The organism is Parundibacterium terreum (assembly GCF_014636315.1).
Lineage (GTDB): Bacteria > Pseudomonadota > Gammaproteobacteria > Burkholderiales > Burkholderiaceae_D > Undibacterium > Undibacterium terreum.
In genome coordinates this window covers 1-461,373 of sequence record NZ_BMED01000004.1, presented here as the reverse complement: position 1 = coordinate 461,373, position 461,373 = coordinate 1, and the positions used below count along the sequence as shown (strand labels likewise).

General features: G+C 54.2%; 403 protein-coding genes, 2 tRNA genes and 4 pseudogenes (1 of these 409 only partly in view). 156 read left to right on the top strand and 253 right to left on the bottom strand.

The window, feature by feature from the left end:
* On the bottom strand, nucleotides 1-608 hold the 5' end (the start) of the coding sequence (locus IEW12_RS20520) for a cytochrome b (RefSeq protein WP_188568054.1). 805 nt of this gene lie to the left of the window's left edge; the window shows 608 of its 1,413 coding nt (coding positions 1-608); it begins with the start codon at nucleotides 606-608; its stop codon lies off the left edge, out of view.
* Between the two features lie 2 nt (nucleotides 609-610).
* Nucleotides 611-1,225 carry a ubiquinol-cytochrome c reductase iron-sulfur subunit gene (gene petA / locus IEW12_RS20515; RefSeq protein ID WP_188567956.1) on the bottom strand — a complete coding sequence of 205 codons (615 nt, stop codon included), beginning with the start codon at nucleotides 1,223-1,225 and terminating at the stop codon, nucleotides 611-613.
* Nucleotides 1,226-1,545: 320 nt separating this feature from the next.
* Here petA and mscL point away from each other — a divergent pair, with 320 nt between their 5' ends.
* Complete coding sequence (gene mscL / locus IEW12_RS20510; RefSeq protein ID WP_308789149.1) at nucleotides 1,546-1,965, top strand: large conductance mechanosensitive channel protein MscL; 420 nt, start codon at nucleotides 1,546-1,548, stop codon at nucleotides 1,963-1,965.
* Nucleotides 1,966-2,059: 94 nt separating this feature from the next.
* Here the strand turns inward: mscL and IEW12_RS20505 are convergent, their stop codons facing one another.
* Nucleotides 2,060-2,869: a Nif3-like dinuclear metal center hexameric protein gene (locus IEW12_RS20505; RefSeq protein ID WP_188567955.1), complete on the bottom strand. Its 810-nt coding sequence runs from the start codon at nucleotides 2,867-2,869 to the stop codon at nucleotides 2,060-2,062.
* Nucleotides 2,870-2,908: 39 nt separating this feature from the next.
* Between IEW12_RS20505 and IEW12_RS20500 the strand changes: the two genes are divergently transcribed.
* A complete protein-coding gene (locus IEW12_RS20500) occupies nucleotides 2,909-4,078 on the top strand; it encodes a Do family serine endopeptidase (protein ID WP_188567954.1) in 1,170 nt (389 codons plus the stop codon).
* A 46-nt stretch (nucleotides 4,079-4,124) separates the two neighbouring features.
* Entirely contained in the window at nucleotides 4,125-4,805 is a 681-nt protein-coding gene (locus IEW12_RS20495; protein ID WP_188567953.1) for a DUF2461 domain-containing protein, read from the top strand.
* 52 nt (nucleotides 4,806-4,857) lie between these two features.
* On the opposite strand, the gene tatC is transcribed toward IEW12_RS20495, so the two are convergent.
* The 27 genes from tatC to IEW12_RS20360 form a co-directional block, all read right to left on the bottom strand.
* On the bottom strand, nucleotides 4,858-5,637 hold the full coding sequence (tatC, locus tag IEW12_RS20490) for a twin-arginine translocase subunit TatC (protein ID WP_188567952.1): 780 nt from the start codon (nucleotides 5,635-5,637) through the stop codon (nucleotides 4,858-4,860).
* 45 nt (nucleotides 5,638-5,682) lie between these two features.
* On the bottom strand, nucleotides 5,683-6,174 hold the full coding sequence (gene tatB / locus IEW12_RS20485) for a Sec-independent protein translocase protein TatB (protein WP_188567951.1): 492 nt from the start codon (nucleotides 6,172-6,174) through the stop codon (nucleotides 5,683-5,685).
* A 42-nt stretch (nucleotides 6,175-6,216) separates the two neighbouring features.
* A complete protein-coding gene (gene tatA / locus IEW12_RS20480) occupies nucleotides 6,217-6,444 on the bottom strand; it encodes a Sec-independent protein translocase subunit TatA (RefSeq protein WP_188567950.1) in 228 nt (75 codons plus the stop codon).
* A gap of 90 nt (nucleotides 6,445-6,534) precedes the next feature.
* Entirely contained in the window at nucleotides 6,535-6,906 is a 372-nt protein-coding gene (locus IEW12_RS20475) for a histidine triad nucleotide-binding protein (RefSeq protein ID WP_188567949.1), read from the bottom strand.
* A 21-nt stretch (nucleotides 6,907-6,927) separates the two neighbouring features.
* Nucleotides 6,928-7,305, bottom strand: coding sequence for a phosphoribosyl-ATP diphosphatase (locus IEW12_RS20470; RefSeq protein ID WP_188567948.1), 378 nt, complete (start codon nucleotides 7,303-7,305; stop codon nucleotides 6,928-6,930).
* Nucleotides 7,302-7,709 (bottom strand): phosphoribosyl-AMP cyclohydrolase, encoded by a 408-nt coding sequence (hisI, locus tag IEW12_RS20465; protein WP_188568052.1) that lies wholly within the window; start codon nucleotides 7,707-7,709, stop codon nucleotides 7,302-7,304. The genes IEW12_RS20470 and hisI overlap by 4 nt, the downstream gene beginning before the upstream one ends.
* Entirely contained in the window at nucleotides 7,709-8,473 is a 765-nt protein-coding gene (gene hisF / locus IEW12_RS20460) for an imidazole glycerol phosphate synthase subunit HisF (RefSeq protein ID WP_188567947.1), read from the bottom strand. Before hisF ends, hisI begins: the two co-directional genes overlap by 1 nt.
* A 6-nt stretch (nucleotides 8,474-8,479) precedes the next feature.
* Entirely contained in the window at nucleotides 8,480-9,265 is a 786-nt protein-coding gene (gene hisA / locus IEW12_RS20455) for a 1-(5-phosphoribosyl)-5-[(5-phosphoribosylamino)methylideneamino]imidazole-4-carboxamide isomerase (protein WP_188567946.1), read from the bottom strand.
* A gap of 89 nt (nucleotides 9,266-9,354) precedes the next feature.
* On the bottom strand, nucleotides 9,355-10,005 hold the full coding sequence (hisH, locus tag IEW12_RS20450; RefSeq protein WP_188567945.1) for an imidazole glycerol phosphate synthase subunit HisH: 651 nt from the start codon (nucleotides 10,003-10,005) through the stop codon (nucleotides 9,355-9,357).
* 63 nt (nucleotides 10,006-10,068) lie between these two features.
* A complete protein-coding gene (hisB, locus tag IEW12_RS20445; RefSeq protein WP_188567944.1) occupies nucleotides 10,069-10,665 on the bottom strand; it encodes an imidazoleglycerol-phosphate dehydratase HisB in 597 nt (198 codons plus the stop codon).
* Nucleotides 10,666-10,751: 86 nt separating this feature from the next.
* Complete coding sequence (gene hisC / locus IEW12_RS20440; RefSeq protein WP_188567943.1) at nucleotides 10,752-11,834, bottom strand: histidinol-phosphate transaminase; 1,083 nt, start codon at nucleotides 11,832-11,834, stop codon at nucleotides 10,752-10,754.
* A 201-nt stretch (nucleotides 11,835-12,035) separates the two neighbouring features.
* The gene (locus tag IEW12_RS20435; RefSeq protein WP_188567942.1) at nucleotides 12,036-12,833 is read right to left on the bottom strand and encodes a DNA-methyltransferase; all 798 of its coding nucleotides are present in this window, start codon (nucleotides 12,831-12,833) and stop codon (nucleotides 12,036-12,038) included.
* Entirely contained in the window at nucleotides 12,830-14,143 is a 1,314-nt protein-coding gene (hisD, locus tag IEW12_RS20430) for a histidinol dehydrogenase (protein ID WP_188567941.1), read from the bottom strand. The genes IEW12_RS20435 and hisD overlap by 4 nt, the downstream gene beginning before the upstream one ends.
* Nucleotides 14,144-14,238: 95 nt before the next feature.
* Nucleotides 14,239-14,889, bottom strand: a complete 651-nt coding sequence (gene hisG, locus IEW12_RS20425; protein ID WP_188567940.1) for an ATP phosphoribosyltransferase — start codon at nucleotides 14,887-14,889, stop codon at nucleotides 14,239-14,241.
* A gap of 39 nt (nucleotides 14,890-14,928) precedes the next feature.
* Nucleotides 14,929-16,179, bottom strand: coding sequence for a UDP-N-acetylglucosamine 1-carboxyvinyltransferase (gene murA, locus IEW12_RS20420; protein WP_188567939.1), 1,251 nt, complete (start codon nucleotides 16,177-16,179; stop codon nucleotides 14,929-14,931).
* On the bottom strand, nucleotides 16,179-16,415 hold the full coding sequence (locus tag IEW12_RS20415) for a BolA family protein (RefSeq protein WP_188567938.1): 237 nt from the start codon (nucleotides 16,413-16,415) through the stop codon (nucleotides 16,179-16,181). The genes murA and IEW12_RS20415 overlap by 1 nt, the downstream gene beginning before the upstream one ends.
* Nucleotides 16,416-16,472: 57 nt before the next feature.
* On the bottom strand, nucleotides 16,473-17,228 hold the full coding sequence (locus IEW12_RS20410) for an ABC transporter permease (protein ID WP_188567937.1): 756 nt from the start codon (nucleotides 17,226-17,228) through the stop codon (nucleotides 16,473-16,475).
* Nucleotides 17,228-18,130 carry an ABC transporter ATP-binding protein gene (locus tag IEW12_RS20405; protein WP_188567936.1) on the bottom strand — a complete coding sequence of 301 codons (903 nt, stop codon included), beginning with the start codon at nucleotides 18,128-18,130 and terminating at the stop codon, nucleotides 17,228-17,230. Before IEW12_RS20405 ends, IEW12_RS20410 begins: the two co-directional genes overlap by 1 nt.
* A gap of 220 nt (nucleotides 18,131-18,350) precedes the next feature.
* Nucleotides 18,351-18,623 carry an STAS domain-containing protein gene (locus IEW12_RS20400; RefSeq protein ID WP_188568051.1) on the bottom strand — a complete coding sequence of 91 codons (273 nt, stop codon included), beginning with the start codon at nucleotides 18,621-18,623 and terminating at the stop codon, nucleotides 18,351-18,353.
* Nucleotides 18,624-18,649: 26 nt separating this feature from the next.
* A complete protein-coding gene (locus IEW12_RS20395) occupies nucleotides 18,650-19,288 on the bottom strand; it encodes an MlaC/ttg2D family ABC transporter substrate-binding protein (protein ID WP_188567935.1) in 639 nt (212 codons plus the stop codon).
* 147 nt (nucleotides 19,289-19,435) lie between these two features.
* The gene (locus tag IEW12_RS20390; protein ID WP_188567934.1) at nucleotides 19,436-20,185 is read right to left on the bottom strand and encodes an MlaA family lipoprotein; all 750 of its coding nucleotides are present in this window, start codon (nucleotides 20,183-20,185) and stop codon (nucleotides 19,436-19,438) included.
* The gene (mlaD, locus tag IEW12_RS20385; protein ID WP_188567933.1) at nucleotides 20,182-20,655 is read right to left on the bottom strand and encodes an outer membrane lipid asymmetry maintenance protein MlaD; all 474 of its coding nucleotides are present in this window, start codon (nucleotides 20,653-20,655) and stop codon (nucleotides 20,182-20,184) included. The genes IEW12_RS20390 and mlaD overlap by 4 nt, the downstream gene beginning before the upstream one ends.
* Nucleotides 20,656-20,793: 138 nt before the next feature.
* On the bottom strand, nucleotides 20,794-21,561 hold the full coding sequence (gene mlaE / locus IEW12_RS20380; protein WP_188567932.1) for a lipid asymmetry maintenance ABC transporter permease subunit MlaE: 768 nt from the start codon (nucleotides 21,559-21,561) through the stop codon (nucleotides 20,794-20,796).
* A complete protein-coding gene (locus tag IEW12_RS20375; protein WP_188567931.1) occupies nucleotides 21,558-22,370 on the bottom strand; it encodes an ABC transporter ATP-binding protein in 813 nt (270 codons plus the stop codon). Before IEW12_RS20375 ends, mlaE begins: the two co-directional genes overlap by 4 nt.
* Before the next feature lie 295 nt (nucleotides 22,371-22,665).
* Nucleotides 22,666-24,129 carry a glutamate synthase subunit beta gene (locus IEW12_RS20370; RefSeq protein WP_188567930.1) on the bottom strand — a complete coding sequence of 488 codons (1,464 nt, stop codon included), beginning with the start codon at nucleotides 24,127-24,129 and terminating at the stop codon, nucleotides 22,666-22,668.
* Between the two features lie 123 nt (nucleotides 24,130-24,252).
* Entirely contained in the window at nucleotides 24,253-28,941 is a 4,689-nt protein-coding gene (locus IEW12_RS20365) for a glutamate synthase-related protein (protein ID WP_188567929.1), read from the bottom strand.
* A gap of 372 nt (nucleotides 28,942-29,313) precedes the next feature.
* On the bottom strand, nucleotides 29,314-30,033 hold the full coding sequence (locus IEW12_RS20360; RefSeq protein WP_188567928.1) for a transposase: 720 nt from the start codon (nucleotides 30,031-30,033) through the stop codon (nucleotides 29,314-29,316).
* A gap of 297 nt (nucleotides 30,034-30,330) precedes the next feature.
* On the opposite strand from IEW12_RS20360, the gene IEW12_RS20355 reads away from it, so the two are divergent.
* Nucleotides 30,331-31,944 (top strand): methyl-accepting chemotaxis protein, encoded by a 1,614-nt coding sequence (locus IEW12_RS20355; protein ID WP_229751249.1) that lies wholly within the window; start codon nucleotides 30,331-30,333, stop codon nucleotides 31,942-31,944.
* A 19-nt stretch (nucleotides 31,945-31,963) separates the two neighbouring features.
* Here IEW12_RS20355 and IEW12_RS20350 read toward each other — a convergent pair whose 3' ends face one another.
* From IEW12_RS20350 to IEW12_RS20340, 3 genes are all read right to left on the bottom strand, one after another.
* Nucleotides 31,964-33,949 (bottom strand): PAS domain-containing sensor histidine kinase, encoded by a 1,986-nt coding sequence (locus tag IEW12_RS20350; protein WP_188567926.1) that lies wholly within the window; start codon nucleotides 33,947-33,949, stop codon nucleotides 31,964-31,966.
* Nucleotides 33,950-33,955: 6 nt separating this feature from the next.
* On the bottom strand, nucleotides 33,956-38,788 hold the full coding sequence (locus tag IEW12_RS20345) for an EAL domain-containing protein (RefSeq protein WP_188567925.1): 4,833 nt from the start codon (nucleotides 38,786-38,788) through the stop codon (nucleotides 33,956-33,958).
* A gap of 299 nt (nucleotides 38,789-39,087) precedes the next feature.
* On the bottom strand, nucleotides 39,088-39,645 hold the full coding sequence (locus IEW12_RS20340) for a cytochrome c3 family protein (RefSeq protein ID WP_188567924.1): 558 nt from the start codon (nucleotides 39,643-39,645) through the stop codon (nucleotides 39,088-39,090).
* A 230-nt stretch (nucleotides 39,646-39,875) separates the two neighbouring features.
* On the opposite strand from IEW12_RS20340, the gene IEW12_RS20335 reads away from it, so the two are divergent.
* Nucleotides 39,876-40,643: an alpha/beta hydrolase family protein gene (locus IEW12_RS20335; RefSeq protein ID WP_188567923.1), complete on the top strand. Its 768-nt coding sequence runs from the start codon at nucleotides 39,876-39,878 to the stop codon at nucleotides 40,641-40,643.
* Between the two features lie 99 nt (nucleotides 40,644-40,742).
* On the opposite strand, the gene IEW12_RS20330 is transcribed toward IEW12_RS20335, so the two are convergent.
* Nucleotides 40,743-41,081, bottom strand: coding sequence for a hypothetical protein (locus tag IEW12_RS20330; RefSeq protein ID WP_188567922.1), 339 nt, complete (start codon nucleotides 41,079-41,081; stop codon nucleotides 40,743-40,745).
* A gap of 499 nt (nucleotides 41,082-41,580) precedes the next feature.
* Here IEW12_RS20330 and IEW12_RS20325 point away from each other — a divergent pair, with 499 nt between their 5' ends.
* Nucleotides 41,581-42,417 carry a branched-chain amino acid aminotransferase gene (locus IEW12_RS20325; RefSeq protein WP_188567921.1) on the top strand — a complete coding sequence of 279 codons (837 nt, stop codon included), beginning with the start codon at nucleotides 41,581-41,583 and terminating at the stop codon, nucleotides 42,415-42,417.
* 46 nt (nucleotides 42,418-42,463) lie between these two features.
* Here the strand turns inward: IEW12_RS20325 and IEW12_RS20320 are convergent, their stop codons facing one another.
* From IEW12_RS20320 to IEW12_RS20290, 7 genes are all read right to left on the bottom strand, one after another.
* Complete coding sequence (locus IEW12_RS20320) at nucleotides 42,464-43,183, bottom strand: sulfite exporter TauE/SafE family protein (protein ID WP_188567920.1); 720 nt, start codon at nucleotides 43,181-43,183, stop codon at nucleotides 42,464-42,466.
* A 94-nt stretch (nucleotides 43,184-43,277) separates the two neighbouring features.
* Entirely contained in the window at nucleotides 43,278-46,634 is a 3,357-nt protein-coding gene (locus tag IEW12_RS20315; protein WP_229751248.1) for a S41 family peptidase, read from the bottom strand.
* A 252-nt stretch (nucleotides 46,635-46,886) separates the two neighbouring features.
* A complete protein-coding gene (locus IEW12_RS20310; RefSeq protein ID WP_188567918.1) occupies nucleotides 46,887-49,040 on the bottom strand; it encodes a S46 family peptidase in 2,154 nt (717 codons plus the stop codon).
* A 525-nt stretch (nucleotides 49,041-49,565) separates the two neighbouring features.
* A complete protein-coding gene (locus tag IEW12_RS20305) occupies nucleotides 49,566-50,336 on the bottom strand; it encodes a PilZ domain-containing protein (protein ID WP_188567917.1) in 771 nt (256 codons plus the stop codon).
* A 186-nt stretch (nucleotides 50,337-50,522) separates the two neighbouring features.
* Nucleotides 50,523-50,879, bottom strand: coding sequence for a hypothetical protein (locus tag IEW12_RS20300; protein WP_188567916.1), 357 nt, complete (start codon nucleotides 50,877-50,879; stop codon nucleotides 50,523-50,525).
* Nucleotides 50,876-51,790 (bottom strand): hypothetical protein, encoded by a 915-nt coding sequence (locus tag IEW12_RS20295; protein ID WP_188567915.1) that lies wholly within the window; start codon nucleotides 51,788-51,790, stop codon nucleotides 50,876-50,878. Before IEW12_RS20295 ends, IEW12_RS20300 begins: the two co-directional genes overlap by 4 nt.
* 116 nt (nucleotides 51,791-51,906) lie before the next feature.
* Complete coding sequence (locus IEW12_RS20290) at nucleotides 51,907-52,728, bottom strand: substrate-binding periplasmic protein (protein WP_188567914.1); 822 nt, start codon at nucleotides 52,726-52,728, stop codon at nucleotides 51,907-51,909.
* A gap of 399 nt (nucleotides 52,729-53,127) precedes the next feature.
* Between IEW12_RS20290 and IEW12_RS20285 the strand changes: the two genes are divergently transcribed.
* Together IEW12_RS20285 and IEW12_RS20280 are read left to right on the top strand one after the other, a co-directional pair.
* The gene (locus IEW12_RS20285) at nucleotides 53,128-53,583 is read left to right on the top strand and encodes a MarR family winged helix-turn-helix transcriptional regulator (protein WP_188567913.1); all 456 of its coding nucleotides are present in this window, start codon (nucleotides 53,128-53,130) and stop codon (nucleotides 53,581-53,583) included.
* Between the two features lie 121 nt (nucleotides 53,584-53,704).
* On the top strand, nucleotides 53,705-54,385 hold the full coding sequence (locus IEW12_RS20280) for a TetR/AcrR family transcriptional regulator (RefSeq protein ID WP_188567912.1): 681 nt from the start codon (nucleotides 53,705-53,707) through the stop codon (nucleotides 54,383-54,385).
* Between the two features lie 113 nt (nucleotides 54,386-54,498).
* Here the strand turns inward: IEW12_RS20280 and IEW12_RS20275 are convergent, their stop codons facing one another.
* Nucleotides 54,499-54,972 carry a DUF2000 domain-containing protein gene (locus IEW12_RS20275; RefSeq protein WP_229751247.1) on the bottom strand — a complete coding sequence of 158 codons (474 nt, stop codon included), beginning with the start codon at nucleotides 54,970-54,972 and terminating at the stop codon, nucleotides 54,499-54,501.
* Between the two features lie 334 nt (nucleotides 54,973-55,306).
* On the opposite strand from IEW12_RS20275, the gene IEW12_RS20270 reads away from it, so the two are divergent.
* From IEW12_RS20270 to IEW12_RS20260, 3 genes are all read left to right on the top strand, one after another.
* Nucleotides 55,307-56,155 carry an AraC family transcriptional regulator gene (locus tag IEW12_RS20270; protein WP_188567911.1) on the top strand — a complete coding sequence of 283 codons (849 nt, stop codon included), beginning with the start codon at nucleotides 55,307-55,309 and terminating at the stop codon, nucleotides 56,153-56,155.
* A gap of 85 nt (nucleotides 56,156-56,240) precedes the next feature.
* The gene (locus IEW12_RS20265; protein WP_188567910.1) at nucleotides 56,241-57,665 is read left to right on the top strand and encodes an aldehyde dehydrogenase family protein; all 1,425 of its coding nucleotides are present in this window, start codon (nucleotides 56,241-56,243) and stop codon (nucleotides 57,663-57,665) included.
* Nucleotides 57,666-58,073: 408 nt separating this feature from the next.
* On the top strand, nucleotides 58,074-60,158 hold the full coding sequence (locus tag IEW12_RS20260; RefSeq protein WP_188567909.1) for a putative bifunctional diguanylate cyclase/phosphodiesterase: 2,085 nt from the start codon (nucleotides 58,074-58,076) through the stop codon (nucleotides 60,156-60,158).
* Between the two features lie 91 nt (nucleotides 60,159-60,249).
* On the opposite strand, the gene IEW12_RS20255 is transcribed toward IEW12_RS20260, so the two are convergent.
* Nucleotides 60,250-60,675, bottom strand: coding sequence for a cupin domain-containing protein (locus IEW12_RS20255; RefSeq protein WP_188568049.1), 426 nt, complete (start codon nucleotides 60,673-60,675; stop codon nucleotides 60,250-60,252).
* A gap of 469 nt (nucleotides 60,676-61,144) precedes the next feature.
* Here IEW12_RS20255 and IEW12_RS20250 point away from each other — a divergent pair, with 469 nt between their 5' ends.
* Nucleotides 61,145-62,191, top strand: a complete 1,047-nt coding sequence (locus IEW12_RS20250; protein ID WP_188567908.1) for a hypothetical protein — start codon at nucleotides 61,145-61,147, stop codon at nucleotides 62,189-62,191.
* A 29-nt stretch (nucleotides 62,192-62,220) separates the two neighbouring features.
* On the opposite strand, the gene IEW12_RS20245 is transcribed toward IEW12_RS20250, so the two are convergent.
* Complete coding sequence (locus IEW12_RS20245; RefSeq protein ID WP_188567907.1) at nucleotides 62,221-62,694, bottom strand: Lrp/AsnC family transcriptional regulator; 474 nt, start codon at nucleotides 62,692-62,694, stop codon at nucleotides 62,221-62,223.
* A gap of 208 nt (nucleotides 62,695-62,902) precedes the next feature.
* On the opposite strand from IEW12_RS20245, the gene IEW12_RS20240 reads away from it, so the two are divergent.
* On the top strand, nucleotides 62,903-63,277 hold the full coding sequence (locus IEW12_RS20240; protein ID WP_188567906.1) for a VOC family protein: 375 nt from the start codon (nucleotides 62,903-62,905) through the stop codon (nucleotides 63,275-63,277).
* 163 nt (nucleotides 63,278-63,440) lie between these two features.
* Nucleotides 63,441-63,641, top strand: coding sequence for a hypothetical protein (locus IEW12_RS20235; protein ID WP_188567905.1), 201 nt, complete (start codon nucleotides 63,441-63,443; stop codon nucleotides 63,639-63,641).
* A 124-nt stretch (nucleotides 63,642-63,765) separates the two neighbouring features.
* Here the strand turns inward: IEW12_RS20235 and IEW12_RS20230 are convergent, their stop codons facing one another.
* Entirely contained in the window at nucleotides 63,766-64,380 is a 615-nt protein-coding gene (locus IEW12_RS20230) for an FMN-dependent NADH-azoreductase (protein ID WP_188567904.1), read from the bottom strand.
* Nucleotides 64,381-64,407: 27 nt separating this feature from the next.
* Nucleotides 64,408-64,875 (bottom strand): GNAT family N-acetyltransferase, encoded by a 468-nt coding sequence (locus tag IEW12_RS20225; protein ID WP_229751246.1) that lies wholly within the window; start codon nucleotides 64,873-64,875, stop codon nucleotides 64,408-64,410.
* Nucleotides 64,876-65,027: 152 nt separating this feature from the next.
* Here IEW12_RS20225 and pdxR point away from each other — a divergent pair, with 152 nt between their 5' ends.
* The 3 genes from pdxR to IEW12_RS20210 all read left to right on the top strand — a co-directional run bounded on the left by pdxR (nucleotide 65,028) and on the right by IEW12_RS20210 (nucleotide 67,822).
* On the top strand, nucleotides 65,028-66,449 hold the full coding sequence (gene pdxR / locus IEW12_RS20220) for a MocR-like pyridoxine biosynthesis transcription factor PdxR (protein ID WP_188567903.1): 1,422 nt from the start codon (nucleotides 65,028-65,030) through the stop codon (nucleotides 66,447-66,449).
* 111 nt (nucleotides 66,450-66,560) lie between these two features.
* On the top strand, nucleotides 66,561-67,010 hold the full coding sequence (locus tag IEW12_RS20215; RefSeq protein ID WP_188567902.1) for a carboxymuconolactone decarboxylase family protein: 450 nt from the start codon (nucleotides 66,561-66,563) through the stop codon (nucleotides 67,008-67,010).
* 329 nt (nucleotides 67,011-67,339) lie between these two features.
* Nucleotides 67,340-67,822 carry a VOC family protein gene (locus IEW12_RS20210; protein ID WP_188567901.1) on the top strand — a complete coding sequence of 161 codons (483 nt, stop codon included), beginning with the start codon at nucleotides 67,340-67,342 and terminating at the stop codon, nucleotides 67,820-67,822.
* Between the two features lie 189 nt (nucleotides 67,823-68,011).
* Here the strand turns inward: IEW12_RS20210 and IEW12_RS20205 are convergent, their stop codons facing one another.
* Nucleotides 68,012-68,635, bottom strand: a complete 624-nt coding sequence (locus IEW12_RS20205; RefSeq protein WP_188567900.1) for a cysteine hydrolase family protein — start codon at nucleotides 68,633-68,635, stop codon at nucleotides 68,012-68,014.
* Nucleotides 68,636-68,688: 53 nt separating this feature from the next.
* Nucleotides 68,689-69,453 carry an SDR family NAD(P)-dependent oxidoreductase gene (locus tag IEW12_RS20200; protein WP_188567899.1) on the bottom strand — a complete coding sequence of 255 codons (765 nt, stop codon included), beginning with the start codon at nucleotides 69,451-69,453 and terminating at the stop codon, nucleotides 68,689-68,691.
* Between the two features lie 148 nt (nucleotides 69,454-69,601).
* Here IEW12_RS20200 and IEW12_RS20195 point away from each other — a divergent pair, with 148 nt between their 5' ends.
* Entirely contained in the window at nucleotides 69,602-70,489 is an 888-nt protein-coding gene (locus IEW12_RS20195; RefSeq protein ID WP_188567898.1) for a LysR family transcriptional regulator, read from the top strand.
* Between the two features lie 111 nt (nucleotides 70,490-70,600).
* Here the strand turns inward: IEW12_RS20195 and ssb are convergent, their stop codons facing one another.
* Nucleotides 70,601-71,083 (bottom strand): single-stranded DNA-binding protein, encoded by a 483-nt coding sequence (gene ssb / locus IEW12_RS20190; protein ID WP_188567897.1) that lies wholly within the window; start codon nucleotides 71,081-71,083, stop codon nucleotides 70,601-70,603.
* A gap of 67 nt (nucleotides 71,084-71,150) precedes the next feature.
* Complete coding sequence (locus IEW12_RS20185; protein ID WP_188568047.1) at nucleotides 71,151-72,335, bottom strand: MFS transporter; 1,185 nt, start codon at nucleotides 72,333-72,335, stop codon at nucleotides 71,151-71,153.
* 324 nt (nucleotides 72,336-72,659) lie between these two features.
* Here IEW12_RS20185 and uvrA point away from each other — a divergent pair, with 324 nt between their 5' ends.
* The 3 genes from uvrA (at nucleotide 72,660) to IEW12_RS20170 (ending at nucleotide 77,597) form a co-directional block, all read left to right on the top strand.
* Nucleotides 72,660-75,530, top strand: coding sequence for an excinuclease ABC subunit UvrA (uvrA, locus tag IEW12_RS20180; protein ID WP_188568046.1), 2,871 nt, complete (start codon nucleotides 72,660-72,662; stop codon nucleotides 75,528-75,530).
* 382 nt (nucleotides 75,531-75,912) lie between these two features.
* Complete coding sequence (gene pth / locus IEW12_RS20175; protein ID WP_188567896.1) at nucleotides 75,913-76,485, top strand: aminoacyl-tRNA hydrolase; 573 nt, start codon at nucleotides 75,913-75,915, stop codon at nucleotides 76,483-76,485.
* Entirely contained in the window at nucleotides 76,482-77,597 is a 1,116-nt protein-coding gene (locus IEW12_RS20170; RefSeq protein ID WP_188567895.1) for a patatin-like phospholipase domain-containing protein, read from the top strand. The genes pth and IEW12_RS20170 overlap by 4 nt, the downstream gene beginning before the upstream one ends.
* 325 nt (nucleotides 77,598-77,922) lie before the next feature.
* On the opposite strand, the gene IEW12_RS20165 is transcribed toward IEW12_RS20170, so the two are convergent.
* The 4 genes from IEW12_RS20165 to IEW12_RS20150 all read right to left on the bottom strand — a co-directional run bounded on the left by IEW12_RS20165 (nucleotide 77,923) and on the right by IEW12_RS20150 (nucleotide 81,811).
* Nucleotides 77,923-79,830 (bottom strand): S9 family peptidase, encoded by a 1,908-nt coding sequence (locus IEW12_RS20165; protein WP_188567894.1) that lies wholly within the window; start codon nucleotides 79,828-79,830, stop codon nucleotides 77,923-77,925.
* A 248-nt stretch (nucleotides 79,831-80,078) separates the two neighbouring features.
* The gene (locus tag IEW12_RS20160; protein WP_188567893.1) at nucleotides 80,079-80,282 is read right to left on the bottom strand and encodes a type II toxin-antitoxin system antitoxin; all 204 of its coding nucleotides are present in this window, start codon (nucleotides 80,280-80,282) and stop codon (nucleotides 80,079-80,081) included.
* Nucleotides 80,282-80,770: a hypothetical protein gene (locus IEW12_RS20155; protein WP_188567892.1), complete on the bottom strand. Its 489-nt coding sequence runs from the start codon at nucleotides 80,768-80,770 to the stop codon at nucleotides 80,282-80,284. The genes IEW12_RS20160 and IEW12_RS20155 overlap by 1 nt, the downstream gene beginning before the upstream one ends.
* Nucleotides 80,771-80,848: 78 nt before the next feature.
* Complete coding sequence (locus IEW12_RS20150) at nucleotides 80,849-81,811, bottom strand: SPFH domain-containing protein (protein WP_229751245.1); 963 nt, start codon at nucleotides 81,809-81,811, stop codon at nucleotides 80,849-80,851.
* 266 nt (nucleotides 81,812-82,077) lie between these two features.
* Between IEW12_RS20150 and IEW12_RS20145 the strand changes: the two genes are divergently transcribed.
* The 4 genes from IEW12_RS20145 (at nucleotide 82,078) to IEW12_RS20130 (ending at nucleotide 87,004) form a co-directional block, all read left to right on the top strand.
* On the top strand, nucleotides 82,078-83,478 hold the full coding sequence (locus IEW12_RS20145; protein WP_188567891.1) for an MATE family efflux transporter: 1,401 nt from the start codon (nucleotides 82,078-82,080) through the stop codon (nucleotides 83,476-83,478).
* Between the two features lie 159 nt (nucleotides 83,479-83,637).
* On the top strand, nucleotides 83,638-84,729 hold the full coding sequence (gene ychF, locus IEW12_RS20140) for a redox-regulated ATPase YchF (protein WP_188567890.1): 1,092 nt from the start codon (nucleotides 83,638-83,640) through the stop codon (nucleotides 84,727-84,729).
* Nucleotides 84,730-84,973: 244 nt separating this feature from the next.
* On the top strand, nucleotides 84,974-85,825 hold the full coding sequence (locus tag IEW12_RS20135; protein ID WP_188567889.1) for an MOSC domain-containing protein: 852 nt from the start codon (nucleotides 84,974-84,976) through the stop codon (nucleotides 85,823-85,825).
* 48 nt (nucleotides 85,826-85,873) lie between these two features.
* Entirely contained in the window at nucleotides 85,874-87,004 is a 1,131-nt protein-coding gene (locus tag IEW12_RS20130; protein WP_188567888.1) for a GGDEF domain-containing protein, read from the top strand.
* Between the two features lie 303 nt (nucleotides 87,005-87,307).
* Here IEW12_RS20130 and IEW12_RS20125 read toward each other — a convergent pair whose 3' ends face one another.
* The gene (locus tag IEW12_RS20125) at nucleotides 87,308-87,655 is read right to left on the bottom strand and encodes a hypothetical protein (RefSeq protein ID WP_188567887.1); all 348 of its coding nucleotides are present in this window, start codon (nucleotides 87,653-87,655) and stop codon (nucleotides 87,308-87,310) included.
* Between the two features lie 467 nt (nucleotides 87,656-88,122).
* Between IEW12_RS20125 and IEW12_RS20120 the strand changes: the two genes are divergently transcribed.
* The gene (locus IEW12_RS20120; protein WP_188567886.1) at nucleotides 88,123-88,776 is read left to right on the top strand and encodes a dihydrofolate reductase family protein; all 654 of its coding nucleotides are present in this window, start codon (nucleotides 88,123-88,125) and stop codon (nucleotides 88,774-88,776) included.
* Nucleotides 88,777-88,976: 200 nt separating this feature from the next.
* Here the strand turns inward: IEW12_RS20120 and IEW12_RS20115 are convergent, their stop codons facing one another.
* Nucleotides 88,977-89,990, bottom strand: a complete 1,014-nt coding sequence (locus tag IEW12_RS20115; protein ID WP_188567885.1) for a LysR family transcriptional regulator — start codon at nucleotides 89,988-89,990, stop codon at nucleotides 88,977-88,979.
* A gap of 255 nt (nucleotides 89,991-90,245) precedes the next feature.
* On the opposite strand from IEW12_RS20115, the gene IEW12_RS20110 reads away from it, so the two are divergent.
* The 3 genes from IEW12_RS20110 to IEW12_RS20100 all read left to right on the top strand — a co-directional run bounded on the left by IEW12_RS20110 (nucleotide 90,246) and on the right by IEW12_RS20100 (nucleotide 92,285).
* A complete protein-coding gene (locus tag IEW12_RS20110) occupies nucleotides 90,246-90,809 on the top strand; it encodes a 4-hydroxylaminobenzoate lyase (protein ID WP_308789151.1) in 564 nt (187 codons plus the stop codon).
* A gap of 68 nt (nucleotides 90,810-90,877) precedes the next feature.
* Complete coding sequence (locus IEW12_RS20105) at nucleotides 90,878-91,528, top strand: HD domain-containing protein (RefSeq protein ID WP_371874560.1); 651 nt, start codon at nucleotides 90,878-90,880, stop codon at nucleotides 91,526-91,528.
* A 49-nt stretch (nucleotides 91,529-91,577) separates the two neighbouring features.
* Nucleotides 91,578-92,285 (top strand): nitroreductase, encoded by a 708-nt coding sequence (locus tag IEW12_RS20100; protein WP_188567884.1) that lies wholly within the window; start codon nucleotides 91,578-91,580, stop codon nucleotides 92,283-92,285.
* 36 nt (nucleotides 92,286-92,321) lie between these two features.
* Here IEW12_RS20100 and IEW12_RS20095 read toward each other — a convergent pair whose 3' ends face one another.
* Complete coding sequence (locus IEW12_RS20095; protein WP_188567883.1) at nucleotides 92,322-93,524, bottom strand: alpha/beta hydrolase family protein; 1,203 nt, start codon at nucleotides 93,522-93,524, stop codon at nucleotides 92,322-92,324.
* Between the two features lie 271 nt (nucleotides 93,525-93,795).
* On the bottom strand, nucleotides 93,796-94,734 hold the full coding sequence (locus tag IEW12_RS20090; RefSeq protein ID WP_229751244.1) for an MBL fold metallo-hydrolase: 939 nt from the start codon (nucleotides 94,732-94,734) through the stop codon (nucleotides 93,796-93,798).
* Between the two features lie 289 nt (nucleotides 94,735-95,023).
* Here IEW12_RS20090 and IEW12_RS20085 point away from each other — a divergent pair, with 289 nt between their 5' ends.
* A complete protein-coding gene (locus tag IEW12_RS20085; protein ID WP_188567882.1) occupies nucleotides 95,024-95,584 on the top strand; it encodes a TetR/AcrR family transcriptional regulator in 561 nt (186 codons plus the stop codon).
* Between the two features lie 59 nt (nucleotides 95,585-95,643).
* Here IEW12_RS20085 and IEW12_RS20080 read toward each other — a convergent pair whose 3' ends face one another.
* From IEW12_RS20080 to rsmD, 3 genes are all read right to left on the bottom strand, one after another.
* Complete coding sequence (locus IEW12_RS20080) at nucleotides 95,644-95,910, bottom strand: YfhL family 4Fe-4S dicluster ferredoxin (protein ID WP_188567881.1); 267 nt, start codon at nucleotides 95,908-95,910, stop codon at nucleotides 95,644-95,646.
* A 68-nt stretch (nucleotides 95,911-95,978) separates the two neighbouring features.
* Entirely contained in the window at nucleotides 95,979-96,479 is a 501-nt protein-coding gene (gene coaD, locus IEW12_RS20075; protein ID WP_188567880.1) for a pantetheine-phosphate adenylyltransferase, read from the bottom strand.
* Nucleotides 96,480-96,577: 98 nt separating this feature from the next.
* On the bottom strand, nucleotides 96,578-97,231 hold the full coding sequence (gene rsmD, locus IEW12_RS20070) for a 16S rRNA (guanine(966)-N(2))-methyltransferase RsmD (protein ID WP_188567879.1): 654 nt from the start codon (nucleotides 97,229-97,231) through the stop codon (nucleotides 96,578-96,580).
* Between the two features lie 202 nt (nucleotides 97,232-97,433).
* On the opposite strand from rsmD, the gene ftsY reads away from it, so the two are divergent.
* The 5 genes from ftsY (at nucleotide 97,434) to IEW12_RS20045 (ending at nucleotide 102,420) form a co-directional block, all read left to right on the top strand.
* A complete protein-coding gene (gene ftsY / locus IEW12_RS20065) occupies nucleotides 97,434-98,531 on the top strand; it encodes a signal recognition particle-docking protein FtsY (RefSeq protein ID WP_188568041.1) in 1,098 nt (365 codons plus the stop codon).
* An 85-nt stretch (nucleotides 98,532-98,616) separates the two neighbouring features.
* On the top strand, nucleotides 98,617-99,291 hold the full coding sequence (locus IEW12_RS20060) for a cell division ATP-binding protein FtsE (RefSeq protein ID WP_188567878.1): 675 nt from the start codon (nucleotides 98,617-98,619) through the stop codon (nucleotides 99,289-99,291).
* Nucleotides 99,292-99,359: 68 nt separating this feature from the next.
* On the top strand, nucleotides 99,360-100,274 hold the full coding sequence (locus IEW12_RS20055; protein WP_188567877.1) for a cell division protein FtsX: 915 nt from the start codon (nucleotides 99,360-99,362) through the stop codon (nucleotides 100,272-100,274).
* Nucleotides 100,275-100,723: 449 nt separating this feature from the next.
* Complete coding sequence (gene rpoH / locus IEW12_RS20050) at nucleotides 100,724-101,623, top strand: RNA polymerase sigma factor RpoH (protein ID WP_188567876.1); 900 nt, start codon at nucleotides 100,724-100,726, stop codon at nucleotides 101,621-101,623.
* A gap of 128 nt (nucleotides 101,624-101,751) precedes the next feature.
* The gene (locus IEW12_RS20045) at nucleotides 101,752-102,420 is read left to right on the top strand and encodes an O-methyltransferase (protein ID WP_188567875.1); all 669 of its coding nucleotides are present in this window, start codon (nucleotides 101,752-101,754) and stop codon (nucleotides 102,418-102,420) included.
* A gap of 98 nt (nucleotides 102,421-102,518) precedes the next feature.
* Here IEW12_RS20045 and IEW12_RS20040 read toward each other — a convergent pair whose 3' ends face one another.
* The 3 genes from IEW12_RS20040 to IEW12_RS20030 form a co-directional block, all read right to left on the bottom strand.
* Nucleotides 102,519-103,595 carry an OmpA family protein gene (locus tag IEW12_RS20040; protein WP_188567874.1) on the bottom strand — a complete coding sequence of 359 codons (1,077 nt, stop codon included), beginning with the start codon at nucleotides 103,593-103,595 and terminating at the stop codon, nucleotides 102,519-102,521.
* 71 nt (nucleotides 103,596-103,666) lie between these two features.
* Nucleotides 103,667-107,065, bottom strand: coding sequence for a porin family protein (locus tag IEW12_RS20035; RefSeq protein ID WP_188567873.1), 3,399 nt, complete (start codon nucleotides 107,063-107,065; stop codon nucleotides 103,667-103,669).
* Nucleotides 107,052-115,517, bottom strand: a complete 8,466-nt coding sequence (locus IEW12_RS20030; RefSeq protein ID WP_188567872.1) for an SdrD B-like domain-containing protein — start codon at nucleotides 115,515-115,517, stop codon at nucleotides 107,052-107,054. Before IEW12_RS20030 ends, IEW12_RS20035 begins: the two co-directional genes overlap by 14 nt.
* A gap of 835 nt (nucleotides 115,518-116,352) precedes the next feature.
* Between IEW12_RS20030 and IEW12_RS20025 the strand changes: the two genes are divergently transcribed.
* The 6 genes from IEW12_RS20025 to IEW12_RS20000 all read left to right on the top strand — a co-directional run bounded on the left by IEW12_RS20025 (nucleotide 116,353) and on the right by IEW12_RS20000 (nucleotide 125,926).
* Nucleotides 116,353-117,678: an MFS transporter gene (locus IEW12_RS20025; RefSeq protein WP_188567871.1), complete on the top strand. Its 1,326-nt coding sequence runs from the start codon at nucleotides 116,353-116,355 to the stop codon at nucleotides 117,676-117,678.
* Between the two features lie 13 nt (nucleotides 117,679-117,691).
* The gene (gene nirB / locus IEW12_RS20020) at nucleotides 117,692-120,241 is read left to right on the top strand and encodes a nitrite reductase large subunit NirB (RefSeq protein WP_188567870.1); all 2,550 of its coding nucleotides are present in this window, start codon (nucleotides 117,692-117,694) and stop codon (nucleotides 120,239-120,241) included.
* A 48-nt stretch (nucleotides 120,242-120,289) separates the two neighbouring features.
* Nucleotides 120,290-120,637 (top strand): nitrite reductase small subunit NirD, encoded by a 348-nt coding sequence (nirD, locus tag IEW12_RS20015; protein ID WP_188567869.1) that lies wholly within the window; start codon nucleotides 120,290-120,292, stop codon nucleotides 120,635-120,637.
* A 56-nt stretch (nucleotides 120,638-120,693) separates the two neighbouring features.
* A complete protein-coding gene (locus IEW12_RS20010) occupies nucleotides 120,694-121,932 on the top strand; it encodes an NAD(P)/FAD-dependent oxidoreductase (protein WP_188568040.1) in 1,239 nt (412 codons plus the stop codon).
* Between the two features lie 139 nt (nucleotides 121,933-122,071).
* The gene (locus tag IEW12_RS20005) at nucleotides 122,072-124,819 is read left to right on the top strand and encodes a nitrate reductase (RefSeq protein ID WP_188567868.1); all 2,748 of its coding nucleotides are present in this window, start codon (nucleotides 122,072-122,074) and stop codon (nucleotides 124,817-124,819) included.
* Between the two features lie 414 nt (nucleotides 124,820-125,233).
* Nucleotides 125,234-125,926, top strand: a complete 693-nt coding sequence (locus IEW12_RS20000) for a PEP-CTERM sorting domain-containing protein (protein WP_188567867.1) — start codon at nucleotides 125,234-125,236, stop codon at nucleotides 125,924-125,926.
* A gap of 170 nt (nucleotides 125,927-126,096) precedes the next feature.
* On the opposite strand, the gene IEW12_RS19995 is transcribed toward IEW12_RS20000, so the two are convergent.
* From IEW12_RS19995 to IEW12_RS19975, 5 genes are read right to left on the bottom strand one after another with little or no spacing between them, the layout of a single operon-like run.
* Entirely contained in the window at nucleotides 126,097-126,681 is a 585-nt protein-coding gene (locus IEW12_RS19995) for an SCO family protein (protein WP_188567866.1), read from the bottom strand.
* An 8-nt stretch (nucleotides 126,682-126,689) separates the two neighbouring features.
* Complete coding sequence (gene cyoE / locus IEW12_RS19990; RefSeq protein ID WP_188567865.1) at nucleotides 126,690-127,574, bottom strand: heme o synthase; 885 nt, start codon at nucleotides 127,572-127,574, stop codon at nucleotides 126,690-126,692.
* A 28-nt stretch (nucleotides 127,575-127,602) separates the two neighbouring features.
* A complete protein-coding gene (locus IEW12_RS19985; RefSeq protein ID WP_188567864.1) occupies nucleotides 127,603-128,670 on the bottom strand; it encodes a COX15/CtaA family protein in 1,068 nt (355 codons plus the stop codon).
* A 2-nt stretch (nucleotides 128,671-128,672) separates the two neighbouring features.
* On the bottom strand, nucleotides 128,673-129,263 hold the full coding sequence (locus IEW12_RS19980) for an SCO family protein (protein ID WP_503826895.1): 591 nt from the start codon (nucleotides 129,261-129,263) through the stop codon (nucleotides 128,673-128,675).
* Nucleotides 129,244-129,972 (bottom strand): SURF1 family protein, encoded by a 729-nt coding sequence (locus IEW12_RS19975; protein WP_188567863.1) that lies wholly within the window; start codon nucleotides 129,970-129,972, stop codon nucleotides 129,244-129,246. Before IEW12_RS19975 ends, IEW12_RS19980 begins: the two co-directional genes overlap by 20 nt.
* Before the next feature lie 78 nt (nucleotides 129,973-130,050).
* On the opposite strand from IEW12_RS19975, the gene IEW12_RS19970 reads away from it, so the two are divergent.
* Entirely contained in the window at nucleotides 130,051-130,251 is a 201-nt protein-coding gene (locus tag IEW12_RS19970) for a twin transmembrane helix small protein (RefSeq protein WP_188567862.1), read from the top strand.
* A gap of 175 nt (nucleotides 130,252-130,426) precedes the next feature.
* Here the strand turns inward: IEW12_RS19970 and IEW12_RS19965 are convergent, their stop codons facing one another.
* The 8 genes from IEW12_RS19965 to IEW12_RS19935 all read right to left on the bottom strand — a co-directional run bounded on the left by IEW12_RS19965 (nucleotide 130,427) and on the right by IEW12_RS19935 (nucleotide 136,711).
* Nucleotides 130,427-131,287 (bottom strand): cytochrome c oxidase subunit 3, encoded by an 861-nt coding sequence (locus IEW12_RS19965; RefSeq protein WP_188567861.1) that lies wholly within the window; start codon nucleotides 131,285-131,287, stop codon nucleotides 130,427-130,429.
* Between the two features lie 74 nt (nucleotides 131,288-131,361).
* On the bottom strand, nucleotides 131,362-131,589 hold the full coding sequence (locus tag IEW12_RS19960; protein WP_188567860.1) for a DUF2970 domain-containing protein: 228 nt from the start codon (nucleotides 131,587-131,589) through the stop codon (nucleotides 131,362-131,364).
* Nucleotides 131,589-132,191 (bottom strand): cytochrome c oxidase assembly protein, encoded by a 603-nt coding sequence (locus tag IEW12_RS19955; RefSeq protein WP_188567859.1) that lies wholly within the window; start codon nucleotides 132,189-132,191, stop codon nucleotides 131,589-131,591. Before IEW12_RS19955 ends, IEW12_RS19960 begins: the two co-directional genes overlap by 1 nt.
* A 17-nt stretch (nucleotides 132,192-132,208) precedes the next feature.
* Complete coding sequence (locus IEW12_RS28920; protein ID WP_229751257.1) at nucleotides 132,209-132,313, bottom strand: cytochrome oxidase small assembly protein; 105 nt, start codon at nucleotides 132,311-132,313, stop codon at nucleotides 132,209-132,211.
* Between the two features lie 39 nt (nucleotides 132,314-132,352).
* A complete protein-coding gene (gene ctaD / locus IEW12_RS19950) occupies nucleotides 132,353-133,948 on the bottom strand; it encodes a cytochrome c oxidase subunit I (protein ID WP_188567858.1) in 1,596 nt (531 codons plus the stop codon).
* 19 nt (nucleotides 133,949-133,967) lie between these two features.
* On the bottom strand, nucleotides 133,968-135,149 hold the full coding sequence (coxB, locus tag IEW12_RS19945; protein ID WP_188567857.1) for a cytochrome c oxidase subunit II: 1,182 nt from the start codon (nucleotides 135,147-135,149) through the stop codon (nucleotides 133,968-133,970).
* A gap of 29 nt (nucleotides 135,150-135,178) precedes the next feature.
* Nucleotides 135,179-135,622 carry a DUF2244 domain-containing protein gene (locus IEW12_RS19940; protein ID WP_188567856.1) on the bottom strand — a complete coding sequence of 148 codons (444 nt, stop codon included), beginning with the start codon at nucleotides 135,620-135,622 and terminating at the stop codon, nucleotides 135,179-135,181.
* Between the two features lie 171 nt (nucleotides 135,623-135,793).
* Nucleotides 135,794-136,711 (bottom strand): methyltransferase domain-containing protein, encoded by a 918-nt coding sequence (locus IEW12_RS19935; RefSeq protein ID WP_188567855.1) that lies wholly within the window; start codon nucleotides 136,709-136,711, stop codon nucleotides 135,794-135,796.
* A gap of 118 nt (nucleotides 136,712-136,829) precedes the next feature.
* On the opposite strand from IEW12_RS19935, the gene IEW12_RS19930 reads away from it, so the two are divergent.
* Complete coding sequence (locus IEW12_RS19930) at nucleotides 136,830-137,558, top strand: ComF family protein (RefSeq protein ID WP_188567854.1); 729 nt, start codon at nucleotides 136,830-136,832, stop codon at nucleotides 137,556-137,558.
* Between the two features lie 57 nt (nucleotides 137,559-137,615).
* Nucleotides 137,616-138,086 carry a tRNA (uridine(34)/cytosine(34)/5-carboxymethylaminomethyluridine(34)-2'-O)-methyltransferase TrmL gene (gene trmL, locus IEW12_RS19925; RefSeq protein ID WP_188567853.1) on the top strand — a complete coding sequence of 157 codons (471 nt, stop codon included), beginning with the start codon at nucleotides 137,616-137,618 and terminating at the stop codon, nucleotides 138,084-138,086.
* Between the two features lie 33 nt (nucleotides 138,087-138,119).
* Here trmL and rfaE2 read toward each other — a convergent pair whose 3' ends face one another.
* Nucleotides 138,120-138,602 carry a D-glycero-beta-D-manno-heptose 1-phosphate adenylyltransferase gene (gene rfaE2, locus IEW12_RS19920; protein WP_188567852.1) on the bottom strand — a complete coding sequence of 161 codons (483 nt, stop codon included), beginning with the start codon at nucleotides 138,600-138,602 and terminating at the stop codon, nucleotides 138,120-138,122.
* 102 nt (nucleotides 138,603-138,704) lie between these two features.
* On the bottom strand, nucleotides 138,705-139,586 hold the full coding sequence (locus IEW12_RS19915) for a ferritin family protein (RefSeq protein ID WP_188567851.1): 882 nt from the start codon (nucleotides 139,584-139,586) through the stop codon (nucleotides 138,705-138,707).
* Between the two features lie 274 nt (nucleotides 139,587-139,860).
* Between IEW12_RS19915 and IEW12_RS19910 the strand changes: the two genes are divergently transcribed.
* From IEW12_RS19910 to IEW12_RS19870, 9 genes are all read left to right on the top strand, one after another.
* Complete coding sequence (locus IEW12_RS19910; protein ID WP_188567850.1) at nucleotides 139,861-140,439, top strand: glutathione peroxidase; 579 nt, start codon at nucleotides 139,861-139,863, stop codon at nucleotides 140,437-140,439.
* A 244-nt stretch (nucleotides 140,440-140,683) separates the two neighbouring features.
* A complete protein-coding gene (locus IEW12_RS19905; RefSeq protein WP_188567849.1) occupies nucleotides 140,684-141,985 on the top strand; it encodes an NAD(P)/FAD-dependent oxidoreductase in 1,302 nt (433 codons plus the stop codon).
* A 2-nt stretch (nucleotides 141,986-141,987) separates the two neighbouring features.
* A complete protein-coding gene (locus IEW12_RS19900; protein ID WP_188567848.1) occupies nucleotides 141,988-142,791 on the top strand; it encodes a DUF1365 domain-containing protein in 804 nt (267 codons plus the stop codon).
* A 57-nt stretch (nucleotides 142,792-142,848) separates the two neighbouring features.
* Nucleotides 142,849-144,078 carry an SAM-dependent methyltransferase gene (locus IEW12_RS19895; protein WP_188567847.1) on the top strand — a complete coding sequence of 410 codons (1,230 nt, stop codon included), beginning with the start codon at nucleotides 142,849-142,851 and terminating at the stop codon, nucleotides 144,076-144,078.
* Nucleotides 144,075-144,644 carry a chalcone isomerase family protein gene (locus tag IEW12_RS19890; protein WP_188567846.1) on the top strand — a complete coding sequence of 190 codons (570 nt, stop codon included), beginning with the start codon at nucleotides 144,075-144,077 and terminating at the stop codon, nucleotides 144,642-144,644. The genes IEW12_RS19895 and IEW12_RS19890 overlap by 4 nt, the downstream gene beginning before the upstream one ends.
* Entirely contained in the window at nucleotides 144,641-145,201 is a 561-nt protein-coding gene (locus IEW12_RS19885; protein WP_188567845.1) for a DUF3833 domain-containing protein, read from the top strand. Before IEW12_RS19890 ends, IEW12_RS19885 begins: the two co-directional genes overlap by 4 nt.
* The gene (locus tag IEW12_RS19880; protein ID WP_188567844.1) at nucleotides 145,198-145,965 is read left to right on the top strand and encodes an SDR family NAD(P)-dependent oxidoreductase; all 768 of its coding nucleotides are present in this window, start codon (nucleotides 145,198-145,200) and stop codon (nucleotides 145,963-145,965) included. The genes IEW12_RS19885 and IEW12_RS19880 overlap by 4 nt, the downstream gene beginning before the upstream one ends.
* A gap of 29 nt (nucleotides 145,966-145,994) precedes the next feature.
* On the top strand, nucleotides 145,995-146,426 hold the full coding sequence (locus IEW12_RS19875; RefSeq protein ID WP_188567843.1) for a nuclear transport factor 2 family protein: 432 nt from the start codon (nucleotides 145,995-145,997) through the stop codon (nucleotides 146,424-146,426).
* 201 nt (nucleotides 146,427-146,627) lie between these two features.
* Complete coding sequence (locus tag IEW12_RS19870) at nucleotides 146,628-147,095, top strand: DUF4148 domain-containing protein (RefSeq protein ID WP_188567842.1); 468 nt, start codon at nucleotides 146,628-146,630, stop codon at nucleotides 147,093-147,095.
* A gap of 77 nt (nucleotides 147,096-147,172) precedes the next feature.
* Here the strand turns inward: IEW12_RS19870 and IEW12_RS19865 are convergent, their stop codons facing one another.
* The 3 genes from IEW12_RS19865 to IEW12_RS19855 all read right to left on the bottom strand — a co-directional run bounded on the left by IEW12_RS19865 (nucleotide 147,173) and on the right by IEW12_RS19855 (nucleotide 150,244).
* Entirely contained in the window at nucleotides 147,173-148,051 is an 879-nt protein-coding gene (locus IEW12_RS19865; protein WP_229751243.1) for a PhaM family polyhydroxyalkanoate granule multifunctional regulatory protein, read from the bottom strand.
* A gap of 67 nt (nucleotides 148,052-148,118) precedes the next feature.
* Nucleotides 148,119-148,937: an enoyl-CoA hydratase/isomerase family protein gene (locus tag IEW12_RS19860; protein ID WP_188567841.1), complete on the bottom strand. Its 819-nt coding sequence runs from the start codon at nucleotides 148,935-148,937 to the stop codon at nucleotides 148,119-148,121.
* Between the two features lie 17 nt (nucleotides 148,938-148,954).
* Complete coding sequence (locus IEW12_RS19855; protein ID WP_229751242.1) at nucleotides 148,955-150,244, bottom strand: branched-chain amino acid ABC transporter substrate-binding protein; 1,290 nt, start codon at nucleotides 150,242-150,244, stop codon at nucleotides 148,955-148,957.
* Nucleotides 150,245-150,476: 232 nt separating this feature from the next.
* On the opposite strand from IEW12_RS19855, the gene IEW12_RS19850 reads away from it, so the two are divergent.
* From IEW12_RS19850 to queC, 3 genes are all read left to right on the top strand, one after another.
* Nucleotides 150,477-151,580 (top strand): DUF3108 domain-containing protein, encoded by a 1,104-nt coding sequence (locus IEW12_RS19850; protein WP_188567839.1) that lies wholly within the window; start codon nucleotides 150,477-150,479, stop codon nucleotides 151,578-151,580.
* A gap of 6 nt (nucleotides 151,581-151,586) precedes the next feature.
* Nucleotides 151,587-152,333 carry a DUF3108 domain-containing protein gene (locus IEW12_RS19845; protein WP_188567838.1) on the top strand — a complete coding sequence of 249 codons (747 nt, stop codon included), beginning with the start codon at nucleotides 151,587-151,589 and terminating at the stop codon, nucleotides 152,331-152,333.
* Nucleotides 152,334-152,438: 105 nt separating this feature from the next.
* Nucleotides 152,439-153,170, top strand: coding sequence for a 7-cyano-7-deazaguanine synthase QueC (gene queC, locus IEW12_RS19840; protein WP_188567837.1), 732 nt, complete (start codon nucleotides 152,439-152,441; stop codon nucleotides 153,168-153,170).
* 64 nt (nucleotides 153,171-153,234) lie between these two features.
* Here the strand turns inward: queC and IEW12_RS19835 are convergent, their stop codons facing one another.
* A complete protein-coding gene (locus IEW12_RS19835) occupies nucleotides 153,235-154,386 on the bottom strand; it encodes a branched-chain amino acid ABC transporter substrate-binding protein (protein WP_188567836.1) in 1,152 nt (383 codons plus the stop codon).
* A gap of 186 nt (nucleotides 154,387-154,572) precedes the next feature.
* On the bottom strand, nucleotides 154,573-155,565 hold the full coding sequence (locus IEW12_RS19830) for a LysR family transcriptional regulator (RefSeq protein ID WP_188567835.1): 993 nt from the start codon (nucleotides 155,563-155,565) through the stop codon (nucleotides 154,573-154,575).
* Nucleotides 155,566-155,749: 184 nt separating this feature from the next.
* Here IEW12_RS19830 and IEW12_RS19825 point away from each other — a divergent pair, with 184 nt between their 5' ends.
* The 3 genes from IEW12_RS19825 (at nucleotide 155,750) to IEW12_RS19815 (ending at nucleotide 158,031) form a co-directional block, all read left to right on the top strand.
* Nucleotides 155,750-156,484 (top strand): gamma-glutamyl-gamma-aminobutyrate hydrolase family protein, encoded by a 735-nt coding sequence (locus tag IEW12_RS19825; RefSeq protein WP_188567834.1) that lies wholly within the window; start codon nucleotides 155,750-155,752, stop codon nucleotides 156,482-156,484.
* The gene (locus IEW12_RS19820; protein WP_188567833.1) at nucleotides 156,466-157,038 is read left to right on the top strand and encodes a hypothetical protein; all 573 of its coding nucleotides are present in this window, start codon (nucleotides 156,466-156,468) and stop codon (nucleotides 157,036-157,038) included. Before IEW12_RS19825 ends, IEW12_RS19820 begins: the two co-directional genes overlap by 19 nt.
* 135 nt (nucleotides 157,039-157,173) lie before the next feature.
* Nucleotides 157,174-158,031, top strand: a complete 858-nt coding sequence (locus IEW12_RS19815) for an SIR2 family NAD-dependent protein deacylase (protein WP_188567832.1) — start codon at nucleotides 157,174-157,176, stop codon at nucleotides 158,029-158,031.
* Between the two features lie 66 nt (nucleotides 158,032-158,097).
* Here IEW12_RS19815 and IEW12_RS19810 read toward each other — a convergent pair whose 3' ends face one another.
* From IEW12_RS19810 to IEW12_RS19800, 3 genes are all read right to left on the bottom strand, one after another.
* The gene (locus IEW12_RS19810; protein WP_188567831.1) at nucleotides 158,098-159,420 is read right to left on the bottom strand and encodes an MFS transporter; all 1,323 of its coding nucleotides are present in this window, start codon (nucleotides 159,418-159,420) and stop codon (nucleotides 158,098-158,100) included.
* 246 nt (nucleotides 159,421-159,666) lie between these two features.
* A complete protein-coding gene (locus IEW12_RS19805) occupies nucleotides 159,667-160,044 on the bottom strand; it encodes a DUF423 domain-containing protein (protein WP_188567830.1) in 378 nt (125 codons plus the stop codon).
* Nucleotides 160,045-160,193: 149 nt separating this feature from the next.
* Complete coding sequence (locus tag IEW12_RS19800) at nucleotides 160,194-163,766, bottom strand: indolepyruvate ferredoxin oxidoreductase family protein (RefSeq protein WP_188567829.1); 3,573 nt, start codon at nucleotides 163,764-163,766, stop codon at nucleotides 160,194-160,196.
* Between the two features lie 543 nt (nucleotides 163,767-164,309).
* Here IEW12_RS19800 and dapF point away from each other — a divergent pair.
* The 10 genes from dapF to IEW12_RS19750 all read left to right on the top strand — a co-directional run bounded on the left by dapF (nucleotide 164,310) and on the right by IEW12_RS19750 (nucleotide 173,594).
* A complete protein-coding gene (dapF, locus tag IEW12_RS19795) occupies nucleotides 164,310-165,161 on the top strand; it encodes a diaminopimelate epimerase (RefSeq protein WP_188567828.1) in 852 nt (283 codons plus the stop codon).
* Nucleotides 165,162-165,171: 10 nt separating this feature from the next.
* Nucleotides 165,172-165,828, top strand: a complete 657-nt coding sequence (locus tag IEW12_RS19790) for a DUF484 family protein (RefSeq protein ID WP_188567827.1) — start codon at nucleotides 165,172-165,174, stop codon at nucleotides 165,826-165,828.
* Between the two features lie 3 nt (nucleotides 165,829-165,831).
* Entirely contained in the window at nucleotides 165,832-166,755 is a 924-nt protein-coding gene (gene xerC / locus IEW12_RS19785) for a tyrosine recombinase XerC (protein ID WP_188567826.1), read from the top strand.
* A gap of 143 nt (nucleotides 166,756-166,898) precedes the next feature.
* Complete coding sequence (locus tag IEW12_RS19780) at nucleotides 166,899-167,450, top strand: Fur family transcriptional regulator (RefSeq protein ID WP_188567825.1); 552 nt, start codon at nucleotides 166,899-166,901, stop codon at nucleotides 167,448-167,450.
* 74 nt (nucleotides 167,451-167,524) lie between these two features.
* Entirely contained in the window at nucleotides 167,525-168,580 is a 1,056-nt protein-coding gene (locus IEW12_RS19775; protein ID WP_188567824.1) for a CobW family GTP-binding protein, read from the top strand.
* 249 nt (nucleotides 168,581-168,829) lie between these two features.
* Complete coding sequence (dksA, locus tag IEW12_RS19770) at nucleotides 168,830-169,234, top strand: RNA polymerase-binding protein DksA (RefSeq protein WP_188568037.1); 405 nt, start codon at nucleotides 168,830-168,832, stop codon at nucleotides 169,232-169,234.
* 479 nt (nucleotides 169,235-169,713) lie between these two features.
* Nucleotides 169,714-171,195 carry an STAS domain-containing protein gene (locus IEW12_RS19765; RefSeq protein ID WP_188567823.1) on the top strand — a complete coding sequence of 494 codons (1,482 nt, stop codon included), beginning with the start codon at nucleotides 169,714-169,716 and terminating at the stop codon, nucleotides 171,193-171,195.
* 241 nt (nucleotides 171,196-171,436) lie between these two features.
* Nucleotides 171,437-171,973 (top strand): ATP-dependent protease subunit HslV, encoded by a 537-nt coding sequence (hslV, locus tag IEW12_RS19760; RefSeq protein ID WP_188567822.1) that lies wholly within the window; start codon nucleotides 171,437-171,439, stop codon nucleotides 171,971-171,973.
* A 13-nt stretch (nucleotides 171,974-171,986) separates the two neighbouring features.
* A complete protein-coding gene (hslU, locus tag IEW12_RS19755; protein WP_188567821.1) occupies nucleotides 171,987-173,327 on the top strand; it encodes an ATP-dependent protease ATPase subunit HslU in 1,341 nt (446 codons plus the stop codon).
* A gap of 81 nt (nucleotides 173,328-173,408) precedes the next feature.
* A complete protein-coding gene (locus IEW12_RS19750) occupies nucleotides 173,409-173,594 on the top strand; it encodes a hypothetical protein (protein ID WP_188567820.1) in 186 nt (61 codons plus the stop codon).
* Here the strand turns inward: IEW12_RS19750 and IEW12_RS19745 are convergent.
* The 5 genes from IEW12_RS19745 to IEW12_RS19725 all read right to left on the bottom strand — a co-directional run bounded on the left by IEW12_RS19745 (nucleotide 173,591) and on the right by IEW12_RS19725 (nucleotide 176,710).
* Nucleotides 173,591-174,589 (bottom strand): NAD(P)H-dependent glycerol-3-phosphate dehydrogenase, encoded by a 999-nt coding sequence (locus tag IEW12_RS19745; protein WP_188567819.1) that lies wholly within the window; start codon nucleotides 174,587-174,589, stop codon nucleotides 173,591-173,593. The two genes, IEW12_RS19750 and IEW12_RS19745, sit on opposite strands and share 4 nt — an antisense overlap.
* A gap of 113 nt (nucleotides 174,590-174,702) precedes the next feature.
* Nucleotides 174,703-175,149, bottom strand: coding sequence for an SH3 domain-containing protein (locus tag IEW12_RS19740; RefSeq protein ID WP_188568036.1), 447 nt, complete (start codon nucleotides 175,147-175,149; stop codon nucleotides 174,703-174,705).
* Between the two features lie 158 nt (nucleotides 175,150-175,307).
* Nucleotides 175,308-175,802: a protein-export chaperone SecB gene (secB, locus tag IEW12_RS19735; RefSeq protein WP_188567818.1), complete on the bottom strand. Its 495-nt coding sequence runs from the start codon at nucleotides 175,800-175,802 to the stop codon at nucleotides 175,308-175,310.
* 167 nt (nucleotides 175,803-175,969) lie between these two features.
* Nucleotides 175,970-176,233, bottom strand: a complete 264-nt coding sequence (grxC, locus tag IEW12_RS19730; RefSeq protein ID WP_188567817.1) for a glutaredoxin 3 — start codon at nucleotides 176,231-176,233, stop codon at nucleotides 175,970-175,972.
* A 66-nt stretch (nucleotides 176,234-176,299) separates the two neighbouring features.
* The gene (locus IEW12_RS19725; protein ID WP_188567816.1) at nucleotides 176,300-176,710 is read right to left on the bottom strand and encodes a rhodanese-like domain-containing protein; all 411 of its coding nucleotides are present in this window, start codon (nucleotides 176,708-176,710) and stop codon (nucleotides 176,300-176,302) included.
* 105 nt (nucleotides 176,711-176,815) lie between these two features.
* Here IEW12_RS19725 and gpmA point away from each other — a divergent pair, with 105 nt between their 5' ends.
* The 5 genes from gpmA to IEW12_RS19700 all read left to right on the top strand — a co-directional run bounded on the left by gpmA (nucleotide 176,816) and on the right by IEW12_RS19700 (nucleotide 181,842).
* The gene (gene gpmA / locus IEW12_RS19720; RefSeq protein WP_188567815.1) at nucleotides 176,816-177,562 is read left to right on the top strand and encodes a 2,3-diphosphoglycerate-dependent phosphoglycerate mutase; all 747 of its coding nucleotides are present in this window, start codon (nucleotides 176,816-176,818) and stop codon (nucleotides 177,560-177,562) included.
* Nucleotides 177,563-177,585: 23 nt separating this feature from the next.
* Entirely contained in the window at nucleotides 177,586-178,959 is a 1,374-nt protein-coding gene (locus IEW12_RS19715; RefSeq protein ID WP_188567814.1) for a murein hydrolase activator EnvC family protein, read from the top strand.
* Between the two features lie 96 nt (nucleotides 178,960-179,055).
* Nucleotides 179,056-180,525 (top strand): S41 family peptidase, encoded by a 1,470-nt coding sequence (locus tag IEW12_RS19710; RefSeq protein ID WP_188567813.1) that lies wholly within the window; start codon nucleotides 179,056-179,058, stop codon nucleotides 180,523-180,525.
* 161 nt (nucleotides 180,526-180,686) lie between these two features.
* Nucleotides 180,687-181,445 (top strand): HesA/MoeB/ThiF family protein, encoded by a 759-nt coding sequence (locus IEW12_RS19705; protein WP_188567812.1) that lies wholly within the window; start codon nucleotides 180,687-180,689, stop codon nucleotides 181,443-181,445.
* 181 nt (nucleotides 181,446-181,626) lie between these two features.
* Complete coding sequence (locus IEW12_RS19700) at nucleotides 181,627-181,842, top strand: hypothetical protein (protein WP_188567811.1); 216 nt, start codon at nucleotides 181,627-181,629, stop codon at nucleotides 181,840-181,842.
* A 278-nt stretch (nucleotides 181,843-182,120) separates the two neighbouring features.
* Here the strand turns inward: IEW12_RS19700 and IEW12_RS19695 are convergent, their stop codons facing one another.
* The 4 genes from IEW12_RS19695 to IEW12_RS19680 form a co-directional block, all read right to left on the bottom strand.
* Complete coding sequence (locus IEW12_RS19695; RefSeq protein WP_188567810.1) at nucleotides 182,121-182,867, bottom strand: ABC transporter ATP-binding protein; 747 nt, start codon at nucleotides 182,865-182,867, stop codon at nucleotides 182,121-182,123.
* Between the two features lie 23 nt (nucleotides 182,868-182,890).
* Nucleotides 182,891-184,696, bottom strand: coding sequence for a branched-chain amino acid ABC transporter ATP-binding protein/permease (locus IEW12_RS19690; RefSeq protein ID WP_188567809.1), 1,806 nt, complete (start codon nucleotides 184,694-184,696; stop codon nucleotides 182,891-182,893).
* Nucleotides 184,696-185,751 (bottom strand): branched-chain amino acid ABC transporter permease, encoded by a 1,056-nt coding sequence (locus tag IEW12_RS19685; RefSeq protein WP_188567808.1) that lies wholly within the window; start codon nucleotides 185,749-185,751, stop codon nucleotides 184,696-184,698. The genes IEW12_RS19690 and IEW12_RS19685 overlap by 1 nt, the downstream gene beginning before the upstream one ends.
* Before the next feature lie 142 nt (nucleotides 185,752-185,893).
* Entirely contained in the window at nucleotides 185,894-187,057 is a 1,164-nt protein-coding gene (locus IEW12_RS19680; protein ID WP_188567807.1) for an ABC transporter substrate-binding protein, read from the bottom strand.
* Between the two features lie 354 nt (nucleotides 187,058-187,411).
* Between IEW12_RS19680 and bufA2 the strand changes: the two genes are divergently transcribed.
* The 3 genes from bufA2 to IEW12_RS19665 all read left to right on the top strand — a co-directional run bounded on the left by bufA2 (nucleotide 187,412) and on the right by IEW12_RS19665 (nucleotide 189,448).
* A complete protein-coding gene (gene bufA2, locus IEW12_RS19675; protein WP_188567806.1) occupies nucleotides 187,412-187,675 on the top strand; it encodes a BufA2 family periplasmic bufferin-type metallophore in 264 nt (87 codons plus the stop codon).
* A 130-nt stretch (nucleotides 187,676-187,805) separates the two neighbouring features.
* The gene (gene bufB / locus IEW12_RS19670) at nucleotides 187,806-188,666 is read left to right on the top strand and encodes an MNIO family bufferin maturase (RefSeq protein WP_188567805.1); all 861 of its coding nucleotides are present in this window, start codon (nucleotides 187,806-187,808) and stop codon (nucleotides 188,664-188,666) included.
* Complete coding sequence (locus tag IEW12_RS19665) at nucleotides 188,663-189,448, top strand: HvfC/BufC N-terminal domain-containing protein (RefSeq protein WP_188567804.1); 786 nt, start codon at nucleotides 188,663-188,665, stop codon at nucleotides 189,446-189,448. The genes bufB and IEW12_RS19665 overlap by 4 nt, the downstream gene beginning before the upstream one ends.
* Here IEW12_RS19665 and pabB read toward each other — a convergent pair.
* Nucleotides 189,445-191,418, bottom strand: coding sequence for an aminodeoxychorismate synthase component I (gene pabB, locus IEW12_RS19660; RefSeq protein WP_188567803.1), 1,974 nt, complete (start codon nucleotides 191,416-191,418; stop codon nucleotides 189,445-189,447). The genes IEW12_RS19665 and pabB overlap by 4 nt on opposite strands.
* A 153-nt stretch (nucleotides 191,419-191,571) precedes the next feature.
* Here pabB and IEW12_RS19655 point away from each other — a divergent pair, with 153 nt between their 5' ends.
* The gene (locus IEW12_RS19655; protein ID WP_188567802.1) at nucleotides 191,572-192,861 is read left to right on the top strand and encodes a sensor domain-containing diguanylate cyclase; all 1,290 of its coding nucleotides are present in this window, start codon (nucleotides 191,572-191,574) and stop codon (nucleotides 192,859-192,861) included.
* Between the two features lie 11 nt (nucleotides 192,862-192,872).
* Here IEW12_RS19655 and slmA read toward each other — a convergent pair whose 3' ends face one another.
* From slmA to argB, 3 genes are all read right to left on the bottom strand, one after another.
* Nucleotides 192,873-193,448, bottom strand: a complete 576-nt coding sequence (gene slmA / locus IEW12_RS19650; RefSeq protein WP_188567801.1) for a nucleoid occlusion factor SlmA — start codon at nucleotides 193,446-193,448, stop codon at nucleotides 192,873-192,875.
* A gap of 106 nt (nucleotides 193,449-193,554) precedes the next feature.
* Nucleotides 193,555-194,265, bottom strand: coding sequence for a pyrimidine 5'-nucleotidase (locus IEW12_RS19645; RefSeq protein WP_188567800.1), 711 nt, complete (start codon nucleotides 194,263-194,265; stop codon nucleotides 193,555-193,557).
* 92 nt (nucleotides 194,266-194,357) lie between these two features.
* A complete protein-coding gene (gene argB / locus IEW12_RS19640; RefSeq protein WP_188567799.1) occupies nucleotides 194,358-195,281 on the bottom strand; it encodes an acetylglutamate kinase in 924 nt (307 codons plus the stop codon).
* Between the two features lie 125 nt (nucleotides 195,282-195,406).
* On the opposite strand from argB, the gene IEW12_RS19635 reads away from it, so the two are divergent.
* From IEW12_RS19635 to IEW12_RS19615, 5 genes are all read left to right on the top strand, one after another.
* The gene (locus IEW12_RS19635; protein ID WP_188567798.1) at nucleotides 195,407-195,976 is read left to right on the top strand and encodes a sigma-70 family RNA polymerase sigma factor; all 570 of its coding nucleotides are present in this window, start codon (nucleotides 195,407-195,409) and stop codon (nucleotides 195,974-195,976) included.
* Nucleotides 195,977-196,065: 89 nt separating this feature from the next.
* On the top strand, nucleotides 196,066-196,269 hold the full coding sequence (locus IEW12_RS19630; protein ID WP_188567797.1) for a zf-HC2 domain-containing protein: 204 nt from the start codon (nucleotides 196,066-196,068) through the stop codon (nucleotides 196,267-196,269).
* Nucleotides 196,270-196,313: 44 nt separating this feature from the next.
* Nucleotides 196,314-196,535, top strand: a complete 222-nt coding sequence (locus IEW12_RS19625; RefSeq protein WP_188567796.1) for a cysteine-rich CWC family protein — start codon at nucleotides 196,314-196,316, stop codon at nucleotides 196,533-196,535.
* Between the two features lie 166 nt (nucleotides 196,536-196,701).
* Nucleotides 196,702-197,403, top strand: a complete 702-nt coding sequence (gene folE / locus IEW12_RS19620) for a GTP cyclohydrolase I (protein ID WP_188567795.1) — start codon at nucleotides 196,702-196,704, stop codon at nucleotides 197,401-197,403.
* Nucleotides 197,404-197,451: 48 nt separating this feature from the next.
* Entirely contained in the window at nucleotides 197,452-197,877 is a 426-nt protein-coding gene (locus IEW12_RS19615; RefSeq protein ID WP_188567794.1) for a BLUF domain-containing protein, read from the top strand.
* A gap of 53 nt (nucleotides 197,878-197,930) precedes the next feature.
* Here IEW12_RS19615 and IEW12_RS19610 read toward each other — a convergent pair whose 3' ends face one another.
* The 16 genes from IEW12_RS19610 to IEW12_RS19535 all read right to left on the bottom strand — a co-directional run bounded on the left by IEW12_RS19610 (nucleotide 197,931) and on the right by IEW12_RS19535 (nucleotide 212,002).
* The gene (locus IEW12_RS19610; RefSeq protein WP_188567793.1) at nucleotides 197,931-198,413 is read right to left on the bottom strand and encodes a thioredoxin family protein; all 483 of its coding nucleotides are present in this window, start codon (nucleotides 198,411-198,413) and stop codon (nucleotides 197,931-197,933) included.
* On the bottom strand, nucleotides 198,410-200,152 hold the full coding sequence (soxB, locus tag IEW12_RS19605) for a thiosulfohydrolase SoxB (RefSeq protein ID WP_188567792.1): 1,743 nt from the start codon (nucleotides 200,150-200,152) through the stop codon (nucleotides 198,410-198,412). The genes IEW12_RS19610 and soxB overlap by 4 nt, the downstream gene beginning before the upstream one ends.
* 61 nt (nucleotides 200,153-200,213) lie before the next feature.
* Nucleotides 200,214-200,864 carry a sulfur oxidation c-type cytochrome SoxX gene (gene soxX, locus IEW12_RS19600; RefSeq protein ID WP_308789148.1) on the bottom strand — a complete coding sequence of 217 codons (651 nt, stop codon included), beginning with the start codon at nucleotides 200,862-200,864 and terminating at the stop codon, nucleotides 200,214-200,216.
* A gap of 11 nt (nucleotides 200,865-200,875) precedes the next feature.
* The gene (gene soxA, locus IEW12_RS19595; RefSeq protein ID WP_188567791.1) at nucleotides 200,876-201,682 is read right to left on the bottom strand and encodes a sulfur oxidation c-type cytochrome SoxA; all 807 of its coding nucleotides are present in this window, start codon (nucleotides 201,680-201,682) and stop codon (nucleotides 200,876-200,878) included.
* A 58-nt stretch (nucleotides 201,683-201,740) separates the two neighbouring features.
* Nucleotides 201,741-202,052, bottom strand: a complete 312-nt coding sequence (gene soxZ / locus IEW12_RS19590; protein WP_188567790.1) for a thiosulfate oxidation carrier complex protein SoxZ — start codon at nucleotides 202,050-202,052, stop codon at nucleotides 201,741-201,743.
* Nucleotides 202,053-202,128: 76 nt separating this feature from the next.
* Complete coding sequence (gene soxY, locus IEW12_RS19585; protein ID WP_188567789.1) at nucleotides 202,129-202,596, bottom strand: thiosulfate oxidation carrier protein SoxY; 468 nt, start codon at nucleotides 202,594-202,596, stop codon at nucleotides 202,129-202,131.
* An 85-nt stretch (nucleotides 202,597-202,681) separates the two neighbouring features.
* Nucleotides 202,682-203,827, bottom strand: coding sequence for a c-type cytochrome (locus IEW12_RS19580; RefSeq protein ID WP_188567788.1), 1,146 nt, complete (start codon nucleotides 203,825-203,827; stop codon nucleotides 202,682-202,684).
* Nucleotides 203,817-205,187, bottom strand: a complete 1,371-nt coding sequence (gene soxC, locus IEW12_RS19575; protein WP_188567787.1) for a sulfite dehydrogenase — start codon at nucleotides 205,185-205,187, stop codon at nucleotides 203,817-203,819. Before soxC ends, IEW12_RS19580 begins: the two co-directional genes overlap by 11 nt.
* A gap of 69 nt (nucleotides 205,188-205,256) precedes the next feature.
* Entirely contained in the window at nucleotides 205,257-205,601 is a 345-nt protein-coding gene (locus tag IEW12_RS19570; protein WP_188567786.1) for an ArsR/SmtB family transcription factor, read from the bottom strand.
* Between the two features lie 127 nt (nucleotides 205,602-205,728).
* A complete protein-coding gene (locus IEW12_RS19565) occupies nucleotides 205,729-207,012 on the bottom strand; it encodes an NAD(P)/FAD-dependent oxidoreductase (protein ID WP_188567785.1) in 1,284 nt (427 codons plus the stop codon).
* Nucleotides 207,009-207,353: a c-type cytochrome gene (locus tag IEW12_RS19560; protein ID WP_229751240.1), complete on the bottom strand. Its 345-nt coding sequence runs from the start codon at nucleotides 207,351-207,353 to the stop codon at nucleotides 207,009-207,011. The genes IEW12_RS19565 and IEW12_RS19560 overlap by 4 nt, the downstream gene beginning before the upstream one ends.
* A gap of 30 nt (nucleotides 207,354-207,383) precedes the next feature.
* Nucleotides 207,384-209,348: a M48 family metallopeptidase gene (locus IEW12_RS19555; protein WP_188567784.1), complete on the bottom strand. Its 1,965-nt coding sequence runs from the start codon at nucleotides 209,346-209,348 to the stop codon at nucleotides 207,384-207,386.
* 88 nt (nucleotides 209,349-209,436) lie between these two features.
* Nucleotides 209,437-210,027, bottom strand: coding sequence for a LemA family protein (locus IEW12_RS19550; protein ID WP_188567783.1), 591 nt, complete (start codon nucleotides 210,025-210,027; stop codon nucleotides 209,437-209,439).
* A gap of 194 nt (nucleotides 210,028-210,221) precedes the next feature.
* Nucleotides 210,222-210,893 carry a BON domain-containing protein gene (locus tag IEW12_RS19545; RefSeq protein WP_188567782.1) on the bottom strand — a complete coding sequence of 224 codons (672 nt, stop codon included), beginning with the start codon at nucleotides 210,891-210,893 and terminating at the stop codon, nucleotides 210,222-210,224.
* Nucleotides 210,886-211,482 (bottom strand): phosphoheptose isomerase, encoded by a 597-nt coding sequence (locus IEW12_RS19540; protein WP_188567781.1) that lies wholly within the window; start codon nucleotides 211,480-211,482, stop codon nucleotides 210,886-210,888. Before IEW12_RS19540 ends, IEW12_RS19545 begins: the two co-directional genes overlap by 8 nt.
* Before the next feature lie 76 nt (nucleotides 211,483-211,558).
* Entirely contained in the window at nucleotides 211,559-212,002 is a 444-nt protein-coding gene (locus tag IEW12_RS19535) for a YraN family protein (protein ID WP_188567780.1), read from the bottom strand.
* Between the two features lie 41 nt (nucleotides 212,003-212,043).
* Here IEW12_RS19535 and rsmI point away from each other — a divergent pair, with 41 nt between their 5' ends.
* The gene (gene rsmI, locus IEW12_RS19530; RefSeq protein ID WP_229751239.1) at nucleotides 212,044-212,973 is read left to right on the top strand and encodes a 16S rRNA (cytidine(1402)-2'-O)-methyltransferase; all 930 of its coding nucleotides are present in this window, start codon (nucleotides 212,044-212,046) and stop codon (nucleotides 212,971-212,973) included.
* Nucleotides 212,974-213,038: 65 nt separating this feature from the next.
* Here rsmI and IEW12_RS19525 read toward each other — a convergent pair whose 3' ends face one another.
* The 6 genes from IEW12_RS19525 to IEW12_RS19500 all read right to left on the bottom strand — a co-directional run bounded on the left by IEW12_RS19525 (nucleotide 213,039) and on the right by IEW12_RS19500 (nucleotide 219,955).
* On the bottom strand, nucleotides 213,039-214,163 hold the full coding sequence (locus IEW12_RS19525) for a septal ring lytic transglycosylase RlpA family protein (protein ID WP_229751238.1): 1,125 nt from the start codon (nucleotides 214,161-214,163) through the stop codon (nucleotides 213,039-213,041).
* Entirely contained in the window at nucleotides 214,160-215,266 is a 1,107-nt protein-coding gene (rodA, locus tag IEW12_RS19520; RefSeq protein ID WP_188567779.1) for a rod shape-determining protein RodA, read from the bottom strand. The genes IEW12_RS19525 and rodA overlap by 4 nt, the downstream gene beginning before the upstream one ends.
* A 5-nt stretch (nucleotides 215,267-215,271) precedes the next feature.
* Nucleotides 215,272-217,260 (bottom strand): penicillin-binding protein 2, encoded by a 1,989-nt coding sequence (gene mrdA, locus IEW12_RS19515; protein ID WP_188567778.1) that lies wholly within the window; start codon nucleotides 217,258-217,260, stop codon nucleotides 215,272-215,274.
* A 56-nt stretch (nucleotides 217,261-217,316) separates the two neighbouring features.
* Nucleotides 217,317-217,835, bottom strand: a complete 519-nt coding sequence (gene mreD / locus IEW12_RS19510; RefSeq protein WP_188567777.1) for a rod shape-determining protein MreD — start codon at nucleotides 217,833-217,835, stop codon at nucleotides 217,317-217,319.
* Nucleotides 217,832-218,839 (bottom strand): rod shape-determining protein MreC, encoded by a 1,008-nt coding sequence (mreC, locus tag IEW12_RS19505; protein ID WP_188567776.1) that lies wholly within the window; start codon nucleotides 218,837-218,839, stop codon nucleotides 217,832-217,834. The genes mreD and mreC overlap by 4 nt, the downstream gene beginning before the upstream one ends.
* A 72-nt stretch (nucleotides 218,840-218,911) precedes the next feature.
* Entirely contained in the window at nucleotides 218,912-219,955 is a 1,044-nt protein-coding gene (locus tag IEW12_RS19500) for a rod shape-determining protein (RefSeq protein ID WP_188567775.1), read from the bottom strand.
* Between the two features lie 388 nt (nucleotides 219,956-220,343).
* On the opposite strand from IEW12_RS19500, the gene gatC reads away from it, so the two are divergent.
* The 5 genes from gatC to IEW12_RS19475 all read left to right on the top strand — a co-directional run bounded on the left by gatC (nucleotide 220,344) and on the right by IEW12_RS19475 (nucleotide 226,696).
* Nucleotides 220,344-220,646 (top strand): Asp-tRNA(Asn)/Glu-tRNA(Gln) amidotransferase subunit GatC, encoded by a 303-nt coding sequence (gene gatC, locus IEW12_RS19495; protein ID WP_188567774.1) that lies wholly within the window; start codon nucleotides 220,344-220,346, stop codon nucleotides 220,644-220,646.
* Nucleotides 220,647-220,754: 108 nt separating this feature from the next.
* Entirely contained in the window at nucleotides 220,755-222,209 is a 1,455-nt protein-coding gene (gene gatA, locus IEW12_RS19490; RefSeq protein ID WP_188567773.1) for an Asp-tRNA(Asn)/Glu-tRNA(Gln) amidotransferase subunit GatA, read from the top strand.
* Nucleotides 222,206-222,712: a hypothetical protein gene (locus IEW12_RS19485; RefSeq protein ID WP_229751237.1), complete on the top strand. Its 507-nt coding sequence runs from the start codon at nucleotides 222,206-222,208 to the stop codon at nucleotides 222,710-222,712. The genes gatA and IEW12_RS19485 overlap by 4 nt, the downstream gene beginning before the upstream one ends.
* An 81-nt stretch (nucleotides 222,713-222,793) precedes the next feature.
* Complete coding sequence (gatB, locus tag IEW12_RS19480; RefSeq protein WP_188567772.1) at nucleotides 222,794-224,254, top strand: Asp-tRNA(Asn)/Glu-tRNA(Gln) amidotransferase subunit GatB; 1,461 nt, start codon at nucleotides 222,794-222,796, stop codon at nucleotides 224,252-224,254.
* 1,176 nt (nucleotides 224,255-225,430) lie between these two features.
* Nucleotides 225,431-226,696 (top strand): integrase domain-containing protein, encoded by a 1,266-nt coding sequence (locus tag IEW12_RS19475; RefSeq protein WP_188567771.1) that lies wholly within the window; start codon nucleotides 225,431-225,433, stop codon nucleotides 226,694-226,696.
* A 564-nt stretch (nucleotides 226,697-227,260) separates the two neighbouring features.
* Here IEW12_RS19475 and IEW12_RS19470 read toward each other — a convergent pair.
* Entirely contained in the window at nucleotides 227,261-228,436 is a 1,176-nt protein-coding gene (locus IEW12_RS19470; RefSeq protein ID WP_188567770.1) for an NHL repeat-containing protein, read from the bottom strand.
* A gap of 949 nt (nucleotides 228,437-229,385) precedes the next feature.
* On the opposite strand from IEW12_RS19470, the gene IEW12_RS19465 reads away from it, so the two are divergent.
* Complete coding sequence (locus IEW12_RS19465; protein ID WP_188567769.1) at nucleotides 229,386-229,865, top strand: PEP-CTERM sorting domain-containing protein; 480 nt, start codon at nucleotides 229,386-229,388, stop codon at nucleotides 229,863-229,865.
* A 294-nt stretch (nucleotides 229,866-230,159) separates the two neighbouring features.
* Here IEW12_RS19465 and IEW12_RS19460 read toward each other — a convergent pair whose 3' ends face one another.
* Nucleotides 230,160-231,140, bottom strand: a complete 981-nt coding sequence (locus tag IEW12_RS19460) for a CAP domain-containing protein (RefSeq protein WP_188567768.1) — start codon at nucleotides 231,138-231,140, stop codon at nucleotides 230,160-230,162.
* 69 nt (nucleotides 231,141-231,209) lie between these two features.
* On the opposite strand from IEW12_RS19460, the gene IEW12_RS19455 reads away from it, so the two are divergent.
* Nucleotides 231,210-231,539 (top strand): hypothetical protein, encoded by a 330-nt coding sequence (locus tag IEW12_RS19455; RefSeq protein WP_188567767.1) that lies wholly within the window; start codon nucleotides 231,210-231,212, stop codon nucleotides 231,537-231,539.
* A 4-nt stretch (nucleotides 231,540-231,543) separates the two neighbouring features.
* Here IEW12_RS19455 and IEW12_RS19450 read toward each other — a convergent pair whose 3' ends face one another.
* The 7 genes from IEW12_RS19450 to IEW12_RS19420 form a co-directional block, all read right to left on the bottom strand.
* Entirely contained in the window at nucleotides 231,544-231,879 is a 336-nt protein-coding gene (locus tag IEW12_RS19450; RefSeq protein ID WP_188567766.1) for a hypothetical protein, read from the bottom strand.
* Nucleotides 231,880-232,559: 680 nt separating this feature from the next.
* Nucleotides 232,560-233,252: a StbB family protein gene (stbB, locus tag IEW12_RS19445; protein WP_188567765.1), complete on the bottom strand. Its 693-nt coding sequence runs from the start codon at nucleotides 233,250-233,252 to the stop codon at nucleotides 232,560-232,562.
* A gap of 35 nt (nucleotides 233,253-233,287) precedes the next feature.
* Complete coding sequence (locus IEW12_RS19440) at nucleotides 233,288-233,518, bottom strand: hypothetical protein (RefSeq protein ID WP_188567764.1); 231 nt, start codon at nucleotides 233,516-233,518, stop codon at nucleotides 233,288-233,290.
* 568 nt (nucleotides 233,519-234,086) lie between these two features.
* A complete protein-coding gene (locus tag IEW12_RS19435) occupies nucleotides 234,087-234,623 on the bottom strand; it encodes a type II secretion system protein (RefSeq protein WP_229751236.1) in 537 nt (178 codons plus the stop codon).
* A gap of 3 nt (nucleotides 234,624-234,626) precedes the next feature.
* The gene (locus tag IEW12_RS19430; protein ID WP_229751235.1) at nucleotides 234,627-235,037 is read right to left on the bottom strand and encodes a type II secretion system protein; all 411 of its coding nucleotides are present in this window, start codon (nucleotides 235,035-235,037) and stop codon (nucleotides 234,627-234,629) included.
* Nucleotides 235,012-235,527, bottom strand: coding sequence for a type II secretion system protein (locus IEW12_RS19425; protein ID WP_188567763.1), 516 nt, complete (start codon nucleotides 235,525-235,527; stop codon nucleotides 235,012-235,014). The genes IEW12_RS19430 and IEW12_RS19425 overlap by 26 nt, the downstream gene beginning before the upstream one ends.
* 8 nt (nucleotides 235,528-235,535) lie before the next feature.
* The gene (locus IEW12_RS19420; protein ID WP_188567762.1) at nucleotides 235,536-236,786 is read right to left on the bottom strand and encodes a secretin GspD/PilQ domain-containing protein; all 1,251 of its coding nucleotides are present in this window, start codon (nucleotides 236,784-236,786) and stop codon (nucleotides 235,536-235,538) included.
* A 183-nt stretch (nucleotides 236,787-236,969) separates the two neighbouring features.
* Here IEW12_RS19420 and IEW12_RS19415 point away from each other — a divergent pair, with 183 nt between their 5' ends.
* The 4 genes and pseudogenes from IEW12_RS19415 (at nucleotide 236,970) to IEW12_RS19400 (ending at nucleotide 239,766) form a co-directional block, all read left to right on the top strand.
* Entirely contained in the window at nucleotides 236,970-237,815 is an 846-nt protein-coding gene (locus IEW12_RS19415; protein WP_188567761.1) for an RHS repeat-associated core domain-containing protein, read from the top strand.
* A 17-nt stretch (nucleotides 237,816-237,832) separates the two neighbouring features.
* Nucleotides 237,833-238,486: a hypothetical protein gene (locus IEW12_RS19410; protein ID WP_188567760.1), complete on the top strand. Its 654-nt coding sequence runs from the start codon at nucleotides 237,833-237,835 to the stop codon at nucleotides 238,484-238,486.
* Between the two features lie 431 nt (nucleotides 238,487-238,917).
* A pseudogene (locus tag IEW12_RS19405) lies at nucleotides 238,918-239,129 on the top strand (IS110 family transposase); the annotation flags it as partial.
* Between the two features lie 208 nt (nucleotides 239,130-239,337).
* Nucleotides 239,338-239,766: a hypothetical protein gene (locus IEW12_RS19400; RefSeq protein WP_188567759.1), complete on the top strand. Its 429-nt coding sequence runs from the start codon at nucleotides 239,338-239,340 to the stop codon at nucleotides 239,764-239,766.
* A gap of 520 nt (nucleotides 239,767-240,286) precedes the next feature.
* Here IEW12_RS19400 and IEW12_RS19395 read toward each other — a convergent pair.
* The 7 genes and pseudogenes from IEW12_RS19395 to IEW12_RS19365 form a co-directional block, all read right to left on the bottom strand.
* Nucleotides 240,287-240,490, bottom strand: coding sequence for a hypothetical protein (locus IEW12_RS19395; RefSeq protein WP_188567758.1), 204 nt, complete (start codon nucleotides 240,488-240,490; stop codon nucleotides 240,287-240,289).
* 200 nt (nucleotides 240,491-240,690) lie between these two features.
* Nucleotides 240,691-240,945, bottom strand: a complete 255-nt coding sequence (locus IEW12_RS19390; RefSeq protein WP_188567757.1) for a hypothetical protein — start codon at nucleotides 240,943-240,945, stop codon at nucleotides 240,691-240,693.
* Nucleotides 240,946-240,960: 15 nt separating this feature from the next.
* Nucleotides 240,961-241,965: a nuclease-related domain-containing protein gene (locus IEW12_RS19385; protein WP_188567756.1), complete on the bottom strand. Its 1,005-nt coding sequence runs from the start codon at nucleotides 241,963-241,965 to the stop codon at nucleotides 240,961-240,963.
* A complete protein-coding gene (locus IEW12_RS19380; RefSeq protein ID WP_188567755.1) occupies nucleotides 241,962-242,726 on the bottom strand; it encodes a hypothetical protein in 765 nt (254 codons plus the stop codon). Before IEW12_RS19380 ends, IEW12_RS19385 begins: the two co-directional genes overlap by 4 nt.
* A 709-nt stretch (nucleotides 242,727-243,435) precedes the next feature.
* Nucleotides 243,436-245,568, bottom strand: a complete 2,133-nt coding sequence (locus IEW12_RS19375) for an NHL domain-containing protein (protein ID WP_188567754.1) — start codon at nucleotides 245,566-245,568, stop codon at nucleotides 243,436-243,438.
* Between the two features lie 717 nt (nucleotides 245,569-246,285).
* Nucleotides 246,286-246,733: pseudogene (locus IEW12_RS29185) on the bottom strand (Mu transposase domain-containing protein); the annotation flags it as partial.
* Between the two features lie 659 nt (nucleotides 246,734-247,392).
* A complete protein-coding gene (locus tag IEW12_RS19365) occupies nucleotides 247,393-247,662 on the bottom strand; it encodes a hypothetical protein (protein WP_188567752.1) in 270 nt (89 codons plus the stop codon).
* Nucleotides 247,663-248,343: 681 nt separating this feature from the next.
* Here IEW12_RS19365 and IEW12_RS19360 point away from each other — a divergent pair.
* Nucleotides 248,344-249,906 carry an LTA synthase family protein gene (locus IEW12_RS19360; RefSeq protein WP_188567751.1) on the top strand — a complete coding sequence of 521 codons (1,563 nt, stop codon included), beginning with the start codon at nucleotides 248,344-248,346 and terminating at the stop codon, nucleotides 249,904-249,906.
* A 202-nt stretch (nucleotides 249,907-250,108) separates the two neighbouring features.
* Here the strand turns inward: IEW12_RS19360 and IEW12_RS29025 are convergent, their stop codons facing one another.
* Nucleotides 250,109-250,705 (bottom strand): acyltransferase, encoded by a 597-nt coding sequence (locus IEW12_RS29025; RefSeq protein ID WP_188567750.1) that lies wholly within the window; start codon nucleotides 250,703-250,705, stop codon nucleotides 250,109-250,111.
* Nucleotides 250,706-251,065: 360 nt separating this feature from the next.
* On the opposite strand from IEW12_RS29025, the gene IEW12_RS19350 reads away from it, so the two are divergent.
* Together IEW12_RS19350 and IEW12_RS19345 are read left to right on the top strand one after the other, a co-directional pair.
* The gene (locus IEW12_RS19350; protein ID WP_188567749.1) at nucleotides 251,066-252,388 is read left to right on the top strand and encodes an O-antigen ligase family protein; all 1,323 of its coding nucleotides are present in this window, start codon (nucleotides 251,066-251,068) and stop codon (nucleotides 252,386-252,388) included.
* Between the two features lie 108 nt (nucleotides 252,389-252,496).
* Nucleotides 252,497-253,288, top strand: a complete 792-nt coding sequence (locus tag IEW12_RS19345) for a hypothetical protein (protein WP_188567748.1) — start codon at nucleotides 252,497-252,499, stop codon at nucleotides 253,286-253,288.
* A 332-nt stretch (nucleotides 253,289-253,620) separates the two neighbouring features.
* Here IEW12_RS19345 and IEW12_RS19340 read toward each other — a convergent pair whose 3' ends face one another.
* Entirely contained in the window at nucleotides 253,621-255,696 is a 2,076-nt protein-coding gene (locus tag IEW12_RS19340; RefSeq protein WP_188567747.1) for an NHL domain-containing protein, read from the bottom strand.
* A gap of 686 nt (nucleotides 255,697-256,382) precedes the next feature.
* On the opposite strand from IEW12_RS19340, the gene IEW12_RS19335 reads away from it, so the two are divergent.
* The 3 genes from IEW12_RS19335 to IEW12_RS19325 all read left to right on the top strand — a co-directional run bounded on the left by IEW12_RS19335 (nucleotide 256,383) and on the right by IEW12_RS19325 (nucleotide 261,777).
* Nucleotides 256,383-257,771, top strand: a complete 1,389-nt coding sequence (locus IEW12_RS19335; RefSeq protein ID WP_188567746.1) for an SGNH/GDSL hydrolase family protein — start codon at nucleotides 256,383-256,385, stop codon at nucleotides 257,769-257,771.
* A gap of 149 nt (nucleotides 257,772-257,920) precedes the next feature.
* A complete protein-coding gene (locus IEW12_RS19330; RefSeq protein WP_188567745.1) occupies nucleotides 257,921-259,030 on the top strand; it encodes an acyltransferase family protein in 1,110 nt (369 codons plus the stop codon).
* Between the two features lie 599 nt (nucleotides 259,031-259,629).
* On the top strand, nucleotides 259,630-261,777 hold the full coding sequence (locus IEW12_RS19325) for an NHL domain-containing protein (RefSeq protein WP_188567744.1): 2,148 nt from the start codon (nucleotides 259,630-259,632) through the stop codon (nucleotides 261,775-261,777).
* 995 nt (nucleotides 261,778-262,772) lie between these two features.
* Here the strand turns inward: IEW12_RS19325 and IEW12_RS19320 are convergent.
* The 15 genes and pseudogenes from IEW12_RS19320 to IEW12_RS19255 all read right to left on the bottom strand — a co-directional run bounded on the left by IEW12_RS19320 (nucleotide 262,773) and on the right by IEW12_RS19255 (nucleotide 275,796).
* Nucleotides 262,773-264,242 carry a hypothetical protein gene (locus IEW12_RS19320; RefSeq protein WP_188567743.1) on the bottom strand — a complete coding sequence of 490 codons (1,470 nt, stop codon included), beginning with the start codon at nucleotides 264,240-264,242 and terminating at the stop codon, nucleotides 262,773-262,775.
* A gap of 253 nt (nucleotides 264,243-264,495) precedes the next feature.
* Nucleotides 264,496-266,865 carry a secretin GspD/PilQ domain-containing protein gene (locus tag IEW12_RS19315; protein WP_188567742.1) on the bottom strand — a complete coding sequence of 790 codons (2,370 nt, stop codon included), beginning with the start codon at nucleotides 266,863-266,865 and terminating at the stop codon, nucleotides 264,496-264,498.
* A 1-nt stretch (nucleotide 266,866) separates the two neighbouring features.
* Nucleotides 266,867-267,328 carry a hypothetical protein gene (locus tag IEW12_RS19310; protein ID WP_188567741.1) on the bottom strand — a complete coding sequence of 154 codons (462 nt, stop codon included), beginning with the start codon at nucleotides 267,326-267,328 and terminating at the stop codon, nucleotides 266,867-266,869.
* The gene (locus tag IEW12_RS19305) at nucleotides 267,325-268,005 is read right to left on the bottom strand and encodes a hypothetical protein (RefSeq protein ID WP_188567740.1); all 681 of its coding nucleotides are present in this window, start codon (nucleotides 268,003-268,005) and stop codon (nucleotides 267,325-267,327) included. Before IEW12_RS19305 ends, IEW12_RS19310 begins: the two co-directional genes overlap by 4 nt.
* A complete protein-coding gene (locus IEW12_RS19300) occupies nucleotides 267,998-269,029 on the bottom strand; it encodes a PilN family protein (RefSeq protein ID WP_188567739.1) in 1,032 nt (343 codons plus the stop codon). Before IEW12_RS19300 ends, IEW12_RS19305 begins: the two co-directional genes overlap by 8 nt.
* A gap of 16 nt (nucleotides 269,030-269,045) precedes the next feature.
* Nucleotides 269,046-270,065 (bottom strand): type II secretion system minor pseudopilin, encoded by a 1,020-nt coding sequence (locus IEW12_RS19295; protein WP_188567738.1) that lies wholly within the window; start codon nucleotides 270,063-270,065, stop codon nucleotides 269,046-269,048.
* Nucleotides 270,062-270,691 carry a PulJ/GspJ family protein gene (locus IEW12_RS19290; RefSeq protein WP_188567737.1) on the bottom strand — a complete coding sequence of 210 codons (630 nt, stop codon included), beginning with the start codon at nucleotides 270,689-270,691 and terminating at the stop codon, nucleotides 270,062-270,064. Before IEW12_RS19290 ends, IEW12_RS19295 begins: the two co-directional genes overlap by 4 nt.
* A complete protein-coding gene (locus IEW12_RS19285) occupies nucleotides 270,669-271,091 on the bottom strand; it encodes a PulJ/GspJ family protein (protein WP_229751234.1) in 423 nt (140 codons plus the stop codon). The genes IEW12_RS19290 and IEW12_RS19285 overlap by 23 nt, the downstream gene beginning before the upstream one ends.
* Nucleotides 271,084-271,350 carry a hypothetical protein gene (locus IEW12_RS28905; RefSeq protein ID WP_229751233.1) on the bottom strand — a complete coding sequence of 89 codons (267 nt, stop codon included), beginning with the start codon at nucleotides 271,348-271,350 and terminating at the stop codon, nucleotides 271,084-271,086. The genes IEW12_RS19285 and IEW12_RS28905 overlap by 8 nt, the downstream gene beginning before the upstream one ends.
* Before the next feature lie 63 nt (nucleotides 271,351-271,413).
* Nucleotides 271,414-271,512 (bottom strand): annotated as a pseudogene (locus IEW12_RS29145) (prepilin-type N-terminal cleavage/methylation domain-containing protein); the annotation flags it as partial.
* Nucleotides 271,493-271,951 (bottom strand): type II secretion system major pseudopilin GspG, encoded by a 459-nt coding sequence (gspG, locus tag IEW12_RS19275; protein ID WP_188567734.1) that lies wholly within the window; start codon nucleotides 271,949-271,951, stop codon nucleotides 271,493-271,495. The pseudogene IEW12_RS29145 and the gene gspG (IEW12_RS19275), both read right to left, overlap by 20 nt.
* 137 nt (nucleotides 271,952-272,088) lie before the next feature.
* Nucleotides 272,089-273,291 (bottom strand): type II secretion system F family protein, encoded by a 1,203-nt coding sequence (locus IEW12_RS19270; protein ID WP_188567733.1) that lies wholly within the window; start codon nucleotides 273,289-273,291, stop codon nucleotides 272,089-272,091.
* A complete protein-coding gene (locus IEW12_RS19265) occupies nucleotides 273,291-275,012 on the bottom strand; it encodes a GspE/PulE family protein (protein WP_188567732.1) in 1,722 nt (573 codons plus the stop codon). The genes IEW12_RS19270 and IEW12_RS19265 overlap by 1 nt, the downstream gene beginning before the upstream one ends.
* Nucleotides 275,013-275,020: 8 nt before the next feature.
* Nucleotides 275,021-275,329 (bottom strand): thiosulfate oxidation carrier complex protein SoxZ, encoded by a 309-nt coding sequence (locus IEW12_RS19260; protein WP_188567731.1) that lies wholly within the window; start codon nucleotides 275,327-275,329, stop codon nucleotides 275,021-275,023.
* Nucleotides 275,326-275,796, bottom strand: a complete 471-nt coding sequence (locus IEW12_RS19255; RefSeq protein WP_188567730.1) for a thiosulfate oxidation carrier protein SoxY — start codon at nucleotides 275,794-275,796, stop codon at nucleotides 275,326-275,328. Before IEW12_RS19255 ends, IEW12_RS19260 begins: the two co-directional genes overlap by 4 nt.
* Before the next feature lie 678 nt (nucleotides 275,797-276,474).
* On the opposite strand from IEW12_RS19255, the gene IEW12_RS29140 reads away from it, so the two are divergent.
* The 5 genes from IEW12_RS29140 to IEW12_RS19230 all read left to right on the top strand — a co-directional run bounded on the left by IEW12_RS29140 (nucleotide 276,475) and on the right by IEW12_RS19230 (nucleotide 284,009).
* Complete coding sequence (locus IEW12_RS29140) at nucleotides 276,475-277,317, top strand: ABC transporter permease (protein ID WP_371874559.1); 843 nt, start codon at nucleotides 276,475-276,477, stop codon at nucleotides 277,315-277,317.
* 4 nt (nucleotides 277,318-277,321) lie between these two features.
* On the top strand, nucleotides 277,322-278,581 hold the full coding sequence (locus IEW12_RS19245; protein ID WP_229751232.1) for an ABC transporter ATP-binding protein: 1,260 nt from the start codon (nucleotides 277,322-277,324) through the stop codon (nucleotides 278,579-278,581).
* Nucleotides 278,568-281,693 (top strand): glycosyltransferase, encoded by a 3,126-nt coding sequence (locus tag IEW12_RS19240; RefSeq protein ID WP_188567727.1) that lies wholly within the window; start codon nucleotides 278,568-278,570, stop codon nucleotides 281,691-281,693. Before IEW12_RS19245 ends, IEW12_RS19240 begins: the two co-directional genes overlap by 14 nt.
* A gap of 85 nt (nucleotides 281,694-281,778) precedes the next feature.
* Nucleotides 281,779-282,888, top strand: a complete 1,110-nt coding sequence (gene wecB / locus IEW12_RS19235; protein ID WP_188567726.1) for a non-hydrolyzing UDP-N-acetylglucosamine 2-epimerase — start codon at nucleotides 281,779-281,781, stop codon at nucleotides 282,886-282,888.
* A gap of 143 nt (nucleotides 282,889-283,031) precedes the next feature.
* Nucleotides 283,032-284,009, top strand: coding sequence for a glycosyltransferase family protein (locus IEW12_RS19230; RefSeq protein WP_188567725.1), 978 nt, complete (start codon nucleotides 283,032-283,034; stop codon nucleotides 284,007-284,009).
* 191 nt (nucleotides 284,010-284,200) lie between these two features.
* Here IEW12_RS19230 and IEW12_RS19225 read toward each other — a convergent pair whose 3' ends face one another.
* From IEW12_RS19225 to IEW12_RS19205, 4 genes are all read right to left on the bottom strand, one after another.
* The gene (locus IEW12_RS19225) at nucleotides 284,201-284,632 is read right to left on the bottom strand and encodes an SOS response-associated peptidase family protein (RefSeq protein ID WP_188567724.1); all 432 of its coding nucleotides are present in this window, start codon (nucleotides 284,630-284,632) and stop codon (nucleotides 284,201-284,203) included.
* A gap of 1,212 nt (nucleotides 284,633-285,844) precedes the next feature.
* Nucleotides 285,845-286,060 (bottom strand): hypothetical protein, encoded by a 216-nt coding sequence (locus IEW12_RS19215; protein ID WP_188567722.1) that lies wholly within the window; start codon nucleotides 286,058-286,060, stop codon nucleotides 285,845-285,847.
* Nucleotides 286,061-286,198: 138 nt separating this feature from the next.
* On the bottom strand, nucleotides 286,199-286,489 hold the full coding sequence (locus tag IEW12_RS19210) for a hypothetical protein (RefSeq protein ID WP_188567721.1): 291 nt from the start codon (nucleotides 286,487-286,489) through the stop codon (nucleotides 286,199-286,201).
* Between the two features lie 17 nt (nucleotides 286,490-286,506).
* Nucleotides 286,507-296,145: a SpvB/TcaC N-terminal domain-containing protein gene (locus tag IEW12_RS19205; protein WP_188567720.1), complete on the bottom strand. Its 9,639-nt coding sequence runs from the start codon at nucleotides 296,143-296,145 to the stop codon at nucleotides 286,507-286,509.
* A gap of 386 nt (nucleotides 296,146-296,531) precedes the next feature.
* On the opposite strand from IEW12_RS19205, the gene IEW12_RS19200 reads away from it, so the two are divergent.
* The 6 genes and pseudogenes from IEW12_RS19200 to IEW12_RS19175 all read left to right on the top strand — a co-directional run bounded on the left by IEW12_RS19200 (nucleotide 296,532) and on the right by IEW12_RS19175 (nucleotide 302,416).
* Entirely contained in the window at nucleotides 296,532-297,086 is a 555-nt protein-coding gene (locus tag IEW12_RS19200; protein ID WP_371874558.1) for a helix-turn-helix domain-containing protein, read from the top strand.
* Between the two features lie 248 nt (nucleotides 297,087-297,334).
* Entirely contained in the window at nucleotides 297,335-299,152 is a 1,818-nt protein-coding gene (locus IEW12_RS19195; RefSeq protein WP_188567719.1) for an NHL repeat-containing protein, read from the top strand.
* Nucleotides 299,153-299,431: 279 nt separating this feature from the next.
* Nucleotides 299,432-301,513 carry an NHL repeat-containing protein gene (locus IEW12_RS19190; protein WP_188567718.1) on the top strand — a complete coding sequence of 694 codons (2,082 nt, stop codon included), beginning with the start codon at nucleotides 299,432-299,434 and terminating at the stop codon, nucleotides 301,511-301,513.
* A 78-nt stretch (nucleotides 301,514-301,591) separates the two neighbouring features.
* On the top strand, nucleotides 301,592-301,735 hold the full coding sequence (locus IEW12_RS19185) for a hypothetical protein (protein WP_188567717.1): 144 nt from the start codon (nucleotides 301,592-301,594) through the stop codon (nucleotides 301,733-301,735).
* Nucleotides 301,736-301,870: 135 nt separating this feature from the next.
* A pseudogene (locus IEW12_RS29135) lies at nucleotides 301,871-302,098 on the top strand (hypothetical protein); the annotation flags it as partial.
* A 36-nt stretch (nucleotides 302,099-302,134) separates the two neighbouring features.
* A complete protein-coding gene (locus tag IEW12_RS19175) occupies nucleotides 302,135-302,416 on the top strand; it encodes a hypothetical protein (protein ID WP_188567716.1) in 282 nt (93 codons plus the stop codon).
* A gap of 56 nt (nucleotides 302,417-302,472) precedes the next feature.
* On the opposite strand, the gene IEW12_RS19170 is transcribed toward IEW12_RS19175, so the two are convergent.
* The 12 genes from IEW12_RS19170 to IEW12_RS19115 form a co-directional block, all read right to left on the bottom strand.
* Entirely contained in the window at nucleotides 302,473-302,988 is a 516-nt protein-coding gene (locus IEW12_RS19170) for a PilN domain-containing protein (RefSeq protein ID WP_188567715.1), read from the bottom strand.
* Nucleotides 302,985-303,770, bottom strand: coding sequence for a hypothetical protein (locus tag IEW12_RS19165; protein WP_188567714.1), 786 nt, complete (start codon nucleotides 303,768-303,770; stop codon nucleotides 302,985-302,987). The genes IEW12_RS19170 and IEW12_RS19165 overlap by 4 nt, the downstream gene beginning before the upstream one ends.
* Nucleotides 303,751-305,403 carry a GspE/PulE family protein gene (locus IEW12_RS19160; protein ID WP_188567713.1) on the bottom strand — a complete coding sequence of 551 codons (1,653 nt, stop codon included), beginning with the start codon at nucleotides 305,401-305,403 and terminating at the stop codon, nucleotides 303,751-303,753. Before IEW12_RS19160 ends, IEW12_RS19165 begins: the two co-directional genes overlap by 20 nt.
* 23 nt (nucleotides 305,404-305,426) lie before the next feature.
* Entirely contained in the window at nucleotides 305,427-306,590 is a 1,164-nt protein-coding gene (locus IEW12_RS19155) for a type II secretion system F family protein (protein WP_188567712.1), read from the bottom strand.
* Between the two features lie 36 nt (nucleotides 306,591-306,626).
* Nucleotides 306,627-307,046 carry a type II secretion system major pseudopilin GspG gene (gene gspG, locus IEW12_RS19150; protein WP_188567711.1) on the bottom strand — a complete coding sequence of 140 codons (420 nt, stop codon included), beginning with the start codon at nucleotides 307,044-307,046 and terminating at the stop codon, nucleotides 306,627-306,629.
* Between the two features lie 25 nt (nucleotides 307,047-307,071).
* A complete protein-coding gene (locus IEW12_RS19145; protein ID WP_188567710.1) occupies nucleotides 307,072-307,569 on the bottom strand; it encodes a type II secretion system protein in 498 nt (165 codons plus the stop codon).
* Nucleotides 307,569-307,955, bottom strand: coding sequence for a type II secretion system protein (locus IEW12_RS19140; protein ID WP_229751229.1), 387 nt, complete (start codon nucleotides 307,953-307,955; stop codon nucleotides 307,569-307,571). The genes IEW12_RS19145 and IEW12_RS19140 overlap by 1 nt, the downstream gene beginning before the upstream one ends.
* 2 nt (nucleotides 307,956-307,957) lie before the next feature.
* Nucleotides 307,958-308,464 (bottom strand): type II secretion system protein, encoded by a 507-nt coding sequence (locus tag IEW12_RS19135; RefSeq protein ID WP_229751228.1) that lies wholly within the window; start codon nucleotides 308,462-308,464, stop codon nucleotides 307,958-307,960.
* On the bottom strand, nucleotides 308,461-310,815 hold the full coding sequence (locus IEW12_RS19130) for a secretin GspD/PilQ domain-containing protein (protein WP_188567709.1): 2,355 nt from the start codon (nucleotides 310,813-310,815) through the stop codon (nucleotides 308,461-308,463). Before IEW12_RS19130 ends, IEW12_RS19135 begins: the two co-directional genes overlap by 4 nt.
* 4 nt (nucleotides 310,816-310,819) lie before the next feature.
* On the bottom strand, nucleotides 310,820-311,332 hold the full coding sequence (locus tag IEW12_RS19125) for a hypothetical protein (RefSeq protein WP_188567708.1): 513 nt from the start codon (nucleotides 311,330-311,332) through the stop codon (nucleotides 310,820-310,822).
* Entirely contained in the window at nucleotides 311,325-311,870 is a 546-nt protein-coding gene (locus IEW12_RS19120) for a GspMb/PilO family protein (protein WP_188567707.1), read from the bottom strand. The genes IEW12_RS19125 and IEW12_RS19120 overlap by 8 nt, the downstream gene beginning before the upstream one ends.
* A gap of 1,049 nt (nucleotides 311,871-312,919) precedes the next feature.
* On the bottom strand, nucleotides 312,920-314,647 hold the full coding sequence (locus IEW12_RS19115) for a hypothetical protein (protein WP_188567706.1): 1,728 nt from the start codon (nucleotides 314,645-314,647) through the stop codon (nucleotides 312,920-312,922).
* Between the two features lie 995 nt (nucleotides 314,648-315,642).
* On the opposite strand from IEW12_RS19115, the gene IEW12_RS19110 reads away from it, so the two are divergent.
* Together IEW12_RS19110 and IEW12_RS19105 are read left to right on the top strand one after the other, a co-directional pair.
* Nucleotides 315,643-317,220 (top strand): alpha/beta hydrolase, encoded by a 1,578-nt coding sequence (locus IEW12_RS19110; protein WP_188567705.1) that lies wholly within the window; start codon nucleotides 315,643-315,645, stop codon nucleotides 317,218-317,220.
* A gap of 1,064 nt (nucleotides 317,221-318,284) precedes the next feature.
* Nucleotides 318,285-318,527, top strand: a complete 243-nt coding sequence (locus IEW12_RS19105; RefSeq protein ID WP_188567704.1) for a hypothetical protein — start codon at nucleotides 318,285-318,287, stop codon at nucleotides 318,525-318,527.
* A 243-nt stretch (nucleotides 318,528-318,770) separates the two neighbouring features.
* Here IEW12_RS19105 and IEW12_RS19100 read toward each other — a convergent pair whose 3' ends face one another.
* From IEW12_RS19100 to IEW12_RS19085, 4 genes are all read right to left on the bottom strand, one after another.
* Nucleotides 318,771-319,133 (bottom strand): hypothetical protein, encoded by a 363-nt coding sequence (locus IEW12_RS19100; RefSeq protein WP_188567703.1) that lies wholly within the window; start codon nucleotides 319,131-319,133, stop codon nucleotides 318,771-318,773.
* Entirely contained in the window at nucleotides 319,130-329,587 is a 10,458-nt protein-coding gene (locus IEW12_RS19095; RefSeq protein ID WP_188567702.1) for an Ig-like domain-containing protein, read from the bottom strand. The genes IEW12_RS19100 and IEW12_RS19095 overlap by 4 nt, the downstream gene beginning before the upstream one ends.
* Nucleotides 329,588-331,243: 1,656 nt before the next feature.
* Nucleotides 331,244-333,352 carry an NHL repeat-containing protein gene (locus IEW12_RS19090; protein ID WP_188567701.1) on the bottom strand — a complete coding sequence of 703 codons (2,109 nt, stop codon included), beginning with the start codon at nucleotides 333,350-333,352 and terminating at the stop codon, nucleotides 331,244-331,246.
* A gap of 74 nt (nucleotides 333,353-333,426) precedes the next feature.
* Nucleotides 333,427-333,789, bottom strand: coding sequence for a hypothetical protein (locus IEW12_RS19085; protein WP_188567700.1), 363 nt, complete (start codon nucleotides 333,787-333,789; stop codon nucleotides 333,427-333,429).
* Between the two features lie 447 nt (nucleotides 333,790-334,236).
* On the opposite strand from IEW12_RS19085, the gene IEW12_RS19080 reads away from it, so the two are divergent.
* The 5 genes from IEW12_RS19080 (at nucleotide 334,237) to IEW12_RS19060 (ending at nucleotide 343,175) form a co-directional block, all read left to right on the top strand.
* The gene (locus IEW12_RS19080) at nucleotides 334,237-335,877 is read left to right on the top strand and encodes an alpha/beta hydrolase (protein ID WP_188567699.1); all 1,641 of its coding nucleotides are present in this window, start codon (nucleotides 334,237-334,239) and stop codon (nucleotides 335,875-335,877) included.
* 355 nt (nucleotides 335,878-336,232) lie between these two features.
* On the top strand, nucleotides 336,233-336,466 hold the full coding sequence (locus IEW12_RS29130; RefSeq protein WP_188567698.1) for a hypothetical protein: 234 nt from the start codon (nucleotides 336,233-336,235) through the stop codon (nucleotides 336,464-336,466).
* 616 nt (nucleotides 336,467-337,082) lie between these two features.
* Nucleotides 337,083-338,210: a right-handed parallel beta-helix repeat-containing protein gene (locus tag IEW12_RS19070; protein ID WP_188567697.1), complete on the top strand. Its 1,128-nt coding sequence runs from the start codon at nucleotides 337,083-337,085 to the stop codon at nucleotides 338,208-338,210.
* 1,580 nt (nucleotides 338,211-339,790) lie between these two features.
* Nucleotides 339,791-341,425: a class I SAM-dependent methyltransferase gene (locus tag IEW12_RS19065; protein ID WP_188567696.1), complete on the top strand. Its 1,635-nt coding sequence runs from the start codon at nucleotides 339,791-339,793 to the stop codon at nucleotides 341,423-341,425.
* Nucleotides 341,426-341,717: 292 nt separating this feature from the next.
* The gene (locus IEW12_RS19060) at nucleotides 341,718-343,175 is read left to right on the top strand and encodes a mannose-1-phosphate guanylyltransferase/mannose-6-phosphate isomerase (RefSeq protein WP_188567695.1); all 1,458 of its coding nucleotides are present in this window, start codon (nucleotides 341,718-341,720) and stop codon (nucleotides 343,173-343,175) included.
* 113 nt (nucleotides 343,176-343,288) lie between these two features.
* Here IEW12_RS19060 and pyrE read toward each other — a convergent pair whose 3' ends face one another.
* The gene (gene pyrE, locus IEW12_RS19055) at nucleotides 343,289-343,957 is read right to left on the bottom strand and encodes an orotate phosphoribosyltransferase (protein ID WP_188567694.1); all 669 of its coding nucleotides are present in this window, start codon (nucleotides 343,955-343,957) and stop codon (nucleotides 343,289-343,291) included.
* Between the two features lie 515 nt (nucleotides 343,958-344,472).
* Here pyrE and IEW12_RS19050 point away from each other — a divergent pair.
* Entirely contained in the window at nucleotides 344,473-345,255 is a 783-nt protein-coding gene (locus IEW12_RS19050; protein WP_188567693.1) for an exodeoxyribonuclease III, read from the top strand.
* 60 nt (nucleotides 345,256-345,315) lie between these two features.
* On the opposite strand, the gene pcaQ is transcribed toward IEW12_RS19050, so the two are convergent.
* Nucleotides 345,316-346,236 (bottom strand): pca operon transcription factor PcaQ, encoded by a 921-nt coding sequence (gene pcaQ, locus IEW12_RS19045; protein ID WP_188567692.1) that lies wholly within the window; start codon nucleotides 346,234-346,236, stop codon nucleotides 345,316-345,318.
* Nucleotides 346,237-346,365: 129 nt separating this feature from the next.
* On the opposite strand from pcaQ, the gene pcaH reads away from it, so the two are divergent.
* The 3 genes from pcaH to pobA all read left to right on the top strand — a co-directional run bounded on the left by pcaH (nucleotide 346,366) and on the right by pobA (nucleotide 348,950).
* Nucleotides 346,366-347,076 carry a protocatechuate 3,4-dioxygenase subunit beta gene (pcaH, locus tag IEW12_RS19040; RefSeq protein WP_188567691.1) on the top strand — a complete coding sequence of 237 codons (711 nt, stop codon included), beginning with the start codon at nucleotides 346,366-346,368 and terminating at the stop codon, nucleotides 347,074-347,076.
* 9 nt (nucleotides 347,077-347,085) lie between these two features.
* Complete coding sequence (gene pcaG / locus IEW12_RS19035; RefSeq protein ID WP_188567690.1) at nucleotides 347,086-347,673, top strand: protocatechuate 3,4-dioxygenase subunit alpha; 588 nt, start codon at nucleotides 347,086-347,088, stop codon at nucleotides 347,671-347,673.
* A gap of 101 nt (nucleotides 347,674-347,774) precedes the next feature.
* Complete coding sequence (gene pobA, locus IEW12_RS19030; RefSeq protein ID WP_188567689.1) at nucleotides 347,775-348,950, top strand: 4-hydroxybenzoate 3-monooxygenase; 1,176 nt, start codon at nucleotides 347,775-347,777, stop codon at nucleotides 348,948-348,950.
* 74 nt (nucleotides 348,951-349,024) lie between these two features.
* Here pobA and IEW12_RS19025 read toward each other — a convergent pair whose 3' ends face one another.
* Both IEW12_RS19025 and IEW12_RS19020 read right to left on the bottom strand, forming a co-directional pair.
* Complete coding sequence (locus tag IEW12_RS19025) at nucleotides 349,025-350,698, bottom strand: bifunctional metallophosphatase/5'-nucleotidase (protein ID WP_188567688.1); 1,674 nt, start codon at nucleotides 350,696-350,698, stop codon at nucleotides 349,025-349,027.
* A gap of 145 nt (nucleotides 350,699-350,843) precedes the next feature.
* Nucleotides 350,844-353,252 (bottom strand): TonB-dependent receptor, encoded by a 2,409-nt coding sequence (locus tag IEW12_RS19020; RefSeq protein ID WP_188567687.1) that lies wholly within the window; start codon nucleotides 353,250-353,252, stop codon nucleotides 350,844-350,846.
* Nucleotides 353,253-353,717: 465 nt separating this feature from the next.
* Between IEW12_RS19020 and IEW12_RS29020 the strand changes: the two genes are divergently transcribed.
* Nucleotides 353,718-353,852 carry a hypothetical protein gene (locus tag IEW12_RS29020; RefSeq protein WP_268237258.1) on the top strand — a complete coding sequence of 45 codons (135 nt, stop codon included), beginning with the start codon at nucleotides 353,718-353,720 and terminating at the stop codon, nucleotides 353,850-353,852.
* Nucleotides 353,853-354,093: 241 nt separating this feature from the next.
* Here the strand turns inward: IEW12_RS29020 and IEW12_RS19015 are convergent, their stop codons facing one another.
* The 13 genes from IEW12_RS19015 to IEW12_RS18955 all read right to left on the bottom strand — a co-directional run bounded on the left by IEW12_RS19015 (nucleotide 354,094) and on the right by IEW12_RS18955 (nucleotide 365,935).
* Nucleotides 354,094-354,480, bottom strand: coding sequence for a DUF488 domain-containing protein (locus IEW12_RS19015; RefSeq protein WP_188567686.1), 387 nt, complete (start codon nucleotides 354,478-354,480; stop codon nucleotides 354,094-354,096).
* A 17-nt stretch (nucleotides 354,481-354,497) separates the two neighbouring features.
* Nucleotides 354,498-355,394: a M48 family metallopeptidase gene (locus tag IEW12_RS19010; protein ID WP_188567685.1), complete on the bottom strand. Its 897-nt coding sequence runs from the start codon at nucleotides 355,392-355,394 to the stop codon at nucleotides 354,498-354,500.
* 65 nt (nucleotides 355,395-355,459) lie between these two features.
* Entirely contained in the window at nucleotides 355,460-356,728 is a 1,269-nt protein-coding gene (locus tag IEW12_RS19005; protein ID WP_229751227.1) for an AmpG family muropeptide MFS transporter, read from the bottom strand.
* A gap of 8 nt (nucleotides 356,729-356,736) precedes the next feature.
* Nucleotides 356,737-357,339 (bottom strand): methionine biosynthesis protein MetW, encoded by a 603-nt coding sequence (metW, locus tag IEW12_RS19000; RefSeq protein WP_188567684.1) that lies wholly within the window; start codon nucleotides 357,337-357,339, stop codon nucleotides 356,737-356,739.
* On the bottom strand, nucleotides 357,336-358,475 hold the full coding sequence (gene metX / locus IEW12_RS18995) for a homoserine O-succinyltransferase MetX (RefSeq protein WP_188567683.1): 1,140 nt from the start codon (nucleotides 358,473-358,475) through the stop codon (nucleotides 357,336-357,338). The genes metW and metX overlap by 4 nt, the downstream gene beginning before the upstream one ends.
* 311 nt (nucleotides 358,476-358,786) lie before the next feature.
* Nucleotides 358,787-360,541, bottom strand: coding sequence for a phosphoenolpyruvate--protein phosphotransferase (gene ptsP, locus IEW12_RS18990; protein WP_188567682.1), 1,755 nt, complete (start codon nucleotides 360,539-360,541; stop codon nucleotides 358,787-358,789).
* Between the two features lie 159 nt (nucleotides 360,542-360,700).
* On the bottom strand, nucleotides 360,701-360,970 hold the full coding sequence (locus IEW12_RS18985; protein ID WP_188567681.1) for an HPr family phosphocarrier protein: 270 nt from the start codon (nucleotides 360,968-360,970) through the stop codon (nucleotides 360,701-360,703).
* Nucleotides 360,971-361,047: 77 nt separating this feature from the next.
* Nucleotides 361,048-361,455 (bottom strand): PTS sugar transporter subunit IIA, encoded by a 408-nt coding sequence (locus tag IEW12_RS18980; protein ID WP_188567680.1) that lies wholly within the window; start codon nucleotides 361,453-361,455, stop codon nucleotides 361,048-361,050.
* Nucleotides 361,456-361,487: 32 nt separating this feature from the next.
* Nucleotides 361,488-362,429 carry a glutathione synthase gene (gene gshB / locus IEW12_RS18975; RefSeq protein WP_188567679.1) on the bottom strand — a complete coding sequence of 314 codons (942 nt, stop codon included), beginning with the start codon at nucleotides 362,427-362,429 and terminating at the stop codon, nucleotides 361,488-361,490.
* Between the two features lie 51 nt (nucleotides 362,430-362,480).
* Entirely contained in the window at nucleotides 362,481-363,779 is a 1,299-nt protein-coding gene (gene gshA / locus IEW12_RS18970; RefSeq protein WP_188567678.1) for a glutamate--cysteine ligase, read from the bottom strand.
* A gap of 252 nt (nucleotides 363,780-364,031) precedes the next feature.
* Entirely contained in the window at nucleotides 364,032-364,334 is a 303-nt protein-coding gene (locus IEW12_RS18965) for an antibiotic biosynthesis monooxygenase family protein (protein ID WP_188567677.1), read from the bottom strand.
* Nucleotides 364,335-364,436: 102 nt separating this feature from the next.
* The gene (locus IEW12_RS18960) at nucleotides 364,437-365,459 is read right to left on the bottom strand and encodes an AI-2E family transporter (protein ID WP_188567676.1); all 1,023 of its coding nucleotides are present in this window, start codon (nucleotides 365,457-365,459) and stop codon (nucleotides 364,437-364,439) included.
* 86 nt (nucleotides 365,460-365,545) lie between these two features.
* The gene (locus IEW12_RS18955; protein WP_188567675.1) at nucleotides 365,546-365,935 is read right to left on the bottom strand and encodes an MAPEG family protein; all 390 of its coding nucleotides are present in this window, start codon (nucleotides 365,933-365,935) and stop codon (nucleotides 365,546-365,548) included.
* A 184-nt stretch (nucleotides 365,936-366,119) separates the two neighbouring features.
* Here IEW12_RS18955 and IEW12_RS18950 point away from each other — a divergent pair, with 184 nt between their 5' ends.
* Nucleotides 366,120-366,677, top strand: coding sequence for a glycine zipper 2TM domain-containing protein (locus IEW12_RS18950; RefSeq protein ID WP_229751226.1), 558 nt, complete (start codon nucleotides 366,120-366,122; stop codon nucleotides 366,675-366,677).
* 380 nt (nucleotides 366,678-367,057) lie between these two features.
* Nucleotides 367,058-368,521 (top strand): sensor domain-containing diguanylate cyclase, encoded by a 1,464-nt coding sequence (locus IEW12_RS18945; protein WP_188567674.1) that lies wholly within the window; start codon nucleotides 367,058-367,060, stop codon nucleotides 368,519-368,521.
* Nucleotides 368,522-368,527: 6 nt separating this feature from the next.
* Here the strand turns inward: IEW12_RS18945 and IEW12_RS18940 are convergent, their stop codons facing one another.
* Entirely contained in the window at nucleotides 368,528-369,355 is an 828-nt protein-coding gene (locus IEW12_RS18940; RefSeq protein ID WP_188567673.1) for a Rossmann-like and DUF2520 domain-containing protein, read from the bottom strand.
* Nucleotides 369,352-370,053 carry a Crp/Fnr family transcriptional regulator gene (locus IEW12_RS18935; RefSeq protein ID WP_188567672.1) on the bottom strand — a complete coding sequence of 234 codons (702 nt, stop codon included), beginning with the start codon at nucleotides 370,051-370,053 and terminating at the stop codon, nucleotides 369,352-369,354. The genes IEW12_RS18940 and IEW12_RS18935 overlap by 4 nt, the downstream gene beginning before the upstream one ends.
* A 384-nt stretch (nucleotides 370,054-370,437) precedes the next feature.
* Here IEW12_RS18935 and IEW12_RS18930 point away from each other — a divergent pair, with 384 nt between their 5' ends.
* From IEW12_RS18930 to IEW12_RS18885, 10 genes are all read left to right on the top strand, one after another.
* Entirely contained in the window at nucleotides 370,438-372,378 is a 1,941-nt protein-coding gene (locus IEW12_RS18930; protein WP_188567671.1) for an AMP-binding protein, read from the top strand.
* Between the two features lie 66 nt (nucleotides 372,379-372,444).
* Nucleotides 372,445-373,242, top strand: a complete 798-nt coding sequence (locus tag IEW12_RS18925; RefSeq protein WP_188567670.1) for an ABC transporter ATP-binding protein — start codon at nucleotides 372,445-372,447, stop codon at nucleotides 373,240-373,242.
* A gap of 63 nt (nucleotides 373,243-373,305) precedes the next feature.
* Nucleotides 373,306-374,199: a branched-chain amino acid ABC transporter permease gene (locus IEW12_RS18920; RefSeq protein ID WP_188567669.1), complete on the top strand. Its 894-nt coding sequence runs from the start codon at nucleotides 373,306-373,308 to the stop codon at nucleotides 374,197-374,199.
* Nucleotides 374,200-374,207: 8 nt separating this feature from the next.
* Entirely contained in the window at nucleotides 374,208-375,284 is a 1,077-nt protein-coding gene (locus tag IEW12_RS18915) for a branched-chain amino acid ABC transporter permease (RefSeq protein WP_188567668.1), read from the top strand.
* 160 nt (nucleotides 375,285-375,444) lie between these two features.
* Nucleotides 375,445-376,761 (top strand): ABC transporter substrate-binding protein, encoded by a 1,317-nt coding sequence (locus IEW12_RS18910; protein WP_371874561.1) that lies wholly within the window; start codon nucleotides 375,445-375,447, stop codon nucleotides 376,759-376,761.
* 112 nt (nucleotides 376,762-376,873) lie between these two features.
* Nucleotides 376,874-377,719 (top strand): ABC transporter ATP-binding protein, encoded by an 846-nt coding sequence (locus IEW12_RS18905; protein ID WP_188567666.1) that lies wholly within the window; start codon nucleotides 376,874-376,876, stop codon nucleotides 377,717-377,719.
* A gap of 15 nt (nucleotides 377,720-377,734) precedes the next feature.
* Entirely contained in the window at nucleotides 377,735-378,088 is a 354-nt protein-coding gene (locus IEW12_RS18900; RefSeq protein ID WP_188567665.1) for an MmcQ/YjbR family DNA-binding protein, read from the top strand.
* Nucleotides 378,081-379,334: a phenylacetate--CoA ligase family protein gene (locus IEW12_RS18895; protein ID WP_188567664.1), complete on the top strand. Its 1,254-nt coding sequence runs from the start codon at nucleotides 378,081-378,083 to the stop codon at nucleotides 379,332-379,334. Before IEW12_RS18900 ends, IEW12_RS18895 begins: the two co-directional genes overlap by 8 nt.
* 24 nt (nucleotides 379,335-379,358) lie before the next feature.
* A complete protein-coding gene (locus IEW12_RS18890; RefSeq protein ID WP_308789147.1) occupies nucleotides 379,359-380,369 on the top strand; it encodes a LysR family transcriptional regulator in 1,011 nt (336 codons plus the stop codon).
* A 115-nt stretch (nucleotides 380,370-380,484) separates the two neighbouring features.
* Nucleotides 380,485-381,870 carry a hypothetical protein gene (locus IEW12_RS18885; protein ID WP_188567662.1) on the top strand — a complete coding sequence of 462 codons (1,386 nt, stop codon included), beginning with the start codon at nucleotides 380,485-380,487 and terminating at the stop codon, nucleotides 381,868-381,870.
* Nucleotides 381,871-381,912: 42 nt separating this feature from the next.
* On the opposite strand, the gene IEW12_RS18880 is transcribed toward IEW12_RS18885, so the two are convergent.
* From IEW12_RS18880 to IEW12_RS18865, 4 genes are all read right to left on the bottom strand, one after another.
* Nucleotides 381,913-383,811, bottom strand: a complete 1,899-nt coding sequence (locus IEW12_RS18880; RefSeq protein WP_188567661.1) for a sensor domain-containing diguanylate cyclase — start codon at nucleotides 383,809-383,811, stop codon at nucleotides 381,913-381,915.
* Between the two features lie 181 nt (nucleotides 383,812-383,992).
* Nucleotides 383,993-385,138 carry a carbonic anhydrase gene (locus IEW12_RS18875; RefSeq protein ID WP_188567660.1) on the bottom strand — a complete coding sequence of 382 codons (1,146 nt, stop codon included), beginning with the start codon at nucleotides 385,136-385,138 and terminating at the stop codon, nucleotides 383,993-383,995.
* A gap of 94 nt (nucleotides 385,139-385,232) precedes the next feature.
* Nucleotides 385,233-385,535, bottom strand: a complete 303-nt coding sequence (locus tag IEW12_RS18870; RefSeq protein WP_188567659.1) for a DUF1330 domain-containing protein — start codon at nucleotides 385,533-385,535, stop codon at nucleotides 385,233-385,235.
* 92 nt (nucleotides 385,536-385,627) lie between these two features.
* Complete coding sequence (locus tag IEW12_RS18865; protein ID WP_188567658.1) at nucleotides 385,628-386,605, bottom strand: NAD(P)H-dependent flavin oxidoreductase; 978 nt, start codon at nucleotides 386,603-386,605, stop codon at nucleotides 385,628-385,630.
* Between the two features lie 213 nt (nucleotides 386,606-386,818).
* Between IEW12_RS18865 and IEW12_RS18860 the strand changes: the two genes are divergently transcribed.
* Complete coding sequence (locus tag IEW12_RS18860; protein WP_188567657.1) at nucleotides 386,819-387,469, top strand: TetR/AcrR family transcriptional regulator; 651 nt, start codon at nucleotides 386,819-386,821, stop codon at nucleotides 387,467-387,469.
* Between the two features lie 89 nt (nucleotides 387,470-387,558).
* The gene (locus tag IEW12_RS18855) at nucleotides 387,559-388,413 is read left to right on the top strand and encodes an enoyl-CoA hydratase-related protein (protein ID WP_188567656.1); all 855 of its coding nucleotides are present in this window, start codon (nucleotides 387,559-387,561) and stop codon (nucleotides 388,411-388,413) included.
* 21 nt (nucleotides 388,414-388,434) lie between these two features.
* On the opposite strand, the gene IEW12_RS18850 is transcribed toward IEW12_RS18855, so the two are convergent.
* From IEW12_RS18850 to IEW12_RS18825, 6 genes are all read right to left on the bottom strand, one after another.
* Entirely contained in the window at nucleotides 388,435-389,337 is a 903-nt protein-coding gene (locus IEW12_RS18850) for an alpha/beta hydrolase (RefSeq protein WP_188567655.1), read from the bottom strand.
* 139 nt (nucleotides 389,338-389,476) lie between these two features.
* Entirely contained in the window at nucleotides 389,477-390,397 is a 921-nt protein-coding gene (locus IEW12_RS18845) for an MBL fold metallo-hydrolase (RefSeq protein WP_229751225.1), read from the bottom strand.
* An 8-nt stretch (nucleotides 390,398-390,405) separates the two neighbouring features.
* On the bottom strand, nucleotides 390,406-390,624 hold the full coding sequence (locus tag IEW12_RS18840; protein WP_188567654.1) for a DUF1289 domain-containing protein: 219 nt from the start codon (nucleotides 390,622-390,624) through the stop codon (nucleotides 390,406-390,408).
* A 39-nt stretch (nucleotides 390,625-390,663) separates the two neighbouring features.
* A complete protein-coding gene (locus IEW12_RS18835) occupies nucleotides 390,664-391,155 on the bottom strand; it encodes a YbaK/EbsC family protein (RefSeq protein ID WP_188567653.1) in 492 nt (163 codons plus the stop codon).
* 83 nt (nucleotides 391,156-391,238) lie between these two features.
* Nucleotides 391,239-391,583 carry a hypothetical protein gene (locus tag IEW12_RS18830; RefSeq protein ID WP_188567652.1) on the bottom strand — a complete coding sequence of 115 codons (345 nt, stop codon included), beginning with the start codon at nucleotides 391,581-391,583 and terminating at the stop codon, nucleotides 391,239-391,241.
* Nucleotides 391,584-391,752: 169 nt separating this feature from the next.
* The gene (locus tag IEW12_RS18825) at nucleotides 391,753-393,000 is read right to left on the bottom strand and encodes a TIGR03862 family flavoprotein (protein WP_188567651.1); all 1,248 of its coding nucleotides are present in this window, start codon (nucleotides 392,998-393,000) and stop codon (nucleotides 391,753-391,755) included.
* 191 nt (nucleotides 393,001-393,191) lie between these two features.
* On the opposite strand from IEW12_RS18825, the gene IEW12_RS18820 reads away from it, so the two are divergent.
* The 7 genes from IEW12_RS18820 to IEW12_RS18790 all read left to right on the top strand — a co-directional run bounded on the left by IEW12_RS18820 (nucleotide 393,192) and on the right by IEW12_RS18790 (nucleotide 401,420).
* Entirely contained in the window at nucleotides 393,192-394,436 is a 1,245-nt protein-coding gene (locus IEW12_RS18820; protein WP_188567650.1) for a GGDEF domain-containing protein, read from the top strand.
* Nucleotides 394,437-394,691: 255 nt separating this feature from the next.
* Nucleotides 394,692-395,057, top strand: coding sequence for a VOC family protein (locus IEW12_RS18815; protein WP_188567649.1), 366 nt, complete (start codon nucleotides 394,692-394,694; stop codon nucleotides 395,055-395,057).
* Between the two features lie 123 nt (nucleotides 395,058-395,180).
* A complete protein-coding gene (locus tag IEW12_RS18810) occupies nucleotides 395,181-395,561 on the top strand; it encodes a YybH family protein (protein WP_229751224.1) in 381 nt (126 codons plus the stop codon).
* Between the two features lie 388 nt (nucleotides 395,562-395,949).
* Nucleotides 395,950-398,259 (top strand): phosphoesterase, encoded by a 2,310-nt coding sequence (locus IEW12_RS18805; protein WP_188567647.1) that lies wholly within the window; start codon nucleotides 395,950-395,952, stop codon nucleotides 398,257-398,259.
* A 203-nt stretch (nucleotides 398,260-398,462) separates the two neighbouring features.
* Nucleotides 398,463-399,824, top strand: coding sequence for a cytochrome-c peroxidase (locus tag IEW12_RS18800; RefSeq protein ID WP_188567646.1), 1,362 nt, complete (start codon nucleotides 398,463-398,465; stop codon nucleotides 399,822-399,824).
* A gap of 64 nt (nucleotides 399,825-399,888) precedes the next feature.
* The gene (locus IEW12_RS18795; RefSeq protein ID WP_188567645.1) at nucleotides 399,889-400,530 is read left to right on the top strand and encodes an SEN1982 family lipoprotein; all 642 of its coding nucleotides are present in this window, start codon (nucleotides 399,889-399,891) and stop codon (nucleotides 400,528-400,530) included.
* Nucleotides 400,531-400,538: 8 nt separating this feature from the next.
* A complete protein-coding gene (locus IEW12_RS18790) occupies nucleotides 400,539-401,420 on the top strand; it encodes a 2OG-Fe(II) oxygenase (RefSeq protein ID WP_188567644.1) in 882 nt (293 codons plus the stop codon).
* Nucleotides 401,421-401,498: 78 nt separating this feature from the next.
* On the opposite strand, the gene IEW12_RS18785 is transcribed toward IEW12_RS18790, so the two are convergent.
* From IEW12_RS18785 to IEW12_RS18775, 3 genes are all read right to left on the bottom strand, one after another.
* On the bottom strand, nucleotides 401,499-402,629 hold the full coding sequence (locus tag IEW12_RS18785) for a substrate-binding domain-containing protein (RefSeq protein WP_188567643.1): 1,131 nt from the start codon (nucleotides 402,627-402,629) through the stop codon (nucleotides 401,499-401,501).
* A gap of 383 nt (nucleotides 402,630-403,012) precedes the next feature.
* The gene (locus IEW12_RS18780) at nucleotides 403,013-403,771 is read right to left on the bottom strand and encodes a head GIN domain-containing protein (protein WP_188567642.1); all 759 of its coding nucleotides are present in this window, start codon (nucleotides 403,769-403,771) and stop codon (nucleotides 403,013-403,015) included.
* Between the two features lie 48 nt (nucleotides 403,772-403,819).
* On the bottom strand, nucleotides 403,820-404,689 hold the full coding sequence (locus IEW12_RS18775) for a DUF1700 domain-containing protein (RefSeq protein ID WP_188567641.1): 870 nt from the start codon (nucleotides 404,687-404,689) through the stop codon (nucleotides 403,820-403,822).
* Between the two features lie 78 nt (nucleotides 404,690-404,767).
* Here IEW12_RS18775 and IEW12_RS18770 point away from each other — a divergent pair, with 78 nt between their 5' ends.
* Nucleotides 404,768-404,968 (top strand): hypothetical protein, encoded by a 201-nt coding sequence (locus tag IEW12_RS18770; protein WP_188567640.1) that lies wholly within the window; start codon nucleotides 404,768-404,770, stop codon nucleotides 404,966-404,968.
* Nucleotides 404,969-405,002: 34 nt separating this feature from the next.
* On the opposite strand, the gene IEW12_RS18765 is transcribed toward IEW12_RS18770, so the two are convergent.
* From IEW12_RS18765 to glpD, 7 genes are all read right to left on the bottom strand, one after another.
* Complete coding sequence (locus IEW12_RS18765; protein ID WP_188567639.1) at nucleotides 405,003-406,733, bottom strand: ABC transporter substrate-binding protein; 1,731 nt, start codon at nucleotides 406,731-406,733, stop codon at nucleotides 405,003-405,005.
* A 92-nt stretch (nucleotides 406,734-406,825) separates the two neighbouring features.
* Nucleotides 406,826-407,119: a DUF2160 domain-containing protein gene (locus IEW12_RS18760; RefSeq protein WP_188567638.1), complete on the bottom strand. Its 294-nt coding sequence runs from the start codon at nucleotides 407,117-407,119 to the stop codon at nucleotides 406,826-406,828.
* 4 nt (nucleotides 407,120-407,123) lie between these two features.
* The gene (locus tag IEW12_RS18755; protein WP_188567637.1) at nucleotides 407,124-407,942 is read right to left on the bottom strand and encodes a carbohydrate ABC transporter permease; all 819 of its coding nucleotides are present in this window, start codon (nucleotides 407,940-407,942) and stop codon (nucleotides 407,124-407,126) included.
* Nucleotides 407,939-408,808 carry a carbohydrate ABC transporter permease gene (locus IEW12_RS18750; RefSeq protein ID WP_188567636.1) on the bottom strand — a complete coding sequence of 290 codons (870 nt, stop codon included), beginning with the start codon at nucleotides 408,806-408,808 and terminating at the stop codon, nucleotides 407,939-407,941. The genes IEW12_RS18755 and IEW12_RS18750 overlap by 4 nt, the downstream gene beginning before the upstream one ends.
* On the bottom strand, nucleotides 408,808-409,905 hold the full coding sequence (locus IEW12_RS18745; RefSeq protein ID WP_188567635.1) for an ABC transporter ATP-binding protein: 1,098 nt from the start codon (nucleotides 409,903-409,905) through the stop codon (nucleotides 408,808-408,810). Before IEW12_RS18745 ends, IEW12_RS18750 begins: the two co-directional genes overlap by 1 nt.
* Before the next feature lie 2 nt (nucleotides 409,906-409,907).
* Complete coding sequence (locus tag IEW12_RS18740) at nucleotides 409,908-411,014, bottom strand: ABC transporter ATP-binding protein (RefSeq protein ID WP_229751223.1); 1,107 nt, start codon at nucleotides 411,012-411,014, stop codon at nucleotides 409,908-409,910.
* A 102-nt stretch (nucleotides 411,015-411,116) separates the two neighbouring features.
* On the bottom strand, nucleotides 411,117-412,661 hold the full coding sequence (glpD, locus tag IEW12_RS18735) for a glycerol-3-phosphate dehydrogenase (RefSeq protein ID WP_188567634.1): 1,545 nt from the start codon (nucleotides 412,659-412,661) through the stop codon (nucleotides 411,117-411,119).
* Between the two features lie 175 nt (nucleotides 412,662-412,836).
* Between glpD and IEW12_RS18730 the strand changes: the two genes are divergently transcribed.
* Nucleotides 412,837-413,598 carry a DeoR/GlpR family DNA-binding transcription regulator gene (locus tag IEW12_RS18730; RefSeq protein ID WP_188567633.1) on the top strand — a complete coding sequence of 254 codons (762 nt, stop codon included), beginning with the start codon at nucleotides 412,837-412,839 and terminating at the stop codon, nucleotides 413,596-413,598.
* An 11-nt stretch (nucleotides 413,599-413,609) separates the two neighbouring features.
* Here the strand turns inward: IEW12_RS18730 and pcp are convergent, their stop codons facing one another.
* Nucleotides 413,610-414,254 carry a pyroglutamyl-peptidase I gene (gene pcp / locus IEW12_RS18725; RefSeq protein ID WP_188567632.1) on the bottom strand — a complete coding sequence of 215 codons (645 nt, stop codon included), beginning with the start codon at nucleotides 414,252-414,254 and terminating at the stop codon, nucleotides 413,610-413,612.
* 101 nt (nucleotides 414,255-414,355) lie between these two features.
* The gene (locus IEW12_RS18720; RefSeq protein ID WP_188567631.1) at nucleotides 414,356-415,984 is read right to left on the bottom strand and encodes a tetratricopeptide repeat-containing diguanylate cyclase; all 1,629 of its coding nucleotides are present in this window, start codon (nucleotides 415,982-415,984) and stop codon (nucleotides 414,356-414,358) included.
* Between the two features lie 387 nt (nucleotides 415,985-416,371).
* On the opposite strand from IEW12_RS18720, the gene IEW12_RS18715 reads away from it, so the two are divergent.
* Entirely contained in the window at nucleotides 416,372-417,145 is a 774-nt protein-coding gene (locus tag IEW12_RS18715; protein WP_229751222.1) for a transporter substrate-binding domain-containing protein, read from the top strand.
* A 14-nt stretch (nucleotides 417,146-417,159) separates the two neighbouring features.
* Here IEW12_RS18715 and IEW12_RS18710 read toward each other — a convergent pair whose 3' ends face one another.
* The 5 genes from IEW12_RS18710 to IEW12_RS18690 all read right to left on the bottom strand — a co-directional run bounded on the left by IEW12_RS18710 (nucleotide 417,160) and on the right by IEW12_RS18690 (nucleotide 422,424).
* On the bottom strand, nucleotides 417,160-417,663 hold the full coding sequence (locus IEW12_RS18710) for a hypothetical protein (protein WP_229751221.1): 504 nt from the start codon (nucleotides 417,661-417,663) through the stop codon (nucleotides 417,160-417,162).
* A 201-nt stretch (nucleotides 417,664-417,864) separates the two neighbouring features.
* The gene (locus IEW12_RS18705) at nucleotides 417,865-419,082 is read right to left on the bottom strand and encodes a tetratricopeptide repeat protein (RefSeq protein ID WP_188567630.1); all 1,218 of its coding nucleotides are present in this window, start codon (nucleotides 419,080-419,082) and stop codon (nucleotides 417,865-417,867) included.
* Between the two features lie 51 nt (nucleotides 419,083-419,133).
* Nucleotides 419,134-420,357 carry an ABC transporter permease gene (locus IEW12_RS18700; RefSeq protein WP_229751220.1) on the bottom strand — a complete coding sequence of 408 codons (1,224 nt, stop codon included), beginning with the start codon at nucleotides 420,355-420,357 and terminating at the stop codon, nucleotides 419,134-419,136.
* Nucleotides 420,358-420,388: 31 nt separating this feature from the next.
* A complete protein-coding gene (locus IEW12_RS18695) occupies nucleotides 420,389-421,126 on the bottom strand; it encodes an ABC transporter ATP-binding protein (protein WP_188568019.1) in 738 nt (245 codons plus the stop codon).
* Nucleotides 421,127-421,188: 62 nt separating this feature from the next.
* Nucleotides 421,189-422,424, bottom strand: coding sequence for an efflux RND transporter periplasmic adaptor subunit (locus IEW12_RS18690; protein WP_188567629.1), 1,236 nt, complete (start codon nucleotides 422,422-422,424; stop codon nucleotides 421,189-421,191).
* A gap of 309 nt (nucleotides 422,425-422,733) precedes the next feature.
* Between IEW12_RS18690 and yfcF the strand changes: the two genes are divergently transcribed.
* Entirely contained in the window at nucleotides 422,734-423,375 is a 642-nt protein-coding gene (yfcF, locus tag IEW12_RS18685; RefSeq protein WP_188567628.1) for a glutathione transferase, read from the top strand.
* A 23-nt stretch (nucleotides 423,376-423,398) separates the two neighbouring features.
* Nucleotides 423,399-424,025 (top strand): pyridoxamine 5'-phosphate oxidase family protein, encoded by a 627-nt coding sequence (locus IEW12_RS18680; RefSeq protein ID WP_188567627.1) that lies wholly within the window; start codon nucleotides 423,399-423,401, stop codon nucleotides 424,023-424,025.
* 16 nt (nucleotides 424,026-424,041) lie between these two features.
* On the opposite strand, the gene IEW12_RS18675 is transcribed toward IEW12_RS18680, so the two are convergent.
* Nucleotides 424,042-425,586: a permease-like membrane multi-spanning protein gene (locus IEW12_RS18675; protein ID WP_188567626.1), complete on the bottom strand. Its 1,545-nt coding sequence runs from the start codon at nucleotides 425,584-425,586 to the stop codon at nucleotides 424,042-424,044.
* Nucleotides 425,583-426,332, bottom strand: a complete 750-nt coding sequence (locus tag IEW12_RS18670; RefSeq protein WP_188567625.1) for an ABC transporter ATP-binding protein — start codon at nucleotides 426,330-426,332, stop codon at nucleotides 425,583-425,585. The genes IEW12_RS18675 and IEW12_RS18670 overlap by 4 nt, the downstream gene beginning before the upstream one ends.
* 317 nt (nucleotides 426,333-426,649) lie before the next feature.
* Between IEW12_RS18670 and IEW12_RS18665 the strand changes: the two genes are divergently transcribed.
* Nucleotides 426,650-427,162: a GNAT family N-acetyltransferase gene (locus IEW12_RS18665; RefSeq protein ID WP_188567624.1), complete on the top strand. Its 513-nt coding sequence runs from the start codon at nucleotides 426,650-426,652 to the stop codon at nucleotides 427,160-427,162.
* 71 nt (nucleotides 427,163-427,233) lie between these two features.
* On the top strand, nucleotides 427,234-427,872 hold the full coding sequence (locus tag IEW12_RS18660; RefSeq protein ID WP_188567623.1) for a LysE family translocator: 639 nt from the start codon (nucleotides 427,234-427,236) through the stop codon (nucleotides 427,870-427,872).
* A 141-nt stretch (nucleotides 427,873-428,013) separates the two neighbouring features.
* Here the strand turns inward: IEW12_RS18660 and IEW12_RS18655 are convergent, their stop codons facing one another.
* The 20 genes from IEW12_RS18655 to IEW12_RS18560 form a co-directional block, all read right to left on the bottom strand.
* Nucleotides 428,014-428,526: a DUF1269 domain-containing protein gene (locus IEW12_RS18655; protein ID WP_229751219.1), complete on the bottom strand. Its 513-nt coding sequence runs from the start codon at nucleotides 428,524-428,526 to the stop codon at nucleotides 428,014-428,016.
* A gap of 278 nt (nucleotides 428,527-428,804) precedes the next feature.
* Nucleotides 428,805-429,731: a hydroxymethylglutaryl-CoA lyase gene (locus IEW12_RS18650; RefSeq protein WP_188567622.1), complete on the bottom strand. Its 927-nt coding sequence runs from the start codon at nucleotides 429,729-429,731 to the stop codon at nucleotides 428,805-428,807.
* A gap of 43 nt (nucleotides 429,732-429,774) precedes the next feature.
* Nucleotides 429,775-430,704, bottom strand: a complete 930-nt coding sequence (locus tag IEW12_RS18645) for a 2-hydroxyacid dehydrogenase (RefSeq protein ID WP_371874557.1) — start codon at nucleotides 430,702-430,704, stop codon at nucleotides 429,775-429,777.
* A 30-nt stretch (nucleotides 430,705-430,734) separates the two neighbouring features.
* Entirely contained in the window at nucleotides 430,735-432,759 is a 2,025-nt protein-coding gene (locus IEW12_RS18640) for an acetyl/propionyl/methylcrotonyl-CoA carboxylase subunit alpha (protein ID WP_188567621.1), read from the bottom strand.
* 92 nt (nucleotides 432,760-432,851) lie between these two features.
* Nucleotides 432,852-433,856: a biotin synthase BioB gene (gene bioB, locus IEW12_RS18635; RefSeq protein ID WP_188567620.1), complete on the bottom strand. Its 1,005-nt coding sequence runs from the start codon at nucleotides 433,854-433,856 to the stop codon at nucleotides 432,852-432,854.
* Between the two features lie 12 nt (nucleotides 433,857-433,868).
* Nucleotides 433,869-434,576 (bottom strand): dethiobiotin synthase, encoded by a 708-nt coding sequence (gene bioD / locus IEW12_RS18630; protein ID WP_188567619.1) that lies wholly within the window; start codon nucleotides 434,574-434,576, stop codon nucleotides 433,869-433,871.
* Nucleotides 434,573-435,778 (bottom strand): 8-amino-7-oxononanoate synthase, encoded by a 1,206-nt coding sequence (gene bioF / locus IEW12_RS18625; RefSeq protein WP_188568016.1) that lies wholly within the window; start codon nucleotides 435,776-435,778, stop codon nucleotides 434,573-434,575. Before bioF ends, bioD begins: the two co-directional genes overlap by 4 nt.
* A 2-nt stretch (nucleotides 435,779-435,780) precedes the next feature.
* Complete coding sequence (bioA, locus tag IEW12_RS18620) at nucleotides 435,781-437,115, bottom strand: adenosylmethionine--8-amino-7-oxononanoate transaminase (RefSeq protein WP_188568015.1); 1,335 nt, start codon at nucleotides 437,113-437,115, stop codon at nucleotides 435,781-435,783.
* 105 nt (nucleotides 437,116-437,220) lie between these two features.
* A complete protein-coding gene (locus tag IEW12_RS18615; RefSeq protein WP_188567618.1) occupies nucleotides 437,221-438,000 on the bottom strand; it encodes an enoyl-CoA hydratase/isomerase family protein in 780 nt (259 codons plus the stop codon).
* A 266-nt stretch (nucleotides 438,001-438,266) separates the two neighbouring features.
* Nucleotides 438,267-439,889, bottom strand: a complete 1,623-nt coding sequence (locus IEW12_RS18610) for a carboxyl transferase domain-containing protein (protein WP_188567617.1) — start codon at nucleotides 439,887-439,889, stop codon at nucleotides 438,267-438,269.
* A 2-nt stretch (nucleotides 439,890-439,891) separates the two neighbouring features.
* Nucleotides 439,892-440,299, bottom strand: coding sequence for a YchJ family protein (locus tag IEW12_RS18605; protein ID WP_229751218.1), 408 nt, complete (start codon nucleotides 440,297-440,299; stop codon nucleotides 439,892-439,894).
* Nucleotides 440,299-440,949 (bottom strand): HAD family hydrolase, encoded by a 651-nt coding sequence (locus IEW12_RS18600; protein WP_188567616.1) that lies wholly within the window; start codon nucleotides 440,947-440,949, stop codon nucleotides 440,299-440,301. Before IEW12_RS18600 ends, IEW12_RS18605 begins: the two co-directional genes overlap by 1 nt.
* A 48-nt stretch (nucleotides 440,950-440,997) precedes the next feature.
* Entirely contained in the window at nucleotides 440,998-442,128 is a 1,131-nt protein-coding gene (locus IEW12_RS18595) for an acyl-CoA dehydrogenase family protein (protein ID WP_188567615.1), read from the bottom strand.
* A gap of 27 nt (nucleotides 442,129-442,155) precedes the next feature.
* Nucleotides 442,156-442,824: an SDR family oxidoreductase gene (locus IEW12_RS18590; RefSeq protein ID WP_188567614.1), complete on the bottom strand. Its 669-nt coding sequence runs from the start codon at nucleotides 442,822-442,824 to the stop codon at nucleotides 442,156-442,158.
* Nucleotides 442,825-442,936: 112 nt separating this feature from the next.
* The gene (locus IEW12_RS18585) at nucleotides 442,937-444,118 is read right to left on the bottom strand and encodes an acetyl-CoA C-acetyltransferase (RefSeq protein ID WP_188567613.1); all 1,182 of its coding nucleotides are present in this window, start codon (nucleotides 444,116-444,118) and stop codon (nucleotides 442,937-442,939) included.
* Between the two features lie 108 nt (nucleotides 444,119-444,226).
* On the bottom strand, nucleotides 444,227-446,008 hold the full coding sequence (gene aceK, locus IEW12_RS18580; protein WP_188567612.1) for a bifunctional isocitrate dehydrogenase kinase/phosphatase: 1,782 nt from the start codon (nucleotides 446,006-446,008) through the stop codon (nucleotides 444,227-444,229).
* A 6-nt stretch (nucleotides 446,009-446,014) separates the two neighbouring features.
* The gene (locus IEW12_RS18575; protein ID WP_188567611.1) at nucleotides 446,015-446,956 is read right to left on the bottom strand and encodes a pyridoxal-phosphate dependent enzyme; all 942 of its coding nucleotides are present in this window, start codon (nucleotides 446,954-446,956) and stop codon (nucleotides 446,015-446,017) included.
* A gap of 68 nt (nucleotides 446,957-447,024) precedes the next feature.
* The gene (locus tag IEW12_RS18570; RefSeq protein WP_188567610.1) at nucleotides 447,025-448,209 is read right to left on the bottom strand and encodes an isovaleryl-CoA dehydrogenase; all 1,185 of its coding nucleotides are present in this window, start codon (nucleotides 448,207-448,209) and stop codon (nucleotides 447,025-447,027) included.
* 105 nt (nucleotides 448,210-448,314) lie between these two features.
* Nucleotides 448,315-448,776: a PaaI family thioesterase gene (locus tag IEW12_RS18565; RefSeq protein ID WP_188567609.1), complete on the bottom strand. Its 462-nt coding sequence runs from the start codon at nucleotides 448,774-448,776 to the stop codon at nucleotides 448,315-448,317.
* A 138-nt stretch (nucleotides 448,777-448,914) separates the two neighbouring features.
* A complete protein-coding gene (locus tag IEW12_RS18560) occupies nucleotides 448,915-449,358 on the bottom strand; it encodes a MerR family transcriptional regulator (protein ID WP_188567608.1) in 444 nt (147 codons plus the stop codon).
* 215 nt (nucleotides 449,359-449,573) lie between these two features.
* Here IEW12_RS18560 and IEW12_RS18555 point away from each other — a divergent pair, with 215 nt between their 5' ends.
* Nucleotides 449,574-450,647, top strand: a complete 1,074-nt coding sequence (locus IEW12_RS18555; protein WP_188567607.1) for an MBL fold metallo-hydrolase — start codon at nucleotides 449,574-449,576, stop codon at nucleotides 450,645-450,647.
* Nucleotides 450,648-450,711: 64 nt separating this feature from the next.
* Here the strand turns inward: IEW12_RS18555 and IEW12_RS18550 are convergent, their stop codons facing one another.
* Nucleotides 450,712-451,590, bottom strand: coding sequence for a LysR family transcriptional regulator (locus IEW12_RS18550; protein WP_188568013.1), 879 nt, complete (start codon nucleotides 451,588-451,590; stop codon nucleotides 450,712-450,714).
* Nucleotides 451,591-451,707: 117 nt separating this feature from the next.
* On the opposite strand from IEW12_RS18550, the gene IEW12_RS18545 reads away from it, so the two are divergent.
* Together IEW12_RS18545 and IEW12_RS18540 are read left to right on the top strand one after the other, a co-directional pair.
* Nucleotides 451,708-452,085 (top strand): cupin domain-containing protein, encoded by a 378-nt coding sequence (locus IEW12_RS18545; RefSeq protein ID WP_188567606.1) that lies wholly within the window; start codon nucleotides 451,708-451,710, stop codon nucleotides 452,083-452,085.
* 90 nt (nucleotides 452,086-452,175) lie between these two features.
* Nucleotides 452,176-453,066, top strand: coding sequence for a DMT family transporter (locus tag IEW12_RS18540; protein WP_229751217.1), 891 nt, complete (start codon nucleotides 452,176-452,178; stop codon nucleotides 453,064-453,066).
* Nucleotides 453,067-453,101: 35 nt separating this feature from the next.
* Here IEW12_RS18540 and IEW12_RS18535 read toward each other — a convergent pair whose 3' ends face one another.
* From IEW12_RS18535 to IEW12_RS18510, 6 genes are all read right to left on the bottom strand, one after another.
* Complete coding sequence (locus IEW12_RS18535) at nucleotides 453,102-453,896, bottom strand: helical backbone metal receptor (protein WP_188567604.1); 795 nt, start codon at nucleotides 453,894-453,896, stop codon at nucleotides 453,102-453,104.
* Entirely contained in the window at nucleotides 453,893-454,681 is a 789-nt protein-coding gene (locus IEW12_RS18530) for an SDR family oxidoreductase (RefSeq protein ID WP_188567603.1), read from the bottom strand. Before IEW12_RS18530 ends, IEW12_RS18535 begins: the two co-directional genes overlap by 4 nt.
* A gap of 57 nt (nucleotides 454,682-454,738) precedes the next feature.
* Nucleotides 454,739-455,482 carry a thiol:disulfide interchange protein DsbA/DsbL gene (locus IEW12_RS18525; RefSeq protein WP_188567602.1) on the bottom strand — a complete coding sequence of 248 codons (744 nt, stop codon included), beginning with the start codon at nucleotides 455,480-455,482 and terminating at the stop codon, nucleotides 454,739-454,741.
* Nucleotides 455,483-455,524: 42 nt separating this feature from the next.
* Nucleotides 455,525-456,184: an SPOR domain-containing protein gene (locus IEW12_RS18520; protein ID WP_188567601.1), complete on the bottom strand. Its 660-nt coding sequence runs from the start codon at nucleotides 456,182-456,184 to the stop codon at nucleotides 455,525-455,527.
* Between the two features lie 95 nt (nucleotides 456,185-456,279).
* Nucleotides 456,280-457,992 carry an arginine--tRNA ligase gene (gene argS / locus IEW12_RS18515; protein WP_188567600.1) on the bottom strand — a complete coding sequence of 571 codons (1,713 nt, stop codon included), beginning with the start codon at nucleotides 457,990-457,992 and terminating at the stop codon, nucleotides 456,280-456,282.
* Nucleotides 457,993-458,162: 170 nt separating this feature from the next.
* Nucleotides 458,163-458,699, bottom strand: a complete 537-nt coding sequence (locus tag IEW12_RS18510) for a DUF6622 family protein (RefSeq protein WP_308789150.1) — start codon at nucleotides 458,697-458,699, stop codon at nucleotides 458,163-458,165.
* Nucleotides 458,700-458,883: 184 nt separating this feature from the next.
* Between IEW12_RS18510 and IEW12_RS18505 the strand changes: the two genes are divergently transcribed.
* Nucleotides 458,884-459,792 (top strand): recombination-associated protein RdgC, encoded by a 909-nt coding sequence (locus IEW12_RS18505; RefSeq protein ID WP_188567598.1) that lies wholly within the window; start codon nucleotides 458,884-458,886, stop codon nucleotides 459,790-459,792.
* Nucleotides 459,793-460,196: 404 nt separating this feature from the next.
* Here the strand turns inward: IEW12_RS18505 and IEW12_RS18500 are convergent.
* The 3 genes from IEW12_RS18500 to IEW12_RS18490 form a co-directional block, all read right to left on the bottom strand.
* Nucleotides 460,197-460,273, bottom strand: a tRNA-Asp gene (locus tag IEW12_RS18500).
* Nucleotides 460,274-460,310: 37 nt separating this feature from the next.
* A tRNA-Val gene (locus tag IEW12_RS18495) sits at nucleotides 460,311-460,386 on the bottom strand.
* 196 nt (nucleotides 460,387-460,582) lie between these two features.
* On the bottom strand, nucleotides 460,583-460,990 hold the full coding sequence (locus tag IEW12_RS18490) for a GtrA family protein (protein WP_188567597.1): 408 nt from the start codon (nucleotides 460,988-460,990) through the stop codon (nucleotides 460,583-460,585).
* Nucleotides 460,991-461,373 lie beyond the last annotated feature (383 nt).

Genomic DNA, 461,373 nt, shown 5'->3' with positions numbered 1-461,373 from the left:
TGGAAAGCGAAGAAACGGTTCAGGGTTGCGTCGGAAACTACATAGTCGCCGCGTATCCACAGGGACAGGTCAGGACCGATGAAAGGGATGGCACCGAACAAGTTAACAATAACCTGTGCGCCCCAGTAGGACATCTGGCCCCATGGCAGCAGGTAGCCCATGAAAGCTTCGCCCATCAGGCACAGGAAAATCGCAAAACCGAATACCCAGATCAGTTCGCGCGGCTTGCGGTAGGAACCGTACAGCAGCGCACGGGTCATGTGCAGGTACACGATGATGAAGAAGGCGGAAGCGCCGGTCGAGTGCATGTAGCGCACCAGCCAGCCCCATGGCACATCACGCATGATGTATTCAACCGAAGCGAACGCGAGGTTGGCGTCCGGCTTGTAATGCATGACCAGGAAGATACCGGTGACGATCTGGATCACCAGCACCAGCATCGCCAGCGAACCGAAGATATACCAGAAGTTGAAGTTCTTTGGAGCGTAGTAATTGCCCCATTGATCATTCCACAGCTTGGTCAGCGGAAAACGGGAGTCGACCCAGTTCAGGGCCTTGGCAGCGACAGGGGCGTCAGCCGGCAGTTTTTTCTCAACAAAAGCCATGATGATTAAGCCTCGCCTTTCTCATCTTTACCGATGATAACTTTGGTATCCGACAGGAACATATAGCGCGGAACGTCCAGGTTTTGAGGCGCTGGCTTGTTTTTGTAAACGCGGCCGGCCAGATCGAACGTAGAACCGTGGCAAGGGCACAGGAAGCCGCCTGCCCAGTCGTCCGGCAGGGATGGCTGGGCGCCAGCCTGGAACTTGGAGCTTGGGGAGCAACCCAGGTGGGAGCAGATACCCACGGTCACCAGCAGTTCGCTATGTTCTTTACGGGAGCGCGCCTGGTTTTTGCAATACTCAGGCATGTCCATGGTAAATGGTTTTTCCGACTTGGGATCGGCGACCTTGTCTTCGGTCTTGGCCAGGCTGGCCATCATCTCCGGAGTACGTTTCAGTATCCAGACGGGCTTACCGCGCCATTCAAACACCTTCATCTCACCCGGTTTCAAATCCGAGATATCTGCTTCTACAGGCGCACCGGCGGCTTTTGCACGCTCAGATGGCTGGAAAGTGCTGACCAGTGCCCCTGCGGTTGCCAATCCAGCCACACCACCCGCCGCACACGTGGCGACGAGCAAGCCGCGACGGCCGGAATCGACCTGCTTTTCGATACTCATACCAACCCCAATCTGTCAAAATTCAAAACTTTTATCAAGCTTAAACGGAACTTCTAGCAACCCTAAATTATAAAGGAGCAGAGTGTGGTTTTAAAGAAAAACATTTCTCATGTTGGCAACAGATACGACATTTTTGACAAATATATGATTATTTTTTCGCCAATTAATAATGATTCTTATTTGAATTAAGTTTTTATCGTTTGGAAACTAAATTTAACAAGCCCGCCCTCATTTTTCTGCAATAGACCGTTAGAATATTGCTACTTTGCTATAAAAGCGAAGACGGCAGCAAGCATGATCAATTTTCTGAAGGAGTCGTTATGGGTATGATGCAAGAATTCAAGGCATTCGCAAGCAAGGGTAACGTGGTGGACCTGGCTGTCGGTGTCATCATAGGCGCCGCCTTCGGCAAAATCGTCGATTCGCTGGTTGGCGACATTGTCATGCCTATCGTCGGCAGGATTTTCGGGGGGCTGGACTTCTCCAACTACTACCTGCCGCTGAATGGGCAGGCTGCGACGATGACCTTGGTGGAAGCAAAGAAAGCCGGCGCGGTACTGGCCTATGGCAATTTCATCACGATCTCGCTGAATTTCCTGATACTGGCCTTCATCATCTTCCAAATGGTGCGCCTGTTCAATAAAATGAAGAAAGACGAGCCGGTCGCCGAGGCGCCACCGGCAGTGACACCGGAAGATGTGCTGCTATTACGCGAAATCCGCGATGCACTGAGAAAATAAGCTGCTGCAAGCCTGCTCACAAGCAGCAAGCAGCGTACTTTGCAAAAAAAAGCTGGCAATGCCAGCTTTTTTTATTTCCGCATCATTCGGGCAGCTACACCGGATTGTCGATATCGACAAAGTGGTGCGTAATGCCAAACTGCTGCGCAATATGCCTGCCCAGCGCCTGCACGCCATAGCGCTCAGTCGCATGGTGCCCGCAAGCAATGTAGGCAACGCCGGATTCGCGCGCCAGATGCACAGTGGGCTCCGATATCTCGCCGCTCAGGTAAACCCGGGCACCGGCTGCAATGGCGTCTCCCAGCATATTCTGCGCTGCCCCCGTACACCAGCCCACTCTGGCTGACGCGCCCAGCTTCTGTGCCGGATCGCCTATCAGCAGCGGCACCCTGCCCAGCCGCTGCTCTATCCGGGCCGCCAGATCGCCCAGCGTTGCCGCGCCGGTGTCCACGGTGCCCAGCCACCCCAGATCGTCATCGCCAAAGCGCGCATCCGGCACCAGGCCCAATACGTCTGCCAATTGCGCGTTATTTCCCAGTTGCGGGTGCATATCCAGCGGCAAATGGTAGGCAAACAGAGAAATGTCATTCTCCAGCAGCAACTTCAGCCTGCGCTGTTTTTGCCCTATGACCCGCATGTCTTCGCCGCGCCAGAAATAGCCGTGGTGCACCAGTATCGCGTCGGCCTGCAGCTCTACCGCGGCCTGCAGCAAGGCCAGGCTCGCGGTCACCCCGCTGACCAGCACTTTAATCTCGCTGCGCCCTTCCACCTGCACACCATTTGGGCAATAATCACGAAACCGCGATATTTGTAGCTCGGAGGCTAGAAATTCAGACAAGTGATCCCTATCTACGATCCTGTCAGCCTGTTGTTTTCCCTGCTCGCTTATTAAGCCCTTACTCATACTAAGTCCTTACTCATATTTCACCCGGTATTTGATCCTATGCGACGTCTATGGCTTTTGTTTGCGCAAACCGTCACTGTCGGTTTGGCCCTGTGGTTCATTGTAACCACCTTGAAACCCGATTGGGCAAATTCGGCCATCGCCAACCGCGGCATACGCGTCGCGTCCTCGACGGTGGCAATGCAGGAGGCCCCGGCCACCAGCGTCCCTTCGCAGGGGTCTTATCGCGATGCGGCCAAACGGGCGATGCCGGCCGTCGTCAACATCTATACCGCCAAGGAAATCCGCCAGCCAAATAATCCGCTGCTGAACGATCCTTTTTTCAAAAAATTTTTCGGCGACCAATTGAATCGCCAGCAGCCTGAGCGCCAGTCCAGCCTGGGTTCCGGCGTTATCGTCAGCCCGCAAGGCTATATCCTGACCAATAACCACGTGGTGGAAGCTGCCGACGAAATCGACGTGGTGCTGCCGGATGGCCGCAAGGCGGCGGCCAAGGTCGTAGGCACGGATCCGGAGACCGATCTGGCCGTCATCAAGATAGAACTGGATAACCTGCCTGCCGTGACCCTCGGGCACTCGGACAAGGCCAGCGTAGGCGACGTGGTGCTGGCGATAGGCAATCCCTTCGGCGTGGGCCAGACCGTGACCATGGGCATTATCTCGGCACTGGGCCGCAACCACCTGGACATCAATACCTTTGAAAACTTTATCCAGACCGATGCGGCAATCAACCCCGGCAATTCAGGCGGTGCACTGATCGACGTCAACGGCAACCTGCTGGGCATCAATACCGCGATCTATTCCCGCACTGGCGGCTCGCTGGGCATAGGCTTCGCCATTCCGGTCACCACGATCAAGACCGTGATGGATTCCATCATCAGCACCGGCCAGGTCACACGCGGCTGGATAGGCGTGGAGCCGCAAGACATCACGCCGGAACTGGCGGACAGCTTCGGCATTCCGCAAAAATCCGGCGCCATCATCGCCGGTGTCATACGCGGTGGCCCGGCCGACAAGGCGGGCATCAAGCCTGGCGATATCCTGGTCTCGATAGAAGGCCAGGAAGTGGCAGATACCACCGCCATGCTGAACCTTATCGCGCAGTTACAGCCCAACCAGAAGGCCAAGATCACGGTAATGCGTAATGGCCATGAAACCGCGCTCAGCGTACTGATAGGCAAACGCCAGAGATCCCGCCGCGAGGAATAATTCCCTGCAGGCCCAACACTACAGACAAGTATAGATAAATACAGACATGCATATCCGTGACCTGAACCGCTTCCTGTTTGAACTCTCAGAAAACAATAACCGCGCCTGGTTTGTGATGAACAAGCCACGCTACGACATCCTGCGCGCGGAATTCCTGCAACTGGTGACCAATCTGGTTGCCGAGATCAGCAAGTTCGATCCGGCGATCCTGGGCTGCGAGCCGAAAAAGGCGCTGTTCCGCATCAACCGCGATATGCGTTTTTCTGCAGATAAATCACCGTACAAGACTTATTTTTCAGCGTCCATCCTGCCCAGCGGCCGTAAGAAACCCAGCGATGGCGGTGGCCCGGCTTATTACTTCCAGATCAATGCCCAAGGTGAGTTGTTGTATGCGATCGGCGAATACATGCCGCCATCGGATCGCCTGAAGAATATCCGCAACCAGATCGTGGCCGACCCGGATGGCTTCGGCAAGATGATCAAGAACAAGACGATGAAGAGTGTTTTTGGCGGTTTGCAGGAAGAAGGCAAGCTGACCCGCCCGCCGAAGGGCTTCAGCGAAGACTTGCCGCATATGGAATACATCAAGCTCAAGGGCTACATGGTCTGGACCGAGGTAACGACCAGGGACATGAACCCGGATACCCTGGAAGCCACACTGGTGAAAGGCTTTAAAGCCGGCTACCCGCTGGCAACCTGGCTAAGGACAGCGTCCTTCTCCGCCTGAACGCAAGCCCACCTCAGTCTCGCCTCAAGCCCAGCCGCTGCAAATCGAAAGATCAGGAAGCCTGATCTTCTTCCGGCGCCTGGGTCACCCGCACAAAGACCGGCGCCACCAGCAAACCCAGTTCAAACAGCAGCCACATCGGAATCGCCAGCGAAAACTGGCTGACAACATCCGGCGGCGTGACCACGGCGGCGACCACAAATGCGCCGACGATCACGTAAGGACGGATATCCTTTAACTGCTTCAGCGTTACCAGGCCCATGCGCACCAGCACCACGACGACGATGGGCACCTCAAAGGTGACGCCAAAGGACAGGCACATCGTCATGATGAAATCGAGGTAGTTTTCTATATCCGGCGAGACCGTGATCGACGTCGGCGCGAAGTCGCTGATGAACCGGAACACCCGGCCGAAAACAAAGAAATAGCAAAAGGCGACGCCGGCCATGAACAGCAGGGATGACGAGATCACCAGCGGCGCGACCAGTCTTTTTTCATGCGTATACAAGCCGGGAGCGATAAAAGCCCAGGCCTGGTACAACACCCAGGGCAAAGCCAGTAGAAAGGCCAGCACCAGCGTGACTTTCATCGGCACCAGGAAAGGCGAAATAACGCCGGTAGCGATCATCTTGGAGCCGGCCGGCAGCGAGGCTATCATTGGCTGCGCCAGGAAGTCGTAAATCGCCGAAGGGCCGGGCCAGATGAACAGGCCCGCGCATACGATCGCGATGCCTATTGAAGCCTTGACCAGGCGGTCGCGCAATTCGACCAGATGGGAGATAAAGGTGTCTTGCGGTCCCTGCGTATCTTGATCACTCAGTTGATCGCTCATGCAAGGTCCATTACGGAGGGTGAATACGGGAACATGGGGAAGGTTTTAAAAAAAACTTGCGGGTGTAGCACGCTTGGCACGGTGCCTGGCCATTCTGGCGGCGCCTGACATCACATGCGCGCGGCGGCCGGTCTGGTTTTTATACCATCCTGGGACTGCCGAGGTACGCGCCAGCTTTTTGCGGCGGAAATCTTTGGCTTTCAGTGCCAGATCGCCGATCGTGGCGGTATCGGATGAACTGCCCGTACCACGCTCGCCATCCCAGGCCGAATGGATTTCATTTTCAACTTCGGACATGCCCTGCGAAATCGACTGCCCTACTTCCTGCGCAGCCTCCTGCACGTCTTTTTGCATCTTGCGCAGCTCTTCCAGCTCAATCTCGCGGCTGACCTCGGATTTCACTTCATTGATGTAGCGCTGCGCACGCCCAAACAGCGTACCAGCCATACGGGCTACCTTGGGCAGCTTTTCAGGGCCAATGACGACCAGCGCAACCGCGCCTATCAATGCCAGCTTGGTTAAACCGAGATCAATCATGGAGTTTGCCCGCGGACGGGTTCAGCCGGTAAATTAGCGCCATCAGTGCTTCGCTTTTTCCTTGGCTTCGACGTCTATCGTGCTTTTGTCTGCCACCTGGGATGGAGCTTGCGCAGGCTTGTCTTCTTCGTCCGCGCCTTTTACGCCATCCTTGAAGCCTTTGACTGCCTTGCCCAGGTCGGAGCCGATATTGCCCAATTTCTTGGTGCCGAATATCAACATCACGATGACCAGCACAACCAGCCAGTGCCAAATACTAAATGAACCCATGTTTTCTCCTAATGAGAGCAATGCTCTCCCGTCTATGATGAAATGAAATGCGGAACCGTTTGCCCGGTTTCCTGCCTCAGGGCAATCAGATCAGCGCTGGCCGCGCCAGGGCTTGGGACCGCCTATCACATGTATATGCAGATGATACACCTCTTGCCCGCCGTCAGGCCCGGTATTGATCAGCGTCTTGTAGCCGCCCGACAAACCGCCATCGGCATCCTTTTTCAGGTCGCATCCCTGCTCCCTGGCAATTTTTGGAGCCAGAGCCAGCATTTTACCCAGCAAAGCCTCATCTTGCGCACCGGCATCGCTCAGTGTTGCAATATGTTTCTTTGGGATAATCAGGATATGGACAGGGGCGGCAGGATTGATATCCTTGAAGGCCAGTAAATCCTCATCCTCATATACCGCCGCCGACGGTATTTGTTTTGCAGCTATCTTGCAGAAAAGGCAGTTATCCACGTTAACCCTGTTCAAAAAGAATTATTGGCTAGTTTTGTTTGACTCTTGCTGGTCCCGTAATTCATCCTTGCGTGCGGCTTTTTCTTCTATGCCGGAAATGCCTTCGCGCCGGGCCAGCTCATTCAATACATCCTGTGGCGTCAGATTATAGTGCGCCAGCATGACCATGCTGTGAAACCACAGATCGGCGCATTCATACAATAACTTGGAATTATCGCCGGAGACGCGCGCGTCCTTGGCGGCCATGACGGTTTCGGTCGCTTCCTCGCCTATTTTTTTGAGGATAGCATCATCCCCCTTGGCAAACAGGCGCGATACATAGGATTTGTCCGGGTCGCCGCCATTGGCCAGCTTGCGCGATTCGATCACGTCTGCCAGGCGCTGCAAAGTTACACTCATTTGTACACGCTCTCCGGATCTTTCAATACCGGATCCACAACCTGCCACTCGCCGTCAGCGGCATTACCTTCAAATTTCTGGAAAAAACAGGAATGCCGGCCGGTATGGCAGGCAATGCTGTCCACCTGCTCTACCTTCAGCAAGACCACGTCTTCATCGCAATCCAGGCGGATCTCTATGACTTTCTGGATATGCCCGGACTCTTCGCCTTTATGCCACAGCTTCTTGCGTGAACGGCTCCAATAGACAGCTTCACCCAGTTCCACCGTCCTGGCCAGCGCGTCGCGGTTCATCCAGGCGAACATCAGTACATCATTACTCTTTGCTTCCTGCGCGATGACAGGCACCAGGCCATGCTCATCCCATTTGACCTTGTTCAACCATTTTGCGTGTATGCCCGACATCATGCCAACCTCATCGGTATCTGCTGTGCAGCCATGAATTGCTTGGCCTCTTGCACTGTGTGTTGTCCGTAATGAAAAATGCTGGCGGCAAGTACCGCGTCCGCGCCGCCCAGCTTGATCCCGTCGGCCAGATCCTGCAGGTCGCCGACGCCGCCCGAGGCTATCACCGGAATGCTGACTGCGTCCGACACCGCACGCGTCAATCCCAGGTCAAAACCGACCTTGGTGCCATCCCTGTCCATGCTGGTCAGCAGTATCTCGCCGGCTCCCAGCCTGGCCATATTCCTGGCCCACTCCACTGCATCAAGGCCGGTCGCATTGCGGCCGCCGTGCGTGAAAACTTCCCATTTGCCGGGCGCGGTCTGCTTCGCATCAATGGCAACCACAATGCACTGGGAGCCGTACTTTTGCGCTGCGTCCGCCACCAGTTGAGGATTGGTGATGGCCGAAGTATTGATGCTGACCTTGTCCGCGCCGGCATTCAGCAAGCGCCGCACATCCGCTACCTGCCGTACTCCGCCGCCTACCGTCAGCGGGATAAATACCTGCGACGCCACTGCTTCAATGATCGGCAATATCAGGTCGCGTCCATCCGACGAGGCGGTAATGTCCAGGAAAGTGATTTCGTCGGCACCCTGCTGGTCATAGCGACGAGCAATTTCCACCGGGTCGCCGGCGTCGCGCAACTCCTGGAAATTGATGCCCTTGACAACCCTGCCCGCCGTCACGTCAAGGCAAGGGATAATGCGTTTGGCCAGCGTCATAATGGATTACTCTTCATCTTCATCAACATCGCCGCTTAATTCATCGGCCCTGTCCTGCGCGGTGGACAGATCCAGCGTGCCTTCATAAATGGAACGCCCGCAAATAACCGCTTCTATGCCTTCGCCCTGTACTGCGCACAAGGCTTCCACGTCATCGATATTGTGCACGCCGCCGGATGCGATCACAGGAATCTTGACCGCCTGTGCCAGCTTGACCGTCGCCTCGATATTCACGCCGCCCATCATGCCGTCACGGCCGATGTCGGTATAGACAATCGATTCCACACCATAGCTTTCAAACTTGACGGCCAGGTCTATCACCTCATGGCCGGACAATTTGCTCCAGCCGTCGGTCGCCACTTTACCGTCCTTGGCATCCAGGCCGACGATGATCTGGCCCGGGAAGGCGCTGCAGGCATCCGCCAGGAAACCGGGATTCTTGACCGCAGCGGTACCGATGATGATGTAGCTGAGGCCGTCATCCAAATAGCGCTCTATCGTGTCCAGGTCACGGATACCGCCGCCCAGTTGCACCGGGATTTCTTCGGTATCGGTTTCTTCCGCGTAGTCGCGTACAGCCTGGATGATGGCCTTGACCGCCGCCTCATTCTTGGGCTTGCCGGCAAACGCGCCGTTCAAGTCCACCAGATGCAAACGGCGTGCTCCCTGTTTTAACCAATGCCGCGCCATTTCGGCCGGGTCTTCGGAAAATACAGTGGCTTGGTCCATATCGCCTTGTTTCAGGCGAACACAGTGACCGTCTTTCAGGTCGATGGCAGGAATGAGCAGCATGGCTGGATGAGTTACTAGTGAAGTTAATGAGTTTGACTATTTGTTTGACGATTTCACTCGTCGGCTTGAACCTGGTTTACATCTCGAAACTAAGGATTCCAGTGTACAAAATTTTTATATAGTTGCAATCCGGCAGCAGCACTTTTTTCCGGATGAAACTGGGTCGCAAAAATATTATCCCTGGCTACCGCGCACGCAAACGGTGCGCCATAGTCGGTCATACCCACAGTATGACTGGACTCGGCCGGCCTTGCATAATAGCTGTGCACGAAATAAAAATAGCTTTGGTCGGCGATACCGCTCCACAAAGGATGTGCCTTGCCCTCATGCATGGATTGCTGCACGCGGTTCCAGCCCATCTGCGGCACCTTGAAACGTGAGCCGTCTTCCTGCAACTGGCCATCCAGCTGGAAGCGCAAGACCTTGCCGGGCAATAATCCCAGACCTGGCGTATCGCCTTCTTCACTAAGATCGAATAGCATCTGCTCACCGACGCACACGCCGAACAGCGGTTTTTTCAGCGCCGCCTCCAGCACGGCTTCCTGTACGCCGGACTCGCGCAGGCTTTGCATGCAATCATGCATGGCACCCTGGCCCGGCAAGACAATGCGGTCGGCATCGCGGATATCGGCCACTTCGCCGGAGACGCGTACATCCACCTCGGGAGCAACCGCGCGCAGGGCTTGCGCCACCGAGCGCAGATTGCCCACACCGTAATCAACTACAACAATTTTTTTCATGTTCAGATTTAAGCAATGTCAGAGCACGGACACGGCTCTGGCTGGCGTTCTATGATCCCCTGGCTACAGGCTACCCTTGGTAGAAGGAATGGTACCGGCGGAACGAGGGTCCAGCTCAGCGGCCATGCGCAGCGCGCGGCCAAAGGCCTTGAATACGGTTTCGCATTGATGATGGGCATTCTCGCCGCGCAGATTGTCGATATGCAATGACACCAGCGCATGATTGACAAAGCCCTGGAAGAATTCATGGGTCAGGTCAACGTCGAATGCGCCTATCATCGAGCGCTTGAAGGGTACATGGAATTCCAGGCCGGGACGCCCGGAGAAATCAATCACCACGCGGGACAGAGCTTCATCCAGTGGCACATAGGAGTGGCCATAGCGGCGTATGCCTTTTTTGTCGCCTATCGCAATCGCGAAGGCCTGGCCCAGCGTGATACCCACATCTTCCACTGTATGGTGGGCATCGATATGCAAATCGCCGTCAGCCTCAATCTCCAGGTCGATCAGGCCATGCCTGGCGATCTGGTCCAGCATATGATCCAGGAAAGGGACGCCTGTATTGAGCTTTTGTTTTCCGGTGCCATCCAGATTGATCGCAACACGAATCTTGGTTTCGTTGGTATTGCGGCTTACTTCGGCGGTGCGTTGGGCTTGCATGATGATAGGTAGAAGGCTAGGTTCTTGGTACGAGTTTAACACCAATGTGGCGCTCCGCAATTGTCTCATCAATCACGGAGACAGCCTCAAAGCGATGCAGAAAGTGCGTCCAGCAGGGCGGCATTTTCTTCTGGAGTGCTGACCGTGATGCGCAGGCAATTCTCCAGCAGAGCATGCATTTTACCCATATTTTTGACTAAAATTTTATGTTCTAACAATTTAGCAAATGCTTGTTCGGAATTTGGTACACGAACCAACAGAAAATTCGCCGCCGATGGAAATACGCTGACTCCCGGCAAGGCAGCCAATGCAGCCGCCAGCTTGCCTCTTTGCTCACGTAATTGAGCCGCCTGCGCATCCAGCACATCCACATGCTGCAATACGAACTCTGCCGCCGCCTGGGTCAGTACATTGATGTTGTAGGGCGGCCTCACCTTGTCGAACTCGCCCATCAGCGCCGCGCTACCGGACATATAGCCCAGGCGTATGCCCGCCAGGCCCAGTTTGGACACCGTGCGCATTACCACCAGATTATCGAATTTCGGCAACAAGGGCATGAAGCTGGCCTGCGCAAACGGCTGGTAGGCTTCATCCACCACCACCACGCCGCTATTACCTACCGCGGCAATAATTTCCAGCATGTCATCTTTATCAAACAGATTACCGGTAGGATTGTTTGGGTAGGCCAGGTAAACGACGGCCGGGCTATGCTGCGCAATCGCAGCCAGCATGGCCGCCTTGTCCAGGCTCAGATCTGCGGCAAGCGGTACGCCGACAAATTCCAGTCCTGCAAAACGGGCCGACATTGCATACATGACAAAGCCCGGTACTGGGGCCAGCACTTTGGCGCCCGGCTTGGCGCAAGCCACTGAGATCATCGAGATCAATTCATCCGAACCATTGCCCAGCACGACCGGAAATCCGGCCGGCACGCCCAGCTTGTCGCTGATTGCCTGTTTCAGCACCGCATAGGACGGTACCGGGTAGCGGTTCATTGCCACGTCAGCCAGGCGCTGCGCCAGTTGCTGCTTCAAGCCCTCCGGCAAGGTGTACGGGTTTTCCATTGCATCCAGCTTCACAAAGCCGGATGAGTCGGCGACATGGTAGGCAGACAGGCTGCGTACTTCGGGACGGATGATGTTTTCTATCAGGGACAAAATATGCTCCATGCGGCGAATCAATTGCCGTCATTAAATAAGGTGGAAACCGCAATACCAGTACAACGGCTTCCTGCGCATTAAATGTAGAGCCTGGATTTGCTCTTGTTGAATCCTGGGCTCGATAAAGCCCTGTGGATCGCTCCCGGACAAACTCCGGGCTGAATTTGCTTGCTTCTTTGCTTGCTGGTCTGCTCTGTTTAGCTGTCCTGCCTAGGCCACGCCCAGACTTGCTTCCGGCTCCGGCCTGTCATCCTGCAAGCGCTGCTCTATCATCGCGCAATACTCGGGATTCAATTCAAAACCGACATAATCGCGGCCGCAACGCCTGGCCGCCACTGCGGTAGTGCCACTACCCAGGAACGGATCCAATACCACGCCGCCCACCGGACAGGATGCCTTGATGATGCGCTCTATGATCTCCAGCGGCTTTTGCGTGGGGTGCTCTTCCCGTTCCGGATGTTCCCTGTGCAGGCGCGATACGCTCCACACGTCCTTGGGATTGAAACCCATCTCCAGCCACTTGGCGCCTTCAAATATCTTGCGCGACCTGGCCTTCTTGGTTTCCGCATCATAAGGAATGCGGATCGCATCCAGATCGAAATAATAATCCTTGGCTTTCGCAAAGAAACCTATCGTGTCATGCACGGATGAAAACTTGCGCGTGCTGCCGCCCATGGACGGAACCCGCCGGTCCCAGATGATTTCATTGACCATCGTCATGCGCTGCTTCAGCAGCACGAAGACTTCCGGCGAATAGCGCCAGGTCAGGAAAATATACAGGCTGCCGTTAGCTTTCAGCTTGGGCAAGGCCAGGTCTATCCACTGTTCCATCCACTGCAGGTATTCAGCCGACTCCATCTTGTCGGAGTCGTTGCCGTAATCCTTGCCTAGCCCATACGGCGGATCTGCCACCAGCAGATCCACGCTGCCATCGGGAATCCGTGCCAGCCCCTGTAGCGCGTCCTCGCAAAAAATACGGTTACGCCAGACGGCGTCCAGTGTCTTCATTTCAGCCTGTATTCGGCGCTGCGGGCATGCGCCTGCAAACCTTCGCCATAGGCCAGCTCTGCCGCCACGCGGCCCAGCGTCTGTGCACCCTGCTCGCTGACATGGATAATGCTGGAGCGCTTCTGGAAATCATACACGCCAAGCGGCGATGAAAAACGCGCGGTACGCGAAGTGGGCAAGACGTGATTCGGTCCTGCGCAGTAATCACCCAAAGCCTCGGAAGAAAAACGGCCGAGGAACATCGCGCCAGCATGGCGTATCAGGTCAGCCCACTGCTGCGGGTTTTCGGCGGAGATTTCCAGATGCTCGGCTGCGATGCTATTGGCGATCTCGCAGGCTTCCTGCATATCCCTGACCTTGATCAGCGCGCCGCGGTTCGCCAGCGAAGTACGGATCACGTCCTTGCGCGGCATGCCGTCCAGCAGTTTGAGAATGCTTGCCTGCACCGCTTCAATATAGGCCGCATCCGGACACAGCAAAATGGATTGCGCCAGCTCGTCATGCTCGGCTTGCGAGAACAAGTCCATAGCGACCCAGTCCGGGTCCGTCGTGCCATCGCAAATCACAAGAATCTCGGAAGGGCCGGCGATCATGTCTATGCCTACGGTACCGAACACGCGGCGCTTGGCAGCTGCCACATAGGCATTGCCGGGGCCGACGATCTTGTCCACCTGCGGTATCGTTGCAGTGCCATAGGCCAATGCACCGACAGCCTGCGCGCCGCCTATCGTGAATACGCGGTCAACACCGGCGATCACCGCAGCAGCCAGCACCAAAGGATTCTTTACGCCGTCCGGCGTGGGCACGACCATGATGATTTCCTGCACGCCGGCCACCTTGGCCGGAATTGCATTCATCAGCACCGATGAGGGATAAGCGGCTTTACCGCCGGGCACATAGATACCGACGCGATCCAGCGGCGTCACTTTCTGGCCCAGCACAGTGCCGTCGGCTTCGGTATAGCTGAAACCGGCGGAGCCGCATTCTTGTTTTTGCCGTTCGTGGTAGCTGCGCACTCTGGCGGCTGCCGTTTCTAGCGCGGCACGGCGTTCAGGCGCCAGTGAAGCCAGTGCCTGCTGCATTTCCTGTTGCGACAATTCCAGCGCCTGTACCGAACTCGCGCTCATGCGATCAAAGCGATTGCTTGCATCCAGCACGGCCGCATCACCGCGTGATTTGACGTCTGCCAGTATCTGCGCGGCAGCGCGGTCTATCGCCTCATCTTCGCTGGCCTCAAAAGCCAGTAAAGCAGAAAGCTTCGCCTTAAAATCCGCTTGCGCTGAATCCAGTCTGGAAATGGGTAAAGACATAATGTTCTCGATCAGGTACAGGCTAGTATGTGTTGTCTTGCTTGCTGTGCTGCTTGCGATGTTGCTTGCTTTGCTGCTTTTTGTACTGTTTTTTACTACTTATTGCGCGAGGCGCTTTCAAACGCATCCAGGATAGGCTGCAGGCGTTCGCGCTTCAATTTCAATGCCGCCTGATTCACCACCAGGCGCGAAGAAATTTCCATGATGTGTTCCACTTCGACCAGATTATTCGCGCGCAAGGTGCTGCCGGTACTGACCAGATCCACGATCGCATCGGACAAGCCCACCAGCGGCGCCAGCTCCATGGAGCCGTACAACTTGATCAGGTCCACGTGCACGCCTTTGCTGGCAAAATGTTCGCGGGCAGTTTCCACATATTTGGTGGCTACGCGCAAACGGGCGCCCTGGCGTACGGCGTTCTGGTAATCGAAACCGGCGGACACCGCGACCGACATCCTGCATTTGGCAATCTTCAGGTCGATAGGCTGGTACAGGCCTTCTCCGCCATGCTCATACAGCACGTCCTTGCCGGCCACGCCGAAGTCCGCCGCGCCGTATTGCACATAGGTCGGCACATCGGAAGCGCGCACGATGATCACCCGCACTTGCGGATCATTGGTTTGCAGGATCAGCTTGCGCGAGGTTTCCGGATCTTCCGTCACCTTGATGCCTGCTGCTTCCAGCAGCGGCAGGGTTTCTTCAAAAATACGCCCTTTGGATAAAGCCAGGGTCAGTTGCTGGGACATGGATGGCTCTTTTCTGTTGCTTGTAGCTTTAAGATTGCGTTACTTGATGCGGTGGATATTGGCGCCGACGCCGGACAACTTCACTTCCATCCTGTCGTAGCCGCGGTCCAGGTGATAAATGCGGTCTATCAGGGTTTCGCCCTCTGCCGCCAGACCTGCAATGACCAGCGATGCAGATGCGCGCAAGTCGGTCGCCATCACGGGCGCACCGATCAGCTTCTCTACCCCGGTCACCATTGCTGTGTGGCCGTCGATTTCAATCGCAGCACCCAGGCGGTTCATTTCCTGCACATGCATGAAGCGGTTTTCAAAAATGGTCTCGGTCACGCGGCTGCTGCCTGCCGCGATGCAGTTCAGCGCCATGAACTGCGCCTGCATGTCGGTAGGAAAGCCCGGGTATTCGGTAGTACGGAAACTGACGGACTTGGGGCGGCCGCTCATTTGCGCGCGTATCCAGTCCGGGCCGGTTGTGATCACGAGGCCTGCCTCGCGCAGCTTGTCCAGCGCTACATCCAGAATGTCGCTGCGTACATTGCGCAAGGTAATATCGCCACCGGCTGCACCTACTGCGCACAGGAAGGTTGCGGTCTCGATACGGTCGGCGATCACGGTGTGCGTGGCGCCATGCAGGCGCTCCACACCCTGGATCACCAACCTGTCGGTGCCTATGCCTTCGATCTTGGCGCCCATCGCTACCAGCAGGTTGGCCAGGTCAGTTACTTCCGGTTCGCGCGCAGCGTTTTCCAGCACGGTCTCGCCTTCGGCCAGCGTTGCCGCCATCAGCAAGTTTTCAGTACCGGTCACGGTGATCATGTCGGTGACCACGCGTGTGCCCTTCAATTTCTTGGCTTTGGCATGGATATAACCGGCCTCGATCGTGATTTCAGCACCCATCGCCTGCAGACCCTTGATGTGCTGGTCCACAGGACGCGATCCTATTGCGCAGCCGCCAGGTAGGGACACCTTGGCCTCGCCGAAGCGCGCCACCAACGGCCCCAGCACCAGGATGGACGCGCGCATGGTTTTCACCAGGTCATATGGCGCTTCCAACTGGGTGATATCGCCGCCGTTCAAGGTAACAACACCATCCTGCTGCGTCACTTGCAACCCCATCTGGCGCAACAGCTTCAGCATCGTTGATACGTCTTGCAGCGAAGGCACATTGTGCAAGACCACGTCATCGGCAGTCAGCAGGCCGGCACACAAAATAGGCAGCGCAGCGTTTTTCGCACCAGAGATAGACACATCGCCAGCCAGGCGCTTACCGCCGGTAATCAGTAATTTATCCATTATTTTGCAAATTCTTCAGGGGTCAGGGTTTTCATCGACAGCGCATGGATTTCTTCCCGCATGCGGTCGCCCAATACTGCGTACACTATTTGATGGCGCTGGATCAGCCGTTTGCCGGCAAAAGCGCCGGATACGATGACAGCATTGAAATGCTGGCCGTCGCCCTCCACTTCCAGGTGCGAGCATTCCAGCCCGGCAGCGATATAGGTCTTGATTTGTTCAGGTGTAGGAAACACGATTCATTCTCTCAATAATTCAGCCAGGCATGCCGGCAATTGCCACGCTCATTGGCACTAGTGCCTGAGCTTGTATCCACGCTTCAGCATTTGCACCGCCAGCGTTGCCAGCAATGCAAAAAATATGGTGACCACGGTCAGGCTCAATACCGGATCCACGTCCGACTGTCCGAAGAAACCGTAACGGAACCCATCTATCATGTAGAAGAAGGGGTTGAAATGCGATACGGTCTGCCATACGCCAGGCAGTGAGTGGATAGAGTAAAACACGCCCGACAGGAAAGTGGCCGGCATGATCAAAAAGTTCTGGAACGCCGCCAACTGGTCGAATTTCTCTGCCCAGATACCGGCGATCAAGCCCATGGTACCCAGCATTGCCGCGCCTAGCAATGCAAAAATGACTATCCATAGCGGCGCAACGAAAGACAGCTTCGCCAGCCAGGCCGTGACGATGAAGACGCCGGTCCCCACCGCCAGACCGCGCACGATGGCAGCCAGTACGTAGGCGCTAAATAATTCCCAGTGCGACAAGGGCGGCAGCAGTACGAATACCAGGTTGCCGGTGATCTTGGACTGTATCAGCGACGATGAGGAGTTGGCGAAAGCATTTTGCAGCACGCTCATCATCACCAGTCCGGGAATCAGGAAGGCGGTGTATTTGACACCCGGATAGACCTGCACATGCTCATCCAGCGCGTGGCCGAAAATCAACAGGTACAGCAAGGCCGTCATGATGGGTGCGGTAATGGTCTGCGTCGCAACTTTCCAGAAACGCAGGATTTCCTTATAAAACAGGGTCTGAAAGCCTACCATTATTTGCCACCATCCATGATTTGCAGGAACACATCTTCCAGGTCCGCCTGCTTTAATTGCATATCTTCTATCGTGCAGCCTGCCGTACGCAAAGCGGCCAGGATAGGCTCCACTTCCGCATAGTCGTTCACGCGCAATACGTATTCATTGGTGCTTGTATGATGCATCAGCAAATCCTTCAGGCTGTCCGGCAGCACGCCTTGCGACAGGCGCAGCACCAGCTGCGAACCCGCGATACGCTTGATCAGCGCCGAGGTGGAATCCAGCGCCACGACCTTGCCGAATTTCAGCATCGCAATGCGATTGCACAAAGCCTGCGCCTCTTCCAGATAGTGCGTGGTCAGCACCACCGTGTGGCCTTCCTTGTTCAGGCTGGCAATGAACTTCCACAAGGTCTGGCGCAGCTCCACGTCAACGCCGGCAGTGGGCTCATCCAATACGATGACGGGCGGCTTGTGCACCAGTGCCTGTGCGACCAGCACACGCCTTTTCATGCCGCCGGACAAGGCGCGCATATTGGTATCGGCCTTATTGGTGAGGTCCAGGTGACCCATCACCTCGTCTATCCACTTGTCATTGTTTTTCAGGCCGTAATAGCCCGATTGCATGCGCAGGGTTTCGCGTACGGTGAAGAAGGGATCGAAGACCAGCTCCTGCGGTACGACGCCGAGATTGCGGCGCGCGGCGCGGTAATCGGTGACCACGTCGTGGCCCTGGATTTTGACGCTGCCGGAATCTGCCCGGTTCAATCCTGAAATAATGGATATCAGCGTGGTCTTGCCGGCGCCGTTCGGGCCTAGCAAACCGAAAAATTCGCCTTCTTCTATCGAAAGCGAGACGCCACCGAGCGCTTGCAGCGACTGGTAGCGTTTTTCTACATTGGTGATCTGGATGGCGGCCATGGCGGCTGAAGCACTTTACAAAATGGTCTGCTGAAAATTATCGCGGCATCCGCAAGGCACGCTTTCACTGCTTGCTTTCGCGGCATTGTCACCCATAATGGGCGAAAACCTTTGATTATAGGGGATTTTCAGTATCGAAGCCTGCATAGCTCATCGTATAAGCTAAGCAGCTTGGCTTGTGTGGGTCACGCTTGGTTTGCGCGGCCCCGGAAAGGCAGGGTCAATGTCGCTCTTGGTCTTCCAGCGCGAGCAGGTCGGTAACGCCGTACAGCGCAATCAGGCTGCGCAGGTTGTCTTGCACACCACGGAAAGTGGCAGTTTTGCCGGCAGCGACAGCGGCGCGCTGCCATGCCAGCATGACGGTCACGGCAACAGAGTCGACGACGGTATAGCGCGACATGTCGAAATCCGTGCTGCCGGCGGCAATCGCCACCAAGCCGGATTGCAGGATTGCCGTCGCGCTATTTACGTTGAGATCGTTCGCAGCTTGCATGCTCACTGTGCCGTTGCCTTGTTATCTTATTTAGCCGGTTTTGCAGGTGCAGCAGCCAGCTTCTTGTTCTTCTCGGTCAGAGTCTTGATCAGGCCATCGATGCCGGACTTGCTGATTTCAGAAGCAAAGCTGCCTTTGTAGGTTTCAACCAACCACGCACCCAATACATTGATGTCGAAGATTTTCCAGCCGCCCGGCGCTTTTTCCAGACGATAGCTCAACTGGATAGGTTCACCGCGCTTCTGGATCACCTGGGTGCGCACTTCCACTTCGGTATCCTCTGGAGCAGCGCGGAAAGGCTTGAACTCTACCTGCTGATCACGGATCTGGGCAATCGCACCGGAGTAGGTGTACACCAGCAGCGTGCGGAATTCGGTGACCAGCAGTTTTTGCTGCTCAGGAGTGGCTTCGCGCCAGCTCTTGCCGACTGCCAGGGAAGTCATGCGCTGGAAATTCACATAAGGCAGGATCTTGGCTTCAACCAGATCGTTGATACGCTTCTGGTTGCCGGCCTGGATGTCCTTGTCATTTTTGGCAGCATCGATCACCTCAGTGCTGATGCGCTTCACCAATTGATCGGCAGCCTCGTCGGCAGCCATGCTGTGGCCGGCAAACGCCAGCGTCGCGAATGCGAATATTACAAATTTATTAATCAGTTTTTTCATTTTTTTCTTCCCGGCGCGCAAAGCACGCATTTTTATTGTAAGCATTAAACCAGTTCAGACAGGCAACGGTTGACCGCTGTCACACTTGCTTACAATCACATTATTTTATTTGTCCAATCCAGGCCCCACGCGAGAGCCGGGCAAGCATCAATCGTCTTCTTTATTGATCTGGCTGGCGCGGCGCTGAAGATAGGCATCACGGAAAAATACATATTTATCCAAAGACGCTTCCTCGATCAGGTTACCTGCATCCAGTACCGATGCACGCTTGTCAACCAGGCGCAAAACCGTGCCGGTATTGCGTACATTGACAGGATAGACGTAAGCCCATGGATCGCCATAGATATCGATAGGCGTTGCCAGCGTATCGCGCAAGGTGGACGAACCGAACAAAGGCAATACGACATAAGGACCGGATTTCACGCCCCAAGTTCCCAGCGTCTGGCCAAAATCTTCCTGATGCTTCGGCATGCCTGCTTCGGTCGCAATATCCAGCACGCCACCCAGGCCGAATACGGTATTCACGCCGAAACGGAATACGTCATTCATACCTTCAGTACCCTTGCCTTGCAAAAAATTATTAGCGGCATTCCATACGTCGCCGATATTACTGAAAAAATTGCCTATACCGGTCTGCACAAACGAAGGCAGCACAGTCTGATAAGCCTTGGCGGCAGGTTTCAGCGCAACGCGGTCCAGCGTGTCGTTAAAACTGAACATCGCGCGGTTGAAGCCTTCAAACGGATCGCGCGGATTGCGCGCTGTGCTTGCAGTGCTGACAGCCGTGCTGTCAGCGCCAGTTCCGGCTTGGCCGCTGGAAGGTGCGGTCGTGGCGCAAGCGCTCAACAGCAGGGAGGCAGCAATGATGAGTGCTGCGCTGGAGTTTTGTAGTTTCATTTTTTATCGTCCTTACCCTCGGTCGCCTTGCTGAACAGGAACTGACTGATCAGGTTCTCCAGCACTATGGCAGACTGAGTCATGGTTATTTTATCGCCCGCCTTCAGGTTGACGGTATCGCCGCCAGCCTCCAGACCTATGTATTGCTCGCCCAGCAGTCCTGACGTCAGGATTTTTGCTGAACTATCTTTCGGAAATTGATAGCGCTGCTCCAACTCCAATGTGACCGACGCTTGAAATTTCTTGTCGTCAAACTTGATGGAACTGACGCGCCCGACCACTACACCGGCGCTTTTTACTGCAGCGCGCGGCTTCAGGCCACCGATATTGTCAAAGCTACCGGTCACATCATAGGTCTTTTCTGTCGAAAGCGAGCTCATGTTCCCGGCCTTTAACGCCAGGAAGAGCAAAGCCGCCGCACCTAACAGTACGAACAGCCCTACCCAGAAATCCAGTGATTTTTTTTGCATAACCCACCTCTCAATCCATCTTCACAACACTCCGTACTATCCAACCAGGAGCGTCTGCATGTTTTAATTCTGTGCCTTCTGTGCCGTAAGTCAGACTCTAAACTCGACTTTAAATCCGGCTCTTGTACTCATTAACGCTTATTTGAACATCCAGGCCGTCAGCAGGAAATCCAGCCACAATACCAGCAAAGATGAAATAACGACCGTGCGCGTGGTTGCGCGCGAGACGCCTTCCGGTGTCGGGCTGGCTTCATAACCCTGGAACAGCGCAATAAACGTTACAGCAAAACCGAAAACGATGCTTTTGATGACGCCGTTCCCAATGTCCATCCAGACATCCACGCCGCCCTGCATCTGCGACCAGAACGAGCCTTCATCCACGCCTATCAGTTGAACGCCGACCAGATAGCCCCCCATCACGCCCATCGCGTTGAATATGGCGGTCAGTATCGGCATTGCAATAATGCCTGCCAGAAAACGTGGAGCAATCACACGTTGCAGTGGATTAACGGCCATCATCTCCATCGCCGCCAATTGCTCGCCAGCCTTCATCAAGCCGATTTCCGCAGTCAGCGAAGTTCCTGCGCGGCCTGCGAACAGCAATGCCGTCACGACGGGCCCCAGCTCACGCACCAGCGACAGGGCCACCAGCAAACCCAGGGCCTGTTCGGAACCGTATTTGTTCAGTGTGTAATAGCCCTGATAACCCAGCACGAATCCGACAAACAAGCCCGATATCGCAATAATCACCAGTGAATAATTACCGATGAAATGGATCTGGTCCGTTACCAGACGCGGGCGCCGCCATAAGCCGAGTGAACTCAGCAATATCGCAAAAAAAGTCCGCGTCGCATACCCCAGATCCGAGCCCAGCTCACGCACCCATTGTCCCAGACGGCTAATCATCGCGGCGCTCCCGTCTTGCCGATACCAAGGTCATCCGCCAGGGATTTTCCAGGGTAATGGAAAGGCACGGGACCATCCGCTTCTGCATGCACAAACTGCTTCACATACGGGTCGTCAGACTCTTGCATCTGCTTAGGCGTGCCTTGCGCAACGATCTTGCCTTGCGACAGGAAGTATACATAGTCGGCAATCATAAAGGACTCATTTACATCGTGCGATACCAGGATGGAAGTAGAGCCCAGCGCATCATTCAACTTCCTGATCAAGTTCGCTGTTACGCCCATCGATATAGGATCCAGCCCGGCAAACGGTTCGTCATACATGATTAATTGCGGGTCCAGCGCTATCGCGCGAGCCAGCGCAACACGCCGCGCCATGCCGCCGGAAATCTCGGACGGTTTCAGCCCAGCTGCATTGCGCAAACCGACAGCATTCAACTTCAAAAGCACCAGATCGCGCAACATGTCTTCCGACAGATCGGTGTGTTCGCGCAATGGGAATGCCACATTCTCGAACACACTCAAATCGGTAAACAAAGCGCCGTGCTGGAACAGCATGCCCATCTTACGGCGCAAGGCATACAGACCGTCAGTCGACAGCGTATGCACAATCTGACCATCGACCGATATCTGCCCCTGCTGAGGCGTAATCTGGCCGCCGATCAGGCGCAAAATAGTCGTTTTCCCCGAGCCTGAGCCCCCCATGACTGCGATGACTTTACCGCGAGGGAAGTCCATCTCCAGACCGGATAAAATCGCACGATCGCCATAGCCAAAGTGTAGGTTGCGGATTTCGACGAGATTGGGCACGTTGCGATCAAAAATGGGAAAAGTGAGATTGTAATGCAGAACCGGTTTCAAAGTTTGCATTAGGCATAATATTATAAAAACAACAATCCCGTCATTCTTTGGGAAAAGATTGACGGGACAGAATATTCCACTGCAAAAAGACCGATTTCGTCTGGATTTATTTCAAATATCGCTGCCTCACAAACTAAAAGTTAATGAATCTTGAGTCAGCAAGCATTTTTATGAGGCTAAATTACATCATGCAAAGTTATGTAAAGGGCTCCTGAAGAGCCCTATTCAATTCATCAGGAGTACATTAACGGGGTAAAACCGAGTCACCCATCAGTGCAGCATCCACTTCCCGCGCACACTGGCGACCTTCGCGTATCGCCCATACTACCAAGGACTGGCCGCGGCGCATATCTCCGGCTGCATAGACTTTATCAACATTAGTCTTATAGCAACCAGCACCATCGGTCGTCGCCTTGGCATTGCCACGCGCATCTTTATCGACACCAAAAGCATCCAGAACTTGTTGCACTGGAGATACAAAACCCATCGCCAGCAACACCAGATCGGCCTTCATTTCGAATTCGGAATTCGGCACTTCCTGCATTTTGCCGTCCTTCCACTCCACGCGAACGGCAATCAGTTTGTCGACTTTACCGTTTTTTCCTTCCAGGCGCTTGGTGGCCACCGCCCAGTCACGGTCACACCCCTCCTCATGCGAAGAAGAAGTACGCAGCTTGGTTGGCCAGTAGGGCCAGACCATGGGTTTGTTTTCCTGCTCAGGCGGTTGCGGCAGCAATTCAAACTGTGCCACGGATTTAGCGCCGTGGCGATTCGATGTGCCCACGCAATCAGAACCGGTATCGCCGCCGCCAATCACGATCACGTTCTTGCCCGTGGCCAGCAATTGATCCTTGACCTTGTCGCCGGCATTGACCTTGTTTTGCAATGGCAGGAAGTCCATCGCAAAATGCACGCCCTTCAATTCACGGCCGGGAACCGGCAAATCGCGCGGCTGCTCTGCACCGCCGGCAATGATGACCGCATCGAAATCTTTTTGCAGCTGTTCCGGCGAGATGGTTTCCTTGGACCAGTTGGTCACGTTTTCAGGAAAATCCTTGCCGACCAGGACGCTGGTGCGAAATACCACGCCCTCGGCTTCCATCTGCTCGATGCGGCGGTCGATATGCGACTTTTCCATCTTGAAATCAGGAATACCGTAGCGCAGCAGGCCGCCGGCACGATCATTCTTTTCAAATACGGTGACATCGTGGCCGACACGCGCCAATTGCTGCGCGGCAGCCAGGCCAGCAGGCCCGGAACCGACCACAGCAACTTTCTTGCCGGTCTTGATCAAGGCAGGCTGTGGTTTGACCCAGCCGTTCTCCCAGCCCTTGTCGATGATGAAATGCTCTATCGATTTGATGCCGACAGGATCATCATTGATGCCCAGCGTGCAAGCCGACTCGCAAGGCGCAGGGCAAATGCGGCCGGTAAATTCCGGGAAATTATTGGTGGAATGCAGGGTATCCAGTGCGAGCTGGTAATTGCCGGTATATACCAAGTCATTCCAGTCCGGAATGATGTTATTCACAGGGCAGCCGTTGTTGCAAAACGGGATGCCGCAATCCATGCAGCGGGCGCCCTGTATCTTCGCTTGCGCGTCGTCCAGGTGCAGCAGAAATTCCTTGTAATGCTTCTTGCGCAGTTGTGGCGCTTCGCTCGCTTCCTGCAAGCGCTGATATTCCATGAAGCCGGTTACTTTACCCATGTTTCCCTCTATCTATTCTGTCTCATGTGGGCCTAGCCCAATCCTGTGATGTCAACTATGCAGTGAGCGCGCTACGCTGCTGCAGTGTGGCGGAGCGATCGCCGCACTGCGCGCGAACCCACGCTATGCAGCGACTTTTTCCTTGGCGGCAGATGCCTGCTTTGCAGCATACATTTCAGCCAGGGCGCGTTTGTATTCGGTCGGGAACACCTTCACAAACTTGGCTCTGCCGCGCGCCCAGTCATCCAGCAAATTGCGGGCGCGGGTGCTGCCTGTATGCTTGAAGTGGCGCTCGATCAGGCTGCGCAGGATCGCTTCGTCCGTCTCGCCGTCGCCACCGCGCAGGCGGCTGTGCCAGATGGATTTGTCTATCGTCGCGGCCTGCACATCACCGGCCAGCACCTGCTCCAGGCTGACCATGGACATATTGCATTTTTCTTCAAACTCGCCATTCGGGTCATACACATAGGCGATGCCACCCGACATGCCGGCGGCGAAATTGCGCCCAGTGTCACCCAGCACCACCACGGTACCGCCCGTCATGTATTCACAGCCGTGATCGCCGGTACCCTCTACCACGGCAACAGCACCGGAGTTACGCACCGCAAAACGCTCACCGGCCACGCCATTGATGAAGGCTTCGCCGGATATCGCGCCGTACAGCACGGTATTGCCGCAAATGATGTTGTCCACTGCCCAGCCACGGAACTCGGTGTTCGGGCGGATGATGATGCGTCCGCCGGACAAACCCTTGCCCACATAGTCATTACCTTCGCCCACCAGGTCCAGCGTCACGCCGTGCGCCAGGAAGGCGCCTGCGGACTGGCCCGCCGTGCCTTGCAACTGTATGTGTATCGTGTCATCAGGCAAACCGGCGTGGCCGTATTTCTTCGCCACTTCACCAGACAGCATGGTGCCGACGGTACGGTTCAAGTTCTTGATAGGCGAGATGAATGAAACCTTTTCGCCTGTCGTCAGTGCGATTTTGGCTTGAGAAATCAGCTTGTTATCAAGAGCTTTTTCCAGCCCATGCTCTTGCGCTTCCACGTGCCTGATAGGCGCATCCGCGGCGACTTCAGGCTGATGGAAGATGCGGCTGAAATCAAGACCCTTGGCTTTCCAGTGCGAGATCGCTTTCGACTTGTCCAGCAAATCGACGCGACCGATCAGATCGTCATAGCTGCGGATGCCCAGTTGCGCCATGATCTGACGCAACTCTTCCGCAACGAAGAAGAAGTAGTTGACTACATATTCAGGCTTGCCCGAGAACTTCGCGCGCAAAACCGGATCTTGCGTTGCGACGCCGACCGGACAGGTATTCAGATGGCATTTTCGCATCATGATGCAGCCTTCCACTACCAGCGGCGCCGTGGCAAAACCGATTTCATCCGCACCCAGGATAGCGGCAATCGCGACGTCGCGGCCGGTCTTCATCTGGCCGTCTGCCTGTACCCGCACGCGGCCGCGCAGGCCGTTCAACACCAGCGTCTGCTGGGTTTCGGACAAGCCCAGCTCCCACGGCGTACCTGCATGCTTGACAGAAGACAATGGCGACGCACCGGTGCCGCCGTCATGGCCGGCGATAACGATGTGATCGGACTTGGCCTTCGAGACACCGGCAGCGATCGTGCCGACACCGACTTCAGACACCAGTTTGACCGAAATCGATGCCTGCGGATTGGCATTCTTCAGATCGTGGATCAACTGCGCCAGATCCTCAATCGAATAGATGTCATGATGCGGCGGCGGCGAGATCAGGCCCACGCCCGGCACCGAGAAGCGCAGCTTGGCAATGTATTCCGACACTTTATGACCGGGCAACTGGCCGCCTTCACCTGGCTTAGCGCCTTGCGCCATCTTGATCTGTATCTGATCTGCCGAGGTCAGGTATTCGGTGGTTACGCCGAAACGGCCGGACGCTACCTGCTTGATCCGTGAACGCAGGGAATCGCCATCCTGCAAGGGCATGTCGACTTCTATGTTTTCCTTGCCGATCATCGAAGCCAAAGTTTGGCCTTGCTTGATCGGTATGCCTTTCAGCTCTTGCTGGTAGCGCGCAGGATCTTCGCCGCCCTCGCCGGTATTGGACTTGCCGCCTATGCGGTTCATCGCTATCGCCAGCGTTGCATGTGCCTCAGTACTGATGGAGCCCAGCGACATCGCGCCGGTAGCGAAGCGCTTCACGATTTCTTTTGCAGGCTCCACCTGGTCCAGAGGGATCGCCTTCGCAGGATCGATCTTGAACTCGAACAGGCCGCGCAAGGTCATATGGCGGCGCGACTGGTCATTGATGATCTGCGCATACTCTTTATACGAGTTGTAGTTGTTCGCCTTGGTGGAGTGCTGCAGCTTGGCGATCGCATCCGGCGTCCACATATGGTCTTCGCCGCGGATGCGGAATGCGTATTCGCCACCGGCATCCAGCGCATTTTCCAGCACGGGATCATTGCCGAAGGCCAGCTTGTGCAGGCGCAAGGCTTCTTCCGCGACTTCAAACACGCCTATGCCTTCCACATTGGACGCAGTGCCCTTGAAATATTTATCGACCAGCGACTTATTCAAGCCTACCGCTTCAAAGATCTGCGCACCGCAATAGGACATGTAGGTGGAGATACCCATCTTGGACATGACCTTCATCAAGCCCTTGCCTATAGCCTTGGTGTAGTTATAGATAGCTTTTTCAGGCGACAGTTCGCCGCTCAAATCCTTGGCCATATCCTGCAAGGTTTGCATGGCCAGGTAAGGATGGACCGCCTCTGCACCATATCCGCCCAGCAGCGCGAAGTGATGCGTTTCGCGCGCAGAGCCGGTTTCCACTACCAGGCCGGCGGAAGTGCGCATGCCCTTGGTAACCAGGTGCTGATGCACGGTGGAGGTAGCCAGCAGCGCTGGAATAGCGACGTTGGCTGCATCCAGCTTGCGGTCGGAAATGATGATGATGTTGTGACCGGATTTGACTGCATCCACCACCTCGGCGCAGATGGACGCCAGGCGTGCCTCGATACCGTCCTTGCCCCAGGCTACCGGGTAGCAGATATCCAGTTCATAGGATTTGAACTTACCGCCGGTATTGGCACTGATATTGCGCAGTTTCGCAATGTCGGCAAAATCCAGCACCGGCTGCGCGACTTCCAAACGCATTGGCGGGTTGATGTTGTTGGTATCCAGCAGGTTGGGCTTGGGTCCGATGAAGGAAACCAGCGACATGACCAGCGCTTCACGGATAGGATCGATAGGCGGATTGGTGACCTGCGCAAACAACTGCTTGAAGTAGTTATACAGCGGCTTCAACTTGTTGGACATCACGGCCAGCGTGGAATCATTGCCCATCGAGCCGATGGCCTCTTCGCCGCCGATAGCCATCGGTGCCATCAGGAATTTCAGGTCTTCCTGGGTATAGCCGAAAGCCTGCTGGCGATCCAGCAGCGATACTTCGCTGGCGGCCACTTCCTGGCCGGCTTTCAATTCATTCAGCTTGATGCGGACCGACTTGATCCACTGCTTGTAAGGCTTCGCGTTGGCGTAGGTGTCCTTGATTTCCTTGTCATCGATGATGCGTCCGGCGTCCAGGTCGATCAGGAACATCTTGCCTGGCTGCAGGCGCCATTTCTTGATGATCTTGGATTCAGGAATAGGCAGCACGCCCGATTCCGATGCCATGACCACCAGGTCGTCGTCGGTGATGATGTAGCGCGCTGGGCGCAGGCCGTTCCTGTCCAGCGTACCGCCGATCTGGCGGCCGTCGGTAAAGGCCATCGCTGCCGGGCCATCCCAGGGCTCCATCATCGCAGCGTGGTATTCGTAGAAGGCGCGGCGGTTTTCATCCATCATCGTATGATTTTCCCAGGCTTCCGGGATCATCATCATCATCGCCTGCGCAATCGGATAGCCGGCCATCACCAGCAGCTCCAGTGCATTGTCGAAGCTGGCGGTATCGGACTGGCCTTCAAAAATCAGCGGATACAGTTTTTGCAGGTCTTCACCCAATACCGCGGACTTCATTACGCCCTCGCGCGCGCGCATCCAGTTGAAGTTACCCTTGACCGTATTGATCTCGCCATTGTGCGCAATCATGCGGTAAGGGTGGGCCAGCGGCCATTCAGGGAAGGTGTTGGTGGAAAAACGCTGATGCACCAGCGCCAGCGCCGATACACAGCGCGGATCCTGCAGATCCTTGTAATACACGCCAACCTGGTCTGCCAGCAGCAAGCCCTTGTAGACTATGGTACGTGCCGACATTGACGGTACGAAGTATTCCTTGCCGTGTATCAGCTTCAGCGCTTCAATCGCATGCACAGCCGATTTGCGGATCACATACAGTTTGCGCTCGAGCGCGTCGGTCACCATGATATCGGCGCCACGGCCGATGAAGATCTGGCGAATTACCGGCTCCTTGCTGCGCACGGTAGGCGACATAGGCATATCGCAATCTACCGGCACATCGCGCCAACCCAGCACGACCTGGCCCTCGGCACGGACCGCGCGTTCAATTTCCTGCTCGCAGGCGAGGCGGGACGCATGCTCTTTCGGCAAGAAAATCATGCCCACGCCATATTCGCCCGGCGGCGGCAAGTCTATGCCCTGCTTGCCCATTTCTTCGCGATAGTACTGATCCGGGATCTGTATCAGCACGCCGGCGCCATCACCCATCAACTTGTCGGCACCAACGGCACCCCGGTGATCCAGGTTTTTCAGTATCAGCAAACCTTGTTCGATGATGGCATGGGATTTCTTGCCCTTGATATGGGCCACAAAGCCTACACCGCAGGCGTCGTGTTCGTTGGCTGGGTCGTACAGGCCTTGCGCGTGCATACAAATTCTCCACTCAGAAATAAGGTTATTACGAAGAATAGTGCAGTGCAAAATATTATTCAACAAGAACAATTAGGGTCGGAGTTAAATTAAATAACCACGAAATTCAATTTATTTTAATTGGGGACATAGTAAATTGAAATAATTTTTATTAGTCTGACAATCAATTCATCAAAATAAAAGTTTGCACAACTATGCCGTCAGCAACTAATGTGCCAATCGCTGGCCGAACAGGCAACATTCATTAGGCAAGGGAAAAATCTACCATAAAGAGCAAATGAGGGAGGATGATGGCGAATCATGCCGGAGCCTAGGGGAATGCTCCCCTAGTCACAACCACAACAATAGACGGCCAGCCGACCCGGCACAGGCTTAGGCCTCGGGGCCAGCGCCTGCGGAGTCGGTTTTTTGCAGGCGCGGACGGCCGCGCTTGCCTGGCACTACCCTGCGCTCAGTCTGCTTTTCCATTGCAGCCCGGAATTCAGGAGAGCCCAGCAACCATCCCTTTTCAACCGCATTCAGCAAGGCATCGCTGTCTTTACGAGAAATTCCCTGCTCCACTAGTTGCTTGTAGGCAGCCTCACGCTGGAAAGGCGTATTCCCCATACCCCAATATTGGGAGTGATCGGTGATCACTGCATCATGCCGGGCGCCTATATGGTGCAGATAACTGGTCCACGCATATTCGGAAGGCTCACGCGCGAGACCCGCCGCTACCGGGCTAAGTTCTATATAGCTGCTGCATGTGAGGAAATAGCCGTCTGGGTCAATCACGGTCGCCTTGTAGCGGCCTTGCCACAGGGTTCCGCTCCTTTGGTATCTGCGATTAAAATAAGGGACATAGTGCCTTCCCAACCACTGCATCATGCGGCTCAGGCCCTCTGCATCACTGGGAGTTGCGAGTAAATGCAGGCATTCCGGCAGCAATGCATAGGCATGTATCGCCACCTTGAACTGTTTGGCGGCGTCCGTCAGCCAGGACAGGAAACAAGAGTAGTCTTCCGCATCATGGAATAAGACCTGATGGTTATTTCCCCATTGCATGATGTGATGCTGTTGATTTGCAATAACCAGACGCGAAAGCCGTGCCATACATGACCGTTAAAAGAAGCTAATCCACCATTGTAAAGCAAAACCCCATCACTCTGACCCCAATTTATTTCGATTGAATACCAGCATATGCCGTAAGCCCAAACTAAACGGCAAGCATGCCGGCTATTGCAACAGGCATCAAATGTCTCACTCTTGCCACCATCGTTCCTAGCGTTTACTTGATTTAATGAAATCTTGTCTCAGCGCAGCAAAAAGACCCTATACTTTTCCCGCAGCTTTATAAAAATACATGGTCTGCCATGCGGGCCAGCAAATAACAAAACGGGGATGAAGAAAGTGAAATTACGAGCAAAAATCGCTGCGTGCATGGCTGTCGTGTGTGTCTTTTTTACCATCGCCATCGTCGGCGCGCTGGCAGGCATGCAAAGTGCCAAAAGCCAGTTTGAGAATTTCCTGGACCAGGACCAGGCGCAACTGCAGGCCATCAACGACATGTATGCGCAAGGCCTGCAAATGGGACAGGCGCTGCGCAATGTGGTTTTGAACCCGGCCAACCTGCAAGGCAACAAGAATTTGGAGGCCGGCGCCAGTGAATTTGACGCCGCGCAAAAGCGCGCTTCGTTACTGGCGCAAACCCAGCCGGCTACGCTGCAAAAACTGCAAGACATCGCGCAAATGCGTGAAAAACAGAATGCCGCCCAAGCCGCCATCGTCAATCTGGCTAAGAGCGATCAGGCAGCAGCAATCCAGACCCTGAATCGTGATGAAACTCCTATCTGGAGGGAGATGCGAACCATACTACTGGACCTGTCCAAGGCCAAGAATGCCGAGGTCGCGTCAATCAAGGCCAACGTTATCGGTTTCACGCAAAAAATGCTGATTACGAGCATCCTGCTAGGCGGCCTGTCTGTTGTTGCCAGCGCGGCGATCGCCTTCTGGCTGTCGCGCAATGTGATGGGCATGCTGGGCGGCGAGCCCGACTATGCGGTTGATATTGCGCAGAGCATTTCATCCGGCAACTTCACCAATCATATAGACCTGCGGACAGGTGACCGGAACAGCCTGCTGGCGAATATGAAAATGATGCAGCAAAAATTGTCGGCCATCATAGGCGAGGTCCGCAACGGCACGGAAACCATCACGGTCGCATCGCAAGAAATTGCCTCCGGCAATGCCGATCTGTCATCCCGTACCGAGTCGCAAGCCAGCTCGCTGGAAGAAACCGCCAGTTCGATGGAAGAGCTGACCAGCACCGTGAAACAGAATGCCGACAATGCGCGCCAGGCGAACCAACTGGTGGTGTCCGCCAGCAGCGTCGCCGTCAAGGGCGGTGCCGTGGTCGGCCAGGTTGTCGATACCATGGGCTCGATCAAGGAAAGTTCGCGCAAGATTGTCGACATCATTGGCGTCATCGACGGCATCGCCTTCCAGACCAATATCCTGGCGCTGAATGCGGCGGTAGAAGCGGCGCGTGCCGGCGAGCAGGGCCGCGGCTTCGCCGTAGTTGCGTCCGAAGTGCGCAACCTGGCGCAACGCAGTGCCGGTGCCGCCAAAGAAATCAAGATGCTGATCGGCGATTCGGTCGACAAGGTGGACCAGGGCAGCAAGCTGGTGGATGAAGCCGGTAAGACCATGGGTGAGATCGTCAACAGCGTGCAACATGTAGCTGACATCATGAGCGAGATCACGGCTGCCAGCCAGGAACAAAGTTCGGGCATCGAACAGGTGAATCTGGCAATCACGCAGATGGATGAAATGACGCAGCAGAATGCCGCGCTGGTAGAGCAGGCTGCAGCAGCGGCGGAGAGCATGCGCGAACAATCCGATCGATTGTCCGATGTAGTCAGCCAGTTCAGGATCAACGAAGTTCAAACCGCTACGTCTGCCGCTAACCCAAGACCGGTAGCCAGGCCTGCTGTGGCGGACATGAAACTCAGGCGACTGGCCTAGCCGGAGTGGTAGCGGTTCGCTAGCTTGCAGTCGCGAGCTTCGTTGCTGTGCTCGCTACCGTGCCCGTTACTGCCTCGTCCTGGCCGCGAAGGCTTGCAAGAACAGGCAAGGTCACGGTAAAGCTGCTGCCCTTGCCCAGTTCACTGACCAGATCAATGCTGCCGCCATGCTTTTGTATGATACCGTAGCTGATCGCCAACCCCAGCCCGGTTCCCTGCCCCACCGGCTTGGTCGTGAAAAACGGGTCGAAGATACGGCCTATGTCTTCCACCGCAATCCCGCTACCGGTATCGCTGATGGTAATCTGCACCGTATCACCGCATTGCTGGGTACGGATGGTAATTGTGCCGTGGATTTCCATCGCCTGGGCCGCGTTGACCAGCAAATTCATGAATACCTGGCTGATCTCGCCTATTACACATTCCACCATCGGCAGCACGCCATACATCTTGACCACGTCCGCCCGGTAACGTATCTCGTTCATCGCCATGCTCAAGGTGCTATCCAGCGCCTGATGCAAGTCTGCGGGTACATAGCGTGACTGCCGCTCCAGCCTGGAAAAATCCTTCAGCGACTGCACAATCTTGCTGACCCGTCCTATGCCCTCCCTGGCGTCCGCCACGACCTCCACCAGATCTGCTCGCACATAGTTCACATCTATGCCTGCCTTCACCGCCTGCAGACGCTTGCTGGAAGTCAGGTTAGGATCCAGTTGTACCTCGATGCCGCGATAAGCATCCAGCAATTGCAACAACTTATTGCTATGGCGGGATAGCACCGTCAAATTGGAATTGACGTAGCCAAGCGGATTATTGATTTCGTGCGCCATACCGGATGCAAGTTGCCCTACAGAAGCCAGCTTCTCTGATTGCGCCAAACGCTTCTGGGCCGACTTCAGTTCGGCCTCGGCCTGCATTCTGGCAGCGATATCCTTGGCAATGCCGAATACGCCGACGATCTCTCCATCAACCACAATCGGCAAATTAGTGACATTTACATAGAAGCGGCTGCCGTCCGGCCGATAGCCTGCCATGTCATAGTTTTGCGGACAGCCCTGCATCGCCAGTTTAACCAGAGTGGTGACGCGCTCACGGTCTGCCCCCACTACGACGGGCAGGAAAGATTGCCCTTCGGCGGACTCGACCCTATGTCCGGTAATACGCTCAACGGCGGCATTGCCGGACAAGAACTTGCCATCCAGATCATACGAGTACACCGCATCGGGATGGAAATCAAATAGCGAGCGGTAACGCTGCTCGCTCTCATGCAAGCGCCGTTGGATAGACTTCAGATCAGTGATGTTGCGTCCGACGCCTATCAGCAATTGATCCGCAGCCGACCAGTGCACTGACCAACTGATGTCGACCAAGCCTCCATTCTTGTGCACATAGCGATTCTCAAAGCCGTGCAGTTCTACACCTTGCATGATGGATTGCGCCGCACGCTGGCTCTCCTCCCAGTCTTCCTTGAATAAAAATTCCAGGAAAGGACGTTCCAGCAACTCGTCCCGTTCGTAACCCAGCAAGCGTTGCCAGGCATCGTTGACTTCGACAAGATAGCCGTCTGCATCAATCGCGCAAATCAGGTCGCGCGCGTTCGAGGTGAGCAGCAAGGTAGCCTGCAGTTGTTCATTCATGCGCGCCAGCGCATCGACCTTTCGGCCCAATTGCTTGCGCAGGCTCCCAACTATCCATGCAATCAATGGCAGTGTAATGCAAAGGACCAGCAATCTTCTTTCTGCTTCCACCGTGTAATTAAAGAGACGGCCTGCTCCGGACAGATAGACTGCGATATAGCCCAGCGAAACCAGCAAGCTCAGGCCTATACCCCACCGCCCGCCCATGAAACCTGCATAGACAACCGCAACGATCAGTATCGGTGCAGGATTAGGTATCCTGAAAGGCGTTTCCTGTAGCAGCTGCATGCCTATGATCAGCGCAACGGTCAGCAAGGGTCCGCTGGCCGAAATCCACCATTGGGGATTGTTTTTATATTCCATGCTCATGACCAGTTATCCTGAAACCAAGGCATGATCATCGCCCATACGCTGGCGCAAACGGCTATTTTCCAGCAGCAATTCATGATGGCGGAATGCCTCCCGCACGGAAGCAATCAGCATATCGTCATCCCATGGCTTGACCATGAATTTGTAGATGGCGCCCCGGTTGATCGCTTCTGCAATCGTATCGAAATCGGCATGACCGCTCAGCACCATGCGCACACTCTCCGGGTGGATATCCTTGGCAAGGCGCAAGAATTCAGTCCCGCTCATTTCCGGCATGCGCTGATCGGCAATGATGACGGCGACCTCATTCTCTGCCAGGATTTCGAGCGCGCGGCTAGCCGTATGGGCAACCAGGATGCGGTAGCCGTCAGGCTGAAAAAGGCGAGTCAGGATACGCAGGATATTCTCTTCATCGTCCACCAGCAGCAGGGTCTTGGCACCTGCCACGTCATTCATCGGTGTACTGAACAACTGCTGTCGTGCAGCCAGACGCTCAGTCATCGCCTGCGCTGATTCTGGCCGGCATAGCAGGTAGCCTTGCAACTCATCGCATTGATGCCGGCGCAGGTAATTCGCCTGCGCTTCGGTCTCGACGCCTTCCGCGACCACATGCAATTTCAGGTTATGCGCCATATTGATCACGGTACGGCAAATCGCTGCATCTTCCGGATCCACGGTAATATCTCTGACAAAAGAACGGTCTATCTTCAGCGCATCGATGGGAAAGCGCTTGATATAGCTGAGGCTGGAATAGCCGGTGCCGAAATCGTCGATGGAAATCCTGACGCCGATATCCTTGATGCGCCTCAGCGCCGCGATGAACATCTCAGGGCTCTCCGTTGCCAGCGATTCGGTAATTTCCAGTTCCAGCATGGCTGCCGGCAAACCGCTGTCGACTAACGCCCCTTCCACCATCTCGCAAAAACCCTGGTGCCTGAACTGCGCCATAGACGCATTCACTGAAATCGGAAAATTGGATAAGCCGCTTTCTTGCCATATCTGGTTCTGGCGGCAGGCTTCCTGCGTCACCCATTCCCCTATCGGTACAATCAGATTGGAATCTTCTGCGATGTGGATAAACTCCAGCGGCGGCACCATGCCGCGCTGCGGATGTTTCCAGCGTATCAGTGCCTCCATGCCGCAAATTTCGCCGGTGCGCGTGCTGATTTTTGGCTGGTAGTGCAACAAGAACTCCTGGCGCTCCAGCGCCAGCCGCAATTCCGTCTCTATGTCACGGCGCTTTGACACCTTGACGCCAATCTCCGGTGTATAGAATTGATAGTTACCACGTCCTGCAGATTTTGCCTTGTACATTGCCATATCGGCGGACTTCAGCAAATCGCTGACTGTTTCACCGTCATTCGGATAAAAGGCTACGCCTATGCTGGCGTCCACGCTGATTTTTTGGTCATCTATCAATAGCGGAGCCCGCAGGTTGCAAAACATCCTGCCTATGACTTCCTGCATTTCGCCTGCATTGGCGATGTGCGGACAAATGACGACGAATTCATCACCGCCAAAGCGCGAAACGGTATCGCCCGCGCGCAGGCTGCGTACAAAGCGCTCCGCCACCGCTTTCAGCAGGCGGTCTCCGATATTGTGCCCCATCGTGTCGTTGATGCTCTTGAAATGGTCGACGTCGACAAAGGCCAGGCCTACCATGTGCCGCTCCCGCTTTGCATAGCTGATTGCCTGCTCTACCCGGTCTTCCAGCAGATTGCGGTTCGGCAATCCGGTCAGGCTGTCATGGCTGGCCTGGAAGGCGAGTTCGTTTTCATAATTGACCCGGTCCGAGATATCGGTCAACGTTCCGACAAAATGGGTGACCGTGCCGTCGGTATCCCGAACCGGCGATATCCGCAGGCTGTTCCAGAATGGCGTGCCATCCTTGCGGTAGTTGTGCAATACTGCGCGCCCCTCGCTCTTGTCGCGCAACGCTGCGCGTATATCGACCAGGCCTATTTGCTGCGTATCCTTACCCTGCAGGAAGCGGCAATTTTTTCCGATCACTTCCTGGGACAGATAGCCGGTGACCTTCTCAAACGCCTGGTTGACTGAAATAATGGGCATGTCAGGCGACATCGCATCACATATCAACACACCGTCACTGGTCGATTCCAGCGCGCGCTTATTCAGTACCAGCGCCTGTTCGGCGATCTTGCGCTCGGTAATGTCCTGCAATACCCCCGTGTATCGGACCGGCATGCCGTCCACATCCCTTTGCATCAGGCTACGTTCTTCGACGTAGCGGAGACTGCCATCCTTACGTAACAGCTTGTAATCAATAGAACTTTCGTTTTCTATTCCCTCAAATAAGACGCGCCGCGCCAGCAGTACTCTGTCCTTGTCCATCGGGTGTACCAGCTTCATGTATTCGTCAACGCTGAAGCTGGAAATGGCGGTGTCGAGGCCCAGCATCGCACATACAGCCGCCGACATGGAGAAAGTGCGGCTGATGCAATCAATGCTCCAATCTCCCATGCCTGCCAGCTTCTGCGCTTCTAGCAATTGCTGCTGTATTGCGACCATTTTTCTGTCGTTGCGATCGCGCTCTATCGCCACCGCAGCGACACCGTTCAGATTGGCCGTGATGCCGACTTCCGCCTCAGTAGGAGCCCTGCTTTCCTGGTAGTAGCTGGCAAAGGTACCCACCAGAGTGCCATCCGAGACAAAGATAGGCATCGACCAGCATGCCTTCAAACCATGCTTCAGCGCCAGGTCCTTGTAATCCTTCCATAGGAGGTCGGTAGCAATGTCAGTCACCACTGTGGTTTCACGCCGGAATGCCGCCGTGCCGCATGAGCCCACCGCGGGACCGATTTTTACTCCATTGATCGCCAACTGGAATTCCGCAGGCAGGCTGGCCCCGGCTGCACAATAAAGTCTCTGGCCGTCCTCGGACAATAGCATGATAGTCGCTACCGTACGCTCGGACTGATGCTCCATCAGATAAGTGATCTGCTCCAGTACCGACGGCAGCGCCTCGCCGCGGGTGGCGCTTTCCAGTATGCGGGCCTGACCCAGGATCAGTTCCTCGCTGCGCCTTTGCAGCGATACATCGCGCACCACGCACATTTCTGCGTTGGCACCCTGGTACATAAAGGTCGACGACGATATCTCCATATCAAAATAGCTGCCGCCCAAGCGCCTGCCTTTGACCGTTACCGGCAGATTGGGTAAATCCTGCTCGGCGCGTGCCGTTCGCCTCAGCATCAGCGGCCAGTCATCCGGATGAAACAATTGCTGGTATGGGATAGTCTGCATCGCATCGCTGTCTGTCGTGCCGAACAGCCGACGCCCAGCCCTGTTGATAAATCGCAGAAAGCCATTTTGGTAGATGTAGATACTGTCCGGTGACAGGTCCACCAGCGTACGGTAGCGTGATTCAGTCTCGCGTATCGCAACCTCTGCAGTGAGCTTTGCCTGCTCCTGCACGTCTTTGCCGAGAAAAAATGAAATGGCGTTTGCAAGTTCGGCCAGAAGGCCGGTATTTTCATCGTCGAAATACTGTGCATGCGCGTCACCGATCGCGAAGACGCCGACCATCTGTCCCTGGCTGTACAAAGGGAAAGCACCGGCAGAATGCACATTCACTGAGCGCATGGCCTTCATCCAGCGTTCGTCGTCGGCTAGTCCGAGGTAATCATTGGTCAGGCAAGGTTTTCCTGCTCTCACCGCTCGCACGGCGACGCTATTTTTTTGCATGGCCACGTCGTCCAGATCGTATTTGATCGCACCGACACGCCTAAGCGACATGCCGGCACTGGCCACCGGCTGTATATGCCGCTGTTTCAGCATGCCTATCCAGGCCACATCGCACATTTTCAAGCTGACTGCCGCATCGCAAATACTCTGGAATAGCTCGGCAGTATTTTGGGAATGGATGATGGCATGATTGGTCCTGGCAAACACTTCGTAGAAGTGCTGTATGCGCAGCAGATGCGCTTCATTCTGCTGCTTGATCCTCAGGTCGCTGATGATGGAATTCCACAAGGATCTGTCGCGATCCAGGTTGGCCTGCATCCTGACTTCTACAGAATAAGTGCTGCCATCGGCACGCGCATGCGTCGTTCCAAGCACATGATAGCCGCGGGTACCCTCGGTAAAATGCGTCAGCCGGCTGAATACCTTGCTGTCATAGTCTTTACTGATCTTCCGGCTCTCTATCCCGGCGATGGCGGCATCTGAGTAGGCGAGGTTTCTGCGTGCAGCGTCGTTGGCGTAAACCAGCCTGCAGGTTGACGAGTCTGCCAGCAGAAACTCATTGAAGCTGCTGTCCGTTATGGCGACAACGTGCGAAATACTGCCCGCTGTCGAATACGCCTCCAGCAGCGCGCCGGCAATTTCCGTCAAATTGTGCAGGCTCGCTTTTTCGGCATCGCCCAGCACGCGAGAACGCATGTCGATCAGGCACAGGCTACCCACCTTGTGTGAACCCGTGCTCAGAATCGGTAAGGTAATATAGAAGCGTATGCCAGGCTCGGCGGAGACCAGCGGATGCTCAGTGAAGCCGGGGTCTGCTCCGATGTCATTGATTTCGGAAGCGCCGGTCTGCGCCAGTGCCTGCTTGCAGAAGGCAATATGTTCCCCCCTATCCCAACCCTCGTCCCACAGGCGGCCATCAAAGAAGCATGTACTGCTTCCATCCTCAAGAAAAATCATGGCGGCACGCATATCGCACGCGCACGCGGCCAGTTCTGCTATCGATGAGAGGCTGGGCACCAGTTGTATATCGGGGCCACCAGCGCCACCAGGCTTAACTCCAAAGCTTGTGCCGGCAACATGTGCCGCCGGCATGGAATGTTTTTGACCATCAGACGGTAAAGCGCTTGCGGCCATCTGTTTCTCCTGTCACAGGTCTTGGAAGGTGTGGGTACAGGGATATCAAATAAAGCGCGATGCACTACTTACTATGAAAAAACACTATGAGAAAGCCAGAATTTATCTGCTTCTCCTACAGTTTATAAAAAAAATAACATTTAGGACAGGAAATTATGCGTGCATTTTTCTGCCAATTGACTCACGGCAATAAGAGAGCATTGAGCAAATCAAGCAAAGGAATGCCCGAATAGATTTTCTTGCAGACGAGCAAAAAAATGTCGCCAGCCGGGCATCTGATACGCGCCACACTCAAGTCGCTATTTGGGACAAGCAGCGCCCTGATCTGCCCAGGCGCGCACTGCGTCATGGAATTCATTTTGCGCAAGCGGCGGCAGGCTGCGCTTGCCGGGAGACCACGCCCACTGCACCAGTGGATCGGCCGTCATATGCTGCACCAGCGCAGGCACATCCTTATTGCCGTTTTTATTTTTATCCAGAATCACCTTGCATAAAGCCCGGTCACTCAAGCCCTCCCAGCCCATGCTCAAAGGTGCCAGATGCCAGTTGGGTGCGCCGGGCACTTGTCCATCAGCGGTATTTTTGGTCTGGTGACATGCAAAGCATTTCAGCGTGGCCGAACCCATATTGTCCTGACCGCGCATGACCATCTGGTGATGCCGGTGCCTGTCATCTGCCTGGCGCGGAAATTCGGTGAAAGTGTGGCAATTCATGCAGCGCGGTGAGCGCAGCACCTGGGTCATTTGAGAGAACGACGCGCGCGAGGCATCGGCAGTATCGTCAGCCGCCGATACCATGGCGGCAAAACCGCTGATCAACATCAGCGAGAAGATGTGCAATATTTTTATCCGCAGCATAATCGTTCCTCCAGGGCAATCGAGAATCGCTCGCCGTAAGCAAAAAATTGCATCTGCATCCAAGGAGCGCGGCTTTTCAGTCTGCGCTCCGCCTGCCACGTGCTCGGTACGCTATCGCACCCAGGCCCGTGCGTGTTCCATGAAAAAAATTGGGCGGGCCTGTATGATGAGGATCAAGGTCGAATCAAGATCGTTCCCATGCCATGATGGCACACTCAAGGAGCTCAGCAATGCGAATAGAAAAAACGGAATTTCCCGGTGCCGACGGCCATAAACTATCGGCCAGACTGGATGCGCCGGACGGCGACATCCGCGCCTATGCCTTGTTTGCACATTGCTTTACCTGCGGCAAGGATGTATTCGCCGCCAGCCGCATCTCGCAGGCCCTGACTAGCCACGGCATTGCCGTGCTGCGTTTTGACTTCACCGGACTGGGTGCAAGTGAAGGTGAGTTTGCAAATACGAATTTCTCGTCCAATCTGGCTGACCTGGTTGCAGCCGCCAATTTTTTACGCGAACAGCATCAGGCGCCACGGCTCCTGATAGGCCACAGCCTGGGCGGTGCCGCGGTGCTGGCTGCTGCAGGGGATATGCCGGAGATACAAGCGGTCGTCACCGTTGCAGCGCCCAGCGATCCCAGCCACGTGACCGGCTTGTTCAAGGATCATCTGGACCAAATTCACGCCGACGGCGAAGCAGAAGTGCAGTTGGCGGGCCGCCCATTCAAGATCAAGCGCCAATTTATCCTGGACGCGGCGGAGCATGCTTTGAGCGAAAAGATAGCGCGGCTGAAGCGCGCGCTACTGGTCATGCATTCGCCCAGGGATACGACGGTGGATATATCCAATGCAATGCACATTTTTACTGCGGCCAAGCATCCCAAGAGTTTTATTTCGCTGGATGATGCAGATCATTTACTGAGCCGCAAGGAAGATGCCGTGTATGTCGCGAACATGATCGCATCGTGGAGCGAGCGCTATATCAGCGGCAATGGATGAACATTTTGCGCCGCAAAAAAATAAGCCCTCACGTTGCATGCACGGAGAGCTTATTTTTAACATCAGATGCCAGGTGCTAAGCACACTAGCACATTAGAATCAGGCCTCTGCCAGTTCCTTTGCTACGGCTTTCAACTGGAATGCTTTCAGCGCTTTGCTGGCGTCCGGAACTGCCAGTACTTCGCCGACGCCATTGATCAACTCGGCGATACGGTTTTCCAGTGCCTTGGCCTGGGTCGCCAGCACAAAATGCGCTGCCCTTTGAGTCTGCACGATGCTCCAACGCACCACCGGCGCGATGCCGCTGCGGTTCAGCAGGGAGCGTTCCATCAGCCATTGTTCAAACGAACGTGTCGGCAGATCGCTGTCGATCCAGATCAATTGATCCGATGTGTTTTTATTATTAGCCTGGCTGCGAATTTGGATTTCGTAAATCATTTTCAAGACTCCATAAAGGGAATCATCACTTGCACTTCCATCTCGGTGTTGAAGTTGCCGGCAAGGATTCGTTAGTTACGTCAAAGAACGTATGAATTTGCGGTTTAGTTGACAGGAAATAGAATTTTATTTGGTGCAGATACAAAAAAAACTGCCCTTTAAAGTGACAAATAGCAGAAAAACCTTCGTTTTAAATACCATTAATACAATTTTTATGTGAATTCGATTTATTTTGCTTGGGCAGCCGGCACTAAGGTGCACTCTGATATGCACACAAAATAAGCATGCCAAAAAGTGGTTTCGCAAAATTGAATTATCAAAAAATTACTTTAATCGGATCGCAGATAGAATTTTTCGGGCCGTGATACATTAATTACTATGTAATAACCGAATATCCATATTCGGCTTTGGACCTCGCTTTAGCCGCATACCGCACGCCGCATCTGCAGAACCTATCCTTTCTTATCCTTACCAACAAATTCAAGCTGGAGACACGACGATGTACCTGACCTATTTCAACGGAAGCTGGAGCGAAGGCAATACCCCGCTGTTTGGCGCGATGGACCACAGCGTATGGCTGGGTTCATCCGTCTTTGACGGCGCCCGTTCCGTACGCGGCCATATGCCCGATTTGCGGCTGCATTTGCAAAGAGCCATTCATTCGGCGGAGAGAGTGGGGCTGGCCTGCCCTTATACAGTGGATGAAATGGAAGCCCTGTGCCGTGACGGCGTTAAACAGTTTCCAGCAGATGCGGAAATATATATACGCCCGCTGGTGTTCGCCACATCCGGCCTGCTGATCCCCGAAAGCGACAAGTCGGGATTTGCACTGACGCTGTTCGACGCGGCGATGCCGCCGTTTACCGGCTTCTCTGCCTGCCTGTCGGAATTGCTGCGCCCCGATCCGCTGATGGCACCGACCGATGCCAAGGCATCCTGCCTGTACGCGAATACGACCAAGGCCCTGCGCGATGCCAAGCAGCGAGGTTTTGACAATGCGGTAGTGTGCGATATCCACGGCAACGTCGCTGAATTTGCCAGTGCCAATATTTTCCTGGTGACGGCCTCCGGCGAAGTCGTTACGCCGGTGCCTAACGGCAGCTTCCTGTCCGGTATTACCCGTGCCCGTGTCATCAACTTGCTAGGCAAGGCGGGAATCACCGTCGCGGAGCGCACCGTCAAACCGGAAGAGCTGGACAGTGCCAGAGAGATCTTCAACACCGGCAACTTCGGCAAGGTCATGCCTTGCACCCGCTACGGTACGCGCGAGCTGCCGGTCGGCCCGGTTGCCACCAAGGCGCGCGAACTGTACATGGCTTACATAGAAGAAAACTAAGCCGAAAACCAGGCATCAGACTCTGATTGCGGCATCAGCGCCGCAATCAGAATGCAGACCACAGCATCGCCAGGCCGGACACCAGCATCAGGCCGTCCATCAAATGCCGGAAGAATTCCGGCTCCAGCTTCAGCACAAAACGTTTCGACAGATAAGACCCTATCATCAATGATGAGCCTATGATCAGGCCCTTGATGATTGCCTCTGCCGGCAGCGCGCCGAAATAGCGGAAGGTCAGTGCCTTGCTCAGGTAAACTCCCAGAGAGCCGGCAGCCTCGGTTGCCAGGAAGGCGCCCTTGACCAGGCCATAGGCCAGAAACACAGGCGCATTGATAGGCCCGGTGGACACGACGATACCGGTAAGGAAGCCTATCGGCGCCGCCACCAGTGCAAGATGCCATAGCTTTACGCGCAGCTGCCGCGCAACCAGCCAGCGCCTGGCCGGTATCATCAGGATGAAGAAGGCACCAAGCACGACCTCGATAATGTGCGCGGGCGCCACCAGCAAGGTCCGGGCGCCAAGCGCAGCCGCCGGTATGCCAGTCAATGAATACACAGCGCAGGCACGCCAGTCTATCTCCCGCCACCACACCAGAATGCGGGACAGATTCGCCATCAATGCAGAAATCGCCATGATAGGCACTGCCTCGCGCGGTCCATACTGGATGACCAGCACCGGCATCAGCATGATGGACGAACCAAAGCCGACTATGCCGCTGATAGTACCGGCGACCAGCCCTACCGCCAGCACGAAAACCCATTCCATCAATTCATTCCTTCGCTTCCTTAAAATTTCTTATCCCATGCATAAGGGGACACCGCAACGGCATCCCCTTATCTGCTACCCGATTACAACAGACCTACTTGCCTATCGTTGTGGGAAAGGCAGGAGCCGTTTTGTGCTGAATCTCCTTATACCCTTGCAGCCTCTGTAGCACATTACTGATTGCGGCATCAAGCTGGGTATCGTTACCCTTATTGACTTCGCCTGGCTCAAGTTCAATGTCGATATCCGGTGCCACCCCTTCATTTTCTACTCGCCATTCTCCATCAGGCGTGAAGAAGCGGAACAAGGGAACGACCAGGCTGCCGCCATCGATCAAATCAGGGTTGGCGGAAATGCCGATCAAACCGCCCCAGGTACGCTTGCCGACCAGAGGCCCCAGTTTCAGGCGCTTGAACGCATACGGCAGGAAATCGCCGCCAGAGCCTGCATCCTGATCAATCAGCATCGCCTTGGGACCGTAGATAGCGCCACCCGGCGTGTCATACACCAGGCCGTCCCTGTCCTTCCAGCTGGACAGATAAGGCCGGCTCAGCACATCGGTGACGTAATTGGCAGCCTGGCCGCCACCGTTGCGGCGCTCGTCGATGATGACCGCCTGCTTGTCTACCTGGGCAAAGAACATGCGGTTAAAGTACTGGAAGCCGTCGTCTGCAGTGTTCGGCAAATACACATAGGCCACCTTGCCATTGGTTTTTTTCTGCACATACTGACGGTTCTTTTCCACCCATTGCCACTGGCGCAAGCCGCTCTCGCTGGCAATCGGCTGCACAACCACATTGCGCGGCTTGCCGGCGACGTCGCTACTGATGCCCAGCGTCACTTGCTTGCCTACGGTATTTTCCAACAAGGCATAAATATTCGTGCTGTCGTCCAGCGCCTTGCCATTGATCGCCATGATGTAGTCGCCTTCCTTGATGCCAAGGCCCGGAGCCGCCAGCGGCGCGATCAGGAAAGGATTCCACAGGTCGCCGGTAAACAGAGTCTTGATCCGATAATGACCTTTCTCCACGCTGAAATCCGCTCCCAGCAGGCCGACACTGGCCGGGCGCTCGCTATATACGTCACCGCCGCCTACCCGGTTATGGCCGACCTGCAATTCGCCTATCATTTCCACCATCAGCTCATTCAGGTCTTCGCGTCTTTGCACGCTCTTTACCAGCGGATGATAGCGCGCGTAGATCGCATCCCAGTTCAGCCCGTGCAGCTTGGGATCGTAAAAGAATTCCTTTTCCATCCACCAGGTTTCATTGAAGATCTGCTCCCACTCTTCCCGCGGATTGACCAGCATGCGTACCTGAGACAGGTCCACCAGCTTGATGTCAAGATTTTCCTTTGCATCCGACACTTGCAGCATACCCTTGCCATAACGCAGCAGCAGTTTCTTGCCGTCGGCGCTCATGTCATAGTCGGCGATGCCCTGCTTCAGCGACTTGGTCTTGCGCTCGTCAAAATTGAAACGGTACAGCTCCGCATCGTCCTTGCGCTCCACCTCCGGCGGCTCTATGCTGGAGCCAGGCTGCCTATGCTCCAGATAAAACAATGCGCCGTCGGATGCCACGCTCAGGCTGTCGTAATTGCGCTCTGCGACCGGCAGGGCAACAATACGCTGCTGCAAACCCGCCAAGTCAATGCGTACTGGTTTGACAGGCTTGTCTTTCTTTTCTGCATCCTTGGATTTGTCGGATTCTTTGCCTTCGTCTTTTTTAGCACCGTCTTTTTTATCGGCATCAGCACTGCTGCCATCTTTTCCATCCTTCTTGTCTTCATCTTTTTTATTGCCCTCATCCGCCTCCTTGGGCAACAGAGGCGATTTTCCATCTGCCGCCAGCACTGCTACAAACAGGCCGCTACGCAACTGTCTTTCCTGCGTGGACATATCCAGCCCCACCTGGCCTGGGCCGGAGTTGATAGAGGCGGTAAAGTACAGGTAATCCTTGGCAGCGAACGCAGGATTATCGGCATGGCTGAGGCCATCGGTCAGCGGCGTATTCTTGCCCGTCGTAAAATCATGCAGCCGGATCTGGCTGAAATGATTTTCACCGGCGATCGTATAGGCCAGCCAGCGGCTGTCGGCAGAGAAAGAGATATGGAAATCCTGCCTGCGCAGGCTGCTGTCGATGGCGCTGACAATGCCTTTTTCCAGCGCGATTGCGTACAGGTTCAAATGATAGTCCTGATACACAATGGTCTTGTTATCCGGTGACCAGCCCAGCAATTTATAGTAGCCCTTCTTCCCCAGGCTATGGTTCTGCGGTTTTTCCAGCCCGGCCTGGTCCCTGACCACCAGCGCATGCTGCATGCCTGCATCCGAAATATAGGCGATATGTTTTCCATCCGGGCTCCATAGCGCATCCTTTTCACGCACGCCCGAAGTTTCGGTCAGGTTGCGGGTAGAGCCATCCTTGACGGGGACGGTAAACACTTCACCGCGCGCCGTCAGCAGAATACGCTTGCCGGTAGGTGACAAATGCGCCGACGTGATCGTCTTGCTGGCGTCTTTCCACTGCGGGCGGGCCTGCTGCGCCTGCGCCGTGATAGTGACCGGGATATCCTTGATCTTGCCGCTGACAGTATCCAGTTCTTTCAGCACGCCGCCCACCTCATACACGACGCTCTGGCCGTAGGCGCTCGCATTACGCACATCCCACACTGTCTCATTCGTCACCTGGCGCACGGCCTTGGTCTTCCTGCTATACGCAAACAGGTTGGCAGCGCCATCATTGCGGTCAGAGATGAAATAGACTTCATCCTGTACCCAGACAGGATTGCTGTCGGTCGCATTCTCATGCGGCACCTTTTCTACCGCATTGCTGGCAGGATCGATAATCCAGATCGGCGGCGTGGTACCGCCACGATGCTGGCGCCAGCCGGCGTTGGCAACATAGGCCTGGCGATACGGGCGATAGGCCAGATGCTTGCCATCGGCCGACCAGCTACCTTCGAAGGCAACAGCCTCCATCACTTTCTTTTCAAATCCGCCATCCAGCGGCACTTCATATAACTGGTTGCTACGATTGTTGGCGACCTCGCGGGAAGAGGAAAACAGGATGCGCTTGCCGTCTGCGCTCCAGCCGCGCACGATATCCTGACCCGGATGCCAGGTCAGGCGCCTGGGCTGGCCGCCGTCCACGGAAACGACATAGACATCGGTGTTGTTGTCATAGCTCGCAGAGAAAGCCAGCCACTTGCCGTCCGGAGAAAACTGCGGCGAAAACTCTGAGGCCGGATGCGTCGTCAGTTGCACTGGATGCTGGCCGGCTCTATCCGTCAACCAGATATCTCCGGCATACACAAAGGCCAGGTGATCGCGCGATACCGCCGGCTGGCGTATCAGCATGGTCTGCGCCATGTCTGCCGCATACAAGGCTTGTCCGGGCACGCTGGCCGCCAGCAAAGCAGCCGCCAAAGCCGGGCCACTCAATAACTTCATCAACATAGCTTTCCCCATTATTTAATTTGTATGTTCGACTATCTGTCGCCGAAGTAGCTTGTGCTTATTGCCCGACAGCGAATCAGAATTTATCACTAGTTTGGAAACGGCGGATGATTTTTTCAGTAAGCCCCCACTGGCATGGACAGCACGCGCAGGACAAAATTCAACTTGCCCGGCCAATAAAAAAAGGGTGCCCGGAAAATATCCTGGCACCCCTTTTATTTAGCTCAGCTATTCATGGGCTGTAGCTTATTCTGCGTTCATTTCTTTCAGCAGGTTATCCGCATGGTCCACATGCTTCATTTCCCACAGCATGTAGCGCAGATCCAGTTGAATGGAGCGGGTATTTTCGTCATTGAAATCCCAATCGGAGATGATGGAATCCAGGGTGCCGTCAAACGCCAGGCCAACCAGCTCGCCATTCGCGTTCAAAGCAGCGGAACCTGAATTGCCGCCTGTGATATCCAGCGTAGCCAGGAAATTGACCGGTACTGATTTCAGGCTAGGCTCGTAATACTTACCGAAGTCCTTCGCCTTGATCGCATCCAGCTCCGCTTTAGGCGCATTGAATTCGCCTGTGCCGGTTGCCTTGGCGACGATACCGTTCAATGTTGTGAAAGGCTTCCAGCTAGTGCCGTCAGCACCAGTCGCACGTCCGGCAACCTTGCCAAACGTCACGCGCAGAGTGCTATTGGCATCCGGATACACAGCCTGGCCCTTGCTGTTCATGAAGGCGATATGCGCTTTCATGTAGTTGGCATAGGCTTGCTGGATTTTTCCGCCCAGCTCTTCTTCACGTGCTTCGCGCTTCAGGCTTTCGTCGTACATCGCCACTGCTGCCTTGATGAAGCTATCGCTGCTGGTTTTGAAATCAGCCGGTTTGCGTTCCAGCCAGGCAGAGCGTTCTGCCTTGTCGCCCAGCTTGCTGCCTGCATACAGAGTATCCAGCAAAGCCTTGATATCGGCTTCTTTCATGCCTGCTTTCAAACCCAGCGCCGCATCGAAATTGGTGTTGTGGTCGGCAGCCGGCTGCGCAACATACTTGCTCAGGAAGTTCAGCGCCAAAGCTTTGTCGACGGTTTCATCGTAGCTGCGCTCGACGGAAGCAACACCTGCCTTGAAGCGCGGCAGGTCACGTACCTGATAACCGGACTTGCGTTCTGCATCAGGCTTGGTGGATTCGTTCGCCAAGCGATACAGGCTGCGCGCGGTGGTCAGCAAGCGTGGCGAGGAATAGCTCAGCAGGAAGTCGCGGCGGCTTTGTGCATCGCGTTCTGCAATCAGTTTCTCTACCTGTTCGATGTCGGCAGCATAGGCTTTTTTGCGCGCGGCATCCGCATTGACCCAGGCTTTCAGGTCGGCATGTTCTTTTTGCTTACGCACCAGGAAATCGCTGCCGGCATAGCTATCCAGCATGCCCTGGCGATTTTTGTAGTAGTTGTTGATGCCTGCCACCTGGCCTGCATATTTCAACTTCTTGTCTTCGCTGTCTTTGGTTTCGCGGGCGATGATCGCCAGTTGCTCACCGGAGGCCTTCACATACGCTGGGTAGTTCCAGTCGAAGGTGTAAGCGACTTCGGAAGGCAGGCGGTGGCGATTGGTGCGGCCTGGGTAGCCTGTCACCATCACGAAATCACCGTCCTTGACGCCTTCTTTTGCCAGACGCAGGAAATGCTTGGGAACGTAAGGAACATTGTCCTTGCTGTAGTCGGCAGACTTGCCGTCTTTGCTGACATACGCGCGGTAGTAGCCATAGTCACCGGTGTGGCGCGGCCACATCCAGTTATCGGTATCGCCACCGAATTTGCCGACACCGGAAGGTGGCGCATGTACCAAGCGCACGTCCTTGATTTCCAATTGCTTGATCAGGTAAAACTCCAGGCCGCCGTAGTAAGCAGCCACATTGCAGCGATAGCCGGCGTCTTTTTCACATTCCGCGACGATGGCTTTTTCATTTTTTTCCATCGCATCGACGCGCTTCTTGCCGCTCAGCTTGGCAACATCGGCACTAATTACCTTGTCGCTGACGTTCCTTACTTCGCTGGTCACGAAAATGCGGCTGCCCGGGGATGCAGGCAGCTCTTCCGCCAGGGTCTTGGCCAGGAAACCGTTTTCCAGCAAATTACGTTCCGGCGTAGAGTTGTGCGCCACACTGTTATAGACGCAATGGTGGTTGGTCACAACCAGCCCTTGCGGCGACACGAAGGAAGCCGAGCATCCGCCCAGGCTGACGATCGCGCCCATAGGGAACTCAGTCAGCTTGGTCAGCGTAGCTGGGTCCAGTTTCAGGCCTGCTGCCTTCAACTGCGTAGCGATTTCCGGCAATTGCTGCGGCATCCACATGCCTTCGTTGGCGAACGCAATATTGCTGAGCGCCGTCAAGAGTAATAGCGATTTCTTCATTGGATTTTTATAAGATGGTTGAAAAAATATCGGGGAAGGGAACTTCCTAAGAATCCGCCAAATCTGACGGGCGGGCCGCCATTGCCTGTACCTGCGTTTGCACCGGTATCAGACTGGAACAGCATCGCAAAAATCGCCGTTCATCAGATTCAGTAGATTCTCAGAGGAAAGGAGTATCTGTGGCGCGGGTGATGATGTCAACACCCTCTTCTTACTGAAATAGCAAGGAGCTAGGCCCTACATGGCAGCTATGCACGGCAAGAGCAGCAGCACTCTCTGCAATATGCCGACATTTGTTTTGACTTGCTGCCGAAACACCAAATTTCTTACCAAAGTTTGAACTATTTAGAAGAGTGGGAATCATAGGCGCCCGTCCGCCCGCAATTCAGGAAAAATTATTTAAAAAGATTTGTATAAAACCCGAAACATAGCTGCATGCGACGCGGTTTTTTTGCTGTTTTTACATTGCCAGTCTTTCCGCAAGTACTCAGCAATAACTCAGCAATTCATAACCGGGATAGCCAGTTAGCGCCTTCCCCGGCCTTTTTCAAATTGAGCCAGCGCACGCTTCAACTCATTTTGCATGGGTGCGGTCAGATTGACGAAGCGGCAACCCACCTGGACTTGCTCTCCCAGTAAAAATGATTTGAACGGACGGCACAGGCGGATTTCCAGATCGACCGTCAACACCACATTATCCGATAACTCCAGCCTCACCTTGCTCAGGCGCCGGCCGACCCGCAAGGCCGAAGCGTCCGCAGGGCTGGCCCGCAGGCCCACGCCGCCGGAAGAAAAGTCGTATAAGGGAATCTCATATAACAAATTGTCCAGCACGAACACCGCCGAATAGTATTGCCCCAGCGGCGCCTCAAACCGGGCAGAACCGCGCCTTTCCAGTATCTTGCATTCCTTGGGAAAGCTGCTCCGCACCAGGCTGGGATCGCCATCCACCGCCGACCATTCGCCATCCAGCGAGAACTGCAGCTTGTTGCCCTGTGGCGTAGCAACGAAGAGCGCGGGCCCGGCCGGCGCAGGAGCGCCACCCACCAGTTCCAGCACCAGGCTTTGCGTTTGCTGGCTCACGCTATCCACCCGCACTGTCTGGAAGGTATCGCTACCAGAGGGGTAGACAGTCACCGCATTGCCATCCGTCGCCAGCGCCTTCAATACCGAACCTATGTCGGACGGATGATGAAGATAGTACGGCGCAATATCGGTGTGTTCGGGAATAGGTTCTATGGGCCGGAATACCGGATGACCGTCCGTGCGATGCTGCTCTTGATTTGCGTTGTTCACTTCCATGCTATGCGGGGTCCGGTATTGAAGATGGCTGTTATTGCTATTTCATTAGCTTTTTATTTCTGTACAGCAATAATTCTGCCACATAATGGCCGGGTTGGCGATTATCCTTGCCACTACTTAAGCAAAGCAGGAACGCAATTTTCGTGAGGCGGCGGCGTGCGCAAGCAAATTGCGCCACTTTTACTTTGTCAAATTTCCCAGAGCGGGAGCCGAGGGACGCACGCGGGTTTTTGCGACTACCCCGGACGGGGCGAACAAGACGACAAATTCATCCGCCGGCACTTGCCGCCCGGATTGCCCGTCCTGGTAATACAGCCATATTTCAAAACCGCTATCGAAACGTATTGTTTTAGTTCGGCCCAGCGCCGCCATCACGTCCGCCCTGGTACTGGTTCCCGAGACGATGCTTGACAAGGCTAACGGTACCGATACCCGGGCTACCTCGGCATCCACGATTTCCCCCTTCGGCGTTGTCGCACAGGCGGCCAGAGCGGCGGCACATACCAGGGGGGCTACATGTGTCCACACACGTTTCATCGCTCTGTCTCCCGCGCAGCATCCGTGCCGCTTTCAGCTTTCGCTCCGGCCGAGGGCGGAACTCCATCCTCCATATACTCCAGCTCCACCAGCGTGTCGTCAGGCCAGCTCTTGTCCCCCAGCGGCAGGAAATAAGTGCGATCCAGAAGTACCTGGCAATCACAATAGGCCAGCTCGGAAGGCGGCATAGGATGGCGGCTGATTCCTGCATACAGCTGGTCCAGCGATAAAATCTCCCTGCGTTCACCTGCCCGCAAGCTGACGCTGAACAGGGGATGATCAGAGAAGAACAGGTATTGCTGGTCCGGCGCATCGCAGTAAGCATCCGAACCCACAACCAGCTTGATCAGCTTGCCGATGAAAGGAGAGTCGTCCGACACCAGCCCGGCCTCCATGCCGACCCGGCACTCCAGGCGCAAGTCGCCCAGCCGCCGCGTATGCGCCGGCAGCCCCGGTGTGCGTATCTCGGTGCGCCAGGTCATGCTATTGGCTTTGCGGTTGGGCATGACGGCAGCATCTTCTTTCCATGCCTTTTCATTACGCGGCAGCGTAAAAGTATGGTCAGCCGCCACCGGCACCGGAATCGAAGCGGTATCGCCGGCAATGTTCAGCAATATGCCTTCCATATCGGTACCTGGCTGGCGCGGTAAAAACTTGTAGCGCAGGCTCGCTGCGGGAGCCATACCGTGCAGGCGTTCAAACAAGTCCATGCCCTTCAACATCTTCCGATAAGATTTGTCTACCGGATTGCGCGTGCCGCTGACTGTGACCGCGGCGACAGAAGGCGCATCAGCCTGTTGCTGCGGCTGCAACGGCTGTAGCGCCTGCGCGCAGGCAGCACTGGACAATAGCAATGGCAGCAATAGCCACGCGGTGAAGCATGCGCTGTGTTTCAACCTGAATCGTTTCATCTGAAGAGAACCCGCTAGCCCTGATATCCGTTAGCAAATTTACCTCGGATTGCACTCGCGCGCATGCCTAAATGGTAAGCAAATGTTTGCCCCTGCCTGCAGCCAGGAAAACGGGTTTAGCGGCTGCCCTTGTTGCCCGGCAATGCGTAATTGCTGGACATTTCTTCAGGGGTGAAGAAATCGCGCAGGCGCGCCAGCAGATCGCCGTTGGCTCGCATCTGCATTAGCGCGGTCTCAATCTGGGCAGCGTCGCTTTTTGAAACAGCGTTGGAAATATAGACCCCGGTTTCCGAAGGCGGAATTCCCGCGAGTCGCGTGTAGTGCACGCTTTTGCCGAAGCCGTTTTTCAGCCCCAGGGCGGCCACCTCTCCCGCAAAGGTGATCGACGGCATGTACGCATAGTCGGCTCGGCCCATCTGCATCTTTCTCACTATCGTCTGCGTATCTTTGACGTATTCGAGCTTGCCCTGCTTCTCCAGCCTTGCCAGCATGGCCAGATAAGCGGGGCCGTAGTTAAATCCCCGTACTGCATTCAGCTTGACGCCGGGCCTGTCCAGCAACTCCTGCACCGATGCAGGCGGCGTATCGCTGCGACTGCTGATCAGCATCCACTCTGTGCCCATCAAGGGCACAAACTTACCCCAGGCGCTGCGGTCCTCCGACTTTACCGCCGCCACCAGCAGATCAGCCTTGGCAGTTTGCATCATCAGCTCCGCCCTGGCGCGCGGCATCACGGGGAAGACAAACTCACATCCCATCCTGCTGCCGGCAGCCCTCAGCAAATCCGGATAAATGCCGGATACCGCACCACCGGCCTCATCGACGACTATCATTTTCCCCAGTTGCGATGCAGGGACAACAATAGGGCGGGAACAAGCCGCATGAGCCGGGAAACAATTTGCCAGCAGCGCAGCAAGGAAGAACATTTTCCTGAACATAAGCATGGCAGTCTGTAGCGGAAGGGATAGTAAAAAATACTAGCATATCGATAAGGCTACGTGGAACTCATTTCACAAATAGGAGTGAGTGCGAACGAGTCCATTTGGGATGCAGTGCGAGGCGCGTCGCGACGCAAAGACTGGCCGTCTTTGCTAGCGGCGCAACGCTGCAATGCGCCCAAATGGGCCGTTCCCGGAGGGTTTACCTTAAAAGCGGCGCTGGACGGCGTTGCGCTCGTTACCTCGGCGGCCCCGTCAATAGCTTGGCTATTGACGCCTCGCGCGCCTTGCCAGCGCCGCTTTTAAGGCAAACGCATCTCACTCCTATTTATGAAATGAGTTCTAATACATTTCTCGAAATAGCTTGCTATTGGATAGCTCGCTATCTATAATCCTTACATGGAAACCAAACCCGCCATCACCGATCAAACCTCGCCGTTGGATGCGCAGCTCTGCTTTGCGCTGTACTCCACGTCGCTGGCAATGAACAAGCTGTACAGGAAGATCCTGCGCAAGCTGGGTATCACCTATTCGCAATACCTGGTACTGCTGATTTTGTGGGAACAGGATGAGCTGACCGTGACGGACATAGGCGACCGCCTATTTCTTGATTCCGCCACCCTGACTCCCTTGTTGAAACGCATGGAAGTGCAGGAGCTGATCAAACGCGAACGTTCCGCCAACGACGAGCGCCAGGTAATCATCTCTTTGACCAAAACCGGCAGCGCAATGAAGAAGCAAGGACTGGAACTGCCGGAGGCAGTGCTGGCTGCCAGCGAATGCACAAACCGGCAAGCTGTTGAAATGTCGGCAAGGCTGGTCGGCCTGCGTTCTTCACTGAACCGCAACGTTTAATCAATCTGCCTGAAGGCGGACCATAGCAAACCGGTGTCGCCTTAACCCCTCCTCCAAATTTGACGACGCTTTTCTTCTGGAGTAAATTGAGCCAAACTCAAAATTACTCCCAAAGCAGATCATGATGAAATCCCGGCGCGACAATCTCGGCGTGCGCTCAGAAAAGCGCGTACAGGAAATTCTCGCTGCTGCGCGTGTGCTGTTTGCCAGCGAAGGCTATGAAAAAACGACCACGCTGGATATTGCCCAGCACCTGGGCATCTCCGAAGCAACCGTATTCACTTACTTCGGCAGCAAGCGCGATCTCTGCATAGAAGTAATCAAGCTTTGGTATGCCGAAATTACTGCCGTCCTGCAGGCAGAAATTCCACTGTTTACAGGCACTCGCAACAAACTGCGGTTCGCCATCAACAAGCATCTGCATACGCTGCTCAAGGAAGAGCGCGGCCTGTGTGCATTGATACTCAGCGAAGGGCGCAACACCGATGCCGAGTTTGCAGGCATCATCGCCGACCTTAAACGCCTGTATGTCGCCCCTGTCATGCAGTTGCTGGCCCAAGGCAGGGACAGCGGAGAACTACGCCAGGATATCCCCCTGAAACTGATGCGCGACATGGTCTATGGCCCCATGGAGCATATATTGTGGGAACGCATACTCAGCAACCAGACTCCGGACATCGCCGCCACGACAGAACAGTTGACTGAAATGCTATGGGCCGCCTTTGCCGCGCCCCGGCCTGCGCTGGACAAGCTGACGCAATTCCGTGCCGATGTCATAACGGCCCTGAGCGTATTTGAGTAAAGCTTAAAACTCATTTCATCAGTAGCAGCGAGTGCGAACGAGTCCATTTGGGATGTCGTGCAAGAAATGAGTTCCAAGTAAATTCAACATGCTGTCGGTACATCCAACACGCTTTACGCCAGCAACTCAAGCTTGCCGACTATCCTCGCTATAGATTTTTTCTGGCCTATCAGGGCAACGCCAAGGTATTGCAGACTTTCCACGGGGATTTGCACCACAGCAGATTGAAACTCTTCATAGTTCTTTGTCATCTGCCCTTGCACGGGGAAATCGACGACATCGCAGCCGGCGGCGAGCGCATCTGCGCGCAGTTTCTGCAATTCAACTCCCGATGCGGCCAACATCGCCACTCCTATGGGTATCAGGCCCGGATGAGCAAAGCCGGAAGCATCCACCAAAGGAGCGCCAACCAAAGCCGGATGCCTCTGCCCTATCGTAAGCGCAATTACTGCCGCCGCATTGGCAAGTTTGCCAACAGGCAGATCCTTGTCCAGCACAATCACGCAGCGTGACGGCAGTTCCCTTCCGCCGACGCTACCACCTGCATCCTGCTGCACCATGCCGTCCGGCCTGAATACCGTTTCCATATTTTCCTTTAAATTTAAATTGAGTATTACTCAAATATAATTTAGAGAATACCATGCCGTCAATTGCCAGTAACTATTATGAAATTTTCATTTTTCACCTATAAATTCCAAAAATAACTTACTCAACATGAGCAAAGCTCAACATTCATCAGGGCGACAATTAATAATGCGGGGCATAATTTGCAGGATCAGGCAATAATCTTGCACGATCCTACCCATTCGCCTGGATCATCCACAGTAAAATACTGTACGCATCACAGAGTCAAGCGGACTTGGCTCCCGCCCTGCGTTGCCGCAACCGGCCTTCCTTGAAGATCACATATCGGGAAATATCTTGATTTCGACCGCCATACCCTTCCTGTCGCTGATCAAATCCTCGCAAGCTACCGAGCTGACCCGCGGCATCGTGCTGCCTTCATTTTGCATGGTCATGCAGGGCCAAAAGAAAATCCAGTTGGGCGATCAGATGATTCAGTATGGCGCCGGTGAATACCTGATTTCGACCATAGACATGCCGGCCGCCGGTCAGATCATCGGTGCATCGGAAGCTGCGCCTTACCTCGGCGTGCGCGTGGAACTGGATCCCCGGGAAATTGCGGCTATCGTGCTCGAAGCGAAAATAGACATACCTGCCAACCTGAAGTCCGGCCCCGGCGCCTTTGTCGGCAAGGCTGATGAAGAATTGCGGCAAACAGTGGGAAAACTGCTGCGCCTGCTGGAAACACCGCGCGACGCCGCCTTCCTGGCCGACGCCGTCAAGCGGGAAATCCTGTATCGCCTGCTGACCGGTGAAAACGGCCATCTGGTCTATAGGAATGTCGTCATTGACCAGCAGGAACTGGGCATAGGCAAGGCCATCAACTGGCTGAAGAAAAATTTCAACCGCCATTTCAAGGTGGAAGAACTGGCTGAAGCCGTCAATATGAGCGTGTCCAGCCTGCACCATAAATTCAAGGCAGTGACAATGATGGGGCCGCTGCAATACCAGAAACAACTTAGGCTGAACGAGGCCCGCAAGCTGCTGCTGTCTGGCGTTGCGGATGCATCCACCGCGGCCTACGAGGTGGGCTATGAGAGCCAATCGCAATTCAGCCGCGAGTACCGCAGGCTGTTCGGCGCGCCGCCCATGCAAGACGTAAAAAGCCTGAGGATGCAATCCGACTCTGCAGCTTTGCAGATTTAGGCAAACATCCCGCAGAAATCGGCCTGTTGGCGCAAGGCCGCTTTCCATAAAATGGACTCGCTATCCACCACATTGCGAGATCCACATGAAACACATCAAGCAGATTTACATCAACGGCCAGTTCGCCACACCGCACGGTCAGGAACTCTTTAGCCTGATCAATCCCAGCACCAATCAACTCATAGGAGAAGTGACACTGGGAAATGAGCAAGACACGCAAGACGCCGTTGCCGCCGCAAAAAAAGCCTTCAAGACCTTTTCCAAAACCAGCAAGGAGCAGCGCATCGCCTACCTGCAGCGGCTGCATCAGGCAGTCAGCGCAAGAACCGGCGAGATCGCGGCAACGATGATAGAAGAATACGGCGCATCGCAACAGTTTGCGACGATGTCCGTCCGCTACGCAGCAGAATCCTTTCTGCAGATGGCCAATGTATTGCGCGATTTTGAATTCCAGCGCGACATAGGACGCTCCAGGCTGTCGCTGGAACCGTTAGGAGTGGCCGCACTGATTACGCCATGGAACGCCAACGCCAGCTTCATCTGCAACAAGCTGGCAACTGCAATTGCCGCCGGTTGCACCGTGGTCATCAAGCCCAGCGAAATGAGCGCATTACAAACCCAGCTGGTTGCTGAGTGCCTGCATGAAGCGGGCTTGCCGGCAGGCGTATTCAATATCGTCAATGGGCGCGGTGATGTGGTCGGCGCGGAACTGACCCGCCATCCGGATATCGCCAAGATTTCCTTCACTGGCTCTACGCTGGTCGGCAAGGGCATTGCACGCGATGCTGCGGCAAGCCTGAAGCGGGTCACGCTGGAACTGGGCGGCAAGTCGCCCAACATCCTGCTGGACGATGCAGATCTTGCTACGGCCATTCCTATGGCGGTGATGGCGGCCTATATGAATAACGGCCAAGCCTGCATCGCCGGCACCCGCCTGCTGGTACCCGAGCATAAACTGGAAGAAGTAAAGACACTGGTGAAAAAGGCTGTCGCCGGCATCAAGGTCGGCAATCCGGCCGATGCAGAAGTTGGCCTGGGCCCACTGGTCAGCGTGAAACAATATGAGCGCGTGCAAAGCTACATAAGGCTGGGCATAGAGGAAGGCGCCGAGTTGCTGACCGGCGGCGAAGGACACCCGGCGGGGCTGGAAGCGGGCAATTTCGTCAAGCCTACCGTCTTTGTCAACGTGAAGCCGGGCATGAGGATTGAGAAAGAGGAAATCTTCGGCCCCGTGCTGTCCATCATCAGCTACCGTACTGAAGAAGAAGCAGTAGAGATCGCCAATGATACCGATTACGGACTACAGGCTTATGTCAGCTCGGCCGACTATGACCGCGCCAGCCGCATCGCTGCGCAAATCGTGGCCGGACGTGTACTAATCAATTGCCTGGATCATGATCCGGCTGCGCCTTTCGGCGGATTCAAGCAATCTGGCATGGGGCGCGAGTACGGCGTCTATGGATTAGAGGAATACCTCGAACCGAAGGCCTTTATCGGTAGCAAGAAGTAATACAAAAAGAACAGCACGCCGGAAAACCAGTATCCAAGCGTGTCGCCGGACTTCGCTATATTTTCAGGCGAGGCCGGCAAGACAAACGGAGCTCTTCAGGAGCTCCGTTTTGTTTTCATGCCTGCAAGCCGGAATGCAAAACAAGGTTAAGCTTATCTGTCCGAAAAAATATTTACGTACTGAAACGTTTATAATAGCGCCAACGGTCGGTTGACCCATCTCGCAATACATCCAATCAACACTACCGTTAGTTTTGCCGCAGTTAGTTTTACTGCGATGTGCAAACACGGACAACGCGCTCCATCTTTATTCCTGAATATCGAGTAGGCGTTTGTAACTCTTCGTTGGAATATCCGCCGCTTAACCCGCAAGACCGTCACGCGGGTTACGGCACAGAATGAAACCCTTATGTTAGCTGCGCATTACGAATCCCTGCTGGTCCTGATCTCAATCACGGTTGCTGTCCTTGCCTCCTATACCGCACTGGACATGGCCGGCAGGATCAATTCCAGCCAACAGAAAAGCGGTTCATGGTGGCTGGCCGGCGGCGCGCTCGCGATGGGCATAGGCATCTGGTCCATGCATTTCATCGGTATGCTTGCTTTTCGCCTGCCGATCGCGCTCGGCTATGATCTCGGCATTACCTTTCTGTCACTGCTGATTGCGATCACCGCCTCCGGTTTCGCGCTGTGGCGCATCAGCCAGCCTACGCTGCCACTGAAGCAATTGAGTGTCAGCGCGGTGCTGATGGGTATTGCCATTGCCGCCATGCATTACACGGGCATGGCCGCGATGCGCATGACTCCTGGCATACAGTATGACCCGCTATTGTTTGCCACGTCCGTCGTGATTGCGATTGCCGCCTCCGGCGCCGCGCTGTGGATCGCCTTCATGTTGCGCAAGAACACACCTAATGTAAGGCTGGCAAGGGCCGGTGCCGCACTGGTGATGGGTGCGGCCATCGTCGGCATGCACTATACCGGCATGGCTGCCGCCAATTTTCCCGAAGGCAGCATTTGCCGCGCGGCAGTGGAGGGAGTCGGCCCCGGTTGGCTTACCATCGTCGTCTGCATCGTTACCCTCGCCGTGTTGACAATAGCCCTGCTCACCTCGGTGCTGGATGCAAGGCTGGAATCGGAGACCGCCAAACTGGCGCAATCGCTGGCCGTCGCCAACAAGGAGTTGTCGCAGCAGGCCTTGCAAGACAATCTGACCAAACTGCCTAACCGCACACTGCTGGAAGACCGGCTGGAGCAGACCATCAACAAGGCTTGCCGCACAAACACGCGTTTTGCACTAATGTTCCTGGACCTGGATGGTTTTAAAGCAATCAACGATTCTCTTGGACACCATGTCGGCGATCTTTTGCTGGTCGATGTAGCACACCGGCTGAAGAATGCGCTGCGGGCGCAGGACACCGTTGCCCGCCTTGGCGGCGATGAATTTGTCATCCTGCTGGAAGTGAAAGACCCCGAAGACGCAGCCCCCATCGCCGACAAAATCGTCAGGATCATAGGCCTGCCCTACCATATCAATGAATACAAGCTGTCGGTCTCAACCAGCATAGGCATCGCCATCTATCCTGACGATGGCAAGACGCGGCACGACCTTTTGGTCAACGCCGATGCCGCGATGTATCACACCAAGGCCGCCGGCCGCAACGGCTATCATTTTTTTGAAGCTTCGATGAACACCAACGCGCATAACCAGCTGGAGCTGATGCAGGATTTGCGGCTGGCGCTGGAGCGCCGGGAATTCCGCCTGCACTACCAGCCCAAGTTTACCGCGGCGGACGGCAGCATGACAGGCGCCGAAGCGCTGATACGCTGGCACCATCCCAAGCGCGGCATGGTCGCCCCGGACAACTTCATTCCAGTGGCGGAGAAAACCGGGCTGATCATTCCTATCGGTGAATGGGTGCTGGACGAAGCCTGCCGCCAAATGCGCGAATGGCACGATGCCGGCAACCAGCAATGGAAAATCGCGGTGAACCTGTCGGCGCTGCAATTCAATAGCGAACATTTGCCTGCAATGGTGCAATCCACGCTCGCACGCCACCGCCTGCCGCCTGAAAGCCTGATCCTGGAAGTCACCGAATCGACCGCAATGCACGATGTGGAAGCCAGCCTGCTCACCTTGAATATCCTGGCCGAGTCCGGCGTCAATATCTCGATCGACGACTTCGGCACCGGTTATTCCAGCTTGCTGCACTTGAAGCGCATGCCCGCCTGCGAGCTGAAGATAGACCGCGGCTTCATCAATGAACTGGAGCGCGGCTCGGACGATGCCGCCATCGTTACGGCGATTGTCGCGCTGGGGCAATCGCTGAACCTGCGCATCGTCGCAGAGGGCGTGGAAACCGAAAAGCAAAAGGATTTCCTCACCGCCCTGGGATGCAACGACCTGCAAGGCTACCTGATGGGCCGTCCTATGCCACCGGAGCAATTCCTGGCAGCAGCCCTCGCCGTAAAGGCAGTAAGCCCCGGCGCTTAAGCAAAATCCCTGCTGTACCAGTTTCCGCAGGCGATACAGCGGGCGGCGAGGCTACAATATGCCGCATTTCAGTACACCTGCGACCGGGCAATCACTTCTTGTCAAAGGTCACCAGATTGGTGTTTTTACTTTCGGTGATAAAGATGGCGAGCAATTTCGCAGGTTCGGTCGCGCTGGCATTGTCGCTGACCACGTGATGGGCGCCCGGCTTTTCAGTCCAGCTTTGGCCCGCCTTGAATACCTCCTCCTTGCCACCCTCCAGCTTGCTGCGGATTGCCCCCTCCAGCACATAGGCGACGACAAATGCCTGGCCGTGCCGGTGAGGCAAAGACTTTCCTCCTGGTTCGTAAGTCACCAGCAAGGCAGTAATACTTTTTCCGGGTACATTCGGTATGCCATAGGCAAAGGCGGGAACTACCGTTTCGCGCGGCGCTTCCGCTTCGGCGGAAAAAACCTGCGTGGAAATTGCCAGCAGCCCGCCGAAAACGGATTGCAATAACAAGCTGCGAATATTCATATGAACTCCGGAATCAAGGGTGGTCAGGCTTGAAGAAACTGGTAGCAAGGGGTAGCAACGGCGAGCAACACCGGTCCCAGAAGGAATGGGCCGATATTTGTCGCTCAGATATTCTAGGATGGCCGGATTTCTATTGCCGACGGAATGCCAACACTTTTTTTTCGATACAAGCTGCCAGGACCGTTCAATGTTTGAATGTTGCAATGTCTCTGGAATGGCTTCCTGCAAGAGAATGTTTTTCCCGGGAATTGGTCTCCCGGCGCTCTCTTCACCGCATTTATCATCTATCCGGTGCAAATCGGTTACCTCTCTCTGTATCGCTTTGGAGCCCGCTTTTCGCACTGCAAGCTCAAACAGGAACGCCCCGGCAAAGGGAATGTCAGATGTCACAGTAGTGGGCTCCTCACAAGGGTGCTAGCCTTCCAGCGTTGAGCAAGCTCCTTTTTCAACAAGGTATTTTCGAGAAAATATGGAAACAAATGCTGCATCGTTCATCAGGGATTCCGGCCTCAGCCACAGACTGTGGTATCTGGCACCTGCGTTCGCATCCATCTTCTATCCGCTACTGCTGGCGGGCTTCACCCGTAGCGTGAATGCTAGCGATAGCCATTTCCTGCTTTCCACCTTCATGCTGGCGCTGGTATTTTCCGTTCCCGGCCTGGGCTTGTATGTCAGCCTGAAAGCCGGGCGCAATGCGCATCCGGGTTACGGGGAATTGCTTGCGAAACGCGCGGCATTACTGGCTATCGCGAGTCCGCCGCTGTATACCGCGCTCGGCGTTCTGTTGTATATGGCAGGCGATCCGGTGAAAGACTCGACACTTTGGATACTGCTGTGGATAACGGCAACCGTCTATCTGGCGTGGATATTATCCAGCGACAAATTCACTCAACCGGTAGGTATCAAGATCGCGTCGCCGCGCCTACGGGTTGCCCATGGGATCAGCGCTGTCGCCATCCTGTTGCTATTCCTGGTGATGCATCTGTCCAATCACCTGAGCGGCCTGATCAGCGAAGCCACGCACAGGGAGCTAATGGATATATTTCGCCACGTGTACCGGGCAAGGCTGGTAGAGCCGCTGATCGTCCTGCTCTTCCTGTTCCAGGTCGCTTCAGGAATGTCGCTACTGGCGGTGCATAGCAGGCGCGGTGCGGATTTTTACCGCACGCTGCAGATTGCTTCCGGCGCCTATCTGATATTTTTCATCCTGGGCCATATGAACTCCGTCTTTTTCTATGCGCGCATGTTTGCCCATATACAGACCGACTGGAATTTTGCCACCGGCGCACCCACCGGGCTGCTCAAGGATGCGTGGAATATACGGCTGCTGCCGCACTATCTGCTGGGCGTGTTCTTCGTGCTGTCCCACCTTGTGCTGGGAGCACGCATCATCGCGCTGGCACACGGTAAGGACAAGGCATTGACGAACAGGCTGACACTGGCAGGCATCGCCGTTTCAGCACTGATAGCCATCGCTATCATCCTCGGCATGGCGGGCATTCACCTGGGCCACTAGGCAGCCCGGAAATAAACTTTTCAGGCAAGCTACTCGTCTTTTATCGCAACTGACAGGCCTACCTTGGCCCTGTCCATCACCACCGAGGTCCGGAAGCGGCGCACATTGGTATTCTCAAAGAACAGCCTGTGCGTCAAGGCTTCGAAATCGGCCATATTGCGCGCGGTGCAGATCAGCGCAAAATCCGCCTCACCGGTGATGTAATAGCACTGCTGGACTTGCGGTTCTGCCCTCGCAGCGCGCCGAAAAGCATCCAGCTGGTCCAGCCTCTCCCTTTCCAGCTCCACCATCACGACAAAGCTCATTTCCATCTCCAGCGCATCCTGATCCAGCCCGGCAATCTCGCGCAGGATGATCTTGTTTTCGCGCAGTCTTTTCAGGCGGCGCTGTACCGATGCGATAGACAAACCGCAGGCATCCGCCAATACGTCCAGGCCCAGCGTTGCGTCTGCCTGCAATTTTTCCAGCATCAGCCGGTCTTGCTTATCCAAAGATATCGCCATGACTCATTCCACTCATTTTTTTCAAGACTATGCAAAAAATACTCGTCTTTGCACTGTTTTGCAAAAGATATCAGTCACAGCATTTTCTTATACTGGAGATGTCCGGGGTGGCAATGATCTGCACATGCGCTTGCAGAGCCGCTCCGGCAACAAAAGCAGAAGTGAGAATTTTGCGTATACGCTAGACCAAGTTAATTCAGGAGTATCCATGATTGACCATATTTCCGCCGGCACACATCACTACGCCGAGGCTGTTGAATTCTATCGCCGCGTGCTGGCACCGATGGGCATCAATTTGCAACGCGATAACGGAAAAGAAGCTGCGTTTGGAACCACGGAGCAATGGATGTTCTTCTTGTATCCGGTGGAGCCGGGAGAGAGCGTGACCGCCAAAGGTATGCATATTGCCTTTGGTGCGCGGTCGAGTGAACTGGTGACGCAGGTGCATGACGCTGCGCTTGCCGCCTCCGCTACCGATATTTTTACGCCACGCAACAGGCCAGATATCAGCCCTACTTACTTTGGCGCCATGTTCAGCGACCTGGACGGCCATCGCATAGAGGTGAAGACCGATGCGAGCTGAATGCCAGACCATCCTTCCGGAAAAATTGTCTCACCCTAAAGAGGGAGGAAGGCGCTCCCCCATCTAGGATGGCGATAGAGAAGATGAAATCCTATGATGAATCAAGCCGGTGCCATTCCGGTCGCCATCATCTGAATATGAAATTTTCTTAGGAGAATATCTTATGAATAAGGAATTGATCTGGCCGGACAAGCGGGAATTTGGCAGCAAGTTCGGGCAGCCCCCGGCAGACTCCAGGGTAAGGCAGATAAGAGAAGTCAGCAGCACCGTGCCAGGCGTCATCCGGCGCGTCGTAGAATTCAACCACAGTTTCCAGACAGTTGCCTATGTGGAGCCGCGGAATGAGAAAAAGGGTATTTACTAGCTTACCCAATGCATACGGATGATGCGCACGTCGTTTCCCGAATAGGTATCTGCGATCTGTTCCGCCTCCAGGCACCGCCTTCCTGCAACGGGAAGGCGGTTTATTTCATTTGCACTGGACCCAGCTAAGCTGAGAAATGATTCGCCAGCTCCAGATCCGACTCTTCTCTGGCGCTAGCCAATGCTTGCGGGCCGAAGGCGGTTCCCTGCATGGAAAAGAAACTCAGATTGTGCAGGCCTATCATCGCAAATATGGCTTGCAGATACGGCTGCAAAAAATCCGGCTGGCGGCCGCGCTGGCCAAAGCGATAACTACCGGAACTGATCGCGACAAACACCGGCCTGTCAGCCAGCAAACCCTGCTTGCCTTCCGGCGATAAGCCAAAGGTCCTGCCCGCGCGTACCACTTGGTCTAGCCATGCCTTCAGCACTGAAGGCACCGTATAGTTGTGCATGGGCGTAGCGATAACGATGCAATCGGCGCGCTCCAGTTGCAGGATCAAGCGTTCAGACTCTTCAATGCCGCCGGTTTTTGAAGATTCGCTGGCAACTTCCGGCGCCAAGCCTATCGCAGCCATGTATCCGCTACCGATATGCGATACCGGATTCGCGGCCAGATCCAGCGCTTCTATCTCCGCACCAGGATTTCTTTCCTTCAGTTGATCGAGGATGCGCTGTGAAAGTTGATAGCTCTCGGATGCCTTGCCACGCGGGCTGCAGCTTATATGCAAGATTTTCATGTATGCCTATTTCTATATTTCAATGGTTTAACGCAAAGCTTTTGCGAAATGCATCCCTGTGAGCAGCAGGCCTTCGCGGAAATAAAAGCGCTGGGCCAGCGCATTGCTTGCGGCTGTATCCAGCACCAGCTTGGTACAGCTCGCCTTATCAGCCATGTCAGATAAGGCGCTCAGCAACTGGGCGCCCCAGCGCTTGCCGCGTGCGCTATCCAGCGTGACCAGATCATCGACGTACAAAAACTTCCCGTGCACCAGGTTTTCCTTCAGGCGGTAGCCTGCCAGCGCTACCGCCCGTTCACCCTCCCATACTGCAAGCAGGCGATAACCCTGAGGTTTCATGCGGGTAACGCTGGCGATAAACTCTGCCGCATCTGCCAGCGATGGCCTGAGCTGTTTCATCACCGGATAGCAGGCAAGCAGTTCCGGCTCGGTTTCGGCATGCAGCAATATGCCGCCTGCTGCATCAATTGGCGGAGTCTCAATGTCTTGCATCATCAGTCCTTCTTGAAGGTAGTCAATGGCATGATTTTACGAGTTTCATGCCATAATCAGGAGAGCCATAAAATGGCATATCGACTAGACCATGAATCACCGGTAAAACTTTGGCGCCATACTTGTCCAATACGACCAGAACCTCAGGAAAACCAATGAGCAGCCCGCAAACACATAGCTTCATTTCCCTGAATGCATCGGACAAGGAACCCCTGTACCGGCAGATATACCATCGCTTCCAGAGCGCTATCACCGACAGGCTGCTGAAGCCTGGAGACCGTATCCCGGCGGCACGCGCACTGGCGGCGGAACTGGGTCTGGCAAGGGGAACCGTCGAGGCTGCCTATACCTTGCTGATCGCCGAGGGATATGTGGAAACGCGCGGCCAGGCCGGCACTGTCGTTACGCCGGGTCTGCAGCCGCGCGCGCCCATCCCGCAGGTTCTGCCACCGGCCAGCCAGGACAATGCGATCCAGGGTTTTTACCAGCCCACGCTGCTGCCGTTTCAGATGGGCTTGCCTGCGCTGGATGCCTTTCCACGTAAAATATGGGCCCGCCTGACAGCCCGTTCAGTCCGTGCCATGCAGGCGACGGACATGATTTATCCGCAGGCCGCCGGCAGCGATCCCTTGCGCATTGCCATAGCCCAGTATGTGCAGTTTTCTCGCGGAATCAACTGCTCGCCAGCCCAGGTCTTCGTCACTTCCGGTTACCGCAGCACGCTGGAACTGATCGTCCGCGCCTTGCTGAAGCCTGGCGATAGCGCGTGGGTGGAACAGCCGGGTTATCCACCCACCAATGAATTGCTGAGCCGTGCAGGAATGACACTGGCACCGGTACCGGTGGACCAGGAGGGCATCCTCGTTGCGCACGGCATCAAGGTGGCACCGCGCGCCAAGCTGGCGGTAGTGACGCCTGCCCATCAAAGTTCGCTGTGCATGTCGCTATCCTTGCAAAGGCGTTTTGCCTTGCTGGATTGGGCCGTACGGGCCAAAGCCTGGATCGTGGAGGACGACTACGACGGAGAATACCGCTACGTCAGCCGGCCCCTGCCCGCGCTGAAAAGCCTGGACCGCGATGGCCGCGTGCTGTATGCGGGCACCTTCAGCAAGGTCCTGTTCCCCGCAATCCGCCTCGCCTATCTGATCGTTCCAGAGGAACAAGTAGAACACTTCAACAAGGTCAACCTGGCCTTTTCCAGCGCCAGCCCTGCGCTGACGCAAGCGGTCGTCAATGACTTCATCACGGAAGGTCATTTTGCACGCCATATCCAGCGCATGCGCCGGCTGTATGGTGAGCGCCGGCAAATGGCGGCGGATGGCTTGTCACATGTACTGGGCAAGCACCTGAGCATCGATCCGCAACCCGGCGGCATGCACCTGATCCTGCGCATGCGCGGCAAGCGCACCGACAGGGCCTTGGCGCAACGCATCAGGGAGCATGGCATGTCCGCCCTCGCCTTATCGGATCGCAGCGCCGGCGAAGATATGCGGTCTGCGCTATTGCTGGGCTTTACCAATATCGATTCCCGGCAAACAGCGGAGGCCCTGGGCAGGCGCATCCTCAGCCTGCTCTAAATTTTCTGGCGACACATGGCCTAGTTCCTAAGCATATTTATGGCCCTTTCCACCTAGGCCAATCGGCGGCAAGATGTGAACCATCCCATTCACATCAGCCAAGGAAGAACCATGAGCCAGCGCTTCGATATCCCCAAGTCCGCACCCGATGCCTACAAGGGCCTGGGCAGCGTCAAAACCTATCTGCAGAACTGCAGCCTTTCGCCTGTGCTGGTAGAACTGGTCAATCTGCGCGTGTCGCAAATCAATGGCTGCGCCTTCTGCATAGACATGCATTCCCGCAACTTGCTGAAGAAAGGCGTCAGCATCGACAAACTGGTGCTGGTGGCGGTGTGGCAAGAAGGCGGCACGCTGTTTGATGCGCAAGAACGCGCCGCGCTGGCGTGGGCCGAATCGGTCACCAATGTCGCCGAGACTGGCGTGCCCGACATCAGCTATGAAGCCGCGGCGGCGGTCTTCAGCGAAAAAGAAATGTCCGACCTGACCGTCACCATCGCACTGATGAACGCCTTCAACCGCATCGGCGTCAGTGCTCGCCTGGCGCCGGCCGCGGCCAGATAACTATGAGCCAAAACAAGACTGCGCGGTAGCAGACGGCACTCACAAAAGCTTCACTCCCTCCGCCAGAGGAAATGAAGCTTTATTTTTGTTACGGCCTATTCAATAAACTCCTCCGGGCTGCCGGCGGCTGTCCGGGCATGCAGTAAGACTTTGTAACAAGTCCATTTTATCTATGCAAAAAAGTGCAAAAATAACCACTCTGATCGACGACCCAGCGTAGATGCGCCCCTATACTGAATGAGCACGAGGTCAAACGACTGGATTAACTGTGGCAACAGTCCGTCAAGGGGAATTTCCCCCGCCGGCGGAAATAGAGGAGGAGATGGAAGATGATTAAAAAGAACACACTCTGTTTGTGGTACGACGATGGTGCTGAAGAAGCCGCCAATTTTTATGCCAAAACCTTTCCCGACAGTACTGTCGGAGCGGTTCACCGTGCGCCGTCAGATTTTCCAGGTGGTAAGGCAGGCACCGTTCTGACGGTCGAATTCACGGTATGCGGCGTACCGTGCATAGGCCTGAATGGCGGACCGACTTTCAAGCACAGCGAAGCCTTTTCTTTTCAGATCGCCACCGATGATCAGGCAGAGACTGACCGCTACTGGAACGCCATCGTCGGCAATGGCGGCGTGCAAAGCCAATGCGGCTGGTGCAAGGATAAATGGGGCCTGTCCTGGCAAATCACGCCACGCGTGCTGACCACGGCAATGGCCCAAGGCGGCGAGGTCGCCAAGCGGGCATTTGATGTGATGATGGGAATGAAAAAAATAGACGTCGCCAAGATTGAGGCGGCGGTGCGCGGCGCGAGCTGACGGACATAAGCCTACGGTAGAAAAATCCCGCTCCTGTTTCAAGGAAGCGGGTTTCATCAGAAAAAGCTTGATTCCGGCTTAAAACGGAATGTCTTCATCCATTTAGGGCATGCTCGATGCCAGGCCTGTGGCGGGCTGCAAAAAATCGGGCTGGCCGCCGCACAAGTAAAAAACCTCCCTCCAAACCTGTCAGTTCTTTTGAACATAGCTTAGAAATTCGTCGATGCTCAGCGTTTCATGGCCGAAGGTCGGATAGGATATTTCCAGCGCCGCCCGGTGTGCCTGTTCCGTAAAATCCGCCACGGCATCCTTCAGGAAAGTGACGTGGTATCCCGCTTCCAGCGCATGCCGTCCGGTGCCTTCCACGCAGGTCTGCGAGGTCAGCCCGGCCAGTACGACTTTCTCTATGCCATGGGCGCGCAACTGCTGTTCCAGGTCAGTGCCGATGAAGGAATCGAACATGCGGTGATGGCTGATGATGATCTCGCCGTCTTGCGGCTGCATAGGCGGGTAGAACTCGTCGCCGTAGCTGCCTTTCCAGAATACCTGATTCTCCAGGCCAAACTGGAAGCGCGGATGCACGTGCGAGACGTCATCGAAGCTGTGTTCATCCACGCCGTGCGGCGCGAAAAAAATCTTCATGCCTGCTTTTCTCGCTTCGCCCAGCAAGCGTTGCAGGTTTGCCTTCAGATTCAACTCCTTCAGCATAGGTCCTATCATGCCGCTCAGCTTGCCGTCATCAGCGAGGAAGTCGTTGAGCACGTCGATAAAAATGACTGCGGTAGTGCTGCGTGGGTAGGTGGGGCTGCTCATGTCAGTTCTCCTTCAAATGAGAAATATTCAGTTTGTTAAAAAAGGCGCAAGGCTCAGCTTGCGCTCTGGCCGCCGTCGACAATCAATGCGTGGCCGTTGACGTAAGACGCCAGATCCGACAGCAGGAACAATGCGGCCTTGGCCATTTCTTCCGGTTCCGCCAGCCGGCCCAGCGGTATGCCTGCGGCAAACGGATGCGACTCTCTACCGTCGGCATCATGCGATATACGGGCATCTGTCATCGGTGTACGGGTAATCGACGGATTGACCGAGTTGACCCGAATACCGCGCGACCCCAGTTCCACCGCAGCAGCCCGTGCCAGCGAAACGATGGCCCCCTTGCTTGCGCTATATACCGTGGTGCCCGGAAAGGCGATGTTGGCCAGCACCGATCCATTGAACACAATCGCACCGCCGTGGCCTTGCTCACTCATCTGCGCCGCTTGCGCCTTCAGGCAAAAGAAAGCGGACTTCAGATTGGTGTCGATCAGCTTGTCCCATGTGCTTTCATCCACATTGCCGATAGGCCCGCCGCCGCTGATCCCGGCATTATTGAATGCGCCGTCCAGGCGACCGAAATACGATACAACCTGAGCAACCATGTGCGGAATGCGCTCAATCTCCGCCAGGTCTGCACGGATGAAAGCGGCCTCGCCGCCAAAAGACGAAATTTCTTTCACTACCGCATTGCCCTCTTCGGTCCGGCGCCCGGTAAGCGCCACCTTCGCACCTTCACGTGCGAACAGGATCGCGCTGGCGCGGCCTATACCTGAAGTTCCGCCCGTCACCAATATCACCTTGTCTTGTAACAATCCCATGATTACTCCTTTGCACTACTGTTGATGCATGCCAAGGCTATGCGGCCCAGGCCTGGATAAAACGCTGCTGTTTTGCGTGATTCATTCTCATCCATTTGTGCTATGGTTACTATCCATCAGAACTGAATATGAACTATTCGCCAGACAAATGAGTGACCGATTTCAGGAATTGAATGTTTTCGTGCGTGCGGCAGAGTCCGGCAGTTTTTCCGCCACGGCTCGCAAGCTGGGGCTATCGCAGCCTTCGGTATCCCGCATCGTTTCCGAACTGGAAGCGCGCCTGGGCACCAAGCTCTTGCTGCGCAGCACGCGCCAGATCACGCCGACCGAGGCCGGGACTGCATTCCTGCAAAGGGCGCGGCAGATACTGCATGACCTGGAAGATGCGGACGAATCGGCGCGCGGTACAGATAGCCTGAGAGGCGTACTGCGCATCGCGCTGTCTTCCATACTCAGCGTACGGGTGGTGATCCCCAGCCTGCCTGTCTTCCTGAAGACGCATCCGCTGCTGAAGCTGGAACTGCTGGCGACAGACAGCATGCAAGACCTAGTGGCGGAAGCAGCCGACATGGCGATCCGCTTTGGGCGGCTGGAAAATTCCGGTTTTGGCGTGAAAAAACTGGCGACGATGCAGCGCGTGCTGCTGGCCTCCCCCTCCTACCTGGAGGCACGCGGCATGCCGCAGACGCTGGCGGACCTGGCCGCACATGACTGCATCTTCGGCCCCAGCGGTTCCCCAACGGCTCCGTGGACTTTCAGGCACGAGGGCGCCATGGTTTCCATCAAGGTGGAACCGCGTTTCCAGGCCACCTCCGCTGATGCCACCATCGCCTGCGCGCGCGAAGGCCTGGGCATCGTCCGGGCCTCGGCCTTAATTTGCCGCAATGAGATCCAGTCAGGGCAACTGGTCCCGGTATTGCCCGGCTACCTGCTTGATCCGGTAGACCTGCACGCAGTCTTCCCTTCCGGGCGGATACCGTCGCAGAAGGTACAGATGTTTACGGCTTATCTTTCCGAAGTGCTGGCCAAGCTTTGAACGACTCGCGAACCGGTCTAAAGGCACCCAGCGCAATCGATAAGTAGGCAAGAAAAAACCCCAGCAGCCTGGGCTACTGGGGTTTTGTTTAAGTCTTAAAAACGTTCAGGCTTAGAACGGAATATCGTCATCCATATCCGAGAAATTAGGCGCCGGGCGGGAAGCCGGTGCCTGTGGACGTTGTGCCGGTGCTGCCTGGCGTGGTGCCGGTGCGCTGTAGCCGCCACCGTCATCCATACCTGAACCACCGCCCATACCTTGACGGCTGCCCAGCATTTGCATGGTGTCAGCAACGATGTCGGTTGCGTATTTTTCTACGCCGTCCTTGTCTGTGTATTTACGGGTTTTCAGCTTGCCTTCTACATACACTTGCGAACCCTTTTTCAGGTATTGGCCTGCGATTTCGGCCAGCTTGCCGAAGAAGGAGATACGGTGCCATTCCGTTGCTTCTTTTTGTTCACCGGATGCACGGTCTTTCCACTTGTCGGTGGTGGCTACCGTGATGCTGGTGATTGCATCACCGCTAGGCATGTAGCGTGTTTCCGGGTCGCGGCCCAGGTTGCCTACGATGATGACTTTATTAACAGATGCCATGTATTTCTCCAGTGGGGTTGCGCATGTATAGTCCATGCGTGTCAGGTAAATCTAAACTAAACTCTATCTATGCTTGGGCGGGCTGCATCGTTTTAGCGCGGCGCGGCAGCTCAGGCATGTTGAGCGCTATTATAAGCCACGCAAGTGTCAGCCCGGCACCAATTATGAAAACAGATGAAGGCCCTACGTGTTGTTTCAGGTAGCCGCCCAAGGCACCGCCGCATGCCAGGCCCAGCGCCTGTAGCGTGTTGTACACGCCCAGCGCCGTGCCCTTGGCTGCCGGCGGCGCAAGCCGCGATACCAGCGAAGGCTGGCTGGCCTCCAAAATATTGAAGGACAGGAAAAAAGCAAACAGCAGGCCTATCAGCACCACAGGCTTGTCCAAAAACTGCCAGAAACCCAACTGCACCAGCAGCATCAGCGCAATGGCCGCAATGAATACCTGCTTCATCTTGCCGCGCTTTTCGCCGATGAAAATGGCGGGCAGCATTGCGATGAAAGAGCCGAATACCACCGGCAAATAAACTTTCCAGTGCGAGGCCAGCGGGATATCCGCATACTGCACCAATGCTGACGGCACCACGACGAACATCGCCACCTGGGTCAGGTGCAAGGCGAACACGCCATAGTTCAGGCGCATCAATTCCTTATTCTTCAGCACTACGCTGAAAGGCACGCGCTCAGCCTTGATCATCGGCGCGGCCGGGGTCACAAACAGCACCACGCCTATCGCCAGGATGGACAAAATGCCGGTCGCGATAAAGATGCCGCTCATGCCTATGCTCTGATACAGCGCGGGTGCCGCAACCAGCGAGATCGCAAAGCTCAAGCCTATCGATCCGCCCACCATCGCCATCGCCTTGGTGCGGTGCTCTTCCCGCGTCACATCGGCGATCAGCGCGGTAATCGCGGCGGAGATCGCACCCGCGCCCTGGATCGCACGGCCTATCACCACGCCCATCACACTGGTGGCGCCGGCAGAGATGAAAGCACCCAGTGCAAACAGGATTAAACCAATGACAATAATGCGTTTACGGCCATATTTGTCCGATGCCATGCCGAAAGGCAGTTGCAATAGAGCCTGGCTGGCGCCATAGATGCCCATTGCAATGCCGACCAGCGTCGCATTATCGCCACCGGGCAAGGTTTTTGCGTGTATCGCAAACACTGGCAATATCAAAAACAGGCCCAACATACGGAGAGCGAAAATGGATGCAAGCGACGTACTTGCACGAATTTCATTGCGGCTCATCCCCGCCCCTTGCTCAGGAGTAATATGTGCGGATGCAGACGACTCGGCTAGCGTATCGCCTGCCGACGCAGTGGAAGAGCTGGATTGTGTTGCAATAGACATAATACTGGCAAAAGACAGGAGCAAAGCAGGCATGCGGCCTGCGTCAAGTTTCAAAAACCCGTTATAGTATCAGGTTGCTTGTTCCCACATCCGAAATACGGGAAACCACTTCACCCATGCGGAAAGCAGTAAATGACAGAAACCCGGATAAAACCACGTTCTACCCCATCAAAAGCAGCTAAATCGGCCAAACCCGCTGAAATAGACTTCAGCGCTACCGGCATGAGCGCGCACAATCGCGATGAGATCCGCATCCGCGGCGCGCGCACGCACAACCTGAAAAATATCAGCCTGGATCTGCCCCGCAACAAGCTGGTGGTCATCACCGGCCTGTCCGGCTCCGGCAAATCCTCGCTGGCCTTTGATACGCTGTATGCAGAGGGCCAGCGCCGCTATGTGGAATCCCTGTCTGCGTATGCGCGCCAGTTCCTGCAATTGATGGAAAAACCGGATGTGGACCTGATCGAAGGCCTGTCGCCAGCGATCTCCATCGAGCAAAAAGCTACTTCGCACAATCCGCGCTCCACGGTAGGCACCGTGACCGAGATTCACGATTACCTGCGCCTGCTGTATGCACGCGTCGGCACCCCGTATTGCCCGGACCATCCTGAGAACCCGCTGGCGGCGCAATCGGTGTCGCAAATGGTGGATGCAGTGCTGGCCATGCCTGAAGATACCAAGCTGATGATACTGGCGCCGGTTGTCGCCAACCGCAAGGGCGAGCACCTGGACATGTTCGAGCAGATGCAGGCCCAGGGCTTCGTGCGCTTCCGCGTACAGAGCGGCACGCATGACGCCAAGATCTATGAAGTGGACGACCTGCCCAAGCTGAAAAAGACTGAAAAACACACGATCGATGTCGTCATCGACCGCGTCAAGGTCAAGGAAGAGATCAAGCAGCGGCTGGCAGAATCCTTTGAAACCTCGTTGCGTATCGCCAATGGCCGTGCACTGGTCGTGGAAATGGATAACGGCAAGGAACACCTGTTTTCCAACAAGTTCGCCTGCCCTATCTGCGGCTACTCGCTGCAAGAGCTGGAACCGCGCTTGTTCTCGTTCAACAACCCTATGGGCGCCTGCCCGGAGTGCGATGGCCTGGGCCATATCGAGTTTTTCGATCCCAAGCGCATCGTCGCCTTCCCCAACCTGTCCCTGGCCAGCGGCGCGGTCAAGGGCTGGGACAGGCGCAACCAGTTTTACTTCCAGATGCTGTCCAATCTGGCAGCGTTCTACGATTTTGATATCGACACGCCTTTCGAGCAACTGAGCGAAGCAGCGCAAAAAGTGATCCTGTACGGCTCCGGCAAGCAGACCATTCCGTTCACCTATATCAATGAGCGCGGCCGCACCGTCATCAAGGAACATACCTTTGAAGGCGTGATCAACAACCTGCAGCGCCGCTACCGCGAAACCGATTCGATGGCGGTGAAGGAAGAGCTGGCCAAGTTCATCAATGAAAAGCAATGCCCATCCTGCGAAGGCGCACGCCTGCGCGTGGAAGCGCGCTATGTCAAGGTAGGCAATGGCAAGCAGGAACGCGCAATCTACGAGGTCAGCGCAATGCCGCTGCGCGCCACGCTGCACTTCTTTGAAACCCTGAAGCTGACCGGCGCCAAGAAAGAAATCGCCGACCGCATCATCAAGGAAATCAGCTCCCGCCTCACCTTCCTGAACAACGTGGGCCTGGACTACCTGTCACTGGAACGCAGCGCCGATACGCTGTCCGGCGGCGAAGCACAACGCATACGCCTGGCATCGCAAATCGGCTCCGGCCTCACCGGCGTCATGTATGTGCTGGATGAGCCGTCCATCGGCCTGCACCAGCGCGATAACGACAGGCTGATCGATACGCTGAAGCATTTGCGCGACATCGGCAACAGCGTGCTGGTGGTAGAGCATGATGAAGATGCGATACGCTGCGCCGACTTCGTGGTCGACATGGGCCTGGGCGCCGGCGTACATGGCGGCGAAGTGATCGCCCAGGGTTCGCTGGAAGACATCATGAAGAGCAAGAAGTCGCTCACCGCACAATACCTGAGCGGCGCGCTGAGCATAGAAGTGCCGAAGAAGCGCACCAAATACAATCCCGAAAAACAATTCGTGATCGGCGGCGCACGCGGCAACAACCTGAAAAACGTCACGATGAAACTGCCGGTCGGCCTGCTGACCTGCGTCACCGGCGTTTCCGGTTCCGGCAAATCCACGCTGGTCAACGACACGCTGTACCATGCCGCCGCGCGCCACCTGTACGGCTCGCAAACCGAACCGGCCGCGTTTGACACCATCAGCGGCCTGGAACACTTCGACAAGGTCATTTCCGTCGACCAGGCGCCGATAGGCCGCACGCCGCGCTCCAACCCGGCCACCTACACCGGCCTGTTCACACCGATACGCGACCTGTTCTCCACCGTGCCTTCCGCCAAGGAACGCGGCTACAGCGCGGGCCGCTTCTCGTTCAACGTCAAGGGCGGCCGCTGCGAAGCCTGCCAGGGCGATGGCGTGATCAAGGTAGAAATGCACTTCCTGCCGGACGTATATGTTCCCTGCGACGTCTGCCACGGCAAACGCTACAACCGCGAAACCCTGGAAGTGCAATACAAGGGCAAGAACATCAACGAAGTGCTGGGTATGACAGTAGAAGAAGCGCATGAATTCTTCAAACCGGTGCCAGTCATCGCACGCAAACTGCAAACCCTGCTGGACGTGGGCCTGGGCTACATCCGCCTCGGCCAAAGCGCCACCACGCTGTCTGGCGGCGAAGCACAGCGTGTGAAACTGTCGCTGGAACTGTCCAAACGCGACACAGGCCGCACGCTGTACATCCTGGACGAACCAACCACCGGCCTGCACTTCCACGACATCGACCTGCTGCTGAAAGTCATCCACCGCCTGCGCGACCAAGGCAACACCGTCGTGATCATCGAACATAACCTGGACGTGATCAAAACCGCAGACTGGATCGTCGACCTCGGCCCAGAAGGCGGCGCAGGCGGCGGCCAGATCATCTCCGCCGGCACTCCGGAAGACGTGGCAGCAGATGCAGCCAGCGTAACAGGTAAGTATTTGTTACCGCTGTTGAAGAAGAAAAAGTAAATCGGTAAAACGTAGCTTGTAGATCGCAGGACATGCTACGTTTCACCGCTTACAGATGCTCCGGTGCATAAAGAAAGACGGCCTGATTGCCGTTGTTCTTGACGTGCCACCGCTGGGGACGCAGCATTTTGTGCGTCACAGAAAATGGATCAGAAATAGACGTTGTTTGAGCCGAAGGCGAGTTTCGTCTATTTCCCATTTTTTGTAACGCATAAAATGTGATGAGGCTTAGCCTCATCACCCGCAGGGCAAGTCTGCGGTCGCCTTTTTTGGCTTACCTTTTTTGGCGAAGCAAAAAAGGTAAGTGGCTGTCGGGCCACCCCCGACCTGCACCAACGAAGTGCAGCTCTGCTAATTTACTGCAACTGATCATCAATACTATATGTCCATACGCCTCATAGCCGGCCTAGGCAACCCAGGCCCCGAATACGAACAAACCCGCCACAATGCCGGCTTCTGGCTGGTAGACCAGCTCACGTCCGACCTGCAGCGCGACAAGAACCTGAACGCACTGGTCGGCAAGACCAGAATAGGCGGCGAAGACGTGTGGCTGGTGCAACCGCAAACCTATATGAACCGCTCCGGCCAGTCGGTCGGCGGCCTGGCCCGTTTCTACAAGATCGCGCCGGAAGAAATCCTGGTCGTGCATGATGAGCTGGATATCGCCCCCGGCCTGGCCAAGCTGAAAAAAGGCGGCTCCTCCGGCGGCCACAACGGCCTGAAAGACATCACCGCCGCATTGGGTACGCAAGACTACTGGCGCCTGCGCATAGGCATAGGCCATCCGCGCACGCTGAACCTGCGGCAGGAAGTGGCGGATTTCGTGCTGCACCGTCCGCGCAAGGAAGAACAGCCGCTGATCGATGAAGCGATTGCCCGCAGCCTGGAGATCATCCCGCTGCTGGTTGCCGGCAAATTCGATACCGCCACCATGCAATTGCATACCGTCAAATGAAACATATCTCCCGGCAAAGCCCGGCGCTGACCATACACGCGGGCAAAAAAGCGCTGGAGCATCTGCGCCAGCACGGCCTGCAGGCCAAGGATATTGCCATCATCCCGGCAGCGGCCGGCGGCCCCAAAGGACTGATACTGCAATCGCTGGACCAGTGGCTGTTCGGCACCTGGCTGGCCGCAGCGCCGCGCGAGCGCACGCTGATAGGCTCGTCCATAGGCGCGTGGCGCATGGCCGCCGCCAGCCATGCTGATCCGGTAGCCGCCTTCCAGCGCCTGGGCGACCTGTATTGCGAACAGCGCTATCCGGAAAACCCCAGCGCCAAATATGTGACCGACGCCTGCCTGCAATTGCTGGATGATTTCCTCGGCGGCCATGAGCAAGAGATAGTCAGCCAACCCAACCACAGGCTGCACCTGCTGGCCGTGCGCGGCCTGGGCCTGCTGAAGTCACCCAAAAGCAGCGCTGCCGCCAAGGCAGGCTTTGCCGCTGCCACGCTGGCCAATATGGGTTCGCGCGCCAAGCTGGCCAAGCATATGGAAAGGGTCGTCATCGGCGACACCCGCGATCCGCTGTTCTGGCTGAAGGCCAAGTTCGATAATTTTGAAACCCATTTCGCATCGCTGAACGCGGGCAACCTGAAACCGGCGCTGCTGGCATCCGGCACGCTGCCGCTGATCATGGAACCGGTGCGGGATATCCCGGATGCGCCTGCCGGCACCTACTGGGACGGCGGCATCATCGACTACCATCTGGCGTTGCCCTACTCGCGCGTCGCCAGCGCGGTCGATGGCGGGCTGGTGCTGTATCCGCACTTCACCGACCACATCGTGCCCGGCTGGCTGGACAAGCCTATACCGTGGCGCCGCGCCAGCCTGGGCCACAACCGCGACTGGCTGGACAATGTGATCATGGTAGCGCCGTCACGCGCCTTCCTGAAAACCCTGTCGCTGGGCAAGCTGCCGGACCGCAAAGATTTTTTCTACTACGGCACCAACCACGATTTCCGCATCCAGAACTGGCGCATCGCCATCTACGAAAGCGAACGCCTGCGCGACGAGTTTGCCGCGTTTGCAGAAAACCCCGATCTCAGCCGTGTCATTGCGCTATAAATAAAACGCTGTGCCCCGTAATCCGGTGCTCTCGTAGGTGCAATAGCGCCAGCGTATTGCACCGCTTAACGTCAAATAAGCAGCGCATTTATTTTTAACTCGTCCCTTACAATCCAGAGCTGCTTGAGCGATAGAGGAAAATTCGGTGCAATACGCTAGCGCTATTGCACCCTACCCTCAGCATCGTGCGAGCTTTTGTTTTTCGCGGGGTGTGATAGCGCAAGCGTATCGCACCGAATGAAACTGCAAATAAAAACGCCGCATCCGGCATTGCCGATGCGGCGTTTCATTATCAACAAAAATCAAACTCCTGCTACGGCTTCACTCATTGCGGCTTCAATATCTTGCCCAGAAAATCCTGCATCGCCGTGTAGAAGGCAAAACGGTTTTCCTCGTTATGGAAACCGTGTCCCTCATTGTCCTTCACCATGTATTCCACCTGCACGCCGCGCTTGCGCAGGCTTTCCACGATCTGGTCGGACTCGGCCTTGTTCACACGCGGATCATTCGCGCCCTGGGCAACAAACAAAGGCGTCTTGATCTTGTCGGTATGCAGTGCAGGAGACACGGCTGCCAGCAGCTCCTTGTCTTTTTCCGGATCGCCGACCATTTCATGGAACTGATCCAGCAAAGGCTTCCAGTAAGGCGGTATCGTGTTCATGAAGGTAAACATATTGGAGACGCCGACATAGTCCACCGCTGCTGCATACAGGTCCGGCGTATAGGTCACGCCGGCCAGCGTCGCATAGCCGCCGTAAGAGCCGCCATAGATGGCAACCCGTTTAGGATCAGCAATGCCCTGCTTGATCAGCCAGTCCACGCCGTCGGTAATGTCATCCTGCATGGTCTTGCCCCACTGCTTGAACGACACTTCCCAGAACTTGCGTCCATAGCCGGTAGAGCCGCGGAAGTTCATTTTCAGTACCGCATAGCCGCGATTGGCCAGCATTTGCACTTCGGGGTTGTAGCCCCACACGTCACGCGCCCAGGGGCCGCCGTGCGGATTGATGACCACCGGCAGGTTCTTCGGATCGCGCCCTACCGGCAAAGTCAGGTAGCCGTTGATCAGCAGACCGTCGCGGGCGCGGTACTGGATAGGCTTCATCACCGCCATATCCTTCTCTGCCAGCTTGGGATTGATGTCGGCCAGCTTGGTCAGGCTGCCGCTCTTGGCATCAAACAGATAACGGCTGCCTTCGGTCCTGTCGTTATGCGCGGCAACGACCCAGGTAGATTCATCCCTGGAATGCGCTTGCAGCGAAATTTCATAGCCCGGCAATTTGGCCCTTAGCGCCTTGAACAAGTCTTCGGTCTTGGCATCGACAATTTTGCGCTGAAATTTCCAGTCGATGTAATCGATTTCGGTAATCACCTTGCGCAGACGCGAGTAGCCCAGATCCTGCACATCCACGTCCGGATGTTCAAAGATCACCTGCTCTTCCTTGGCAGTAGCCGGATCCATGATGACGATCGCTTTCTTGTCGCGGCCTATGTTGGACGACATGTACAGCTTCTTGTTATCGAAGGTGAAGAATAGCGGATCGGCAGACTCCTTGAAGCTGGTCGTCAGCACTGTTTTGAACGGCTCTTTTTCCGTAGCACGATACAGCAGGCTGGTGTTCACACCGTCGCTGGTGGTAGCGGCACGCACGGCGCCAGTGTGATCGGTGATCCAGTCCTGGATATTGCCGGGATTTTCCGCCACCAGCACTGCATTGCCGGTGCTGATATTGACGCGATACACATCAAACACTTCCGCCTTGCGCTTATTGTTGCTGATCAGGATTTCGTTATCAACCTCTTCCAGGTCGTTGACGATCTGCGAGCGCACCTTGGGGAAAGGCGTCAGGTCTTTCACATCCTTGCCGTCGCGGCTGACCGACACCACGTGGAAATTTTCATCGCCGCCGAAATCTTTTCCATACAGCAGGTGATCATCGCCCTTCCATGAGTAGCCGCTGATGTCGCGCGCGGTCTCAGCGGTGATGCGTACCGCAGGCTCGGAAGAACCTACCTGCTTGATATAGATATTGCGCCGCCCCTCCCAGGGTTGCATATAGCTCAGATACTTGCCGTTCGGTGAAATCTTGAACGCGCTCTGCGCCGGCGTCTGGAAGAAATCGCGCACGGTATAGGTCTTAACAGGCTCAGCCGCCTGTGCGCTGCCAATGAAGCCCACGGCCAGGCCGGCGGTGCAGCACATGGCCATCAGGTATGTCGGAAAAACTTTCATGAAAACTACTCCCAGTAAAAACAGCATTGAAGGATGTCGTTAACTTCTGGTGATTCTGTTGTATTCATACCGGGCGCCTGTCACGGCGCAGGCTCTGGCAAGGCCGGACACACGCCCAGTATGTTAGCGACTATACAAGCGGCTGGCCAGGATGTTTTGCCTATGCGACGAATTGCGTATTTGGCACGCTGGAAGCGCAAATTCGCGGAATAGAAAAATAAATTGCTGTCCGGATAGTTCCGGCCGGCTTATTCGGAAGCGGAAGGATCTTCGCCGGCATTGTCGGCATTGTCTGCGGGCAAGCTGCGGCCGCGTTGCACCAATGCCTGGCGCAGCAGGTATTCCACCTGCGCATTGGAGCTGCGCAATTCTTGTGCGGCCAGCCTTTCGATCTCGGCCCAGATGGCAGGATCGATGCGCAGCAGGAAGGATTTTTTGCCTGGGCTCGCCATCAGTATTTGCCCACCGCAGACAAGTCAATCGATGAGGGGATGCGCGGCAGCAGATAACTCAGCAGGCGCTGCGGGTCCTTGCAACCCAGGCGCAGACTCTTGCCGTTGCGACGATGGATGCGCACTGCGGCAGTACCGGCGGCGTTATACAGCATGCCTTCCTTGGTGTACTTGATGCCCCAGCCTTCTATCCAGCGCGATTGCGCGACTTCTGCAGATTCAATCTCTGCCAGCGCAATCTTCCATGCGGGCCAGCCAAGGAAGCCAAAATGCCAACGCAAGTGCGTCGCATCAATGCTGATCGTCAGCCTGCCCAGCAATACCAGCACCACAAAATTCACCGCCACGATAATACTGATGGCCGAGTTCCGTAAATCATGGTTGGGCAGATTGTAGTGCAGCAGAAAACCCGCCAGACTGGCAACCGGCATTACCGCCCAGACCATGCTGGCGAACTGGCTTTCTACATAGACGGGATGGCTGTTCATCAGGGCACCAAATACGTTTCAGTGTTCATGTTGGTTAGCCTGCCGGACATATAAATTCTTTATCCGGCAGGCGCTCAATCAGTTGTATAGAGTTCCGGCATTCACGATAGGCTGCGTCTCTTTGTCCGAGCACAGCACAACCAGCAGATTGCTGACCATGGCCGCCTTGCGCTCGTCGTCCAGCACCACGATCTGGCGCTCGGACAAACCCTTCAGCGCAGCTTCCACCATCGTCACCGCACCATGCACAATTTTTGCGCGGGCGCTGATGATAGCTTCTGCCTGCTGGCGGCGCAACATCACTTGCGCAATTTCCGGCGCATAGGCCAGGTGGGTCAGCTTGGCGTCTTCCACATCCACACCGGCAGCGGCAAAGCGCATGTGCAATTCCGTGCGCAGGGCGTGGGCCACATCATCCAGGCCGGCACGCAACGTGGTTTCTTTTTCGTCCAGGTCTTCGCCATCGTCATACGCATACTGCGATGCCAGATGCCTCAGCGCGGCCTCGGCCTGTACCGTCACATAGCGCTCAAAGTCGTCCACATTGTAGATTGCCAGCGCCGTATCCTTCACGCGCCACACGATCGCCGCGCCTATCTCTACCGGATTGCCACGCTTGTCATTCACCTTCAGAGGCGGCGAGTTCATCGTGCGGGCACGCATGCTGATCTTGCGCTTGCTGAACAGCGGATTGGCCCAGCGCAAACCCTCCTGCCTGTCTGTGCCCACATATTTGCTGAACAACGACAGCAGCGCCGCCTCGTTCGGCTGCAGCATGTAAAGGCCGGACAATACAAACACACCCAATACACAGACCAGCAGTTTCAGGAAACTATAAAACAGGCCTGCCTCCCCCGCGGACGGCAAGCCGCTCCAGGCCCAGTAGGCACCGGCCGGCACCAGCAAGATGCCGATCACGGTCATCAAGTAGCCATCCGCCGACGAACGGATGTGTTCCTGCACCGGCTTTTTGCTCCCGGCTATGCCTGTATGAGCCATATTCGCCTTGCTGCTACTTCCGTTACCACTAGGTGTTTCCATGTTTCCCCCGTTGAGATGAAATCAAAGTGATATCACTATAGTATCGCTCTTTTAAGCTGTCAAGGATCTTTGCATAATGCTCATCAAGCCAGGGGAATGAAGCGCGCGCGGAGGATGGTAAGATGCAGTTCAAGTCACTTATTTACGCCAAGCATGTCTTTTGTCATCAAAAATCCTCGTCTGATACGTTCCTTCTCCGTTAGCAGCGTCTCCCCCAGCCAGCTAGGCCAGCCAGCAACTAGTGTCGCCATGCGCAGGGATCTGCCATGAAGACCAAGATCCGTACCGAAGTCAAGGCGCTGTGGCAGTTGGCCTGGCCCATGCTGATAGGCCAGCTCGCTACCGTGGGCATGGCAGTGTCAGACGTGGCGATGACGGGCCACGTCAGCGCAGGGGATCTGGCCGCCGTATCGCTGGGCGCATCGATCTGGTCCATGATCATCGTCACCGTGATGGGTGTGATGATGGCGATCAATACCGTGGTCGCGCATGAAGTGGGCGCGGCAGAATTTGCGCGCATCCCGCATGTGGTGAGGCAATCGCTATGGAAAGCGCTGGGCGTGGGCCTGATCGCCTGCGTGGTGGCCAATGCAGCCACGCTGATCTTCGATCACCTGGACATGGAACAGGCCGTCAGCGACAAGGCGGCGATGTTCGTGCATGTGATCAGCCTGGGCCTGCCGGCCTTTGCCGCCTACCGAGCCCTCTATGGCTACAGCACCAGCCTGAACCAGACCAAGCCCATCATGATCATCGCCATCGGCGCGCTGATATACAACATCATCATCAACTGGCTGCTGATCTACGGCCACTTCGGCCTGCCGCAATTGGGAGCGATAGGCTGCGCGGTCGCCACCGCCAGCGGCCTGTGGCTGATGCTGGGCGCAATGCTGGTGTGGATACGCCGCTCGCCGGCCTACCGCCAGACCTATCCTTTCAAGCACTGGGAAGGCCCGCACTGGGGCGAGATCGGCAGCATGCTCAAGCTGGGCACGCCTATAGGCATCACCTATTTTGCCGAGGTCAGCGCGTTTAGCGCGGTGGGCCTGCTGGTAGCGCGCTTTGGCGTGGTGAATGTGTCTTCGCACCAGATCGCACTCAATTTCACGTCGCTGGTATTCATGGTGCCGATGAGCTTCGGCATAGGCCTGATCACTCGCGTCGGCCAGGCATTGGGCGAAGGCGACCCCGTGCGGGCGCGTTTCGTTTCCTGGGTCGGCGTCGGCATGTCGGTCAGCTTTGGCCTGGTCTCGGCGATCTTCATCCTGCTGTTCCGCAACCAGATCGCAATTGCCTACACCTCCGATCCGGCCATCCAGGCCATGACATCCAGCCTGCTGCTGTTTGCCGCCGTGTTCCAGCTATCCGACTGCACCCAGGTGGCCACCGCCTGCGCGATACGCGGCTACAAGGTGACCCGTACGCCCATGCTGATCCACCTGGCCGCCTTCTGGGGCGTATCGCTGCCGGTAGGCTGCATACTGGGGCTGGCGCCTTCATGGTTTCCCTGGAGCCCGGCCCAGCCTATGGCAGCCGGCGGTTTCTGGATAGGGTTGATCCTGGGCCTGACCGTGGCCGGCGTGTCGCTGGTGTGGTTTTTGCACCATGTGTCACACGGGCGTGCCGTGGCCGCAAGCCCGGCCGGCAGCCCGGCGGGTTTGGCTTAGCGCTGGCCTATTGGACACCCAAGTAAGCCGTAGTGCTCCCCTAATGCTCGCTTAGTGCCTACTTAGTGAGCACTCACCACCTAATCTAGCGCCTGAGACCACCCCGTTTCCGGTAAAATAGGTGGTTAACTTAAAACTTCGCGAAAAAGCGGTACATCTATGAGTCTCAAATGCGGCATCGTCGGCCTGCCTAACGTCGGCAAATCCACCCTGTTCAACGCCCTGACCAAAGCGGGCATCCCTGCAGAAAATTATCCTTTTTGCACGATAGAACCTAACGTCGGCATGGTGGAAGTACCTGATCCGCGCCTGGCCAAGCTGGCAGAAATCGTCAAGCCGGAACGTATCCTGCCGGCCACGGTGGAATTTGTGGACATCGCCGGCCTGGTGGCTGGCGCCTCCAAGGGCGAAGGCCTGGGCAACCAGTTCCTGGCCCACATCCGCGAGACCGATGCGATTGTCAACGTAGTGCGCTGCTTTGAAGACGACAATGTGATCCACGTGGCAGGCAAGGTCAGCCCGCTCGACGATATTGAAGTCATCCAGACCGAGCTGGCGCTGGCCGACATGGGCACGGTAGAAAAAGCCATCCACCGCGAAAACAAGAAAGCCCGCTCCGGCGACAAGGACGCAGCCAAGCTGGTTGCCATCCTGGAACGCCTGATGCCGCACCTGAACGATGCCAAGCCAGTGCGCGCACTGGGCCTGGACGCAGAAGAAATGCTGCTGATCAAGCCGCTGTGCCTGATCACTGCCAAGCCGGCCATGTATGTGGCCAACGTCTCGGATGACGGCTTCACCAACAACCCGCTGCTGGACCAGTTGACTGCCTATGCAGCCACGCAGAACGCGCCTATCGTCGCCATCTGCGCCGCCATCGAATCCGAGATCGCCGATCTGGAAGACGAAGACAAGCAAGCCTTCCTGGCCGACATGGGCATGGACGAGCCTGGCCTGGACCGCCTGATCCGCGCCGCCTTCAAGCTGCTGGGCCTGCAAACCTATTTCACCGCCGGTGTGAAGGAAGTACGCGCCTGGACCATCCACGTAGGCGACACCGGCCCGCAGGCTGCCGGCGTGATCCACACCGACTTTGAACGCGGCTTCATCCGCGCGCAAACCATCGCCTTTGACGACTACATCACCTACAAGGGTGAAAATGGCGCCAAGGAAGCGGGCAAGATGCGCGCCGAGGGCAAGGAATATGTGGTGAAAGACGGCGACGTCCTGAACTTCTTGTTCAATGTTTGACGCAGGTCTGATACAAATTTGATTTTATTGCAATAAAATTGGTTAAAATACACATAGGACTAGCTAGAACCATCGGGCCTGTCAAAACTATGTGCATGCATCAATCTGTTGCCTGAAGTGTGAGTATGAAAGCGCCCATCCGGTAATAAACGATGGGCGCATTTAATTTAGGCAGCGATTACGTCGTAATTGTCAGGTAGCCGGTGAAAACAATCCACCGGTAACAAGTGTTTAGAAATTATCTATGCCCACCATTACCGAACTGACTCTGTATCCGATCAAATCCTGCGCCGGCATCCCGCTGCGCGAGGCAACAGTGACCGCCACCGGCCTGTCGCATGATTTCATCTACGACAGGGAATGGATGGTGGTCAACGACCAGGGCCAGTTCCTGACCCAGCGCGAACATCCGCGCATGGCGCTGATACAACCCTCCATCCAGAGCGAAAAGCTAGTCGTGCGTGCCCCCGGCATGCTGCCGCTGGAAATCCCGCTGGATCTGCCGGACCCCGCCAGCGCCGCCACCTTGCAAGTGCAGGTATGGGACAGCGTGCTCAATGCCTACGACTGCGACCTCACCACCGCAACCTGGTTCAGCAACGCGGTAGGCACGCCATGCAGGCTGGTGCGCTTCCATCCGGATGCGCAGCGCCTCGCCAGCAAGAAATGGACGGGCGACATCGACGTGCCCACCATGTTCGCCGACGGCTACCCTATGCTGCTGATTTCAGCCGCCTCGCTGGAAGACCTGAACGGCCGCCTGCAAGCCCAGGGCCGCAGCAGCATACCGATGAACCGCTTCCGCCCCAATATCGTAATGGACGGCATAGAAGCCTATGAAGAAGATTATGCCGAATCCTTTGACATCGGCAGCATCAGGCTGAAACCGGTCAAGCCCTGCCCGCGCTGCCCCATGCCCTCGGTGGACCAGGCCACGGGCCAGTTCGGCCCCGACCCGATGGACATCCTGCAGACCTACCGCGCCAACCCGCTGGTGGACGGCGGCATCACCTTCGGCATGAATTTAATTTTACTAAGCGGTGAAGACCAGGTTTTACGGGTAGGCGATGAAGTAGAATTGTCTTTGGCATTTTAATTGGATACGCTTCTTTTTTCCTAGCACAGCGATTGCGGACAATAAGCCATGCATAAGGTAGTGACCAGACCAGCGCAAAGCCTCACTCCGGACGAACTCCGTACGGAGAACGGGCTATTGCGCGAGCAACTGGAAGAACTGCTGAACCAGGCCCACCGCAACCAGCGCATCATGCTGCGCCACCAGACCTTCGATCTTCAACTCATAGGCGCCAGCAGCTTCCGCGAGCTGATAGAAAACATCTTCAGCACGCTGGCCAAGACCTCGGACCTGGACATCGTCACGCTGACGCTGATCGACCCCAAGAGCAACCTGCGCCGCATCTTGCTGGACCTGAACATCGACCTCACCGAGTTCCCGCACCTGCTGTTCGTGCAGACCGAGTTTGAACTGGGCCAGTTGCGCCAGCACCTTAAGCGGCCCGTCCTAGGCCGGTATGAAGACGATCTGCACGGCCGCATGTTTGCCGAATGCCGCACCAAGCCCAGCAGCGTGGCCGTGGTGCCGCTGATACGCCAGAACAAGCTGATAGGCTGCCTGAACCTGGGCAGCTATCACATCAATCGCTTTGCCCCCAGCATGGCCACCGACTTCATCGAGCACATGGCATCCATCATCGCCATCTGCCTGGAAAACGTGATCAACAACGAGCGCCTCACCTACATAGGCCTGACCGACCCGCTCACCGGCGTCAGCAACCGCCGCCATGTGGAACAGCGCAAGCTGGAAGAGATAGGCCGCGCGCGCCGCCAGCAATACGGCATCGTCGCGATGTACCTGGACATCGACTTCTTCAAGCAGATCAACGACAAGCACGGCCACCAGGGCGGCGACGACGTGCTGCGCGACGTAGCCAACCGCATCAAGGCCGAGCTGCGCCTGAGCGATACGCTAGGCCGCTTCGGCGGCGAAGAATTTGTCGTCTTCCTCATCAACACCAACCAGCAGCACGCAGTGCAAGTCGCGGAACGCATACGCGCCAGCATCGCCAACAAACCCTTCCTGCTCAGCATGGGCGGCTTCTGCAAATGCACGATCTCCATCGGCATCGCCACGCTGCCTGCGGTCAAGAACGTGGGCGACATAGAAGGCGTAGCGCGTGAGATGGTGGCGCGGGCGGATGCGGCGCTGTATGAGGCTAAGACTAATGGGCGGAATCAGGTTAGGTGTGCGGGTTAAGCGGCTTGATCACACTAGCTGAGTCTCCACGATTGCAGCACCAAATGTAAATCAACACCCTAGACTCATTCCTTGATTTATCGATTCATTTGCTTGTTCGTACGTGGCTAAATCTTAGTGCTCTAATGTAAAGCTGTATGGCTGGCCATCAGCGGATTAATAAGAACCCGCGCCGTATCCGGCCAGTCCGAACGAGCGCCATGTTAGAAACGAGCCAGTGCTCGAGGGTCGAATTAGTTGAATACGCTGCCAGGCATTCGTTCGATGTTTGCTATGTATGCGGCACACGATACCTGCGCGTCGTCACACATCATTGTTGCTCGTGATCTTTCTGCGTCGGTTGAAGAAGATAAATCCATTGACGTAGGTGCCGACAAAAGCGCCCACATAAATCGCCAAGCCAAAGGCAGGCCAAGCATCATGACGGTAGAACAGGATACCCAGCAGATAAAATGTTGGTATCGCAACTGCAATGCTCCAGGGCAAAGACAGAATAGCTAGAATCCAAAACGGATAGAGCCAATGTTCAGACATCGAGCCATCTTTTTGGCTCAGTAGAATCGGTAGAAGAAGCGCAATGGACAATGGAGCGATCGCCAAGAATGCCGCCAACCACGGACGTGAAGAGATTTTATTTTCTTTGCTTTCCACCAAAACTCCTTCTCAACTGAAACGTTACGTCATTTTCTAACTTGTTTTGATGTGCTAAAACCGAACGTTACCAGAGTGCTGCAAAAGTAACAATATTTCTATTATTTCAAAACCTTTTGAGGTTAAGTCCGGAAGAGATGGCACGGCACCAAAAAATGGGAAAGCCATATCAAAATTATTGAAATCGAAATAAGCCCTTTAATACCAGCACCGCGCACGGAGTCGGGCATGAACCGACATTTCGCAAGAGATATGTACGCTTAACCCATTTATAGAAAAAATACATCAAAGCCCCTTGGCCAACGCCCCATCCACACAATATCACCCATCAAAAACTAAGGCAGGCAAAATGCAAGTATGTCTGGCGATTTTTTTTTGAAGCTGGCCTAAGCGCAGCGGATGCAGCAGTGTGCTTGCAAGCGAATAGCCTAAGTATCCCCTTTTCTCTGACCTAAAATGAAACTGAAATGCAAAAACTGGTAGTACGATGCTTTGCTCTATCACTCGACGGCTTTAGCTCCGCACCAGGGCAGAGCCTGGAAAACCCGTTTGGCAAGGGTGGCCTTGTGATCATGGACTGGGCGCGGCAAACCCGCAGCTTCCACAAAATGATAGGGCAGGAAGGTGGGAGCACAGGAATTGATGACGATTTCATGGCGAAGGCGATGGACAATATTGGCGCCAATATTTTGGGGCGTAATATGTTCGGGCCAGTGCGCGGTCCCTGGGCGGATGATGACTGGAAAGGCTGGTGGGGTCCCAATCCGCCCTACCATACGCAGGTTTTTGTAGTCACGCACCACGCGCGGTCGGCGCTAGCAATGGAAGGCGGGACGACATTTCACTTTGTGAATGACGGCATCGAGTCTGCGTTGCAGCAGGCGTTTGTAGCGGCGCAGGGCAAGGACGTGCGCCTGGGCGGAGGCGCGACCTTGGTTCGCCAATATCTGCAGGCAGGATTGATCGACGAACTGCATATAGTCATTACCGACAAATTGCTGGGGTCTGGCGAGCGCTTGTTTGAGGGAACGGATAATCTCGCTCGAGATTACGAATGCGTAGAAACCGTGGCATCCGGCACGGTCACCCACGTCCGTCTCGCCAAAAAGAAGCGCGACTGAGCATCCAAACTACACAAACTTTACTGGTCGTGCGCCTTGCCCTCTCGCCGCTCCGCAAAATGCCAAAGCACACCGGAAGGATCAACAACATACACGATACGCAGCCCCCAGTGCTGCATCGCGGGCGCAGTCGACTCCCGCACTCCAAAGTTCTTGACCCGCAATGCTGGTCAATCCTTAGGTGTTGATAAGCTATGACCTCACTCCTGTTCCGCATTACCAGCCGACTCCGGTATGGCCTGGATATGCCTTACCGTTTCACACAATTGCGACCGCAGCCAGCAATGCGCCGCGTCCAGGTCATTGTGAGAGTGCCAGACGATATCCAGGCGCTGAGTCGTGACGGGATAGGGCAACTCCTGGATTGCTAGGGAGTAGGTTCTGGAAAACACTTTTGCCAGCGGCCGGGGCACGATTGCCATCAGCTCGCTGTTTTCCAGCAGGGAGGGGATGGCGAGAAAATGGGGGATCGTCATCTGGCCCCGTATCTGCAAGCCGGCCTGCTGCAGCGCCTGGTCAAGCGCTTTCCGGTCATACATTTCGGATTGCCGCGCGAGCCCTCTTTCGAGAATGAAACCGCTGACCGCACCGTCCTCCTCGCCCCCCAGCGATACCACCGCAAGCGGGTAATTGGCAACATCGCCTATCGTGATTTCTTCGGCGGCGAGCGGATGCCCTGCGCTGCAGATCAGGACTTCGTCCTGCTGCATCAGCAACTGCGAATGCAGGCGCTCCGGAATACTGCTGAATGTCCCTATAGCCAGGTCGATACGCCGCAGATCTATCTGCTCTGCAAGGTCAAGCCGTGTTGACGGCCGTATCACCAGATCTATGCCAGGCGCTATTTGGGATAGCGTGCGATTGAAATGCGGCAGCAGTATCGCAGAGACATAGTCGTTTGCCGCAATCACGAAGGTTTTGCGCATACTGCCGGGCTGAAAAGGCGGCGAGGCGCGCGAGAGCGTGCTGTTCATGCTTTGCAGCGCCGCATGCAGGGGCACGCTGATTTCCAGTGCAAAGTCGGTCGGCTTCATGCCGTTGCTAGTCCGGATAAACAAATCCTCCCCTACGCTCTCGCGCAAGCGCGCCAGCGCGTGGCTTACTGCGGACTGGCTCAGGTGCAGCCTCTGGCTGGCCCGGAGCACGCTGCGCTCTTCCATGACTGCGTCGAATATGCGCAGAAGATTGAGGTCTAGCCTGTCGAAAGAGATCATCTTGGCTGCTCCATGTTCTTATCAATGATTGCGGACATTTTCAATTCTGCAAAGCATACACGAAGCCGGCAAGTCTTCTATTTGTGGTGGATGAGCGGGGAAACGAGTGAATTGAATCCCATGCATATCTGACTTGCAGAAAGGTCGCTTTCAATTGGAAAAGCTCCATGCGAACATCCAGTGAACACTATGCGGCGGGCAAATTGGCGACAGGGCCTTGCAGTTCCGCCAATTGATACGCTGAAGATACACTTAATCGATGGAGCATTAGCAGTGAGCAAACGTGATGAACTGATAAAGCGCAGCATATCCTTTCTTGCCGAGGTCAAGGAGATGACAGCGGGTGTTGACGTTGAACGATGGCTGAACAAGACCCATGGCCCGGGGAGCAGCGTCTATGATGAACTTGCCGTATTGATCAAGGCCGGTATCGAAGAAGGCTGGGCTGCGAACGTAGAAATCAGCGGTTCGCGTTATCGGCGCAGCAGGATTTGCGAACCGTCTCCCGAGACATTTTACTTCAGCATTACGGCTGTCTATATGGATAGCAGGGAAAGTGGCGAGCTGTCGCCAGAAGTTGGAAAAACCTTCAGGGGTGACTACCACGCTCATCCCTATGGTGAACTGAACATGGTCATACCGCTGACCGATGGCGCGATGCTTGCCGGCCCCAATGGCTGGTGCGGCGCCGGCTGGACCGCTCCCGCACCGGGCAGCCATCATTATCCGGAAGTAAAAGGCGGAGCGCTGATTGCGCTGTTCTTTCTGCCGGCAGGCCGGATTTCATACGACATTCAGGCACCGGCCGAAGCTTGCTGACCTGCGCGGAGAAAAAATCCGCGCCGGCCTGCTGACAGAGTCGTCACAAGCCAGATATACAGGAGGACATGAGCATGATAACGAGCGACATTTCCGGCATCAAAATCCCTGATAGCAAGATAGCACGCGAGGTCACGCAACTGATACGCGAAACCGAAAGCGAATTGCTGTTTTCCCACTCTACCCGGGTTTATTTTTGGGGAGCCCTGCTCGGAAAACAAAGGGGCCAGATTTTCGATCCGGAATTACTTTACGTTGCAGCGATGTTCCACGATCTCGGCCTGACTTCGGTCTATAGGGACAGCAAGCTTCGCTTTGAAGTGGATAGCGCGAATGCTGCGCGCGATTTCCTGCGAAGCCACCGCATATCCGAAGGGGACATAGACAAAGTGTGGGCCGCCGTCGCGCTCCACACAACGCCAGGCATCCCGGAGCATATGCATCCGGAGATTGCCCTGGTGCAGGCCGGTGCGGGTATGGACGTGGCCGGCCGCGGCTTTGAGCAGTTCAGCGACGCGCAGCGCCAAGCGGTAATTACCGCCTATCCCCGCGATGCCGATTTTGCCCACCAAATGATAGACGCGTTTTACCACGGTCTGGCGCATCGGCCTGAAACCACCTTCGGCACCTTCAATGATGATTTCCTTGCCCACAAGGATCACAGCTTCCAGCGGGTGAACCTCTGCAGCATCATCCTGGGCTCAAAGTGGGAAAAGTGAGTCTTCCGAATATCCAAACACCAGACATCAAATGATAGGACTATGAACCATGGCTCGTGATAACACTGAATCATCGAAAGAAGTATCCGAAGTTGAGAAAGTCATGATGAGTCGATTTGCCAATCGATTTTATTTGCATCGTGAGGTGGATCTTGAGGCTATCACCGGCATCCTCAACGCCGCGCGTTACGCAGCCACAGGAGGGAATGTACAGCCCTGGCGCGTGTATGTGTTAGCAGGGGCGGCGAAAACGGCATTGGCCGATGCCATCGCTACCGCGCACGAAACTGCATCCGGTGAGCACAAGTCCGAATATAACTACCTTCCCGCTCCGTTGCCGGAACCTTTCGCCTCGCGCCGGAATGAATTTGCTTCGGTCTTCTATGGCTCGCTGGGCATCGCACAAGAAGACATGGCCGCGCGCGCGGTACAGTCTGCGCGCAACTGCCGATTCTTCGACGCACCGGTCGGCCTGATTTTTACGATCGACCGTCGCCTTGAGAAAGGAAGCTGGCTCGATCTGGGCATGTTTATTCAGAACATCATGCTGGCGGCAAAAGCGCGCGGGCTCGACACTTGTACGCAAGAATTTCTCTCTCGCTACCATGCGGTTATCCGCACCCAACTGCCTCTGGCTGCGGAAGAGTTGGTGGTCTGCGGCATGTCCATGGGTTTTGGCGATCCCGAGTGGGCAAGACGGCGGCCGCAAATGCCGAAGGCTCCCCTCGAAGAATTCGCTTCGTTACACGGTTTTTGAGCTTCACTACCGATGCAGCCTGAAAGAACAAGGGTTTCACAGCCCCTTGGCCAAACTCCCCAGCCGCGCAATATCACTGATCAAAAATGATGGCACACAGGCTAGGTGCTCGGAAGGCGTGACCGGGCAATCTGCCCGTGCCAGTAATGCCGCCGCGCCACGATTCGTCATCGTCTGCACTATTTCATCGGTATTGGCGTAAGGAACGGTCGTGTCGCCCTTGCCTGCAAAAAAGAAGATAGGCGATTGCGGGGTCCAGTCATACACGCTGCTTTGCGAGGCGATGGCTACTGTGTCGTCATTGAGGAAGTTATCCAGAAACGTGGGATCGAAGTTGATGTCGCTTTGCGTGCCCAGCACCAGAAACAGCAGCAGGTTGCGCACATTGGCCCTGTCGTTGGCGCCGAGGTTCCTTAAGAAACCCGGACTGATCAAGGTGCCCAGCACAGGATTTTGCTTACGCACTGTCTCCAGCATCACGTTCAGCGTCAGCAATACGTCATACGGCCCAGCGCCGACAAAGGTACTCACTGGCAACGCGCCGGCAGCAGTACCGTTCTGGGTCAGCATGCGCAGCGTGGCAATGGTGGCATAGGCGCCTTCGGAATAGCCGGTGAAGAACAACTGGCCGTTATCCGCAATCGCCTTGCTCTTGCGCCAGCGCGCGCTGGCGGTAATGAAATCTGCCACCGATGCAGCGGTAGGCGTGGCCAGCAGGTAGGGATGCGGCAGGCCCCTGGTGGAACCGTAGCCCACATAGTCTGCCGCGCTGACCAGATAACCCAGTGATGCAAACAGCAATGCAGGTTCATCGGCTGTGGCGTGATTGCTAGGAGCATCGGCATCCATCTTGGCGGTGGCATGCTGGTAGCTCAGCACCGGGCTGGCAAGGCTGCTGGTCTTGCGCGGAATGGCGGCTAGGCCGGATGCGGTCACGCTGTGGCCGGCGGCATCGGTGGTGGTGTAGGTCAGCTTGTAGGTATCGACCGCATACAGCGGCGTGATCGACGCTGCGCTTGCTGTGGGGAGCGTGGCCGCAATATCGGCGGCGCTCACGGTCTTGATGAAGGTGGCCACCTCGAAGTGGCCCGGCCCTGCGGGGTTGGAAACATCAGGAGGGTTGGACGGCACCGGCCCTTTGTCGGCGGAACCGCCACCGCCGCAACCTGCAATACCCAGGCAGATCGCCAGCAAGGCAATTTTTCCGCAGGCAAGAAAGCGGAAGATATCAGGTCTCATTTGCATTCCTCTCATCGAGAGCGGGGTCTGCGCCCTTTTCGCCGTTGACCCATTCTAGCGCAATTGAAACTCGGCGCCCGGCAAGCCTCGCGTGGCTTGCCGGGCGAGCATCAAATCTGCCTATTCTGCAGACTTTCCCGCTAGTTGCACTGGACTCCTCCCTTGAGCTGAAGTTCGTCGCGTTCGGTGAGTCGAAAGAAAAGTATTTCCCAGAATAACAATGCAAGGCGTTAAGCTTTGCCGCACTAGCTCATCTGCATGGAGTGCCGCCTTAGCTCTTTGCTTCGGCTTTGACCGCAGCGGCGGAACTCCACAGCGAGCCCGGGTTAGCCCGTTCCGGGTAGAGGGCCAGCATCCTGTCATACAGCTCGCGCGCGGTCTGGGTCTCATCGTTCAGCCGGATGAAGTCACGGATGTATTGACGTGTTTCTGCCACGTTGCGCGGGTTGTCGTCATTGCTGGGGATCTTGTGCCCTGCCACAACGTTGACCGGTTTCAGCGCATCTATCTTATCCAGTGCAGCTATCCATTCCAGCCTGGTTTGACGGGTCGACTCGATCAGGAAGGGGTGGATGCCGTTATAGACTGCATCACCAGCAACCACCAGGCCTATGGATGGTACATGCAGGCAGGTGGAATCATCGGTGTCGGTATGGCCGAGTTTGACCACAACCAGCTTATTCCCCTCCAGCTCTATCTCATTGCCTTCCAGCGGCTCTGCAATGGAGATCACGTCTGAAATCTGGTTGGGGAATAGCTTGCGCCAGCGGGCATCCAGTTTTTCCGGAGTGCTTTGCAGCTTCATGGTCGCCACCACGGAAGGCGTCGCCAGTGCCTTTGCATTCGGGAAGCGGTCCAGCAGCACTTTCAAGCCGAAAAAGTGGTCGCCATGCGCGTGGGTGACGTAAATGGCTTTCAGTGATTTTCCTGTAGCCGCAATCTGATCCGCCAGGCCCTTGCTCTGCTCCACCGTCAGGAAGGTGTCCACTAGCACCGCATCCCTTTCGCCATAGATCAGTGTGGATGAATTGGCGACCCACATCAGTGATTCTTTGCCGGGCGGTAGATCGCGGCTCAAGCCGGGACGGGTCGCGGTAAATACCTTGTATTTAAGTAGCGAAGGCTTGCTATCGAGGCCAGCCATTACCGGCCCGGCAAACAAGGGGAGAACGGCGAATGACGCCAGTTTCAATATGTCGCGACGCTTCATTCAAACCTCGTATAAAAAAAGTACTGAAATCCATGGGACGCCTCATCCGGGTCTGTCACAGCCAAGACAGTGCAGCTCGGCGTTATATGTTGGCAACATAATCATGTTATCCAACATGATTATGACTATAGGGAAGGAAAGGACGCTTGTCAATGAAATCGACAACGTAGGCCAAGCAGTTTTTTTTATCTAAATCCCTGGTATTAATAGGTAATAAACATGTCTATCATCATCATTGATCTCCCATGAAGAAGCATGTAAATTACCAGTTTTAGCCAGGGAGTCTGCGATGAAGGTCAGCCGTGAACAGTATGAAGCGAACCAGCAGCGTATCCTGGAAGCCGCCGGCCGCCTTTTCCGCGAGCATGGTTATGATGCGGTGACGCTGGCCGAAGTGATGCAAGCGGCGAGCCTGACCCACGGCGGCTTTTATGGGCACTTCAAATCCAAGGATGACCTGATTGCCCAGGCGCTGGCATATCGCAACAGCAAGCCGAAAGCTGAAATCGGGCCAGCCGAGTTTGCGGAAAGCTACTTGTCTGCGCGCCACCGCGCCGACCTTGCGGGTGGATGCAATATCGCCGGGTTGGCGACGGAAACCACGCGCCAGCCGCTACCGGCAAGAGCCGCCATGACGGAAACGATACGCTCCCGCATCGAGGGCCTTGCCCGGAACTCTGCCGGCGCAAACCCGGCTGAAAAACGCCGCGTTGCGATTGCCAGTTGGTCTGCGATGGTGGGCGCGATGATCATGGCAAGAGTCTGTGACGACCCCGCACTTTCGGATGAAATCATGCACGAAACCCGCGCGCAGATCGCGGCGCTGGCTGAATTACAGGGAGGGAATTAAACGAAGAAGGGAAGTGTGCCGGAGTGCAGGTGCGAGCCGCAAGGGCTCGCCTAGCCGAGCTATTTGGCCTTGGCCGCTGCCTCAGCCTGCAGGCGCTCATACTTTTCCATCAACTGCTCCGGCGTTTCGCGCCATGCAGGGTTGAACGGGATGCACGAGACCGGGCACACCTGCTGGCACTGCGGCTCATTGAAGTGGCCTACGCACTCGGTGCATTTATTGGGGTCGATCTCATAGATTTCCTGCCCCATGTAGATTGCTTCATTGGGGCATTCGGGCTCGCATACATCGCAGTTGATGCAGTCGTCGGTAATCAGCAGTGCCATACACATTTACTTTAAAAAATCCCGGCCGTCAGGCGCAGGCTTGCGGGCTTTGCAGCCCGCGCTTACTATTACTGGCCCTGGCCTGCCGCAGCGGCGGCAACCTTTTGCTGCAGCCATTTGTCCACGGACGGGAAGACAAACTTGGAAACGTCGCCGCCCAGCATCGCGATCTCGCGCACGATGGTGCCGGAGATGAACTGGTACTGGTCGGAAGGCGTCAGGAACAGGGTTTCTACATCCGGCAGCAGGTAACGGTTCATGCCTGCCATCTGGAATTCATATTCAAAATCGGATACCGCGCGCAGGCCGCGCACGATCACGCGTGCATCGTTCTTGCGCACAAAATCTTTCAGCAGGCCAGAGAAGCTTTCCACCCGCACGTTCGGGTAGTGGCCCAGCACTTCATTGGCGATGGTCAGGCGTTCGTCCAGGGAAAAGAAGGGCTTCTTGTTTTTGCTGTCCGCCACGCCCACGACCAGTGTGTCAAACAGACCCGATGCGCGGCGCACCAGATCCTCATGACCGCGTGTCAGTGGATCAAACGTTCCCGGATAAACGGCTGTGACCATCTTCTCTCCCTCTGTTTTCATTGAGTTGTGCACCACAAATGACAGTGTTGCACCAATTTATTCGGGCATTATGCCTGAATTTCAGGCAGCTCACCGGGCTAATTATTGCGCTGCAGTATATGGAAATATACGCTACCTGCCTTGTCGGCGCGAATCACACTCCAGCCTTCCAGCATCGCTGCTGTTGTTTCGCTGATATCTTCTGCATCCGTTGCAGCCAGCGGCACCTCCGATTCTACATACAGCAGGCCTTTGGCGCTGAGGATGTCTGCGCACAGCGGCAAGACCTTGGGCAGCAAACCCAGATTGTAGGGCGGATCGAGGAAAATCAAGTCAAAACGCTGGCCGCGCGCGGCCATGCCCTGCACCACCGTCAGCGCGTCTGCCCGCACCAGGCTGACCTGGCTGGCGTTCAGCTTTTGCTTGATCGCATCCAGCTGGCGATAAGCCGGCGTGTGGTATTCCACCATGGTGACATTGGCCATGCCGCGGCTGGCGGCTTCAAAGCCCAGTGCGCCGCTGCCGGCGAACAGGTCCAGGCAAGACAATTGCGACCAGGAGCCGTCCAGCAGATGGCCCAGCCAGTTGAATACGGTTTCGCGCACGCGGTCGGGCGTGGGGCGCAAGCCTTCCGCGTCGACCACGGACAGCGGCGTGCGCTTCCATACGCCGCCTATGATGCGGACCTGCTGCGGCGCGCGGGTGGTGGGCCGCGGCGGGCGAGGCTTTTGTTTTTTTGCTACTGCGTTCATGTGTGGGTATTTTTATAAGGGCGATGCACGCTAGTGCGATCTGTATTGAGCGACGATATTGTAATGATGCAAATTTACTACCAAAATCCTGCGTTTGGTAGGGAGGATCACAGCGCTCTGTTAGAATGCTAGGCATTGTAGCTTTTTGCCGGCATGAATGCAGGCTGAAACTGCCAACCAACCGCAATCGCCTCCCTATTCGATGTTTAGCTTTTTCAAGAAAAAACCCAAAGAAGAACCCGGCCCGGCCCCCGTTGCTCCAACGGCTCCCGCTGTTCCTGCTCCGCAGGCGGCTCCGGCGGTAAGCACTGCGCAGGAAACGGCTCCCGCAGCAGTGGCGGTAGCCACGCCTGAAACGGCGCCTGTACCGGTTTCTGAACCCGCCCCGGCCCCGGCAGAACAAAAACGCTCCTGGCTGAGCCGCCTGAAGGCTGGCTTGTCCAAAACCTCATCGACGCTGACCACGCTGTTTGTCGGCGCGCGCATTGATGATGACCTGTACGAAGAGCTGGAATCGGCACTGCTGGTGTCAGACGCCGGTGTGGAAGCAACGCAGTTCCTGCTGGATGCGCTGAAGAAAAAGGTCAAGGAAGAGAAACTGACCGAGGCTGAACAAGTCAAGACTGCGCTGAAAACCCTGCTGCTGGATTTGCTGACGCCGCTGGAAAAACCGCTGGAACTGGGCCGCCATCAGCCGCTGGTGATGATGATTTCCGGCGTCAACGGCGCGGGCAAGACCACGACCATAGGCAAGCTGGCCAAGCATCTGCAAACCCATCACCAGTCTGTGGTATTGGCTGCGGGCGACACCTTCCGCGCAGCGGCACGCGAGCAACTGACCATCTGGGGCGAGCGCAATAATGTGACGGTGATCTCGCAGGAATCCGGCGACCCGGCAGCGGTGGCATTTGATGCGGTGGCCTCGGCCAAGGCGCGCGGTACCGATGTGGTGATGGTGGATACCGCAGGCCGCCTGCCTACGCAATTGCACCTGATGGAAGAATTGAAGAAGATCAAGCGCGTGATCGCCAAGGGCATGGACAGCGCACCGCATGAAGTGCTGCTGATCATAGACGGCAATACCGGCCAGAATGCTTTGGCACAGGTAAAGGCTTTTGACGATGCACTGGGGCTGACCGGCCTGGTAATCACCAAGCTGGACGGCACCGCCAAGGGCGGCGTGCTGGCGGCGATTGCCAAAACCCGTCCGATACCGGTATATTTCATCGGCATAGGCGAGCAGATCGAAGATTTGCAGCCTTTTAATGCACAGGAATTCGTTGACGCCCTGCTCAATTAACGGCCATTGAAAAATTCCCCTGGCGGCGTTGCGCCTGGCTAGAGGAGTTTTGCAGCAGCCTCTTATTTTTGTGATTGCCTGATCCATGATCGAATTCAACAACGTGTCCAAGGAATACTCGCGCGATGTGTATGCATTGCGCGATGTGTCGCTCTCCATCGCGGCCGGTGAACTGATCTTCCTGGCCGGCCCTTCCGGCGCCGGCAAATCCACCTTGCTGAAGATGATCGCCGGTGTGGAAAAGCCCACCAGCGGCAGCGTCAGCGTGAACGGGCAAGACATAGGCAAACTGAAGGCAGGCAGCCTGCCCTACCTGCGCCGCAAACTGGGCCTGATCCTGCAAGAACAAAAACTACTGCTGGACCGTACCGTGCTGGCCAATGTGATGCTGCCATTGGTTGTAACCGGCGCTTCCGGCACCGAGGCGGAAACCCGCGCCCGCGCTGCGCTGGAAAAAGTCAGCCTGGCGGACAAGGCGAATGCCAAACCGCAATCCTTGTCCGGCGGCGAACAACAGCGCGTGGCCATTGCCAGGGCTATCGTCAACCGGCCGCAGATCATCCTGGCTGACGAGCCTACCGCCTTCCTGGACCGCGACAATGCAAACAAGGTCTTGAGCGCGCTGAAGGCTTTCCAGAGTGCGGGCGTGACCTGCATCATCTCCAGCCATGACGAGCAGTTCCTGGACAAGGCCAGCCGCGTGATCTATCTGAGCAATGGCCGTGTCACCGACTCCTGGCACTCTGCGCTGGCTGCATAGCTGCCGCGCTTTGCAGCAAAAATCGTCTTTCACCTGAATAATTACAAGATCAACCCGGGATAAAAACAATGACAGTCTGGTTCCGTCAGCATCTGTTTGCCTTGAAGAGCGCATGGTCGCACCTGCGGGTGAGCCCCGGCAATTTCCTGTTCAATGTACTAGTGGTAGCGATTGCGCTGGCATTGCCTATCGCCGGACTGACATTGATAGAAAACGTAAGGCCCATCTCTTCGCAATTGTCGATAGAGCCTGAGATCAGCGTTTTCCTGCAGCCGGCCACGCCGCGCACCGATGCGACCGCACTGTCGGTACCGCTGAAAAAGATGCTGAAGGATGCCAATGTCAGCGCCCGCGTGAACTTTGTGCCCAAGGACAAGGCTCTGGCGACGATAGAAGAAACCTCCAACCTGGCGGAAGTCTTGTCCACGCTGGGCGGCAACCCGCTGCCGGATGCTTATGTGATCTCGCTGTCCAATGCCGATGCAGCCAAGGTCGATACGCTGGCCCAGCAATTGAAAACGCTCGCCGGTGTGGACGTGGTGCAGGTGGATTCCGCCTGGATCAAGCGCCTGGCGGCGCTGGTGCAGGTGCTGCAGCTATCATTGCTGTTCTTGGCGGTGACGCTGGCGGTGGTGGTAGTAGTGGTGGTGTTTAACGCCACCCGCCTGCAGGTGATCTCGCATCAGGCAGAAATTACCGTGGCCAAGCTGCTGGGCGCGACCAATAGCTTTATCCATCGTCCCTATTATTACACTGGAGCAATGCTGGGTTTACTGGCCGGCGGCATAGCGCTGGGCATGATCGCGGCGTCGCTGCAGCCGCTGAACGGCGCGATTGCCGAGTTTGCCCGGCTGTATGCGTCTGAATTCCGCCTCATCCCTTTGGGCTTGCTGCCCAGCCTTGCATTATTGGGTGTGAGCACCATATTAGGATTATGCGGAGCATTCCTCTCTGTGCGGCGCCAACTGGCACGCGCAAACTAAATTATCCGACAACTCCCTCGTTAGGTGGCGTAGCGCACCGTGCCACCTCTCGTCTTGCCTCACCCTATCACTACCGCCATTTCTCCAAGACTGCCAAGACCGAACCGGGATTGATATGGCGCAAAGCAGCCAAACCGCTTTGCGCATATAGTGTTAATTCAGGTAGGAATTCAGGCCCAAAGTCCGGCTCAGGCAAGGGCATCTATATAGATGTAACTGCATGTAAGAGCCTGAACTTTCGGCTGTCTCCCTACTCTAAGGGTTATAGTGAATCCAAATTGATTGCAAGAAATTGATAGCAATAAATCTATCTACTATTTACCTTAAGCATATAAATTTGGAGTATTAGCACTCAAACCGAGAGAGTGCTAATATAGAGCTTAGAAATGGTCGGTTACTGGTTGATAATTAAATCAGCCTGTTTTCACCGGCGGCAATGAGGAGGAAGAATGACTAATTCAGCAACACATCCTGTGGTGCAATCTTCGGATAGTACAGCCCTGGCACTGGGTTTTACCGGCACGCTAGGTAATATCGACGCCTATATTTCGGCTGTGAATCGCCTGCCAATGTTGACCCATGAGCAAGAGATTGATCTGGCTAAGAAACTGAGCCAAAACAATGACCTGAACGCTGCGCAGCAGCTGGTTTTGTCCCACCTGCGCCTGGTCGTCTCGATCGCCCGCGGTTATCTGGGTTATGGCCTGCCACACGCTGATCTGATTCAAGAAGGCAATATCGGCTTGATGAAAGCGGTAAAACGTTTCGACCCTGACCAGGGCGTACGCCTGGTGTCGTACGCGATGCACTGGATCAAGGCCGAGATGCATGAGTACATCCTGAAAAACTGGCGTTTGGTCAAAGTGGCCACTACCAAGGCTCAGCGCAAACTGTTTTTCAATCTGCGCAGCCATAAGGAAGGCCTGGACGCGATGTCTCCAAAGCAAGTGGATTCACTGGCGAAAGAGCTGAACGTCAAGCGCGAAGAAGTAATCGAAATGGAAATGCGTCTGTCCGGCCGCGATGTGGCCCTGGATGCGCCTACCGATGACGATGATGAAAAGTTCGCGCCTATCGCTTACCTGAAAACGGAAGCGGAAGAGCCTACCCGTATGCTGGAAGCACAGGCTTACGACCGTCTGCAGACAGAAGGCCTGGAAACAGCCTTGTCCAAACTGGATGCCCGTTCACGCCGTATCGTGGAAGAGCGCTGGTTGAAAAACGATGACGGATCAGGTGCGACACTGCACGAGCTGGCCAGCGAATACGGTGTTTCTGCCGAACGCATCCGCCAGATCGAAAGCGCCGCATTGAAGAAAATGAAAGGCGCCTTGGCTAATTTTGCCTGATGGCGTTAGCAAAAGCGTTTGCAAAATACCGTCTGCTTAAACCAGACACAAGAATCCTCCCGGAAGCAATTCCAGGAGGATTTTTTTATGCCCACAGTTTTTTAAATCCCCAAGCTGAGGAGTAAAGGATGAGCCAGCAAACCTGGACTGACGTGGATGCCTATTTTTGCGAGCGCCTGGTGGAAACCGACAGCGCACTGGAGCAGGCGCTGCGCGACAGTGATGCCGCCGGCCTGCCGCCGCACAATGTCGCGCCCAACCAGGGCAAGTTCCTGCATTTGCTGGTGCAGATGCAAGGAGCTAAAACCATACTGGAGTTTGGCACTCTGGGCGGCTACAGCACGATATGGCTGGCCCGCGCGCTGCCTGAAGGCGGGCGCGTGGTGACGCTGGAAGCAAACGCGGCGCATGCGGAAGTGGCGCGCCGCAATATACAGCGCGCGGGGCTGGCGCAGCGGGTGGATATCCGCATCGGCAAGGCGGTGGATACCCTGCCCTTGTTGGAACAACAGGGCATCGCGCCGTTTGACTTCATCTTTATTGATGCGGATAAACCCAGCAATCCGCTGTACCTGGAATGGTCGCTCAGACTGGCGCGGCCGGGCACGGTGATCATCGGCGACAACGTGGTGCGTAACGGCGCAGTGAGCGATGCCGCCAGCACCGACCCGAATGTGATCGGTGTGCGCAGCTTCTTCGATCTGATGTCCGGGCATTCGCGCCTGTCGGCAACAGCGCTACAGACTGTGGGTAGCAAGGGCTATGACGGGTTTTCCATGGCGATAGTCACTAGCTGACCGGCTGCTGGCCGGCTGAACATCGGCTGAGCATCTTCCGGCAGAAATGAAAAAGCCGCGCTGATTTCCCGGCGCGGCTTTTTTACAGGTAAAACTATTTATTTTCCTGCCCAGCTAAAATCCACTTCCACGCGACGGTTAGGCGTCAGGCAGGCCAGCTCTTCCGCCAGTGCCTTGAAGCCGGCGCGGCAAGGTTCTATCTGCTGCGCATCGCCTTTGGAATCCACCCGCAGTATGCTGGATGGAATGCCCTGCGCGATCAGGTAGGACCTGACCGTTGCCGAACGTTTTTCTGCCAGCGCAGCATTATAGGCAGGCTTGCCGGTGCGGTCGGCAAAGCCGGTCAGTTTCACCTCGGTCAGTTGTATGCCTTCCCGTTTCACTTTTGCCAGTGTCTCATCCAGTTGCGCCAATGAGGCCGGCAGGATTTTATTCTTGGCAAACTGGTCGTGCTGGAACAGCAGGTTGGCCAGCAGATGCGCCGGCTTGGCGGGCTCAACGGCAACAGGAACAACAGGCGCTACCGGCGGCACTGGAACTGCAGCCCCTGGCTTGGGTGCGCAGGCATCCGCTTCCATCTCCGCCGCATTGATCTGGTCTTCAGCAATCTGCACATAAGGCTTGGCATGGCGCCAGCCCTGCTGCCTGCTCTCGTTACCGGCATGCACCAGTTCCACTTCGCCGCAGGCAACCCGCTGCTGCACGCACTGGAAGCCGGCATGGCTTTGCAGCTTCAGCGCCTTGGCCCACAGGTCCGGGCGCAGGCGTTCGGCATTGTTCACCAGCGGCGTATCCATAGGCAGCGGACTGGCCTTGGCTTCCATCAGCTTGATCAGCTTGGCCGATTCATCCAGCGCTTCTTGCGGGAAGGCACTGCGGTCATTGCGCGTGTACTCATGGAAAGACACATCCAGCCAGCATTGCGCCTTGGACAAATGATAGTCCGCCACGCGGCGGCCGCCATCGTTCAGAGCCTTGATCCTGGCCTGGGTTGCCTCGTAGGTTTTGTGGTCTGCATGAATCGCTTCATCGCTGATCCTGTCCTGCTGCGGATTCAGTGTTTGCGCGCCGGCCGTGCCGGAATGCGACATCAGCACCAGCGCGGCCAGCGTTGCCAGTGTGGTAGCGGCCGCAGCACCCGCGAACGGGAGTATGGGGGATTTCAGTTTCATCATTGTCTCTTTCATCATTAGCTCTTTTGCCTCTGGTCGGTTACGGCTTGTCTGCCTGGCGAGTAGTGCCGGCATCACAGTGAACGATCCAGCGCGCGGTTCACATCTGGATTTTTTCCACGGAACAGGTCTTCATCAAACTTCCAGCGTAAGCGCAGATAGACGCCGCGGCGGGTATAGTCGGATGCTGTCAGATCGCGGTCATAGAAGCCGCTCCAGTTATAGCCGGCCGATACCCATAGATTGGTCTGCACCTGGTAGCCTGCTTCCATGCCCTGCGCCCACTGGCGTGCGCTGCCCTGCGGGCTATACAGCACGCTGCTGCTGGCGCCGATATCGATACGCTCGGTAATGTCGTAGGTGAAGCGCCCACCCAGCAGAACAGCGGAATAGGTATCACGCACGGCGCTGATGTCTTCCTTCACCATCTTGGCGGCGGTGCGGCCGGTGAACCACCACGGACGGCTGGGATGGTAATCGGCATGCGCCGACAAGATGTGCGTCTTGCGCAGGCTGCGCGGGTCTATGCTGTCGTCCCGCTCTATCAGGTACTCGTACTTGGCAAGCGCGTTGACCAGGTTGGTATCGTTGTCGCGGTAAGCGGCGCCGATCTGGAAACGGTCTTGCAGGATGTCGCCCTTGTCCTTGTTGTCGGTGAACAGCAGATAATTGCGGCCCAGCATGGTCCAGTCCCTGTCCAGCTTGCGCGCCAGCGTAATCGTCGACAGGTAGGTATCGGAACCGCTGGACAGCGCGGTAGAGTCGGTACGCCGCCATTCCAGCCTTGCTGCCGCGCGCCACAATGGATTGGCGGTGTAGTCGATGCCGCCGGTCAGCGCAGTTGCCTGCGCGCCGTCGCCGGCAAATACCGTCAAGCGTTCTGCGCTGGTGGAAGCACGCACGCCTTCTGCGATATCCCACATATTGCGGATACCGGAAGCAGCCTGCATATCGCGAGCCGCCACGGCATCGCGCATGCGGTATTCAGAAAACACCTGGCCGCCTTTCATATAGCTGGTGTCCACACCGGCCACCAGCACATTGCTGCGGGTATCCGGGTTCAGCGAATACAGCGATGACAAGCCGGTATTGGTTTCATAGCGGCCATACAGGCGAGTGCGCTCAGCCAACTGATAATCCGCGCCCAAAGCAGCGCGGCGGTATTTGTCGCCCTCCACGCTGTTTTCTACTGCGCCACGCACAGTCAGCCTGTCGGTCAGTTTGTAGCTGGCGCCGACGCTGACTGAGGTACTGTCCAGCGAGCCCGGCAGGATAGTGCCGCCGGTAACCGGGAAGGCAGAATTGCCGGACAGGACCGAGGTACCGGTAGTCGGGTTGATCGCATCGCTGCCATTGCCAAAGAAACCGCCGCCGCCATTGCTGACCAGCGAGCCTGTGGCCGTACCCACGCCACTGCCCAAAGGCGCGGTGATGGGAGTCGGCGTATTCAGGTCGCCACTGCTTGCACTGCGTTCTTCACGTGCCTTGCGTACACTGACATCGACAGTCAGCTTGTCGGTGGCCTTCAGTTGCGCGCCAAGCTGCGCGCCGTCGCGCTTGCCGTCAGCCACCTTGTCGGCGGAGTGCAGGACATCGGCATACACGCGTACCGTATCGCTGACATCGGCACTAACTTTTGCGCCCGCCTCTACCCGTCCACCATTGAATGATGCAGCAGGATTATTGAACTCTGCATCGCTCTTGGCGGCAAACGCGCGCAGTTCCCACGCATCGCCTTCATGGTGCAAATCGGCGCGCATGGCATTACCACTGACTTCACCGACGCGATTGGCCAACGCCGGCGTCACATAGGAATTGACACCGGTTCCGGTATTGACCGTGCTGGTAGTGCGTGCTGCTTCCAATACCAGCAAGGTATGATCTGCCAGCCTGATACCCAGGTTGGTACTGCTCAATTGGTAAGGCGCAAGCGGGTTTTCATCCTTTACGTAGGAGCCGCCTACTTCCACATGCTTGCCCAGCTTGAGCTGGCCGTCTGCGCCTATCAGCCAGAACTGCTCTCCGCCCTGATCCACTTCATAGGTGACGCGCACCGAGACCGGGTTCAGGTTGGCATCGGCAGCCGGGATGGGCTGCGTGAACAGGATGCGGCCGGAGAAAGGCTCGAACGAATAATCGACAAAACGCGCCAACGGCGTGGAACTGATGATCTGCGACGGCTGGTTGCGGTTGCGAACTATCAGCTCGACTTTTTCGCTATTGGATATGCCGCTGTTATTGGACACCGCATACGGGCCGGAGACGCCCTTACCGGCAAACTCTTCGACGACCTGCTTCAGGCTATCCTTGCTGGCGAACACATTGCCTACATAGTTGCTCTCTTCTGCATGCAGGCGTATGCCGTTGACAGTGCGGCTGTAATTGCCCAGTTGGCGCATCGCCAGACTGGCAGTGCTGCCGCCACCGGTCATCTGCGCAAAGCCGGCGCCGGTATCGTAGTCACCGAACAGCAGATAATTTTTATCCTTGTCCACCCGCACATACAGCTTGGCAACCGAGCGCGCGTCAAAACCCTTGACCGAGCTATCGCCATAGACAGGATAGAACTGGTCAGGCTGGATATCACGCATCAACCTGTCCTGGGTCTGCTTGTCCGAATCGTAGGCGGCTGTCAGCAGATAATCGCCCTTTACCACGCCCTTCAGGAAGAAGGCCGTGCGGTAAGCGTAGCTGCCCTTGCCGTTGGAAAAATTGCGGCTGAAGTTATGTATTTCCTGCTCAAAAACATCGCTGTTGCGTGTCTGTGCCAGTTGCGAGCCGGCGATGTTATTCAGGTTGATGATGCCTTCCACCAGACCTACCGCCACCATCTCGCGCAGCTCGGGCAGGAAGCTGATGCTGCCGCTGGCTTCTTCGCCGCCGGCAGTGATCCTCACCCGCACGTCCATCGGTTCGGACGGCGCAATCAGCGCAAACTGGGCCACGCCGTCTTGCACTTTCAGTTGTACTCCGGGCGTTGCCTTGTCCAGGTCGCGCCTGCCGGGGCCCAGCTCATCGGTGCCGGCCTTGCTCAACTGTATGCGGCCGCCGGTGTTTTCTATCGTTGCAAAGCTGCTGCCCTTCAGCGGCTGCCCGGTACGGTCCAGCAGATGCACGGTGAATTTCACCGGCGTCTGGCCATCTGCAGGTATGCCATCCCTGTCCAGCTCCACCACGATCTTGGCAACCTGTGCATTGGCGGCATAGTCTGCCGCGCCTATTGTCTGGCGAAAGACTTCCGGCCTGCCGGAAGGCAGCACGGCAGAAGATGGATTCAGCCCACGGCTGTCGCCGGTGATACTGTTGTAGGACGTTGATGCAGGGGAGGCCGATCCGGCATTTTCCTGCGCCAGTGCAGCGGTTTGCGGATAGGCGCAATTCAGCGCCAGTGCCAGCAAGCTCAATTTTGTGAGCTGGCGTTTTGCAGGACTTACCGTGCGCAGCGGATGCGCATTGCGTTTATTTGCCGACATGTGCGCCTCCCTGTGTCTGGTTAATGAATAACAATGGTGTTGGAACATCTTGTTCATGCTCGGATTGTTTTACCGGTTCGGGCAGAGGCGGCCCGTCGGGTGGCGCCGCATACCTGGGTTTAACTGCCGGCTGCTGGTTGGCGGAATCGGTCGCTTCTTGCGGCGCCATCCTGCCCTTGCTTTCAAAGCGCAAGCCCGGTGTTTGTTTTTTCTCGGTTTGCGGACCGCTGACTTCGCCCTGCGTACGGCGTGCCTTGACCTGCTCCAGCACGGTATTCGAGCAACTGCCCTCGATAAAATCAGCGCGGTGCAGTTCGCCGTTCTGTATGTCCAGGAACAGGCTGTTGGCATCGCCCGCATTGCGGTTGCTGCTGGTAGTCAGGCGGCTGCCGCGCGGCAGGGTCAGTTTGTCCACCTTCAGTACATGGGTACGTGGAGAGATGCCGCACATGCTGTACTTGCCTTCCGAATCGGAGATCAGCGAAGTACCGTCTTCCATATACATGCGCACGCCCGGCACGCCCAGTTCTTCGTTATCCTGGATGTGGTTGCCATTGCAATCGACAAATATCTTGCCGACGACGCAGGCCTCGTCCGTGAACACGCCGCCGGTCACACGCACTTTCCAGCGCGCTTCATCGGACTTGCTGCTGCCGGAAATTGCCTGCGCGCGGTTGATGCCGTCGCCCTGCTGTGCGCCTACCGCGACCCTGACCCTGTAGGTCAATGTCACTGAAGATGCACCGGCCAGGTCGCCGACTGCGAACTGCAGTACCGGACCGGCACCGCCGGCTGGATCGGGCTTGGCGACATTGTTCAGACGATAGCTGCCGCTGATGTATTTGAAACCGGCCGGCAGGCTATCCACGACCGTGGTCTTGGCCACAGCGATCGCACCGCGGTTGAAGACCTGTATCGTGTACAACAGGCTGTCGCCCAGCTCTACTACATTGGTGGAGCCTATCTTGGTGATCGCCAGGCTGGAGCCTGCGTACGGATCCAGTGGAATGTGGTTATTCACAATTTCCTGATCCTGGCGGCCGGCCTGCAGTTGCAGGTAGTAGGTGGTACTTTGCGTTCCTGTAGGCGCTGTTTTTTGCGGCTGCACTTCCAGGATGCCGGGAGCCGGTGGCGTAATCAGCGCGGCGCTTGGCTTGATGATGGTGGAAGGCGCCGGCGCATAGCCGGTTGGCGGCGTCACTACCAGCGCAAACTTGCAGTTCGCCGGAGCACTGGCGTCACCCGACAGCAGGAACTTATAGAAGCCGTCGCTACCGACTGTCATCTGCGGATTGCCCTGCGCATCCTTGCCATAGGATTCATAGTTGATCACATGCTGCTGCGGTGAATAACCGGCACAGCTATCCACGGGCACGAAGGCAACGATGGCGCCCGGTACCGGCAAGCGAGTGATGGAGTCATACACGACACCGTTAGGGTCAATAGGCAGGCTTTGCTCAGGCGCGGTGATCTCACCTGTAGCATGCGGCGCAGGCAGGCGCACTTCCAGTACCTGATAGCCGTCACGCGTCACTACTTGGGAGTAGTAGTCTGCACCTGTGGTCTTACCGCTGTTATTCGTCACCACACCCGGGAATACGATGCGGCTGGCTGGATCGCGGAAGACCACGCGATATACCGAGCCCGGCTCCAGATTACGGAACTCGTAGTAGCCGCTGCTATTGGTTGTTGCGGAAGCAGCGGGCGTGGAGCGGATCACGTCGGAAAAGGAACGTGTGGCGTTCGCCGGATCAGTCATGTCATACAAGTCCACCATCCATGACGGCAAAACCTTGTCGCCGCTATCCAGGCCTTTTTTCAGCAAGCCGCCGTCCAGCCATACGCTGCCGCTGAGACCAGCGGCCAGTTGTATCGGCGTATCCACGCGGCAGGCATTGGCTTGCGGCGTTGCGGCACAGATTGCAGGATTGCTCAGTTCACCCGCGCCAGGCTGATTCGCCGGAGGCTCGCCGCCGCCAGTAATGCTAACGATATTGCGTACCGGGCTGGCAGCTTGCGCCCCTGTCAGGATATCCACGTTCAAGGAAATAGCATTCGGATTGCTTTGGCCCGGCAACAGCACCAGCGTGCTGGAGCAGGACACGCTGATGCGGTCGCCGCCTATCACGCAAGACCAACCGCTGCCGCTGGCAGAACTGATGGTCCATTTTTGCGGAGCAGCAGTCTGCGACAGGCGGTCGCTGACAACATAGTTGCCTGCAGTTGCCTGCGTACCGGCATTGCGTGCTATCAGCGTGTAATTTGCAGTGTGGCCTTCAGTGAAGATGGTTTTGCTGGTGCTCTTGGTGACGACCAGATCGGGACCGCCGGAGGCGATTTCACCGAAGTTATTATCAATCGACACGCCTCCCGCCGGCAATGTAATCGCTGTAACCGCGCTAGGAACAACCGCGACTGCAGTTGCAGTGCCGCTGCTGGCGCCTGCAATACTGCCTGCGGTGGTAATGCCATTGTTGGTCAACTGGTCGGAGCCCGGCACTTTGGGTTGTGCAAGCTGCTCGGTCACTGCATAGCCGCTGGCGCCTGCTGCTAGCAGATCGTCGAAGCGGTACTGGCCATTCGCGTCCGTTACTGCGCTGCGATTGACAGCGTTGCCGAGCAAATCATTGCCTGTCAGCGTGACGGTGACACCGGCAATGCCGGATTCAGCCGCTTCGCGTACGCCGTTATTATTCGCGTCCAGATAGACCGAGCCTGCAATGCTGCCTGCCAACTCGCCAAAATGATTGTCCGTGCTGCCGCTGGCAGGCAAATTGCCAACCGTGATGGAATTGCTGCCGGCCGTGCCCTTGGCATTGCCGTTGGCATAGGCTGACGGCTGTGTTTCGCACACCAGATAGTTGCCGCCTATACTCAACCCGTCAAAACGGTAGGAGCCATCAGACAAGCTGGCAGTGGTTCGCAACACAGTGCCGGTATCGCAATTGGCGCCCTGCACCAGTTGCACCTTGACACCGGAAATGCGTGTTGTTTCGTCACCGTCCAATGCATTGTTACGATTGCGGTCCACATACACCAAGCCGGAGATGGATGCCGTTGACGGAGCAACAACCGGCTGCGGTCCATTGGTCACAGCAAAATTGGTCTGCGTGACGCTGGCACCTGCAACCAGGGCAATGGCATTGATCGTGTCGTCATTGACGCGCGCACCGCGCACTACGCTGGCGGCATCCTTGCCTGGGAAAGCACCGCCGACCTCATCAATGATAGAAGCCTGCGGATTGGTCTTGACGACCTGATACACGGTACCCGGACGCAAATTATTGAATACATAGGAACCGTTGGCCTGGGTTGTTGCGGTCAGGCTGACGGCCTGGCCCAGATCATCGGTACCTGTCAGTGTCAGCGACACTCCGGCGAAGGCCCAGTCCACCGCAGGGGTGTAGTTGGAATTGAGTGCGCCTTTTTCGGTATACACAAAACCGGACACGCTGGCAGGCAGTATCTCACCAAAGTTATTGTTGACTGAAATTGCCGAGCCTGTACTGACGACAATATCGCGAATCTGGCTGGCTGCTACTGTCGCATTGATCTCATTCAATACACCGTTATTGCCACCGGCAGTGCTGCCCATGGCATTCACTGTACCGCGTGTGCCGCCGTCATTGCTGCCGGCTGCGCTGGTCACCAAGTCCACCGACCCTGCCGTCGTCTTGCCCGGCAAGCTTGTTACACCGCCGACTTGCGGCTGCGCTGTCTGTTCAATGACTGAATAACGGCCTGGGCCATCCAGGTTGAACTGATAGAAGCCGGCGCCAAAAGTGGCATCGGTCGTCGTTGTCGTCGTCAGGTTCACAGCCACGTCGTCGCCGCTGCAGGCAACAGGGCCGCCACCGATAGGGCCGGCAGTGTCCACCGTGCCGTTGGCGCCGGCGCTGCAGCCTATCAGACGTACGGTCACGCCGTTGATGCCGGCTTCCGAGCCGCCTTTGACGCCGTCATTATCCGCATCCACATAGACGAAACCGGAAATCGCCGGGCGCTGTATCTCAGGAAAATCGAACTGCACGCCATTTGCAGCACCTGCCAGCACGATGCCGCCGATGACGCTGGTGCCACTGGTATTAGTCACTGCATAGCTGCCGCCGCTTGCAGTAACGCCGGTACTGCTACCGTTGCGAACAGTGCGCGCAGTATTTGGCTGCGGTATGCCGTTGCCGTAAATGCTAGGCTGCGTCTGCGTAATGGAGTAACCGCTGGCATCCGACGGCGCCAGGTTGGAAAACAGGTAGTCGCCGCGCAGGGAGCCTGCACCGGCTGCGACGTTGCTGGATGTTGTGCTGCGCGTCACCGTGTTGCCGTATTTGTCGGTACCGCTCAACTGGAAGGCAATATTGCCCAGGCCAAGGTCGGCGGCGGCTGTCGCACCGTCCTGATCGCCGTTATTGTTCAGGTCCAGGAAAGTACGGCCGCCGATTTGTGCATTTTGCACCTGGACTACCGCTGTCTTGCTGTCGTTGGCCGGCACGATATCCACAGCGATGTCGCTGCCCGTGCTGTCTTTGCCGGGGAATACTGTTGCCGTATTGGTTCTGTCGCTCAGATACGGAGCACTGGCCGAGCCGTCATAAAGGCCAGGTTTGGCGCGGGCAAACAGTTTCAGCGTGATGCTGTTGGCGGCACCGGGCGGGAAGCTGCCGGTAATATCGCAGGTGATTTCCTGCTGCTGCGCCAGTGTGCTCAGCGTTGTTACACCATTGGAGATGAAGCAGACATTGTCGGTGCCGTTGGCAGGCACCGCGCCGGACACCGCCAGCACACCACTCAGCGTGGCGGCGCTGCCGCTGTCAACCGCAACAACAGGCAGGTTGGCGCCAGTGTTCAGCCACTCAAAGCCGGTAGGCAAGGTATCGCGCAGGCGCATCTTCGTGGTTGACGATGTGCCGTTATTACGCAGCTTGATGTCATATTCTATAGGCTGCGCTACATTGACAGGCGAAGCTGTTGCGACAGTTTTGCTGATGACTTCCAGATCAGCTTTAGGGAAAACGACGTCATTCACCGCTGCCAGGTTGTTACCTGCAATTGCCGGATCGGGCGAACATTTTCCTGAGCTTTCATAGGTATTGGTTTCATCGGCGCATACGTGAGCGCTGTTACCGAACACGACGGGAGTAGTGGCAGTGCCGGTCACATCCAGTGCTATTTCAAAATTGACTTCCTTGCCTGCATCCAGGTAATCATTGGCAACTACCGCATCAAGCTGGCAGACCAGCGGCTGATCCTGACCGGACTGCGAACAATTAACTGCTTTGCTGTCTAGCGTGTAGCCGGCACCGGCAGTGGCAGTATTGACCTTGTCCGGCATGCCGGCGGCCATCGTTACATGAAAACCGGCAGGTATGGTCAGTGCATCGGTCATGATCACGCCTTCGGCGCGGGAAGGGCCAGCATTGCGTATGCTGAAGCGATAGCGCAACTGGTCGCCTATGCCAAATGAGGTCTGGCCGGCAGGCAGCACGCGCACCTTGCCCTGTTGCAGGTCGATTGCAGGCACCTTCACATTGAAGGTGGCGGTCTTGCTGTTATTGGAGGTTGCGGCAGCATCGTTACAGGCGCTGGATGTGGATACCGGCGTTGTCGTTGTTTCCGTCCTGAATTCGCAATAGCTGGGATCAATTGCCACCGTTGCAGTATTGGTCACGCCGGAGTACAGCACGCTGTTGGCAGCGCTGACGATGCCGGACGGTTTTTTGATACGCGCCTGGATGGTGATGGTCTCGGTTTCGTAGCGGTTGATCTGAGCGGTATTGGTACAAGAGATGGCGCCGGTAGCCAGGTTGCTGGCCGCGCAGCTCATTTTTGCGCTGTTGGAAGGCGTCACGCTGACAACTTCGTAGGCAACGGTAGACAGTGTCGGCGTGCCGGTAAACAGGGTATCGGTAATCGTGAACTGCCCGGCGCCGGTGATATCCGCCACACCGAGATTTTGCGCGGTGATATTGAATTGCAGTATCTGGCCAACTGAAGGCGTGGCCGGCGTGACTGTCTTGGATGTCAGTGCCACGTCCACCTGCGGTACGACGTTGACGGCGGCGGCGTCATTCAACTGGCCGCCGGCCGATGCACTCAGTATCGCGTCAGGTGATGTCAGGGTTGCGGTGTTGTTCAGCAAGCCGCCTGCCAAAGCACGCGAGACAGGTACGTTGACGACGATGGTCGTGCCGGCAGGCACATTATTGAAGGTACAGGTCAGCGCATTATTTCCAGCAGCTATATTTGGGCAAGTGCCGTAGGTAGTCGGGCTGGTGGTAACAGTGATGGCCGGTGTCTTGAAACTGGGCGCAGGCGCGCCGGGGCTGGTGACATTGACTATGCCGGGCAGGGTGTCTGTCAGGTACAGCGTAGGTATCGTGGTTTGGCTGCCATTGGCTGCGACTGTCGGCGTGGTGATGGTCATGCGCCAGTACAGTGTATTGCCGGATCCAAGCAGCGTGGGCGCGCTGGCCACTGCATCAAAGAAGGTGGCATTGTCGACTGAAGACTCCTTGACGATGCTGACTTGCGCATTGCCGGAAACGACAGGCGTTGCGATCAGGCCCGTGCCCGCGCTTGCGCAGTCATTGCCGGTGCGGCCGCCATCCGGCGGTTGCGGGCCATCCGTGTCTGCGAGGCCCAGGGCTGCCAGCGCACGTGAGCCGGTACAGGCCAGATTGGTCAGCTCCACAGGCGAGCCAACGCTGGCAATTGTCGACGTGAAGGAAACGGAAACCGAGGCTCCCACGGCCAGGCTGCCAGTGCCGGAGTTGACGCAACTGATGCGCGTTGTCTTGTTCGTATCGGCGATGAATGCCGGCGGGACAACGTTGGTGGTGACGGTACAAGTCCAGCCTGCAGTTACACCTGTGATGCTGCCGCCATTCACTTCTTCCGGGCGGGCGTAATCGACAATACGTAAAGGCTGGGCCGGGCTATAGGCTGCCGCACTGGTGCTGGCAGGATCATTCTGTATCGTCAGCGTGCTGGTCACCGAGGTGCCTGGCGCCTGCGGACCACCGGGGGTCTTGCTCTTTGATGCGCGCAGATCCGCATACGGATTGACGATCTGGTAAGGCAGCAACAATGTGTTGTTACCAGCGTTTGCATCGCCCATGCCGGACGACGGCGTTACGATCACCGGGAAGCTGGATGCTTCCGGTGCGGAAGGCATGGTCAGCGGTATGCTGAACGAAGAAGACCCGTTCACTGCAACAGATGCCGCAGTACAACTGATCAGCGTGCCGTTATACGTCGTGCCGCCAACCGTGCGCGATTGTCCCGCAGTCTGGGTGCAGGCACCGGGCAAGGCGCCGATCGTAAATGTGGCAGGAACGATGGTCTCTACAATGCCGCCCGCGGGGCTCACCAGCGGCCCGTTATTTTTGAAGATGATGGACAGCGGCTGTGAAGTACTCACGACCTGGCCGGCGGATGGGAAGCTGCCTTGCGCCTGGATATCGGTACCTGGCGTCACGGTATAGTTCACCGACGCCGTATTATTGTTGATATTGGAGTCGAAGTAATTGTTGTTAGCCGATGCGATCGATACCGTATTCGTGAACGAACCGCTATTACCCGGCGTGCCGGTCACCGTGATGGAGCTGGTGTTGAACGCTGCGATGGTGAACGGGCCATTGTAAGTACAGGTCAGCGTGCGGCTGCTGTTGGCGGCAGACACTGAGTTGCAGGAAGCCGACAGGCCGCTGGCAGCGATATTGGTCAGCGTGTAGTCGGTAGTGGTGCCCGGCAGGTTATCGGTCACGGTCAGCGATGCACCGGCGGGCACATCGTCACCGGATGAGATTTGCGGCGTCAATGTGAACACGGTGCTGGCGCCGGCTACCGGGCTGCCGGCAGGCGATGCCTTGACTTTGCCGACGATGATGTCACCGGTGCTATGCACGGTGCCGGAGAAAGATGCTGCCGGCGCCGAGGTGCCGGTTGCTGTCAGGTTGAAACCGCCCAACTGCACGCCCTGGACCTGGAAGCTGATCGTGCCTGAGGCACCGGCGCTGCCGTTGGGCACATCACACACCATGTTCGGTGCGGTGTACACGCAGCCGGCAGGAGGCGTGGGAGGATTGACGCCCAATTGCGAAGGAATCACGATCGTGATCTTGTCGCCGGTTGCGGTTGCGGTGCGCGACCACACCACATCTACATTAACGACCTGCCCGCGGCCAAGATCTGCTGCCGAGTTGACATCGGTCGCCACAACCTGTGCCTGCGTTCCCGCGCTCAGCAGCATCAGGCCGCAGAACGGGGCAAATAGCGCAAGCAACTTGCTGTGACCGGCATGGCGCGCATACTGGCCATCGCGGGCATTCTGGGCATTATGGGCTTTGTGGTCAGAGGATGCGCCGCCTGAGATATCAGGCTCCTGCTCGTGCCGCTGCCGGATAAGCCCGGCTGCGCCACAGGAGAGGCGAATTTTCTGCAACAAGGAGGTCATGGCACTCATAGATCTTGTCATCCTTCTTTGGACGTTTCCGTCGCTTTTTTATTGGAACTGCCGGGGTGGGCAATTTGTCCAGACGTGTTCAGGCCGACTCGGGCAGCCGGAGGGCTGCAAGTAGAAGCAGGGACACATTGGGATTTGCTACACCACGGCTTGTTGTCGCCGATTCCGGACGAATCCGGTTCTCATATATTCAAGCAAGACATCAAAGATAAAATTCGCTTGATATATAAGATTTTTAACAATTCTTTATAAAAATATCCTCAATAAAATCGAGTAGATTTTTATAAATTTTGCGTAGTGTATCAAAAGAAATACTTTCATATTGTCAACAATGATTAATTCGCCAATTGTCAAAATAATTAATAATTTGGCGTGATGAAATTTTCACTGAAGAAATCAATATCGCTCTAGGGAAGGCGATGGAAGTCGCTGTCTGGACTAAAGAATGGAAAGGGTTTTGTGGGCGGATCGCCACCGGATAGTTGTTTTTTCACACAGTTTTATTGCAATGCAAGGCGTGCCGTTACTTCTGAATTTTGCCCGACTGCGCACCATCATCATGCATTGCAGCATGAATCTCCCCTGATTAGCGCATTTTGAAAATGCGGATACCGGACCGGGTTTTCCCTTTCTCCTATGACAGCCCGTTTCCAGCCAAATGGCACGCTGTTTGCTTCATGCCCTGTACCGGATCAACGATGATCCGACCCATTTCTATTTATTTCTAACGCAGGTCTAACGGCGGACTTGTTCGGACAACGGCGTCCTCTGGACTGATTTTGATATCAGGTCCAGAGGACGCCTTTTTGTTTTTACAGGTATAAAAATGGCACATAAAGCTTCCAGCATTGAACTCTTCAGCCTCGCTACGCCCCAGATGCGAGCCTTCCACCTGACCTGGATGGCGTTCTTCGCCTGCTTCTTCGCATGGTTCGCCTGCGCACCGCTGATGCCGGTGATCAAGGCTGAATTCCATCTGTCCAATGACCAGATCGCCAACCTGAATATCGCTGCAGTCGCTGTGACTATCCTGGTGCGCCTGATCATAGGGCCGCTATGCGACCGCTACGGCCCGCGCAAGACCTATACCGGCCTGCTGCTGATAGGCGCACTGCCGGTGCTGGGCGTGGCGATGGCGCAAAGCTATGAAGCCTTCCTGTTTTTCCGGCTGTGCATAGGCGCAGTCGGTGCCAGCTTTGTGATCACGCAGTACCACACGTCGGTGATGTTCGCGCCGAATGTGGTCGGCACCGCCAACGCAGCAGCGGCTGGCTGGGGCAATGCCGGCGGCGGTGCAGCACAGGGCCTGATGCCGCTAATGCTGACAGCGTTGGTGATGCTGGGCGTGACCGAGGCCATGAGCTGGCGCTGGGCGCTGATCGTGCCCGGCGTGGTCATGCTGGTCATGGCCGCGCTGTATTGGAAATACACGCAAGACTGCCCTAACGGCAATTATGCCGAGATGCGCGCGCAGGGAATGCCGATTGAAGGCGGCAAAAAAGGCGGCTGGGCCAGCTTCGCTGCTGCCAGCGCCAACTATCGCGTGTGGCTGCTGTTCATCACCTACGCCGCCTGCTTTGGCGTGGAAATCTTTATCCACAATATCGCCGCCATCTATTACGTAGACCATTTCGGCCTGTCGCTGAAGGCAGCCGGCACTGCAGCGGCCAGCTTCGGCCTGCTGGCCTTGTTTGCGCGCGCGCTGGGCGGCTGGCTATCGGACAAGACAGCACACAGGGGCAGCCTGAACAGCCGCGCCACGCTGCTGTTCGCATTAATGATAGGTGAGGGCCTGGGCTTGCTGTGCTTTGCCAATGCCGGAAGCGTGACCTTGGCGATTGTCGCGATGCTGGGCTTTGGCTTGTTCACGCATATGGCTTGCGGTGCGACCTACGCACTGGTGCCCTTCATAGACCGCAAGGCATTGGGCGGCGTGGCCGGAATCATCGGTGCAGGCGGCAATGTTGGTGCAGTGGCAGCCGGCTTCCTGATGAAGAGCATGGGCAATACCCAGCAAACGCTGGCGGTGCTGGGCACGCTGGTGACGGTATCCGCAGTATGTGCGCTGGCAGTGCGCTTCACGTCGGAACACAAGGCAAGCGAGCAGGCGCTGCTGGACGGCCTGCTGCAAAACAAGAACATCACCGCTTAAGGACAAGCTCACCATGAAAATCATCGTCATCGGCCACGGCATGGTTGGCCACAAATTCCTGGAAAGCCTGGTCGCCGGCAACGCGGCGGATATCGGCAATCTGGAAGTCACCATTTTGTGCGAAGAACCCCGCCCCGCTTACGACAGGGTGCATCTGTCCGAATTTTTCGCCGGCAAATCTGCCGACGACCTGTCACTGGTCGCCCCGGGATTTTTCGACCGCGACAACCTGCTGCTGAAATTGAATGCGCGGGCGGTATCGATAAACCGCGATGCCAAAACTGTCACCGTCAGCAGCGGCGAACAACTGACCTATGACAAACTAGTGATCGCCACCGGCTCCTACCCTTTCATGCCGCCGGTACCGGGCAAGGACAGGAAGGATTGCTTTGTCTACCGCACCATAGAAGACCTGGAAGCCATGCAGGAATGCGGCGCGCGCTCTAAAACCGGCGTCGTCATCGGCGGCGGCCTGCTGGGCCTGGAATGTGCCAAAGCCTTGCGCGACATGAATCTGCAAACCCATGTGGTTGAATTTTCTCCGCGCCTGATGGCCGTGCAGGTTGATGAAAGCGGCGGCCGCGTGCTGCGCAAGAAAATCGAGGACCTGGGCGTGACTGCGCACACGCAAAAAAACACAGTAGAGATCATCGATGGCGTGGATGGCACACACAGGATGGTGTTTGCCGACGGCAGCCATCTGGATACCGACATGATCGTGTTCTCGGCAGGCATACGTCCGCGTGATGAACTGGCGCGCAACAATGGCCTGAAAGTGGGCGAGCGCGGCGGCATCGTTATCGACAATAGCTGCCTGACTTCCGATCCAGACATCTATGCGATAGGCGAATGCGCGTTGTGGAATGGCAAAATATTTGGCCTGGTGGCACCCGGCTATGACATGGCCCGCATCGCGGCCAAACATATACTGGGAAGCGGAGAAAAGGTGGAATTTACCGGCGCCGACATGAGCACCAAGCTGAAGCTGATGGGCGTGGATGTCGCCAGCATAGGTGATCCGCATGCGACAGAGGTAGGTAGCCGTTCATATCAATTCACCGATGAGCGCAAGCAGGTATACAAAAAAATCGTAGTCTCCGAATGCGGCAAATACCTGCTGGGTGGCGTAATGATAGGCGACGCCAGCGAATACGGCACGCTGCTGCAGATGATGTTGAACCGGATAGAATTGCCGGAATCGCCTGAATTCCTGATCCTGCCGCAGGCCGATGGAAAATCCAAGCCCGGCCTGGGTGTGGATGCGCTGCCGGATGCAGCGCAGATCTGCTCCTGCAATGATGTCAGCAAGGGTGATATCTGTGCCGCGGTATGCGACGGCGCCACCAGTATAGGCGCGCTGAAGACCTGCACCAAGGCCGGTACCACCTGCGGCGGCTGCGTGGCGCTGGTGACGCAGATCATGAAGTCGGAAATGAAAAAGCAGGGCATGGCGGTCAACAATCATATCTGCGAACACTTTCCCTACTCCCGCCAGGAAATTTTCCACCTGGTGAAGGTAGGCCAGATCAAGAGTTTTGATGCCTTGCTTGCGCAGCACGGCAAGGGCCTGGGCTGCGATATCTGCAAGCCGGTGGCAGCCAGCGTACTGGCCTCATGCTGGAACGACTTCGTACTGAAGAAAGAACATGCAGGCTTGCAGGATTCCAACGATTACTTCCTCGGCAATATCCAGAAAGACGGTACCTATTCCGTTGTGCCGCGCATGGCCGGCGGCGAGGTAACGCCTGACGGTCTGATCGCAGTGGGCCAGGTTGCCAAGAAATACGGCCTGTACACCAAGATCACCGGTGGCCAGCGTGTCGACCTGTTCGGCGCACGTGTGGAGCAATTGCCGCTGATCTGGGAAGAGCTGATTGATGCCGGTTTTGAATCCGGCCATGCCTACGGAAAATCCCTGCGCACCGTGAAATCCTGCGTGGGATCTACCTGGTGTCGTTACGGCGTCGCCGACAGCGTAGGCCTGGCGATAGAACTGGAAAACCGCTACAAGGGCTTGCGGGCGCCGCACAAGATCAAATTCGGCGTATCCGGCTGCACCCGCGAATGCGCAGAAGCGCAGGGCAAGGACGTGGGCATCATCGCCACCGACAAGGGCTGGAATTTGTACGTATGCGGCAATGGCGGCATGAAGCCGCGCCATGCCGAACTGCTGGCTGCCGATCTGGACAAGGAAACCCTGGTGCGCTACATCGACCGCTTCCTGATGTTCTACGTCCGCACCGCAGACCGGCTGCAACGTACCAGCGTCTGGCGCGATAACCTGGAGGGTGGACTGGAATACCTGGCCAGTGTGGTGGTTCAAGACAAGCTGGGTATTGCTGCCGAACTGGAAACCGATATGCAGCATGTCGTCGATACCTATGAATGCGAATGGAAGAAAGCCGTGACCGATGTGGAAACCCGCAAGCGCTTCCGCCACTTCGTCAACAGCGACCAGGCCGACCAGAACGTCGTCTTCATGGAAGAGCGAGGCCAGATCAGGCCGGCAACGCCTGAAGAGCGCCAGTATGCGGTGATACCCATCGTTAGCAAGGCCGCTTGATAAAACCAAGAAGTTGACGTTCAACAAATTCCTACGCAGGAGAACAGAATGAAAAACGAAATTCAACAAGATGCCTGGACCCAGGTTTGCGCGCTGAACGACATCGTTCCGAATACCGGCGTGTGTGCTCTGGTGAATGAGCAGCAGATAGCGATTTTCCATGTGAACGACGGAGAAACCAGGCTGTTTGCAGTAGACAACTATGATCCTAGTGCGCAGGCCTCGGTGTTGTCGCGCGGCCTGATCGGCAATCTGGGCGAACGCATTGTAGTGGCCTCCCCTATCTACAAGAACCATTTCGACCTGATGACCGGCGAATGCCTGGAGATGCCTGAGCACTCCATCAACGCCTATCCGGTGCGCGTTACCGACGGCAAGGTCTGGCTGGGCGCATGATGAGCGCCCCGGCCCCGAGCCCTCCTCTGTCCGCGCCCATGCCTACACCGGCAGACATGCCAGCTACGCCACCAGCAGCGGCAAAGCCAAGGCTGGTCGTGATAGGCAACGGCATGGCGGGCATGCGCACGGTGGAGGAATTGCTTAAGCTGGCACCCGACCTGTATGACATCACGGTATTCGGCGCCGAGCCGCACGGCAATTACAATCGTATCCTGCTGTCGCCAGTACTGGCGGGCGACAAGGGCATTGCCGACATCATGCTGCATACGCACGAATGGTATGCGCAGAACGGCATACGCCTGCATGCGGGCGATCCGGTAGTGAAGATAGACCGGCGTCGGCGCATCGTGTATTCCGCCTCCGGCAAGGAGGTCTGTTATGACCGCCTGTTGCTGGCAACCGGGTCCAAGCCTTTCATCATTCCAGTTCCCGGGCACACGCTGGACGGCGTGATCGCCTTCCGCGATATCCAGGATGTGGAAACCATGCTGGAAGCCGCGCGCAATCACAGGCATGCAGTCATCATAGGCGGCGGTCTTCTGGGCCTGGAAGCAGCCAATGGCTTGCTGCGGCAAGGCATGACAGTCACCGTCGTGCATGTGGCAGACAGCCTGATGGAAAGGCAACTGGACAAACCAGCAGCGGCTTTGCTGAAGAAAGCACTTGAAGAAAAAGGCCTGCAATTTTTGCTGAGTGCCGATACCGCCGAAATTATCGGTCCGGATCGCGTTACGGCTGTGCGCTTCAAGGACGGCACAGAAATACCTGCAGACCTGGTGGTGATGACAGTAGGCGTACGCCCGAATATAGAGCTGGCCAAGGAAGCAGGTTTGCATTGCGAACGCGCAATCGTCGTCGACGACACGCTGCAAACTTATGACCCGCGCATCTATGCAGTCGGCGAGTGCGTGCAGCACCGCAAGGCCACCTTCGGCCTGGTAGCGCCCATCTGGGACCAGGCCAAGGTATGCGGCGCGCATCTGGCGGGAGCCGGTCACAGGCGTTATGTGCAGCAGGCGACTGCGACCAAATTGAAAGTGACCGGCGTTGACCTGTATTCCGCCGGCGACTTTATCGGCGGCGAAAGCAGCGAAGACCTGGTGCTGCGTGACCCGAGGCGAGGCATCTATAAGCGCCTGATCCTGAAAGACCGCCTGCTGGTCGGTGCAGTGCTATACGGTGACGTAAAAGACGGCCCCTGGTATTTCGACCTGATCCAGAGCAAGACTGATATTGCCGCGATGCGCAAGCACTTGCTGTTTGGGCAGGCGCTGTGCATGCAGGCTGCGTGAAAAGAATTTTGCAAAGTATCAAGAGGCTGTTGCGAAGTTAGCCTGGCTAGGCGTCGCCGCCGAAGACAGTGCTATGGCACGGCTAGGCGGCGCAACAACGCCAGGGTAATTTCGCAATAGCCTCTAAGAAAGTTGAATCGTGAACCAATCCCTGAATCCGCTGATCACCACCGTCACCAAGACCACCTGTCCGTATTGCGGCGTAGGCTGTGGCGTGCGGGCCAGCATGCAGGCCGATGGGCAATTGGCAATCAGCGGTGATGAGCAGCACCAGGCGAATGCAGGCCGCCTATGCGTGAAGGGATCGGCACTGGCGGAGACCGTCAGCCTTGACGGCCGCCTGCTGCATCCAAAGATACGCAGCAACAAGAGCGGCGCAGACTCTCAAGCGCAACGGGTTTCCTGGGACCAGGCGCTGGATAAAGTTGCCCAGGGCTTTGGCAAGATCATTGCAGAGCACGGACCGGATGCAGTGGCCTTCTATGTGTCCGGCCAGTTGCTGACCGAAGACTACTACATCGCCAACAAGCTGATGAAAGGCTACATAGGCAGCGCGAACATCGATACCAACTCGCGGCTGTGCATGTCGTCTGCGGTGGCGGGCCACAAGCGCGCCTTTGGCGCCGACCTGGTGCCGGTATGCTACGAGGACCTGGAACTGGCCGATCTGGTGGTGCTGGTGGGCTCCAATACCGCGTGGTGCCACCCTATCCTGTTCCAGCGCATTGCACGCGCCAAGGAAGCGCGGCCAGAAATGAAGCTGGTCGTCATCGATCCGCGCCGCACCGCGACGTGCGAACTGGCCGACCTGCATCTGCCGCTGAAGGGCGGCACCGACGTCTGGCTGTTCAACGGCTTGCTCAGCTACCTGTCGCGGCAGGGCGCAACAGACCATGGCTTCGTCGCAGCCCATACCAACGGACAAGAGGCTGCACTGCAAGCGGCGCAAGGCTGTGGAGACCCTGAGCAGGTCGCAAAGATATGCAAGCTGGATGTGCAGGATCTGCTCAGCTTTTACAGTATGTTTGCTACCACGGAAAAAACCGTCACCGGTTTTTCACAAGGGGTGAACCAGTCTTCCTCCGGCACCGACAAGGTCAACAGCATCATCAACTGCCATCTGCTGACAGGCCGCATAGGCAAGCCAGGCATGGGACCATTCTCGATTACCGGGCAGCCGAATGCCATGGGCGGCCGTGAAGTGGGCGGTTTGGCCAACACGCTGGCAGCACATATGGAACTGGACCAGCCCGTGCATCGCGAACTGGTTCAGAACTTCTGGAATTCACCAGCGATAGCGAGCAAACCCGGACTGAAGGCGGTGGACCTGTTCCATGCAGTGGAACGCGGCGACGTCAAGGCGGTGTGGATCATTGCCACCAATCCGATAGTCAGCCTGCCGGATGCTGACCAGGTAAAGCGGGCGCTGAGCAAGTGCGAGCTGGTCGTCATCTCGGACATCATGGAGAAGACCGATACCAATGCATTTGCAGATGTGCTGCTGCCGGCCATGGGATGGGGCGAGAAAGACGGCAGCGTAACGAATTCCGAGCGCCGCATTTCGCGCCAGCGTGCCTTCCTGTCCGCACCGGGCGAGGCCCGCGCAGACTGGCACATCATGTGTGATCTTGCGCGGCGCATGGGATACAGCGGCTTCGACTTTTCTGCGGTACATGAAGTGTTTGACGAACATGCACGCCTGAGCGCCTACCGCAATGACGCGTCAGGGGTGAAGCGCTTCTTCAACCTGGCGGCACTAACCGGGATGGACAAGCAGGCATTTGACGCACTGCAGCCAGTGCAATGGCCCTTGTCCGCAAGCGCCGATGGCGCCGAAAAAACGGGTGTAGCACGCCTGTTCACCGACCATATCTACGCCCATGCAGACGGCAAGGCACGCTTCATCGCCACCATGCCCAAGGCACCGGCAAACGCGACCAGCGAAGAATACCCGCTGGTGCTGAATACCGGACGCGTGCGCGACCAATGGCATACGATGACGCGCACAGGAAAATCCGCCAGGCTGGCAGACCATGTGCCGGAATCCTTCATCGATATGCATCCGCAAGACGCGCTGCTATTCGGCGTACGCGAAGGGGCGCTTGCCAGGGTAGCCTCGCACTGGGGCTCGCTGGTGGCACGTGTGCAGCATAACGGCGGCATTGCACGTGGCAGCATCTTCGTCCCCATACACTGGAATGGACAATCGGCTTCAGACGCACGTGTGGGTGCGCTGGTCAACCCCGTCGTGGATGCGGTTTCAGGCGAACCTGAGTTCAAGCACACGCCGGTACGGGTGGAGGAGTTTCCCGTCTCTTGGCACGGCTTTGTCTTCCATCGCGGCGAGCTGGCATTGGATGACATCGCTGAAATCAGTCACTGGACCCGGATACAGGGGCAACAATTCACCCGCTACGAACTGGCAGGCCGGTTGCAGATCAATGCGCCCGGCCAGTGGGCCAGGACCCTGTCCGGCGTCACCGATGAAGATGCCGACTGGCTGGAATACCTGGATGCCAGTGCAGGCGTATACCGGGCGGTGCATCTGGTGGACGACAGGATACAAACTTGCGTATTCCTGTCGCCGCGGCCGGATTTGCCGGCACGTACCTGGCTGGCCGGTCTCTTCCCCAAAGACCGCCTGGAGGACGCAGACCGCATAGGCTTGCTGATAGGCCAGCCTATAGAAAGAGGCGCGGATACCGGTGCCACCATCTGTTCCTGCTTCGGCGTAGGCCGCAATACGATATGTGCCGCGATACGTGAAAAAAATCTCCGATCCGTACCGCAAATCACGTCTTGCCTGAAGGCTGGCGGCAATTGCGGCTCCTGCGTACCGGAATTGAAAAAACTGCTTACAGAGATGCAGGTACAAATAGCGGCTTAGCTTATCGCGTCTTCACCGCTTGCTCATCAATCGAAGCGGTCCACTGGCCACGGCCCTCTGGACTGCTCCCCCTCTCGCCCCCTTCAATGACAACTCTCTATGCAAGCTTGCAGGGGAGTTCAATCTATTGCGCTCCCCAATAGCTGCTAACAGCCTTTAACAGCAAGCAATGGCAGCCAATAGCAATATGAATAGATACAAATGCAAAATTTTCTTGTCGAAATATTTTACAGTTCATACATGTAAATCGCCTTCGCGCGCTTTAAGTTATTGATTTAAATAAATATTTTTTTCTGGCATTGTTATTGCTATATAGAAACAAGTAGCAGGAAAGCCAGGTGCAATAGTGGCGAATTCCTCTTCCACCATTAATTCAAAAAATCCGGGCCCAGAAGCCCGTACCGAGGGAAATGCATGAAAATCTCAAAGAAAATCTCCTTAGCTGCAATCGTATTGGGCGCTGCCCTGTCTACATCCGCTCAAGCTACGATACTCACCTTTACTAATCTGGCAGCCTTCCAGGCGGCAGCAGGTCAAACAACGCTGGAAACATTCAGCGGTGCGACAGTTGGTGTGTCAAACAATAACTACTCCGGCAGCTTTAACGGTTTCTCTCTGTCCAGCGTCTCCAACGGTGATCGCAGCGGTATCGCAACAGGTACGATTGCGACAGGTGCTTCCGACAATACCTCTATCCCAGGCGTGTTTGCAGGTCAAAATTTTTATGGCTGGGGCGATGGCAGTGGTGCTAACGGTGGCGTAGGTCCAACTTCGACATTCAAATTTGCAGCTGGCACGACAGCCTTTGGCTTTGACTGGTTTAATACAGATGTAACCGACGCCTATTCACTGACCATCAACGGCCACACAACAACTGTATTCAACTTCACTTCCAGCGGCTTCTTCGGTGTTGTTGCGACAGCCGGTGAAACATTCTCCCTGGCGACTATCCAGACACAAACCTACGGTGGTTTTATCTCCACCGAAGGCCTGGACAACGTACGCGTATCCGCAGTTCCAGAACCAGCATCGCTGGCATTGCTGGGCCTGGGCGTATTCGGCATGGGCGTAGCACGTCGTAAGGCAGCAAAAAGCAAACAAGCCTAAGCATTTAATGCCAGCTTGATCAAAGCCCGCCGTGCGCGGGCTTTTTTATTGCCCGGCGGGTCACCTCAAAATGAGATTGTGGCCATCATGGTGCCTGTCCATACTAAGCGCACAAATGAAAAGCCCGGCGACATCACCGGGCTTTTTCGTGAAAACGAGATCTTTTCAGCTTACTGCAACAGCAGCTTCAAATCATGCACGACAGGTTCTGCACCCTGACCGTGGCGCAGGAACAGGCGTATGCGTCCCTGAGGATCAAACACATAGGAGCCGGCGGTATGGTCCATCGTGTACGAGTCTGGCGTCTTGCCGGGTACCTTCTGGTAAAACACCTTGAATTCCTTGGCCACTTTGTCGGTCGCTGCCTTGTCGCCATACAAGCCGAGGAAGCGCGGATCAAAGGCCGGTACATAGCTGGCCAGCAGCGCCTGCGTATCGCGCTCGGGATCGATGGTCACAAACAATACCTGTACCCGGTCTGCATCCGGCCCCAGTTGCTTCATCACCGTCGCCATTTCGGCCATCGTGGTCGGGCATACATCGGGGCATTGGGTATAGCCGAAGAACATCACGACCGCCTTACCCTTGAAGTCTGCCAGCGTGCGCGGCTTGCCATTGTGGTCGGTCAATGCGAAATCCTTCGCATAGTCGAGGCCGGTCAGGTCGGTATTCTTGAATTGCGGTTTGTTGTCCTGGCCGCAAGCGGCCAGCGACAATACCAGCAGCAGGCAGGCAAGGCGGAACAGGGTTTTCATGCAGGCTTTCACAGCTTGATGTAATGGTCTACCAGCAATGCAACGAACAGCAGCGACAGGTAGACGATGGAATAGGCAAAGGTCTTGCGCGCCAGGATGTCATCGTAATGCTTGTAGATGCGCCATGAATACCACAGGAAGATGCCGCCCAGGATCACTGCACTGACGAGGTAGATCAGGCCGCTCATGTGCACCGCATACGGCATCATCGTCGTAGCAAACAGCGCTATCGTATACAGCCAGATATGGAAGCGGGTGAACTCCAGGCCATGCGTAATAGGCAGCATGGGCAGGCCGGATTTTGCGTAGTCGTCACGGCGGTACATGGCCAACGCCCAGAAGTGCGGCGGCGTCCAGATGAAAATGATCAGCACCAGCAGCCAGGCCTGCATAGGCACGTCGTTGGCGATCGCTGCCCAGCCCAGCGCAGGCGGCATCGCGCCGGACAGGCCGCCGATGACAATATTCTGCGGTGTCGAAGGCTTCAGGATGATGGTGTAGATCACTGCATAGCCGACAAAGGTGGCGAAGGTCAGCCACATGGTAAGAGGATTGACAAAGTTATACAGCACCCACATGCCTGCGCCGCCGATAACGCCGGAAAACACCAGGGTTTGCGGTACCGTGATCTCGCCTTGCGCCATGGGGCGGCGCGCAGTACGCGCCATGCGGGAATCGATCTCGCGCTCAACCAGGCAGTTGACGGCAAATGCAGCGCCGGCCAGCAGCCAGATACCTATGGTCGCAGCGACAACCACGCGCCAGTCCGGCAGGTCGGGCGTTGCCAGGAACATGCCGATCACGGCGCAAAACACGGCCAGCTGCGTGACACGCGGCTTGGTCAGGGCCATATATTGGGCAAAGCGGTTGGCGGGTAGGCTCAGAGTGCTCATAAGGATATGGTAAAAACGGCAAGGAGGCTCAATGTTTAGAGGCGAGCCTAGCCCTATAGTTTAACATGCACAGCAATAGCAAGAGTAAAGCCGCCCCGCCATTGTGAATTACCGCGATCAGCAAAGGCCAAGAAAAGAAGATGGTCGAGACACCGGACAGAAATTGCACGGCGATCACCGCCAGCAGCCCCTTGCCCAGATTTTCCAGCCCTGCGGTCTTTGTGGCCTTGAACGCGGCCCAGGCGACTACGGTGATCACCAGCAGCGCGAAATTTCTGTGCACCCAGTGTATCGCCACCAGCGCCTGAAACGGCAGGAACTCGCCATTGGCTTTCTGCCCCAGTTGCCGCCACAGCGTAAAACCATGCTCGAAATCCATCTGCGGAATCACCGCACCGCTGCAAAGTGGGTAATCATGGCAAGCTAAAGCGGCATAGTTAGTACTAACCCACCCACCCAGCGCAATTTGTATCACCAGCAGCAGCAGCGCCAGCGTAGCAGGCATGACCAGGCTACGGTTAGCCACATATTGATGCACCGATTGCTGCGCCGACAACCAGGCCAGCAGACCGAGCAGGCCCATGCCCAGCAAAAGATGAGTGGTCACGATGACCGGCTGCAGCTTCAGCGTAACGGTCCAGGCGCCGAAGGCTCCCTGCAAGCAGACAAAGAAAAACAGGCCGGTCGGCAGCCAGGGGGAGCTAAGCACTTTCCTACCCTTGATGCGGTCACGCCAGGCAATGATCATTTGCGCAACGATCAGCACGCCGACCGCCATCGCCAGGTAGCGATGTATCATTTCTATCCAGGCCTTTTGCACGCTGACCGGGCCGGTCGGCATGATGGCCTCAGCCGCCTTGATCGATGCGTGCGCGAGGAAGGGGTTCGCCTCGCCATAGCAACCTGGCCAATCCGGGCAACCCAGTCCCGAGTCCGTCAGACGCGTAAATGCGCCGAACATGATCAGGTCAAAGGTCAGGAATAATGTGACCGCAATCAGCTTGCGATACTTGTTCTGGTCGGCAGATACCCACACCACGGTCAATGGCAGCAGCGCGACCAGCAAGGCGGTAATGGCGAGTTGCAGGATATGCATGATCAGCCTATCGCCGAAGCCTTCAGCAGCTTGATGATGTCTTTCTTGACCTTGTTGGGGTCGGCATCCTTGGGAAAGCGCATCATTAGGTTACCCAGCGGGTCTATCATATAGATATGGTCGTTGATGCTGGTGCCGGATTCAGTCGGCAGCCAGGCTTTCAGCAGTTCCGGCTTGACCTGCAGCATGCGGGTGCCGTCATATTCGCGTATCAGCACGGTATCGATGGGCTTGTCATCGGTGATCAGCCAGACGCGCTCTATCCTGTCCATCTCCTTGCCCTGTATCAAACGCAACTGGCGCATGTCATACAGTTTTTTCTTGCAGGCTTCGGCGCAATCGCCGCTGTCTGCCTGCAACATGATCCACTTGCCTTTATACGCATCAAGTTCCTTGCTTTCGCCGCCGAGCAGCGTGGAACCCAGCTTGGGCATAGGGTATTGGCGCGGATCCAGGATGGCGCCGTAGTTGGTGCGCCCTTCCGGCTTGATCACATAATAGGCCAGATAGGAAAACACCATCGGCGCCGCGCAGACGGCAACGATCAAAAACAGCTTCCAGCGACCAGAACTTTTATTGACTGACTTTTCCACGACGATATCCTGTAAATCCTGTTACTACGAAAAAAATGATTGCCATCAAGGACAGCGCATACCATTGAAACGCATAGGCCCGGTGCTTGTCGGCGCCTGCGGACGGCAGGGGCCAGTCGCGCTGCAGGCCATCCTGCACTTCGGAAGTCTGTTCCACAATGATGTCCTGCATGTTCAGATGAGCCTGCCGCGCAAGGTCGGCAGCGCTGATATTTTGCAGGATGGCACCCGGAGCAATAGCGCTTGCCTGCCCCAGTTGCATCACCCTGTCTATATTTTCGCGTGCGATGCCTTCTATCTGCACCATGCCTTCGGGCGTCGCCAGCGCCGGCATTTTACTGCGGTCTTGCGCATTACGCGGCTGCCAGCCGCGCGCTACCAGCACATGCATGTCGCTACCCTGGATTTTAAACGGCATCATCACGTAAAACCCTGCCGCACCGTGCAGCGCGCGATTGTCCAGATACAGCGGCAAGCTGGAAACGAACTGACCGTTCAGCCGGACATGCCTGAAGGCGACATCTTTGGCAATCACGGCTTGCGACCCGAGAACCAGAGGCGGCAACAGCGCCCGCTGGTGCATCTGCTCGTCTATCTGTTCTTTCTCATGCGCGCGCCGGGTTTGCCATTGTGCAAGAGATACGCCCAGTATCACCAGCGCTATCGTCACCAGCAACGGAATAAGGCGGATGCGAAATTTAAGGGGCATCGCGGAATCGCATTACAATATGACTTTACTCAGTCCTGATACGCGGAAAACGTGCCGCGGTTTCACTTAAAGCTCATCATGAAAATTATTGTTGCCATTGCCTTCATCCTCATCATTTTCAGCATGGGATCTGCCCTCGTTTACCTGATGAAGGACAAAGGCAAAAGCAATCGCACAGTCAAGGCCCTGGCATTCCGCGTGGGCTTTTCGATCAGCCTGTTCATTTTCATCCTGATCGCCAACCGCCTGGGCTGGATACAGCCTACCGGCATCCATTAAACCCTGCCAAGGCTGGAGCATGAGTCTACACTAAAGCTTGAGACCCTGAATAAAGCATCTGGTTCAGCCCGTCACGGCTAAAATTCTCGAACCTAAGAAAAAGCCGCACTGAGTGCGGCTTTTTAATTACTTGCTACTTACTTGCAAATTGCTTGTGCTGTAGTCTGCGCTGCGATTACAGCCAGTACACAACAACATACAGACCCAGCCATACCACGTCAACAAAGTGCCAATACCAGGCGGCGCCTTCGAACGCGAAGTGATGCTCAGGTGTGAAGTGGCCTTTCAGTACGCGGCGCAGTACGACTGCCAGCATGATCGCACCCATAGTCACGTGGAAACCGTGGAAGCCGGTCAGCAGGAAGAAAGTGGAACCGTAGATGCCGGAAGTCAGTTTCAGGTTCAGCTCGTGGTAAGCATGATAGTACTCAAACATCTGGAAGCCCATGAACACGGCGCCCAGTACTATCGTCGCAAACAACCAGAATGCAGTCTTGGCGCGATGGCCTTCACGCAGCGCGTGATGGGAGATAGTCAAGGTCACGCCGGAAGTCAGCAGCAGTGCGGTATTGATCGTTGGGATAGGGAAAGGACCCATCGCCTTGAATGCTTCTATCGTGCCTGCAGGACCGGTATTACCCCAGTGAGCGGCAAAGTCAGGCCACAGTACTTTGTGATCCAGATCGGCCAGCCAAGGCATGGAAATCGAACGTGCATAGAACAAGGCGCCGAAGAATGCACCGAAGAACATCACTTCAGAGAAGATGAACCAGCTCATGCTCCAGCGGTAGGAGACGTCGATACGCGGGCTGTACAGGCCGCCTTCGGATTCCTTGATGGCATCGCCAAACCAGAAATACAGGACCACCAATGTCAACACAATACCGACGATATTGATGATGTTGGCTCCTGGCACGCTGTTGACCCAGCCTGCGGCACCCAGCATCGTTACCAGCAAAGACGCACCAGCCAATACCGGCCATTTGGAAGGACCAGGCACGAAGTAATAAGGTGCTTTAGCGTGTTGAGAACTCATTTCCATCTCCCGATACAAATTTAAACTTTTAATCTACGTTGATCCCGGCGCAAGGCCTGTAGATCCCGTATTCCTTATTTTGCAACGACACTCTTTACGATGAGTATCAGTATCGTAATAAACAGTATTGCCCCGATGATGCCGGCGATGATTACATGGATGGGATTGAGCTGCTCCACATCTTTTTCGTAATCCTTGCCTTTCCTGATTCCCAGAAAGGACCACAGTACTGCCCTCACCGTCGCCCCGAAGGACATCTTTCGCTTGCTGGCCGGCCTTGCATCTTCCGGTATATCTTCCATCAACCCGCCTTGCCTGGTGCTTTATCTTCCTGCTGGCCCGCTGTCTTAGGCTGGCCACCCACTTCAAAGAAAGTATAGGACAAGGTAATTGTCTTTACATCCTTGGGCAGGGCCGGATCAACAAAGAACACGACCGGCATCTGCTTCGCTTCATTTGGTCCCAAAGTCTGCTGCTTGAAGCAGAAGCACTCCACTTTCTTGAAGTACGCCGTAGCCTGCTGCGGTGCGTAGCTGGGGATCGCTTGCGCATCCATCTTGTACGACTGCTTGTTGACTACTTCATACACGATTGTCGACATTTCGCCGGGATGCACTTTCATGCTGCTGACCGTAGGACGGAATCTCCATGGCCCCTGCGTGTTGGCATCAAACTCTATCGTTATTTCACGCGTCTTGTCGATTTGCGAATTGCTGACAGGCTGTACCGTATCATCCTTGGTAGTCAGGATATTGACCCCGGTCAATTCGCAAATCTGCTTATAGACCGGCACCAGACCGTAACCAAAACCGAACATCAGCACGGCAACCACCAGCAACTTCTTCAGTACGACCAGATTCAGCTTTTTGGCGCCTGATGCTGTTTCGTTTGATTCATCACTCATGGCAATCCCTTACTTTCTCAGTGCAGCGATTGCTTGATGATGATGCCAACAAAAAATACCAGCGCGACGGAAGCTAATATCAACGCGGTCCTGATGTTGCTTGGTTTCTTGCCGTTTTTCATTTTTACACGGACCGCCATTTCGGCAGTCCGCCTTCAACATTATTTAAATACAGGTGGTTCTTCGAAGGTATGGAAAGGAGCTGGGCTTGGTACTGTCCACTCCAGGCCTTCCGCGCCATCCCAAGGCTTCGCTGCTGCCGGTTTGCCGCCCTTGATCGATGGCAAGACCACCGCCAGGATGAAGTACACCTGCATCAGGCCGAACCAGAAAGCGCCGATAGTTGCAACCATGTTGAAATCCGTGAACTGCGCTGGGTAGTCGGCATAGCGACGTGGCATACCGGCCAGACCCAGGAAGTGCATGGGGAAGAAGGTCACGTTAAACGCGATCAATGAACCCCAGAAGTGGATCTTGCCGCGGGTTTCGTTGTACATGAAACCTGTCCATTTCGGACCCCAGTAGTAGTAGCCTGCGAACAATGCAAACAGGGAACCGGCAACCAGAACATAGTGGAAGTGGGCAACCACGTAGTAGGTATCCTGCAACTGGATATCGATAGGCGTTACCGCCAGGATCAGGCCAGTGAAACCGCCCATCGTGAATACGAAGATGAAGCCGATCGCAAACAGCATCGGTGTTTCGAAGGTCATGGATCCCTTCCACATCGTGGCGATCCAGTTAAACACTTTAACGCCGGTCGGTACCGAGATCAGCATCGTCGCATACATGAAGAACAGCTGCGCCGTCACTGGCATACCTGTCGTGAACATGTGGTGAGCCCAGACGATGAAGGACAGGATGGCGATGGATGCTGTTGCGTACACCATCGATGCATAGCCGAACAAAGGCTTGCGGGCGAACGCAGGAACGATCTGGGACACGATGCCGAAAGCCGGCAAAATCATGATATAGACCTCTGGATGTCCGAAGAACCAGAAAATGTGCTGATACATCACAGGGTCGCCGCCGCCGGCAGCGTTAAAGAAGGATGTACCGAAATGACGGTCTGTCAGTGTCATCGTGATGGCGCCTGCCAGAACCGGCATAACAGCGATAAGCAGGTAGGCAGTGATCAGCCATGTCCAGCAGAACATAGGCATTTTCATCAGCGTCATGCCGGGAGCGCGCATGTTCAGGATGGTGGTGATGATGTTGATCGAACCCATGATGGAAGAAGCACCCATGATGTGAACGGCAAAAATCGCCATGTCCATGCCTGGGCCCATCTGTGTGGACAGAGGAGCATACAGCGTCCAGCCGGCAGCAGTTGCACCGCCAGGTACCCAGAAGGAAGCGATCAGCAGCAGCGCAGCAGGAGGCATCAGCCAGAATGAAAAGTTGTTCATCCGCGCAAAAGCCATGTCGGAAGCGCCGATTTGCAGCGGGATCATCCAGTTGGCGAAGCCGACGAAGGCCGGCATGATCGCGCCGAACACCATGATCAGGCCGTGCATCGTGGTCAACTGGTTGAAGAATTCAGGTTGCATCAATTGCAGGCCTGGCTGGAACAGCTCACTACGTATCATCAGGGCCAGTACACCGCCGGACAACAACATGGTGAATGCGAACCACAGGTAGAGGCTACCGATGTCTTTATGGTTAGTTGCAAACAACCAGCGGCGGAAACCATGTGGATGGTCATGCGCGTGGTCGTGAGAGTGATCGTGTGCGTGATCGACTGCAGTTGTGCTCATCTCAATCTCCTAAATTCAATTACTTGCGCGCAGCCAGGACTTCAGCTGGTTGAACAATATTCTCAGCCGACTTGTTGGACCAGTTATTACGCGTGTAGGTAATAGCTGCAGCGATTTCGGTATCGGACAATGTGGCCTTCCAGGAAGGCATGCCGCCTTTACCGTTCAGCACCAGGTGAATCTGGTCTGCTTTAGGACCTGCAACCACTGCCGAGCCATCCAGCGCAGGGAACGCGCCTGGAACGCCTTTACCGTTAGCCTGGTGGCAGGCTACGCAATTGGCCGTGTAGACTTTTTCGCCGCGCTGTTTCAGCTCGTCAACCGTCCATACTTTATTAGGATCGTCTGCTTTCGCAGCCATTTCTTTCTTCTTGCCGTCTACCCAGGCCTTGTATTTTTCTTCGGATTCAACGACCACGACGATAGGCATGAACGCGTGTTCCTTGCCGCACAGCTCTACGCACTGGCCGCGGTAGGTACCTTCTTTTTCAGCCTTGAACCAGGTGTCGCGCACGAAACCGGGGATCGCATCCTGCTTGACGCCGAATGCGGGGATAGTCCAGGAGTGGATCACGTCATTGGCGGTAGTGATGATGCGCACCTTCTTGTTCACAGGAACGTGCACTTCATTGTCCACTTCCAGCAAATAAGTGTCGCTACGCGCTTCAGTAGGAGCAACGCCAGGCGAGCCGACTTGGGTCCTTGGTGTTTTCAGGGTGGACAGGAAGGAGATGCCTTCGCCGTCGCCCTTCAGGTAGTCATAGCCCCATTTCCACTGCATGCCGGTCGCTTTGATCGTGATGTCGGCGTTGGACGTGTCCTTCATCGCTACCACTGTGCGAGTAGCCGGCAATGCCATGCCGATAACGATGATGAAAGGAACCACGGTCCAGGCGATCTCTACCGAGGTGCTTTCGTGGAAGCTGGCCGCTTTATGGCCCAGGGATTTGCGATGCTTGAAGATCGAGTAGAACATCACGCCGAAAACGGCGACGAAAATCACCAGGCAGATGATCAGCATCAAATTATGCAGCGAGTATATTTGCTGCGCAATTTGCGTGACAGGAGGTTGCAGGTTTGTCTGCAGTACTGCTGGACCGCCCTGGATGTCCTTGACTTCACCAGCCGCCCATGATGGCAAACCCGCCGCCAGCAGCGCCGCTCCAAGCACTAACGATTGTAATCGCTTCGCATGTTTCATGATTTCCCCAAAAACCCAAATAGAATTCTTTAACAGACCGACATCAGTGCGTTCTGCAGCTCCCGCACAAACTCACGCCGCCTGCTCACCATTAAATACCGCCCCACCTTGACCAAAACCTGTTGTGCCCGCAACTCCACCAATCCTCCGGGGACATCGGGCAAACCAACTTTGACAAACAGTGGATAAAGTCTGTATTCCTGAACACGGCTACCCTGCACCACGATTACCAACAGGCAATCCCGGGTCAGGGAAACATATTCACGATCACCAGCGTGACGCGCGTAGATGAGAAATGCTGCTCCGACCGCCAGCATTTCCAAAAATGAAAAACAAAGAACCAGCCATGCGCCGTTCACCAGAAAGATGAGGGCAATACCAAAAGATACACTACAGAGTACACAGTAAAACAAGGCTAGCTGTTTGGGTGACAAGGCACAATTTCGCTTCATCAGCCATTCATGAGGTTCCATCTCAACGCACCCAAGATCGACAGTCATTCAATGACATTCGCTGGCGACTTCCACAACTGCAAGAGTATAAGATGTAAAGTGCGCTTATATCAAGAAGAATACTTGTCGTAGTGCCAGTAAATTGCACAGAAATAAATCAATTTTGCACACTCAATATTGAGACTTTTTGGGTCAGCGAGGTGGTTTTTTATGCAAGTCCAGCTTGATGATGGACTCCCCGGAAGACGTCTTTTTAGGAGTGGGGCGGAAGGCGTGCCCATACACTACTTCAAACGTGAGGGTGACCCGGTTGTCGGCGCCGCGCATCTTGTCAAATGCGTCGCACAGGGTTTTCCAGGCCTGCTTGCCCATTAGCCCAGTGCGGCGTGTCAACAACGGATTACCGCCCAATGCACGCACATCCGTGATCAATTTATCAATGGAATCGTAGGTCAGCGTGATCTTTTCCATATCCATTACCGGTGTCGAGAAGCCGGCATTGACCAGCATATCGCCAAAATCGTGCATATCGACGAAAGGTATCGTGTGCGGCAGTTCATCGATGCCGGAAAAAGCCCGGCGCAACTCGACCAACGTATCCGGTCCGAAGCAGGAGAACATCAGCAGCCCCTCAGTACGTAAAACGCGGCGCCACTCGGCAAACACCAGGTCCGGCTGCGGGTGCCAGTGCAGTGCCAGATTGGACCACACCAGGTCGACCGCATTTGCCGCCAGCGGCAGGCGTGCAAAATCGGTACAGGCCAGCCCCTCGTTCTGGGCACGGCGCAAAGCCGGAGGCGTCCATTTTGCCAGCAGGCGGCCGACCGAACTGGTCGCCGCCCTCTGATTCTGCATTGCCGCCGCCAGCATCTGCGGCGACGCATCCGCTCCCAGCACATGCGCCTGCGGGAAGGCCCGCTGCAACTGGACCAGATCCGCCCCTTCGCCGCAACCGGCATCCAGCACCCGCTCCGGCGCAATTTTCACCAGTTCCAGCTTTTCGCGCATGCGGTTGGCGATTTCCCGTCGCAGGAAATCGGAAGCGATCATTTTTTCCGGCCGGGAAAATAACTGGCGGACGGTTTTCAGGTCTATAGGGGCACTTAGCATGTAATGGGATTGGATATTCTGTTTTGGCTGCGCAAGCCCAGGTGGGATGCGATAATGCGCAGAGTTTACACGTTCGCCGCAAAAGTCGCTGGATAGCCAATGGGCTACTAATGATCTGATGAGATTCGCACCAATTGCAAAATTATCTACATTGCTGCCGTCGGCCTGCGCATTATGCGGCGAGCACGGGCAGCAAGTGCTGTGCGCACCGTGCCAGCGGCGCTATCTGGGCACGGCTCAGCAGCGCTGCAGGCAATGCGCCTTGCCTGTGGTTGACGATGCAAAAGGTGATAGCAACGCGGTTTGCGGAGCTTGCCTCAGGGACGCCCCGGCTTTCGACAACACAATTACAGCCTGCAACTATGCCGCACCGCTGGACCAATTGGTGCTGAACCTGAAGTTCGGCCACCAGCTGGCGCTGGCCCCGGTTTTTTCCAGCTTGCTGCGCGACGCCATCCTGGAGCGGCGCAATGCTGCGCTGCCGGATATATTGAGCATAGTACCCTTGGGGAAAGCCAGGCTGGCTGAGCGCGGCTTCAACCAGGCATTGGAAATCGCCCGGCCGCTGGCAAGGCAACTGGGTATACCGCTGGCTGCACAACTGCTGCAACGCGCGCGAGAAACCGCGCAGCAAAGCGGCCTGCATCCGGATGACAGGCAAAAAAACGTGCGCAACGCGTTTGCGCTGGCGCCCGAGGCAATGGACAGCATCAAAGGCAGGCATGTCGGCATTTTTGACGACGTAATGACGACCGGCACGACGCTAAACGAGATTGCCGCCATGCTGAAGCGCTTCGGCGCGGAAAAAGTAAGCAACTATGTATTTGCGCGCACCCTGCCGCATTAGACGCCGGCTCGGAGGCCTGGCGCAAATACCTTATTTTGACATTTTTAGGAGAATGCTTTGTTTCATGTAGTTCTGGTAGAGCCCGAGATACCGCCGAATACCGGCAATATCATCCGCCTGTGCGCCAATACCGGCGTGCAGTTGCATCTGATAGAGCCGCTGGGCTTTCCGTTGGACGACTCCAAGATGAAGCGCGCCGGCCTGGACTACCACGATTATGCGACGATGAAGGTGCACAAGAACTGGGATGCTTATCTCGCGCAAGAGCAGCCGGATACAGCCCGCATGTTTGCGCTGACTACGCACGGTTCAGCGCCGTTCGCGCAGGTGGAGTTCAAGCCCGGCGATGTGTTTGTGTTCGGTGCCGAAACCCGCGGCTTGGCGCCTGAGTTGCGCAACTCCTTCCCGCCGGAGCAGCGCATCCGCCTGCCTATGCGCCCGGACAACCGCAGCCTGAACTTATCCAATACTGTTGCAGTCGTCGTATATGAAGCCTGGCGCCAGAATGGTTTTGCCGGAGGAGCCTGACTATCAGTCAGGTCGGACATAGAACTCGGGCGGCTATTTGCCGCTCAGCCTGACCTTGGCCAGCAGTTTGCTGGTTGACCTGTCGTGCACAAATTCGATGGCGGCAACCTGGCCGCCGTAGGCCAGCACCGCCTGCCCCTCGGGGATGGCGGCCATGTCGTAATCACCGCCCTTCACATAGATATCCGGATGCGCCAGTTGTACCGCTTCCAGCGCAGTATCCTCATCAAAGTCCACCACCAGGCTGACCGCTTCCAGCGCCGCCAATACGGCCATCCGGTCTTCGCACTGGTTGATCGGCCTGTCGTCGCCCTTGCCCAGGCGCTTGACCGACGCATCGGTATTCACCGCCACCACCAGCGAAGCGCCCAGCTCCCTTGCCTGCGCCAGATAGCTGACATGGCCGCGATGCAAGATATCAAACACGCCATTAGTCATGGCCACCGGCCTGGGGAGTGCTGCCACGCGTAATGCTAAATCTGCACGGCTACTGATCTTGGTTTCGAAATTGGGCATAGTTGATGCTGCAGGCAAAGAAGATAAATTAACGTAAAAATGGCCGCTACTGCGGTAGCGGCCATTCTATATGAGTACGCCGCGCACTTGCGCGGATTTCATCTATGCAGCATTCGGCTCGGTCCCTGGAGTGGCCGTCGCATTTGTAGCGGCAGCCAGCCGCTGGGTGATTTCCTTGCGATAGCGGTTCAAGTCCTGTACCGACTCAAACGTACGCTCAAACAGCAGCGACATATTGTGCAGGATGCGTTCAACAACCTTCTTTTCCCAGGCACCATCGAAATTAATCTGACCATCCAGCCAGCGCTCCAGCCATGCCGGATCCGGCAAACGGCTTTGCACGGTATCGTTAGGGAACAGCGCCTGGTTCACATGCAGATTGGTAGGGTGCAGCGGTTTTTCGGTACGGCGGGCAGACGCCATCAGCACGCCGATCTTGGCAAATGCCGCGCGCGCGGTATCGCCCATTTCTCCCAGTGATTTTTTCATGTAGCGCAGGTAAGCGCCGCCGTGCCGGGCTTCATCCTGGCTGATGATCTTGTAGATCTGCTTGATGACGGGTTCGGTATGCCAGTCGGACGCGCAGCGATACCAGTGGTTCAGGCGTATCTCGCCGCAGAAATGCAGCATCAGGGTTTCCAGCGGCGGCGCAGGATCGAACTCGAAACGCACATTGTGCAATTCCTCTTCGGTCGGCACCAGTTCAGGGTGGAAGCGGCGCAGGTACTCCATCAACACCAGTGAATGTTTTTGCTCTTCAAAAAACCAGATCGACATGAAGGCCGAGAAATCGCTATCGCCGCGGTTGTCGCGCAAAAACATCTCGGTTGCAGGCAATGCAGACCACTCGGTAATCGCATTCATCTTGATCGTTTGGGCCTGCTCCTTGGTCAGCTTGGTATCGTCGTACTGATCCCAAGGAATGTCGGTATCCATATTCCAGCGGACTTGCTCAAGCGATTTAAACAATTCTGGGTAAAGCATGTTGACCTTCACACAAATGAAAAATAGAGTAATTTACCTAATTTTAACAGACAGATATGACATCTTCACTACGTTGTTTAATAAATGCGAATCATTTCTATTGTTTTTCGGCAAACTGGACGAACTTCGTTGATAAATAGAATCCAGAGGGCAATTTAGCGCCGCCAGCAGTGTATTAAATATTACGTTACCATGCCAGGATCGGATTCAAGCTTTTCTGCCATATCGGCGAAAACAACGCCACGATCATTTCATACACCTGGAGATAGACATAATGAACAAGAAAATAGTTGCCGGAATGCTGTTTTTATTCGGCATCCTGGCTGGTGGTGCCGCTTCCGCTGCATCAAGCACACCCGCGACACCCGAAAGCTGCCCTGCCATCCTGCACCACACCTTCAACCGTCTGCAGGACGACAGCAAACAAGACCTGTGCCAGTACGCCGGCAAGGTTACCCTGGTCGTCAATACCGCCAGCTACTGCGGTTTCACCAAGCAGTATGAAGGCCTGGAAGCATTGCATGCAAAATACAATCCCAAGGGCCTGGTCGTACTGGGTTTCCCTTCGAATGACTTTGGCCAGCAAGAGCCAGGCTCCAGCAAGGAAATCGCCGATTTCTGCTTCAATACCTATGGCGTCAAATTTCCGATGTTTGCTAAATCCTCGGTCACAGGCAAGGATGTGAACCCGCTGCACGCAGAACTGATCAAGGCCACCGGCCGGACACCAAAATGGAACTTCACCAAGTACCTGATCGACAGGAAGGGCAATGTGGTTGCTTCCTATCCAAGTGAAACCACGCCGGACGACAAGAAACTAGTCGCCGACGTAGAAAAAGCGCTGGCCCAGTAAGACTCTGATCCCGTTACAGCCCAAGCCCGGTTATACCGGGCTTTTTTTATGCCCGCAGCAAGCTTCCTATGCGCGCATTCCCCCTATTCCCCCTTTCGGTACTAATTGGCAATTATTTGTCGTTCAGTTGAATCCACTTTGACAAGTGTCTCGTATATCACTCATGGGCATCAGCGTATGGATGCCAAAAAGATAATATTAAATAACAAAATACTAAATCCATTTCGAAATGGAAACGACCTTTATGAAAATTGCCATCGTCGGATCGGGTATTTCGGGCCTTTCCTGTGCCTATAGGCTCAGCCAGGCCGGGCATACGGTATCGCTGTTAGAGGCCAATGATTACTTCGGCGGCCATACGCATACCGTCGACGTCACTCTGGAAGGCCGGACCCATGGTGTGGATACCGGTTTCCTGGTCTTCAACCACAAGACCTATCCGCATCTGGTTCAGCTATTCGAAGAGCTGGGTGTAAAGACTACCGCCACTGACATGTCTTTCTCGGTAAAGACGCCACTCGCAGACAGGACGCTGGAATGGGCGGGCGCCAATCTGAGTACGGTATTTGCGCAACGCCGCAACCTGCTCAGCCCCGGCTTTTTGCGCATGCTGGCCGATATTATTCGCTTCAACAAGCAGGCAACTGCCATTGCCAATCTGAACCAGGATGCGGACATCCACTTGTCGCTGGGGCGCTTCCTGGAAAAGCATCATTACAGCAAGGAATTCCGTAATTGGTATCTGCTGCCTATGGCGGCCTGCATCTGGTCTTGCCCGGCGGCGGCGATGCTGGACTTTCCACTCCCCTCTTTCGTACGCTTTTGCCATAACCACGGCTTGCTGCAGGTCAACGACAGGCCGCAATGGCAAACCGTCACCGGCGGCGCCAGGCACTATGTGGAAAAAATACTGCAAGCCATACCCGACGCCCGCGTAAAGACGGCAGTGAAATCGGTACGCGCTGCACCAAATCGCCGGCTCATTGTGCAAACCAGCGACACGGTGCAAGAATTCGATCACGTCGTGCTTGCCGCTCACAGCGACCAAAACCTGGCCCTGCTGGCCGATGCGTCTGCGGAGGAACGAGCCGTTCTGTCTGCAATTGCTTATCAGCCGAATCGCGCGGTTCTGCATACCGACTCCCGCGTCCTCCCTGAGAACAAAAAAGCCTGGTCCGCATGGAACTACCAACGCGGTACAGGTCGTGACAGCGATGATACCCGTGTGTGCGTGCACTATCTGATCAACCAGTTGCAGCCATTGCCTTTCGAGACGCCGGTCATCGTCAGCCTGAATCCTATTGACGAGCCTGCCGCAGAAAAAATCATAGACAGCTTCGACTACGCCCATCCGGTGTTTGACCACGCTGCCATTGCTGCGCAAGCCAAGCTACCGTCGATACAAGGCAAGCGCGGCATCTGGTTTGCCGGCGCCTGGACAGGCTATGGTTTCCATGAAGACGGCCTGAAGTCAGGGCTGCTGGTCGCTGATCAGATTGCACAACTGGCGGAAAGCCGGATGTATCCCAAAATCCAGGCAGCCTGATCATGAGCAGCAAGGAAACCGCTTCCATCCAGCTCTGCACAGGAGAAGTGCGACACAAGCGCCTGCGCCCGGTGCAGAATGCATTCAGCTACGGCGTTTTCTTTGCCCGGCTGCCGTTGCGAGCCATGCAGGCAAGCCCGGCCAAGCTACGTTTTTTTTCCCATAATCGCTTCAACCTGCTGTCCTTCCATGACAAGGATCACGGCGACGGCAAGCAGCCCTTGTTGGAGTGGGTAGATGCTCTGCTAAAGCAGGAGGGCGTACAGGATGCAGATGGCGAGATCTGGCTGCAGTGCTTTCCGCGTGTGCTGGGCTATGTGTTCAATCCTGTGTCCTTCTGGTTTTGCCATCGGGAAGATGGCGCACTGCGCGCCATCGTTGTTGAAGTCTGCAACACCTTCGGCGAGAAGCATCTCTATCTACTGGAGAGCGGGAACGGTGCACCACTGGGCTATGGGCAAGAACTGACGGCGAAGAAAATCTTTCACGTCTCTCCTTTTTGCAAGATAGAAGGCGCTTACCGCTTCCGCTTCATGCGTTCGGAAAGACAGATCGCTGATAACAGCCAGGAGCATCACATCGCCCGTATCGATTATGACGATGACGCAGGTCCGCTGTTATTGACCAGCATTTCAGGTATTGCCCAATCGCTCAATGACCGTTTGCTGTTGCGAGCTATCGCTCGCTTTCCGCTAATGACACTAGCCGTCGTAGCGCGTATCCATGTGCAGGCACTACGCCTGTGGATCAAGCGCGTACCCTTCTTTTCCAAGCCGGCACCTCCGGCTCACGACCTTAGCAAGTAAGTAGCCAATCAATAAGTAGCCAATGAGTAGCAAACAAGAGATAAAAGAGACGACATCATGACGACGAATTTCATAACACTGAACGAAGTACGGCAGCAAAATCTGGATACCAGCCACTTCCCTGCGGAAGCACAGTTCATTGTCCGCTTGCTCAACAAGCTGGAGCGCGGCAGTCTGCATATGCAGTTCCCCGATGGCCAAAGCGCCAGCTTTGGCCAGGGCCTGCCGGCGGCAAGCCTGCACCTGCGCAACTGGAATATTTTCAATACCGTGTTGAAATCCGGCGACATCGGTTTTGCTGAAACCTATATCGACGGCCACTGGACGAGTAACAATCTTCCAGGCCTGATAGAGCTGATCTCGTACAACCGGCAGCATCTGGAAGACATCATTTACGGAACCTGGTGGGGCAGTCTTCTATATAGAGCCAAACACCTGCTGAACAGGAATTCCCGCAAAGGCAGCAAGAAAAACATCCATGCGCATTACGACATAGGCAATGACTTTTATAAGCTGTGGCTAGACCCGACCATGACTTATTCCAGCGCGCTGTTCTCAACCGGACATGTGGACAATCTGCAAGATGCGCAAGTGAATAAATACCGCCGCATCCTGGATGAACTGCACGTTGATTTCGGTTCTCGCATTCTGGAAATAGGCTGCGGGTGGGGTGGCTTTGCCGAGATCGCAGCCAGTGAAGCCGGTGCCCATGTGACCGGCCTGACACTCTCCACAGAACAACTGGAATTTGCCGAGCAGCGCATGGCACGTGCAGGTCTGCTGCAGCATAGCCAGCTCAGGCTGCAAGACTATCGTGATGTCAAAGGCGAATATGATGCGATCGCTTCGATAGAAATGTTTGAAGCCGTCGGCGAAAAATACTGGCCCAGCTATTTCGACTGCATCCACAGGAATCTGAAAAAAGGCGGACGTGCCTGCATACAAAGCATAGTGATAGCCGATGACTTGTTCGACCGCTACCGCAAGGGAACCGACTTCATCCAGCAATACATCTTTCCCGGCGGCATGCTTCCCTCTATTGAAGTATTCAAAAAGTATGCCGAAAAGCATGGATTGCAAGTAGTGGAAACCCTAAGCTTTGGCATGGACTACGCACGCACGCTGCAAGAATGGCGTGCGGCCTTCATGGAAAAACTGCATGCCATCAAGGACCAGGGCTTTGATGAAAAATTCCTGCGTACCTGGGAATTTTACCTGGCATATTGCGAAGCGGGATTTCTTGCCAAGAGTATCAGCGTCGCACAATTTACGCTGGTAAAAAAATGAGTATCAGGAGATTCTGGATATTGCTGATCAGTGTGCTGGTTCTGCAGCCGCTGGCACCGGCAAGCGCGTTGGCCGCAGACGCCACCCCGGCATCGCATATACGAGCTGAAATTAGCAATGCACGGCTGGCTGGTTCCGGCAATTTCCGTTGGTTCGGATTAAAATTTTATGAAGCCAGGCTATGGGTAAGCAGCGAAGGATATGTTCCCGATACGCCAACGAGGAATAAATTTGCACTGGATTTGCAATACGCCCGCAATCTGGTCGGCAGCAAAATTGCGCAAGCCAGTTACGACGAAATACGCAAACTAAAAATAGGCAATGACGAGAATCAGAAATTCTGGCTGGCGCAAATGAGCAAACTATTTCCAGATGTCAAAGAGGATGACCACATTACCGGAGTCTATCTGCCGGGCGAAGGAGCCCGCTTTTATCTAAACGGAAAATTACTGGGTGAAATCATGGATACAGAGTTCGCACACGCCTTCTTTGCCATTTGGCTGGACAAGAATACTTCTGCAGGCGCTTTGCGCAGCCAGTTGCTGGAAAATGCGAGGCCGGTATGAGGACCTTGAAATTACCAGGCTTACTACTGATCGCCACCTTGCTTAGTTCTTGCGCCAGCTACAGTGACCCGGCGGTATACGCCAAAGAACAGCCTACCCTTGATGTACAAAATTACTTCAACGGCACTCTGGATGCATGGGGCATGTTCCAGGACCGTTCGGGCAAGATTGTCAAACGATTTACGGTTGTCATTGTATGCAAATGGAATGGCGATACCGGCACTTTGGATGAGAGTTTCAGTTACTCTGACGGCAGCAAACAGAAACGCATCTGGACACTAAAGAAAACCGGCGACAACAGCTTCACCGGAACGGCGGCAGATGTAGTCGGCGAAGCGAAAGGCGTAGTCTCCGGCAACACCCTGCATTGGAACTATGTACTGTCACTGCCGGTAGGCGACAGCATCTATCACGTCAGCTTCGATGACCTGATGGTGTTGATGGACGATAAAACCATGCTCAACCGCGCAGCAATGAGCAAGTTCGGCATAGGCCTGGGCAGTGTCACGCTGTCGTTCACAAAAATTGCCGACGGCAAGACTGGGCAAGTAAATTGAATCCCGGGATAAAGAGCTGGCTGGGGAAGCGCGTCTGGGTCATCGGCGCCTCTACCGGAATAGGCGCAGAAACCGCATTGCTGTTATTGAAAAAAGGGGCGCACGTGGCACTATCGTCACGTACCGAAAAACAATTGCAGGTGCTTGTGCAAAACCAGCCAAATGCACTGGCCATCGCAGCGGATGTGACCGATCATGCCAGCCTCATCCATGCACACAGGCTTATATTGGAGGCCTGGGACAAGCTGGACCTGGTGCTGGTCGTAGCAGGGGGCTATAACGAAATGCGCGCAGACAGCTTTGATCTGGCAGCGGCCAATCGACTGCTGGACCTGAACCTGCGCGGCGTCTACAACTGCCTGGATGCAGTGCTGCCCAGCCTGCTGAAGCAAGGACACGGCGGCATAGGCATAGTCGGATCGGTGGCAGGCTTCAGCGGCCTGCCAAAGGCACTCGTATACGGCCCGACCAAGGCAGCCATCGTCAATCTGTGCGAGTCATTGTACTTCGACCTGCGGCCCAAGAACATCGCTGTGTACCTGGTCAGTCCCGGCTTCGTGGAAACACCGCTCACTGCAAATAATGATTTCAAGATGCCAGCGCTGATATCAGCATCTACCGCCGCACAGGAACTGGTAGCAGGTATGGAACGTGGCGAGTTTCACATCCATTTCCCAAAACGCTTTACCAACTGGTTACGCCTGATGCGTATGCTTCCGTATCGCTGCTACTTCTTTTTAGTACACAAATTCACCGGCCTATGATTTTTCACGACACCATGACAAGCGCACCGATGAATTTTGAAAAAGACCTGGATATGCTGGCCGATTTTTATGAAAAGATGACGCTGGAATCTTGCCAGCAATTACATCTGATCTATGCTGCCGACGCTTTTTTCAAAGACCCGTTCAATGAGGTGCGCGGGCTGGATGTGATACGGTCCATCTTTGAACATATGTTCGTGCAAGTAGATAAGCCTCGCTTCAAAATACATACCCGGATATTGCAGAACAACGAAGCCTTTCTGACCTGGGATTTCATGTTCACGATGAAAAACCGCTCTTACGAAGCTCAGAAAATACGCGGAGCAACCCACTTGCGGTTTAATGCGGTCGGCCGCGTCAGTTATCACCGCGATTATTGGGACGCCGCTGAGGAACTTTATGAAAAGATACCCGTACTGGGCAGTCTGATGCGTTTGCTGAAGCGCATTGCACGAAAATAAGCTCCCCGCTCTCCAATAGCCGGCTTTACGCGGCCGGTATCCAGCACGCAAAAAAATGACAAAACCGTCATAAGCCTGTCATCGTCCTGTCCTTCGCTGCCCTCTAGACTTGCACTCAAGTTGGGCCGCACAGCTTTCGATGTAAATGGTCTGGCTCCTGCGAACCCGCTGCTACCTATTGAAATCTATTGGAGAATGAAAATGAATGCGAAAAAAATATTGGTTTTATTGGCTATGGCTGCTGCAAGCTCTGCGGCTTTTTCCCAGGACTATCAAGGCAACGGCCCCGCCGCCGGGAAGACCCGCCAGCAAGTGCTGGATGAGTTGCGCCAGGCAAGAGAGCAAGGTACCTTATTTTCAAGCGACTACGACTGGCCTACTCCGCCCATCGTCAATTCCAATGTCACCCGTGCGCAGGTACTCGCAGAGATCAAGGCAGCCAGGGAAGACGGCACACTGTTTGCAGATGCCGATTATGACTATCCGCACGTAGCAGCAATTCCCGCAGGTACAGGAAAGACCCGTGCCGAGGTAAAGCAGGAAATCGCAGCAGCGCGCGCCGACGGCAGCCTGTTCGTATCCGACTGGGACTATCCCACCGTCAACCGCCAGCAATCAGGCGCACCAGCAAACGTCGCTGTCGGTGGCAAGAATCCCGCGCATGGTTAAGTGGGCGACAGCCTGAAAATCCAGGCTGTTCAGGACTGCTTACTGACTAAGAATCTGACTCAGACTCAGAATCAGGCTCAGGTCTTGGGACTGGAAAGCTTGCTTCCTATAGATACCGGTTTCGGTTTTGCGACGCTGCTTTTGGCAGCACCTGCTTTATCGACCGGTTTGCTGGCAGGCTTGGCTGAAGCTTGATTGGCCGCCTTTGCGGTGCCAGCCTTGGCCGGTGCCTTTGCGGTTTTTTTGGCGGCTGGCTTGGCTGTCTTATTTGCGGGCTTGGTTGCAGTTTTAGTAGCCGGTTTTGTCGCCGCTTTCTTGGGTTCCTCGGCAGTCGGGGTTTCCTTGGCAGTCAGTTCGCCAGCCATTGCATTGTTTACCGCCTGCTTGAACTGGTCTTGCAACAAGGTCCACCATGCGGCAGGGTTGACGAATTGCGAGGCGGCGCTCGCCTCCTCCTTGCTGCCCTCCACATCCGCAGTATCTTCTTCTGCGTCAGTATCTGCGTCCGTTTCCGGATCTGCAGCAGGCTCCGGCTCTGCGGGCGCATGCGTATAAAATGATTCAGGCTTGGCCTGTGTACCCGCCGGCGGCATCGGCCACTCGGGATTGGTCGCAGCCGGAGCGGTGTAAGCGTCACTCGAAAATGACGAAGTCCCTGCAGCTTCAGCGCTACCCATCGCATTGGAAAAACTGGCGCCAAGGGAGTTCAGCGTCGCTATCGTGGCCCGCTGCACTTCCAGCGCCTGTATCGTGCCGCGCAGCATATTCATGTTGACGTTGAGCCAGGACTCTACCGTCTTTAAATCCTTGATCTTCTTGTCCAGGTCGTCGATTGAAATGGTCGGCGTCACCATGCCGGGAACCTGCATGCCGCCCCACAATTTTTTGACGAATGCCAGCGTATCGTTCATCGCCGTCATACCGGGCATCTCGCCACCGGGGAATTGGGATGTCATCTTGCTCTCCTTGCGCTTATTGTCGTACAAACAATGTCCATTCCGCCAGATTACTCTCAATGTGTACTTATGGAAACTGCGGATTTCGCTTCTCTCTGAGAGAAGCCACACCTTCCTGCACGTCCGGCCCGGCAAACCCCATGAATTCCAGTGCCAGCGAGGTATCGAAACTAGGGCCGGCCATACGCAGCCAGTTGTTCAGCGCGTACTTGGTCCAGCGAATGGCGGTCTGCGAGCCGCTGGCCAGACGGCCTGCGATCTCAAATGCCTTGTCGCGCAATTCCGCCTCTTCACAGCATAAGGACACCAGGCCTATGCGCTCCGCTTCTTCACCGCTGACCGTCTCGCACAGCAACAAATAATATTTAGCCTTGGCCATGCCGCACAACAGCGGCCACACGATCGCCGCATGGTCGCCGGCGGCCACGCCGAGGCGGGTATGGCCGTCAATGATGCGGGCAGTCCTGGTCGCAATCGAAATATCCGCCAGCAAGCCCGCCACCAGGCCGGCGCCGACCGCAGGGCCGTGCATCGCCGACACGATGGGCTTGCTGCAATTGATGACGTTGTAGACCAGGTCCTTGGCTTCCTTCCAGACCCGGGTGCGGACGGCAAAATCGTTCGCCATGTCTTCAACCAGGCTAAGATCGCCGCCGGCAGAAAACCCTCGTCCCTCGCCGCGTATGATCGCGACCTTCACTTGCGGATCTTCATCAATGGTGCGCCAGATATCCGCCAGTTCCCGGTGCAGATGCTGGTCCGCCGTGGACAGCTTGCCGTTGGCAGACTGGCCGGCCCCCATCACGACTTCCATGATGCCGCCCGGATGCAGCACCAGTTGCAAAGCCTGGTATTTATCGTACAGCGAAGCAGATGTTGCGGACATGGGGTCCCCGTTGTCGTTTATGATGGTTTTGGCATCTTGCATGAGCTCGGCAATGCCGTCAATGCGGGTTCAAAGTAGCGCTCGGTTTTGAAACCATAGCCGCTGCCCTCATTGTCGAAGCGCAAGCCGCCATCGCTGCGCTTTTGCATCACCGATACATATAAGGGCTGTATCAGTTGATGGTCGGCGGCGCGCATGCTGGCCTGGTAGAAGCTGTTCCTGAATTGCGCGCCTTCCAGCGCCTTTGCCACTGCCGCTGCCTCGGTGCTGCCGGCTTTCTCGATTGCCGCCGCCAGCATATTGACCATCACATGCATGCGCATGTGCACATAGTCGTCCTTGGGGTCCGGATAGCGCTGGCGGAAGCTGCCGTAGAAAGCATCGCTATCGGCACCGCCCGCATTCGGATGCCATTCGGCCACGGCCCGCACGCGGCCTATACCGGCATCGCCGATAGCCGCCGGCGCACCCAGGGCATTCGCATAGAAAGTGTAAAACTTGGTGTTCAGGCCGGCATCCTTCGCGGCCTTGATCAACAATGTCAGGTCATTGCCCCAGTTGCCGGTAATGATCGTGTCGGCGCCGCTGGCCTTGATCTTTGCGACATACGGGGAAAAATCCTTGATCTTGCCTATAGGGTGCAATTCGTCACCCACGATGGTGATGTCCGGCCGCTTGGCGGCCAGCATGCTGCGCGCAGACTTGGCCACCTGGCGGCCAAAGCTATAGTCCTGCCCTATCAGATAGACCCGTTTCGCATGGCTGTCATCCTTGATCACCGCAGTCAACGCATTCATGCGCATATCTGCATTGGCGTCAAAGCGGAAATGCCAATAGCTGCACTTTTCATTGGTCAGGCTGGGGTCCACTGCAGAATAGTTCAGGAACAGCACGCGGTTGTCCGGCACACGCTGGTTATGCTTGTTGATCGCCTCTACCAGCGCCAGCGCAACAGCAGAACTATTGCCTTGCATGACAAAGGGAATATGCTGATCGGTCACATGTTTCAGCTCGGTCAGGGAATCTTCAACCCCCTGCTTGTTATCGAAGGTAGAAAACACCAGTGCATGCCTGCCATCCGGCAACTTAATGCCGCCGCGGGCATTGATATTGTCTATCGCCAATTGCAAATTGCGCACCACCGCCTCACCTGCATTGGTAAAAGAGCCGGATAAGCCGTCTATCATCGCGATGCGGATAGGCGCGCCTGAAGGCTTGGTGGAGGGAGGGGCCGACGTGGCTGAGCCGGCAGCATGTGCTACCGGCAACAACGAACTGAGCAAGAGGGCGCTAACTACTTTTAACATGTATTTCCTGAAAGACAGATCAATAAGGCTGTTCATTTTACATGCCACGGGTGCAAGCCGATGACACAGGTCCAATTCTTCCGCGGTCCCGCTGCTCTCCGCCCGCCCTGTCAGGTGGAAGCTGTTCACTGTCATCGCGGCGGTGTGCAAGAACGTTTACACTAGCACCATGACTGATTTCGCGTTACCCATTATCAAACCAGCAACTCACATCCCCCGCCGATGGATAGCCGTGCTTATCGCTACCGTGCTGCTACATGTGCTGGTTATCTATTGGGCCAGCGAGCACGTCAGCTTGCCGGCGCACCAGGATCAAGCGGAAAAGACGGTAGAGATCAGCCTCAGCCCCCGTCCGCTGGAGACCGGCATGCAACAGCCCGTCGCCAGGGCGGACAAGACTGAAACACCGCCTGCAGCCCCGGCCCGGCCCAGGTCCAGGCCGGTAGCTCCTGCAGTTCCAGTCACGGCACCTGCCGCGCTTAGCAATCCCGACTCTTCTGCCGCAGAAGAAACCAGCCCGGCCGAGATTGCAGCGCTGACAGCGCCGCTGGAAATCAAGGAAGCAAGCCCGGAAAAAGCTGCTGCTATGGCGGAAACTCCTGCCTCACCTGCCAGCGAGGAAAAACCGGCTACAGCCAAAGCACCGGAATATGTGGTGCTGCCGCCGCCCTCAGCCAGGCTGACGCTGGAATTGTCCAATACTAAACCGGGCCAGCCCAATCCCTATCTTGGCGAAGGCGAGATCAATTGGGAAGCCGGCGACGGCAAATACAAAATGAGCATGAAGGCAGGCCTGAAGATACTGTTCGCCTCAGTCAATCTGCTGACCATGCGTAGCGAAGGCCTGCTGGACAGCCACGGCATTGCCCCGGTGCTCAGCAGCGAAACGCGGCGTGGCCGCTCAGAGACCGCAACCCACTTCAACCGCGAAGAAAAGACCATCAGTTTTTCTGCATCGACCAAAACCGCCGTATTGAGCGACGGCGCCCAGGATAAAAATACCATCCTGATGCAACTGGCAGGCATAGGCAATGCAGACGCCAGGCAAATGCAGGCAGGCCGGGAGTTTGCGATACAGATAGGCGAAGACCGCGATGCCACCGTGTTCCAGTTCGTGGTGCAGGGGCAGGAAAAGATCACGACCAAATTGGGTAATCTGACAACCTGGCATCTGGTTCGCCCACCCCGCCCCGGCTCCTATAATTCCAGGCTGGATGTCTGGCTGGCACCGGAATTGCATTGGTATCCGGTACAAATCCGCAATACCGAAAGCAATGGCGCCGTCACCACCCAAAGCGTGACTAAAATTACGCAAATCACCAATCAGGGACACTAAGCTTTCATGCATAACAAGCTACACACCAAATTGATTCTTGCGGCCGGAATTTTTCTGTCACTGGCTGCCCATGCCGACAATATCAAATATGCGTACAACCTGCCGCCTTCAGCAGACCTGCAATACGCCATCAAGGCCAGGCAAAGCGGCCTGTCCTTATCCGGCGATGCCACCGTCAAGTGGCTGGTGAGCGGCGCCGCCAATGAACAGAAGTACAGTGTCGTCACTGAAACCAGGGCCATGCTGGTCGGCAAGATACTCGATGCCAGCAGCACCGGCATCATCGACAGCTTTGGGCTGGCGCCGGAAAAATTCACTGAAAAACGTTTCCGCAAAGCCGAGACCGTCACCAGTTTCGACCGTACGGCCAGGCAAATCCGGTTTACCGAATCCACGGAAAAATATGTGATCAAGGGCGGCGAGCAGGATCGTACCAGCGCGGTCTGGCAATTGATCGCATTGGCGCGCGCCGCCGGCGACAGGTTCAAGGCAGGCTCGGAGTGGAATTTCCTGGTCGCAGGCAGGCGCGATGCCGACCCCTGGTCTTTCAAGGTCAACGGCTATGAAAACCTGCGCACTGCACTGGGCAATATGGAAACGGTGCATGTAGTCAGGGCGCCGCCGCCGGACGCCAAAGACCAGCAACTGGATTTGTGGCTGGCGCCGTCGCTGGACTGGTATCCGGTGCGAGTCAAGTTTGAAGATGCTGACGGCGACTATGTGGACCAGATGATCAGCAATATCAAGAAGTAGACTGCACAAAAACTATCGATTATGGGATGATGCCGAAATCACTTGGCAACCGCGTCCCACGCTTAAGCTATACGCCACACAATATTAATATTATTTTTACACCCTATGAACATATCCACAGACGGGGCGCTGGTCCTTTTCAGCGGCGGACAAGATTCTACCACCTGCCTGGCCTGGGCCCTGTCGCGTTACAGCAAGGTAGAAACCATAGGCTTCGACTATGGGCAGCGCCATGCGATAGAGCTGACCGTACGCCCTACCCTGCTGCAAAAAATGCGCGGCTACTCGGAGGACTGGCAGCAAAAGCTGGGCGAAGACCATATGATAGACCTGTCGCTGATCTCGCAGCTATCGCATACCGCGATGACTGAAGATATAGAGATCGTCATGCAGGAAAACGGCTTGCCGAATACCTTCGTGCCCGGCCGCAACCTGATGTTCATGATGGTGGCGGCAACACTGGCTTACCGGCGCGGCCTGAATGTGCTGGTTGGCGGCATGTGCGAAACCGATTTTTCCGGTTATCCCGATTGCCGCGACGATACGATGAAGGCCTTGCAGGTTGCACTCAACCTCGGCATGGCTACCCGCCTGAAACTGGAAACCCCGCTGATGTGGATAGACAAGGCGCAGACCTGGGAACTCGCGCAAGACCTGGGTGGCGAAGCGCTGGTGAACCTGATACGTTCCGATACGCACACCTGCTATCTCGGCGAACGCGGCCAGTTGCATGACTGGGGTCACGGCTGCGGCAAATGCCCTGCCTGTGAACTGAGGGCGCGTGGCTATCAGCAGTTTGCAGAAAAAATCAGGAACAACAAGATAGCCAAGGAATAAGACTTGGCCTTGCAATGAAAAAAGCCCCGGAAGCCTGCTTCCGGGGCTTTTTTTTGTTGACGGCTCAGCGCGTGACGGCAATCAGCTCCCGCTTGCCGCCTTTGTAGGTATACAGGGTCAGCGTGCCGTCGCGTATATCGCCGTGCTCGTCAAAGGCGATATTCCCGGTAATTCCCTTGTAATGAATTTTGGCCAGTTCCGGCAGGTATTTGGCAGGTTCCGCCGAACCGGCCTTTTGCATTGCCGCGACGACGGTCATCACAGCATCATAGGCATATGGCGCATTCAGCACGACAGCATGGCCGAATTTCTTGCTGAACTCGCCCTTGAATTTTTCCAGGCCGGGCTTCATGCCGTCCTCCACACCGCCGGCTTCTGCGCACACGATCTTGCTTTCTCCCAGCGCGTCACCGGCCAGCTTTGCCAGTTCCGTAGAACAGATGCCGTCACCGCCCATGAACTTGGCATCCAGCCCCAGTTGCTGCATCTGCTTCAACATCGGGCCGCCAACCGCATCCATGCCGCCGAAGAAGACCAGATCGGGCTTCTTGCCCTTGATCGCCGTCAGGATTGCGTTGAAATCGGTAGCCTTGTCTGTCGTGTACTGGCGCGGCAGGATAGTCACTGAGCGCGATTTTCCTGTTGCACCCTTGATGAACTCATCCGCCACCCCTTGGCCGTAAGAAGTGCGGTCGTCAATCACCGCAATGGTCTTTGCCTGGCTGACCTGCACCGCATAGCGGCCCAGGGTGCCCCCGAGCTGGCCATCGTTGGCCACCACGCGGAAAGCGGTATTGAAGCCCTGCTGCGTATATTTGGGATTGGTCGCCGAAGGTGAAATTTGCGGTATGCCGGCGATATTGTAAATTTTTGATGCCGGTATCGTCGTGCCGGAATTCATATGACCGATCACTGCATTGACCTTAGCATCCACCAGTTTTTGAGCCGCTGTGGTTGCCTGGCGCGGGTCGCTGCCGTCGTCTTCCGCCACCAGTTCAAACCTGGCTTTCTTGCCGCCTATGGAAACCGATTTGGCATTCAGCTCATCAATTGCCATCCGCGCACCGTCTTCCGTATCCTTGCCCATGTGGGCAGAGGGGCCGGACAAGGGGCTCACATGGCCTATCTTGACCAGGATATCTTCGGCAAATGCAGATCCTTGCCATGCCAGCGTCATGGAAACAAGCAGGGGTAACGCGCAAATTTTGACAGTCATGATTCTTCTCAGCCCAGGTATGTTATAGAAAATTTCCGCGTTCGCGGTCTGATCGTTTGACGTATCCGCATTGGCAGATGTCGAAGCTCATTTTTCTACGAAGGCCGGCTTCCTACAAACCATGATTTCTATCACGCCTCATTAGAATTTCTAATGAATTGATATTCTGTTCCTGTTGGGGCAACCCTAGACCAGGCGCGCCATGCTCGCGAGCAAGCCGTTTCTCTCCGCCTCGAAGGCGCGGCATTCTTCCCTGATCCATTCTGTGAACAAGCCTACTGCCCGGCTATTTCTCGCGTTATTATTTTGCACCAGGCCATAGCTGGCGCTGGCCTTCGTCGCCAATGGTACAACCGGCAACAGACGCTGGGCCGCCAGCTCTTCACGGATCAGCGAAGTACGCGCCATTGCTATGCCTTCACCATGCAGCGCGGCATTGATCGCGAGCTGGGCCAGATTGTACTGATGTCCATGCGTTCCATATTGCTCTACCGCACCGGACCTATCCTGGGTTGCGAGGCGCAACCACTCTGCCCACTCGGCATAGGCCGCTGCGCCCTCCCAGGGAGCATCATCATGCAGCAGATTCAATTTCTGAAACGCCGCGGTATCCTGCACTACCGGGTGTTCCTGAAGAAAGCCTGGCGAAGCAACGGGCAGCAGGTATTCGCCCATCAGCGGAGTCAGTTCCTGCTCATAGCGCGAGGAAAACTGTTCATACAGGACCAACACATCCACCCCCTCCAGATTCATGCGCGACATACTCATGCCGAACAGCTCCCCACGCAGACGTATCTCTATATCCGGATATAGCCGGCTGAAACGACTGAGTCTGGGCATCAGCCACATCATCGAAAACGAAGGTGATGAACGTATCACCAAAGCCTCTGCCATCGCCGCGGGTTGAATCGCTCTCACTGTCGTCTCTATTTCTCCCAGGGCCAAATGCACGACACGAAACAGGCGCTCACCCTCCTGCGTCAGCTCCAGCCCGCGCGCCAGGCGTTTGAACAGCTGCACGCCGACTTGCTCCTCCAATCCCTTGATCTGCTGGCTGACCGCGCCTTGCGTCACATGCAGTTCTTCCGCAGCGCGCGTAAAACTGCGATTCCTTGCCGCCGCTTCAAAATAGGGCATCGCATGCAGGATCAGGGGCGTGACCAGCGTGTTCTTGGGCATGGATCTCTCCGTAGATTATTCAGATCATTTTTATTCAAATCATTCTTTCTTATTCTGCCTGCACGGCAAGACATTAGCAAATCTAATCACCGCAAATAGAAATCATGGTTTGGCGCCATTCTCTTAACGCCCAATAATGGCGGCTCAACCACAACACGATCTCCGCATCGACGGATCATCTTCCATGACCAGGCCACTCATAGCAATTACTCCTGACCGCAGCGACAACATACAACATATAGAATCGACCTATTTCATCCGCCGCAATTATTGCAGCGCAATCGCCAAGGCTGGCGGCACTGCCATTATTCTCCCTTACCAGATGGATGCGATAGACCATTACCTGGATCTGGCGGATGGACTTGTGCTCAGCGGCGGCATGTTCGATATCTCCCCGGCGCTATACGGCGCGGCCAGCAAGTATCCGCAACAAGTCAGCTTGAAACCGGACAGGACCGATTTTGAAACGGCAATACTGCAGGGAGCGCTGGCAAGAAATATCCCCATCCTGGGAATTTGCGGGGGCATGCAGCTCATCGCGGTAGCAAAGGGGGCCAGCCTGCATCAGCATCTGCCTTCCGATATCGCCACGACTATTGAACACAAGCAGCAGCCCTGCGACCAGCCGGCGCATCGCATCACCGTGCATCAGGGATCATTGCTGCATCAGATACTGGACGTAGACGAGCTACACATCAATAGCCTGCATCACCAGGCTGTCGCGCAAGACAATATAGAAGCAGGTGCGGGTGTACGTGTCAGCGCCGTTGCCGACGATGGCGTCGTGGAAGCCATAGAAGTGCAGGGGCATCCGTTTTGCGTAGGCGTACAGTGGCATCCTGAATATGCTGTCAACACATGCGAAAGCAATCTGTTCTCTGCTCTCGTCCGGGCGGCAGCATGCGCAGGCAGGCCCTAGGCGCATTGCTGGATACTCCATCCAGCCTGGGATTTCGTACGCTAGCGGCTGTGCTGGAATATTTTATCGCGGCAGGAGAGCGAGGCGCGGGAATCAAGCAGATCAAGAACAGCACGCCATTCCTCCACGCCGACATAAGGAAGACCTGCAGGCTATTGCTTTCCACAGGCTTGATCACACCAGCCGGCCGGACCGGCCGCTGGGTGCTGGCAGCAGATCCAGGCAGCCTTACCCTGGCCGATGTATGGCGCATCGCTTGTGCCGACTCATGCGCCACCAGTCATCAAGCAAGCGCGCCCCGCTCCGGTATCCCGGCTACACATGTGGATATGCTAATTACACAGGCCCTCATGGAACTGGAGCAAGACATCATGATGCGTCTTGCATCTTTCCGTCTGGACGTGCCCGGCAAGGTGAGCAAGGGTTTTCGCTATATCAACTATGCATCCCGTCACCCTTTGCATGAGCCTGCCCCCTTATTCATCCAACCAGGCACTGCACAGCCTGTGTCGATTGATTCATTGGCGGACAAGCAGGAGCTACAAGCTGCGTGAACAAGGCCGCCGTCTGCTACTTGACTACGCCTTGCGTAGCCCGCGTCACGCAAGCTATCCCAAATGGCAATGTATCTTGATAAGATAGTATGGTTTATTCAGCCACAAACTTCTTTGACAGAACTACCGCCACTCATGCGCTCTCCCGACCAGTTATTACACCATGCTGCAGAATTGATACAAGAAGCCGACGGCCTGGTCGTCGCCGCAGGAGCCGGCATGGGCGTTGATTCCGGCTTGCCTGACTTTCGCGGCAATACCGGATTCTGGAATGCCTATCCGGCGCTAGCGAAGGCGGGACTGGAATTTACCCAGATTGCTTCGCCTGCCGCATTTGAAACCCGCCCCGAGCTTGCGTGGGGATTTTACGGTCACAGGCTGGATCTGTACCGGCGCATCCAGCCGCATGCGGGCTTTGCGCTGCTGAAGCATTGGGGTAGCCAAATGCCGCAAGGCTATACGGTATTTACCAGCAACGTGGATGGTCAATTCCAGAGGGCGGGTTTTGATGGGCAGCATATCAATGAATGTCATGGTTCTATCCATCATCTGCAATGCCTGCAGGGATGCTGTGCCGATATCTGGCCGGCGGATGCCTTCATCCCCGACGTGGACAAGGACAACTGCCGCCTGCGCAATCACCCGCCCTTGTGTCCACATTGCGGCGGACTCGCCCGGCCCAATATCCTGATGTTTGGGGACTGGGGCTGGAACGAGCAACAGCAGGCGGCTCAGCATGCGCGCCAGCAAAGCTGGCTGGAGAAGGTAGAAAGACCTGTCGCGATAGAGCTGGGCGCGGGAACTGCGATCCCTTCGGTCAGATACTTCAGCCAGCACATACTGCAAAAGCATGGCGGCCGCCTGATCAGGATTAATCTGCGCGAGGCAGGCGTCGCAAGCAAAGAGGATGTCGGGCTGGCTATGGGGGCACTGGATGGCTTGAAGGCGATTGCTGCGGTGCTAGGCGGCCAATATCAGCTGGCGGAAGAATAACGGGGGAAGGCAGGGATTTTGCAAGCCTGCGACGGCATACCGTCGCAGGGGTATTCGAATACTATGTCAAGTCGCCGGGTGAGACGGAAGATCCGTCACTATCCTTTGCTCCCTGGCGCTCACACTGCTTTTACGATACAGCACCAGCGTGGCGATCAGGCCGCAGATTGCGGCAAATGTCATCCACAATCCAGGCGCGGCCTTGTCTTTTGTCGCTTCTATCAGCCCCGTGGCGATCGCTGGTGTGAAGCCGCCGAAAATCGCCGTTGCCAAACTATAGGCCAGCGAGAAGCCGGCCGTACGCACCTCAACCGGCATTACCTCGGTCAATGCCACCACCATGGCGCCGTTGTAGCTGGCATACAGGAAGGACAGCCACAGCTCTACCTCAAGCATCTTGCCAAAGGTCGGCAGGCCGGTCAGCCAGGTCATCGCGGGGTAGGCAGTGAGTATGGTCAATACGGTGAAGAAGATCAGCAGTGGACGGCGGCCGATACGGTCCGACAATGCGCCCATCACAGGTAGCCAGATGAAGTTGGATATGCCGACGCAAAAGGTCACGATCAGGCTGTCCGTCGTACTCAGTTTGAGCACGCTCTTGCCGAAGGTTGGTGTGTACACGGTGATCAGGTAGAAGGAGACCGTAGTCATCGCCACCAGCATCATGCCGGCGATCACGATGCCCCAGTTTTCCAGCATGGAGCGGAAAATTTCTTTGGCATCCGGGCGATGCTTCCGCTTCATGAATTCTTCAGTTTCCTGCAGCGAGCGGCGTATCATGAACAGTACCGGCACAATCATGCAACCGATGAAAAACGGAACGCGCCAGCCCCAGTCGCCGATCTGCGCAGGCGTCAGGGACACATTCAACGCATAACCCAGCGCAGCAGCGACAATGATCGCCACTTGCTGGCTGGCAGATTGCCAACTGACGTAGAAGCCTTTATTGCCTGGTGTGGCCATTTCCGACAAGTAGACGGAAACACCGCCCAGCTCCACACCTGCCGAGAAGCCCTGCAACAGGCGCCCGGTCAACACCAGGAAGGGAGCGAGATAGCCTATAGTGGCAAACCCCGGCACGAAAGCGATCAGCATCGTGCCCAGCGCCATCAATGCCAGTGTGACGATCAGGCCTTGCCGGCGGCCTACCCTATCCACATAGGCGCCGAGAAAGATTGCTCCCAGAGGGCGCATCAGGAAACCGGCGCCGAAGGTCATAAAGGTCAGCATCAACGATGCGAATTCATCGCCGGCCGGAAAGAAAGTTTTGGAAATGTAGGTAGCGTAGAAACCGAACAGGAAAAAGTCGAACATTTCCATGAAGTTGCCGCTAGTCACACGAAGAACGGTGCCGAATTTTGACTGGCTGGGTGCGGTACTGGCTGTCATATTGATCTCGCAAAGAATGAGAATACGCGCACCACGCACGAGGGCGCGGTGTGGAGTGCTGGAATTATAGCGCAGATGCCGGGATTGCCTTGGGCGTATGCGGCGGCCATATAGACACTGGAGCGCATCGCAGCACCGTCAATTTAAAATCGCTAAAAAATATTAACGATAGACAATAGTCACCCTACTTGTCCAGGCTCGCGGCAGCGTTTTCGCTGCACCGCAACATTGCCGATAACTTCTTTTTTAACGAGCCGATTGATAAGCCGCCCACGCAAGCATCGCCCATGCCAGCAAGAATCCCAGTCCGCCCAAAGGCGTAATCGCACCCAGTATGCGGGTGCCGGACAAGGCCAGTGCATACAGGCTGCCACTGAACAAGACGATGCCGACCAGCATGGCAATACTCGCCCATCCCAGCAAGGCAGAGTTCAAACGCGGCATCAGCAGCGCAATCACGAACAGGCCGAGCGCATGCATCGCCTGATAGCTCACTGCCGTCTGCCAGATCGCCAGCATCTCTGCACTCAACACCTGCTTCAGCCCATGCGCGCCAAAGGCGCCTGCACCGACGGCGATAAACATATTGACGGCGGCGATGATAATGATGGTGCGTTCGTTCATCCTTGATCCTTGTTTGGTTACGAGTTCCGACGAGATTTTCCCGCGTATTCTAGCGGTTTTACCTGCACTGCGATGGAGGTAAAAAAAATGGCCGACTAGGTCGGCCATTTTTGTTGATGCATATCGACTATGCAGCGTTAGGACTATGACTATGCTGCTTTCTTAGGCTGCTGGCTTGTATTGAACTCTGCCAGCAAGGCTGCCTGCTTGGCCTTGGCAACATTCAAATGACGTTCCTTCACGTGGCCGTAGCCGCGGATATCTTCCGGAATGCTGGCGAGTGCTACTGCCTTTGCCAGATTGTCCGCATTCAACTGCGCCAGCAAGCCGCCCAGCATCTGCTTGTATTCCACAGGAAGGGCGCGTTCCATCTTGCGCTCTTCGGTGTAGCCAAAGATATCCAGCATGCCGCCGCGCAGGAATTTCGCTTTCGCCAGCAGGCCGAAGGCCTTCATCATCCAGGGGCCGAAGGATTGCTTGATCAGGTGTCCCTTGGCATCGCGCTTGGCCAGCAAAGGCGGCGCCAGGTGGAAGTTGATCTTGTAATCGCCTTCAAACATGTCGGCAACCTTCTTCTCGAAACTGCCGGTGGTATACAGGCGCGCAACTTCATACTCGTCCTTGTACGCCATCAGTTTGAACAGATAGCGTGCTGCTGCTTCCGTCAGGCGCAGCGCCTTGGCGCCATCCACGACTTTTTCTTCCGCCGCCTTAACCTGCTGGATGAAGTCCAGGTATTGTTTGGCATAGGCAGCGTCCTGGTAATCGGTCAGGAAGGAAACACGCTTGGCGATGATGTCATCCAGCGTCGGCGCGCGTTTCAGTTCTATCACCTGCGCTGGTGTAATCAGCTTCTCGACTGCAGGCAGATCGTGAGCAGCGATACGGCCCCAGTTGAAGGCCTTCTTATTGAAGTCTACCGATACGCCATTCAATTCTATCGCACGCATCAGCACTGCTTCGGTCAGCGGTACCCAGCCTTTTTGCCATGCGTAACCGAGCATGAACATATTGGTCGCGATATTGTCGCCCATCAGTGCAGTGGCTATCCTGCCGGCGTCGATCAGCGACACATGGTCGCTGCCGCAGGCGGCGCGGATATCACTCTCGGCGCCGGAACCCGGAAACTGCCAGTTAGGATCCTTGACGAAAGCCGCAGTCGGTGTGCCGGTGGAATTGATGGCCGCGTACGTGCGGCCTTCGCCCATGCGCGACAAGGCATCCTTGCCTGCTGTGACAATCACGTCGCAACCGATGACCAGATCCGCCGCACCGGTACCGACGCGGGTGGAGTGGATATCTTCCGGCTTGTCTGCCAGGCGCACATGCGACAGCACAGGGCCGCCCTTTTGCGCCAGGCCGCTCATATCCAGCACCGAGCAACCCTTGCCGGCCACGTGCGCCGCCATCGCCAGGATCTGGCCGACGGTTACCACACCGGTACCGCCTATGCCGGTCACCAGGATGCCGAAAGGTTCAGCGGTGGACGGTATCTGCGGTGTCGGCAGGTTGGCCACATCCAGCGACGGGCTGTTTTCTACCTTGGCCCTCTTGGGCTTTTTCAGACTGCCGCCTTCTACCGTCACAAAACTCGGGCAGAAGCCATTGACGCAAGAGAAATCCTTGTTGCAGGAAGACTGGTTGATCTGGCGCTTGCGGCCGAATTCCGTTTCCAGCGGTTCTACCGACAGGCAGTTGGACTGCACGCTGCAATCGCCGCAGCCTTCGCATACGGCTTCATTGATGACGGCGCGCTTGGCTGGGTCCGGATACTCATTGCGTTTCCGGCGGCGGCGTTTTTCGCTGGCGCAGGTCTGGTCGTAGATCATTGCCGATACGCCCTTCACTTCGCGCAGTTCGCGCTGTACCGCATCCAGTTCGCTGCGATGGCGCACGGTAACGCCGGGTGCCCAGTTGTAGTCGGCTGGATATTTGTCCGGCTCATCGGTGACTACGATAATGGGATTCACGCCTTCCGCGGCGATCTGGCGCGAGATCATGCCAGGGTCCAGCGGGCCGTCAAATTCCTGGCCGCCGGTCATCGCGACCGCATCGTTGTACAGAATCTTGTATGTGATATTGACCTTGCCGGACACCGAGGCACGCACTGCCAGCAGGCCGGAGTGATAGTAAGTGCCGTCACCCAGATTGCAGAATACGTGGTCTTCCGTAGTGAACGGCGCCTGGCCTATCCAGGTCGTGCCTTCCGCGCCCATGTGCGTGAAGGTGGAGGTTTCCCTGTCCATCCACAGCACCATGTAGTGGCAACCGATACCGGCCAGCGCACGGCTGCCATCCGGCAGCTTGGTGGAGGTATTGTGCGGGCAGCCGGAGCAGAAATGCGGGATACGGTCCTTGGCCGGATCCGGCTTGCTGGACATGACCTTCAATACCGATTCCTTGGCTTCCAGATAAGCGATACGCTCTTTCACGCGCTGTTCAACCGGATGGCCGGCGAAGTAGCGCGAAATGCGCGATGCAACCGCGCGCGCGATCTGTGCCGGTGTCAGCTCGTAGGTGGCAGGCAGCAGCCAGTCGCCGTGGCCGGCGCCTTGCAGATTGCTCCATTCGCCGGTGTCGTCGAACTTGCCGACCACGCGTGGGCGCTGGCCGTCCGGCAGGTTGTACAGCTCTTCCTTGATCTGGTATTCCAGTATCTGGCGCTTCTCTTCCACCACCAGGATTTCTTCCAGGCCTTCGGCAAACTGATGCACGCCCTGTGACTCCAGCGGCCAGGTCATGCCTATCTTGTACAGGCGTATGCCGATGTCGCGCGCAACTTGTTCGTCTATGCCGAGGTCAGCCAGCGCCTGGCGAGTATCCAGATAGGATTTACCGGCAGTGATGATGCCGATGCGGGCCTTGGGGCTATCCCAGATGATCTGGTTCAGCTTGTTGGCGCGTACATAGGCCAGTGCCGCATACCATTTGTAGTTGTTCATCCGCGCTTCCTGGTCCAGCACCGCATCCGGCATGCGGATGTTGAGGCCGTCAGCCGGCAGGATCAGGTCGGTAGGAATGACAGGCTGCACGCGGTCAGGATCGATATCGACGGCAGCGCCGGACTCGACGATGTCGGTCACGCACTTCATCGACACCCACAGGCCGGTGTAGCGGCTCATTGCAAATGCATGCAGGCCGTAGTCCAGGTATTCCTGCACCGACGACGGATACAGCACGGGAATGCCGCAAGCCTTCAGGATATGTTCGCTCTGATGCGCGGTCGTAGAGGATTTGGCCGCATGGTCATCGCCTGCCAATACCAGGACGCCGCCGTGCTTCGACGTGCCCGCCATATTGGCGTGCTTGAAGACGTCGCCGCAGCGATCCACGCCCGGGCCCTTGCCGTACCAGATGGAAAACACCCCGTCATACTTGGCGCCCTGGAACATATTGACTTGCTGCGTGCCCCACACGGTCGTTGCCGCCAGATCCTCATTGACGCCGGGATGGAAGGTAACGTGATGCGCGGCCAGATGCTTCTTGGCTTTCTGTGCGGTCATATCGACGCCGCCCAGCGGTGAACCGCGGTAGCCGGTGATAAAGCCGCCGGTATTCAGGCCGGCTTTCAAGTCATGCTGGCGCTGCAGCATCGCCAGGCGGATGATTGCCTGCGTGCCCGTCATGAAGGCACGGCCGCGCTCCAGCGTAAATTTGTCATCCAGGGAAATCGTGTCGTCTACCAGCGATGTTTGCTGATCGACCTTGAGGGGTGCGTTCATGGGGTCTCCGTGCTTTGGTCTCGTTGCGAGGGTATCGCTTCAAACAGAATCACCTTGTGGGTAATCATATATGGGATTGGCTAAGAATCCGACTCGCTGCATAAATAAGTTGCAACCAGGCGCCTTCTTGCAAATCTCCGGCTTGTTCTATGACGGATCGCACATTAACACGCTGTACCGGCTGACTCAATGGACAGTGCAGCATAATTGGACCGGTACAGCATTGCTGACACTTATGCAAAGTGTACCGGTCAAATTAACATCAATTCTCCAGGGAAATACCGTTTTAGCTAGTCTGCCTTGGGGCAACTGTCCGAGGCTTTCACCGGGCCAGCTATCCCAGCCTGTGCCCCTAGGCTCGACACGCAGGGTGCGATGTGGATCCATGCCACCCGCCTCCCGGATGAATTTTTATTACGCATTCATGGTCGAAATTGCAAAAATGCAACAAATTAACTGGTGGCAAGTGAAAAATCCGGCTGTTGCACGATGCGCGTATCCAATGCCAGCGATTGCACAGTTGAATAAGTCTATAATGGCAAGATGAAACTCAAATTCACCAAAATGCATGGTGCCGGCAATGATTTTGTCGTCATTGACGCCATCAATCAACAGATTGCTTTCACTCCTGCCCAGTGGAAACTGTTGGCCGACCGCCGCTTTGGCGTCGGCGCCGACCAGATCCTGGTGGTGGAAAAGCCCGATACCGATGGCGTGGATTTCCGCTACCGCATCTACAACGCCGACGGCGGCGAAGTGGAGCAATGCGGCAACGGCTCGCGCGCCTTTGTCCGTTTTGTGCGGGATAAGGGCCTGACCGACAAGACGGCGATCAAGGTGGAAACCCTGTCAGGCGTGATCGAACCTCGGCTGGAACTGGATGGCAGCATTACCGTGGACATGGGTGCTCCCATACTGGAGCCAGCCCAGGTACCGTTTGACGCCACTGGCTTGGACGCCCGCACCGAAGGTCGCGATGCCTTGTGGCCGTTGGAAATCAATGGCAAGACTGCCTGGTTTTCCACTGTGTCGATGGGCAATCCGCATGCGGTGCAGGTAGTAGAAGACACCGAAGCGGCACCGGTGCTGGCAGATGGCCCTGCTATCGAATATCATCCGCGCTTCCCGCGCCGCGTGAATGCAGGCTTCATGCAGATTGTGAATCCCCAGCATATACGCCTGCGCGTGTATGAACGCGGCGCCGGCGAAACGCTGGCCTGTGGTACCGGCGCTTGCGCAGCAGTCGTGGCGGGCATACGGCGCGGCCTGCTGCAGTCGCCGGTGAAAGTAACGACGCATGGCGGTGAATTATCCATAGCATGGCAGGGCGAGAACCAGCCTGTATTTTTGAGCGGGCCGGCGGTGTCGGTGTACGAAGGCGAAATCAACATTTAATCTATTACTCATGAATTCTAACGACATAGCGGATTACCTGACCCAACACCCCCATTTTTTCGAAGAGCATGCAGAACTGCTGTCCACCGTCAAACTGACCAGCCCTGTCCTGGGCCGCGCCATTTCGCTGCAAGAGCGCCAAATGGAAATCGTCAGGGAAAAATACAAGTTGCTGGAATTGCGCATGTCCGACCTGGTCCGCGTGGCGCAGGAAAACGACGGCATTACCACCAAGTTCCAGACCTGGACCCGTTCGCTGCTGCTGGCACGCAACGATGTCGATCTGCCATACATACTGACCCAGGGCTTGCAGCAGTTCTTTGACTTGCCGCATGCCACCCTGCGTCTATGGGATACCGCGGAAGACTATTCCCATACCTGGTTTTCGCAATCGGTGACTGAAGACGTGCGTCTATTTGCCAAGGGTCTGGGTTCGCCCTTCTGCGGCAAGAATATGGATTTTGAAGCAGCAGGCTGGATAGAGTCCGATGAGCCTATCCAATCGCTGGCCATGCTGCCCTTGCGGCTGGCGCCTGGTGCATCCACCTTCGGCCTGCTGGTGCTGGGCTCGCCCGATCCTGCCCGCTACACCAAGGAAATGGCGACCGACTTCCTGGTGAAGATCGCCGATACGGCCAGTGCTGCGCTGAGCTGCCTGATCGAGTAAGTCATGGACCTCGCGCAGCTGACCGATTATCTGCAGGTCCTGCGCACCCAGCGCAATTTGTCCGCACACACCGTGTCCAGCTACAAGCTGGATCTGGAAGAGCTGGCATCAATGGCAAGCGAGGCCGGGGAAACCGAGCTCGCTACCCTGTCTTATTTCCACATACGCCGCTTCACCTCCCAACTGCATGCGCAGGGACAAAGCCCGCGCACGATTGCGCGCAAGCTGTCGAGCTGGCGCGGGTTTTACCGCTGGCTGGCAGAGCAGCAGCCTCTGGCTGGCAATCCGGTCGATGGCATCAAGGCTCCCAAGCGCGGCAAATCGCTGCCCAAGGCCCTGGGTGCGGACGATGCAGTGCGGCTGGTGGCGCAAGCACGCGGCGACAGCCCGACACTGGCCGCGAACCGGGCAATGTTTGAGCTACTGTATTCCAGCGGCTTGAGGGTATCCGAGCTGGTAGGGCTGGATGTCGCCCATGTCGCAGAAAAAGGCCACACCTCGCTGGGCTGGGTGGACATAGAGCAGCAAGAGGTCATAGTCACCGGCAAAGGCAACAAGCAGCGCATCGTGCCGGTCGGCCGTCCTGCGCTGGAAGCCATACTGGCCTGGCTGGCAGTACGCCCCAGCCTGCAAAAGCTGGACCCGCATCCCTTATTCCTGACCGAGCGCGGCACCCGCATGTCGGCCCGGCTGGTGCAATTGCGGCTGAAAGCGCATGCGCAGTCGCTGGATATCCCGGCCGACGTCCATCCGCATGTACTGCGGCACTCATTTGCATCGCATGTGCTGCAGTCTTCTGGCGACCTGCGCGCAGTGCAGGAAATGCTCGGACACAGTTCCATCGCCGCGACCCAGGTTTATACCGCGCTGGATTTCCAGCACCTGTCCAAGGTCTACGACCAGGCGCATCCGCGCGCAAAGAAATAATTAGGCGACACCTAAGCGGCACCTAAACAATACCCAAGCAAGCTTTAACATCCCGCTGATGCAGCAAACCCCATTTTGCAACTCAATTGCAATTTGGGGCATAATAGGGGTTTCGCAGCCTAGCTGCAGCTCCGATTTACAAGATGAAAACCAAGCCAGCCAGCAAGCCGCCAGCCTCAGGCGGACATGCCACGCAAGAATATGGCGGCCAGGACGGCAAGACCCTGGCCGAAAATATGCTGCGCAACTCGCCGGTGCGCGCCACCGAAGCCAGGATCAGCGTGCTGGCCGTCCTGCTGGACAACCACTGCGCGTTGTCGCATCAGGAAGTACAGGATGCGCTGCAGACCATGGACAGGGTAACGCTATACCGCGCGCTGGATTGCCTGACAGATGCCGGCCTGACCCACAAGATTGCCGGGGACGACAGGGTGTTTCGTTACAGCACCGGCGGTGAGTCGGCAGATCATGCAAGCGCCGGCGGCATCCAGCATCAGCACGGCCACTTTAAATGCACGCGTTGCGCTCGGGTATTTTGCCTGGATGAAGAACACGGTTACTCCGGTGCAGAGCCCGCGCCGCCTTCGCTGAAGGACCAGTTGCAAGCGACTTTGCAAAATACACTGGGGCGGGGCTTTCAAAGCCACGACATAGAATTGACGATCAAAGGCTGGTGCGCCGACTGTGCGAAATAGACACCGACCCGTATATTCCACGTCCATTCCAGATACATCACCTAATAGATACTACTAAATAAGAGAACCACATCATGGCACTGATCCCTACCACCATCCTGACCGGCTTCCTGGGTGCCGGCAAGACCACGCTGCTCAACCGCATCCTGCAAGAAGACCACGGCCACAAGATTGCCGTCATCGAAAACGAATTCGGCCAGGAAAATATCGATAATGAAATCCTGGTGCAGGACAGCAATGAGCAGATAGTCGAAATGAACAACGGCTGCATCTGTTGCACGGTGCGCGGCGACCTGATCGTTGCACTGAGCAAACTGGCCGAACAAAAACGGGCAGGCATCCTGAACTTCGACCGCGTCATCATAGAAACCACCGGCCTGGCCAACCCCGGCCCGGTCGCGCAAACTTTCTTTGTCGATGACGAAGTTGGCACTCACTATATACTAGATGCCGTGGTGACTGTGGTTGATGCGCGCCATGCGATGCAACAACTGGACGAGCATGAAGAAGCGCAGAGGCAAGTGGGCTTTGCCGACAAGATATTATTGTCCAAAACCGACCTGGTCGATGACCAGCAGGTTGCGGCCTTGCGCACTCGCCTGACCCGCATCAATCCACGTACCAGCATCGTGCCTGTCGATTTCGGCAAAGTCGCCATTTCCGAAGTGCTGGACCTGCGCGGCTTCAACCTGAATGCAAAACTGGAACTGGATCCCGATTTCCTGCAGGCAGAAGAAGAACATGAACACCACCACGAACATGATGAGCCCGGCCATGTGCATGATGAAAATTGCAAACATGATCATCATGATCACCACCATGCGCACCATAGCGACGACATCGCTGCATTTGTGTTTAAAAGTACACGCCCCTTTGATACTGCCAAGCTGGATGAATTTTTAGGTGGTCTGGTGCAGGTATTTGGACCGCGCATGTTGCGCTACAAAGGCGTTTTGTTAATGGACGGCGCTGACCGTAAGGTCATTTTCCAGGGTGTGCATCAGATCATGGGCACCGATGTCGGCGGCAAATGGGGAGATGAAGAGTTGCGCGAGAGCAAGATGGTCTTTATTGGCAAAAATCTACCAAAAGATATTTTTATTGAAGGATTAAGCCAATGTTTGGTATAAACTAGCGGGCTACTGAGGGCGGCTATGCCGTTTTAGGTAAATACCGAGTGTCATGGAGCGGTCATTTACTTTGTCAGTAAGGGGAGGATAATGGCTTTACTTGGATTGCTTTTATGGAATTTAGTGATAATCTGAACCATGAACTGAGTTCCAAGCTATTACTTGTGTGTTAACCCGTCGTATCGAAAGTTAAGCGAAGTGGCAACTAAATCACCTAAATCGACTGCAACAGTCAATGCGCCCGCAACTTTGCTCACTGAAGAAGAAATTCTGAAGATGAGTGAAAAGGACTACATGAACGATGCACAACTGGCATTTTTCAAGGCCCGTTTGCAACAGCTTGAGAAGGATTTGCTTAAAAACGCCGACGAAACAACAGAACATCTGCGTGAAACCGTTTTAGTCCCTGATCCAGCGGACCGTGCCACGATAGAGGAAGAACACGCGCTGGAATTGCGCACCCGTGATCGTGAACGTAAGCTGCTGAAAAAGGTGCAACAGTCTATCGCCAGTATTGATGAAGGCGAATATGGCTGGTGCGAAGAAACCGGCGAACCTATCGGCGTTCCCCGTCTGCTGGCCCGTCCTACAGCGACCCTGTCACTGGAAGCCCAGCAAAGACGTGAAATGAAGCAAAAGTTGTACGGCGACTGATTTGCAAGGCGTGATAACCCAAAACGCTTGATCGAAAAGCGCGCAGAAGATACTGCGCGCTTTTTTTATGCGCAAACGCTGCATCTCTGCGGCACCGCGCCCGGATTGCTCTGACTAAGTATGCGGGAAGAGTTCAGGCGTCCACGCAATGTATAGGCTTTTTACATCCATATGTAAATTTTTGTAAAATGGAAACATTTTCAGCCCGCCGTGATTCAGAATTAGCGCCGGTATTGCCCCCAATCCCTTAAATGGAAAAACACTATTTGAGCTTATAGTCTGCCAATATGGCACGATATCCATAATAGTCGCGGCATTTGAGTAGATTGTTATTTGCCAAAACCGGCGCGCTTAACAATAATTGGGTGAATGGGACTATACTTTAGTCTCGCGAATGAGTACCAACTGGTATTCATGGATCTTTTTGTTCAAAGTAACAGTTAACGGCAATTACAAATTGCCTTACGCACAGGATTAACGTGGGGATTTTTTCGCTTTTCGGCAAGAAGAATGAACAGAAGGACAGCACGTCCTCTGCCAAGTCTTCCTCTAAAAACTCGCAGGCCAAGAGTACCGATACCCCGTTGGATAATGTAGCGACCGACGCAGCATTTACCCAATCCGTGCTGGCCCAAAGGCATAAGGCGCGCGCCACAGAACGCAAGATAGACGCGATAGAGTTTGAAATGTCGCGCGACATCGTTCGATCCAAACCAGGCAGTGGCAGAAATACCACAATCGGCGGCGGCCCTATCACCCAGGCTGCGCCAGAGACAACGACTGCCAAAAGCAAGGCCAGTTCATCCCTGGGCAGAAAAGCTGTTCCTGCCAATGCTGCCCAACTGATCACCGATTTCCAGAGCACCATGCCGCTGGCCGGTCCGAATACAGATTACCTGTTGAGCGGCTCCGACACGCTGGGCCGCCACGATGCGATGTCCGCCGCCACGCTGGCGCCGACCGAATCGGTGCCAGTGCTGGAAGAGGCCGCCATCCTGTTTGCCAGCGGCCAGTCCGATGTGGCCGAGCACATGCTTTCAAGCTGGATCCACCAGGATAGCCTGGGGCCTGCGGCCCAGCTGGGCTGGTACATGTTGTTCGACCTGTATCAAATTACGCACAAGAAAACCCAGTTTGAAGCGCTGTCGCTGGAATATGCGAGCAAGTTCGAAACTTCGCCGCCTATCTGGCTCGATTCTTCCAAGCCAAAATCCGAGAGCGAAGGCAAAAGCCATCCTAGCGATATCCCGACGATGTCCTTCCCCAAGCAACTGAACGCAGACATCGCCAAGCAGCTGGATAAACTGCAGGAACTGAGCCAGAAGAGCCGCACCATCAAACTGGAATTCAACCGCGTCAAACAGGTGGATCCAGCGGGTTCGGCCCTGCTGCTGAATGCGATCAAGGCACTGAACAAATCCGGGCATGACCTGGTGCTGGTAGGCGCGCATGAGCTGACTGCTTGCCTGCGCGGCATCCTCGAAGTCGGACGGCGCGATGAAACCGAGGCGCCATGGCTGCTGTTGCTGGAAATATTGCAATTGCTACAATTGGAGCAAGTGTTTGAAGAAACTAGCATCGATTACTGCATTACTTTTGAAGTCTCACCGCCGTCTTTCGTCGCCCCGAAAAATAAGGTAACCACGTCTGCGCCTGAAATTGAAGCCGAACCGGAGCCATCCGGCCGCTTCATGATGCCTGCCGTGATAGAAGGCAAGACTGACGGCCTGATCCAACAGATCAGCGATCATGCCAAATCGCATAATCCCATCCTGCTGGATTGTTCACTGCTGGAAAGGGTGGAATTCGGCGCATCGGCGCAATTGCTGAGCGGCCTGGTTCCGCTGGCTTCGCAAAAAGATATGACGATACAATTCCACGAAGTGAATTATCTGGTCATGGCCCTGTTCAATGCGATGGGCCTGAAGAACGTCGCCGCCATTTTCCCGCGTAAGCACTGATCTCCCCATTGGCCGCGAGACGCCGGCCAGACCTTGCAAACGCAAGCGAAGCCCCCATTTCCTTTAGCACTGGCGCTTGTGCGCCATGCAATATCAACAATAGCCTTTAATAACAGCCTTTAACTACTGCTCCAGGGTGCCGCGTCTTTGATCGAGGCAGGCGTTCCTTCAGCTCAGCGGCTGCCGGCCACTCCGGCAGATTATTGGCAGGATTGCATCACCATCATTTTTTGAGGTCCTTATGGAACAATTTCACGGCACCACCATCTTGTCCGTGCGGCGCGGCAACCAGGTCGCGCTCGGTGGCGATGGCCAGGTGACACTGGGCAATATCGTCATGAAGGGCACAGCCCGCAAGGTGCGCAAGCTGTACCACAATAAAGTACTGGCAGGCTTTGCCGGCGGCACTGCCGATGCCTTTACGCTGATAGAACGCTTTGAAGCCAAATTGGAAAAACACCAGGGCCACCTGATGCGCGCTTCGGTAGAGCTGGCCAAAGACTGGCGTACCGACCGCATGCTGCGCAGGCTGGAAGCAATGCTACTGGTAGCCGACAAGGAAACCACCCTGGTTATTACCGGCAATGGCGATGTGCTGGAACCCAGCGATGGCATAGGCGCCATTGGTTCGGGCGGCACCTTTGCCCAATCCGCCGCCAAGGCCTTGCAGGAAAATACCGATCTCTCCCCTATCGACATCGTCAAGAAATCGCTGACGATCGCCGGCGAATTGTGCATCTATACCAATTTGTCGCACACCATAGAAACGCTGGATTAAGCTGGAATACAACATGAACATGACCCCTCAAGAGATCGTCTCTGAACTGGACAAGCACGTCGTAGGACAAGGGCGTGCAAAACGCGCGGTGGCAATCGCCTTGCGCAACCGCTGGCGCCGCCAGCAGGTGGCTGAGCCCCTGCGCCATGAAATCACGCCCAAGAACATCCTGATGATAGGACCGACAGGCGTAGGTAAAACCGAGATCGCCCGCCGCCTGGCCAAGCTGGCCGATGCGCCCTTCATCAAGATCGAAGCCACCAAATTTACCGAAGTCGGTTATGTAGGCCGCGATGTGGATACCATCATCCGCGACCTGATCGACATCGGCATCAAGCAAACCCGCGAATCAGCAACACGCAAGGTGCGCGCGCAGGCAGAAGATGCGGCAGAAGACCGCGTACTCGACATCCTGCTGCCGCAGCCGCGCGACTTCGGCTTCAACGCCAGCACCACTGCCGCACCGGAGGCCGACAACAGCACGACCCGCCAGACTTTCCGCAAGCGCCTGCGCGAAGGCGAGCTGGACGACAAGGAAATCGAGATCGAAGTCGCTGAGGCTGGCCCGCAAATGGAAATCATGGCGCCCCCCGGCATGGAAGAAATGACCGAGCAGATCAAGACCATGTTTTCCGGCATAGGCAATGGCCGCAAGAAATCACGCAAGCTGAAGATCAAGGATGCGATGAAGCTGCTGATCGAGGAAGAAGCGGGCAAGCTGGTCAATGAAGATGAGCTGAAACAAAAAGCGATCACCAATGTCGAGCAGAACGGCATCGTATTCCTGGATGAGATAGACAAGATCGCCAATCGCTCGGAAATGGGCGGCGCCGATGTATCTCGCGCCGGCGTACAGCGCGATCTGCTGCCGCTGGTGGAAGGTACGACAGTCAATACCAAGTACGGCATGATCAAGACCGACCACATCCTGTTCATCGCTTCCGGTGCTTTCCATCTGGCCAAGCCTTCGGACCTGATCCCGGAACTGCAGGGCCGCTTCCCTATCCGGGTAGAACTGGAATCCCTGTCGATTGCCGATTTTGAACGCATCCTGACCAGCACTGATGCCTGCCTGACCAAGCAATATGAAGCGCTGCTGGCGACCGAAGACGTCAAAGTGGACTTCACCAAGGATGGCATAGAAAAACTGGCCGGCATCGCTTATTCGGTCAATGAAACCACCGAAAACATCGGTGCGCGCCGCCTGTACACGGTGATGGAAAAACTGCTGGAAGAAGTGTCCTTCGATGCCCACCAGAAGAGCGGCCAGACCGTCGTCATCGACGCTGCTTATGTGGAAGAGACACTGGGCGCGCTGTCCGTCAATGAAGACTTATCGCGCTATGTTTTGTAAATGATTTAACAAGTGCAGTAAAATAAAAAGCCCGGCATAGCCACTATGCCGGGCTTTTTAATTCTTACCAGGAGCTTGAGCATGGCGAATAAATCGCTGGGCACCCGTCAAAAACTGAGTTTTCGCATTGAGCCTTCACAGGCCAAACCGCGCAATCCTGTGGCAATCGCCGCCAAACAGCGCGCCGCGGGGCCGCATAAAAAATCCGCCTCTGCCGTCCGGCAGGCGCAAAAACTTGCCGTCAAAAAGGGCGAGGCAGAAAGCTAGCTGAGTTCCTGCTTCGCGTCCCTTGCCAGCAGGCGCCCTATCATCTGCTGCACCGGTACATCATCAAACAGTACACCCGCCACTGCATCCGCAATCGGCATTTCCACATTCAACTTTGCCGCCAGGGTTTTCACCGCCTGCGCACAGCGCACGCCCTCGGCCACATGACCCAGCTCGGCCACGATCACCGGCAATGACTTGCCCTGCGCCAGTGCCAGCCCTACCTTGCGGTTACGCGACAGGTCGCCGGTGCAAGTCAGTATCAGGTCGCCGACGCCGGTCAGGCCCATCAAGGTTTCCACTCGGCCGCCCAGCGCAGAGCTCAGGCGGCTGATTTCCGCCAGGCCGCGGGTGATCAGTGCAGCGCGGGCATTCAAGCCCAGGCCCAGGCCATCGGCAATGCCGGTGGCAATCGCCAGGATATTCTTCACAGCACCGCCGACTTCCACGCCGACAATGTCATCGCTTGAATAGACCCGCAATGCATTACCGTGTGCAGCCTGTACCACTTGCTGGCACAGGCTGGACGAAGAGGATGCTATCGTCAGCGCGCATGGCAGGCCTTTGGCGACCTCTTGCGCAAACGACGGGCCGGATAAGGCCCCCGCCTCGATATCGCTTCCCAGCACCTGCTGCGCGACCTGATGCGGCAATAGCAAACTGCCCTCTTCAAATCCCTTGCACAGCCAGATCACGCGCTTGGGCGCAAACGGCAGACATTGCTGCAGGGTAGGACGCAAGCCTGCTACCGAGCTGGCCACGATCAGCAGGTCGGCAGGATTTGCCGCATGCCTCAGTGCCAGTTCAAAGTCGGCTGTCACCTGCAACGTATCGGGTAGCGCAAAACCCGGCAGGTAGAGGCTGTTTTCGCGGCCGGCGGCGATGCCTTCCATCGTGGCCGCATTGCGGCCCCATAGCATCACATCGTTCCTGGCCGCCAGCGATATCGCCAGTGCGGTGCCCCAGGCACCTGCGCCTAAAATACTGATTTTCATTGTTTTCCCGACGCCCCGTCACCGGTCCGTAAAAACCGGTTTGCTATAAAAAAAGGACAGCAGGCTGTCCTGATGTCCTTCTTGTACCGGCAAAGCTGAATACAAGCTCTGCTCTATACACCCCATACTTCGGACGCTTTGACATAGCCCATCTGTCCGTCCTTGTGCTTGACCTTCAGCCAGCCGCCGGAGGCGGGTTCCGCCATTTCCAGCAGCACGTTTTTGTCGGCGCTGAAAACCACGGCTGCGCTTTCGTCGGCAGTTGCACGTATCTTTGCATTGGCGGCACGGACCACCACATTGCGCCTTGCAACCAGTTCCTTGGATTCTACCCAGCTCAGGTCACCGGCCATGTCGCGCACCTTGCTCCATGTGCCATAGGTCAGTATCACTTCCACCGGCATGCCGCGTGGAGCAACATACAGTTTGCCGCCCTTCGCGGAAGGAGCGTCATACAGGACGACAGGGGATGCCCCTATCGATTTGAATTCCAGCGCATGAGCGGCCCCCGCCAGCAGGCTCAAACCGGCCAGCAATGGGATCAACAGAAAACGACGCATATCACGCATATCTTTCAAAACTCCAGTTACCAGGGCACGTAGGGCGCAAACATCACGCCATGCCAGTCTATTCGCTATCGCGCCGGCCATGGCTTAGCCTGGCCGGCAAGCGGTATGCTTCCCGGCTGCAATTGCTGCGCCGGGAGCCATCAACGCAATTAGTGCGTTGTCGTGCCTTCAGGAGTTGCCGCGCCATTTGTCTGCGCAGCAGCTTGCTGCTCAGCCAGATTTTGCAAGCGTTGTGCGTAGAAGGCTTCGAAATTGATTTCAGCCAGATGGATAGGTGGGAAACCGGCACGGGTAATCGCGTCAGCGATATTGGCGCGCAGGTATGGGTACACGATGTTCGGGCAACCAATTCCCAGCAATGGATCCAATTGGTCGGCTGGGATATTGCGCGCTTCAAAAATACCGGCTTGCTTGCCTTCAACCAGGAAAGCGACCTTGTCTTTGACTTTTGCAGTCACAGTGATAGTCACTGTAGACTCAACGATGCCTTCGGCAATTTGCTCTGCGCCAACGTCAACGGCTACTTCTATGCTAGGCGATTCCTGTTCCAGGAAGATCGCTGGGGAGTTAGGCTGTTCAAGCGACAAATCTTTCAGATAAACGCGTTGAATTTGGAATACGGGCTGCAGATTTTCGTCAGACATGTGGGACTTTCTAAATGCTAAAAGATTAATAATGAACAGCGAGATTGCGAAAATGGCTGTTTTGCGCCAGTGACGGACCAGGTTAGCCTGCCTATGCAGAATCTGGACCTGGGCCGGTTTTAAGCCCGCAACTCGCTATTCTAACAAGCACTAGCCCCTGTCAGCAATCAAGCTTGCTGTAATAGCGGTTCCAGCTTGCCTGCACGGTCCAAGGCGGACAGATCGTCAAAGCCGCCAACATGGGTTTCCCCTATGTAGATCTGCGGTACGGTGCGGCGCCCGGTCTTTTGCATCATGTTTTCCTTGATGGCAGGATCCAGGTCCACACGGATTTTTTCGATGTTTTCCACGCCCTTGGACTTCAACAAGCGCTCAGCCATCACGCAATAGGGGCAAACGGCGGTGCTATACATTACTACATGGGACGTCATGATTTTCTCCTGCACTTATGTTCCAACAACATTTCCAGCATTACTTCCAGAACTATACATCCAGACTCATTTGATCGTCGGCAAGCCCTGAGATTTCCAGGCGCTTACACCGCCTTCCAGGCTGAATACCTGGCCAAAACCGGCCTTTTTCAATATCGATTCGGCACTGGATGAGCGTATTCCACGGTCACATACGGTAATGATGGTAGCGTTTTTGGATTTTTCAATTTCCTTGATGCGATTAGGCAATTCGCTCAAAGGGATATTTTTAGCATTTTGCAAATGTCCATCGGCAAAATCTGCGGCGTCGCGCACGTCCAGTACCACGGTTTTGCCCTGGTTCATGTATTGCACAGCTTGCATTGAGGTAACTTTTGCACCCCTTCTTTGCAATACAGGTACCAGCAAGGCAATGCCGGAAGCGATGATCAGGGCCAGCAACAGGAGATTAAAAAGATTGTCAGTAAAGAATTTCACAGTATTCCAATGGGTATAAATGGTTTTAGGTAACTCTATCATTATAAAATAGAAGGCAAAGCTACATTAGATCTTCTCATTTCTTACTCTCATTTCTAATTAACCATGTACAAAATCGTTTTAATGCGTCACGGCGAGTCTACCTGGAACCTGGACAATCGCTTTACCGGCTGGACCGATGTGGACCTGACGGAAAAAGGCATAGCGGAAGCACGCCAGGCCGGCAAAGTATTGAAGGAAGCCGGATTCAGCTTCGATCTCGCCTATACCTCGGTATTGAAACGCGCGATCCGTACGCTGTGGCTGACGATGGATGAGATGGACATGATGTGGTTGCCGGTGATCAACGACTGGCGCCTGAACGAACGCCACTACGGCGCCTTGCAAGGCCTGAACAAGTCGGAAACCGCCGCCAAGTATGGCGACGAACAAGTGCTGGTATGGCGCCGCAGCTATGACACGCCGCCGAATCCTCTGCCGGAAAATGATCCGCGCACTTCGTTTGGCGATCCGCGCTATGCCGGCCTGCAACGTTCGCAAATCCCGCTCACAGAGTGCCTGAAAGACACGGTGGAACGCGTAATGCCAGCCTGGGACGATACGATTGCTCCGGCTATCCGCGCCGGCAAGCGCATCATCATCTCCGCCCACGGCAATAGCCTGCGCGCGCTGATCAAGATGCTGGACGGCATCAGCGACGCCGATATCGTCGGCCTGAACATCCCCAACGGGCAACCGCTGGTGTATGAACTGGATGCAGACCTGAAGCCGATCAAGCATTACTACCTGGGCGACCAGTCCGCTATCGAAGCGGCGCTGCAAGCAGTTGCCAGCCAGGGAAAGGCCAAGTAATCAGCCGCGCCGCCAGCTCACTGATGAAGCAACTGAGGAAGCAACTGACTTTGCGCCGGGCATCGTCGGCCTGTGGCTTGCTGCTGCTATGGGCAGGCCTGCATGGAGACGCGCTGGCCGCCAGCAACCGGGCGGCGCAGAAAAATGCCGCCGAGGCGGAGCGCGCCGAGTTGCGGCAAAAGCTGAACGCGCTGAAAAACGATATCAGCAAGACCGAAACCGCGAAGGACCAGGCCAGCGATGCGCTGGCCGCTTCCGAGCAGTCGATCTCGGAAGCCAATCGTTCGCTGCGCGATCTGCAAAAAGAGCAAAGCGACACCCAGGCCCGGCTCACGCAATTGGCAGAAGAACAAAATCGCCTGCAACTACAGGTGGAAACGCAAAAGAAACAACTATCGGACTTTCTGCGCAGGCAATACATGCGCGGCAATAGCGACCGCATCAAGCTGCTGCTGTCCGGCGACAACCCCAACCGCATCAACCGCGACCTGCAATACATGGGCTATGTATCGCAAACCCAGGCCAAGATGATCGATGGCCTGCACGCCAGCCTGCAGGCAGTCACCAAGAACGCCGACGATGCGCGGGAAGCCAAGGAAGAGCTGGACGAAATAGCCCAGGAAGAACGCGAGCACAAAACAGCTCTGGAAACTGAGAAAAAACGCCGCTCCACGCTGCTGGCACAGTTGGCCGACAAGCTGCACAGCCAGAAGAAGCAGGCCGACAACCTGCAAAAAGACGAGCAGCGTCTGGGTGCGCTGGTCACCCAGTTGAATAAGTTAATCGAAGAACAAATCAAGGCCGAGCAGGCCCGTGCCGCCCTGCTGGAAAAGCAGCGCCAGGAAAAGCTGGCGCAACAGAAGGCGCTGCGCGAAAAAACACTGGCCAACCAGGGCAAAAAAACCGGCAAACAGCCTAATCCAGCCGATGCGATAGACGCCGACGAACCGCCTAAGCCGATTGCCAGGAATGAGCTGACGCCGGTGCCGGGCACCAATAACGGCGAATTCAGCCGGCTGAAGGGCCAGTTGCGGCTACCGGTCAAAGGCGAGCTGATTGCGCGCTTTGGCAGCAAACGCGCCGACGGCCCTAGCTGGAAAGGCCTGTTCATCCGCGCGGTGGAAGGCGCCGAAGTCAAGGCGATCGCCACCGGCAAGGTAGTATTTGCACAATGGCTGAAGGGCTTCGGCAATATGATCATCGTTGATCACGGTAGCGAATATATTAGTATTTACGGCAACAATCAGGCGGTGCTGAAACATGTCGGCGACATTGTAAAGACCGGCGATACAATTGCCAGTGCAGGTAATAGCGGCGGTAATGAAGAATCGGGTTTATACTTTGAAATACGGTACCGAGGCCAGGTTCAGGACCCAATGACTTGGGTAGGAAAGTAGCAATCGCCGATGAGCGGCGCGGGTTTGATCGATGCGGGATTTCATCAAACGACAGGCGCCCGAACAATTTTAAGTATCGGCATTATTAGGTGAGACATGGGTAAGCGACTGAAGAATATAGGTTTGATTAGTCTGGGCATGATTGCAGGCGTAGCTGCATCGATGCAGTTTTCCGCTATGGCGCAAAAAAACGCGACCGCGCCGCTGCCGGTGGAAGAGCTGAGACAACTGGCGGATGTATTCGGCCTGATCAAATCCGATTATGTCGAGCCGGTTGACGACAACAAACTGCTGACCGAAGCGATTTCCGGCATGGTGGCCTCGCTGGATCCGCACTCTGCCTATCTGGACAAGAAATCCTTCAAGGAATTGCGTGAAGGCACGCAGGGTAAATTTGTCGGACTGGGCATAGAAGTCGGCATGGAAGACGGCTATGTGAAAATCATTTCACCTATAGAAGACTCCCCTGCCTACCGCGCCAACCTGAAACCGGGCGACCTGATCACCAGGCTGGATTCCACGCCGGTAAAAGGACTGACGCTGGATGAGGCCGTGAAAAAGATGCGCGGCGAACCGAATACCAAGATCACGCTGACCATCTCGCGCAAAAACGAAGACAAGCCGATTGTCGTCACCATCGTGCGCGAAACCATCAAAGTGCAAAGTGTGAAGGCCAAGATAGTTGAACCCGGCTATGCGTGGCTGCGCATCTCCCAGTTCCAGGAGCCTACGGTTGAAGACATGGCCAAGAAGATCCAGAGCCTGTATGCGCAAGACCCTAATATCAAGGGCCTGGTGCTGGATTTAAGGAATGATCCGGGCGGCGTGTTGCCGGGCGCGATAGGCGTGTCTGCGGCCTTCCTGCCAAAAGACGTGCCGGTGGTATCGACCAACGGCCAGTTGCCGGATTCCAAAGCGATTTTCTACGCCAAGCGTGAATTCTACGCGGCCCGCGCAGTCGGCGATCCGCTGGCCAAATTGCCGGAAGCAGTCAAGTCCGTGCCTATGGTCGTACTGGTCAACACCGGCTCTGCCTCGGCATCTGAAATCGTGGCCGGCGCGCTGCAAGACTACAAGCGCGCAACCATCATAGGCACTCAGAGCTTCGGCAAGGGATCGGTACAGACGATACGCCAGATTTCCGCGGACACTGCCGTCAAGCTGACCACGGCGCGTTACTACACGCCGAACGGCCGCTCCATACAGGCCAAGGGCATCGTACCTGATCTGAACGTGGAAGAAACCGCCGACGGCGACGGCTTCAACGTATTGCGCACCCGTGAAGCGGATCTGCAAAAGCATCTGACCAACGACAAGGAAGCAGAAGTCGGCAAAGGCAAGGTCGTTGACGAACTGGAAGAAGAACAGCGCCTGGTCGCTTTGGCCAAGAAAGCCAAACCGCTGGAATACGGCAGCAAGGACGACTACCAGTTGGCTCAGGCGCTGAACCACCTGAAAGGCTTGCCGGTAAAGACCACGCTGGCCAAGGTAGAAGACAAGGGTGAAGAGTCTGAAAGCAAATCGGACTCTAAAGCAGAATCCAAGCCGGAGCCGAAGAAAAAGTAAGCTTTTGCATCTAAAAAAAACCGCAGCTACTGCGGTTTTTTTTTGCCCGCAGCCGCATTCCATTCTGCATGCAACGGGACGGCCGCTAACAGGCTAAGATAGAGGCTTGCCTGGCAGAAAATCCCAAGAAACTTCAGGAAATCTCGGAAAACAACAGCACCATGGATGACCAACAACTACTACGCTACTCCCGCCATATCCTGCTGGACCAGATAGGCATAGAAGGGCAGCAAAGCATCCTCTCTTCCCACGCACTGCTTATAGGCGCAGGCGGGCTGGGTTCGCCTGCCGCCCTGTACCTGGCCAGCGCCGGCATAGGCAGGCTGACCCTGGTAGATGATGATGAGGTTGACCTGACCAATCTGCAAAGACAAATCCTGCATACGACAGAACGCGTGGGGCAGCCCAAGGTCAGTTCCGGCAAGCAGGCACTGCAGCAGATTAATCCCGACGTCGATGTCATCGCGCTGAAAGAAAGACTGGCAGGCTCCCGGCTGGAGGAATTGGTGCAGGCGGCCGACATCGTGCTGGATTGCAGCGATAATTTCGCAACCCGGCATGCGATCAACCAGGCATGCGTCAAACTCAAAAAACCGCTGGTATCCGGTGCTGCCATTTCCTTCGACGGCCAGATCAGCGTGTTTGACGCGCGCGACGAAACATCCCCGTGCTATGCCTGCCTGTTCCCCCCGGGCGAGCAGTTTGAGGAAGTGCTGTGCTCAACGATGGGGGTGTTCGCGCCGCTGGTGGGCATCATAGGCACGATGCAGGCGGCCGAAGCGCTGAAGCTGGCCATGGGCTTGGGCAAGTCGCTGGCAGGCCGGCTTTTGCTACTGGATGCGCAGAATATGGAATGGACGCAAATCAAGATTACCCGCAACGCAGCTTGCCCCGTCTGCGGGAAAAACCACGCTGCATAGCCCTTTCCCCTTCCCACGTGTTTAAGAAACAACATTTACATCCATAAACCATTTCAGGATGTACAATCTTGGTGATCGAAAGAAATAGAATAAGAGCAACAACGCAAGCTATCTTTGGGGACCCGGCCCGGCGCCGGCTCACATCACCGTAGTCCGTCTGGGCAACTGGATATCACAGCGCATGAGTTCTGTTAGCGATATAGAGACCGACCTGTTGGCATTCCTGCTGTGCGCCATTGTCGTCAGCGGCGGGGTGCTGGCTGTCCTGTTATTCCGGGTAAAAGAAAAACGTCGCGCCAGCAGGGAAAGACGCCGTTACCGGCGCGAAGTCAGGGAAGAACGCCGGCGTGCTGAAGAAGACCGCAGGCAAACTTCCGAAGCAGGCGGTTCCAGCTAGGGCCTGTTAACAATTAAATTAGGAGATGCGTTCCAAGCAAAACGCGGGCTGGCAAGGCGCGCAACGCTTTAAGGCTGGTGCCTTAACAAGGAGTGCAACGCAGTCCAGCCCGCGTTTTGCTTGGAACCCGGAGGGAATGGGTCTAAACAGGCGCAGGGCGTTGTTGCAGCCCGCTGGCAGTATTCATACTGCGGCGCGGACTACGCCTAGCCCTGCACCTGTTTAGCCCCATTCGCACTCCTAATTTAATTGTTAACAGGCCCTAAGTCATTTCCCTGCTAGGCCGTCTTCTTGGCCAAACCAAGATAGGTATCAATCACGCGCTGGTCATGCGCCAGTTCTGCTGCAGGCCCTTGGAGCGCGATTTCACCAGTCTCCAGTACATATGCATAATCGGCCACCTGCAAGGCCGCGCGCGCATTTTGCTCCACCAGCAAAATCGCCACGCCGGTCTGCTTCAGGCGCTGGATGATGTGGAAGATTTCCTTGACGATCAAAGGTGCCAAGCCCAGGCTGGGCTCATCCAGCATCAGCAATTGCGGTTTGGCCATCAGTGCCCGCCCCAGGGCCAGCATCTGGCGCTCGCCGCCGGACAAAGTACCCGCCTCCTGGTTACGCCTCTCCAGCAAGCGGGGAAACAGCTCAAACACCACCTGTAACTGATCGGCGTAATTCTTTTCGCCGGCCTGGTAACGGCGGTAGCTGCCCAGCAGCAGGTTGTCTTCCACCCGCATGCTGGAAAACAGCTCACGCTTTTCCGGCACCAGGCACATGCCGCGTGCTACGCGTTTTTCTATCGCCATGCCGCCCAGGTCATGCGCATCCAGAAGAACCTTGCCCTTGATTGCGCCGTTGGATGGCAGCGCACCAGCGATGGCATTCAGCATCGTCGATTTACCGGCGCCATTGGGGCCGATCACGGTAACGATCTGGCCCGCGCCTACCTGTATGGCCACGCTATGCAGCGCCTCCACCTTGCCGTAGAAGACTTGCAGGTCGCTGACTTGTAATAATGGTGTAGTCATTGTTTTATCCAGATGCGCTAAGGCTAATCTATACCGCCGAGATAGGCTTCCAGTACTGCGGGATTTTGCTGCACTTGTTGCGGCAGGCCCTCTGCAATCTTGGTGCCAAACTCCATCACCACCAGGTGGTCGGTCAGGTTCATCACGAAATCCATGTCATGCTCCACCAGCAGCACACTCATGCCCTCGGCCTTCAGTTTGTTCAGCAGGCTCGCCAGCTCCTGCTTTTCCTTGTAGCGCAAGCCGGCCGCAGGTTCATCCAGCAGCAACAGGCTGGGATCGCAGCATAGCGCACGCGCTATTTCCAGGATCCGCTGCTGTCCCAGTGCCAGGCTGCCGGCTTCTTCATGCAGCATCGCTCCCAGGCCCACGCGCTCCAGCTGGCGTTTTGCTTCCAGCAATAGCGCATCTTCTATCTTCTGGTTGCGGCACAGTACGCTGGAAATGACTTCACTGATATCGCCATGCTTGGCGCGCAAGTGGGCGCCGATCGCGACGTTTTCCAGCACCGTCATCGTCGGCAGCAATCGTACATGCTGGAAGGTGCGCCCTATGCCCAGCTTGACGATCTCGCGCGACGGCAGGCCGCTGATGGCCTGCAGGCTGCCGTCACGGAAAAAGCGTATCGTGCCAGATGTCAAAGGCAGCACGCCGGTAACCAGGTTGAACATCGTCGACTTGCCGGCACCGTTAGGGCCTATCAGACCGACTATCTGGCCCGAGCCTACGCTGAACTGCATATCGTTCACGGCGACCAGGCCGCCGAACTGCTTGCGTGCCAGATCCACTTCCAGTATCACCTGGCCGCCACCCGGCTTTTCGCGCACCGGCAGTGCCTGCGCATTGGCGGGAACCACAATTTCCGGGGCGGGCGGCAACCAGCGCGCAAACAGCTTGCTCAGGTAAGGCCAGACGCCATCCCTTGCCCTTTGCAGCAGCAATATCAGCAGGATGCCAAAAACGATGATCTCGAAATTACCGTTGGCGCCCAATAAGGCCGGCAAGATCGATTGCAATTTATCCTTCAGCAACGTCAGCAGCGCTGATCCCAGCAAGGCCCCCCACACGTGGCCGGCGCCGCCGACCACGGCCATGAACAGGTATTCGATACCCGCATTCAGACCGAAGGGCGTGGGGTTCACCGCGCGCTGCAAATGCGCATACAGCCAGCCGGAAATGCTGGCCAGCATTGCAGCGATAACGAAGATGATCACTTTCATGCGCGCCGTATTGACGCCCATTGCTTCGGCCATCACACCGCCGCCCCGCAGTGCGCGTATCGCACGGCCTGGACGCGACTGCAGCAGGTTTTGCACGGCGATGATAGCCAATAGCAGCATTAGCCAGATCAGCGCATACATGCGGCGGCCGCTGTCCAGCTTGAAGCCAAACAGATCTACCGGCGGAATGCCGTTCAGGCCATCGTACTTGCCCAGGAACTCCAGGTTACCGAACAGGAAAAACAGCGACAGGCCCCAGGCTATCGTACCCAGCGGCAGATAATGGCCGGACAGGCGCATCGTGATCACGCCTATCGTATAGGCAGCCAGCATCGTCAGCGCCAGTCCTGCCAACAGGCCCAGCCAGGGCGACAGTCCGAAGCTGGTGGACAGGTAGGCAGTGGAATAGGCACCCAGCCCGACAAAGGCAGCCTGGCCGAACGATGTCAGGCCGCCGACACCAGTCAGCAACACCAGGCCCAATGCGACGATCGCATACAAGCCTATGTAGTTGGCCAGCGTAATCCAGAATTCAGGCGTAGGCAGCAGAGGCAGCAGGATGACTGCGATAAGGAATACGAGATAAATGCGATTGAATCCTTGCTTCATCACTCTTCATCCTCATCGCTATGCTTGCTGCTGAGCGAACGCCACAGCAAGACTGGAATAATCAGTGTAAATACGATGACCTCCTTGTAAGCACTGGCCCAGAATGAGGAATACGATTCCAGCAGGCCAACCAGCACCGCGCCGGCCGCTGCCACCGGATAGCTGACCAGGCCGCCGACGATAGCGCCGACAAAGCCTTTCAGTCCGATCAGGAAGCCGCCGTCGTAATAAACCGTCGTCAAAGGTGCAATCAGCACGCCACAAAAAGCGCCCATCGCCGCCGCCAGCGTAAATGCCAGCCGGCCGGCCTGCGTGGTACCGATGCCGACCAGTTGCGCACCGAGGCGATTGACCGCCGTCGCGCGCAAGGCCTTGCCGGACAACGTGCGTTCAAAATAAAAATACAGCGCGGCGATCAAGGCGCCGGATACGCCTATGATCACCAGGCTCTGGCCGGAAATGGCCAAAGCGCCCATCTCGAAGCGCGCATCGGAAAACGGCGTCGTACGCGAACCCTCGGCGCCGAACATCACCAGGCCTATGCCGGTCAGCGCATAATGCACGCCGACAGAGACGATCAGCAGCACCAGCGTGCTGGCCTCCGCCAGGGACTGGTAGGCCAGCCGGTAGATCATCGGCCCCATAGGTATCACTGTCACCAGCGCCAGCATCACCTGCGCATACAGCGGCCACTCCTGCACTGCCACACTGCGCGTACCTAGCCACAAACAGCCGGGCAACATGATGAATTTCAGCAGCGAGATGCCGGCATCGCGGCCAAAGTGCGCGCTGCGCTGCCTGGCGCGCAGCATACCAACTATCTCCTGCACAAAACTTAGGATACCCAGCGCAACCAGCAAGGTAATGGAGTGCGGAAATTTGCCCGACTGTATCGCCGCCAGCGTGAGCGCGCCAAAAGCAACGAACTCACCCTGGGGAATGAAAATGACACGGGTAACTGAAAACACCAGCACCAGCGCCAGTGCCAGCAGCGCATAGATCGCCCCGCTGGTAATGCCGTCCTGAGCCAGGATGGCGGCAATAGATAAATCCATTTTGTGAGTGTCCTGTCCTGCAAATTCTTTGCATAAAGCTGCGGCCGGCTACTGAAGCTAAGGCTGGCCTGGATGTATTTCAGCTACTTGCTCAAAAAAAGGGAGCGACCGCTCCCTTATATTAAAAAATGCCTGCCTGCTATTACTTGGCCTGGCCCAGCAGCTTCCATTTGCCATTGACAATCTGCACCATCACGCGGGAGCGCTGATCCAGGCCCAGGTGATCGGTAGAGCTCATATTGACGATGCCATGCGATGTCGGCAGGTTGGTGATGTTTTCCAGTGCGGTGCGCAGCGCAGCCCTGAATTCCTTGGTGCCCGGCTCGCCCTTCTTCAGCGCAACAGGAATGGCGGCTTCCAGCAGCAGGCCCGCATCCCAGGCATGGCCGCCAAAAGTGGAGATGGAACCCGCGCCATAGGCTTTTTCATACGCGCCCAGGTACCTGAGTGAAGATTTTTTGACTGGATTGTCGGCAGGCAATTGTTCTGCCACCAGCAAAGGACCGGCAGGCAGCCAGGTGCCCTCGCAGTCCTTGCCGCAAACCCGCAGGAAATCATTATTGGCAATGCCGTGGGTCTGGTAGATCTGGCCTTTATAGCCGCGCTCTTTCAATGTCTTTTGCGGCAATGCAGCAGGCGTGCCCGAACCCGCGATCAGCACAGCATCAGGATTGGCCGACATGATCTTCAGGATCTGGCCGGTGACCGAGGTGTCATTGCGGGCAAAGCGCTCATTCGCCACGACTTTCAGCTTGCGCAATTCGGCCAGCTTGGAAAATTCCTTGTACCAGCCTTCGCCGTAGGCGTCGGCAAAGCCGATGAAGGCCACGGTCTTGATGCCCGCATCGCTCATATGGCCGGTAATCGCGGTTGCCATGTGGGAATCGTTCTGCGGAGTCTTGAATACCCAGTAGCGCTTGGAATCCAGCGGCGCCACAATGGCAGACGAAGCCGCCATCGAGATCATCGGCACTTCATTTTCCGCAGCCACGTCTATCATCGCCAGCGAATTGGGCGTGATGGTGGAGCCTATCAAGGCATCGATCTTGTCTTCGGCAATCAGTTTGCGGGCATTCTTGACGGCAGTTGTCGTATCGGACGCATCATCCAGCACGAAGTACTCGACCTTCTTGCCGCCAATTTCCTTGGGGAGCAGCGCAAAGGTATTTTTCTCTGGAATACCCAGCGACGCAGCAGGTCCGGTCGCGGAAACGTTGACGCCTATCTTGATCTGGGCCGACGCACTCGCAGTTACCAGTAGCGACAATAAAGCAGGGATCAGTGCCAACGCAAACTTCTTCTTCATCGATGTCTCCTCGTTTGGAATAGGTGCTCTTTGTTGTAGTTCTTTTGTTCGGCTCAGCTTTAATTATTGTTTTTGTGCATTTTCCGACCGCTTGGTCGGTTAATTACCCAAGTGTAGCCTGTCCGCCCGGATGACACAACTGGGGGAGGAATTTTTGCCCCGGATTTGCACAATGCCTGCCAAAGGCTGCGGCCTGACAATTTCGCATATCTTTAAAAAATTTTGTTCTATGCTGTAAGTTATCCTGAATTGGCGCGACAGATGCATAAGTCGATGCGGCAGGATACAAGAAGAGTGGATCCGAAGCAGCGTACTTAATCCCATGAGACACATTTCCTTATACTGGAGAATACGATGAAACAAGCTATCCAAACTGGCGCTCTGATCGCCGCTGCCGCCGCCGCAATGGCACTGTCCGGTGCATCCTTTGCAGCAGACACTGCATCCAGTGCTGCCAAAGTACAATGTTCCGGCATCAATAGCTGCAAAGGCACTGCTGAATGCAAGACAGCAGAAAACGCCTGCAAAGGTCAAAATTCCTGCAAGGGCCACGGCTTCGTGACAACTTCCGCCGCTGAATGCAAAGCTAAAAACGGCAAAATCCTGGATGCAAAATAATACCGGTAGCATTTTCTCCTGGTCGTAGACCTGTAAGCTTCTATAGCTATAGAGAAACGGCACTTGGTGCGCTCGCTGCTGCTTTTGCATGACAGCCTGCGCACCTTTTTTTAACTGGAATCGTCTTCGCATGCATACTCGTACGGCTTCCCCAGGTTTCGGCCTGGGCTTGCGCACCGATCACTATCTGGAAGTACTCGCCGCACCGCAAGCGGTGGACTGGTTTGAGATCCTGTCTGAAAACTATATGGTTCCCGGCGGCAAACCCCTGGCGATGCTGGACAGGATACGGCGCGACTATCCTATGGTCATGCATGGCGTATCGATGTCCATAGGCACGCCGGAAGGCCCAGGCGACGACTATTTGCACGATCTGAAAAAACTGATGCAGCGGGTGCAGCCTTTATGGGTCTCAGACCATTTATGCTGGACCGGCGTGCACGGCAGGAACATGCATGACCTGCTTCCTTTGCCATACACCGAAGAAACAGTAAAACTGGTAGCGAACAATATCCGCCGCGTGCAAGATACGCTGGGACGCCAGCTGGTGCTGGAAAACGTGTCCAGCTACGTTTCCTTCAATAGCGACAGCATGCCGGAATGGGAGTTTGTCGCAGCAGTGGCGGAAGCATCAGACAGCCTGATTTTATTGGACGTGAACAACATCTATGTCAGCAGTTTCAATCACGGCTTCGATCCGCTTGATTACCTGAAAGGCATACCATCCGGACGCGTGCAGCAAATCCATCTGGCGGGACACAGCAATCACGGCACGCATATCGTCGATACCCATGACCACCCTATTGTCGATCCGGTCTGGGATTTATACGCAGCGGCATTGCGCCGCTTTGGACAAGTAGCCAGCATGATAGAGCGCGACGATAATATTCCTCCGTTGGCAGAGCTGGTGGCGGAGCTGGATGTGGCACGCAGTATTGCACAGAGAGTGTGCGCCGAAACACAGCGGCCACGCATGGAGACTTTTGCATGAGCGCGGTAACTCAGGCCATACAGGATAAATTTCAGGGCTATCTGCTGGGAGAAGAGACGGCACAGCCTGAAATACTCGGCGACGTACGGCAGCAATTCGGCCTGCCGGCCACAGAGCGCCTGGCCATCTACTACAACGCATACCGGATACGCCTACGCGATGCCATGTCGGATGCATTCGGCAAGACGCATAGCTATCTGGGCGACGACATGTTCCATGCTTTTTGCGAAGACTATATCGCAACTTATCCATCGCAACATCGCAACCTGCGCTGGTACGGAGCCCGGTTCCCCACCTTCCTGGCCAGCCGCCTGCCGGAACATCCGGTAGTTGCAGAACTCGCTGCTTTCGAATGGGCCCTGGGCCTGGCCTTCGATGCAGAAGACGCACCGGTATTGGTACTGGATGATTTGCGTTCGCTCGCGGAAGAAGATTGGGAACACCTGGGATTTGCCTGCCATCCTTCGCTGCATTTCCTGTCCATGCAATGGAATGCGGTAGCAATCTGGCTGGCGCTGAACGAAGAGCAGGACCCGCCAGCGGCCGTAAAGGATGAGGCCGCATCTTGCTGGCTGGTTTGGCGCAAAGACCTGCAGGCCCATTTCCGCTCGCTGGCCAGCGAGGAACAGAATGCGCTGCAAGGCTTGATGCAAGAACACAGCTTTTCCGAAGTCTGCGCAATCGCCGCTGAGAGAAACCCCGCCATCACCCCGCAGATTGCCGGCTGGCTGCAGACATGGGTGGCCGATGAAATGCTCAGCCGTATCCGCCTGCCGGTTTAAAAAATTACCTCGACCCTGAACATGCCGCGCAGGGCATTGCACAGCATGACCTGATCGGCACTGCGTAAATCTTCCAGCGTCGCCCGCTGTTCGCTCAATTGGAATACAGGGTCATCCAGCAAGACACTGCGCATCACGCCTGGCAATACACCGTCGGCTAGCGGCGGCGTCGTCCAGCGGCCATTTTTTTGCAGCAGCACATTGCTGCGTCCGCCTTCGGTCAGATAGCCGTGCTCATTAAAGAACAGCATATCAAATGCACCGTGCTGCTCCGCCCGCTTCCAGGCCTGATCGTAGCGTGTGCGCACCGTACTCTTGTGACGCAGGAACAGATCACTGGAACTGGTCGCCACCGGGGCAGGCAAAAAATTCGCCGCCAGCAAAACCCTGGCGGGTGTAGCCAAAGGCTGCAGCTCGGCACTGCTGAGGCTGACCGTGCCTGCAGAATTCAGCGCCAGCCGCAGCCTGTATGCGCTGCCGCTGTGCGGCTCATCCAATCCGCTTTCTGATCTATTCTCAGATCCGCTGCGCCACTGATGCAGCCGCGCCAGGATGGCCGCTTCGTCATACTTAAAGCCGAAGTAGGCAGCCGACGCGGCGAGTCTGCGCAGATGGCGCTGCAAGTGCCTGCAACCTTCAGCCTCGGTTGCCTGCATGGTCTCAAACAGCTCGAACTCCGCCGGCAGGCCGGTCAAAAAGCTGGCCTTCAACTGGCATTCTGCATATTCATCGGCAGCCACGCTATCGTGCACGATACCGGCGCCTACTCCCAGTACACCCTTGCGCACCGGTGCCACGGCATTCTCTTGCGCTTGCAGATACAAAGTGCGTATCGGTACCGACAGGCAAAAGTCGCCTATCGCGTGCCCCTCAACAGGCGGATCAAACCAGCCTATCGCCCCGGTATAAATGCCGCGCGGTTCGGTTTCCAGCTCGCAGATAATCTGCATCGTGCGGCGCTTGGGCGCGCCGGTAATCGATCCGCAAGGATACAGTGCGCCCATTATTTCGCTTAGCCCCAGATGCGGTTGCAGGCTGGCCTCCACCGTTGACGTCATCTGCAGCACGCGGGAAAAACGGGTGACTTCAAACAGGCGGGGCACGCGTACGCTGCCGGTCACCGCAATGCGGCCGAGGTCATTCCTCAGCAAATCCACGATCATCAGATTTTCTGCGCGATTCTTGGGGTCGGTGGCCAAGTCTTGCGAGCGGCGCTGGTCTTCCTCGACGTCGCCGCTGGCAGCGGCAGTACCCTTCATCGGCCTGGCAGTCAGTTTGCCGGCTTCATGCCGCACAAAAAGCTCGGGCGACAGCGACAGCACTGCGGCACCATCCGGCAGCAGGATCAGCGCACCATAGGGCACAGGCTGGCGCTGCCGCAAACGGCGATACAGGGCCAGCGGTGACCCATAGGCATCAAAATGCAGGCGGTAAGTGTAGTTGACCTGGTAGGTGTCGCCGGCCGCAATATAAGCGCGCACCCTGGCGATCGCATCGGAGAAAGCCGCTTCGTCCACGCTGGCGCGGATATTGGCAACGCCGGCAGGGCAATCCGGCGCCACGCCCTCGCCTGCAGCGGCCTCAGCAGCCTCGGCGGCAATGCGTGCATCCAGCCAGGCCTGTACTTGTCCGGCATCCAGGTGCTCGCATCGCGCAAACAGTAATATCCGCGACGGCAGAGATGCCCCGGCCGGCGGCGAACCAGCATCGGAGTGGATAGCATGCAGTTGCGCGCCCGTCTCATACGAAAACAAGGCGACCGCATACGCGCCGCCATGCACTGCGGCTTGGGTCTGCTCCAGCATCACCGGCCAGGAGGCAGCATCGACACATTCCAGAACACCGGTTAAACCGGTATACAGGCGCGAAACGGCGCTGGAAACGTCTGCCTGCGCATCATCCAGCAGCGCAAAACAATGGTCGGAAAGCGGGGAAGAAACGGAAGCTGTGAACAAATGAGACACGATCATTGGACCAACACTATTGCAGCAGGAAATGCCGTGCAGTGTAACCGCAGAAGGCGCCGGCTGCATCAGGCGCAGTATAAATATCAGTTACAGAAGCAATCTTTCAATTTTACCAATATTCATTGATAATGCTTGAAATCTCCAAACGAGGAATACATGCAGAGGGCTACACTCAATTTGCCGCTGGTCAGAAAATTTCTGGGTTTCAATGCCAAAGCCCTATCGGCAAGCCTGATAGCCGCGCTGCTGGGCTTCTTGTTACTCAGCATGTTCTTTGCGCAGCAACATCTTCGCAGCGAAACCTTGTGGCAGGCAGATACGCTGGCGGCCAACCTGGCGACGCCACTGGTGGACAAGGATATCAATGCGGCGCAAAACCAGATCCTGAATACCGGCAACCGTCCAGGTCTGACTTCCATCAAGGTTTTTGACAAGCAGGGCCGTCATTTTGCCGGCTGGGACAGCCTGAGCCAGTTCAACGGCACTCCCGGGGCGGAGCTAGTGCCAGGCAATAATGCCGTGCATACCAGCTGGGGCCTCAGCCAGCTCAGCGTCGCCGCCCCCATCCTGCTGGATGAAGAAATCGTCGGCAAATTGCAATTGCAGGTCAGCACGGCGCCTGTCTACAAGGAACTGCTATGGCTGTTCCTGCTGGGACTGCTGCTGATAGCCGCCATCCTGGCTATCGCCGCGTATGCGCTGACCCGCTGGCAAGTCGAGGCATTGCAGCCTGTCCATGAGTTATGCAATGTCTCGGAACAGGTAGTCGGCCTGAATGACTATAACCTGCGCATCTGGAATGACGGCAGGCATGAATTCACTGCGCTGATCCAGCATGTGAACCAGATGCTGGCTCGCATCAATGTGTGGGAGTCCAGCGAGGAAACGATCATCCGGCTGCAAAGGGAGGAAGAACAAAAAGTCGATATCCTGGACAACCATGACAGCCTGACCAGGCTGCCCAATCGGCACTACTTCCATCGCGTGCTGGTGCACAGCATTGACGAGTCGATAGAGACCGGCGAGCTGGCGGCGTTGATGTTTATCGACCTGGATGACTTCAAGCTGATCAATGACGGTTATGGGTATGAAGCTGGGGATATGGTCTTATCCACCATCGCCCTGCGCCTGAGCACAACCTTGCGAGGCACGGACACATTGTGCCGCATAGGCGGGGATGAATTTGCCGCGATTTTGCCGCAAGTCGGCAGTATTGCGCTGGCCGAATCCCTGGCAAACAGGATCCTGGCCATCATACGCCAGCCTATAACGCTATATGGCAAGAATGTGGTCGTCAACGCCAGCATAGGGCTGGCCTGCTCGCCTCTGCACGCGCAAGAACAAAAGCAATTGCTACGCAATGGCGATATCGCGCTGGCGGCGGCCAAAGCCGGCGGCAAGAACAGCTACCGGACTTATACGGTTGAAGCGGGATTGAAAGTCTAGCGCAACAGCTTCTAACGCAGCAGCAGCGCGATTTGCATCGCGCTATGCTCGGTCGGCGAATGCTTGAAGCCGGTTTTCGCATAGCGGTGCCAGCGGCCGACTATAAAGCTGGACAGCATGTTGGCGCGGCTGCCGACTTCATTTTCGGCCACATTGCCTTGCGTGACGGCTAGGCGCAAGGCCTGTTTGAAGGCCAGCTCCATGCGCTCGACAAACTGGTTCATGCGCATCTGCAGGCGCTCATCCTCATTGACCAGTGCATCGCCTATCATCACCTTGGTCATGCCCGGATTGCGCTCAGAAAAATTCAACAGCATCAGCGCGATGGCCTGCGCTTGCATCAGGCCGTCCTCATGCTGCTGGCTGATCTGGTTGATCAGGCCAAAGACCGAGGACTCGATAAACTCGATCAAACCTTCAAACATCTGCGCCTTGCTGGCGAAATGGCGGTACAGCGCCGCTTCCGATACTTCTATCTTCGCAGCGAGCGCCGCCGTGGTGATTTTTTCACCTTTGGGATTTTCTAGCATTGCGGCCAGGGTCTGGAGTATCTGCAGCTTACGCTCGCCCGGTTTGGTGGTTGCCATGTTTATTTTTTTGGATGGTGGATGCAATTATAGTTCTTGGAGCCGCACTATCCAACCGGGGAAAATCCCCCAGTCTTGCGACCCGTTTCTGCTTCAGCTACGAAATTCAGCGCGCAGGCCATCGACGACCCGGCAGCTGCTGTACGGATTTTACTGTTACATCTATGCAAGCGGCAGATTTTTTTGATTTTATCGTGCTGGCCCGCCGCGGCAGGTACTGGGTCACCAGAACGGTGCGCATGCCTATCTGCTTGGCCGCGCGCAAATTGGCTACCGTATCTTCCACCAGCACGCAATTGCCGGCGCGGACACCCAGCCTGGCCACCAGCTTGCGCAGATACTGGCGCGAAGGCTTGGGGCTGAGCCTGCCGTGCACGCGCATGTCTTCGATGGGGATATGCTCGGCAAAATGCCGGTGCAGGCCCAGATGACCCACTACGTCACGCGCATATTTGCGCGGTGCATTGGTCAGCAGTATCTTGCGCCCCGGCAGGCGCCTCAGCAAGCCGCCCAGCCCGCGCTCTGCGCGTATCATCGCAGACAGGTCGTCGAAGGTATGCGCTTCGTGCAGGAACTCATCGGCATTCACGCCGTGGTGCTTGATCAGGCCCATCAGCGTTGCGCCATAGCGGCGCCAGTACAACAATCTGGCAGCATCCACCGTCACCGGATCGGCCGGATTGACGCCATCCCCCAATACCCTCGCCATGAACGCATTCATCTTCACATTCACGGCCGGGAAGATTGCGTGCGAGGCATTGTGCAGGGTATTGTCGAGGTCAAACAGCCAGACAAGTTTGGAGCGCGTATGCTTCATAGAGGCTTCACTGCAGGCAGCGGGTGCTGCCCGAGTTTCTGGTATGGGATGACAGGGCCGGCGATACCGCTCCGGCCCTGGCGTAGGGATGTCTAGTGGCTGCGTATCATCGTGCCGAAAGCCTGCTCGGTCAGCACTTCCAGCAGCAGCGAATGCTCAATGCGGCCATCAATGATGTGAACCGTATTAACGCCGGATTTGGCCGCATCCAGCGCAGATGAGATTTTCGGCAGCATGCCGCCGGAGATCGTACCGTCGGCAAACATTTCGTCAATCTCGCGCGCCGACAAGTCGGTAACCAAGTTGCCCTGCTTGTCCAGCACGCCAGGGATATTGGTCATCATGATCAGTTTTTCTGCCTTCAGGATTTCTGCGATCTTGCCGGCAACCAGGTCGGCATTGATGTTGTAAGCCTGGCCGTCTTCACCGAAGCCGATAGGCGAAATGATGGGGATGAAGGCGTCGTCCTGCAGCGCCTTGACCACAGCCGGATTGATCGCATCGATTTCACCGACGAAGCCGATGTCCAGGAACTGGCCCGGATTTTCACGGTCCGCCATCTTCATCTTGCGGGCACGGATCAGGCCGCCATCCTTGCCGGTAAGGCCCACTGCCTGGCCGCCGTAATGGTTGATCAGCATCACGATATCCTGCTGCACTTCACCGCCGAGCACCCATTCCACCACTTCCATGGTTTCTTCATCGGTGATACGCATGCCCTGCACGAAAGTGCCCTGCTTGCCCACCTTTTTCAGCGCATTGTCGATCTGCGGGCCGCCGCCGTGCACCACGACAGGATTCATGCCAACCAGCTTCAACAGGATCACATCGCGCGCGAAGCCGTGTTTCAGGCGCTCCTCGGTCATCGCATTGCCGCCGTATTTGACAACGATGGTTTTTCCGTGAAATTTACGGATATAAGGCAGCGCTTCCGCTAGAATCTCTGCCTTGATTTCCGGAGCGACGGAGGCCAATTTATCAATCGGAGCCGTTTCAGTATCGGTTGCAATGCTCATAATGTATCCTGATGGGTGTCTTGAATTCGATTTTCAGGATTTTACAGGGAAATAGCCCAAGTTTCTTTGCTCACTGTACGTATTTATGCCCCGAATAAGTCGCGGATTTCCAATATTTTGCTCAAATGACATCAAGCCAAACCCTCTACCATCAGCTGGAAGCGATGCGTCCCGCACTGCTGCGCTTCGCCCTGCTGCAATTACGAAACGATACGCTGGCGGAAGACGCCGTGCAGGATGCGCTGCTAGCGATACTGGAAAAACCGGAAAACTTTGCCGGCCAGTCGTCGCTGCGCACCTATGTGATAGGCATACTGAAGTACAAGATCATCGATTGCCTGCGGGCTTCCAGCAAGGAAAAGCAGTTACAGGTCGAGGATGATGAATCCGAAGCCGACCTGATAGACAGCCTGTTCACCGCAGACGGCCACACGCAGGAAAGGCCGAGGGCCTGGGGAGACCCGGATGCGACGCTGGAGCAGAAGGACTTTTTCAAGGTAATGGAAATCTGCCTGGAAAAACTGCCGGAGAAGACCGCCCGCGTGTTCATGATGCGTGAATGGCTGGAGCTGGATACCGAAGAAATTTGTAAGGAATTGGCGCTGACCACGTCTAATGTCTGGGTAGTTCTCTATCGTGCACGCCTGCGGCTGAGGGAATGCCTGGATTTGAACTGGTTTGGCAAACAGGCCTGAGGCCTGTGATTTGACTGCCAACAGGCTGTGGCGCGGTCGGTCCGTGGTAAAAAAGTAGCAACGAATAATACAAAATTGCAGGAAAAAATATGCTGATCAGACTCACATGCAAGGAAGCGCACAAGATAGTCTCCGAAGGCCTGGACCGGGATCTGGGGATGTTCGAGCGCACCCGGCTACGCCTGCACCTGAGCGTGTGCGATGCCTGCACCAATTTCAACGGGCAAATGCAGACCATACGCCAGGCGATGAAGAAAATGCAGTTCCAGGACTCGCCTTCCGCTGACAATTGACGATAATTGATGGCGATTTGAACACGATAGAAGAAGATGTCCTGATGAGCAATTGTCCACGTTGCAATGCCGAATTCATCTGCTGCATGGCCGACCAGACCGGCCAGGACTGCTGGTGCGGCGCCATGCCCAAACTGCGCCTGGAGGAATTGCCGGCCAGCAGCATCGCGATAGATGCCGATGCAAAATGCTATTGCCCGGCATGCCTGCGGGCCTGGAAAGCCGAAAAAGATGCCAACAAAGCATCCGGCAAAGCCTCTGCCTGAGCGCGAGTACGGAGCAACTTTGATGCTCCCAAGGGCAACTCCGGCCCATTTCAGTTACCATTAGCATGTAAACACAACAAAAGAGCCCATTTCATCCCCTTACCGGGTCCTGCCAGACAAGATGGCCATGATGAAAAAAGGTGGGCTCCAATAATCGGAAGCAAGCATGCCTACCAACCTGACTCCTGTCGATACCCCTATTCCAGTCTCGCAACGTATACGCGAACGCATACAGGCGAGCAAAACCCGCTTCCATGCCAATGACAATATCGCCCAGTTTATCCAGCCCGGCGAGCTGGATGCCTTGCTGGACGAAGTGGAAGCCAAACTGAAAGGCGTGCTGCAAAGCCTGGTTATCGATACCGACAGCGACCACAACACCCAAGATACCGGCCGCCGGGTCGCCAAGATGTTCATCAATGAAGTGTTCAAGGGCCGCTATGTGCCCATGCCTTCGGTCACCGAGTTTCCGAATGCATCACGCCTGAACGAATTGATGATCATAGGCCCGATCACGGTACGCAGCGCCTGCTCGCACCATCTGTGCCCCATCATAGGCAAGGTATGGATAGGCGTGATGCCGAATGAGCATTCCAATCTGATAGGCCTGTCCAAGTACGCCAGGATCGCCGAATGGGTGATGAGCCGTCCGCAGATCCAGGAAGAAGCCGTGGTGCAACTGGCCGATACGCTGCAAGGCAAGATGCAGCCGGATGGATTGGCGGTGGTGATGGAAGCGGATCACTTCTGCATGCACTGGCGCGGCGTGAAAGACATGGATGCGAAGATGATCAATAGTGTGATGCACGGCTCTTTTCTGAAAGATCCTAATTTGCGCCGTGAATTTCTGTCGCTGATTAAGCGATAATGGGTCACACTACGGGCCACTATTCGATATGAAGCCAAGGAGACCTGCATGCTAGTCCGACTACTGTACGCCAGCCGCGCCGCAGACCAGAAACTGTGCGATGTGATCGCCGACATCATGCAGCAGTCGCGCACGCACAATCCCAAGAACGGCATCACCGGTGTGCTCTGCCATAGCGACCATGTCTTCATGCAGGTGCTGGAGGGCGGCCGCGAAGCGGTCAATACCCTGTATGCGCATATCCTGAAGGACAGCCGGCATACCGATGTGGTGCTGCTGCACTATGAAGAAATCCTGGAGCGCCGCTATAGCGGCTGGACCATGGGTCAAGCCAACCTGGGCAAGATCAATCCTTCCATCCTGCTGAAATATTCAGACTTGCCGGAACTTAATCCGCATGCGATGTCGGGCAAGGTTTCGCTGGCATTGATAGAAGAACTGATCGCTACCGCGTCCATTGTAGGCCGCACTTAGCACGCACTTATCACGCACTTATCAATTCATAATCTCATAACAGGGGCGAGTGATTACTGCGCCAGCTTCTGTTTAGCGGTGTCAATCGCCTCGTCCAGATAGGCACCGTAAAAATCTTCCAGCAAGGCACCAACTATGGGTGAAGCCAGGTAATTGCCTTGCGCATCCAGGAAAAGCACCGTCGGTGCCGCCTTCACTGCATAGTTCAACGCAAGCTGCTTCTGGCTGACAGGCTGGCCGTCGAAGCCGGTCAATTTTTCTTCGCTATTGATATACACCTGGCGCACCACTATGCCCTGCTTGTACATGGGCACCAGATGCTGACGGCGTACTTGTTCGCAATAAGGACACTCAGGCAGGCTGACAATCAGGATCAACGGCATTCCTTGCTTACCGGCCAATACAGCTTCCTGCCGCAAGTTGACGGCCGCCGGCAAAGGCGTTTCCTTCGCCCACGCCGTCTGCGCCGCCAGGCCGCAAAACGCGATGGCCAATAGCAGTAGCAAATGCCTGTGCCAGCGTGCCTGCAGCGTCACGTTGCGCCCTCCATGCCGGGATTGCCGCGTGTGCCCTTGATCACCGGCTGATTAAGCCTGCGGGCGCTCACCTGTTTCTGCGATCTCAGATAACGCGCCATCACATCCCATACCGGTTCGCCGCTGGCACCTTCCGCCACCGGCGCCCAGCCTGCCACCTTGTATTGCTTATCGGCCTCGATTGCCTTGCCGCCCAGGCGCATATCGCTGATGCGCTTTCCCATTGCAGCCACCGGATCTATCGCATATTGCAGGCCGCCTACGCGCACCATGTCGCCGCCCTGCTGGTAATAGGGATCGGGATTGAAAAGATTGTCAGCCACGTCTTCCAGGATGGTCTTGATGGTGTCGCCGCTCATCATCGTCACCGTCGTATATGGATAGGTGATCGCGGTCTGGTCCATCAGGTGTTCCATCGTGATGGCCTGGCCCGGCAGCAGGGATGTCCCCCAGCGGAAGCCCGGTGAAAAAGCAATCTCGGCATTTTTTTCGGCCATCAGGCCATCCAGTATCAACTGATCAAAACTGCCGTTGAAATTGCCGCGCCTGTACAGCAAGCCTTCGCTGATGGCCAGTTGCTCCCCCAACTGCTGCGCATACGGCGCACGCACACGCGTGATCAATGCCTGCATCTCTTTATCGGCAGGCAGCAGATTGGAAAATACCGGCAACAGCTTGTAGCGGAAATCACTGACCTTGCCGTGCACGACATCAAAATCCAGCACACCGAGAAACTTGCCATTGGAACCCGCATTCGTCACCAGCGTCTTGCCGCTGGCATTGGCGACGATCACCGGCGCCGGTACGCCATCATGCGTATGGCCGCCCATGATCGCGTCTATGCCGGTCACCCGGCCCGCCATCTTCAAGTCCACATCCATGCCGTTATGACTGAGCACCACGACGACCTGCGCACCTTTGGCACGCGCATCATTGACTGTGGCCTGCATTTCTTTTTCCTGGATGCCGAAGGTCCAGTCCGGCACCATATAGCGCGGATTGGCAATCGGCGTGTACGGAAACGCCTGGCCTATGATGGCAACAGGAATGCCGTTGATTTGCTTGATCACATACGGGGTAAACACAGGATCGCCAAAATCATTGGTCTTGACGTTTTGCGCGACGAAGTCGATCTTGCCGGCCAAATCCTTGGCGATGATTTCTTGCACGCGCTTGTCGCCCAGCGTGAACTCCCAGTGTGCAGTCATTACATCCACGCCCAGCAATTTGCAGGCTTCGACCATATCCTGGCCCTTGGTCCATAAGGCCGTTGCCGAACCTTGCCAGGTATCGCCGCCATCCAGCAGTAAAGCCTGCGGCCGGGAATTCTTCAATTGCCTGACCAGGCTGGCCAGATGCGCGAAGCCGCCAACCTTGCCGTAGGTTTTCGCGGCCTGTGCAAAGTCCAGGTAGGTAAATGCGTGCGCATCCACCGTGCCTGGCTTGATGCCATAGGCTTTGAGTAATGACTCTCCGACCAGATGCGGCGGCTTGCCGAACTGCTCGCCAAAGCCCAGATTGACATCGGGCTCACGGAAGTAGATGGGGTTCAGTTGCGCATGGCAATCGGTAAAATGCAGCAAGTGCACATTGCCGAAGGCCGGCAGTTGATACATGCTGCTGCCTGCACTCGCGGACTCAACTGAATCTGCCGAGCCAGCAGCGTGGGCATATCTGGACAAGGGCATGCCGGCAGCAGCGGCCGCTGCCAGCATTTGTAGAAACTCTCGCCTGTGCATTCGCGCTCCGGTTGGCTAAAATTCGCGGCTATCGCTAATCCAGTTTGGCTACCGGATCAGGCTATTTATTCACCGGCGATTGCGGATCCAGCAACAAGCCGACCAGATCCTTGATCTGCGTCTCGCTCAGTATCTTTTGATGTCCGAAACGCGGCATATTGGAACAGGCGGCAAAGGCTTGGGAGTTATAGATTTTCTTATACGTATACGCGACCACTTCCGGACTCTGGCCGCGCAGCTTGCCGTAGTTGTACAGCGACGGACCAATATTGCCATAGGAGATTTCCTGCGGCGCAATCTGGTGGCAGGCATAGCAATTGCCGCCACCCGGATCGCCTGCCTTGTCGGTAAAAGTCATGCCGCGCCCGTTTTGCGCAATCTTTTCACCTTCCTGCCAGTTGCCGATCAAATTTCCAGACGCCGGCATCACAATTGCCGCCTGTTGCGCCTTCTCGATTTTTTCGCCGATTTCCTTAGGCACTTCCTTGCCTGCATATTCAGTGCATAGCTGCTGCAATTCATCCTGGGTCAGCCTGTCTATCGACGCAATGCCGCTGGTGACAAAAGAGGCTTTCATCGTTTGCTGCGCCAGTTTGGCTGCATCGGCATCGGATGGTCCGTTCATCGCGCCCATGCCGGCGCAACCGGCCAGCACCAGGGCTGCAAGCCCGGCAACCCCGGCGGCTATGGAAGCATTTTTCTTGTTCATCATGATCTCCCGCCTCAACGTTTAAGTGCTGGCGCGTTATAAGTGGCGCCCTCGGCATTCTTGGCCAGGAACATCGTCAGCGCAGTGATCGCGTCCGATGTGTACAGCGGCTCGGGGAAGCGCTGTTGGCGGAAGCAGTCATTCAACCTGTGCTGCATGGTCCTTACTTCCCCCTGGGACACGCGGTATGCAGGCCAGGTGGAGTAAGCTTCGCGCGCGTCCTTGGGATTGGTCAGGTCGGGCAGGTATTGCAGGCGTATGCGCAGGTTCGGCGCACCGTGGCAGGTAGCGCAGGAAAAATCATATGGGCCGGCGCGATAGTAGAAAATCTGCTTGCCTATCGCATAGGCTTCTTTTTCTTTCGGATGCGATAAAGGTGTCGCCATCTTCATGCCGCGCGACTGGCTGGTGATGTAAGACGCAAGCGCCTCCATGTCGGAAGGTTTGCCGGGGGAGGAGAAAGGATTTTTCTTTGCGTCCGCCGCCGTATAGCCTTGCAAGCTCACCATGCAGGTGACCAGGCGCGACTCCAGATCCTGGACCATTTTGGTATCTTCAAAATAGCGCGGCAGCTTCACATACGCGCCGACGACCACGCCAGCACCGACACCGAGATCGCATTTTTCCAGGCTGACCTTGTTCGGGCCGCGCGCGGTCTTCCACAGGGCCTCGCCCTTCATTTCAGACAGTTCCGCCGGATTGTCGCCCGCCAGCATATCGCGGTACTTGGTCAAGGGATCATCCTTGCCCTGCTGCGCGCTTGCTGCGCAAGCCACAAGCAGTATGCCGGCCGCCAGGAACAGCTTATCGATCATTTTCATTTTATCTCCCGTGATGCCGCTGCGATATGAGTGCAGGAATACGGACCCGGCTAGCGTCTTAAATGACGGTGCCTTCGTCCTGGCGCTTGTCGCCGTGGTTGTCCACCCAGTTGACGATGATCTTGTCGCCTTTTTCCGCACCCTTGAAGCGGAAGGACAGCAAGGGATTTTTCGATATCGATGTGCCGAATTGGGCGGTAAAAATTTCCTTGTCCTTGTGCTTGAAAGACACGTTCTGGATAAACCAGGCCGGCACGATCTTGCCCGCGCCATCCTTGCGCTGGCCGGTTTCCATTTCGTGGCTCATCAATACCTTGACTTCGGTCACGCCTGCTTTTTCTGTTGCGCGTATACGCATTGGGTCAGCCATGCTGCTCTCCTGAATAATTTATCTGCTATCGGTGGCACCGGTGGCATAGGCTGCCGACCGGGCCGGGCGACAAAAATCAACCGCCGCAGCCACCTAGGGTGACCTTGATTTCCTTGGTCGCAACAAACCATTTACCGTCAGCCTTGACGAGCGCGTGCACGTTCGAGGTCTGCGCCATTTTGACGCGGGTTGCCACATAAGGTTCGGTACCGGCCGGAATGGCGAAGGTGCCCGACAAGGCGGCCGGATTCTTTTCAACCACGATGGCAATCTGCTGTACGTTCGGCAGTGTGGACGACACGGCAACCGGCACCACGGCGCCGTTCTCGGCGATGTCCGGTGCTTCTATCTGTACCGCGGACGATGCAGCCGCGTTGCTGCCGCCCAGGGCCTTGACGGTGTCGCCCAGGTTTTTTGCATCAAACGCGCTCTTGTTCCAATCCTGTGCCTGCGCCCAGGCTTCGCCCGGCTTGATCAGGCCGGCAGCGACTGCCAGCCCCATAATGCTGGCGATGCGCAGCACGTCACGACGATTTTGTTCCATGGATCACTCTCCTGTTATTCAACTCTATTTTAATAGTTTTCTGCGGGAAGATTGTATTTATGTAAAAACCCTAAGCCGGCTTGGTCTATTTAGCACCCGCCATGATCCATTTGACAATAGCCTTGATGTCGGCATCCGGCACCTGCTGGTTCGGCGGCATGGGGATGGCTCCCCATGCACCCTGCCCGCCTGCCTTGATCTTGGCAGCAAGCCTGTTTTCCACATCGTTTGCGGCGGCATATTTATTCTGCACGTCCTTGAAAGCCGGGCCGACGATCTTGTTGCCGATACCGTGGCATGCCAGGCAGGCATATTTTTTTGCCAGCGCCAGACCGTCAGCCGAGGCGGCCACGGAGGCGGAAGCTGATTTGGCTGAGGGCTCGGCGGCGAGAACCAGCGTAGTTTTCCCCTTCAATGCTTCGGTGGGTGCTGCCGCCAGCGTGTCGGCGCCGCGTACCGGCCCTATGATGCGGTTTTGTTTTGCAATATCTCCATGCGCATTCCGGGCGTAATCCGGCAAGCGGGAACTAATGCTGACAGTCTTGACGCAATCCTTCATGCAGGCGGTGTTACCGGTATCCGGCTTGCCTTTGACTTCCCACATGCCATGCCTGGTCTGCAGGCCATTGCGATTGGGCAGGCGCTTTTGCACTTCCGCGATATTTTTGTCGCTGAGCACATAATCGTCCGGAACAATTTCCGCCATGTTCAGGATATAGGCGGTGACCGCATAGACTTCTTCCGTGCTCAGGGTTTTTGGCGCATTCCACGGCATTGCGCGATTGATGTAGTCCCACAAGGTGGAGACCTGGGACAGTTTCATGATCGTGGTTCTTTGCGGCTGGGTATTTCCCGTCAGAGCAGCGACATGGCCGGTCTGTATATCCTGCCTGGTCGTGCCGCCTATGATGGGGGTGAATACCTGGTTGGACTCACCAAAGCTACCGTGGCACATCGCGCATTTCCCTTCCCACACCAGCATGCCTTTGGCAACGCTGCCGGAACCTGGGGGCAAGCCTTTGAAGTCCGGGCGTACGTCAATATCCCAGGCGGCAATTTCCTTGCTGGTGGCGCTGCGGCCGATACCGGGATAGCTATCTGCAGCCCACAGGGATAAGGAAATACAGCAAAGCAGCAAACCCGCGAGTGCCGCACACAGCGGCTTTAGTACCGCGCGTAAACCGCTCCGGAGTGAAGATGGGGACACGGCAGGGGGTGTATCAGGAGACATGAACATTGCCTACCTCGCCTGTTTCCGCTACCTGCCACGACTGTATGGCATTGTTGTGATAAATGGACTTGGTACCGCGTACCTCGCGCAATTGCCTCATCTGCGGTTGCACATAGCCGGTCTCGTCGATGGCGCGTGATTGCAATAGCGCCGGACCGCCATCCCAGACCCAATCCATATTGAAGCGTGTCAGGCATTTGCTGAGTATCGGCGTCTCCAGCCTGGCGCTGCGCCAGTTCTTGCCGCCGTCCACCGACACATCCACTCGCTTTACCTTACCGCGCCCAGACCAGGCAATGCCGGAAATATTGAAGAAACCCTTGTCGATCAACATCTGGCCGCCGGATGGCGTGGTGATCACCGATTTGCACTCCTGTATCGACGTGTATTGCCTGTGCGTGCCGTCCGGCATAAGGTCGATGTAATGCACGGTCTCATCCTTGGTCGCATACGGCATATCACCGACTTCTATCCGGCGCAGCCACTTTACCCAGGACACCCCCTGCACACCGGGCACCACCAGGCGCAGAGGGTAGCCGTTCTCGGGTCGCAGCATTTCACCGTTCATGCCATAGGCGACGATCACATCGTCCATGGCCCGCTCGATGGAAATCGTACGCGTCATCCCAGAACCATCGGCCCCTTCGGCGAGGATGAATCTGGCGCGCTTTTTATCGATACCACAGGCATCCAGCAAGATGGACAAGGGTACGCCGGTAAACTCACAGCAGCTCAGCATGCCATGCGTGTACTGCACGGTGGGTACGGCAACATTGCCCCATTCCATCCCGGTATTGGCCCCGCATTCTATGAAATGCATGCGCGATACCGATGGCAGGCGCATGATATCGTCCATCGTGAATACGCTGGGATTCTTGACCAGGCCATTGATCATCAGCCTGTGCTGCTGCGGATCGATATCGTGCCAGCCCTGGTGATGGCGCTCGAAATGCAAGCCGTTGGCCGTGATGATGCCGAACATGCCCTGCAAGGGACAGAACGATACCGAGGCAGCGCCAACCCGCGTCAGGCCGGGGCTTTCCCGCCTTTGCAGGTTTTTTTCGTATCTGGATGGAAGGCCGTAGGGGTTGCTTGCAACCGGCAGACCGAGTGTCTTTGAGTGTTCCGGCAAGTTCAGGATAGCCGGATCGCCATCGCCGATATCCTGCGCTCTTGCGCGGGCAGCCACGCCCGCTGCGGCAGTGCCCAGTGTGGTGGCAAAGGTGGCGGCAAAGCTCTTGCGCAGGAATAAGCGCCTTTGCTCATTCAGGCCTTCAGCACTGATTTCCTGGATCAGGTTTTGATCAAGGAAATTTTCCGGTGCTTTTTGCAAACGTCCTGGCAGTTTATGCTGGGTCATCTCATCTACGCTTGAACAAGCCGCACCATGCATCTTCCGACAAAACGGACACTATTCAAGGCGCGAGCATTAAGCCAATGGCATGAAATCCCTGACCGCGCGCTTGGAAATATTCTGTTCTTCCATGCTGCAAGCTATCTGCGTGCACACAGTCCGGCAAAGTTCGACACAGGCTTCGTCCGAAATGACGTAGTACACCATATTGCCCTCCTTACGGCGGCCCAGCACACCTGCCCGGTACATCGTGTTCAGATGGCGGGACACATTTGCCTGCGTGGAATCAACCGAAGTTACCACATCGGTCACCGACTTTTCTCCATCGCATAGCGCGTGTAATATCTTCAGCCTGGTGGGTTCAGACAACAGGGCAAAGTATCCCGACACTTTCTCGAACAACTGATTCAATTCATTCATCGCCACTCCAAAACTATATGAGCAATTACGCATATAGTTGTATGTATTATCAATTAATAAGCTAAATATACAAGAGATTTTGATTTTGCAATGCAATACAGGGGGGAGACTTTGCCTGCAGCAAGCTTCAGGCCAGCGTGTCTGCCCAGATATTCTGCGCCCAGCTCTCGGCATAGGCTGTTTCCTGCTCATTCGCAGCCACTGACAAACCGCCTGCACCCGGTACGCTGAGAAAGGTCTTTTTCTCGGCGCTATACGCATGCACTGAAGCGATATGTACGACTTCCTTCTCGGACACATAGCTATAGCAGGTGTTGTTCAGCATGGGCGCCTGGTTGGGCGTATCGCCGTTAAATAAATCGACGACCGCCGCCGCGCACACCTTCGCATGCTGGTTCGCCATATGCCCCGATTTCGGCATCAGCGGCGCCACCTGGATCGCGTCGCCCAAGATATGAATGTTCTTTGCCTGCGTCGATTCAAAAGTCAGGAAATCCACTTCGCACCAGCGCTTGTTCATATTCGCGACACCTGCCTGTACCGCGATTGCACCTGCGCGTTGCGGCGGAATCACATTAATGACAGCGCCGGGCATCTTGTCGCCGAAATCGGAGATCACGGTATTGCTGGCCGCATCGACATCGGCAGTAGTAAATTTTGGCACGTACTCGACGATGCCCTTGTAGTGCTCGGCCCAGGCCTTCTTGAACAAGGGGCCTTTGGACAGTACGTCGTCATTGGCATCCAGGATCAATACCTTGGATTTTTTCTTGTGCTGTGCAAAATAGGCCGCGACCTGGCAGGCCCGTTCATACGGCCCGGGAGGGCAGCGGAAAGGAGCAGGCGGAATGGAAATCACGAAGGTGCCGCCATCCTGCATTGCTTCCAGCTGCTTGCGCAGGGTGGCCGTCTGCGGTCCCGCCTTCCATGCGTGCATGATTTTTTGCTGGGCTTCCGCCGACTGCATTCCGGGCAACTGATCCCACAGAAAATCAACGCCTGGACTGAGTATCAATCTGTCATAAGGCAGGCTCTGGCCGCCAGCCAGTTTCAATACCTGCTTTTCCTTATCAACAGATTGCGCGTAATCCTGTACCAGCCGAATGCCGTGATGCTTGACCAGATTGTCATAGCTGAGTGTGATATCCGACATCTGCCTGAAGCCACCCAGTACCAGGTTGGACAAGGGACAGGAGACGAATTGAGGATTTGCTTCCACCAAGGTGACCTCAATTTTTTGCTCACCCCATAAGCGCAGATACTTTGCCGCAGTAGCTCCGGCATAGCCGCCGCCAACGACCACTACCCTGGATTGGGCTTTGGACCGGGCCTTGGACTGTGCCCACACCGCAGGACTGGCCAGCATTGCGCCTACAGGCAAGATGCCCTGGATGAATTGACGGCGCTTCATTTTGCACCTCCGGCTTCAGTCAGCTTCAGACCAGAAAAATAGCCGGCTATCAGGCCGATCTGCTCATCGGTATAGCCTTTGGCGAGTTGCTGCATTACCGTGGAAGGACGTGTACCGGACTTGAAGGCCTGCATGCTGGCAATGATGCTATCCTTGGGCTGCCCCGCCAACGGCGGCAAGGTATTAGCCGCCGCAACGCCGGCCGTGCCGTGGCAGGATGCACAATTGGCAGCCAGCCTCTGTGCCAGTTTGTTATCCGATGCAGCACCCGCTAAAGCCGGCAAAGCGAACAACGCGGAAACCGCAAACATGCCTCCAATCAAGCGTGACAAATGGGCCATGGAAACTCCTTTGAATTTTTTATCCAGCTATCAGGCTTCGCGATAGGCCCAGTGATGGGAGGTATAGCTTGCTGCAACCGCATCCGGTACCGGGCTGTCGATGGCAGCACAGATACAGCGCAGCAAGTCTGCCACCTGCACATTCATATTCGCTCCTGCACCGGCCAGCAACATGCGTATCAAGAAAGGCTTGGCCAGCGGCGTCAGTTGGTTCAGCCTGTCCAGCGCTTGCTTCACGTTGGAAAAATCCAGACGGGTGACCGACAGCATGTCTTTCCCGGCTATGGATAATTCCGGCACGGCGGCCGCACCCCGCGCAAATGCCTGGCCTGCGGAACCCGTTTCACCGACGGCAAAAGCCAGCAGCGACAGCAATAGTATAGTCTCAGTCCTCAACTCCGTCAGCGCGTTGAATTTGATCGCGCCGGCACGCCTCGCTCGCGCATTCAGGCGTCGGCTCAGTACGGTCTGCACCACGAATTCGGCCAAAGTAGTCCTCTGGTCTGCCGCTATCAGTTTATCGACGACGGCCAGCAGAATGATGCCTTGCTCTGCGGACAGCATATGCAACGCAGGCATTGCCAGATCCAGCAGAGGCAAGCGTGCGCTGCGCGGTAGCCTGGCTATAGCCTCCACTAGCATCGTTGCCAGCGCGCACTGCGCTGGCGCGTCCTGGTTCAGTATGGCAATTTGCACCGCATAAGCCTGCGCATCCGAACGATCGAGCAGCAATGCATATACCAGCGCAGAGGCACCCAGCGGATCACGCACCGCACCAACCAGTTCCGGTGCGAGCTGTTCCTGAGTTTGCTGCTGATTGCCAAAAGAAAGGCCGGCGGAGGCGGCCAGTGACTGTTCCTTGCTTTTGGCGTATCGCGCTGCATCAATATTCCTGGAACCAAAACCGAATATACCCTCAGGCAGCGGAGGAATGTTTTGCTCTTCGTAAAGCTCGTCGGCTTCCAAGAAGTCCACGTTCTTACCATACACGCGGCGCAGCCGTTCCTTCAATGGCGGATGCGTGGCGAACAGGCCGGATAACAAATTGGGTTTGGCAGCGCCGAGGAAGAGATGCGACAGCTGCTCCGCTTTGGGGCTATCGATACGGGAGCCGCATTGATTGATGCGCGTCAGGCCGCCTATCTTGCGCAGGGCTCCGCCTATGCCATCCGGATTCCGGGTAAATTGCACTGAACTGGCGTCGGCCAGATACTCTCTCTGACGTGATACCGCAGACTTGATCAGGCGTCCGAAAAAAATTCCCACATAGCCGATGACGAACAGCACGACACCGACCACCAGCAGCACCAGTTGCAGCGGCGGTCCCTTTTCATCACGGCTGCGCGAAGAGCCGAAGCGAGTGCTCCAGTAAATCAATTCCTGACCGAAACCGGACAGCATCTGTATGCCGAACAGCACGCCTATCAATTGTATGTTCATGCGCATATCGCCGTTCATGATATGGCTGAATTCGTGGCCGACCACGCCTTGCAACTCGTCTCGTGTGAGGCGGCTCAGCGCGCCCTGAGTCACCGCCACAACCGCCTCATTTTGATGGTAGCCGGCGGCAAAAGCATTGATCGCATCTTCCTTGTCCAGTATATACACCCGCGGACAGGCGATGCCGGACGCCAGCGACATTTCCTCTACGATATTGAGCAGCCGGCGCTCGCGCAAATCCTGCGAAGAGGGCATGACCAGGCGCCCGCCCGCCATTTGCGCCACTGCATCGCCTCCATCACGCAGGCGAAAGGTTTCCAGCATGGTGCCGCCGCCGATGAAGAGTAGCGTCAATACGGTATTGGTGAGGAAAAACCCACGCGGGTAGGCATGTCCGGGATGCATGGAATGCAGCGAGCCGCCGCTTGCCCAGATCCATATCAGTGCCAGGCTGCCATTAACAGCCAGCACGATGGCAACTACCGCCAGCAAAAACAGCAACAGCAGTTTTTTACTCTGGCGATGGGCCTGATCCTGTTGCTCGAAAAAATCCATCCGGATTTACAGTAGGGAAGAGTAGCGAAGGGACAGAAAGAGCATGCATGGGCCCGGCAAGCCACACCGGGTTGCCGCTGCCCTCATTTCAGAACGACACCTTGACGGCCTTGCGTTCTTCCGCCGACTCAATCACCTGCAGCATTTCCGCATTACGGAATCCAAACATATTGGCGATGATGGATCCGGGGAATTGCTCTATCGACGTGTTGTACTGCATCACGCTGTCGTTATACGCCTGGCGGGAAAAGGCGATCTTGTTTTCGGTGCCGGTCAGCTCTTCGGTCAACTGCATCATGTTCTCGTTGGCCTTCAGGTCTGGATAGGCTTCCGATAATGCAAACATCTTACCCAGCGATGCTGTCAGCGAACCTTCGGCTGCCGACAATTGCTGTACCGCTGCGGCATCCGACGGGTCGCCCACGGCCTTGGCATTGGCGGTTACTGCCTGATTGCGCGCGGCAATGACGGCTTCCAGAGTTTCGCGCTCATGCTTCATGTAGCCCTTGGCGGTTTCCACCAGGTTGGGAATCAGGTCGTAACGGCGTTTCAGTTGCACGTCGATCTGCGCAAAGGAATTTTTGAAGCGGTTGCGCAGGCTGACCAGCCGGTTGTATGCGCCGACCGCCCAAAAAACAAATACCAGAATGATGACCAATAGTATGATCAGTGCCGCCATGATTGCTCCTGTAGAGTGTGAGCATACGGGGAAAGCCCGCATGCCTGTCGTGCAGTGTTAACCCAATACCGGCTGGATATTGTTGCTGAACCTTGTTGAATCTTGCTGAAGTTACTGAATGTACCTGGCAAGAAAAACCCGCCACATGCTGCAGCGGGCTTTTCCTTATTTCCTGCTTATGTCTTGCTTATGTCTTAATTATCTTTATTGCCGTCCTGCTTGGCGCCATTGTCTGGAGTCGCCATCAGGGTTTTCAGTTCGCCTTCGCTGATGTAGTCAAATACCTTGACCACTTTACGTACTCCACTAACGCCGCGAGCGACTTCACCCGCCAGATTGCCTTCGCGCTGGGTGACGCGACCCATCAGGTAGACCACATTGGATTCCGTCACGACCTTGAAGGCACTGGCATACAGGTCCTTGGTATCGACGAAGGATGCTTTCACCTTGCCGGTGATCAGCGCATCATTGGAACGGGAAGTGTAATTGGAGACACCCGCTACCTGCAGCTCGTTGGAGACGGACTCCACGTTTTCAACCGCGCGCATTTCACGTTCTGCAGTGGCTCTGGCCTGCTCATCGGCGACTTCACCGGTCAGCAGAACCCTGCGGTTGAAACTGTTGACGTTGATGTGCGCGGAATCTCCCAGCGTACGGGACAGGCGCGCATCACCCTTGACGGCAATGGCCTTGTCTTCGGTTTGCGCACCCAGGGTTCTCCTGTCGGTTGCCGCGAGCGTGCCCATCACTGCACCGCCCACCATGACGCCGACGCAGCCCTGCAGGCTGACCAGTGCCGCACAGCACAGTGTCAATGCCGCCAGCGGTCGCGCCGTCTTTTGCCAAACAGTGGAACGGTCAGTCATTTGCATCTCCTCCGAATAGTGCGACGTCGATGCCGTCACACAGACAGTGTATGGTTAATAGGTGAACTTCCTGAATACGGGCAGTGCGGTCATGCGGGACACAGATGTTGACATCTGCATCAGTCAATATCTTGGCGATCTCGCCGCCGCCCTTGCCGGTCAGCGCAACGACGCGCATATCGCGTTCCAGCGCGACATTGATCGCATTGATCACGCTGGCGGAATTGCCGGACGTGGACAAGGCCAGCAAGATGTCGCCAGCCTGGCCGAAGGCCTGTACCTGCTTGGAAAATACTTCCTGGAAGCTGTAATCGTTCGCTACCGCTGTCAGGATGGAGGTATCGGTTGTCAGCGCCATCGCTGGCAAAGGCAGCCGCTCGCGCTCAAAGCGCCCCACCAGCTCTGCCGCAAAATGCTGGCAATCCGCCGCCGAGCCGCCATTTCCGCAGGCCAGGATCTTGTTACCGTTAGACAATGCCGAGAACATAAGTTCAATGGCATACGAAATAGGCTGCTCCAGTACTTCGGCAGCCTGCATTTTTAATTCGGCACTTTCTTGAAAGTGCGCCAGGATACGTTGATTTGTCATGATGCGGAATTATAAAACAGTCGGTAACACTACTAGAACTCGGTCATAAATATATATTTTGGAATGTAAACCGGCTTTATTGCCCTGTTATTACATCCTGTAACCAGTCCAATTCACCGTTTTGTATGCATATCAGGTCAAAACGGCAGGCTGGAGGTCTTTTATACGCTTGCAGGAAAACTTGTGCGGCAATCACCATGCGCCGCTGCTTGGCCGGCGTCACGCTGGCGATCGCACCGCCGAATTGCGACGAATTACGGGACCTGACTTCGACAAACACCAAGCCCTTGCCGTCTTGCATGACCAAGTCGATTTCACCGCCCTTGCACAGGAAATTGCGCTCTACCAGCGTCATGCCTTTTTGCTGCAGATACAGCAACGCCCTTTGCTCGCCCTCGTCACCGGTGCGCTGGCGGCTAGTGGTGCTATTGCGGCCGCGCTCCGGCAATTCATCTTTATGATCTTGAGCACTGCTTTGTTGGGCCTGTTTCGGCCCATTCAGCCATTCCCATAGCGGCATTGTCGTACAATCCTGAATTAGTCCACATCCCGGAATATAGCATGAGCACGTCCGATACCCATTCAACAAGCTATTCGCTAAGCAATTCTCCTGTGATGGAAACCCTGTCCAAACAGAGTTATCCTGCAGCCACATTATATGTAGTCGCCACGCCGATAGGGAATGTTTGCGATATTTCCCTGCGGGCGCTGCATTTGCTGGCGCTGGCAGACGCTATCGCCTGCGAAGATACACGCAATACTGCGCAATTGCTGTCACGCTATGGGATCAACAAGCCCTTGATCGCTGCACACCAGCACAATGAAAGGGAGGCCGCCGACAAGCTCGTGGCCCGCCTGCAGGCCGGCGAACGCATCGCACTGGTATCCGATGCCGGCACCCCCGGCGTGTCCGACCCCGGGGCCAAGATTGTGGACGCTGTACGTGCAGCCGGCCTGAACGTGATGCCCTTGCCCGGCGCTTCTGCCGCGATCACTGCCTTGTCCGGCAGCGGGTTGATCAATGACCAGTTCTACTTTGTGGGCTTCCTGCCCGCCAAAGCAGGACAGCGAGAAACCGCATTGCGCGCGCTGGAACAAATACCCGCGACGCTGATCTTTTATGAGGCGCCGCACCGCATCATCGAATCGGTGCAGGCACTGGCAAGCGTGTTCGGCAGCCAGCGCCAGATCGTGTTTGCACGCGAGCTGACCAAGCTGTTTGAACAGATCCACCGCTGCCCTTTGGGCGAGGCTGCAGACTGGCTGAAAAACAACGCCCATAGCGAAAAAGGTGAGTATGTACTTCTGGTGGAAGGTGCGCCGAGCAATGCTGACGACGATCTTCAGGAAGCGCGCAGGATACTGGGAATATTGCTGGAAGAATGCTCGCTAAAACAAGCTGCATCACTGGCGGCGCAAATCACCGGGCAAAAAAAGAACGCGCTCTATCAGCTGGCGCTGGAGATGAAGGAAGGTCAAGAGGAAGAATAAGGCCCCTCCCCGGACAAGCGACGATCTAACTCCCTGTCTGGCGCCCTATCCAACTTAGCGCATCATCAGCGCTGTACCACCAGGGGCTTGGCAATGCCGAGGTTGCCAGCCTGGACCATCGCAGCCAGCGCCTCCGCCCTGCTGGCGAAGGGTCCGCTGACCAGCCGGTACAGGCTACCCTGCTGTACGATATCAAATGCCGGCAAGCGGTTTTCCAGCTTGGACTGCAAGTGCGACTGTATGTTTTCTGCATTGGCCTTGATCGCATAGGCGCCGAATTGCAGATAAAAGCCGGATGCCGCAGAACTGCTGGGCACAGCCGCCACTTTTTCTACCGGCTTGCTCTCCTGCATGGCCAGCAAGTCTTCCATCGATATCTGATCCCTGCCCTGCTCTGCCGACGTGCTGCCGGCATCAGGCAACGATTTCTTATTATCGGGTAGGGCAGCCACTTGCGGCACCATGCCAGAACCAGGTAAATTGGCTGAAGCCGCAGCCAAAGCAGGCGGCTGGTTCTTGCGGTTTTCCGCCATCTTTTCGATATCGGCAGGCAGCAGGCGCTCCACCTCTATCTGGCTGCTACCGCTACCTAGATAACCCAGCTTCAACGCCGCCGTATAAGACAGATCTATGATGCGGGTGGAGTGGAAAGGCCCGCGGTCATTGATGCGGACAATGATCTGCTTGCCATTGGCGAGGTTGGTTACCCGCGCATAAGACGGGATGGGCAGCGTGGGATGCGCCGCAGTGATCTTGTACATATCGTACAGCTCGCCGGACGAAGTCTTTTGATTGTGAAATTTCTTGCCGTACCAGCTACCTATGCCGCGCTGCGTAAACGGCGTGGTGTTATCGGTAATCGGCGTATAAGTCTTGCCGAAAACCACATAGGGCTTGTTGCCTGACTTCGAATACGCTTCCACAACCGGAATGGGGTCGACGGTGAACTCCAGCCCATCCGGCGGGTTATCGCCGGGACCATCATCTTTATAGTAGGCACCCTTGCCGGAACCGGCTTTCGGCAAGGGCGGCGTGCCGGGCGAGCTTTTGGCGACAGGAGCCGGAGCGCGCGGATTTTCCTGCGTAGCCAGCTTGGGCGCACTACCGCAAGCCGCCAGCAACAATGCCGGTACAACCAGCGCCAGATAGCTGCAGGCGACGTGCCAGGGTGCGCGTGCGTGCTTCATCATGTCTGCACCAGCTTTCTGTTACGTTGCACGCTCATCAGGATGCCGCCACCCATACCCAGCGTCACCAGGGCAGTGCCGCCGTAACTCATGAACGGCAATGGCACCCCCACCACCGGAAGGATGCCGCTGACCATGCCCATGTTGACGAAGGCATAGGTAAAGAAAATCATCGTCACCGAACCCGCCATCAGGCGGGCAAACAAAGTAGGCGCATTGGCCGCAATCATCAGGCCGCGTATCACTAGCAGTAAATACAGCACCACCAGCACGCAGTTGCCGATAAAGCCGAATTCTTCAGAAAACACCGAGAAAATGAAATCAGTGGTCTGCTCCGGCACAAAGCCCAGCCTGGCCTGGGTACTATGCTGCCAGCCTTTGCCGCTGATGCCGCCGGAACCCACCGCGATGGTGGACTGGATGATGTGAAAGCCTTTGCCCAAGGGATCAGTGGTCGGGTCTATCATGGTCATCACGCGGTCGCGCTGATAGCCATGCAGGCGTGGCCAGATGACGGGAATACTGGCAGCAACCACCAGCACCAGCGTAATCAGCACACGCCAGGACAGGCCCGCCAGGAAGATCACAGCGAAGCCCGCCGCAACCACCAGCAAGGCCGTGCCCAGATCCGGCTGCTTGGCAATCAGGCCCACCGGTATCCCAAGAATGACGGCAGCGACGATAAAATCCTTCCAGCGCAACCCGCCTTCACGCTTTTGGAAATACCAGGCCAGCATCAGCGGCGTGGCGATCTTCATGATCTCGGACGGTTGAATATCCGTCCCTACATTGATCCAGCGGCGTGCGCCTTTCTTGACCGTGCCGAACAGGGCCACCGCGATCAACAAAGCCACACCAAAGGTATAGATGGGGATGGCAAAGCGCATCAGCGTCTGCGGCGGTATATTGGCGACCAGCCACATCACGGAAAACGCGATCAGGATATTGCGCAACTGGCCTTCCACGCGTCCGGGGAAATCCATGCCTGCCGAATACAGCGTGACGATGCCGATGGAGATGATCAGGAAGATGATCATCGCCAATGCGGCGTCAAACACCATCACGCGTGATCTGATAGCTTGCCAGCTGATTAATTTACCTTGCATCGCGCTCAGTCCTTGTTTCCTGTTGTTTCGCCGCCGGGTTTAGGGCCGCCTTCCGATTCAGCGTCCGCCTTCACTTCCGATTCCGGCCTGGTCTGCGTGATATCCGCTTTTTGCGCCGGCGTCTTGTCCTTATCTTGCGGACGCTTGCCCAGCAGATAATAGTCCAGCGCCTTGCGTACCACCGGTGCCGCTGCTTCGGCACCGAAGCCGCCGTTTTCTACAATGACTGCCAGCGCTATGCGCGGATGGTCTGCCGGCGCAAAGGCGGTGAACAGCGAGTGGTCATGCAGGTTCTTCGCCATTTTCTTGGAATCATATTTCTCGTTCTTCTTGATACTCACTACCTGCGCAGTACCGGTCTTGCCGGCCGCAATATACTCTGCACCGGCAAATGCGCGGTAGCCTGTACCGAAAGTTTCCTGGGTAACGCCGACCATCGCATGCTTGATGATGTCGATGTTTTCCTGCTTCAAGGGAATCCGGTAACTTTCCTTGGGCACGGTCAGCGTGCGCTGCTTGGTTTGCGGATCTTCCACGATCTTGACCAGATGCGGCTTCATCACTATGCCATTATTGGCTAGCGTGGCGATCGCATGTGCCATCTGCAGCGGCGTAAAGGTATTGTAGCCCTGGCCTATGCCCAGTGAAATCGTTTCACCGGCATACCATTTTTGCTGGGCGACTTTTCTATATGCATTGCGTTTCCACTCTGTGGACGGCAATACGCCTTGCTTTTCATGTTCCAGGTCGATTCCAGTCTTTTGGCCGAAGCCGAAGGGCTTCATGAAATCATGGATCGCATCCACGCCCAGGTCGTTCGCCAGCATATAGTAGTAGGTATCGCAAGACGCGACGATGGAGCGGTACATGTCGACCAGACCGTGTCCGCCCGGTTTATCGTCATTGAAGCGATGGCCGCCGAACATGAAGAAACCGGCATCCGAGATCGCCTGCGCCGGTGTGCGCTTGCCCAGCTCCAGTGCTGCCAGCGCCATGAAAGGCTTATAGGTAGAACCCGGCGGGTAGGAACCGGTCAGGGGACGGTTCACCAGCGGTTTTTCTTCCGAGGTATTAAGCTCTGTCCAGCTTTGCTGGTCTATACCCTCGACGAACAGATTGGGGTCGTAGGTTGGCTTGGAGACAAAGGCAAGCACATCGCCGGTGGAAGGCTCAATCGCCACCAGTGCACCGCGACGGTCGCCGAAAGCTTCTTCGATGACTTTTTGCAGTTCTATGTCGATGGAAAGTATCAAATTGGTGCCGGACGTAGGCGGCTGGCGCGACAGCGTATGCAGGGCCTTGCCGCCCGCTGAAACCTCTACCTCTTCAAAACCCGTCTTGCCGTGCAAGAGTTTTTCGTAACTCTTTTCCAGGCCTTCCTTGCCGATGTAATCGGTACCGTTGTAATTGGCGGCATCATCCATATCGTCAATGATGTCGGCATCCTTCTGGCTGATACGGCCTATATAGCCGATCACGTGCGAAGCCACATCTCCCAGCGGATACTGGCGAAACAGCCTGGCCTGGATATCCACACCGGTAAAGCGGAAGCGTTGCGCGGTAAACCGCGCCACTTCCTCGTCGGTCAGGCGGGTGCGGATGGGCAGGCTCTCAAAGCTCTTGGAGTCTTCCATCAGCTTGCGGAAGCGCTTGCGGTGCTTGGGCTGAATATCTACCAGTTGCGCCAGCTCATCGATCAGTACGTCCAGATCGACGGTGATTTTGGACGGGGTAATTTCCAGCGTGTAGGCGGAATAGTTTTGCGCCAGCACCACGCCATTCCTGTCCATGATGATGCCGCGATTGGGAACGACCGGTACGATGGAGATACGGTTTTCGTCCGCCTGCAACGCATATTGGTCGTGCTTGACGATCTGCAGCCAGACAAAGCGCGATATCAGCAGCGTAAAGCAAATGAACACGAAGCAGCCTATGAATAACAGGCGCATCCTGAATAAATGCAGCTCGCGTTCAGTGTTCTTGAGTTCTGTCATGCCTTCGACAATTCATGTATCAGCCGATGAAGTCCATCGGCTATATTGCTATCGGATCAGATGGGACGCGTGTCGTCCCTGTCCACGGCACGCCTTTGCGGGGCCAGCAACAACCAACTGGCAATCGGCCACAAAGCTGTGGTGACAAAGCTTTCTACAAAATACAGCCAGCCAGGAAAATGGGCATCCTGTGCAACTGCCAGACGGACAATGATCTGCAAGGCTTGCGCAAACAAAAACAGCGGCAATACATACAGCGATTGCGTCAGCGGCTTGAACCACAATACCCGGCGATGTATCGTGATCGCAAAATACGATAGCAAAGTGTAGGTCAGCGCATTCTCGCCCAGATGCGTCGCATCATGCACGTCCATCAGCAAGCCCATCATGAAGGCGACGCCTATGCCGACCTTGCGCGGCTGGTGGATGCTCCAGAATACCAATACCAGCGCCACGAAATCCGGCACGCCCACCGCGTGGCCCCAGGGTAAAAAATTCAGGAAGAAGGCCAGCGCCAGGCTGACAATAATAAAAAAGGGACTGACGGGCAGCAGAATATAGTGCGGGCTATTCATTTCTGAGCCTCCTTGGCCTTGTCTTTTGCTTCCTCTTGCGACACAGCTTCCTTGACCTGATCCTTGGCAGGTTCGGCATCCTTGGCGGACTCCTTGACCGTATCGCGGGTTACCTTGCGGTTGATCTTTTCCTTCTTGGCCCTGACCTCTTCCGAATCGGGGCGCGGCAGATCATTGGTCGATACCAGCAGTATCAGCAATTGCTTGTTACGGTCTATACCGGCTGCAGGTGCGCACAATATGGTTTCAAAAGTCGCCACGGCCTTGCTCTCTACCTGCACCACCTTGGCAACGGCCAGGCCAGGAGGATAAATGCCGTCTATGCCTGACGTCACCAGCACATCGCCGGCCTTGATGTCGGCATTGGCCGTCATGCGCATGTCCAGGAAATCCGCTTGATCACGACCATTGACTACACTGCGCAAACCATTGCGCAAAATTTGTACCGGGATAGCCTGGTTCTTGTCTGTCAGCAGCGTCACTTCCGATGTCATCGGGAATATTCTGGTGACCTGCCCGACCACGCCAAGATCATCGATCACGGGCTGGCCAAGTTCCACTCCGTGCTGCGATCCACGGTCGAGGATAATCTTGCGCGCATGCGGGTCACGCGCTTCATACAGGATTTCGCCCAGGATGGATTTGACCGGCAGCTTTTCACGCGCATCCAGCAATTTACGAAGATGGGCATTTTCAGCATACAACTGGCCATTTTGCTGCAGCTTGTCGGCATTGACGGTCTGTTGACGCTTCAGCCTGACATTTTCTTTTTCCAGCGTTGTGGCCGACGTGAAATATTCGGACAAGTTGATCACTGCATCGCGTGGCATCACCGCCACCATCTGTACCGGATACAGCACGGTGCCCAGCACTTGCCGAACCAGCTTCAGGGATTTGAGACGTGCGTCAACCACCAGCAAAAAAATTGCCAATACCGCGAAGAACACCACTTTAGCCCGCGCGGAAGCGCCTTGCTTGAAAAGTGGTGGTGGACTGTATTCCATTGATGTGCCTGCTATCGATCCGACGCCAGATCAGCATAGACTGAAGTGGCGGCAGATAGTTGGACCATGGACTTATTCGTAGGAGAAGATGGAACCCAGTTTGTCCATGCGCTCCAGCGCCATGCCTGAGCCGCGTACAACGCAGGTCAATGGATCTTCTGCAACGATGACAGGCAAACCGGTTTCTTCCATCAACAGACGATCCAGGTCGCGCAGCAAGGCGCCACCGCCGGTCAGCATCATGCCTTTTTCAGCAATGTCGGCGCCCAGTTCAGGCGGAGTCTGTTCCAGCGCGTTTTTCACTGCGGACACGATGTTGTTCAACGGATCAGTCAGCGCTTCCAGGATTTCATTGCTGGAAATAGTGAAGGAACGTGGAATGCCTTCGGACAGGTTACGGCCCTTGACTTCCATTTCCTTGACTTCCGAGCCAGGGAAAGCAGAACCGATCGCTTTCTTGATCGCTTCTGCCGTCTGTTCGCCGATCAGCATGCCGTAGTTGCGGCGGATGTAGTTGACGATGGCTTCGTCAAATTTGTCGCCGCCTACACGTACCGAACCCTTGTACACCATGCCGCCCAGCGAAATGATGCCGACTTCTGTTGTACCGCCGCCGATATCGACCACCATGGAACCGGTTGCTTCGGATACCGGCAAACCGGCGCCGATCGCAGCAGCCATCGGCTCTTCAATCAGGTAGACCTGGGAAGCGCCTGCACCCAGTGCTGATTCACGGATCGCACGGCGCTCTACCTGGGTAGAACCGCAAGGTACACAAATGATAATGCGCGGGGACGGTTTGAAGAACTTGGTATCGTGCACCATGCGGATGAACTGCTTCAGCATTTGCTCGGTGACGGTGAAGTCGGCAATCACGCCATCCTTCATAGGACGTATCGCTTCGATATTGCCGGGAACCTTGCCCAGCATCTGCTTCGCTTCCTTACCTACCGCCTGAATTGTCTTTTTACCATTCGGGCCACCTTCCTGACGTATCGCCACTACCGAAGGCTCGTCCAGAACGATGCCCAAACCGCGTACGTAGATCAGTGTGTTAGCGGTACCCAGATCAATTGCCAGGTCATTCGAAAAATAGCTGCGTAAAAAACCAAACATGTATTGTCCTGTGATGTACTCACCCGCAGCAGCGCTGCGAGCATTAAATTTTTAGAAATAGGGTCTTGCAATCGCCCCAAACACCCGCAATCTCTCTTACAGAAACACTTTGATTACGGATGAAAAGGGCGGGAAGAAGCGTAGCGAGCGTCTTGAGCTTGGGCTAAGAAGCGCAGTCGTACTAAAGTACGACGAGCATCGCAGGCCCAAGATCATGGCGCGCAGTAGCTTATTCACCCCTGTAAGGGCATTAACCCGTCATTCTACCTTATAATCTATATAAATTTAGCGGATCAAAACACCTAAAATAGTGGATTGATCAGCGATTTTTCAGCAATTTTGCCAGCATTACCCGCTTTTTAGCATTTACTTACAAAAAGATCCCATCATGTCACTTGACCTTTCCGATGTGAAACGAATCGCCAACCTGGCGCGACTTGAACTTTCCGAGGCTGAAGCCGCTTCTACGCTGGACAAGCTCAATGGTATTTTTTCCCTGGTTGAACAGATGAAAGCCGTGGATACCACCGGCATCAAACCATTGAGCCACCCGATTGCCGCGCTGATGCCGGAACTGTCCCTGCGCCTGCGCGAAGACGTGGTCACTGAAAATAATCGCCGCGAAGACTACCAGCGCCCCGCCCCTGCGACGCAGGACGGCCTGTATCTGGTGCCGAAAGTCATAGAGTAAACGGCAATAAAACAGCTATAAAAACAGCAATTTTATTGCTGAGCGATCAAACACGGTAGAAAACCAGCGTCGATCAGAAAAGACGCCATTGCAAGGATATACCCCGGTATGCATACCAAGACCTTAAAAGAATTGTCTGTCCTGCTGCAAAGCAAACAAATCTCCGCCACCGAGCTGGCCAAGCACTTCCTGGACCGCATCCAGGCCAGCGGCCTGAACGCCTTCACCCACGTTGACGCGGCATTGACACTGCAGCAGGCCGCCGCTGCCGACCTGCGCCTGGCCAATGGCGACGCCACTGCGCTGACCGGCATCCCGATCGCGCACAAGGATATCTTCGTGACACGCGACTGGCGCTCCACGGCCGGCTCGCACATGCTGGAAAATTACACCAGCCCATTCGATGCGACGGTTGTCGAGCATTTCAACAAGGCCGGCATGGTCACGCTGGGCAAGCTGAATTGCGACGAATTCGCTATGGGTTCCAGCAATGAAAATTCCTATTTCGGTCCGGTGAAAAACCCCTGGGATCTGACAGCCGTACCGGGCGGTTCTTCCGGCGGTTCTGCGGCAGCAATTGCGGCACGCCTGGCGCCAGCCGCCACCGCCACAGACACCGGCGGCTCCATCCGCCAACCCGCATCCTTCTGCGGCGTGACCGGTATCAAGCCGACCTATGGCAGCGTATCGCGCTACGGGATGATTGCATTTGCCTCGTCGCTGGACCAGGGCGGCCCTATTGCCAAGACGGCGGAAGACTGCGGCATGCTGCTCAATGCAATGACCAGCTTCGACCCCAAGGATTCCACCAGCATAGAACGCGCCAAGGAAGACTTTACCCGCGACCTGAACAAGGATTTGAAGGGCTTGCGCATAGGCGTGCCGCGCGAATTCTTTGGCGCCGGCCTGGCCAAGGATGTGGAACAAGCAGTGCGAGCTGCATTGGCCGAGTATGAAGAACTGGGTGCTACGCTGGTCGATATCTCCTTGCCGAAAACCGAGCTGTCCATCCCCGTGTACTACGTGATTGCACCGGCCGAAGCCTCATCCAACCTGAGCCGCTTTGACGGCGTGCGTTACGGCCACCGGGCAGCAGATTACAAAGACCTGAACGATATGTACCGCAAGTCGCGCGCAGAAGGTTTCGGCAATGAAGTGAAGCGCCGCATCCTGGTCGGTGCCTATGTGCTGTCGCATGGCTACTACGATGCCTACTATCTGCAGGCGCAAAAGATACGCCGCCTGATCGCGCAAGATTTCCAGGCCGCATTCCAGCAATGCGACGTGATCATGGGGCCGGTGGCGCCAACCGTGGCCTGGGATCTGGGCGACAAGGCAGACGATCCTATCGCCAATTACCTGGCCGATATTTTCACGCTGTCCACCAGCCTGGCTGGATTGCCGGGCATGTCCATCCCTTGCGGATTCGGCCAGGGTGAAAAGAATGCAAAACGTCCGGTAGGCTTGCAATTGATCGGCAATTATTTTGAAGAAGCCAAGTTGCTGAATGTCGCACACCAGTTCCAACAAGCGACAGACTGGCACTTGAAGTCGCCTGTATGAAACACCTGCGCCGCCTTCCACACCTGATCCTGGCCTGCAGCCTGGCGAGTATCGCCGGGTTTGCTGCAAGCAGTGCATGGGCGCAAACCCTAGATACCAGCTTTTCTTGCAGCGATATCCGCAAGGAAGACGGTGACGGCGAGCGTGTCAATTATGCGGACCAGGGCAAGATCAAACTGGATGGCGACAAGATCAAAGCCTTCCAATGGGAATCTTCGCTGTTTCGCAGCACGCACGGCTTCGATTGCAGTATAGACGAAAACGATGGCGCGCAAGCTGAGGTGACCGACAAAGGCTGGCGCATCACCTTGAAAAATGCCATGGCGGCCCGCGCCGCCCGCGGCTATGACACGGAGCGTGGCAATGTGTGCAGCATACGCCTGGAGCGCAACGGCGATGAATTGCAGATCAAGCCGACTTGTGCAGTGCTGTGCGGCTCAAGAAATAATTTTACGGCGCTGACGGTAAATACCAAGACCGGCAGTTGTCACTACGACGAATAAAGAAACACATTGATATCCTGCGGCCCGAGCCATTGAAACTCAGGCGTTGAATCGACAGAATAGAAAAGAAGGAAAGATACTATGCAATGGGAAGTAGTTATCGGTTTTGAGACGCATGCACAACTCTCAACCAAATCAAAGATTTTTAGCGGCTCCTCCACCCAGTTTGGCGCAGAGCCGAATACGCAAGCCAGCCCGGTAGATCTGGCCCTGCCTGGCGTGCTGCCAGTGATGAACAAGGGTGCAGTAGAAAAGGCGATACAGTTCGGCCTGGCGGTAGGCGCGCATATCGCGCCGGAGTCCATCTTCGCGCGCAAGAATTATTTTTACCCGGACCTGCCCAAGGGCTATCAGATCAGCCAGTTTGAGATTCCTGTCGTGCAGGGCGGCTACGTTTCCTGTGTCGTGGAAAAAGACGGCAAGTCCGAAGTCAAGCGCATAGAACTGACACGCGCTCATCTGGAAGAAGACGCCGGTAAATCGCTGCACGAAGACTACCAAGGCATGACAGGCATAGACCTGAATCGCGCCGGTACACCGTTGCTGGAAATCGTTACCGAGCCGGTGATGCGCAGTGCTGCAGAAGCGGTGGCCTATGCCAAGTCCCTGCATTCCCTGGTCGTATGGCTGGGTATTTGCGACGGCAATATGCAGGAGGGCTCATTCCGTTGTGACGCCAACGTGTCTGTGCGCCCTTTCGGGCAAAAGGAATTCGGGACCCGCTGCGAGATCAAGAACTTGAACTCTTTCCGTTTTCTGGAAGAGGCGATCAATATCGAAGTACGCCGCCAGATCGAACTGATTGAAGACGGCGGTACCGTCGTCCAGGAAACCCGCCTGTACGATCCGGACCGCAAAGAGACCCGCTCGATGCGCAGCAAGGAAGATTCGCAGGATTACCGCTACTTCCCTGACCCTGACCTGCCACCGCTGACTATCAGCCAGGAATGGATAGAACAGGTGCGCGCGACCATGCCGGAATTGCCGGGCGCGATGCGCGAGCGCTTTATCAGCCAATACGGCATCTCCGAGTACGACGCCATGATCATGACCCAATCCAAGGCCATGGCAGCGTACTTTGAAGCCGTAGTCATCGCGGCGGGCGTGGCGCAAGCCAAGCAGGCGGCCAACTGGCTGATGGGCGATGTATCTTCCACGCTGAACCGCGAAGGCATGGACATTACCACTATCCCTGTCACAGCCGCCCAATTGGCCTTGCTGCTGCAACGCATTGCTGACGGTACGATTTCCAACAAGATCGCCAAGGAAGTATTCGCTGCGATGTGGCAGGCACCATCCGCCGACGTGGCGCTGGCAGACCAGGTAATCGAAGCCAAGGGCCTGAAGCAAATTTCCGACGTGGGCGCACTGGAAAAAATCATCGACGAAGTCATAGCCGCCAACCAGCAGTCTGTGGACGAATACCGCGCCGGCAAGGAAAAAGCCTTTAACTCGCTGGTGGGACAGGCGATGAAGGCGACCAAGGGCAAGGGCAATCCTGCACAAGTAAATGAATTATTGAAAAAGAAACTACAGGGTTGATTGCATAAACCAGACACAACAAAGTCAGTGAAATTTAAAAGCTGTCATCGGGTTGAACCGATGGCAGCTTTTACGTAAATAGCATTTTTCAATATATCGCTACTATTCCCAAGTTATCGGGAGAACACGACACTTTAAGGGTTGCGAGATCTCTAGCTTTAAATTTTTTTTGCATTTGGCTGAGTATTGTCATATCCCATCCGACAAAAAATACGGCCTCGTATTAAATTGTAGTTATCCACCTCAACTCCCTGTTCGTCATATAAAGTCATGACTTTAAGATGTGATGCAATTGTGACGGCATCAATTTTCCTCTTGAATTTTTTTTCTTCATGATGTCTAATAGAACCGTCGATCTTCGGCATTGAGTTAAACGCGAATTACACGAAATTACTTAACTCCCCAAAATAAATTTTTGGAGAGTTTAATTGCTCAAATCTTTTCACTTGCCCACGTTAGGCATTGAGAACGAAACAGTCTCCCAACTGTTATTCAAAATATAGCCATTCGGCTGCTTTACGCACATAACATTTCCCAAATAATTTTAGAGTTCGTCTAAATAATTGCGTTCGTGCCCATTAGTCGCGGCACCAAAACACAAAGCACAATATAAAAACTAAGCATAATTCAAAAACGACAGAAACCGGTCGCTGCAAGACCCCTTGCTAGGCTGACATCGCCTATTCCCTAAGCGTCATCGAGATTCATCCTCATACCCTCAAATTGGCTTTCAAGCCAAACCAAAATTGAAATCAAAGGCAATACAAAAGCTGTAAGTCCACATGCCGGACAGTAGGCGAAGCAAGGGTGAATCTTTCACATTGCCAGTCTGCAATCAGCGCTCGTCTACGGTCGAGTAAGTAGAAATCTAGGTATATGCATTACCAAGTCTGGGGAAGTTGCAAACCAGACAATGCATCGCGAGAAACCGCGAAGAGTTCGGCGCTTGTCAGCAGCAAGACAAGCAACCAGCAAAGGCAACCAGCTGGAGTGTTGTAGAAGTGGCATTTGGCAATACAACACTAAACCCCCAATATATTTACGTTAGCCCGCCAAGGCCGCCGCCCCACAGCAGTACTGCAGTAACAGCAAGGCAAACCATTTGCGTAGGCATACCAAAGCGCCTCAAAAAGAGGATCTGGTAAGTCCCCACTTAACGAGGAAAGATGAATCACGATGAACAAACAATTAACAACGTCCCTAGGCACAGTCTTCAAAGAACATACTCATGTTCGCATGAATGGCCGGGTAGCGTCCGCCAGGACAGTCAACGCCCGTATGGAGTCAATCTCCGGGAGTTTCAGTTCGCTTGAAAAGCTGGGATACAGACTTCAAGACGCAACAAACCTCACAGAAAAACACATACGCGCCCTAGTTCAATATTGGCTCGTCGACAAAAAGCTAAGAGCGAAGACGATTGAAGGCCACATCAGCAACCTCCGCATTTTCGCCACATGGATTGGGAAGCCCACTATGGTCAAAGGCAAGTATGAATACGCAAGTCAAGAACAGCGGCCGCTGATGAAGGTCAACGCCGCCGCCAAAGAATCAAAGTCATTGACCGGCAACAACATCAACATTGACGAAATACTAAAAAAAGCCGACAGCTATGATCACCGCTTTGGACTCATGCTAAGGATGGAGCTCGCGTTCGGCCTGCGCCGGGAAGAAGTGCTCAAGTGCAAACCGCATCACCAAGACTTCGAACAGTACTTCGCGATTTTCCATGGACACGGAAAAGGAGGGCGCGAGCGCCATATTGTCAAAATGATCAGTTCTCAACAAGAAATCCTCGAACTAGTCAAAGCAAACATCGGTAAAAATGAGGCGATGGGATGGCCCACTACCCGCAGCGGGCAAAGGGCAACGTTGAAAGAAAACCTATCGCGATATCAAAATACCATGACTAAACTCGGCATCACCAAAGCAAAGCTCGGCGTTTCCGGCCATTCGCTCCGGGCACAGTTCGCAGAAAACAACGCGCCGGTCCATGGCATCATTCCCCCAAGTATCGGCGGCACAAAAGGTCAAATGCCAAAGGCAGATATGAAAGTCCGGCTCGCAAGACTCAGCGAAGCAATGGGCCATCATCGCATCGAAGTCATGTCCGCTTACTACTGCACTTTCGGCACCAATGCCACGCTTGATCGCGCCGGCCGTTGCATGACCAATATCGATATGGCTACAGCAATTCTCAAGTCACAGGATCTCGAGCCTCTTGTTGACAATTATCGTGCCGATTGCACCTCCATTCGCAGCATACTCGACGTGCTGGAAGTTGAAATAACGCTCAAGGAAATCCAATACCTCTGGAAAATCTATAGTGAAAGGAATGGTGTAGCGTGGGTCAGGCCTGAGAAAGAAATCGGTATTTGCATAGAAGCAGCTGCGTTGCAGGTAATCCGCCAGACCAAAGGCGCGCAGACATATTTACCTGAATAGGAAGAATGCAATATCGGCCGCATGTGCTTAAAATCATATACACCTCGGGGAGAGACAATTTCTCTCCCTGGAGTCTTACCCTATGGATGCTTTCGTGGCCTAGATTGTGGACTTTACCCCGTACATCAGGAGACTCATAGGCCCGTTACCGGGCAAGCACCAGATTGAAAGGACGGCTCAGCCAGTCAGTCGCTACCCACTTGTTTGACGCGACAAAAAATCCATCTAATTACAGAGTTTCACTGAAAGCTATTGATGGCGGCGCTTTCTTTCAATTCTAAAACACAGAAACACCACAGAGGAAAATTAGTAGTCACGTCAGTCATGAAACACTGCTAGCACGCCCCTTGTTGATCACTGCGCATTGCCACGAGGCGACAAGCGACATTTAATCCTCCTTAAGGGTGTTCCATTCGACTCCCAACTTGCGATTAAGTTAGGAATAGTTAGAATTGTTCAACAGTACTTTACCCACAAATCAGGCACTTACGGCGCAACTATCTAATTTAAAAAATAGCTGGGCTCTCGTCGGAGAGACCACCCACCTTATTTTCCTACCCCTGCTTACTGCGCAGTAATTTTGCGGATCAGGTTTGCACCTGCATCAACAACATAAAGGGTGCCGGAAGTATCTCTACTGATATCAACAGGCAGATAGAAATTCGCAGCGATCCCAATACCGTCAACATCAGTGTTTAACCCTGGCCCCCGTCCGGCAAGTGTCGAAACGAGTCCTGCAGGAGTGACTTTTTTGATTTGCTGATTCATGATATCGGCGACAAAAAGGTTCCCATCCACATCAAGCGTCAGTCCGCCTGGATGATCAAAACCAATCAGCGCCGAGAATGTCGTCACGACGCCTGTCGGCGTAATCTTGCGAATCGAATTATTGTCTTCGTCACTAACATACAAGTAGTCGGATTTATCGATGGCGATACTCAGTGTTGATCCAAAACTGGCACTGGTACCTGTACCATCGACATTTCCAAAATGCCCGCTACCAGCCAGAGATGAAACTACCCCCTCCGATGTAATTTTTCGAATTAAACCGTTTTGGCTGTCCGACACGTATATCGTGCCATGGCTATCGATTGCGATACTCGTTGGTCCGAAAAAACTGGCGACTGCAGCTGGACCGTCAGACTTGCCCTGGACACCGCTGCCTGCAAAGGTCGTTACAACACCTGCTGGACTAACTTTACGAATTTTATTGTTAAAGTAATCGGCCACATAAACGTTTCCTGAGACATCAGTAGCCAAACCGAAAATGTAATCAAATGAGGCTGCTGTACCAACACCATCTGCGTTGCCGGCGATGAGGCCGCCGGCCAAAGTGGTGACAAGACCTTGGGAGGTTATTTTCCGTATAGAGTGGGTATCCGCAACATAGACGTTGCCTGCCACGTCTACGGTTATTTTAGTAGGAGCCCGAAACCCAGCCGCAGAGCCGGCGCCATTGCTCGTATGATCTGGAGCACCGCCCGCAAATGTTGACACGGCAGCCTGCGCAGGCTGACAACGTACCGAAATTGCTGAGATATTCGACGAGCCTGCTGTCCCCGATCCATTGCTCAGCGTACAAATATCGGTGAAACCGGCCGGTTGCTTCGCTATGGTGACCGAATATGAAGCTCCGCTGTTTAATTTATTCTGAAACGTTACGTTGGTACCGCCCGCCGGCACGGGCACAATTTCTGCGCCATCCGTCAAAACCAGCCCAGTTACAGTGAGATTGCTCACGCTAGTGCTTAGCGTGTATACACTTTGAGCCGGGCTATTACTGCTACCGCCCCCACCGCAAGCAACCAATGCTAAGCAAGACACCGTTGCCACCAGAAACTGCGACCAAGCTCGCGGAGTATCAAGATATATAGCCATAATAGTTCAATTAATAAAATGATAAATTTTCGCATAAGGCTGTGCGTTATTGCAAAAAAATTGCAAATGAACAATTGACATCTAATTATCTCGCGGGAGGTACCTATTTATGGTCCATCGCAATATGAGGGTTTCGCTAACCCGTCCGAAAACGTCCGATTCCTATCAATTTTCATGTTGCACGGCCTATACGCTGCTGTACAGAGCTTGCGGATTGTCCAGGTTACAACGCCCCAGTCCATCACTTCCTAGAAATCGAAAACCAGCATCAACTGCCAGCTATTGCTTCATGAACCAATAATTGGATTTCTTTGACCAGACCTTCCTGCCGTGTCGACCAGCACCTTGTCGCCGGACATAATGTAATCATGCACGAATTCATCGCTTTTCACGCCGAATGCACAAGAGGTCATTGGCGCCGCGCCTATGACATCACTGCTGATACTTAATGTCACGTCTGCAAGGGGGGAACTAGACTGCCCAGCTCCCTAGGGTTAGTGCTGCGTAGGACAGGGATTAAACAATGCTGGCCGGTTAGTGGCATTGCCGTGGGCTTAGCAATCTTTGCTTTCACGGTGACACCCTCAAAACATAACAAAATTAGCATATTAAAAACAATTTAGAGGGCAAACCCGATCATTTATCGATTTGTCGGAGTCTTTAACATTGATGTCGAAAAATTTTACAAACTCTCCCATTTTTTTGACGCCGAATTTGTAAGTGCTTGAAAGCAAAAGGTTTAGATTTCCTGGCACCAATATTGCTGTCTGTAAAATAAGTTCACTCATCAACCTCCGAAACGATTAATACAATGTTCATATCTAAAATAACTCAGTCCGTTCTTCTGGCGTCCGTGTTGGCAGCCACATCGCTAGCAGCCAATGCAACGATCGTGGACTATCAGGGAATATTGAAAAGTAACAATCAGGTCTACCTAAGCGGCTCCTTCGCCGGCACCGACATTAATAACGATGGTGTCCTGACGTTAAATGAGTTGACCTCATTCGATTTAGAAGCTCCGTCCGAAGGCATCGTTGGACTCGGTCTGTCCTCCTTGGTTGGTTTCGGCACATATGACATAGCAACGAATTTCTGGAGCCATGACGCGTCGGGCTGGGGTCAAGCCAACTTCTCTTGGGCATCTTGGAACGGTGGAAATTCTGCCTTGAACACTCAAAACTTCACAGTAAATACGACTGTTGTCTCGAGCGATGTTCCTGAGCCACTGACACTGGCTCTGTTTGGCATCGGCTTGTTGGGCCTGGCAGCAGCGCGTCATCGCAAAGAATAATAGTTTCCTGAATTTCTTTAAGCCGCCCTCGGGCGGCTTTTTTGTCAGGTAACTGACTGCGGCCGTAGCCAGTTCTTTCAAAACGCCGCGCGCATGGACTCATAATTTTACCCATGCGCCCCATCCATTTGGCAGTGATCCAAAACTGGGTATTGGTCCACTCTAAACCGTCGCCCCTCTCGGCCGCAGTGACCTTATTACTGCGTCAGAACCATCTGCAGCTTGCCGGAATATGTCAACCCACTTGGCGCCAACAAATCCAGCGGGGCCTCTGAAACAACTGCTTGAGATGCCTCACCGTGCGGTGGTTCTAAACGACCAAGCTAAGTCTATTGCTTTACCATTCACGCTACCTGAAAAATGGACGGAGTAATCGGTACTTGGGGCAAATGCCTTCTTCCCAACCGCATACACTTCATTTTGTGCCAGTAGCCTGTTAGGATCATTTTTTGCCGTCAGAATACGTAAATCCTGAGGCGCATTGTTGCCATTTTCCGTTACAGTAAAACTCGTCACTGAGATTGTTGTTCCACGGGCGGAGTTCACTGAAATCGGATAGGTGGTATATAACGCAAAATCTCGCCCCCCTTGTGGATTTGCGGGCACGTCTGGTGTGGGGTCCGGAGCCTCTTGGGACATATACAGTGGAACATTCGTCTGGCCATCCAGAGGGTAGACCGTCACAAAGTCAGAGGAGTTATTTTGACCAACACCGACTGAACCAACATCAATTGTCACGGCATTCATCAAACCACGTGCGAAATCGATTCCCACATCCTTAATGCTTTGATCCAGCAGAATGGAACGGTGATAGACGGTACTTTTCAGGCATTCGATTGCAGTAAGAGAAACCGCGCACCCCGTGCTGAAAGACAAAGCTTCGCCGACCAAACCTCCATAAGACACAAAGCCTCCCCTCGATTGCGGGTCAACTCCAGTGAAGCCTGGCTTCCCCGCGTCTTCAAAGTGAGAATAGATCTGGTTCAGAACCATGTAGTTATCGTGGTTTTGCGCAGATCTATCAAGTGCTGCAGACTGAGCCACTTTTCCCAAGCCAGCGGCAACGCGAAATGCATTGAGCTCAGTGAACGTCTGCAGTTGCACTGAATTTGTAGCGTACGTCGGATTGGGTACCGTTGTCTGCAGATTTGCAGGGGTAACACCAGGAGTAGAGACAGGAGGAGTTACCGAACTTGTTGCTCCGGTTGAGCCGCCACCACAGGCAGTCAATACCAAAGAAGATGCGATTGAGATCAGTGTCAGATTTGTTTTCACAGGTTTGCCTTTAGAAAAAATTGTTGTTCAACTCGGTTACTGCTAAATCCAGTTTCTCATCCGTTTTTCATGTCGCAACCCGGTTTTGGCAGTAGCAAACCAAAATTATTATTCGTTGGCGTGAGTCGTCTGCGCCGTGACGGCAATTCTGATTTTTTTCACTTCAACGCTTTGATCAAAGAAAATGCTATTGATAACGATGGCAGCCGTATTGAATTCATTGATATTCGCCGTGGTATCTGCTTACGCCAAATTCATGAACCTCACTGGCTCCCTTACCCACTGCGGGACTATCAGAGAACAAAAAGAAAAAGCCCCGGGTCAACTAAGCGCCGGGGCTATCAAAAGCGACATAAAGTCGCTTCAAGGAGAATGATTAGAAATCGCGTTCAGTCGTGATTCATCAAGGTCGAGTAGGGTTAAATTCTGGAATATCATCGACTACGTACGACCCGATGCGCCAAACAGATGGCACGCATTGAATGTGAGTTGTCCCTTCAATAATAAACTCAACAAACTCAATATCGGCCAGGTCCATAATCTGGACGTTGGTTTGCACCAATAGTTCCGGAGTGTCCGGGGGAGCCATTAATCCTATCGCGACGATTTCGCTCTGCATTTTATGGCGCGCCGCAATGCAAACGATTTCATAGTGGGATAGAGGGTAATTACACTCATGCTCAAATTTGATACGCTCGAATTTTCCTTTGTTTGCGTAGGAAATCTTATAAACCGACATATCCTTCTACTGGTGACCACGAATTGGCTGATTATATACAGTTTTCGAATACGTCACTGACACATGTCATATAACGAAAACCCCGACGATGAAACTCGGCATATGTTTCATTTGGAATTGCCAATTCGCGGCTGTTTTACACGCCCAAGAGAGACCGATATTTTTTCCGTTTGCCGGAAGTATAGAAAATTTTGACGTGCGCCTTTACTACTTGACGCGTAAGCCCGTTATTACTGCAATCGTAGAAAAAGAGCGCGGCAGAAAAACTGAATCGCTAGACCGGTCGGACATTGATCAAGCTATATGCCTCGTGGTTTGCGCATATATAGTTTCAATTACAACCGTCAGCCGCTCTTTGTGGGTGCGCAGTAACGGAATACGGCGTAGCAAGGATTTGACCGAAATAGTCGCCGTTTGCCTTCTATGGCTGACTTACCCTAGCGTTGAGAGAATTTTAAAAATTTTGAAATGAGTTCGATGCACGCTAGAAAGCAAATATAAAATGTCACGTTGACTTGGCAAGTCAATTTGCAACTGATTGATTTTTAACGCTTTGTAGTGCCAAATCAATAATTGCAAACGTTTTTTACTGAAATAGTGAGTCAATTTTAGATGCAAATGAACACGCATAATCATAGTGCGCTTTAATTTTCAGGCAGCCCAACGTGAAAGCGTGATGGCTACACTATAAGTTTTCCGAAAACAGTATTGAGATGGTCACTCAAACCGTGGGCTAGCAGTTTTATGTTACGACGTTGACTCAACGCGCGACGCTTAGACGGATCTTCCGTCAATTTCATCAATGCTTTGTAGTCAGTGGCGTCGGCAAGGATGTTATCAATAGTGACGTTTTTTTCCTCCAATTGGGGGAACAGGTCGTTGGTAAAAATCTTGACTTCCGCATCTAATTTTAGACCTGGGAATTCTTTCGCCAGGTCAAATACACCTTTGAAAACCTCGGTCACATCATCCGAGCTTCCCACCATATTAAAGATAATACGGATATTGGACTCTTTAAAACCCATCTTGATCAAATCGAATACTGTTTTAGCTGTGTCGCGCTGTGGTTTCAACGCCGATACTGTAGGAATGATAAATAAATCAAAGTCTTCGTGACTTCCCTGATAATTTTTCATCTGGGAGAAAAATTCTTCGACCTCACTGGTGCCAACATCGACAACAACATGGTCCTCGACCGCCATCACATCTAGAAGTACCTGGAACTCCCTTCCGCGAAGCCGTATTGCTTCCGTGCGATCTGTATTCACTGTCTCGATTAGAATGTACTTTGCATTCAATCTAGGTGCTAAAAATTGCCTGGAAATGGTAGATTTTCCAACGTTGCCTGAGCGTGAAATAACGGCGATTTTCATTTATTTACCTTTTTTATCTTCAATAAGTTTTTGCACTAACGGATGAACTCTAGATAGAGGAATAAGGCGCAGTGCAAATGCACAAGATTTTTTTGCGCTTTTTTCCTGGCACTGACACCATCATAGTTGGCGTTAATATCTTCGCCTTGCTTGAATTCTCGCGAAATTACAGAAGAATTCCAGGCCTCATTGACCAGCCCTCCCCAAATTACGTAAAGTGCCACGGAAGCTGAGATTTTTGCCGCAGAAAGTGAGATTTCTGCCACAGAAGTTGAGATTGAAATTCTCTGGCAACTCGGGGATCTGTGCGTCAAAACTTCCAGCTCAACGCGAATGATTTCAATTGGTGGACTTTCTCCTGAGTGGCTTACATTAGAAAAGGGCTACAAACCGCAACCCGGAAAATTTCTAATCGTATTTGAGCACGTTCGCCAGGGTTTACCAATATTCCGGCTACAAAAAGATGACGCCAAGGCATATTTTGATAGCGGTGTGTACGTCGAGGTCGGCAGCGATGACTCCTACAAACAAGCATACGTCGACAAGCTATACGACGACCAACATGAAAGGTTCAAGGCTATAGTCAAATTGGCGTCGGAAAAAAATCCCTCGGTGCATTGCTATCATAGGACCGCGTCCGACCTTCCCATTGGGATCGACCAGATTGCAATGCTCAGTGAGTGCGATCCAGATTTTCAATTCCATAAACTGTGCAAATAACGGGTTCAAGCGCCAACGCGACGTCCAGGTAGCCGAAGGTGAGGGAATGTGTTGCCGCTGACCGAAAAGTGACCCAGTCAATATTCAATCAGCGCGAACAGCCTGTCAAACAGACTAATTTTGTGACGTTATCGGGGCCTTGCTCGGGTTGATTGCAGAAAATACCCAATCTGCATAAGAGTTTTTGTCTTCGAACCCTTGAAACTCCGGCGAAAAATTTCCGATTTTTATAGGCCGTGCAGTGGATAAGCTATGCACGCCCTGCACACCCTTCCCGTCGATCGTCAAAACCACTCCCCACTCCGGCTTCCCAGTAACTGGGTCGTTATACAATTTGCGCAGATGTCGTTTTGGATTCGGGAAGCGATTATCTTTCAATAGCGCCTGCAAATCCGGTGGCGCAATGGAGTTACCGGATGGAGTTGCTGCGGCATAACTGATCAGCGCATTGCGGAATTCATTGCCTATGATGAGCAATTGATCTTCGGCATCGCGCTTTTGCATTAGAGAACCTAATTGTAGTGTCGCCGCAGAGGCAATACCAATGATGGCGAGCAGAATCAGCAAGGCCAGGTAAGCGAAGCCCTTTCCGTGGACAGTTGTCCAGCGCAACACAGGACCAACTTTCCCTTTTCGTAGATGGTGGGCCATCGCCTATAGCCCTGAATAAGGTCGGCCGTTGCGGCTATTGCCAGCTGCACCGCTCTTGATGTTATAGACGTTTCCTTTGACATCCTCGGACGGGGCCACAATAAGCCATGTCGAAGTACTCTCGGTGATTGGGTCAAGAGGCAGGCTGCGGAGATATTTTTTTTGGACTAACTCTGACAATGATTCCGGATAACGTCCCGTGTCGGCGTAGAACTTATCAATGACTGAACGGGTGGTCTGCAAGTTCTCTGTCAGCACGGTTTCTTTGGCTTTTTCTATGCTTGAGAAATAGCGCGGTAGCGCTAGACTGAGCAATAATGCGACGATAGCGAGCACTACCAGTAACTCGATCAAGGTAAAACCGTTTTTGCCTGATTGCCTCATATTGTCACCATTTACTGTAGACCACGCCATTCAGGCCCTCTTTCTCGGACATCGAATGGATGTCGTACACGTTCTCGCCTTGTTTAGGATCGTCTGCTTCGCTTGAGTAGCAACGTGTTCCCCAAGATTCTGTATCCGATACAGTGGTATCTGGATTCATCGGATCGCGGGGCACACGGCGTAGGAAAAATATTTTCTTTTGTTTGGGGTCGCGCTGATCGGGTAGTCCAGTGGCCAGCACATCCAAATTTTTCGGATAACCGTTGCCATCCAGGCTCTTGGTGATACGTCCGTCCACATAGGCACGATGGTAGTCATCTAGTCCTTGCCTGATTTCCCTCAGCGCTCGCCGCAGATCGTGCTCTTTGCTGCGTTGTAGTGTTACCTGGGCGATAGGCACAGTAATACTCGCCAAAACACCCAATATGGCCAACGAAACCAGCAATTCGATCAATGTAAATCCGCGACTTACCTTGACCCTGATTACTGGCGATTGGGATAAACGAGTTCTTTCGAACATAGGGAGTGTCAGGGGGTAATTTTCAGGTTATAAGGTAAGAAAGCGATGGGACCAATATTGCGCTTGCCTGAGCCCAGTGCAGTTACATTCACGACTTTGACCTGTGTTGCATCTGTTGGTGTCAAAGCGCGGAATGTGACAAATGCGAGGTTGCCGGCACTGACTTCCGCACTGCCGTTAACGCGGCTACCGGAAATGGCAATCTGATCAGGGCCTTGTTGGGTTTTAAAGCTTGTGACGGCATTCCCGCGTTTCAAAAACTCTCCCTCAGCAACATTGATCAGTTGCAGTTGTTTGCCGTCGTAGCTCAAGGTCAAAGGTATTTCCGCAATAGCCTGGTTAGATCTCAAATTGACCGCGATGGAGACATTTTCTCCCACCTTTACTTGCGTAGGTCCTAGCCACAGGAGTTGTAGCGCGGCATTTGGATCCAAGACAGCAGAGGCGGATCCTATCTCCCCTGATGCCGAGGGAGCGGTTACAGGTGCGACTGGCGTGGCGCCGGGTGCGACTCCAACTGGTGCTACAGCCGGCTCTTGCAATGAAGCAGGACGCATGTCCGGTTTGTTCCGTAAATTGTTTTCAGTGCCTGCCTGGAATTCTGCATCAATGGATGCAGGACGCTGAATATTGCGAATCAAGTGAGGAGTGATGGACAGCACGATTTCAGTTTTCTGGCTGTCGTCGGTACCGTTGCCAAACAGGCGCCCTAGCACTGGGATTTCACCCGCACCAGGCAGACGGTTGCCCGACCGCCGTTCTTCATCGTTGATCAATCCTGCCAATACCTGCGTCTCGCCATTTTTAAGACGTAACACCGTATTTGCGGTGCGGGTGCCGATTCTGTACGCCGTGCTGCCGGCAGGCGTCTTGATCTGGTCGATGATACTACTGACTTCCATGGCAACTTTGATGGCCACGTCGTCGTCCATGTACACGGTCGGCTCTACGTTCAGCTTAAGGCCGACTTCCACGTATTGTACGGATTCTGAAACAAAGCCGGTCGACGTCGCTGTGGAAGAAATATTGGGTACTTTTTCGCCAATCAGTATGCTGGCTTTTTCGTGATTACGGGCACGGATGCGGGGATTGGCCAGAAGGTTGGCATCGCCATCCTGCAAATTGGCATTGGCGACGAAAGGTCCTACATTGGCGCTCAAGGTACGGCTACTCTGATGAAACAAGTCGTACAGGGTGAGCGGAGCCGCAGTCCCGTTGCCGGTGCCAGCGCCACCCAATGACATCGGTGCCAAGCTCAAGGAGGCTGGCCACTGAACGCCTAGTTGCTGCAGGCGCGTAGCGGCACGGGCTATAAAGGTAGTTCTTCAGTAGCAGTGAATGACTCCAAAACCGGCATTGCAGATCCGTTGTGGGTGGGGTCTCCGTCTACATGTACTTGGACCGCTAGTGGTGCTGGAGGTACGACGAATTTTACCGAGACCATGACAACGATCGCATCGTCGGAAACTGTCGTCTATATCCACACCGACGGATTGGGCAGCCCAGTAGCCAGGACCAATGCAGCTGGCACGTTGATCAGCCGGACCAGATATGAACCGTATGGAATGACAGTAGATGGCACCACTACGCCGGATATCGGATTCACCGGGCATGTCAACGATGTTGATACTGGATTGACCTACATGCAACAACGGTACTATGATCCAATAGCCGGGCGATTTTTGAGTGAAGACCCGGCCCTTGCTGACGCCAACACTGGAGGAGGATTTAGCCGATATCTGTATGCATTGAATAATCCATACAGATATATCGACCCCGATGGGAGAGAGAGTAAATGTAGTCCTGCTATGGGCGTGAGTTGTGAAAGTTCGGTAAATTCGACAGGCTCGAATGGTCGCTCATCGAATTTGAAAGGTGAGAAAGGCGTGAATATGCGACTTGAAGAGATCAATTCGATTAAAGGTTCGCAAGTCCTTGCTCGAAATGTCACCATCGTGACGGAGAGTGGTGTGCGATTCCAAGTTGATATCGTCTGGAAAGATCCCCTTGGCGCTTATAACTTTGAGGAGATTAAATTTGGTCCTAGTTCTAAACTGACTGCACCCCAACGTGCCGGGCTTGCCGAATTTACTGCTGGAAAATGGACTGTAGCCGGTGAGCGTGCAATTGAGGCAGGTTTGAAAGTAGGTGAACCTATGGGCGGAATACCAAGAACCCGATTTGGTGGTTGGTCTTTAAGAGGCTTTGGCGGTGCGGATACAAATAAAATGTGGGAAAAAGTCCGCAAGGCATGGAGTGAAGGTGGAAAGTATCAAAATACAGATTAACGATAAGGGAATCTGAAGTGAGTGATGAGATTTTAGTTGAAAAAAATAAAGACTTTGCATCCGAATGCTATGAGCAGATCACGGATGCATTGTTGGACCTAGGTTTTAAGAGAGTAAGGCTAGGTGTATTTGCTTTCGAGATATCGCCAAATATTTATGCCTGGCTTGGCTTAAATAGAGTCCGCAAGTCTTCTGTGGAACTTGAACTATATCCAGTTATAGGTGTAGTTCACGTCGAGGTGAATGACATTGTTTATTTGCGCACGAATACAAAAAAAGATTTGTCTCCTACCGTTAGCGTGCCCATTTGCTATTTGCTGGCAGAGGGGAAATATCGAACCTGGACCTGGCGAAAAGGGAGTAATGAGGCATCAGTAACATCAGATCTTAAGAAGGTAGTTCAATTATATGGATTGCCCTTTTTAGATCGATTTTCTAGTGTGGAAAAGCTTTATCAGGAATTTTACGCTGATGAATTTAATGACGAGGAAGCGCGCTTGACTGTGAACATGCAGCGAGTAGTTCCAGCTGCCATGCTACTCACTAACAGAATGGGTGCCATTGAAAGTTATCTTAAAAAGCAAAAACATGCTAATGACGCATTAGGTGGCGATAGTGATTTTGAGATATTCGCTAACCAATTAATGCAGCGAGCTATTCAACGGCATTGATTTAGCTAACGTGGCCACTCATTGTCATATTTTAATGTGACAAGGGCTGTGAAGAAATTGCCATAACATTTGTATGGAAGTTGCGGGAGACCCTGCGCCCCGGTCAAACCTACACACATGACGCACGTTGACACAAGCTCTCAAAAGCTCTCAAAAGCTCTCGTATGCTGTTGAATTTAAGGCATAAATCGTGTTAGATGCTTTTCTGCTTGTGAACGGCCGCGACCACAGCGGCCGTTTTGTATTTACAGCAAATTTAAAGCAATAGGCCGTGGGACAGTTTTTAGCGGATGTATGGACCCGATCCTTTTACAAGCTCTTTTTATGAATTGAAACGGTTTGCATGCATGTTGTTGATTTACTGAGATGGACCCGACACCACCGATCGGAGCAAACTAGCATTTCATCCACTTTGTGTACGGAGGCCTGCTATGGATATCGATATTCTCGGGATTGATTTGGCGAAGCGCGTGTTTCAACTTGACGGTGCAGATCGGCGGGGTCACCTATTGCATAGTTCCAAGGTAATGCGCACGGAGTTGCTCAGCGTCGTGCGTAAGCTTAGCCCCATGGTATCGCCATGGAGGCCTGCAGTTCGGCGCATCACTGGGGTGAACTTGGCGTACACAGCAATCTCATTGCTGCTGTTGTAGACGATCACAATTCGCCTACTAGCCCGGAAGCCCTTGGTCAGGTCTGCGCCGGCGGCGTCGCGGCCCGTCACCAAGCCGTCGTTGCAAATTTTCTTTCCGGGCACCCATATGTTCTGAATGTCGTTCAGGTCGCCCTGCATTGCTGCTGCCGACACTGGATTGTTGGAAGACGCATAAGCATGCCATTTCCTGACTTGGATGGTAAATCCTTACGAAATTGCGAAGGTTGAAGATACATCAACTACGCGTATAGAAGACAAGCTTTTAAAATTGGCACAAAAAATTGAAGCGATTGCTTTAAGTGCGAAGTTAGACGCGGAACTGCGAAATGAAAGAGAGGTTGCTAGACGTCAGCTATCGTTGGTGTGGAAACAAGAGAAGTCAGAAAAGGATCGACTACTAAAGGAAATTGAATCGCTGGAGCAACTCGCAAAAAATGCTGAGCGTGCTGAATCGCTCAGAGCATTTGCGGGGAGGATTTCGCAGGAGCCCAATGCGCCAGCAATGTTGAAAGACGATATAACCGTTTTACTGAACGTGGCCGATTGGCTGGATACCCTAATTAATAAGCACTGGCCAGAAATTGATGATGTTCCTGATCATGATCCATATGTGGGGTGGTATTGAGGTAATTAATTGTAGTTGTAGTTTGAAGCATGCCTAGCAACTGCTTGTTTTGCACTCAAAAGTGCCCAGCTCAGAAAATCTCATCTTCTTTGGCAGGGCTGAGGAAAATCTCATCTTTCATGGCAATCAGTCTTATCTTTCGTGGCATTTTTCCTTGAAAAACGCTATTTTGAGTTATTCTGATCTCAGCTTCTGTGGCACTTTACGAATTAGTCAGGAAGCAATGTAGAGACTGCGGTTAAACAATTATCTGTAAATGGATTGCGGGAGCTCTCCACCACTTTCAACCCCACATCAGCCTCTTTCAATCTTCCAATTGTTTACCCTTCGGAAAATCGCCTTTTCATGTCTAACTCCTCCGGCAGCCTCTAAATCTTTAGCAGACTATTTCAAGATTCACCGTAGAATTTTGAAAATCGACGTTCAGAGTTATTCCCCGGGTAGTCGCTTTCTATCAATTTGAGAAGCTCACATCCAAACAACGTAACCCATTTTGTTGTATTGGACGATCTGTCCGCCTTTACTTCTTCATAGGCCCGGCTAGTAACCCATTGTCGTTCAAATCAAGGGTGCGCGATTTCACCACGCGCTGCTCCATGCCGTGTCGCATCTCTAACGCGATAGCAGTTGCCTTGGCTAGTACGGCTTCATACTCTGCTGTGGTCCCGCCTGTTATTGAAGTAACGTTACGCATCCGGCTCTTACGGTTTTTTGTAATTCTCATATGACATCTCTTCTTGGCATCGCACTACATTTTCGAGTTGAAAGTAAAAAAGTTATATTTGAACAGGGATAAGCATTTTCTTCATTTATGGGATTAATAGCGGTAAAAACGCAGCACTGTTCGCTTCAATTATCGCGCCATATTTAAAGTACATTGTATCGTTGAGAGATAATTGGCGCGGGGAACTGACTCACGGTGACCTATCTTTCTCGATCAATCCAATTCGACAGAATATCGTCACCGTTCCAAATCAAAATAGTCCGCACAATACTCCACCCAACGACAACCACCAGGCCGCGATACTGGATTTCATCGGCAGGATGGTCGAGGGTGGATGCCAGCCAATCCGCGCCCCAAAAATAGAAGACGGACCAACATAGCAGGCTGCTGCAGTACAAGCCCGCAAGTGCAATGGTGCGCCGATCAGAACAAATTTTCTCAATCAAATTCTTCATGATGCGTATGCTTTCTTAATTTAATGACGCGCTATCCACGTACTGTTTGTTCTCGGCTTTTAGCTGAGCTTGTTGTACTCTAGCGATATGAGCCTGCATTGCTTCCGGGGTCGTACGGCGATGTCGATACAGTAGCTCAGCGATGTCGCTTCGTTTCAGGTGTTGCGCGGAAGCCGTCGAGTCAAATGCCTGCAGCACCTGCAAGATATTCTCCGCCTCCACCACATTGCCCGGCCCTTCTTCAATGCGGGTTGACTGACCATGAATCGCTACCAAGGGAATGACTGGCACGTCTAATTGCCATTGCTGACGCAGAACCTTTGCTGTCTGTTTTGCTTGGGCTAGGGCATTTCGCATCGTGCCACTGCCATGTGGGGTGCTGACTTGCCATTGGGCCGCAGTCGGCTGCGCAATGACGGTGCCGGACTTCCATTTGGTCTCGATTACAAAAACCTGGGTATTCGTCACCAGCAAGTGATCCACTTCAACAGAAAACTCACTGGCAGTTCCATCCTCAAAAACGAGCAACACTCCATGCCAAAGTTGCCAATCAGAATGCTGGCGCCGACCGCGCTCTAACAGGGCGGCAACGAAGGCTTCCGCGCGCAACCCTGCGACCTCGCGCTGAACTTGTGGATCACTACCGTAGCCCTTTATCCAGTGCATTACACTACATAACAGACCCCCTGCGAGCGTGTTAAATGCTGCCGCGGCAAGGTGCGCAATAGCATCGGGTCGGAACCGGGATAGCGAGACATCCCTGGCAATTGTCAACACACCGGTCGTAAACAGCAGACCGCCTATGCCTTGCAACCAGTGCCGGGTGTGCCACCAGTTATGCCAAAAACCTGAGCACTGCTTCAAATACAACCATCGTGTCATTTGCCGCTTGATAGGATAAAAGCAGGCACCTGTGAAATAACCCAAGGCAATCGGTATATACAGATAGGTCCAGGCAATCAAGGTACTGAATAGTTGAACCCGCAATCCTGAAGATATGTCGGAAGGTGGCCGGCTCATGAGGTATCCCCTTTACCAAAACCTAACTGGAAGCTGAAAATCAATCCGCCAACGACGCCTCGCTGACGTATCATCTCCGCGATGCGATTCACGGGATAGATGCACCTCTGCCTCCATGCCGTCCAAACTTGTTGGCGGCGATGAAAGGCACACATCACTTGTTCCAGAGAGGCGGCTGGAGACATCGCGTGATGGAGCGTGCGATTCAGTGACCACCAGCAGGCACGGGCTGAACCAAATTGCCTGAGACTACGCTTACGTTCTGACTCTGCCCAGTCAGCGCTGAGCAGGGTCGCGTTAGTGATTGCGGGAGCCGGATGAGTATGGCGCCGAGAGTACCGGGTACGAGGAAAGGACAACATGTGAAACTCCTTTTGATCTGTGTTGATCGGTTCTGAGATTGGTCCTTTGCATTTGCAAAGGACTGCAATCACAGTAACAAGGGAATTTCGTGGCGCAACCCGGTTTTGGGAGTCGAGTATGGGACGTGGCTTCCCAAGCAATGCAAAATATCCATCGTCGAGATTGGTTGATGCGCGCTTGAGTTCAAGGATAACAGCGCGATCAGCTTTCTCAAGATGCAGATCTATTGCCATCAAACTTGAGCCAACTGCTATAGATTTCTCAGCGGTGACTTTTATGTCTGGGCCCATGGCCGGAATGAATTCTGCTAACTTGCCGAGTAGTTCGTACTCTAAGGCGACTTCAGCCCCTCTAATTCCGCTCTTCAAGTCAGATGAAAAGTGGGTCAGAAGTTGCACGCATTGCCGCATACCCGTGGAGGGCTTTAGGGACATAACTTTCAATCCACGATTGGTGCGCGGCAACACCAGAGCGAGGCAGCAACTCGCAGCAGGTGTTGATGGCTCGTTGCCTGCCTTGCGGTCGCACCAATCAGTGGGGTTTTGATCTGCAAAATCGCGTTGAATGAAATGATGATCATGCCATTCTTGCTGATGGAAATTCCGTGCGGTTGATAGAGACTTGACGTCAGTCCATTTCGTTTAGTAGGGCTTCCATGCACTCGCTACCGGATTATGTACATGCTTGCGAACAGCATGTTGAGTTAGTCGTGAATTTCACTCGCATCCACACCAGTCATATGTTCAGAAATCAATTGAATTTTGAGGCCAGCAGAAAAATTTTTCTTCGCCAAACCAAAGGCGATAGGAATTTCTAGCAATACCCCTATGCATCGAGCTGTCCCGAGGTCCTAAATCTTATATACCTGATCAATCTTCTCGGATTCAATCAGCCCTGCCAACCTCTTTGAACTTAATTGCATTAGTTCACAAGGAATCGAGCGAGCTAATCGGTCAATTTCCTTAGCTACAGCATCCTCACAAATCGAATCTAATTTCATATCCTCAACATTCCGCGCAGATCTTGGAGAACTGTTGTCAGTTTAGGTGCGTCCTTCAGAAAAGTGTGTGCGGTCGTCATTTACTTAGTTCTCAGTTGATTCACGTATTATTGTCCGGTCAACAGCACAGCAGCACCCGTCGCGATATATAAGCTTGTACCTGAGATTGCTAAACCTACTGGGGACAGGTTTGCTGGAGCGGTTCCTAGCGCATTGCCGGAAGTTCCAAGGGTGCCAAGATAGGTGGTGACGACGCCTTGTGGCGTTACCCTGCGGACCACGCTGTTTTGACCATCAGCCAAGAAGAAACTACCGCTAGCATCCATCACTATCTTTGTCGCATAACCCAGGCCGGCATCGCTTCCTGTACCGTCCTTGACTAAGGAATTGTTAGGCATTCCTGCAATAATGGTCTCTACTCCTTGCGGAGTTGTCTTACGTAGCGCGTTGTCGATGGTCGCATAGATATTACCCTGGCCGTCGACGGCGAAATCGTAAGCTTGACCACTTAAGGTCATATACGGCACGAGCTGGCCGGTGCTGGTCAGCTTCAGGATTTGGCTTTTGCGCAAAGGGCCCTCGTAATCTCCTAGGACATACACGGTGCCGCTGCTGTCGATGGAGATTGTCCACAATTGCGATTGCCGGGGCGATACGGGTCCCGCGTACGTTGTGGTGACGGCGCCCGCCGGCGTGATTTTTCGGACGAGCCATTGGGATTGCATCGCGGCCGGAGGTGTCGGTGTTGAATAAAGGAAGTCGAGGACGAAAAGGTTACCGGCCGGGTCCATCGCCACGGATTGCGGAGAATTGAAACGTGCTGCTAAGCCGGTACCGTCGGTCCAACCATGCTGGCCGGCGGCGCCGGCAAACGTGGTAACGACGCCGGTCGGCGAAATTTTACGTATGGTGGCGTTGCGATTGTCCGGGGCATACAGGTTCCCGGCCTGGTCGGCTGCAAGGGACAGAATGTTTTGGAATTGCGCTTGCGAGCCGACTCCGTCGGCGCTACCGACAATTGCATCCAAGCCGGCAAATGTGCTTAACGTGCCGCTAGAAGATAACAGCTGGACCGACGTGTCACTGCCGAACAGGAGATTTCCGGACGCATCGGCCGCCATCGGTATGGCATCACCATAATTGACATTGTGGAGATGGCTGAGAAGGGAAGCCGGCTGAGTACTTTGTACTTGCCCTTGGGGTGAAACGCGGACGATACCGCTCACCGAATTTTCAATGACCACATTGCCGCTGGCGTCAATGGCGAGCTGGCTGGGGCACTGCACCAGACCGGTCGAAGCGGCGACAAAAGTGCTGACTATGCCACTCTTGTCGATTTTACGGATAGCATTGTTTTGGCAATCCGTCACGTACAGCATGCCGGCGCCATTGGCCACGATGCTGGTAGGCTGATTGAACAATGCGGAAGAGGCAGGCCCGTCAGCATAGCCGGTCACATCGGGTTTGCCGGCTATGACTGTTGCTACGCCTGCCGGGGTGACTTGATAGATCAATCCGTTGGGATAATTGAGACTGGGAGTAGATCCTGCTAATAGATAGGTGTCTACCCTCCTGTTATCCACCGTAACAAAGAGATTGCCGCTGCTGCGATCAAAAACGACACCTCTCAGCCTATAAATGTCATAGGAAAAATTAACGTTGCCGAATCCGGGATAGTAAGTTTCGAGTCTCAACACCGTGCTGACCAATCCGCCTGCAGTGATCTTGCGTACTCCATCTTCATAGCAGCCACGATCATGGACGTACACGTCGCCGTTGTCGCCGGCCGCCATCGCGTCAATGCCTAAGAAATTAGCGGCGTTGCCTTGCCCATTAGTGCACACTGAGAAGGGGTCATTCTGTATATAGTGTCCTGCCAGAGTACTGACTTGTCCGGACGTTGATATTTTGCGCAGCAGGCTATTGGTTTGATCCCACACGACCGTGTTGCCCAGCGAATCAACAACGAGAGCACTGGCACCGTTAAAGCGGGCGACATTGGCAGGGCCGTCGATGTAGCCGGGACCACCGATATTGCCAGCGAGCAGCTTCAACTGACTGGCTGTAGTTGGTAGCGTGCCGATGAGGGGGCCGCCGTTGGTGACGGTTGATCCGCCGCCTGTAGTGCTATTGGAGTTAGTTCCGCCCCCGCCGCAAGCAGCGAGAACCAGCGCAGAAGCCAGACAGGCAAGAGGAAGCAACGGGCGAGTTTTGCGGTGCGGATCAGAAGAGGGCATCATTGGCGTGAACTAGTGGAATTGTGGCGATTGCCAAAATGAAAAGTTACAGTATATTGCAAAATGAATATTTTTTTCAGGAAAAACTCAGGTGCTAAATGCATGTCCGCCTGGAGTGAGGACAACTCCGCTGCCAACGTACTTGAGGCGTGCGACTGGGCTAGCGCTTAACTAAAGCGGAGGACGGCCAATCATCCTTCGTTTGATGGCCGCTCCGTCAGAAAATACCAAGGAGCGCATTGCGTTTAACGAGGGAAGGTGTTCTTCGGCGAATAGCCTAAGAGCTTTGCGCCGCCCGGATCTGCTCCGCAATACACACTTGCTCCGGGCGATGTGGGCGTGACGCCGACGACAGGCATTTCAATACTGACATTCAGGAAACCAATAGGTGGCACGGAGTGGCAAATCATCAAATGTACACATTCATTAACAAACGGCGGCTTTACGACGCAATTGGAGATGGAAACGATGGATAGGATGTTTGATAGCGTAAAAGCTGAGCACACCCAGGTGCTGGGCCTGACCGATGGCATGTTCCACTTGCCCGATACTGAAGGTTTCCAGCAACCTCGGGACCTGGATATATTCCTTGCGTCCGCGTTTGTCCATGCGAGCTTCCAGCAGGCGTCGCAGTCTCTCAAAGGCCGCTGGCAATGCCCCCTCTTGCAGCGGCGCAGCCTGGTCGAGCGCACGCGGCTTCTTCTCCAGCAAGGCCAGATAGTGCAGCGGATTCACCACGAAGTCCGCTTTGGCATAACTGCGGCGATGGTGTGCAATGCGCTCTGGCTTGCCGACCAGATAGATATCGACCCAATCAAAGGTCCCTTTGACCAGGATCGCCTGATGGCCGGAATGCGTCGGTACCGAATAGTCGTTGAGACAGCCGTTCAGCAATTGGGCATTCCATGCATCGAGTCGGCTGCCACTGGCATTGGCGCCATGAAGTGACGTCGGCTGTAACCCACCCGTCCTTCCACTTTACCCTTGTCGTTACCTTGGCGGGACATCCAAATTTGTCGTCAAACAGGTAACAGCTCTGCAACTCGGCAAAGGCCTGGGTCCGTCGACGCTAGCCATCGCCCATCATCTTGGCCACCGCAATCCTGGTGTTATCGTACCGAATCGATTGCGGCACGCCACCGAGAAATGCGAAGGCGGCAAGATGGCCGACCAGCAAGTATAGTTCGTAACGTATCCCAACTCTGCAGCGTAGATTCAGTTGTAGTCTTTCATCCAAGATTGACTTTACTTCCGAAAAACTAAAACTGCTCAGGCATATCACACAATTCGCGCTCTTTACTCTGTGGTACTTCTGTATTTGAAAACCAGTGCTACCCGGTATCACTAGTACATTCCAGTGGAACTCTGTAATTACCCGAGAAATATTTTCCGATCGCCCACTATGCTTATTTGCCCAAGAGCATCGAGGAGATGATGAGATTATGGATTGATCAGACGAAGGTTCAAGTCTTGGTCGTAACCCATTATCTTGGTCGTAATCCATTAACTGACTCATGAGCCTTGGCGCGAATAACATTCTGACGGCACTAGTGGTCTTACTCAACGGACTGGAACAAAATCCCAAGGAGTCGTCTATCAGTGCTCAAAGATCTGGGTCAGCATCGTCCAAAGCAGATTTCCAACCATGGCGCAATGTGTTGAATCCACTGGGATGCAGAACAATTCGATACGAAAACTACTGCATCAAATCTTGCTTAAGCTTGAATTAGAAACCCATCCACGTTAGATCCAGGTTAAGCATCGCATTACGCCGTCTTACCCTGAACTAGGTAACGCATAGAATTTTCAACCCTCACCCAATTTGGCTTAGCTGATATAACGGATATTGGTATCGTCAACTGAGAAGCCAACTTTTTCAATCTCAGCCCAGGCTATGAGTTGAGCAACTGTTGTCTTATTGCACTGTCCGCGAAAAGGATCTTTTAAGATACCGAATGGAGGGATTTCGTCCCGTTTTGTATGTTGGGCGGCGCGGATTACGATTTCATAATCACTCAGAAAATAATTCGATGAATCTTCGAAAACCGCTCGATCATTTTTCCCTACAACAGCATATGAAATTTTATATATTTTCATTCATCTTAAATTCAAAAAAAATGGATATTACACCGTGGAAAAATTCCTGACTTTTTCTATGAATTGATCTTACCAGGGTCGATTTCTTTCTCGCATGGAAATGATGGGCAGTTTCTTGTAGAAAAAAAACTCTACCTCATAACCTTAAATTCAAAGCAAATAATATTACCAATATGTTACACGACGATACACTCGAATAAAATAATACCGGGATAGTGAGGAGTGATTAAAAAGCTGGCTCAATAACTAGACGCTTAACAGCAAAAGAATATGCGCCTCCCATCTCTGACTATATATCGTCAATACTTTCGCGAGACAAAAAAAAGGGCGCTACCTATATTAGCGGCCGGTCTCCTACCGATAGCCATTCCAATGCTTAGTCTCCTACTGGGGCAATACTTGGGGAATTACATTGCAGTGGGCTCCCTATTGGACACAGTTCAAAAATTCCCATTCAGAAGTTTTGATGAGCATACAATCGCACTAAATTGTAAGATTTTATTTCTAAATTGGGTGATCCTGTCGGCGTTTTGGCTTCCCCTTCTTTTAATATTGAGGCGCACCAGAACCGCGACATTGATCTTCATATCTGTGTACTTGTCATTAGTTCTAATAAATGCCCTGAAAGTCAAATATCGCTCCGAACCGATATTCCCATGGGATATAGAACTGGCGATACAGATGCTACCTTTGGCAAAGAGTTACCTCTTCTCTCCAGGGCTATTTCATGCATTGGCCCTTATAACAATCTTCGTCATCCTTTGGGTGAAAATCGGCATAAGACAGGTTTCTCTTAGCCGATCTCAATCAATTTCCAGCATAGTACTATGCATTTTTTGTTGGGGAGATTTGCTATACGTAACAACCGTTATTGGACCTAACGAGCACATCACTCATTCAAGAAATATCGAAGACCCTTTAGTGAACATAACGTGGTCTCCCATCCAAAATTTGAACGTGAATTTATTACCCTTGATGCTAGCCATGAATGTTCATCTTATGAATACTCATGTCCCTTCAGATTACGCGGGAAATTCACAAAAACTATTCTCGAGAAAAATCAACTATTCCGATGCGCCCACTGAACCAGTTGCTGAACTACCAGATATAGTCATCCTTCTCAGTGAGAGCTTCTTCAACCTCAATCATTTTTCTTCATTGCACTTCAATGTCGCACCTACACCATCATTTGACAGGGAAGAAGCAAGGTACGGGGCGAGCGTCATTACACCCGCATTTGGAGGTGGTACTGCAAACGTTGAATTTGAAATACTCACTGGACTGCGCACAGCCTTATTGCCAAATGGTTCGATTCCTTACATGCAGTATATTGATAAGGAAGTGCCTACGTCGCTTCCCAACTATCTAAAAACACTTGGGTATGAAACTGTTGCCATTCATCCCTTCGATGGAAGTTTTTGGAAAAGAGATCAAGTATATCCATTGATCGGGATTGACCGCTTTATTGATAAATCCAATTTTGAAAATGCGCCAACAAGAGGGCCTTTTGTAAAAGACTCGGCATTGGCTCAAAAAATACTCGAAGAACTAGATTCTGCATCTAAAAAACCAAAATTCATTTTTGCTGCGAGTATGGAAAACCACGGTAATTATGTCGATCCTAATCGGTATGATACGCGGCTGATTCATTCATTAAACGCGCCAACGCAAGAAATGCAAACAGTTCTGGATAATTACGCAGAGGGCATGCACGATGCAGATCAGAGTTTTGCCGCGTTGACAAACGCAGTTCGACATCGCAGCCGGCCAACCTTATTTGTTTTCTTTGGCGACCACTTGAGTATTCCTTTGTATATGATGGAGGACGCCGGCCTAGTTTCTAGCGACTACTTCGATCTATTGACGTCAAAAGATCGACGCACTATTCATACAGTCCAAGCAGCTTTGATCAGCAACTTGGACTCTATCCGCTGGCCTGACCGTAGATTTCAAATGAATAACATGGCCCCCGAAATATTGAGGGCAGCAGGAATTCCTATGTCTCCTTATTGGCACCTAATAAACGCAGCCTCAAGCGAATTCCCAGTGCATATTTATGGCTATCTAGAAGATGCTTCCGGTCGAGTAATTCCGTCTTCAGATGTGACGCAAAGCAGCTACATGCATACAATGCGGCTGCTTACCTATGACCTGCTATTTGGAGATCAGCACTTAGTCAAACACCTCAACGGGGACAGCCAACCCATCTATGCGAAAACCGCAGCAGTAGCGTCAAAAGATTAAGAACATCTATTGAGTAAATGGTAGTGCCATCGACCTAGCCACTACTGTTTTGCACCGTCGCAAAAAGTCACTTAACTTAATGCGGCCAACTAGATTCGACGCCCTTCCAACGCACCGCCAATCTTACGCAACCTGTGGGCGACAAAATTTAAGGGTAAGTCAACTGTCGAAAAAAATTTCAAGAACCTTGGGCATATATCCTTTATCCCAACCAGTTTATAAACCGCTTCACAATTCCTGCATCTTCATAACCCTTACGCATCTTAATTCTGATTGCAGGATTACCGCCTACGATTGAAAAAGCCTGGACGTCTTTAGTGACTACGCTACCGGCCGCGACCACGGATCCTTTGCCAATTGTCACGCCTGGCAAAATGATCGCCCCACCACCAATCCATGCGCCATCTTCGACTTTCACCTCAGCATAGGTAAGCTCATTTTTATAAATCGACGGATCCCCGCCGTGAATCGCATGGCCGGCACTGAAAATTTTCACATGCGGACCAATGAGAACCTCATCTCCAATAACCAGGCCACCCTCGCCTGACAGGTAACATCCGACATTTACGATGGATTTATTTCCGACTTGAATCAATGCGTTCAGATTAATTGAAATATCACCTAGTACGAACCGTGTCTGATCGAATATTGTGGCGAGACTCCCTAGACAAAGCAAATCACCTTCACGTATTCCATGCCGCAAGACGGTCACATCCGGCGCAATGCGACACTTTTCTCCGAGCCGGTCTACTCCCGAAAATTCCTGAATCTCAGGGGGGAGGCCAAGAACTAACGACATATGATTCCATTCCTAAAAAAGCCGAATCTCCAACCGGCTAACGCAACTCATCCGCATACGCGCATTCAACTCAGTCTAGTCAGGTGGTCCCACCAGTCGATTTTTGGGAAACCATCGAAACATGTAGTCTAGGCGTGCGGATATCAAAATTATCGAAGAAGAATACGGATTTCGAATTCTTCGATTCCAAGTAGCCTCGCTTTGCGGCGTCATTATATGACGTTTGATAACTGATTCGGTACAGGAAGCCAGCTCGCGATATTGGACAAGTTCCCAATCTTCCCGTATGTTGCGCAACAATCCAACTATTGTCATATCCCAATTCGACTTGTTATTGGGAAGAATTCGGAATAGATACTAATGTATTTCAATAACTTAAAAGCTGCATTTCGACGTATCCCATACTATTTTATAGATACGGGATACGCAGATATAAGGCCTAGTGGCCCACAATTTGTCCTATCGGTGTTGCCGTTTTCGTTGTTCTTACCTCTGGGGTTCATGTACGCTGGTGTATTGGCCTATCTCTGCGCTCTTGCCATAGAAGGTCGCTACAAACAAAAGTGGGAAATTTCAATATCTCACCCAATGTTTCGCCCGATATTATTCTTGAGCTTGGTTAGCTTCATCATCGCCGTCATTTACCCAAGAGAAGGGCAAGATTATTGGTCCAATTTAGCGCATTATCAGACCTATTTATTCCTGTTGCTATTTCTTTGCACTGGCTCTGGGTCTTGGCAGGTCACCGCTACGAACTCACTTAAATTAGGTGCCGTAGTCGCGTCAACTTTGCTTTATTTAGCGTATTTAGGGTGGCTACCAGATATTGAGTTTTTCAAAAGCTATGTCCATTACAAAGGTAACAAGTCAATTTTAATAGCTTTGTTACTAGCTATTGCCGCGGGATACATGATCTATGAACTGTATTTTCAGAGAAAACGCGGATGGACTCAGTTTGCGACAACGATATACGTCGTAATTGCATTGATATTTTTTTCAAAAAGTCGCACAGCGACCGTGATCTTTATAAGCCTTTGCATTTTGATATTACTGGCTCGCACTAGATTTTCTTGGCGAGGCTTTGTAGCAGTGTCAGCTATTCTTATTCTCTTCTCGAGTGTCTTGGCATACCTGTCGACCTTCCCCGCTCCAAAAACTTGTCTGGTGCAGGACATGCAAAGCTATTCTCCAGCTAATATCGTACGTGATAGGACATTGTGTACTGTGAACCAGGTGCGTGCTCTGAGCCAAGGAAAAAGCACTGGCGACGATGGGATGCGAGCAGAAATTTATAAAATAACCTTGAACATTATCGCCGAGAGACCTTTCAGCGGCCATGGAGTATCTAGTTGGGTCAAAGAGTACAGTAGTCGTTCTCAAGGACTAAACAGCAATACCATGACAACCCCACACAACGACTTCCTTTTGTATGCGTCGGAGTTAGGTATTTTGGGATTGGGAGCGTTGCTGTGGTTAATTGGGATGCAGGCATTTCTTGCAATAAGAATAGGCGGGCAGCGTGGAATGCAGTTGGCGTTGCTAACTGTGGCGATGACAATTGGGGGACTATTTAACGCGATTCTTCGTGATGGAGTGTTTGGAATGGCTTTTATGATCTTATTGGCGAATCCGATGGCCGGAATGCACAGAAAAAGGTCAACGCATGAGCTGACTGATTTGTAAAATATTCTCTATTGGCAGTCCGGTGAGAGATGAATGATGCTCAAATTATGTGGGCTGCTCTAAGAAATTTTCCCTAACTTCGTTTCCATAACTTGACCATAGACTTACATGCTACAAGTTCTATTATCGATGAACTCAAATAACATTACGCGGTTAAAGCGTGGCGCGATTTTTGGCGTCGCATCTTTATTGATTGGACCATTTTCCAGGGCTAGCGATGCTCAAGAACCACTGAGAAAAGTTCCTGAGCAAGTAATTCAACCATTAAATGAAATCAGTGGAATTAGTTATCGAGATGTTTATCAGCAGATACTTAGTTTTGAAAAATATGCGGGGCCCAAGCAACACATTCAGAATAACTTCCTGATGATTCCGCACGAAGCCAATTTATCTCGGCAAGAATTAAATCTGTCGCTAATTGGTGACTCAATAAAATTGAAATTGGCGGTCGATGAGGTAGGACGAATATTGGTGCCCATATCGAGTGTGGCGTACAAAGAGGATGCCAAAATCGTTTTGAACACTAATCCCAGTTTATACACATTTAAATTTGCGATATCGCTGACTCCACAGTCAGCCGGGGTATATCGAACAGAGCAACTCCGGAACGCGTGCGCCGAAGCTGCAGATTATCTACAAACTGTCGTTCAGATAGCGCGTCTAAAAAAGCATTGCGTGGGCGTAAAATTTGCGTTTTTGAAGAGTAATGGCCGTGCTTTGGTTAGCTTCAAATCTGAAAAAAACAAAACCACAAAGTTGCCTATGATCGCGCAAGAGGTTTTTTCAGAGACGACATCGCCTTTGTTTAGTAATGCAATATTCCTTTTCGCCAATTTCCCCGAAAAAGGCCAAATAAATTCATATAGCACTCCAGCCGCGATTGTCCCAATAGTGGAATAAGATCTTGACTCAATAGTCGTGCGTCCCCACACTTAGGCCGCGAAACGTAATTGGTATTTTGGCTCTATCTGGCGCAACGATTGCATATCCCCGATGAAGAAGAGCGCGTGGTCGTGATTCTGGAGCCTATGTAGCACCACGATATGGTATCAAGCAACTCGATCCAATGCGGTCAGCAGGAGCTCTAGGTCAAAACTAAAATCTCTTTAAAAATGGGATCCAAACGGTGAGGCTCTCACAATAACCCACTGACCGCCTAACTAGCCGGTCAGTCCACATCATTTCTTCAATGCCCCACAGTGTTGTACGCTGAGTTTGCTTGCGCAGAAAGATTACTGTCCCGTGTACAGTACTGCGTTACCAGAGGTTAAGTACAAAGTCGTGCCGGCAATCGCTATGCCTTGGGGCTGGTAGAGACTGCTAGGGGCCGCTCCCAAGAAAATGCCGGAGCTCCAAAGCGTGCCGAGATAGGTGCTCACGGCACCCTGCGGCGTAACCCTGCGTATCAAACTAAATGTTGTGTCCACCAGAAAGAAATTGCCGCCGGCATCTACGACGATCGTTGATGCGTCGCCTAGGCCAGCATTGCCTCCTGTACCGTCCTGCACGTTGGGGTTGCCAGGGGTGCCTGCAATGATGGTTTCTGCACCTTGCGGTGTCATCTTGCGCAGGGCGAAGTTAACGACCGCATAAATATTTCCTTGGCCGTCGACAGAAAAACTACGCACTTTGCCGCTGGCGGTTAAGTACGTTGCTAGCAGGCCGGTGCCGCCTAATTTCATAATCTGGCTATTTGTCGAAGCAACATTGTCGACGGACACATAGAGTGCGCCGTTAGCGTCAATTGCGATGGCCTTGAAAGAGTTTGAGCTAGCCCAGTCGCTTGTCGTCTTCAAAACAGTGGAGACGGTGCCTTCCGGTGTAATCTTGCGTATTTCAGGAGTTTCGTAGTAGTCGAGCACATAGAGATTGCCTTTCGGGTCCATGGCAAGTGCTTTCGGCACACCAAAACGGGCAGCAGCGCCGATTCCGTCGACTGCGCCCATCTGTCGTGGAACACCAGCGAATGTCGTTACCATCCCTCCAGGAGTCATCTTCCGTATGGTGGAATGGTCGGTATCAGCGATATACAGGTTGCCGAACATGTCCGTGGCAAGCGCTCCAGGCTGCGTAAATTGAGCGGATTGGCCAATGCCGTCTGCGCTTCCCTCGACAATGTCGATACCGGCCAACGTAATGAGGCTGCCGTTTGGAGTCAGCAGTTCGACCGAGCTTCTGTTGGCGAATAAGAGGTTGCCGTATGAATCGACGATCATAGACCTAGTTGCTAGCGGAACGTTGTCGTACATGTTTGGATTTGTAGGTACCGACATCTTGCTAATCACTTGGCCAATGGACGAGATGCGTTCAATGCCCTTCTGCTGATCTACTAGGACTAAGTTGCCATTCGTACCCATCGCCAATTTGCTGGTGCATTCCACTGCTCCAGGAGAAGGCACGGTAAAGGTGCTGACGTTGGCGGCTTTGTCGATTTTGCGAATGGCGCCGTTTCCGCAATCATTGATGAACAGGTTGCCGTTGCTGTCGGCCACGATTTCGGTGGGCTGATTAAATAATGCAGAGGTGCCAGGGCCATCTGCATAGCCAGTGACGGCTAATTTTCCGGCGATTGTGCTCACTGTACCGGCTGGAGTAATTTGGACTACTGCTCCGCCTTCATGGACCACTTGCCATTTCACGGTGAACCACCGATATGTCGTCGCATATAGATTGCCAGTATTGCGGTCGAATGCAATCCCGCTCCAGCCATAATTAGTCCCAACTGCTCCTGATTTTTGGGAAAGCTGGGGGACAATAGTGCTCACAAATCCCGTACCGCTGATTTTGCGAATGGCGTCGCAATCGACGTCAATCACATAAACATCACCACTATTGCCAGCTGCCATCGAAGTGACGTTAACGATATTGGCCGCCGTACCTTGTCCGTCGGCGCACCTGTCAGATTGGGGCAGGTCCACGTAGTGGCTCGCAAGGGTGCTGACCTGGCCGGATGGGGATATTTTCCGCAACACCCCATAGTAAGCATCCCACACCACGGTGTTACCCAGCGAATCGATTGTCAGATTCGAAGCGGTAATAAAGCGCGCGGCACTGGCAGGCCCATCAATATTGCCTAGGGTGCCGATGTTGCCAGCCGCCAGTTTCAACTGGCTAGCCGAGGCAGGTAAAGTACCGATGATTGGGCCACCGCTGGTGGGAGCAGATCCGCTGCCCGGTGTTTCACCAACGATGCCGCTGGATCCAGATCCGCCGCCACCGCAGGCCGTCAATAAAATAGAAGCCGCGATACACGCGACCTGAGTCAGCCAATAAATCGCGGCCTTAGGAGTTGTACAGGTCAGTTTCATGGACTGAAGTGAGGATGACTGGAAGCAAGTAGTATAGATTAAATTGCAAGTATTTGGTGAGCCGTGTTTTGACTCTCCGTGAGTTTGATTATGGCGAGATGAAAAGGGACACATACTTCGGCGACAACCGTCGAAACAAATTTGAGAAAATTGAGTTATTGTTGCGGCCCCTGATATACGCTAAAGACTGGCGAAGGGACAATTTGGGACGCCTATGGTCGGTCAGGCCCGCATTATTGTCAGGCAGCTGAACGCTCAGAATTGAATATGTGCGAACGTCTGCCAATTCAGCAGGCGTGGGTCCTGAAGAATATTTGGAGTGGTCCTGACATGCCGCTGCGCGCCCAAACCTGACCGCGCCTCTTTTTGCGATCGCTTACCCATAATTGCTCCGATGCGCACCACTCTATTTACCCACTCCCGATTTCATCTGCTGATGATCGTCAGCGTGCGCAATTTCCTCCGATTGCTGGGATCATCAGTTATATCTTTCAGTCAACATTAATGTTGCAATATAATCATTTGGCATAGATATACCAGAAGCACACTAATGCTCAAGTTGATCTAATAGATAGTTTGTCAAATAAAATGGCACCCAAAAAAGGGGAGTTAATGTTGCAACTTCCGTTAACACATTTACGGTTTTCTCGTTGTGCGCGTGGAGAAATTAGGTCGGAATCAATTAAATGAACATTGCGAAAATTTCTGCTCACGTAGCATTTCAGATAGCGCTTGCCGCGACCCTGCTCTGGTCGTCCATATTGGCTATTGCGGCGCCCGCACTAAAAAGAGAAATTACCCCCATTATCAGGGAAAAAATATCTGCAGGCTTGGGGGTTACCGTTCTATTCCTAGGCGACAGCAACACCGCTGGTTGTGGAACATCGGACATTTCGGGAGCCAAGACTTTTCCCGGCATTATCGCTTCCCACCTGGTGGCGCAATCACAGCTAAATCCCTCCATCGGGGTAATTCGATTTGATAAGGAAGCATTCGTCGGGCAACCAGTCGATAAAGAACTTTGTCGAGCCTATAAAGAGAACGTTGTTACTCTCCGCCAGAGCTTGCTAGAGAATCATCGGATTATTCGTGATGGTGTAGGCGGTAATTCGACGCACGATTTGCTGGCGCGACTAGAGAATTCTATAGATTGGCTCACAAGCAAATCCATACAACGAGTTGACCTGGTCGTAATCATGGTTGGCATCAACGATAGTATTGTTCAACGAGGTACCCGCCCTACAACATTCTCGAGAAATCTCCGCTTACTTATTGGCAATTTGAAAAAAGCGACGAACTCTAATGGTCAAACCCTGTTCAAGGAAATATTACTTGTTTCCTCATTTTCTAATGGTTCTTTAGTTCCGGCCTCATCAGATGGAGAAGGTCATCCATTTCAGGTCATTCGGGACGAATTGTCCTGCAAGACTGCAATGGAAAAGAAGGTGGGCTATCCCAATACGGTATGCGATCTAGATTTTTATAATCACCGCATGAAAGTCATAGGTAATAGGATTGGCTCAAATGTTTATTTTCTTGACGTTGCAGGACAACTGCTAAGAGATCTCGGAGTCAATAATAACAAAGCCGATTATGTAGCGCAAAAGAACATTCGGCGCTGGTTAGCGAATGCCGATGTCTACCATCCGAATGATTATGGTTATCAGGCAATAGCCGATCAAATTTTTTATAATGTCTTGAGTCCGGACGAAATGAATCCTGCGCCAGCCATGACGACTGCTGCGATTCGATCAAATGGCGGACAACGGGAGTTATGGATAAAAGGTACCTCGCTGAGTACCTCCCTTCGAGCTTTCCTTTCAGATAGCTCTGGAAGGACATTAGGCGCATATCTGATTCCAACCGTCTCGGGAGATACCAGATCAGTCACTTTCGCGCTACCCAATGATATGATACCGGATTGCAAAGCTGGGGAAATCTGCAAAGTCACCGTGATGTTGAAGGACATGCGACATAGAAGTTCCTGGTTCTTGGGCGCAAAGTCGGTGTCTCAACAACTTGAGAAGAATCAGACTATCGAGGTTAGAATATCGCCGGCTTTGGGGCGCTCGTAGATGCCCCCGCATCTATTGGATCGATAACTCCCCAATTATAAAATCCAGCTACCGACCGTCGATTAACAATTCACAGCGTGCTAGCTGTGCCATGAAAAAACTTTTTCAATCAATCCTCACTTCTGTCTATCCAAAAAGAAACGCAAAATATGGCAACAAACTTGCTGCATCAAAGACCAATAGTAAATCGCTGGACGGCGTTTGACGGATTGCGCGGAATCATGGCCATATTTGTGTTCTTGGCACACGTTGACTACGATGTGTTTTCTGGGCCAGTTATTTTCATGGATACTTTTTTCATACTAAGCAGTTTCTTGATTACTCGCTTGCTATTGAAGGACTGGAGTGAACACAAACGCATCAATTTTAAAGCATTCTATATTCGTCGGGCCAAACGACTATTCCCTGCACTGCTAGCTGTGACTGTCGCAACTACAGCGGTGACTTACTTTTATTGGGGGCGTGGTTTCAGCCAAATGTTGCATGTTGCCGCTGCACTTTTTTATTTTACTAACTGGATACGGGCGTTTGAAATTCCTCATGATTACTACCTGGGGCATACTTGGTCGCTTTCGATTGAGGAACAGTATTATTTGATTTGGCCCGTATTGCTTGCACTAAGCCTTAACAGAGGCTGGTACGGAAAGAAGCTTACATATTGGCTAGTAGCCGTTGCTTGTATTTCTGCTGCCTGGCGAGCTTATTTGGCGATAAATGGGGCCTCGATTCATCGGACTTATAATGGGACGGATGTACGGTTAGATAGCTTGGCTCTTGGTGCCATTTTGGCAATCAATTTAGAGTCGCCGTGGATGGAAAAATTGAGCCAGATTTTCTCAAAAACCTGGATGATTTGGCTGCTGATAATCACCCTACTAGTGGGAATGTTTGCCGTCGACTTTCGAGAGATGAAGTGGCACGTTTGGCAGCAAGCCTTCTATGAATTAATATCCCTGGCCCTAATTATTGGTTTGTTGCAAAACCCCCAACAGCTAGGACTAAGAGCCGTATTTCAAAATCGAGTAATCGTATACCTAGGCACAATTTGCTACGGGATATATCTGTGGCACTATCCTATTTTGCTGGTCGGTGAACAGATTTTCAAATTCGAGCCGCTACTTAGGGCACTTCTATGTGGAGCGCTAACGATAATGCTAGCCAGCCTTTCATATTTCCTTCTGGAACGCCCGGTCTTGCGATCGAAAGTGGGAAGTTCTCAAACGCAGGATAGTGGCCTAGCCAGCGGCCTGCGTTCATAAGCTGGCTATCAGTGGCTTACTTGATTCAATATTAATGGACGGACAACTCATCACCTGGGCGAGAAGGCCGATATAGTGCCAAACTGATGGCCTGACGTAGGTCGCCAGAAGGGTGAGAAAGCGGCGTACGAGACCGCTGACATGCGCAGCCTCTAATAGGAACGACCCATTCATACTTGCCAAGTTTTAAATCCGACAAGTTGAGCGGGCCTTTTTGCTTAGTCCATGAGTCAAATCAAGTAGTTAATAGGATACTGCCATTTATCTGGTTTAAAACGAATTCTTTTCACCACGGATCATCGCATACAACCTAGCCCCCTTCCCGCCCTTGCGAATATCTTGCGGCGAACCAAACAATTGCTCCAGCCACGTAATTCGTTCCAAAGCCAGCTCACTGACTCTGAGCGTACGCTGCTTTCCTAGGGCGTAAATCTCCCATCGCCGCCCGCCTAGAGATCTTACTGTGCAAGGTATCTGCCAAGCCGGTTGCTAGCTGTTTGTAGACGTCAGCGCGTGATCGGTTAAATCATATGAATTGCAAATATAATAATATAAATGTATATTTGCCATCAGCCATCCACAATTTCTGAGGATCACCCATGTCTGCACGCCGATTTATCTCCATTACCGCCAGTTGCTTAACCTTGTCCTTAAGTGCTTGCGGCGGAGGGGGAAGCTCAACTAGCGCGACAGTGCCCTCCGGCCCAGTCACTGTCGTGGATACAAAGGCCCCAGTCGTTGTGGCACCGATTGCATTGACTATATTGCTTGCTGCCGGCGAGACAGCAGTTTCCGCGACCGACCCTAGGCTTGCTAACTTTATGCACGGCGCGATTGCAAGCGATGATGTCGGCGTAGTAGGCGGCGTCAGTAACGACGCACCGCCCTCGTTCACGGTTGGTGACACACCGGTAACATTCAGCGCCAAGGATGCGGCGGGTAACGTGGGTGTTGCGGCGGCCGTCGTGACTGTCGTAGATAGTGGCCCGCAGCTGCGCCTGCTTGCCGGGGATTTGTGTGGTTGGGGCAATCTTAACGGCATGGGAAAAAGCGCGCGCTTTGGAGGCATTTCGGTTGCCACGGTGGACCTCAGCGGTACAATCTACATTGCTGAGACTGTAAACATTCGCAAAATAAACGCTGCTGGTGTCACCAGTCTTTTCGTCGGCTCGACTAGTCGCCAGTCTATGACGGATGGCAACGGCACGGCTGCAGGCTTTGTGCAAATATTCGACATGAGCACCGATGCAGCGGGCAATCTTTATGTTTCCGATAGCAATGCTATCCGCAAGGTAACTCCAGCAGGGGTTGTGACCACGATTGCCGCTGGTGTAGCCACCCAAACCATTTTGGATGGCCCTTTAGGAATAGCAAAATTCAAGTACATCTATGGAGTCGCGTCGGATGCGGCAGGCAATATCTACTTCACCGACTACGACGCTATTCGCAAAATTTCCGTGGACGGCAAGGTAACAACCCTGTTCAAGAATTCTGGCTTCCGACTTGCAGTCGACGGCGCGGGCAATGTCTATGTGCCGGGTAACCCAGTCAGCCGCATGGCGCCCAATGGAACAACTACGTCGCTCAGCGTTAGTGGCGACAAGCTGGGCATGGACGGTCTGGGAAATGTGTTGATCAACGACACTAATGCAAGTCTAATTTACAAGGTTACGCCCGCGGGCGTCGTCAGCACGGCTTTCCCGTTAATTGAAACATCGCTATCGCAGTTGTTGGTCGATGCACAGGGGAATTTGGTGACATGGGACAATGGCGTCGTTAAAAAAATCAATCCGTCTGGTCAAGCAAGCGATTTCGCGGGATGCGCCACAGCACCTGGCGCGCCATTCCGCTCGTTGGCTGGACTGGCCTTGGACGGCCACGGCAGCGTATATGTGGGCGATACTGCAAATGACGTTATTCAAAAAATCAGTGCTACCGGCACCATCAGTTTGCTGGCTGGATCCTCGCGCCACGATGAGGTGCAAACGGACGGAACAGGCGCAGCTGCCAACTTCAGTTCCCCTCAAGCAATGGTCGTGGATTCGCTCGGCAATCTCTTTGTCTCGGACTACCTGCTGATCGGCGGTACTTCTCATTATCAAAAGATAGTCGGCAATACCATAAGAAAAATTACGCCTACCGGGGTTGTCACGACTTTTGCCGGCAAGCAAGTGACTAGTTCCGTAGGAATATCGGATTTCAATATGCCGGAAGGTGTTGCACTTGATCCCCAGGGCAACCTTTTCGTATTGAATAAGGGGCAGGGCACGATTAATAAGGTAACGCCAACAGGGGTTATTAGCACACTCGCTCTGCATGAACCGGGGAATTCTACGCCTGTGAGCCTGACTTATCCTAAGGGAATTGCTATTGATGCGGCCAGCAACCTATACATTACAGATTACAATACTGTGCAAAAAATCACGCCAGATGGCGGCGTCAGCCTAGTTGCCGGTTACGGCCCGGGCTTTGCCGACGGCTCGGGCGCTTTGGCAAGGTTCAATTCGCCTTCAGGTATCGCGGTGGATGCCAATGGCAATCTCTATGTGGCCGATACCGGAAACAACGCGATCCGCAAGATTACACCAACAGGTATTGTCAGCACCATGATCGGCTCTCCTCTGGCGATTGGTAACAAAACAGGATCGCTAGCGGCTGCCAGCGTGTGGCAGCCTGTAGGCATCGCGTGGAGCGCAAGCGGCCTAGTAATTACCACGCCATATGCGGTATTAACAGTGGCGCCTTAGGGTATATCCTCGTGTACCCTCTCTCAATGTCTTAGCAAGTGCTAGAAGGCCGCCAGCATTTTGACTAACACCTGACGGCGCAGCACGCACCTATGTGTAAGGTGGACATCGCGATCAAAAACATGCAGTTTACGGCATACCGCGTGCCATTTGAATTCTCACAACTCTCATGACTTCGACGTCACCCTTTGAATTGCTAGAGTTCCTCATATCCCTATCAACTCGCCTAAAGGTCTTGCTCTGGATTGCCTTACTTCTATTTTATTGCTGGCTTTCGGCGCCAAGTCAGCCGATTAATCAACTCCTGGCGCAGCAGCAGCACTCCCGTCAATGGTAGCGATGGCAACGGATGCACATCCACAGACAGCAACACCCCTGCAATCAACAGCTATCCGGTGGTGGCCAGCCGCAACTGAAGCTAGTGTCTCGTAATTACTTCTCCCGCTAATATTTACACCGTCCAGCCAGCGTTATGAGATTAATCGACGTGGTCGTACATCCGTTTGATAATATCGTTGCCATGGATGCTGGCAACTCCACCCTACGCACATGTATGAATGCCGCAATGGCCTTGGGGAAGCAATCACAAAACGGAAATTAGTCTTTGCCGATTGACCAGCCCTTACACTTAACTTCCGTTAAAAATTAGGGGATTCCATTATGGCATGGTCACAAAGATGGTTCGCAAAAGCTATTTTTGCATTCTGCTAACGAATACTTGCAGAGTCGATCTACATTCCCCTGGTGGGAATCTCGTTAGGGCATGCGCTTGTATTAGTATTAGCGCTTCATAGAGGTATGCAGAGCGAGCAGTCAAATTGGCTGAAGTATGGGTTGTAGAGGCGGAATTCACATGCCCAAGATCCAACCAACCAATGCGTTGAATAGGCCAAAATTCATAGAATGCCTACAACGATACAAATCGCAAACAACGGGCTCCAAAAGAAAAAAGGCGGCTCACGCCGCCTTTTCCAAGTAACAATTAACTAATCAGATTAGTTAGCTGTTGCTGCGTTGTTACCACCATTGATTGCGCTCAGGTTAGTGATCACGCCTTGTGGATTAACCAACAATGGTTGAACAGCCAATTGGCTAGTAGAACCTGTTACCAACAATGCGCTCCAACCAGCTGGCAGACCCAGTGCAGCTGTAACTGTGTTTGTATCCAGGTTAGCAGAGCCGCCTGCTGGCAACTGAGTAATCAGTTTAACTGGTGTGCCTGCAACGCCCGTTGTGGAGTTGTAAGCAGCTACGCTGATGTCAGATGTCAGATTACCAGTGTTGATCACACGCAGGTAAGTGTTGTAACCAGCACCCAGAGCACCTGTTGTAGGTACAAAGGAAGGAACTGTTACAGATGCACCGTTAGACTTCAGGAAGTAAACGTTGCCACCTGTTTGTGTGGATGCCAATGTCGATGTACCTGCAGCTACAGCAGCACCACCAAATGCGTATTGAATACCGTACGGTACTGTTTTAGTACCTGGAATTGTGTAGCACAGGAAGTTATTTGCAGTCGCAACAGCAGCAGTTTCAGCAGCAAAAGTAGCTGTTTTACCATCGGTAGAGATAGTACCTGCAGCAACAGTAGCTGTACATGCTTGATCAGATGCCAAGATCACGCTTGCGCCAGCAACAGAGAAGTCACCAGTTGCTGTGAATACTGTTGTGCCCACATCAGCAGCAGCAATCGCTGCACCTGTACCAGCATTTTTCAATGTTGTGTCCAGAACCAGCTTAGTCGCGCCCAAGTTGATTTTGGTTGTACCAGCTGTTGGAGACGCGCCAGTAAATGTAGTCAAGCTTGTTGCAACGTTAACTTGGCCAGCTTCAGCAGTTGTGAAGTAGGTAGCTTTGATCGCATTAGAATTGACTGCTACTTGGCTCAAGGCTTTCTTGGAAGTGAACAGAACCGCTGTAGATACTGGCTCAACAAAAGTAGTAACGCCAGAGAAATCACCAGCTTGTGCTGTGTAGCCAACTGTTGTAGATACTGTACCGCCTGTACCCAAAGCAGATGTCAAGGAAGCGATCTTTGCATTACCGGTCAAAATGTTAACTACGGTGGCAGAAGGAATACCACCCTTGCCCGCAACAGCAGTCAGCGTGAAATAGTAACCCAAGCCATCAGTATCTGCAGTGATACCAGTGATAGTGTAGTTTGCTGGAGCTACTGCAGCGCCGTTCAGAAACAGACCAATGTCAGCTGCGAGTGGCAAAACGCCACCGTCCGCTGCTTTTGTCGAACCAGCAGAAAAGCGAACATGCACTTGAACAGTTGCACCGTCATTGATCAAACTTGCTGTTTGATAAGTGATAGTTGGCTGAGCGATAACAACAGTACTAGTAATAGATTCTGCTGCCAGAGTCGCACCAACGTTCACACCGATTTGACCAGCGTTCGCAGCCAGTGCTGCAAAACCCAGCGTAGCAGCAACAGCAACACGCATCATAGAATGTTTCATATTTTTTATTTCCTTGTATACAAAGTTAAATTTGCAATTGCAATTGCGTCTTTCTTTAAAGACCGACGTAGCATATCAAAAAATGTTGTTATGTCAAAGTAATTCAGTATTGCGGACCAGCAACAAACATATTCGCTTACAAAATTACCACTTTTTCCGACGGCATCCCGCTGCCTTCAAGCGAAAATGTAACTCAACAACCCTGTAAAAATCAATATATACATGACCTTTAAAGCGGTTATTGACAAAAAATTTATTTTTTTACACCCCGCTGTAAAGCCCGTATTTCCTCAATGATCTTTGGATCAGTCACAACCTGTCCTTGATTTTGTTCGGCTTTAATCGGTTTTTCCGATGCCGCCTCTTTGCTACCTACTGAGCCATGAGTATCAGACTGATTCACCGTTCTACCTGCGTCAATGTCAGAAGGATAATCATCGGACATTTCTGTATTATCTGTCTCTTTTTTACCACTTTGCATGCCGAGAGGCACACGTTTTGAGGGCGCGATCGGTGAATTTGCTGGATTCGGCGGTGCTGCTGCCCAATTACCAAGCTGGTTACGGAACGCCTGCGTGATCGATTGCGCAGTCTGGTCGTCTTCTACTATGTAGGGCGTGATCAATACGATCAGTTCAGTCTTATCATTTGTATCAGCTTGATTGCGAAACAACGCCCCAAGGATCGGAATGTCTTTCGCTAGTGGTACGCCATTGTTGTTGCGGGTATTATTGCCTGAGATAAGACCAGCCAGCAACACTGTGGCACCGTCCTGTATCGACAGTTTAGTATCAATCTTGCGATTACTGAAGGTTGGTGAACTGCTTACGCCTGTGGTTGTTGTTCCAGCAGAACTGACTTCCTGAGAGACATCGACATCAATACGTCCTCCGGCGTGGATCACCGGTTTGACCTTGAGGATAATACCAGTATCTTTATATTGGATGGTTTGAGTCACACCCGGAACACCTGGTATTGTCGTCCCAGTGGTTTGCTGACTGGTCAATATAGGGACTTGCTGACCTACAGATATGGTCGCGGTCTCCCCGTTACGTGCCATGATGCGAGGGCTGGACAATATCTGCGCCCGCTTATTGCCTGCCAACGCATTCAAGGCTGCCTTGACATTGCCATTGACCAGACTAAAACTCAAGCCGCCAGTCGCCAGACCTAGGTTACCGAGCGTGCCGCCAATGACATGGGCTGAGGAGCTGCCATTATTTAGCGCCCATTCAACACCGAGATTCAGACTATCAGTCAGCGTAACCTCCGCCACCGTCATTTCTATCAGGGCGGAACGCGCCGGTTTGTCGAGCTCCCGCAACAAGCCTATCCATTGCGAATACTGATCGGCTGTGCCCTGGATGATCAATGTATTGGTAGGTTTGTGCACGACCACGCGCGCCGCCGGCTTGGTACTGGCAACGGCACCTGGCGTGGCGGCGACGGTCGCACCGCCAAGCAAATCCTGCACGGTCTTGGCCAGATCGTCAGCGTCCAGATTCTGCACCGCATAGGTGAAATAACCATTGCCGCCGCGCGCCTTGGTTGGCTGATCGAGGTCTCTGACCCAATCGGCAACGTGTTTCAAAATCGCATCGTCACCGGCAAATACGATCAAACTATTATTCGCTGCTATAGGTAGCAATATAATCGGCGTGCTGGCTGCCCCTGCCCCCATCCCAACTTGCGAGGTATAACCTTCTGCCGCCAGCAGTTCATTCAATTTCCGGGCCAGATCGTCGACAGTCCAGTAGACAGGATTTATGCGCTGGCTAGTGCGTCCACGCATGGTAGGCTGATCCATGACGCGTATCACCTCCAGTGCTGCTTTGACATCCTCAGTCTCGCCCGATACCATCAAAGCATTATATTGCGCACTTTCTATCAATTGCAGGCGATTGCCGAACATCTGCGCCAGCCAAGCGCGCATCTCGGCAGAGCGCAAGGCATTCATTTCTACATACTGATATATCGGCCGCAAAGCCATCGGCACTTCCGGCAATGCACGGCCGCGGCGGATTTCCGGCGAATAGCCGAGTTGCGCATTGTCCGGCACTATTCTATAGAAGCCGCCGATATCGTTGACGGTGACGCCGTAGCTTTTTAACAACAGTTGGGCTGCTCGCAGCACTTCCGTCGGCGTTTGCGCACGAGAGGTGCGAAGCGTGACTAAGTCTTTACGCTCCAATACCCGCGGATCAACACTAAAATTAGTTTTCAATACCGCGCCATATACAGTATTGATAAATGCTGGCAAAGGGATCTGATCGAAAACCAATGAGATATCAGCTTTTTCATTTGCCGGTAATTCTTGTGGTTTGGTGACTTTACCCTCCTCCTGGGCTGGCGGGCGCGGGGTCTTTCTGAATACTGGCCGACCTTCTGGTGCAGCGCTGTTGTCCGCAGAGTCAGTGATAGTGCCGTCAGATGGCTGTGCCTGCACCTGTAAAGGCGTGGGTAATTTTGGCGCTTTGGTCAAGTTCAGTAAAGGATCGTATTCCGCGCAGCCTGACACCGCCAAAGTAATCAAAGTGGCAATGACGCTCAGTGCAACAGGCGTAGATGGGAGTGTGCGCATAGAAATACAGATACTTTTCAGATTATTTTGCATGGAATTCATCTTAATTGCGTCCTACGGATAACATACTGTGCCTACCATTGATCGCAATGACGATCCAGTTCTGTTCAATTCGGACAATAGGAAACCCTCCTGGCAATTTGTCGCCAATATTCAAGGTTTGTAAGTTATTCGGATTATCTTTAAAACTAATGACCACCTGATTCGACCGACCGGTTTTGATGACGGCGGCGATACGCCAATCGGGCGGCGTCAATGGTTTTTCTTCAACGGCAGGATTATTTCCGGCCACGGCCGGCTCTTTCCACAGGTTGCGGCTAATTAATTGTTCGACTTTTAAACTAGGATCTTGTTTAAAAACGGCAGGAATTTCCCATGGTTGGGCGTCGCCATTGACCAATTTGACCACTGGTAAGGGCGGCAGAAACACTTTCATCAAAAGTAGACCGAACAAGCTAAGCAAGGTGGTGACAATGACGCTGAGGCGAATTTGTTGCCACATCATGGCTTGCCTTTCTCTGCGTTGCTTGCATGGCTTGCCACATCGGATTTGACGGCAATACTATTTGAAGTATCGTCTTGGCGGGCTTGATCAGACAAATGGGTAAAGGCTTTAAGATTGATTTCAGCTCGACCAGTGGTGCCCAACCAGTTATAGACGAGGGTTTCCACCACCATGCTTTGTTTGTTGGTGTCGATGACCTGTAAGATGTTATACAGTGTTTTGGGCACTGCTTCGAAACGTAATTTGGCTTTCATGACATTCATTCCCGGCACACCGCTATTGCCTACCCCGCTCCCCCCTTTAGTGGAGGCATCGTCGGCAACATTTTCCGACAAAGCGACCGTGGCATTGGCAGTTTTTTCCTGATTCAACAGGATTTGCAGGCTGTCATTCCATTTGGACTGAATCAGACCGTTACTGCTGTCTATCCAATCGTGTCCACGCAATTCTTCCAGCGCTTGGTTCGCTTTCACGCTGCGGCTAAGCCATGCGGTATCGGTGGCTTGCTGACGCGCTTGTTCGAGCTGAACACTGAGCTTACGATATTCTTTTTGATGCTTCGTGACTGCCTCCGACTTGTCTAACGTTAGGTAAGCACCAACGATGGCGATGATTAATGCCAGACCTATCCGCAACCGAACATTTTTGGCGAGTTGGGTGCGTATGCTATCAGCCATTGTTGTCCTTTCCCTCAGCATTCGGTTTGTCTTGTAACATGGTGACGCCTTTCTTTGGCAATACCACCATACGGAAAGACAAGCTCTTATTGTCGCGTGCGAGCAAGTTTTGCACTTCGCTGAAATAACCACTGCTCATCAAAGTTTTGGTGATGTCGGCACGGGACGGAGTTTCAAGACCACCAAAGACGACGATCCTGAGTTTATTTTCAGTAAATTCCCATTCGCGGATGGTGGAGTCCGAAGGCAGAGCATCGGCCACAGCACTCATCATCTCTAACTGACTGGGATAGGGGTCCAGCCGCTGGCGATTGACAATTTCATCGACCGCTTTTAACGCTGAATCACGCGCCTTTACTAGGCTATTCGCTTGGCTTGTCAGTTGAGCCAAGTTTAATTTGTTATCTTTTATGCCATCATTGATTTGCTGATCGCGTAAGCTGTACCAGCCGTAGGGCATTGCTACACATAAGAATAATAAAGCGTATAACCATTGTTCCGTGGCTGGATTGACTGCGGACAAGCCGTTGCCAGTCACGACGGGCAACCACGGCTGAGCCTGGCCGATTGGGGCCTGCACTGTCGGCATCTGAGTCAGTAGAGCCACCGGATGGCCAACTTCACGACAAAAGGCGGCGTACTCAGAGATTTCCGGCATCTGCGCCCACCATCGGCTCGCACGCAGTTGGCCATTTTGCCAATACTGTGCCTCAATGCCATCAAGGCAATGCAGTAAGGACATTCCATCGGCTGGTGGCGTCCAAAGTAAAGTTTCGGGTATCGTTTCGGCATTGTGCCAATATTTTGGCAATTGAGCGCGCTGCTCCGTCAACCAAGCGGCGTCCCAGCACCAGACAAGTGCGGCATCCGCGTCAAACACGATCGCAAAATCGGGCTGTGCAAAAGGCGCCCATTGCCTAATTTGCAATTGCAGAGCCTGTGCTCGACGTTTGACCGGTATCGTTTTTAAGTCAAAGCGCGAAAAGCGACAAAAACCGCGGGCGACGACGATTTGCCCCGGCAAATACGCCTTTCCTGGCTTATTGAGGGGGGCTCTCGAAGAGAGATATACTCGACGCGGCGCTGGGAGGCGTAGCCTTAAGGTCGAAAGGATTTGACGAAATTGCGTCATTAGTTTTTTGTGTAATTCGTTGAGGAACACTGTAGTAATAATCGATACGCCACGGTGCATCAGCAGCGATCGGGGTAAGCGCGACATTATATCTGACCGAAGTCTCTTGGCCGCTAGAACCAAGGCTGACCCGCAAAGTGTCCGCCGGAAAAGAGATTACTTTTAAAAATAATTGCTGAGAATCAATTCCTAGCAAATTTGCCAATTGCCCGTCATTCAAGATTGGTTCAATGCTACGGTATTGCAGTAACTTTGGCAAAACTGTCGGTGTCACCCCCGGCAAGGTCAGCAATACCGGTGCCGGTGCTGTATTCGGGTTCACCGCTATTGTTCTTGCGGTTGTGATCAAGTCGGTCAGAGGCTCACCGCCCTGCCACAAGATTTTCTGTTCCCTCCAACCATATACCTGCCGCAATTGATCGGGGGTAACCAAAAGATGTCCTGTCGGTTCTGGCAAGCCTGCATCTCTATAGGCGCTTTTAGTAACTCCGTTGAGCCGATGGACATTCGGATTCGGATCGATATAGTCCATCAGCGTATCGTACAATTTGTCATGCTCGGATTCCGGCACCCCTTTTTGATTCAGCAAAATACCAAGTGAGTCACGATTCGCTGCATTGATCACGAACAGGCCACGGGTATCTTGCAGGCGGGCGATACAATCGCCCTCCATCCGGTACGCCTGGTTATCGAGCCTGATATGGGTCGCGACATCACCAATGCCATACATGCTCAGCGGTCTGGTCGCAAGCAAGTAGGCGATTTCCGCTTTGCTGTCACTGCACGCAACCTGGCTCTGGATGTGCGCATCGTATTGCTTTGCTAGTTGTATAGAACTGGCTATGCGTTGGGCAAAAAAAGCGGCGGCAATCGTGATGCCGGCCAGGATCCACAGCGTCGCCACCAAAATAAATCCGCGCTGTTTCAATTCAATGCTCCAGCATAGGTTTTTTTCAGGTCAGGCAAGGGGTTGACCGGCCCGCCGGGATTAAATGACAAGATCCATGGCTGACCGTCGCGCTCAGCTTCCAGACGTATACTGGCTGGAATCTGCCGGCTGTGATCGAGTTCTGGTGGCCAGGTCTCGTATTCACGCTGTTTATTGTCAATAAAAATGAATTTACCTCGACTACCTTCCCAACTCCATAGTTCCATCGGCGTATCCTGGTGCAACTGGTCGGCGTATTCAATGACGGTGCGGTTGTTGGCGAGGTTATAACGCATTTTCAAGCTGAAGGGTGTCGGCATACCGAATTGTTCGGTCACTACCGAAGTACTGAGGCCCTTGATCTCTTTGCTGCTACCCTGAAGTTTATTTTCTCCATCCTCAAGATCAGGCTGCAATCCCTCCACCAGCTGCCTGACCCATGACTGCGCCATAGCTTGCTGCCGGTTACGATCAAGTTCTACACCAAAACGATGGTGCAAAGTCATCACGTTCTGCAACGCTTGCAATAAAATCATGACGATCATGCCGGACATGGCAATAACAACCAGCATTTCTAGAATAGTGAAGCCTGCGGCGCGATATCTAGAAAATACCATTTTGCTCACGTACTTTCTTGAAACCGGCTAATTTCAGGTGCAAAGTGAACCAAGATGGGTCCTGAATCGTCTTGGCGCTCACTTCCACATCATATAAACCCACTTGATACAAACCGATACCGGATGGGTAGGCACGATTATCTGCGACCGGCCCCAGCACCTTAGATTTCCATTGGATACTATATGCACCGAATTCTGTCTTGCCCTCCGGATTTTGCATAGGATTGATCGCTTGCATATAGCTGATCACATTTGCAATAGCGTCGTTGCGGGCGTTGATGGTCTGCACCTTGCCTAGCGAAATGATACTGGTGTTAATCCATGCGAACAAAGTCATACCAATCGTACCCACCAGAGCAAACGCTACAATCGCTTCGAGCAGGGTAAATCCGTGTTGTTTTTTATTCACTACTGACTCCGCATCCCGGGGCCTGTAAATGCAATGATTCTGGGGCGTGATCCGGTGCATTCAGAACAACCACACCGCCACTGCAGTAACCATTGAACTGATAATGTATTGGAATAGGCACTCGCACCACCCATCCTGCTGGCACATCGAGTGCCGGCTCATCGTCTTTGAGGATCTCGTTGATATTATCGGTGCGCAAAGTGAAGTCTTGCGCCAGCAGGTAATTGCGGTAGCTGAGGGTACTTATCTGCGCAATCATGCTAGAACGCTCATTGCGATACCGCAGGCTGTCTATCAATCTTCCTAGTGCCGGGACAGCCAGTGATCCGAGCAACCCCATCATTGCTAGCACGATTAGCAACTCTAGGAGTGTAAAACCGTGCTGTCGGGATGCCGATTGCTTACTGCGGCTTATCAGCATTGTCAGCAGCAGGAGCGATACCAATCGCGCCTACACCGTTCAGGTTACCGTCCGGCCCCCGCGAATACAAGGCAAATGGTTTTCCCGCCGGGCCTGGCACAGCATACACATACGGCGCGCCCCAGGGGTCGGTAGGCAGGTCTTCGTCGAGATATGGACCTTTCCATTTGTTTTTTATTTTTTCATCTGTTGGCGGATTATTTAGCAAGGTCAGACCTTCGGATTGCGTAGGGAACCGGCCAAGATCGAGACGCATCGTTTCCAGTGCGCCTTTCAGCATTTTGACTTGAGTCTGTGCTGTTTGAACTTTGGAAGAATCGAGTTTGCCAAATAATTTAGGCCCAACCAAGCTCGCAAGCAAACCTATGATCACAAGAACGACCAACATTTCTATCAGTGTAAAACCCGCAGTGCGGTGCAATTTTTTCGTCAATTTCATATTTCTCTCGTTTATCTTGCAGACAAGTCTTATACAAGTATAAGCAATTTAGCCTGGACAAAACCAAGGCGCCTGCACTTAGCAGCTCTTATCGCCTGGCCATTAACTCCGCTGGTACGGAGTTGTGTCAATTCACATTAAACTGCAATATCACTGAGGCTCGTAATAGCCATCATGATAGCAGCCATGATCAGCCCTATTACAGAGCCTATCAACAAAATCGTAATCGGTTCCAGCATAATCAAAAATCGCTTCATACGTTCTTGCCCAGCATTAGTATGCAGCACTGACAAGGTTTTGAGCGTCGTAGATAGTTCGCCGGTACGTTCGCCCACTCTGACAAGATTTAACCCCATCGGGTTCAATGTACGATGCATACCGAGGGATTCGGCCAGCGATTTCCCCCCTTTTAAGTCTTTAACGGCAAGCCCCAATTGCTGTTTCAATAAACTAATCTGTACCCCTCCCTGCGCCAGCTCCATGGCTCTGACTATGGGTACTTTATTTTCCAGCAAAGTTGATAGCATCCCGGCCCATCTACCAACTTCAGTTTCTATAAGCCAAGCGCCAATTAACGGCATACGTGCCAGACCGTCCCAAAATTTTTGCCGAATTTGCGGTCTAGAAAACAAGCTCACCAAAAAGAACGCGGCGATTCCCGCGCCAGCCCCCAAAATCAGCAGGTGTTCTTTGACAAACATCCCGGTCTGCAAAACCCACACTGAAATTTCTGGCAATTTTCCTTTGCTGTTTTTTAATAACCCAGCAAACTTTGGTACCACGACGACAAAAATCAACAAAGTGGCAAGCACACCTGACACCGCCAAAACGGTAGGGTAAGTCAGGGCATTGCGCATCTCCTGACGAATTTTTTCTTCGTATTCCATCTGATTTGCGCCATGATGCAGGGAACTGGCTAGCTTACCGGTCATTTCTCCCGCGGAAACTAGCTGTATCAGATAGTCAGGAAAGCTAATGCCGCAGGTGGTCAACGCACGGGATAAATTCCCCCCTCCACGTAGCACTTGATATATCTGGGTCGATGCCTGCCCCAGCGGAGACGCGCCGGCAGCTTCGCTCATTGATTGTATCGCTTCAACCAAAGGCACACCCGCCGTCAGTAGGGTTGCCAATTCACGCACCATCAGCATCTTATCCTGAGCGCTAACTGTGCGTCGCCCACCCGCCTGCTTGACCGCTTGCAACTCTATCGTATTTAGCGCAATCGGTGTCAAACCTTGCTGCTTGAGCAAACGCATCGCTTCGATTTCGCTAGGGGCCTCAATCTGGCCTTTGACCAGACGTCCGTCCGCGGTGCTCGCTTCGTATTGATATGCCATCAGCTCGCCACCTGATTACTTAAACCGGTCACGCGCATCACTTCATCGATCGTCGTCAAGCCGTTACGCGCTTTAATTAACCCGTCTTCCCGCAAATTGCGATAACCATCGCGTTTGGCTAATAGGTTCACTTCATGGGTAGGCAAACGCTGGACGATCGCTGCCTGCAACTCGGTCGTGACCTCGACAAATTCATAAATCCCGACTCGACCGCGATAGCCTGTGTTTTGGCATTGAGGGCAACCAGTAGCATGATGCCACTTTGCCGACTCAGTCATCAGTGTCGGGAAGCGCCCCTGCAATTCCAGCATTTGTTCAGCAAAATCTGCTGGCGCCAACTGCATCATTTCGTCATGGCTTAAGGGTTTGGCGCAATGGGAACATAAACGTCGCACCAGCCGTTGAGCCTGTACTGCTCGAAGTGACGAAGCCACCAGGAAGGGCTCCAGCCCCATATCAATCAAACGGTTGAAGGCACCGATCGCATCATTGGTATGTAAGGTTGAAAAAACCATGTGACCGGTTAATGCAGACTGGACAGCAATTTCAGCAGTTTCCAGATCACGAATTTCTCCGATCATGATTATGTCCGGGTCATGTCGCAAGATTGCGCGCAAAGCGCGCGCAAACGTGTACTCGATCTCGGCATGCGTCTGAATTTGGGTAATCCCGTCCATCTTATATTCGACCGGATCTTCAACGGTGATAATCTTTTTTTGGCGGTCATTGGCTTCCGCCAGTGCAGCATACAAGCTCGTACTCTTACCCGAACCGGTCGGCCCGGTCACCAGGACGATGCCGTGCGGCTCTTTAATCCATTTGCGGAACTTGTTGAGATGATCCTGCTCCATACCGAGACGCTTTAAGCTGAAATCCTTACGCTCTTTGGGTAGCAAACGCAGCACGATAGATTCGCCATGAACGCCGGGAATCACGGAAACGCGAATATCGATGTCGATGCCGCTGGCTCGGATACTGATGCGACCGTCCTGCGGTAAACGCCGCTCGGCGATATCCAAACCCGATATCAATTTAATACGCGACACTACAGCATCGAAACGATCACGACCAAAGCTCATTTTGGTAGTCAAGATACCATCAACCCTGAAGCGAATTTCAAAGCCATGCTCCTCAGGTTCGATATGGATATCGGAAGCGCCAATATCAATGGCCTGCGCCCAGGTGTTGTTGACCAACTCAATTACAGGTGCTTCTTCAGCTAATTCACGTAAGTGCGCGACTTCATCGGAAAACATTGCGGAGACGGAGTCCGACCGAATAAGATTGGCCATTCGCTCGATATCCCTCGAACGGACAAAGCTCCATTGCAATTGATGCTGTTGGTACGCGTTACACAATGTTTCTCTGGCGAAGCTATTCAACGGGTTAGGCGAGGCACAAGCAATAGTACCGTCGACATTTTCCCAAAGAACAATTTCTTGTTCCAACAACCAATTGGTACTTAAACCGCCAAGCTGGGCAGCCTGCTCAATCATCTGTGCAGTGCTTGGCAAGAGCGTTTCGTCAAGCAAGGGGATATCCAGCTGTTGCGCCAGCACGGGCAATAAATTATCTTCAGATATCGCACCTATGCGGATCAGGATCTGCCCAAGGCGTGCGTCAAGCTGCGGTTGCAGCTGCAATGCGCGTTCTACATCCTGCTCTGAAACCAGTTGCTTCGCAATTAATAACTCACCAATCGGTGTCAAGTTCATGGACATACTGGATTCTAAATAGTGACGGGAAAATTTTCGATCGCTGTTTTCCCTGAATTGTCCAGCCACTCGACTTTGATATTATCTTTTTTGAGCACATGCTTTGACCTGAAAATCAAATTCGGGTGGGACGCCATGCCAGGATTGAACTGGGCGGAAAGCAATACGCGGTCATTACAGGTGACGCTGAGCTCCTGCACAAAGTTTCTATAATTCACCTTTCCAGATTTAGCCTGTACCGCACTATCGTCACGGAAGGGATTATCTATAGATAGAGTCATCTCGAGATAATCATTCTGGCGTTTGAATGTCACTGCAATCATGAATATTCCGTTAATAGCTTATTATCCAGAGGCACTGCGATTTTGACTTCTTTTTGCGCAGTATAGAGTTTGCCACCGGCACGAACCACCAGTTGTAACGTGGTCGTGTCCTTCAATTTGACCTGTGTGCTGATATCTGCTTCGGTCCCGATCGGAATGGTAAACTGCGCTAGGACCGGGGGTACAGTATTGGCAGACATTAACAACATCATGTCTGTGCCAGGCAACTCACTTCGCAAATGTACCGCAATGCGGTCCGGCTCCGCACTAATCTCCGGCACCCCAATCAGCAACCGATTACTGACTTCAGGCACATCTTTTTCGGAAAAATTTTTTAATGCTTCAGCCGTTGAGTTTGCTTCAAACGCTTTTCTACTGGCAGCCGCGTAAGACAGTTTGGCAAGAAGCCCACCGGCTATCGTGACTAATCCGAATAAAACATGAAAACGTCGGGATTTATCTAACATATCGGAGAGTATTCATTGAAAGTAATTATATTTCGAGGGCGTAAAGAAATTTTCTGACAATCGGCCGGGCGCAAGCTACTCCGTCATTGCAACTATTTTCGCCCATCCCTTTTCCTTTTTGCAGCAACAGGCGCGTACTTTACACGTTTCTGTGCTCGTTTATACCAGAGGCTCCATCAATTTAAGTTGCAACCAACCGCGACACTGAACTCCGATACTAATGATTCATATGCCAAACTAATTGCCGGGAAGCAATAGTTCGAGGCAAAAACAAACATCATGATTTATTGTCTTTATTGCAAAATATCTTTCTTGCTAAAACCATTGAATTTTACATGTTAATAGAAGCGTAAAATTTCATTTCGATGAACACGGGGCGATCTATTGTTGAACGTGGTGTGCGAATCGAGATCCGAACGATTGAAATGAGGACTTCTTGGGCAGGCCAACAAATTGCCACGAGGAAACGCCATTATTTTATTCGTGATATTATCGCAACATTATTTCATCTCGGAAAGCGCGTAAAATTTGCTACCAAATGAAACTTTTCCTGGTGAATTTACGGCATAAGTTAAAATGCGTGTGTTTTGTTTTTTTTTCAAGCCATCCCGGCGAGAATTAAAGCCGTACGTTGCAACTCCATCTCTGCGAGATTAATAAAATTGACAACTAATTAAGATGCTCTCACCTGCTTCATTTCTTGGTTTCTTGAGCTCCCCTTGGCATAGTTTATGGCACCACCGTCGGTTATTGATACAACTTTGTAAGCGTGATTTGACGGCTCGCTACAAAAGTTCTGTTCTAGGCCTATTTTGGTCATTGCTGCTCCCACTATTAATGCTAGCCATATACGCCTTCGTATTTGGTGAAATTTTCAAATCTCGATGGGGAGATGCGCCAGCGCCTTCGTCAATATCAGAAAAATTAAATTTTTCCCTGATTCTTTATGTCGGATTGATAGTATTTAACTGGCTAGCCGAGTGCCTGTCCAAGAGTCCAACGATTATCCTGAATCACGCAAGTTACGTAAAACGCGTCGTTTTTCCTTTGGAAATACTACCAGTTGTTCCGATTGTGATTGGAGCATTTCACTTCTTAATGAGCTTCGTCGTTTTCGTCATTTTCACGAGTTTCTCACCAATTGAAATTACCACATATTGGTTATTGGTACCCTTGCTATTGGTGCCGTACCTTCTATGTTTAATCGGAATAGCCTGGATCCTATGCTCCCTTGGAGTTTATTTCAGGGATATGGAACAAATGATTCCCGCGCTTACAAGCGCTTTGATGTTTTTGAGTCCAGTATTCTATGCTGTTCAAGTGCTGCCAGTTGCTTTCCGACCGTGGCTAATGGCAAACCCACTAACGTTTATTATTGAAACGTTGCGAAATTTATTAATCTGGCAAAAATGCCCTCCAGCTACTACCTGGATCTGTTTTTATTTTTTGGCTCTAGTCCTATTCTACGTAGGCCATGCCTGCTTTAAGAAATTGAAGCGAGGATTTGCCGATGTCTTGTGAGGTTATGATCAACGCTCAAGGCGTTGGAAAAAGCTATTCAATATCTGGGAGCCCACTCAGGCATCTGGTCGACCAATTTTGGCGCATAAATAGAAAAGATAAATTCTGGGCGTTGCACTCCTTAGATTTGACTATTATGAAGGGTGACGTGATTGGCGTAATTGGTCAAAACGGATCCGGAAAATCAACTCTGCTACAAATTATTTGCGGAACGTTGTCACCTTCGTGCGGCAGCGTTAGCGTAAAAGGTAGATTGGCCGCCCTGCTAGAACTCGGCGCCGGATTCAATCCAGACTTCACCGGTTGGGAGAATGTTAGACTGAATGCAGCACTCTATGGCCTAAGCCCAAAGGAAATAGAAGAGAAATTGCCCGCTATAGAACAATTCGCCGATATCGGTGAGTTCATTAACAAGCCTGTAAAAACGTATTCTAGCGGCATGTTTGTCAGACTTGCATTTGCTGTAATCGCTAACATTGATGCGGATATTTTGGTAATTGACGAAGCGCTGGCAGTTGGTGACATTTTCTTTACTCAGAAATGCATGAGATTCCTAAAGGCTTTCGCTGAAAAGGGAACCATATTATTTGTGAGTCATGATAGTGCTAGCGTAGTGAGTCTGTGCAATAAGGCTCTCTTGCTTGATCACGGCCGTCTAATTACAGTCGGAGATCCCAAGACAGTTACTGAATACTATCTAAAAAAACAATACGAAAAACGTCAACCTGTTGATATCAGGGAATCTTCAACAGAATCAGTTATCAAAATTGATCAAATCTCAGAAAACATATCGGCATCTGCTAATAGCTTTGGGCTAGGTGGAATTATCATAAAAGAGTGTCGAGTCACTGACGAAATAGGGCGACCTGTTCTACAGGTAAATGGCCTGATGAAAATTCGATTGCTCGTCCGGGTTCATGTCAACACCGAAATTAACAGGCCCATTGTCGGCTTCTCCGTAAAAGACCGATTGGGTCAGGTTTTATTCGGAGGAAATACCGAGCATGCTCGTGCCAGTATCGGGCCGATGATAGCCGGGCAAAGTTTTGAGACGAGTTTTGATATTCAGATTCCTGGGCTAGCAATGGGTGACTATATGGTTAGCGTTGCTGCCGGTGAAGGTACAGCAACAGATCACATCATGCATCACTGGGTCCATGATGCTTATCCATTCCAATCTTCACTGTTAGTGCAGAGTGGAATGATAGAACTCCCGATCGAACAAACTAGTTTCAAAATGCTTACACAAAATGAAAAACATTGAAAAAGAAGTCATTTCAGTAGCCCAACGCTACTCTTATGACATTGACGCGTCCTCAGATACAGCGGCGGCTCAGGTAATTCGATTAACTGGGGAAAAAAAACGAGTGTTGGAGCTTGGCCCTGGTCCGGGCACAATTCTTCGCTTCTTGGCTCACAATAGTCAGTGCGATGTAAGCGCGGTCGAATTCGATCCAGAGTGCGCCCAAGTCCTTAAACGTATCTGCAGAGTCGCTGTTCAAGGCGACCTGGATAAAAGCGAGTGGCTGGATTCGTTCGAAGGGCAACAGTTTGATGTAATCATTGCCGCAGATGTTCTCGAGCACCTTCAGAATCCATGGCAATGCTTAGAAAACGCGCGTGGCTTGCTTGCGCCAAATGGCTATCTGATCGTGTCAATTCCAAATGTGGGCCACAATTCTGTATTGGCCTCACTGATGGCTGGTCGGTTCCCATATCAGCACCGTGGGTTGCTAGATAAAACTCATTTGAGATTTTTTACACGTCAAGATTTTGAGAAAGTCTTATTTAGCTCCGGATTTTTACCCAGCCATTGGCATGCCATACGGATGCCTGCGGCTCACGCGGAACTCGGACATAATTGGACAAATCTGAGTGCTGAACAACAAGCATTGCTTGCCACCAATCCGTATGGTGAAGATTACCAATATGTTGTTAAAGCATTCGCGAGTAACGATGCTGGAACAGTTGCCAGAGCAGTGGAGATTCGCGATGAACTCCTGTCGCAAAATAACCAACTAAATCGCTCTTTACAAGATGCCAACTCGAAGATAAGTGAACTTCTTGTGACCTATGAGCAACAAGAAGAAACTTACACGGCTCGACTAACGGAGAGGAGTCAAAAGATAGAAGAGTATCTATCGACAATTTGCAATCTCCGCGAAAGCCTAACCCTTTCCGAGCAGAAGCACGACGAATCTCTTCGGAAAATTGAGGACATCTGGGCCTCCACCTCCTGGCGATACACCGCACCACTCAGAGCATTAAAAAGAGTTTCGTTAGGAAATCCCGGCTATCAATTTCGAGACATCCTACGAAAAATATACAGACGATTACCTGTTTCAGCCAGATCCGTCTTGGATCGAACAGGGCTGAGCTCAACTATGCGGGGAATCACAAAAGTGGGCTCGGGCGCGATCACGGCCGGCCATTTCTCGGATAAGAATGAAAATCACCGGCTTATCTCAAAAGCTCACAAAGACGCATTTCCAAGAAATTCGGAGTTTCACAATATTGGTACTGCGGACGTTATATTTTGGGGCGTGATCGATTGGAATTTCCGTTTTCAGCGCCCGCAGCAATTGGCACTTGGTTTTGCAAAGCAAGGCCACAGAGTTTTTTACATTAGCTCAGAACTTGTGAACGACAGCGAGCCAGGATTCGTGGTCGAGGTGGTTCCTAATCATCCAAATATATTTCAGATCCGGCTTCACGCAAAATTTGCTCCCGCAATTTATGAAAATAAGATGAGCGGGCACCTGCTAAATCAGCTTCGCCAAGATCTTACTGAGTTGATCCAATGCGGGGATATCCGTGAATCAATTTCAGTAGTCCAGCATCCATTCTGGTTACCAGTTGCAAGAAGTCTCCCGACAAATCATATGGCTTATGATTGCATGGACCACCACGAGGGATTCGGAAACGTCCCTCCAGAAGTCATATCTGCCGAGCGCGCACTGATGCGCGAATCGGATACCCTAATCGTCACTTCCGATTGGCTTCATAACATAGGAAAAGATAGAAACAAGAATGTTTTTATCGTACGCAACGCGTGTGAATTCACCCACTTTAACCCAATCCCTTCGAAAAAATACGAGGATATTAAGGGCAGAAAAATAATTGGGTATTTTGGCGCAATTGCCAATTGGTTCGATTGTGCATTAGTCGAGAAATTAGCAAATGAGTTTCCAGATTGCTTAATTCTGCTCATCGGGAATGATACTTGCGGAGCAGAAAAGAGATTTTCTACGTATAAAAACGTAAAGATGATTGGTGAGGTGAGTTACGAAAAATTACCATTTTATCTGCACTCATTTGACATTTGCATCTTGCCTTTCCTTGTTAACGATCTAACATTGGCGACCAATCCAGTTAAAGTATATGAATATCTATGTGTTGGAAAACCTATCGTTAGCGTAGATTTACCCGAATTGTCGAGTATGAAGGATTTGGTACGTTTGGCAGAAAGTCATCAACATTTTGTCACACAATGCCGAGATGCTTTAAAAGAACCTGCTGAGGCGCCGATCAGGGAGCAGCGTATAAGTTTTGCCAGCAAGCAAACTTGGGAACATCGCGCTCAAGAATTTGAATCGGCTCTAAAAAATAGTACGGCTGCACTCGTTAGCGTTGTTGTCGTAACCTACAACAACTTGGACTTGACTAAGCTTTGTCTTGCCAGCATTGATCAGCATACGACAGATGTTCGCTACGAAATTATCATCGTTGATAACGCATCGTCTGACGGCACTCCAGAATATTTGCGGGAATTTGGAAAAAATAGGCCGGACGTAAAGTTGATATTGAATGAAGATAATTTAGGTTTCTCAAAAGCTAATAATCAGGGCTTGGCACTGTCGGCAGGAGAATATCTAGTCGTCCTTAATAATGACACTGTCGTGACCAGCGGCTGGGCCAGCGGTCTCGTCCGCCATTGTAAGAAGGATCCAACAATTGGCTTAATTGGACCAGTCACCAATAATATCGGGAATGAAGCAAAAATAAGCATTGAGTATGAGTCACTATCAGAAATGCCTCAAAAAGCCCGTGACCACACCTTACTTCATCTGGGTGAGTCTTTCGACATTCCTACGTTAGCATTTTTCTGCGTAATGATTACAAGAAATGCCTACGAAAAAATAGGTGGATTAGATGAAGCTTTTGGATTAGGCTTTTTTGAGGACGATGACTACTGTCGTCGAATTGAGCAGGCAGGCTTTCGCCATATATGTGCCGAAGATGTGTTTGTTCATCACAATCTTTCTGCGTCGTTCAATAAGCTAGGCGAGGAACGCAAGCAAGAGTTATTTCTGCGCAACAAGACAATCTATGAAGCCAAGTGGGGGCAATGGATTCCTCACAGCTATCGAATGTAATTTATCTACGCCACACCGCTTATCACTTATAGAAATATCCTCACCGCTTAATCGTAGGAATGCTTGCAGCAGATTAAGCAATTTAATGTATATGAAAAAAATTATTTGTGTAGTAGGAACAAGACCCGAGGCCATTAAAATGGCCCCGGTTATTCAACGTCTCTTGAAAGAGTCCTGGGCCGACGTCAAAGTATTAGCGACTGCCCAACATCGGCAGATGCTTGATCAAGTTCTTAAATTATTTAAGATCACACCAGATAGAGATCTCAATGTAATGGCGCCGAATCAGACGCTGGTTTCACTTACTGCGAAATTACTTACCGAGTTGGATATAGTCTTTAAAGAAGAGCGCCCAGATGCCGTTCTGGCACAGGGCGACACTACGACTGTGATGGCCGTCGCATTATGCTGTTTCTATAATCGAATTCCGTTTGGCCATGTTGAGGCCGGTCTACGGACCGGCGATATTTGGAATCCCTATCCGGAGGAAATGAACCGAGTGGTCGCTGGGCACCTCGCAAAATGGCATTTCGCACCAACTGATGGAGCCAGTCAAAATCTAGTTAGGCAAGGCATTTCGCCGGAGTCAATTTACATGACTGGCAATACTGTCATTGATGCACTTCTTAGTGTATCAAAGAAAGAGGGGGCACTTGATGTTCCCATTAACGACAATAAGCGTCTCATATTGGTTACATCTCATCGCCGTGAGAACTTCGGCAAGCCATTTGAGGAAATTTGCAGAGCTTTGTTGCATTTGGTTAAAAATAACCAAGATGTCGAGATTCTATATCCAGTACATCCAAATCCAAACGTCCGAGAAGTCGCCTACAAGCTATTGGGAGATAATTCACGTATCCATCTGTGTGAGCCGCTTGATTACTTGCCATTCGTCAACGCAATGAAGCGAGCCTATTTGATCTTGAGCGACTCTGGTGGGGTGCAGGAGGAGGCGCCGGCTCTGGCAAAACCTGTTTTAGTACTGCGGCGCGAAACCGAGCGCCCCGAAGCTGTTGATTACGGGGTTGTAAAACTTGTCGGTACAGATTTTGAAGATATAGTTTCAGAGGCTCAGCGACTGCTCGACGACCCTGAATATTATTCTCAAATGGCAAAAGGTGTTTCTCCATATGGGGACGGGTTCGCAAGCGAACGAATCACTCAAGTCTTAAAGCAAGCGTTAAGCGGATCATGAGATTACTTTATTTCGCGCCAGTTCCGTACCAAAGTTATTGGCAGCGACCACATTACATGGTTCGGGCTCTGCTAGAAAATACGTACGAAGAAATTTATTGGATCGATCCCACAATAACACGCCTACCTCGTTTATCAGATTTTATGCAACGAAGTAAAGCCAGCGAGCGTCATGCTGCCGAGCCCCTCATTTCGGGACTTCACGTACTGCGCACGCAAAGTCTTCCGATCGAACCGATACCTGTCCTTAGCGCCATTAATGATCTACTTGTTTGGCGCAATATTAAGTCACAAATTCGGCAACTAAACATAGACGAAAACTGGGATGTGGGAATTGGGCGCCCAAGTAAACTAGCGCTGTGGGCGATAAAATCGCTTAAACCGCGCGCGAAATTCATGGATGTTATGGACGACTTCCCAGCCTTCTATAATGGAATATCGCGCTATTCCATGGAACAAGTCCAAAAATACTTGGTGGCGGGTTGCGATTACTTGTTTTGCAGCGAGGAATCGCTCGTCCCTAAATTGGCTGTCTTGGATCGCAAAAAGTCAATCCGTGTCATCCCAAACGGATATGACATGGAGCGATTACCGTTCTTTTCAGAGATTAAACAAAAAAGAGAGATTATTGGTTTCGTTGGGACCATTGCATCTTGGTTCGACTGGGGTCTCGTGATCGAAATCGCCGAAGCTTTACCTAATATATGTGTTCAACTGATTGGGCCTAGAGCTGGCTATGTGCCAGCGAATTTACCGCGAAATATTGAACTTCTTCCCGCATGCACTGTTGCTGAGGCTATTGCATATTGCCAAAACTTTAAAGTCGGCCTTATTCCATTCGTACACAATCAACTTACTGAATCGGTCGACCCCATCAAATATTACGAATTGCGTGCACTAGGGGTTCCTATTTGGACCACCAATTTTGGTAGCATGACCAAACGGACTTCTGAACCTGGCGTCACTCTCATTCAACCGGGAAGCGATTGGAAAAAGCTGTGGCTTGAAAAGTCGAACTCCTCATTCGGTGAAACCGAAATTTTTGCATTTAGAAAAAAGCACGATTGGAGTTTACGATTTAAGAATATGGCGGTTTGGCTGAATCTTAAGGAAGAAAATTAGTCCGCCCCTGACCGCTCCAGAATCGCGTCGTTTTTGCAGAACGACTCTAAAACGGCAGGTTCTCAAGGCCTCAACCTTCAGCTTTTTAGAAAGCGGAAGACATGCGCGGAGCCCAGGCTGCTCGCATGGGCGTCCGTGGTGTGCGGTCTGGGAGTGCAAGCATTCTTGTTCGTCGGTATTCAATAGATGGCTTACGCAACAGGCTTGCCGTCGGGACCGTCCGGCTTAACTTCCCAAATTCCAGCAATGCCGAAAGGCCTGTCTTTGGCATGCCAGATCCTCCAGCGAACCGACTTGCCGGTTTCGTAGCAAGGTTCAAAGAAATTCGCCGCAGGGATAATGCAAAACTGCTTTTTTCTCCACGCGGTACGAAACGAGGGCTTCGTGGCAACGGTCTCAGTACGGGCATTGTAGGTCTGCCTGGCCAGCTTCAATTCTGCCCAGTGCGGAACAATCCCAAAACAAGCATGAATCACCTCAAGCGTGTTTGGCTTTGCACTTGGCCGGACGATTGGAACCAGGTTTGTTGGGAAGGCCTCAGGCCTTTCATCTAGCGCTTCAAAGGAGACACCAAAATGCTCCTGGCTGCGTTCGTTTCTGTCGGGGGTATAGTTTGCGCACATGTCTTTATAGTATCGACGTTACCTTCGCTTGCTATCGCCTTCAACTGGAGGCAGGTTTTGCCTGCCACACCGGCATAGCCAGGACTGCGCAAACCTGACAGTTTCGTAAAGTGCCACAGAAGGTGAGACCAGAATAGCTCAAAATAGTACTTTTCAAGAAAAATTGCCACGAAAGGTGAGACTGATTGCCATGAAAGATGAGATTTTCCACGGTTTTGCCAAAGAAGATGAGATTTTCTGAGTTAGTCACTTTTGAATGCAAAGTAAGCCGATGCTAAGACACGATTCCTTTTATTTCAAAACGGCTCATATAGCCAGGCCAATTACTGGTAACAGTTTCCAACAGATGAAGTTTCGCGAAGGCGGTCAAATTGTCAAAGCCTCGGGGCGGAGACTTTCACATCTGGATTAAGTTTTGATTCGCTTGGAAGAGTTGAAAAAATACATTATCCGAGAGGTTTTGCGGTATGCGATTCATACGATGCTAAGGAATAGCGGACTTCTGTTGCTCAGCGCGCAGCTTGTCGATACGTCTTTCGACGCGGCCAAGCGCTCTGCTTTCATCGTATGTCCAAAATGCAATCCAGACAGCAAGCCCAAGCAGCAAGCCGACGATAATCCATGCCCTTTTGTTGATTTGCACCGAAAACTGACCCACTTAGCCGCATAAATTGCATCGAAAATTGGCCCACGTTTAGCACACAATCCTACTTTCAGAATGAGAGTGATTGACGTGACATTATTAGGAATAATCAGACGCCGGCACCTTCGTGACCAAGCCTCGCTCAGGGAAATCGCCAAAAGGCTCGGCATCTCCCGCAACACCGTCGGGCGCTACCTGCTCACCGAACCCGCCTATGCGAAGCGCCAATCCGCTAGAACCATCGACTCATACGCCTTCCAGCTTTCAGGCCGGCCAAGACAGACGCGGTCAAATCCCGTAAGCAGAGACGCAGCCTCAAGCGGCTCCAAGAGGAGTTTATCAATTTAGGATTTAAGGGGTCATACGACAGGGTCGTGTCGTTCGCCGGACACTGCAGGAAGGGGCAAACGGAGGGGGCAGTTCGGCGCGTAAACGAACAGTCCTGCCACTCAATTTACTTCTCTGGAGTAAACACATCGCCGCATAGCTGGCGGCTTCAACGGCCGCTGTAGCGTCATTAGCGCTATTTCTATTGATCTTAACAAAATGACTAACATAATGTGTGCTGATTAAGCACACATCGATTCCCCTTTTCTGGGAGCATCGACCCACTGATGCACCGAACTGAAGGCCTTCATGGCGATAACATGCGAGCTTGGGTAACGGACGACGCTGAGCATCTGCGCGTATTGCCTTAGCATGATGCAATAATTGTCTCCCCAATCCGCACCGTGAAGTTGAAACATGCGCTTCGCTAATTCAATTCCGGGGATGTCAACGCCCATAGCAGGTCTCCGCACACAAAATGGATGAAATGCTAGTGTGCTCCGATCGTGGTATCGGGTAATCTCAGTAAATCAACAAGCAACAATACATCGTCTGGCCTTTCCTCTTGCCAGCCCGACCTATGCCTGTATCGAAAGCTACTCTGGCAGCAGGAAACGAGTTTGGCCTGAACGTACCAACAACTCTACCGCCTCTTCAATCTTCACTTTATCCACTGCTTTTATCACAAGCAGATTAGGCTCAAAGAACATCGTGCCAGATTCCAGGGTACTGTCAACTTCCTGTTGCAGCCTAACTGCGTCATAAAAATTCAACCGATAGCGAATTTTCGCAACCGTCAGGAACGCTTCCGAAAAATATCCTTTAGCGGTCACCTCCCATTCATAGTCTTCGAAATCTTCCGGGAGACTCAAATTGTAATCATGCATAAATCATCTTCCTATGTTCATTTGCAAACGATGCTGGTGCAGGCATTAATATATTCCTGCGGCGTCAAATTAGCTCCGGGTTTGGGCGTTATCTCGAAATGATATGGATCAGCACCACGCTGAATAATTCGCAGCGAATCCGGCATTGATTTCAAATCTACCTGATATGGATCATAGCCTTTAGAAAGTACACTTTCAGCATTGTTGAAGACAGACACTCCATGGGTATCCTTAACGAAGCCAGTCACTGGGTCGACTTTATACTCCCCCGGTTTTGGAACAAAACTAGGATTTGTTCCTGACTTTGCTCCTCGGAAGTAGTTCTTTGCTGAGGCCATCCCACCGCGCCCCATCATCCCGAGTGCCATTATGCTATTGGCATATTGAATCTTATTTGCCCATAGATCTTGCTTGGCCAAAGCGCTGTCATGCGCATCACCCCAAGCCCAATTGTAGGCATCAATACTCAGTTTCTTTCCAGTGATAACAATCGAGGCAACCGTCTGATATAAAGGGTCCCCCTTAACACCATCGATGATGCTATTGACGACCTGCGATCCAGTCATGTTTCGTGTTTCACCGTCAGTCCAGTTCTTAGTTCCATTGTCTGTCGCTTGCGAATAGCGAGGATTCTGCTTCGATTCAGGCCCTTGAGTAATGTCTCGATTGTTTGCCTTACCTTTGTCATCGCCAGATTTTTTTTCGCGATCAAGTGCCTCCTGATATCTCTTATCGGACATGTATATGGTTTTTCTCCAGCCATCCTGCTGAAGCCAGTCCTCGGGAGGTTCATCCCAGAATCCCGTCGGGTCCGTCAGATTTGTAGGGTTATTGAGAACATAACTGTATCGATTATAGTTCTGGCCGTTTGTTGCATCTTGTATAAATGGATCTCCAGACACAAATCTGCCAACAATTGGGTCGTATACGCGGCCGTTCATATGCACCAATTCGACCTGATCTAGCATTTCATGACCAGTAAAGCCTTTATTGTCGACATGTGGCGCAGTGATATCTAATGGTCCACTACCGTCTAAAGTGCGCCGGCGTCCCCATGCGTCATACGCCAGCTTCTCCGACAAAGTACCGTCTGCTGCACTAATCGCTATAGGACTGCCAAGCCTGTCTTTATGAAACCAATCAAACTCAGTCGCAGAAGCTCCGCGGTCAATCTCAACGCCTAGACCAAAGGGCCAATATGTCTTAATTGTCGTAATACCAGTTTTAGTTTCAACCTCTTGAGCACCGGCGTAGACTAATGTGCTGCCGTCGCCTCGGTTCTGGCGAGTGCGCTGATGCTCGGGGCCATATACAAAGCTTTCGGAGTTACCATTCCGATTGATCTGGAGTGGCATGTCAAAACTGGTCCAAGTCGCCGTTCGACTCGCTCCGCTCAGAAGATTTCCGTTGCTATCGTACGAAAATGTTCCCGGGATCCCACTAATGCTAGATACCGCATGCGGAAGAGCTGATCCGCTGCCTTGGCTTGGATAGGTATAGGTACCTAGGTCAGTCTTGGTTTTTAAATTTCCCGCAGCGTCATAATTAAAATTCAGCAACGGCTTACTACCAACCTGACTAGTAGACAAGCGATTAAGGCCATCATAGCTAAAGCTCTCATCAAAGCCTCCGTTATCCCAGTATTGACTTCGCTGCGTAACATTTCCTATTGCATCATAGTGGTAACTCTCTAATACACGAGTGGTATTAGTCGTTGTCTGAACACTGCCGTTTTCGAGGCGCCCACTGTAAACGTTGTAGCCTCGAAAATCAGTAAGGCCATTGCCGAGCAATGCCGAAGTAATACGTTGCGCCGCGTCTTGTGATAACACCTGCCACAACACTTGAGCACCACGCTCGATTCGCGCCAGATACCCGGTTCCGTTATATCGACTGTCATACACTTTTGCAGTATCGCTAGCGCGCTGATAAGTGTTCCTTATTAGTCGCCCCCAAATATCGTACTCCGGAAGATTGGTAAAACTATAGCCATTAATAAGCTGTGTAATAAGGCTTGGCCGCCCTAAGCTATCGTATGTATGCACCCGATCATAATCTTTAGTGCTGCTCCCTAATATGAAGGTATAAGCCTCGGTCAGACTGCCAATTCCCTTAGCTGCTGCGTCATAAATCCAGCGGCTTTCAAGATCGCTCTCATGACGAGCAACCATACGATCCAGTGCATCGAATTCAAATGTTGTCGCTTTACTTTGAGCTCGTTGATTAGGGGTAACCTGCCTCCAAGTACGGCCAAGTGGGTCCACGTCATAATGGATATGACCCAGATCGGGATCGTTCAAATCTGTTCTACGGCCTAAATTATCATAGAGAACAGATATTTCATTGCCATTTGGATCCTTGGTGTAATTCAAGTTACCGAATGGTTCATAACGGAAGTTCGTGCTTCCACTCATAGAATCTACCACCTGCACAGCCCTGCCCAATACGTCCAACGTGTTAGTTCGTTGTTGTAGTTTTGGATTGGTAACTACGTTTACTAGTCCTTGATAGTTGGTGGCAGTGTATTGAGGTTGTCCACCTTCATCGAAAGTAGTCACTTTGGTTATACGTTGTAAATCATCATATTCCTGATGCCGCTCCAAATACGAATTTCCTGTGCCAAAGCGAGATTGATAACTATCGCTTAATTGGCCTTGGCTGTCATAGGTCTGATCTTTGTAGATAGGGCTTCCGTCAAATCCCCAAGTCATGTTTCGAACGACATGGTTAGCACTATCGTTATATACAATCAGAGGGACACGCATACGACTACCCCCAGCAAAATTTGCCCCTCCACCGAATGTATCCTTTATTATTGCCACCGTTGCATAAGGTGGACAGTCACTACTACATTGCTTCTGGTAGAGGAGATCATAAGTACCATCAGCGCGCTGCTCACCACTAATGCGGCCAAATCCGTCGGCTAACCAACTCGTAGTAAGGTTGTTCGGTCCAGTCAAGCTTTTCTGAATGCCAGTGCCAGCGTAATAGCTGCGAGTCTCAGATTGACCAAGTGCATTTTTTACAAGCACAGGAAATCGTCCCTTTGAGTCATAGCTTGTATCTGAGAGAATCCTGCCGGAGAGTTGTTGTGTGTTCGGATCAATCCATGATTGGCTCTTCGTCGTCTCCCAACCAGTTTTATGTCGCGCGTACGTAGTAATTACCTGCCGAGAAGTATTCGCTTCCACTGTCTCTGTTTGTAACAGCGGTGTTCCAGCGAAATAAGTGAAACTGGTATTTCGACTTGCATTCCCAGTTTCGCTATCTGACTTGGTAGTTACTACTGTATTGGGGAGCCCGATCAACCACGTGTCGCTGACGATATTATTAAACGCTGTAGTCGTCTGCGTGCTAAAAGTTTTACCGCCCCCGCTCATGGTCGTAGTTTGTTGGGTCAAATTGCCCCATCCATCTGTATATGCATTCTCGATGGTGGTAGTGCCTAAAGAGCTGCCATTTAAGTCGTTATGTAGTTGATCAGTATGGGATACATGGGCTAAGACGGTGCTACTTCCATTGGATTGAGGGAGGAGTTGCTGACTTAACGTGTTTGACGTGTCATTAAGGACAGTGCCACCGTATACACTGGTACTGTGAGTTAGCATGCCAGTAAATGGATAAGTTTGTGCCAAAAGCGAGGTATTTACTATATTTCCATTTGGGCGAATATCTGTAACTCGCACTAAACCAAATCCCAATGAGCCACGGCCAGTCGCATCGCTCAAGGCACCTTCGTAGTGATAATCGCTACGAATCCAGTTACCATTTCCTGTACTTCTGCGAAGTTCTTTGACTATTACTCCAGGTGATCGTGACACTTGGGGATAGGTTGGTCTTTGAGCGACACCATTGATTTGAACGAAGCGGCTATAGACGCCTGGGCTATCGCCACGTGCATAGTCCACTTCATCTCTTTGACCGATTCCATTGGTTACGCCGACGATCTTATCTACAGCAGGAGAATCAGCAAGATTAGACGCTGACCACGTGTTGTTGGGCACACCTGAAGGTCGACGTATATCGAAGGCCATAAAAGTGGGTATCCCACTATCATCCAGGTAAACTAACTTTGCATACTGTCCGCCCGCCTCAGAGTAAGCGAACTCCTGGCAGGAAAATCCGTTGATGGTATAGCGGCACAACACCGATTTAGCACTATCAACGTCAGGCGGATTCGGTTTGTAAGTAAAAAACAGGCGATTTACGCCATCACCAGTTAAGTCAGCTAACGTACTCCGGTTAGCGTCCGTGGCAAGCCGCTCCGGGTCAAATGCGGTTAGAGAGTATGCGTTTATTCCAGTATCTTGTTTGCAATCCATCCCTGTTTCTGAACTTAAGCAGACAAAGGTAGTCATGTTCAAATCATTCCCAACAGAATAGCCGCCGGCTGGCACAGGAACGCTTCGCTGGCTTCCATTGTTGTAAGTCTTATAGATAAAATCTGTAAGCCCGTCGCCATTCACATCACCTATGATGGCCGTTTTTGACAAAAATGGCCCATTTGCACCTGCGTCTGCTCGAAGCCTTGTGATATTGTTACAAGCTAAACCGTTTGACGAGTTGATACAACTATTGACGTACGCAATAACATCGCAGGGACCGCTGATTTGTGAGCAAAAAGGCACATTTGGATGTGCGGGATCTAAGGCAGGCTCTTCAGTAGAATATAGTCGATAAAAATCAGACACATCATGTTTGCTCAAATCGACAGGAATTGGTTGAGGTATGTACTGTGGATTAGGGTTCCATGGAGGAACTTGTCCACTGACCGGCTTCGTAGTGCATGTTACGGACCCGTTCACTAATGAGCAATCGGTAAAGCCTGACTGGTTGAAAGAGACGAGGTGCATGCGCTTTTCATTGCGCAGATCAACCATCGTATCAATCAAATTATTTGGAAGAGGTGCGCAGTTAAAATCGACGGTTCCGTCCGACAATGGCACGGAGAGACAATACAATCCACCTGGCACGCCTGGGAATCCAAAAACCAAGTCATCTCGACCGTCGCCATCCAAATCGCCAATAAATAATTGCTTCGTAGGCGTCGAATTGAGATTGATGTTCCGATCAAAGATTTGCCCATTAGGAAGGCGAATCCGCAAAGTTCCTGTGAAGTAGCTTCCCTGATCTTGAACACTAATAAATGATGTTCGACCGCTGCCATCGAGATTTCCCTCAAATCTTTGCGTGGCACCCTGAGTAAAAGTGGGCCATGGTTGGGAATCAAAGGGTACAGATTTCCACGATGGATTAGTACCTTTACCCCAATCAAAAGTAGTCTTTGGTAGGCACTCTGAAACTTGAGTATTTGGATTTATAGAGCAAGCTTGCATCCAATCTACCAAGCTTCTACCACTGGTGGCGCTAGTCGTATAATGAATAATATGATCGCGTACTAAGCTACCACCGCTGCCATTTACAGCGGTTCCAGTGTAAGTCTGTATGTTAATCAGGCGTGTACGCAAATCGTTGCGAGCCCCACCGAAATACTGGATTTGTGCATCTGGACGTACCTCATACACAAATCGTACGGCCAAATCAACATCCGAACGAATGGAGCCGGAAAACCCGCCATAACGTATTTGTTTTGGCGTGTATTCTCCGGTAGTCGCATCCTGATTATATTCCACGGTAATGAAATTACCCGACCTGTCTGATATGTTGCCTAACGCCCACAGAAGTACATCAGATCCGGGGCGTCCACTTGCAAGAATTACGCTGTTCGATGTGTTACCGTAATAATGGGTTTTCCCGTCTTTAAATTCCGCAGTAAAACCGATAGATGTTCTGGTTATACGAGTAAAGCTCTCTTGTTCTGTACGAAATTCAGCAGTGGTAGCCCAGTAATAGTCATCGTACTGAGTTGTATTCGCCGCCGGAGCAGTGCCATCAACTCGTACAAGACGCTGGCCGTCTAGACAGAGACGATCCGAATTAGTAAAGTTAATACGCCCCGGCACTCCATCTTGTGCAATTGTCTTGGCACAACGGTGAATCGTAGAGAGGCCGCCCAAGGTCCAACCTAGCCCAACCATGCCGTTACTAGCTTGGCTAGAATAGTTGAGCGATAACGTTGGCATCATTCCCCCAGGACCAGAGGGCACGACCAAAGGCAAGCTAAAGGTACTTGCGCCATCATTGTCGACGCTCAGAGTCCCTGCCAACGTTCCAGCATCAGGGTTGCCAAGGTGTGGTGGAGTAATTGAAACTGGTAAAGGCGTTGAAGAGCTCGGTCCAGTACCAGCACTTATTGTGATAGTCGACACTCCTGACTGGGCAAGTTGGACACCGCTTCCGTCAAAGGCCTTGGCAATAATTGCCGTATTCCCAGATTGAGCGGCGATCCATTGCGCACTCCAAATTCCATTGCTATTTGTGCCGGTCGCAATTTGAGTACCATTCGCGTAAAACTTAACACTTGCTAAGGTTATTGAAGATCCAGACTGTAAAGAGGATGTCGCCGACAACAAGATAGGCGTTGCCATGCTCAACGTTGTTCCGTTGCTGGGCGCGGTGAGGGATAAACTTACGCCGGAGCTAGAATCGACATATATTTGATTTTGAACCGAATAAATGGTCGTGCTACCTTGGCGAACTTTGGCATAGACGATATATGGCGTAGAGCTGCTTTGCAGATTGGCTAGGCTGGCGAAATAAGCCCCCGCCGCAGTATCTGCCTGCCCTGGAATCCACACTCCATTAATGTTGAAAGCGATTTCATCGTAAGGGCCTGTCCCGTTACTTAATACTGCGCGGGCAAATACAGTTGCCGGTGCCGTGTAGCGGTCACCATTCGCTGGAGTCGTCAATGCAATGCGCAAGCTACCTGGCATCGTGCAGTTGTTGTCGGCGCAGGGAAGGATAATTGTTCCGCCATTACCTGTTTGTGCTTGCACGTAAATTGATTTACCAACATTGGCACCGGTATAGCTGCTCAGATCCACCACAAAATGATGACCTGCTCCCGGCGTATGGCATTGCGCTTGCACTGTAGCGTTATCTAATTCAGTAGCAATATTCGCAATGCCGGACGTCAGTAGCGTGCCGCCCAACGCAGGTGGAGAATCAAGATACACGCTATAAACCAAACCCTGACTGATGCCGTCTTGACAGGTCCAACCGACTAACTCAGGGTTGCCGATGGCATTAGTCCGCACTCCACTAACAGTTCCTAGAAGTGCACTATCTGTTATATTGACTATGACAGGAGTCGTGTCCGTCTCATTCTGCCCATCATCCGTACTTCTCAGCTTGTAGCGGTAAGTACCAGCAGGAAGCGAAGCGGTATAATTAATGGACAAAGACGTGCTGCTAGTGGCCCCAAGTTGTATTGCCTTACTTTGATAGGTACCGTTGCCTGCATCCTGAAAAATCTCAAGTCTGACAATTTTTCCATCGACATCCACTCCGCTACCGGTAAAGTTTATAGTGCCAGCACCTCCTGTTGGAACTCTTACATTAGAAGGGCTCGCGCTTAAGGTTGCGGTTGGTGGCGAGATAGAAATCGGCGCAATTGACAATCGCATCCCGCAGCCTAATCCAGACGCTACAGAAGTTATACCGTTGGCTGTCGTCCCATTAAACGCGGATACGGTATCAAGTGGCGTGATGATAATATTTGCGGGTACGCCCGGTTGAACCAGGCCCGCATGCACGATTGCCATACTCACCGAGGAACTCGTTGAGTATCCTAAGACATTATCACCTGCTACGGCTCCGCCACTAATCTGTCCTGTATAACTGCCGCTACTTGGTGTCTGCGCAAGACAAGCGGCACCGACTGGCGGCGCAGCAGTCACATTAACCGGTACGTTAGTAGAAGTTGGACCGAACCAGGCTACCCCCTCTTGTACCATCCGCCACTGAAAATTGTATGTCCGCGGTGCTGTGGGTGCAATGACTTGAAATTTGAACTCACCTTGCTGTCCCGGCGGAACTGGGCCGGAAAGAGTTGCACGGCTACTTGTGTTCCAGTATCGATTGTCTTGCGGATTCGAAGCTCCAAGTTTGTATTGATCACCTGCAGTCCAAGTAGTTGTTCCCGTATTCAACATAGTCACAGACACATCGTAGACCTGTTTGGCTACCATTGTTGTCGGTACAACTTGAGAAACAAATTGGGAATTGTCCACCCCTAAAACTGTCGTTAATGTCTCATTGTATGTAGTCGTCCCCCCGGGCCCAATAACCGTCCAGGCGCAAGCAGAAGGATATCCAACCCACAATGGATCAGCTGTTCCGGTTGAAGTATTGTTTACCGGTGAGCTTGCTGTTCCGGAAAAACCAGTGCCGCTTGCTGTGCAGATGTAGGAAAGACTGGTCGCATTGGTTGTCGCTACGGTGACGGTGTAACTTTTGCCAGCCACTAATGGATAAGGATTTCTGGTCACGCTAAATGTAGGTGCCGATGCACTCACCGTTACCGTGACTGGTGCAGTGGTTGCGGAACCGCCAATAGAATCGATAGCCTTCGCAGTTACTGAATATATTCCAGATGGAATATTCAACCAATTAAAACTATAAACCCCGCCCCCCAATACCCCAGTCCCGATAAAACTGGAGCCGCTGTAAAATTCAACCCTGTTAATACTTCCTCCCTGTTCACTGGCGGTGGCAGATAAATTTATTGAGCCTGGGGAGGAAAGGACTATATTATTTGTCGGCGAAGTTAGAGAGACGATAGGAGTTGGCGTCCCAACGGAAGAAATCTGAAATGATTGCGTCACAGGAGTCGCTGCGCTATAGCTACTGTTTCCGGATTGGCTAGCCGTGATGCTACAAGTTCCCGCGCCTACGAAAGTCGCAGTAGAACCACTCACCGTGCAGACACTCGATGAATTTGAAGTGAAGGTAACAGGAAGTCCCGAGCTGGCAGAGGCAGATAAGGATAGCGAGCCTGGATAATTTTGATTTCCGATAGCACCAAAACTGATACTTTGCGAGTTTAACGGCGCAGCTGTGACAGTAAAAGACTGAGTTATGGGTGACGCGGCACTGTAGCTTCCATTGCCGCCTTGGCTTGCAACAATGCTGCAAGTTCCTGCTGCGGTTAACGAAACGGTTGATCCTGATACTGTACATACCCCCGATGTATTCGACGAAAAACTAACCGCTAATCCGGAGGAGGCAGTGGCCGCAACAGTAAATGAGCTAGGGAAAATTCGATCGCTTAGTGATCCAAAATTAATTGTTTGCGACGCCAGCGCACCCGTTACTACAAACGATCGAGTAACTGGCGATGGTGCAAAAAAGTTAAGATCCCCATCGGAAGTCGCTGTGATAGAACAAGTTCCAGGACCGACCAGTGTGACAATTGCATCCGACAAACCATTAGCATCGGGGTCATACTCCTGGTTTGAAAGCGTACAGACAGATGAAGGGCTGCTTGAAAAGAAAACCTGAAGCGCGGAAGTCGCTGTCGCCTGGATATAAAACGATCCAGAGCTTAGTGCTCGATCAGACAGAATAGGGAATTGAATGTTATTTGGTGCCTTAGCAGCACTGCTGCTTGAATGTACACCAAATCCGAGCAAGGCGATTATCGTCAACCCCAGATACTTCTCTAATCTGGGTAGTTTGTATGTTGTGGGTAAAGACCAAAATTTAGGGATATTGGCAACAAATTGAATTAGCTTTCTGAATTGTTCGCGCATTGCCATCCCTAATATTGAAATGAGGTTAATCAGAATTCTGAAAGTTCGTAGCACATCTGGCATAAAGTTACGGTCTCCGATATGGTTATCGGGAATTTAAAAGCCATGCCAAAACATTGCATTTCTATTAAAATATTTCAATATGTAAATTGATATATCAACAATTGTCAATATATTTGTTGCAACGTTGCAAATCAGCAATTCATTTGCATTTTGCCAAATTTACAAACAAAAGTTGTGCTTGAATTCCCTGAGTGACGTTTCTCCAATGTTGGCTAGCTGTTGATTTGCACCGAAAACTGACCCACTTTGCCGCATAATTTGCATCGAAAATTGACCCACGTTTAGCACACAATCCTACTCATCAGAATGAGTAGGGGATCGGAGTGATTGACGTGGCATTACTAGGAATAATCAGACACTGGCACCTTCGTGACCAGGTCCCGCTCAGGGAAATTGCCAAGAGGCTCGGCATCTCTCGCAACACCGTCCGGCGCTACCTGCGCTCGGAAATCACCGAGCCCGTCTATGCGGAGCGCCAATCCGCCAGCGCCATCGATGCATACGCCTTCCAGCTTTCAGGCTGGCTCAAGACCGAGGCAGCCAAATTCCGCAAGCAGAGGCGCAGCCTTAAGCAGCTCCGCGAGGAGCTGATCAATTTAGGATTTAAAGGGTCTTACGACAGGGTCGCGGCGTTCGCCAGACAGTGGAGGGAGAGTCAAACGGAGTGGGTCAATTCAGCGCGCAAACGAACACTTGTTCCTTATAAAAGAAAAGGCCAACCTCCGTGGCTGACCTTTTCTATCCAATCTCAACTTCTGCGGCAAAAATCTCAGCTTCTGTGGCAGAAATCTCAACTTCTGTGGCACTTTACGAGTTTCTCCAGCCACGCTCTTGCGTTCAAAGCCTGTCGGCACAAAGCGTTCGTCACTTGCCAATAACTCATGTCATTTAAGCTACAATGTGCATTCCCTATTCTTTCCTCACGCACATGAGCTTACGCGCACCCTTTGCACGCACCTTCTTCATCCGCTCCCAACTTCTGTTGGCTTGCGTTAGTACTTCCCTACTGCTGGCCGCTTGCGGCGGCGGGGGTGGCGCATCGCCTTCCAGCAGCAGCGGTTCCACTCCTGCGGGCGGGGGCACAGCTCCTGGTGTCGGCGGGCCCGTCATCGGAACCCTGTCCGGTGTGGCAAATCACCTTAGCCTGGTTGCGGGCAATATCGGTAGCCCAGGCTACGTTGACGGCCTTGCCGGCGCCGCACGTTTCAGTAATGCCGGCAAAGTAGCCATTGATTCGCTGGGTAACACAGTCGTCGTGGAAGGTATGGTCCTCCGCAAAATCACGCCATCAGGACAAGTTAGCTTGCTCGCGGGTGGCGGACCATGGGATCCTGAATCGGGCCTCTTGTGCAAAGACGGAAGCGGAGCTACCGTCAGCTTCGGGCCTATCAGTTCCCTGGCCGCGGGCAACAACGGCGATATTTACGTCATAGATAGTTGCGGTCAGGTCCGCAAGGTCACTTCAGCGGGCACCGTAACCACGGTCGCCAACAACCTCCGTTATGGGACTTTTTCCGGGCTTACGTTCGACAAAGCCAGCAGTAATCTGTATCTCACCGTGCAGGACGGCTGGGTCAACAATACCTACCTCCAGGAACCGCTCGTCTTGCAGATTAGCCCAGGAGGAGCTGTCAGCACGCTCGCGGGCAAACCGGGGGTGACCGGATACGCCGACGGTCAAGGCGGCGCCGCGCTGTTTGGCCAGCCGTCCAATATCATGGTCGACGGCGCGGGCAATCTGTTTGTCAATGATTGCATCAACGGCGCCATACGCAAGATCGACAAGAACGCCACGGTCAGCAGCATCGTAGCCCCAACGTCCAATCTTGTGCACTGCCCAAGCCAGCTTATGATGGAAGCGAGCGGTAATCTCGTCCTCGTCGATGGCGTCAGTGGTATTTCGCGCATCTCTCCGCAAGGGCAAATGGTTAGCACCATGCCGCTTCCAGTGATCGCCAATAACGATTTTTCTGGCAACCCTTACTACCCTCCAAGCACCAAATTATGGGAACGGCCCATGACACTGGATTCCTCAGGCAATATTGTCTTCGGCAACTTCACTGCGATTGACAAAATTTCGTCTACGGGCGTAGTCAGCACCTTGGCAGGCACGGACATCGTCAGCGGCGATCAGAATGGCGCTGGCCAGCTCGCACAATTTCGCGGACCGCATAAGATCGTCGCTGACGCAGCCGGTAATCTCTACGAAGCGCACGTAGACCAGATACGCAAAATTACTCCGGCAGGCGTGGTAAGCACTTTCGTCAAAGGCGGGCCACAGGCTGGCTTCACCAGCGCGTTTTCTCTGGCGATGGACCCGGCGGGAAACATCATTGCCATCGACTATAGCGTCACCTTTCCCCAACCGGGAGTTGTGCAAACTCAGCAAGCCATCAAGAAGATCAGCCCAAGCGGCGCGGTGTCAACCTTGTATAGCACGGTTGACCCCGTGGTCTTGAACGACGTCGAAGTAGACGGCAGCGGAACGATCTACGTCTTAACTGGCGCCAACGCTGTCCTAAAATTAAGCAGCACCGGCCAACTCATGCCCTATCTCACTTTGAACGGACAAACCACCAATAGCAACTATTTCGCTATCGATTCGCAAGGCGCCGTGTACACGGTTGTTACTTCGCCGGTGAATTCGACATTGCATAAAGTCACGCCGCAAGGAACTGATACTGTCCTTGCCACGATTCCCGGACCGGCAGCTGGGGCTATCATATTAGATGCGGGCGGCAATCTCTTCCTTGCCGATAGCGTCGCATCCGTTCTCAGGGTCACGCCGCAAGGTACAGTGAGCAGGTATCTAGGCTCCGGCACAAATAGCGGCACGCAATTGGGCGCAGGCCCAGGCGGCTTATGGAACCCGGTCGGCTTGGCGATTTCCGGTACTACGCTGTATATCACTGCTGGCAACGCACTGCTGGCGACGGGCCAGTAAGCTGCCATCTACTGCCTGGGCAAGTTATGGAGTCTGCGTCCTCATACCGCTAATCGACAGGAGCAAATCCGTTCAGCATGATGAACGATTGCGTCGCCCTACAGTTAGCCACAACAGTATCAGCCTCTTCCATCAACTCTTGAAGATCTCGATCAATCTTCGGTGGAAGTGCGAAGGTTTGCCCGACAGTTGCGCAACAAATCAGCATGAATTAATGAAATTGCAAAAAGATCATCTATTTCCGCTATACTGACCGCCTTATTCATATCAAATCCTTCTATGAGCGCACTCGCATCCCTGCTTGAGGCTTCCAGCAACAAAATGCAGCGCCTGTTGTCAGTCGCAGCTCTCACTTCGATCCTGTCACTGACAGCTTGCGGGGGCGGGTCTTCCACTAGCAGCGACTCATCGCCGGACAAAGGCAGCGACAGTGGAGTTGGCATCCTTCCCGCAGTAGCGTCTCAGCTGAAACTGTTAGCCGGAGATATTGGCAGCCCTGGAAATATAGACGGCCCCGCCAATCTGGCCCGTTTCAATGGCGCCGACGTAGTGACTGTTGATACATTGGGCAATATCCTCGTAGCCGAGGACGCCAGCGGCGCCGTGCGCAAGATAGATCTTGCCGGAAACGTCAGCACGTTTGCAGGGCTATTGGGTACGCAAGGCTGTGCCGATGGCCCAGGCACGACTGCGCGGTTCGGATCGGTCGCCTCAATGACGCCGGGCAACGGGGGAGATATCTATCTTACTGACATTGGATGTAGCACCATACGGAAAATCGACGGAAGTGGAACGGTGACCACGATCGCGGGTAGCGTCCATGTATCAGGCGAGGTTGACGGGACGGGTGCTGCCGCCCAATTTTATAACCCTTACTTTATTACCTTCGATAAAACCAGCAATAGTCTATATGTTAGCGACTATGGCCGCGTGGATGGTCAATGCGAGCCTTTCTTTGGCCCCTGCACTTACACTTACTTCGCGGGCAGTACGATACGCAAAGTGACCCTTGCGGGCGTTGTCACAACCGTTGCTGGCAAATCAGGCACGTACGGTTTTGCTGACGGACCGAATACTACGGCGTTATTCAATCAACCTCGTGGCCTCGCCGTGGACGACGTAGGCAACATTTTCGTCAACGACTGTAACAACGGCGCAATACGTAAGATTGACAAGAGCGGCACGGTGAGCACCTTTGTCGATGCGTCGACAGATTTAGTGCACTGCCCTAGTCAGCTTTTGATCGATGCCAATAAAAATATCGTCGTGATAGATTCCCGGAACGGGATTGAGCGAATTTCACCGCTGGGGCCGTTACTCAGCACGACGCCATTACCGCCTTCACTGCAAATTTTTCTTGCCCAGATCAGCCCTATTAGTCCGAACCAAAATACCTGGTGGCAGCCCGCAACCTTCGACACTTCGAACCAGTTGCTGATCGCAGGTTACACCGCCGTTCAACGACTTTCCCAGTCAGGCGCAGAAGTTACTGTGGCGGGATCCTACTATATTAGCTCTGGTAGTTCTGATGGCACCGGCTCATCGGCCCAGTTTTACGGACCGACGGGTCTAGCGGTCGATGCAACAGGAAATGCCTACGTCGCCGACTCAGGAAATCGCACGATACGGAAAATTACTGCCGCGGGAGTTGTGACTACAGTGGCGGGATCCGTTTTGCAGGAAGGAAATGTCGATGGCGCAGGTCCAGTTGCACGTTTCACATTTCCGCACTCCCCAATCATAGACGCAGCGGGCAACATCTACTTCGGTGACGCTGGCAATAGTATCCGGAAAATGACGCAAGCAGGCCTGGTAACCACAATAGCCTCGGGGCCATCATACCAATTTGGAGCAATGACGGCGGACAGTGCCGGTACCATGTACGTTGCCAACGGCAAAACGATCATGAAGCTGAGCAGCAGTGGTACGCTCACGACTTATATTACTTCCAGCGACGAAATCGGGGCATTCGCCGTTGACAGCCAGGGCATCGTGTATGTAACTGACCCAGTCAGCAATCTGATTCGTAAAATCACTCCGCAAGGCGTGTCTAGCGTGTTCGCGGGGATCTACAGAGTAAATGGTCAAAATGATGGGCCTGGCGCCACCGCCACTTTTGCTGGACCGGGTGCCATCGTTATAGACGCCGCAAATAATTTATTTGTTTCCGATTACTTCAATAACACGATCCGTAGAATTTCACCGCAAGGCATGGTCAGTACGTACTTAGGCATAGCCGGAAAAGTAGGTATACAGCCGGGCCCCGCGCCAGGTAGTCTCTACCAGCCATTAGGACTGGCAATACGCGGTAACTCGCTCTACTTAATTTCAAAGAATGCAGTATTGAAGACAGGACCGTAAGGCGCGCATCACGGTGCAAGCCTAATTAGTAGTCAATGACAGGGGGCTCGCCCCGGGCCACGACCATTCTAATGCGTGATGCGTACACGATTGGGCCGCGTAATCTGGCAAGTCGCTTACCTTTCCCGCCGGATTGACCTTGCCGATGAAGTAGCCATTGGTCGTGACCAGATTACCCTGGGAATCAATCAAAACCTGATCCGGCTATCGGTCGGCCATTGATACTGACTCAATTGATTGATTCCGCGCGCAAGTTGGGAAAGATGGTCATCGTCCAAACACCAAATGCAGCGCCCCCTTCCGACGGCCTATCTATTAGCGCTGCAATAGCTCAAACAGCATAAGACGTCAGTCGCTCGTCTCTATCTCGGTTTCTTCAATCGTGCACCTAATGCGGACGGTTTAGCGTACTGGGTTCAGCAAATGCGTGATGACAGGGTCTCACTCGCATCCATTGCAACCTCAATGTATGCGCAGACCAAAGCACAAGCTATCTACAATCCAGCTGGAGGAATTACGTCTCAACAGTTGATCACGAAATTCTACAACAATGTGCTAGGTGGGATGGACTATTGGACTAATTAATTGACTACGAAGACGGTACCTCAGGTATTGTCAAACATGATATCCGCCGTGGTCGAATATGTTCCAGCAGCTGGCTATTTCCAAACAGGAAAAACCGACTCGGGACTTTATTCGCAGCGCATTTTTAACAATAGAACTTCACTAGGACTGTACTATGCAACGATCCTGAATAAAAAAGTTGTTGGCACGGATGTTAGTCCATTTCTGAATGTAATTGCCCCCGTAACCGATGATATCAAAACCGTATTTATTGCAAACGACAATGCGGCCGGCAATACAGCTCGGAAATGTAAATCAGCACCGGGCCTATCTCTATAAGAGATCATGTCTAAAGGGCCCGGAGTATTTCTTTTGCTCGCGAAGCTGTTGATTTACTAAGGGCGTAACGCAGCCCTAATCTCAAAAGAGATCGTCTGTAGACGATCTCTCACGACCCCTTGCTGGTGCGTCAAATGGACTCGCTTAAATCCCGGCTGGACCGCCAGTGCCGTTAAAAAAGCCAATAGCGCCTTCTGATCCTTGGCCTCCCCGCTGACTATCACGGTCCGGCTACTTTTATCTGGTTGAAATTCGAGCAATTCAATGTCATTACTGGAAGCATGTTCTATCGCATTAAAAAGCGTATCCCATGCAAAACTTCTTTCAATTTTCAGTTCTGCCCATTTTTTTGCATCAGCTTCTTCTTGCTTGGTCGGCAAAGGAATAGCCGTCTTCTGTTGCTCAGCGCGCAGCTTGTCGATCCGTCTTTCGATACGGCCAAGCTCTCGGCTTTCATCGTATGCCCAAAGTGCAGTCCAGACAGCTAGCCCAAGCAGCAATCCGACGATAATCCAAGGCTGCCAACGATAGCGGGGCCGTGGCTGCAAATATTTGATTAACTCCATATTCATTGGCCCCACACCCCATGCGGCAGCTTTTTGATTTCAGTGCTGGGAATTATCGTTTTAATGAATGCTGCCTCATTGCCTCTCTCCTCAGCAACAGGCGACCATATATGCACTTGCCAAAAATTCTGGTGAGTGGATATGGCCCGACGCAACAAGCGCATACCAGAACTCTCACTCGATGCAATAACCGGCTCGATATCGACGCTCTGTAATCCGGTAGCGTCAACGCAAAGCGCAGTCATACGATGCCGTTCGATAAGCAGAAGAAGTGAAGTCCCAAGTTTTTTCGTTTTCGGCAATCGACAATAAGCTGCGGCTGACACCGGCAGCACAGAAGCCAATTGAAACCCTCTGGTTTGCACGGCTTCCTCCAGTTGCGCCATCCATTTGCTTGATAAGGCGTAGGCGACACCATTCGATTTGTAGCGCGCAAATTCTGTATGAAGCAGCCATGTAGGGTCCAGGGATCGACCTTGCTTCTCGAATAGGATTCTGGCATACCCTTCCCATTCGGCTGGGCGTTGCAGCTCGTCCTGCCACGGTAGCATCGTGAAAGCAGCCAGGCTGTCCGACACCGTTAACACCAGGCGCGTACCGCGGCGGAGCTGCTGCTTCGCTTTGCCCAACAGGGACACTAGCGCCTCCAGATAGTGATCCTGTGAGGCGTCCGCTCCCGTCTCCAAGGGAAGCGAAATATTCGCCTGCCGCCCCTGCAGCCAGCAATGATCTGCAAAGAGCCCGACGAAGGCGGTACCCGGAACGAGTTTAGGCAACGAAAGTGACACGATTTACCTCCTGCAACGTGCTCTGCCCTTCTCTCACCAATTGCAATGCCACATCGCGCAAGAAACGCGTTCCCTCTTTACGGGCCTGCTCTTTCAATGCGCGGATAGAGGCACGGCCAATAATCATTTCCCGTATCTCATCCGTCAGACGAAGCACTTCCGCGATTGCCTTTCTTCCTTTGTAGCCGGTATGTCTACACTGAGAACATCCCTTACCCGCGTGGAACCGATAGGTTTCAGGATCGGTAATACCTGATTCCGTGAGCATGTCAGCACCGACCTCCACCGGTTCATTACAATGCGGACAGTTCTGCCGTACCAGGCGCTGGGCAACAACACCTGTCAACGAAGAGACAAAGTTATACGGGTCCACCCCCATGTGCATAAAACGCCCGATCACGTCAAAGGTATTATTCGCATGCACTGACGTGAATACCATGTGGCCCGTCAGCGCCGACTGCACTGCAATTTGCGCTGTTTCCGGGTCGCGGATTTCACCTACCAATATCTTGTCAGGGTCATGGCGCAGAATGGAGCGCAGGCCTACTGCGAAGGTCAGGCCCTTCTTTTCGTTGACGGGAATCTGCAAGACGCCCGGTAACTGATATTCCACCGGATCCTCAATCGTGATGAACTTATCCTGGCCATGATTGATTTCAGTCAAGGCCGCATACAGTGTCGTGGTCTTGCCGCTCCCCGTAGGGCCGGTGATCAACATCATGCCGTAAGGTTCGGCGGCCAGACGCCGCAATGATGCGATCGTAATCGCGTCAAAGCCCAGCGAGTCCAAGGTCAGCCGCTGCACGCTGTCTATCAGTGCCTTTTTATCCAATATCCTCAGCACCGCGTCTTCACCGTGAATACTCGGCATGATGGATACCCGGATGTCGATGTCGCGCCCCTTGGCGGCGATGCGGAACCGGCCATCCTGCGGGATGCGCTTCTCCGCAATGTCTAACTCTGCCAATACCTTGATGCGCGCGATTGCCTGTTCGGCCAGGCCAATGTTATTGACGGCCGCTATCTGATTCAAAACGCCGTCGATACGAAATTTGATGACTAGCCCTTGCGGCAAGGACTCCAAATGGATATCGCTGGCCTCGAACCGCAGCGCATCGAAGATAGTCGAATTGATCAATTTCACCGCCGGGCTGGCCTCGCCCTGTATCGATGTGAGACTGAGATCGGTACTGGCGTCCCTTTCCAGTTCAACGGCTTGATCCAGACCTACCGCATTCGCAACTGCACTGAATTCATTTTCATGAAATTCAAGCTTGGTCTTAATCGCCAGCGGATCCGCGAGGTAAATCTCATGCATGGGCAGCGGCAATGCCGCCAGCCAAGGGCCGACGGACTGGTCCAGAGGACGTCCCAATACGGCGCAGTGATGCCCCTCCGAGTCTTTGCCAATGATCAAGGTGCGCTCGACCATGTCGGAATAGGCAATATGCGCAAAGTCAGGCTGTACCTGCCACCCTTGGCTAACATCGAGAGCGGCATAGCCGGTCACATCCGCGGCTGAAAGTAATACAGCGTGGCGATCCTGGCCGGCTTTATCGGACAAATAGGTGAGCCAATCCAGGCTGGCTTGTTCTGCGCGCCGGGCATCGGCGACGTCTTGCAGGGTGAGCATCAAAGAAATATTCAATTATTCAGTTAAACTGCGTTAGCCAAATCAAAAATAGGGGAATACAGCATCAATACGATGACACCGACAATGAGACCTATACCCACCATGAGGGCAGGTTCAATAATCCGCCCGGCGGCATCAATCCAGGTAGCCATTTCCTGGTCATAGAAGTCGGCAATCCTTTCCATCATCTCATCCAGATTACCGGAGGACTCGCCGGCCAGCAGCAAGCGCTGTGCGACTTCCGTGCTCAGGCCATACTCTGCCATCACATTCGACATGGCTTTTCCTTCGCTCACCGCGAGAGTAGCAGCCTGCAGGTCGGCACGCATAGAAATCGGTAGCGATGCTTCGGTCATGCGCATTGCCGCCAGCACACTAACACCGCTTCGCAATAACATGCCCAGGGTTCGATACAGCCGCGCTAGTTGCAGCATCCAGACCCTATCCCCTATCCAGGGCGTAGCTAATATCTTGCGAAATACCCAGCCGCGTATGCTCGGATGAAACACCAAGATGGCCAGTGCGGCTGTCACCCCCGCCAAACCGCTCCAGGCCAGGATTGCATGATGACGCACAAAACCGCCCCAGGCTTGCACAAAACTGATTGATGCCTGCTCATGCGAAGACACGTCTTCAAAGACGATACTAAAGCGGGGAACCACATAAAACAGCAAGAAGGCAATGACCAGAAATCCGACGCCGATCAATATCGCCGGATAGGTCGCCGCCGCCTTTAATTTACTCCGTATCTCATCCACTTGCCCCTGGTACTGCATGAAGCGTTTGATGGATGAACGCACAGTGCCCGTCGTTTCGCTAGAGCGCACCATCGCCACATACAGTTGCGGAAAGATGGACGGCAATCCTGCCATCGCGTCCGACAATTGATTACCCTGTCTCAAGCTTTGCAGCAATGCATCATAAATCCCCCTGTGCTTGCCGCGCTTGTCATTCATCCCCAATACCTGGATCGCATCAACGACGGGTTGCCCCGCATCCAGCAGCGAATACAGCTGCTGGTTAAATACAGTCAGGTTGAAAGAGTTGGATTCCTTTTTTTTGCCCCAGCCGCCGCGTACCGCCCGCAGGTCAAGCAACCTCCCGCCAGAAGACTCAACAAAACGTCGCGCCTCCAGATCACTACCGGCATCAAACTCGATGAGTTCGACAGACAGAGCAGCGGTCATTACTTTTGCTTGAAATCGCATGTTTATCGGAACCGTTTAGTTCCAGCTAGTGACGTCAGCGTCTTCGCCAGCACCGCCAAGCTGGCCGTCCCGACCATAGGAGATGATTTCAAACTCGTGTGCGGGATCTGTACCGGGAGACCTGTAGATGTAGGCATTTCCCCACGGGTCGGCCGGTACGGTTTTTTTAAGGTAAGGACCTTGCCACAAGCCCTCTCCTGCGGGAGCAGCCTGCAGTGCACTCAATCCTTGTGCCGTGGTCGGATAGTGGCCGACATCGATACGGTAAGTCTCCAGCGCCTTATCGAAGGAATCAATCTGCGCTTTGGCCGTTTGTGTTTTTGATTTGCCGATCTGGCTAAAATACTTAGGTCCGACATAACTGGCCAGCAGGCCGATGATCACAACCACCACCAGCAATTCCAGCAGGGTAAAACCTTTTTGTTTAATTCTCATTTTCTTTCTCTCAGGTGACATGCCTTCAACCAGGCTGATAGATAAATTTCCAGTCTTGGTACTTCTTTGCGCCAGTAAAGCTCAATAATTCATCGGGAAAGCCGCCGATCTTAATCGGCGTTTGGGTGGACAGCGAATACACGCCCATGATTCCCCCATCTGGGGCGGCAACGACACCCCAGCTTGCACTGCCAGTCAACGGGTCAACATAGGCCTTACGCAGATGCCGGCTGATCCTGCTGGTTCTACTATCCAGCACTAGCGCATCAATCGAGGGCGGATAGGTCCTGTTCGATCCCGGCGCATTGGCGTAATAGTCACGAATCGCGTTGCGGTAAGCCTGCCCCACATACAGCAATTCGTCTTCCTTGCGCCGACGCTCCTTGGTGGACATCGCGCTTTGCGCCTGCAGTGACAGCAGCACCACAACCGCGACCATAAACATGGCCACAAAATAACTGAACCCTGCCTGATAGCGCCAAGGTGCCGGCGGAACTTTCGGTCGTTTAGCAGAGGTATCCATCACCAATCCTTATACCAGGTGCCGTCTCGCGCCTTATTGGGTGCACTGCTGTGCACGTCAAATACGGCGCCCAAGGTAGGGTCCGTTGGTGGCACCACGACCCAGCTATGGGAGCTTTGTGTAAACGGATCCACCGGGATATTACGCAAGTACTTTTCTGTTACGAGATCGTCCAACAGGTTCGGATATTTATTCTTATCCGAATAAAACTTGTCGATGGCATCCCGCAATATATAAAGGTCTTCGCGCAACACCGATTCCTTGGTCTTGTCGATATTATTAAAATAGCGAGGTGCTGCCAGTGACAGGATCGTCGCCACAATGGCAAGCGCCACCAGTAGCTCTATCATCGTGAATCCACGGCCCTTCCTCATCTCTGCGCTCATGCTTACCAGTCCTTGTAGGGCACGCCGTTCAGGCCCGTTTGCGTGGAGAGCGAATACACGTCAAACAGGTCCACACCCGCAGTCGGGTTGGTGGGAGGCGATGCATAGCTACGCTTACCCCAGGTATCAATGGCATTAACAATGGCGTCGGAGGCGAACGGATCACGCGGCACCCGCCGCAGGAAATACAGGCGCCTGCCTGGCTGACTCAGGTCATCGACGCCAGAGACAAGTTCAATCATACTGGGCGGATAGCCGCTATCGCTTGGCTGCGTGGTAATTTTTCCGGCGGCGACAGCCTGTTTATAAGCATCAATGCCCTGCCGGATTTCACGAAGAGCCAGTCTCAACTCTGTCTCTTTTTGGCGCCTGACCGTGGTTTCAGCCAGCGGCATTGCCACTGTCGCCAGCAGCCCAAGTATCACCACCGATACCAGGAGTTCGATATAACTGAAACCGGCAGCGGCATTTCCTGGGCGCGTCGATGGAGAATACGGGTGCAATCTCAAGGCGCCACCGCAATCTTGTAGACAACAGGCATGTTCGGCCGACCGATAGCCTGGCCTGTACCGACAGGCGTCATACTCAGAATATTGACAGCTGCCTCCGGGTTAGGTGCGAGAGGCTTGAGTTCTACACTCAATAACTGGCCTGCCCCCTTGGCGCCTTCGGCATTGGATGCGCCAACGGACACCCTTCCGCTAGGCTTGTCGATCACATGGTTGAAGCTGCCTTTACCATTCTTCGTGAAATAATTGCCTTCTTTGACGGATACAATTTCAAACTGTGCAGGATCAACCTGCAGTTGCAGCGGCGCCGCACGCAACAGGTTCTGGCTATCCATACTCAACTCCAGGGTGATGGTCTCCCCTACTTTGGCTTGGACTGGCCCTTTCCATTGGAAGGTGATATTACTTGTATCAGGTGCTGCCGCCTGGCCTTGAGCGGGCGCCGCAGCGCCAACCGGCAAGCCGGCGGCGGGCGCATTAGCGCCTTGTTTCACTCCATTCGGTTGATTCGCGACGGCACCGTCCAGCATACGTAATTGCAAGGGCTTGGTGCGCAGGCTAGACTCGGTACCCGACCAGAATGCCTCTGACGATGGGTCTTTGCGGCGGATATTGCGGATCAGATGCGGCGTGATCGACATCACGATTTCAGTCTTTTGGCGGTTGTCGTTCTGGCTGGAAAACAGCCGCCCAAGCACGGGCAAGTCACCCAATAGCGGAATGCCATTCGCGGCGGATCGGGATTCATCGCTGATCAGGCCGGCGAGCACCTGAGTTTCGCCATCCTTCAAACGCAAGGCACTGGTAAAGTTACGGGTACCGATCTGGTAGGCTTGGGAGCCGCTGCTGGTCTTGACGGTGGATACCAATGAGCTGACTTCCAATGCAATTTTTAAGCCGATTTCATCGTGCAGATGGATATTCGGCTCCACTTCCAGTTTCAAGCCGACATCCAGGTATTGGATGTTTTCTGCGACAAAACCGTTCGGCGTGCTGGTGGTCGTAACAACTGGCACCTTATCGCCGATCATGATCTTGGCTTTTTCTTTGTCCCTGACGCGCAGGCGCGGATTGGCCAACAGGTTGGCATCCCCATCGGTTTTTTGCAGGTTGATGGTGGCCGTGGGCACAGTAATGCCCAGGAGGTCTGAATTCAGATTCTTGAGGTCACTTAACTTGTAAGTAGGTAGGGTCGTTGAACCCGCGGTACCGGTACCAGTACCTGTACCGCTCCCACTACTATTCTGTGCACCCAGCGGAGCGATCGTAAACTGGTTCGTGAACTGCACACCGAGGTTCATCAGGCGTGAGCGGTTGATCTCCAGCACTTCCACTTCCAACATCACCTCCGGCTCATCCATGTCCTGCAAGGCGATCAGTCTCTCTGCCAGCTCTATCGTTTCGGGGTTTTCTCGCAACACCAGCATGTTAACCTTGTCGTCCACATAGATGTCCTTGGTCTTCAACACCGTCTTCAGCATATTGGCAGCCTGCTTGGCTTCGACATTGCTGAGGTAGAAGGCCTTGACGACCAAGTCCTGATATTCCTTATTCTTGTTCGGATTATTGGGGTAAATCAGCACGCTGCTGGCGTTGAGGATTTTTTTGTCGAGCTGGTTGGTGGTGAGGATGACGTCAATCGCGTCTTCCAAGGTGGTCTGCTTCAGGAAGATGGTCGTGCGCTGGTCGCTTTTTACTTCACGGTCAAAAATGAAATTGATGCCGGTCGTTCTCGACAAGGCTTCGAACACCATTTTGAGGCTGGCGTCGCGAAACTCCAGATTGATTGGTTTCTTGTATAGCGCACTAAAGCTGGGTACGGTCAGCAGGTTTTTGGCTTGCAGTGCTTCGATTTCCTGTTTTACTGCCAGCGCTTCCGCCTGTTCCGGCTTGCCTTCCAGTGCACGTGCGACCCATTGCGTGGCCTGGGTGATATTTCCTTCCTTGACGGCTTTGCGTGCTTCGGCGGCAGCTTCGGCGGCGCGCGCATTCCTGACGATAATGTCATTGCCGCGTTTGGCGCGTTCGTTTTCGCGGTCAAACTTCAGGATTATCTGAAAATACTGGCCTGCTTCACTGTCATGCCCTTCTGACAGTGCTTTGTCAGCCTTTGCCAAAAGCTTGGCCGTGGCGGTTTCTCTCTGCTGCAACCAATCCTTGCGGTACTCCACGTCCTGCGGTGCCAAGTCAGCCGCCTTACGCAATTCATTGACCCCTTCGACGTAATCGTCCCTTTCCATCGCCAGCATACCCGTACGGTGATGCGTCTGGGCGGCGCAGCCGGCGATAGCCAGTGCAATGGCGATGATGAAAGTAGTCCTGGCACGGCGAAACGGGGAGAAACACAGCATGGAGTCAGTTTTCGGTTGCAGTAAGGGCCAGCTCTTGTTTTTCGCCGGTGGGAAGGTATTCAAATTGGATGCGTTGCTGTTCGATGCCGAGTACCTTGTAGGTACCTTCCAGCGTATCGCCGTTGCGAGCAATGATCGCCTGGTCGCCGCGGCTTAGATAAACGACTTGTTGACCATCATCATTCATACGGCCCATGAAGCGAAAAGGCAAAGGTGGCGGGCCGACGGGGCCAGGGGGAGCGGATACCTGGACAGTCGCCACTACCTGCTGTTGCACCAGTATTGGCGGCGCTTGCCATCCCCTTGGTGCGAAAGGGTCTATCTCGGTTTCTGTCGTAGTGCTGGCAGAACTATCTGCTATCTGAGGAGTGGGTGCAGATTTGGTGGCTATCTTGGCTTTTCTGTCTGCGGCTTCCGATACGCCCTCATCGGCGTCAACCGGAAAATAGATCGCAGCGATAGTCAGGGACAAGGCACCCATGAGGAATGCCCAGCGCAGACGCTTGGCCTTATCCATGCACCGCCTTTTGGTAAAACGCCGACAGTCCCAGATCGCAGCTCAATGCAGTGGCAGCAATATCATCACGTGTGCAACTGATGGAGTCGAGCGAGACATTGGGCAACTGCGCCTGGAAATGCTCAGCAAATTTGCGGATGACAGGATAGCTGGCAGTCACGGAGAGGGTCACGCGATAGCGCAGATAGGCTTGATTTTCATTACCTTCCAGCGCATAGGATATTTCGTCGGCCGGTAATTTGACCTCTTCTGCCACGCGGTGAAGAGCTTCTACCAATTGTGCGCTATCAAAACGCGGAAGGTCAGTGCCGGAGATAGATGAAGGGGAAGGTATGACTTGATTGCGGTGTTTAGCTTGCTGAATAACTTCCTGTATCGTTTCTTCCGCATTGAGATGTTCGAAGGCTACCTGCGCAGCGGCAAGCGCCGTAACGACGAGTGCGGCTAAGGCTACCGATAAACAAACGATGAAGCGGGGTCGCAATTGCAACTGACGGCGAACATAGAATTCACCATGACGAAGGAAGCGGAAGGTCATGACCAAAACGACTCAACGATGCATAAATCCTTTACGGACTGGTGCTCAGGCATTGATGAATCTCACGCTCCCTTCATGCAAATAAATTAATTATCATTAAGATAAATAATGCCTTGCATCAAGAGATTCGTCAATGGCAAAGAAGATCGGATTGTCGTTTTGTTGCATCAAATAGCTTTATATAACTTTGTGATCAAGGAATCAGTTACTTCCAGCTTGCCGATGACATTTGGGGCATTTTTGGCGAAAAATATTATCACCTAAGTCCTTCTTCCATGCGGGTTTCCGGGCACTTTGTCAGTTGCGTATGGTGTGTTTAAATTTAGGTCGGCCAAACTGGTTAAGAATGTGGCAAATCACAGGTATTTGTACCATCGCACCCGGCCTTAAAGAGCGTATCCATCATCGCTTTTGGCGGACTTTGAATGACTATTATTGTGGAGAATTCAGACTAAAGCGGCTATAGCTAAGTCAAATATTTTCCGATGGCGCCAAAAAAACGGTGAGGAGCGCTGGATGCTTGAATGGCTTGAAATTCTCGATTGGCCGATTGAACGTATAGTGCAATTTTGTGTGAGCCATCGGATGACGCGATTAGGCTGCGACATTCGAGCCCGTTTGCGGGAATTCTTACCCAAGAAGAGCGAGCAGTAATATCCTCAAACTTTGGTCTCTCTTAGGAGAACACTTTATGTGGAGTAGTCGTTTAATAGCGACCATATTCAAGCCCGCTAATAGATGGAAAGCAAACTTGATGGTAGTGAACAGTCCACCAGTATTGGAGTACACCCGCAGGGGAAATCGGCATAAAGGAAAGAAATACAGATTTGATTTGCAAACATTGGCGAATTGTAAAACGGAATCAGGATGGTTGTGGAGCACTGTAAAGCTTTCACCCAATCATGTGGCGCTTTGGGTCTAAGTTCGGTCAATGAATCGAGACCACTATAATCAAGAGAGATCACGGGCAATACTAGGAGTGACCTGGGGAAAATCTTCTATTCCTGAGGCCGTCTCAGCGGCCTCAGGCCTTACCTACCTATCATTACCTAAGGATAGGTGGACGGAGTTGGATTGCACTGTCCGCCTGCGCATTGATTATTGTTCACGCAAAAATTGACATTGTTTTTTGCGCTTGCATCCGCACAGCCGTTACCTGGAGTACAGGCCCAGAGACCAGCGTGCGTTGGATTGCTGAACCAAGTGCGGTTGGTATAACCGGCGGTGCACGACTGCTCTCCATTACTGGATGCATTCAAATAAGCATCTTGGCTTGTTCCACATAGGATCACCCAATGTGGAGAGCCATTATCCTCAACTTGTCCGGTCAGACCATTATATGATTTCGATACCACCATTGATCCCAGATATTGATATCCGTCCCTGCAATAATTGACCGGAGAGGCGCTTGGTGCATAAAGTGGATCCTTCCCGGCGGGATAAATATACCAGTCTTGATCAGAAAGGCTATTTTCCAAATAAACCCAATCACCTGATTGATTTGGTGAGCCGGTGATGATGTCGCCGTGGGCATCGTTACCATTACCTGGAGGGATGAAGCCTCCACGAATATGTGGCATGGCATTCGCGGCATTCGGGGCGTTTGGTGCAATGGTAGGTGTTGCCACACTTCGCTTGGTCATTTTGATATCATTTTTCCACGCACCGTTGGCGGCCCAAGCAGAATTCAAATAGGCTGAGACAGAGCTATAACCCGCAGCGCTGGGCCTGCGGAATATATTGTAAGGCTCGTTATATTGGATGATGAGATTGAAGTCGCCACATACCGCATTGGAATACTGCGCCGGAGGTACGCCGTTCACGCATTTCAGCGGCGGACTGCCGGCTGCGTTTCCAAAGGTTGGATATGCATTTTGCCACTTGATCAGCCCGAAGTTATTGTACGAGCCATCAGGTAGCTTGCTACGCGCGTAATAGTATTTCTCCCACCATTCTGGCTGACCACTGCTATCGAGCCCTCCAAGAACAAGCTCCACGACTTCCAACGGGGTTGGCAGTAGGCCGCCATATTCATTGATCCAGGTGGCACTAGACGCCGGGTAGTAATTCACATAAGTGTACAGGTTGGCGCCATTCAAGTGCCAATTTTCCGTCCCTGTTTTTACACTTTTGGAATCCAATTTATCATAATACAGGGCCGGTAAGTTATAACGCGGACCTAGCCATATTCCTCCGCCAGCGGACGAAACATCAAATTTCTTGTCGAACCAAAAGTAACCTCGATGATTCCAGTTAACGGTTGGTGCACTAACAGTCGTTCCAAAACTCTTGAATAGATATGCACTATCTCCAGAAGGTTCCGATTGAACGTACACGGAGTTATCGGGATTTGTGCCCCATCGGAATAACTCTAAGCCTTCGGCCGGCGCTGCGCCCTTGGAGAACATCTTGATATTGGGCTGGGTAGGGTGGTTCACAAATCCTGCGTTGACGCCCCACGGCCCCATATCTACCTGTTTGTTCTGCACTGGGTCGTAATACATGAGTTTAGGGACACTGACAAATGCAGAATTGGCGCTTTGATTCGCTGCGCTGTCCTTGCTGCTGCCGTCGAATGTATACGAATTCCCACCCGCCGAATAAGAGAAGTTGGACTTCATGAAATCCAGAATGTCCACGCTGCAGACACTGCCAGTGGCAGTAGGGCAGGCCGGAGAATTGCCTGTGTATTGCGTTGCATGGGCATAGCCGCCGCACGTAAGTAGGGACATCGTAAAGACCGCACCAATGCTCTTCAAATGTAAAGTAATTTTCATTTGTGTAAAGATCCCTTAGTAGTTTGCCAGTGAGTAGTAAGAAGAATCGTGTTTACGGCTAACCCTCAATTCAACTTGGGGGGACATTATTGGTTCAAAAATTTACTAAATTTCAAATGGTATAAAATTAGCAATAAATTTCACTTTACAATTATATATGGTTTCTCGTGTCAAAAATATACGATTAATTTTGGGGTTAATGCAATCAGTGAACAGTTTTAAGGTTGAATGAAATTGCCACCATGAAAGCAAATTGCGCAAAGATATTTCCAATTGGTAGTCTTAATCGAGGCCGCTAATGGCTAGCGCAGCGAAACCTACGGGCCTTTGCGTCTGCAGTCGGAACTGCTCGCTCAAGGATTCGACACTGGTTTTGATCGCATTGTTAGACTGCGTAAAGAACATTGCCTGCGTTACAAGCAGAAGTACGGGTTCAAGGCCACGATGAATTTGAGCCATGCCTTCCAAGTGCCATCGAACCTGCTGGAGTAACTTTTCGCACGGCACGCACGCGCCCGAACGAAGCGTGGCTGAGCGACATTAACTATGTCGCCACCAACTAAGGATGTTTCTACTAGACGGCATTAAAGGCGCCTTCACGTGTGAGATAGTGGGCTTTTGGATTTGGTAAATTCGCGCAAACCCAAAGCAGTTCGAAGGGTTCGAAATGCTACTGCATGGCGTGCTTTATGTGTGAATGAGGCAAAGTCAATCCAAATGCGCAATCATGATGTATTTTTATTAAAATTATTGTGATATTTAAAATATTGCGTAACTCACCATCTCGTGCGCTATTATGTTGCATTAAGGCAAGTAAATTCTAGAGTTACCGGAGGGCGGTTAACGTTGATCGAGATACAAAAAATCGGAGGGAGTATAAATGAGCTTTGATTAAGTGTAATTAGTTGCACACACAATGGCTTGGCCAAGAAGAGGACTTAAGTCAAGTAAATTGAATCAAATAAATTGAAATCTAATTCAACCTGGATTGCACAATGATTAATAAAATTATCTTCGCTGTAATAGCTTGCCTTGCTTGCAGCGCGCACGCAGAACTTAAGCCAATGCCTCCAGCTGCTGCTTCATGCCCTGGTTTGACCACCAAAGAGATGAGTGTGTCAAAGGCATACCTCGCTCTTTTTGGACGCGCACCTGACTTGGCGGGTTTGAAGTATTGGACAACAAGAGGTAATGGATTGCCTGAAGACGCGGGTGTCGCCCAAGCCGTCAATTTCATTGCAATAAGTATGAGTGGAGGGAATCTCGCTCCGATTAACATAGTCACAAAGTCCGATGGAACCTTTACCGAGGCGGCTACATGGGATCAATTCATCGAATACGCTTATGTTTTTATCCTGGGTAAGGGGGCAGCTGAGGATCCTCAAATAAATTACTGGCAGAACCAACAAAAAGACGTTGCTACTAGGTCCTCCACTCCAGGTGACTTAATTGTTGCATTGTTAAACGCCGCGAACGCTACCGCCGCGGCTGAAGGTGGAGATAAGTTTCACAATAAAATGACTATGTTGGAAGCAGCTTCACGGCTCCAACTGTGCGCACAGCACTTTTCTTTGGGATATCAGGATACTCAAACAATCATTAGGCGTGTTACCGAAAATGGACAAACTTTTGACGATGCAGCTAAAGCGTTAAACAACCTTACGTCAACGGGAGTTGCTTCGGCCCCGGGTCCCCGCTGGGAAACCTCTGGTACCCTCGGTCCCTATACACCAGCCAGGGTTCTTAGTGAGTCAACTGCGCTCGCCAATGGAGGAACCATTCACAAATCGATGGTTTGGTACAACCGGTCCGGTCGTATGATGCTTGCAAACGTCTTTTTGCCACCTAATTACTCGACGACTGGGCTATATCCAGCCATTATTAGTGTTCACGGCGGTGGATGGAGGGAAGGCTTTATCGAAAAAATGCATGAATACAATGCTGCATTTACTCAAAGCTCCGGCCAATTTATAGTATTTGCACCATCGTATGCTTTGAGCTCATATACCTACACTTCACCCGAGTCACAAAATGACATAGATGATTTTATATCCTTGGTCAAATCCTCTGTAACATTGAGTACGTTTCGTTCCAATACTTCACAGGTGAATTTCTTTGGTGTGTCCTCGGGGGGGCACTTGCTGAATCTTATAGGTAGCACCAAGTCCTTAGGAAACGTTGCAACTTTGTACCCAGTGAGCGACTTGAATTCGGCAGCAAATTTCAATTTTCTTTTGCCATTCATTAATTCCTATTTGAACGGGGTAGTGGCCGATACTGTTTCTCCTACTAAGGTCTGGTTAGACAGCCAAAGTAAAGGGAGTGGGATCAGTACAAAATTTTTCATCCAACATGGGGACGCCGATTCAAATGTGCCTATGGCACAATCGACAGCCTTTGTCGGGGCGGTGCCGTCAAACTACAAAATCAATTGCCCGGTTCCGGGTGGCGGCCACGGTTTTTATAAGGAATATGATTTCACTAGTCCTGGTAGACGTGATCTGTTTAATAAAGTTGCAAGCAAAGTTGTCAGCTTTTTTAATACTGGACTGTTTCCTAATTGCACTTATTAGAGCGGCCAATCCCTAATAGTCTTAACGGCTGAGGTTGGAGGGCCTGAAATCTACCATAGGAGTGAGTCGACAAGTGCAAAAAAAGTCGTTCGGTCTAATGGCTGAACGGCTTCCTTTTGTTAGCTAAATGGTTTCGTTAATTATTTCCCCACACCTCCGAGCAGAGACGGCCACTTGGTGGTGGAACCTCTTGAAACTCTATCCCGGTAGATCTTCCAAGTGAGATCTTTCAGGTTACATCTGCAGGATAAGCCGTTTCTTTTACTCGTTGCCTCGATTGGGCCGCAGTACACTAGAAATTCTTCAAAGCTAGCGCGATGCGCCTCAGGCGCCACTTCCGAATTTGTTCCTTCGATTTTCCTATTTTTCAGGGATGGCATTGCGGCGGTTCGGGTCTCGGGGCATGGCCCTGAGTAGGCCGCGACGGGTGCGCAGCATCCTAGGGGGCTGTGGGGTCTCGATGGGGCCCACGCGCAGCGTGTAGCCACATCTAGCATCCTGTCCTTTATCTTTGGTGTCCAACGGTAGTAATTTTGTCGTGCTTTGGTCGGACTTTTTCTATGCCGTTGTCGCCATTCGGCGGGCATCGGGACAGCATGTGGATCGGTCAATGTCCTGCAAAGCGCTTGATAACATTTTCGTAAAAATTAATGTTTGGAATCAAGGTGTTAAACGTGCTGGTTAACATTTCGCGGTTTTGAGCGGCAAATGTTATCGCCCAAGTCCTTATTCCATGCGGGTTTCCGGGCACCTTGTAAGGTGCGTATGGTGTGTGTAAATTTAGGTCGGCCAAACTGCCTAAGAATGTGGCAAATCACAGGTATTTGCACCATCGCACCCGGCTCTTAAAGAGCGTATCCATCATCGCTTTTGGCGGGGGAAATGCCATTTCGCAAGCAGCAATGCTCAACAACACGAAATCACGCGAATGTTTTGCGAAACTTGGCGAATAAGGACGAAACTAGGCGACACGGAGCGAAATCATGCAAATACCTGCAATTATCTGAAATCGAAACGACAAACTTTGCAATTGGATGAGAACCGCTGCAATAAGGTGCAATTTTATGCAAAAAGATGAAATTCGAAGTTGTGGGCCGGTGGTGTCGCTGGAGGACATACGGCTGCGGCGCTATTACATCGCGCTTGCCAATGCGGATGAAGATTGGCAGCAGACTCGGGCATGTTTTGCGTTGGAGGGGATCACACTGAGCGACGATGATGCGGAGCGCGCTGGGCGGCTGATTGCGAGCGACCAGGCATTGGAACAGGCTTTGCAAGAGGTGCGCAGCGCACACCTGGTTTGGTAGGCGCGTGGCTGGCTGCTCAATAAAAAAAGCCGACGCGACATACATCGGCGTCGGCTTTTACATTGTAGTAAAACTGTGTAATCGATAAAGCCCATTACACCCTACGGCTCTGGCGTTTTCAACGTCGTGATATGCGTTGGGTTCACGGTGCCCAACGCATACCTCCAGCTAGACCCGGCTATGCTTGCTTCAAGTGGAGCGCCTCGTTTGGCAGTAAAAGCGACTAACTTAATAACTCTCGGCTCACTTTTCTAAAAATGGGCGTCGAGCCACGACAACTCCACCGAGTACTCTTTCTTCAATAGTGCAATATAGAACCCCACGTTTTTTTGACCCAATCAAGCCCAGTATCAAAACTTGATCGTTCGGCGGAACAAGTTCCATCGCCGAGATTAGTTCGTCAAAACCACACGACTCAATTCCAGAGCGAGCCGTTGTTTGCTTATGGATTTTGGCGTCAGCCAAGACCTCTTGTGCAATGGCCCTCCCTGGTGTCTGACTCGAAATCTCTACACCACTCTCATCTACCAGTTGCATAAACTCTTCGACCCATGGCAATTGTCTATTGAGAGCCGAAATGAGGGCTTTAATTTTTGCATGTTTCATCTTTTTAATACCTCTACTCCTGCACGGATGCCTTTCATGAGAACTTCACTCTCACCCCAAATATCTTCGGAGATTTGCCATGACCATGATGCACCAGCCGATGGAGCTCCTTCTGGGACACGCAAAATTACCCCCCCAATCCCCGCCTTGTCAGCGTGAAATTCAGCGATAGAGGGTTCACGTGTCCACGACGTCAATGCACTCTCGGCCGAATGTCCGCCTTCGTTATGAGCAGCTGATGTAACTACGCCATCTATCTTGCCAGGTACAACATTCCCTTCTTTGGCGGCAGCTAGTGCGGGGTGTTTTGCATGTACGCCACGATAAAGATACTTTGTTTCCTTTTGCGCCAGTTTTTCAATGCCTTCCGCAATTATTTTCTTCGGATTGCCAATCATGGTGGCGCCAAATCCAAGCCAAAACGCAGTTCTAGAGCTAGCTCCGTAACCTAAAGCAATCTGTTCTACTGGATTGAACGAAAACCACTGCGCCATAATCTCGGCAGGAGTGCCATAGCGATGTGGAGTAACTGGTGCAGCACTCCAGTAGGTGCGGCGCACTGTGGTTGGGATTCCGTCATGATCGATTGTAGAATCTTGCGTATCGTGAATAGTTCCTGCCTGGCCATTTGGTGGATTATCTTTCCCAGTTGCCCTACTAGTGTTAGAGGAACTGATAGATGTTTGATTCGTCGCAGCCCTGGGTTCAGCATTCTCTCGACTCGAACCATTGTCTTTCGGTGCTACATAAGTCGTTTGCCAATCTCCACAACCTGACGAGGTCAACCCAGTCCCTGATCCAGCGCAATCTGCCCTAAACCCGGTCGGATCCGTAAAATTGGTCGGATTGTTGAGAACATAACTGTAACGGTTGTAATTCTGCCCGTTAGTTGGATCCTGGATAAATGGGTCTGCACTTAAAAACTTCGCAATCAAAGGATCATACACCCGTCCATTCATGTGCACCAGATCAAGGTCATCCAGCATCTCGTGGCCCGTAAAGCCTTTATTGTCCGTTTGGCCGTCCAGGCTGTCGGGTGTCACTGTGCCATTGGTGACGCTGGCATCAAAGTTACGACGCTTGCCCCAGGTATCGTAGGCCAGTTTTTCTTTCACATTGCCGTTGCTGTCCGTGATGGCAACCGGGCTGCCCAAACGGTCCGCATGCGTCCAGTTGAGTTCAGTAGACTGGAATGGCTTATCGATCTCTACACCCAGGCCATTCGGCCAGTAGGTTTTCACTGTCGCCTGCCCATTTTTGTACTCCACTTCCTGGGCGCCGGCATAAATGATCGTATTATCGAGGGACGTGCACGCGCCGTTGGCGGACTTGCATTGCCTTATCCTCTGGTGCTCTGGTCCGTACACAAAGCTGTCTGTGATGCTGCCCTTTTTAATACTCGATGGCATATCGAAGCTGGTCCACGTGATCGTGCGACCGGCGCCAGTGAGCAAATTCCCGTTCAGGTCATAGTTGAAATTGCCTATGCCGGAGATGCTGCTCACGCCATGCGGCGTGGTTGCATTTATACCAGGATTCGAATTTGGATTCGGGTATTGGTAAGTGGCATTACCGCCGACATTGCTCTTGGTGAGCAGGTTGCCGGAAGGGGTATAGGTATAGATCTGATGCTCCGTTGCCACATCGCTGGTGCTAATTCGGTTCAGATCGTCGTAGCTGAATACTTCATCGAAGCCTACCCCATCCCAATACTGGGTACGGTGCGTCACGCTGCCGAGAGAATCGTAGGCATAACTTTCCAGCAGATGGACGGCATTGGCGGTGTTTGTTAATTGCGCCGTCTCAAGCCGGCCTGTGTTGTTATTGAACTGGCTGGCTTGATACAGGCCGTTGTCCAACTGCTTACCTCGAATACGGTTTTCCGCATCCTGCACACGAGTTTCGGACAACACGCGATTGCCGCGCAGCACCTGGAATTGGTAACCCATTCCATTGTAGCGGTAGTCAAAGGCTTTTACGGCATCGCTATTGCGCTGGTATTGTTGGGTTAACAGCCTGTTCCAGGAGTCATAAACCTGGGTGCTGGTGTAGGTGCCATCGGTCAGTACTTGGGCAATTTGGTTATTCCTGCCCAGGCTGTCGTAGTTGTGCAGCCGTTGATAATCTTTCTTTACGCCGGTAATCGTATAGGCTTCGGCGAGCTGGCCGATGCCTTTACCATTGCCAGTACCATCGCTACGGGCATCATAAACCCAGTGACTTTCCAGATCCATTTCGTAACGCGCCGTCATCCTGTCCAGATCGTCAAAATCCATGGTCGTGGACTTGCCAAGAAGTTTCTGATTTGGACTGGTCTGACTCCAAGTGCGGCCCAGTGCATCCACATCATAATGAATCTTGCCGAGGTTCGGGTCGATCAAATCCGTTTTGTGTCCCATATCGTCATACTGAATCTTGATGACGTTACCCTCTGGATCTGTCGTCTGCGCCAGATTGCCAAATGCTTCATAGTTGAACGATGTCGTGCCGCCTTTGGCATCGAGTACGCTAGCTACTTTACCTGTGAGGTAGTGATGTTCGGTACGAGACTGGTTTTTTGCGTTTGTTGTAATGACATCCAAGCCTTGATATGTCGTCTTGGTATAGACGGCTGCCCCCAATTCATCGAGGGTGGCCAAGGTAGTCACCCGATTGAGATCGTCATATTCTTGATAGCGATCAAGGTAAATGCTGTCGTCTAGATAATGAGGCCTCATGGTCAGGGTCAAACGGCCGCGACTATCGTAATATTGATCTTGCATAATCGTTGTCCCGTCGAAGCCCATGCTTAGGCTTCGAATGACACGGCCTGCATTGTCGTGATAGGTAATTTGAGGTACGGAAATTCGATCGCCTGTTGATCCAGGGACGCTGACGTGGAAATTTTCTGTGATATTGGCAACTACCGCACCGTCCGGGCAAGAGTCATCACATTTCTTTTGATACTGACGTGTTTCGTTGCCATCGGCGCGTGATTCTTTCAGTACCCGTCCAAAACCATTGGCTGCCCATGTCGTTGTCAACTGATTAGGTCCAGTCAGGCTGAGGCGCGCTCCGGTCGCAGGGTCATAGGCATGGGTTTCAACGTGACCCAACGCATTTTTTACGGTACTCGGGTAGCGGCCATTACTATCATAAATAGTTTCGTTGACCGTACGGGTCTGATTAGTAGCACTCGCGTGCGTGGGCGTCACGTTTGCGTTCAACCAGGTTTGGGTCGTTTTGTTCACCAACCCAAAATTGTTACCGGCCCTGGAGTAAGTCGTAGTGAGCTGCTGTGTACTCAGTCCGCTGGTTGGCCCTACTGTCTCATATAGAATCAAGCCTGCCGCATCATAATCCTTCGTGCTTGTACGCGAGACGGTTGCGGAATTTTGATCGGTTTTCTTGATGGTAGTGGACGTAGGCTTGCCAATGATCCAGTTTGCACTGTCATTCCGGAAAACCGATGATTCAGTGCTTGTATAGGTATTGTTATCCAGCGCTACCACTTGTGAGGTCAAATTGCCCCAACCGTCGCCATATGTATTGTTCGTCGTGGTCGTGCCCATATAGCTGCTATTCAAGTCATACCGCTTTGTTTCATTGCTTGCGATATACGGGAAGTACGTGACTTGTCCATTGGTTTGCGTGATGGAAGCAGCCTGGGGCGTATTTTTACTCACCGACAAGGTGACATTGCTGCCGGAGCTTACTGTCGTCACCAGCGCCATACCTGTGAACGGCCAGGTTTGGCTATAGGTCGTCGCCGTGCTGATTTGGCTCAGCTCATCGGTCGCAATCACTTTTGCGAAGCCGAGAGAGCCGCGGCCGGCCACATCCGTTGCAGGATCTTCGTAGCGATAAGTGGTTTTTCTGGTGATCGGGCTGCCATAGCTCACGCCATTCGTCAGGGACAAGCTACGGGCGATCTTGCCGCTCCTTGCGCTCGCATGCTGCGGATAGTTCCAGCTCGTATTGCCCGGTTGCGTCACTACACCGCTAGGTATGGCGTCGACATATTCGACGGTACCGCCCGCGCCGATGCCATTGGTGACTTGGTAAATGCGATCCAGGGCTTGGCCTGTCACCGCCAGGTCTATTGGGGCAAATACTTCCCAGGTACCGTCTGCCGCATGGTATTGCACGATTTGCGTACGACCGGTTCCCATCAAATCCAGGAAGAATATTTTGTCTAAACGCGATGGACTGTCGCTGGTTGGGATGGTGAAGCCGCCCCATGGATCGCAGACCATGTTGCTGTCATTCACGCCACTACCATTTGTCGTGTCGTCGCCCGTCACGCGGCACATACGTAAATTACCGCTAGGCGCCGGTTTTTTTCCCGGCACATAGCTCAGCTCATCGACCAGTATCGTTGCCTGCCCGTCGCCAATGAAATTATTGACAGCCCGTACTGACAAGTATTGTGCACCGCTGTATTTTTGACGGATGCCGCAATCCAGCGCCCGGCCCGTCGACAGACAGAGGGTCAATTCCGAACGATTATAAGAGTAATACGTGTGCGTCTGATCCCAGTTCAGCTCGAGAAAGCCGAATGCAATGCTGTTGTAGCCGGAACCGTTAAAGTCGGTTGAAATACCTCCCATATCCGTATCCCTATCAAACAGGTAGGGCATAAATTCCTGATGTTGCACCGCTGGCGTTGGCGCCTGGTAAGGCTGATATGTGTAACTGGCCATTTTACCCAGACCAAATGGCGAACCCGGCGGATTAAAATTGTTGATCACCACTGCAGGTTGCAGATTATCAAAATGCGGCAAATAGATTGATTCAACGCCATCCTGCACATATGCAGAGTATTTCAAGCGTGTCCAGCGCACGTCATAAGGCTTGCCAATACCAGAAAAGTCTACGATCTGGTTCAGCCTTGTGTATTGGTTCTGCGAGTAAGAGTCCGATCCGTCATCCGGTGACACGATGGTTAGGCCATCCGGTGGAGACGGATCTTGCTGACATGAACCTTGGATACAGACGGTTACGATTCCACTATTATTGGTGCTGTAGTGTGCTGAGCGGCCATCGCCCCGGACATCAACAACGTAAGGCAGCGCTTTCGGGCTATTCGCTCCAACTGCTTGGTTAGCTGGGCCGCAAGTGAAGGTAATCACTGAGCCAGGCGCACCCAAAGCACCCGGCGCAGCCAACGGAGAAACGCAGATCTTTGCGTAGCCTGAAGCGGTTCCATTGGTGGTAACCAATAAATCCAATACACCGTCACCATTGAAGTCACCTGTATCCAGCACGATGAAAGGCTCATTCGTGTCCAGTTTGTACGTGTATTGCGCAAAACCGCTACCGGTATTGTGGAAGTAACGGTATTGCGTTTGCATTGTCCCGACAGCAAGTCCGTTTGCTTCGACAATAGGCGATCCTAATCCCATCACGCGCTTTTCTAATATATCGGTGTAGCCATTATTCTCAAAGTCGCTAAAAGCAAAATAGTCTGGATGATAGGAGGTATAAGTGAGCCCGTCGGTAGTGTAGGAAGTCTTTAAATTTGGTCCATTCGCCCACAAGCCCTTGCTTTCAAATCCAGGAGTTTTGCTCGGATCTGGCTTACCCCACGCGAAGGTCGTTGCCGGCATACAGTCAGTGGTCGTACCAACTTCCCCGTCCTTCCTGGCACAAACCTGGACTGAGTTCAGCATACTGCGACCGCTGGTTGGGCTTTGCTCATAGCTCAAGGTGTGGTCACGCACTATGGTGCCGGTGCTGACGTCGCCACTCAGATCGCCGCCTACATAGGTCTTGATATGGGTGATGCGGCTGCGCAGGTCATTACGTGTTTCATCGATATAACGCGTCCAGGCGTCCGGCCTTGTTTCGTAGCTGAACTGAACCGCCGCATGCGGCGCCAAACCGTTGGCACCATAGCGGATGACGCGTGGCTTGTGTTCACCAGTGGTACCGTCCTGGTCATAGGTGATCGTAATGAAGTTGCCGATGCGGTCTTTAATCGTGCTCAGCGCCCAAGACTGTGCACCACTCTTGGCTTGCGGTTGTGGAACGCCCACGCCGCTGTTGATCGGGGTCTGGGGAATGATCGCTTGTACATAGCTGCTATCGATAGTACCATTCACGCCACCAAAACTCATGATGCGGCCGTCCTTGGTCTCCACCTTGAACATGCGCTGGCCACTACTGTTCATTTGTGTCGTGATGCGGCTGAAGCTCTCGATCTCAGTACGGTACTCAGCATTACTTGCCCAGTAGTTATCATCAGACATCGCCAAGTTGGCCAACACCAGCCGCTTGCCATCCAGGCACAACCTGTCTGTCTTATCAAAACTGATGCGGTTGTTCGTGCCGTCTTGCGCAATAGTCTGTCCACAACGGTGGATGCTGGACAAGCCACCCACGCTCCAGCCCAATCCCAGCAGGCCATTGGTGCCGCTGCTGGAATAGTTGAGGCTCAGGTTAGGTGCCATATTGGCCGTTCCCGGGGGCACTACGATGGGGATACTGTAGCTGGCGGCACCATCGCTGCCTACCGTCAGCTCGCCGCCCAGGGTTCCTGCATCGTCGTTGCCCAGATGCGGCACGAAAACATCAACCGGAACTGGCGTAGCATCAGCTGGAACAGCGGGGCCTGATGACGCAGATACAGCAATCCGCACTGGTAACGATTGCGCCAGCAATTTCCCGCTGCCGTCAAAGGCGCGTGCGGTAATATCGACAGCACCAGATTGTTTTGGCGTCCATTGGGCGGACCAGTTGCTGCTGTTGGTCGATGTCGCGACCAATTGGCCATTCGCATAGAATTTGACCGTAGCGGTTACTGCACTGGCACCCATTTGCAAAGACACATTCGCGGACAGGGCGACAGGACTAGACAGGGCAACTATAGTCGCGGCCGTTGGTGAGGTGACGGCAAGAGTAACGCCTGTAGACGGATCAACATAGATCTGGTTCTGCACGGAATAAATCGTTGAGTTACCCTTGCGCACCTTTGCATAAACAATATAAGGCGTGCCACTGCTTGGCAAATCTGCCTTGCTTGCAAAATAGGTATTGATCGCCGTATCTGCCTGCGCAGCAATCCATTCACCGTTGATATTGAATGCGACTTCGTCGTAAGGGCCACTACCATTTGAGATGAGTGCGCGCGCAAACACCGTGGCTGGCGCCACATAGTGGTCTCCGTCAGCCGGCGTGGTCAGCGCTATCCTCAAACTGCCCGGCATCGTGCAATTATTGTCTGCACATGGCAAAACAACGGTGCCGCTGGTTGCGCCTTGCGCCTCTACATAAATGGACTTGCCCGCATATGTCGAGGTATAACTACTCAAGTCCACCACAAAATGATGTCCCGCGCCTGGCGTGTGGCATTGCGACTGGATGGCTGCGTTATCGATCTCGCTGGCTACATTGGCGATACCGGAAGTCAATAGAGTGCCGCCCAGTGCAGAAGGTGCATCGCGGTAAACGCTATAGACCAACCCTTGGCTATTGCCATCCTGGCAGACCCAGCCATACAACTCGGGGGTGCCAGTTGCATTACTACGCACGCCATTGATGGTTCCGAGCAGGCTGCTGTCGGTGACGTTGACAATGACGGGTGTCGATTCCGTGACATTGTTAGCGTTGTCTGTGCTGCGCAGCTTGAAACGGTAAGTTCCAGCTGGAGCGGGAAATACATAATTGAAGGTCAGCGTTGCGGCACTACCCGTCGCCGTCGACATTGCCGTGGTACCGTAGCCGCTGCCCGTATCCTTGAAGAGCTCCAGCTTTTGCACCTGCACATCGTCAGTGCTGCTGCCGTTGAATGTGATATTCGCTGTGGCGCCAGGTGACACCCGGATATTCGTTGGTGTAGCGCTCAGCGATACGTTTCCAGTGTTGCCTGCTGATCCGCCAATACTGATGGCTGCACCAGAGGACGTCGCGACACCGTTGTCGTTGTCGTAGGCTTTGGCGGTAATCGTAAAATTGCCTGACGGCGGATTACTCCATTGAAAACTATACTGCCCTGCACTGCCTGAGGCTGTGCCCAACAAGTTGCCGTTGCTATAGAAATCTACGTGCTGGATGCTGCCGTCCGAGTCCGATGCCGTCGCAGTCAAGGTTGCGCCGGCAGCCGAAGTTGCCGAACCCGGTACCGACACAGACACGGTCGGTGGCGCATTCACCCGACCCGTCGCCGCAGTACTGGTAGTGGTTCCGCCATCATTGTCGGTCGCTACCGCGGTAATGCTATAGCTGCCCACCGGAGCATTCCAGTTGTAGCTATAAGGCGCTGTGCTTACCGTAGACAACAGGGTCGATCCATTATAGTAGTCTACCTTGCTGACCGTACCATCGGTATCGCTCGCAGTGGCACTCAGGCTGATATTGGCTGGCAGGTTGAGTATGCTGCCATTGGCTGGTGCTTGCAGGGTAATGCTTGGTGGCGCATTGATGCGTGTGACGGTGATCGTGAACGTGGCGGAATCGTTTATGTAACCTTCGACCGTCTCGACTTGCAAGTGAAGTTGATGCACACCAATAGCCAGAGGTGCGCTTAAGGTTCCGGATCGTGTGGTATTGACCGGGTTTTCTCCCAAGTAGCTTACGCTGTAGGGCATGCTACTAATGGCGTTCCCCGCCTCTATCAACTTCACCAAGTTGATCGAGTCATTCGTCAGGGCCTTCAGGGTATACGTAATCCCTGCACTTAAGGTGGTGCCTCCCGGGATTGCTTGCCCTGTCGTCGTGGGCGCAACGGAAATAAAGTTGACCCCAGAACCGCTTGGGTAAACGACATTGGTCGCCAACGCAGTGGACGTCGCACTCCGGCCTTTGCTATCGGTTGCGACAGCCGTGATACTGTAAGTTCCGATAGTAGGGTTAGACCAGGTGTAGGTGTAAGGCGCGGATGTTGCCGTATATAGGAGTGTGGCACCATTGTAGAAGGCTACACTGGTGACTGTGCCATCGCTGTCGCTTGCCGTCGCGACCATGCCTATAATGCCTGGCGCGGGAAAGTTCGGGCCGTTGGAAATTGCAAGCGACACTGTCAGCACGGCGGCATTTACCTGAAATGACTGTGAGGCCGATGCTGCACTGTAACTGCTATTGCCGCCTTGACTTGCCACTATGGTACAAGTGCCAGCAGCGACTGGGGTTAAGGTTGAACCTGACACAGTACAGACCGAAGTCGTGCTGGAGGTGAAACTGACCGCCAAGGCAGAACTGGCAGATGCACTCAGTCCAAAAGGCGCAGCGCCGACCGTTGTAGTACCGGGATTGGTAAAGTTGATGCTTTGTGAAGCGGTAGCGACTGAGATAGTCTGCTGCGCGGTGGCTGCATAGTAACTGGCATTGCCGGCTTGTGTTGCATAGACTGTGCAAGTGCCACCGGTTACTAAGGTCACTGTCGATCCGGAAACCGTACATACCCCTGGCGTATTGGAGCCAAAAGTCACAGTCAAACCTGAGCTTGCGTAAGCAGACAAATCGAAGGGTGTAGCGCCAAAGGTTTTATTTCCAATCGCGCTGAAGTTGATTGTTTGCGAAACAACTCCCATTGCGATATTGAATGACTGCGTCGCGGTGGGCGCTGGGTTATAAGCGCTATTCCCTGCCTGGTTGGCGGCGATGGTACAGGTCCCTGTCCCGTTAAACGTCACGGTGGAGCCTGACAGTGAACAGACGCCGGGCGTATTAGAGGACAAAGTAACCGGCAAATTTGAGGTCGCGGACGCAGAAATGCCGACTGAGCCAGGATAGGTCTGGTTTGCGATTCCTGGAAAACTGATGGTCTGTGTTGACGTAATCGAAAATGACTGGCTGACCTGTGTCGCAGCACTGTAAGTAGAGTCTCCTGTTTGCGTAGCTGTGATCGTGCAACTACCCGACGCAACTAAGGTGACCGTAGAGCCGGATATCGTGCAGGTACCCGGAGTATTTGAATAGAAAGAGACAGCTAAATGTGAGGTCGCAGTCGCGGAAACGGAGAATGAACCAGGATAAGTTTGATTCCCCAATGGGCCAAAATTAATGCTCTGCGGTGTCAGTGCAGGATTCAGGACCTGAAAAATACGTGTTGTCGCCGGAGGCGCGTTGAAATCAATATTACCTGACGCGTTGGCGGTGATCGAGCAAGATCCGACACTCACCAAGCTCACCGTCGCCGAGGTCGAGCTGCCGTTGTAGACGACATTGGATACGGTACATATCGCGGTGTTATCACTATTAAATCGCACTGCCGTTTCAGAGTCCGGATAAGCGGAGATACCGACCGGTCCGGCATTCACTGCGGTATTTGCGGGTGTCGAAAAATGGATAACGTTGTTTGCTTTAGCGGCGTAGCTGCTGGGAGAGATGCCGGCGGCTATGGCGCCGATCAAGGCGATCGCTAACTTTGCACTGGCTACTCGCGGTAGCTGGATTTGTATTTTAGGGAATGTGTTTATTAATCGTTGAGGGATAACAGCTGTAAGCTTGCTTAACGTCATGAGTGATTCGCGCATTGCTATCCCTACAATTAAATTGATTTAATTAATTTTTTGAATTTCTACTTACTATCTCAAGAAAATATTTCTTCTGAGTAATCGTCATGACTATCTAGCCATACTCACAAGACAGCGCGGTTTGATCGTTCACGCTATTCACTATTTCTTGCTGTTTGAATTTTTTGAAATCTCTTTGGATGCTTCGTATCCAGCCGTGAGGCACGCCTGCGAGCCGCTTGGAGCAATTGCGTAAGACGCAGAGGATCCAAGTAATGTACTGATACTCTTTAAGCGAAATGGATAGTTGTCGCCTTACCAAATAGTTTCAAAATGTAAATTATCACATCTACAAGTGTCAATATATTTGTCGCAACGTTGTAAATCGGCAATTGATTTTCATTTTGCTAAATATTGATATTGAAATAGTGTTAGATAAACAAAACCTTACTAGATCTTGGTTATTGTCGTACCGAGTTTTCTGGACGTTTCATAAGAGCCGTCGGATCCTCAGTTGACACGGGCTCTTTGTTCAGATGCTTGAAGCTGCGTCTCTGTTTTTACGGGATATGGCCGCCTCGATCTTGAGTCAGCCTGGAAGCTGGAAGGCGTTTGGATAAATGGCGCTGGCGGATTGACGCCCGTATAAGCGGGTTCGATAATTTCCGAGCATAGGGGACGCCGGACGGTATTGCGGTAGATATTGAGCCTTTTGGCGATTTCCATGAGCAGGCCCAGGTCACCCATTAGCTGCCCCTTGTAAACACTACGAATTAATTCCTCGCACTACTCCGCGATATTTCAATTCCATAGCACCACCGTCATAGTTCATCTGCTGACTTCGAGCCCTTTGCTTCAGTGCGTGGTTACGAGAATCGTACAAGTCACCCATTTGGATCAAGTGAAGATATTGCTGCAATCTTCGCCCTGGCAGCAACTGCTGCCCTAGAAGCATCTCGGTACCGGTTTGCGTCCGATGGATGGACAGTTCTATGGCTTCCGCATAAGCGGCTCCAGACCTTTGTGGCTCGTAATCCGGACGATTCTTTTCCTACGAACATACAAAGATGGCAAACGGCGCGGTATCCAATCAGTTTTTGCTGGCTCGAAGTCCAACCCACGTTCTGGCTTGCCGCCCGTTGCCAACCCTACGTAAAGCAACGCTCTATCGAGAATTGCTCACCGGTCTTTAGCATATGAAAGCAAGCGCGTGCCAGCATATACGCCACGGCTTTGATTGCAACCATACCGTTTCGCTTGGCTCTCTTCCGTTGGTAAACTCAACGCACCGGTTCGCATTACCTGCCTTTCAGCTTTTTTCAGGCTAATGTCTGGAAAATTCTGGTAATAAGTGCGGTACTGCATAGATGTACTAATCGTTACATATCAAACTATGCACTCTCCCTTTGTGTTTTCGACCGACGTCGTAGAGGGAGTTCAGCCTGCCTTGCGTAGGCTCTTTTTTCGGCGCTCACCAGATATTTTGATGCGCCCACTTTAGGTCGATTTCCCTCTAATACTGCAGTTAGATGTGATTGGAAATTCCAGACAATACGAAAAACTTCCAAAAAATTTTCATGAACGCTTGATCCTTGATAAGCATGTGGGCGTCGAACCAAGTAAGTAGAACGGGCCGCTGGCAGAAGCCCTGTAGAGTTGAGCGCTTTACCGAGAGTTTTATTGGCCCGCCAAGATCGCGTTTCCAGAGGCTATATAGAGCGTAGTCCCAGAAATCGCCAGAGCATTTGGCGCGAATAGGCTGCCTGGCGCAATGCCTAGGTTGATTCCAGAATTGCCGTATTTGCCTAGATAAGTGGTTACCACACCTTGCGGAGTGACTCTGCGAACGAGATGGTTGGCGAAGTCGGACAAGAAGAAATTGCCGCCAGCATCAATGGCTATCTTTGAAGCTGCCCCCAAACCTGCACTGATGCCCACGCCGTCCTTGACACTAGCATCGCCCACCTTACCTGCAATGATGGTCTTAACGCCTTGAGGTGTCAATTTACGCAGCGCGTTATTAGTTACTACAAACACATCACCTTTTCCGTCAATGGCGAAACTGCTAACGGTGTCGCCAAGGGTAAGATAGGACGTGAGCTGGCCAGCCCCACTTACCCTCTGTATTTGGTCCATGCGCGCATTGTAATCGTGATTGGCGACGTAAATGTTGCCGTTGGCATCCACGGCAATGGCAGTCAAGGTAAGTGCGTTACCTCCTGAATAAATCGTGCTGACAATCCCAGTTGACGTGATCTTTCGAATTGCCATCTGGGATCCAAGTAGATCTAGGACATAGATGTTTCCTGCCGGGTCGATGGCCAGCCCCATCGGAGCCACGAATAACGCGGCAGCGCCGGCGCCATCGATCAACCCTGATTTTCCAGCGGTGCCAGCGAAGGTAGAGACGACGCCGTTAGGAGTGATTTTGCGCACGATATAGTTTAGACGGTCAGCCACGTAGACATTGCCTGCGCCGTCGGCAGCAAGTCCGGTCGGGCTATGGAATTGCGCTAGCGCGCCGACGCCGTCACTATAACCATAGTCTGGGTCCACACCAGCCAACGTGCTGACTATGCCATCCGAGGTCACCATCTTAACGGAAGTGTTCGCGCCCACCAGCAGATTGTTGGAAGTATCGAAGGTCAGGGGCAGATTTGCAATTGAATTGGGCTGACCGTTGCCAATATCGGGAAGAAATGGTGCCTGCATAGTGCGGATGAGCTTGCCGGCAATGGAAAATGTTTTTATTCCCTGGAAAACATCTACCGAAACTAGGTTCCCGTTCGCATCTGTCAGGAGGGAGCCAGGAGCGTCGATGGCCAATGTGCTAACCAAGCCGGTCTTGTCCAACTTGAGGATCGCGCTGCGATTAAAGTCGCTAATGTAGAGATTGCCAGCGCCATCGGTTACGATACCGGTATATAGTGCACTGGTTCCACTGGAACTTGCAATCGTAGTCACTGTCCCCGACGGCGTTATCTGGCGTATCATCCCACCATATATAAAGGACGGGTCCATTTGAAAGCCAGCGCCGGTCCAATCCTGAAAGGAGCCAAGCAAGATATATAAATTGCTGCTGCTCCGATCAAAGGCGATGTATCTTGAAGTATACGAACCCTTGGTATAGCCACCGGAGCCGTCAGTCAAAGGGGAGGCAAACTTGGTGACCAATCCCGCACTTGTGATCTTGCGGACTACAGCACATCCATTGTCGACGACATAGATGTCACCGTTGTTGCCCGCTGTCATTGCGCCTATAGATTGAAGGTTTGCCGCCGCACCTAGCCCATCGGAGCACCAATCGGCCGTATTGGCGTCAACGACATAATGTCCGGCCAGGGTACTGACTTGTCCGCCTGGCGTTATTTTACGCAGTACAGAGTTGCCAGCGTCCCAGACAACAATATTTCCAAACGAATCCACAACCATCGTACTTGCGCCGTTGAATTTCGCAACGCTAGTGGCACCGTCTAGATTGCCAGCGGTGGAGGTGTTGCCAGCTACCAGCTTCAACTGGCTCGCTACTGATGGCAAGGTCCCGATGACGGGGCCGTTATTGCCGACGACGATAGTGCCCGCGCCGTTGGAGTTGTCGCCCCCAGGAGATACACCGCTACCGCCACTGGGAGGCGTCGGATTACCACTGCCAATGGAGGACGATGATCCACCGCCGCAAGCAGTCAACAAAAGAGCCGAAATCAAGCACGTCAGGGCCAACCAATAAGGTCCTTCGAAACTAATACTAAGAAAGGTGGACTTATTAAGGAGCGCATTTGCAGTCATAGGAAGTATTGGAAATGTTGATCACAAAAAATATAGCATAAAGTACAATTTTTGTATGAATTATCAATACCTGGTTAGAGGCCGACTTTACTAGTAGCAAATGCGATGCGCCTACCCATTTTAAGAAGAATGGCTGTAGCCAGGATCGGTCCAATCCCGGCTACGCAATTAAGCAGTCGATATCCAGGACTGCTGTGGCAATGTGCGGCCTGTACTTTCTCGATGCCATCGATCTGCGGTTGCAATACTTTTATCACAGCTAGGTTGGACTTCATACCAATCGATTCAGTTTGATCAACCGCCATCTGATCTATGTCTGCGGTCGTCAATTTCTTCACGTCGTTGCCGGGAATGCGACCTCCCGTTTGCTGTGCCAGATGGCGAGCATCGGGCTCATCGCCGCGATGCTTGTGCCCATCGTATCGCTTGATTACCATGGTGTTGGCAAGATGGCGCGTGTAGCTGGCTTCGATGAGAAAATCGACAAGCCAGCACCAGTTGTAGGTTGATCAACCACAATCACAGACAATTCCTGTCAGTAGGAGCCGAACGAAGCGCCCCCATCCATCAGATTGTTACGTAGCAAAATTAAGGTGAAGAATTCACCCCCTCATTCTAAAAATATTAAATATGTGCAACTTCTCGATCAGCTAGTCGCAAAAATTTCCAAATAAAAATTATTGTATTATTAACTCAACGCATGCTAATCTAAGTTGCCTTATATGTAATTACTATCCATAGAGTAATTTTTCAATAAGGATCTGCATGGACTGCTATTCGTTGGAAAATGATTTTCATCTTTACCCGGAGCAAAAACGCGCCCCCCCCCAAGCCCCACTTTTTATTTAAAAAAGGACTATATGTTTAAGAGAGCTTCAGTATTAATGATTACTCTGGCCTTTGCGTCAGCCGCCCAAGCAACAAGGGTATCGATGCCAACGATAGTCAACTCCTACCCAGCATTGACTACAACACAAATGAACGTCGCCAAAGCGTATTTATCACTTTTGGGGCGCGCCCCCGACAAGGGTGGCTTGGACTACTGGTCTACGCATCCCAGCATGCCAGCAAATGCGACGCTAATCCAAGCAGCTAATTTAATTGCACGAAACGTCGGCGGGAACCTCGTTCCTCCTGTAACCAGCATATTTGATCCAGCTTCAAATAATTTCACCAACCCCACGATACAAGCGAATTGGGGGGGATGGGACGAATTTGTTGAGTACATGTATGTGTTTATTTTAGGTAAGGCTGTTGGCGATGACTACACCGGCGTTCAGTATTGGCAAAACCAAGTCCATTCGGGGGTATTTACAACGCCGGGAGATTTGATACAAGCCCTGTACAATGCAGCTGATGTAACCGCTCCGGCCGATGGCGGCGATAAGTTTCACAACAAAATTACTATGCTAGAGGCGGTCGCCCGTCTGGAGGAAGGCAGAAATCGCAGCCTTCAAAATCAAGATACTCAGACAATCATCCGCCGTGTCACCGATACTACAAGTTCTTTTAACGACGCCTTTACCTTGGCGGACTCACTTACTAATGGCGGAACAAACGTGGCAGGCCCCAGATGGGAAACCCCCGTCAGCGGTAGCTATACCCCCACCAAGGTAATGAGTGAAAGTATCGCGCTGACACCCTCAGGTTTTGGCAATGTTCATAAATATATTGTCTGGTACAACCGCAGCGGGAGAATGATGTTGGCGAACGTCTTTTTACCCCCAAATTACTCCACGGGCGGTGCCTTGTATAAGGCGATAGTTAGCGTGCACGGTGGGGGCTGGGCAGGTGGCTTTGTAGAGAAAATGCAAGAATACAACCAGGCGCTTGCAAGCAATCAATCCGGTACACCATATGTCGTGTTTTCTCCTGCTTACTCGTTAACGCCATATGTATATTCCTCCCCTGAGCAGCAGAACGATATCGAAGATTTTGTGACTCTTGTCAAATCAAGTGTCACCATGAATTCGTTCTGGGTCGACACGTCCAATGTTAATTTGTTCGGGCTTTCATCGGGCGGCCATCTAGTCAATCTGTTAGGAAGTCTAAAGGACGTGGGCAAAATAGCGGCGCTCTATCCTGTCAGCGATTTAGGGACCTGTACTACAACAAGCTGCCCGAATTACGATGCCCTTAACGTCGGCCATGAGACATCCTTGATTCCATATATTCAAAAATATGTGAATTCCACTGCTGTACAAACCAATGCAAGCGTTTCACCTACTTGGGCCTGGACATCGGCTCGAACAAGTAAGTTCTTTATTCTCCATGGAAACGGCGATAAAACTGTCCCGTACGGGCAGTCACAAGCGTTTACAGATAGAGTTAATTCTAATTCTATAAATTCGAAGCTGTGCCAAGTTGGAACAGGAACTCCAACGTCAGCTACCGCCGCAGGCCATGGTTTTTACTCAGAATACGCCGGCAGTCCCCAAAGTACGCCAAGGTTTACTCAAACCGTTAGCCTCTTAGTTAATTATTTTAATTCTGGGCTGTTCCCAGTTACATGCCCAGCCTATTAAGTTAGCAGGCAGATACTCGGCTGCACCAGTGGTAGCCGAGTATCTTCCTTCAAATGACGGACGAGGAGTTAAATATGCATAAACTCTGGCAAGCTTTGAATAGGTACAAGGGAAGTCGCGCGCCCGAATTTGCCTAAATTAACGAGCACAAATTGAGCCTGCAATTCTGTTTAAGCAACAGTCTTCGACGACTGCCGTGCATCTAAAGCGTAGCAATTCCCGGTTTGCGAGCGCCACGCAAGCAAAACGACTTCCCACGAACAATTGACTATCGTCTAACAGCGGGCAAACGAGAGCACCCGTTTTACACTGATTCGGTGTACAAAAGAAATGCCACGAGCGCGGGTGGTATCCCTTGGGGATTGCGGTTGACACGAGCGGCAGCGTCTATCTGGCAGATAGGGGCAATAACGCCGTGCGCAAGATTACTCCCGACGGCGCCGTTACCACGGTCGGCGGGGTGGCAGGCAAAGTTGGCATCGGACTTGGCGCATTGCCGAGTAGCTTGAGTCACCCCACGGCGGTCACAGTTACAGCCAAGGGTTTAATCGTCAGCTCTGAAAATGCCCTCTTGTTGGTCCCGGAATGAGCTTCCCTTCCGAAATTTTATCTTTCAAAGGATGACGTAAGATGACGTCTCGTTAAGAAGATAAGAAATGGAGCGTTCGCCGAGAAAGAATTAGCTGCGAAATTCAAAGCATTAGCTGCAAACGCGTCTCAGATGAGCTAATTTGCAAGGTTTTTTTGGACCACTTTCAGGGTGGTTTTCGACTTACACAAGCACTGCTGCGGGGCCGCAATGGCTCGCAGAACGGGGATATTTCACTGACGATTGACCGCCGAGGGCCATGTGGGACCTGCTCTCGTTGTAGGCCCCGCCTCCAAGCCTCACCATTACTTTCAGGTCTTCCAACCTATAAAACCAATACAGATTTGCTCATCGCGACTCAGAACTAGCTTACCCAAATTTCATAAGCTCGGGGGCAACCAGGGCTAACTTTTGAGCTGCCAGATATCGCAATAAATACTATTGCCTTGCAGAAATTGCAAAAAATTGTTGTGGAGTTATATCAAAAGAGCAATACTTATCCCTCGTTAGTGATTGAGTTTGCATTGATGTAGTGATAATGACCTTTGGCTAACTGGCAAGACTTAAGCTATCGAATTAACGACCATATAAACCATCAACTCAAATGGAGGTACTTATGTCACCTGTGAAACTCGTTGTCGCTCTGATCATTTCGTTGTACTTGTTCTCAGCTCCATTCGCTCGTGCCTGCATTAACGGTGGAACAGAAGTAGATATAAATAATGCACTTCGCGCGACAAATATCGCCGAGCTTTGCCAGGGCGCTCAGTTCACACTTAATAATGCGGTTTTGCTTAACTCAAACAACTCTCTATTCACCACCGGATACCCAACTAACGACTCATTAAAGGCCAATTTGAAACTGGCAGATAATAGGCCGATGCCGTCTCCACCAACGACCCCATTTGCTTTGGTTGATGCCTACGGAAATAACATTTCAATTAAATCTATCAAAATAGATGGTAATAAGGCAAATAACGCGTACTACGGGCCGAGTCCATTACTTGGTGTCAGGGGCAGCATAAACACGGTCGACCACGTGCGTTTGGAACACACCATTGGATTTGTCGCATTAGATGCTGCTGACGACCCGAATTGTAGCTATTTGACGTTAACAAATAACTATGTAGGCTCGAACGGTATCCATTTGCCAGCCGCTGGTGGACAATGGGCGGACGGAATTACCATACGCTGTAGCAACGCCTATGTAGCCAATAACGAGGTTAGAGATGCAACCGATGGCGGCATCTCATTTTTTGGCGGCACCAACACAATCATAGAGAATAACTGGATAGCTAATTCGAGCCAGTCAGCTTATAGCGCAATAATTGTTGATCCTGTTATGGGGGGCACGACGCCGGTAGACTTTACCGGTTCATATGTAAGAAATAATACAATCCAAACTTGCTGTGGTCAGCACTTCCATGTTGCGCTGTCGGTGGGAACGCATCTCTGGTGCAACGTCACAAATGGCAATTGCAACTATGCGATGGGGCCAAGTGTAACGAACAATACGGGGAGCGGCACCTTTGGCTACGGCATCTATTTGGGTGGCGCCACATCTGCAACCGTCACAGGCAATAATTTGACGATGACTCCATTTACTGGCCTACGCTGCGGTTGGCAGTACTATGCTCTAGATGTTGATTCTACTACCGGTGCTCCACATGCTACGGGAAATTTTCAGTCAGGATATGTCACAGGCTCCTATCATTGGCCATGTGTTTCTAGCGCCACGGAATAAAAAGCCGCTGACCATCTTCATAGGATGGGATTCGCAAGTAGGTACTTGACGGGCTTCGGCCCGTTTCTATTTTTGAGTTTTACTACTGAATTGTCGGGAAATTTGCACGTAATTCTGATCCACTATTGAACACAATCCGACTTGCCTTGATGGATAGGTGACTAGAGTGATCCACGTAGCATTACTAAGCATTATTCACCGCTAGCAGACTCGTGACCGTGTTTCCTTGAGAGATCGCAAGAACGCTAACCATCTCACGAAAAACCGCCCGGCGCTACCTGCGCTCGGAAATCACCAAGCCGGCCAATGCGGAGCTGCGAACAGTCAGTGCCGTCGATAAATACGCGTTCCGGCTTTCGTACTGGTTAAAGATTGAGGCTGGCAATCGTAAGCAGCGACGCAGTCTGAAACCACTGCATTTAGATCTGAAAGAACTGGGATCCGAAGCGTCGTATGGCCGAATGGCAGAATTTGCCAATCAGTGGAGATAAATCAAACTGACCGAGTCAATTTATCGAACAAAAGATCGTGCTAGGTAAGCCAAGGCCACGCAGCATACATCGCAATGGATGAAATTTAAACCGGACATCCGAAAAAAATGCCCAAGCCTTTCCTGGCGAGGGCATTGTCAATTGCAAATTAACTTCAAGGATGTAAGTGATCTGAAGAAGGAAACCAACCTAAACGAAATAAGAGGTAAGCCAAATAAGCCAACCCGTACAACAAGAGTGGGTAGAGAAAGGTGTTCCCATTTCCTCCGGCCGCCGCTGTTGTCTCACCAACTGAATCTGAAAACCTACGACCAACATACGGAGCAAAACTAGGTCCGTTACCTCTCCTTTCATGCCTTTGTATAGGATTGCCCATTCTGCCACCTCAAATTTAGTTTAAATCATTTCCTTGCTGAGATCACCACGAGAACTATGTTAGGCCATTCACAAATTCAGTCCTAGCATCGTAATCATTCGTTACATTCCTCAACGTTTTGCAAGCAATTTCTCGCAGTCACTAAAAATCACGCAAGTAATACAAATTCCGGCAAATCATGCCGATGTATGACGTGCCCCGACGTTCAGATGCTTCGACATTCTTGTCCAACTGGTAAAGACTCAGCTTGCCCTTAGCCGTCTTGATGAGGAGCGGTGTCACCGAAGCGCTGTTTCATTGTTCCGCCCTACACAGGCAACGGAAATGTTGATTTACCAATCAACAATCTGTCTCAGTCGTAGTAGTGAAGTTGTCTGTTCAAAGGCGTCTAGGTTAATAGTTACCTGACGAGCCTCGTGGAATTGCTCTGTTTGGGTGAGCATGAGAGGCAATAAGCATATTTTGCCTCATTCGCAATTCGTGCGTTCAGGTCGATTCCAAATAGCAGCAGATACTAACCAAAATTTCTTAATAAGCAAAAACGCTCAGAGGAGGCGGGCTAAACCTCCAAAATAGACAAGCCGTATTTAAAAAAAATGCTACACCACGATCGTATCTTTTGTATAAATTATCAATTTGCCCTATAGTTTGTAATTTAATATCAAATTAGAACCTGCCAGCGAACTTTAGCTCCTTCTTGATCTGGATAAAACATGCAACTCGTCCAACATTTCTTACGCTACTTTGCTCGCCATCAGAGAGGCTGGCGGGAAGACGATACTGTTGGTGTCCGTCAACAACCTCAGCAAGAAGAATCAACGAAGCAAACTTCGTTTGAACTAGAGATCTACCCATTGTCCAAGCTGCACAAAATTAATAGAAATGGCGTGGCTGTGCCGGCATCTGTAGTTGGGTGCTCCTTTCAACTTGGGCATCGTTACGTTGCAGTGCTTGAATCAGGTGAATCGTTGGTCACGCCGTTTATTTCGATTGGTACGGAGTATATTTTAATTCTAAGTGCAAGCAGTCCTTTTGACCTCAAATGTCCCGCTGAACTGCAAATTCAATTTGAGCCAAATGGACTGACAGCGGAGGCGCGTAACAATCAGATATGTAGCATGAGTATTGGGGGTCTTCCTGAGGCCGCGGAGCAAGAAATTCAATTGGACTTGCGCGCCTATACTTCTTTGGTTGGAAAATTTCATGTCACGTGCGTATCCGCGGAGCATCCAGGAGCGCATTGTTTAATCGCCCAACTGCGTATCTGCTCACGTCACGAGATTGGATTAACAAATGCACTAAGTAGTTATGCCTACAGATTGAAAAATGAATTACATCACTTTTCGGGAGCCTACACTCATGAAATGTATGGCCCGCAAATTGCACCTAATGTGGAAAACGGAGTTGTAGGGTCAGCGACGATAGAGAAACTAAGTAGTAACTTCCTGGAAATGCAAAGAAATCGCGCCCACGCCCGACTTGCAAAGCTAGTTCCAAATGATCAAGAAGCTGTATTTGACTTTGCGATGAGATGCTTAGGTACATTAATTCCTCAGGACCCACCAGATTTCTTTGCCCGAGCAGCATCACTTAGCGCACTGCGTTCACTTCGTATTTTATCAATTTGTGCTGGTGCAGCGCGGATTGAGGAAATGATACTAAGTCATTGCATAGGATCTGTAGAATTAACTCTTCTGGATGCAAGTGAAGAGTTGATTCGGCGTGCAGCTCAGCGTTTGAAGTCAGCAAGTACAAATACCAGTATTCAATGCTTAATCGGAGATATTAATGACGGCATACCAGGTAACGGGCAATTCGACATTATTGTATGTGTATCCGCATTGCATCACGTCGCGAATATAGAACTTGTACTCGCTCAAATCAATGAGCGCCTCACAGACAATGGGGAATTTTGGAGTATTGGTGAACAAATCGGTAGAAACGGAAATCGTCTATGGCCAGAGGCTGCTGATGCTGCAGCAGTGGCGATGTCACAATTGCCTGCGCGCCTAAGACTTAATGCCCACACAAAAGAAGTTGATAGCACTCTAAGCGACCGAGATTTTTCGATCGGCTGTTTCGAGGGGATACGCAGTGAGGAACTAGAAACAAAATTGGAAGCCTATCTTGTTCCAGAGCATATATATAAGCGAAGCGCTTTTTTGTGGCGAGTGATAGATACTACTTATGCTGACAATTACTCTCTCCAATCAGAACAAGATATACAATTTTTGAAAAATTTAGTTGCCGCCGAAGCACTCCATTGGGTCAGTGGAGGACGTTCTACTGAACTGCATGGCGTATATAAAAAAAAGCAATTAATTTCTGAGGCAGAGATATGTGTATAAACGATTTAAGTACATAAACCTTATGCCTCACATGCTCAAGTAGCAGCTTGACACTCTAAATTCGGATTGGCAGAGATTTTCTCCACTTAGTATTCGGAGTCTTCGCGACACCATCTTGAAAAAATGTTTTTCTGACCAGTGTGCTCTAACAATCGTCGTACTAATAGAGTATTTGTATTTGTGCCAATGATATCGAGACAACTGTGAGAGGTTTGGTCCGCCCGCGTAGCGCCCACTCTTCGTAAAATTTAAGAATGAAGCACCGACTACGTGCAAACAGAAAGATAAAAACATGATTTCACTTCAGCCAGTTATTTTATCGGGCGGGTCCGGCACACGCTTATGGCCGCTGTCCCGGGAAAAGCATCCAAAACAGTTGTTGGCCGTGGTCGGCAAAGAAACCATGCTGCAGGCCACCGCTACCCGCCTGCACCAGTTCAGCGGCTCGCTTCCGGTCGCCCCTGATATGATCGTAGTCTGCAACGAAGAATATCGATTCATTACTGCAGAGCAATTGCGGGCGGTCGGCTTTAAAGCCTCAACGCTATTGTTGGAGCCTGCCGGCAGGAATACGGCGCCAGCCCTGACGCTGGCTGCTCTGGCGGCCACCTCGCACCAGCAGGATGCGGTATTGCTTGTAATGCCGGCTGATCATGTGATCACTGATACTGAGAGGTTCCACCTGGCCATTGAGCAGGGCCTGCCGCAGGCGATGTCGGGCGCTATGGTGACCTTTGGAATCGTGCCGGATCGCCCAGAGACAGGCTATGGCTATATCCATGTAGGCGATCGTTTGTCCGGATCTCCGGTGAGGGCCTTGCAGGCCTTTGTTGAGAAACCGGCGCTGGAGACCGCCCAGCAGTATCTTGCCAGCGGCTCACATCTGTGGAACAGCGGAATCTTCATGATGCGGGCCAGCGTGTGGCTGGCTGCGATTGGGTATTTCAACCCGCCGATGCTGGCAGCCTGCCAGGAATCAATGCAGCGAGCTAAGGTGGACTGCGACTTTGTGCGGGTTGACAAGGCCGCGTTCCTGGCTTGTCCATCTGATTCGATCGATTATGCAGTGATGGAGAAATTGCCCAAGGCGGCGGACCTCGACATTCGCGGCTGTGTGGTACCGTTTGACGCAGGTTGGTCGGACGTCGGTGCCTGGGATGCAGTGTGGCAGGTATCGCCTAAGGACGCCCAAGGCAACGTCCTGCAGGGCGACGTGATGATGGAAGACTCACGTAACTGTCTAGTGATCTCCGACAGCCGGCTAGTGACTTGTCTGGGGCTGGACGACGTGATCGTGGTGGAAACCCCAGATGCGGTACTTGTAACAAACAAGAGTAATACCCAGAATATCAAGCGTATTGTAAGTCGCTTGCGGGAGGGCAATTATGCACAAGCAGATAACCATCGCAAGGTGTACCGGCCCTGGGGGCATTATGATTCAGTCGACAGCGGTGAATATTTCCAGGTTAAGCGCATTGTAGTCAAGCCGGGTGGCCGGCTGTCCATGCAAATGCATCATCATCGCGCAGAGCACTGGATTGTGGTCAGCGGAACGGCTCTGGTTACAAGAGGCGAGGAGACAATGACGCTAACTGCAAACGAGTCAACGTATATTCCGCTGGGCGTAAAACATCGATTGGAAAATCAGGGAGAAACAAACTTGGAACTTATAGAAGTTCAATCAGGTTCATACTTGGGCGAAGATGATATCGTGCGTTTTGACGATGTTTATGGCCGCCTGACCAGCTAAGCCATTTTTAATTTACTCTGCAAATTAAATCTGGCACAAAAATTACGAGGTGGCCCGTACTTTTTTATAGTGCCAACCAAGCCAGAGGGCATAAGAGATCTCAAAGAGTAAACTTAACTGGCACCGTATCGATCCCTGTATTCGGCAACGGAGTCTTTGTAACGCGTTAGTTCTGTATCCACGCCAATTTGTGCAGTCAAATAGTCGAACAGGTCATTTAAATTGGCGATGGACAGGACAGGTATGCCAAATGTCTCACTTACCTCTTGCACCGCCGACTTCGGCGATAGAGCATGATCCTTACCAGAGCGCTCCATTCTATCGAGCGCTATCAAAACAGCACAAGGAGTCGCTCCAGCTGCAGATATAATTTCAACCGATTCGCGCACCGAGGTACCTGCAGAGATGACGTCATCAATGATGACAACCCTGCCTTTTAGCTTGGCACCAACTATCGTTCCGCCCTCCCCATGATCCTTGGCCTCTTTACGATTAAAAGCAAAAGGCACATTGCTTCCCTTAGCAGCAAGTGCAACAGCAGTGGCGGAAGCTAGAGTGATACCTTTGTAGGCAGGCCCAAAAAGCATATCAAATTCAATACCGGAATTTAATAAAGTTTGAGAATAAAATGAAGCCAACTTGCCTAAATTCGCTCCGTCGTTGAACAACCCGGCGTTGAAAAAATAAGGAGAAGTGCGGCCAGCCTTGGTCACAAAACTGCCAAAACTAATAACGCCAGTTTGAACCGCAAACTCAATAAATTGTTGCCTTAAATTTTTCAAAATTGCCTCATTTCCATGCTAATAAATTTGATCATCTGCGACTTACAAATAAGCTTGCAGGATAACACGACCGAAGGCGTAAGCCAAAACGCCAGCAACCAATCATGGGTCAAGAATGAGTTAGATAACGGGCCATAAGCTATTTAATTTATCTTAACTAGCAAAAAAGTTAGATAATCTCTTAGTTGCTATTAAAAACCATCTGCACCGAACAATAGACAAAAATCTTGTATTACAAATTGTCCAAAGCGGTGAATTTATAAAGATATTGCAGTGGTGATATTTTTGAACAAAATTACATTTTACAAATTTATCAGGCGATTTTTGTACTAAAACACTTTTGCGCCCATATCTTCTTATTGATCAATCAGAAAACTCTGACATGATAGAGGTCGTAGGCTGATCACCTTATGGAAAGACGCCTTTGCATTCTATTTGCAGATCAACTCGAACCTGCTGTTACCTACAGCCCCTTTAGCTACAGTTAATTTCTGATATTCATTACCGAAAAATTCATGACAAAAATCATCTCTGCCAACTTAAACGGCATCCGCTCCGCTGCCAAGAAGGGCTTTTTCGAGTGGATGACCAAGGAATCGGCAGACTTTGTCTGCGTGCAGGAGTTGAAGGCTCAAGCTCCTGACATGACACCTGACTTTCTCAACCCAACCGGCTATCACGGCAACTTTCATTATGCCGAGAAAAAAGGCTATTCCGGTGCCGGCATTTACAGCAAAACAAAACCGGATGCCGTCTATATAGGTTTCGGCAGCCCGGAATTCGACGCCGAAGGACGGTATGTACGCTGTGATTTCGGCAATCTGAGCATCATTTCCGTGTACTGCCCTTCCGGTTCGTCGTCGCCTGAAAGGCAAGAGGCGAAGTTCCGCTTCATGGAATTATTCCTGCCCCATCTGATCGCCCTGCAGGCCGAGGGAAGAGAACTGGTCATTTGCGGCGACTGGAATATCGCCCACAAAGAAATAGACTTGAAAAACTGGAAGAGCAATCAAAAGAATTCCGGCTTCCTGCCGGAAGAACGCGCCTGGATGACTCGGATTTTTGAGGAACTGGGCTGGGTTGACGTGTACCGCAAGCTTTATCCGGACACCACCGGAGACGCCTATACCTGGTGGAGTAACCGCGGTCAGGCCTGGGCCAACAATGTCGGGTGGCGGATTGATTACCATGTTGCCACTGCAGGCATCGCCGCCAAGGCAAGCAGCACGTCCATATACAAGGAACAGCGCTTTTCAGACCATGCCCCCTTGATTATCGAGTACAAGGCAACGCTGTAAAACAAAACGCTACCTGTACTCGCATACGGCTGGAACTCATTCCATGAAAGGAAGTGAGTTCTAGCCAGGATGCTGGCGTGCTGCCACTTCGCGTATCGCGTGTATCATCGCCTCCGTCACCGGGGAAGGCAGCACCGCGTTAGACAAGGCCAGCCCTACCATCTGCTCCGACCCCGCCATAGGAAATGGCAAGCTGCGCAACACCCCATTTTCCAGATCCAGCCTCACCGCGCTGGTGGGCACAAACCACACCGCATCATTGCGCAGTACCAGCTCCCGCCCCAGCGAGACCGACAGCACCTCGATATATGCCGCTGGATTGCCGACGCCGTGCGCGGTCAAAAAGCTGTCTGCCGCATTGCGTATCACCGTGCTCAATGGAGGCAACAGCAGGCTGTAAGCCATGATGTGTTCCACCGACAGCGTGGGCAAACTCAGCAGCGGATGGCCGGCGCGCACTGCCACCGACAGTTGATCGGCAAACAGATGCTCAAAGGTCAGCCCTACCATGCTGTCCGGCTCCGACAAGCGCCCGATCACAAGGTCCAGCTCCTGCGCCTTCAACTGCTGCATCAACTGCATGTTCAAGCCCGAGGTAATACGCACCACCACATTCTTCCATTGTTGCTGGAACAACTGCAGCGCTTGCGGAATCAGCGATGGGGCTACCGTGGGCAACACCCCCAGCCGTATCGTGCCGCCATCTGCCCTGTCGCCACCCGACAATAGCTCCATGCCCTGGCGCAGGGTACTGACAGTCGCTCCGGCATAGCGCCAGAATAGCTCCGCCTTATCCGTAGGCTTGGCGCCGTTGCGGCCCCGCTCAAATAGCCGGGCGCCCATGATTTCCTCCATTTCCGCAATAGTCTTTGATACCGCCGGTTGCGTAATCGACATCGCGTCAGCCGCTTTTTGCAGGCTGCGGTGCTGCATCACTGCCAGAAAGCACTGCAAATGCCTGAGCTTGATCCGTCCATCCATGATTTTTAAGCACTCCGCAATTCATAACCAAAAGTTATGGAAAACCTGAAAAATGATCAATTGTACCTACAATCACTCAGGTCTATAGTAGGTCTATCAAGCAACATCGAGAAGAAAGAGGAGACCATCTTGTCCGAATCCACCCTATTGAATCCGCGCGATTGGGAAGCCCACCCCGATTATCTGTCACGCGACTACAAATCCACGAGTTTGCGTGGCCCCACACGCCCCTTGCTGCCGGCGAAGGCGAGCATGCAAAACCTGCGCGCCCCGGTATATGGACATGATGCGCTGTCGGCGCTGGACCATGACCTGACCCGTAATGCGATACGTAATGGCGAACCGATAGGCGAGCGCATCATCGTCACCGGCCGCGTGCTGGATGAAAACGGCAAACCTGTGCCGCATACGCTGGTAGAAATCTGGCAGGCCAACTCTGCAGGCCGCTATGTCCACAAAATCGACCAGCACCAGGCGCCGCTGGATCCCAACTTTCTCGGCGCTGGCCGCTGTATGACAGACAAGGATGGCCGTTACCGCTTCCTGACCATCAAGCCTGGCGCCTACCCCTGGGGCAATCACCCGAACGCCTGGCGTCCCAATCACATCCATTTTTCGCTGTTCGGCAATTACTTCGCGAGCCGGCTGGTGACGCAGATGTATTTCCCTGGCGACCCGCTGCTGGCATTTGACCCCATCTATCAGGGCACACCGGAGAACGCGCGCGAACTGCTGGTGTCGCGCTTTAATCTGGATGTGACGGAACCGGACTTTGCGCTCGGCTATGAATTCGATATCGTGCTGCGCGGCGAGCGCCAGACACCAATGGAAACACGCTAGGAGCCGGCCATGACACTCAAACAGACCCCCTCGCAGACCGTCGGCCCCTACTTCGCCTATGGCCTTACGCCGCAGCAATACAACTACGACATGCTTAGCATATTCGACGCTGTCATCGCCGACCACAGCGCCAAAGGCGAGCATATACAAATCGTAGGCCAGGTTCTGGACGGCGCCGGCAAACCGGTAGCCGACGCCATGTTGGAATTCCTGCAGGCCGATGCCGACGGCAAGCATATCGCCAGCACCGACGACATCATCCATACCGGCTTTACCGGCTACGCCCGCATAGGCACAGGCTCCGACGTACAGCAGCGCTACGTGCTGCAAACCGTCAAACCCGGCCGCACAGCACCCGGACAAGCGCCGCACGTCAACGTCATCGTCTTCATGCGAGGCTTGCTGGTGCATGCCTACACTCGCCTATATTTCGACGATGAAGCAACTGCCAACAGCGAAGACGATATCCTGAACTCAGTCCCTGCGGACCGTCGCCATACGCTGATCGCAAAACGCGAGCAGCAGGCAGGAGGTGTCGTATATCGTTTTGATATACACATGCAGGGACAGGACGAGACCGTGTTTTTTGATGTGTAAAAACATACACTCTGGATAAGCGGCCGCCCCGGCTTGTCACAACGAAGTGGACCAAGCTTATCAAGCCACAATAGAATAAATAAACATAGAGACAAACCACCATGCGTACCCAAGTAGCTATCATAGGCGCCGGCCCAGCCGGTTTGCTGCTAGGCCAGCTCCTGCACAAGGCCGGCATAGACAACGTAATTCTGGAGCAACGCAGCCGTGAATATGTGCTGGGCCGGATCCGCGCCGGCGTGCTGGAGCAAGGCACAGTTGACATGCTGGATGAGGCTGGCGTCAGCGCCCGACTGCACCAGGAGGGTCTGATACATGATGGGGCTGAATTATGCTTCGGCGGTGCCAGGCACAGAATCAATTTCAAGGAATTGATAGGCAAGACGGTGACCGTCTACGGCCAGACCGAGGTCACGCGCGACCTGATGGATGCACGCGATGCTTCCGGGGCGAAAATCGTCTATGAGGCTGAATCAGTCAGCCTGCATGACTTTGACGGCAAGTCGCCCAAAGTACGCTATCGCAAGAATGGAGAATGGCAGGAACTGGACTGCGAGTTCGTCGCCGGTTGCGACGGCTTTCATGGCGTCAGCCGCCAAAGCGTGCCACAGAATGCGCTCCGCACCTTTGAGCGCGTCTATCCCTTTGGCTGGCTGGGCATACTGTCTGATACGCCACCGGTCTCGCATGAACTGATTTATGCGAACCATGAGCGCGGATTTGCCTTGTGCAGCATGCGTTCGGCCAGCCGCAGCCGCTACTATCTGCAGTGCCCGCTGACAGAAAAAGCTGAAGACTGGTCGGACGCTCGCTTTTGGGAAGAGCTGAAGCGCCGGCTGGATGGCGAGGCGGTCGCCAACCTGGTGACCGGCCCGTCGATAGAAAAAAGCATCGCGCCCCTACGCAGCTTTGTCGCCGAGCCTTTGCGTTTCGGACGCCTGTTCCTGGCTGGCGATGCAGCACATATCGTGCCGCCCACTGGAGCCAAGGGCTTGAATCTGGCAGCCAGCGACGTGCATTACCTATCGCGCGCGCTGATCGAGTTTTATACCGAAAAAACCAATGCAGGAATTGATGCTTATTCGGAGAAATGCCTGCGCCGCATCTGGAAGGCCGAACGCTTCTCGTGGTGGATGACATCGCTGATGCACCGCTTCCCGAATACCGACGACTTCGGACACAAAATACAGGAAGCGGAACTGGACTATCTGGTCAGTTCGCGTGCTGCACAAATCGTGATGGCGGAAAATTACGTCGGACTGCCATTTGGAGATTAACGGCTGCAGGCATTAAAAACGCGCATCAAAAAACCGGCCACAAGAGCCGGTTTTTTTATCAAGCGCAATTCATCCTATTGCAGGTGCTTGACCCTATTCATATCGACATTGGACAGTTTGCTCCCGCTGGAAACCATATACGCTTCCATCGCGTCGATATCGCCCCCCAGCAACTGGCGTTGCGTGCCAGATTTCAGTACAACAAAGCCATCACCGCCATCCGCCATGAAGCTGTTGACGACCACTGCGTATTGCTTGCCCATTTCCAGCGGCTTGCCGTTCAGGCGTACGTCGGTCACACGTTCTGCGATTGCTGCAGTGGCGTTCCAACTATAGCTGAAGCCTTGCGATACGGACATCATCTTGGGATTGTCTGCCGGACGGCCGTCCCATTGCTGCCTCAGCAATTCAAGAACCTGGGCGCCGCTCAGATTCATGCGGACGATACCATTGCCAAAAGGCTGCGTGGCATAGATATCGCCAAAGCTGACATTCAGATTTTGCAGATCGCTGCGTATCCCGCCGGAATTCATGAAGGAGATATCTGCCGTACCCGTGCTGCGGGCGAAGCTCAGTTGCGCATCGGCGATCACATTACCCAGGCTGCTATCTGAATAAGGCTCAGTGTGCTTGCGGCTCAATAGCGTAGTCAGGGTCACCACCGGGCGCTGGCGTATCTTGTCTGTCAGCGCCGCGACCTGGTCCACCAGTTTCTTGGCATCGGGATCAGGCTTGGTCACACGCTGGTCTATCGCATAGTTGTGCGCTGTCGCATCTACCACCTGGTTGCTGGCACGGTCTATCTTCAGTTTGACCTCGGTCAGCAAGGATCCGTAGTTACGGCCGGACACCACCAGTTTGCTGCCTATCTTGCAGGTGTAGGCCTGGTGCGTGTGCGCGGAAACCACCAGGCTGATAGCAGGATCCAGCTTGTTGGCGATATCAATGATAGGGCCTTGCAGGCCGTCGCAGCGATAAGTCGGATCATTCGCCGCGCCTTTATAATTGGCGCCTTCGTGTATCAGTACCACGATGGCAGCCACATTCTGCTGCTTGATCTCTGGCACATAGCGGTTGATGGCCTGTGCCTCGTCAACAAATTGCAGATTCTGGATACCGACGCCAGAGACTATCGATGGCGTCTCGGTCGTCACTGCGCCAATGAACGCCACCTTGACGTCCCCTACCTGCTTAATCACATAAGGCTTCAACCAGGGCTGGGAAGTGGTTTTTTCCAATACATTGGCGGCGATATAGTTAAATTTGGCGCCGGTAAAGCCGGGAAATTTGCAGCCCGCGGCTGGGCATTCGCCCTTGATCTTGCGGTTCAACTCTTGCTGGCCGGCGTCAAACTCGTGGTTGCCGACCGAACTGACTTCCATCCCCAACTGGTTCATCGCTTCTATGACGGGTTCATCCTTCAGCATGGATGAGCCGGCCGGCGAAGCGCCGATCAGGTCGCCAGCGCCAACCAGGATGCTGGCAGACGCCTGCTTGCGCCGCTCTTTCAATACGGTCGCCAGATAGGCAAAGCCGCCGGATGGTACTGATATTTTTTCGCCTGGATGGGCCGTATCTTCTTCTTGCGCCATATACGGCACAGGATGATCCGATTGCACATGGCCATGGAAGTCGTTGATGCTAAAGATCGTAATCTCGGTGGTGCCGCTTGCCTGCTTTGCCGGCATCGAGCAAGACGCCAGCAATGAGAAAGCGATCAAGGAAGAAATGAGTTTAAGTTTGCGCATGGGAGTCACTAGGCAAGAAAACATGGAGCGGCGAATCCGGCCGCCAAAAAGAAAATGGGTCTGCAACAGCGCCAGGCGTTGTTGCAGACCCATACTTTACAAGGTCTTGACAGCCACCGCAGAGGATGGCCGTCATGCTAAGCAATTAGAAGTCTGCGGACAGAGTCACAGATGCAAAGCGTGGGGAACCCAGGTAGTAGAACACTGTGGATGCGCTCACACCGTTGATAGGCTTGGAGTTCAGGACCGTTGCCGAAGACGGGTTGCGATACTGGGTATTGAAGATGTTGCTGACGTTCAGACGCAACGTTGGCTTCTTCATCATGCCCCAGTTGTCGAACTGATAGCCGGCATCGAAATCGACAACGTCGTAACTTGGAATGAACTCGTCGTTCATCAAAGTTGCCCATTGGCCGCTAGTATGCTTGGCTTTCAAACGACCGTAGAACGCGCCTGTTTCATACTGGGCGCTTACGCCGTATTTCCATTCCGGTGTCAGAGAGAAATTCTTGCCGTTGGTCGGCAGGAAGCTGGTTTTGCTGAAAACTACATCGTTTTCAACTTTGCTGCGAGTGTGGCTCAACGAAGCGTAGAAGGACCAGCCGTTGACAGGCTTGTTACCAACTTCAACTTCAAAACCGCGCATGGAAACATTACCGACGTTGGTGTAGATGCTCTTGTCGGCGATAGGGTCATAGGCGTTACCTTGACGGTTCTTGAAGTCCACGTTGAACACGTCAACCTGGGCTGTCAAGGAATCGCTTTGATGACGGTAACCAGCATCCAGATTCCACGCAGTTTCCTCTTTCAGGTTACCGGTGATGGTTGCAACGCCATTCACGAACTGTACGTTGTTGCTGGTAGGCGCAAACGCGAAGTTAGGAGGTGCTTTCATGTTCTTCGCCAAGCTCGCATACAACTGGTTGGTTGTATCGATCTGGTAGCGCACACCCAGTTGCGGCAATACATCGCTGTATGTCTGCTGCACGTTGTAGGTTGTGTTGTAAGTCGGCAGTGTGCCGCCTTCATTCGCGTAGTTCGTGAAATCACGTTTTACGTGCGGAGCGCGTACACCAACGTTGATAGTCAGGCGGTTGTCCATCAGGCTGATTGTATCTTGCAGGAATGCCTGCCATGCAGTACTGATGGTTACCCAGTCGCGTGACTCGTAAGGAGTACCGTTTGGACGCAGGATGTTGTCGTCGCGCAGCCATACGTCAGCCGGGTTGCCGGAGGCATCCACTGGAACGATAGGACCGGTTTGACGGTGCGTTGCGCGCTCATACCAGAAACCGCCCAACAGCGTGTGGTTATCCCATGTACGCGTGATGGAGGCTGTGATACCTGGACGCTGCGTACGTGTCACGCTGCTGCCGGATACCAGGATTTTGTCCAGTGTGTCGCCGTCGCCGTTCAGATCCACAGCGCCTGTCAGTTTGCCATTGCTCAGGAAACCTGTTTCGGACACTGCTTTTTGCTGCACGCCGCCTGTACCGTAGCCATACCAGAAGTAAGGCAGGATTTTCAGGTCGGTGTTTTCGTTCAGGCGGAATTGGCCTGTTGCGGAAGCAATCACGTTCTGGAACGGATTGGTTGCCAGTTTGTAGTACTGAGGCGTTGGGCCGGTCTCATTTTGAGCAGTACCTTTTACGCCAGGCAGGTGGCCAGGAGTAAATGTCGGCGAGAAATCATAGTAATAGCCGTTCTTGGTCAAATCGGCCAGGCTGATACTATTGATGTTGTTGTTGACGGCGCTGTTGACCAGGATGTTACCGTTGATGTAGTTGAAACGGTCAAAGTCGATGCGGCCACCGAGATCCAGATGGTTACGCTGTGCCTGGCCTGGACCTTTCCATTTGTCGGAACGCGCGTGCGATGCGGAAATGAAGAAACGGGTACGTTCGTCAGGCAACAGGCCTGTATCGAAACGCACAAAGGATTTATACATGCTCAGCTGACCGAAGGTTTGCATCACACGGATACGGCGTACTTTTTCTGGATCGCAAGTAACGATACCGATGTTACCGCCGGTTGCGCCTACGTGTGGGGAATCAACGTCGGTCGAACCTTGAGTCACGTAGTTGGTGCAAGTATTTTCCTGATCAACGAATTCCTGTGGAAATACGGAGAAGCTACCGGAGTCATTGACTGGCACGCCATTCACTGTAAAACCGATCTGATCGCTGTTGAAGCCGCGCAGGGTCAAACCGCCGCCGAACAAACCAGTAGCATCGTAGTTGTAGGAGTTAACCGCAGGCAGCAGATCCAGAGCTTGGTAAGCATTGCCCGTTGGACGCTGCTTCAACAATTCTTCACGGGTAACAGTACTACGCGCCTTAGGGATATCTTCATCCACCATCAGGCCTGTACCGACTTTACGGCCGGTAATGGTTACGCGTTTAACGTCAGAGCTTTCTGTCGACTCTGCTGTCTGTTTAGGTTCTGCTGTCTGCGCCATTGCATTGGCCGACAAACCGAGGCACACCAATTGGCATGCTACCGCCAACATCGACAGTCGCGATGGTAGTGGGTTGAATGGTCCGGATTTTTTCATTACTGCTCCTAGATCAAGGGGGATTTAAATTTTGATGCTTCAACTTTTTAATATTTCTACTGCTCAGGAAACCGGATGCTGACAAGCGCGTAATTTCCGCGGCTCATTCATGCAATTTGCGACAAATATTACAAATGCTTACCAGATATATCTTCTCGATATCTTGTTACGTGTTCATGACTGATTTGTATTTCGCATCACGCAAACGATTGCTTTTTGTCACAATTCTTTTGCGACCAAGACGCAAACGATTGCTTTGTATTCTTACGTAACAACTGGAAATTAGTACGACGACGAAAAGCTCAGTGAAGCGATTGCAATTTAGATACCAGCAAACAAAACCGGCCGAGTTTGGCAGGCATTTATGAAATCTTAATGACAAGATCAAACGTTCAGACAAATTTGCAACATGGGCTCTATGCCCTTGCTTTAGCATGATTTATATCAATATTTTGGGAATATGCCTTGAATAAACCCGAAGGGCAAGGTCTTGACTTTCGCTGTGTTTTTAATGCCACAGGACTGCAACCGGAAGTGGACAAAGAAGAATTACGAGGTTTTGCTCAAAATTCGTGCGTTACAAATACTTACACGCTGTGACAAATCTGACTTGCGCACGGAACGGGTGCATGAGCTTACGCACCAGAATATGACAAATCGGCAGCGATATCTGTTGGCGAATGAGATATTCTAGAGCAACATTTAGAGTGTTAACTCTAAATTTAAACAACAGTCGGGATCCAGCCGCCCGTTTCTCCAGTCCTTTACAGTCACCCACTATCGCGAGCCATAAATCGGGATATTTGTAATTTTTACACTACCCGGTGTGTTTTGAGCGCACTTAAGAAATGCTTGCGCCGCGCTCTGCCAGCAATTCGCGCAATATGGAACGGTGGCAATGCGCCTCATCCTCGCAGTAGCAGCCGAGGGCAAAACTGGTCTGCCGCGATAGGGCGACCAGCAGGTCCAGCACCCTGCCGTTGTCCGGCGTATTCATTTCGGCACGATAGCGCTTCGCGAAACTCTTCCACTCAGCATCGTTGCTGGCATCTTTGCCGGCCTGCATCAGTTCGGCACTGGGGGACAGGTTAGGGAACCAGACATCATAATAATTGCGGCTGGCAAATTCAGCCTTGGGCACACCGCGCGGCGGGCGCCGCACCGTGCCAATACGCAGCCCCTCATCTCTATGCCTGGGGCTACCTAACTGGACGATATGAATAGCCACGGAGATCCTTTCTGCAATCAGCTGATAGGGGCGATACCCTTTACATTACTTTGATAAGGGGGCAAGGCATTCAAACTGAGGCCCTTGGATTTTGCGTATAAGGGCAAGACTTCGGGAAAATGTCTCTGGATCTCGGCAATCCGGGTCGGCCCGGCCGGATGGGTAGATAGCCACTGCGGTGGCGCGCTCTTATTGACCATGCCCATCTTCTGCCACAAAGCCACACCGGCACGCGGATCAAAACCGGCGCGGGCGGCAATATCCAGGCCTACGACGTCGGCCTCGGTCTCATCATCGCGAGAGAATTTCAGCATGGCCCCTTTGGCAACCATGCCGCCGGCAGCACCGGCCAGATTGGGATCGTAGCCTTTAGCGCCGGCAAACAGCTCCAAAGCCCTGACACCCAGGTTCGCCACTGCGGCCTTACCCGCGCGTTCGGCACCGTGCTCGCGTAGCGCATGCGCGATCTCGTGCCCCATCACGATCGCCACTTCGTCATCGGTCAACTTCAGCGTCGTCAGTATGCCGGTATAGAACGCGATTTTCCCGCCGGGCATGCAATAGGCGTTGATTTGGTTCGAGCCTATCAGATTGACTTCCCACTTCCACTCCTTGGCGCGCTCATTCCAGCGCAAGGCATAAGGAATCAATTTCTTCGCGATTGCGCGCAGGCGTATCACTTGTGGATGGTTATCGGGTCCCAGGGCTTTTTGCTGATCGGCCTGCTGCATGGTCTGCGCGTATTGCGCGGCAGCCTGCTTCTCCAAAGCCCCGGTCGGCGCGAATTTGCGCATGATGGACATTTCGCCGACCTTCACACCGTCCTGCACGGGCGCCGCATTGCCCTGGGCAAAAACCGGGGGTGCCAGCAAGAAGCCGGCGGCAGCAAACGCGGGGGCAATAATACGCTTCATGATTTTATACCTGAGCCATCAATATACTGAAAATGGTAGCACTGCCGCCAATTTAAAGCTGCAATTTAGAGGCTTGATTGCGCGGCTTCCGTTTTTGGTTCAGCTTCATTCCATGGCGCAACCTTGAATAACAACAGCATACCCGGAATCGCCAGCGCAAAGCAGATCAGGAAAAAATGCATCCAGCCGGTTTCCGCCACGATAAAACCTACTGAAGATGTGGCAAAGGTGCGCGGCACCGCTGCCAGGCTGGAAAACAAGGCGTACTGGGTTGCGGTGTAGCGCGGGTCCGAAGTCTTGGCGATAAAGGCGACAAAAGCGGCAGTACCGAGTCCAACTCCAAAAGCTTCAAAGCCAACGGCCAACCCAAGGAATAAAGGATTCGGGCCAATATGCGCGAGTAGCGCAAATCCTAGCGATGTGGATGCCTGGATAGCGCCGAATATCCACAAACCGCGGTTGATGCCCAGCCGTATCATGCATATGCCGCCGACGATGCCGCCGGCGATGCTGCCCCAGAACAAGGTCAGCTTGGCGATCGCGCCTATCTGCGTCAGCGGAAAGCCGAGGTCGATAAAGAATTTGGTCGCCAGGGTCGCAGCCATGCTGTCGCCCAGGCGGTACAAGAAGATAAAGCAAAGTATCCACAATGCAGAAGACCAGCCGTCACGCGAAATAAATTCGCGGAAGGGCAACACGATCGCTTCTTCCAGATTCTTGGGCGGAGCACCATAGACCGTCGGCTCCTTGATCAGCAAGGTGCAGACCAGGCCGGGCAGCATGAATGCCGCGGTGATCCAGAAGACCGATTGCCAGGGAAGAAAATCTGCCAGGATCAGCGACAACGCACCCGGTACCATGCCGGCCACTTTATAGGCATTTACCTTGACGGCAGCTCCCAGGCCCTGCTCGTTATCAGACAAGATCTCACGGCTGTAGGCATCGATCACGATATCCTGGCTGGCCGACAGGAAAGCCACGCTGACTGCGGCGAGTATCACCAGCGGCACCTGGTGCAGAGGATCAAGCATGCCCATGCCGCCTATTGCCAGGAACAAGGCCCCCTGCGTCAGCGCCATCCAGCCGCGCCTGCGTCCCAGGCGGCCAAGGCTATAGCGGTCCATCATCGGCGACCACAGGAACTTCCAGGTATAGGGAAACATCACCAACGCAAACAGGCCCAGCGCTTTTACGTCCAGGCCTGCCTTGGCCAGCCAGGCCTGCATCAGGTTCAGCAGGATAAATAAAGGAAGGCCGGAACTAAACCCCAGGAACACCAGGGTCAGCATGCGGCGGTTCAGATAACTGTGCCAGCTGGCAGATTGAGTCGTCACGAAGCAGTCTATTTTTTCTTTAAGCGGAAGACCGCCAGACTACCACGCAAATTCGGCAAAAAGTTAATCACCTTCCCTTCGTGCAGTGCGACACACTCCAGCACATCCAGGCCGACGTCATCGGCAAGGTCGGCAAAATCATAGATCGTCGCGCAACGCACATTGGGCGTGTCATACCATTCATAGGGCAAGGATTTGGATACCGGCATCTTGCCGCGCAATAGCGCCGTACGATGCGGCCAGTAGCCGAAGTTGGGAAAGGATACGATAGCCTCATTGCCGACACGGGCTATGTCGCGCAGCAGGCCCTCCACATGCTTCATCATCTGCAAGGAGGACAGGCACAGCACCGTATCGAAAGCGTTGTCGGCGAAGATACCGAGACCGTTTTCCATGTCCTGCTGGATCACGCTGATGCCGCGCTGTGCACATACCAGCACCTGCGGATCCGCAATCTCTATGCCATAGCCGCTGCATTGCTTGTCGGTCTGCAGATAGTCCAGCATCACGCCATCGCCGCAACCGACGTCCAGCACGTGGGCGCTATCCTTGATCCAGTGCGCGATAAAAGCCAGGTCAGGGCGTAGCACTTTCAACTGAGAGAAATTCATGCCTGTTCCCCTGAAATACTCTTGTAGATGCGGTTGTAGTAAGCGGCCACCAGATTCAGGTAGCGCGGGTCATCCAGCAAGAAGGCATCATGCCCATGCGGCGCATCGATCTCGGCATACGTCACCTTGCGCCTGTTATCCACCAGTGCCTGCACGATCTCGCGGCTGCGCTCAGGCGAAAAACGCCAGTCGGTCGTGAATGAAGCCAGCAGGAATTCCGCCTTGGTATTTGCCAGCGCCGCTTTCAGGCTGCCACCGTGGGCCTGGGCCGGATCGAAATAGTCCAGGGCCTTGGTAATCAGCAGATAGGTATTGGCATCGAAGTAATCGGAGAATTTATCTCCCTGATAGCGCAGATAGGATTCGATCTCAAAGTCGACGCCGAAACCGAACTGATATTCTCCGCTCTTCAGTTCGCGCCCGAATTTTTCCGCCATGTCGTCATTGGACAGATAGGTGATATGGCCTATCATGCGCGCCACGCGCAGACCACGGCGCGGCACGACATTGTGTGCATAGAAATCGCCGCCGTGGAAATCCGGATCAGTCAAAATCGCCTGGCGCGCCACGTCATTGAACGCGATATTTTGCGCAGACAGTTTCGGCGTAGAAGCAATGACCACGCAATGGCGCAAGCGGTCCGGATACAGCATGCTCCAGGCCAGCGCCTGCATGCCGCCCAGCGAGCCGCCCATGACTGCAGCAAATTGCTGTATACCCATCACATCGGCCAGGCGGGCTTGCGCGCGCACCCAGTCTTCCACCGTCACGACCGGAAAGTCGGCGCCATACGGTTTGCCCGTCGTCGGATTGGTATGCATGGGGCCGGTGGAGCCAAAGCAGGACCCCAGATTATTCACGCCGATCACAAAAAACTTGTCGGTGTCCAGCGGCTTGCCTGGGCCGACCATATTGTCCCACCAGCCTACATTCTTGGGGTCTTCCGCGTAGTAGCCGGCAACGTGGTGCGAGGCATTCAGCGCGTGGCAAACCAGCACCGCATTGGACTTATCGGCATTCAGGCTGCCGTAGGTTTCTACCATCAGCGTGTAATCTGCGATGGAGGCGCCGCTTTGCAAAAGCAGCGGCGCATCAAACCGGTAAGCCTGGGGCGTAACGATTCCTATTGATGACATACACTCTTCCATTGAGACTATCGGTCTCTAATTCTCTGAAGCCTGTGCCAAACCGCCATGCTCATGGTGCTGGCGCACCTGGCCGCACTGGTTTCGCAGCAGCTTCTTGATAAATTGTAACGGGGAGCTAAAGGTGGGGCTGAATGAGGGGGAATGCGGGCATTCAGACTCGCTTTAGCCGTATTTATTATTCAACAAACAAGATAAACAAGTTCATTGAAAGGCGCCCGCAAGCTGATCTCAAATCGGCGCAATAGTGCAAGGATAGCGAAGTATGCGCCCCCCGTCAAACCAGGGGCTGTGTCACACCTCTACGCCACGCTGGCCAGTGAGGCCACTACATCCTGGATAATCTGCGGATCATAGGACCGAAGTATCTTCTTGATATGCGGCTGCAGGTTTTCCAGATTGGTGTTCAATATCTCTTGCTTGATTTCCGGCAGCAGCGCAGCAGGCATCGACAGTTCACGGAAACCCATGCCTATCAGCAAACGCGTCAAGCGGCGGTCGCCGGCCATGCCGCCACAGATCGCGACCGGAATGCCCGCTTTCTCCGCTGCAGTGACTGTCATGTGCAATAACTGCAGGATGGCAGGATGGATGTCGTTATACAGATGCGCTACTTCATGGTCGGCGCGGTCAATCGCCAGCGTGTACTGAATCAGGTCATTCGTGCCCACCGACAGGAAATCCAGTTTCTTCACAAACAGCGGCAAGGTCAATGCCGCCGCCGGTACTTCTATCATTGCGCCAACATGGATGTCGGCGTCGAATTTTTTATTCTCCGCCTTCAGTTCCGCCTTGGCCTGCTCTATCATCGCCAGCGACTGGTCGATCTCGAAGGCATGCGCCATCATCGGTATCAGGATGTGCACCGGGCCGAAGGCAGATGCCCTCAGCATCGCGCGCAACTGGGTCATGAAAATTTGCGGCTCAGCCAGGCAATAGCGTATCGCGCGCAAACCCAGCGCAGGATTCAGGATATTGTGGTCGGTCGTATCCAGCGGTTTGTCGGCGCCCACGTCCAGGGTGCGTATCGTGACCGGCCTGCCCTTCATCGCCTGCACCGCGGCGCGGTAGGCGGTAAATTGCTCTTCTTCGGTCGGCAGCTTGTGCGCATGGCCGGTACGGCCCATGAACAGGAATTCGGAACGGAACAAGCCTACGCCGCTGGCCCCGGCTTCCACCGCCGCAATCGCATGGTCGGGCAGCTCTATATTGGCCAACAAGGTGATTTCCACGCCATCCAGTGTCACCGCCGGTGTTTTCTTCAGCTTCAGCAGCTTCTTGCGCGCCTTCAGCAAGCGTGCCTGCAACTCGCGGTATTGCTCCAGCACAAGCGGCGACGGCGCCACGATCACCACGCCGGCATCGCTGTCTATGATCAGCCAGTCATCCTGCTCTATCAGGCGGGACGCATTGCCGGTGCCCACCACGGCCGGGATGCCCAGGCTGCGCGAAACAATGGCGGTGTGCGAGTTCTGGCCGCCTTCATCGGTGACAAAACCATTAAAGGCGGCATCGCGGAACTGCATCATGTCGGCCGGCGAGATGTCACGCGCCACCACGATCATGTTCGCGCTACGCTCGTCTATGCCCTCTGCGCGCGGTAGGCTGTGGGCGGAACCGGTAAGCACTTTCAACACGCGCTCGGCAACTTGCTGGATGTCCGCCTTGCGCTCGCGCAGGTAGTCGTCTTCTATCTCGTCGAACTGGGCGGAAAGTACGTCGATCTGGGTCACCAGCGCCCATTCGGCGTTGTAATGGCGGTTGCGGATGATGTCGAGCGGTGCTTCGGAAATCATCGGGTCGGACAGGATCAGCGCATGCACGTCCAGAAAGGCGCCGAGCTCGGTCGGTGCATCCTGAGGCAGGTCGGACCAGATGGCCTGCAGTTCCTTGTGTACCTGGGTAATTGCATCCTGCAGCCGGCGCACTTCTGCTTCAACCTGCTCCTGGGCAACCAGGTAGTGCTGAACATCCAGCGCAGCCGGGCGCAGCAGGTGCGCGCGGCCTATCGCGATACCGCGTGAAACGGGGATGCCTTGCAATGTAAATGACGCCATGCCGAGTCCCCTTTGTTGTCTTTTTTTTAGATCATTGTTTGCCGGTACTGCCAGTAGCGGGAGGCCAACGCCAACAAGCGTGCCGCCCCCGACATGTTCATACAAGCATTAGCAAAGTACATGCCTGGAGCCAGGCATCCAGACACTGTCAGGGCGGGATTACTCGCCTTCGCCGAACTTGTCATTGATCAGGGCGACAATCGCGTCGAAACAGGCCTGCTCATCTGCGCCTTCTGTTTCCAGTGTGACTTTGCTGCCCTTGCCTGCTGCCAGCATCATCACGCCCATGATGGATTTGCCATTGACCCTGCGATTATTACGAGCCAGCCAGACTTCACTTTTGAATTTTCCCGCGAGTTGCGTGAACTTTGCCGAGGCACGTGCGTGCAGTCCGAGCTTGTTCACAATTTCTATTTCTTGTTGGATCATTGTTTTTCACTCTTATAAATTCAAAATTCTGCGAGGGAGATGGCTCAGCCAGGCAGCAGCTACGGATCCTTCGGTAATTAACTGGGTGACAGACGAACGCGGTTATCGACGCGCAGCGCACCATTCTGGCCGCCGGCCAACGCCATTTCCACCACCACGTCCAGGTTGTCGGCGCGATAGGTAATGGCCCTCAGCAGCATGGGCAGGCTGATGCCGGCTATCACGGCCACATCGCTGGGATCGCCCAGATGGCGGCAGCAATTGGATGGCGTTCCACCCATGACGTCGGTGATGACCAGAACGCCAGAACCGTCGTTCAGGCGTTTGACCGCCTCGCGCGCCAGCCGGTTGACGTCATCGATATTCTGATCGGCAATCACGTCTATGGCTTCCAGCCGTTCCGGCATGCCGCGAAAAACATGGCTCGCCGCCTGCACAAAAGCAGAGCCCAGCGGAGCATGCGTCATCAGGAGAATACCTATCATACAGTTCTTAATTTCTATCTTAATCGGACATATTAGCGGATGGCTGCTTCCAGCGCATCGATAAACATGCCGGCTACATTAAAGCCTTTTTGCTGCATGATTTCCTGAAAACAGGTCGGGCTGGTGACGTTAACTTCCGTCAGGTAACTTCCTATCACGTCTAATCCTACCAGCAACAAGCCTCGCTGGTACAGTATGGGAGCCAAAGTTTCTGCAATTTCCAGGTCCCTGGCCGACAATTCCTGTGCCACGCCAACGCCGCCCGCAGCCAGATTGCCGCGCACTTCGCCATTCTGCGGGATGCGCGCCAGCGAAAACGGCACTACCTTGCCGCCTATCAGCAAGATGCGCTTGTCGCCGTGGACGATGTCGGGAATATAACGTTGCGCCATGATGGTACGGGTACCGTTATGCGTCAGCGTCTCTATCATGGAACCCAGGTTCATGCCGTCTGCGCCTACCCGGAAGATGCCGGCGCCGCCCATGCCGTCTAGCGGCTTCAGGATGATTTCCTGGTGGGTCTTGTGAAAGGCCCGGATACGCTGCTCATCGCGGGTCACCAGCGTCGGCGCGGTAAATTGCGAGAACTGGGCAATCGCCAGCTTTTCATTGTGGTCGCGGATTGCCGAAGGCTTGTTGAATACGCGCGTACCCTGCTGCGCTGCCAGATCCAGCAGGTAGGTGGCGTATACATATTCCATGTCGAAAGGCGGATCCTTGCGCTGCAGGACGGCGTCAAAATCGCCTAGGCGGCAATTGACCGCCTCTTCCGCCCGGTACCAGTCATGCGCATCGCCGGTCAGCGTAATCTTGCTGATGCGGGCAAACACCACGCCCTGATCCAGAGCCAGGTCGTCCGGGCCAAAGGCATAGATTTCATGACCGCGCTGACTCGCTTCGCGCATCATCGCAAAGGTAGAGTCCTTGTAGGTCTTGAACTGCGACAGCGGATCAGTCAGGAAGGCGAATTTCATGGGAACCTCAATCAATTAGAGCAGGCAGTGTAACCGTTAGCTTAAGTTAGCTTAATAAACTTCCGGATTCGGATCGGTTTTTTCCAATTCCAGCGACGCCGCCAGCAAGGCCAGGCGCGCCACCACACCATACATGTAAAAACGATTCGGTGCAGCGGTGCCCGGCTTGGCCTGCATGTCCGGCACTGCATGCTGCTGCGCAAACGCCAGCGGCACAAAATGCATGCCCGGCGCATTCAGGTTTTCATCGACACCACGCTCTTCATGCACGCGATAGAAGCCGCCCACTACGTAGCGATCCATCATGTACACCACAGGTTCGGCCACCGATTCATTGATTTGCTCGAAGGTAGGCACGCCCTCCTGCACGATTACATCATGCACTTCCTGGCCATCCTTGATTACCGACATCTTGTTGCGTTGCTTGCGGTTCAGATCACGCACTTCGCTGGCATCGCGCACCGTCATCACGCCCATGCCATAGGTACCGGCATCAGCCTTCACGATGACGAAAGGCTTTTCCTTGATGCCGTATTCCTTGTATTTCTTGCGCATCTTGGCCAGGATGGTATCCACCGTTGCCGCCAACTGGTCTTCACCGGTGCGCTCATGGAAATTGATGTCGCTGCATTTGGCAAAGAAAGGATTCAGCATCCACGGATCAACGTCGACCATCTTCGCGAATTTTTTCGCAACATCGTCATAGGCGGCAAAGTGATTAGACTTGCGGCGCACTGCCCAGCCGGCATGCAGCGGCGGCAACAGGGTTTGTTCGTGAATATTTTCCAGTATCGACGGAATGCCGGCGGACAGGTCATTGTTCAGCAATACCGTACAAGGGTCGAAATTCTTCAGGCCCAGCCTGCGGCCATTGGCGGAGCGCTCCAGCGGCTCCAGCACCAGTTGCGTGCCGTCAGGCAGCTCTATCGGCGTGGGCTCCTTGATATCTTCATCCAGCGTTCCAAGGCGTACATTCAGTCCGGTCTGGCGGAAAATCTGCATCTGGCGCGCCAGATTTTGCAGATAAAAGCTGTTGCGGGTATGGCGCTCGGGGATCAGCAACAGGTTTTTTGCGTCCGGGCAGTATTTTTCTATCGCCGCCATCGCCGCCTGCACTGCCAGCGGCAGCATTTCCGTCGACAGGTTATTAAAACCGCCAGGAAACAGATTGGTATCCACCGGGGCCAGCTTGAAGCCGGAATTGCGCAAATCTACGGAGCAGTAAAAAGGCGGTGTATGTTCCTGCCATTCCAGCCTGAACCAGCGCTCTATCGAAGGTGTCGCTTGCAGTATCTTTTTTTCTAGATCTAGCAGAGGGCCGTTCAAGGCAGTAACGAGATGCGGAACCATAATGACCTTTGATTGTAATTTGCGCGCGCGGCACACCCAATTTTAACGGGAAGACCGCGCTGTACACACCAAGCTTGGGGTTCAGGCGCACATAATCAAGAGCAATTATATGTAAACCAGACTAATTTCAGGGTCAAACTTGCCAGTCCGCAAAGGAAAGAAGCCACTGGCAAGTACACCCATGACAAATTATCAATGAATCAGGGCTCCATAGGAACTTTTGTACCTATTAGCCTTGTGGATTAGACGGGCTTAGGCCGACTCGGTCACCAGATTGAAGTGTTCCACTGTTGGCGGAACGGCAAAAAATGGCCCGACAATCGCACGCCATTGCTGGAAAGCAGGCGATTCGCGAAAATCCACAGTATGGTTTTCCAGCGTTTCCCAGACGATAGTCAGCACATAACGCTCAGGCGACTCTATTCCATGATGGACCTTGTGGCTGACATAGCCCTTGGCCAGATGGATCACTTCCTTCACACCCTTCTGGATGGCAGCCTCAAATTCTGCCTGCTTGCCGGGCTGGATACGGATATCTGCTAATTCGAGAATCATAATTTTCCTTGCTGAGGTTGAAGAGACGCTAATCCTGCGATGGCAGATTATGACATTTCCACAAAAACGCGTCGCCCGGCCAACCGGGCGGCAGCGCAGAACCTACACCAGGCCCCGGTCACTGAGTTCAGCCTTGATATACGCATAAAACACCGGCGCTGCTACCACACCAGGGATACCGAACAGGCTTTCCATCACCAGGATCGCCGTCAACAACTCCCAGGCCCGCGCATTGATATGCGCGCCTATGATTTTGGCGTTCAGGAAATACTCCAGCTTGTGGATCACAATCATGAAGACCAGCGAGGCCAGCGCCACATTCACTGAATGCGACAAGCCCACGGTCACGATGAAACTGTTGGAAATGATATTGCCCGCCACCGGAATCAGGCCCGCCAGGAAGGTAATGGCAATCATGCTCTTGGTCAACGGCAGATGCACACCGGCCAGCGGCAACACGGCCAGCAGATAGATCGCGGTAAAAACGGTATTAATCAGCGAAATCTGCACCTGGGCGAACACGATCTTTTGAAAGATCTGGGCCAGCTTCTCTATCCTCAGGTGCAGCGCCAGCGCGAACGGGCGGTAATTGGTCGGCATCGTTGCATCCTGCAAAGCCACCATGCTGCCTATGATCATGCCCAGCAACAGATGGACGATCATATGCCCGGCTTCCTGACCCAGCAGCTTGGCTTCGCCTGAATGCTCGCGCAGCCAGGTCGTCATCACTTCGCGCAGATCATCCACGTCGCTCAGGTTATCCGGCAGGTTAGCATGTACCCACTCCGGCATTTGATTGCGTGAGGCTTCAATGATATCCGCGAGCTTTTGCAGCAGCGTGTGCAGGTTGCCGGCATCGCTGCGTAAAAATGCGAAGGCGGACCAGATCCCGACAGTGATGACGGAGATGATGATCACCGATAAAAAAACGACGGCAATTACGCGGGCCTGGTAACTATTGCACTTGCGCTCTATCAGCGGCGCCAGCAGGTGGATCAGCGAATACACCAGCAAGCCCGAAAACAGCGCAACCAGCAGGCCCGCTTTCAATACGGTAAACAAGGCCAGTGCAGCCAAGATGTAGGATGCCAGTACCGGCATGGTTATTTTTTCTGATTGCGGCATAAAGTGGTTCCTATAAAGGATGCGGGCTCAGCAGCCGATGGAAAGAAATGAGGCAACACGGATGAGGGAATGCCTGCGCCGGAAAATCAGCGCAGCAAACCCGTCAAACCCAGCGCCGTCCCTGCCAGCAAACCCAGTGTCGCCAGCAATCCGATCATAAAACCGGCGCTACGCTTGGCCGGATCTTTGTAGTAAGCCTGCGCATACACAATGCGCCCCACGGTCCACGCCGCCCCGCCCAAAGCGGCCCAGCGGTCTCCCAGGAAATAGGCGCACATCCACAAGGCCGGCAGGAACAGGATAATCTGCTCGGCAGTGTTCACCTGCACCCGCATCGCCCTCAAAAATCCGGCCGGGCCGTCCACCGCAGGAGCGATCACCTTATATTTCCCCCTGGCCAGCGCAACGCCCATTATTACCCATAGATACATGAGTAAAGCAGCGATGGTGGCCCAGGCAGTCCATTGAAATTGCATATAATGCCTCCATATACAGGGTAATCAGGGAGCCAGAAACTGTGTTGTTACAAGCTGGCATATTGGGCTCACATTATGTTGCACAAGATCAAACATTTGATACAGACTTTTACATTTATTTTGTACTCCCTTCGAGCCCGGTCAGCGTTAAATATCTATCTAATACAGAAAAAAGAGGTGTAAGGTGAACTTAGCTCTAAAGAAAACTGCGGTGAAAACTGCAATCGTTTCCGCAACTGCCTCCATATTGACTCTGGGTGCGAGCTTTGCCGCTCAGGCTGCCGACTTTGAGGATTATGCCCGTGTCGTCAACGTGCAGCCGCAAGTTGAACAGGTCAACACCCCTCGCCAGGAATGCAATACCGCGTATGAAACAGTGCAACGCCAGCCACAGCAGCAAGAGCGCGGCGTCGGCGGTTCGCTGATCGGCGGCTTGGCCGGCGGTTTGCTGGGAGCCCAGGTAGGCGGCGGTAACGGCCGTATCGCTGCGGCAGCAGCAGGTGCAATCACCGGTGCCGTCGTAGGTGACCGCGTGGAAAACAATAACAACAATAACGGCAATGGGCAGCCTGTGTACGATCAGCGCCAGGTACGCCAATGCCGTATGGTGGATCACTGGGAAACCCGTACCACCGGTTACGCAGTTACTTATGAATACCAGCGCAAGAACTATACAACCGTACTGCCTTACGACCCAGGTACACGCCTGAAATTGCAAGTTTCGCTGACACCACGCATCTAAACGTCGGCAAATAAAGAATGGTAGGACCCAAGGGGCCTGCTGCTGAAAAGCGGCGGGCCCTTTCACTTATCCGTTGCATCAGCACATGGCGGGCAAGCATAAGTCTTGCTTTCCATGTGCTCGCATGCTCCAATCTAGCGCGCAGGCCTGCTTGAAAAAAATTGAGTAAAAGGCAAGTAAACAGGCCGGCAAGCTGCTTTTGCATATTGTGGCGGCACGCCGCAGCATCGCAATTTGCACAGGATTTCAGCATATTTATAGTATTATGTTGCCCAAAATAAATATTTTGAGCTTTGGTTTTGCAGACCAGCGCAAGACGGAAGTAAAAACCACAATCATATAAAAAGCTCTCTACACTGCGCTCGGATTGCACGGCCCCCATGCGAAAACTCTTCAAACAATACGGCCTCCTGGTCTGGCTGAGTCTGATCCTGATAGCAGGTTTTGTTTCCACAACTGTCATCGCTTATCTGGTTTCCCGCGATACGCTGCAACAAAGCATCGCTGAGCAAGCCTTGCCCATTACCGGCGACAATATCTATTCGGAAGTGCAGAAAGATATGCTGCGTCCGGTATTCATGTCTTCGCAAATGGCGCATGACACCTTCGTGCGCGACTGGCTCCTGGCAGGCGAGCAGGATAACCAGCACATCATCAAATACCTGAACGAAATCAGGCAAAGGAATAATGCGCTGAGCAGCTTTCTGGTATCCGACCTCAGCCGCAACTACTATAACGCCGGCGGCGCAATCCGCACCGTCACCGATAACAGCAGCAAGGATCAATGGTTTTTCCGCGCGCGCCAGTCTAAAAGCCCGTATGAAACAACGATAGATATCGACACCGTCAGCCGCAACCTGACGGTGTTCATCAACCACAGGATCGTTGACTACAACGGAAAGTTCATAGGCATCATCGGTCTCGGACTGACGGCCGATACCATGCGTAACCTGATCGACAGTTACCAGAAGCGCTTCCAGCGCAGCGTGTATTTTGTCGACCAGAAGGGCAACATCGTGCTGGCGGCAAATGCCGACAGGCAGGGAAGCAGCATACAGTCCATCCCCGGCCTGAACGGCATTGCAGCGACGATACTCGCCAACAAAAAGAATGCGTCGCTGCATCTGGAATATAAGACCGATGCCGCTGCAATGCTGGTCAACTCCCGGTTTATCCCCGAGCTGGGCTGGCATTTGCTGGTGGAGCAGGATCTGGGCAATTCCATCAAGCCGCTGCAGGATGTGTTCCTGGTCAATCTTGCGATCAGCGGGGCCATCATGCTGGCGGTGCTGGCGACCTTGCTGATTTGCGTCAGGCGTTATCAGCAGCGTATAGAAAAATCCGCAGCAACGGATACGCTGACCACGCTATTGAATCGCTACGCCTTTGATTTCATCTTCCGCCAGGCCTTGCTGGACAGCGAGCGGTCCCGCCAGCCGCTGTGCGTGATATTGGTGGATATCGATTTCTTCAAGAAGATCAACGACAAGCAGGGCCACCTGATAGGCGATCATGTACTGAAGGAGATCGCGATGATTGCCAAGCGCTCGCTGCGCGAAAGCGATGTCATCTGCCGCTGGGGCGGCGAAGAATTCCTGATCATGCTGAAAAACTGTACGCTGGAAAAAGCGACCTCGATTGCGGAAACCCTGCGCAGCACTATCGCCGCCAACGATTTCTCGCGCACCACGTCGCTGGCAAAGACCCGACTGGCCGTGACAGTCAGCATGGGTGTAGCCCAATACAAGGACAATGACAGCGAAGACAATGTCTTTGAACGCGCGGAAGTCGCGCTATTGCAGGCCAAGGAAAGCGGCCGCAACAGCGTGTACTTTACCGAGTAACTGCCTTCAGCCTTTCTGCTTGCGCTGCGCCAGATCCACGGTAGCAGGGATAAAAGCGCGGTAAATATCCGCAACCGCCGTATCCCACGCAGCAACCTGCTGCAACTGCTTTTCCACCGTCTGCATGTCGCCGCGCGCAATCGGGCCGGTCAGCGCTTGCGCTGCGCCCAGCCGGAACACATTGTCCAGGCTCTGCTGCGCCAGCGGCTGCGCCATCGCCTTTGCCATCTCTGCCGGAATGCCAGCCGCCATATATGCGCGCAGTGCAACGTCCATCAAGCTGACCAGGTAATTGCTGGCAAATACGGAACCGGCGTGATACAGCAGCTTGCTATCGGCACTGATCTGTACGACCTGCGCGTGGATAGTTTTCAATGCGGGCTCCAGCACCGCCAGCGCGCGCGCGTCGCCCTCCAGGCTGCAGATGGTGCCGGCAAAGCCTGCACTGACCGCCTCGGCGTCGGCGAAGCTGCGTACCGGATGCAGGCTGGCCACTGCTGCTCCCGCCGATAGTGCCGCCGCTAGCTCGGTTGACGCCTTCGCTCCGCTGCAATGTAACACCAGGCTGTGCGAACCCAGTAATCCACGCTGCTGCAAAGCTTCGCAACTGGCGGCGATCTGGTCATCCGGCACCGTCAGCATGTAGATGTCGGACGCGCGCAGCGCGGCCCAGTCTGCGATCGCCTCGCCTGCGCCTATAAATCCTGCCGCCTGCTGCGCGCTTGCCAGCGAGCGGTTCAGCACCTGGCGAATCTCAAACACCGAATGCGCGGAAAACTGCCGTCCGAATACGCGGCCGACCTTGCCGGCGCCGATAATGCTCAGACTCTTCATTTGGCACCCTCATCCGGAAAGCGCCGCAAGCCGTCCAGATCCAGTATCGTGATGCCGCCGTAATCGACGCTCAACAATTTTTTCTTTTCCAGTACCTGCAGGGCCTGGTTCGCGCGCTGCCGCGATACGCTGGAGATATAGCCTATCTCCTCCTGCGATATCTGCAACTGCATACTGCCGCCCGGATTCAGGTAGGGGTTGAACATCGCCGCCAGGCAGCGCGCCACCCGCGTATCAGTGTCCAGCATGCGGTCATACTCGACCAGGGAAATGAAAAAGCCCAGGCGTTCGTTGAGTTGCGACAGCAGGAAACGGTTGAACGGAATGCTGTTGTCCAGCAGCCAGTTGAACGTGGACATCGGCATGCAGGCGATACGGGTGTCGCGCAGGGCTACCACGTCATATTTGCGCGCCTCGGTCTTCAGCAGCGAGCCCTCGCCGAACCAGCCACCCGGCAGCATGCAACTGAAGGTGACGATCTTACCCTCCGGCGACACGCTGCTCATCTTCAGGAAACCTTCGGCCACGCCCATCCACTGGTCAACGATATCGCCCTTGTGCCATACATAAGCGCCGGCAGGCACCATGCGTTCCGTTACCTCCGCCTCCACTTTGCGCAGATGCTCAGGCGCCAGCATGCGTGCCCACATGGTCTTGCCAAACAACAAGCGCGGATCAGGAATCTTGTCTTCAGTCATTGTGCGGCGCACCACCGATAGTTTGTGATTAAAGCGAGATTGTCGGGCGGATGACAGCGCTAACGGTGCAGACTGTCTAGTATCCAGCTAACAAGAAAAAATTTAGAGCCTCGAAAATTCAAGCATCAGCATAGATGCCAGTAGATGCTCTACAGCAAAAAGTTCTTAGGAGACATTGTAAGCGAGGTTGCAAGCTACGCAAACAGGCGTGGTAGGTGAACTCGTCCCTGCATTCATATCAATCGCCTGTACGGCGTCTCCTTTCCGAATTTTCTGCATACTGATCAATTTACTGGCGGCAACCCAGCGGATTGGCAGTAAGAGTGCTGTAAGACTCAGTGACGACACTCGTAACATAACAGCGACGATGGTGGAGACAACACAATGACGGGAGAAAACACCTTCCCCAGGCTCTTGCTGCAACACGCACAGGTGCGTCCGAAGCACCCGGCTTTCCGTGAAAAAGATCTGGGCATCTGGCAAACCTGGAACTGGTCTGAAGTCGGCCAGGAAGTGCGCGCGCTGGCTTGTGGGCTAGCCGCGCAAGGCTTCAGGCGCGGCATGAACCTCGCCATCGTCGGCGATAACCGCCCCCGCCTTTACTGGGCCATGGCCGCCGCGCAATGCCTGGGCGGCATACCGGTGCCGCTATACCAGGATGCACCTGTGGAAGACATGCGCTATGTGCTGGAAAACGCGGAAATAGAATTCGCCGTCGTCGAAGACCAGGAGCAAGTGGACAAGCTGCTGGAAATCCGCGAGCAATATCCCCGGCTGCAGCATATCAGCTATGACGATGAGCGCGGCATGCGCCACTACCGGCAGCCCGAACTGATTTCCTATGCGGTGCTGCAGGAAATCGGCCGCCAGTACGATGCGCAGCATCCGGATTTCTTCATGCATGAAATCGGCCTTGGCCAGCCGGACGATGTCGCCATCATGCTGTATACCTCAGGCACCACCGGCAAGCCCAAGGGCGTGTGCATGACGCATAGCGCCATTATCGACAGGGCTCGCGCCGGTGCCGAGCTGGAAAAACTGACAGACCAGGATGCCATCCTCAGCTACCTGCCTATGGCCTGGGTCGGTGACAACCTTTTTTCGTATGCGCAGGCTATGGTGACCGGCTTTACCGTCAATTGCCCGGAGTCCGGCGAGACCGTGATGACCGATATGCGCGAGATCGGCCCTACCTATTATTTCGCGCCACCGCGCATCTTTGAAAACATGCTGACATCGGTGATGATCAGGATGGAGGACGCAGGCAGCATCAAGCGCAATATGTTCCACTACTTCATGGGCGTTGCCAAAAAAGTCGGACCGGCGATACTGGATGGAGAACCGGTAGGCCTGGCGGACAAATTGCTGTATGGCCTGGGCAATCTGCTGGTGTATGGCCCCTTGCGCAATGTACTGGGCTTGTCACGCATGCGCATAGGCTATACCGCCGGCGAAGCAATCGGCCCCGACCTGTTCACCTTTTACCGCTCTATAGGCATCAACCTGAAACAATTGTACGGCTCCACCGAAACCTGCGTCTTCGTCTGCATACAGCCGGACGGCCAGGTGAAGGCAGACACCGTGGGCCCTCCCGCCGCCGGCGTGCAATTGAAGATAGACGAAAGCGGCGAGGTGCTGATCAAGACACCCGGTATGTTCAAGTGCTACTACAAACGGCCGGATGCAACCGAGGAAGCCTTCAATAGCGACGGCTGGTTCATGACCGGCGATGCCGGCTTCTTCGACAGTGACGGCCATCTGAAAATCATCGACCGCGCCAAGGATGTGGGCAAGATGGCGGATGATGCGATGTTTGCGCCCAAGTACATAGAAAACAAACTGAAGTTCTTCCCCTTCATCAAGGAAGCCGTCGCTTTTGGCAATGGTCGCGAGCAATGTACCGCCTTTATCAATATCGATATAGAGGCAGTCGGCAACTGGGCCGAGCGGCGCGGCATTGCGTATTCGGGCTATACCGATCTGGCGGCGCAGCCGGCGGTGTATGACCTGATCGCCAATTGCGTGGAAAAGGTCAATGCCGATCTGGCGCACGACAGCCTGCTGGCCAGTTCGCAAGTGCACCGCATGCTGATCTTGCACAAGGAACTGGATCCCGACGACGACGAGATGACGCGCACACGCAAGGTCAGGCGCGGCTTCATAGAAAGCAAATACCAGGTATTGATAGACGCGCTGTATTCGGACAAGACCTCGCAGTTTATAGAAACCCAGGTCAAGTTCGAGGATGGCCGGCGCGGCTCCATCAGTGCAGATTTGAAGATACGCGATATCAAGACTTTCTCGACCACACAGCGCGCTGCATGAAGGCCCGGACAAACCGGAAGCATATGGCAAGCACCAATAGTGAATACCTGGCGGATAAATGAACGTATGAGCACTACGGCAAATGAAAGAAAAATCGGCGATGTGATTCTGGACTTGCAGAATATCTCGCTGTCCTTCGGCGGCGTGAAGGCGCTGACCGATATTTCCTTTAATGTGCGCGAGCACGAGATACGCGCCATCATCGGCCCCAATGGCGCGGGCAAGAGCTCGATGCTGAATGTGATCAACGGCGTCTACCATCCGCAAAAAGGCAAGATCAGCTTCCGCGGCAAGGAAAGGCGCAGCATGAATCCGCATGATGCGGCCAGCCACGGCATTGCGCGCACCTTCCAGAATATTGCCTTGTTCAAGGGTATGTCGGCACTGGATAACATCATGACTGGCCGTAACACCATGATGAAGAGTAACTTCCTGTCGCATGCCTTTTACTGGGGCCCGGCACAAAAGGAAGAGCTGGAACACCGGCGCAAAGTGGAAGAAGTGATCGACTTCCTGGAGATACAGCATATCCGCAAGAAGCAGGTAGGTCGCCTGCCCTATGGCCTGCAAAAGCGGGTGGAACTGGGCCGCGCACTGGCAGCGGAACCCAAGCTGCTCTTGCTGGATGAACCTATGGCCGGCATGAATGTGGAAGAAAAGCAGGACATGTGCCGCTTCATCCTGGATGTGAACGACCAGTTCGGCACCACGATCGTGCTGATCGAGCACGATATGGGCGTGGTGATGGATATCTCGGACCGAGTGGTCGTGCTGGATTACGGCAAAAAAATAGGCGATGGCGACCCGCAAGAGGTGCGCAGCAACCCGGAAGTGATCAAGGCTTACCTGGGCACGCAGCACTGAATACAGGGAAATAAGAAAGTAAGGAAGCGGCTGACAGAAAATCGATAGTGAACTGAGGCAGACATGCAATTTTTCTTTGAAGTGTTAATCGGCGGCTTGTTATCCGGCATGATGTATTCGCTGGTGGCGCTGGGTTTTGTGCTGATCTACAAGGCGTCCGGCGTATTCAATTTCGCGCAGGGTGCGATGGTGTATTTCGCCGCGCTGAGCTTCGTCGGCATCATGGAAAAAGGCGCGCCGTTCTGGCTGGCGATCATCCTGACCCTGGCCCTGATGGTGCTGTTTGGCGTGCTGACTGAACGCATAGTATTGCGCAAGCTGGTCAACCAGCCTCCCATTACGCTATTCATGGCAACAATAGGCTTGTCCTTCTTCATCGAAGGCCTGGCGCCTTTCCTGTGGGGTAATGACATCCGCGAACTGAAACTTGGCATACAGGATGAACCCATCCCCTACCTGATCGACAACTACGGGCTGGCAATCAGCAAGTTCGATCTGGCGGCGGCGCTGATCTGCGGCGTGCTGGTCGCCGTGCTGGCATTGTTTTTCCAGAAGACCAAGATAGGCCGGGCCTTGCGCGCAGTCGCCGATGACCATCAGGCGGCCTTGTCCATCGGCATACCGCTACAGCACATCTGGGTCATCGTCTGGGCAGTGGCCGGCTTTGTCGCGCTGGTGGCAGGCCTGCTATGGGGCGCACGCAATGGCGTGCAATTCGCGCTGGTATCGGTCGTGCTGAAAGCCTTGCCAGTATTGATACTGGGCGGCTTCACATCGGTACCGGGCGCCATCGTCGGCGGCCTGATCATAGGCGCGTCTGAAAAACTGGCCGAGGTGTATATCGGCCCCATGGTCGGCGGCGGCATAGAGGGCTGGTTCCCGTACGTACTGGCCCTGCTGTTCCTGCTGGTAAGGCCCGAAGGTTTGTTCGGTGAAAAACACATTGACAGGGTTTAAGGACATCTATGTTTTATCGTGAAGCGGGCCAATTCAAGATCAGTTATCAAGCCGATCAGCAAATCTTCCCCATCAGGCAGGACAGAGTTGCGATGGCGGTGTTCCTGCTGGTGGCCTTTGTTGCCGTGCCTTTATTGGCCAGCCCCTACTGGTTTACCGCCATCCTGATCCCCTTCCTGGTGTTTGCGCTGGCGGCGCTGGGCCTGAACATCCTGACCGGCTATGCAGGCCAGCTATCATTGGGTACAGCGGCCTTCATGGCTGTGGGTGCATTCTCGGCCTACAACCTGGTGCTGCGCCTGCCCTGGATACCGCAAATCGTCAGCTTCCTGCTGGCGGGCGTTGCCGCTGCCGCGGTAGGTATCGCCTTCGGCTTGCCCAGCCTGCGTATCAAGGGCTTTTACCTAGCGGTGGCTACCCTGGCGGCGCAATTCTTTGTCGTCTGGGCGCTGCAGAAATTTCCGTGGTTTACCAATAACAGCTCGTCCGGCGTGATCAGCGCGCAGGAAGTCAATTTCTTCGGCATCAGCATCAACACGCCCATGCGCAATTACCTGTTCGTATTGTGCGTGGTCAGCGTGCTGGCGCTGCTGGCAAAAAACATGGTGCGCTCCAATACCGGCCGCAAATGGATGGCAGTGCGCGATATGGATGTAGCGGCGGAGGTGATTGGCATCCCGTTGATGAAGACCAAGCTGCTGGCCTTTGCCGTCAGTTCCTTCTATTGCGGTGTAGCCGGTGCGCTGTATGCGTTCTGCTATATAGGCACAGTGGAGCCGGAAGCCTTCAACCTAGACATGTCTTTCCGCGTGCTGTTCATGATCATCATTGGCGGCGTCGGCAGCATACTCGGCTCCTTCATAGGCGCAGCCTTTATCGTGCTGCTGCCTACGCTGCTGTCTTTCGTGATACCGCCGCTGGCTGAGCTGTTCCACATGTCCTTCAACAAGGCATCGCTGACCTATATTGAATTCATGATCTTCGGCGCCCTGATCATTTTCTTCCTGATCGTGGAACCGCACGGCCTGGCCAGGCTGTGGCAGATAGCCAAGGAAAAATTGCGGATATGGCCGTTCCCGCACTAGACGGATGCAATTGGCAAGCTGCGTTCAGAACTCATAGAAAACAGTAGCTCAAGTAGTAGGTTTTGGCGGTAAAAATGGTGGCAGTAAAAAATAAAGCTTTATCACAACACAGAGACAAACCGTTTTGCTTTTTCCTTAGGAGATACGCATGTCCAGATTCATGAAAACCCTGGCAACCATGGCAGCAGGCCTGGCCCTGTCGGCATCGATTGCTTCGCCTGCTGCGGCACAGGCCAATGACCAGTTCGTTTCAATATTGAGTTTCCGCGTAGGTCCTTACGGCCCCAGTGGGGTAGGCATCTATGGCGGCTTTATCGACTACATGCAGTACGTCAATATGAAGGAAGGCGGCATAGGCGGCATCAAGTTCAGCTGGGAAGAATGCGAAACTGAATACCAGGCGGCAAAGGGCGTGGAATGTTATGAACGCCTGAAAACCAAGAGCCCCACCAAGGGCTCCATCATCCATCCGGTATCCACGCCTATTTCCTACGCCCTGCTGGAAAAAACCCTGGCAGATAAGGTGCCGCTGGTGATGACGGGCTATGGCCGCACCGATACCGTGGACGGCCGTTACTTCCCGTGGGCCTTCCCGCTGATCACCACTTACCCTATGCAGGCAACCGCGATCATCAAATACATCGCACAAAAAGAAAAAGGCGATCTGCGCGGCAAGAAGATCACCTACCTGTACCTGGATTCTGCTTACGGCAAGGAGCCGATCACCTACCTGCAGGCAGAAGCCAAGGTGAACGGTTTTGAATTGAATACCGTGCCTATCGCACCGCCAGGCAACGAACAAGGTGCGCAATGGCAGCAAGTACGCCAGAACAAGGCAGACTGGGTGATCTTCTGGGGCTTCGGCGTGATGAACCAGACCGCCCTGAAAGCGGCGCAAAAAGTCGGCTACCCGCGCGACAAGATGATAGGCAGTTGGTGGGCCGGCTCGGAAGAAGACACGGTACCGGCAGGCGATGCGGCCAAGGGTTATCTGTCCGCAGCGATGAATGTCTCCGGCAAGAATGTTCCGCTGGTGGCTGACATAGAAAAAGTCGTGTATGGCGCCGGCAAGGGCAATCTGCAGGATAAATCAAAGATCGGCTCCATCAACCACAACCGCGGCATCGTGATCGGCATCCTGACGGCCGAAGCGGTGCGCGTCGGCCAGCAGAAATACGGCAAGAAAGTCTTGTCCGGCGAAGAATTGCGCTGGGCGCTGGAGCACCTGAACCTGTCCGATGCACGTTTGAAAGAACTGGGCGCGACCGGCTTGATGCCCGCAGTAAAAACCAGCTGCATGGATCATGAAGGCTCAGGCAAGATCAAGATCCAGCAATGGGACGGCACGAAGTGGAATGTCGTATCCGACTGGATAGACGGCAACCGCCAACTGGTGCGCCCTCTGCTGGAAGAGTCGGCCAAGCAGTTCGGCAAGGAGAAAAACATCACTCCGCGTGACTGCTCGAAAGAGTCCTAAGTAACTCTGTAAAGCAAGTAGCAACAGGTTTGCCTGCCATTTACCAGATACCCAAATACGCTGGCAGGCAAACCCGGATTCATCGTTCCCGACTAAAGACCCGGCACAGATCATGACTGTACTTTCAGCAATACCTTCTGCAACAACGACAGCAACAGCGCCGCTGCTCAGCATCAATAATATCGAGGTCATCTACGACCACGTGATCCTGGTACTGAAAGGGGTGTCGCTGCAAGTACCGCAGGGCAAGATCGTCGCGCTGCTGGGCGCCAATGGCGCAGGCAAGAGCACCACGCTGAAGGCGATCTCCAATCTGCTGCGTGCGGAACGTGGCGACGTCACCAAGGGCGCAATCGAATTCCGCGGCGAACGGGTAGACCGGCTGACGCCGAATGACCTGGTGAAGAAAGGCGTAATCCAGGTGATGGAGGGCCGCCATTGCTTCGCCCACCTGAGCATAGAAGAGAACTTGCTGACCGGCGCCTATACCAGGCACCTGAGCCGGTCCGAGCTGAAAAGCAATCTGGACATGGTGTACACCTACTTCCCCAGGCTGAAGGAAAGGCGCGCTTCGCAAGCCGGCTATACCTCCGGCGGCGAACAGCAGATGACGGCCATAGGACGTGCGCTGATGGCCAAGCCGTCGATGATCTTGCTGGACGAACCATCCATGGGGCTGGCGCCGCAAATCGTCGAAGAAATTTTTGAAATCGTCAAAGACCTGAACAGCAAGGAAAACGTGTCCTTCCTGCTGGCAGAGCAAAATACCATGGTCGCGCTGCGCTATGCCGACTTCGGCTACATCCTGGAAAACGGCCGCGTGGTGATGGAAGGTGATGCCAGCGACCTCGCCACCAACGAAGATGTGAAAGAATTTTACCTCGGTGTTTCCGGCGCAGGCCGCAAGAGCTTCCGGGACATGAAATTTTATCGCCGCCGCAAGCGCTGGCTGGCGTAAAGAAAAAGCAGAACCATGAATTTCAAGCAAGCCCGTGAATTTTGCTCAAAAAGGCGGGGCGCAAGCCTGGACACCAAGTGGGGTAGCGACCTGGTGTATTCAGTCGGAGAAAAAATGTTTGCGGTGACCGGCCAGGAAGCAGGATATGAACGCGGCTTCAGCTTCAAGGTCGATGACGAGCGTTTCCTGGAATTGACGGACCGGCCGGGCATCATACCGGCACCCTACCTGGCGCGTGCCAAATGGATCAAGGTAGAAGACATCAGCACATTGGAAGATGCGGAAGCACGCGCACTGCTGCAGCGCTCCTATGAGCTGGTATTTGCCAAGCTGACCAAAACCAAGCAAAAAGAGATAGGCCATGAGTGATTATCTGGATGAGCTGGAAACTCGCCCCCCTGCCAGCCGTGAACTGGCCTTGCTGTCGCAGTTACCGAACCTTGTCAGCCATGCACAAACGGCACCCGGTTGGGCAAGCATACTGAACGGCGTACATGCTGGCGATATTGGGACGAGGCAAGCGCTGGCGCAGTTGCCGGTGACCCGCAAGTCGGACCTGAAAGACCTGCAAAAGAAAAGCCTGCCCTTCGGCGGTATGACCAGCACGCCGCCGGCACAATTGCGCCGCGTGTTCATGTCACCCGGTCCCATCTTTGATCCGGAAGGGCATGGGCAAGACTGGTGGCGCTTTGCGCGGCCCTTCCACGCCGTCGGCTTGCGTGCGGGCGACCTGATACAGAACTGCTTCTCTTACCACTTTACGCCTGCAGCCTTCATGGTGGATGGCGCGGCGGCACGCCTGGGTTGTCCTGTCATACCGGCCGGCATAGGCCAGACGGAGATGCAGGTACAGGCCATGGCCGAACTGCGCCCGGCTGCCTATGTGGGCACACCAAGCTTCCTGAAGATCATCGTGGAAAAGGCGCAGGAGATGGGCGCCGACATCAGCAGCGTGCAAAAAGCCGTGGTCGGCGCGGAAGCCTTGCCGCCGTCGCTGCGCAAGTGGCTGCAAGAGCATGGGATAGCGCACGTGCTGCAAACCTATGCGTCGGCAGATATAGGCAATATCGCCTATGAGACCGAGACAGACGGAGTACTCAATCCCGGCATGGTGCTGGATGAAGACCTGCTGCTGGAAATCGTCAGGCCAGGTACCGGCGACCTGGTTGCGCCCGGTGAAGTGGGCGAAGTCGTGATTACCTCCTTCAACCCGGACTACCCGCTGATACGTTTCGGTACCGGCGACATGTCGGCAGTCATGCCCGGTATATCGCCGTGCGGCCGCAGCAATACGCGTATCAAGGGCTGGATGGGGCGCGCAGACCAGACGACCAAGGTCAAGGGCATGTTTGTCCACCCCTCGCAGGTAGCGGAGGTGCTGAAGCGGCATCCGGAGATCACAAAGGCCAGGCTGGTAGTTACCGGTGAGATGGCGAACGATGCGATGACGCTGCATTGCGAACTGGCAGCCCCCGGGGACAAGCCCTCGCTGCAGGCAGCGCTGGTCGACACGATGCGCGATGTGACCAAGCTGCGCGGCGACGTGATCTTTGTGGCACCCGGCAGCCTGGCCAATGACGGCAAGGTCATTGACGATACCCGCAAATACGAATGAGGGCAGGTATTTCCCGGCACAGCAATGGCCGCCTCAGGGTGGCCGTTTTATTTTCGGGCTGGCGGTAGCAATAGTCGCGGCAGTGGCAAAATAGATGTTCTGCCCACCTCCCTTGCTCGGTCTCCCGCCATGAATTTGCGTCGCCTCAATCATTTAATCGCCGTTGCTGATGAAGGTTCATTCGCACGCGCAGCAGAAAAAATGCATTTAAGCCAGCCGGCACTAAGCCGGAGTATCCAGGCGCTGGAAGATGAGCTAGGCATGCAGTTATGCGAGCGCCAGGCGCGCGGCGTGACGCTGACTGCGGGCGGGAAAATGGTGCTGGAGCGGGCCAGGCGAGTGACGGCCGAGGCGCGTGCGCTGGATCGCGATGTCCATCTGCTGAAAAACCATGAATTGGGTGAAATCCGCTTCGGCTTCGGTCCCCATCCTGCAGCAATGCTTATGGCAGATGTGCTGGGCACTCTATCCAATGCCTATCCAGGCCTGACAGTGCATGCCGAAGTGAATAACTGGACCAGCCTGCTGGAAGGCCTGCATGCAGAGAATCTGGATTTTTTCATCGTGGACAGAAGGGCCGTGCTGGCTTCGCCGGGGCTGGCTACCCGGCTCATGGCCACGCATCAGGGCGGCTGGTTTGCCAGGCCCGAGCATCCGCTATTTCGCCAGGAAAATATCACGCTGAGCGATCTGCGCCGGTCGCGGCTGGCATCCGTGCCCCTGCCGGTGCATATGCATCAGGCCATGCGCAGGATGCTGAAATACAAGCCATCGGAATTATTGAAATTTCATGTGGAATGCAATAGCGTTTTTGTGCTGAAGCAGTTGGCAGAACAATCAGATACGCTCATCTACGGCTTGCAGTTGACCATGCAGCAGGAGTTGCAACAGGGTAGCCTGCGCCAGCTCCATATCGAGGACAGCAAAGGATTCAGCATGCAATTCATGCTGATCCATCTCGACCATCGCAGCCTTTCCACCACCGCACAGCAGGCCATTTCCATTTTGCTGGAGCACGACAAACAATTGCAGTAAGCCGATACAGGAATGCACGTTTTGCAATCTCCCTATACTTTCTTTGCATTGGAGTTATGCGATTAAAGCTGAGACCATGGCTTTATTCCCTAGAAAAGAAAAAAGGAGACTGACAATGCGATACCACCTTGCCCTGTTCTGCGCGGCGGCACTATGCGCCGCCAGCACAAGCGCCTCGGCGCAACCCGATATAAGCACCTGGAAACCGAAAATGACGCCGGTCGCCAGCGCCGAGATCACCCGCGTGGGACAGCAATCCGGCCTTACGGACTGCTTCTGGCTGGCCACCGTGTCGCCGAAAACCTTTAACATGCTGATTCCCGATTCCGCCGTCACCTATTGGCTGGCCCAGTACAAGCTTCCTGCCGGAGCCAAGCTGAGCCTGCACGGGCAGTTTCCATTTGCGCGCCACATGTCGTTCAACAGCTACAACGCCGACGGCATGCCGGTGGACCGGCTCAACGACGTCATGATACAAGCGCAAGGAAACGTAGCGAATCCCTACCAGGCAGGAGCATTGCGCCAAGGGCCCAGGCAAGACTACGTGGTGGACGTGATGGCAGCGTCCGACCAGCAATTGCGCAATGCCGATGCAGAACGGTCCGGCAACACGCTGTTTTCGCAATCAGCCAGCGGCGTACATCAATTGTGGTATCGCGTCTATGTGGCAGATCAGGGCAAGGACAACAAGGGCGGCGTGGCTTTGCCGGTGCCGGTAATGACCCTGGCGGACGGACAACAGCTATCTGGCCAGGATTTATGCAGGCAGACGGTGGTTCCGGAAGGTGTGTTACGCGACTTGCGCCTGCCTGCGGAAACGGTAAAGCAGATCTATGCAATACCCGGCGCAAGCTCTCCTGCCCATCCGGCACAAAATCCGCCGCACTGGAATGCGTTTTTCAACCCGGCTTTGTCAGTCACCAATGCGCTGATAGGGACGCCTTATGAAAACCTGCGCAGCAAACAGGATGAAACGCGGCGCGGAGGTTTTTACAGCACCCTGGACAATACCTATATGTCGGCCTACATAGACCAGCGCCTGGGCCAGGTACTGGTGATACAGGCCAAAGCACCGGCCACCCCGCACACCTATCACAACACGGTTGTGATGCAGGCAGCACAATTGCGCTACTGGTCGCTCTGCAAATATCGCTCGCTGGCCGATACAGCAGTAGACTCCTGCCTGTATGACGAACAGGTGCCTGTAGATAAAGACGGCTACTACACGATTGCCGTTTCCACCGCCGGCAACCGTCCGTCGAATGCTAACGAAGCTTGCGGTGTTGCGTGGCTGGACTGGGGCAGCGCGGGCGACGGCATAGGCAATTCCGCAGGAGGTTTCCTGGCTTACCGCCATATGATGCCGTCACCGGAGTTTTATGCGCATAGCCTGTTTGCAACAAAAAATCCGGGCGATGAAGAGAGCGTGCTGGCGGAATACTTTCCCAGGTCGCGCTATATGAGTAGGGCCGATTTTGAAAAGACGGCCTGCAAAAAATAACAGGCTGAACAGAATGAACAAATCGGCGCATAGCCGCGCCGCTCAGCCGCGCCCTTGATAAAAACGGTAATTTCCCTTGCCGTTTTTCTTCGCCTCATACATTGCATGGTCGGCATGCTTCAGCAGGGTCGCCGCATCCTCACCATCCGCCGGCGACATGCTGATGCCAATGGATGCATGCACCTGGTGGCTATGCCCGTCAATCAAGGTAAAGGGTTCGTTCATCGCGTTGATGATCAGTTCGCTGATATGCGATACATCCTGGACATCGTTTATCTGCTCCAGTATGACGGTAAATTCGTCTCCTCCCAGCCTCACGACATGGTCACTGCCGCGTATCAGGCTCTTCAAGCGCAGGGCTGCCGCCTGCAACAGCAAATCGCCGGCCTGGTGGCCGAAGCTGTCATTGATGATCTTGAAATCGTCCAGGTCCACAAACAGCAGCGCCAGTTGGCTGCCATTGTTTTTTACCCTCTGTATCGCCAGCGGCAGAAAATTCATCATCCAGTAGCGATTCGGCAGCGCCGTCAGCGCATCCATATTGGCCAGGTTGCTCAGCAATAGCTCCTGCTCCTTGGCCTCTGAGATATCGCGCAGCGTCATCGCCAGCCCGGTTCCCGAGCGCACCAGCCTGCGATGTATCCATTTGGCACGCAACTGGCTATCCGGCGAAACCCTGAATACGTCTTCATGGAAGCCGGTTTCCATCGCCTTGCGGAAGATGGTCAATACCTGTTCTGCAAATGCACCGGTATAGTTTTGCAGCAGCCTGCTACCTATCAGTTCTTCCTTGCTGCGGCCGACTAGCGCCGCGCCGCGGCCGTTGCAATCCTCGATGAAAAAATCCTGTACTTCGCGCTGCTGGTTGTAGATCGTGCGCAGCATGTAGAAACCTTCGCGCGCACCATCTATGGCCAGGTGGTAAGTGCCCCTGACCTCTTCTTCGCGTTGCTTGCGCCAGGCCAGCCGCATGGACAGATAGGCGCCTATGCAGGCAAACAGGATAAGCAATGCCGTGCCCGCCATGGCCATCCTGTAGTACAAGGCTTCCGTCGCATGGTAGGAGGCCAGTATCTCCTGTTCGGACAGGCCGACCACAGAGAGGAAAGGGTAGTTCTCCAGTTTCTGCCACGCGATCACGCGCGCCTGTCCATCGACAAATTTCTCGGCCGGCATTCTCAGCACGCCATCGTCGGCAGCAAAGGTGGGCGAGGTAGAAAACACGGTCTGCAGCGTATTGGAATTCTTGCCTATCTGCGATGCAAAGCTGGTGCCTTCCTTGTCCACCATGGAAAAAAAGTCACTCTTGCGTAAAGCAAATTCGTCATTGAATGATGCCAGGTATGCGGTCTCGGCAGCGACGACGATGATGCCGGCGAAACTGCCGTCCGGCGCGTCCAGTCTGCGCGTGAACAGCGTGATCACCCTTCCCAGCCGCAGGCCCAGCACCGGCTTGCTGATAATCAGGCCGGTGGCTGGATTGTTTTTATGCAGCAGGAAATACTCCCTGTCCGCGATGCTAGGGCTATCCTTGGGAATCGGCAGCGTACTGGTGACCAGTGCGCCACTTGCATTGACAACACTGACATGCAGCAGGTTAACGCTGGGATACAAGCCCTGCCCCAGCTGTTTTTCCAGCCTCAGCCCACCGCGTGTATCTTGCCAATAGTATTTCAGGGTGAGCGTAATCTGATTGATCTGCTCCAGCGAGCGCTCTAGTTGCCGTGCATAGATCCTGGAAAAGGACGTCGCTTCCTTATAGGAGTTTTCACGCAGCGTCTGCTGCTCCATCTCCAGCCTGGCGGAGACACGCATCCATAATGCAAAGATCAGCAAAACGCAGGCGAGCAGCCAGACCAGCACCAGATAAAGACTGGAGCGCAAAAATGGGAACCGGTCCGCATAGGCGGCCAGACTCAGACGGATATCAGCTTTGCGCATGGCGCGAAGGTTTCATCGATAAATACCGGGAAGGAAGAAACTATTGTCCTTCATGAATGCGACGGAGGGGGATTTTTTTTCAGGCTTATCCCTGCCGGACCAAAGCCAATGCTGCAGCCTGCGGGGATAATTTAGCAGGTATGCCATTTGCCCGTTCGGGGCTGTTGCATCCTTGATACGACTAGTTGGACTCCTTGATGACGCGCCCCGATGCCTTTTGCACCGGCCGCGCATTCATAGGATACAGGCGGCCGAATATGGCCAATTGGTCTGAAGAGATTTCTACCGGCTGTTTCAAGACTATCCACAATACGCCCTCGGTGCACGGCGGCGTCGTCAATGAGCCCATGTAGGTGTAGTACTCGCGTTGCTGCGGCAGTATCTGGCTGACGTCCAGCGTGATCAGCGGCTGTACCGGATCATTTTTTTCCAGCGGCAGGTTATTCCATACAGTCTGTATCAGGCCCTGCGCCTTGCCGCGCTCCAGCAATACTGCCACGACGGCGACCTTGCCGTCGCCGTCCTTGTGCACCAGATGCACCACCATTTCAAAGCTCTTGCCATTGATGCGCTCTTCGGAAGGCTTGTGGAAATGGAATTGCACCAGCTCATAGATATGGCCCAGCAGGCTGATGTAATTACCAGGTCCGACTGCCACCTGTATCGTGTGTCCATTGTCGATCACACTAAAGCGCGAAGGCTTATAGTCGTAAGTAACAGGATTCAGGTCTACACGCAGGCCGTCGCGTATATCTATTGGGGATTGCCGGTCACCGCTATCGCATTTCGCATAGGTCGGATTCAGCTTGCCCCAGCGTAGCGGGCCGTCTTCCCCCTCATACGACCAGTGCATTGTTGTCCCGAATGTCTCGGAAACAGGCTTGGCCTTGGATGATTCGCCGCCTTCTGCCCGCTTGACGGGCATCGCATACGGGCTCTTGTAGGACGGTTTGGGATTGGAGCGTACGCTGGCGGCATTGGCGGCGGCCGATTGCTCTTTTTCCTTGCGGATGACCGCCAGCTTTTCTGCAATCTTGGCTGCCAGCTCATCAGCTTCCTGCGCCTCTTTCGCTTCCTTGGCCCGTGCCGCAGCAGCGCCTTTGGCCGGCTTGCTTTCCTTGGCTTCCTTGGAGTCCTTGCCTTCTTTAGTATCCTTGGCTTGCTTACCCTCTTTGGCCGATGCCTTGCCTTCATCCACAAAGGCAGAGCTCTCCTTGGAGCCCGCCTGCTTGATGGGCTTGGAGGGCGTAGTCGGTTCGTCGGATGCCGCTAAAGCGGTCGCCGACGCAAGTAAGGCACTTAGCAGCAGTGCAAGTAAGCTACGCATGTTTGTTTGTTGGAAATATTGATTTAATCCAATAACGGCAAACACGGAGCAAAACTTGAATGCGGGTAAAACCCTTGCCGAAGCAACTACATCTCTACATACCTTCCACGATCAGCAAACGCCCTATCGAATGTTGCTGGCGTATAGCCCTGGCCTTGGTGTATTCAACCGAGTCATACCATTTCTTGGCCTGCTCCATGGAGGGAAATTCGGTGATCACTGTGCGCCAGCCGGAATTATGCTGCGCATCCTCGCCTTCCATTTGCTCGCGCAGGCCGCCGCGAACCAGGAAAGTGCCGCCATATTGTTCCAGACTGGCAGTGGAAAGCGGGCGGTAATCGGCATAGCCGTCCGGATTGGTAACCTGTATCTCTGCAACGACGTAAGCTTTCGGCATTTATTTCTCCATAAAAAAAGGGCATACCTGCAAACAGGATTGCCCTTATTCTAAGATAAACAGCTGGCCCTCACAGGACCGGCCCGGTTTGTCTAATTGCCCAGTATGCGCGCCCTGGCTGCTTCATATTCTGAGCTCAGGCGCTGCACGACTTCCGCCACGCTGGGCGCGTCATGCATCAGGCCTACACCCTGGCCTGCGCCCCAGATATCGCGCCAGGCTTTGGCCTTGCTACCACCACCGGAGCCGAAATTCATCGCGCTCTTGTCTGCCACTGGCAAGGCATCAGGGTCCAGGCCGGCAGCAACGATGGATTTCTTCAGGTAGTTGCCGTGTACGCCGGTAAACAAATTGGTGTACACGATGTCGGCCGCATTGGAATCGATGATGGCCTGGCGATAGGCATCGTCAACATTTGATTCCTGCGTCGCCAGCCAGCGCGAACCGATATAGGCGAAATCGGCCCCCATCGCTTCGGCCGCCAAAATCGCATCGCCGGAAGCGATGGCTCCGGACAAGGCGATCGGGCCTTTGAAAAATTTACGCACTTCTCCCACCAGTGCAAACGGCGACAGGCCGCCGGCATGGCCGCCTGCGCCGGCTGCAACTAGGATCAGGCCGTCAACACCGGCTTCCAGCGCTTTTTGCGCGTGGCGGATGGAAATAACGTCGTGCAATACGATGCCGCCATAGCTGTGGATCGCATCCAGCATTTCCTTGGGTGGTGCGCGCAGCGAAGAAATGATCACAGGCACCTGGTGCTTGACGCACATTTCCACGTCATGTGCCAGCCTGTCATTGGACTGGTGGACGATCTGGTTCACGGCGATAGGGCCTATCTTGGCACCCGGATTGGCTTCCTTGTAGTCGGCGAGTTCTTTTTTCAGGTCCGTCAGCCAGGTATCCAGCAGTTCTGCGGGACGCGCATTCAATGCGGGGAAAGCGCCGACGATGCCGGCTTTGCACTGCGCAGCAACCAGTTTAGGGCCGCTGGCAATGAACAAGGGGGAACCTATGACGGGCAGGGCAAGATTTTGCAACGCAGCCGGCAGATGTTGTTTGGATGTCATGTCGATAATCCTGTCTCATTAATTGGGCGGCGGGACGGCCTCGTCGGTGTTGCCGCCTTGTTGTATTAAAACCTATTTCTCTGCATAACGCAGGCACAGCACAATCAGGGCATAAAGACCTGAATATTTGCGTTTTCAGATGATGCTGATATGATGTTATCAGAAAAAACGTTGTTTTTCACGAGTATTGAAATTTGCCGGAATAAGCCTGTCATGAGCAATCCCAAACCCAAAGTCGTCGATTTCCGCCAGGAGCAGGAAGACCTGCGCAACACCTTGCGCCAGGGCATGCTGGATGCTGCAACACGCCTGCTGGTGGAAGAAGGTGCCGCCGCGCTGACGGTGCGCAAGGTGGCTGAAGCAGTGAATTGTTCCACGACCTTGCTGTATTCGATTTTCGGCGGCAAGGATGGCTTGTCGAATGCCCTGTATCTGGAAGGTTTTTCCCGGCTGAAGCAGGAATATGCCGAATACGCAGCGCAACTCCCGCCCTCTACCAGCAGCGTGCAGGGTATCTGGAACTACGCCGACATTTACCACGGCTATGCGCGCCGCAATCCCAGCTATTACATGGTGATGTTCGGCGACGCCATCGCCGGATTTGTGCCGCCGCTGGAATCGCGCGTCGCAGCGTGGGAGTCTTTCACACCGCTGATCGCGCAGTTTGAGCGCTGCATGGCCGACGGCTCGCTGCCGGCTTCCAGCCCCACCGCCGCTGCCAGGCTGCTGTGGGCCAGCATGCACGGCGTGATCAGCCTGGAACTGAAAGGCTACTATCTAAAGAAAGAACACCCGGACGAGCTGTACAAGGCGGCGGTACGGGCAGTGCTGTGCTCGCTGAAGAATCCCGAAACAAAAGAATAAACGCAACGGCCGGAAAAACTGGCATGGGCTGTACAAAATAACCTGCACACAATAGCCTGCAAATAGAGGCGCCATACCAAGGAGACAATATGACTTACCAATGCTTTGAGCTGAAACTGGAAAACAAGATCGCCCACCTGAGCCTGAACCGGCCTGCGGCGATGAACACGATGCAGCCGCTGTTCTGGCGCGAACTGACGGCGATCCTGCAAACCCTGCAGCGCGAGGCGAATGCCAGGGTGCTGGTGATCTCGTCAACCGGCAAGCACTTCACTGCGGGCATGTCATTGGATGTGTTCGGCCAGGGCGGCATCTCACTGGACGACAGCAGCGCCAGCGGACGCGCCAACATCGTGCCGTCCTTGCAGGACATGCATCATGCATTCAACCTGATAGAACAATTGCGCATGCCGGTGATTGCGGCCATACAGGGCGGCTGCATAGGTGGTGGGGTCGACATGATCTCCGCCTGCGACATCAGGCTGGCCAGCGCCGATGCCTTCTTCTGCATCCAGGAAATCAACATCGGCATGACAGCCGACCTGGGCACCTTGCAGCGCCTGCCCAAGCTGATACCGGAAGGCATCGTGCATGAAATGGCCTATACCGGCCGCCGCCTGCCGTCGCAGCGCGCGCTGGCTGTCGGACTGGTCAACGAAGTATTTGATACCCAGCAAGCCATGCTGGAAGCGGCGCTGCAGATGGCAGCAGAAATCGCCGAGAAGCCTCCGGTAGCAATCTGGGGCAGCAAGCAGGCCATCCACTATGCGCGCGATCACAGCACGCACGACGCGCTGCAGCAGATGGGGTGGCTGCAATCCGGCATCTGGCAAACCAGCAATCTGGTGGAAGCTTTCCAGGCCAAGCAGCAAGGCCGCAAACCCAGCTTCCCGGATCTGGAACCGCTGCACAGCTTTGCCGATACCAGCTACGAATTGAAATAAATTGAAATAATCAACGCGGCATCAGGGTTGCGCCTGCCCTTTTAAAGGTAGGCGGCCTCCGTCGCTGGCAACGAACTGCACCACGCTGTCCAGCGTGGGCGCCAGTCCACGCAAGGGCCAGGCCATGCTGGCAATCAGGCTGACATGGCTGGTCTTGTCGAAATGCAGCACCGTCACCGGCACACCGGCGGCTCTTAGCCTGGCCGCAAGCCCGTCGGTATTGCGCACCGGATTAACCAGCTTGTCGTTAAGGGATGCAATCAGCAGCGTGGGCGGTGCCGAGGCGCTGACATGATTGATGGGCTGCGAATCCGGCGGCGTATCCGGATAAAAAAATGCCGGCTGCGCATCCTTGTTTTGGATGGGAAGAAAATCATAAGGACCCGCCAGCCCCATCCAGCCGCGCAAGGCCGCAGGACTGCTGCCGGCCGCCTTCAGCCAGCGGGCATCCAGTGCCAGCATCGCAGCGTTATACGCCCCCGCGCTATGTCCCATGACAAACAGATGGGCCGCATCGCCGCCGTAGGCGTCAATATGGGCAATAGTCCATGCCACCGCCTGTGCCGAGTCTTCGACAAAAGACGGGTAGCGCACCTGTGGATACAGCCGGTAATCTGCCAGCACCGCAACGATGCCCCGGGAGGCCAGCGCCTCGCCGACAAACAGGTAATCAGCGCGATCGCCGCTGTTCCAGGTACCGCCATAGATGAACACGACCACCGGCGCCTTGCCTTGCAAATGTGCCGGCGTATAAATATCCAGCTTATTGCGCGCATCCGGCCCGTAAGAGATATCGGCAGCCTTGATATAGGATGAGCTGGGTGTCAGCGCATTGATGGCTTTGACGGGCGCGCACGCGATTATTCCTCCAGCAACAATCAGGGCGGACACTAGCAGCAGCGCAAGCTTGATCCAGGTGGCCATGCGGTTCCTATCACGGTGTAAGGTCGGTGTCGCGGGTTCAGAAAAGAGCCTGAATAGCCAAGAATAGCTACGAATAGTTATATACGCAGCTTGGAGCTATCCGGTTTCAAGGAGCAGCAGGCGGAACGCCAGCGCAAGCTCAGCGCGCGCTGATCAGTTCGCCGTCTTCCAGCCTGGCCGCGCCTGCCTTCACCAACTCTTCTGCCAGCGCTACGATCAGCTTATCGACAGGCGCATCCAGCTTCTGTGCCGCAGCCCACATAATGCGGTTCCCGCGCACCAGCCCATCCAGCGCCTGCAGGGAAAACTGCCGGGTCTCCAGCAGCAGGAAAGCCATCATCACCTTCAACGCATTGCGCGCATTGCGGCGCGGATCAGACGCCAGGTAGTCCAGCCTGCTGCGCGCCCGGTCCAGGGCCGCAGCGGCATTGGAAAACGGCGCGCCGTGGCCGGGAATCACCACGCGGATATCCAGCTCGCTGATCACCTGCAGCACCTGGGCCTGCTCGGCAAAGCCGGACTCGTCTTCCAATTCAGGAAAAATAACGCCAAAGCCATGCTCCCACAGTGCATCGGCAGAGATCAGGATAGCTTCGCTGGCGCAATACAGGATCAGTGAATGCGGGTCGTGGCCGGGCGCTGCCAGCACTTGCCATTCCATCCCGCCCAACATCAGGCAGTCCCCCGGCGACAGACTGGCATCGAAAGTGAAACGTTCGCATTTTTGCCCGGTCGCCTTATAGGTCAGGCGCTCTTCATCCCAGACTGCGACAGCATCGGCATCGGCCACCGGTATCAGGGTGCGGCAGGCATAGGCCTGCTGCAATATCGCGTTGCCGCCGCAGTGGTCCGAATGCAAATGGGTATTCACCAGCAAATCCAGCTTGCGCCCGTCCAAAGCATGCTGCACCAGCGCCAGTGTCTGCGCAGCGTGCGTCATATAGCCGCTATCAACCAGCGCCGTGCCTTGCTCATGCTGGAACAGGATATTGTTGGAAGACAGCCAGCCGCGCTCGAACACAGTCATCGATGGAGGTAGGAGGAGGGACTGGTCTGCCATGGTGTGCGCTACTCCTGAAACATCCTGTGCTTGATCTGGTGCCAGACGATGCGCTTATAGGCATTGTCTGCCTTGCTCCAGTGCGTGATCTCTTCTATCGTCCGGTAGCAGCCTTCGCACCAGCCGGCAATATTGTCCATCTTGCAGATGCCTATACAGGGCGAAGGCACGTCCGCATTGCCGTCAATGGTGGCGGCTTCAGGATCATAGTCGAATAAAATGCTCATGGACGGCGGTGCTTCTTTCTTTGCAATGACAGCATAAATTCAGGAACGCAAGGCGACATCTACCACCGGCGCACCTGTCATCGAAGTCAATTGCGCAGGCGTCAGTTTGAATACCGCATGCGGATGGCCGGCAGCCGCCCATACATCCTGGTATTGCATCAGGTCCTGGTCTATCAGCATCACGGTTTTTTCCAGATGGCCAATCGGGCAGACACCGCCAATCGCATAGCCTATGCGTTCTTTGACGAACTTGGCATCCGCCTTGCCCAGTGGCCCGACGATAGCGGCCACTTTGCTCTCATCCACACGGTTGGCGCCACTGGCCACCACCATCACTGCGGCATCATCGGACAAGCGGCGAAACACAATGGATTTGGCAATCTCGGCAACGCTGCAGCCCAGACCCGCGGCAGCTTCTGCCGAGGTCTTGCCGGTTGCGGGCAGCATCACTATGCTTTGTTCGTGCCCAAGCTGTTTGAGCAGGTCCGCCACTCTTTGGGCGGTATCGGGAAGAACGGTATCGGTAGACATGGACAGGCTGACAATAAGAACAGGTCCAATTTATAACACAGGAGCAAGGGCGCTGCAAAACACCGTCTGCAGCGCTGCGGGATTCAGGCTGCCACCGCCGGCTTGCCTCCCCAGTTGCCAAGCAGTGCCTGGTGCTGCGGCGGAACATCGGTCAGCTTCATGCCGGCGCGGTATTCATCGCCGCTGAGGATGGTGTAATTACAGTTTGCCTTGCACACCACCTGCGTGCGCTGCGACGCATCCCGGGGCTCGGGCACTTCCATCATCATCTGATACACCTGACCGTCGCTCAGCCTGTGCGCGCATTGCAACTGCACTCCTGCACCCGCGATATTCAATATTTTTGCCGGAACAATATTGCCGGGTGAAATCAGGATGGCGGCACGCCACGATACCGGAGAGCGAGGCGATGAACGGGAATCAATCATAGTGACAGGTATTTGGAGATGAATGACAGGAATAAGCTTGTTCATCCAGCATGGGCTTGCAGCAATAGCAGACTCAGCACAGGAGTAGGCATTGAAGCCGGCTACGCGGGATAAACTTTTAACAATATGTTGATTGTATCAACTTTTCCCGTTTAGTATTTCCCGGCGGCTAATTTTTGCTTTGCAGCCACTCCAGTACGCCGCTGCCGGCACGCCTGCCGCTGGCAAAACAGGCTGTCAGCAGGTAACCGCCGGTAGGCGCCTCCCAGTCCAGCATTTCGCCGGCGCAGAACACGCCGGGCATTTCACGCAGCATCAGTGCCTTATCCATGGCCTCGAAAGTTACCCCGCCTGCACTGCTGATGGCCTCGTCTATGGGCCGCGCCGCTTTCAGGCGCACCGGCAGCGACTTGACGGCTTGCGCCAGCAACTGCGGCTGCTGAAAAGCCTCGGCGGCCAAGCATTCCCGCAATAAGGCGGTCTTGACGCCATCCAACCCCAGCCTGCCTTGCAGGTGGCTGGACCAGGAACGCGAGCCGCGCGGATGCATGACCTCCTCATCCACTCTTGCCTGAGATTTTCCGGGGGCCAGGTCCAGATACAGCACGGCCTCGCCCTGCGCCGCAATCAAATCCCGCAAAGGCGCAGACAGCGCATAAATCAGGCTGCCCTCGACGCCGCCCGCGGTAATCACGAATTGTCCCTGACGCGTGATGCTGTTGCCGTTGACATCCTGCAAGCTGGCAATCACCGAAGTCAGAGGCTGCCCGGCCTGGCGCTGCGTAAAATGCTCGGACCATTGCACATCAAAGCCGCAATTGGCCGGCCGCAGCGGCGATATCTGTACATTCTTTTCCTGCAGCAAGGGAACCCAGGCGCCATCCGAGCCCAGACGCGCCCAGCTGGCGCCACCCAATGCCAGTACTACCGCGTCCGCCTGCACGCTCAAGTCTCCGTCCGGGGTAGAAAAACGCAGATCGCTGCCGCTCCAGCCTGTCCAGCGATGACGCTGATGAAAACGCACACCGGCACTGCGCAAGCGGTGCAGCCAGGCACGCAGCAAAGGCGCAGCTTTCATATCGGTAGGAAACACCCGCCCGGAGCTGCCGACAAAAGTTGCAATACCCAATTCTTCTGCCCAGGCGCGCAAGGCATCGGGACCGAAGTCTTGCAGCAAACCGGCAATCTCATTTTGCCTGCCGGCATAGCGTTGCAAGAAAGGCTCCAGAGGCTCGGAATGCGTCAAATTCATTCCACCCTTTCCTGCAAGCAAGAATTTGCGCCCTACAGACGGCATTGCATCATACAGATCAACCTGCAATCCGCTTGCAGCGATTATTTCTGCCGCCATCAAACCTGCCGGCCCGCCACCGATGATGGCAACTTTGCCAGCATTCTTATTATTATTTTTTGTCATTTTCTTTCGCAATTCCTGCCTGTTTTCAAACCCCGCCATTGTATAGGAGCCGGCATGGCGACGCTGCAGGCACGGGCGCAATCATTGTCATGACAATGATCATGACGCTCCATGCAACATCTACGAATAAATACTTAGCTGGCAAGCAATCCACGGTTACAATTCCACAAAAACCTAGAAAATACTTGCAGATGCTGAAACTTGATAAACCCACCCTGGATTTGGTTATTGTTGCAGCGAGCCTGGTATCGATGCTGGTGTTGATTGCAGTGTGGCGCATCAACCGCCAGATGCCCGGCACCGCATGGTGGGCAGCCGCAGCATCCTTGGTCACCCCAGGATTTTTCCTGTCCATGTTTTTCGTTGACCTTGGCATTCCCCGCCAACTGGTTATCGCCATCAGTAATTCCTTGACACTGACCACGCTGCTGCTGATGCTGGAAGGCACGTTGCGCTTTCGCGGTTATCCGTCGCTCACCCGCTGGCGCTGGGGCGCAATGCTGATCCCGGTTTTCGTGCTGATGGCTTTTGCCAACCGTGACGACGCAATCCACCGCTACCTGTTCCACGACACTGTTGCAACCATATTGGCACTCTGCATGGCCGCAATCTTTCTATATCGCAGCCGCCAGCTGGAAATCATGACGCACGGCATCGCCACTTTTTTTCTGATGGCGGTGGCAGCCGGGTTTGCCGGACGCTGGCTGCTCGCCTTCCATGCAAGCAGCCAGCAGCAACTGGTGCAAGAACCCTATATGGGCGTTTTGTCATTGATAGGCATCTTGTTTACGATGGGGTGGACGTTCAGCGTCAGTACCGCCTGTAACCTGCGCGCGCAAAAGACCATACTCGATATGGCGCGCGAAGATACCTTGACCGGGCTCCCCAATCGCAGGCACTTTGACGAAATCATGCGCAGGTATATCGCACAGGGTGGACGCACCGAAACAGGCTTTGGCTTTATCCTGGCTGACCTGAACGATTTCAAGCAGGTCAACGACCGCCACGGTCACCAGGCCGGCGATGCCCTGCTGATAGAGGTCGCGCAGCGCCTGCGTAAATTCGCGCGTGATGCGGACTTTGTAGGACGTATAGGCGGCGACGAGTTTGTCGTGCTGTCTTCCGGTATCCATGACCAGCAACAGCTTAATTCCACCATGCAACGCCTGCGGGCATCCCTGGACGGACCGGCGCAAGTCAATGGCGTGATGCTGGATATCCATACCAGCCTGGGAGCAGCGCGCTGGCCCAGGGACGGCGTGAGCCAGGACAGGCTGATGCAAATAGCCGACCAGCGCATGTACGCAGACAAGTCGCGGCAAAAGGCAGGCCGCCAAGCGCCATTGCCTGAACTGGTTGCAGACTCATCCTTTGCATTTGAGCAAAGAGAGCCGGCAGAGGCACAGGTCGCAGCGTCCGCAATGCGGGGCCATTGACACCATTCCGACGCGCCATTAGCCCCCTGCATCTTCGCGCGCACTACAGTGTTGCTGGAAATACGCAGGCAATCACAGTCGCCGAGAAAAAGCTTGATGATTGCAGTAGCCGGGGGCATTATCGATCAAGCAGCCAATAAAAAAATCGGAGAATTCAAGCAGCCGAAAACCGGCTAATGCGCACCGCATTTTCCGCTCTCCGGCGTTCCGACGCTTCGATGCCCCGACACCCCATCAAGCATTCCGGGAGAAATCATGAGCCTGTCCAGCCTGGGCCAAGTCGCCTTACAGATTTCCAATACCGATGCATCGCAAGAATTTTACGGTGGCAAGCTAGGCTTGAAGCAGCTATACCGTTTTGGCGACCTGCTGTTTTTTGATTGCGGCGGTGTACGCCTGATGCTGGATGGCGCGCCGAAACTTTCCATACCTCCTTGCAGCCAATGCCTGTATTTCAAGGTTGATGATATAGCAAACACCTACGACAAGATGCGCAGCGCAGGTGTGGTTTTCCTGGACAAGCCGCACCTGATCAGCAAGATGCCTGATCACGATTTATGGATGGTATTTTTTAAGGACCCGGATGGCCATCTGCTGGCCTTGATGGAAGAAAAAAGATAGCTGCCAGCCGCCATGCCGCTATTAGACAAAACAACAGGAGCTTACCTCATGCGCAGACTTTGGAAAATATTGGGCACAGCATGCATCGTTTGCCTGTCCGCATTGCCACTGCATGGCTTAGCAATGACCGAACTGCAGAAACAGGTTGCCGATACCGAGCGTGCTTTTGCGAAAACCATGGCGACCCGCGATCACGCGGCATTCACGCGCTTTTTATCGGAAGAAACCGTGTTCTTTTCCGGCCCTTCTCCTTTGCATGGAAAGCAGCAAGTGGCCGACTGGTGGAAAAAATTCTATGAAAAACCCGACGCTCCTTTTTCATGGGAGCCTGAACAGGTTGAAGTCCTGGACTCCGGTACCCTTGCCATTTCCAGCGGACCTGTGCGCGATCCCCAGGGCAAGCTGATTGCGACATTTACCTCCATCTGGAGACTGGAGGCGCCGAACACCTGGCGCATCATTTTTGACAAAGGCAATGAAGTTTGCGATTGCCCGAAAAAATAAACGCTGGCCGTCGCATCATTTTTAAATACCGGCCTAAAGCAAAAACGGTCTATGCGATGCGCAGCAATCGCTGCTAGAATCCGGGCACCTGAGTACCGCAGGCACCTCCTTCGCTGTTCAGACTTGCAGGCGCTCTTGCAATCACGCAATATCACGCGAGGCTGACAGCTCTCTCCCAGCGCAAGCTCCCAACTCCTCTCCGCACGCGATACAACATTTCCCGACGTTTGTTAAGCCCCTGTTTCTTAATGATACAAACAGTCATGGAAAATTCATAAACGACAAAAAAGTATCTGCCAACATGGCGACCAGTGGCTATTGCGCGCTGCAGTCGCGTGCCGCATCTCTCCGCCACCATCGGCAGAAAATCAACTTTACAAGGTCAATTATGAACATCCCGAAAGGCGTTTCATTGAATTTTTCGTTGACGGCGCTCGCCGCCGCGACATCCATGCTGGCAGCCTGTAGCGGCGGCAGCGATGCAGTATCCGATCCAGGCACTCCTCCAGCGTCCACTGTCACTGTCAAAGGCGTAGTCGCCGCCAGCGCACTGCAGCCTGGCAGCGCGACCGATCCTACTATCCTGGCCGGCTACTACCAGGGCGCATTGGTCTGCGTCGATGCCAACAATAACGGCAAATGCGATAGCAGCGAAAATCCGGTCACAACCGATGCCAAAGGCAATTTCTCCATCGCATTGCCAGCCGCAGCTGCACTGATCGCCGATATCGGCACCAGCGCCACTAATACGGCCAACGGCGCCAAGGTCGGCACCCGCAATGTATTCCGCGTGACGGTTGACCAGGTCAAGGAACAATCCGCCGGTGTCGTCATCAGCCCACTGTCCGCGGAAGTAGCTCGCCAGATCGAAGCCAACACCAGCGACTATGCAACAGAGAAACAAAACCTGGCCACCCGCATCGGTGTGCCTGTCGCCAGCGTATTGAGCGATGTCAATACAGTGACCGGCACTACACAGTCCGCCATGCTGACCGAAGCCAATGCCCTGAGCAACCGCTTCGCGTATGCGATCACAAAGCTGGACCGCGGCGACCTGTATCCGGACGCACTGGCAGTACCAGGCGGCGATCCACGCCTGAAAGGCTTGTCCAACGTCACCGCCCTGACTGCCAATACAGCAGAAACACGCACTGCAATTACTTTCGCGCAATCGCAGCAAGCGGCATTCAACGTGGAAGGCATCCCGCGTTATGACCACGTATTCGTGGTCATGCTGGAAAACAAGGCAACTTCTTCCATCCTGAATTCGGCTTTCGCGCCAAAAATCAACGCCTACCTGAAAGCAGGCAACCAGTTGACCAGCTACTATGCAACCGGCAATCCTAGCGAACCGAACTACACTGCGCTGGGCGGCGCTGACGATTTCGGTATCTCTGACGACAGCCAGTGGAACTGCGATGCGACCGGTGCCAATGCCGTGCAAGACTCCATCCCTGACAACACCAAGCCAGGCCTTGCCAGCTCACCATTCGCAGCGACCTGCACACAAGCTGCCGCAGTCAACCATAACATCACCGGCAAACCTAATCTGTTCAATGCACTGACCAGCGCCGGCCTGAACTGGAGGACTTACAACGAGTCCACCAATCCTGGCCAAGACTTGCGTACCGACAGCGTTGCCGACGCTGCAGTGACGGCACAGGATAATGTATATGCTCCAGGCACAATGGCAGGCAACGCCACAGCCGTCGGTAATGCAGCTTTGACGCTGCCTATGCCGGCCGGCTTGTACAAGACCAAGCATCATCCAGGCATGGCTTACCAGAACGTACGTAGTGCACCGGAATGGGGCTACAGCAACCGTACCCTGGGCGGCGGCCAATGGGATGCCAACCTGAAGAACAGTTCTGCCTACAAGATCCCTGCCGGCTATGACGCCGACCAGTTGGGCACCGATCTGGCCAGCGGCAACGTCGGCAACCTGAACTTCATCATGCCTGACCAGTGCGACGACATGCACGGTATTTCCGTCAAGGGTACAGCGAGCGGCGTCGCCGGCACTGCCAGCGATTGCAGCAGCGTAGCCAACAACGTTCCAAACGCAACGGGCGGTGCCATCATTACCCGCGGCGACAACTATGTCGATTATCTGGTCAAGAAGATCCAGGCTTCTCCGCTGTGGAAAAATCCGCAAAAACGTGTTGCCATCGTTCTCATGTTTGACGAAGGCAATGCCACTAGCGGCCTGAATTCCTGCTGCGGCTGGAACGTTGCCAATAGCACTGTTGCCAATCCTCTGAAACAGAACGCCGACGGCACCTGGTCGCCTGATACAACGGTCAACAACTACACCAAGGGTAACCGCGGTCACGGCCAAAGTATCTTCGGCATCCTGACCAATCAGGCAAATGCTCCTAAAGGCATCTCGGACAGCGATTCTTATAGCCACTTCTCGCTGGTACGTACCTTCCAGGACATGTTCCAGCTGGCTGATCCGGCCAATGATGCAAGCTATATGAATCGTTCCAAATACACGGAAAAATTCATCTCGGCAAATATCCTGAATCTGCCAGAGTATGCCGGTAGCTCGGATACGCACTTCGATTCCGTGCGTCCGACCAACCATGCATTCGTGATCCCTGCAAGCTACACGCAGAAGCAGTCTGCTGATGCCGCAGGTGCAGCGCAGCTGGGTGCCGATGCCAGCCAGGTCAACGTCTGGTCCGTCAAGAAGTAATCCGCAAGCCTGAACCCGGCCTGTAGCACGGGTTCAGTTTTATTCGCCGTGTGTTTTGGCCGTGCAAGCAGCTAAAACACCGGCTTGAAGGAACGAAGGGCGAACGATAGACGGTCGCCCTTCATGCATTCTCCGCTTTAAGTGACGGTCCGATATGACGGTCTTATAAATCAACTTTTAAGCGACTTTTTACGGTAGCTATCATGCGTTTCAATACCCTGTATCTTTCCGGCATTTTGCTGATGGGCCTGACAGCCTGCGGCGGCTCCCGTGATGCCGCGCCGGTCTCTCCCGCCAATAATGCCGCGCCGCCCGCAGCGCCTGTTATCGTGGCGCCGGTCAAACTGAGCGTAGCGGCACAAGTGGGACAAAAGATGTTCTTCGACCAAAGCCTGTCCGGCTCAGGGAAGATGTCTTGCGCCACTTGCCACGATCCGGCCTTTGCTTACGGCCCTCCGAATAATCTGGCCATGCAGTTGGGTGGCCCCAAGCTCGACCAGATGGGCAACCGCGCGGTACCGTCACTGCGCTACAAGGACATTACGCCCGCGTATGCCGACCTGCTGGATAACCCGGACGGCTTCAGTGCCCCCGGACCGGGCGGCGGCTTCACTGCAGATGGCCGAGTCGATACGCTGGCCGAACAAGCCAAGATCCCGCTGCTGGATCCGGTTGAAATGGCCAATGCCAGCAGTGCTGATGTCGTCAAGAAAATCCAGGCTTCCGCCTATGCCGACCTGTTCCGCCAGGCCTATGGCCAGGATGCCTTTGCCGACAGTGATGCCGCGTTCAACAATGCCACCAAGGCGCTGCAGGCTTTCCAGATGGAAGACACCAGCTTCCATCCATATAGCAGCAAGTTCGACCTGTATGCAGCCAACAAGATAGGTGGCAGCCTGACAGCGGCAGAGATGCGCGGATTGAAGATATTTTCCGATCCTCAAGTCGGCAATTGCTCGTCCTGTCACTATCAAGGTGCCGGCCTGAACGGCAGTTCAGCCTTGTTCACTGATTTTTCCTACGAAGCTATCGGCGTGCCGCGCAACAACGGCATCAGCTTGAATCAGGATGCGACTCGCTTCGACATGGGCGTATGCGGTCCCTTGCGCAGTGATCACAAGCCCAAGTCGGCGACCGATGCCAACAGCTTTTGCGGCATGTTCAAGACACCGACCTTGCGCAATGTGGCAACCCGCAAGGTATTTTTTCACAATGGCGTGATCAATTCGCTGGAACAGGCAATACGTTTCTACAACACGCGCGACACGATGCCGGAGCTGTGGTACCCGACCGTCGGCGGCACCGCCCTGAAGACCAATGATGCGAGTTTCCCTAGCTATGGCCTGATCAAGACCCAGTACAAGGGCGGCAAGGTGCAGAAATACGATGACTTGCCTGCCATATACCAGGGCAATATCGATACGCAATTGCCGCTGGATGGCCGCAAGGCAGGCTCGAAGGAGCCGATGACGGAACAGAATATTGCCGACCTGATCTGCTTTCTCGGCACCTTGACGGACGGCTATCAACCCGGCCAGGCAGCGTCCGGCAAATGTGCCGACTGATGCCATGTGATGCCCGCCGACAGACCTCGTATTTAAAATTATTTTTGCATACCAAGACAGAACCATGAACAAATTCAGCATCTCCCTGCTTTCCGTGTTAACCGCCTCCACTCTGGCAGCGTGCAGCAACAAAACTGATCTGAACCAGGACAATATCAGCGCCGGTCTGACCACCTATCTCGCCAAGCGCGGCGATCTGTGCCTGGCAAAAAATGTCTGGCCTATCGACGTGACGCAAAAGGATGTCGATACCGGCGGCAGGAATGCGATACAGATGCCGATACTGGAAAAGCTCGGTCTGGCGCAGTCATCGGTAGCAACAGTGACTGCAACGGAAGAAGGCGTCAGCGCCGAGATCAAGGTCAGGCGCTATACGCTGACCGAGAACGGCAAGAAATACTATCTGAACAAGGAAATGCGCAGCGTCAGATCCGACGGCGACATCAAACTGCAGCAAGGCGACCTGTGCGCCGCCAAGCTCAGCCTGGACAAGGTGATAGGCTGGGAAGAAGCAAAAACCAATGACAGCAGCAAGATGGTGGCAGTCAGCTATACCTACAAGGTCGATGCAGCCCCATGGACTGCGGATGCCGACATCCAAAAGGTATTTCCGATGGTGGATCGGGTCGTGCGCGGCGCCGGCAGCATGGTGCTGAAGGAAAGCTTCAAACTGACCGGCGAAGGCTGGGTTGCCGTCGACCTGTGAGCTGAAACATGAGTACTGTCATTCGTTTCACGCGGGACCTCAGCACCTGGATCTGCCAGAACCTGGATCAGGGGTTTTCACCCAGCGCGCTGATACAGATCATGCAGGAGCAGCGTATGGCGGCGGAAGCCGCGCAGGCCATCATGCAAGCCTTCGTCAAGGCACGCCGCTCCTGTAATCCTGTACCTATCGATCATGTGGTGGTTGAGGAAAGCTCGCTCGACTATGTGTACCAGACGCCTATCTTCCGGCCCGGCACCAGCATCAGCACTTCGGACAGGGTGGTGGGTATCGCTGCGCGCGCAGAACGCCCTATGCTGGCCGTACTCAGTAATGTGCTCAGTAGTGAGGAATGCACCGAATTGATCAGGCTGGCAAAGCCACGTCTGAAGGCGTCCACCATTGTGGACCCGATGACGGGCAAGGATATAGTCAGCGGCAACCGCAGCAGCTTCGGCATGTTTTTCCAGTTGCAGGAAAACAGTTTCATTGCACGACTGGACCAGCGTATTTCCGAAATCATGAACTTGCCGATAGAACACGGCGAGGGCTTGCAGATTCTTTACTATCCGACCGGAGCCGGCAGCGCGCCGCATTTTGATTTCCTGGTGCCGTCCAACCCTGCAAACCAGGCTTCACTGGCACGTAGCGGCCAGCGCGTCAGCACCATGGTGACGTATCTGAATGAAGTGGAGGAAGGCGGCCAGACGGTATTCCCCGAGGCTGGCTGGGCCGTTTCGCCGGTGCGCGGCAACGCTGTCTATTTTGAATATGCGAACACCCTGGGTCAGTTGGATCATGCCTCGCTGCATGCCAGCAATCCGGTTACGCAAGGTGAAAAATGGGTGGCAACCAAATGGATGCGGCAACGGCCCTTTGTGTCTGCCTGAATGTAAAAAAGGCCGGACTAAAGTCCGGCCTTTTATTTCTAGGGTACTTGCCCAGCTTTGCAGCAACAACGCCAGGTCTTATTTGGCCCAATACCTCTGATACTGGGCGCGATAGTCGTTGCCGGGATCAAATACATTTTTCGGGCCGCCATCGTAAGCAATATTCTGACTGGTCACCAGATGTACCTGGGTCACGTAGCCGCTGGGCTGGCCGCCTGAGAAAGCGCGGTTCAATTCATCGACGATTTGCCAGCCATGCATGAACAGCGGTTCCGGCACCGTGCCTATCTGCAGGTTGTTCGACTTGATGCGCTTATAGGCCAGGCTAGAACCGTCGCCAGCAGACAGGCATTGCACCTTATTGTTGGCCAGCAGCGCAGCAATCGCCGGTTTTTCCATCAAATCAAAATACAAGTCATTCACGCCTATCGCCTGGTTCCATTTGGCGCCGTAGCGCTTGGTCAGGCCTTCCACCACCTTCAGCATTTTTGACGGTGCATCCGCAGCAGGAATGTCTTCCACGCTCAGCAGGCGGCAACCTTCGCACTGCTTGATGACCTCGATGATTGCAGCAGACTTGGCCTGGGAATATGCATTCGAATTATCGGTGAACACGACAATGCCGCCCTTGCTGTTGGACTCCACTACGCCATACAGCGCAGCAATCTGGGCTGCATCCTTCGGATTGGTCGCGATATTAGTGAACAAGCCATCTGTCGCACCCGATTTGACGGAAGCATGCCAGCCCACCACTGGAACCTTGGCTTCCGCCGCAGCCGCCAGCCCCTTGGCCTGCGTCGCCGCATCCACGCCGGCCAGTACGATGCCGTCAGGCTTCATGTCCAGCGCCTGGCTGACTATCGCCGCTCCCTGATTGCACCTGCCGCCGCAATCTATCGTCAGCACCCACCAGCCTGCGCTGGTTCCGGCCTCTTTCACACCGTTATAGATACCGCTGATGCCGGCGTCGCTCATGTCGGAAGCGATGAAGACGATTTTCTTTTTCTTGACCAGCTTGGGACCATCCACCGGGCCGTCCCAGTGATTCTTCAAGGCTGCAGCGCGCGCCACCTTGGCATTGGCCCGGCTCATGAATTGCACAGGGTTTTCCTGCGCCAGCGCCTCGCCCAGCATGCCGACAGCGAGGATAAGACTGGTGAGTGAAGCTGCAACGCGAACTGTAAAGCACCTACCATGGGTCGATATCATGATGTCAGCTTGATCTGGTTAAGGGGTAAAACCGGAAGGCATGCATGAAGCTGCGTGCGCGGGAAATTTTTTGTAACTATTTGTTCCACTGCGGAACGATTATTACAGATAAATGTCACGCAAAATATAGAGTTGCTATACCAAAACCACTTGCCGGAATTTTATATTTCCAATTGGAAATAATTTAACTTAAATTTGGCAATTGAGGTTTTTATCAATGTAAACGCCCCGTTTCAGTGGCGAAAGCGAGACACTAGGGAGCCTCAAAAGCCCAGAAACAGCACCGAATAGCCGCCCAAATAGAAAAAGCCCGCTACCTCTACCGGGCGGGCCTCTCCTGTATCTGTTGCAACTGCTTACTTAATAAGCGTCAGATTGCTTAATTACTGCCAGCTAATGTCGCCCGAACCTCGGCGCTCGGCATTACGTTTGCCGGGATTGCCATAAACGCGGATATCACCGCTACCGAAACTGCCTACCCTGGCCTCTTGCGATGCATAGATCTTGGCATCCGCCGAGCCCATTGATTGTACGATGGCCTGGCTGACCTTCAAGTTGGACGCATCCAGGCCGCCGGAACCGGCCAGCTTCGCATTCAGCACTTTGGCCTGCCCTTTCAATGTCGCTTCACCCGAGCCCATGATGCTGACATCGACATGATCGCTATTGCCCAGCCCCAGTTTCAGGTCGCCGCTACCGGTGGAGTTCACCTGCACCTGCTGGTAATCGCCATCAAAACTCAGGTTGCCCGAGCCGCGCATCGCCAGCTCCACGCTCTTGCCACGAAAACCGCTGATGACGCCGTCGCCGCTACCCAGCATCTGCAGCTTTTCCAGATTAGGCAGCACCAGTTCCACCCTCAGCGGCTGGCGCAGCATCATGAACACACCCTTGGTGCCTATGTACAGGGTATTGCCCTCCACCCGGGTCGTCACTCGTGACGCCATCGCCGGCTCGCCGCGTATCTGCAGGTCAGGCGTATTGCCCTGCCTGAGTCCCAGGTCCATAGGGCCATTCAATACCACGTGCACCACGCCGGCCTCTATGGTCGCTGCATGCGCAGTCATGAAGGTGCTGGTGATTGCTATCAAGACTGCCGCCAATACCAACATCCCCGCGCCTATCCTGATAATCGTTTTCATAACATTCTCCTTTAAAGCTTATTGAATCAAATAGTGTTCGTGCCGGGCTTAAGCTGCCCTGGCGAGCATCGGCATCCTGAGCAGGGAAATATTCCACTGCAGATAGTGCTTGAAGCCGATGAAGGTGTACCGGGTCATGCACAGGCTGAACAGGAACAGCGCTATGCCGCCCAGCAGCAGGCCCAGGCCCTTCCAGATGTGATGCGCGCTGACGCGGTTACCCACTTTTACATGAATTTTAGCTTTTTCGTCAGCACTGTTTGCACTGGCTGCAACTACAGCAGACGCAGGAGCGGAGGCAACCACAGAAGCTGCAGTGCCGGCCGCATTGCTGGCTGCACTGCTTGCCTGGCTGGCTGGCACGCTGTCTGCGGGCAAAACCACCACGCTTTCATCCTCATCGACCATGATGCCGGAAGGACCTATGTCCACATGGACGCTGTTTCTTCCACCGCGATGTGCCTTGATGCCGGATTCGTTGATAACGACCTGGTGATGGGAAGGAATGTCAAAATTGAAATTATCGACACCGGAGATGCTGGCCGCGGTAATACCTATGCCCGCGCCATAAAAAGCCAGTGCCGACACATAGCTGGCAAACAATAAGCAGAAATACACGGTCGCCGGGATGATCATGAACAAGTTGAACACCGCCAGGCCGATCAGCGAGACAAACAGGCCGGCGACATTGCCGACGCTAAAGTCCTTCTTGACCTCCTGATAATGCACACCGGCTCTCTTTTGCGCGGCGACCAGGCCGGGCTGTGGCAAACCGGCGGCGATATCTTCTTCGCTGCGCCCTTCCACCATCGCATCGACAAACTTGCGCTCGTAGGTCCACATCGTTTCTTCTATCGTTTCTGCGGGCAAACCATCCAGCGCCTGTTTCAACGCATTCATATATTCTGTTTTATTCATTTTTCTTCCCCCTGGTGGTCGACATCTTGGAATCGTCTAGCTGAACTTTAAACCGATGCGAATGGCAAGCAAAACGCCATGCGACAGTTGGTATTTTTGGGGGAGCAGACGACATACAAGCAGGACAGATTGCAGGCGGGTAAGGACAGGCTGCATGTTGACATTGCAATCTGGAAACAAATATCTGCCGGCAGCCAGGGCAGCAAGGAAATCGCGGGCGAAAAAAAACGCGGCGAGCGCCGCGTTTTCGGACTGACAACTGAAGCTGAATGGGCCTGAATGGGATCTTAGTGGGCCTATGCGGCACGCACCATTATCTGACCCGGCCTTCCTTCCAGGCTTGCAGCAACTTGTCGTAAGGGATGGTTTCGCCCTTGGGTTTTTCGTTCGCCAGTTTCTTCCATGGAGCAGCCGTATCGGACAGATACTTGCTGGCGTCGGTCTTGGGGTTCAGCTTCGGCGCGCAGTTTTTCATGCCTGCCCGCTCCAGCCTGCCCATGATCTGGTCCATTTCTTCGGCCAGGTTGTCCATGGCAGCCTGCGGCGTTTTTTCACCGGTGACGGCAATCGCTACGTTTTTCCACCATAGCTGCGCCATTTTTGGATAATCCGGCACATTGGTACCGGTCGGCGTCCATGCTACGCGGGCCGGGCTGCGGTAAAACTCGATCAGACCGCCGTATTCGTCTGCATGCTTGGTGAAGTAGTCGCTACGGATATCGGAATCGCGGATGAAGGTCAGGCCGACAATGGATTTTTTCAGCGATACGGTTTTGGACGTCACGAATTGACCATACAGCCATGCTGCCGACATGCGGTCCACCGGTGTGCTCTTCAGGAAAGTCCAGGAGCCGACGTCCTGATAGCCGTTTTGCATGCCGTCTTTCCAGTAAGGGCCGTGCGGCGACGGCGCCATGCGCCATTTCGGTTTGCCGTCCGGGTTCACCGCAGGCAGGCCGACCTTGGTGGCGCCGGCAGTAAAGGCGCTATACCAGAAGATCTGCTGCGCAATCTGGCCTTGGCCGGGAACCGGGCCGGCTTCGCCGAAAGTCATACCCATCGCGGTTGGCGGAGCGTATTTCTTCATCCAGTCTATGTATTTGGTCAACGCATATACAGCCGCCGGGGAATTAGTAGCACCGCCGCGCGCCATGGAAGAACCGACAGGCGTGCATTTGTCTGCAGCAACACGGATACCCCATTCATCGATAGGCAAGCCGTTAGGAATGCCCTTGTCGGCAGCGCCAGCCATAGACAGCCAGGCATCGGTGAAACGCCAGCCCAGCGAAGGATCTTTCTTGCCATAGTCCATGTGGCCATAGATTTTCTTGCCGTCCAGCTCTTTCACATCATTGGTGAAAAATTCGGCGATGTCTTCATAGGCAGACCAGTTTTGCGGCACGCCCAGGTCGTAGCCGTATTTGGCCTTGAACTTGGCTTGCAGATCCTTGCGGGCGAACCAGTCTGCGCGGAACCAGTACAGATTGGCAAATTGCTGATCCGGCAATTGGTACATCTTGCCGTCCGGCGCCGTGGTGAAGCTGGTGCCGATGAAATCTTTCAGGTCCAGGCCGGGATTGGTGTATTCCTTGCCGACGCCGGCCATGTAATCGGTCAGCACGACGGTCTGGCCATAGCGGTAGTGGGTGCCGATCAGGTCGGAGTCATTGACCCAGCCGTCGTAGATGGATTTGCCGGATTGCAGCGAAGTCTGCATCTTCTCGACCAGATCACCCTCTTGTATCACTTCGTGGTTGACCTTGATGCCGGTGATTTCTTCAAAAGCCTTGGCCAGTGTCTTGGATTCATACACGTGGGTATCCAGGGTTTCGGACACCACGCTGATTTCCTTGATGCCCTTTTTCTTCAGCTTGTCCGCCGCCTCGATAAACCACTGCATTTCCTCCATCTGCTTTTTCTTGTCCAGAGTCGACGGCTGGAATTCGCTGTTCACCCACTTTTCGGCTGCCTTCGTATTAGCCCAGGATGCACCTGAAGCCAGCATCGCCGCTGCGGCAGCAAGTGCTGTCAATTGTAGTTTCATTTTGTCTCCTCTTGCTCTCTTATTGCCTTCCCAGGATTATTGACGCACGGCGGAGGAAGGATACTCGCCGCGCGCTAACGCATAGGCCAGGTTCAACCCCAGCGCATCACCATCACCAACAACACAAAAGCAATTCCTGCGGCAAAGCCCTGATGGACATCCGTGAGCCCGGCCCAGGCAAGATTAAAATAAGCAGCACCCAGCAGACCTATGAACAGGCGATCGCCGCGCGTGGTCGGAATCGGCAGCCAGCCCTTGCGCTCGACGGACGGCGACTTGATCTGCCAGATCGTCATACCCACCAGCATCAGTACGATACAGGTAAAAAAGATGGCGACCGGCATGGTCCAGGTCATCCACGCGAATGCATTCTGCAAGCTTTCCATATTCTTATACCCTTCCCATCGCAAAACCCTTGGCGATGTAATGACGGACAAACCAGATCACCAGCGCCCCCGGCACTATCGTCAACACACCGGCGGCGGCCAGCACGCCCCAGTCCATGCCGGCAGCCGATACGGTGCGGGTCATGATCGCGGTAATCGGCTTGGCATCCACCGAGGTCAGCGTGCGCGCCAACAGCAATTCCACCCAACTGAACATGAAGCAGAAGAAAGCCGTTACGCCTATACCGGACTTGATCAGCGGCAGGAAGATACGGATGAAAAAACGCGGGAAGCTGTAACCGTCGATATACGCCGTCTCATCGATCTCCTTCGGTATGCCGGACATGAAACCCTCCAGTATCCACACTGCCAGCGGCACATTGAATACCATGTGCGCCAACGCGACGGCAATGTGCGTATCCATCAGACCTACCGATGAATACAACTGGAAAAACGGCAGCAGGAATACCGCCGGCGGCGTCATGCGGTTGGTCAGCAGCCAGAAGAACAGGTGCTTGTCGCCGAGGAAGGAGTAGCGCGAAAACGCATAGGCGGCAGGCAGGGCGACCGTAACCGACATCAACATGTTCATCACCACATAGATGCTGGAGTTGATGTATCCGCTATACCAGGATGAGTCGGTAAAGATGACCTTGAAGTTGGCAAAGGTCAGGTTGGCAGGCCATAGGCTGAGCGTACTGACGATTTCCTCATTCGTCTTCAAGGACATGTTCAGCATCCAGTAAATCGGCAGCAGCGACAGCAGCAGGTAGACCACCAGGCCGAGGTTGGAAAAGTATTTACGCTTGGAATTCGGCGTCATTTCTTGTCTCCCGTGCCTACCCTCTGCATCCAGGTATACAGTACAAAACAGAACAGCAGGATGATCAGGAAATAGATCAGCGAAAATGCCGCCGCCGGCCCCAGGTCAAACTGGCCCACGGCTTTCTGCGTGAGATACTGCGACAGGAAAGTGGTCGCATTACCCGGACCGCCCCCGGTCAACACAAAGGGTTCGGTATAGATCATGAAGCTGTCCATGAAGCGCAGCAGCACAGCAATCATCAGTACATTACGCATCTTCGGCAACTGGATGAAGCGAAAGACCGCCAGCCGGGACGCACCGTCTATCCGCGCTGCCTGGTAGTAGGCATCCGGGATCGAACGCAAGCCCGCATAGCACAGCAAGACTACCAGCGGCGTCCAGTGCCAGATATCCATCACCAGCACGGTGACCCAGGCATCTACCGAGCTGCCGGTATAGTTATAGCTGACGCCCATGCTGTTGACGGCATAGCCCAGCAGGCCGATGTCGCTGCGGCCGAAAATCTGCCAGATGGTGCCGACCACATTCCAAGGTATCAGCAAAGGCAGGGCCAGCAGCACCAGCGACAGCGAAGCCTTCCAGCCGTCGGCCGGCATGGCCAGCGCCACCAGTATTCCCAGAGGCAGTTCTATTGCCAGTACCGACAGCGAAAATATCATCTGCCGCCACAAGGCCTCGTGCAGATCGCTGTCGCGCATCACGCTCTTGAACCATTCCATCCCGACAAAAACTTTCTGCGTTGGGCTGATGATGTCCTGCACCGAGTAATTGACGATGGTCATCAAGGGCATGATCGCTGAAAAAGCGACGCAGATAATCACAGGCAGGATCAGGAACCAGGCGCGGTTGTTATAGGTTTTCATCAGGCCACCCGCTTATCGTTGACATAAAACAGCGTTCTTTGAGCAGGGAAAAGCAGATGCACGTCACTGCCGACCGAGAAGTTTGCCACATGCAGTTTTGCAGCGACATGGTGCTCGCCGAGCTTGAACTCCGCCAGGAAATGCGTTCCCATATTTTTTAGCGAAACCGCCTGCGCCGGCAAAGCGCCCGGCTGCTGCGCATCACAGACTTCGACAAATTCAGGACGTATGCCCAGGGTGAGCTTGTCGCTCGCACCGCCCGAAGCCCTGGCGATAGAGGCCAAAGCGGTGTCCGTCACCGCAAAGCGGCTGTTACCGACATTCACGCCGCCATCCTGCACGGTGCAGGACAATAAGTTCATGCCCGGATTGCCGATGAAGTAGCCGACAAAGGTATGCTCAGGTTCTTCAAACAGGGCTTGCGCGCTGCCGGTCTGCACCACCTCTCCTTGCGTCATCACCACCACCTGATCAGCAAAGGTCAGCGCCTCAACCTGATCGTGCGTGACATAGATCAGCGACAGCTTCAGCTCATGATGGATTTCTTTCAGCTTGCGCCGCAACAACCATTTCAGGTGCGGGTCGATCACCGTCAGGGGTTCATCGAACAGCACGGCGGCCACGTCGGGCCGCACCAGGCCGCGCCCGAGCGAGATCTTTTGCTTCGCATCGACCGCCAGGCCGCTGGCCCTGTGCTTCAGGTCGCCGGACAATTCCAGCATCTCTGCCACTTGCTCTACGCGCTTACGGGTTTCCGCTTCCTTCCAACCGCGGTTGCGCAAGGGGAAGGCGAGATTGTCGAATACCGTCATCGTGTCGTAGATCACCGGGAACTGGAATACCTGCGCGATATTGCGCGCCTCGGTAGGCAGATCGGTGACATCCTTGCCGTCGAACAGCACCCGTCCATGCGATGGCCGCACCAGGCCGGAGATGATATTCAGCAGCGTAGTCTTGCCGCAGCCGGAAGGCCCGAGCAAGGCATAGGCTCCGCCATCGTCCCAGGTCTTGCTCATGGGGCGCAGCGCATAATCGGAAGGCTGCGACGGATTCGGGCGGTAGGCATGCGCCAGGTCGACTAATTCTATTCTGGCCATGCTTATGCTCCCGCCTGTCTGTTTTGCGCAGGAGCAAACAACAATGCCCCGTCGCGGCTGAAGATGAACAAGTCATCCGGCCTGAAGTACATCTTGCACAGGCTGCCCAGCGGCAGATCATGGACGCCGCCCAGTTGCGCCACCAGCGAGATATCGGCACCGCGATGGCTATGTATATAGGTTTCCGAGCCGCTGATTTCCGCCAGGTCCACCTCGGCCTCTATCGCCATCTCGCCGCCAAATTGCGGCGAGAGCCGTAGGCTATGCGCGCGCAGACCCAGGATCACATCTTTGTGCGGCGCAGCCCGCTGCACTTGTTCAGCATTGAGCGCAATGGCAATCCCTGCCCCCAGTTGCGCCTGCCCTCGCGCATCAATCTGCGCATTGATCAGGTTGATAGGTGGATCACTGAAGGTGCGCGCGGCCTGTATCGAGTTGGGCGCATTGAACACATCCAGCGTCGCGCCCTGCTGCAGCATGCGCCCCTCGTGCAGCACGACCGTGTGCCCGCCCAGTTGCAGGGCTTCCAGCGGTTCAGTCGTCGCATACACGACTGTGGTTTTTCCTTCGGAGAACAGCTCGGTCAGCTCCCTCCGTAACTCTTCGCGCAGCTTGTAGTCCAGGTTCACCAGCGGCTCATCCAGCAGCAGTAGTTCTGAATCCTTGATCAGCGCACGTGCCAGAGCGGTACGCTGTTGCTGGCCGCCGGACAGTTCTGCCGGTAGGCGCTCCAGATACGGGGTGATATGCAGGCGCTCGGCCATGTCCAGCACGCGGCTGCGGATTTGCTGTTCCGGTAATTTGCGCAGGCGCAGCGGCGATGCAATATTGTCGAATACGGTGAAGGCCGGATAATTGATGAACTGCTGGTACACCATGGCCAGATCGCGATGGCGTACCGATACGCCGGTCACATCCTGGCCGTTGACCATGACCTTGCCTGCAGTGGGCTTGTCCAGTCCCGCCATCAGACGCATCAGCGTCGTCTTGCCTGCCTGCGTAGTACCCAGCAGCACATTGATCGTGCCGGGCACCAGCTGCAGCGATAGCGGATACATGTGATCTTCAGCACCATACTTCTTGCTGACATTTTCCAATGCAAGTTGCACTCTGTCTTCCTCCGTTTTTACAGCGTCGTTTTGCGGCGTCGTTTTTTTTGCAGCGTCTCTTGACGGACGTCAGCTTCTTACATTTACTACTGTCGTTACAAATCAGGCCTGTGCGGCCAGCCTGGCGTCTTGTTGTGCGAGTATCCAGGCATCCAGTCTTTCCGCACTTCCTGCTGGCACATGCAGGCCCAGCTTGGAGCGCCGCCACAAAATGTCGGCCGCGCAACGCGCCCATTCATGCTGCATCAGATAGTCCACTTCTGCTGCAAACAACCCCGGCGCAATCTCGGCCCCCATGTCCGCGAGCGTGCGCCTGTCCGACAGCAAGCTCTTGACGCGGGTGCCGTAAGCACGCGCGTAGCGGGCGACCAATGCTGGCGAAAGCCAAGCATACACTTGTTGCAAGTTTTGTACGAATTGTTCGAACTCCCGCACCGAGCGATTGCTCGGCTTGTCGCCGAACAGGTCGCCGCCAGGCAGGCAGCTACCGGCGGTCCAGGCACCGTGCCGGTTATCAAGCGACGGCGAAATCAGGTCTACCGCTTCTTCCGCCAGCTTGCGGAAGGTCGTGATCTTTCCACCAAATACAGTCAGCAGAGGCGCGCCTTGCTGGTCCAGCTCGAAGCGGTAGTCGCGGGTGACTGCTTTGGCATCGGCAGCTTCATCTTCCACCAGCGGCCGCACACCTGAATAAGACCACACCACTTCATCCGGCGTGATCTGCTTGCTGAAATATTGGCTGCTCAACTGGCATAGATAGGCAATCTCATCGCTGTCTATCGCTACCTGGTTGATATCGCCGTGATAGTCGATATCGGTCGTTCCTATCAGCGTAAAGTCATCTTCGTACGGGATGGCAAATACGATGCGGCCATCCGGGTGCTGGAAAATATAGGCGTAAGGATGTTCGAACAGACGCTTGACGATGATATGGCTGCCCTTGATCAGGCGCAGCGTCTTGCCGCTGGTTTGCGGAGTTGCAGTCTGCAGGAAGTGGGCTGCCCATGGGCCGGTGGCATTGACCAGGCAGCGGGCGCTGACTTCCAGTTGCCCGCCGTCCTCACTGCGCAGGCTTGCCTGCCAGCGGCCGTCTTTTTGCACGGTTTTTTCGCAACTGGTACGGGTCAGTATGATCGCGCCTTTTTCTGCGGCGGCAATGGCATTCAGCACAACCAGGCGCGCGTCATTGACCCAGCCGTCCGAATACTCGAAACCACGGGTAAATTCAGATTTCAGCGGCTGGCCCGCCGCATGCGTCTTCAGGTTGATGCCGCGAGACCCCGGCAGCAGGTCGCGGTGCGCCAGGTGATCGTACATGAACAGCCCGGCCCGTATCATCCAGGCCGGCCGCTGCCCCTGGGCATGCGGCATCACAAAGCGCAAGGGCCACATGATGTGCGGTGCGGAACGCAGCAGCACTTCGCGCTCTATCAGCGCCTTGCGCACCAGGTTGAATTCGTAGTATTCAAGATAGCGCAGGCCGCCGTGTATCAGCTTGGTGGATGCCGAAGAAGTGTGTGCGGCCAGGTCATCCTTTTCGCACAGGATCACGGACAAGCCGCGCCCCGCCGCGTCACGCGCGATGCCCGCGCCATTGATGCCGCCGCCGACTACCAGTACATCACAATCCAGATTGCGCTGCGCCATCTTCGTCTCTCGGGTTCAGGATCCGGCCACAACCAAATTTAACGCTATGCAGGAAATGCAGGTGTGGTTAAGATTACATATCTATAAGATACGACAAAATACGAACACCAAGCAACAGTTTTATGTAATTATTTGTTCGTTTCTTTTCGTTTCATCAAATACTCATACCAAAACCATGATCCTGAATCCTCGCCAAAGAGCGTTATTGGATGCTGTCCGGCAACATCTGACCATCTCGGTAGAAGAGCTGGCGCTGCAGCTAGAAGTAACGCCGCAGACCGTCAGGCGCGACGTAAAGCTGATGGAAGAGGCCAAGCTGCTGGCACGCTACCATGGCGGCGTAGGGATGCCTTCCTCGGTAGAAAATATCGATTACAGCCAGCGCCAGGTACTCAACAGCGATGCCAAGCGGCGCATTGCCGGTGCAGTAGCACGGCAAGTGCCCGCCGGCTGCTCGCTCTTGATCAACATCGGTACCACGACCGAAGAAGTGGCACGCGCGCTGACGCATCACCAGGGCCTGCATGTGGTAACCAATAACCTGAATGTGGCAGCGATCCTGTCCGACAATCCCAAATGCGAAGTGATTGTCGCCGGCGGGGTTTTGCGCGGCCGCGATCGCGGCATAGTCGGTGAAGCGACCATAGACTTCATCCGCCAGTTCAAGGTGGACATAGGCATTATCGGCATTTCCAGCATCGACGAGGACGGCAGCCTGCGTGACTTTGACGCTCGCGAAGTCAAGGTCGCGCAGACCATCATAGAGCAATCGCGTGAAGTGTGGCTAGTGGCCGACCAGGACAAGTTCGGCCGCAAGGCGTTGGTCCGGATGGCCCATTTGTCGCAGGTGGACTGCCTGTTTACCGATGCCAAGCCGCCGGCCGCATTTGCGCGCGTGCTGCAGCAGGCCAAGGTGAAGGTCGTAGTAGCAAACTAGCAAACTAGGACCTAGTGCGTTTGCCCGCCCTGCAGCTTTGCATCTTTGGTGACGGCGACCGTCGTCTGCAGCACAATTTTCAATCCCGCTATGACTGTGTCCAATGCCATGCTGGCTGCACCGGCATGGCGCGCCGCCTGTTCGGGCAAATACGGGATGTGGATAAAGCCGCCGCGCACATGCGGGTGATGTGTCGCCACCAGATGCGACAGCCCATAGAAAATATGATTGCAGACATAGGTGCCGGCGGTTTGCGATACCGCTGCCGGGATCCCTGCAGCAGTCAGCGCCGCCACGATGGATTTGATCGGCAAACCCGAAAAATACGCTGCCGGGCCGCCGGCAATGACAGGCTCGTCTATAGGCTGGCGGCCGGCGTTGTCCGGTATGCGCGCGTCATCGACATTAATCGCAACCCGCTCCACTTCCAAGCAGGGTACGCCGCCGGCTTGCCCTATGCATACCACGATATCGGGCTGCAGCTCGGCCATCGCCTGCTGCAGCCTGGCGATGCTGGCACCGAAAACACAGGGCAGTTCCAGCGCAGTGACCTGATGCCCGCCCAGGCTCATGCCATGCAGGCGCCGTGCTGCTTCCAGCGCGGGATTCACAGTCTCACCGTCAAAAGGCTCAAAGCCTGTCACCAAGATTGTCATTGCCTGTTCCCATAAAAAATCAGCCCCGAGCGGGGCTGAACGACATCCAGAGTCATATCCACAAACGGCGCATTGCAGGGGCCAAGGCTAATGCTGCCGGATCAGGCCTTCTCCACCCGATTGCGGCCATTGCGCTTGGCGCGGTACAGCGCGCTGTCAGCCCGTGTCATCATGCCTTTCAGGTCGTCGCCGGTCTGTATATGCGTGACACCGAAACTCATCGTGACACGCAAGCCGGGCGCGATCACGCCCCAGTCATAATTTTCTATCGCCTTGCGAATACGGTTGCAGGCTTCCACCGAGCGGGCTTCCTTGGTGCGGTCCAGCACCAGCGCGAATTCCTCGCCGCCTATGCGCGCGGCCATGTCGCCAGAGCGCAGGCAGGAACGGATCAATGCGCCTACATGCCGCAGCACATCGTCGCCGACCAAGTGCGAGTGAGTATCGTTGACCTGCTTGAAGAAATCGATGTCCGCCATCGCAAAGGTGATGTTGGTGGTGCGCCCGGTCAGGCGCTGCTCCATCTGGTCTTCCAGCGCGCGCCGATTGGGCAGGCCGGTCAGCATGTCCTCATGCACCTGCACCCGCAATGTACGGTTGAAGTCTTCCAGCTGGTTGACCCTGGACTTGTGCGCCTCGGCTTCCTGCTGCACCCTTTCCAGGTCCATCTTAGCGGCGAATATCTGCGCACTGATCTGGGCCCGCTGGTCGCGCGACTTTAAGGTCACGGCATGGAATTCCTTGTACACCGTCAGCGCGGCGGCAAAGTCCTTGCAGCTCTCCTGCGCGGAAGACATCATCTTCAGCAGATCGGACAGATGCGGATAATTCCCCAGGCGCAAGGCAACGTCGCGTGCTTCCACCAGGCTGTTGATCGCTTCCGGTATCTTGTCCATGCGTATCAGCAGCGCACCTATCCTGACCTTGATATCCAGCTCTTCCTTGGTAAAACCCAGGCCGGACAGTTCATGCAGCGAAGATTCCAGTTGCTGCAGAGCCTGGCTATATTCACCGCGCTCTTCCAGCGCATGCGCCAGCGTCTCGTTGGCCATCAGTTGTATGCGCACCATGCCGGATTCGTGTGCATACACCAGCGACTGGCGCGCAAAATTAATCGCGTCGTCCAGCATGCCGACCTCAGCTGCCTTGCCCGCTTCGCGCAATTCCTCATACAGGCTGACCAGGCTGTCGGCCCAGTTATTCATGGACCGGGCCAGGCCGCCCTTGTCCGCAATGGACTGGCATAAGGCGGCGGCGTCACGAAAAATTTCTATGCCGCGTTCAAACTGGTGCGTAAACAGGAAAACCACGCCCAGCGTAATCAATACGTGCGGATATCTTTGCTGATCGTCGATCTGGCGCAACAGCGCAATCGCTTTTTCACAGTATTCCAGCGCGCTATTGGTATCGCCGAAGGCGATGAAGGCGCGAGCCAGACCGTGCAAAATATCAACCTTCAAATCCAGGCTCTTGCTTTGTTCCGCGTATTCCAGCGCTGCCTCAAAATCACGCATCCCCATAGGATCATGAAAAATGATGCGGCAATTGCCCAACTTGCAATATAGCTCGCTCAATAAACGGAGGCCACCCTCTTGCTCTGCCAGGCGCACTGCCTGCTCCAGCAAACCTATGGTTTGATCCGGACGGCTGTCGATAGCAGCCTCTATGTCGGCGAGCAAACGCGACAAAGCAGAGTCGTACTGAAGGTTTCCTATCGATTGGTGTGACAAATTCGCAGCTCCGATCCGTTTCATAAGGCCATCACTCGCGGGTAACGTTAACGCTGAATTCACGCTGAACCTGTGCAAGAAAATGCAGCATCCGGGATACCCTGCCCCTATAGCTACAATCATGACAGGAAATCGCCGTTTTTAACTGAAAGAATACTCTGATTAGGCTTTTTTTCGCATATTTGATGTATTTTATTCGGTTTCCGGGTGGAAAATAATGCATGGCGATTGGCCTGCCTCCATTTTTCCGTTCAATCATGACACAGGCTCTACTTTGGTGACGGCCGGCCGCAGTCTCTGAAACAATTCAAAATTGCAAACCTGACTACACCACATCATAATGAACATGCCTCTCGACAACTCCGCTGCACCATTGACGACACACTCATGCCTGTGACAAAGTTCAACGCCGCTCCCCTGCTGGCTGCTGCCGTGGCCGCCGTCTTGGCCGGCTATGCCGCCAGTTGCTCAGCCCAGACACTGACGGTGGCATGGCGCAACAAACCTCCGCACCAGTACATAGAAAACCATGTCGAAAAAGGCATATTGCTGGACCGGGCCAAACAAGTATTCAGCGAAGCGCAGTTGCCGGCAAAATTTGTCGAAGAGCCGGCCAAACGCATCTGGAACAACTTCAAGATAGGCACCCGCAATTACTGCTCGATAGGCTGGTACCGCATCCCCGAAAGGGAGTCGCTGGTGCAGTTCAGTATGATTTTCCACACCGATCCGCCGCATACCTTGCTGGTAGGTCCGGCGGCTGTCGCTCCGGTACTAGCCCACAAAACCCTGGCATCGCTGATGTCCGACGAGACGCTGACCCTGGGCGTGGTCGACGGTGTTTCCTACGGCCCGGAGCTGGACGCCCTGATCAGCAAAAGCCGTAACCGCATAGAGCGCAGCACGACGGCTCCGATGGTGATGGCGAATATGATCAGTGCCGACCGGGCTTCCTACATGTTCATCGACAGGGAAGACTGGGAATTCCTGCATGACAGGGACAGGAGCATGCAAGGTACAACGCAGGTCGATCTGAAAGGCATGCCGCAAGGCCTGGACCGTTACATCGTCTGCAGCAAGGATGTGCCTGCCGCGACCATGAACAAGATCAACCGGGTGCTTGCCCGGCTGGTGCCGCAGAAAAAAACAACGTCCGGGTAAGCTGAACAATCGCACTAATGGTGCAGGCGCTCTTCATCATGGGTGCGCAGCCAGGTCAGTTGCAGGATGCGTGCATCGCTGCTGGCCCTGTGCCTGGCGACTCTCAGCTCGTCCACCACGCGCGACTTGGTGCTATGCCACGCAGACTCCTGCCTGGGCGTGATCACCTGGCGTAGGTCTTCCAGCCGGAACCGGGGTACTGCCTGAGCGGCCTCGAACAAGCGCGCCATCCAGACATAATCCTGGGCCCAGCCATCGGTGTACACCGTATTGCCATTGAGGAAAAAGTTCAGCTGTTCGGCGACGAACACCGCAGAGCGGCCACGTTCAACCAGGATTTCACGCGGAATGTGATGGGTGCGCGCAGCGTCGATATCCCAGTGCTGCCAGTCATGCTCGGGCCGGATCAGCGTGCACCAGCCTTCACCATGGCGCCCGGAAAATCCGACTTCGATAGGATAGCTGCCAGCACCAAATCCGGAAGCCTCGAAATCGATAATGATGGGAACGGTCATCATCGCGCTACCTCCATTGCAGGACAGCGATCGTAGGGAACATCGTCTCTGCTGAAGCGCTCAGCAGGGATACGGGCAGGTCAGGCTTCATCGAATACTCGCAAAATTGAAAATCATGGCGAGACCGTATGCAATCATTGTGCCCGAAATTCAATTCAAAGCAAATTATTTGACAACTGTTTTTCTGCCGCCCGGCTTATAGTCTCATTCCAGTTTCGCCAAACGTTGCCTGGCATCATCGGCCTGTGCAAATTTGGGGCTGATTTGCAGCGCACGCTTATAGGCCGCCACAGCTTCAGTCTTTTGTCCGCTTTCCTCTCTGACAACACCGAGATGATAAAAGTAATCCGGTGCAGGAGTGCCGCTGCTGGTAATGGATTCCAGCAATGCCAGCGCTGCCTTGTTGTCGCCGCGCGCGCGCTTGACCCAGGCATAGGTATCTTTCAACGAAGCCTCGTTCGGAAACAATTGCACTGCCTTGGCGCCCCAGCGCTCTGCATCATCCAGTCTTTCCTTGCGGTCAGCGGCCATCCAGGCAAGATTATTATAGGCAACTACCAGCTTGTCGTTCAGGCGCAACGCAGTTTCATAGGCAGTGTATGCTTCCGGCCATTGTTTTTCCTGCTGGTAATACATACCCAGCCTGAGCTGGATGTCTTCCGACAGCGGTGCCAGTTTGGCCGCCTCCTGCAGCGAGCCTATCGCAGCTTTGACATTGCCTTGAGCCACTTGCAACTGGGTCAGAGCCATCAAGGGCTGCGGGCTCGTTGGAGCAAGGCTGCGCGCCTTTTCCAGTGCGGGCGCCGCATGCTCAAAGTCCTTCATGGCAAGAAAAGCCATACCCTGGCCTAACTGCGCCGGTGCTATATCCGGATTCATCTTGATGACCCGGCCATAATACTCAGCCGCCTTGTCCGGCCTTTTCATTGCATTGAAATACAGGTCGGCAAGCGCCATCAAAGGCAATTGCGCCTTCGGCTCCAGCTCGGCAGCCTTCAGCAATTCCTTTTCCGCTTCGGGTGCGCGTCCCCGCAGATACAAGGCTGTACCCAGGACCACACGACTGCGGGCGTCAGCGGGCGCCAGCTCAACCGCTTTACGCAGCAGGCGCAAGGATTCGTCATCATGGCCCTTGAGCCGCTCGACTTCAGCCAGGCCAATCACAGGCATAGGCGACTTGGGTTGTTTCAGCATCGCTTGCCTGAACAGCTTGTCGGCCTGGTCCAGGTCTTTGTTGCGCAGCGCATTCACCGCCTGATCATATTCCGGCGAAGTCTTGGGTTTGGCCGCGGCATTGGAAGCAGCAGGTGCTGCAAAACCCGGCGCCTGGCCAGTCGCGGCGGGATTATCCACACCGGCCCAGCCTGCGCCAGAAACTGCAAGCAATACCAGCAGACTCAGATTTTTCAATTTATATGTCATGGCGGGCTTTCTGAACAAATAAAGTGGGGAAGCTGCCGTCAATATACGCCTTTATTCATAGCGCAGACAATCCACGGGCAGCAAACGCGACGCACGGCGCGCCGGATAGAATCCAAAAAAGATACCGACAAAGCTGGCAAAGCCACAGGCAATGATCATCGCCCCGGCACCGACGACCACCTCCAGCGTGCCGGTGGAGGTGATCGCCGCGGCACCTCCCACTGCGCATAAAATACCGAGTATGCCTCCCACCAGGCAAATCACCACTGCCTCAGTCAGAAATTGCAGCAAGACATCGCGCGGCTTTGCACCTATCGCCATGCGTATGCCTATCTCACGGGTGCGTTCGGTCACCGATACCAGCATGATGTTCATGATGCCTATGCCCCCCACTACCAGCGAAATCGCGCCGATGGCACCCAGCATCGCCGACAGCCCGGCGCTGATCTTTGCGCCGGTCTCGGCGATGGATGCCAGGTTATCTATGCGAAAATCATCCGGCTGGTCCAGCCGTATCCTGTGCCGGTCACGCAAGACCTCCTTGATATCTTCGTCGGCATCCTTCAGCAGCTTTTCATTTTTCCCCTGTACCACCACATAGTGCACATTGCTGGGGAAGGCGCTGCGCATCAGCGTGGCGCGCGCAGTCGTGATGGGGATCAGCACCATATCGCCCAGGTCGCCGCCATCAAACATGCGGCCCTCTCCCTGCAATACGCCAACCACCTGGAACGGCACATTATCGATACGGATGAATTTGCCAATAGGATTGCTCTTGTAGAAAAAATCCGCCGCGATCTTCTTCCCTATCACCACCATGCGGGCGGCACCGCGTATATCCGAGTCGCTAAAATAGTCGCCCTGCTCAACTTTCCAATTGCGCACTTTGAACATCGCCGGCGTGATTCCCAGTACCGCGTTATTGGAGTTTTCGCTGCCGGCAGATATCTGGAAAAAACCTTGCAGCGCAGGTGCAGCGCCGTTCAGGCTGGACAAGCCGTCCAGTGCCACTGCATCGTCCACCGATAACGAAGGCGCGGTGCCGGTGCGGGCCTTCACCCCTTGTGTGCGGTTGGCGCCGGGAGAGATGATCATCAGGTTGCTGCCCAATACTTCCAGCTCCTTGCTGATGAACTTGCGCGCACTATCGCCCACCGCCAGCATCATCACCACCGAAGTAATACCAATGATGATGCCCAGCATGGTCAGCGATGTGCGCAACCGGTTCGCGTTCATCGCGCGAAAGGCTTCGATAAAAACCTGGAGTAGATTCATGGAAATGCTTTCTTTGTCTGGTCAGGCCGGCTCAGGATGCCGGCTGCGCTGCGGCGGCTTCGTGGCTGAGCGCTAGTTGCCGCAGACCTTCTGCAGCCGGGCCGTCATACAGCACATGGCCGTCTTTCAGCCGCACCAGGCGCTTGCTGTAGGCAGCAATATCTGGTTCATGCGTTACCAGCAAGATGGTAATCCCGCGCTCCGCATTCAATTGCTGCAATGAACGCATGATCTCCACACTGGTCTGCGTATCCAGGTTGCCGGTCGGCTCATCGGCCAGTATCAGCGGCGGATCGCCGACCAGCGCCCTGGCGATTGCCACCCTTTGCTGCTGGCCGCCGGACAACTGGTTGGGCATGCGTTTGGCATAGTCCTGCAAACCCACCTTTTCCAGCTCCACTAATGCCTTCTTGTATGCCTTGTCGCGTGAGACGCCGGCGTAGATCAGCGGCAGCGCCACGTTCTCTGCCACGCTCATGCGCTTGATCAGGTTAAAGCTCTGGAATACAAAACCTATGGTGCGGTTGCGTATCGTCGCCAGCTCATTGCGCGACAGGCTAAGCGTATCCACGCCGTTCAGCTTATAGGTACCGCCGCTGGCCTGGTCCAGGCAGCCGAGAATATTCATCAGCGTGGATTTACCAGAGCCGGATTGTCCCATCACGGCCAGGAAATCGCCGTGCGGTACCAGCAGGTCTATGCCGAACAGCACCCGGGTTTCCACTCCTCCGGAAAAATAGCTCTTGGTAACCTGATGGATGTCTATCAGACCCCGGCTGTCCGAATTTGCACTGGCAGCGGAACCCGCACCGCCGGCCTTCACGCCGCCTGTCACTGCGAACCTGCGCTCTTGTCCAGCGCGCGCGTAATGACCTTGTCGGCCAGCTTCAAGTCGCCGGACAAGACTTCCGTGAAACGGAAATTGGACAAGCCTATCTTGATATCTACCGGCTTGGCCTGGTTCTTGTCATCCAGCTTGTAAATCTTGAATGAGCGCGTTATGTCGCTCTTGCTGCGAAATCCTATATCGTCATCAATATCCGGCGGCGGTATGCTGGCGGCGGCATTGGCCGCAGCGGATTTATCACCGTTCTTCGCCAACTCCTTCTGCTTTTTCGCTTCCCTGGCGATTTCCTCGTCGCTGAGCTTGTAGCGCAAGGCCGCAGTTGGAATGCGCAGCACGTTTTGCCGGTTGCCGACCACCAGCCTTACCTGCGCCGTCATGCCCGGCTTCAGCAATTCATCCTTGTTGTCCACATCCAGCACCACGTTGTAGGTCACCACGTTTTGCTGCACGTTGGCCGCCAGGCGGAATTGCCTCAAGCTTGCATCGAACTCACGATCCGGATAGGCGTCCACCACGAAGCGGGCCGGCTGCCCCTCCTTCAATGCACCGACGTCGGCTTCGGACACATTGGTATCGATCTGCATCTTGGTCAGATCACGCGCGATCTGAAACAGGTTGGGCGTCTGAAAAGAAGCCGCGACCGTCTGCCCCAGATCTATCGTGCGCTTGATGATGACGCCGTCTATCGGCGAGCGGATCACGCTGTTGTTGAAGTCTGCGCGCACCCTGTCCAGTTGCGCCCTGGCCAGTTGTATGTTGGCATCCGCCACCTCCACTTCGCGCTTGGCCTGGTCCAGCGCGCTGGCCGAGATATAGTTTTGCGTGACCAGTTTCTGGTTGCGTTCCAGCGTCGCCTGTGCCAGCCGCTTGGAAGATTCGGCGGATGCCAGGCTGGCTTCGCTCTGCTTGATCTGTGCATTGAAAATAGTCGGGTCCAGCCGCAGCAATACCTGTCCCTGCTTCACCCTGTCGTTGAAGTCTGCCTTCAGCTCCAGCACGGTGCCGGATACCTGCGAACCGACATTGATCAGTGCCACCGGGTTCAGCGTGCCGCTCGCGGTAACGGTCTGCGTAATCGTGCCCTTGTCCACCGCCACGGTACGGAAGCGGGGTTCTTCATCTTTAGGTGTTTGCTGCTTGTGCTGGTAATACCAGGCGCCTGCACCCAGGATCAGGATGGCCACCGCAATTGCACTACGTTTTTTAGTAATTAGTGTCATCGTAAAACCGTCGGTTTAGCTTCAGGGAAAATCAATCGGCAGCCTGCCTGCTCATCCGCGAACTCCAGACGCCTCGCAGGCTGGGCAAGCGGCGCAAGAAAATGTCGATTTGACAAGGATACTAGCATGAGACGATGCCCCAAAAACTTAGTTCCCGGGAAATTTTAATAATTTGCAACAATACCAGGCTTGGCTACCCGACTCCGGTTTGACTTACAATTCCGCTATCCCCTGTCAAGCTTGTCCGCGGCGCGCCTCATCCCCATTTGATTTTCATTGATTCTCATTGTCTTTTTAAGGAGCAGCATCTTGTCCCAGCAAGCATTCACCCTGTATGTAGACGATTTATTTTCCAGTCCGTACTCAATGTCGGCCTATGTCAGTCTGAAAGAAAAAGCTGTGGCTTTCGATATGCAAAAAATCAAGCTGGGATCGCAAAACTATCAGCCGGACTATCGTGAACGCTCAATCACCAGCCGGGTTCCGGCGTTGACGCATGGCGATTTCCATTTATCCGAATCTTCTGCGATCTCCGAATATCTGGAGGAACTGCTGCCTCCGCCGGGCCACACCGCGCTGTATCCCGCCGACCGGCAATTGCGCGCACGCGCCCGGCAAATCCAAGCCTGGCTGCGCAGCGATTTCATGCCTATCCGCAGCGAGCGCTCAACAATGGTCGTGTTCTACGCGCCGGTAAAGACGCCCTTGTCCATTGCAGCACAGCAGTCGGCGGCAATGCTGTTTCAAGCTACCGATAGCCTGCTGGCGGAGGGCGCCGATCACCTGTTCGGCGCGTGGAGCATCGCCGACACCGACCTGGCATTGATGCTGAACCGCCTGCTGCTGAACGGTGATGCGGTTCCTGAAAAACTGGCCCGCTATGCCAGGCTGCAATGGCAACGGCCGTCAGTACAGGCATGGCTGGCACTGGACCGTAGCGAATATCGATAGCTGGCAAAATCAGGAGCATGCGCATGAATAAACCCGACCCGCATCAGATAAGCTCTGTCGCCGAGCTGGAAGCTTTGTATGGAGAAGTAGGCACCGCATCGGTACGCAAGGAAGTGGACTATCTGCATGCGCACTACCAGGCACTGATCAAGGCATCCACCTTTGCCGTGCTGGCCACCAGTGGACCGGACGGGCTGGATGCGTCGCCTCGCGGCGATCCGGCGGGCTTTATACAGATTGCCGACGACAAGACCCTGCTGCTGGCGGACCGGAGAGGCAATAACCGCATAGACAGCCTGCGCAACATCATTACCGATCCGCGCGTGGCGCTATTGTTCCTGATACCCGGCCTGGGTGAAACCCTGAGGGTCAACGGGCAGGCCAGCATCAGTATCGCGCCGGAGCTGTTGCAGCGTTTTGCCATCAATGAAAAAGCGCCGCGCTCGGTACTGGTGATCCATGTCGATACGGTATTTTTCCAATGCTCGCGCGCGGTACTGAGGGCAGGCTTGTGGGATCCTGCGCATCATGTAGAGAAAAAAGACCTGCCCACCGCAGGTACCATACTCGCCGCGCTGACCCAGCAGGAAATCGACGGCAGGCAATATGACGAAGAGCTACCGCAAAGGCTGAAAACCACGCTGTACTAGATCTCCGGGAGCCGTGCTACACAGCGCGCTTGATCCTCATCAGACAGGCCAGCCCCAGCACGGACAGCGCTGCAGCCAGCAAGAGCAGGCTCAAGGCGCTGAATTGCACGCCGAAGTAGGCAGTACCGGCCCATGCCATGCCTATCAACGTTTCAGATATGTTCGCCATCCACTGCGACGCGCCGCGCTTGTTGAATTGTGCGCGTGCACCCGGCTTGGCCAGCCATGAATTGGTCAGGCTGACGGATAGCATCGCCGCACACAGTACCGCTGCCAGCACCAGGCCGCCGGCCCAGTCCTTCGCTATCAGCCACAGCAATGCCGGCATTACCAGTGTCAATACGGGAATGATGGCTGCCGCCAGTTTCGCGTTGCGTATGCTGGCCGGCCTGGCCGGAGCGATGTTCAACAAATCCGGCGCCTCTTCCGCAGAGACGATGATCCAGGTCAGCGAAGAAGCCAGCGATGTGGACAGGAAAGTAATCGAAGCGGCAACGCCCTGCAATAGAACGTCTTTTTTCAGGAACACTAGAAAGAACAATGGCAGCATATACAGCAACTGCATGAAAACCTGGGAAATCAAGTGCGGGTCGCGCAAAATCAGGCGCCATTCCTTGGCCAGCACGCTGCTCCAGATGCCCTCCCTGAAAGTAAAGCGCAGCGGCCCAAGCGGCCGCCTGGACGTGTGCAGCACGCCGGAAGCCTGCTGTACTCCCTGCACAAAAAACCGGTGTGTGAAATGCACAGTCAGCATGAAAACGGCGAGGCCGGATGTGCCGAACAGCAGCAGCTCCAGCGGTGAACCAAACAGCGCACGCGCGGGCAGCCAGATAGCGCTCCCCGGCCCCAGTGCCGCACCTGCATCAAATAAGGGATTTAGCCTGGCCAGCAGCGTGCTGCGAAAACTTTGTCCGAATGCATTAAAGCTTTGCGTCGCGAGGAAAATCACTGCCCCCGACAAAGCGCCCAGCAACTGGGCCACGGTGCGGGTACGCCGCACGCCTATCAGTTTCACCAGCAGCAAAGTCAGCAGGATGGACAGCGAAGACGCCATCAAGGCCATGCTGAGTAGCACCGGATAAATTCCCAGCCAGCGTGGCTGCCCGAGCAGCAAACCCACATGCGCAAACGGCGTCAGGAAAACCAGAAAGATTGCCGCGACGCCCAGCGTGATGCTGAGCAGCCGCACGGTAAAGATATGCCGTGAGCGCAGCGGCGAAGACAGGAGCAGATCAAGGTCGCCGCGCTCGAACAAGGCCTTGACGCTGCTGCTCAGGCCCAGCGACAGCATGAAGCTGAAGACCACCACCAGCGCAAGGCCGGCTATCCGTATCAGTTGTATCGCAGGTTCCTGGGTCAGCGGCGGCATCGCCCGCAACATCGACCAGACCAGAAAGTGCAGGCCCAGCAAAGCCAGGGCCAGCATCAGTCCCTTCCAGATGCTGATGCCGCGCCGCTTGCTTTTTGCACTATGTGAAGAGCCTAGCTCATAGAAAAACAAACGGAATTCATGCCTTAGCAGCCAGGCGGTGCCGCCGGCTTTCAAAGCCCATGCGCTCATACGGCGTGCTCGGTCAATTGAAGGAATACATCTTCCAGCGTTCCCTGGCCTGTACTGGTCCGGCTGCGCAGTTCATCCAGCGTACCCTCGGCGATCAGCTTGCCATGCTGGATGATCCCTATGCGCTCGGCCAGACGCTCCGCGACGTCCAGGATATGCGTCGTCAGGATCACGGTGCCGCCACGCCTGACATGGTCCAGCAGCAAGTCCTTGACCTGGCGGGCCGCCGCCGCATCCAGGCCGGTCAGCGGCTCGTCCAGGATGATCAGCTCGGGCTGGTGGATCAGTGCACCGGCCAGCGCCAGTTTCTGCTTCATGCCGCGCGAAAAACCCTCAGTCAATTCGTGCGCATGCTGGCTCAGGTCCAGCCAGTCGAGCAGCTCACGCGCACGCGGTTCCGCTTGCGCGGCAGGAATACCCCATAAGCCGGCGACAAACTCCAGGTATTCGGTCGGTTTCAGTTTGCCGTACAACATGGGGTCATCCGGCAGATAGGCCAGCGGCCGCTTGGCATTTTCAGGATCGGCTGCCAGATCCCTACCCAGCACCCGTATCGTGCCTGCATCCGGCGCCAGCAAACCCGCCACCATGCGCAAGGTGGTGGTCTTGCCTGCGCCATTCGGCCCCAGCAATGCATACAATTCTCCGCGCCTGACTTGCAGGTTCAACTGGTCCACCGCCGGCCGGCCAAAACTCTTGGTCAGGCCCGACAGCTCCAGCGCCGGAGTAGAAAATTCAGCAGTCATAGTTTGCAGTCATTTAAGCTTCCCAAAGGCAAATCGCCCAAAAATGTCGCCAACAAGAAAATTCAGGCTACAATGTTTGCCATATTAACAATTTCCGAATTGGCAATGTGGAAATTTTTGGTCTGCCGCAGATCTCCCGGCGCTTGACCCCTGCTATAAAAAACGGCAATAAATTGTCCGTTAGCAAGCACGCAGTTTGCTATGATAGACATTATTTTATTGAAGACTTTGGCGTCACGCTCCAGAAAACAGATAGACCTTTGCCTAGAATCCGCCCGACTCGTACCTAATCCGCACCTATTCGCGCATACTTGCCCATGATAATTCGCAGAGCCACCATAGAGGACGCTAAAAATCTCAGTGCATTGGCTATCCAGGTATGGCTGCATGCTCACGCAAAACACGGTATCAACAACGGCATTTCCAGCTATATATTTTCCGAGCTGGGCGAAGAAAAACTGAAAGTCCAGATCAAGGACCAGGATAAGACCGTGCTGGTGGTATACCAGGAAAAATTCCTGGTCGCGTACGCCATACTCAACCTGCGCTCCACCTGCGCCGATGCACCGATGATACAGACTGAGCTGACCACCTTCTATGTGCAGGAACACTGCACGCACAAGGGCATAGGCACGCAATTGTTTGCAGAATGCCTGAGGCGCTCTATCAATGACAACGGAAAATCCGCATTGTGGCTGGCCATCAGCACACAAAATAATCCTGCCGTGGATTTTTGCCGCAAACAGGGCATGATATTGTTGGGCTTCAATAATTTTGAGCTGGGCACGGAAAGACATGAAAACTATCTGCTGGCAGGCGGAGATCTGTAAATCACATCCAGAATAAAACCCGGAATTACCTCTTACCCGCGGCGACCTAGCCCGCACACCAGGACTTCAGTATGTTTGGCACCCACGATCTCGCGTTATTCATCATTTCCGGCCTGCTATTGAATATGGTGCCCGGCCCCGACTCCCTGCTGATCATGACGCGCAGCGCCACGCAAGGCTGGCGCGCCGGCAGCAGCGCCGCCCTGGGCATAGGCACAGGCACGCTGGTGCATATCTTCGCGGCGGCATTGGGGCTGTCCGCGATACTGGCGACTTCCGCCACGGCCTTCATGATCGTCAAGCTGGCCGGTGCCGCCTACCTGTTGTACGTAGGCGTGCAACTGCTGTTCAGCAAGGCCAAGGCCAGCTCATCCGGCACACCGGAAAAAGCGCTGATGCCGCTCAGCTACAGGAAAATTTTCCTGCAGGGCTTCATGACCAATGTGTTGAATCCCAAGGTCGCCGTATTCTTCCTGGCCTTCGTGCCGCAATTCATCAGCCCCGACGCCGGCAGCAAACCCCTGGCCTTTATCCTGCTGGGCTTCATCTTCAATTTCAACGGCATGCTGTGGTGCCACTTGCTGGCCGTCAGCACTGCAGTCGCCAGCCACAAGATCAAAATCAATACCGGCCTGGTGGCATGGCTGAACCGCCTGATAGGCGGCGTGTTCGTATCGTTTGGAATTAAGCTTGCGCTGAGCAAGCAATAGGCGTCGACAAGGCACAGGCAGGCATCAAGAAAAATGACATCGCACATAAGCGCGATGTCATTCGTCAATTCAAACTCACGGCAATAATTTCGCTTAAGCTCCGTAGCCCTGTCTCGCTATCGGAGGTCAGCAAAATCAAGCCTATGGAAAAGCGGGAATATGGGCCTCAACACCGCCAAACCTGATTTCAGGATGGCGCCTGGCGATCATTTCTTCCACTTCTTTCACGCGGCGCAAAGGCAGGTCAACGATCAGCAATACCTGTCCCTGCTCTACCCCTTCGGCAAAAGGTTTCAGGCGGGAATTCGGTATCGCAGCGGCAGCCATGCCCGAGGCCCAGGAGCCGAACAAGGCCCCGCCGAAGCCGGCGATCAATACCGCAATGGTTTTCAGTTCCAGCCCTTCCGGAGGAAACAGCAACAGCAAGGTGCCGGCAATCAGGCCCGACAAGCCGCCTATCACCATGCCGACTTCCGCACCATGCACCAGATCTGTTTTTTGCAGGAAATTGGCTTCCGGCATATCAGGCAGCAGGGTTCCGTCCTTGGCGTGGAAATGGATATACCTCTCTTCTACGCGCGCCAATAGCAACTCGTCCAGCATGGAGCGTGCGCTGGGAACGTCCGGCAGCATGAAATAAAGTCTGCGTCTCATAGTGATCTCCTCTTTCTCTCTGGGAAGACCGCGACCGATTACAACGGTCTATATACGGCCTTGTTCTTTCGTTATAGCAAATTCTATTCAGATATCCAGAGATATCTGAATAGCAGTACCCGCTATAGGAATGCACTATGAGAGCAGCAACGGGGATTGCAGAAAGCCGCAGGGATTTTGAGTTAAACGCGAGGGCAGGCGGAAAGGTAGATGAAAACAATATAAATAGTAAAACAGTTGCGGCAAGGCAGTATAGCCCCGCCGCAACTCAGGTATTGTCAGCCTGCCCGTTTGGCCACGATGGCGTTGCCGGCGCGGCTAACAGCCTTGCGGCCCAGGTGCTGCGAAATATACTGACCGGCATCGACTACCGCATCCAGGCTGATGCCGGTCTCTATGCCCAGCCCCTGCATCAGGAACAACACGTCTTCGGTCGCCACGTTGCCGGTAGCCCCTTTGGCATAAGGACAGCCGCCCAAGCCTGCCACAGAAGAGTGATAGATGGAAATGCCAACTTCCAGGCTGGCATAAATATTCGCCAGCGCCTGGCCATAGGTATCGTGGAAATGGCCGGACAGGCGTTCCACCGGAAATTCCCTGATCACCCTTTGCATCACTGCCTGCACATGGCGTGCCGTGCCTACACCTATGGTATCGGCGATATCGATTTCATCGCAACCGAGGTCGCGCAGGCGCTGCACTACATCGGCGACGCTATCGGCTTCTACCTTGCCCTGGTAAGGGCAGCCGAATGAGCAACTGATGCTGCCGCGCAACCTGAGCTTATGCTGCTTGGCAGCTTGCGCCACTTCGCGGAAACGCTCTATCGATTCCGCGATCGAGCAATTGATATTGCGCTGGGAAAAAGCTTCGGACGCAGAACCGAAGATCACCACTTCATCCGCGCCCGCTGCGAGCGCAGCTTCAAAGCCTTTCATATTCGGCGTCAGTACCGAATACACGACGCCGGGCTTACGCTGTATGCCTGCCATCACTTCAGCCGAGGTCGCCATCTGCGGCACCCATTTCGGCGACACAAAGGAGGCCGCTTCTATATTGGCAAAACCGGCGCCGGTCAGCATATCCACCAGTGCGATCTTGACGTCGGCGCCTATGGTTTCCTTTTCATTCTGCAAGCCGTCGCGCGGTCCTACCTCGACGATCTTTACTTTTTGCGGCAAGGCCTGGGTCAATGCGTTCGTCATGGCAATATCCTTCTTCTATCCTGTATATCCTATATGTCCTGCTTCAATAACCTTTGGTGCGGTCAACTACGCCGCTGATCTGCTGCCCCTGCTGCATCGCCTGTATTTTTTCAGCAATCTGGCGCGCGCTGTCGTCGCGCAAAGTCAGCGCAGAAATATGCGGGGTGATGCTGATGCGCGACTCATGCCAGAACGGGTGCTTCGGCGGCAAGGGCTCTTCGCTGAACACATCCAGTGTAGCGCCGGCGATATGTTCCTGCTGCAGCAGTGCCAGCAGGTCGGCCTCCACCAGATGCGCTCCGCGCGCGACGTTGATCAGGTAGGCACCGCGCGGCAAGCGGGACAGGCTGTGCTTGTTCAGGATGCCTATCGTATCGTCTGTCAGCGGCAGCATGCATACCAGCACCCGCGAAGCCTGCAGAAAGGCATCCAGTCCGTCTGCACCGGAATGGCAAGTCACGCCCGCCATCTGTTTCTGTGTGCGGCTCCAGCCATGCAAGGGAAAGCCGAAATGCTGTAAGGCCTCCAGCACGCGGCCGCCGAGCACGCCCATGCCCAGGATGCCGACGCTGAATTCGGACTTATCAAAGGGTTTCAGGAAACGCCACTGCTTCTGGCTGCGCAAGATATCGTAGCTGTCTAGCCGGCGGAAATAACGCAGCACCGCATGACTGACATACTCGGCCATCTGTATGCCCATGCCTGCATCATCCAGGCGCACTACCGGCACGCCTTGCGGCAAGGCATCCCCCAACTGCAAGATCGCATCGACACCGGCGCCCAGATTGAAAATGGCTTTCAGTCCGGTACGGCCCTGCAGCATCGCAGCAGGCGGTTTCCAGACTATTGCATAGTCCGCATGCGCGCTATCGCCTTCGCGCCAGACGCGTATCTTCGCCTGCGGCATTTCCTTGGCCAGCACATCCAGCCAGGGCTGGTCCTGGCCGCCTGTTGCATGAAAAATGATATCCACGATGGTCTCCGGCAACGTGTAGTGGAAAATTTATTCCGGCAGCTTGAACGCCAGCAGTTGAGCGCCTTCTGCCACCTGGTCGGCCACCGCATACAGCACCTCATCCACCACGCCGTCTGCCGGAGCGGAAATTGTATGCTCCATCTTCATCGCTTCCATGATCATCAGCGGATCGCCTTTTGCCACCTGCTGGCCCTTGCTGACCATCACTGCAACGATCTTGCCCGGCATAGGCGCTGTCAGGCGGCCGCCCTCGGCTTCGGTCTCGCCTGCATGTGCCAGCGGGTCCACATAGTTTAATACGGTGTGGTTGCCGCCAGTAAATACATGCACGTGCTCGCCATCGGTACCGTATTGCACGACGGTGCCGTGTATGGTCTGCTCGCCCAGCTTCAGGCTCAGGTCATGCGGGCCGTGCTTATCGTTATTGACCAGCGTGATTCTGGCTTGCTGGCCGCCGGCGGCAATATCCCAGCCTGCCGCCTGATAGGTGATCGCAACTTCGTGCGCATGCGCCTCTTCCTTATACTGCAAGCCGCGCTGCAAACTGCTGTTCATGCGCCATCCGTGACTGGACTGCCATGGATCGCCCTGCCCCTGCTGTTTTTCCGACTGCAGTTGCGCGACCGCGGCCAGGGCCAGAACCGACAACGGCGCTGCCGCCACTGGAGGGAACAGCTCGGCATGGTTGCGCTCTATCAGGCCGGTATCCAGGTCCGCCGTAGAAAATGCCTGCCCGCCTATCAGGCGCTGCAGGAAGGCGATATTGGTCGACAGGCCGACGATCTGGTATTCCGCCAGTGCCTGCGCCATGCGCGACAGCGCTTCCGTCCTGTCCTTACCCCAGACGATCAGCTTCGCGATCATCGGATCATAGAAAGGAGAAATGCTGTCACCCTCGCGCACGCCACTGTCTATGCGGACTGCTGCAGGTAGATTCAGGCTGCCGCCCAGTTCAAACGACACTGCCTGCGGCGTATGGTTATGGCGCAAGGTACCGATGGAAGGCAGGAAGCCTTTCTCTGGATTTTCCGCATAGATACGCGCTTCAATCGCATGGCCGTTGATCTGCAATTGCGACTGCTGCAATGGCAAAGCCTGGCCAGCCGCAACCCTGAGTTGCCACTCCACCAGATCGGTGCCGCTGATCATTTCCGTTACCGGATGCTCCACCTGCAGGCGGGTATTCATTTCCATAAAATAGAAAGAACCATCCTGGTTGGCGATGAATTCCACCGTACCGGCACCGACATAGCCGACTGCCTTCGCAGCGGCAACCGCAGCCTCGCCCATCGCCGCGCGGCGTTCTGCGGTCATGCCCGGGGCCGGCGCTTCTTCCAATACCTTTTGGTGGCGGCGCTGTACCGAGCAATCGCGCTCAAACAGGTACACGCAATTGCCCTGGGTATCGGCAAAAACCTGGATCTCGATGTGGCGCGGACGGGTCAGGTATTTTTCAGCCAATACCTTGTCGTCGCCAAAAGAAGAAATCGCTTCACGCTTGCAGGAAGCCAGCGCAGCCTTGAAGTCGGCACTGTTTTCTATCACGCGCATGCCCTTGCCGCCGCCGCCGGCACTGGCTTTCAGCAATACCGGATAGCCAATGCGGTCTGCTTCGCCCTGCAGGAAATCTGCATCCTGATTGTCGCCGTGATAGCCCGGCACCAGCGGCACATTGGCCTTTTCCATCAGCGACTTCGCGGCAGACTTGCTGCCCATCGCGCGTATCGCCGAAGCCGGCGGGCCGATGAAGACCAGGCCTACCTTGGCGCAGGCATCGGCAAACTCGCTGTTTTCGGACAGGAAGCCATAGCCGGGATGGATGGCCTGTGCACCGGTGGCCAGCGCAACCTCAATGATCTTGTCCGCGCGCAAATAGCTTTCCTTGGCTGGCGCAGGGCCTATCAATACGGCTTCATCGCAGACAGCAACGTGCTTGGCATCGGCATCGGCTTCCGAATACACGGCCACAGTCTTGATGCCGAGGCGGCGCGCAGTAGCCGCAACGCGGCAGGCAATTTCACCACGATTGGCGATCAGGATTTTGCTGAACATGGCTTGGTCTCTCACTAAAATTTTTATTATCAACATGCCGGCGGAGCACCGGCATTTCCACTATGCGTTCGAGCGACAGCGGTGCGAGCTGCTTACTTGCAGCCGCCGGCCTCGGTCACACCGCGCGTTTTCAGGCCCAATTTTGCCAGCAGCACGCGGTCGTCTTCTGCGTCCGGGTTACCTGTGGTCAGCAGTTTGTCGCCGTAGAAAATCGAATTGGCGCCGGCCAGGAAACACATCGCCTGTACCGCTTCGCCCATCTGGCGGCGGCCTGCGGACAGACGCACACGCGCTTTCGGCATGGTGATGCGTGCAACCGCGATAGTGCGGACGAATTCCAGCGGGTCCAGCGGATCCAGTCCGTGCAAAGGCGTGCCTTCCACTTGCACCAGGTGGTTCACCGGCACCGATTCCGGATACGGATTCAGGTTGGCCAGTTGCGCGATCAGGCCGGCACGCTGACGGCGTGATTCGCCCATGCCGACGATGCCGCCACAACACACCTTCAGGCCGGCATTGCGCACATGGCCCAATGTGTCCAGCCTGTCCTGGTATTCGCGGGTGGAGATCACATTACTGTAAAACTCGGGCGCGGTATCCAGGTTATGGTTGTAATAGTCGAGGCCGGCTTCCTTCAGACGCTCTGCCTGCTCTTCTTTCAGCATACCCAGTGTGGCGCAGGTTTCCAGACCGAGCGCCTTCACTTCACGCACCATCTCTTCTACCTTGTCCATGTCGCGGTCTTTCGGCGAGCGCCAGGCTGCGCCCATGCAGAAGCGCGTCGCGCCATTGTCCTTGGCCGCACGCGCTGCATCCAGTACTTCTTCTATGCCCAGGATTTTCTTGGCTTCCACGCCGGTGTCGTAGCGCGCAGCTTGCGGACAATAGCCGCAATCTTCTTCGCAGCCGCCGGTCTTGATCGACAGCAGCGTCGCCAGTTCCACGTCGCCGGCATCAAAGTTCGCGCGGTGCACTTGCTGCGCCTTGAACATCAGGTCGTTGAACGGCAGGTCGAACAGTGCCAGCACTTCGTCCACCGGCCAGGTTTCAGCCTGGATTGCTTTGACGGGGGCTTGGAAAGAGACGGTTTGTAACATGGTGAGCTTCCTTTACATCAACAAATTCAAATTCAGATAAGACGCTGCTGCCTCGTAGCCCGGATTCGGCAAACGCGGAATATGCCCCAGCAGGGGCGCAGCGATACGGCGGGAAAGCGCTTGCAAATTCTCTTCGACATACTTCATGTCGGCATCCACGGTATTGGCAACCCAGCCGGCCAGTTTCAGGCCGCGCGCGGCAATCGCCTCCACGGTCAGCAAAGCATGGCTAAGGCAGCCGAGCCGCATGCCGACCACCAGGACCACCGGCAGCGCCAGTTGCTGCGCCAGGTCGGCGGTATCCAGTTCATCATTCAGGGGCACGCAAAAACCGCCTACGCCCTCTACCACGACAGCCTGTGCCTGCTGCGTCAACTGGGCATAGCAATCCAGGATGTGCGCGGCGGAAATATCGACGTTTTCGTGCAGCGCGACGATATGCGGCGCGGCCGGTGCCTGCATCAGGTAGGGACAGACCAGGCTGACAGGCAATTTTACGCTGGATGCGGCCTGCAGCATGTCTACATCTTCATTATGCCATTCGCCATCCAGCAGGCTGGCGCCTGCGGCCACCGGCTTCATGCCGGCACTACCCAAGCCACGCTGCGCCAGCGCATGCAGCAAGGCCGACGATACCAGGGTCTTGCCTATCTCGGTATCGGTACCGGTAACAAAGCAGGAAAACTGCAATCCTGCAGGCTGTGCTTGCACCTGCGTCATGCGGCGGCCTCCATAGCATTGACTGCCGTGATCAATTGATCCACATCCAGCGTGGTATGCGCGGCCGACAAGGTGACGCGCAGTCTGGCGGTGCCAAGCGGCACAGTAGGCGGCCGTATCGCAGGCACCCACAGGCCCTGCTGATACAGGCTGGCCGCTGCGCGCAGCGCTTCCGCGTTATCGCCTATCAGCAGCGGCTGGATGGCCGTGGCCGAAGGCATCAATTGCCAGCGGCTCAGGCGCAGCTCCTGTTGCAGCCTGCCTATCAGGCGCTGTACCTGATTACGGCGCTGGTGGCCTTCGTGACCGCTGATAATGTCCACGCTGGTCAGCAGCGCATGCGCCAGCGCCGGTGCTGCGGCTGTTGTATAGATATAAGAACGGGCCTTTTGCACCAGCCAGTCGATCACCGTCGCATGCGCGGCGACAAACGCGCCGCCAACACCGGCAGCTTTGCTCAGTGTACCCATATAGACCAGATAAGGCGATTTCAACTGGAAATGTTCCAGTGCGCCGCGGCCATGCTCACCCAGCATGCCGAAGCCATGCGCATCATCAACGATCATCCAGGCGTGGTATTTTTCGCATAGCGCCAGCAACTGCGGCAAGGGCGCGAGATTGCCATCCATGCTGAACACGCTGTCTGTAACGACCAGCTTGGTTTCCGCCGTGCTGGCCGCCAGCATTTGCTCCAGCGCTACGATGTCGCCATGCGGATATACGTGTACCTTGCAGCGGGACAACCGGGCGCCATCGATCAGCGATGCATGGTTCAGCGCCTCGGAAAATATCTCGGTACTGCCGCCGGCACCGGCGGCATCATTGCCGGCTGCCAGTGCGGTAATGACCGCCAGGTTGGCCATATAGCCGGTACAGAAATACAGCGCACGCGCCGATTCAAGATGAGGCGACATGAAGTCCGCCAATTTTTCTTCCAGTTGCGCATGCGCGCGCGAGTGGCCGCTGATCAGGTGCGATGCGCCGCTGCCGGCACCATACAGGCTGGCGCCTTCACGCAAGGCTTCCGCGACGCGCGGATGCGAAGCCAGGCCCAGGTAATCATTGCTGCAAAATGCCAGCATGGGCTTGCCATCCACCGTCACGCGCGGCGCGCAGCCGCCGTCGGCGGTGCGGCGCCGGCGGCGCAAGCTCTTGTCGTTCAGCGCATCAATTTGTTGTTCCAGCTTGTCCAATAACATCATGCTCATGCAATTACCTGCTCAAATACTTTAAGGGTGCGCTCGGCCAGGCCGGCGACCTCTTCATCGTTCACAATATAAGGCGGCATCAGATACACGCTGCAGCCTATGGGGCGCAGCAATAATTCATTGTCCAGTGCTGCCGTAAAGAAGCGGCGCGAGAAGCTGGCCGCTTTTTCAGCGTCGTCCACCACCGCATCAAAGGCCAGGATCATGCCGCGTTGACGGAAGTGTTTTACCTTGCCATGTGCAGCCAGCGGCGCAAACGCATCGTGCAATTTTTGCGCCGTCAGCCGGTTGCGGTTCAGGATATCGTCCTGCTCGAAAATTTCCAGTGTCGCCAGCGCTGCACGGCAGGCCAGCGGATTGCCGGTGTATGAATGCGAATGCAGGAAACCGCGCCGGATATCGCTGTGATAAAAGGCCTGGTAGATCTCGTCGCGCGTCATCACCAGCGACAGCGGCAGATAGCCGCCGCTGATGCCCTTGGACAGGCAGACGAAGTCGGGCCAGATGCCGGCCTGTTCGCAGGCAAAGAAGCTGCCGGTACGTCCGCAGCCAACCGCAATCTCGTCGGCTATCATGTGCACCTGATAGCGGTCGCACAAAGCGCGTACCAGCCTCAGGTATTCCGGATCATGCATCGCAATGCCGGTGGCGCACTGTACCAGCGGTTCCACGATTACTGCTGCGATCTTGCCGGTGCGGCGCTGCAATAGCTGCTCCAGGTCCGCTGCGGCGCGGCGGGCAACATCGGCGGCGCTTTCGCCCGCTTCGGCCTGGCGCGCATCGGGGCTAGCCACTACATGCGCCTGCCTTAGCAATGGTCCATACGCGTCGCGAAACAGGGCTACGTCGGTTACTGCCAATGCGCCTATGGTTTCGCCGTGATAGCTGCCCTTCAGGCAAATGAATTCCTGCTTGTCGCTTTGACCGGCATTACGCCAGGCATGGAAACTCATTTTCAACGCAATCTCTACCGCCGACGCGCCATCGGATGCGTAAAAGCAATGCCCCAGCACAGCGCCGGTCAGCGCAGACAGTTTTTCCGACAGCGTGATCACCGGCTCATGCGTAAAGCCGGCCAGCATCGCGTGCTCCAGCTTATCCAATTGGTCTTTCAGTGCCGCATTGATGCGCGGATTGGCATGGCCGAACAGATTGACCCACCAGGAACTGATCGCATCCAGATAACGCTTGCCTTCCACGTCATACAGCCAGGCACCGCGGCCATGGCTGACAGGAATCAGCGGCATACTCTCGTGGTGCTGCATTTGCGTGCACGGATGCCAGACACTGCGCAGACTGCGTGCTACCCAGTCCGGTGTGCTGCCATCCATTTGTTTATTTGCTTCCAATACAACTCCAAACTTTTCTGACACGCCGTTTTCAGGCTGCGTGCGTTACTACCTTATTCACTACCTTATTTACTACTGCATTTCCCGTTATTGCAACCAGGAAGGCTTGCGCTTTTCCAGAAAAGAACGCACACCTTCGCGTCCCTCGTCGGACGCGCGTATCTGTGCAATGCCGGCGACAGTGCCGGCAATCAGTTCAGCCGTGATTTCGCGGCCGCTGACGTCCTGCACCAATTGCTTGGCCTGCTTCACTGCGTTGGGGCTATTGCCGGCCAGCGCCTTGACGATCTCGGCTACTTTTGCATCCAGCTGGTCTGCCGCTACCGCTTCCTGCACGAAACCCATGCGCAAAGCGTCTGCTGCAGAAAAACGCTCCGCCGTCAGGAAATAGCGGCGTGCCGCACTTTCCCCCATCGCCTTGATCACATAAGGGGAGATGGTGGCCGGGATCAGGCCCAGCCTGACTTCACTGAGGCAAAAATACGCGGTATCCACTGCCACCGCCATATCGCAAGCCGCCGCCAGCCCCATGCCGCCTGCATAGCAATCGCCCTGGATCTTGGCGACAACGGGTTGCGGGCAAGTGTAGATAACACGCAGCATCTCCGCCAATTGGCCGGCATCCGCAAGATTTTCTTCATGCGTATAGTCGGCCATCTTCTTCATCCAGTTCAGATCCGCGCCGGCACAGAAGGCGGGTCCGTTTGCGGCCAGTACAATAACACGAATGCGCTCATCCTTCCCCAAGTCGCGAAAGGCTTGCGTCAGCTCGGCGATGGTTGTTTCATTGAACGCATTGCGGACTTCCGGACGGTTCATTGTCACGGTGGCTACGTGTTCTACAGCAGAAACGGTCAGGCTATCCATATTATTCAACTTTCATCGATGTTTGTTCTTAGGCATTTGCTTTGGCAGCTAGCGCCGGAAAGCCATGTTTTTCCAGAAATTCAGTCACGATAGGCTCCCATGCCTTGCTCCCTCGTTTTGCGCCCCTTTGCGAGCAGGCTATGCCCGTCCTTGCCAAAAGGAGGGCGGAGCTTGAACTCCGCCTGCCCACCGAATTTCTTGAAGGCCGCCCGCAGCACAAGCAAGCACAAATAATGTCGGAGTCCGGGAATAGCGCGTCATTTGCATTACATCCTGAACACACCGAATTTCACTTCAGGTATAGGCGCATTCAAGGCTGCCGACAAGCCCAGACCCAGCACCATGCGGGTATCTGCCGGATCGATCACGCCATCATCCCACAGCCGCGCACTAGCGTAGTAAGGATGGCCCTGATGTTCATACTGGTCCTTGATCGGTTGCTTGAACGCATCTTCTTCTTCCGCCGACCAGCTACCGCCCTTGCCTTCTATGCCGTCGCGCTTGACAGTTGCCAGCACGCTAGCGGCCTGTTCGCCACCCATCACCGAGATACGCGCATTCGGCCACATCCACATGAAGCGGGGTGAATAGGCACGGCCGCACATGCCGTAGTTGCCGGCGCCAAAGCTGCCGCCAATGATGACGGTGAACTTCGGCACATTCGCCGTTGCTACCGCAGTCACCATCTTGGCGCCATTACGGGCAATGCCCTCGTTTTCATATTTGCGGCCGACCATGAAGCCGGTAATGTTTTGCAGGAACACCAGCGGTATCTTGCGTTGGCAGCACAGCTCGATAAAGTGCGCGCCCTTCAATGCCGATTCGGAAAACAGGATGCCGTTATTGGCGATGATGCCGACCGGCATGCCGTAGATATGCGCAAAGCCGCATACCAGTGTAGTACCGTAGCGCGCCTTGAACTCGTCAAAAACGCTGCCATCCACGACGCGCGCAATCACTTCGCGCACGTCGAAAGGCTTGCGGGTATCCACCGGAATCACGCCGTACAATTCCTGCGCCGGGAATTTAGGCTCTTCCACTGGCTTCAACACGACTTGCTGCGGCTTTTGCCGATTCAGGTTGGACACGATGGTGCGCGCCAGCGACAGCGCATGCATATCGTTCTGGGCCAGATGATCCACCACGCCGGACAGGCGGGTATGCACATCACCGCCGCCCAGGTCTTCAGCGCTGACGACTTCACCGGTCGCCGCTTTCACCAGCGGCGGGCCGCCCAGAAAAATCGTGCCCTGGTTTTTGACGATGATGGACTCATCGCTCATCGCCGGTACATACGCACCGCCGGCAGTACAGGAACCCATCACCACAGCGATCTGCGGTATGCCCTTGGCCGACATATTGGCCTGATTATAAAAGATGCGGCCGAAATGATCGCGGTCGGGAAATACATCGTCCTGGTTCGGCAGGTTGGCGCCGCCGCTGTCCACCAGATAAATGCAGGGCAGGTTGTTTTGCTCGGCAATCTCTTGCGCGCGCAAATGCTTCTTCACCGTCAGCGGATAGTAAGTGCCGCCTTTGACCGTCGCATCATTACACACGATCACGCACTCCTGCCCGGCCACACGGCCTATGCCGGTGATCACGCCGGCCGAAGGAGCGGCATCGTTGCCGTTCTTTTCCTTGTACATGTCATACGCTGCCAGTTGCGAAAACTCCAAGAAAGGCGTACCCGCGTCCAGCAGCATTTGCACGCGGTCGCGCGGCAGCAGCTTGCCGCGAGAAAGATGCTTGTTGCGCGCGTCTTCTCCGCCACCTAGCGCGATCTTCGCGATTTTTTCCTTCAGGTCATCCACCACTACCTGCATTGCAGCGGCATTGGCCTTGAAGTCTTCGGAGCGGCTGTTCAGTTTGCTGTCTAGTATCGTCATTTTTATTTGCTCTTTTCTGGAAATGTTCCATCCACGTACAACCATTTGCCGTCTTCCCTCAGGAAACGGCTGATTTCATGCATGCGGTGCGCGCGCCCATCTATGCGGTAGCGTGCAACAAATTCCACGCTGGCTTCATCGCCCTGCTGCGCGTGCCGCTTTACTTCCAGGCCCAGCCATTTCGCGGCGTCATCCTGGATAATCGCATCTACCGGACGCGTACTGGCATGCCAGCTAGCGCGCAGATAAGCCTCATCACCCAGCGTGTACGCGCTGTAGCGCGAGCGCATCAATTGCTCCGCGGTGGCCGGCACGGCCTGGCCGGAGATAAACCGGCCGCAGCATTGCGCAAAATCCGGCGATCCGCAAGGACAGGCCTGGGTTGCCGCCTTAATTACAAACTTGCCCACTACAGCACCAGGCCAGGCAGAGACTGCATATCGTTAAAGACACAGGTGGCACCCGCCGCCAGCAGCAGGCGCGGATCGGCGATGGCAGCAAAGCCAAAGACCGTCATGCCCGCCGCGACACCGGCTGCGACACCGGTCGCCGTGTCCTCTATCACCACGCAACGCGCGGGCGCAACGCCCATGGTTTGCGCTGCCAGCAGATACACGTCCGGAGCAGGTTTGGTGCGCGCCACTTCCATGCCGCTGAACATCTTGCCGTCAAAATGCGGCAGCAAGCCGGTGCGCCCCAGCGTGATATGCATCTTCGCGCGATCGGCACCGGAGGCAACGCAGAAGGGTATCTTATTGTCTTGCAAATGCCGTATCGCATCGGCGATGCCGGGAATCGGCGTAATGCTCTCGTGCAAGCCGCGGTCACGGCGCTGAATAAATTCGCCCAGGAAGTCCGACGGCAGCGGCCGGCCTATCTGCGCCTCTATGATCGCGACTTCATCCCTGACGGAACGGCCGACAAAGGTGTGCATCGTCTCTTCATACGAGATCTTCCAGCCTAGCTCGTTCAGCAAGTCTGCCAGCACGCGGATGGTGATCGGTTCGCTGTCTACCAGCACGCCGTCGCAATCGAATGCGACCAGGTCAAAACGTGGCATATGTATTTTTACTTTTCTGTTCTTTATTTTTCATCCGGCGGCACAGGCTCAGGCCAGCGCGCGCCCGATCAGGATTTTCTGGATATCGGAAGTGCCTTCATAGATCTGGCAAACCCGTACATCGCGATAAATGCGTTCTACCGGGAAGTCGCTGACATAGCCGTAGCCGCCGTGTATCTGTATCGCATCGGAGCAGACCTTCTCCGCCATCTCGGACGCAAACAGCTTGGCCATCGCGGCTTCTTTCAGGCAGGGCTTGCCGGCATCCTTCATGCTGGCAGCATGCCAGATCAGCTGGCGCGCAGCTTCTATCTGGGTCGCCATGTCGGCCAACCTGAATTGCACTGCCTGGTGTTCAAAAATAGCTTTACCGAAGCTGGTGCGTTCCTTGGCATAAGCCAGCGCGGCCTCAAAAGCGGCGCGCGCCATGCCCACCGATTGGGCGGCAATCCCTATGCGGCCGCCTTCCAGGCCGGACAGCGCAATCTTGTAGCCCTGCCCTTCTTCGCCTATCAGATTTTCTGCTGGAATACGGCAATTTTCAAACAGGATCTGCGCCGTATCGGAAGAATGCTGGCCCAGTTTTTCTTCCAGCCTGGCGACGATATAGCCTGGCGTATTGGTCGGTACCCAGAATGCGCTGATGCCCTTCTTGCCGGCTGCCTTGTCGGTCACCGCCATCACGATCGCCACATCGGCATATTTGCCGCTGGTGATGAATTGCTTGACGCCGTTGATCACATAGTCACTGCCGTCACGCGTCGCCGTGGTGCGCAGCGCAGAAGCGTCGCTGCCTACATGCGGCTCGGTCAGGCAAAACGCACCCAGCATGTCGCCCTTGGCCAGCGGCGCCAGCCATTGTTTTTTCTGCGCGTCGTTGGCATACATCATCGCGATACTGCATACCGGACAATTGTTGACCGAGATCACCGTCGACGTGCCGCCATCACCGGCGGCAACTTCCTCCAGCACCAGCGCCAGCGACAGGTAATCCATGCCGGCACCGCCCAGCTCTTCCGGCACGGCGACGCCATATGCGCCCATCTGTGCCAGCTCCTTCAATTCCTGCTGCGGGAAATGATGTTCCTTGTCCCAGCGGGCTGCGTTCGGCACCAGGCGCTCCTGGGCAAAGGCGCGCACCGCGTCGCGTATCATTTCGTGTTCTGGAGTAAGTAACATAATTGCGATCTAAAAATACCGGGCAGGCTACCAGCTCAGCGGCGTGCCGTCGTAATTGAAAAATTTTCCATTGTCGCCGGCCTTGCGGCTGGCTATCGTGCTGCGTATGCCGTCAGCACTTTCCTGCACCGAAATATCTGCATCTTCACCGCCCATTTCCGTCCTGACCCAGCCAGGGTGAAAGGCGATGCAGATTGCGCTCTTCACACTGAGCGAAATATCTTTAAGTACCGAATTCAGCGCCGCCTTGCTGGCGCGATACAGCCAGCCACTGGGGTTTTCGCGCATGCTGATCGAACCCATGCGCGAGGAAATCACCGCCAGCCTGCCGTCGGCATTATCCACCAGCGGCGCAAGGATGGGCAGCAGGCGCATCGCCGCCAGCACGTTGGTATGCATCACCTGATCGAAGTCTTCTTCCACCGGCGTGGCGATCCCGGCGATACGCGGGCCGTATACACCGGCATTCAGGATGGCGACGTCTATCTTTTCGTCATCCAGCTTCCAGCCCAGGCCGGCGCAATCGTTCAGATTGTTCACATCCAGCGGCAGTGCTTCACACCCCAGGCCAACCAGGCCCTCCAGGTCTTCCTTTTTGCGCGCGGTGGCGATGACACGCCAGCCCGCATGGCGGTATTGGCGCGCCAGTTCGTGGCCTATGCCGCGCGATGCGCCGATGATCAATGCTGTAGGCATGGTTTCTCTCCCCCGCGTTGTGCTGCACATCATAAGAGCTTCTTCAGCGGTCCCGGCTATAGTCGGGACCGCGTGATACAAATTACTAGGCTTGCTGTATCGCTGCTGCCGATTACACCAGCTCGATCGCAACTGCAGTCGCTTCACCGCCGCCTATGCACAGTGCCGCCACGCCGCGTTTCAGGCCGCGCTTTTGCAATGCACCGATCAGTGTCACGATGATGCGGGCGCCGGACGCACCGATAGGGTGACCCAGCGCGCATGCACCGCCGTGCACGTTGATCTTGTCGTGAGGAATGCCATGCTCTTTCATCGCTGCCATAGGTACGGCGGCGAAAGCTTCATTGATTTCAAACAGATCCACGTCGGCCGTAGTCCAGCCCACTTTCTTGTACAACTTTTCTATCGCGCCCACCGGTGCAGTTGTGAACCAGCCTGGCTCCTGCGCATGGGAAGAATGGCCCAGTACGCGAGCGATCACTTTGCTGCCCAGTTCCTTCGCCGTCGATTCGCGCATCAGCACGAGTGCAGCGGCGCCATCATTGATAGACGAAGAAGATGCGGCAGTGATAGTGCCGTCTTTTTTGAAAGCAGGTTTCAGTGTAGGGATTTTTTCTACCTTGGCTTTCAAGGGACCTTCATCCTTGTCTATCACGGTATCGCCATTGCGGCCGGATACGGTCACCGGTGCGATTTCCCATTTAAAGGAACCGTCGGCGGTAGCAGCCTGCGCGCGGCGTACGGATTCAATCGCGAATGCGTCCTGGTCTTCACGGCTGAACTGGTATTTGGCGGAGCAGTCTTCTGCAAAAGTGCCCATGGAACGGCCTTTGTCATACGCGTCTTCCAGGCCGTCCAGCATCATGTGATCAAAAATCTGGCCGTGGCCGATACGGTAGCCGCCGCGCGCCTTAGGAATCAGGTAAGGTGCATTGGTCATCGATTCCATGCCGCCGGCAACAATCACATCATTGCTGTGCGCGGACAAGGCGTCATAGGCCATCATCGTGGCTTTCATTGCAGAGCCGCACATCTTGGACAGCGTAACCGCGCCGGTCGACGTAGGCAGGCCGGCTGCCAGAACTGCCTGGCGTGCAGGCGCCTGTCCCTGGCCCGCCATCAGGCAGTTGCCGAACAGGACTTCTTCCACCAGCTCAGGCTTGATGCCGGCACGCTCTACCGCTGCCTTGATCGCTACCGCGCCCAACTGGCTTGCGGTAACAGTCGAAAAATCACCCTGGAAAGCGCCCATAGGGGTGCGTGCGGCGCCAACGATTACGATAGGATCACTCATGTCATTTCTCCAAAAAAATTAAAAATACGCAGCGGAATAATCATCCGCTCCATGTTCATTCAAGCCGGCCAGCACATAGCACATTACTTGCAGACTACTACTTGCTTTCTAATGCTTGCTGGCAGCCTGGTTTACAAATCTCACGTGCTGCGGGTACGGAAAGACATCTTCTATATGTCCATCCAGTATGCGCTGCTTGCGTCCCTGCCAATAATCGGCTGTCAGCAGGTCGGCGTGGTGCTTCATAAAATATTGGCGCACTTTGGTATTACCCAGCAGAAAAGTGCCGAACTGCTCCGGAAACACATCGTTCTTCGCGACCGGATACCAGGGCTCAGCAGCCATCTCGTCTTCTTCATTGCGCGGCGCGGGTATCACGCGAAAATTGCAATCGGTAATGTATTCAATCTCATCATAGTCGTAGAACACGACCCGGCTATGGCGGGTCACGCCAAAGTTCTTATACAGCATATCGCCGGGGAAGATATTCGCGGCGACCAGTTCCTTGATCGCATTGCCGTATTCTATGATGCCGTGCTCCAGCGCGGCATCGTCCTGGCTCTTGTCGGCCTCGGTCAGGTAGATATTCAGCGGCACCATGCGGCGCTCTATGTAGAGGTGCTTGATGATGATTTCATCATCGTCCTCTTCCACCACGGACGGCGCAAAGTGCCTGATCTCTGCCAGCAATTCTTCCGAGAAGCGCGGGCGCGGAAAGGCGACGTCGGAATACTCCAGCGTATCGGCCATGCGGCCGACGCGGTCATGGTTTTTCACCAGCAGGTATTTTTCCTTGATCAGCGCCTTCGTGGTTTCCTTGGGCGGCGGGAAACTGTCCTTGATTACCTTGAACACATACGGGAAGGACGGCAGCGCAAACACCACCATCACCAGGCCGCGTATGCCGGGTGCTGCCTCTATGATGTCGGACGAATATTTCAGGTGCTGCAAGAAGTCGCGGTAGAACAGGTTCTTCCCGTGCTTTTGCAAACCCAGTATCGTATAAATTTCGCTGCGCGGTTTCTTGGGCAAGATGCTGCGCAAAAATTGCACATAGGCGGATGGCACCGCCATGTCTATCATGAAATAGGCACGTGTAAAGGAAAACAGCACAGTGATCTGTATCGCGTCGAACAATACCGTATCCAGCACCAGTTGTTTCTTGCGATTGTGCAGGATGGGAATCACGAAAGGATATTCGCGGTTGCCGTTGATGCTCTTGCCGACGATATAAGCGCCCTTGTTGCGGAAGAACAGATTCGCCAGTACCTGCAACTGGTGATTGGGCTCCAGCTTTTCGTTGCCGTAACTTTCCTGCAGACGCTGTTCCACCAGTTTGATATCTCGCTCCAGGTCGGCAAACTCCACCTGCAACTGGAAATTGGTCACGATGCGTTTCAGCGAGAAGTTCAGCCCATCCTTGGCCGGGTAGTACACACGGTAAGCCGGCGGTGTAGCATCGTTTTCTATGTATTCGGTAGAGACCGCCGGACGCACAAAGATGAAGTCATTGTGGAAGTAATTCCTGTGCAGCATCTTGGTGCAAACGGTATTGAAAAAGGTCTCCGCCAGCTCAGGCTGCAGGTGGTCGATCAGCAGACCCATATAGTGCAGCTTCACCTCGCGCCAGACTTCGTCGGTCAGATCTTCTTGCTCGTACTCGTCTTCCAGTATCTGCACGCACTCTTTCACGCGCGTGTCGTAGAACGAGATGCGCTCGCGCGCCGCCACTTGTGCCGCCTGCCAGTCGCCGGTTTCAAAATGCGTCTTTGCCCGCTGGCTGGAGGCACGAAACAAGCGGTAATGCTTGTCGAAGCCGTCCAGTATCGCGCGCGCAATATCGAACGCAATCTGGGAGGACAGCAACTTGGGAAAGGCGACTTGGGTCATTGCATATCAGCTCAGCTTGAATTGCAATTTCCAGGCTTGCAGTTTTTCCAGGTCCACGCCCAGTCCGCCGCACACCACGATCAGCGGCTTCTTGAACTCGGCCAGCACCGGCAGGTTCTGGTATGCCACCGCAAGCGAGGCACCGCAGGCTGGCTCCACCAGCAGGCGCATATCGCTGGCAAAATGCAGGCAGGCATCCACCGCCTGCGCATCGCTGACGGTGACGGTGCGGATATCATGCTTGCGTGTCCAGTCCAATGCCTGCTGGGCCACGCGGCGTGCGGCCAGGCTGGTGGCGATACTGTTGATCGCCGGCAAAGTCACCAGTTCACCGGCATTGACCGCAGCAGCAAACGAAGCTGCGCCTTCGGTCTCCACGGCTATCACCGGCACATGCTGCAGACCATTCCTGTGCAGGCCCTGCAAAACGCCGCTCATCAGACCGCCGCCGCCGACCGAGCAGATCACTACGTCGAAATCCAGCTTGTCGCCACTAGCGTCGGCAAGCTCGTCTATCATCGTCGCATTGCCGTCCCAGATATCCGGATGGTCAAACGGCGGTATGTACACGGCACCCGGCTTTTCGCACAGGCGCAATGCCAGCAGGTTGGCCTCATCCCAGACACTGCCTTCAACGACCAGGTCCGCGCCTATCGCACGTATGTTCTGGCGTACGCTCTCATGCGTGGTTTGCGGCACCACGATGGTGGTGCGCACGCCCAGCGCTGCACCGGCAACGGCTGCGGCAAAGCCGGCGTTGCCGCCGGACGGGCATACCAGATGGCTGGCGCCGCCTGCCACTGCACGCTGGCATAGCAAGCCTATGCCGCGCAATTTGAACGAACCCGATGCCTGCGTGTTTTCCAGCTTCAGCCAGACTTTCTTGTCCAGCCGGGCCGACAGGCCGCGATGCTCCAGCAAAGGGGTCTTGCTATGCAGATGTGTCATGCTAATTGATTTCCTTCCAGACTGATATGCGCTCCCCAGCCCGCAGCGGGCTGGGAAAAACACCCAGTTTACTTGGTCTCGGCAAACAATTCACGGCCGATCAGCATGCGGCGGATTTCGCTGGTGCCGGCGCCGATTTCATATAGCTTGGCATCGCGCCACAGGCGGCCAACCGGGTATTCATTGATATAGCCATTGCCGCCCAGCGTCTGGATTGCTTCGCCAGCCATCCAGGTGGCTTTTTCTGCCGAGTACAGGATGGCGCCGGCGGCATCCTTGCGGATCGCGCGTATTGCTTCTGGGTTCTTGGCACGGTCGCAAGCCTGGCCAACTGCATAGACGTAGGCCTTGCAGGCCATCATTGTCGAATACATGTCGGCGATCTTGCCTTGCATTAATTGGAACTCGCCGATAGGCTGGCCGAACTGCTTGCGCTCATGGATGTAAGGCACAACCACGTCCATACATGCCTGCATGATGCCCAGTGGGCCGCCGGACAATACAGTGCGCTCAAAATCCAGGCCGGACATCAGCACGTTGACGCCCTTGCCCAGGCCGCCCAGTACGTTTTCTGCCGGCACGACGCAATCCTGGAACACCAGTTCGCCTGTATGCGAACCGCGCATGCCCAGCTTGTCCAGTTTTTGCGCAATGCTGAAACCTTTGAAGCCTTTTTCTATCAGGAAAGCCGTCATGCCGCGCGGGCCGGCTTCCAGGTCATTCTTCGCATACACCACCAGCGTATCGGCGTCAGGACCATTGGTGATCCACATCTTGTTGCCGTTCAAGACCCAGTGATCGCCTTTCCAGTCGGCGCGCAATTTCATGCTGACAACGTCGGAACCGGCGTTAGGCTCGGACATGGCCAGCGCACCGATGTGTTCGCCGCTGATCAGTTTTGGCAGGTACTTCGCTTTTTGTTCCGGCGTGCCGTTACGGTTGATCTGGTTCACGCACAGGTTGGAATGAGCACCGTAAGACAAGCCTACCGATGCCGATGCGCGCGAGATTTCTTCCATGGCAATGATGTGCGCCAGGTAGCCCATATTGGCGCCGCCGTATTCTTCGCTGACGGTCATGCCCAGCACGCCCAGATCGCCCATCTTGCGCCACAGATCCATAGGGAACTGGTCGCTGCGGTCGATTTCTGCGGCACGCGGCGCGATTTCATTGACGGCAAATTGCTGGACTGCTTCACGCAGCGCGGCGATATCTTCGCCATGATCGAAAGTTAAGCCTGGGAGATGGAGCATGTCGTCCTCACTTTATTGTAGGTTTATAGGGTTCTGAATAATTCTGAATGGTTCTGAATACAAGTTCTTGGCGCTAAGCTGGCTGCCGCCTTTTACAAGCCCGGCTCAGGCCTTGGGTATCACGAATAAGGTTTGCTGCATGATGGCGCATAATTTTTCCTCTCCCTGGGTCACCGCAAATACTTCGGCGCAGGAAACCACCAGGTTCTTGCCCGCCTTGACTACCTTGCCGCGCGCAACCAATGTGTCGCCTATGCCGGGGGCGACGATATTGATCTTGTATTCGGCGGTCAGGCATTCATTGGCAGGCATCAGCAGCGTGTTGGCGGCATAGCCACCGGCTGAATCGGCCACCGCGCCGATGACGCCGCCGTGAAAATAGCCGTGCTGCTGCGTCACCGCTGGCCCCATGGGCACGCTGATCTCACAACTTCCCGGCGCCATGTCGGTCAGCCGCGCACCCCACGATGACAGTACACCCTGCTTGCCGAAGCTGTCGAGCAAGAGCAGCGCCACATCGTGGGACAGTGGGCGCAACGCGCCTTCATTGCGGTTTTCACTACTCATCTAGGCTCCGGACAGGACGGGAAAGCACTTGGTTCGGGTAAAAATGATACCCGCAATTGACGTTTACGTAAACGTAAAGTCGATATAGACTACCTTAAATCCGCCTGCGCTTTGGAAAGGCACGGCGCTATCGGTTTTTTATGTTGCCAGTTTTTCCAGTTTCACGGATTTTGTTGTCTTTTTTAACTTTCGTTCCTGATCCCTGGCCTGCAACAGCAGTTTCTGGCTTTGTTCCTCGTGCGCAGCGATTTCCGCCAGCATCACTTCTATGTCTTCCCGCTGCTGTTCCAGCGAGGCCCTGTGCCTTGCCAGCACTTGCAGGAAGCTTTGCAACTGGACTTCGGTATCCTTGGGCGAACCATACATATCGACCAGGCTTTTGATATCGGACAGGGATAGTCCGAGGCGCTTGCCGCGCAGCGTCAGCTTCAGGTGGGTGCGTTCGCGTGCCGTGTAGACTCGGTTGCGTCCGCCCGGTCCTTCACGCAAGGGACTGATCAGGCCCTGGTCCTCGTAAAAGCGGATGGCTCGCGGCGTAATGTCGAATTCTCGCGCTAATTCGGTAATGGTATAGGTAGGCATGTGGCAGGCTCTAAAACGTGGAACTGGGGGCTAGGTATTCAGGCGAAACAGCATGAAACGCAAAATCTGATTACAATCTCACTGTGAATCGCAGTTTACGTAAACGTCAAATAATATTGTAGGGCATTCCGTGCAATTAGCGAAATATGTAGCTGGTTTTGAGTGTAAAAGTAGCATTAAAAAATTATAAATAGAATTACAAAGAGAGAGACGCAATGAATCCGCTGGAAATGCAATTGAACTATCCATTTGGCGACACCCTGCCGGACACCGGCAAGGTCATGGAGATCGCACCCGGCGTGCTGTGGCTGCGCATGGGCCTGCCGTTTGCACTGAATCACATCAACCTGTGGCTGATAGAAGACGATTACGAAACCGAAAACGGCATCGTGCACGGCTGGACTGCCATTGATTGCGGCATTGCCAGCGATGCCACTCGCGATGCCTGGGAAGTCCTGTTTGGATCACAGACCGACGGCTTGCGCGGCTTGCCTATCGTGCGCGTGCTGGCAACCCACTGCCACCCGGATCACGTGGGCCTGGCCGACTGGCTGTGCACGCGCTGGAATGCACCCTTGTGGATGACTGCCGGCGAATACAGCTTTGCACGCATGATGTCGGCCAGCCTGCCGGGCGCTGACGGCACCGCGATGTTCCCGCATTTCCGCAAGCATGGTCTGGTGGACCCGGCGATGCAGGACAGCATCCAGGACCGCAAGGGACACTACATCAAGCTGGTGCCGTCCATGCCTACGGCATACCACCGCATGCAAGACGGCCACGATGTGAAGATAGGCCGGCACAACTGGCGCGTCATCACCGGCTTTGGCCATTCGCCCGAGCACGCGGCTTTATATTGCGCCGACTTGAACCTGCTGATTTCCGGCGACATGGTGTTGCCGCGCATCTCGACCAATGTGTCGGTCTTTGCGATAGAACCGGAAGCCAATCCTGTGCAGCAATATCTGGATTCACTGAAGAAATTCGCCGGTCTGCCGGATGATGTGCTGATCCTGCCTTCGCACGGCAAGCCGTTCAAGGGCCTGCATACCCGCATCCAGCAATTGAATGACCACCACGCAGAGCGCCTGGCTGAAGTAATGGAAGCCTGCGCCGTACCGCAATCGGCAGTGGATATCGTCCCCATCATGTTCCGCCGCCAGCTGGATGCGCATCAGATGACTTTCGCCATCGGCGAGGCATTGGCGCATCTGCACAAGCTGTGGATAGACGGTGCCTTGCGGCGGGAGCTGGGCGCGGACGGCGTCATCCGCTTTGCGGTGAAATAAGATAAAGCCAAGATCACAATAAGATGCGGCAGATCCGGCCCTGGCGAGAGCGGCCCTGCCAGCCTCAGGCAACCAGCCTCAGGCGCTCTCTGTATCCCACCCTTATCTGCCTCGCCATTTCCTGCGCCGGCGCGCTCAGTGCAACCGGCGACTGATGGAGCTTGATCGCAAAGTCCGGCAAAGCCGGCAAGCCGGAGTCCGGGCCCAGTATTTGCAGATCCAGCGGCACTGTGGACGCCAGCCAGGCAGTTACCGCCATATCCAGTCCGACGGTAGCCCTGGTTGCGTCTATGCTGCTATTTTCAAAAACCGTACGCCACGGCAGGCCTTGCGCATCCAGCGCGGCAAACATCCTGGGTCGGAATACGCAGGTTTCGGTAACGATGGCGACTGCCAGGGGGCGCTTGCGATAGGCATCGCCGCCGGCGCTACCCACCCACACCAGCGGCTCCACCGCCAGGCATTCGCCTGCACCATTGCTGTCCGCCGCGACCTCTTCCACCAGCGCCAGTTCCACCTTGCCGTTGCGCAGCATGTCCTGCAATTCCGGCGAAGACCCCGACACCAGTGAAATTTCTACATTGGGACAGCTCTGCGCAAAGGCTTTCAGTATTTTGGCCAGATGGGTGCCGATCAGATCATGCGGCACACCCAGCCGCACCTCACCGCTAAAGGATGGCGTACTCATGTCAGCCCATAGCTCATCATTGCCTCTGAGCATGCGCCGGGCATGCCCCAGTAAGCGCTCACCCTCATTGGTGAGCCTGGCGCCATGCCGGTTGCGCTCAAATACCGCGCAGCCGAACAACTCTTCCAGGCGCTTGATCTGCTGGCTGACCGCCCCCTGCGTCAAATGCAACTGGTTGGCGGCGGCAGTCACGCTGCCCGCTTCATAGACGGCGATAAAACTGCGCAGCAGGCCAATATCAATATTGCGGGTCATCATAAATTATTAGCCTTGCTAATATTAAAGATAAAAATCATTCGATTGTCTAATTATACGTCCGGCCTTTACCATCTAACCAGATTCCACATTGTCAGCCACTACAGGAGAATGAACATGCAGGCAGCACTACAGGCGGTGAATTTTGCCAAGGCACTGGAGCAGGTCAGCGAGTACTGGACACCGAAAGTCATAGGCAGGGTCAACGACCAATACATCAAGGCTGCCAAACTAAAAGGAGAATTCGTCTGGCATAGCCATGAATTCGAAGACGAGCTGTTTTACATCGTTTACGGCAATCTGCTGATGCAAATGGAAGACCGGGATGTGCACCTGGGGCCCGGAGATTTCTTTGTGGTTCCCAGGAATACCCGGCATAATCCGGTTGCCGCCGAAGAATGCGGCTTGATCCTGATAGAAAGCGTGAGCACGCGCCACACCGGGGATCTGGAAACGGAACGCACTGTCTCCATTGAAGATCAATTGGCAGGCTAGCACTCTGCTTCTTCAATCAAGCTCGAACACTTATAGTGCCGGACGGGGCAGAGCATGCTCCTGGCCGGCAATGCCATTTTGCCAGCAGCCATGAACAAACCACTAGTCAGCACCTATCTGAAACTCGTCTGCGTCGCCATGTTCTGGGGCGGCACCTTCATCGCCGGGCGCATGATCGCCAATACAATTCCGCACATGATCGCCGCCAGCGGCCGCTTCCTGGTGGCCTGCGCATTGCTGATCCCACTGGCATGGAAGCTGGAAGGCGGCTTGCCCAGGCTGACCAGGCAGCAGGCGCAGGCGACCTTTGCGCTGGGTGCCACCGGTATTTTCCTGTACAACATCTGCTTTTTCAAAGCCTTGTCGCTGATGCCGGCCGGACGCACCGCGCTGTTCGTTGCACTGAACCCTATCGTCACCGCACTGGCTCTGGCCTTGTTTTTCCGCGAGCGCCTGGGCATGCGCAAATGGCTGGGCATCCTGATCGCCTTCGTCGGCGCGGCAGTGATCATCACCCGGGGCGACCTGCAAGGCGCGGTGCATGATATTTCGCAATCGGTAGGTACCGGCGAACTGATCATGTTCTGCGCCATCTCCGGATGGGCCGCCTACACCATCATAGGCCGTCATGCGTTGAAGGGGCTGACGCCTATCGCGGCCACCACTTACGCATCGCTATGGGGATTGCTGCTGCTGAGCGCAGGTGCGGTCACTGAGATTCCAGGCATGGACTGGGGCCTGGTCACCTGGCAGGTGCTGGCCGCCATCGTCTACCTCGGCGCCTGCGGCACCGTGATCGGCTTTGTCTGGTACTACGAAGGAGTGAAGGCACTCGGCCCGGCGCGTACTGCAGTCTTCAATAACCTGGTGCCGGTATTCGGCATCAGTTTTGGCGCGGTAATGCTGGGTGAACCGATTCTGGCCTCGATGGTGATAGGCGGCTTGCTGGTGATTGCTGGCGTCACGCTGACCAACCGCTAATCATAGGCATGGATAGACCCGGGATAGACCTGGACCTAAGCGCTCAATAACTGCTTCAGATAACGGAGGCCGGGTATAGCGCGGCTGCCATACCAGGATATCAGCTCGCCATCGACCAGATAGACCGGCTTGCCTATCTGCTGCTCCAGCGCATCGACATGCGCTTCGGTAAAGCGGTAGGGCTCGCTGGATAGCAGCACTGCATCCAGGCCATGTACCAGTTCGTCATTCCATTCAAACGCAGGATAGCGCTTGTCGGAACCGGGCGGGGACCAGGCCTTCCAGCCTATCAAGTCCAGCATATTGGCAATATAGGTGTCGCGCGACACCGTCATCCATGGATCTTTCCAGATGCAGTACAACACGGTTTGCGTCTGTACCGGAGGCGGCAAGGCTTGCAAGGCCTGCTCGAACTCGGCCGCCAGTTGCTGCGCCCGCTTGCCTGCATTGAAAATGCCGCCCAGCAGCGCATACAAGGGTAGATTGTCCGCAGGCCGCACAGGATGCGTGACGATCACATGCGGGATAAACTCGGCCAGTTTGTCCACCGTGGGCTTTTCATTCTCGTCGATATTGACGACCAGATGCGTGGGGGCGAGCTTGCGGATCTTTTCGATGTTGACGTCTTTGGTCCCGCCTATCTTGGCGATACCTTTCACCAGCGCCGCCGGATGTATGCAAAAGCCGGTGCGGCCGACCAGATAAGGCGCCAGGCCAAGGTCGCATAGCAGCTCGGTCACCGACGGCACCAGGCTGACGATGCGCGGCTCACCCAACACGGGCGTATGTTGCTGGCCGAGAGCGTCAAACAGAATGCTCCCCGCAGTCATTGGCCGGCCCTGGATTTATGTGGCGCCCGCGAAAACACCAGGTCATACAAAGTATTGGGCAACAGGCGCAGCAGCTTGGCGACCACACCCATCTGCCATGGAATCACCTTGTAAGAAACGCCCTCCATGATGGCTGCTACCGCCTTGGCGGCAAAACGGTCGGCGGGCATCAGAAAAGGCATGGGATAAGAGTTAGCCTGTGTCATCGGCGTGTCGATATAACCGGGCGCGATCGTCACGACCTTGATGCCGGAAGATTTCAGTTCCACCCTCAGCGATTCGCAATAGCTGATCACCGCTGCCTTGGATGCGCTATAGGCGCCGGCCCCGGGCAGGCCGCGTATGCCGGCCACACTGCCTATACCGACCAGCCGGCATCGATGGGCGCTGGCGTGCTCGCGCATATGGCTGATGAAAGGAGAAAAGGTGGCAACCGTGGCCAGCAGATTGGTTTGTACCACGCGGGCAAATACCGGCAGATCATCATGGAATTCGGTCAGCGTGCCCACCGAGATGCCGGCATTGGCGATGACGACATTGACCCTGCCATGCAACTGAATAAAGTCTTCTGCGGCGGCGGTCAGCGCCGCATGGTCATTGACGTCCAGTGCATAGATGCTATGCAGCTCAGGATGTGGCAGGCTGGCGCGCAGCGATTCCAGCATGTCGCGGCGGCGCGCCACCAGCCCCAATATCGCGCCCTGCTCGGCAAAGCGGATTGCCAGCGCGGCGCCCAGGCCGCTGGACGCGCCGGTGATGAAGACGGTATCTTTGCTGGTCTGCATAAAAAAAATAAGCCCGTGACTAGACGGGCTTATTGTAGGGCTAAATACTCTGCGGTTTTATTTTTTCTTGGCTGAGGCGGCGGCTGGCGCTGCTGCCGGAGCGGGAGCAGCCGCTGGAGCGGCGGCAGGGCCGGCTTTCTCTTTTTGCACCTTGGCGACCAGCCAGTCCAGCACTTGCAGGCTGGCCAGGTTCTGTTCCTGCTCGGTGACAGGGTGGCCCATGACCTGGCCTACGATGGAAGGCGAAGTAATGTAACGGCCCTCAACTGCAAAAGTCGGCACACCGGTGATGTTATACGCCTGCTGCATGAGCTTGGAGCGGCCTACCTTGCTACGCACGGAAAAAGAATTATAAGTATCCAGGAATTTTTGCTTGTCCAGGCCCTGCTTGACGGCAAACTCCACCACTTCATCGTCGCTGCTCAGGCGTTTGCGGTCTACGTGCATGGCATAGAACACTTTGCTATGCAGCTCTTCCAGCTTGCCCATCGCTTCCAGCGTGGCAAACAGGCGCTCCTGCGGCAGCATGGAATCGGAAAAATCGACGTGTACGCGCTTGAACACGATGTTGTCGCCCTGCTTTTTCACCCAGGCGGTCAGTACCGGATCCAGGATATTGCAGTGAGGGCAGAAATAGCCGAAGAACTCGATGACTTCCACTTTCTTGCCCGCGTCAGCCGGTTGCGGCCTTTGCAGCACCTGGTATTCGGCACCGATTTGCGGTGCCGTCACAGACGCGCTGGCGCCTGCGGCCACAAAACCAAAACCCAGGATCAGGAACAATTGACGAAATAAGCGCATTGCATTTCCTTAAAAAATTTTCACAAAGCTAAGTTTTACACATTATTTGGCGGTACGTATGACAGCAACGTCTACACTGTTCTCGGACAACTTCGCGCGCATTCGGTTCATTGTTTCTACTTGTGCGAACGGGCCTATGCGGACACGGTACAGATTGCCGTTCTCGGAAGTGCGCTCGCTGATTTTCGCTTCAAAGCCGAGCAGCGCCAGTTTGGCGCGCACGCTCTCGGCATCGGCCTGTTCGCGGAATGCGCCGGCTTGCAAGAAGTAGACAAATTTATCATCGCTGCCGCCTTCAGCCTTCGCTGCAGCAGGCGCGGCATCCGCAGCTTTCGGTTCTGCCGCAGGCTTGACCACTGCGACCGCAGGGGCGGCCGGCTTCTCTACCGGAACAGCCCTGGTTTCCACCACTTCAGGAGCAGGGGCTTTAGGCGTATTGGCCTGGTTGGCCAGATCCTTCGCAGCCTCTTTGGCGGCATTCTGGTTGCCATATAGAGGCTTGTTCGGATCCAGTAACTGGCTGGTCGGCATGTCCGCCTTGTTATTGCCTTTGTTGGTGAAAGGCGTGGAAGACTTGGTGATCAGCAGAGCAACTCCGACTGCAATTGCCAGGCCGACCACAAGACCGATAATCAATCCCAGCAAGGTACCGCCTTGCTGGCGGCGTAAGCTTGCTGACAATTTTTTCTGATGAAATTTCATGCGTCTCCGATAAACTCTTTAAAAAGTTTTTTGAACAATTTCCTGGTTCGATAAGGGCTAAGCGACTGGTGATGGCAATATGGGCAGAACAGTGCTTACATCTTGTTCGGTGCCGATACGCCTATCAAGGCAAGACCGTTGCGCAGCACTTGCCGGGTAGCGGACATCAGTGCCAGCCTTGCCATCTTGGTGGCCTGGTCATCCACCAGCACCCGTTCGGCATTGTAGTAGCTATGCAATTCGCCAGCCAGATCACGCAGATAGAATGCAACCTGGTGCGGACCCAGCTCTTCCAGCGCCCTTTCCAAGGCTTCCGGATACTCAGCCAGCTTGGCCAGCATGCTCGCTTCGCGCGGCGCAGTCAGCGGTGCCAGATCGACATTGATCAAATCCGCCAGTGCAGCTTCATCGCCGCCCCACTGCGCCAGCACCGAGCAGATACGCGCATGGGCATACTGCACGTAATAAACCGGGTTTTCATCCGATTGCGCCAGTGCGACGTCAACGTCGAAGACGAATTCGGTATCGGCCTTGCGTGAAATCAGGAAGAAACGTACTGCATCGCGGCCTTTGACCACATCGCCATTGCCGGACCATTCGATCAGGTCACGCACGGTGACATAAGAGCCCGCGCGTTTGGAAATTTTAACTTCCGCGCCGTCCTTCATCACGGTCACCATCTTGTGCAGCACGTAGTCGGGGTAGCCCTTGGGGATACCCATGTCAACGGCCTGCAGGCCGGCGCGTACCCGCGCTATCGTGCCATGGTGGTCGCTACCCTGGATATTGATCGCCTTGCGGAAGCCGCGCTGCCATTTGACGATGTGATAGGCGACATCCGGCACGAAATAGGTATAGGTGCCGTCGGTCTTTTTCATCACGCGATCTTTGTCATCGCCGTATTCGGTCGTGCGCAACCACAGTGCACCATCCTGCTCATAAGTCTTGCCGGCATTTTTCAGCGCATCAACTGCCGCTTCCACCTTGCCATCGCTGTACAGGGAAGATTCCAGATAGTAGTTGTCGAACTTGACGCCAAAGGCTTGCAGATCGATATCCTGTTCATTACGCAGGTAGGTCACGCCAAACTTGCGGATGGAATCGATGTCTTCGATATCACCACTGGCCGTAGCCGGCTCGCCATCGCTGGCGGATACGGTCTTCCTGGCCAGGAAGTCTTGTGCGATCTCTGCAATATAGTCGCCGTTGTAGGCCGATTCCGGCCAGCCTGCATCGCCCGGCTTCAGGCCGCGCGCGCGCGCCTGCACCGATGTCGCCAGCGTGGCAATCTGCACGCCTGCATCGTTGTAATAAAATTCACGGGTAACGTCATAGCCCTGCACTTCCAGCAATGCCGACATCGCATCGCCCAGCGCGGCCTGGCGGCCGTGGCCTACGTGCAGAGGGCCGGTAGGATTGGCAGAAACAAATTCAACGACAACCTTCTCACCGGCGCCTTTGCTGCTCTTGCCGAATTGTGTGGTGTCGCGCAAGATGGTTTTCACTACCGCCTGTTTGGCCGCGGCGGCAACACGGATGTTGATGAAACCGGGGCCGGCGATTTCCGCACTGGCGATCAGATCTGTCGCCTGCGTCTGCAGAGAAGCAACAATTGCCTGCGCCAGTTCGCGCGGATTTTTTTTCAGCGGCTTGGCGATTTGCATCGCGATATTGCAGGCGATGTCGCCGTGGGATGGATCGCGCGGGCGTTCCAGCGTGATGTTCGGTGACAGGTCGCTGCCTTCGAGCAAAGGTGCGACGGCGGCTTGTATCAGTTCAAGGATTTCTTGTTTTTGTTGAGCTAGCATGGCGTGTAGTTTTCACGGTAACTACCCGTGAAAATGATTTTTGACAACGGACATTATACCTTGGGACCACGCCTGTCCGGCCTGCTGATATTGTTACAATAAATCTCAAAGACAGCGGCGTAAATGCCCGCTGTCTTCGCATTACTTCTTCCTTTGATCCGCTACCAGGCTCAAGCCTCGACCATCATTGCGGATTGCTGTTTGAACATCATCAGCACCTTCAGCATCTTGCCGAGAAACAGTCCATTGAACAAGCCGTAGGCGAGGCAAACGGCGGCGATGAAACTGGTATCCAGGCGCAGGGAAGGATTGATGGCAATTATGACATTCACACAATACTTGACCAGGAAAATAGCCATCATCAGAGCCATAGGGACCCAGCTGCCGCGATAAAACACGCTGGCCTTTTCCGGCAATACCCTGACGTTGGTGTTATTAACTGATTTCCACGAGATGACACTGCCCAGCAATACGCTAGCCACCCAGCTGGCCACGCTGGCCTCGGTGAATCCAAAGCTGCCGGCGATCCCTTGCAAGGACAGCAACAGCATCACAGCGGGGATAACAAAGATTGCACGCAGACCCAGTTCCCGGTCTTTACTGGCCAGGAAGCCGCGATACATCAAAAATGCCAGAATGGCCCAGACCCAGAGTGGTGTATGAGTGATGATTTGCTGTAACATTTTTGCTCTCCCTGTAGGATGTATTGGTAGAAAATTAAAGAAATCCGCGTGTTCGTGAATCCATGGACATCATTTTTTCATTCCTGCCTCCACTTTCGTAGCGCTTTGCGATCAAGGGTCGATTTATGTCGCGAAGCCTGAGGTTTACGGCTTGAACCTGCGCATGAGCGTGTAGAATGTTTTGTTTTTTCTGTCTGGATACAAGATTATGTGGTTCAAGAATTTGCAGATTTTCCGCTTGCCATCGCCATGGAATGTCGATGTCGCAAAATTAGAAACACAACTGGCCTCGCAATCCTTTCTTCAATGCCCTTCCGGCGAAATGCAAAGCCAGGGCTGGGCATCCCCGCGTGACAATGAACAGCTGATCCATAGCGTCAATCGCCAGATGCTGCTGTCGCTGGCAACAGAAAAGAAACTTCTACCATCTACCGTGATCAACCAGGTAACCAAGGCCAAGGCTGCGGAACTGGAAGAGCAGCAGGGCTTTGCCCCCGGCCGCAAGCAGATGAAGGATTTGAAGGAAAGAGTTACCGACGAACTGCTGCCGCGCGCTTTCGCCATCAAGCGCAGCACTTTCGTCTGGATAGATCCGGTCAATGGCTGGCTCATTGTGGACTCGTCCAGCCCTTCAAAGGCAGACGAAGTCATCAAGCTGCTGCTGAAGGCCGACAAGATCCCGCTGGAAAGCCTGCGCGTCAAATTGTCGCCCCAGGCGGCGATGACCGACTGGCTGGCCGGCAACGAGGCGCCAAAAGGCTTCACCATCGACCAGGATACCGAGCTGCGGGCGCATACCGAAGACAAGGCGACTGTACGCTATGTACGCCATTCGCTGGATGCGGACGACGTACAGCGCCATATCGCCGCGGGCAAGCAATGCACCAAGCTGGCCATGACCTGGGATGACAAGATCTCCTTCGTGCTGACCGATACGCTGGCGATCAAGCGCATCAAGCCGCTGGATATCCTGGATGAAGACACCGACAAGCGCACTAGCGGCGAAGATGAACGCTTCGATGCGGATTTTGTGCTGATGGCATCTGAAATCGCGAAGATGCTGGACGATATCGTGTATGCACTGGGTGGAGAGATGCCGGCGGCAATGGCGGCATAAGCAAACCGGGCGGCCGCGCCGCCTGGATCGATATCTGAGTACGGCTTGATTGCGGACGAAAAAAAAGGCGAGCGAGCTGCTCGTCTTTTTTTATGGGCGGCCGGAATATGGCTAGCGCATAGAGGCACATACAGGAGACGATCTTAGCCTCGCCCTACATGTGATTGCATCCCTCCTGAGTCGGGACGAAAAAAAGCCCGCATTCTGCGGGGTTTTTAAGAATTGGCTGAATGGATAGGGCTCGCCTACAGCTTGCCGGCCGCTGAATCGCTTGCAAACGACTCCCTTCGACTCCCGCCGAAAGCCGCGCAGGCGGCTTTCTCCCCTCCTGCGATATACGCCCGCAAGCGGACATAAGATAGATACAAACAAAAATGCCCGCTTGCGCGGGCATTTTTATGTTTTGGCGGAGTGGACGGGACTCGAACCCGCGACCCCCGGCGTGACAGGCCGGTATTCTAACCAACTGAACTACCACTCCTAAACTACTTAACTTTGGCACTACAATGTCTATCTGATGGTGGGTGCTGAGAGGCTCGAACTCCCGACCTACGCCTTGTAAGGGCGCCGCTCTACCAACTGAGCTAAGCACCCAATGTTCTCGCTTAGTTCAGATACACATTCATCGTTTGTCACCAACGACTACAGAAGCAAGATTATAGGATGTATTTCAGGACTTGTCTAGGGAGTTTGCAGATTTTCTTCAAATATTTCATAATTTTTTTATGGAATATTCAGGAAGAAAAATCTGGCCCGAAATTCATGTGCTGCAAGCGTCCATACTTACGCATTACTCCGGTTTAGCCGGCGCCTCCTTAAAGGCCCACAATCTGCTGCCGGTAAAATTCCAGCACAATCCTATGCCCGTGGTGATCACCTGGCCCAGCCAGGGATGCCAGTTCAGGTACTGTACGAAAGTCCACATCAGTCCGAAGTTCAAACACCAGCCCACGCCGAGCACCGCAAAGTATTTGCTGGCCGCTTCCATATGCGATTTGCCGCTGGAAAAAGTCAGGAAGTAATTCAGGATATAGTTGACCACTGATCCCAGGATATAACCTATCGCCGAGCCGGCGACTGTCGCCGGTTTGCCGAACATATAGAGGGCAATGCCGACACAGGTATATTGCACCGCCGTGCCGGACAAGCCGACTGCGGCAAAGCGCAGGAATTGTTGAACGACAGGTTTGGACAACATGGTGTGTGGCTCCAGGACGAAAAGCGTCTCGCTTTTGCTGACTGCGTTTGGTTTATTGCGGCGATCTTACTGTATTACCGCCAGAAATAAGGAAATTTAAAGCGCTTGCGCGGCATGATTCGTTGGTCAGCAAGAACGGAATAGCCGATTCAGCATCCGGGCATCTATTCAGCAGGAGCAAATCGGAGGAGATCGGCAAGCCGAAGCCGCAAATTGGTGTTCCTGGCCCTCAAATAAACCGGGGTTACAAACCGTTCGCGCAAAGCAAAAACCCCTCACTCTTTCGAGGGAGGGGTTTTCTAGATAAAAGCCTGACAATAACCTACTTTCACACTGGTTGCAGCACTATCATTGGCGCAGAGTCGTTTCACGGTCCTGTTCGG

What these genes read in the sequence shown, in the direction of transcription:
- IEW12_RS18560 (WP_188567608.1), bottom strand. Translation starts at nt 449,358, where the DNA reads ATGCCTACCTATACCATTACCGAATTAGCGCGAGAATTCGACATTACG.
- IEW12_RS18540 (WP_229751217.1), top strand. Translation starts at nt 452,176, where the DNA reads ATGAACAAACCACTAGTCAGCACCTATCTGAAACTCGTCTGCGTCGCC.
- IEW12_RS20165 (WP_188567894.1), bottom strand. Translation starts at nt 79,830, where the DNA reads ATGAAAGTTTTTCCGACATACCTGATGGCCATGTGCTGCACCGCCGGC.
- IEW12_RS19815 (WP_188567832.1), top strand. Translation starts at nt 157,174, where the DNA reads ATGCGCTCTCCCGACCAGTTATTACACCATGCTGCAGAATTGATACAA.
- IEW12_RS18915 (WP_188567668.1), top strand. Translation starts at nt 374,208, where the DNA reads ATGTTTTATCGTGAAGCGGGCCAATTCAAGATCAGTTATCAAGCCGAT.
- IEW12_RS19665 (WP_188567804.1), top strand. Translation starts at nt 188,663, where the DNA reads ATGAGCGCGGTAACTCAGGCCATACAGGATAAATTTCAGGGCTATCTG.
- IEW12_RS18960 (WP_188567676.1), bottom strand. Translation starts at nt 365,459, where the DNA reads ATGCCGCAATCAGAAAAAATAACCATGCCGGTACTGGCATCCTACATC.
- IEW12_RS18775 (WP_188567641.1), bottom strand. Translation starts at nt 404,689, where the DNA reads ATGAATAAAACAGAATATATGAATGCGTTGAAACAGGCGCTGGATGGT.
- IEW12_RS19540 (WP_188567781.1), bottom strand. Translation starts at nt 211,482, where the DNA reads ATGACAAATCAACGTATCCTGGCGCACTTTCAAGAAAGTGCCGAATTA.
- hisG (WP_188567940.1), bottom strand. Translation starts at nt 14,889, where the DNA reads ATGTCCCAGCAACTGACCCTGGCTTTATCCAAAGGGCGTATTTTTGAA.
- IEW12_RS18575 (WP_188567611.1), bottom strand. Translation starts at nt 446,956, where the DNA reads ATGACACATCTGCATAGCAAGACCCCTTTGCTGGAGCATCGCGGCCTG.
- IEW12_RS19240 (WP_188567727.1), top strand. Translation starts at nt 278,568, where the DNA reads ATGAAAAACATTGAAAAAGAAGTCATTTCAGTAGCCCAACGCTACTCT.
- IEW12_RS19065 (WP_188567696.1), top strand. Translation starts at nt 339,791, where the DNA reads ATGCAACTCGTCCAACATTTCTTACGCTACTTTGCTCGCCATCAGAGA.
- IEW12_RS18935 (WP_188567672.1), bottom strand. Translation starts at nt 370,053, where the DNA reads ATGACTGAAGACAAGATTCCTGATCCGCGCTTGTTGTTTGGCAAGACC.
- IEW12_RS18890 (WP_308789147.1), top strand. Translation starts at nt 379,359, where the DNA reads ATGGCCGCCTCAGGGTGGCCGTTTTATTTTCGGGCTGGCGGTAGCAAT.
- IEW12_RS18765 (WP_188567639.1), bottom strand. Translation starts at nt 406,733, where the DNA reads ATGAAACTACAATTGACAGCACTTGCTGCCGCAGCGGCGATGCTGGCT.
- IEW12_RS20185 (WP_188568047.1), bottom strand. Translation starts at nt 72,335, where the DNA reads ATGAGCCGCAATGAAATTCGTGCAAGTACGTCGCTTGCATCCATTTTC.
- IEW12_RS18730 (WP_188567633.1), top strand. Translation starts at nt 412,837, where the DNA reads ATGATCCTGAATCCTCGCCAAAGAGCGTTATTGGATGCTGTCCGGCAA.
- IEW12_RS19155 (WP_188567712.1), bottom strand. Translation starts at nt 306,590, where the DNA reads ATGACCGCTGCTCTGTCTGTCGAACTCATCGAGTTTGATGCCGGTAGT.
- IEW12_RS19090 (WP_188567701.1), bottom strand. Translation starts at nt 333,352, where the DNA reads ATGACTGCAAATGCGCTCCTTAATAAGTCCACCTTTCTTAGTATTAGT.
- mscL (WP_308789149.1), top strand. Translation starts at nt 1,546, where the DNA reads ATGGGTATGATGCAAGAATTCAAGGCATTCGCAAGCAAGGGTAACGTG.
- IEW12_RS19400 (WP_188567759.1), top strand. Translation starts at nt 239,338, where the DNA reads ATGGTAAATCCTTACGAAATTGCGAAGGTTGAAGATACATCAACTACG.
- soxY (WP_188567789.1), bottom strand. Translation starts at nt 202,596, where the DNA reads ATGGAACAAAATCGTCGTGACGTGCTGCGCATCGCCAGCATTATGGGG.
- IEW12_RS18675 (WP_188567626.1), bottom strand. Translation starts at nt 425,586, where the DNA reads ATGAGCGCATGGGCTTTGAAAGCCGGCGGCACCGCCTGGCTGCTAAGG.
- IEW12_RS20405 (WP_188567936.1), bottom strand. Translation starts at nt 18,130, where the DNA reads ATGGCCGCCATCCAGATCACCAATGTAGAAAAACGCTACCAGTCGCTG.
- IEW12_RS18905 (WP_188567666.1), top strand. Translation starts at nt 376,874, where the DNA reads ATGACTGTACTTTCAGCAATACCTTCTGCAACAACGACAGCAACAGCG.
- IEW12_RS18660 (WP_188567623.1), top strand. Translation starts at nt 427,234, where the DNA reads ATGTTTGGCACCCACGATCTCGCGTTATTCATCATTTCCGGCCTGCTA.
- IEW12_RS19145 (WP_188567710.1), bottom strand. Translation starts at nt 307,569, where the DNA reads ATGGATACCTCTGCTAAACGACCGAAAGTTCCGCCGGCACCTTGGCGC.
- IEW12_RS19710 (WP_188567813.1), top strand. Translation starts at nt 179,056, where the DNA reads ATGGGTAAGCGACTGAAGAATATAGGTTTGATTAGTCTGGGCATGATT.
- pabB (WP_188567803.1), bottom strand. Translation starts at nt 191,418, where the DNA reads ATGATCGTGTCTCATTTGTTCACAGCTTCCGTTTCTTCCCCGCTTTCC.
- IEW12_RS19700 (WP_188567811.1), top strand. Translation starts at nt 181,627, where the DNA reads ATGAGTTCTGTTAGCGATATAGAGACCGACCTGTTGGCATTCCTGCTG.
- IEW12_RS19315 (WP_188567742.1), bottom strand. Translation starts at nt 266,865, where the DNA reads ATGAATTCCATGCAAAATAATCTGAAAAGTATCTGTATTTCTATGCGC.
- IEW12_RS19935 (WP_188567855.1), bottom strand. Translation starts at nt 136,711, where the DNA reads ATGCTAAGTGCCCCTATAGACCTGAAAACCGTCCGCCAGTTATTTTCC.
- gatA (WP_188567773.1), top strand. Translation starts at nt 220,755, where the DNA reads ATGCATACCAAGACCTTAAAAGAATTGTCTGTCCTGCTGCAAAGCAAA.
- IEW12_RS19625 (WP_188567796.1), top strand. Translation starts at nt 196,314, where the DNA reads ATGAGCAATTGTCCACGTTGCAATGCCGAATTCATCTGCTGCATGGCC.
- IEW12_RS18555 (WP_188567607.1), top strand. Translation starts at nt 449,574, where the DNA reads ATGAATCCGCTGGAAATGCAATTGAACTATCCATTTGGCGACACCCTG.
- IEW12_RS18590 (WP_188567614.1), bottom strand. Translation starts at nt 442,824, where the DNA reads ATGCCTACAGCATTGATCATCGGCGCATCGCGCGGCATAGGCCACGAA.
- IEW12_RS18680 (WP_188567627.1), top strand. Translation starts at nt 423,399, where the DNA reads ATGAATAAACCCGACCCGCATCAGATAAGCTCTGTCGCCGAGCTGGAA.
- gshA (WP_188567678.1), bottom strand. Translation starts at nt 363,779, where the DNA reads ATGGTTCCGCATCTCGTTACTGCCTTGAACGGCCCTCTGCTAGATCTA.
- IEW12_RS18800 (WP_188567646.1), top strand. Translation starts at nt 398,463, where the DNA reads ATGCGTTTCAATACCCTGTATCTTTCCGGCATTTTGCTGATGGGCCTG.
- IEW12_RS18755 (WP_188567637.1), bottom strand. Translation starts at nt 407,942, where the DNA reads ATGACGCCGAATTCCAAGCGTAAATACTTTTCCAACCTCGGCCTGGTG.
- IEW12_RS19185 (WP_188567717.1), top strand. Translation starts at nt 301,592, where the DNA reads ATGCGTACACGATTGGGCCGCGTAATCTGGCAAGTCGCTTACCTTTCC.
- IEW12_RS20495 (WP_188567953.1), top strand. Translation starts at nt 4,125, where the DNA reads ATGCATATCCGTGACCTGAACCGCTTCCTGTTTGAACTCTCAGAAAAC.
- IEW12_RS20115 (WP_188567885.1), bottom strand. Translation starts at nt 89,990, where the DNA reads ATGATCTCTTTCGACAGGCTAGACCTCAATCTTCTGCGCATATTCGAC.
- IEW12_RS19010 (WP_188567685.1), bottom strand. Translation starts at nt 355,394, where the DNA reads ATGAAGCGTATTATTGCCCCCGCGTTTGCTGCCGCCGGCTTCTTGCTG.
- IEW12_RS19890 (WP_188567846.1), top strand. Translation starts at nt 144,075, where the DNA reads ATGAGTATCAGGAGATTCTGGATATTGCTGATCAGTGTGCTGGTTCTG.
- IEW12_RS19260 (WP_188567731.1), bottom strand. Translation starts at nt 275,329, where the DNA reads ATGATTGCAGTGACATTCAAACGCCAGAATGATTATCTCGAGATGACT.
- hisB (WP_188567944.1), bottom strand. Translation starts at nt 10,665, where the DNA reads ATGCAAGCCCAACGCACCGCCGAAGTAAGCCGCAATACCAACGAAACC.
- IEW12_RS28905 (WP_229751233.1), bottom strand. Translation starts at nt 271,350, where the DNA reads ATGATTGCGCAGATAAGTACCCTCAGCTACCGCAATTACCTGCTGGCG.
- hisD (WP_188567941.1), bottom strand. Translation starts at nt 14,143, where the DNA reads ATGTCTTTACCCATTTCCAGACTGGATTCAGCGCAAGCGGATTTTAAG.
- IEW12_RS20040 (WP_188567874.1), bottom strand. Translation starts at nt 103,595, where the DNA reads ATGATGAAACTGAAATCCCCCATACTCCCGTTCGCGGGTGCTGCGGCC.
- hslV (WP_188567822.1), top strand. Translation starts at nt 171,437, where the DNA reads ATGGAACAATTTCACGGCACCACCATCTTGTCCGTGCGGCGCGGCAAC.
- slmA (WP_188567801.1), bottom strand. Translation starts at nt 193,448, where the DNA reads ATGGCAACCACCAAACCGGGCGAGCGTAAGCTGCAGATACTCCAGACC.
- IEW12_RS20365 (WP_188567929.1), bottom strand. Translation starts at nt 28,941, where the DNA reads ATGCACGCGCAAGGCCTGTACGACCCAGCCAACGAACACGACGCCTGC.
- IEW12_RS19310 (WP_188567741.1), bottom strand. Translation starts at nt 267,328, where the DNA reads ATGATGTGGCAACAAATTCGCCTCAGCGTCATTGTCACCACCTTGCTT.
- IEW12_RS18885 (WP_188567662.1), top strand. Translation starts at nt 380,485, where the DNA reads ATGCGATACCACCTTGCCCTGTTCTGCGCGGCGGCACTATGCGCCGCC.
- IEW12_RS20340 (WP_188567924.1), bottom strand. Translation starts at nt 39,645, where the DNA reads ATGCTGCGGATAAAAATATTGCACATCTTCTCGCTGATGTTGATCAGC.
- IEW12_RS20200 (WP_188567899.1), bottom strand. Translation starts at nt 69,453, where the DNA reads ATGGGATTGTTACAAGACAAGGTGATATTGGTGACGGGCGGAACTTCA.
- IEW12_RS18505 (WP_188567598.1), top strand. Translation starts at nt 458,884, where the DNA reads ATGTGGTTCAAGAATTTGCAGATTTTCCGCTTGCCATCGCCATGGAAT.
- IEW12_RS18900 (WP_188567665.1), top strand. Translation starts at nt 377,735, where the DNA reads ATGAATTTCAAGCAAGCCCGTGAATTTTGCTCAAAAAGGCGGGGCGCA.
- IEW12_RS20210 (WP_188567901.1), top strand. Translation starts at nt 67,340, where the DNA reads ATGATTAAAAAGAACACACTCTGTTTGTGGTACGACGATGGTGCTGAA.
- cyoE (WP_188567865.1), bottom strand. Translation starts at nt 127,574, where the DNA reads ATGAGCACTCTGAGCCTACCCGCCAACCGCTTTGCCCAATATATGGCC.
- IEW12_RS19800 (WP_188567829.1), bottom strand. Translation starts at nt 163,766, where the DNA reads ATGAACGCACCCCTCAAGGTCGATCAGCAAACATCGCTGGTAGACGAC.
- IEW12_RS20235 (WP_188567905.1), top strand. Translation starts at nt 63,441, where the DNA reads ATGAATAAGGAATTGATCTGGCCGGACAAGCGGGAATTTGGCAGCAAG.
- IEW12_RS20145 (WP_188567891.1), top strand. Translation starts at nt 82,078, where the DNA reads ATGAAGACCAAGATCCGTACCGAAGTCAAGGCGCTGTGGCAGTTGGCC.
- IEW12_RS19190 (WP_188567718.1), top strand. Translation starts at nt 299,432, where the DNA reads ATGAGCGCACTCGCATCCCTGCTTGAGGCTTCCAGCAACAAAATGCAG.
- IEW12_RS18780 (WP_188567642.1), bottom strand. Translation starts at nt 403,771, where the DNA reads ATGAAAACGATTATCAGGATAGGCGCGGGGATGTTGGTATTGGCGGCA.
- IEW12_RS29140 (WP_371874559.1), top strand. Translation starts at nt 276,475, where the DNA reads ATGCTCTCACCTGCTTCATTTCTTGGTTTCTTGAGCTCCCCTTGGCAT.
- pcaG (WP_188567690.1), top strand. Translation starts at nt 347,086, where the DNA reads ATGACACTCAAACAGACCCCCTCGCAGACCGTCGGCCCCTACTTCGCC.
- IEW12_RS19580 (WP_188567788.1), bottom strand. Translation starts at nt 203,827, where the DNA reads ATGTCTCCTGATACACCCCCTGCCGTGTCCCCATCTTCACTCCGGAGC.
- IEW12_RS20325 (WP_188567921.1), top strand. Translation starts at nt 41,581, where the DNA reads ATGTACCTGACCTATTTCAACGGAAGCTGGAGCGAAGGCAATACCCCG.
- IEW12_RS20390 (WP_188567934.1), bottom strand. Translation starts at nt 20,185, where the DNA reads ATGAAACTACAAAACTCCAGCGCAGCACTCATCATTGCTGCCTCCCTG.
- IEW12_RS19965 (WP_188567861.1), bottom strand. Translation starts at nt 131,287, where the DNA reads ATGAGTTCTCAACACGCTAAAGCACCTTATTACTTCGTGCCTGGTCCT.
- nirB (WP_188567870.1), top strand. Translation starts at nt 117,692, where the DNA reads ATGAAAATCATCGTCATCGGCCACGGCATGGTTGGCCACAAATTCCTG.
- gshB (WP_188567679.1), bottom strand. Translation starts at nt 362,429, where the DNA reads ATGAAATTCGCCTTCCTGACTGATCCGCTGTCGCAGTTCAAGACCTAC.
- IEW12_RS18790 (WP_188567644.1), top strand. Translation starts at nt 400,539, where the DNA reads ATGAGTACTGTCATTCGTTTCACGCGGGACCTCAGCACCTGGATCTGC.
- ptsP (WP_188567682.1), bottom strand. Translation starts at nt 360,541, where the DNA reads ATGGCGTCATTTACATTGCAAGGCATCCCCGTTTCACGCGGTATCGCG.
- IEW12_RS19340 (WP_188567747.1), bottom strand. Translation starts at nt 255,696, where the DNA reads ATGAAACTGACCTGTACAACTCCTAAGGCCGCGATTTATTGGCTGACT.
- IEW12_RS20055 (WP_188567877.1), top strand. Translation starts at nt 99,360, where the DNA reads ATGACAGTCTGGTTCCGTCAGCATCTGTTTGCCTTGAAGAGCGCATGG.
- IEW12_RS19100 (WP_188567703.1), bottom strand. Translation starts at nt 319,133, where the DNA reads ATGAAACATGCAAAAATTAAAGCCCTCATTTCGGCTCTCAATAGACAA.
- IEW12_RS18830 (WP_188567652.1), bottom strand. Translation starts at nt 391,583, where the DNA reads ATGATTGATTCCCGTTCATCGCCTCGCTCTCCGGTATCGTGGCGTGCC.
- bufA2 (WP_188567806.1), top strand. Translation starts at nt 187,412, where the DNA reads ATGAAACAAGCTATCCAAACTGGCGCTCTGATCGCCGCTGCCGCCGCC.
- IEW12_RS18815 (WP_188567649.1), top strand. Translation starts at nt 394,692, where the DNA reads ATGAGCCTGTCCAGCCTGGGCCAAGTCGCCTTACAGATTTCCAATACC.
- IEW12_RS19775 (WP_188567824.1), top strand. Translation starts at nt 167,525, where the DNA reads ATGGCACTGATCCCTACCACCATCCTGACCGGCTTCCTGGGTGCCGGC.
- argB (WP_188567799.1), bottom strand. Translation starts at nt 195,281, where the DNA reads ATGAGCATTGCAACCGATACTGAAACGGCTCCGATTGATAAATTGGCC.
- IEW12_RS18910 (WP_371874561.1), top strand. Translation starts at nt 375,445, where the DNA reads ATGAAAACCCTGGCAACCATGGCAGCAGGCCTGGCCCTGTCGGCATCG.
- IEW12_RS20045 (WP_188567875.1), top strand. Translation starts at nt 101,752, where the DNA reads ATGAGCCAGCAAACCTGGACTGACGTGGATGCCTATTTTTGCGAGCGC.
- IEW12_RS18965 (WP_188567677.1), bottom strand. Translation starts at nt 364,334, where the DNA reads ATGATTCTCGAATTAGCAGATATCCGTATCCAGCCCGGCAAGCAGGCA.
- stbB (WP_188567765.1), bottom strand. Translation starts at nt 233,252, where the DNA reads ATGAAAATCGCCGTTATTTCACGCTCAGGCAACGTTGGAAAATCTACC.
- IEW12_RS18825 (WP_188567651.1), bottom strand. Translation starts at nt 393,000, where the DNA reads ATGACAAAAAATAATAATAAGAATGCTGGCAAAGTTGCCATCATCGGT.
- IEW12_RS19885 (WP_188567845.1), top strand. Translation starts at nt 144,641, where the DNA reads ATGAGGACCTTGAAATTACCAGGCTTACTACTGATCGCCACCTTGCTT.
- IEW12_RS18820 (WP_188567650.1), top strand. Translation starts at nt 393,192, where the DNA reads ATGCTGAAACTTGATAAACCCACCCTGGATTTGGTTATTGTTGCAGCG.
- IEW12_RS19415 (WP_188567761.1), top strand. Translation starts at nt 236,970, where the DNA reads ATGACAACGATCGCATCGTCGGAAACTGTCGTCTATATCCACACCGAC.
- IEW12_RS19905 (WP_188567849.1), top strand. Translation starts at nt 140,684, where the DNA reads ATGAAAATTGCCATCGTCGGATCGGGTATTTCGGGCCTTTCCTGTGCC.
- IEW12_RS20300 (WP_188567916.1), bottom strand. Translation starts at nt 50,879, where the DNA reads ATGAAACGTGTGTGGACACATGTAGCCCCCCTGGTATGTGCCGCCGCT.
- IEW12_RS20350 (WP_188567926.1), bottom strand. Translation starts at nt 33,949, where the DNA reads ATGAGCATGGAATATAAAAACAATCCCCAATGGTGGATTTCGGCCAGC.
- IEW12_RS18985 (WP_188567681.1), bottom strand. Translation starts at nt 360,970, where the DNA reads ATGATCCAACAAGAAATAGAAATTGTGAACAAGCTCGGACTGCACGCA.
- IEW12_RS19060 (WP_188567695.1), top strand. Translation starts at nt 341,718, where the DNA reads ATGATTTCACTTCAGCCAGTTATTTTATCGGGCGGGTCCGGCACACGC.
- IEW12_RS19940 (WP_188567856.1), bottom strand. Translation starts at nt 135,622, where the DNA reads ATGGAACCTCATGAATGGCTGATGAAGCGAAATTGTGCCTTGTCACCC.
- IEW12_RS20500 (WP_188567954.1), top strand. Translation starts at nt 2,909, where the DNA reads ATGCGACGTCTATGGCTTTTGTTTGCGCAAACCGTCACTGTCGGTTTG.
- IEW12_RS19860 (WP_188567841.1), bottom strand. Translation starts at nt 148,937, where the DNA reads ATGTCCGCAACATCTGCTTCGCTGTACGATAAATACCAGGCTTTGCAA.
- IEW12_RS20085 (WP_188567882.1), top strand. Translation starts at nt 95,024, where the DNA reads ATGAAGGTCAGCCGTGAACAGTATGAAGCGAACCAGCAGCGTATCCTG.
- IEW12_RS18535 (WP_188567604.1), bottom strand. Translation starts at nt 453,896, where the DNA reads ATGACTGCGGGGAGCATTCTGTTTGACGCTCTCGGCCAGCAACATACG.
- IEW12_RS19930 (WP_188567854.1), top strand. Translation starts at nt 136,830, where the DNA reads ATGAGATTCGCACCAATTGCAAAATTATCTACATTGCTGCCGTCGGCC.
- IEW12_RS19350 (WP_188567749.1), top strand. Translation starts at nt 251,066, where the DNA reads ATGTATTTCAATAACTTAAAAGCTGCATTTCGACGTATCCCATACTAT.
- pcaQ (WP_188567692.1), bottom strand. Translation starts at nt 346,236, where the DNA reads ATGGATGGACGGATCAAGCTCAGGCATTTGCAGTGCTTTCTGGCAGTG.
- IEW12_RS19395 (WP_188567758.1), bottom strand. Translation starts at nt 240,490, where the DNA reads ATGAGAATTACAAAAAACCGTAAGAGCCGGATGCGTAACGTTACTTCA.
- IEW12_RS19780 (WP_188567825.1), top strand. Translation starts at nt 166,899, where the DNA reads ATGAAAACCAAGCCAGCCAGCAAGCCGCCAGCCTCAGGCGGACATGCC.
- IEW12_RS20090 (WP_229751244.1), bottom strand. Translation starts at nt 94,734, where the DNA reads ATGAAGCGTCGCGACATATTGAAACTGGCGTCATTCGCCGTTCTCCCC.
- grxC (WP_188567817.1), bottom strand. Translation starts at nt 176,233, where the DNA reads ATGACGTCCCATGTAGTAATGTATAGCACCGCCGTTTGCCCCTATTGC.
- coaD (WP_188567880.1), bottom strand. Translation starts at nt 96,479, where the DNA reads ATGGTCACAGCCGTTTATCCGGGAACGTTTGATCCACTGACACGCGGT.
- mrdA (WP_188567778.1), bottom strand. Translation starts at nt 217,260, where the DNA reads ATGACAGAACTCAAGAACACTGAACGCGAGCTGCATTTATTCAGGATG.
- mreD (WP_188567777.1), bottom strand. Translation starts at nt 217,835, where the DNA reads ATGAATAGCCCGCACTATATTCTGCTGCCCGTCAGTCCCTTTTTTATT.
- IEW12_RS20470 (WP_188567948.1), bottom strand. Translation starts at nt 7,305, where the DNA reads ATGAGTGTAACTTTGCAGCGCCTGGCAGACGTGATCGAATCGCGCAAG.
- IEW12_RS18530 (WP_188567603.1), bottom strand. Translation starts at nt 454,681, where the DNA reads ATGCAGACCAGCAAAGATACCGTCTTCATCACCGGCGCGTCCAGCGGC.
- IEW12_RS20225 (WP_229751246.1), bottom strand. Translation starts at nt 64,875, where the DNA reads ATGATGCAAGACATTGAGACTCCGCCAATTGATGCAGCAGGCGGCATA.
- IEW12_RS18665 (WP_188567624.1), top strand. Translation starts at nt 426,650, where the DNA reads ATGATAATTCGCAGAGCCACCATAGAGGACGCTAAAAATCTCAGTGCA.
- IEW12_RS19535 (WP_188567780.1), bottom strand. Translation starts at nt 212,002, where the DNA reads ATGCCGCTATGGGAATGGCTGAATGGGCCGAAACAGGCCCAACAAAGC.
- IEW12_RS19425 (WP_188567763.1), bottom strand. Translation starts at nt 235,527, where the DNA reads ATGTTCGAAAGAACTCGTTTATCCCAATCGCCAGTAATCAGGGTCAAG.
- IEW12_RS19875 (WP_188567843.1), top strand. Translation starts at nt 145,995, where the DNA reads ATGAATTTTGAAAAAGACCTGGATATGCTGGCCGATTTTTATGAAAAG.
- IEW12_RS19970 (WP_188567862.1), top strand. Translation starts at nt 130,051, where the DNA reads ATGAAAATTATTGTTGCCATTGCCTTCATCCTCATCATTTTCAGCATG.
- IEW12_RS19830 (WP_188567835.1), bottom strand. Translation starts at nt 155,565, where the DNA reads ATGCCCAAGAACACGCTGGTCACGCCCCTGATCCTGCATGCGATGCCC.
- ftsY (WP_188568041.1), top strand. Translation starts at nt 97,434, where the DNA reads ATGTTTAGCTTTTTCAAGAAAAAACCCAAAGAAGAACCCGGCCCGGCC.
- IEW12_RS20150 (WP_229751245.1), bottom strand. Translation starts at nt 81,811, where the DNA reads ATGGAAACACCTAGTGGTAACGGAAGTAGCAGCAAGGCGAATATGGCT.
- IEW12_RS20195 (WP_188567898.1), top strand. Translation starts at nt 69,602, where the DNA reads ATGAGTGACCGATTTCAGGAATTGAATGTTTTCGTGCGTGCGGCAGAG.
- IEW12_RS19560 (WP_229751240.1), bottom strand. Translation starts at nt 207,353, where the DNA reads ATGGCCCATTTGTCACGCTTGATTGGAGGCATGTTTGCGGTTTCCGCG.
- IEW12_RS18860 (WP_188567657.1), top strand. Translation starts at nt 386,819, where the DNA reads ATGAGCAATCCCAAACCCAAAGTCGTCGATTTCCGCCAGGAGCAGGAA.
- argS (WP_188567600.1), bottom strand. Translation starts at nt 457,992, where the DNA reads ATGCTAGCTCAACAAAAACAAGAAATCCTTGAACTGATACAAGCCGCC.
- IEW12_RS19825 (WP_188567834.1), top strand. Translation starts at nt 155,750, where the DNA reads ATGACCAGGCCACTCATAGCAATTACTCCTGACCGCAGCGACAACATA.
- IEW12_RS20360 (WP_188567928.1), bottom strand. Translation starts at nt 30,033, where the DNA reads ATGGCACGGCTTTCGCGTCTGGTTATTGCAAATCAACAGCATCACATC.
- IEW12_RS19915 (WP_188567851.1), bottom strand. Translation starts at nt 139,586, where the DNA reads ATGCTTTACCCAGAATTGTTTAAATCGCTTGAGCAAGTCCGCTGGAAT.
- IEW12_RS19500 (WP_188567775.1), bottom strand. Translation starts at nt 219,955, where the DNA reads ATGTTTGGTTTTTTACGCAGCTATTTTTCGAATGACCTGGCAATTGAT.
- IEW12_RS19345 (WP_188567748.1), top strand. Translation starts at nt 252,497, where the DNA reads ATGCTACAAGTTCTATTATCGATGAACTCAAATAACATTACGCGGTTA.
- IEW12_RS19265 (WP_188567732.1), bottom strand. Translation starts at nt 275,012, where the DNA reads ATGTCCATGAACTTGACACCGATTGGTGAGTTATTAATTGCGAAGCAA.
- uvrA (WP_188568046.1), top strand. Translation starts at nt 72,660, where the DNA reads ATGAGCGCGCACAATCGCGATGAGATCCGCATCCGCGGCGCGCGCACG.
- IEW12_RS20320 (WP_188567920.1), bottom strand. Translation starts at nt 43,183, where the DNA reads ATGGAATGGGTTTTCGTGCTGGCGGTAGGGCTGGTCGCCGGTACTATC.
- hisA (WP_188567946.1), bottom strand. Translation starts at nt 9,265, where the DNA reads ATGCTGCTCATTCCTGCCATCGACCTGAAAGACGGTCACTGTGTTCGC.
- bioA (WP_188568015.1), bottom strand. Translation starts at nt 437,115, where the DNA reads ATGGATGGCAGCACACCGGACTGGGTAGCACGCAGTCTGCGCAGTGTC.
- rpoH (WP_188567876.1), top strand. Translation starts at nt 100,724, where the DNA reads ATGACTAATTCAGCAACACATCCTGTGGTGCAATCTTCGGATAGTACA.
- IEW12_RS19070 (WP_188567697.1), top strand. Translation starts at nt 337,083, where the DNA reads ATGTCACCTGTGAAACTCGTTGTCGCTCTGATCATTTCGTTGTACTTG.
- IEW12_RS18705 (WP_188567630.1), bottom strand. Translation starts at nt 419,082, where the DNA reads ATGACATATAAATTGAAAAATCTGAGTCTGCTGGTATTGCTTGCAGTT.
- IEW12_RS19430 (WP_229751235.1), bottom strand. Translation starts at nt 235,037, where the DNA reads ATGGCGTGGTCTACAGTAAATGGTGACAATATGAGGCAATCAGGCAAA.
- IEW12_RS19835 (WP_188567836.1), bottom strand. Translation starts at nt 154,386, where the DNA reads ATGACTGTCAAAATTTGCGCGTTACCCCTGCTTGTTTCCATGACGCTG.
- IEW12_RS19205 (WP_188567720.1), bottom strand. Translation starts at nt 296,145, where the DNA reads ATGCGCGAACAATTCAGAAAGCTAATTCAATTTGTTGCCAATATCCCT.
- IEW12_RS19855 (WP_229751242.1), bottom strand. Translation starts at nt 150,244, where the DNA reads ATGTTAAAAGTAGTTAGCGCCCTCTTGCTCAGTTCGTTGTTGCCGGTA.
- IEW12_RS19160 (WP_188567713.1), bottom strand. Translation starts at nt 305,403, where the DNA reads ATGCTCACCCTGCAAGACGTCGCCGATGCCCGGCGCGCAGAACAAGCC.
- IEW12_RS28920 (WP_229751257.1), bottom strand. Translation starts at nt 132,313, where the DNA reads ATGAAAAACGGCAAGAAACCAAGCAACATCAGGACCGCGTTGATATTA.
- IEW12_RS19805 (WP_188567830.1), bottom strand. Translation starts at nt 160,044, where the DNA reads ATGAACGAACGCACCATCATTATCATCGCCGCCGTCAATATGTTTATC.
- IEW12_RS19095 (WP_188567702.1), bottom strand. Translation starts at nt 329,587, where the DNA reads ATGCGCGAATCACTCATGACGTTAAGCAAGCTTACAGCTGTTATCCCT.
- rodA (WP_188567779.1), bottom strand. Translation starts at nt 215,266, where the DNA reads ATGCAAGGTAAATTAATCAGCTGGCAAGCTATCAGATCACGCGTGATG.
- IEW12_RS19245 (WP_229751232.1), top strand. Translation starts at nt 277,322, where the DNA reads ATGATCAACGCTCAAGGCGTTGGAAAAAGCTATTCAATATCTGGGAGC.
- IEW12_RS19375 (WP_188567754.1), bottom strand. Translation starts at nt 245,568, where the DNA reads ATGATGCCCTCTTCTGATCCGCACCGCAAAACTCGCCCGTTGCTTCCT.
- IEW12_RS18805 (WP_188567647.1), top strand. Translation starts at nt 395,950, where the DNA reads ATGAACATCCCGAAAGGCGTTTCATTGAATTTTTCGTTGACGGCGCTC.
- IEW12_RS18570 (WP_188567610.1), bottom strand. Translation starts at nt 448,209, where the DNA reads ATGCTCCATCTCCCAGGCTTAACTTTCGATCATGGCGAAGATATCGCC.
- IEW12_RS20290 (WP_188567914.1), bottom strand. Translation starts at nt 52,728, where the DNA reads ATGTTCAGGAAAATGTTCTTCCTTGCTGCGCTGCTGGCAAATTGTTTC.
- nirD (WP_188567869.1), top strand. Translation starts at nt 120,290, where the DNA reads ATGAAAAACGAAATTCAACAAGATGCCTGGACCCAGGTTTGCGCGCTG.
- IEW12_RS19615 (WP_188567794.1), top strand. Translation starts at nt 197,452, where the DNA reads ATGCTAGTCCGACTACTGTACGCCAGCCGCGCCGCAGACCAGAAACTG.
- IEW12_RS18865 (WP_188567658.1), bottom strand. Translation starts at nt 386,605, where the DNA reads ATGACATCCAAACAACATCTGCCGGCTGCGTTGCAAAATCTTGCCCTG.
- rfaE2 (WP_188567852.1), bottom strand. Translation starts at nt 138,602, where the DNA reads ATGCCCAATTTCGAAACCAAGATCAGTAGCCGTGCAGATTTAGCATTA.
- IEW12_RS20310 (WP_188567918.1), bottom strand. Translation starts at nt 49,040, where the DNA reads ATGAAGAAATCGCTATTACTCTTGACGGCGCTCAGCAATATTGCGTTC.
- ssb (WP_188567897.1), bottom strand. Translation starts at nt 71,083, where the DNA reads ATGGCATCTGTTAATAAAGTCATCATCGTAGGCAACCTGGGCCGCGAC.
- dapF (WP_188567828.1), top strand. Translation starts at nt 164,310, where the DNA reads ATGAAACTCAAATTCACCAAAATGCATGGTGCCGGCAATGATTTTGTC.
- IEW12_RS19330 (WP_188567745.1), top strand. Translation starts at nt 257,921, where the DNA reads ATGGCAACAAACTTGCTGCATCAAAGACCAATAGTAAATCGCTGGACG.
- IEW12_RS18850 (WP_188567655.1), bottom strand. Translation starts at nt 389,337, where the DNA reads ATGGCCACCTGGATCAAGCTTGCGCTGCTGCTAGTGTCCGCCCTGATT.
- hisI (WP_188568052.1), bottom strand. Translation starts at nt 7,709, where the DNA reads ATGTCGGGCATACACGCAAAATGGTTGAACAAGGTCAAATGGGATGAG.
- IEW12_RS19910 (WP_188567850.1), top strand. Translation starts at nt 139,861, where the DNA reads ATGAACAAGAAAATAGTTGCCGGAATGCTGTTTTTATTCGGCATCCTG.
- mlaE (WP_188567932.1), bottom strand. Translation starts at nt 21,561, where the DNA reads ATGATTAGCCGTCTGGGACAATGGGTGCGTGAGCTGGGCTCGGATCTG.
- IEW12_RS20170 (WP_188567895.1), top strand. Translation starts at nt 76,482, where the DNA reads ATGAAACATATCTCCCGGCAAAGCCCGGCGCTGACCATACACGCGGGC.
- IEW12_RS18750 (WP_188567636.1), bottom strand. Translation starts at nt 408,808, where the DNA reads ATGAAAACCTATAACAACCGCGCCTGGTTCCTGATCCTGCCTGTGATT.
- IEW12_RS29025 (WP_188567750.1), bottom strand. Translation starts at nt 250,705, where the DNA reads ATGTCGTTAGTTCTTGGCCTCCCCCCTGAGATTCAGGAATTTTCGGGA.
- tatA (WP_188567950.1), bottom strand. Translation starts at nt 6,444, where the DNA reads ATGGGTTCATTTAGTATTTGGCACTGGCTGGTTGTGCTGGTCATCGTG.
- IEW12_RS20025 (WP_188567871.1), top strand. Translation starts at nt 116,353, where the DNA reads ATGGCACATAAAGCTTCCAGCATTGAACTCTTCAGCCTCGCTACGCCC.
- IEW12_RS19025 (WP_188567688.1), bottom strand. Translation starts at nt 350,698, where the DNA reads ATGCGCAAACTTAAACTCATTTCTTCCTTGATCGCTTTCTCATTGCTG.
- IEW12_RS19140 (WP_229751229.1), bottom strand. Translation starts at nt 307,955, where the DNA reads ATGAGCGCAGAGATGAGGAAGGGCCGTGGATTCACGATGATAGAGCTA.
- IEW12_RS20100 (WP_188567884.1), top strand. Translation starts at nt 91,578, where the DNA reads ATGGCTCGTGATAACACTGAATCATCGAAAGAAGTATCCGAAGTTGAG.
- IEW12_RS19900 (WP_188567848.1), top strand. Translation starts at nt 141,988, where the DNA reads ATGAGCAGCAAGGAAACCGCTTCCATCCAGCTCTGCACAGGAGAAGTG.
- IEW12_RS20400 (WP_188568051.1), bottom strand. Translation starts at nt 18,623, where the DNA reads ATGCAAGCTGCGAACGATCTCAACGTAAATAGCGCGACGGCAATCCTG.
- IEW12_RS19790 (WP_188567827.1), top strand. Translation starts at nt 165,172, where the DNA reads ATGAATTCTAACGACATAGCGGATTACCTGACCCAACACCCCCATTTT.
- bioD (WP_188567619.1), bottom strand. Translation starts at nt 434,576, where the DNA reads ATGACGCAGGTGCAAGCACAGCCTGCAGGATTGCAGTTTTCCTGCTTT.
- IEW12_RS19175 (WP_188567716.1), top strand. Translation starts at nt 302,135, where the DNA reads ATGATATCCGCCGTGGTCGAATATGTTCCAGCAGCTGGCTATTTCCAA.
- IEW12_RS18715 (WP_229751222.1), top strand. Translation starts at nt 416,372, where the DNA reads ATGCCTGTGACAAAGTTCAACGCCGCTCCCCTGCTGGCTGCTGCCGTG.
- rsmD (WP_188567879.1), bottom strand. Translation starts at nt 97,231, where the DNA reads ATGAACGCAGTAGCAAAAAAACAAAAGCCTCGCCCGCCGCGGCCCACC.
- IEW12_RS18785 (WP_188567643.1), bottom strand. Translation starts at nt 402,629, where the DNA reads ATGATATCGACCCATGGTAGGTGCTTTACAGTTCGCGTTGCAGCTTCA.
- gspG (WP_188567711.1), bottom strand. Translation starts at nt 307,046, where the DNA reads ATGAGAATTAAACAAAAAGGTTTTACCCTGCTGGAATTGCTGGTGGTG.
- IEW12_RS19050 (WP_188567693.1), top strand. Translation starts at nt 344,473, where the DNA reads ATGACAAAAATCATCTCTGCCAACTTAAACGGCATCCGCTCCGCTGCC.
- IEW12_RS19570 (WP_188567786.1), bottom strand. Translation starts at nt 205,601, where the DNA reads ATGAATGAATTGAATCAGTTGTTCGAGAAAGTGTCGGGATACTTTGCC.
- IEW12_RS18795 (WP_188567645.1), top strand. Translation starts at nt 399,889, where the DNA reads ATGAACAAATTCAGCATCTCCCTGCTTTCCGTGTTAACCGCCTCCACT.
- IEW12_RS20255 (WP_188568049.1), bottom strand. Translation starts at nt 60,675, where the DNA reads ATGAATATTCGCAGCTTGTTATTGCAATCCGTTTTCGGCGGGCTGCTG.
- IEW12_RS18875 (WP_188567660.1), bottom strand. Translation starts at nt 385,138, where the DNA reads ATGCGTAGCTTACTTGCACTGCTGCTAAGTGCCTTACTTGCGTCGGCG.
- IEW12_RS20035 (WP_188567873.1), bottom strand. Translation starts at nt 107,065, where the DNA reads ATGTCGGCAAATAAACGCAATGCGCATCCGCTGCGCACGGTAAGTCCT.
- IEW12_RS20370 (WP_188567930.1), bottom strand. Translation starts at nt 24,129, where the DNA reads ATGGGTAAAGTAACCGGCTTCATGGAATATCAGCGCTTGCAGGAAGCG.
- IEW12_RS20080 (WP_188567881.1), bottom strand. Translation starts at nt 95,910, where the DNA reads ATGGCACTGCTGATTACCGACGACTGCATCAACTGCGATGTATGCGAG.
- IEW12_RS18690 (WP_188567629.1), bottom strand. Translation starts at nt 422,424, where the DNA reads ATGACACTAATTACTAAAAAACGTAGTGCAATTGCGGTGGCCATCCTG.
- IEW12_RS18920 (WP_188567669.1), top strand. Translation starts at nt 373,306, where the DNA reads ATGCAATTTTTCTTTGAAGTGTTAATCGGCGGCTTGTTATCCGGCATG.
- IEW12_RS18710 (WP_229751221.1), bottom strand. Translation starts at nt 417,663, where the DNA reads ATGATGACCGTTCCCATCATTATCGATTTCGAGGCTTCCGGATTTGGT.
- IEW12_RS19995 (WP_188567866.1), bottom strand. Translation starts at nt 126,681, where the DNA reads ATGAAAACCCTGTTCCGCCTTGCCTGCCTGCTGCTGGTATTGTCGCTG.
- IEW12_RS20395 (WP_188567935.1), bottom strand. Translation starts at nt 19,288, where the DNA reads ATGAAAAAACTGATTAATAAATTTGTAATATTCGCATTCGCGACGCTG.
- IEW12_RS18870 (WP_188567659.1), bottom strand. Translation starts at nt 385,535, where the DNA reads ATGCCGAAAGCTTACGTCGTTGCAGAGATACAGGTTACCAATCCGGAC.
- IEW12_RS19475 (WP_188567771.1), top strand. Translation starts at nt 225,431, where the DNA reads ATGAACAAACAATTAACAACGTCCCTAGGCACAGTCTTCAAAGAACAT.
- IEW12_RS18490 (WP_188567597.1), bottom strand. Translation starts at nt 460,990, where the DNA reads ATGTTGTCCAAACCTGTCGTTCAACAATTCCTGCGCTTTGCCGCAGTC.
- IEW12_RS19365 (WP_188567752.1), bottom strand. Translation starts at nt 247,662, where the DNA reads ATGAAAATATATAAAATTTCATATGCTGTTGTAGGGAAAAATGATCGA.
- IEW12_RS19170 (WP_188567715.1), bottom strand. Translation starts at nt 302,988, where the DNA reads ATGAATATGGAGTTAATCAAATATTTGCAGCCACGGCCCCGCTATCGT.
- IEW12_RS19130 (WP_188567709.1), bottom strand. Translation starts at nt 310,815, where the DNA reads ATGCTGTGTTTCTCCCCGTTTCGCCGTGCCAGGACTACTTTCATCATC.
- IEW12_RS19745 (WP_188567819.1), bottom strand. Translation starts at nt 174,589, where the DNA reads ATGAAAATCAGTATTTTAGGCGCAGGTGCCTGGGGCACCGCACTGGCG.
- IEW12_RS19385 (WP_188567756.1), bottom strand. Translation starts at nt 241,965, where the DNA reads ATGAGCCGGCCACCTTCCGACATATCTTCAGGATTGCGGGTTCAACTA.
- IEW12_RS20155 (WP_188567892.1), bottom strand. Translation starts at nt 80,770, where the DNA reads ATGAACAGCCATCCCGTCTATGTAGAAAGCCAGTTCGCCAGCATGGTC.
- IEW12_RS20240 (WP_188567906.1), top strand. Translation starts at nt 62,903, where the DNA reads ATGATTGACCATATTTCCGCCGGCACACATCACTACGCCGAGGCTGTT.
- IEW12_RS19555 (WP_188567784.1), bottom strand. Translation starts at nt 209,348, where the DNA reads ATGGATTTTTTCGAGCAACAGGATCAGGCCCATCGCCAGAGTAAAAAA.
- IEW12_RS18835 (WP_188567653.1), bottom strand. Translation starts at nt 391,155, where the DNA reads ATGTCTACCGATACCGTTCTTCCCGATACCGCCCAAAGAGTGGCGGAC.
- IEW12_RS20505 (WP_188567955.1), bottom strand. Translation starts at nt 2,869, where the DNA reads ATGAGTAAGGGCTTAATAAGCGAGCAGGGAAAACAACAGGCTGACAGG.
- hisH (WP_188567945.1), bottom strand. Translation starts at nt 10,005, where the DNA reads ATGAAAAAAATTGTTGTAGTTGATTACGGTGTGGGCAATCTGCGCTCG.
- IEW12_RS19820 (WP_188567833.1), top strand. Translation starts at nt 156,466, where the DNA reads ATGCGCAGGCAGGCCCTAGGCGCATTGCTGGATACTCCATCCAGCCTG.
- IEW12_RS19225 (WP_188567724.1), bottom strand. Translation starts at nt 284,632, where the DNA reads ATGTGCGCAAACTATACCCCCGACAGAAACGAACGCAGCCAGGAGCAT.
- IEW12_RS19865 (WP_229751243.1), bottom strand. Translation starts at nt 148,051, where the DNA reads ATGACATCCCAATTCCCCGGTGGCGAGATGCCCGGTATGACGGCGATG.
- IEW12_RS19655 (WP_188567802.1), top strand. Translation starts at nt 191,572, where the DNA reads ATGCAGAGGGCTACACTCAATTTGCCGCTGGTCAGAAAATTTCTGGGT.
- IEW12_RS18770 (WP_188567640.1), top strand. Translation starts at nt 404,768, where the DNA reads ATGCGACAGTTGGTATTTTTGGGGGAGCAGACGACATACAAGCAGGAC.
- soxB (WP_188567792.1), bottom strand. Translation starts at nt 200,152, where the DNA reads ATGCACAGGCGAGAGTTTCTACAAATGCTGGCAGCGGCCGCTGCTGCC.
- IEW12_RS19680 (WP_188567807.1), bottom strand. Translation starts at nt 187,057, where the DNA reads ATGAAGAAGAAGTTTGCGTTGGCACTGATCCCTGCTTTATTGTCGCTA.
- IEW12_RS18895 (WP_188567664.1), top strand. Translation starts at nt 378,081, where the DNA reads ATGAGTGATTATCTGGATGAGCTGGAAACTCGCCCCCCTGCCAGCCGT.
- IEW12_RS18930 (WP_188567671.1), top strand. Translation starts at nt 370,438, where the DNA reads ATGACGGGAGAAAACACCTTCCCCAGGCTCTTGCTGCAACACGCACAG.
- ychF (WP_188567890.1), top strand. Translation starts at nt 83,638, where the DNA reads ATGAGTCTCAAATGCGGCATCGTCGGCCTGCCTAACGTCGGCAAATCC.
- IEW12_RS19960 (WP_188567860.1), bottom strand. Translation starts at nt 131,589, where the DNA reads ATGGAAGATATACCGGAAGATGCAAGGCCGGCCAGCAAGCGAAAGATG.
- IEW12_RS19645 (WP_188567800.1), bottom strand. Translation starts at nt 194,265, where the DNA reads ATGAAGCATACGCGCTCCAAACTTGTCTGGCTGTTTGACCTCGACAAT.
- murA (WP_188567939.1), bottom strand. Translation starts at nt 16,179, where the DNA reads ATGGATAAATTACTGATTACCGGCGGTAAGCGCCTGGCTGGCGATGTG.
- IEW12_RS19450 (WP_188567766.1), bottom strand. Translation starts at nt 231,879, where the DNA reads ATGTCGGTTTATAAGATTTCCTACGCAAACAAAGGAAAATTCGAGCGT.
- IEW12_RS20230 (WP_188567904.1), bottom strand. Translation starts at nt 64,380, where the DNA reads ATGAAAATCTTGCATATAAGCTGCAGCCCGCGTGGCAAGGCATCCGAG.
- IEW12_RS20245 (WP_188567907.1), bottom strand. Translation starts at nt 62,694, where the DNA reads ATGGCGATATCTTTGGATAAGCAAGACCGGCTGATGCTGGAAAAATTG.
- IEW12_RS19115 (WP_188567706.1), bottom strand. Translation starts at nt 314,647, where the DNA reads ATGAAAATTACTTTACATTTGAAGAGCATTGGTGCGGTCTTTACGATG.
- pcp (WP_188567632.1), bottom strand. Translation starts at nt 414,254, where the DNA reads ATGACAATCTTGGTGACAGGCTTTGAGCCTTTTGACGGTGAGACTGTG.
- IEW12_RS19360 (WP_188567751.1), top strand. Translation starts at nt 248,344, where the DNA reads ATGCTACCTTTGGCAAAGAGTTACCTCTTCTCTCCAGGGCTATTTCAT.
- metW (WP_188567684.1), bottom strand. Translation starts at nt 357,339, where the DNA reads ATGAATTTCTCTCAGTTGAAAGTGCTACGCCCTGACCTGGCTTTTATC.
- IEW12_RS18955 (WP_188567675.1), bottom strand. Translation starts at nt 365,935, where the DNA reads ATGCAATTTCAATGGACTGCCTGGGCCACCATCGCTGCTTTACTCATG.
- IEW12_RS19870 (WP_188567842.1), top strand. Translation starts at nt 146,628, where the DNA reads ATGAATGCGAAAAAAATATTGGTTTTATTGGCTATGGCTGCTGCAAGC.
- IEW12_RS19390 (WP_188567757.1), bottom strand. Translation starts at nt 240,945, where the DNA reads ATGAAGAATTTGATTGAGAAAATTTGTTCTGATCGGCGCACCATTGCA.
- IEW12_RS19335 (WP_188567746.1), top strand. Translation starts at nt 256,383, where the DNA reads ATGAACATTGCGAAAATTTCTGCTCACGTAGCATTTCAGATAGCGCTT.
- IEW12_RS18810 (WP_229751224.1), top strand. Translation starts at nt 395,181, where the DNA reads ATGACCGAACTGCAGAAACAGGTTGCCGATACCGAGCGTGCTTTTGCG.
- IEW12_RS18845 (WP_229751225.1), bottom strand. Translation starts at nt 390,397, where the DNA reads ATGGCAGACCAGTCCCTCCTCCTACCTCCATCGATGACTGTGTTCGAG.
- IEW12_RS18745 (WP_188567635.1), bottom strand. Translation starts at nt 409,905, where the DNA reads ATGGCCAGAATAGAATTAGTCGACCTGGCGCATGCCTACCGCCCGAAT.
- IEW12_RS19435 (WP_229751236.1), bottom strand. Translation starts at nt 234,623, where the DNA reads ATGGCCCACCATCTACGAAAAGGGAAAGTTGGTCCTGTGTTGCGCTGG.
- IEW12_RS18545 (WP_188567606.1), top strand. Translation starts at nt 451,708, where the DNA reads ATGCAGGCAGCACTACAGGCGGTGAATTTTGCCAAGGCACTGGAGCAG.
- IEW12_RS19845 (WP_188567838.1), top strand. Translation starts at nt 151,587, where the DNA reads ATGCATAACAAGCTACACACCAAATTGATTCTTGCGGCCGGAATTTTT.
- tatB (WP_188567951.1), bottom strand. Translation starts at nt 6,174, where the DNA reads ATGATTGATCTCGGTTTAACCAAGCTGGCATTGATAGGCGCGGTTGCG.
- pdxR (WP_188567903.1), top strand. Translation starts at nt 65,028, where the DNA reads ATGAGCAGCCCGCAAACACATAGCTTCATTTCCCTGAATGCATCGGAC.
- IEW12_RS19550 (WP_188567783.1), bottom strand. Translation starts at nt 210,027, where the DNA reads ATGGCGGCACTGATCATACTATTGGTCATCATTCTGGTATTTGTTTTT.
- hisC (WP_188567943.1), bottom strand. Translation starts at nt 11,834, where the DNA reads ATGGAGCATATTTTGTCCCTGATAGAAAACATCATCCGTCCCGAAGTA.
- petA (WP_188567956.1), bottom strand. Translation starts at nt 1,225, where the DNA reads ATGAGTATCGAAAAGCAGGTCGATTCCGGCCGTCGCGGCTTGCTCGTC.
- IEW12_RS20010 (WP_188568040.1), top strand. Translation starts at nt 120,694, where the DNA reads ATGCCAGCTACGCCACCAGCAGCGGCAAAGCCAAGGCTGGTCGTGATA.
- IEW12_RS19485 (WP_229751237.1), top strand. Translation starts at nt 222,206, where the DNA reads ATGAAACACCTGCGCCGCCTTCCACACCTGATCCTGGCCTGCAGCCTG.
- IEW12_RS20295 (WP_188567915.1), bottom strand. Translation starts at nt 51,790, where the DNA reads ATGAAACGATTCAGGTTGAAACACAGCGCATGCTTCACCGCGTGGCTA.
- IEW12_RS19690 (WP_188567809.1), bottom strand. Translation starts at nt 184,696, where the DNA reads ATGAAGCAAGGATTCAATCGCATTTATCTCGTATTCCTTATCGCAGTC.
- IEW12_RS20275 (WP_229751247.1), bottom strand. Translation starts at nt 54,972, where the DNA reads ATGGAAACGGTATTCAGGCCGGACGGCATGGTGCAGCAGGATGCAGGT.
- queC (WP_188567837.1), top strand. Translation starts at nt 152,439, where the DNA reads ATGAACATATCCACAGACGGGGCGCTGGTCCTTTTCAGCGGCGGACAA.
- IEW12_RS18600 (WP_188567616.1), bottom strand. Translation starts at nt 440,949, where the DNA reads ATGCCACGTTTTGACCTGGTCGCATTCGATTGCGACGGCGTGCTGGTA.
- IEW12_RS19715 (WP_188567814.1), top strand. Translation starts at nt 177,586, where the DNA reads ATGAAGCAACTGAGGAAGCAACTGACTTTGCGCCGGGCATCGTCGGCC.
- IEW12_RS19975 (WP_188567863.1), bottom strand. Translation starts at nt 129,972, where the DNA reads ATGCCCCTTAAATTTCGCATCCGCCTTATTCCGTTGCTGGTGACGATA.
- mreC (WP_188567776.1), bottom strand. Translation starts at nt 218,839, where the DNA reads ATGGAATACAGTCCACCACCACTTTTCAAGCAAGGCGCTTCCGCGCGG.
- IEW12_RS20285 (WP_188567913.1), top strand. Translation starts at nt 53,128, where the DNA reads ATGGAAACCAAACCCGCCATCACCGATCAAACCTCGCCGTTGGATGCG.
- IEW12_RS19810 (WP_188567831.1), bottom strand. Translation starts at nt 159,420, where the DNA reads ATGACAGCCAGTACCGCACCCAGCCAGTCAAAATTCGGCACCGTTCTT.
- secB (WP_188567818.1), bottom strand. Translation starts at nt 175,802, where the DNA reads ATGTCTGACGAAAATCTGCAGCCCGTATTCCAAATTCAACGCGTTTAT.
- IEW12_RS18610 (WP_188567617.1), bottom strand. Translation starts at nt 439,889, where the DNA reads ATGACGATACTAGACAGCAAACTGAACAGCCGCTCCGAAGACTTCAAG.
- IEW12_RS19120 (WP_188567707.1), bottom strand. Translation starts at nt 311,870, where the DNA reads ATGACCTTCCGCTTCCTTCGTCATGGTGAATTCTATGTTCGCCGTCAG.
- IEW12_RS18550 (WP_188568013.1), bottom strand. Translation starts at nt 451,590, where the DNA reads ATGACCCGCAATATTGATATTGGCCTGCTGCGCAGTTTTATCGCCGTC.
- IEW12_RS19895 (WP_188567847.1), top strand. Translation starts at nt 142,849, where the DNA reads ATGACGACGAATTTCATAACACTGAACGAAGTACGGCAGCAAAATCTG.
- IEW12_RS18595 (WP_188567615.1), bottom strand. Translation starts at nt 442,128, where the DNA reads ATGTTACTTACTCCAGAACACGAAATGATACGCGACGCGGTGCGCGCC.
- IEW12_RS20135 (WP_188567889.1), top strand. Translation starts at nt 84,974, where the DNA reads ATGCCCACCATTACCGAACTGACTCTGTATCCGATCAAATCCTGCGCC.
- bioF (WP_188568016.1), bottom strand. Translation starts at nt 435,778, where the DNA reads ATGATGTTATTGGACAAGCTGGAACAACAAATTGATGCGCTGAACGAC.
- IEW12_RS20205 (WP_188567900.1), bottom strand. Translation starts at nt 68,635, where the DNA reads ATGAGCAGCCCCACCTACCCACGCAGCACTACCGCAGTCATTTTTATC.
- IEW12_RS19110 (WP_188567705.1), top strand. Translation starts at nt 315,643, where the DNA reads ATGATTAATAAAATTATCTTCGCTGTAATAGCTTGCCTTGCTTGCAGC.
- metX (WP_188567683.1), bottom strand. Translation starts at nt 358,475, where the DNA reads ATGTCATCAATAGGAATCGTTACGCCCCAGGCTTACCGGTTTGATGCG.
- hslU (WP_188567821.1), top strand. Translation starts at nt 171,987, where the DNA reads ATGAACATGACCCCTCAAGAGATCGTCTCTGAACTGGACAAGCACGTC.
- IEW12_RS20435 (WP_188567942.1), bottom strand. Translation starts at nt 12,833, where the DNA reads ATGAAGACACTGGACGCCGTCTGGCGTAACCGTATTTTTTGCGAGGAC.
- IEW12_RS20280 (WP_188567912.1), top strand. Translation starts at nt 53,705, where the DNA reads ATGATGAAATCCCGGCGCGACAATCTCGGCGTGCGCTCAGAAAAGCGC.
- IEW12_RS19230 (WP_188567725.1), top strand. Translation starts at nt 283,032, where the DNA reads ATGCAACGAAGTAAAGCCAGCGAGCGTCATGCTGCCGAGCCCCTCATT.
- IEW12_RS18520 (WP_188567601.1), bottom strand. Translation starts at nt 456,184, where the DNA reads ATGAAATTTCATCAGAAAAAATTGTCAGCAAGCTTACGCCGCCAGCAA.
- rsmI (WP_229751239.1), top strand. Translation starts at nt 212,044, where the DNA reads ATGAGCACGTCCGATACCCATTCAACAAGCTATTCGCTAAGCAATTCT.
- soxC (WP_188567787.1), bottom strand. Translation starts at nt 205,187, where the DNA reads ATGACCCAGCATAAACTGCCAGGACGTTTGCAAAAAGCACCGGAAAAT.
- gatC (WP_188567774.1), top strand. Translation starts at nt 220,344, where the DNA reads ATGTCACTTGACCTTTCCGATGTGAAACGAATCGCCAACCTGGCGCGA.
- IEW12_RS20030 (WP_188567872.1), bottom strand. Translation starts at nt 115,517, where the DNA reads ATGACCTCCTTGTTGCAGAAAATTCGCCTCTCCTGTGGCGCAGCCGGG.
- IEW12_RS18840 (WP_188567654.1), bottom strand. Translation starts at nt 390,624, where the DNA reads ATGAGCATTTTATTCGACTATGATCCTGAAGCCGCCACCATTGACGGC.
- IEW12_RS20120 (WP_188567886.1), top strand. Translation starts at nt 88,123, where the DNA reads ATGCAAAAACTGGTAGTACGATGCTTTGCTCTATCACTCGACGGCTTT.
- wecB (WP_188567726.1), top strand. Translation starts at nt 281,779, where the DNA reads ATGTATATGAAAAAAATTATTTGTGTAGTAGGAACAAGACCCGAGGCC.
- IEW12_RS20215 (WP_188567902.1), top strand. Translation starts at nt 66,561, where the DNA reads ATGAGCCAGCGCTTCGATATCCCCAAGTCCGCACCCGATGCCTACAAG.
- aceK (WP_188567612.1), bottom strand. Translation starts at nt 446,008, where the DNA reads ATGACCCAAGTCGCCTTTCCCAAGTTGCTGTCCTCCCAGATTGCGTTC.
- IEW12_RS19545 (WP_188567782.1), bottom strand. Translation starts at nt 210,893, where the DNA reads ATGACTGACCGTTCCACTGTTTGGCAAAAGACGGCGCGACCGCTGGCG.
- IEW12_RS19630 (WP_188567797.1), top strand. Translation starts at nt 196,066, where the DNA reads ATGCTGATCAGACTCACATGCAAGGAAGCGCACAAGATAGTCTCCGAA.
- gpmA (WP_188567815.1), top strand. Translation starts at nt 176,816, where the DNA reads ATGTACAAAATCGTTTTAATGCGTCACGGCGAGTCTACCTGGAACCTG.
- IEW12_RS19685 (WP_188567808.1), bottom strand. Translation starts at nt 185,751, where the DNA reads ATGGATTTATCTATTGCCGCCATCCTGGCTCAGGACGGCATTACCAGC.
- IEW12_RS19085 (WP_188567700.1), bottom strand. Translation starts at nt 333,789, where the DNA reads ATGGTAATCAAGCGATACGATGGGCACAAGCATCGCGGCGATGAGCCC.
- IEW12_RS18925 (WP_188567670.1), top strand. Translation starts at nt 372,445, where the DNA reads ATGAGCACTACGGCAAATGAAAGAAAAATCGGCGATGTGATTCTGGAC.
- IEW12_RS19455 (WP_188567767.1), top strand. Translation starts at nt 231,210, where the DNA reads ATGTCGCAACCCGGTTTTGGCAGTAGCAAACCAAAATTATTATTCGTT.
- IEW12_RS19325 (WP_188567744.1), top strand. Translation starts at nt 259,630, where the DNA reads ATGTCTGCACGCCGATTTATCTCCATTACCGCCAGTTGCTTAACCTTG.
- IEW12_RS18855 (WP_188567656.1), top strand. Translation starts at nt 387,559, where the DNA reads ATGACTTACCAATGCTTTGAGCTGAAACTGGAAAACAAGATCGCCCAC.
- IEW12_RS18615 (WP_188567618.1), bottom strand. Translation starts at nt 438,000, where the DNA reads ATGGATAGCCTGACCGTTTCTGCTGTAGAACACGTAGCCACCGTGACA.
- IEW12_RS19305 (WP_188567740.1), bottom strand. Translation starts at nt 268,005, where the DNA reads ATGGCTGATAGCATACGCACCCAACTCGCCAAAAATGTTCGGTTGCGG.
- IEW12_RS19125 (WP_188567708.1), bottom strand. Translation starts at nt 311,332, where the DNA reads ATGGATAAGGCCAAGCGTCTGCGCTGGGCATTCCTCATGGGTGCCTTG.
- IEW12_RS19740 (WP_188568036.1), bottom strand. Translation starts at nt 175,149, where the DNA reads ATGCGTCGTTTTCTGTTGATCCCATTGCTGGCCGGTTTGAGCCTGCTG.
- IEW12_RS19105 (WP_188567704.1), top strand. Translation starts at nt 318,285, where the DNA reads ATGCAAAAAGATGAAATTCGAAGTTGTGGGCCGGTGGTGTCGCTGGAG.
- pobA (WP_188567689.1), top strand. Translation starts at nt 347,775, where the DNA reads ATGCGTACCCAAGTAGCTATCATAGGCGCCGGCCCAGCCGGTTTGCTG.
- IEW12_RS20410 (WP_188567937.1), bottom strand. Translation starts at nt 17,228, where the DNA reads ATGGTAGGCTTTCAGACCCTGTTTTATAAGGAAATCCTGCGTTTCTGG.
- IEW12_RS19955 (WP_188567859.1), bottom strand. Translation starts at nt 132,191, where the DNA reads ATGAGTGATGAATCAAACGAAACAGCATCAGGCGCCAAAAAGCTGAAT.
- gatB (WP_188567772.1), top strand. Translation starts at nt 222,794, where the DNA reads ATGCAATGGGAAGTAGTTATCGGTTTTGAGACGCATGCACAACTCTCA.
- IEW12_RS19080 (WP_188567699.1), top strand. Translation starts at nt 334,237, where the DNA reads ATGATTACTCTGGCCTTTGCGTCAGCCGCCCAAGCAACAAGGGTATCG.
- IEW12_RS18655 (WP_229751219.1), bottom strand. Translation starts at nt 428,526, where the DNA reads ATGAGACGCAGACTTTATTTCATGCTGCCGGACGTTCCCAGCGCACGC.
- soxA (WP_188567791.1), bottom strand. Translation starts at nt 201,682, where the DNA reads ATGAAAATGATCGATAAGCTGTTCCTGGCGGCCGGCATACTGCTTGTG.
- IEW12_RS18525 (WP_188567602.1), bottom strand. Translation starts at nt 455,482, where the DNA reads ATGCGCTTATTTCGTCAATTGTTCCTGATCCTGGGTTTTGGTTTTGTG.
- IEW12_RS18980 (WP_188567680.1), bottom strand. Translation starts at nt 361,455, where the DNA reads ATGATAGGTATTCTCCTGATGACGCATGCTCCGCTGGGCTCTGCTTTT.
- IEW12_RS19320 (WP_188567743.1), bottom strand. Translation starts at nt 264,242, where the DNA reads ATGAAACATTCTATGATGCGTGTTGCTGTTGCTGCTACGCTGGGTTTT.
- glpD (WP_188567634.1), bottom strand. Translation starts at nt 412,661, where the DNA reads ATGGCGCAGCGCAATCTGGATTGTGATGTACTGGTAGTCGGCGGCGGC.
- IEW12_RS19695 (WP_188567810.1), bottom strand. Translation starts at nt 182,867, where the DNA reads ATGACTACACCATTATTACAAGTCAGCGACCTGCAAGTCTTCTACGGC.
- IEW12_RS19020 (WP_188567687.1), bottom strand. Translation starts at nt 353,252, where the DNA reads ATGAAAAAATCCGGACCATTCAACCCACTACCATCGCGACTGTCGATG.
- gspG (WP_188567734.1), bottom strand. Translation starts at nt 271,951, where the DNA reads ATGAAATTGACGAAAAAATTGCACCGCACTGCGGGTTTTACACTGATA.
- IEW12_RS19255 (WP_188567730.1), bottom strand. Translation starts at nt 275,796, where the DNA reads ATGTTAGATAAATCCCGACGTTTTCATGTTTTATTCGGATTAGTCACG.
- coxB (WP_188567857.1), bottom strand. Translation starts at nt 135,149, where the DNA reads ATGAAACATGCGAAGCGATTACAATCGTTAGTGCTTGGAGCGGCGCTG.
- bioB (WP_188567620.1), bottom strand. Translation starts at nt 433,856, where the DNA reads ATGTTACAAACCGTCTCTTTCCAAGCCCCCGTCAAAGCAATCCAGGCT.
- IEW12_RS19985 (WP_188567864.1), bottom strand. Translation starts at nt 128,670, where the DNA reads ATGCATATCCTGCAACTCGCCATTACCGCCTTGCTGGTCGCGCTGCTG.
- IEW12_RS20345 (WP_188567925.1), bottom strand. Translation starts at nt 38,788, where the DNA reads ATGGCCGCAAGCGCTTTACCGTCTGATGGTCAAAAACATTCCATGCCG.
- IEW12_RS20250 (WP_188567908.1), top strand. Translation starts at nt 61,145, where the DNA reads ATGGAAACAAATGCTGCATCGTTCATCAGGGATTCCGGCCTCAGCCAC.
- IEW12_RS18565 (WP_188567609.1), bottom strand. Translation starts at nt 448,776, where the DNA reads ATGAGTAGTGAAAACCGCAATGAAGGCGCGTTGCGCCCACTGTCCCAC.
- mlaD (WP_188567933.1), bottom strand. Translation starts at nt 20,655, where the DNA reads ATGCAAAAAAAATCACTGGATTTCTGGGTAGGGCTGTTCGTACTGTTA.
- IEW12_RS18760 (WP_188567638.1), bottom strand. Translation starts at nt 407,119, where the DNA reads ATGGAAAGCTTGCAGAATGCATTCGCGTGGATGACCTGGACCATGCCG.
- IEW12_RS19270 (WP_188567733.1), bottom strand. Translation starts at nt 273,291, where the DNA reads ATGGCATATCAATACGAAGCGAGCACCGCGGACGGACGTCTGGTCAAA.
- IEW12_RS18640 (WP_188567621.1), bottom strand. Translation starts at nt 432,759, where the DNA reads ATGTTCAGCAAAATCCTGATCGCCAATCGTGGTGAAATTGCCTGCCGC.
- IEW12_RS20315 (WP_229751248.1), bottom strand. Translation starts at nt 46,634, where the DNA reads ATGAAGTTATTGAGTGGCCCGGCTTTGGCGGCTGCTTTGCTGGCGGCC.
- IEW12_RS20335 (WP_188567923.1), top strand. Translation starts at nt 39,876, where the DNA reads ATGCGAATAGAAAAAACGGAATTTCCCGGTGCCGACGGCCATAAACTA.
- IEW12_RS19525 (WP_229751238.1), bottom strand. Translation starts at nt 214,163, where the DNA reads ATGATGAAGCACGCACGCGCACCCTGGCACGTCGCCTGCAGCTATCTG.
- IEW12_RS20265 (WP_188567910.1), top strand. Translation starts at nt 56,241, where the DNA reads ATGAAACACATCAAGCAGATTTACATCAACGGCCAGTTCGCCACACCG.
- IEW12_RS20260 (WP_188567909.1), top strand. Translation starts at nt 58,074, where the DNA reads ATGTTAGCTGCGCATTACGAATCCCTGCTGGTCCTGATCTCAATCACG.
- IEW12_RS19210 (WP_188567721.1), bottom strand. Translation starts at nt 286,489, where the DNA reads ATGCATGATTACAATTTGAGTCTCCCGGAAGATTTCGAAGACTATGAA.
- IEW12_RS18585 (WP_188567613.1), bottom strand. Translation starts at nt 444,118, where the DNA reads ATGAGTGATCCTATCGTAATCGTTGGCGCCGCACGCACCCCTATGGGC.
- IEW12_RS20095 (WP_188567883.1), bottom strand. Translation starts at nt 93,524, where the DNA reads ATGAGACCTGATATCTTCCGCTTTCTTGCCTGCGGAAAAATTGCCTTG.
- IEW12_RS20160 (WP_188567893.1), bottom strand. Translation starts at nt 80,282, where the DNA reads ATGGCGAGCCCAGGCAAAAAATCCTTCCTGCTGCGCATCGATCCTGCC.
- soxZ (WP_188567790.1), bottom strand. Translation starts at nt 202,052, where the DNA reads ATGGCTGACCCAATGCGTATACGCGCAACAGAAAAAGCAGGCGTGACC.
- IEW12_RS18650 (WP_188567622.1), bottom strand. Translation starts at nt 429,731, where the DNA reads ATGACGAACGCATTGACCCAGGCCTTGCCGCAAAAAGTAAAGATCGTC.
- IEW12_RS18880 (WP_188567661.1), bottom strand. Translation starts at nt 383,811, where the DNA reads ATGCGCAAAGCTGATATCCGTCTGAGTCTGGCCGCCTATGCGGACCGG.
- IEW12_RS19750 (WP_188567820.1), top strand. Translation starts at nt 173,409, where the DNA reads ATGGCGAATAAATCGCTGGGCACCCGTCAAAAACTGAGTTTTCGCATT.
- IEW12_RS19465 (WP_188567769.1), top strand. Translation starts at nt 229,386, where the DNA reads ATGTTCATATCTAAAATAACTCAGTCCGTTCTTCTGGCGTCCGTGTTG.
- IEW12_RS18940 (WP_188567673.1), bottom strand. Translation starts at nt 369,355, where the DNA reads ATGAAGAGTCTGAGCATTATCGGCGCCGGCAAGGTCGGCCGCGTATTC.
- IEW12_RS18670 (WP_188567625.1), bottom strand. Translation starts at nt 426,332, where the DNA reads ATGACTGCTGAATTTTCTACTCCGGCGCTGGAGCTGTCGGGCCTGACC.
- IEW12_RS20060 (WP_188567878.1), top strand. Translation starts at nt 98,617, where the DNA reads ATGATCGAATTCAACAACGTGTCCAAGGAATACTCGCGCGATGTGTAT.
- IEW12_RS20130 (WP_188567888.1), top strand. Translation starts at nt 85,874, where the DNA reads ATGCATAAGGTAGTGACCAGACCAGCGCAAAGCCTCACTCCGGACGAA.
- tatC (WP_188567952.1), bottom strand. Translation starts at nt 5,637, where the DNA reads ATGAGCGATCAACTGAGTGATCAAGATACGCAGGGACCGCAAGACACC.
- IEW12_RS20330 (WP_188567922.1), bottom strand. Translation starts at nt 41,081, where the DNA reads ATGATTTACGAAATCCAAATTCGCAGCCAGGCTAATAATAAAAACACA.
- IEW12_RS19215 (WP_188567722.1), bottom strand. Translation starts at nt 286,060, where the DNA reads ATGGGCGTTGACATCCCCGGAATTGAATTAGCGAAGCGCATGTTTCAA.
- pth (WP_188567896.1), top strand. Translation starts at nt 75,913, where the DNA reads ATGTCCATACGCCTCATAGCCGGCCTAGGCAACCCAGGCCCCGAATAC.
- soxX (WP_308789148.1), bottom strand. Translation starts at nt 200,864, where the DNA reads ATGATGAACAAGAAAAATGCTTCCATAGCCGCCGGGGTTGCCGGGCTT.
- IEW12_RS20105 (WP_371874560.1), top strand. Translation starts at nt 90,878, where the DNA reads ATGAGCATGATAACGAGCGACATTTCCGGCATCAAAATCCCTGATAGC.
- IEW12_RS19565 (WP_188567785.1), bottom strand. Translation starts at nt 207,012, where the DNA reads ATGAAGCGCCGTCAATTCATCCAGGGCATCTTGCCTGTAGGCGCAATG.
- folE (WP_188567795.1), top strand. Translation starts at nt 196,702, where the DNA reads ATGCCTACCAACCTGACTCCTGTCGATACCCCTATTCCAGTCTCGCAA.
- IEW12_RS19635 (WP_188567798.1), top strand. Translation starts at nt 195,407, where the DNA reads ATGACATCAAGCCAAACCCTCTACCATCAGCTGGAAGCGATGCGTCCC.
- IEW12_RS20000 (WP_188567867.1), top strand. Translation starts at nt 125,234, where the DNA reads ATGAAAATCTCAAAGAAAATCTCCTTAGCTGCAATCGTATTGGGCGCT.
- IEW12_RS19705 (WP_188567812.1), top strand. Translation starts at nt 180,687, where the DNA reads ATGGATGACCAACAACTACTACGCTACTCCCGCCATATCCTGCTGGAC.
- ctaD (WP_188567858.1), bottom strand. Translation starts at nt 133,948, where the DNA reads ATGAGCACAACTGCAGTCGATCACGCACACGATCACTCTCACGACCAC.
- bufB (WP_188567805.1), top strand. Translation starts at nt 187,806, where the DNA reads ATGCATACTCGTACGGCTTCCCCAGGTTTCGGCCTGGGCTTGCGCACC.
- IEW12_RS18700 (WP_229751220.1), bottom strand. Translation starts at nt 420,357, where the DNA reads ATGAATCTACTCCAGGTTTTTATCGAAGCCTTTCGCGCGATGAACGCG.
- xerC (WP_188567826.1), top strand. Translation starts at nt 165,832, where the DNA reads ATGGACCTCGCGCAGCTGACCGATTATCTGCAGGTCCTGCGCACCCAG.
- hisF (WP_188567947.1), bottom strand. Translation starts at nt 8,473, where the DNA reads ATGACGCTGGCCAAACGCATTATCCCTTGCCTTGACGTGACGGCGGGC.
- IEW12_RS18945 (WP_188567674.1), top strand. Translation starts at nt 367,058, where the DNA reads ATGCGAAAACTCTTCAAACAATACGGCCTCCTGGTCTGGCTGAGTCTG.